The sequence below is a fragment of the Candidatus Leptovillus gracilis genome (assembly GCA_016716065.1).
Taxonomy (GTDB): domain Bacteria; phylum Chloroflexota; class Anaerolineae; order Promineifilales; family Promineifilaceae; genus Leptovillus; species Leptovillus gracilis.
This window is the reverse complement of record JADJXA010000006.1, coordinates 1-344685: the sequence shown is the minus strand read 5'-3', so window position 1 is coordinate 344685 and position 344685 is coordinate 1. Positions and strand designations below refer to the sequence as shown.

Sequence of the window (344685 nt, the reverse complement as noted above, 5' to 3'; positions counted from 1 at the left end):
TTCGTCAATTTCCAACCGAAACCCAGCCTGCTGCAGGCGATCATACTCGGCTGGGCTGACATCTAGCACCACGTAGCCCTGGTCGTAGTTTACTTCCCAGGGTTCGCGCCAGGCGGCCAGGTCGGCAACCATTTGCCGGTCGCTGAAATAAGCGCGTACCACTACCCAATCGGTGGGTACGGCCGTTTCATCGGCGGCCGGCGTGGGTTGGGCGGCCGCGGCAAACCACAAACTGAGGCTGCCAAGCAGCAGCAAGAGGATGAGTGCAATACGTTTCATAGGGGACTTCCTTTTTCTGTGGAATGATTGTCAATGACGACGACAGGTAGTTTACCTCAGGACGGCCGTTAGCAACAGAAGGATCTCTCGGCGGAACTTGGGCGTCACAGCCCGCGAAGGCATTCACTCCTGCAAAAACATGGTTCCCGTCTTCGCGGGAATGACGAGTCCCGCATTTAAATGAATTTTCGTTTCTTAGCAAGACGATAACAAACGGTTAAACGCCTGTTAACTTAAGCCGGGTAAACTAATCTGTAGTTGGAACGAACCCTCCTATCTGAAATTTCTTTCTCTTCTCTTCTTCTCTCCCCTCGAGCAACATCCTTTCCCTTGACGAAAACCGGACACCCCAGTCCGGTTTTTCGTTTTAAGCGGTTTGTTGCTGCCCGGCGCAAATGGGTGTCCGGCGGGTTGATTTTCCGTACAATTGGCCCAATCTTATACCCGACAAGATGACAAGGTAATATCTGACGAGGTGACAAAAATGTCAGATTATGAGCTTTGCGCGTATAGATTACACCAGACAGGTTTTAGAAAGATGGTTGGCAAATGAGGAATCAGGCGATGAACGATTTACCGGTACGCTTGCAGGAAATAGTGGCTGATTTTATGGAGTGTGAGGGGCAGGAAAAGCTGGAACTGCTGCTGGAATTTGCGGAGAAACTGCGTCCACTGCCGTCGTGGTTAAAGGAGCAGGGCGGCAGTCTGGACCAGGTCCATGAGTGTCTGACGCCGGTCTTTGTCTATGCGGAACAGGTGAACGGCCGTTTCCATTTTCACTTCGACATCCCGCCCGAATCGCCAACTGTGCGTGGGTTTGCCGCCCTGTTACAAGACGGGTTGGATGCCACAACGACCGCCGAAGTAACGGCCGTGCCCCATGAGTTTTATCTACGCACCGGCCTGCAAACGGTCCTCAGCGGACAACGGCTCAATGGCATCGCTGCCATCCTGGCCCACATGAAAACCCTGGCGCAGGTTCAGTAAGAAAGTAACCAGTAACCAGTAACCAGTGTTCAGTAACCAGTGTTCAGTGGGGACTACTCCTGGCAGACTTTTACTGAACACCGAACACTGAACACTGAACACTGAACACTGAACTACTGTTCACGCACAGTAACGCTGCCGGCGCCTACGTCAATACTCAGGTCCAGGGCGTTGGCTGCACGGCCGTAATCGGCTGTCTGCCATACGCCATTGCCATCGGGACGGCCGTCCAACTGGTTGAAACGGCTGCTGTTAATCGTGAAGCTTCCTGCGCCGTCGTTTACCGTGATCTGCGCTTCGCGGTTAGCCGGCAAGAAAATGGTCAGGCTGCCGGCGCCGCCATCAATTGTGATCTGTTGACGGCCGTTTTCCGCCAACGTCATACGGGTTGCTCCCGCGCCAACGTCCACCACACCGTCGTAATCCCCGTCCGGCAAAAATAGTTCCATACTGCCCGCGCCGCCATCCACGTCCACCTGCCGCAAAGACAATTCACGCAGGTCCAGCGTGGCCGACCCTGCCCCAACGTCCAGGCGCAAATCCAATACCACGCCCGGATTCAGGCCGATTTGCCATTTCTCCAGACCACCACTGGCCCAGGAGCTGGGATTCAGCCACCAAAGTCCGCTGTTCTTTTCGCTCAGGTAGATGTTGGCGCGGGAACCGCTTTGGCTGGCGTCGAACGTCAGGTCGCCAACGTAACTGACCTGCCCCTCAATGAGATTAGCGCTGTCTTCCAGCGCCGAGACGGCTGCCCCGGCCATGCCCAGATCCAATTCGACATCGGCCGATTGAATATCGTCGGCGGTGAAGGAGATTTGTCGTGTTTGTATCTCCGCCGGGTTTGTCTGCAAGCCGAGTCCGGCCAGCCGGGGATTGTCCTGGCTAAACAGCAGCACGTAGCCGAAGATGGCAACGGCCGTTACCCCCACCAGTGCGCTAAGAAACCCGCCCAACGGCCGTGGCGCTTGCTGCACAACAATGTTCACGCCGATTAAAACCAGCAGCAGCGGCCAAAGCTGCAGCGCCGCCATCCAGTTCAACGATACGCTGGGCAGCAGACCCAGATTGTTTAGCAAGAACAACTTTCTGACATGAGCTATAGCCTCCTGGATACAGCCTGCATGGATTTTAGGGCAGTCCCACCTCATACGCGCGCATAGGTTACTGCCCCCTTGCGCCGCCCGATTTCCCCCGTTTTGACAACTATCTTAAAGAAAAGTATAATTCGTCGGCTAACCGCTGCGGAATGATCCCCTTGTCATGTTATGTTAAGAAATGATCAGGTTGCACTGTCCGTCGGGCGGTAATTTGCCTGGGGAAGAGAGGCAATCAGCACCCAAATAACGACTTGTTTAAATTTCTAATCCCAAGAGGTTTCCTTACCAATGAAAGAATTTCAAACCAGCCAAATCCGAAACGTTGCCCTGATCGGCCACAATGGCTCGGGCAAGACCACATGTGTGGAACGAATCCTGTTCCACTCTGGGGCCACTAACGCGCATGGGGAAGCGTCAGGCCGGCAAGGCCGCTATGGACTTTGAAGAAGAAGAAATTGCCCGCAATAGTTCGTCTCTTCCGCCCTTAGCGCCCATCAGAGTGAGGGCCAAAAACTCAACCTTGTGGACACCCCCGGTTACATGGACTTTGTCGGCGAAGTGAACAGTGCGCTGGGCGTGTTGATGGCGCGCTGGTGCTGGTAGAGGCTGTCGCGGCATGGAAGTGGGCACCGAAATGGTCAGCCAGGCTGCGCGGGAACAGAACCTGCCTCAGATCATCCTGTTGATCAGCAGATGGACCGGGAAAAGTGCGCCTGGCCCGTGTGATGGAAAGCATCAACGCCAACCTGGAAGGTAATTTTGTGAATCTGCAACTGCCCATCGGCGAAGGGCCGGATTTCAAAGGCATCATCGACCTGGTGAAGATGGAAGCGCGCCTGGGCGAAAAGAGCACTGTCGCGCCTATCCCGGCCGACATGGCCGACGAGGCCGAAGAAGCGCGCATGGCCCTCATCGAAGCCGCCGCCGAAGGCGACGATGCGCTGATGGAAAAATATTTTGAAGAAGAAAACTTGAGCAGCGACGAGATTATCCGTGGCCTGAAAGGGGCGATGATGCAGGGATTGGCCACGCCCATCATCTACAGCGCGCCGGAACCGGGCATTGCTGTTGATCCTGTTGTGAAACTACTGGGCCTGTGCCTTCGCCCGATCAAAGAGCCTTTGCGGCTACCAATGCCGCCGGCGAAGAAGTGGAATTGGAAGTTAGCGATTTGTCGCCGCTGGCGGCGCTTGGTTTTCAAGACGCGGGAAGACCCTTACGGCAAATCCAGCTACATTCGCGTATTTGGCGGCATTCTGGCTTCCGATTCGCGGGTCTGGGCGGCTAATCTGGAATCGGAAGTGCGGGTGGGCACGCTGCAAGCGGTGACGGCAAAGACACTACGGCCGTTTCCCGTTTGCACAGCGGCGACATCGGCGTGGTGGTGAAGTTGGGCGACGCCGCCACCAATGAAACGCTTTGCGACCGCGGTCACGCCCTCAAACTGCCGGCCATCAAACAACCGTCGCCCATCGCCTCCGTGGCCATTCATCCCAAGTCGCAGTCGGACGTGGCCAAACTCAGCCAATCGCTCAATCGCCTGACCGGCGAAGACCTGACTTTGATCTGGCACACGGAACCGGCCACGCACGAGACTATTTTGTCCGGCATGGGCGTTACCCACCTGGACATCGCCGTCAAAAAGGCGCACTCTAAGTTTGGCGTAAACCTGACCACTTCTGTGCCCAAAGTGCCGTATCGGGAAACCATTACCAAGACGAATTCGGCCGAGTATACGCACAAAAAACAGACAGGCGGCGCCGGGCAGTACGGCCGTGTCTTTCTTCGTCTGGAATCGCTGGACGACGATGCCAGTTTTGAATTCGCTTCCGAAATCTTCGGTGGTTCCATCTCCGCCCCCTTTGTGGCGGCGACCGAAAAGGGCTGCCGTCAGGCGTTGGAATCTGGTCCAACCGCCGGCTACCCGGTGGTCGGCGTCAAGGCCATCGTTTACGACGGCAAGGAACACCCGGTAGACTCCAAAGAAATCGCCTTCCAGACGGCCGGGCGCGAATGCTTCAAGAAGGCGATGTTGGGCGCCGGCCCCGTGCTGCTGGAACCCATCTACAAAGTGACGGTCACGGTGCCGGCCGACAACATGGGCGATATCATGGGTGACATGAACACCCGCCGGGCGCGCGTGGTGGGCATTGACCAGGAAGGGACCAAGAGCATCGTGCGCGTGGACGTACCTCTGGCTGAGATGTTGACCTATGCCTCAGACTTGCGCTCGATGACACAGGGGCGTGGGGTGTTTGGCATGGAGTTCTCCAATTACGGCCGTATGCCTTCCCACCTGCAAGAGCAAATTGTGGCCAGGCGAAGAAAGCGCGGGCAGGAGGGGTAATAATTGGGAGTTGATAGTTGGTAGTGGAAAGTGCGCCTTTTGAGGCGCACTTTTTATTTTGCGGCGATGGAGGTTGCCGGTGGGGTTCATACGGTGATCGCGCCATCCTGGTGGTATCACTGCGGTGGTGTCGTATTGGAAGACAATGGCCGGACCGCGGAATTGGGACCGGAGCGTAGCTTGTCCTGATCATACAGGCTGTTGGCTGTGGTTGGCCACCGAACCAAACCATCTTTGCCCCAGTGAGCAGCCGTGGGGTCGGGGTCGCCCGGTGGGGTGGTGGGTAGTTGGGGTGGGCTGATGGCGGCAACGGCCGTTAACCGTATGGTCACAATCTCCACCGCTGCGCCCGCCTGCCGATAGCCATACCGCGCCTCGTGGACCGCATGAAACAATGCCGCCGGGTCGGCCGCTGCCTCCGGCCAGACCACTGTCAGCTCGTGGGACTGCCCCACATAGCGCATATCCAGGCTGCGCTGAAGGGTGACGGCCGTTGGGCCAACGGGGGTTGGCTTGTCGAATCCCTCCGCCATCATCTCTGCCAGCGCCCGTTCCGCCAGAGGCGCAAACTGCGCCGCCAACCATTCGCCAACCCCCACCCCCCAATCCCCAGGCCGGGCCATCACAGTTTGTGAATAATCACGTGTGGGCGCGGCCGCCAACATCCCCAGCGCCGACAGTACCCCCGGCGCGTTGGCAATGAGGACGCGCGGAATCTGGAGATTCTCGGCCAAATCACAGGCGTGAAGTGGTCCCGCGCCGCCAAAAGCCACCAGCGTAAAGCGGCGCGGATCATGCCCGCGCTCTACTGATATGCGGCGAATCGCCCGCTCCATGTTGGCGTTGGCTACCTGAATCACGCCCCAGGCCGCCTCCTCTGGTGAAGCGGCTCCCATCACCTGGGCCAATGCGCGCAGCGCCGCTCGCGCCACCGCTTCATCCAACCGCATCACCCCGCCCAGGAAATGGACCGCGTCCAAACGCCCCAATACCAGATTGGCGTCGGTGACGGTGACGCGCTCGTGCAAATGGTCCCGTACCCCGCTGGTGGCTCGCCCATAACACACCGGTCCTGGCTCGGCCCCGGCGCTTTGTGGCCCCACGTGCAGCGCGCCACCGGCGTCTATGGCCGCCAGGCTGCCCCCGCCAGCTCCCACGGTGTGGATGTCTATGATTGGCAGGCGCAGGGGCATGTCGGCGATTTCACCCTCGGACGTGGTAGGCAGCCGACCGGGGCACAGCGCCACGTCGGTGCTGGTCCCGCCCATGTCGAAGGTGATAATGTGGTTAAAACCGGCCTGATCGCCGACAAAACGCGCCCCAACCACACCGCCGGCCGGGCCGGACAGCGCTGTCCTGGCCGCCTGCTCCCCGGCCGCAGCCGCGCTGATGATGCCGCCGCTGCTTTGCATCACCGACAGATGGCGGGGGGCTAATTTTGCCGCCAGTCGGTTGAGATAGCGCCCCATCAGTGGGGCGACGTAGGCGTTGATGACGGTGGTGGCTGTGCGCTCATATTCACGGTATTCGGGCAATATCTCCGAGGAAAGGGAGACGTGGATGGCGTTGGGCAGGGCGCTGAGGCGTTGTTTGATTTGCTGTTCGTGGTCGGGGTGCAGAAAGGAGAAGAGCAGGCAGACGGCCACTGCCTCGATGTTGTTGGCGGCGATGGTTTCCAACACGGCCGTTACACTCTCTTCGTCCAGCGGCAGCAGCACATCGCCCTGGGCTGTCACCCGTTCGCGGACGCCGAAGCGCCACGCCGCCGGGACCAGCGGCGCTGGCTTTTGCGGGACCAGCGCGTACAGGTCGGGCCGATGCTGCCGCCCAATCGCCAACACATCGCTAAACCCGGCGGTGGTGATGAGCGCCGTTCGCGCGCCGCGCCGTTCCAGTAGGGCGTTGGTGGCGACGGTGCTGCCGTGGATGACGGCCGTTCCCTGGCCCACGCCCAGAGCCACCACCCCGGCCAAAACAGCCGCCGACGGATCGTCTGGTGTGCTGAGCTGCTTGTTGATGCGCCAACGGCCGTTGCCAGCCAGCCATACAAAATCGGTAAACGTCCCGCCTGTGTCAACGCCTAATCGCATAAAACCCCCAGGGAATGTCGGATTTCGGATTTCAAATTTCGGATTGAGTGCGCTGCTCGCTGCCCGCCCACTGCATGTAGGCCAGGGTCCAGGCGACGCTGACGTATACGAACAGCAATGCCTGGGGCGCTGCCAGCAGTACGGCCGCTGCCAGACTGAGCAGATTGGCTGCGGCCGTTGTCGCGCCGCCGGTTGTTTGGCTAAAGCTGAGCAGGGTAGGCACGGCCGCAGCCAGACCCAATGGCAGGCTGACCAGGCTCATGAGCAGGTTGAAGATGTATTGCAGCCCCCACAACATCGCCACCAAAATCAACACCTCGGCCAGATTTTGCCGGATGGTTTGCCAGGTGTGGCGGATGCTTTGCCGCACTGGGCCACCGACAGCGGCCGTATCCCGAAACGCCAGCGCGCGAAAACGTACCGACAGGAAGCTGACCGGGAGCAACAGGCAGGCCAGCAGCGCGGCGCAGCTAAGCCCTAACCCCATCGTGGCGATGAGCGATTGCACCGCCGTTTCTTGCAAGGCGAAAACGGCCGTCGCCGCCACCGTTACCAACCCAACCAGCATGGCTGCCAGAGCCAATACAAACCAGGGCAAAAACACCACGGCGTCTATGGCGATAAACCGGCCTAAAAAGCGGCGGCCAATTGCCAGAGAGCGCCCCACCGAGATGGGACGGCCGTTCACAATGCCCAACGTGACTGCAATGACCGACGCTTCGGCCAGGGTAAAGACAAGCCAATAGCCTATCCCTGCCAGAAACAGCCACAGGACGGCCGTTACCATAAACTGGGCGTTGAACAAAGCGCCGGAAAGCGCCGGCGAAAACAGCCACTGCTCCAGAGCCGGCAAACGCGCCGGATCCAGGCCGGCCAACAGCGGCCACCATTCCCGGCGCGCATAGCCGGTGAACCAGAGGCGCAGCAGCGCGGTAACAACATGCGTCAAACCGGGCAGCAGGCCCAGCCACCACAATGTTTTGTGCCGCCAGGTGATGCGGCCGGCGCGTAAGAGCAGTTCCCCGATGTCCATGTTGTTTGCCGGACGTGAAAAGGGCGCACCAATGTGCGCCCTTTTCACGTCAGAGTCCCGGCGTTTTAAGCGTCGGGACTCTGGAAGCGAACGTTAAAATGCTTTCGCCGCCGGAATATCGGCCGGGCTTTTGCCGGTCAACGCTTTGTAAGCCAGCGTCCACACCGCCGATACCCAGGTCTGGTAAACCGACATTAACGCCGCGCCAAAAATGGACAGGAAGATGGTCCCGCCAATCATCCAGGTGATGCTAAGCGGGCCTAAAGCGCCATCGTTGGCGATGCCACTCACCACAGCCGGGCCAAAACACCAGGGCCACCGGCAGCATAATCATGCTCAGCACCAGGCCCACCATGATGCCGATGACAAAAAGCAAGATAGACAACAAGATGACCGGTCCCAGGTTGGCGCGGAAGACTTGCCAACCATGACGAATGCTGTCGGTAACCCGCAGCTTATTGATAACGGTGGCGCGTACACCAAATTCGGCCACGAAGCTAAGCACAAACCCGACCGGGATCGGGGCGCAAACGAAGAGGCATAAACAGAGCGCCAAAAGACCCAGGCCGCCTGCCATGCCGCCGGTCAGCAGTTCGTCCGGATTCTGGGCAATGGTAGACATGGCAACAGCGCCGCCTGTCGCCACTATGGCCACAATGGTTACCACAAACCCCACCAATATCAACGGCAGATAGGTGATGATGTAAACGCCCAACAGCCGCCACATCGCTTGCCGGCCGGCCGCAAAGGCTTTGCCCAGGGTCAACGTCTCGCCGTCATCCAGGCGGTTCACTGCGTCTACCAGGCCGGCGCGAGCGGCGATGCTGACCAGCCACAGAATAATGCCAATAATGCCAAAGATACAAACCAGCCCTAAAGCCAGTGCGCCCATGCGCATGGCCTGGTCAGGGTTGGCGAAGTCGCCTTCGCCAAAAGAATATCTCGATGAGTTGCCACTGCTGCCAACGCTGGTTAATGCCGCCAAAAAACCAAGTACCCACAGGTATTTATTGTTCCAGGTGATGCGCCAGGCATCGGCAATCACTTGACCGTAATCCATTTTACCCTCCGGTAACTATTGGGGAGAACAGCGAAACTGATCCCCGCTGAGATAAGTTGGGATGGTTTGTTGGTTTGACAGTTTGCTGGTTGGTTAACCAACCAACCCATAAACCTTCCCGATCAACATGCTCCCCAATACGCATGAAGTTGTGCGCCGGTTGCAGGCCTATTCCCATTCGATGGTTCCCGGCGGTTTGGAAGTGATGTCTAGGACCACGCGGTTGACGCCGTTCACCTCGTTGACGATGCGGCGGCTGACGTGGGCCAGAAAATCATATGGCAGACGCGCCCAGTCGGCCGTCATGAAATCTTCGGTGGTGACGGCGCGTAGGGCGATGACCTCCTGGTAGGTACGGCCGTCACCCATCACCCCCACGCTCTTCACCGGCAGCAGCACGGCAAACGACTGCTGCGTATCCTGCCGCAGCATGTTGGCTTGCCGCAGCTCGGCCACAAAAATGTCGTCGGCCAGGCGCAGCCGCTCCAGCCGTTCCCAGGTAATTTCGCCCAGGCAGCGAATCGCCAATCCTGGCCCGGGGAATGGCTGCCGCCAGATGAGACTGTCTGGCAGGCCCAGCGCCGCACCGATTTGCCGCACTTCGTCTTTAAAGAGCAAGCGCAGCGGCTCCACCAACTCAAAGTCCATATCTTCTGGCAGCCCGCCGACATTGTGGTGGGTTTTGATGACGTGGGCGTCTTTTTTGTCTTTGCCGGCGCTTTCAATCACGTCCGGGTAAATGGTTCCCTGGGCCAGAAAATCAATTTGTCCCAGCTTGTTGGCCTCGCGCTCAAAAATGCGCACAAACTTTTCGCCGATGATGCGCCGTTTTTGTTCCGGGTCTGTGACCCCGGTCAGCGCTTCCAGGTATTCTTCGATGGCGTTGACGGCGACCAACATCATGCCCTGCTCGCGTTGGAAGGTTTCCACCACCTGCGCTGCTTCGCCCTGGCGCAGCAGCCCATGATCCACAAAAATGCAGACCAACTGCTCGCCGATGGCTTTGTGGATGAGGGCGGCAGCCACGGCCGAATCTACGCCGCCGCTGAGGCCAAGCACGACACGGCCGTTGCCCACCTGTTCCCGAATCACCGCCACCTGTTCTTCAATAAAATTGGCCGGGGTCCAATCCCCGGCGCAGCCGCAGACGTGGTGGACAAAATTGCTCAGGAGCAATCGTCCCTGGGGGGTGTGGACGACCTCTGGGTGGAACTGCACCGCGTACACATTGCGCGCTGCGTCGAATGCAGCGGCGTAAGGAGAATTGGCGGTGTGGGCGATGGCCTGAAAGCCCGGCGGCAGCGCTTCCACCTTGTCGCCATGGCTCATCCACACCTGCTGGAGGTGTTGGTCGGCGGTGTTTACGTCTGGCGACGCCAGCCAACCGTCAACGTCCAGGCGCCAATCGCGGAACAGCGGGTTGTCTGGCGCGTTGAGTTGCAGCGTGGCTGGGCCATATTCGCGTCTGGCGCTGGCGGCGACACGGCCGTTCAGCCGATGGGCCAACAACTGCATCCCGTAGCAAATGCCCAGTACCGGCCGGCCGCTTTGCAGCACATAATCCGGCAGGGTTGGCGCACCGGAATCATACACACTGTTTGGCCCGCCGCTGAGGATAAAGCCCTTTGGATTCAGCGCCAGAATGGTTTCGGCCGGCGTGGACCAGGAGAAAAGCGCACAGAACACATTGGCCTCGCGCACCCGCCGCGCGATTAGCTGCGAATACTGCGAACCATAATCCAAAACGACAATCGTATCATGTTGTCGGTAGGTCATAGAGTTTGCCCTTCCTATCAATGGTCAATGGTCAATCCCCAATACAATCCGCCCATCATCCATACTGACGATGGTGGCGGCGGCTTCGATGGGTACGTTCCAATGGGCCAGAGCTTTGCGCCCGCCTTCAAACGTCTTTTCGACGACAGCAGCAATGCCCACCAGCGTGGCCCCGCTGCTTTGCACAATGCGCCCCAGCGCATCTATGGTGCGCCCGGTAGCCAGGAAATCATCCACGATGAGAATGCGATCTTCAGCGCGCAAAAATTCTGGCGAGACCATCAGCAGCACTTCGCCCCCTTTGGTGTGGCTGGGAGCCGAATCCACAAAAACCGGCTCCTGCATGGTGATGGGTTTGTGCTTGCGGGCGTAGACAATGGGCAGGTTGCCCAGCGCTTTCCCGGTCATTACCGCCGGGATGATGCCGCTGACTTCGGCCGTCAGGATGCGGGTGGGATGGGTGTGGCGGAAACGGTCGGCGATCTCCTGGCCGATGGTTTCCATCAGTTCGGCGTCTAATTGGTGGTTGAGGAAACTGTCAATTTTCAGAATTCCCCGCCCCAGGTTTTGCCCTTCTTTAAGAATGCGTTCGTGTAAAGCGTTCATAGACAATGGCAGGCTTTTGTAAATCGTGTTCCGTGTTCCGTGTGCCGTGAGTCGGATTTGCTGCTCCCAGGACCTTCGCCGCAAGCGGCCAAGCTGGATAACGGATAGCGGATGACCGAATGCTGGAAGCCCGCTGCCCCCTTTTTTACACCTTATTATGCGCGTTGGCGGACGGGTTAGCAACCTTAGACAATTGGGATAAGTTTCACAAATTTCTTGACGCCCCTTCGGGCGTATTCTATAATCCATTAAAGCGTTCAAAAAAAATTGAAAGTTGTGAACAGGGTACATATTATGGTAAGTAAATTATTACAGCAAGGGCTGATAGCCGTAGAGGACAAGTTAGAAGCTGTTGTCGCCAGCGACATCCAACTGCTGGAAGACGCCAGTTTGCACATTGTCACGTCTGGTGGCAAGCGGGTACGGCCGCGTGTTGTGCTGCTGGCGTATCTGGCAGCCGGTGGGCAAGACATAGAGTCTGTGGTGGCGATGGCTGCGGCCGTGGAGATGGTTCATACGGCGACTCTGGTTCACGATGATATCAATGATCACAGCCTGACTCGTCGGGGCAAAGTGACGGTCCATGCGCGATGGGGGCGGACGTTTGCGCTGTTAACCGGCGATTACCTTTTTGCCAAAGTGTATGAGTTGATGGCTCCATATGGCGCGTGGCCTAACGTGGTGATTGCTCATGCTTGTACCCGGTTGGTAGAAGGAGAGACGCTGCAAGCGGCGGCAGCTAAATCTGGCTCCATGGACCGGGAGACGTATAAGCAGATCATCAGCCTGAAGACGGCCAGCCTGTTCGAAGCGTCAGCGCAGTTGGGCGCCTGGTTGGCTGGCGCTGAGGAAGAGGTCATCGAAGCGCTGGGAACATACGCCTATAATCTGGGGCTGACTTTCCAGATTGTGGATGATATTCTGGACATTGTTGGCGACCCGGAGGCGATGGGAAAACCGGTGGGTCTGGACCTGACGCAAGGGCGTGGCGTGCTGTCTGTGGCGCAAAATGGCGGGCAGCAGGAGAAGGATGGGCTGACGGCCGTTGCTGAACTAGAAGAACCAGACCCCATCCAGGAGATGATGGCCGGGCTGCGCGCCTCTGGGGCAGTGGAAGTTGCCCGGATGCAGGCCGAAGAAACGGCCGCTCGCGCCCACCGGGCGTTGGACAAAGTGCCACCCTCGCCCGCCCGCGATGAGATGGCTGCTTTGATTGACTCGGTGTTAAACCGCGATCATTAAACTGTGGCGCAATGGGAAAGAAACGCCCCGCAGGTATTTTATCGCCAAACCTGACGGGGCTTTTTTATTGTCAGGTTTTCCGATAGAATTGGGCGATCTTTACCTTTAGCTGTGGTAACTGCTTAGACTTTGTGATTAGTCCTGACAAGTTCCCGAAAACGGATGGATCTTGATGGAATTTAATCTTTTGCAGACCCAATATAGCAAAAGGGTGTGTTTCAATGAACTGTGAAAATAGGGCGGAGAACACTGATTACAGGATTTGCCGCTAAGGAACGAAGATTAAATAGCCTACGGAACTTCAGGGCGTCATACCTGCGAAGGCAGGCGCCCACTCCTGCAAAAACATGGATTCCCGCCTGCGCGGGAATGAAGAGTCCCGCACTTGATTGAATTTTCGTTCCTCAGCGTGGTCCAGAAGTAAATCCGTACATCCTGTTAATCCGCTGTCCCTCTGACTGAAATGAAATACACCCATAGCGAAATCATACGTTAGGAGATGAGGATGAATACAACAGAACCTGCGGACAGACTGGCTTTGACGCCAGAGATGCTCTGGGATGTGGAACATTATAAGGAAGAGGGCCTTTATTTTTATTTGGAAGCGACCCAGGAATTATTACCAAACGGCCGTGTCAACGTGATTAACCATGGTGAAATGATCATGCTCGGCGGGTATTCTTACCTGGGCCTGATTGGTCATCCTAAAATTAACGCGGCGGCCAAAGCGGCTGTTGACCACTACGGCACGGGAACCTACGGTGTGCGCCTGCTGTCCGGCTCACTTAAATTGCACAATGAGCTGGAAACCCGCATCGCCGAATTTAAGCAGGCCGACGCCGCCATCACCATGTCCAGCGGCTACGTCACCAACCTGGCCACCATTTCCAGCCTGCTGCGCAAAGGGGACACCGTTATCTGCGATAAGCTGAACCACGCCAGCATTGTGGATGGCTGTCTGCTCTCGATGGCCAAGTTCGTTCGTTTTCGCCACAACGACATGGAACACCTGGAACTGCGCTTACAACAGGCAGAAAAGAACGGCCGTCTCCTGGTGATTGCCGACGCCGTGTTCAGCATGGATGGCGACATCATCAACCTGCCGGAAGTCTCGCGCCTATGCAAAAAGTACGGCGCCTACCTGATGATTGACGAAGCCCATTCGGTGGGCGTGATTGGTGCAACCGGCCATGGCATTGAAGAGCATTTTGGGCTGCCGGCCGACACCATTGACATCAAGATGGGAACCCTCAGCAAAACCATCCCCAGCGCCGGTGGCTACGTGGCCGGCAACCATGATCTGATCAACTTCCTGAAGCACGAAGCGCGGGCCTTTATCTTCTCGGCAGCCGTGCCCCCGGCTTCGGCGGCGGCGGCCAAAACGGCCTTCGATGTCATTGAAGAAGAACCGTGGCGGGTGCAGAAAATTCAGAACAACTACCTGCGCTTTGCCGATAAGCTCAAAGAGGCGGGGTATAACTTGCTTTACACCGAAACGGCGATTGTGCCGGTTGTCTGTGGCGCGACCGAATCGGCGGCAAAACTGGCGCGATATTGCCGCGACAACGGCATTTTTGTGCAGGCGATTGTGGCCCCGGTTGTGCCGGAAGGTCTGGCGCGGCTGCGGGCGTGCATTTCCGCCGCCCACACACTGGAAGACATTGATTACTGCGCCGATGTGATTATCGAAGGTGGTAAGAAGTTGGGGATTATTTAAGGCAGAGCCGAAGGGTTGCAGAAAACCCTTCGGCTCTTTCGCATTTGTCAAGACCGGACAGGTTTGTGCAAACCTGTCCGGTCTGAAAAACCTCAGGCGCGGGTACGGCCGTTTGCCAGCAAAGGAATCTCCGCCACCAGACAACTCTCCCGCCCATCTTGGGTCAAACTGATCTCCACGTGTTCTGTGTCAATAGACAACCGTCTGGCGATGACCTCAATAATGTCATCCTTAATCTGCTCCAGCACGCCCGGCGAAACGTCGCTGCGGTCGTGGATCAGAACCATTTGTAGGCGCTGCTTGGCGACTGCGCCGCTTTTCTCTTTTTGGCCGAATAACCGGTCAATCCAGCTCATGGTTTGTTCTCCTTCATTCCACCGGGAATTTCACCTGGGCGGCGTTAATTGGCTCCTGCCAACCATTCACGCAGACGTTCCATAAAACCAGCTTTGTACGTCAGGTCCAGCAGCGGCACGCTGGCCCCATCCAGCCGCTGCGCCACGTTGCGGAATGCCTGCGCCGCGCTCAGCCCATTGGCGCTGCTCATTGCCAGCGGTGTGCCCTGGTTGCTGGACACCAAAATGGATTCATCTTCGGGGATAACGCCGATCAACTCAATCGCCAGAATGTCCAAAACATCTTCGATGGAGAGCATGTCGCCGCGGGCGATCATGGCCGGCTTCAGGCGGTTGATGATTAGTTTGGCCGGCCCTTTTTCTTCGGCGTCCACCAGGCCAATGATGCGGTCAGCGTCGCGCACGGCCGATACTTCCGGGTTGGTGACGATGAGTACCTGGTCGGCCGGGGCGATGGCGTTGCGAAAGCCGCGCTCGATTCCGGCCGGTGAATCCACGATGATGTAATCCATCTCTTTGCGCAGTTGGTCGCACACCAGAATCATGTCCGATGGGCTGACTGCCATTTTGTCGCGGGTTTGGGCGGCGGGAATGAGGTACAGCTCTGGCTGGCGTTTGTCTTTGATCATCGCCTGACGCAGGCGACAGCGCCCTTCCACCACGTCTACCAGGTCGTAGACGATGCGGTTCTCCAGCCCCATCACTACGTCGAGGTTACGCAGGCCGATGTCGGCGTCCAGGGCGACGACTTTTTTGCCCAACATGGCCAAGGGCGGCGGCGATATTGGCGGTGACGGTGGTTTTGCCCACCCCACCTTTGCCGGAAGTTACAGTGATTACTTTTGCGCTCATAATCTTTTCCTTGTTTTGACACTTGACTGTCAACTGTCAACTCTTATACGGCCAGGGTTCGGCGATGATTTGTCCGTCGCGGATAGAGGCTTTTTCCGGCAGCAGTTTGTCTGGGGCGGCGGCCGGCGGGATGGCGATCTGGTCGGCGATGCGCAGTTGGGTGGGGGTGAGGACGAGGGCACAGATAACGGCCGTGTCATCGCCCAACGCCCCGGCATGGACCAACCCCCGCGCCCGCCCCCACACCACCACATCCCCGGCGGCAATGATTTCCGCGCCCGGATTCACGTCGCCAATGACGACGACATGCCCTTCGTGGTAGATAGAACGGCCGGAGCGCAGGGTTTCTTTGAGGATGAGGCCGTTGGCAGCCGGAGGTTTGGTTTTGTCAGCCTGGGTGAGGGTAGGGTGGGTTAACGGCCGTCCATCTAAATCGGTCTGGCTGCCGGCCACCCGCGTCGCCAGGTTCAGGGCCTGCGCGGCTTCTTTGGTCAGGTCGCTTTCGGCCAATACCGTCCACAACTCCAGGTTGTGGGCGGCGAACAACGCCTGCAAATCGGCCAACTGTTCCCGGCGCAGTGGCAGCGCGCCCACATCCAGCGTCACCTGGCTGCCCTGGAAAAAGCTGTGTTTTTGCGCCAATTCATCGGCCAGCTGCGCGTGCAGATCGGCAAATGGGCCTGGATTCAGGGCGATGAGCAGGCCATCGCGGCCGCCGCGAATGCGGATGAATTGGTCTGTTTGGGTCATCATGTCATCGAACTTGTTGTCTGTTGTGCTGCGGATTAAACCAGTGCGGGATATTACAACAATACCTATTGTTGAAATAATACAACAAAACCGGGTCAATTGCAAGCAGTTCTTTGGGACCAATGGGTAAATGCGGGCAAGTCGGATGATTGTTAAACTTGGGGAACAATGAAGCCTGTCTGAGAAGTTTGTTTGTTGGTTTGATAGTTTGTTGACGAGCTGGCAAACCTCAATGATGGGCTGCCAACCGAAGCGCGATAGATAATAATGCGATGACCACCTCCAAAAATCGAACGCATTGGCAAGTAATCTTATTGATAATGCTCACAGGTCTGCTCGCGCTGGTTCTGGTATTTTTGTTGGCAGCGTGGCTGCCACCGGCTGTTGATTGGCATCTCTATTTCCGCCCGGCCGCCCAAGAGCTGCTGCACGGCCGTTCTCCTTACACGGTAGAAGGTTTTCCCAGCCCGCCATGGGCGCTGCTGCCGATGTTACCGTTGGCCTTACTGCCAGAGCATGTGGGGCGGGCGCTGTTCTTCGTATTGAGCCTGGGAGCATTTGTTTATGCCGCGTATCGCTTGGGTGCGTCGGCGACAACCATGCTCTTTTTTCTGTTGTCTCCGCCGGTACTGCATTCTTTGCTCAATGGCAACGAGGACTCTTTGGTGTTGTTGGGATTTGTTTTGCCGCCGCCTGTGGGGCTGCTGTTTCTCAGCATCAAGCCGCAAATGGGGGCTGGGGTGGCTCTTTTTTGGCTGGTTGAGGCGTGGCGCGAAGGCAAATTGCTTGCGGTTGCCAAGACATTTACACCGGTGGCAATGGCCTGGCTGGCTTCATTTCTTCTTTTTGGTTTGTGGCCTTTGCGTTGGCAGCAAGAGATTGACCAATGGTGGAACGCCAGCGCCTGGCCGCTTTCGATACCTGTTGGGTTAGCGCTGTTGGTTGCGGCCATGCGCTTGCGCCGTAAAGAGTTTGCTATGGCGGCCGCGCCTTGCCTTTCGCCTTATGTGCTGCTTCATGCCTGGGCAGGGGCGTTGGCCGCTTTGATGACCTTGCCGGCGGAAATGATTGCGGCCGTTTTAGGTCTTTGGATAATTGTTCTTAGTTTGCTTCTCGGGTTTTGACAATCGGCCAATTCTTAAATTGGGCGAATTGGAAGGCCAACAGGCTGTCGGAGATCTCAAGAGTAGGTACACCGATTGAATGGATAGGCCGGATTTTCACAGACAAATCACCAGAGAATCCGTGTAAATCCGTTAAATCCGTGTCATCCGGGTATCAATTTTTACTTTTCCGATAGGCTGTAAGAAAAGGTGTGAGCAGAGTGAAACAAGAAGAGCCTACAACCAGCAAGCAATTATTGGCCGGACTACTTGCCTTCCTATGGTTGGGCCTGCTGGCGGGCGGCTATTTTTGGGCGCACAAACCGTTTGAGATGGAGGTAATAACGGCCGTTGCCCAAACTACTCTCAACATCCTCACCTGGCTGGCCCTCACCTGGCTGGCTGGCTGCGCCGGTTTGCTGCTGTTGGGGCGCCTGCGTCTAACCGAAGAGGATGCCGCAGCGCGATTGGTCCTGGCCCTGGGGATTGGGTTAGGATTATTGGCGGTTGCCTTTTCCCTGTTTGGTTTTGTTGGTTTATTCCGCCCCCTGACAGCCTGGCTTTTCGTCCTGGCGTTGGGCGGCGTCACGTTTCGTCGTTGGCGGCAGCCTCTCCTGCTGCTGCGTCAGGTGGGGTGGCCCCGCCCACAAAACCGCCTGCATTGGCTGATCCTGGTTTATGGCGCAGCGAGTTTGCTTTTCACCTTCATCATGGCGTTGACGCCGGTGGTTGCCTGGGACTCGTTGACCTATCATCTGGTCGGGCCAAAGCTGTATATCGAGGCCGGACGCTTTGTGCATCCGCTGAACATCCCGCAGCTTGGTTTCCCGCTATTGGGCCAGATGCACTTTACGTTGGGCATGTTGCTGGTGGGTGATGGCGTTGCGCCGTTGTTCCATTTTGGCTATGGGCTGTTAGCGCTGCTGTTGCTGGTCAGTCTATCCAGGCAGCTTTTTGGCGCGGAAGCGGCCTGGCTCTCGGCAGCTGTCTTGCTATCGTCTCCTTTGCTGTTGACTTTGATGGGTTGGCCTTATGTAGACGTAACGCTGCTGTTTTACACAACGGCTGTTTTCTACGCCTTCATCGGCTGGTGGCAAACCCGGCGAACGGGCTGGCTGATCGTCATAGGCCTGATGCTGGGTTTTAGCGGCGGGCTGAAGTACACGGCAGTTGCCGCCCCGATCGCTGTGACTCTGGGTATATTTTGGGGGTCCAGGAAAGAAGGCTTCCAGGTTTTTGCTGGACGGTTACTACCCGTCGGCGGCATCGCCATTCTCCTGGTGCTGCCCTGGCTGGCCGAGAATTACCTCACAACCGGCAATCCCATCTATCCCTTTTTTCGCGCACAATCGCTTTTTTGGGATGAATGGCGCGCCTGGTGGTACAACCGGCCCGGCACAGGGCTGTGGGCGACTGCGCCGCTCAGCTTGCTGCTGGCCCCGCTGGAAGCTACCATTCTGGATGGCACCCTGGCGCAAGATTCCTACGATGGCACCATCGGCCCGTTTATCCTGGGCCTATTGTTTCTGCTGCCACTCACTTGGGGGAAGTTTTCCCAGCCAACGCGCCGGTGGGCGACCTGGCTGCTGCTTTGGGCGGGGGTCGCCTTTGCCTTCTGGCTGTGGGGCATTGCCCGCTCGGCGCTGCTGCTGCAAGTGCGTCTGCTGCTGCCCGCATTTGCGCTTTTTGCCTTACTGGGTGGTCTGGCCCTGGCTGGCACACAGCGTTGGAAGCTGCCCCAGTTGGCTGTGGATTGGCTGGTTCGAGTGCTTATCAGCCTGACGCTCCTGCTGCTTCTAGTGAGCCAGACGCTTGCATTCTGGGGGTTGAACCCCCTGCCGGTTGTGGTGGGATTGGAGAGCGAAGCGCGTTATTTGCGGCGCATGTTGGGCGTATATGATGAGGCGATAACGGCCGTCAACCAACTCCCCCCCGACGCTCACGTGCAATTCCTATGGGAGGCGCGCAGTTACCGCTGCCAGGTCTTTTGCCAGCCAGACCCCATCCTGGATACCTGGCTCCATCTGACGCAGTTCCATGAGTACAATGCCGCAGCGGTTGCCCGCGTCTGGCAAGAGGCGGGCGTGACCCACGTGCTGCTGTATGACGCGGGACTGAGATTCATCGTCGAAGCGGGTTTCGATCCGGTGACTGAGACGGATATGGCAACCTGGGCGGCTTTCAACGGCCGTTACCTGCGCCCCATTCAACAATGGTCAGACCAGTACACTCTCTATGAATTTGTGCCATGAATGAACCTCATCTAACGCTGCGGCAGCTTTCCGTATGGCTGATTCTGGCCCTCACGCTCATCACCCTGCCTTATGTGTGGGTAGCGGCCACGACGCCACCGGGCCAGGTTTTCACCGCCACGCTCATCAACCCAGACGATACCAGCGTCTATCTGTCGGCCATACGTCAGGGCCGGGAAGGGCAGTGGCTTTTCGCTTTCCAATTTTCGCCAGAAGCTATCGGGCCAAAATTTATGTATTCCTTTTATTTGCTGCTCGGTCATCTGTCGGCGCGATTGGGCGGCGAAGCGCTGCTCTGGTTCCATGGAGCGCGCCTGCTTTCATCGCTGTTCATGCTGCTGGCGCTGCTGGCCTGGGTGCGCGCTGCCTTGCCCGGCCAACCGCGCTGGCAGGCTACCGCCTGGTTTCTGGCCGTCTTTGGCGGCGGCCTGGGCTGGTTGGCGGCCATCACCGGCGCCCCGTTGAAGCAAATCCCGGAATTAGGCGTAAGCGAATGGGGGGTGATGATGCCGCTGATGGCTACGCCTCACTTTGCTCTGGGCCTGGGGTTGGTTATCCTGTACCAGGCGTGTCTGCTTTCTGCCGCCCGCAGCGGCCAGAAGCGGTTTTGGGGGGCAACGGCCGTTTGCGGCTGCCTCACCGGCCTCACTTACCCCTACATGGTCCCCGCCCTGGGCCTGATCACTGGTGTCTATCTGCTGGTTCTGGCCGGGCAGCGGCGGCTGCCCTTTTGGAAACTATTTCTCGGCGGGGCGACGGTTTTAGGCCCGATGATCCCGTTTGTCTTTTACTATGGTTTCTGGGCCTATCGTGATGCTTTGTGGGCGTTGACTCATGTGCAAGACAACGTTGTCCCCCCGCCATCCATCCTGGGATTGGCGCTCTCGCTGGCGCTTATTGGACCAATGGCTCTGATCGGCGCGTGGCGTTGGTGGCGTGATAAGCGCGAGATTCTTGTTCTGGTCTGGGCCGTGGTGCAGATCGCCATGCTCGCACTGCCTGTCTCCTATTCCGGCCGTTTTTTGCTGGCTTTGGTTGTACCGCTGGGCACGTTGGCGGCTTACGGATTGGAACAAGTCATTCTGCCCTGGTTGTGGCAAAGAGGTAGCCCATCCTTCTGGTCCCGTTTATCGTCCACGCCTTACGACACAATCCGCCGCCTGATCCTCATTCTCACCCTGCCCTCGACGTTGCTGGCTGCCCTCTTTTTGACCCAGGCAGCCGCCGTCCGGCCAGATTACCCGCTCTTTTTGCCGGAAGCCGATGCCCAGGCGGTTGGCTGGCTGGCGGCGCACACCTCCACTGACGATCTGGTGCTGGCCCATTACCCGGTGGGCAATTATTTGCCAGGGCAAGCGCCAGCGCGGGTTTTCTTGGGACAGAGCTATCTGACGTTGGACATGGCGGAGAAGTTGGCCCTGGTGGAGACGTTTTGGCAGCCGGAGACAACGGCCGTTTGGCGGGAGCAATTCCTGGCTGAGTGGGGGATCACGCTGGTTTATGCCGGTATCTATGAACAGGCGTTGGCGGAAACGGCCGTTATCCCTCCTGGCCGCCTGGTATATGACGAAGCTGGGGTAAGGATTTATGACGTTCAACAGTAATAAGCAAAACCGGGTCGTTCTCGGGATACTTTTGGGCATCATCTTCCTGGCTTTTGCCCTGCGCCTGGTGAACCTGAACGGCCGTCCCTTCTGGTATGACGAGGCCTTCAGCGTACTGTACGCCGAAAAGCCGTTCGCCACCATGCTGTATGGCACCATCGCCCAGACCGATGGCGCCGCCGCCGACGTTCATCCCCTGTTCTACTACACCATATTGCATGGCTGGATGGGTCTTGCCGGGCAATCGGCAGCCGCGGTGCGGCTGTTATCCGTGCTGTTGGGGGTGACCACAGTGATCGTGGTCTATTTGCTGGGGTGTTATCTGTTTGGTCGGCGCGCCGGGTTGTTGGCAGCCCTGATCACGGCCGTTGCCCCCTTCGCGCTCTATTATGCCCAGGAGACCAGGATGTACGCCCTGTTGGGATTGGCCGCTGTGACCACCACCTACTTTTTCGCCCGCGCCTGGGTGGAACAGAAGCGCTGGCAGTGGCTGGCTTTTGCCGCAGCCGGCGCGGTGACGCTGTACGCCCATAACCTGGGCGCCATGTTTATCGCTGGCCTGGGCATTTGGGTGCTGTGGACCTGGTGGCGCGAACGCCAACTGCGACATCTGCGCCCCTTTTTCCTGGCCTGTTGCCTGATGCTGCTTCTGTTTGCCCCCTGGCTGGCTATTTTGCCCAGCCAGTTCGGCAAAATCCAGCAGGCGTACTGGGTGGCGCGACCTGATCTGGTCTCTTTGCTGCAAACGAGCCTGATTTTTCATCTGGCCTATGACAACCAGGCGCTGCCTGCTTGGCTGCTGCCGCTGGCCATCGCTTTCAGCCTGTTTCTGCCGGTGATTTTGTTGTTGGAGTGGCGGCGCGGCGCAAAAGCGGGTTCCCTGAGTACCGGCGTTTTCCCGACGCCGGTGGGGCTGTTGTTTTGCCTGGCGTTTCTACCCCCCTTGCTCACGTTTCTAATCTCGCAGTGGCGGTCGGTATTTATTGTTCGCGCCCTGCTGCCATCCGCATTGGCCTACTATACCCTGGCGGCAGGCATTCTGGTAAACCGGTCCTTCCCCCGGCCGATTCGTTGGGGGACGCTGCTTGTCGCCGCGATCCTGGCTCTGTTTTCATTACAGAATCATTATCGTTACGCAGAATTCCCGCGCTCACCTTTTGCGGAAACGGCCGTTTTCCTGGCTCAGGAAGCTGCATCACCAGACGACATGATCATTCACAGCAATAAAATGACTTTTTTCCCCACCCATTATTACAATCGCCGCCTGCCGATGGCCTTTATCGCCGATGAGCCGGGCAGCCCAGCCGACAGCCTGGCCTACGCCACCCAGGAGGCTTTAGGGCTTTACGCCATACCTGATCTGGAAACGGCCGTCGCCAATCATCCGCGTATCTGGTTTGTGATATTTCAGGCTGCGTTAGCAGAATATGAAACTATAGGCCAGACCCACCCCCATCTGTCCTGGCTGAATGCCCATTATCGCCAGACCAATCTCGTCCAATTCAACGACTTATCTATATACATCTTCGAGCAGAAGTAGCCGCGCTAAATCTTCAATACCCCCGCCCTAAATCTACCCGATTGCCCATCGCCTCTCCCCGCGCCGCCTGGTTCAGCAGCTCCGCCAGATGCGCCAGGCGCAGCCGCTCCGTGTCCAGCGTCAGGCCGCCCCGGTGTGGACTCAGCACCACATTGTCCAATTCATGGAAAGGGAAGTTGGCCGGGGCGGTTTGCGCCCGGCTTGTTTCGTCCGGCGGGTAGTTGTACCACACGTCCAGGCCGGCGGCGTATAAACGGCCGTTCCGCAGCCCTTCATACAACGCCGCTTCATCCACAATCGGGCCGCGCCCGATATTCACCAAAATCGCCCCTGGCGGCAGCAAAGCTAGCTCCGCCGCGCCGATCAGCCCCTTCGTCTCCGTCGTCAGCGGCAGGCAGATAATCAGGGCGTCGGCCTGCGGCAGCAGGTGGGGCAGGTTGGCGGATGGGTAGATGGTCGCTTCGGGCGGCTGGATGGTCGGCGGCGTCCGTTTGGTAGCCAGCACACGCATCTCCATCGCCTGGCAGATGCGGGCCACGCGCGCGCCAATCGCCCCATAGCCCAGGATGAGCGCCGTCTTGCCGGCCAGCAGCGCCGCCCGCCGCTCGCCGTAGCGCAGTTCCCAGTTGTTCCGGCGCAGCGCCTGGTCGTAGGGGATGGTGAGCTTGGCGGCGGCCAGGAGCAGGGTAACGGCCGTTTCCGCCACCGGCGCGGCGTTGTGGTGCAGGTTATGCACGGCTACGTGGGGGAATTCGGCCAGCAGGTCAGCGGTCTGGGTCGGCAGCCCGGCCCAGGGGACGATCAGCACCCGCACGTTTGGGCCGCGCAACTGCTCGCGGCTGGGGCGGCCGCCGATGAGGATAACGGCCGTTTCCGGCGCCTCTTGCCCCCATGTCACCTGCACCGCCGGGTCGAGCAGCCCCTCCATCTGCGCCTTCTCTTCCCCGGTGAACACGTGAAAAAACTCCGCTGGTTCATACAAAAAATGAGCGTGAATGGTCATGATGATTTTTGACTCAGAGAGGCGAGCGGTTGACAATTACTCCCCTTTCCAAACCGCCTGGCGCTTTGCCACAAACGCCTCCATCCCTTCCTTCTGGTCGGCCGTGCTGAAGAGCATATAAAACAGGCGGCGCTCGTGAGCCAACCCGGCCTGGAGCGACGTTTCATAGACGGCGTTGATGGCTTCTTTGGCCAGGCGCACGGCCACCGGCGCGCGGTCGGCGATTTGCTGCGCCAGGGTGATGGCTTCGTCGAGATAGCTGTCGGCCGTGTAGACGCGGTTGACCAGGCCGAACTGCTGCGCTTCAACGGCCGTTAACCGCCTGTCGTTCAAAATCATCTCCATCGCCAGCGCTTTGCCCACTGCATACGTCAACCGCTGCGTGCCGCCCGCGCCGGGGATGATGCCCAGGTTGATTTCCGGCTGGCCGAAGACGGCCGTTTCACTGGCGACTATCATATCGCAGGCCAGCGCCAGTTCCAGCCCGCCGCCAAAGGCAAAGCCAGACACCGCGGCGATGATCGGCTTGTTGATCTGGCGCAGTTGGTCCCAATAGTTAATGAACGGGTTGTCCAACATGTCCACCACCGTGGCGTCGGCCATCTCTTTGATGTCGGCCCCGGCGGCAAAAGCGCGCTCGCTGCCGGTGATGACCAGCGCGCCAATGGCCGCGTCGCCGTCAAATGCCGTCAGGGCGTGAAGCAGTTCGGCCATCAGTTCGCGGTTGAGGGCGTTGAGCGCCTTGGGCCGGTTGAACTGGACCATGCCAACCCGCCCTTCTACACGGGTGAGGATGTATTCGTAACTCATGGGGTCTCCTGAATTGTGAATTGTGAATGATGCATTGTGAATTTTGGTTGGGTCGCGGGCCAGACATAGGCAAAATAAAAGGGACACGGCCTGGATGACAAACCTCTCTTTGGGATCAGGTTATGCCTGCCGCCCTACCACAAACGTTAAATCACGGCCGTTTTCCCCACCCAAATAGTCGCGCAAATCCTCCACAACCAGGGGGAGGGTGGGCAGCTTGTGCTGCTTTTTGCTGCGGACCAGGTAGGCCAGCGCTTCGCCGGCGTCTATGGCCTGCTCCAGGTAGAGGGTGGTGGCGGCGTGCAGCAGCAGCGCCTGCTGCGTCTCGTCCAGTTGGGCCAGGGTATCGGCCAGGATGTGTTGCAGCAGGCGGCGCATGGTCTGGGCGTGGACCCAGCCAGGGTCTTCGGCGTAAGGCCAGGGCGGGGATTCGCCGACGGCTTTGGGCGGCGGCAGCAGCAGATAAAAGGTATCCTGGCTGCTGGCCAGCACGGCCGTTAACGCCGGATAGACCAGATTCGGCACGATGGCCAGGGTATGGGTGAACGGCCGTCCGCTTATCTGCCCCACAAAATGGGGTAAAGGGCTGCTGCGGAAAACGGCCGTCAGGTCGTTGGCGGCTGTTTGCCAGGCAGCGGCGTGCTGCGCCCAAAAGGCGGCCCAATCCTTCGCCCGGCTGAACTGCCGCAGCCACATCGTCCATTGTTCGTCGTCGTACACCGCTGGCAGCGGCTCCTGGGCTTGTAGAGCAGGCCAATCACAACGCAGCACGGCCGTAAACAGCACATCCACCGGCCAGCCAATCTGCAAATGCTGATTCACGCGCACAACGGCCGGCTGGTTGGCGGCCACGTCGGCGACAAACTGCCGGGTCTGCTTGGCGTGGGGATGGACGGCATGGGGTTCCCGGCGCTGCTCTTGTTCCGGCCAACGGCTGGCGGCCAGCAGCGCCATGCCCAACCGCGCCCGATCATCAATGAGTACCTGCACGCTGCCTTCAGACACGATAATCTCCCGGCTGTTTGGGCCACAACCGCCAGATAAAAACTAAAAACGCCAGCGATGAAACGAGATATACCATCTGCATGGCGGCGACGGCTGGTGGGTTTTCCGCCGGAACCATGACGACCCAGGCGCTAAAACTTTGTAACGCCTGCACCACCAGGATGCCGATAAAGCTGCCGGTGCGCAGCCGGATGATGCCATAAAACAGGCCCCACAACAGAAAAAATAACAGGCTGCTCAGGCTGCCGTAAAAGGATTCCTCGAAAAAGAGGAAGCCCACCATGCCGAATAAGAGGCCGCTGCCGATGGCCGCCGTCAGCGGACCGCGCCAATCGGCCAGGGCGCGGAAGAACAGGCCAAAAGCCCAAATCTGGACGGCAAACGCTTCAAACAGCATCAGGTAAATGAAGGCGCGGGTGGCCCCGGCCGGGCCGTAACCCGCGTTGAGGACCCAAATGAAGCGCGCCGCCAGAAAGGCCAACCAACCCATGCTGGCAAAGGCAATACCGGCGTATAACGGCCGTTTCCCCCGCAGGCCCACCCCATCCAGACCATACCACGCCATCCCCAGCAGCAGGCTAATGACACCGGCGCAGGCCAGGAAGAGGGTGTTGGCGGCACGGCCGTTGGCCGGGTCCGGCGGGCGGATGAGACCGGCCAGGTTGCTCAACAGCACTGCGCCAATCAGCGGAACCAACAGGGCCGCCGCCACGCGCATTGGCGTTGGCAACCCTGTGGTTGGGTTCATTGTCGAATTGGATTTTACTTTGGACATAGTAATCGTCTAAGAATAACTTCCTGTTTTTTAGATTGGACCAATCTCCAAGATTGGTTCAATCTGGACCATGTAATTTCCAGATGATCACAAATTTGCCAGATTGTAGCACTTTTGCCGGGGCATGGCGATGGCGTCTGGCCTGGTCGGCCTGGTCGCTGTTCCCCAAGCCCGCCTATTCCCTTGTTATCTTGTCGGGTATAATCCTGCCGCTATGGATACAAATCAGAAACAAAAGGGCCAATTCTGGCTGGGTATGCTGGTTAGCCTTGTCTGTCTGGCGGCGATTTTCTTGTTTATCGAGCCGACAGAGATTGTGGCCGCGTTGGAGACGGCGCATTGGGGCTATTTGGGGTTAACGGCCGTTGGCATTCTCCTCTATCTCTTTTTCCGCGCTGTCCGCTGGCGCTTCATGCTGGAAAACGATGTTGCTCTCGGTCAGGCGTTCCACATCCAAAACATCGGCTACATGCTCAATATGCTCCTGCCTTTCCGGTTGGGTGACATAGCCCAGGCCATTCTCATTGGCAATGTGCCCCCGGTGACAGTGGCGCGAGGGTTGTCTACGGTGGTGATGCCGCGTATTCTGGACCTGATGTTTATGGTGCTGCTGCTGCCGCTGACATTGGCAGCCACGCCAGCCATCCCGCCCAACATTCAATCGGCCGCCCTGGTGACGGGGCTGGGGACCTTTGTGGCAATTGTGGTGATGGTGGTGGCGGCCAACCAACGGCCGTTCGTCCGCCGAATGGCCGCGGCCGTATTCCAACGCATTGGCCGCCTGGACGTAGACGCCTGGGTTACCCGCGTAGACGACCTGCTGGCCGGACTGAGCAGCCTGACCAACCTCAAAGATGGCCTTACCCTCACCGTCATGACGCTGTTTGTCTGGCTGCCCATCATTTTTGCCTATTGGATTGGGCTGCGCGCCGTGCAGTTGGACCTTACCTGGGCGATGTCGGCCTTTGTCGTCTGCGCCGCTGCCCTCAGCGTCGCCGCACCGTCATCGCCGGGGCAGGTCGGCGTGTTCCACGCCGGCGTCATTTTTGCCCTGACCAGCATTTTGGCCCAGCCAGCCGCCCCCGCCGCCAGTTTTGCCTTTTTGTATCACGCCGTCAACCTGGTCACCATGATTATCGTCGGCGTCATTGGCCTGTTCGCCACCGGGGCCACCTTCCGCAATGTGCTGGATGCCACCCGCCAGTTTGCCAATCGCAAATCGGCAAGCCATTCGTGACGTGGGGGTGTATAAAGCTGTTAGCAGAAAGCCGAAATATGAAATATGAAATATGAAAATCCTCGAAGTATTAACCTATTATCGGCCGTGGGTTAGCGGCCTGACGATTTATGTGGAGCGGTTGAGCCGCGCACTGGTGGAGTTGGGCCACGATGTGACGGTGTTGACCTCGCAGTATGAACCCGACCTGCCCCGTTACGAAGTGCTGGATGGCGTCAAAATTGTGCGCATCCCCGTTCTGCTGCGTGTAAGCAAGGGGGTGATTATGCCGGAGTTTGGGCCGATGGCCTGGAAACTGGCCCATCACACCGACGCCATCCATCTGCACCTGCCACAGTTCGACGCGCCCGGTGTGGCGATGCGCGGCCGCCTGCTGCGCAAACCGGTCATCCTCACCTATCACTGCGATTTGCAACTGCCGCAGGGCGGTTTCAATCGGCTGGTGGACAAGGTGGTGCAATCACAAAATCGTCTGGCCGGGGAATTGGCCGACGCCGTTGTTACCTATACCCGCGATTATGGCACGCATTCCCCTTTCCTGGCGCAGTACCTGGACCGCAAGCTGCACATTATCCCGCCGCCAGTGGAATTGGCCGCCTGCGCCGATGCCGACGCGGCGCGCTTTAAGCAGCAGCATGGGTTAGACGGCCGTCAGGTCATCGGCATCTCCGCCCGGCTGGCCGCCGAAAAGGGGGTGGAAGTTCTGCTCAACGCCCTGCCCCACATCTTCGAGAAATACCCGCAGGCCGTCGTCTTGCACGCCGGTCCTTATGAAAACATCCTGGGCGAAGAGGCTTACGCTGCCCGGCTGGCCCCACTCTTTGCAAGATACAAAGAGCAATATATTCGCCTGGGCACGCTGCATGGCGCGGAGCTAACCGCCTTCTACAAAAACCTGGACGTTTTGTGCGTCACCAGCCTGAACAGCACGGAAAGTTTTGGCCTGGTGCAGATTGAGGCCATGACCCACAATGTGCCGGTGGCTGCCTGCGCTTTGCCTGGCGTGCGCCAGCCGGTAACGATGACCGGCATGGGTGAGGTGACGGCCGTTGGCGACCACCACGCCCTGGCCCAGGCTGTCATCCGCATTCTGGACCACAAAGAAGCCTACCTGCGCCCGCCCGACCTGATCGCCAACAGTTTTAGCCCGACGCAAACGGCCGTTGAATACCTTCGTCTGTTCACCGCGCTGCAAACGGAAGGGGGTACGGCCGTTCACCAAACGGCCGAACCACCCGCCTACGAACGCCTCCGCGCCATGCGCGACCAGGTAAAGCAATAGGACGCGGATGAACGCCGACAGGCGCGGATTTTCGCCGATATTACAAAAAATACGCGCCCATCCGCCGTATCTGCGCCCATCCGCGTCCCATTTCTTACAGCCATAGATTGCGAGAACCAACAATCGTGACCATAAACCAACCAACAGACCAACTAACCGACCTCCCACCTTCCCCCTTCGCCAACGACGACTTACTCTGGCGGCAGCTTAAAACCATCCCCGCCTTTCGCGCCATCCTGCGGGCGGTGGAATCCCGTTTTTATTTTGCCATAGATCTGCCGGGTCCCACGCTGGACGTCGGCTGTGGCGACGGCCACTTCGCCCAAATGACTTTCAACCGGCGGATTGACGTGGGCATAGACCCCTGGTGGGGACCGCTGAACAAAGCCCATCGCTCCGGCCAGTATGATCAGGTGATGCAGGCCATGGGCGACCGCCTGCCTTTCCCCGACCACACCTTCGCCAGCGCCTTCTCTAATTCGGTGCTGGAACACATCCCCGACGTGCAGGCCGTGCTGAATGAGACGAGCCGGGTGTTGCAGCCAGACGGCCGTTTCCTCATCACCATGCCCAGCCAATACTTCAGCCAATGGCTCGGCGGCGCGCAGTTCTTGGAGAAGCTGAGTTTGCCGGGCGCGGCCGACCGCTATCGCCAGGGCTTCAACTTTATCTCGCGCCATGTTCACACCGATGGTCCTGAGGTGTGGGCGGCGCGATTGGCCGAAGCGGGGCTGGCGGTGGAACGCTGGCAGTATTATTTTTCACCCCAGGCGCTGCACGCGCTGGAAATCGGCCATGCGCAGGGCTTGCCGGCGGCGGCTATGCACTTCCTGACCGGCCACTGGATTTTGGCGCCCTGGCAGAACAGCCTGGGTCTAACCGAGCGCTGGTTACGGCCGTTTTACGACGAAGAAGCCCAGGAACGGGGCGCATACGTGCTGTTTGTCGCCCGCAAAGTGGCCGACGGCCCCATCGAACCGTACCTGCCGCCGGCCCGCCCGTTTACCATTGCCGAATTAGAAACGGCCGTACAGCGCCGCAGCGCCGCCCAACCTGGCGCCGAGGTAGTAGATTGGCAGCCACTCCCCCCTGAGAGAGCGGGCGTCCCGCCCGCGCTCCCAGAGGAAGAAGCGAACGGCCGTCGCTCCTTCGACGTGATCGCCGCCGGGCTGCTCTTTTTAGCCCTGGCCCTGACCTTCATCGGCCAGACCACCATCGCCAGCGCGGAAGCCAATCCACCTGGCGGCCTGCGCTGGTTTGTGTATGGCTTCGTCGCCCTGCTGATGTTCCTGTGGCGGGTGGGGGCCGTGGGCGCAATGGGGCTGGTCAGGCGGCCGCTGCCCAACCTGCGCGATTTTTCGTTTCCCCGACAGCGCTGGTGGTTTTTGCTCGGCCTGCTGTTGGTTTGGCTGGCCTACCGCCAGGCCAACGCCAACGGCCCCTGGCCGCCGTGGCTGACGTTGAGTTTGTGGCTGCTGGGCAGCGTGGTCGGGTTTATGGCCCTCCACCGGCCAGCCGCTCCCACCGCCGCTGCCAGCGCCGGGCATGGCCTGCCGCTGAACCGGCGCTTTGTGTGGATCGGCAGCGTCGTCCTCTTTTTTACCGCCCTCATCATCCGCACCGCCGGGCTGGCCGACCATCCATTTATCCTGAATGGGTTGGAAGCGGGCCTCGGCCTGGACGTGCGCGCCGTGGCTGATGGCCTGGCGCGCAGTCCCTTCTCCACCGGCTGGATGAGCAATCCCACGCTGCCTTATTTTCTGATGGCCGTGCCGGTGAAACTGCTCGGTCCCACCGTGTTGTCTATCCGCATGTTGTCGCCGCTGGTGGGGGCGCTGACTGTGGTGGCGGCGTTTTGGCTGGGGGCGCGGGTGTGGAGCCTGGAAGTGGGACTGGTAACGGCCGTGCTGCTGCTCGGCTCCCATTTTCATCTGCACTACAGCCGGCTGGGGCTGACCAATATCTGGGATGGCTTGCTCTTGCTGCTGGCTCTGGGTCTGTTGGCTGTGGCCTGGACGGAGGGGCAAAACGGCCGTCAACCGCGCCGCGCCTGGTTGTGGGCCGGGCTGCTCAGCGGGCTGAACGCCTATGTTTTCACCGCCTCCCGGCTGCTGCCCCTGGCGCTGCTGCTGTTGTTGTTCTGGGCGCTGTTGGCTGACCGGACGGCGCTGCGGCGGCAGGCGCGGCACATCCTGGCGGCGGCGCTGTTGGCCTGGCTGGTGGCCCTGCCGCAGATGTTGTTTTACGCCGGGCATCCCGGCGTGTTCATGGAACGTTTTCAGGGCTACGGCATTTTGGCCGGGCAGACTGGCTGGCTGGCGCAGGAAGCCAGCCTCACTGGCCGCAGCCAACTGGCGATTTTTGGCGATCAGGTGCAGCGCGCGCTGCTGGCCTTCAACGCCGCCAGCGACGTCAGCCCGGCGTACCGGCCCGGTGTGCCGCTGCTGAGTACCATTCCGGCGGTGCTGTTTGTCTTGGGCGTAATGCTTGCTCTGCTGCGGCTGCGACAGGCCCGTTATGCGCTGCTGCTGGCGCCATTGTTTGTCGCGCTGCTGTTTGGCGGTGCGCTGCTCATCGAAACGCCGGGCAGCCACCGGCTGGTATTGGTCGCGCCGCTGTTGAGTTTACTGGCGGCGCAGGCGCTGGTGGAGATTGGGCGTTGGCTGTTGGCGCTGCGCCCCGGCAGCGGCCGTGCCGATTATCTTTTGCCAGTGCTGCTGGTTGTTGCCATGTTGTTGTCGCTGAATGAAATGTTTTTCTATTACGGCCGTTACCGGCAATCTTACAGCTTTGGCGACCGCAATACGGAGATCGCCCAGGGCATGGCCGATTATTTAAACACCTTGGCTGGCGCGGACTGGACAGCTTATTTTTACGGCCCGCCGAGCATGTATATCAGCTTTCCCACCATCCCTTTCCTGGCGACTGAATTTCAGGCGAATGCCAATTTGTTTGATGTGCCCGATGCCGACGCCGAACTGCCGGCCCCGTCCGGCGATCAGTTGACTTTTATTTTTTTGCCGGAGCGGGCGGCTGAAATGGAAGAGGTGGGGGCGGTGTATCCAAACGGCCGTGCCTATTCCCAACCCGGTCATCACGCCGACCCCCTTTTTTACGTCTATGAGGTAGAATTGACGCGGTGACGTTAAACAGACATTTTGCTCACGATGAACCATACTATTATTTTCAACTGAGGCATGTATGACAGTAGATTCACCCACTTCTGCCGCAAACGAGCCAGAGTATCAATCACCCAGGTGGAGCCAGAATACCAAAATTATTGTGGCGGTCACCGGGCTGGTTTTGCTCATTACCCTGACGCTGCGCTTTACGTCCATCATTCGCCTGGTGACGATAGCGGCTATTCTGGCTTATCTGGTGAATCCACTGGTTGTTTTTATTAACACACGTACCCGCATTAGCCGCAGTCTGGTGATTGCGGTTATTTATCTGATGTTGTTGGTGCTGATTGTGGGGGGCAGTGTCGTTTTGGGTGTTACCATCTATGATCAGGTTGTGTCGTTTGTGAACCGGATTCCTTCGCTGATCACCGACTTATTGGTGCTGCTGGAAGAGCTGAGCGAACGCACGGAGCCGCTGCGGTTTGGCCCATTTTCAATTTCGCCCACGTCTATCAACTGGGATGCGGTGATCAACCAGGTGCTTGGTTATGTAGAGCCGACCGTAACGCGCAGCGGCCGTTTTTTGACCAGTTTCGCCACCGGGACGATTAACTTACTGGGGCAGATGTTCTTCATTTTTATCATGTCCATTTACCTGATCGCCGAAATTCCCAAATTAGGCGGTTATGTGATGCGCTTTGCCAAAACGCCCGGCTACGAACAAGACGCCCAACGGCTGATGCGTTACAGCAGCGTTATCTGGAGTTCTTATTTGCGCGGGCAGGTTATTTTGGGGCTGGTCATTGGGGTGGTGACGGGGATCAGCCTGGCCGTGTTGGGGGTGCAGTATTCATTGGCGTTGGGGGTGATGGCCGGGCTGCTGGAATTTGTGCCCAACCTGGGGCCGATTGTGACGGCCGTTGTCGCTATCACTGTGGCTGTTTTGCAGCCAAGCAACGCCTGGGGCCTCAGCAGCGTGCAGCTTGCCCTGGCGACGCTAGGCATTATGATCCTCATCCAACAGTTAGAGAATAACTTGCTTGTGCCCCGCGTGGTGGGCAATGCGCTGGATTTGCATCCGCTGTTGGTGCTGCTGGGGGTGTTGATGGGCGCGTCGCTGGGCGGCATTCTGGGGGCTGTTTTGGCCGCGCCGCTGCTGGCCTCTATCAAACTCATCAGCACCTACGCCTGGCGCAAATTGTTCGACCTGCCTCCCTTTGCCGAAGATATGCCGCTGCCCGCCGCTGAACTCCCACCACCGCCGGAACAAGAGCTGCCGGAGGCCGAGATGGTTGATCTTCCAGGGGCTTAGTAGTGTTCAGTGTTCAGTGTGGGGCAGCGCGGACTGAAAACTGGTCACTGAACACTGATTACTGATTACTGATGACGGCCTCAGGCAAGCAGCAAGACCACCTTGCCGATGTTGCGGTTTTGGGCAACGTATTCGTGGGCTTCTTGCGCCTGGGTGATGGGAAAGGTGGCGTCCAGGACAGGTTGCAGTTCGCCGGTGCGCAGCAGGGGCCAGAACCGTTCCGTGAATTGGCGGGTGATGGTGACTTTTTCGGCCAACGGCCGTCCCCGCAATGTAGACCCGATAATCTTCAGCCGTTTGCCCAGCAGCAGGCCGGTGTTCATCTCGCCTTTCACGCCGCCCAATGTGCCGATGTTCACCAACCGCCCAAAGCGGCGCAGACTGCGCACATTGCCCGCCAAATACGCGCCGCCCACCGGGTCTAGAATCAGGTCTACCCCTTCGTTGTGGGTGGCGGCGGCAACGGCCGTCGCAAACTCCTCTTCCTTATAGTTAATGGCTAACGTCGCGCCCAATTCCCGGCAGCGGGCCAGCTTTTCCGGCGATCCGGCCGTCACCAAGACCCGTGCCCCGGCGACCCGCGCCAGTTGGATGGCCGCCGTGCCCACGCCGCTGGCCCCGGCGTGAATGAGAACTGTTTCCCCGGCTTGCAGACCACCTTCCAGAAATAGGTTCACAAATGCCGTGAACCAGGCTTCAGGCACGGCCGTGCCCAGGGCAAAGGGCCACGTATCCGGCAGCCGCATGAGCATTCCGGCGGGCACGGCGGCCATTTCGGCGTAGCCGCCGCCCGGCAGCAGGGCGCATACCCGGTCGCCCGCCTGCCAGTCGGTGACGTTGTCGCCAACGGCGGTAATCACCCCAGCCATTTCCAGCCCTAAAATTTTGCTGGCTCCCGGTGGGGGTGGGTAATGGCCTCTGGCCTGGGCAAGATCGGCGCGGTTTACGGCCGTTGCCCGCACCGCCACCAACACCTCATCCGGTCCGTTGGTCACGTCGGCCACCTCTTGCCAGACCAAAAGCGGCTTGTCCGCTTCGTTTTGCACAGCGATTGCTTTCATAAGAACTCACCTCTGGCGCATCGCACTGACCCAGGCATCATAACATTGGTCAGTACGGCCGTCCGCGCCAGGCCGGCCCAATCATGGTGGACTCGCTGCCCGTCGCCTTGTCATTCGTCGCTATCCCTTTGAAATCTGAACAAAATGCCAATCTTTCTATCTTCTGCGTGCCCATTCAGGTAAACTATGCTTGTTTGCAACTGTCCGCATTTTACCTGATAAAAAGGAGACCATCACCCATGTCGCAACGCGAGACCTACATGGTTCAGATCGCCGGCATTATCCGTCATCTCCCGCTGTTTGAAGTTGCGCCGGGCGTGCGCATTGCCATCTTCAATATGCTGGGTGACACCAACATTGTCAAAGCGGCCGCCGCGGCCCTGGCCGAACGCCTGAAAGAAACCGAAGCGCAGGTTTTGGTTACGGCCGAAGCCAAAAGCATCCCGTTGATTTATGAAATGAGCGCCCTGATGGGGCTGCCTTATGTGGTCTTGCGTAAGTCATACAAAACCTACATGGGCGCGGCTCTTGAGGCGCAAACGGTGTCTATCACCACCGGCGCGCCGCAGCAGTTGTACCTGGACGAAAAAGACAAGAGCCTGATTACCGGCAAAAAAGTCATCCTGGTGGATGATGTGGTCAGCACGGGCAGCACGTTGGAAGGCATGGAAATGATCTGCACCCAGGCCAGGGCGAAAGTCAGCCGGGTTGCCGCCGTTTTCACCGAAGGCGACACGGATTGGTCGCACATTGTGGCTTTGGGCAATTTGCCGGTCTTCACCGAGTGATGGCGTCGTCTACGGAATTCTCCTGGCGCGGCAGTGCAGGGTCCTGGTTGAAGCTGGGCGCAGTGTTGGGGGGCACGGCCGTTTTGGGCGGCCTCATTCTTGGCTTTGGCGGACCACTGGCCGGGGCGGCCGTCTTGCTGGCGCTTTTGGCCGGCTTCATTGTCCTGCGCGACATTGAGATTGGCTTTTGGGGCGTGGTTCTGGTGGTCTGCCTGCTGCCTTTTGCCACTTTGCCTATAGACATTGGCCTGACGCCTACTTTTTTAGACATGGCTCTCGGCTCAGTGTTTGTGGTCTGGGCGTTGGGCTTGGTCACCGGCCGGCAGCGCACCATCGTCCTGTCGCCGCTGACTTTGCCGCTGGGACTGTTCATCATTGTCGCCGTCTTTTCCTTTATATTTGGCCTGAGCAACGGGCCGCTGACACCCACGCTGCTGCGCAAATTTGCCGAATTGATCCTGAGCCTGTCGTTTGTGTTGGTGGTGATTGATTATTGCACCACCTGGCAGCGGTTGGAACGGCTGGTGAAAGTGGTCTTGCTGGCCGGAACGGCGGCGGCCGTCCTGGCAATTGGCTTATGGCTTATTCCCGAAGAAACGGCCAATGCGTTGTTGAATATGTTGCAGCGGTTGGGCTATCCCGGCGGCTGGGTGATTCGCTACATCGAGGAGAATCCGGCGCTGTCGGAGCGGGCAATTGGCACGTCGGTGGACCCGAATGTATTGGGGGGCTTGCTGTTGATGATTGGGGCGTTGGCCGGACCGCAGTTGGTGGCGAAACGGCCGTTGTTCTCCCGTTGGTTCACCATGCTCTTGTTTGGTCTGATTGTCGTCGCCCTGGTTCTCACGTTTTCGCGCAGCGCCATGTTGGGCTTGGCGGCCGGTCTGGCTTACGTGGCTGTGCTGCGTTACCGGCGCTTGCTGCCGGCCATGGGCATCGCCGGGCTGCTGTTTTTGCTGCTGCCGGTTACTCAGGGGTATGTTGCTCGTTTTGTCGAGGGCATCCAGGGGCAGGACCTGGCGACGCAAATGCGTTTTGGCGAATACAAAGACGCTCTCATCCTCATCCAACGGTATCCGGTGTTTGGCGTAGGTTTTGCCGGTACGCCGGATATAGACATTTATTTGGGCGTCGCCAACGTCTATTTCACCATCGCCGAAGTGATGGGGTTGGTGGGGTTGTTGGCCTTTTTAATGGTGATTGGCGTTCTCTTCGCCTATGCGTTTTTCAATCGGCGCATATTCAAAGGACACGAGCGCTTGGATGCGATCTGGTTGGGGCTGCACGCGGCCGTTGTTGGCGGGTTGGTGGCCGGGGCATTTGACCATTATCTGTTCAATCTGGAATTTCATCACGCCGTGACGGCGTTTTGGCTGCTGGTGGGCATGGCCGCTGCCGCCACGCGCCTGGGGCAAGAGTTGGCAGAGTAAGGGAGGCCTGTCGTTACCGTCACGGTCGTCTCTAGCCCTGTTTACGGGGCATCGTTTTTTAGCCTGGGGCTTTAGCTCCAGGCGCAGCGGATAACCGGCAACGACCAGCGCTTGAGCGCTGGTCTATAAAACAACGCCGGGTTTACCCGGCGTTTACCTCTTTACCACCGATCGACCCCGAAATACTGAGAACATACCTATGTCTTTTGCCAGACAACGCTGGCAAAAGAAGGCGTCATTCTGACGAGTCTTCGAAGAAGATTCCCTTTGCGGCAGACAAAAGGGGATTCTTCGCTCCGCAGACTCCGCTCAGAATGACACGGCCCACGGCCTTCCTACTGCTGACTCTGCCCCACCAAAGAAAGCCATTCATCATTGAGGCCGCTGTCGGTGACGCCATAGTAGACGTGAACAGCGTCATCGTCACGCAGGGCCAGGTCGTAGAAGACTTTGTCGCCCTGTTTGCGGGCATCTACAATCGCCACATTGCCTTGCCAGCGCAGTTTGTCGGTTTGTGGCAGTCCGGCCTCGGTTTGGGCGATGGCGTAATGCCACAGCTTGCGCGCCGAGGATTTGGTGACGTTTTGGATCAGGTTGCCGTTGCGTAAATCGCGCACTGTATGGTAGATGACCCCGTTGCGTTTTTCGCTGTTGAGAATTTCCACGCCGGTGCGTGGTGGTTCCAACTGCGGCGCGGCGTTGCTGAGTCTGGCGGGGGAAGGGTGATGGTGATGTTTTTCTGGTTTGTTGACGGCCGTTGGTTGGGCATCTGGAACCAGTTCCGGGCGCTTGTCACCGCCAGCCAGTTCAATTTCCCCGCGCTGCAGCCCGTGGGCCACCAACCGCACGATCTCATCGCGCACGGCCAGGTTAGACTCCGACTCGTCGCGCACATAGAACTGGTTGTCATCTATGGCATACGGCCGTTCTGCCCCTGGCTGCACGGTGACGCGCACGATCTGTTTCTTTTGTGAGGGTAGGGTGTCTATGTGGATGTTGGGTTCGGGGGTGATGCGGCTGGATACGCCGGTATACAGCAGGTCTATTGTTTTATCCACTTCGCGCACGCCCAACGGTTCTTCCGCGGGATTGTCGGAAACGCCGATGTAAATGGTGCCGCCATTGGTGTTGGACATGGCGCAGACATCTTGCAGCAAACGGTCCAGGTAGCCACCCCGCTTGGCGACGGTGGGATAAAATGTCTGGACGATGGATTCACCTTCTTCACGGGCCAGCTGCACAAAATCTATCGGGTTGGCGGGGCCGCGATACGGCCGTGTCAATGACAAATCGTTCCCCTTGATCACCTGCTCAATCGCCGTAAAACTGACTTCATCCAACAAAATCTCGGTGGTGCGGTCGCCCACGCCCAGCACCTTGGCCTGTGGCGATTCACGTATCAGCCGGTGGGCGTCTGAGCCTTGAATGCAGCGCATCGGTCGGGGGTATTCCGGTTTAGAGCCATCAAAAAAGCGCCGGGTGGTGTAATGGCCGCGCTTTTCCAGGTCAGTTACCTCCAGGGCGTGCAAATTGGCGTCTTGCGTATAGGCAATCCGCGTCTGACCGCCAAAATCCAGGCCGCGCATCACCACGCCGTTGTTGGAATTGGCATGGGCGGCAATGACCAACCCCCCCGCCTGATTAATGACCTGATAGGCCCGCAGCACGTCGCTGGTTGATCCCACAGTAGAACTGCCTTCGTTTAATTTGTCTATCGGGACGTTTAGGGTTAACAACAGGTGTTCCAGGAAATTTACCGGCGTCTCTGAAGGGAAAATGCCCAAAATGTGGAAGCCAAATGTGGCCGTAAATTCAAAACCGGGCAGCACCAAAATTTTGCCCAATAAGCGGCGATATTCTTCCAGACGCCGTTTTTCGTCGCTGTGCATCCGGTCTAATTCTTCGAGCCACAAAAGCTGCTCGATTTCTTTTTTCATGGCGGCAAAGCCGGCCACTGTGTTGTGGTCGGTGAAGGCAATGATGTGCAGGCCGCGAATCTCTGCCTGACGCAGAATGTCCAGATAGGTGACGCCGGATTGTTGGAAATCGTTGGAAGCAGGGGTATGTAAATGAAGATCCATGCGACGCCACTGCCGTGACGCTTTACTGATCGGCGGTTTTTTGCGATTTGATCTAGCCACTATGTTCCTTTTTAAGCAGCAGAGCATGTAGGTTGTTGCTTAGGGTACTGGGGGAGTAGGGTTTCAGAAAGAAGTCGTCGGCCCCGGCAGCCAGGGCTTCGTTTTCCAGGCGATAATCACCGGAGACCATGAGGACAACGCAGTTTTTATTTGCGGCCGTTTGCCCCGAACGAACGTCTTTAAGCAGACTTAAGCCGCTGGCGCCTTGCGCCAGGTAACAATCAATGACAAACGCATCAACATCTTGGGCGGCGGCCGTTTGCGCTTCGTCTATATTCTTGCAAGCTAAGACGGCATAGCCGTCCAATTCGAGCAACATCTTCAACAGACTGACGTTTGTTGAATCGTCATCTACGATGACCACCGTATTCATGGGCGCACCCTTGCTAACTATCGCCTAACGCGGCAATGCCCCGAATAAGACCGATGGCGTTGATGCCGATGCGCAGCGCTTCGGTTGTGCTGATTTCTGGTGGTCCGCCATGTTTTTCTTCAGATGTGCGCGCCATCAGGTAAGCTGTGCCTAATCCAATGAGGGCGCCGCTAATTGCACCGATGAGCAGCATCTTTGTTTTCCAATTTCCATTTTCTTCTGTTGACATAATTTATTAGCTCCGTTTCAGGTACGTGCCTATTTTTTGCAGGAAGGCCGTCAGGTAAGACAACCTGGCGTTGAATTCGATGATGACGCCGCTGAGTTTAGGCGTTATTTCGGCTGTTCTGGTTTGTGCTTGTTGGACCAGACTGTCGAGTTTCCATAACAATTCCTGGATACGGCCGCCATCATCCAGCCGCGGGATTCCTTGCTGGCGTCGGTTACGGCCCCAGGCAATCAACCCCACCAGCATCGCCGGACCCAGGGCGCAAATCATCATCAAAGGAAGGCTAAACAAGATGATGATGATGTCGGCCAGGGCGGAGGCAAACTCGGCCGCGCCGGTTAAGCCAGGGGCCAAAACGCCAACCAGCAGCAAGATAATCAGGGATAGGGCGACAAGGATCACCACACCGAGGGGCAGGTAAACAAACAGGCGGTTAAAACGATGCAGCGCTGCTTTTCGCTCCAGTTGTTGCGGACTGGGCTGAAAGGGGAGTGGCTGCGGCGTAAAATAGGGTTCTGACTGTGACATAGGCATCTTCTTAACTGTTGGTGATTGTATCACAAGTCATGAAGTTGCTGCGAACATTTTTGGTGATTTTTTAGGGCAGGCGGCACGTTTGTGGGTCAGCGGAGCGCGTTTGGCCTGTTTGGGGATCAATACACTGGCAGTAGACGGTATTTTCACCTTCACCAACCCACATCAGGTAGGTGACGCTGGTTTTAAGGCAGTTGCTTTGCCGGGTGGACGGCCGTTTCCATTCCACCGCCACCCCTTCCTTTTTTGGTTCCTGAAGCAAAAAGATGCGAATATGGCTGCTTTCTTCCTGGCCCAGCGCTATCTGCTGCTCCATTGCCAATGTAAAGGCCATGCAGGGGAATATCATCACCATCAGCCACACGCTAAAAATCAGAAGGTAAACGAAACGACGCAGCCAGCGCATAGAAACGATGTTCCTGAATCAGGCGTCATGGGCCTTTGGCTAAAGACCCATGACGCCTATATTTCAATCAATCTTCAGAATTCATGGCCGGAATATACAATTCGGTGGTGTATTCCTTGACCATGCGCCGCGTGCCGAAGTTGGGGGCGCAGGAGCGAATGGATTCGCGCATAATTTCCACCCAGCCGCGGGGCACATTGTCCCCGTCACGTTTATAGAACGTGGGGATGATTTCTTCTTCCAGGAGTTGGTAAAGGGAACGGCCGTCTTCCGTGTCTTGTTGGTATGGATTATCGTAATGTTTGGCCTTGCCAATAGCCCAACCATTGGCCCCATTGTACCCTTCGACCCACCACCCATCTAAAATGCTGCAATTGATGACCCCATTCACGGCCGCTTTCATGCCACTGGTGCCGCTGGCCTCGCGCGGCCGCTGCGGCGTGTTCAGCCACACATCCACCCCTTGCGTCAAATAGCGGGCCACGTGCATATCATAATCCTCCACAAACGCCACCCGGCCGCCCAGGTTGCTGTTGCGCGACAGATTATAGATTTGCTGAATCAAACTTTTGCCGGGATCATCGGCCGGATGCGCTTTGCCGGCGAAAATAATCTGCATTGGCCGGTGGATATCATGCACCATTGCCTGTAAACGCCCCATGTCACGGAAAATCAGATCGGCCCGCTTATAGGTGGCAAAACGGCGCGCAAACCCAATGGTCAGCGCATCTGGGTCCAGCAGCATACCGCCGGTGAGGATTTGTGACGGATCGTTGGTGCCATCCACCCAGCGCCGCCGCGCCCGTTCGCGCAAGAAGCTGATTAACTTCCGCTTCAGGTCTAGATGGACTTCCCACAATTCGGCGTCCGGTATGTCGGCCAGCCGCTCCCAGATTTTGGGGTTGTCTTCCTCGGTCACCCAATCCAGGCCAACATATTTGTTGTACAGCGCATACAGCTCGCTGCTAATCCAGGTGGAGATATGCACCCCATTGGTGATGGAAGTGATCGGTATATCATCTTCTGCTTTTGTCGGCCAGACATGCTGCCACATTTTACGCGACACTTCGCCATGCAGCTTGCTCACCCCATTGGCCCGGCCGGCCAGAGCCAGGGCCATCACTGTCATGTTAAAAGCAACTCCCCAGGCTTCCTGGTTTTTGCCCAAACCGAGAAACTCTTCACGGCTGATGCCCAATTGGTCCCAAAAACCATTGAAATAATGTTCCACCACCTGGAAAGTGAACGCATCATGGCCGGCCGGAACCGGCGTGTGGGTGGTGAATACAGAATGTTGGCGCACCTGGGCGGAGGCTTCGGCAAAACTCATGCCGGCGGCCACTTTTTCCCGAATCAATTCCAGCAGTAAAAAGGCCGAATGCCCTTCGTTCATATGCCAGACGGTGGGGTGGATGTTTAAGGCGCGCAGCACGCGCACGCCGCCAATGCCCAACAAGATTTCCTGGCGAATGCGCGTTTCACTGTCGCCAGAATAGAGACGGGCTGATAATTCTCTGTCCCAGGGGTCGTTTTCATCTACATCGGTGTCCAGCAAGTACAGCGAAATCCGTCCCACCTGAATGTGCCAGATACGAACATAAACGTCCCGGTCGCCGACGCGCACGCTGACGAGCAGTTCCTGATCTTCCGAAAGGTAAACCGGCGCAATCGGCGCTTTGTCTACGTCTAATTGTTGGTACACGGCTTCTTGCCAGCCATGCCCTGGGATGCGCTGCCGGAAATAGCCCTGCGGGTACAAAAAGCCAACGCCGACAAACGGCAGGCCCAGGTCGCTGGCCTCTTTGGCGTGGTCACCTGAAAGAATGCCTAAACCGCCAGAGTAAATGGGCACAGAACTGTGCAGGCCAAACTCGAAGGAAAAATAGGCGATGGTTTTGTTGGTAACTTCGGGGAATTGGGTGCGGAACCAGGTATGGTTGCTGCGGATTTTCTGGTCATACAGCAGCATGGCTTTGTTGTATTGGTGGATAAAGGTCACATCTTCCGTTGCCGCCTGTAACTGCTGGGCGCTCATTTCTTGCAGCATTTGCACCGGGTTATGCTGCGTGCTGCGCCAGAGCGTATAATCCAATCGCTTGAATACGTTACGCGCTTCGGGTGTCCAACTCCACCACAGGTTATAAGCCAGTTCAGGCAGACGGCCGATTTTTTCGGGGATCTTATTTTCAAAGTTAATCATTGAGATATCCTTGCTTGTATGTTTGTTAACTCGTTTTTTGAATCAGGTGCATTGCCCAGATGTAAGGCGTTACCGCGCCAGGGGGCGGTATCCTTTTGCCAGATTGCCGTTGTATACAACGGCATGGTTGCTGTGTCAACCATGCGGCAGGTGATTATACCATGTTCATTTTGGGCGGCGACAATTTGCGCTGCGCGACAAAGCGGCGTTCTGTGACCCTGGAAACCGCGCCGTACCCAGTAGGCTCCTCTGGCGGTTTAAAAATCGCGCAATGTTTTTTGCGCGGGTGGCTGATGGGCGCGGTCAATGGCTAGTTTCGCCATTTGCTGAATGCACCAGTTGAACTGTTCATCACTCATGAGCGTGTGGTCTATGACGGGCACGGGATTGGTGCTGTTAATGACAACGGGGCGGTCGTCTTTAATGACAAATTCGACCATGTTGACGTCGTATTGATAGGCGCGGGTGAGGGTCAGGGCGTCTTTTTGCAGGTAATCTTTTAGTTTTTTGGGCAGATGGGTGGGTTGGGGGAGGTAACGGCCGTTCCCCACATCATATTGCAGCAGCAGTGCCGTTTCCTGGCCGATGACCAGGGCGTGAAAATGCACATCAGACTCGATCAGCTCCTGCAAAATCATACTGCGGGTGCCGCTTTCATCGTACTGTTGAATCAATTCATCTACATCGTGGACACGGTGGACCACATGACGGCCGCCGCTGTTCATGTCTTTGAAGATGGCCGGCACACCCACATAATCCACGATCCCCTCCCAATTCATGGGGTAAACCAGGTTGCGGAAGGCGTCTGGCCCAACGTCTTGCAGGCGAATATATTTGTTGGGCAGGGCCACCGTACGCGGGCTGTTCATGCCCAACTGCTTAACCAGGGCCAGACCGTAAAATTTACTGTCGGCTGACCAGATGAAGGGGTTGTTGATGATGTAACAGTTCTGCAGCGCGGCATATTTGGCATAGGCGCGGTAATAGGGCGTTTCGTTGGAGATGCGGTCTACGATGACGTGATACGGGCAGGCTTCGTCTACAAATGTGCCGCCAATCTGAACCAGTTCAGCGACAACGTCTTGTCCGGCGCTGTTGACGGCGTGTAAAAAGGCGTCAGGCCATTCAGCTTCTCCGCCGATTAGAATGCCAATACGTTTAGGCTCTTGTTGGGTCATATCGTTTCACCTTTCCAGGTTGGGCAATCGGTTAAAAGGTCAAAGACTATACCCCATTTCAGGCGGCCTGCCGAAGAAATCAACGGCTGAATTGGGCCAATATCTGGTCGTAACGGGGCGCCAGTTGTCGCCAGTCGTAGACAGTAATGGCCGCGGCCATCTCCCGCGCCACCATTTTCATTTCCTCTGGGTGGGTCAGGGCGTGCCCCAGCCGCGCCTGCAAACCGGCCTGATTTTCGTATAGACAATATTGGTGGTACAAGTCGGGAATTAACTCCGGGTAGCTGAGGCGGTTGGGCAGCAGTGGGAAGGTGTGGCAGGCAATGGCCTCCAAAATACTGATGCCAAAAAACTCATGGTGGGCCGTCGAAATAGTCAGGTCGGCGGCCCACAGCAGGGCGCGGTACTGTTCCCGCGGTGCATAGCCCACATGGACCACCCGCTCGCCCAAACAAGTGATGGCTTCCTGGAAGATGGACGGCCGTTTACCAAATACCTCACCGCATAGAGCCACCTCAAAGGCTATCCCCGCTTCAGCCAATGCCAACAGCGCCCGAAAAAAGTCATCTGGGTTCTTGTCATATTCCCAGCGTTGATTCCACAGGATGAGGGGTGGGCGCTGGGGCGGGTGGGACTGTACGGCCGTTGCCCCACTTTGCAGATCCGCTAGATGAATACCCACTGGCAAAACCTGGCTTTTGGCCCGCAGCGCGGCCACGCTGGACAGTTCCTGATACTCCGGGAAATGGCGCAGAAAGCCGGGCAGCGCCGCAAACCAGCTTTCCAAATGATAGCGCGAGTTGAACAGCACAAAGTCGGCGGCCAGCATGGAGGCGAAATTGATAAACACGTAATGCAAGTCACGCTCGCCATGTTGGCGGCGCATGGGTCCGGTACGGCCGTCTATCGGCAGTGGATACGTGAGCTGATTTTCGTGCATGTACAGGCCCACCGGTGTGCGGCTAGTTTGCGGGCGGGTCAGGGCCAAAAACGTCGTCAGGTCCAGCATGTCTGTCGCCAAAACCATGTCGGCGGCAAAGCGCGCGGCGCGAAACTGCTGCGCCAGCGTGACCGCGCCGCCATGCATCCGCCACTTCCAGAAGCGGTCCGGCAGGGCAAACAGCCGCATCTCCTGTTGGCTTTCAGCCATCAACCCCTCCGCCCAGGATTGGTGGCTGCCGCCATGATAAGGGGAAACCAGGGCTATGCGTAGTCGTTGGCTCAAATTATCTTCCTCAGTCACTGAACACCAGCTTAAAAACTTTGACAATCACCAGACCCAAAGATACACTCATCGGGAAAATTCTCATAAATAAGTTCTCGCCCCGTTTATGACAATAGTTTATACTTACCTGGCATATTTTCCAGGTCAGGAGACACATTTTGACGGGAGATAATCCTGAACTCTTTTGGGATGCCACATATGCCATTGCCATGGCGCTGATAGACAATTACCCAAACCTTACCCCTGAACAGGTGGGTCTCCAGGAAATGACAGAACTTATTCAGACCTTGCCTGGTTTTGCCGATGATCCTGATCTAGCTACCGAACGAATGTTAATGGACATACAAATTGTATGGTTTGAGGAGACAGCGAATTTATGACCAGTTCAAATGCAGGCGCAGTCGCCCCTGATTTAGTTGTTCCCGAAGAATTGTCGAACAACGTCATGATCACCAACATCGCCAAGCTGCTGGACCCAGCTTACAATTGGGCCAGACGTAATTCCATTTGGCCGATGGTTTTCGGTTTGGCCTGCTGCGCCATTGAGATGATTTGCACGGCCTCCAGCCGCTACGATCTGGCTCGTTTTGGCATGGAAGTATTCCGCGCCACGCCCCGGCAGTCGGATCTCATGATTATTTCGGGCACGGTGACGAAAAAAATGGTTCCCACCATTGTCCGCCTGTACAACCAGATGCCGGAACCACGCTACGTACTGAGCATGGGCGCTTGCGCCTCTGGTGGCGGCCCATTCAAAGAAGGGTATAACGTGGTGGATGGCATAGATAAGTTTTTGCCGGTAGATGTCTATGTCCCCGGCTGCCCGCCAACCCCTCAGGCGTTGATCAATGGTCTGATTGCCTTGCAAGAGAAAATTGATCAGCAGTCTATTGCCACCGCCCCCTGGTACCGCAAAGATGATCCAACGGCCGGCGTTGTGCCGATTCCGGTGTTGGGGCCTGATCTGGTAGACTTGCGCAAAATTGACACCATCAAACGGGAAGCAGCCAAAGCGTTGGCTGAGCAGGAAAAGCAAGAAGCGCAAGAGCGGGAAACGGCCGTTTCCCCTGAAGCCGCCTGATATAACTCGATTAACTTCATTCACAAGGACAAGCAATGAACGAAGCAATACTAGAAGCCCCCGGTTCTGTTCCCCCGGAAACGGCCGTTAATCCCGTCGAACAGGCCATCAACGCCCTCAAAGAGCGCTTCCCCGAAGCCGTCAGCGATGACCCCCGCGACGGCTACAGCGGCCTTCTCGTCGCCGCCGACAAATTGCCTGAAGTCGCCCTGGCCCTGCGTGACGACCTGGGATTTGATTACCTCTCCAGCGTTACCGGCGTGGACCTGATAGAAGATGGCAAACTCGAAGCCGTCTACCACACCTACAGCATAGACCAGGGCGGTGGCTCTGTCGTTTTACACGTCCAGGTAGACCGCGAAAACCCGGTTATCCCCACCCTGGTTCCCGTCTGGCCCGGCGCAGATTTTCAGGAACGTGAAGCCTGGGACCTTTACGGCATTCATTTTGAAGGCCACCCTGACTTACGCCGCATTCTCACCTGGGACGGCTTTCACGGCCACCCGATGCGCAAAGATTGGAAAGAACCTTTCTACGAAGAAGACACCAAACCATTTGGCAGCCGTTGGCCCGCTGGCGGCGTCCTTCGCGCCGAAGAGCTAAACCCCTACGGCCAAAATGTGCAGTACCCGCCCGGTTGGGTCCCCACCGGCGAAGAATACGACGTAGAAACCGAGATGTACGCCATCACCGGCGCTGACCTGGCTTATTCCATTGACGCCTCCCAGCAGATGAAAACCGACAAAATCACCGTCAATCTGGGTCCACAACACCCCTCCACGCATGGCGTGTTTCGTATGGTGGTGCAGCTAGACGGCGAAACTGTCGTAGACCTGAAGCCGGTAATGGGTTATCTGCACCGCAACCACGAAAAAATCGGCGAACGCAACACCTTCCTGGGCAACATTCCTTACACCGACCGGCTGGATTACCTCAGCCCCATCAGCAACAATCATGGCTATGTGTTGGCGGTGGAGAAGCTGTTGGGTTCCGTTGTGCCGGAGCGGGCGGAGTGGATTCGTATCCTCACGGTTGAACTGACGCGCATGGCCAACCACTTGTGGGCGATTGGCTTTTTGCTGAACGATTTGGGCGCGCTGCAAACGCCGATGCTCTATTTCTACATCGAACGCGAGCTGATTTTAGACTTCTTTGAAACGCTTACCGGGGCGCGCATGATGAACAACTACATGCGTTTCGGCGGCGTAGCTTACGATTTGCCCGATGATGTGCGCGGTCAGCCGACGATGTCGTTTCTGGACGAACTGGTCAACGAACGTCTGCCGAAAGCAATTGAACAGGGCAACAACCTGATGACCTTCAACGAAATCGTGCGGGCGCGGAGCATTGGCGTGGGGCGTCTGACGCGCCAGGAAGCCATCGCCTACAGTATGGCCGGCCCGATGCTGCGCGCCAGCGGCGTGAACTACGACGTGCGCAAAGCGGAGCCGTACTCCTATTACGCGAGCCTGGATTTTGACATCCCGGTTTATTACGATGGCGACGTGTATGATCGTTATCGGGTGCGGATGGATGAATTGCAGCAGAGTTTGCGTATTTTACGGCAGGTTTTACCCTATCTGAAGGAAACGGAAGGCAGCCCGGTAATTGATGGCAAGCCCTCTTACGCCATCCGTATCCCGCAGCCGGGGGAGGCTTACGGCCGTGTGGAAAACCCCAAAGGCGAACTTGGCTTCTACATCACGGCCAAGCGGCGCAGCGCCAGCCCGGAGCGGTATCATGTCCGCGCCCCATCGTTCATTAATCTGACCTCTTTGGGCAAAATGTGCCAGGGGCACAAAGTCGCCGACATTGTGGTGATCCTGGGTAGTATAGACATTGTACTCGGTGAAGTAGACCGCTAAAACACCAATCCCGACAGGTTGCAGAAAACCGGTCAGGTCTAAATAGGGAATACGTATGTACGGACTTGGAATTGTCAAAGGCATGGCGATCACGCTCAGAAACTTTGTCGAAAGTTATCTGGACGATATTTTTTGGTGGGGCAAAGGCGGCCGTTATTACAACGACAACGCTTTGCAAGTGCGGCAAAGTCTGAAGGGCGAGGGTGTTGTTACCGTCTTCTACCCGGAAGAAAAGTTGGGTGTGCCGGAGCGTTTTCGCTTTGTACCCTTTTTGGTCACGGATGATCCGGCCCCGGGGCAGAAATGGGGGCATGATTGGTGTACGTCGTGCGGCATTTGCGCCAAGGTGTGTCCGCCGCAATGTATTTGGATCAAACGTGGGACGCAGCCAAACGGCCGTCCCAAACCGGAGCCGGAAGAATTCTACATAGACATAGACATCTGCATGAACTGTGGCTACTGCGCCGAATTTTGCCCCTTCGACGCCATCAAAATGGACCACGACTACGAACTCGCCAGCTACGACCGCACCACAGCCCATATTCACGACAAAGAACGGTTGAGCAAGCCCATCAGCTATTGGCGCGAAATTGCGCCTAAAAAGGCCGAAGCCGAAGCAGCCGCCCGTGATTTTGCTGAAAACGCCAAGAAAAAGAAAAAGTCCAAAGATGGCGAAGATGGCGAAGCAGCCCGCCTGGAAGAAGACAAAGCGCGTCAGCTTTTGTATCGCGGCGAATACTATTAGCGGCCGTATTCGGTAATCCGTAATCCGTATTCCGTAAGGCGTGACCTCTGGCAAATGCCAATGGAATACGACACAGGGACTCTGGTTTACGGCTGTTGGTGGCCGCGATTTCCTAACCGCGTCGTTTAGTTGCATAGCTAATCAGGAGATTGGAGAAGGAGGGGGTGGCTTAAAGTCAATCTTCCGTCTCCAATTTCTGGTTTAAAGGACAAGATAATGTTTACCGCAAAAAGTAAGAACAGCGTCAGCGAAACGGCCGTCATGGCCGCTCTTTCCACCGTGATTGAGCCGGAACTACACCGTGATCTGGTATCGCTAAACATGATCCGCAACCTCAAAATTGAGGGCAGCGATCTGAGCTTCACCATTATGCTCACCACCCCCGCCTGCCCGTTGAAAGGGCGCATGGAGAGTGAATCCCGCGCCGCCCTGGCGCAGGTTCCTAACCTGGGTAAAGTCACCATCAATTGGGACGCCAACGTACCCACCGACCGGCGTATCAGCAGCCAAATCGGGCAAAATTTCCGCAATACCATCGCCGTTTCCAGTGGCAAAGGTGGCGTGGGCAAAACCACCATCGCCGTTAATCTGGCGATTTCGCTGGCCGCCGAGGGGGCGCGCGTCGGTTTGCTAGACGCAGACATTCTTGGCCCCAACGTGCCGATGATGATGGGTTTGGATCAGATGCCCCCGCCGCAAGACCGCAAAATGGTCCCGGCTGAACGTTACGGCGTTAAGGTCGTTTCTATGGCCTTCCTGGTAAAGGCCGACCAGCCGTTGATCTGGCGCGGTCCCATGTTACACAGCGCCATCAGCCAACTTTTGTCGGACGTGGCCTGGGGCGATCTCGATTACCTGGTGATTGATTTGCCGCCAGGAACCGGCGATGCCCAGTTAACCCTGGCGCAAGTGCTGCCGCTAACGGGGGCGATTATCATCACCCAGCCGATGCAGGTGGCGGCGGCCGATGCCCTGCGCGGCTTGAAGATGTTCGAGAAGCTGGAAGTGCCGATTATTGGCATTCTGGAGAACATGAGCGGTGAATTTTTTGGCTCCGGAGCCGGTCCGAAGCTGGCGGAAGATTATAACCAGCATTACCTGGGCAGCGTACCCCTGGAAGCCAATGTACGCATTGGTGGTGATTCCGGCCAGCCGATTGTTGTCTCGCATCCTGATTCGGCGGCGGCGCTGGCAATTCGGGACCTGGCGCGGGGCATTGCGGCGCGCGTGAGTGTGTTGAACCTGAGCAGCAAAGACGCCAATTTTATTCCTATCAACATGATTGGGTAGGCACGGCCGTTTGGCCCAGTGACCACTCACAACCCCTAGCAGGCCAGCCATCCGGCTGGCCTGTGGCTGTGCCAATCACATTTCTGGCTATTTTTCTTAAAATGGTTATAACTATCTGATTAACTATTCTCACACGCACTGGCGCCGCGGTCGGCCGCCAGACCGCGACCGTTATTAGTGGCTGAGGCACCGTTCTGCGGATTGAGCCATACTCAGGCAGTCTGTATCGTTGCTACATATAGTACGGAGATAAATCATGACAGCAGCTATTGCTGAAAAAACATCGGTGGTTGCCATTCGCTTCCAGAAGCTGGGCAAGCTGTATCATTTTAAAGTAGGTCGGAACCAAGATTTAACGCCAGGCGATCACGTTATTGTAGAGACAAAACGGGGGCAGCAGTTAGGGCAGATCATGGCGTTTGTGGAACCGGAAAAGTCCCACAAACAACGTGGCCTGCGCCCGGTGCAGCGCAAGGCTACCCCGCGTGACCTGGTGATGCAGCAGGTGTGGGAAACCAAAGAATTAGACGCCCTTATTTCCTGCCGGGAAAAGGCCAAAGAATTGGGCATCAGCGATGCCAAATTTGTCAAAGCGGAATACAGCTTTGACGGCAGTTGGATGACCATCCATTACACCACCGAAAACAAAAATCTGAATGTTCAGGGTGTGAAGGCTGCGTTGGGCCGTTCGCTGCGAACCCGCGTGGAGATGCGCCTGATCGGCCCGCGTGATGTCGCCAAGATTATGGGTGGTTATGGCGCGTGCGGCGCGCCGCGCTGCTGCTCCACCTTTCTGACTGAGTTCAGCCCAATCTCCATTCGGATGGCCAAGGACCAGGGCGTCTCCCTGAGTCCACAGGAGATTACGGGTATGTGCGGCCGTTTGCGCTGCTGCCTGGTCTATGAATATGAACAGTACGTGGAAGCCAAAAAGACGCTGCCCAAAATTGGCAAGATTGTAGATACGCCACATGGTCAGGGCAAAGTCCGCGATGTGCGCGTATTGCGCGATTCGGTGATTGTGGACATCGAGGGCGAATGGCACGAGGTCTTCCGCGAGCAGCTTGAGCCGACAGACGAACTAAAAGCGCTGCAAGACAAGGCAGAGAAAGGTTGCGACCGACAAGAAGGGGGCGGCTGCACCTGCGGCGCCCATCGCCCAGCCGATGCGCTGGAAGGTGTGGACGTAGATTTGGACGTGGATTTGGATGAAAGTTGACAGGTTTCGCCAAACCTGTCAATTCTTGATGGAACCGATAAGGAAAGAACCGTGACAAAAACGCGCACTGAGGCGTGGGACCTCGTTTGTGAATTTGTGCAGGATGGCGGTCTGCGGCGGCATATGCTGGCTGTGAGCGCGGCGATGGGCTGGTATGCGGCTCAGTTGGGCGAAGATGTCGCCCGCTGGGAGCAAATCGGCTTGCTGCACGATTTTGATTGGGAGATTCACCCAGATTTGGACCGGCATCCCGGCGCCGGGTCGGCTATTTTGCGCCAGCGTGGTTGGGATGAGACAGTCATCCGCACTATTTTGTCTCATTACACGGCCGGGACCGGGGTAGAGCGGGAGCAGCCAGTGGATTTTGCCCTGCTGGCCTGCGACGAAATTACGGGATTGTTGATTGCCACGGCTCTGGTACGGCCGTCGCGTGACATCCGTGAGGTAACTGTTTGGTCGGTACGCAAAAAGTGGAAAGACCTGCGTTTTGCCGCCGGGGTAGACCGCGCGCACGTCACCGAGGTGACGGCCGATTTCAGCCAGGTTTGTTTTGCTGGGCAGTTAGAGTTGTGGACCCACATTGGCAATGTGTTAACCGCCATGCAAGAGGAAGCCGCGCTGTTGGAATTGGACGGCCGTTTAGCCGTAACATGATGCGATTGACGATTGACGATTGAATATGTCTTTACAGGAAGATTTAAGCGTTGAACAGGCGTTGGCTGCTGTGTTGGCTGGTGTGTCTGTGCTGCCGTCGGAAAATGTGCCACTGCTGGAGTCATTGGGTCGCGTGTTGGCGGCCCCAGTGATCGCCCAGGATAGTCTGCCGCCGTTTGCTAACTCCTCAATGGATGGTTACGCTGTGCGCACCGCCGACGTGGCTGCCGCCACCGAACAACCTGTCACCCTGCGCGTGGTGGCCGACGTGGCCGCCGGGCAGATGAATCCCACAGTAATTGGCCCTGGCCTGGCAGCCCGTATTATGACCGGCGCGCCCATGCCGCCAGGCGCAGATGCGGTTGTGCCGGTAGAAGCCACCAACGAGGCATGGCGGGGCCGGGAACGACCGCTGCCCCCCACCATCCAAATCAGCCGTTCCGTCCAGCCCGGCGATTATGTGCGCGGCGTTGGCGAGGATATACAGGCCGGGCAGACGGTGATCCCGGTCGGGCGGATTGTGCGGCCGCAAGAGATTGGCGTCATGGCTTCGTTGGGCATTAGCCAGGTGGCGGTCGTGAGACGGCCGTTGGTCGGCGTGTTGGCCACCGGCGACGAGCTGCTGCCCATTGACCAGCCGTTGACCCCTGGCAAGATTCGCAACAGCAACGGGTATACGCAGGCGGCCCAGGTGGCCGCTTTAGGTGCGCAACCCCTGATGTTGGGCATTGCCGGCGACAGCGAGGCGGACGTGAGGCGCTGCCTGCAAGTGGGGCTGGAGGCGGGGGTAGACCTGTTTGTTAGCTCGGCCGGCGTGTCTGTGGGCGCCTACGACGTGGTAAAGGCGGTGCTGGAGCAGGAAGGCCAGGTAGGCTTTTGGCGGGTGCGGATGCGTCCGGGCAAACCGTTGGCTTACGGCCGTTATCAGGGAATTCCTTACTTAGGACTGCCCGGTAACCCGGTGTCTGCCCTGGTTTCATTCGAGCGGTTCGCCAGGGCGGCTATCCTGAAAATGGGCGGGCATACCAGATTAGACCGTCCACAACTCACGGTTGTGTTACAAGACGCAATTCATTCAGACGGCCGTGAAAGCTATATTCGCGCCGTTGTTGCTCGCAGCGAAGCTGGTGGTTATTCGGCCACCACCACTGGCAGCCAGGGTTCCCACGTGATGACTTCCCTGGTGAAAGCCAATGCTTTGTTGATCGTGCCTGAGGGCGTCACCTTTGTGCCTCCGGGCGAACACCTGCGCGCCTGGATGCTTGATTGGCCTGAGATGGTGTTTTAACGGCCGTACAGCATAGAGAAAGCAACAGTTCAGCTCTTCAAGAGTCGGCACGTCTGAGCTGTTACCTAAAAAAAAGCCCCGTGTTAGCGGGGCTTTTTGTTGGTTATGATTGTTCCACGTACAGCGTGCGGCTCAATAGTTCTTCCTGCCGGGCGCGTTCTCTATCACGATCACGCTGGCGGCGATTTTGGCGGCTTTGCCGCGACTTTCTGGAAGTAGGCAGGTCATCGCCCATCGCTCGACGGAGGGCAATTTCCATCGCCGTCGGCAGGGATTCATCTTCCTGTTCCATATCATCTTGGGGCATTTCATGCTTGTACTCAATCACCGAAGCCACCGACTGCTGCACGTCTGGTTTTTCCAACAGCGACTTGACGCTCAGATCGATGCGGCGCTTGCGCTTGCTGTAACCAAGCACCTGCACCTGCAACTCATCGCCAACTTTCACAACCTCAGATGGCTGCTTCACATAATCGTGGCTGAGTTCGCTGATGTGGACCAGCCCTTCACGTTCGGCGCCAATGTTGATAAACGCGCCGTAAGTTTCCAGACGACTAACTGTGCCGGTGTATATCTGGCCTTCTTCCAAATCGCGCCACTCAACCGACAGCGGTTCGATCATCGTCACCATCAACTGGGAACGTTTTTTATCCACTTTGTCAACCCAAACCGTGACTTCATCCCCTTCATGCAAGACATCGCCGACGCGGTTGACATGCTCTGTGCCGAGTTTGGAAATGTGAATGAGGGCGTCAACCCCAACACCAACATCCAAAAATGCGCCATACAGCTCCAGGCGTTTTACAACACCTTTGAGCTTCATTTTTGGTTGGAGGTCATCCACGGTTTGGGGGTTTATTTCTGATGGCGCTTCCATCAGGTTGGTTGTGTCATTTTCGCTCATGACTAGATTCTCCTACGCAGGGTTTAATGATTGTGCGCTCTGCGCAGACTAGATGGTCAGTTGTTCATCACTCGTTGGGGGCAGAACACAGTTAAATTTGTAATTAGACAATGCGCAATTATAACAATGGGCGTTAAGCTGTCAACTGGCAAAGCCCTGTTTTCCCCAATTCCGATGATGGGTCTGGTGTAGAGGCGGGGCAGGCGGCCCGATGCCTCGGCCATTTTCCCACACCTTTCCGCCCGCCCGCCTCGCTTCAGTTTGGAATTGCTGTTCACCTGACCTGGACAAACCAGAAGCAAAAAGGGTTGTCAAAGATTGCGCAGTTGGAAGATAAAAATCTGCGCAATCTTTGACAATACTCTTATTGCCGGTCCAAGAATTCGAGTCGTGAGCTATTAAAACGTCGCTTCGGCGATGGCTTTGTTGGCCGATGGTTCAAATTCATCGGTGGGCAGGTTGGTTGCCCGGCGGATGAGGTACTCCAATTCGTCCAGGATGGCCGGGTTTTCGGTGAGGTATACTTTGGCATTTTCACGTCCCTGGCCCAACAGCGTTTCGCCGTAGCGGAAATAAGCGCCGCGCTTGTTGACCAGTTCATATTGCACAGCCAGGTCCAAAATATCGCCGGCGGTGGAGATGCCTTCGTTATACATAATGTCGAATTCACATTCGACAAACGGGGGCGCCACTTTGTTTTTCTTAACCTTGACACGGGTGCGGTTGCCTACCACTTCGTTGCCTGCTTTAATGGCTTCAATGCGGCGAATGTCCAGGCGCACCGAGGCGTAGAACTTGAGGGCGTTACCACCGCTGGTGGTTTCCGGGTTGCCGAACATCACGCCGATTTTGGAGCGAAGCTGGTTGGTGAAGATGACGACGGTATTTGTCTGTTTGATGGCTCCAGACAGTTTGCGCAAGGCTTGCGACATCAGCCGGGCCTGCAAACCGACGTGGGCGTCGCCCATTTCACCTTCGATTTCGGCGCGTGGCACCAATGCCGCCACTGAGTCCACCACGACAATATCCATTGTTCCCGAACGGATGAGAGCGTCGGCGATTTCCAGCGCTTGCTCGCCGGTGTCTGGCTGGGAGACGTACAGATTGTTGGTGTCTACACCACAGCGCTCGGCATAGTTGGGGTCCAGGGCGTGTTCCATGTCTATGAAAGCGCAGACGCCGCCCCGTTTTTGCGCTTCGGCGATGATGTGTTGGCACAGGGTTGTTTTACCGGAGGATTCTGGGCCATAAATTTCGATGACCCGGCCGCGCGGCACGCCGCCGACTCCCAGGGCAATGTCTAAGGATAGTGAACCGGTTGGAATGGATTCGACTTGCAGGTGTTGGGCATCGCCCAGGCGCATGATGGCGCCTTCGCCGAAGCGTTTGTTGAGGGATTCTAATGTTTTTTCCAGCGTTGCGGTGCGGGCATCCCCGTTGGAACCAGCCATGAGTTTGATCTCCTTGTGAAGAGTTTAATAGGACAACAATGCGACCATGATAGCACGTATGTTCTGTTTTGTCAATATTGAGTTATTGAAAATGAACGTGCGTTCGGAAATTTAATTGACGACGGTTTAATCGAAGGTGACCGGGGTCTGGCGGCGGATTAAATGAAGAAGGGTGGGCAGTTCACGGCCGCCCAGGAGCAGGTTAAGCAGCAGGTAAGCGGCTGCCCCGGCGGCGCCGCCGACAACCAGAAAGGGGAGCGGCTGGTGGATGGTTTGGCCGATGCCCAAAATAACGGCCGTCATCCCCCCCGTCGCCAGCATGGTCCGGCCAAAACTGAGGCCGAGTTCGCGCCAGGGCAGGCCGTTCAGCCGTCGGTGGTTGAGCAGCAGCAGCACGGCCGTTTGCAGCGTAAAAGCGATGGAACTGGCTAGAGCCAATCCTCCCGCGCCTAACGGCCGTACCAACAGGTAAGCCAGCCCAATATTGGTCAGCAGCCAGCCCAACGCGACAAACATCGGCGTCCGGGTGTTGTGCTGGGCGAAGAATAGGCGGGCGGCAATTTCCAACGTGGCCTCGCTGACGACCCGTAAGCTAAAAAAGACGACGATGCTGTAAACCAGTTGGGTGGATTCCGCCGTAAAAGCGCCGCGCTGCAACAATACCACAATGGCCGGGCGGCCCAATAAGACCAACCCGGCTGCAGCCGGTATGGTGAGCATCCAAATAATGCGCAGTCCGGCGCTGGCGACGCGCTTCAGCGCCGCAATATCCCCTTTGTTGAACAACTCGGCCATGGTGGGGAAGAGGACCAGGGCAACGGCCGTGCCAAACAAGGTCTCCGGCAGCTGCTGCAAATAATAGCCATAAAAGTAGCCCGAAGTCGCCCCATCGCCCAGACCTGACGTGATGCGAATGATAAACAAGTCGGCGACCTGCACTGCGCCCAGGGTAACGATACGTGGTCCCATCAGCCAGATCACTTCGCGCACCCCGCTCAGGTTCAGACTTAGCGCCGGGCGCAGGCGAACCTGGTAGCGCCGGAGTCCGGGAAGCTGGATGGAAACGTGGAGTACAGCCCCGACCACCGTGCCCCAGGCCAACCCGGCAATGCCCAAAGAGGGCGTCAGGATAAACAGCCCCACCAGATACCCCACATTCAGGGTAATGGGGGCCAACGCCGGCAGGATGAAATGTTGGTGGGCATTTAAAATGCTGCTGAGGACGCCGCTGACGCCAAAAATGGTGGTTTGCACCAGGATGATGCGCATCAAATCGGCCGTCAGCTCTTGCAGGGCGGGGTCGAAGCCGGGCACGAGGATGTGGCGCGTAACCCAGGGCGCGAATAACGCACCCAGGGCAGAGACGCTGCTCAAAATGATCAGCACCAGTGTGAGAATGGTGTTGGCCAAACGGCCGCTTTCCCGTACTTTGTCGTTGTTGAGATAGGCTGAATAGACGGGGATGAAGGCGGCGGCCAGTGCGCCGCCGGAAATGAGGGTGACAAATACTTCCGGCAGTTGGTTGGCGGCGGTGAAGGCGTCGTAGTCAGGGCTGGTACCAAAGGCCGCGCCGACCAACTGCGTGCGCACCAGCCCAAACAGCTTGTCTATGCCCAGCAGCGCGATGACGATGATGGATGATTGCAGCAAATGGCGTGCGCGATTCATGGCGGCGATTGTACCTTGCTCTGCGGCTTGGGCAAACGGGCGGGGTGGGCGACGGCCGTCTTCATCTTCAAATTCTGCGACCGCAAAAGCGGTGTATAATAGGAGATGTTGTTCAATTCCCAATGTAGCGTCATTGAACCTCTAACAACCAACGTGATAAAAATGTCAGTTTGTAACTGCTTACCCCAGGGAGGTCGGGCAGTTTCACCAATTTAGCCAAGGAGAAAAACATGCGCAGTATAAAATTTATTACCCAACGTGCCGTACAAATCCTGCTTTTAACGCTGGTGGCGGCGCTCTGTTTTGGTGCGGCGACGTTGTCGGCGCAGGAACAGACACCGTCAGAACCGGAATCGCCCACGGTTGACGAATATGGCGTTCCTCTGGAGGCCAGCATCGTGAGCCAGGTTCAAACGCCAGAAGGCGTGCGCACCATCACCGAGATTCCGGTGCAGATGGATTCCTTTGTCACCTCCGGTATCCCGGAAGGGCAGCCACCGGTCGCCTTTACCAATTATGGCAATCGCACCGATTTACGTCTGGGCTACCGCACGGCCGATGGCTTTGGTGCGCAGCGTATCTATTTGTTGTTTAATGTGGCCGGCGCCGGCATTCCCAGCAACGCCACCATTAACTCGGCCATTTTCAGGATTTGGACCAGCGATGCCGCCGGCGACATGGGCTTTGAAGCGCGTCATCTCAGTTCCTCCTGGAATGAATTTTCCGTTACCTGGATGAACAACCGGCCCCAGTGGGGCGGCTCCTTAGGCACGGGCGTCATTACGGCAGGCGCCGGCGAAAAGACCGGCAGTGCCACCAATCTGGTGCGCGATTGGGTCACTGGCGCACATCCCAACAATGGGGTGATTATCATCGGCAACGAGGGCACGGCCGCGCCGTTTGAGCGTGTTTTCCATTCCCGTGAAGCGGCCAATGGCCTGTTTGCCCGGCTTCGGGTGGACTGGACGGTAACGGTGGATACCGTGCCGCCCGAATCCACCATCACCCAACTGCCGCAGTTCTCGCGCGCTGACTTTACTGTCGCCTGGTCTGGTATTGACCTCGGTTCGCCGGCCACAGGCATTGCTTTTTGGGATGTAGACTTTAGCATAGACGGCGTGAATTGGTCGCCCTGGCTGCGGGGCACAACGGCCCAAAGCGCCAATTGGCTGAATTCTACCGATGGCGTGCCCTACTTCTTCCGGGTACGGGCAGTGGATAACGCCGGTAACGCCGAAAGTTTTACGCGCAACCCGGCGCAGCAGCAAACCAGCACAACGGCCGATACCGTGCCGCCCATCACCAGCTTCCAAACGCTGCCGCAGTTTACCTATGACGCCGGCTTCCCCATTACCTGGACCGGCGCGGACAACCGCAGCGGCGTGCGCCAATATGCGGTGCAGTTCAACGTCAATGGCGGCCCCTGGCAGGCTGGGCAGGTGTTCCAGTTAGGCGATGGGCAGCATACCCGCTTTGTGACAGGCGCAGTCAACGGCGAAACGTATGGCTTCCGCGTCCAGGCCACCGACCAGGTGGGCAATGTTGGCCCGTGGAGCAATGAGACGTTTACGACGGTGTACACCACACCGCCTTATCCTAATGCCCAGGTGTTGCAGTTTGTGCCGCCCAATCACATCGCCGGCCCGCCGGGAATCTCCAACGACACGACGTTCCGTGTGACCTGGGCGATAGAAGTTGCGCCGGGCACGGCCGTTGTTGATGAAACCAATGTCTTTTATTCCTGCGATGGCGGCCCCTGGACCGCCTGGTTGACCAACGCTTCCGGCACGTTTGCCGATTTTAATTCGACGGCCAATACTGTCGGTTGTGGCGCGGGTGACATTCACATCTACCGCTTCGAGGCGGTGGGCAAAGCGCTCTATCCGGGCAACGTGACGCGCATTGAGCAGTTCCGGCAGCAGGCTGAGGCGTCTGTGGTGGTGGATCCCAACGAAACCATACAGATTGCCGCCTACTTCCCCGTCATCGCTGGCGGACAGCAGGCGGTGACGACCAACCAGGTTCCTCTGGTGGTGCAGCCGGACGAAGGCGATTAGTACCCGTATTCGGTAATCGGTAATCCGTTTTCCGTAGGGTGCTACTTTTGGCAAATGCCACCGGAAAACCATGTACGGAGTGCGGTTTACGAAAACCTGTCCGGTCTAAACGAGAATAGTTCAACAAATAGCAAAAGGGCGCACGGCCGTGCGCCCTTTTTGCGTCTCACGAAGGTGAATAATTCCCCCGCCTGGGATAGAATAGGGCGCTTGTGAGGCACGCACGGATGAGAAATCTATGATTCAAGACATTGGTCGAATTACCCTACAGGACAAACCAGAGGGCTTAAAAGTGGTAATGCCGGTGAAACGAAACTGGCTGTTGTTTTTGTTGTTTTCCGCCTCTCTGGTGGTGTGGGTGGGCATGACATTTTGGATGCTGATTTTCCTGATCCGCGACGTGATTATGCCGGGGGCCAGATTCGCTTTTGTATTGGCGGTGATCGTCCTGATCTGGCTGGTTATCTGGTATTTTTTAGGCCGCGTCTTGCTGCGTCGTTGGCAATATTTTGCCGCCGTGCAAGAGATTCTATTCATCAACAAGGAGCGGCTGACCGTTTGGCGGCCGGTACTTTTGTGGGGAGTGACCGAAGCCTTCGACATGCGTTACATCAGTCCGTTTTATTTGAGTGATCGGCATCGCTGCCTGACGTTTGATTACGCCAATCAGAAGGTTTATCTGGGCATCAGTTTGAGCGAAGATGAAACGCAGCGGCTGATCAAAACGTTGAACACGCTTTATTTCCGGGGGTATGAGGTAGATTTGGACGATTAACGGCCGTCTCCCACCTCTACCCTCTTAATGGATAGGTACACAACGTACCTGGACTCTCTTTAGAACCCATGCGCAGCACTGCCCAACGAATCGCCGCCTATATCCCGGCAACCCTGGCGCAAGAGATCATGCACGCCGGGCTGCCAACGCCGGGGCAGCCCCGCTTGCTTCAGGCTGCCACCCTCTTTTCCGACATCTCCGGCTTCACCGTCATGTCTGAAGAGCTGGCCTCTGATGGGCCGCGCGGCGCAGAGGAGCTAAACCGCGTCTTGCTAACCACCTTCACGGCGATGATAGACGTGATCCACGATTTGGGTGGCGCGGTCAGTCATTTTTATGGCGACGCCATGTCGGTGTATTTTCCGGCATTGGTGGGGGAAATGGCGGCGCGCGAGGCGGCCTTACGGGCGCTGGTCTGCGCCCAAATGATGCAGCAGTTGATGCGCGCCAGCTTTGGCCGCGCCGTGACCAATCGGCCGCCGGGCAAAAATCCGGTCTTCCCCCTGACCATTAAAATTGGTGTGGCCTACGGCCGTTGCCAGGAAATGATCGTCGGCGATCCGGCGGAGAGCCTGGAGTTTGTGCTGACCGGCACGGCCGTAGACGCGGCCGCCGCGGCTGAAAAAATGGCCCAATCCGGTCAGGTGGTTGCCAGCCGGGAAATCATCGCCCTGGCCGGCCTGCCCCAGCTGTGCGCTAACGAGCCGTTTTGTCTGCTAGACGGCCGTCTCCCCCTATCCATACCCTCTCCCAAACCCATTCTGGATTGGTCTACCTACGACGACGCCCAAATCGCCCGCCTCAGCGAAACCGCCAGGGCCTTCATCCCGCCGACCCTCACCGAGCGGCTGCTGCACGGGCACACCAGCGAATTGGCCGAACACCGGCCGGTAACCAGCCTGTTTGTGCAGTTTGAGTATATCAACGACAGCGACGCCAGTTCAGACATCGAGACAGACGAAATGGCCTGGCAAATGCAAGCCTATTATCAGTGGGCCAGAGGCGTAGTCAAACGCTTCGGCAGCCGCAATGCGCGCATCAACCGCATCCTCACCGGCGACAAGGGCAATCAACTGCATATTATCTTTGGCGCGCCGGTGGCCCCAGACGCGCCGGATCAGGCGATTCGCTGCGCGTTGGCGCTGCTGCGCGAGCAGCCCGATTTTATCGCCGCGCAGCGCATTGGCCTGGCGGCGGGCAAGGTGTTTTCTGGCCCGGTTGGCTCCACCACCCGCCGCGAATATACGGTGGTCGGCGATGTGGTGAATGTGTCGGCGCGGCTGACCCAGGTGTGTGGCCCGAATCAGGCGCTAACCCACCCTGGCACAGTCGCCCGTGTTCACGATGTATTTGAGTTTGAAGTTCAGCCCCTGCAGCAGTTGAAGGGCAAACAGCAAGAAATAGCGCCTTACCGACTGGTGGGTGAACGGCCGTCTACCAGCCAGTTACAAATCTATTTTGGTCATGGAGAACGGCCGCTTATCGGCCGCAACACCGAGCTGGATTTGCTGCTGGGCGGCATGGACGCAGCGCTGCGTCGTGGGGGCGGCGTGGCCGCCGTGGGCGGCGTGGGCGCCGTGGGCGGCGTGGCCGCCATTTTCGGCGCGGTGGGGGTGGGCAAAACCCGCCTGTTGGCCGAAGGCATCAAACATTGGCTGGCGGCCGGCGGCGTGGGCGTGGTGGGCGTTTGCCAACAGCACATTACCGATACGCCCTATGGCCCGTGGCTGACCATCTGGCGCGACTTTTTCAATTTGCGCCCCAGCCTGGACCCGCAAAGCCAGGCGGAAGAGGTGGTGCGCCGCACGCGCGCCCTGGTTCCCGACTGCGGGGATGATGTGACGCTGTGGGGCGAGGTGCTGCGGCTGCCAATAGACGCGCCACCGGCCATCGAAGCGCTCTCCGCCGAGGTGCGGCAGGCGCGCTTTTTTGCCCTGGTGCGCCGCTGCTTCCAGGCGGCTGCCCAGGAAAAGCCGCTGCTGCTGGTTCTGGAAGACGCCCACTGGGCCGACCAGACGAGTCTGGCGCTGTTGGATGACCTGACGCAGGCGTTGGAAGGCCATGCTATTTTTGTGGCGGTTACTTTCCGGCTGTTGGAAGAACTGCACCTGGCAACGCTGGAACGGCCGTCGTGCATCCCCATCATTCTGGGCGATCTGTCGGCGACCATGGCCCGCCGCCTGCTGCGTGAACTGGTGGGCGTGGCGGCGCTGCCAGACGCGGTGGAGCAGCATTTGGGCCTGCGTGACCGTGACGGCCGTGACAGCCCGGTCAGCCCGCTGTTTTTGGAAGAGTCCATCAATATGATGTTGAGCGCGGCGGTGCTGCAAGTGAACGGCCGTGTGGTTGTGGATGAGGAAAAGCTGGCGCAGTTGCAAATTCCCGACACCATTCACGGCCTGCTGCTGGCGCGGCTGGACCGCCTATCGCCGACCAGCCGCGATTTGTTGCAGGTGGCTTCGGTGATTGGGCGTGAATTCGCCCTGGAGCCGCTGGAAAGGATTGCCGGGGATGTGCCGCGCGCGGAATTGGATGATTTGCTGCACCAGCTTTCGAGCGAGGAAATGACGCAGTTGGTGACGGCCGACCCGGAGTGGATTTACCTGTTCCAGCACGCCCTGACGCACGAGGTGGCGTATGAAAGCCTGCCTTACGCCCGGCGGCAAATGCTGCATCAGGCGATGGCCGACTGGTTGGCGGCGCGGTTTGCGGCTAATTTACGGCCGTATTTCACCCTGCTGGCCTACCATTACCACCGCGCCGGGGCGCATGAAGAAGGGCTGCACTACGCCCTGGCAGCGGCCAACGATGCCCGCGACATCTTCTCCAACAAGGAGGCGGTGGAGTTGTACCGGCTGGCGGAGGAGCATTTGCTGGTGTTGGGGAGAGAGGCGAGATGGGAAACGGCCGTGACCCTCTACCTCTCCCGCGGCGAATGCCTGCGCTTCCTCGGCGACTTCAACGCCGCCATGCAAGACGTAGAGCAGGCCATCGCCCTCGCCGAAACCTATCAGGACTTGGCGCGTCTCGCTCAAGCCTATAATTTGATGACGGATCTGAAATATCGGCATGGTAACTATGATGAAATGCAGGTTTACGCAGCAAAAGTAGTGAGTGAACTTGCTGATTATATTCCGGTAGATGAATTAGCTTATGCTCATAGATGGTCTGGAGTCGTTGCTACAGCGCTTGGGAATTATGATCTCGCACTGACTCACTTGCAGCGTGCTGAAATTTTGTGTCGGCAAGTAGAAAACAGAGATCGTCTGGCGCGTGTGCTTGAGTCCATGGCTTTTGTTTACTACCTACAAAAAAAGTTAGACTTGGCTCTTTTCTATATGCAACAGAGCGTTGACTTGGCGCGTGACTTTAGTGTTCCAGCAAATACGGCGTCTTCACTCAGTAATATCGCACTGGTTCAATTTCAGTTGGGTCAACCAGAAAGTGCCTTGCATACTCTAACTGAGGCAATCAGTATCGGCCGTGAAGCGAGCCGAAATTTTTTGGCTCATTTCTTGATTAACAATGCTGAGGTCCTGTGTTACCTTGGGCGCTTTGCTGAAGCCCGAATGTTCTTCGACGAAGCAAATGATCTGTTTAATCGGATGGATGATGAACTTGGCCTATTAGAATTGTTGTTGGTTCAGGCTTACGAATATCACCTTCCTCTCCATGAATTGGAAAGTGCGTCAGCGTGTTTACAACGTGCCCAAGAGTTGATTACCCCTTCATCGGAATCCAAACCTGAAGCCAAAGTTCGTTTGTTTGTCGGTTTAGGGCAGATAGCTCTGGAACAACAGAACGAAAAAGCGGCAATGAATTACTTTGAGAAGGCGCTGAAATTAGCAGAAGATAGGGAGATTGCCTGGTGGCGACCAGCAGTTTATTACTTTAGTGGCAAAACCCTGCTGAAATTGGGGCAAAGAGATAAAGCAATAGAAACATTGCGAGTGGGTGTGAACGCTGTGGACACAGAGGGTTGTCCCGACTATTTACCGCTGCTTTATCTGGCTTTAGCTGAGGTTGAACCAGAAAAAAAAGTTCAGCATTTACAGAATTGTGAGGCAACAGCCAAAAAGCGAGCGCGGTTTAATGACAGAGTTTATTGCTTGGAAGTGGTTGGTTCAGAGTTGGGTAAATCTACTTCTGGCTGACGTACTCAATGAGGCGATTGGGCTTTAAGAAAATCACCAAAGTAACTGACTTGTCATTCTGAGCGGAGTCTTCGGCCCTGAGCGAAGCCGAATGGGGAAGAATCCCCGTAAAGAATCCCCATGCCGTGGTCATTCCAGACGAAGGGGATGCTTTGGGGATAGTCTTTATTTCGGCCACGCTTTGTCACAGTTGGTTCAAACGAAGACCATCCCCGATGCTTCGCTTTGTTCAGCATGACAGGGCTTTGGGTGTAGCCGTGGTATCCTTACCGCGTTTGCATCGGCGCGGTAAGGATACAGCGGCTACTAGCAGGTTGTCGGAAAAGTAGAAATGGATACACGGATGACACGGATTTAACCGATTTACACCGATTTTCTGGTGATTTATCCGTAAAAATCCGTCGAATCCGTTCAATCCGTGTACCTATCCTGAGTTCTCCGACAGGCTGCTAGAGGGGATCGAAAATAAAAGACCCCAGACCTATCTCTGGAGCCTTTTGTTTTAAATCACAAGGTGCTTATAAAACGATCACGTGCCGACAATCCAAACACCATCAGGCAAATAGATGATTACGGCCGTGACAAACAATGCAACATTCATCAGGACTACTTTTGTTTTGGCAGACATTTTCATATGTTTTTCCTCCGTTCAAACGTACAAAAATAAAAACAGGCTTGCATTTGTTAGGAAACGCAAAACCTGAAACAAACAGCTTTTTATGCGCCAACAACCCAACTACCTTTGGTTGTCCGGTCGCCTAAGCCGCCCGCGAATTCGTCGAAGTTTTCTTCAGTGAGGCTTTCTAGCAGTTTACGGTCTTCGTCGTTCAGGTCGTAGCCTTGCAGGGCTTCGGCGGGGTTGCTGAATAATAGCTTGCGGAACGCTTCGTCTTTTACGGCGCGATCAATGATTTCTTTTACGATGGCTTCAGACATATCATTTTCTCCTTAAGAATTTTTAACGCAAAGGCGCGAAGGCGCAAAGATTAAAGTGGTTAATGCAGGGACAACGGTTTCAGTATGCCGGGAGAACGGCCGTTTGTCAATACTTCTGCCTTACGCAAACTGGCGCGGCACAAAACGGCCGTGTCCCATCTGCCCCACAAATGTCCCATTCGCCACCACCACCCGCCCCCGGCTGATCGTCACCGCCGGCCAGCCTTGCACCGTCAGGCCATCATACAACGTCCAGCCGGCCGCCTCGTGCAGCGTTTGCGGCGAGAGGGTCACTGTTTTCTCTGGGTCGAAGACCACCAGGTCGGCGTCACCGCCGACGGCAATATCCCCCTTGTTTGCCAGGCCAAACAGCCGCGCCGGGTTGGCGCAGCAGACCGCCACCCACTGGTTCAATGTCAGGCGGCCCTGGCGCACGCCGTAATGGTACATGGCCGGGAAGCGCATCTCAATGGAGGGCACGCCGCCGGGGATGCGGCTGTAATCGCCCAGGCGGCTCTCCTTTTCCGCCGCCGTGAAGGGGCAATGGTCGGTAGACACCACCGACAACACGCCTTGCGCCAACGCCTGCCACAGGTTGGCCTGCTCCGCCTGGTCACGAATGGGCGGCGAGCAGACGGGCAGCGCCCCGGCCACGCCCGGCCGATCGTACAACGACCAATCGGCCAACAAGTATTGCGGGCAGGTTTCGCCGCTGATCGGCAGCCCACGCGCCTGGGCGGCGGCGATGCGGGCCACCGTCTCCTGGCAGGAGACGTGGAAGATGTACAGCCGCGCGCCGACAAAGGTGGCAATATCAATCACCCGGCCGGCCGCTTCCCCTTCCAATGCGGCCGGGCGGCTGCGCGGATGCCAATGGGGTTCCACCCGGCCGGCGGCCAGATTGCCGGCGATAAGCGTGGTGATGACGTCCCAATTCTCGGCGTGGACCACCGGCAGGCCGTTTACGTCGCGCACCGCTTCCAGGGCTTGCAGCAGTTGGCCGTCGGTCAGGCGCAAGCCGTAGGCCATGTACAGCTTAAAGCTGCCACAGCCGGCCGCATAGACCTCTGCTATTTGTCCTAGTTTGGCGATGTCGTTGGGACCAATGGTCATGTGCAGGCCGTAATCAATCACCACTTTGGGGTCGGCTTTGGCGCGGCGGGCGGCCAGGGCTTGCAGCATCGTCTCCTGCGGCGCGGTCTCCACAAAATCTATGAGGGTTGTCGTGCCGCCAAAGGCCGCGGCGCGTGTGCCGGTGAAGAAGTCATCGGTGGAGGTGAAGTCGCCGATGGGCATTTGCAGGTGGACGTGCGGATCAATCGCGCCTGGCGTCACCAACTTACCGGCGGCGTTGATCTCGCGGCTGCCGCTGAGATTGTCGCCAATGGCCGTAATCTGTTCGCCGCTGATGCCAATGTCCGCTTGATAGGTAGCAACGGCCGTTACCACCGTCCCATTTTTGATGACCAAATCGTAGTTCATAGCCAGAATTGTAACAAAGGATTGGCGATTGACGATTGACGCCCATGACCATGTCTCCTCGTCTCCCTCTCTCCCCGTCTCCTTATCTCCCTTTCCCCTTGTCTTGATATATACTTACACTCCCATGAGACGCAAATCACCCTACAGCGGCGCAATACGCCATGTGTGGGCCAACTGGCCGCTATACCTGCTGGCTTACGCCGGGATTGTGTTGGCGTTGGTGACGATTGGCGTCAGCCTGCAAAAAGGGTGGTTGTCGTTTGTGCCGTTGTCGTTGGCGCTGCTGCTGCTGTTGAGCTATTTTTTGGCGGCCGCGCTGTGGGCGGCCCATCAGTTGTACGATGCCGCCGGGCTGCGGCCCCAGCACATATTGTTCGACATGGCCCAACTGCGGCCGACGGATACGTTGGTTTATGTAGACCTGGGGGTGCGTGATCTGGCTTTGCAGCTTGGCAGCCGCCTGACCAGCGGCAAAATCATTGTGGTGGATGTGTATCATCCGCAGGGGACGATGAGCCGGAGTTTGAAGCGGTATCGCGCCCGCCAGCCACACGCCCTTAATGACCCGCGCCTGGTCTGGCAAAACGGCCGTGTAGACCTCCTGCCGCTACCCGACAACAGCGTCTCCACCGTCATCTTGCACCGGGTGGTTTCTGAATTTTGGCAGCAGGGGGACCGGTTGGCGCTGCTGCGCGAGGTGTACCGTATTCTCAGGCCAGACGGCCGTCTTCTTCTGGCTGAACGAGTGCGCAGCGCCAACAATTGGCTGGTGATGGGACCCGGCGCGCTGCAGCTAAGCTTTGCCGATGATTGGCGCGACCTGCTGCAAGAAGCGGGATTTGTGGTGCGTCAGGAGCGAGATTTGCAAGGACTGGTCCATTGTTTTCGCGCCGATAAACCAACGACGCCCCAGGCGTATCAACTGGCGTTTGACCTGCCCTTATGATAACCCGACGTGTCATAATCCAGTTCGTATAGGCTGTGGAGTTAACGTCAGATAGGAATCCGCTTACCTGACTTGACATCGGCAATACCGCCTACTTACAATACGGTTAAGCAGGAAAAAGAGGCGCCGTACGGCCGTTTCTTGCATCATCAGTACCAGAAAATGACACAAACAAGCCACCCCCTTCCCACGAATTTAAACCTGACAGGTTTCAACCTATAGGCTGGCGTCACTGGCGACGTCCAGCCTATGTCTTGGCGACTTCGTAGACCAATTTCATAAGGATCAAACCATGACCCAAACACGCCGATTTTATCTCTTTTACTTTCTGGCCCTTCTTTTTCTGACGACTTTGGCCTGCCAGGTATCCAGCGTCAACCCGGAAACGGCCGTTGGCCTGAATACAGACGCCATCGTCCAGGAAGTCGTGGCCACGGTGCAGGCGCAGATGCCTACCCCGGCAGCCGTCAGCGCACCGACAGCAATAGACACGGTTGTTTCCCCGCCAGCTTCCCTCAGCTTCGATCTGCAAGACCAACTGGTTGCCGTCTACGAGCGCGTCAATCCGGCGGTTGTCCACATCTTTGTCTACAGCAGCTTCGACGGCCGTGAGTTTCCTTTGGGAACCGGCAGCGGTTTTGTCTACAACAGCGATGGACACATCGTCACCAACAACCACGTCGTGGCCGATGGCGACGCCTTCGAGGTGGTTTTTGCCGATGGCTATCGCAGCCGCGCCCAACTCGTGGGCACAGATGTAGACAGCGACCTGGCCGTCATTCGCGCCGAAAGCCTGTCCCCCAACGCCCAACCCGTTCCTCTTGGCGACATGAACGCGCTGCACGTGGGTCAATTTGTCATTGCCATCGGCAATCCCTTTGGCGAGGCGGGGTCCATGTCTATTGGCATTGTCAGCGGGTTGGGGCGCACGCTAGATTCGCAGCGGACCGTGGAAGGCGGCGGCCGCTATTCGCTGCCCCAGGTCATCCAGACAGACGCGGCGATTAATCCCGGCAATTCCGGTGGGCCGCTGCTCAATTTGCTGGGTGAAGTTGTTGGCGTCAACAGCGCCATTCGGACCGACACCGGCGCTAACTCTGGCGTCGGCTTTTCTATCCCGGTGAGTGCCGTTAAACGCATTGTTCCGAGCTTAATTAGCAACGGCGCTTACGTGTATCCCTATCTGGGCATTCGGATGCAAACGCTGGACATTGACACAGCCGAGCAGCTCAATATCCCTTCCACCAGCGGCGCGTATGTGATAGCCGTCTCAGAGAATGCGCCGGCGGCCGCAGCCGGGCTGATTGCCAGTGGGCTGAGCAATTTGGGAACGCCACGGCCTGGCGGTGACCTTATCATTGCCATCAACGGCGCGCCGATTATCAGCAGTGATGATTTGATCAGCTACCTGGTTTTTGAAACGGCGGCCGGACAGACGGTTGATTTGACTGTTGTACGCGGGGGCAAAGAGATTGTCGTTCCGCTGACGCTGGGCGAACGGCCGTAAACCTTCCTGTGTTATTCTCTCGGCGCGGTGAATTGGCGCTGAGTCTGGCGGCCGGTCTGTTTTTCAAGGGAGCGGATAGGTCGCCTTTTACCTCGTTTATTCTGTTTTAGGCTTAGAGGAGGTCACATGTTTAACCAAGAACAGTTGCAGGAATTGCTCACGTATGAATCCGATGGGCGACAGGTTTTGAGCATTTACCTGAATACCGACAGCACCGCCGAATCCGTTGAAGCCATCAAGCTCCGGGTGCGCGGGATGCTGAAGGAAGCGCAACTGAACCAGGTAGAGGAGGCAGACACAGTTGAGAAATATCTCGACCACAGCTACGATTGGGCTAAACCGGGGTTGGCGTTATTTGCCAACCACGACGGCACATTCTTCCGGGCTTATCCAACGGCCGTTTCCTTTCGCAACCGTATGCGGTTAGGCCCTAAACCGTATGTCAAACCGCTGGCCCATTTGCTAGACCATTACGCCCACTTTGGCGTGATTTTAGTAGACCGGGTAGGCGCGCGTTTCTTTGAATACCACCTGGGCGAACTACAAGCCTCCGGTGGCTTTATGGGCGAAGATGTCCAGAAGGTAAAAAAGGGGGGTGGCTCTTCGGCCGTAGGCATGCGTGGCGGCGGCGGCGGCGCGCGCCGTGAAGAGGAAGTGGTGCAGCGTAACCTGCGCGAGGTAGCCGACGCGGCCGGCGATTTCTTCGCCAATCGGCCCATTCGCCGATTGTTTCTGGGCGGCACAGCCGAGACGGTGGCCCCGTTCCGCGAGCTGCTGTCTAAAAAGCTGCAATCATGCCTGGCAGGCATGTTTAGCATTGACATGAATGCCGGTGAGCATGAAATCCGCCAACATGCGTTGAACTTGCTTGGCAAAGCCAACGCCGAACGGGAAGAGAAGCTGGTGGAAAAGCTCGTTGCTTTGCACGCCAGCGGCAGCAATGGCGTCGTGGGTCTCGATGATACGCTGCAAGCCATCAGCGATAAGCGGGTGCAAACGTTGATTATCAGCGACGGTTTCCGCGCACCGGGTTATGAACACCAGGGGTCTGGCTTTGTGGTGGCCAACCTGGCGCGCAGCCCGCTGGTGGAACAGGAATTGGTCGAAGTGGCGGATGTAGTGGACACGGCCGTTGCCCTCACTATGACTCAGGGCGGCCATGTGGAAATCATCACCGATAACCCGGCGCTGGAAGCGGCCGGCCGCATTGGGGCCATTTTGCGTTACTAAACACTGAACACCGAACACTGAACACCGAGGGGCAGACCACCAAATCTGCCCCTCGTTTTCTTTTGCTCAACTGCCATCGGCCGTTTCGGCCAGGTAATCGGTGTAGCCGCCCAGGAATTCGGTCAGACGGCCGTCGCGCAGTTCCACCACCCGGTCTACCACCTTGTCCAAAAAATAGCGGTCGTGGGAAATGACCAGCACCGTGCCCACAAATTCCTCTAATGTTTCCTCCAACACTTCAATGGCGCTGATGTCCAGGTTGTTGGTCGGCTCGTCGAGGATGAGCAGGTTGGGCCGGGCCAGCATCAGGCGGGCCAATTGCAGGCGGCTGCGTTCGCCGCCGCTCAGTTGGCTGATGGTTTGCTGCATCTGGTCGTAGGTGAAGAGGAAGCGATGCAGGATGGCAACGGCCGTTTCCCGGCTCACCGGCGCGGTCAGGCGAATGGCGTCAATCAAAGTCTGGCTGTAATCCAGGGTCTCATGCTCCTGGGCGTAATAGCCAATCTGGCTGCTGGGACCAATTTTAATTTGCCCGCCGCTGACCTCTTCCGGCTGCAACAACTGCTTCAGCAGCACCGATTTGCCGGCGCCGTTAGGCCCAACCAGCCCTACCCGCTCGCCATGCCACAATGTCAGGTCCAGGCCAGAGAAGATGGTACGGCCGTTCGTAAACGTCTTCACCACCTTGTTCAGCTCAATCACCTTGTTGCTGCCGCGCCAGCCGGCCATTTCCAACGTCATGCGCCGCGCTTCGGTTACTTTTTCCACCTTGTCCATGCGCTCCAACATCTTTTGCCGGGCGCGCGCCTGGCGAATATGCCGCTCGTCCACCACAATGGAAGCCCACAGTTCAAACCGTTTGATGGCCGCCTCGATGCGGCTGATTTCCTTTTGCTGCGCCGTGTACATCTGCTGTTGGCGCAGGCGGCGCAGGGCGCGTTCGTTGGCGTAGGCGGTGTAATTGCCAGGGTAGAGGGTGAGACGGCCGTTTTCCAATTCGGCAATGTGGCTGGCAACCTCGTCCAGCAAATAGCGGTCGTGGGAGATGATGACCACGCAGCCCGGATAGCTGCTGATCAGCCGCTCCAGATTACGCTTGGCCGGTAAATCCAGATGGTTATCCGGTTCGTCCAGCAGCAAAAGCTGCGGCCGCTGCACCACCAGCCGGGCCAGCATCACCAACTTTTTCTGCCCGCCGCTGAGAAACTGCGTCGGCGTCGCCCATTGGTCGGCGTCGAATCCCAGGCGGTTCAGCACGTCTTTGACGCGGCTGGCGTAGCGTGGACCATCCAGCCGTTCATATTCGGCCAGCGCTTTTTCGTGGGCGGCCAACACCCGCGCCAGCGCCGTGGGCTGGTTGTAGATGGCCGGGTCGCCCATCTGCGCTTCCAGGTGGCTCATGGTGTGTTCGATGGCCGCCAGGGCGGGCACGGCCGTCATCGCCGCCGACAGCACGGTTTCGCCCGGTTCCATCTCTGGCTCCTGCGGCAGCCGTCCCCATGTCAGCCCAGACCGGCGAAAAATGTTGCCATCATCGGCCGTCAACTCCTGGGTGATCAGCTTGAGCAGAGTGGATTTTCCGGCGCCATTTGGCCCCACCAACCCCACGCGCTGCCCGTCCTGAACTTCCCAATCCAGGTTCTCGAAGATCAGCCGTCCGGCAAAACTGACACTCACTTTGTCCAAATTGATTAAAATTTCAGCCATGCTCATACCTCTTGTAAACAAAAAAAGCCGAGGCGGGTGCGCCTCGGCTTCCTGAAATAGACCTTTTTACTTTACATAAAAATCAGGGAATAGGCGCGTTGAACCAGAGCCGCGCCGCGCTGCAACCACTAACCTGGGGGTGAACCAATCGTCCGGTAAAGCCAGTGACAAAAAACATGACGACAGGATAACCCAAATCGCCCGGAAAGGCAACGATACCACGAGACTTGTAGTCGTAATCAGTGTTTAGTGACCAGTTTTCAGTTGGCGTTTACTCGGTAAAACATGTACTGAATACTGAATACTGAATACTGAATACTGAATACTGAATACTGGCTTCTGGATACTCACTGTCCAACGGCCGTTTGACAAACGGCCGTTCCCCCGGCATACTGAACAGGCTGTAAGACCCGAAGGGCTTCGCCTGATAATAATGAGAGTACCTTATGCCCGATCAACCCCTTGTTTCCTCCCCGACTGCGCTGAACCGGGCCGGTTTTAAAGTCGGCCACGCGACCGATTTGGATTATCTCACCGGCTGTACAGTGATTTTGTGCCCGCCCAACACCGTTGGCTCGGTGGACGTGCGTGGACCGGCGCCTGGCAGCCGGGAAACAGCCCTGCTGGCCGCCGATAAGCCCCATCACGCTGTGAATGCTGTGCTGCTAACCGGCGGCAGTGCCTTTGGTCTGGCGGCGGCCGATGGGGTGATGGGTTATCTGGCGGAACGGGGCATCGGTCACCCCACGCCCATTAAACCGATACCGATTGTGCCTACGGCCGTCGTCTTTGACCTCGGTTTTAGCCGGGGAGATCGCCACCCGGATACCGACATGGGTTACGCCGCCTGCCTGGATGCCCACGATGGAACCATTCGGCAAGGTAACGTGGGCGTTGGCGCGGGCGTGACGGTGGGCAAATGGGCCGGATTCCCTTATAAAATGAAGGGCGGCTTCGGCATTGCCAGTATGATCATCGGCGAGGTGGTGGTGGGGGCGATGGTCGTCACCAATCCGGTGGGTGATGTTTTGGATGTGGATAACTCGGTATTGGCCGGGGCGCGGGATGAGGACGGCCGTTGGTTGGCCGCCAACCACCCCCTGCGCTTCATTTCCCAGGAGCGAATGCCCCTGTCCGGCACAAACACCACGCTGGCGGTTGTCTGGACCAACGCCAGACTTAGCCGCCCGGAGGTCCATCGCCTGGCGCAGCGCGCCCACGATGGTATGGCGATGGCGATCCGCCCCATCCACACCACCCACGATGGCGACATCGCTTTTGCCCTGGCTTCTGGTCGGGTAGACGCGCCATTTGACCTGGCGGCCAACGCCGGCGCAGAAATGGTCGCCGAGGCCATTCGCAGCGCGGTGCGGTTTGCCGCCTCGCTGCCCGGCGCGCCGGGTTTGTTTGGGGTGTGACGGGGCACAGTGTTCGGTGTTTGGCTAGAGTTGTCAAATCTTCAAGGAATGAAAACCCTGGGAGCGCAGGCGTCTCGCCTGCCGGGGCGGACGGGACGTCCGCGCTCCCATTTTCAAGGGAGAGGGTGTATGAAAGGTATTATTTCTGTTTTTGGTAGTTCACGGCCGTTGCCAGACAGCCCGGCTTATCGCGCTGGATATACGGTTGGCCGGCTGCTGGCCGTGGCGGGCTACACGGTGGCCTCAGGTGGCTACAGCGGCACGATGGCCGCCGTTTCCCAGGGGGCGGCCGAGGCGGGCGGCCATGTGATTGGGGTGACGGCGGCGCAAATCGAGACATTTCGTCCTATCCCGCCGAACCAATGGGTGAAAGAAGAGATTCGCAAAGAGCTGCTGCGCGAACGGGTGATGCACCTGGTGATGCACAACAATGGCATGATTGTGCTGCCTGGCGGCGTTGGCACGCTGTCGGAGATGGCCCTGGCCTGGAGTTTGATGCAGGTGGGAGATATTGAGCCACGGCCGTTGGTTCTGTTCGGTTCCACGTGGCGGGCAGCCCTGGCGGCCTTCTTCGACGCCGATTACATTCGGGTGCAGGATTACAACCTGCTGCATTTTGCCGATACGCCAGAAACGGCCGTTGCCCTGGCGACGGCCGGTCGGTAGTGGTTAGTAGCTGGAGGCGGCGTTGATTTTCTTAAAATTGGGCGGGTCGTTGATTACCGATAAAACCGGCGTGGAGGCCATCCGCCAGGACGTGCTGGCGCGGGTGGCGGCGGAAATTGCCGCGGCGCGGGCTACGCGCGCTGGGCGACTGGTCATTGGGCATGGCGGCGGCTCCTTTGGGCATGTGGCCGCCGCCCGATTTGGCACGCGCCAGGGGGTGCAAACGGCCGTACAGTGGCACGGTTTCGCCGAAGTTCACGCGGCTATGGTACGGTTGAATCGGTTGGTGGTAGAGGCGCTGCTGGCCGCCGGCGTGCCGGCGCTGGGGCTGGCTCCATCGGCGCTGGCGCTGTGTGAAAACGGCAGTATCACCCACATCGCCAGCCAGCCTGTTCGGGCGGCGCTGGATGCCGGTCTGGTCCCGGTTATCTTTGGCGACGTGGCCTTCGACGCGGCACAGGGCGGCACGATTGTCTCCACCGAAGAGGTGATGATGGCGTTGGCCGCAGCGCTGCGGCCATCCTGGCTGCTGCTGGCCGGCGAAGTGCCTGGCGTGTTAGACAGCCAGGGCCGCGTCGTGGCGGCCATCAGCCAGGACAATTACGACGAAGTGGCTGCCGCCCTGGGTGGTTCACGCGGCACGGATGTTACCGGCGGCATGGCGGCCAAAGTTCATAGTATGCTGCGCCTGGTGGCCGAACATCCCCATTTGGCGATTCGTATTTTCTCTGGGTTAGAAGAGGGGCTGGTAACGCGGTTGGTGGTGGATGGGGCAACGGCCGTCGGCACGCTAATCACCACGTAACCTACCACAGCCCTCCCTTGAAAGTAGCAAGAGCTAGAGCAAGAGCTAGAGTGTGGTCAAACCTCTTTCTCTAGCTCTCGCTCTAGCTCTCGCTCTCGCTCTCGCTCTAGCTCCTGTGATTGACCTAAGTTATGGCGATTTTAACCACAAAAGAACTGGGCCACGCCTTTGGGGCCACCGATTTATTTGAAAATGTCGAACTGCAACTGGCGCAGAAAGAGCGCGTGGGGTTGGTGGGTCCGAATGGCGCGGGCAAGACGACCTTGCTGCTGATTTTGGCCGGGCTGCTGGAGCCAACGGCCGGAACCGTGCAGCGCTCGCGTGACGTGTCGTTGGGTTATCTGCGGCAGGAGGCGGTGCTGACGTTTGCCGGGCAGGACAACACCATCTACGAGGAAATGCTGACGGTGTTTGCCGCCGTGCAAGCCCTTGAAGCCCAACTGCACGACATGGAAGCAAAAATGGCGGCGGGCGAGATGGGCGAGGAATTGATGGAAGCCTACGGCCGTCTCCAGGAAACCTACGAACATAGCGGCGGTTACGATTACCAGGTAGACATCAAGCGTGTGCTGCTGGGCCTGGGCTTTCCCCAGGCGGAATGGGACACGCCGCTGCCCCACCTGAGCGGCGGGCAAAAGACGCGCCTGCTGCTGGGCCGCCTGCTGCTGGAAAAACCCGACCTGCTGATTCTGGACGAACCGACGAATCATCTGGACATCACGGCCGTTGAATGGTTGGAGCAAACCCTGCGGCAGTGGCCCGGCGCGCTGATCATCGTCAGCCATGACCGCTACTTTCTGGACAAAATCGTCAACCACGTTTGGGAGATGAGCGACGGCCGTTTCCAGACCTATCGCGGCGGCTACAGCAGCTACGTGCGTCAACGCGCCGAGGAATTGGAACGAGAGCGCCAGCTTTTCCTGAGCGAAAAGGCGCGGCTGGATGAAGAAATTGCCTTCATTCGCAAGCACATCGCCGGGGGCAAAACCGACATCGCCAAAGGCAAACTCAAGCGGCTGACCCGCGACATTGTGCTGCTGGAACAGGCCGAAGCCGGCGCGTCGCTGGCCGATTTGCAGGCCAAAAGCTGGCTGGAAATCGGCGGTCGCGTGCGCACCGTCAGCATCAACGAGGCCGAGCGGCGCGTGCGGGCGTTGATTCCGCCTCAAGAACGGGCGCCGCAGTTGAAGATGAAGCTGGAAGCGGCCGAACGCAGCACGCGCACCGTCCTGCGCACCAAAGATTTGGCCGTCGGCTACCCCGGCACGCTGCTGTTTGAGGCCGAAGACATCAAGCTGGAGCGCAACGCCTGCGCGGCGCTGATTGGGCCAAACGGCAGCGGCAAAAGCACCTTCTTGCGCCTGCTGCTGGGCGAGATTGCCCCCCGGCGCGGCGAACTGCTGCCCGGCGACAATCTGCACATGGGCTACTTCGCCCAGGCTCATGACCAGTTGGTACAGGGCAACCGGGTGCTGGACGAAGTGCGCCGTCACCAAGACGTGACCGAACTGGAGGCGCGCAGCTACCTGGCGCGTTACCTCTTCCGCGGCGATGATGTGTTTAAGCGGGTGGCGGATCTCAGCGGCGGCGAGCGGGGGCGGCTGGCGTTGGCGATTCTGGCGCTGACCGGGGCCAATTTCTTGCTGCTGGACGAGCCGACCAATCACCTGGATATCCCGTCGCAGGAAGTGCTGCAAACAGTGCTGGAGCAGTTCGACGGCACGATTGTGCTGGTGTCGCATGACCGGTATCTGGTGAGCCGGTTGGCGACGCAGATTTGGGAGTTGGTAGACGGCCGTTTGCACATCTTCCACGGCACGTATGAGGAGTACGTGGCGGCGAAGGGGCAGGTTGGCGCGGATGGCGACGCGCCCGCCAAAGTGCCGCTGCCAACTGCGCCGGTGGAACCGACCCTGCCGCCGCCTGATTTGGACTGGATTGCCGAGGTAACGGCCGTGCCCGTTTCGCCACGCAAGGGCAAAAAGCAGCAGCGCAGCCGCGCCCAACGGCTGCGCGAACTGGTGGACGAGGTAGAAGACGCCGAAGTGTGGTTGGAGCAAATCGAACGCGAACTGGCCGCCGCCCAGGTTGCCGCCGACGAGGCGGAAATTGCGCGCTTACTGCTGGAACAAGAGACGGCCCAATCTACGCTGGACGTCCTGGTGGCGGAGTGGGAGGAGTTACAGGGAGGGTAGAGACTGGAGTGGAGACTGGAGATTGGTCCAATCTCAAAGATTGGACCAATCTTGTCGGCTTTTAGGAGAAGTGGCTGTTGTCTTCGTCGTCGGGGAGCAGGCGGAGGGGGATGTGGGCGGCAGGGTTCGCCGCTTGCGGCTGGTAGACGACCTGCGATTGGCCGATGAGCGCGTCCCAGACGTCGCCCAGGGTGTCGGCCAGGGCGATGGGTGTTTGCAGGCGGTTGGCGATGTCTTGCGGCGAAATATCGTCCAGGGCGATGCGATCGGGGTGGTCGAACATGACGCGGGGGAGGAGGATGAGGTTGGGTGGGGAAACGGCCGTTGCCTCTTCCAGCGCCGCCAACACATCTGATCCCATCAGCAGCCCGGCCACCGTAATCGTCGCGCCTAACCGTTGATTGACCACCGGCAGCACCGTTACGCCCACCCCGGTCAGCGCCGCAAACTCGGCCGCCTTCTCGCGCAGCACTGGCGCAAACAACGTCGCCGTCACCAACATCAACGATTGACCATTGACCATTGACCATTGACCATTGACAATTTCCTCTTGCACCTCTTCCCATTCATCTAGAAACTGTCGTACCAGACCCAGGCCGTTTTCATGTAACTGCTGGCCGTCGTAGGCGGTCAGGGGCGGCACTTCGCGGCCGGATACCAGGTACCACTCGTCGGTGGGGTAGACGAAGCGCGCGCCAAAACGCTGTTGGTAGATGGGCTGTAATGACTCGACGTAGGCCAGGGTCGCGGCCGCTTCTGCCGGCGTGTGAACGCGCATGGCGTATTTGTGATGGCGCGTCAGGCCGACGGGGACCACGCTGATCGACTGGACGGCCGGCCATAAATCGGCCAGTTCACGGATGGAGCGTTCCAGCCAACGGCCGTCGTTGAAGCCCGGCACGACGACCAACTGGGTGTGAATTTCGATGCGCCGCTCGGCCAGCCAGCGCAGCTGGGCCAGGATGTCTGGGGCGGCGGCGTTGCGCAGAAATTTACGCCTCATTGCCAAATCGGTGACGTGTACGGAGACGTAAAGCGGCGACAGGCGCATCGTTTCGATCCGCTGCCAGTCATGGTCGGACAGGTTGGTGAGGGTGACGAAGTGGCCGAAGAGGAAAGAGTAGCGGTAATCGTCGTCTTTGATGTAGAGGGTGCGGCGGAATTTGGGGGCCATTTGCAGCACGAAGCAAAATTCGCACAGGTTGTTGCAGCGGCGAATGTCCACGTCGAAAGTGGGATGCTCAAATTCCAGGCCGAGCGACTGGTTGTAGCGCCGATTGGCTTCGTACAGCACCAGGTCGTCGCCGCGCCGGATGAGCAGGTTCAGGTGTTCGTCGGCGCCGTGAAACTGCACGTCTATCACGTCTTCGACGCGCTGGTCGTTGATCGCCAGTAGTTCGTCGCCGATTTGCAGGCCAATTTTGGCGGCGACGCTGCGTGGTTCGATGCCGGTGATACGGCCGCCGGCGAAGGTGGTGGGGTCGAGTTCTTGGAATAAGGGCATGGGATTTACGAATTGGATTGAGATTGGGAATGGCTAGGCGTTGACGGTCAACGGAGCAGGATGTCTCGAGATCGACGATGTCGGCGACGGAGTGGCCGGTGGTGTCGATGATCAGGGCGTCGGCGGCGGGGCGGAGGGGGGAGTGTTCGCGGTGGCTGTCGATGTCGTCGCGGCGTTCGACGTCGGCCAGGATGTCGGCGTAGGCGGCGGGGTGGCCTTGTTGTTGGCGGTCGCGCCAGCGGCGGTGGGCGCGTTCAGCGGCGCTGGCGGTGATGAACAGCTTGAGCGGCGTGTCGGGCATGACCACTGTGCCGATGTCGCGGCCGACCATCACGACCTGCCCGCGCCGGCCAAAGGCGCGTTGGCGTTTGACCATTTCCTGGCGCACGCCGGCATAGCTGGACACCAGGCTGACATTGGCGTCTATTTCTGGCAAACGGAGCGCCCAGGTGACGTCTTCGCCGTTGAGAAGGGCGGTGTAGTGACGGCCGTCATCATATCCCGCGCCTGGTTGCACATCTAAATCGAGTTGGGCGGAGAGGGTGGTAACGGCCGTTTCGTCGGCCAAATCAATTCCGGCGCGTAATGCGGCCAGGGTGACGGCGCGGTACATAAAGCCGGTATCGAGGAACAGAAAGCCGAGCTGTTCGGCCAGCAGGCGGCCAATGGTGGATTTGCCGGAGGCGGCGGGGCCATCAATGGCGATGACGAGGTGGGGGATGATGGTGTTGGTCAAGATTTGCCTCGTGGTTTGTGGGTGGCGGATTTGGTGGTTTGTCGGCTGGTTGGTTTGGTTGTGGATTTGTTGATGGCCGATGGGCGGGTGGCGGGTTTGTTGGTTTGTTGGTCGGTTGGTTTGCTGGTTGGTTTGGCGGTGGTGGATTTGTCGGGCCTGGCGGAGGGCGGCGACTTCGCCGGGTTTGAGGTAGCGCCATTTGCCGGGGGCCAGGTTGCCCAGCTGCAGCGGACCGATACGCAGCCGTTTGAGCTGGCGCACGGGGTGGCCAAATTCGGCGGCGATGCGGCGGATTTGGCGCTTGCGCCCTTCGCGCATGACAATTTCCAGCCGGGTGAGGTCGGGGAATTGTTCCAGGACGGTGATGCGCACGGGGGCGGTGAGACGGCCGTCTAGCATCACGCCCTGCCGCCATTGGTCGAGTTGGGCGGGGTGGATGTCGCCTTCGATTTCCACGCGGTAGGTTTTTTCGTGGCCGTAGCGCGGATGGGTGAGCTTGTGGGCCAGGTCGCCGTCGTTGGTCATGAGCATCAGGCCCTCGCTTTGTTTGTCCAGGCGGCCAACTGGATAGAGATGGCCGGGCAGGTCAATCAGGTCGCGTACGGTCTGGCGGCCGGCTTCCATCTCGTCCTCGGTGGAGGAGAGGACGCCTTTGGGTTTGTTGAGGGCGATGTAGATGGTTTGGCTGTCGGGGCGGGCGAGTTTACGGCCGTCTACCTCGATGCGGTCTTTGGTAGGGTCGGCTTTGTCGCCGATTTGGGCGACACGGCCGTTGACTTGGACACGGCCGTTGCGGATCATCTTTTCGCTTTCGCGGCGCGAGGCCAGGCCAGTTTGGGCGATGATTTTTTGTAGTCGTTCTTCCATAGATGTCTATTTCTCTTATGGAAAGATAGCAGAAGAAGTGGGAAAAGCAACAGCAGGTTAACACAGACACCGGCTGTTTACATGCTGGCGGTGGCGATTAAGACTAACCAAATGCCAATTAACAAAATGAAAGAAACTTTCGCTGACAGTTTTGCAAAGAGGACGGCAGAAATTGGGACCAGGGATTGTAAATTGGCGTAAGGCGTGCAAAAGAAGGTAGCCAGCATCGCTGTTTCTACGCTGCGCCGCCGCCAGGCCAGGACGAATAAGGGGATACCCAGCAGCAAACCGTAAGGCCAAACGTCTATAGAGCGCCGGGTGGACAGAGTTGCCATCATCGCATATACGTCCGAAGGCCAGATTCCCCATAGAACCAGACTCAATAAAACGACCAGCAGCCCAGACAATAGCAGCCCTGTTTTGTGATCCGAACGCAGCCAGATGATGGGCAATGTCAGACCGGCTACTTGAGGCTTGATGAGTATGAGCAAGCAGCCGATGAGTTGAAGGCCCAGAGATGAATACAGGGCCAGAGCGACGCCCAACAAAATCAGGGCGTCAATTTGCCCATAAACCATCAACGCATAAAAGAACGGGGTGCAGAATGTGAAAGCCAGACTCTTGATATCACCGCCAAAGCGCCACACGGCAAAACTGACCATCATGACGGTAGCGGCGCGCCAGAGCGCAGCGGCGATGGCGCTGGGAAACAGGGCAAATGGGGCCAGGATGACGGCTAACCAGGGTGGGTAAACGTAATGAATTTCATGACCACGATAAACGTGCAGGGCGTTTTGCCCGGCCCGGTAAAAGGTCCATTCCCAGTCGCCATCTGGGGGTTTGTTTATGTAAAACAGCGCGGCGAAAAAGGCGGCGAAGAGCAATGTGGCCCATAGATAGGGGTTTGCGGCCGTATGTTTGAACTGGTTGGTGGTTGTGGATGCCATGAGAAGAATTGTTTTCCTTGATGATGGTGCAGCACGGTCGCAAGATCATGGTAAGCGCAAGTCATACAACCCAACACGAATACCGGCATAGGTCCATTGTGCGGCCAGATTGTAATGTTCGACAAGCCAGGCCGCAAACGGATCGCGTTGGTAAATTTGGGCTATGTAGGCGTTTCGCTCCGCCGGGAATCCGTGTGGATTTGTGTTGTCGCTGAACGAGAGTAACCATAAGCGTGGTGTTTCGGCGGCGATCTCGGTTACTTGACGAGAGAAATCAGTTTCATCAAACTCCCTGGGCCGGACCTGGTAAGGTATTCCTTCTCCATAATACCACCAGGGAAGGATGGTCCCAAAAGGCATGAACAGTTGGTCGCCCGGCTGATAGTCGTGGTTGATTTGTCGCAGCGCGCCGCGCCAATCTTCCCGATGGTAGTCTGGATTTTGGAACATCTGCTGGAGCGCCTGCCCATTCATAACCCCGATGACAATTAAGGCGGCCCATAGGAGCAACGGCCGTTTCTTTGTGAGATGGAATAATCCGCAAGCGACCAGCACCAGCATGGCCGGCAAAACCACAATTAGATTCCGGTCCATGTAGATCGAGATATTTAGCAGGGGGAAACCCCGCAAGGATACCAGCCAGGTGATCAGGATTGGGAAGAGCAGCCAGGACCATAAGACCTGCGCTCTGAAATGCGCCTGACCATGCAACGAGATTGCTTGCTTGTTTGCCAGCCGAGGAGAAATGGTGGTTATGAAGGCCACGATCAGGCAAGCAAAAAAAATGATGGCATTGATGTAGTTCTGCCACAGTTCCTGATCAATTGTGGAACCCGTGCTAAAGGCGACAAGAGTAAGCAAGGGTTCGTACCAGTGGGGGCGACCAATCCAGCCGACATTGCCGGTAGCCAGTTCGCCGGCGCCGCTGTTGAGCAAGACGAGGCTGGCCCAGGCTGCGAAGAGGATGCCGATCAGAATTGCCTGCCGGATAAATTTGTGCCAGAGGGCCGGCAGCGTTTTGGCGTTGGCCGCCAATGCCAGGGCATGGCTTGCCAGCACCAGGAGAGCGAAATAATGGGTGTACACGGCCGTTGCGATGCTCGCCGAGTACCCCAGCCAGTTTAGCCGCGACGGACCGTCAGCCAGACGCAGCAGAAACCAGCCCGAAGCCGTGATGGCAAATACGACCAGGGTGTGCATACGAACTTCCTGCGAAAACCATATATGAAATGGTGAAACAGCCAACAGAAACGCACCGATCAACCCAACCGTGTGCCCACCGACTCTTTTTGCCAGACGATACAGTACAGGAATGGTTAACACGCCCCATACAACGGAAAACAGTCGTAGGATAAACTCACTGTAGCCCAGTTTGACCCACAAGAATAGAAGCAAATAGTAAAGGGGTGGGTGAACGCGATCACGAATGAGATGTCCTAACGTCTCCTCGAACGGGGCAAGTGTGGCAAAAACGGAAAAAAGCTCGTCACGCCACAAGCTTTGCGCCTGAAGCCCGTGCAATCTCAGTCCAAAGCCTAGCAGCAGGATGGCTAAGAGTAGTAGTTTTGTAACTGTGAAAGTGTGCGATGATTTGCGCATAGAAATTGAAATCAGCCTCTATTCTTCCGGCCAACGGGCAAGGCGATAGACGCGAAAATCAGCGTTGGCATAAACCGGTTCCAGCAGCGCCTGGTGTTCAGCGATGAACTGCTGCCAATGGGCTTCGTCCCAGTTAGCCACAATCAGGTGTGTGGCCGCAATTTCTCGCCAGAAGGCCCATTGCTCCGCTTCGCCGCTCTGTTCGGGATGAAAAATGGCCGAGGACCGGCCGGTGTACAGGGCCAGCACACGCGGCTTGCGGAAGATGAGGACATCGGTTTCGGCCGTTTCGGCGCGCACGTATTCAAACAAGGCCACGCTTTCGGCGCGACCGATGCCAGTGGGGATGGCATCGAAGGGTAGGGTGGTGTATCTGGCAGCAGAGGAGAGGAAGATAACGGCCGTTACCCCCCAAAACAACCCCCCGCCCCATTTCCCGGGCAGCCGGGCCGCCAACTGCCCCACACCGGCAAAAACGTAAAACAGATACAAGGGCAAGACCGGGATGAGAAAGCGAATGCCCTGAGAGACCGGCCAGACGGCCAGAACCAGCACATAGGCCAGCAGGTACAGCTCCAAAATCGTGAGGCGGGCGCGGAGACGGGTCCAAACGGCCGTTACCGCTAGACTCAAAGTCACAATAGACACAATCAGCAGGAGGGCATTGCTGTACCCATTTTCCCACAACGTAGACAACGAAATAAGATACCCGGCAACGTTCAGGGCGTTGGTGGTTGGGTCAAAAACATATTGCTGCCAATACCCGTTTCCGGGAAAGAACAAAGATTGTCCGCCAACTCCCAGGCCAAAAACAATTCCCGCCAGCAGCGTAAACAAGGTGATTTTGCGCCATTGCAGCAGGTCTAACAAGAGCAGGCAGGCGGGCAAAACTATGCCCAATGTGCGCGTGCCATACGCCAGGTACATCACCAGGCCGGTGGTGACGGCCGGCAAAATTGCCTGACGGCCCTGCCGCTTCTCTGGCGCTAAATGGTAAATCTGAACCAACGCGATGTATGTAAATAGCAGGAACGGAATGTCAGAACGGACATCGTCCTTAAAATCCCAGAAAAAAGGATTCAGGCCGAGGACGAGGATGACGGCGCAGAGATGGGAAAAGGGCAGGTCGCGCCGCAGCAGCGCGGCGTAAACGGCCAGAAATAAAACGAAGCAAACGACCACGACCATCTTCAACGCTGTCAGGTTGAAGCCAAAGAGAGCCAGCGCCGGCAGCAGCAGCAGCGGAAAGACCGGCGGATAGGCTTGCGGCGAGACAACCGGATCGGCTGGGTTGAGGATGTAGCCGGATTCGCCGTAGGGGATACCCTGCAACAGGTTGAGGGCGTGGCGGATGTATAGGCTGAAATCGCCGCCCCACACGTGGCCCTGGCGCAGCGTCAGGCTCCAAAAAAGGCCAATTCCGGCCAACAAAGCCAATAGAATCCAAAACTGCCACCGTGGTGGGGTCGGATGATGGGCGTGGGTGAGGCTGGTTGTACGCATGGTGTGTGTCTGGCAGATGGGGGGAACGGCCGTTCTCCCTCTCATGCCGCATCACATGATACCAACAAGGCCACAAGGGTGGCAAAAAATGGTAAAAGTGTCAGAATTGGGCCGACGCTTTGATGATTGGTTGGAGGGATGATGGCGAAAATGAGACTGGAGTGGGTAACGATGGCGGCGTTGTTTTTGCTGGTGCTGCTGCTGCGGTGGCCCGCCTTTTACGTGCCGTTTGAGAATGACAGCGGCGACCATGCCTACCACGGCCGTTTGATTTTGCGCGGCGAACCCTTGTACGGCGAACATCACCCCGACCACCACATGCCGGGGGTGTTTTATACGAACGCCCTGGCGTTTGCCATGTTTGGTGAATCGGTGGCGGCGATTAAGGCTGTGCTGCTGGTATGGATTGTGGCTGCCGTTGGGCTGATCTACCAATTGGGCTGGAGAATAGCAAACCGGCGGGTGGGGTTGTTGGCGGCGCTGGGGGCGGCTTTGTTGTTTGCCACCTGGGAGCTTTCGGCGTTTAGCGCGCGCACGGAGTTGTTTGTGGTGCTGCCGCAGGTGGGCGTGGCGCTGCTGCTGGCCGGGCGCAAGGAAGAGGGAGGAGATTACGGCCGTTTCCTGGCGATTGGCGTGTTGGCTGGTGTGGCATTCCTGTTTAAGGCCAATTATATCATCGCTCCGGCAGGGCTGACAGCGGTGGCCTTGTTGTGGGATTTGTGGGCGGAGCGGCAGTGGAAAACGGCCGTAACTCGTGGGTTATGGGCTGTTTTGGGCGTGGCGATGGTCATTCTGCCCGTCTTCGCTTATTTCGCGGCCGTCGGTTTACTCGACCGGTTTTTACTGGTGTTCCAGATTGGCGAGAAGTACCTGACGGCGCGCCAGCACCCCACCTTTACCGGACCGGAGCATCATCTATTGGTTCCGTTGGCGGTTTTGGCGCGCAGCAATGCCTTGCTGCTGCTGGCGGCAATCGCCGGGCTGCTGTTTTTGCCGCTCACGCGCCGCCAGCGCAGCCGGGCGGAAAATGGGCAGTTGGCGCTGTTGGCCGCCTGGTTTGGCCTGGCCTTCGTGGAAACCAATGTTAGCCGCTCCTATTTGCAGCATTATTACGTGATGTTTATCCCGTCGGTGACGCTGCTGGCGGCCTGGTTTATAGATAAATTGGCGCGCGATGTGGGGCGGAAATCGGGCAAAAGAGGGGAAACGGCCGTTATCGCCGCTTTGTTTCTGCTCGTCACTCTCGTTAATTTTTTGCCAAACTTCACATTTTACCGGGAATACGGCCGTTATCTGTTGGGGCGGCAGAGTTATGAATCGTTTCTGGTCAGTGGCCTACCCGACGAAGCTGGCGTGGTCGCTCTGGAAATGAAAGATCTGGCGGCTTACATTCAGGCGCACACGGCGCCCGACGATACCATTTACTTCTGGTCCAATTTCATGGAACTCTACTTCCTGGCTGACCGCCACGCCGTCATAGACACCATCTGGCCGATTGCCGTGTCTGTAACCGGGGCGGATGTGCATAAGCGGGAGCAAATTTTCACGGCCGCATTGATCGTCATAGACAACTACACCATTGTGGGGGTAGAGACGATGCCAGATTGGCTGGCGGCCGGGTTGGCGGAGAAGTATGAACTGGCAGGGGAGATGGACGGCCGTTTGTTGTATCGTCGCCGGAACTGATTTGCCGATATATGCTTGCTGGTATTAAATGTTGCGGGTCAGATAGTAGCTGTATAGTGGTCCCAGAGTAAATGCGCAAAGGATAGTAACAGCTCGAATCAACAGCACCGCCAGCAAACCTTCGCCACCGCCCGCACCCAAAAGCTCTGCCGAGAGGCCCACCATTGCCTCTTGAATGCCCAGATTCCCTGGCGTCAGATTAATGAAAATGGAAAAAGCGGCCACCAGCCCCAACAGCAAAGCAGCCATAAAGGAAATGGCTTGCCCTAACGCCTGGTATGCCAGCCAAAAAGAGAGAGCGTTTAAACCAATGGTGAGAGCGGTTAGCAGCGTCAGGCGCAGCAGCAGTCCATAGTCCCGCTTAACCATAAACCAGCCGGTTAACAAAGTATTCAAAAAACGGCCGATACGGTTATCCCAAGGTACATGCTGCACTGGAAATAGAAAAATGATGGAAATACTGGCGACAACACTGCCAAAAAGCAGGACGATAGGCCAATAGCGCTGCCATCCCTGGCCCATTGCGCCCAGCGCCAGCAAACCAATGACGCCTATCAGCCAGAACATGATCAGATAGTTGGAAGTCAGCATGGTGGTGAATTGGGCGTAAGGCAGTCGGTGGCGTTTCTTAAGATAGGCGGCGCGAATGAGCAGACCACCGGAAAAAGGGGTAATGTAATTGCCCATTGTGGTGACGGATGCCAGACCGAACCATTCGTGAAAGGAAAGCTGCACGCCAAATTTGATGGCAAATTCGCGTAAAAACAGGCCGTTCATGGCAAAAATGCCTACCCGAACGACAATCAGGTAGAACAGGCTGGCAAAGGTGACGTTTTGTAAGGATTGTAGCAGTTCTGGTTGCGACCGTAAGTAGAGAATGATGACGGCCGTGAGGATGAAAAGCATAGCCGTGGCCACCCATTGGCGTGTTGGTTTTGTCATCATGCTCGCAAAGGGCATAATTGGTCACTTGCAAAGTTCACTTTGTCAGTTATACTTTTCTTGGAGGCTGTCAGGACGTATGCGCCAGACCAATCCAGCCGGTTGAACAGGGTGGAGAACAGGGCCAGCGGATAGATGGTGATGGGGTTTATCAGCCAGCCGAGACGAGATGGCATGACGGCCGTTTGCGCAATACCGCTGGCTTTGGTTTGTTCAACGGCCGTCAACTGTGCTTTTTCGGCAGCCTGCCGTTTTGCCAGCCAGATACGCGGGAAGCGCAGCAGGTTGACAAACGGAAATCCATAAGCATAAATCTGCACATTTTCAAATCCGGCGCTGGTCACTAAACTTGCCAGGTCATCCCATTCATACCGACGTAAATGCCCCACAATCTCGTCGTGGCGCGACCAAAACTTCATCCGCGCCGGCACAGAAAGAATAAGCTGGCCCTGGTCGTTGAGCGCGGCGTGCAGCCTCTGCAGAAAAGCGGCGTCTTCGGGAATATGTTCCAAGACTTCGCAGGCAATGACGCAGTCAAACCCAGGCGTTTGTGTCATGCGTCATAAAGTCCACCACCCACAGTTCCAGGCGGGCCTGAGCCGCTGGAGGCAGTGCTTGATAGACGGTCCACACGTCCTCGCTGTATTCGATGAGTGTCCCGCGCTGGAAATAGCGCAGCATTTCCTGGGCAAGCTGCATATTACCGGGGCCAACTTCCAGAAATGCTGCACCAGGTTTTACGATACGCATAACTGCCTGACGGCGAAAGAGATATCTAGGTGGGTAGTAAGGCATGATGCAAAATTATCTCCAATTGTTCACGCAGGCGCGCCACGGAAAATTCTTGCTGGTACAACGAATGTCCCTGGCGGCCGATTTCTGCCAATTCCTGGCGGTGGCCCGCTGCCCAGACGATCACTTCGGCCAATGCAGCCGGGTCGCCCTGCGGTATCAGCAGGCAGTTTTGTTGATGAATAAAATGTTCATTTTTCTCAGCCAGCCCGACCACTGTCGGTTGGCCCAGCGCCAGGAATTGAAAAGTTTTGCCGGTAATGACCCGACGGCCTTGCCCGGTGTTGCCAAATGGTCCGCCGAGGCATAAATCAGCCTGGCAGGCCCATTGGGGTAAGTCTACGTAATCTATCCAGGGAATATGCGTGACGTTGGTGAGGTTAAGCTGGGAGCATAGGGTGTGAAACGGCCGTAAATCCTGTTTATGCCCACCCACCAATGTAAGCTGGACAGGCTGCCCCAGCAGCCGAGACGCAGCTTGCAAAATCACCTCAATGCCATGCAGCGGTAAAAAGGAGCCATAAAAGAAAACGCTCAAAATTTCAGAAGATAACTCTTTGGGTTTTGTAGCGCAAGGCTTAAAGAGCGTTTCATCGGCAGCGACGTGGAGCGGGTAGATTTTTTGTGGGTTAATGCCAAATAGCCGGGCAAAATACGCTTGGTGCATTGGCGTGTCGGTCAAAAACTGATCGGCCCCATTTAAGACACCTTTTTCGTACCAACGTACAATTCGCGCGAGCCATGAATTGGCTGAAAAGCGGTGTTTTTCATTGACCAGGCTGTCATATGGCGACATCATGTGGTCAAAGAAAAGCGGTTTACCCCAGGTGATCAGGCGCACGGCCCAGAACAATTCATAACCGCGAAAGCCTAAAATGTAGAAATCGGGGCGATGGCGCAGCCTGAGCCACAACAGGCGGCTGAGGGTTTGGGCATAACGCAGCCAGCCGCGGGTGGTGTTGCGGGCTGTGTAAAGCGTCAGCCAATCGAATCTGCTGCAAAGCCTGGAGCAAGGTGGCCGTGCGCACGAATTCAGGGAAGTAGTAGCAGAGGATGTAGCAGCCGGTTTGCATGGCCGTTGGTTCATCTTCTAAATGCGTGGAAGTCATGTCACTGTTCGCTGCGATCAAAGCGGAGCTGCGCCACTTGCTCAGAAACCAATCCCACCATAAAAATGATGACCGACATAATCATTAACATAGCCGACGTAGGGCCGTAGCGGGTGTTGAGAAACACCACCTTAAACAGCCCATAACAAAATCCGACAAGGAACATTAGAATGCCGGCCGGGATGAAAATTTTGAGCGGTGAAAAGATGGTGGCGATCTTGAACATGATCAAGAAGAAACGGGAGCCGTCGCGCAGGAGTTTGATTTTACTTTTGCCAACTCGTTTGCGCACGGCAATTGGCACGTAATGTAAGCTGTACCCGGCGCGGACCACGGCCAGGGTGAGGGTGGTGGGATAAGAAAAGGTGTTGGGCAGAAGATACAGAAACTTTTTGGCGATGTCGGCCTTGATCATGCGAAAGCCAGAGGTAAGGTCTTCGATTTTACGGCCACAAATGTAGCTGGCGAAGGTGTTGTAGATGAAATTGGCCAGGTCCCGGTGCACGGCCGTATCCGATTCCCCCGTACGCGCCCCGACGACCATGTCGTACCGGTCCAGGTGCTCCAGCAGGCGGGGAATATCTTCCGGTTTATGCTGCCCATCGGCGTCCATGAGCAAAATATACTGCCCCTGCGCGTTTCTGATGCCCGTCTTTACCGCTGCCCCATTACCGATGTTGTAAGGGTGCTGGCACAAGCACACATTTGAAATACCACATTGATGAACCGCCTCCGCCGAGCCATCAGACGAGCCATCATCCACAACCAAAATTTCGCAGGTCATCTCTGGCAGCTGGGTCGCAAACAATTCAGATAGATGCGTCAAAAGCCCAACAATGGCATTCTCTTCATTATACATAGGTACAACAACAGAAAGAAAAACAGGAGCATTCATAGGTTATTCTCGCTCAAGTGCAATCAATTCGTATCGGTAAACATCTTTCTGCTGCACGCGAAAGCCTTCAATAGAGACAGGCAAAAACAGCACTTGAGTGTATTCAGAGGGCACATACGCAAATTCTCTTATCCCTTGCCGCCAGAACCTCGGCAATAAATCATAAAAATCCGCCTCCTCACTCACATACAGGAATATTTTGTCGGTTACAGACGACATTTCAGCTGGCAAAAACGGTCGGTTTGTCATGATGACCCGTGCCTCTATTCCCTCTATGAGAGTTCTCATCTTCGTTTGCTCCTCTATTTGTCTATCAAGCTGCCAGAGACCCACACTCTGAATCAGAATACTGATCACCAGCAAACTTAAGGCCATTCTTTTTACATCGTCAGGAAGGCCAAATGAAGGTCTCTGCACAAAGTCGCTGAAATTGGCGAAAGCTAAAAACATCAGCAATGGATAGACTGGCAATAAATACCTTGCTCCCCATTGCAGACCACCGTAAGCCGGCCATACTGCGAGCATCATAGCTAGAAATACCGCGCTTGTAGTCAGGACAAATCGAGTAATCCTCAAATTATCCTCGTCTTTCGCCTGCGGATCGGTTGAGATGGCGAACACCAGCAGCGGGAAAGTTGGCAGCAAGCCCGACATAAAATCTTGAAGCCCAAACCCAATACATAATCCATACCCTGCCAGACTAAACCCGAACCCGATTTTCAACACTGTTTGCCGCTCACGCCTCAGGCCGATGGTCATCAAAACAATGGACAGCATAAGCAATACGAACGTACCAAAGCCAGGTATATTACGCGCCTCCAGCAGCCCTAAAAACTTGCTGGCGACAGCGTATTGTGGAACAGGATTCCCACCTTGTAATGGCAAATGGTGGGTGATTGGTTTGCCATAACCCATCAGATTGTGCGCTGTTGGCATCCCCAAAGGATGACCATACCACCCATATTGCCACCACCAAATAAAGAGAATGCTCAGCAACAACCCCACCGCGAATGCAATAATCATCCGGAATCGGCTTCGGAAAACAACCAATAGGCTCAGGGCCAATGAAATAATGATGACATACATCTCCGGTCTTTGGCCAACGCCTATACCAGCGGTAGCGCCAGATAGAAGTGCCGGCCACCATTTGTTTTGCCGCCAGCCATAAGCCAACCATACCACGCTCCAAACGGCACACATCGCAATCAGGGTATGATCCCATAGTACGACGGTGTAAAAAATCAAGGGAGTGGCGATTATCGCTGCCCACATGGCTAGATGGGGATAAACAATTCGCTGCTGCTTGCCCAGAATGTAAACGCCAATGGCGGTTGCCAAACTACTCAGCACTGGCACGACAGGCAGGCCAGCCATACCTAATTTGTTGTAGAACAAGGAGGAAAGTAAAGGCAAAAACGGGGAAATACTCAAGTAGATTTTGTTGTTGATAAGGGCGTACGCATAATAAAAGGGCACATACTTGAAGTTTGGGTCTAGATATTGGCCGGGATACCGAACAGCTAATGATTGCCAGTTCTGGGCGATCAATTCACGAATTTGTAGAAATCGCAGCCCAGTGTCACTACCTAAGAACACGCCTGACTTCATAAAAAAGAATGCCAGTCCGTATAATACCACTGCCAGGATGCATATGTGGGCTATCGTTCTTGCTCTTGTCATTTAGGTGGATCGTCCGGGAAGTCTAGCTGCAATTTAATATCCCCCCGTCGCAAATCTGATTGTAGCTTTTGGTTCAGACCGCTTCTATAGGAAAGTATGCCTACGCGCATCTTGCCTGGTTTATCAACGAAGAACAAGATGCTTGATATTTGGCAAGGAATCTATCCCGCGACCAATCTCCCGTTCAAGCAGCATTCACCGTCGTCTGCCCGGCGCTGACCACAGAAATAGAGCCGCCCCAATTGCACATCAGCGTACACGTGTTGGTCAGCGCTGGTTTGCTTTTCACCAGCACCGTCGGCGATCCCGGCGTCCACGGGGCGGCGGTCACCGGGATGCAGGGCTGCGGCGTCAGCACGCCCAAAGCGGCCGACGTGGCCGCGGCTACCTGCGGATTGCTGAGGGTGATGCACATGGCAAAGGGCATGATATTCTTCATGGGCACATTGTCCATGATGGTGGCCGCCGGGACCTTGTTGGCATTGGTCATATTTTCCGGCGTCACCACCAGGGCACTGGGGGCTGTGCCAAAACTACACATAAGCTGCGCGCCGTTTACCACTTGTTGCGCCATGGCTGTTTCCTCCATTCCTTTTCTGAGCAATTTCCAAATCGCCTGACAGCCGTTAACTGTCATGTCTGGATGCTGCGCCAGTTTAACATAGCTTGCCTGAATTGCGACACTGCCCTTACACCAGCAGCAATTCCAATGATGGCAGGGGCGGAACGGCGCGGTCAGTGCAGACAGGCGTTTTCTCCGCGCCTTTAGCAGCCTGTCGGAGAACTCAGGATCAGAGCGCAGCAGCGCCTTCTTCAGCCGGTGGTGCAAGCCGTGTCTGGAAATTGCGCCGCGCCATACACCCATCTATAAACCCAACATAAACTGAAAAACACGGTCCGCGTGGCCGTAAAGGTGTTCGTGAGCAAATTCCGGGTACAAGTCCAGCGATTTAGGCGCACCGATTTTGTTGTACGCGGCAAACTGCGTGGAAGGCGGGCAAATCGTATCGCGCAGGCCCACCGCCAGCAGCACTTCCGCCCGGATGCGCGGCGCCAAATGCTGCACATCCACATAGCCCAACTGCGTAAAAATGGCCTCCTCCCGCTCGTGGCGCGGGTCAAAGTGGCGGAAATAGCTCTTTAGCTCGGCGTAGGCGTCCACATCCAGGTCCAACTGCCAGACACGTTGGTAATCGCACAAAAACGGGTAGATGGGCGCGGCGCGGCGAATGCGTGGCTCCAGCGCGGCGCAGGCCAGCGTCAGGCCGCCGCCCTGGCTGGCTCCGGTCGCGCCCACCCGGCCGGCGTCTACCTCTGGCATGTCCATGACGATAGCCGCCAATTGGGCCGTATCCAGAAATATCTGGCGAAAGCTGAGCTTTTCTGGCGCATCGTCCAGACCACGCACAATGTGGCCGTGCAGCGTCCAGCCAGACGCGCCACCAGGGTCTTGCGACCGGCCGCCCTGCCCACGACAATCCAACGCTGCAACGGTGAATCCGGCGGTGGCATAGGCCAATTTGTCGGTCCATTCGCCGGAATCCATCGAATAGCCGTGAAACATCAAGATGGCCGGACCAGGGTGCGCCTGTTCTTTGGGGCGAATCAGTTTGGCGTGCAGGCGCGCACCGCCAACGCCGGTGAAGTACAGGTGGAAGCAGTCGGCGAAGGGAGCCTGGAAGTCAGCCGGGAGTAGTTCGATGTGGGGCTGGATGGCGCGCATCTCCGTCAGGCCGCGTTCCCAGAAGGAATCGAAGTCGGCCGGTTTAGGATTGATGCCCTGGTAGGTGTGCAGTTCCGCCAGGGGCATGTCGAATGATAGAGGCATAGGGTTCTCCAGGGGATGGGTTGGTTGGCCGGTTGGCAGCAGCCACCAACTGGCTAACCTGAATCTCAATTAAGACTAGGCTAGTTTACCGCAAAAAGTAATGGCGCAAACGGCCGTTTCCGGCTAAATTTGCACCATGAAAAACAACCATCACCCAAACGCAATTACATTCTACTGTATTATTTGTTTGGTAGTCGTTACCTTTTCCCTAACCGCCTGCCGGGAAGCGGCGTCTTCCATCAGAAATCTGATTCCCACGACTACCCCCGCGCCAACCCTCACCCACCCGCCCCGGCCAGTGAACACGGTCGTTCCTACCCAACCCCCCACGCCCGCAGCCAGCGAGACGCCGCTGCCCACCGACCAGCCCACACGAACGCCAACGGCCGTGCCTTCGCCCACCGCCACGCCCACTCCGTTGCCGCGTGACGTTCGCGCCGCTTTGCAGTTGGTAGCCGATGGTTTTGTCTCGCCGGTGGCCCTGGCCGCGCCGGGCGACGGCCGTTTGTTTGTTGTAGACCAGGTGGGCATTGTCTACGTGCTGGACCAGGCCGGCAGTCGGCTGCCGCAGCCGTTGATTGACCTGCGCTCGCGCATGGTGAACCTGAACCCCGTTTATGACGAACGGGGCCTGTTAGGAATGGCCCTGCACCCGGATTTTGTGGCTAACGGCCGTCTCTTCCTCTACTACAGCGCCCCCTTGCGCCCCAACGCCCCCGGTGACTGGGACCATACCGGCGTCATCGCCGAATTTGCCATCGCCGCCGACGACCCCAACCGGTCCGATCCGGCCTCCGAACGCATCATCCTTCAGGTGGACCAGCCGCAGAACAACCACAACGGCGGCCAGCTTGCCTTTGGGCCGGATGGCTACCTGTACATCGGCATTGGTGATGGCGGCAACGCCAACGACGTTGGTCGCGGCCATCCGCCGGGTGGCAACGGCCAGACCCGCGACAATTTACTGGGGGTCATCGCCCGCCTGGACGTGGACAGTGCCGCCCCCTACTCCATCCCTGCCGACAACCCGTTCATCGGCCAGCCCGGGCTGCCAGAAATTTACGCCTATGGCTTCCGCAATCCGTACCGCTTCTCCTTCGACGCGGCCGGCGACCGCGCCCTATACGCCGGGGATGTGGGGCAGGATTATATCGAAGAGATTGACGTGGTGGTCAGCGGCGGCAATTATGGTTGGCCGGTGCGCGAAGGCACGACCTGTTTTAACAACCAGGGCGTCACCCAACCATTGGTCAGCTGCGCCAGCGAAAGCGTTTACGGCGATGCTTTTGTGGACCCGGTGCTGGAATACCGGCGCGATTTTGGCCGCTCGGTGATTGGCGGCTATGTGTATCGTGGGGCGGCGCTGCCGGAGTTATACGGCCGTTACCTCTTCGTAGATTGGGTCAGCAACAACGAAGTCGGCACCAATCAAATCTACTACGCCGATGTGCGGCCGGCCGAAGCCGGGTTATGGGAACTGCTCCCCGTACCCCTGTCGCAATCCGACGGCGGCAGCCTGCCATCCTTCTATACCCTGGCCTTTGGTCAAGACCATAACCTGGAACTGTACCTGCTCACGGCCAACTCTTACAGCGCCACCGGTTCCAGCGGCAAAGTCTACAAACTTGTACCCGCGCCGTAAAGCGCCCGACTGCCCAATCCGCAATCCGAAATCCGCAATCCCATGACCGAATTCCATTACTGCTGGCAATGGCAGATGCAAAGCGAACCGGCCCAATTGTGGCCGTTGGTGGCCGATACCAACCGCTTTGACCACGATACCGGCCTGCCTGCCTACCAGGAGGAACAAACAGCGGCGCGGGAGCTGGGCAACGGCCGTCACCGTTTGCGTTTCAAAATCTATGGCGTCACCCTGGAATGGGACGAGGAGCCGTTTGAGTGGGTCGCCCCTTACCGCTTTGGCGTCGTCCGCGCCTACAAACCAGGTTTGCTGCGCCCCATCGCCCAACTGCGCGTGCGCGCCCAATTGCAGCCCACACCCGGCGGCGGAACTCACTTCACCTATGAAGTGTGGGCCAAACCGGCCAACTGGCTTGGCTACATCGCCATCCCAGTGCAGATTGGCCTGCTTTCTCGTCGCCAGTTCAGCGCCATCTTCCGGCAGTATGACCGGTTGGCCGCTGGTGACAAAGCGTTCGTAGACGGGCCGGCGCGCCCGGTGCGCCTTGCCCCCGGCGGCCGCGAGCGCCTGGCGGTGGCGGCGGCGGCGCTGGTAGAGGCTGGCGTCGCGCCCGATCTGGCCGCTCGCTTACGCCAAAACCTGGAGCAGGCCGACGACCTGAGCCTGGACCGCATCCGCCCCTATGCCCTGGCCGACCATTGGGGCGCGCCGCGCCGCGACGTGCTGACGATGTTCCTCTACGCTACCCGCCTGGGCCTGCTGGATTTTCGCTGGGATTTGCTCTGCCCCTCCTGCCGCTCCGCCCGTGACCGGGTTAGCGAATTGGGCGAAGTCGGCCGCACCGTCCACTGCCACACCTGCCAGATTGACTATACCGCCAACTTCTCCCAATCGGTCGAATTGACCTTCCGGCCCAACCCGGCCGTGCGCGCCGTGCCCGACCAGCAGGAATACTGCCTGGCCGGGCCGCAGGCTGCGCCGCACATTGCCGTGCAGCAGCTCTTGCCGCCCGGTGACAGCCGGTTGGTGACGCCGCTGTTGGAAAACGGCCGTTACCGCCTGCGCACCCTATCCCTCCCCGGCAGCCAGCGCCTCAACGTGGCCCCCGATGGCTTGCCCGACCTGCGCCTGCCGGCCACTCCGGCCGGTTGGTCGCCCGACGAACTGCGCCTGGCCGTTCAGCCCCATCTGCTGCTGGAAAACCTGACCGACGCCGAACAGCTTTTCCTGCTGGAGCGGCAGGCCTGGGCCGATGACGCTGTCGTCGCCGCCGAGGTGACGGCCTTACAGCGCTTCCGTGACCTGTTCGCTGAAGAAGCGCTGCGGCCCGGCGACCAGATCGTCGTCGGCAGCCTGACGGTGTTGTTCACCGACCTGGTGGACTCCACCCGCCTCTACCGCGAGATTGGCGATGCGCCCGCCTTCGGTCTGGTGATGGAGCATTTTGACGTGCTGCGCGCCGCTATCGAAGCGGCCGATGGGGCCATTGTCAAGACCATTGGCGACGCGGTGATGGCCGTCTTTCGCCGTCCGGCGGCCGGGCTGCAAGCCATTTTGCAGGCGCAGCAAACATTACGAACCTCGCCGGAGGGCAAACGGCCTCTGCTCCTCAAAGCCGCGCTGCATCATGGCCCCTGCATTGGCGTCAATTTGAACGGCCGTTTCGACTACTTCGGCTCCACTATCAACGTGGCTTCCCGCCTGGAAAAATACGCTGGCGGTACAGACATCATCCTGTCTACGGCCGTCGCCGATGACCCTGAAGTCCACGCTTTTCTGCAAACCCAACCCACCCACATGGAACCCTTCCGCCAGCGCCTCAAAGGCTTCGACGACGAAGAGTTCGTCCTCTGGCGATTGACGATTGGCGATTGGTCCTGAGCCTGCCGAAGGATTGGCGGTTGACAGGGGCGAAGCCGTCGTGCAGCGACCTCGACAATTGACAATTGACAATTGACCATTTCCCTTGCCGCTCTCCTGTCCCTCATGTACCATTACCTCACCCATCCCACTAGTACCCGTAAGCGGTAATCCGTTGTCGTTAATCCGTAGGGGGCTAACTCTGGAAAATGTCATCGGATAACGGGATACGGGCTTCGGTCTACGGATACTATGAGGCTGCACGATTGACGGAGACGACATGACTCAATGTTCCCCTGAATGGCGTAGTACGCTGCTGGCGCGATTGACCGCCGAGCGCGCCCATTTGCTGTTTCAACTGCGCAGCCTGGATGAGGCGACGTTAACGGCCGTACCCGTCTCCGGCGAACAAACGGCCCGCGATGTGCTGCTGCACCTGGCCGCCTGGGATGCGGTAAACAGCCAGCGGCTGAGTTTGCTGCTAGACGGCCGTCTGGCCGACATCCCCCCGATAGACAACGTGGACGAGACGAACCGGGCAATGCACGGCCGTTTCCAATCTGTCCCCCTGGAGCAAGCCCTGGCCGCCTGCCTGAAGGAGCGCGCCGGTTTCCTGGCCGTACTTCAGCGCGCCCCCGATGACCTGCTGCACCGCCGCCTCACCCTCCCCTGGGGGCAGCGCATCCGGCCGCGCACCTGGGTCCGTTGGCGCTGGCAGCATGACGCCGCCCACGCCCACGACCTGCGCGCCTGGCGGCAGGCGCAGCCCCAGGAAACCTTGCGCCGCCTCGGCCCCAAAGCCATTTTGCGGGCGCAGCTCAAAGCCACCCGCCGCGAGATACTGTCGCTGGTAGACATGATAGCGCCAGCGGAACGCGCCAGCCGCCCGGTGTGCGGCGTTTGGACAATGCAGGATTTAATCGGCCACCTGACTGATTGGGAAAAGGTGGGTCTGAGCGGTTTGCGGCAGTTGGCCGCCGGGCAGACGCCGGAATTTGACCAACCCATCACCGATTTCGACGCCTTCAACGCTGCCAACGCCGCCGCCCGCGCCGGACAATCGTGGGTAGAGGTGTGGGCAGAATTTATGGCCGTGCGCCAGGAACTTCTGGACCTGTTCGACCAACTGCCGGGACCCGACCTGGCGCGTCCCTTTCTTGCGCCCTGGGGACGCACCGTTTCGGTTTATCTCTGGATGCAGGTGTGGGCGGGCCATGATCATGAACATGCCATAGATGTGCGCCACGCTTTGGCGCTGCCCGGTTGGCCGCGCTATTTAACGCGACCGCATGGATGAGAAGATATTAGTACCCGTTATCGGTAATCCGTAGGGCGCTGCCTCTAGAAAATGCCATCGGATAACGGGATACGGACTTCGGCCTACGGATACTGGGAGCGTCGGCCTCTTGCCGGCTGCGGCCGGGATGTCCGCGCTCCCGCTGAAAAAAGGATAGTATGGAATACAACACCCTGCCCGACGCAGCCTTGCTGCAAGCATTGGAAACGGCCGGGCGCACCCCGCCCATCGAACTGATTCAGGCGTGTCTACAACGGCAAGAGAGCCTGACGCCCGGCTTGCTGGCCTTGTTTCGTGCCAGCCTGGATGATGACTGGGAAGATGAAGCAGATGCCCGTTGGTATCGCCTGCTCCATGCCGCCAAACTGCTGTTGGCCTTCCGTGAACCGGCGGCGCTGCCGTTTTTTGAGCAGCTTTTCACCGGCCCCAATGATGACCTGGATAACCTGGAATGGTTCGAGACGGACCTGGCCCACTATGGCAGCACGGCCGTTGCCACCTTGCTGCGTATCGTCGCTTTAGAGACAGAGGAGACGTACCATTACGGCCGTGACCTGGCCGCGCAAACGCTGTCTGTGATCGGCGCTTTGTACCCGCAAGAACGGGCGCGCATTTTGCCCGGTCTGCGTGCGCTGCTGCCGCCGCTGCAAGCTGATGGAACCTTTGCCATACCGCCCGGTTTCGTTGATGAGACCTGGACCTCGGTGGCCACCGCTTTGGGCGAATTGCAGGACGAGGAAAGCCGGTCGCAAATCGAGGAGATGTTCGCGCAAGAGTTGATTGTTGAGGGGATAATCGGCTTCGATGACTATTGTGACTTTTTTGCCGCCCAATCGCCGGTCGCCAATATCCTCTATCAGCCTTTTGACATTATTGAAGAATACCAGACGCGACAACGCCAACAAGAGCGTGAAGCGGAGATAGGGCAGCGCCAGTCATTGCTGCGCCACCAGGGATTTTTGCCGCCGGTTGCACCGCCGAAACCGATACAGACCCGGCTGGGCGACCGGATGAACGACTTGCTGGTCAACGGGCCACCTTCGCCCAAAGTTGGGCGGAATGCTCCGTGCCCATGCGGCAGCGGTTTGAAGTATAAAAAATGCCACGGCCGGCCAGGGGCATAACCGCTGTCGTTTGTGCGCCAGACCTGAAGGATTGCCGAAAAGCGTTCGAGTCTGGCACGGTTGAGCCATGATAGATTTACCGATTCAGATTGGCATGAACGGCCGTTTCTTCCCGGCTAATTGGCGTTCGGCGCGGGACGAGATTGTTTTTGCCAGCCTGACTGGGTTTCGCTGCCTCCAGTTCCCCGGTCCGGGCGAGGGGTTGGGCGTGCAGCGGCTGGGCGATTCGTTGGAGACGGTGGCGTTGGCGCTGCGGCGGGCCAGGATGACGGCCGTTATGGAAATGGTTGTGCCGCTGTATGCCAACGGCCGTACCGAAAGCGGCCAAACGCCCCTGGATGTGCTGCACGCCAACCTTCAAGCCATCACGACCCTGGCCTGTACTTGCGTCCACTGGCACATTGTCCTCCGCGAACCGCTGGACCAGGCGCAGATCATTGCCCTGGAGGAATCGCTGCTGGCGCAGTTGGCCGCCGCCGCTGCTCTGGGCCGCCGGGTTGGTTTTCGCTTTGGCCTGGAACACAACTCGGCCGATGTGCCTGTTTTCCATCGCCCGGAACGCTGCCAGAAGGTGTTAACGGCCGTGCCCCACCTCGGCTTTGTCTGGGATTTTAACCACACCCACCCCGACGATTTTGCCGCCTATGCCGCTCTCGTGTCCCGCGCCAGCTTGCTGCACATCTCTGACACCGCCTGGCCGGAAGTGAACCATCATTTGCCGCTGGGTTTGGGCAGCCTGGATTTAACCGTCTTTATGCGCGCCGCGCTGGCCGGCGGCTATCGTGGCCCGGCCATTTTGGAGATTGGCGGGCTGCCCAAGTCGGGTGGTTACGGCCGCGACACCGATGAGGCGCTGGTGGCCTCGCGTCTGGCGTTGACAGCGGCCGTGCAAGCAGCCCTCGCCGATGAATAAGTGGGCGCAGCGGCGCGGCGTCTGGCGTTCGCTGCTGATGTATTACGGCGTGCCCGGCCGCCTGGGTCAGCTTAGCCGCTTTTATGCTCCGTTTATCCGGCCAGGCGATGTCTGTTTTGATGTGGGGGCGCATGTAGGCAACCGCATTTGGGCCTGGCGGCGGTTGGGGGCGCAAGTGGTGGCCATCGAGCCGCAGCCCCACCTGATGGCCTGGTTACGCCGCTTTTACGGCCGTTCGCCCCACGTTCATTTGCTGCCGCTGGCTTTGGCGGCGCAGCCCGGCCAGCAATCTCTCTACATCAGCCAGAAATACCCCACTGTTTCCACTTTGTCGGCCGATTGGATCACGGCCGTGCAGCGCGACGCTGCGTTTGGTGGGGTGGAATGGGACACGGCCGTGTCTGTGCCGGTGACAACGTTGGACGCGCTAATTGGGCAGTACGGCCGACCGGCCTTTTGCAAAATTGACGTGGAGGGGTACGAAGCCGAGGTGCTGCGCGGGCTGTCTGAACCGCTGACCGCGCTGTCATTCGAGTATTTGCCGGCGACCATCGGCGTGGCGCAAGAGTGCCTGCGGCTGCTGGCTGGTTTGGGCTGTTACGAGTTTAACTGGTCCGTCGGGGAAACGCATCGCTGGCAGTCAGAGCGCTGGCTCTCGGCCGGGGAAATGGCCGGTCGGTTGGTGGCGCAAAGCCAAAGCGGGGATGTGTACGGCCGTTTACGCCGCTAGAATTTGCACCACGGAGGCGGGGAGAACACAGAGTTTTAAACTATATTCAGTAGATCGAAACGGAGCGCGGGCATCTTGCCCGCATGGGCAGGCGGGACGCCTGCGCTCCCATATCATTTCGATCTACTGATATTGTAACTGTGGCGCAAAAAATCAAGTTCGCAGGTAAGAAGCGCCGTTCACGTCCACAATGGCCCCGGTGAGAAATTCTGCGCCAGGGGAGGCCAGGAAGACGGCCGTATAAGCCACTTCCTCCGGCGTCGCCACCCGATTGAGCGGGCTTTGGGCGCGGATGTCGTCGCCGGCCGGGCTGTCCAGGTGGGCCTGGGCCATGTCCGTGGCTACCCAGCCTGGGGCGACGGTCGCCACAAAGATGTTGTAGGGGGCCAGATATTTCGCCAGCGATTGGCCCATGGCGTTAAGGCCCGCTTTGCTGGCCCCGTAGGCCGGGGCGGTGGGTTCGCCGCGAAACGCGCCGCGGGAAGAGATGTTGATGATCCGGCCGTACCCCTGACGAATCATCTGCTGCCCGGCGCAATAGGCGGCGTTGGCCGGCCCCAACAAATTGGCCTCGATGATGCTGCGCCAACGCGCCTGCCACTCGTCGTAGCTCACCTCGGCCAGGGGGTGTTCTTCGTAGATGGCGGCGTTGTTGATGAGGATGTCCAGACGGCCGTATTGGGCGACGGCCGTCTGGATCATTTGCTGTACGGCCGTTGGCTCCTCAATGGCCGCCTGCACAATAAGATGCGGGCCGCCCGGCAGCGCGGCCAATGTCTCTTCAGCCGCCGTCCGGTTTTGGTGGTAATGGACGACGACCTGCGCCCCGCGTTCGGCAAATTGGCGGCATATCGCCCGACCAATGCCCCGCGAACCACCCGTTACCAGTACAACCTGGTTAGCAAATCGCATAGCTGCATCTCCTGGAAATTAGAGTTGTCAAATCTTTAAGATTTGACAACTCTATCTATTCTTGCTGTTCAGGGAGTACCGGGCTGCCAAAAGGGGGCGGGTATTTGACGATACGGTTGTTGTGGGCGTCGGCGATGTAGATGTTGTCCTGGGCGTCTGTGGCAATGCCGACCGGCAGGGCAAACTGGGTTGGACCGGTCCCAAAGGAGCCAAAGCGGCCCATGTAATCGCCAAAGGCATTGAAGATCAGCACCCGATACCCTTCGGGGTCGGTGACGTAGATGCGGCCGGCGCTGTCGGTGGCGATGTAGGGCTTGTTGTCTATGGACTGGCTGTACCAGGCGTTGACGCTCCATTGGAAGGCGGGGAAGAGGTCGGCGGTGAACTGTTGGATACGGCCGTTCCACGTATCCGCCACGTACACCGAATCTTCCGGTCCATTCGCCAGACCGACCGGTTCGTTAAACCAGCCAGGCTGGCTGCCAAACTGCCCCATCGAATCCACAAAATTGCCATCGCGGTCCATGATTTGCAGGCGGTGGTTGCCGGTGTCGGTGATGAGCAAACGGCCGTCATCCAGCAGCAAAATGTCGCGCGGGCCATAAAACAGCCCCAGGGCGCGGTCGTTGATGTCTGCGGGGGAACCGTTACGGCCGTAGGCGGCCACAAATTCGCCAGTGGTCGTAAACTTTTGAATGCGATAATTCCAGGTATCGGCGACATAGACAAACTCGTCGTCTACCGCCACGCTCCAGGGTTCGTTGAACTGGCCCGGTTCCGCGCCAAACTCGCCCCAGGCGGCCAGGAAATTGCCCTGCGCATCAAACACCTGAAGGCGATGATTGCCACTGTCAACGACGTAGATACGGCCGTCTGGCCCCACTGTCACGTTGCGCGGCGTCGTCAACTCGCCGTCGCCCACGCCCGGCAGTCCCACGTCGTTCAGAATGAGCGATGGCGCGAGCTGCAGCTCATTCTCGGCATAGGGGTCTTGCAGCGATGCCGCGTTCACCGCGCCGACGCCATAATCCCACAAATTCGCCAGCACATCTTTGCGGATGTAGACCCGCATTTCTTGGCGCAGCGGCCATTCGCGGCTGGTATACGCGCCGCCAAAAGTCTGCCCATATTTTTCATAATCCCGGTAAAAGAAGACGTCCCATAACGCCTGGCGCACATTGGCGTTGCCCAGGCCGCGCCGTTCCAGGTCGTTGGGATTGCCGAAGATGGCGTTCCAGGAAATTTTGCGATACTCCTCCATCGGCCACCAAAGGAAGGTGTAGGTGCGCTGTTCGTAATTGTTGCCCAGGTATGGCTCCACTTTGCCCCAATTCTGGCTGCCGGCAATGATGATCGGCGATTCGTTCAGGCTGTTGCTGGGGTTTTCGCCAAAATAAACGCGGTTGGGATAATTGCGCAGGTACCAGGTGAAGGGCCAGGATACGTCGTTATCGTAGGCAACTTTGATGCTCTGGTCGCCATGCAGGCGCATGGACAATTCTTCGATCTGGTCCATGACGATGCGTTTGGTGGCCGGCGCGCCGTGGGCGTAGACCATGTATTCGGTGGTGTAGTCGGCGTTGGGGAAGCTGGCGAGGTAGGTGAAGCGTATGGTCAATAAACTGAGCAGGATGAATACGCTCAGGGTGAGGATGAGGCGGCGGGTGGTGGGTTCAATGCCCTGGCGATAGCGCTGCCAGAAATAAAAAACGACACCGGCCAGCAGCAGCAGCCCCAGGAACAGCCCCAGGTCTTGCAAGGCGCTGATTTGTTGGTCGCCCAGGCGCGCGCTGCCCAACCACAGCTGGCTAAACAGGCCAAAACCGACGACGAGCAGCAGCAAACTTAGCCCGCCAAAGATGAGCGACGGCCGGGCGAATAAAGCCCTCACATCCACCGTGCGCAGCTTTTCGCCAAAGTACCAACCGCTCAGAATCGCCATGGGGATGACAAAATGGGTGCTCAGCCAGGGCATCTTCTCCCCGGCGACGCTGTAGGCCACCCAGGTAAGCATCAGCCACCAGGCGACGGAAGGCACAAATTCCATGATGAGGCGCGGGCTAAACAGTGAAGCCAGCCCGCCTTCCAGGTTGTTTTGCTGCGCCAGGCGGTGGCGGTAGACGAACAACCAGAACAGGCTGCCCGCCCCCAGGATAACCAGGGCGACGATCATGCCTAACAAAGTGTTACGGCCGTCGCCGTTCATCACCAGCAGCCCACCGGCCGTTAGCGAGCGCGTGTAAAGCCAGGTGGACAGGCTGTAGCCCAGGAAGGCCGCCAACAGCAGCGCCAGCCAGTAACCCAGAATGCGCTGGAGCCGATGCTGTTGATGCCATAACCAGATGCCCGCAAACGAAAAGATGACCAGCAAAAATTCGTAGAAGGGGGTGACGAACAAATAATAAAAGAGCGGCTGGCTGCCTCGCTGCACTGCCTGCTGGTCCAACCAATAACCGAGCGAGCCGATGATGCCGGTGGCGAAACCGCCGGGATTGGTGAAGACCGAGGTGAACAAAACGATGAAGATGCCATAGAAAATGAACGCGGCCGTCAGCCAGCGGCGGCGGTCCCACCACAGGCCAACCAGAACGCCGATGATGAGTGTGGGGATGAGGAAGTAGCCGGAACGCACCAAACCAGATTGGAAGAAGGAACTCCAGCAATCGCCATTGCCCAGGCGGGCGATGAGCAGTTGGACGGCCGTCATCGTTTCCTGGCTCTCCAGCACACATTTGTTGATGGCGTAATCGGTAGGGTTCCAGCCGGCGATTTTGGTGAGCAGCGGCGAAACCAGCGGCAAGACCAGGGTGGAAAAGAGCATGATGATGTCAAATTCCGGGTATTGGTCCAGCTCTGGGCGCAGGGCGCGGGCAGCCATGAAAGCGCCAACCCCCAGGATGACCAGCCCGATGATCTGGCTCCAACGCCAGATCATTTCGTTGCGCAGCGGGGTAACGGCCGTTGCCCCCACCACCGCGTCAGGATCAGCCGCAAATCCTTCCAGGGTGGCCGTTGCTTCGGCCAGGGGCAGCGGCGCTTCGGCGATGAGTTTTTGTCCTAGCAGCCCACCGCCGGCCAGCAAAACGGCCAGCATCACCAGCAAAATGGGCAGACGCAGCCGCCCTAAACTGGCGCGGAACCAATCGGCTACAACCATTTGCGGCAGCAGCCGCACCACGGCAAAGCTGCCAAAAATCGCCACGTAAATGAAGGCGGTTTCCATGGTGGTAAACATCAACCCCAGGCCAATGGCAAACCACCAGATGTATTTGTCGCGGCGCGCGCCAAAGTAATACCAGATGGAGAGGAAAACCACCAACGCCGCCATGATGACGTAGATGTCGTGGCGGATATAGCGCGAATAATACGTGATATAAGGCGAGATGAGCAGGAAAAAACTGGTGAAAAGCGCCCCAATTTTGCCCAGCCAGGGGCGCAGCAGATAAGGCATCAGCACCACCAGCAGCACGCCCAAAATGGCTACCGGAATCCGCGCCGATAGATCGCTATCGCCAAAGAGCCAGTAAGAAACGGCCGTCGCGTGGAACAACGATGGGCCGTGCATCAGGGGCGTGTGTTGGTAGCCATCACCGTTGTAGAACTGGTAAGAAAACTGCGTGTGCAGGCTTTCGTCGTGGCTCATCACCCGGTCGCCTAAAAACACAAAGCGGCTGACAATGGCGATGAGGAAAAAGGTGATGTAGATCGCTTTTTCCCAATCCAGGTTGATGGCGGCAAGCAACGGCCGTGCCAAAAAATCATTGATGGCCGTTGTTTGGGATTCGTTGGGCGTTGTAGTTAATTCACTCATGAGGCAGGCTCTTTTTGTTAGTTAGGAGTTGTTAGTTGGGAGTTGTTAGTTGGCGGACAGCGATGGGCGGGCGGCGGCGATGGGCGTGGCTTGGGGAAGAGGAGTGGCATGGGGTTGGATGGTGGGTTGGTCGGATGGGGCGGCAACGGCCGTTTCCTCCATGCTCCTGTTGGTTGTTGCCTGGGCCAATGTGGCCGTCGCTTCCTGGTATGTTGTCGCAGCAATCGTTGTCGTGGCGACAGTTGTCGCGGTGATGGCGATGTGGGTGGGCGGCGGTGGCTGCCAGCTTTGCCGGGCATTGCCATAGCGCCAACCGGACGCGCCCAGCAGCAAAACCAGCAGCAGCCCTGCCAGCGCCAACTGGCGCTGACGCTGTGGGCCACGAATTGGTTGGGTGGCGCGCTGGGGAACAGCGGGGCGCAGCTGGGTCAGACGGCCGTATGCCGGTTCCGTCGCCGTGTGCAGCGTCGCCCGCACCAGCCCACCGATCTGCCGCTCGCCATGCAGCGCCTGACGGCAGTCGGCGCAGTCGGCGGCGTGCTGCTCCACCTGCCGCCGCTCGTTGCCCGGCAGCAAGTCCAGTACATAATCAGCCAGCAGTGGTAAAACATGTTCCTGGTTCATCATTTTGCTATACACTGTTTGGTCCAAAAACCCTCATTCGCCGTTCTACGGCCTACGAGCCTACGGCCTACGGCTCCTCCGCCAGCAGTTCCCGCAGCGCCGCATGGGCCAGCCGCATCCGCGACTCGGCCGTTTTGGTGGGAATATCCAGGATGGCGGCGATTTCTGGATAAGTGAGATTCTCGTAATAGCGCAGCACGGCCGTTTCCCGCAGCTTTGGCGACAACTCTTGCAGCGCTTGCCAGACCATTTGCTGCCGCGCGTTTAACTGCGCCGCTTCCGGCGGCGTGGGCGTCTGCTCGTCGGCCACATCCTCCCGCGGCAGCAGTTGGCTCAGCGAAAAAGTGGGCAGCCATTTGCGCCGCCGTTTGTTGCGGCAGCGGCTGATGGCGATGCGATACAGCCAGGTCTTAAACGACGCCTTGTGGGGATCGTACTGGCGCAGTTGACGAAAAGCGTATTCAAAGCTGTCTTGCAGCACCTCTTCGGCGTCTTCCCGGTGCTGCAATAGGCTGAAGTTCAGCCGGTAAATCATCTCAGCGTATTCGTTGTACAGGGCGACGTAGGCCAGCTCCTCGGCGGCCAGGCAGCGCTGAATTAATGCCTGAATGTGCGGATCGGCATAGGTGGGCGCAGCCTCGTCGGTCGGCCAGGGCAGGGCGTGGGGGTCGCTGACGCTCATTGGGCTAAATCCGCTCGCAGCCATAAGATGAGGCGCTGCGGCTCTGGGACGGCCGTGCTCTCTTGAAACAACCACCAGCGCAGCGTGTCTAAAATCGGCGATTGGCTAAAGCCGCCGGCGATGACGCCCGTTTGCGCCAGATTGTAAGCCGTGCCCATGTAATCGCCGCCAAAAGCCGGTTCAGCGGCATCCGGTGTCAGAATCAGGCTGGTGGTGGCCGCCGCGGGCAGCGCGCCCATCTGAAAACCGGGGAAATCGCGCAGATACCAGGCTAGAACTGGCGATTGTACTGTGCTGAAAATATCTATGTCGGTTGGGCTGCGGGCAATTTGCCAGGACAACGTAGTGATTTGCCGGAGCAAGACGGGAACATCGTTGGCCGTTCCCGTCGTCACCCAGGTTTCGCGGGGGTCGTTGGCCGCTTTTTGCGTCAGCCACCAGCTTGTGCCCCAGGCGTAAAAAAGCAGCAGCGCCAATACGCTCAATAAAATGCCCTGGTAGGTGGAATGATGGTCCCAGGTGATCAGGAAATAGATGGTGGTCAGGGCCAACGTCAGGCCAAAAATGGCGATCCAGACATGGGTCAGGTTGGTGGGTTGAAAGACGCTGACGCGCAAAAAACGGCTGATGTTGACAAACATCAGCGCCCAAATCAGCAGCAGCCCGCCGGTTAATGCCCAACCGCGCCGGTGAATGTGGCCGCCAATGACGCTGCCGCTAAAACTGCCAATCAGCAAATAACCGGCCGGGGCAAGCAGAGCGGCATTGTGGATGACACCCTGTTGCAGCAGCATCAACCCCAGGACGCCCACCAGCCAATACAGCGCCAGTCGGCCGATGGGGTGTCCACTCCAGCTAACCCACAGGACGGCCGCCAGGCCAACAACCAGCAGACCTATCTCGTATCGGGCCACCGCCAGGAAGGGGGTGGTGACGGCGACCGCTTCAGAACGGCCGAACTGTTGCAGCCAGTCGGCCAACAGCGCCGCCGCCGCGCCGATGCCGGAAATGTTGAATAAAAAGGTGGTGGTCAGGGCCAGGAAGATGAATAATCCGACCAGCGCCGCGCGGGACCACACGGCCGTTTCTCTCCCTTCTTGTTCTGTGGGCTGCTGCCAGCGGGGGCCAATGGTCATTTGCCAGAACCAGGCCACGCCCAGGGCGGCCATCCCGGTGTAAAACAGCGGCGCGCTGGTCAGACCCAGGCCCACTGCCGCCGCCAGGGTAATGGCCCAACGGCCGTCACCCGAATCTTGCCAGCGCACCCAGGCGACCAGCAGCAGCAGCGCGGCAAACAGGGCGATGCTTTCGCCGCCGGCTGTGCGCGCCACAACGGTGGTGATGGGTGAGACGGCCAGGAAAACGGCCGTCACCAATGCCCCTACCACGCCCAACCGCGCCCGCAGCAGCCAGGGCAGCAGCGCCAGGGCCACGCCAAACAGGGCCGGGACCAGCCGCATGGTGGCATCGCTGAAGCCCAAAACCTGACTCAGAACGGCCGTCAGCGAAAAATAGGCCGGGCTGAGGGGGATGACGGCCGTTTGCCCTGGCTGCCAGAAGCGCCACACCGTTAACGCCTGTTCGGCTTCGGCTGGCGACAGCGGCAGGCTGTTCAATCCCACCAGCCGCAGCACGGCCGCCAGCAGACCGACCAGCCCAAACAGCGCGTCGCCCACCGTTAACCGCGCCGCCACATTTGGCTGGTTGGCAAACGCTGCTTCCACTTTGAAATCGCTCGTCTCGCTTGTCATAAGTTAACGCCAATCATCAATTCGCTACTGCCAACGAAAAATCGTTACGCTGCCATTCTGGTAAGCCACTTCCAGACGGCCGTTAAACTTTTCTTGCACTTGCCCGCCATAAGCGTCTCGTTCCAGGCTGCCGACGTAAATGTACTCCACCTTGTATTGGTCTAGCAGCGCGGCTGTGGTGGCCCAATCGGCCAGAGTGTAGATGGTTTCCACGGCCGGTTGGCGCAGCGCCGGTTCCGGCGTGTCTGGGCCGCGCCACTGGTATTCGTGGCCGCCCCAACCCAGGAGCGTGGGCAGGCCGGTGTTGGCCGAGATACGGCCGTAACCCGAATACTGCCCACCGACCGCTTCCACAATCACCGGCGTCCCGGCCACGTTTTGCCGCAGCCATTGGATGGCCGCGTATTCGTCCGGGTTGAAGCGTTCCACGTAAGCCAGGCCGTTCAACGTCGCTGCCGGTCGGTCGGGGAAATTTGCCGGGCCGCGATACTCCAGCGCCCGTGAACGCACGCCATAATAGGGGAAAAGCAGGGCAAAGGCCAGCATGACGGCATAACCGGCAGCGGCCGCGAGCGGCGCCACCCGCTGGATTCCTTGCCGCCAACCATGCAGCAGAGAATCCAGGCCAAACAGCGCGGCCACGCCAAACAACACCCACGCCTGATAATAAAACTTAAAAATGGTGTTCAATCGCTGCCCAAAATTGTCGCGCAGGTAGACAAACTCCGGCCCCAGTGTCAGCAGCGCCCCGGTGAGGACCAGCAGCAGCACAAAAGGAGACGGGGAGACTGGGGAGACTGGGAGACCGGGAGACCAGGAGACAGGGAGACCCGGAGACCCGGAGACCGGGAGACCAGGAGACCCGGAGACAGAGAGAGTCTCCCCCTCTCCATGTCTCCCCCTCTCCATGTCTCCCCCTCTCCCCATCTCCTCATACCAAACCATGACCACCAGGGCAATAAGGCCGGACAGGTAAAGGGTTAGTCCGGCGTAGGCCAGACGGTTGGCAAGGAAGGTGGGCAGGATGGCGAAAACGGCCGTCAACCCCCAACCCAACGCCACACCGTTTTCCGGCCGTGGGGCCAGAACGATGCCCAATTCATCGGCCAACGAAGTGACACGCCAGGCGCCATCGGCGCTGCTGGCGACAATCCAGCTAAAGAAGAAGGTCAGCAGGTAGAGGGCAATCAGCAGGGCAGCGGCCGTGCCCATCCCTTTGCGCCACTGCCGCCAGCGCTGCCGCGCCGCCAACGCCAGCAGCCAGATGGTAATGACCCACAGCGGCATGGCAAAAATAATCAGAAATTGCGGCAGCCGGGTGGTTCGCATGAGCATAGGCAGCAAAAAGGGCGCGCCCGCCTGCGACCGAAAGCCCAAATAGAAGGGCAAATACAGCAGCACGGCCGTCAGCAGCAGCAGCAGCCCCATCACCGCCCCCTGAGTGAACACCCGGCTGCTCCAACCCTCCAGCCGCCAGCGCCCCAAGGCATACGCCCCGGCCACCACAAACAGATGAATGAATACGTCCCAGGTGTTCAGAAAAGACAATCCACCCAAAACCAGCGCCGTGAACAGGAAGAAAGGCCAGTGAATTGTGAAGTGCGAAGTGAGAATTGTGAAGTGTGAAGTGAAAGAGGACGGCATGGCGCTCCCTGCCAACTCCCCACTCCCAACTCCCCACTCCCCACTCTTCAGCCACCACGCCAATGCCAGCGCCAGACTGAGAAAGGCGAAGGGCAGCGCCAGCACGTGGGGGTGCATGTCGCCCAAGACAAAGCTGAAGCCGGGGAATTCGGCGATGGGTTCCAGCCCTTCTTCGGCGCGGCCGGAGAGGTGGTATTCGTGGATGGGGCGCGATGAGCGCCACCACCACCAGCCGCCATTTTCGTAGCGCGGCGTCTGGTTGGGGCTGTAGGCGGCGTTGATGTCGCGCACGTCGAGCCACTGCCAGAACTCGGCCGGACCAACCTGGTTGGCGTACAACAGTTCCAGGGTGATTTGTTGGTTGCCGGCGATGGGCAGGGCGACGGCCGCCACCAAACCCAGCAGCACAGCGCTGGCCCGTGCCCCGCGCAGAGCGATTAAATTGTATACCAGGCCAAATGCGCCTACGGCCGTTCCCGCCACCAGCCAGGCAATACCCAGGTTAAAGGCGATGGCCTCCGGCACGGCCGCCAGCCGCGCCAGCACCGAAGTCATCACATACCCAAAATAGTAGTAGCTGATGGCGTAGCCAGACAGCCAGGGGTCCAATGGCGGCATGGGCCGGGCTGCGGCCGGCCGCGTTTAGGAAGGCAAATTCCATCGGCTTTTCGGTGGCCGTGATGGCCGGGTTTTGCGCCCGCACCCACACCCACAGGGCAAACATCGCCGCAAACACCAGTTCGGTGATGAGTATTTGCGACCAATTTTGGCGCAGCCAGAAGATAATAGCTGGTTTATCCGCTTGTTTCGCCTGAATTGTGACCCAGACCGACAGCCCAATCACGGCTGCCAGCGCCAGCAGCACACCGCCTAAATCATTTTGCAGGAAGCCCAAACTGCCCAGCAGCCAGAACAGAAAGGTGACGAGCAGCAGCCCTAGCATCTTGCTGAAAGCGTAACCCCGGTCGGGCAGGGATTTGAGGAAATAGGCGGCCAATGGGAAAACGGCCGTGCCCAAAACCATCAGCACAACCCACCAGCGAAAAGCGGCAAAAATGTCGGAAAGTGGCATGTGTTGTGTAATCCGTTATCCGTGTTCTGTAATCTGTTGTCCGTGTTCCGTAATCCGTTGTCCGTAAACGGTTCACGGCTTACGGAACACGGTAAATCACCGTCTCGTCGTTCCGGTAAACTTCTGTCAGCAGCCCGGCCTGGACCATTTGCGCGAATTTGGCGATGCCCGCCGGATTGTAGTAAACCTGTTCCAACTGCCCCACGTAGACGTATTGTACGTTGTATTTGTTCAATAACGCCTGGGCGGCGAACATGTCCGGCGTATTGTACAACTGGTTTACCTCGTTGATGCGGTCGCTGACCAGATTGCCGGGCAGGGTGGCCCGCTGCTGCCGCTGATGCCAATCCCAGCCGACGATGGCCGGCAGGCCGGTGTACATAGACACGCGGTTGGTGATGGAGCGGTACGGGCTGAAGTTGCCGTTGTTGTGGCTGTGCCCCTCGGCGATTACCGGCGAACCGGTGATGTTGCGCTGCATCCATTGGATGGCGTCGTAATCATCGGCCAGGGTGATGGTGGAATTGTTGGTGTCGCCATAAGAGACGTAACGCATGAAGGCCATGCCGTCCAGGCTGTTGGGCGCTTCCTTGCTCATGCGGATGTTCCACTTGGCCGGGGTCGCCAGCAGCGGATAAAGCAGGGCAGCAAAGAGCAGCAGACCCAGGGCGACTTGCCAGACCTGCCGCACCGCTTTTTTCTGCCGGATGGCCCGGAAGGTCCACACGGCCGTTACCCCGCCCACCACGCTCAAAATCAGCCACACCTGCATATAAATCTTAAACACGGTGTTCATCCGGCCGATGTCGCCGTCCAGCACAAAAATCTCCACAAACAACGTCAGCGCCAGGGCGGCCGAAATCAGCACCAGCACAATGCGCCGCGCCGGGGGCAGATTGGGCCGCAGCCCCAACAGCCCACTCACCATGACCAGCGTCAAGACAAACGGCGCGATCCAATAATTCTTGAAGAACAACACCAGGATGAGCAGCACATAGACGACCAGCGCCAGGACAAAGGCAAAACCCCAGGAGCGCCAGCCCTGCAGTTGAGCGTAAGTCCACCCTTTGCTCCAGGCGCGAAATTCCAGGAACAGATAGGGGAGGATGAAAAAAAGGAACAGGCCATAGATGGTCAGGTAGTTGGTCAGGTGGGTGTAGGAACCGGCCCACAAGGAGACAGAGTTGTAGCCGGAGCCGTAATGGGCGACAAAAGGCCAGAACAGCAGCGCCGAGAGGGCGACCAGCACGGCCGTTTGCACCACTGCCTGCCCGACCAGGGAAAACGAAAAACGACCGTACTGCTGATAAACATAAAACGTCACCGCCAGCGCGCCAATCACCAGATACGTCGGCCAATCCCAGGTGTTTGTCGGCCGCAGCACCCCAATGGCCAAAGCGCCGACAAACCAGAGCAGCGCTTTTTCCCATTGCCGATTGCCGATTGACGATTGACGATTGACGGTGGGTGAAAGCGCCAGCCCTACCGCCCAGCCCAGCGCCAGCAGTTGCAGCGGCAGGCTGATCATATGGGCGTGTAAATCGGCATACAGGAAGGTGAAGAACGGGAATTCGGTGATGGGACCCACTTCGCCGGGGTTGGCGTTGATCGCCCGCGAAGCTGTCCAGAACCAGTCCCCAGGATACATTGGGGCCGGTTGGCCGCTGACCAGGTTCACTGCGCCGTCGAAGGTGCGCAGCAGCGCATCCAGCCCGCCCACACCGGTGCTGATGGCCGTGCTGCCCGCCCGATACCAGACGTCCAGCACCACGCCCACCTGCGCCAGATTGCCCACCAACACCGCCAGCGCTGCCGCCACAAGACCGGCAAAGAGGGATTGACGATTGACAGGGGCGAAGCCGTCGCGCAGCGACATTGACGATGGACGATTGGCGATTGACGACCGATGCGCGGCCAGATTAAAGGCCACCGCAAACGCCCCCACGCCGGTGAAACTGAACAACATGGGTAAAATCAGGTTGTAGGCCATCGTTGGCACGATGCCCAATAGTTTGGCAAGCACGCCGGCGTAGACGAAGCCATAGTAATAATAATTGATGTAGCCGCCGGCATACCAGGGGTCGTAGGGCGGGAAGGTGGTGGATTTGAGTACGGCCGTAAAATAAGCCAGGTCCATCGGTTTCTCGCCGCCCCAAATAATGTCCCACACGTCCGGGTTGCCCAAACGAATCAGAATCGCCAGCAAAAACAGCCCGACGCCCAGCAGTTCCACCACGCCAATATATTTCAGGTTGGCCCGCGTAAAAGCCAGCATGTCTGCGCCGCGCCGCCACAGGATAAAGCCGCTCAGCAGCGCCAGCAGCAGCAGGCCCAGCAGCAGCGTGCCCCGCGTATTGACCAGCCAGCCCAAACTGGCGGTTATCCAGGTGAAATAAGAGAGCAGCAAAATGGATAAAATGCGCGCCAACGCAAAGCCTTTGTCGGGCAGGCCGCCCAGAGCCACGAAGGCCACCGGGAAGGCCAGCCAGCCCAGGGCCACCACCATCAGCCACCAGACGATGGCCGCCACAGCCGAATTCTGCGACAGCAGGCCGTCCGGGTTGAAAAGCTGGCTAAACGTGCCGTTGGCCGCCTGCAGCGCCTGCGCCGCTGGCGACAGCATCAGGCCGTTGGGCGCAAGGGTGGCCTGGTCGGGCGTCTGGAAGATGGTTTGTGTCAGGTCTACGCCGCCCAGGATTTGGATGGTGTTTTCGTGGCTGTAGGTCTCGGTCTTCTTAAAAATCCAGACCGGCGGATGGTCGTAGACGCTGAACGCCTCCTCGGCGGCCAGGTCGCCGGGTGGCGGCCAGCCTACTTCTGGCGGCGCGCCCCAGCGCATCTGCCCGGTGGTGTCGCTGAGATAGATGGGGCCGACGCGGAAATCGGCGTGGAATTGGCTGACCAGTTCAAACCCCAATTCGCCGCTGAACAACGCTTCGTAGTAGCGCATCATCAGCGGGTAGGTGAGGGGCAGGCGGGGCAAGTGCCAGATGGCCCGCTGGCTGCTGATGGCGATGTAGTCGGCTTCGTCCAGCCAGGCGACCACTTCTTCGCGCTTTTGGAAGCTGTCCGGGTGGGTGACGGGGCGCTGGCCGCCATTGACTTCGGTGTAATAGCTGCCATAGGCGGAACGGCCGTTGATATTCGCCGGCAGCAGATCATCCCAATGCTCGTTGACAATGATGCTGGTTCCCAAGGCCACCGGCCCGCCTTCGCCCAATTCGATGACGATTTCATACGGCGTGTTGGGCGGGATGGGCGTGTCCGGCAGGTCGGCCAGAGCGGATTGGCGCGTCTGGTCCAGGTTGAGGGAAAGTTGGGTTGGCTGGCTGGTTGGTTGGTTGGCCGGCCCAAGGGGACGCAGGCTGACGTACAGCGTTTCCGAGTCGGTCAGGTCGCCGGTCTGGTTGTAGTCCAGGTCGGTGAGGTAGTTGAGGCGCACGGCCGTTGCCGTGCCCCCGTCTGGCAGTTCAAACGACAGAAACAAGGGCGGCGCGCCCTGGAAGTAGGTGTAGCCTTTAAGCGGAAGCTGCAGCTGGCGCGTCTCGCCATTCAGCTCATACATCAGCGTCGCCCCGGTGGGCACATGTTCATACATCCATTCGGAGGCGGCCAGACGGGTGAACGGTTTCTGGTAGGTGCTGACGAAGGTGTTGGCCCAGAAGAAGCTGGGCAGGATGGTGAGGAGGATGAGGGTGATGACGGCCGTTTGCCGCCAGACCCGTCCTGTTTCGCTGCGCTGCGCCAGCCGCCACAGCTCCACCAGCGCCCAGGCTGCCAGCAGCAGCAGCGTGGGATAAATCGGCAAAAAGTAGCGGATAGACTTGACCCAGCGAGTCGCCATGAACAGGAAATAAACGCCGCTCCAGGCGACCGGGATGGCGTGAGCCAGCCAATCCGGCCGATTGCGCACAATGCGCCACAGCGCCCAGAAGAATCCCACCCAGGCCATGATTCCGGCCGTCAGCCCCATGCCATAGAGAACCATGTTGGTCAGCGGGAACAAAATTGGGGCGCGGTCGGTCCACTGCAAGGCGGGTGGGAAGGAGGCTTCTGGCGCTTGCAGCCGTTGAATTTCTTCCATGTTACTGCGCCATTGCGGATTAAAGCCGATGAGTGAACCGAGGACAGCCACCAGCGGATTGGCTTCCTGGCCGGTGGTCGTCAGCGCCTCCTGGCGGATGATGGCCGCGTCGGCGAAGGCATAGGGTTGGGCCAGGCGGAAGGTGAGCAGGGAGACGGCCGCGGCCAACAGTAGTCCCAGGAGGATGCGCTGGGCGTCGGCGGCGGCGGGGGTGGCGCGGACGAGAACGTTGAGACTCAGCCAGTCGCGCCACTGGTGGCCGCGTTGGTGCAGCCAGAGGATGCCGGCCAGCGGCGCAATGCCGGCCAACGGGGCGACGTTGATGCGCGAGGCCACCGTTAGACCCAACGCCAGGCCAAACATGGCCCACCAGCGCAGCCGCCAGCGTGGCGATTTGTCACCGAACCCGGCAGCGCGCACGGCCGTATACAGCGTCAGCGTCGTCAGGGCGGCGGCCCAATTGTCCATGGTGTAAAAATGGGACTGCTGGATGGGCATGACGGCCAGCGCCAACAGCAGCGCCGCCAGCAGCCCTACCCGCCAATCGTACAAACGACGCCCCATCAGAAATAAAAAGAAGATGGATACCAGGTCTACCAGCCCGGAGAGGAAGCGGCCCAACAGATGAACGCCGTCATAGGCGGTGTAGTTGTGGGCGCACAGCGCCAGTGGTGGAGCGCCGGGCGAGGTGAAGGCGGCGCACAAATCGTTGGCCCACTCGCCAATGTAGCGGGCGAGGGTCATGGGGAAGTTGCCGTAGACGTAGAAAGTTTTGCCGACGTTGTAGGGGTTCAGCGGCGATTCGGAGGTGCGCAGGTAAGTGAGGGGATTGTTGGTGGTGCGCAGCAAGGAGGTGACTTCGGTGAGAAAGCGCTCGTCGGGGTGGAGGTGCGTGCCCTGGTCCCAATTTAGCCCGGTGAAACGAAAATAGGCGGCCACCAGGAGAATGAGGAAGAGGAGGATGAAAGTGAGGGATTCCCAGGTAAACGGCCGTTTCACTGACGCAACTGTGTCGGGGGCAGGTGGTGTAATCGGTTGGGACTCTTCGGCTGCGTGCATCATGGTTTTAGTCTTGGTCGTCTCAGGCTGATAGATTCAGAGTGTTATACACACAAGCTGTAAAAAAGCCTTATCTTTTTGCTGAATTTTTCATGAGATCAGGTGGTGACGGAGACCTGTCTGGTCTTTTGCCAACAAAGGGAGGATTCTAGCCGAATTGGTGCATTTGGGGTAGTTGGACGGGCGAATCGTTGTGATAGGGTGGCGGGAGAATCTGGCGCAGGTAGCTTTCCAGGCCATATTCTTGGTCCCAATGGCTGGGATAGCCCAACGATACTTCGTCGAAGCGCACGCCGTCCAGGGTGCGGCTGCCGCGCATGTGCAGGTGGCCGTAGATAACGGCCGTTACCGGAAAACGCACGTGCCAATCTTCCGTCTGCCGCGTGCCGCACCAGATAGAAAAGCGGGGATGCGCGGCAGCTCGATCAGCTCTTGCCGTAGGGGGAAGTGGTTGACAAGGAGCAGTTGGCCGTGTACGGCCGTTGTTTCCAGGCGGCGTTCGGTGTAGCGGCAGCGGGCGGCGCACCAGGCGGCTCGCGTGGGGAAGGGGTCGGGGTAAAGCAGATTCTCGTCGGCGCATTCCAGACCAGAAGCGGCGGCCCAGGAGACGGCCGTTTCCGGCGTCACCCCATTGGCGCTAAAGGTGTAGTCGTACAGCGTAAAAATCGGCGCAATAAACAGCGGCGGGCTGCTGCCCGGCCAGACCACATAAGGGTCTTCCGGCGTTACCACCCCCAACTGGCGACAAACCGAAACCAATTCGTTATATTTAAAGATGCCCCGCGCATTGCTGCCGCTGGTCTCCACCGTCCACAGGTCATGGTTGCCAGGCGTCCAAAACACTTTGGCGAAACGATTGGCTAACAGCTTAAACGCGGCGCGAAAGCGGGACACATTTTTGGCCACATCTCCGGCCACGATCAACCAATCCTCAGGATGAGGCGGCAGCGCGTTCAGCGCTTGTCTGTTTTCTACCGCCGAAAGATGCAGGTCGCTGATGGCGTAGAGTTTCATAGCGTGGGGATCAGTGTTCGGTGGCGGCGCTGCACGCCGATCATTGGTTACTGAACACTGGTCACTGAACACTGCTCAAACCGTCCCCCCCGAAATCTGGATCAGATTCAGCATCGCATCTTGGTCCAAAATGGTGAAGCGGCGGCCCTTGATGGTAATCCACTTTTCGCGGCGGAAGCGGCCCAGGGCTTTGTTGATGCTGACGCGGGTGGCCCCGGTCATTTCCGCCAGGTCAGTTTGGGTCAGGGAAAGGTCAATGCGCAGGCCATCGGCCGAGTCCAGGCCATGTTGTTCGGCCAGATTCAGCAGCACCCGCGCCAGACGAGCCGGTAAATCTAAAAAGAAGATGTCGGTGATCTGGTTGTTGAGATTGCGCACGCGCTGGGTCAGGGTGCGCAAGACGTGCAGGGCAAAATCCGGGTTATTGCGCAGGAAGCGCATGAAATCTTCACGGTGCAGGGTCAGGGTTTCGGTGGGTTCAATGGCTTCGGCCGAAGCGGAGCGGGGGGACTCGTCTAGCAGGGCAAATTCGCCAAAAAAATCATCTTTGCCCAGAATCGCCAGCAGCGCTTCTTGCCCTTCCAGGGTGGCAGTGGTTATTTTTACTTTGCCTTTTTGAATGATATACAGCAGCCCACCAGGGTCGCCATAGTGAAAGATGATCTGTCCGGCGCTGAAACGCCGGGCTACCAGCCGGGACGACAATTCTGCCAGCTCGTCCTGGCTCAACTTGGCAAAAAACGGGACCTGTTTCAAGGCCTCGTCCATATGACGATTTGGTTGCATGATGTTCCCCTCTTCCAATGCTTCACCCAGACTTCCCGTTCCGGGCGAAAAAATGCGTTGATGTCTGCTTGTGAATCAGACGTAAAAGAACGATTTGGAAAATCGTTCGACACGCTGCTACGATTCTTCCAATTTTATCTCATCATAGGCGCGTTCCAAACTTTGTTTGATGTGCCGTTTTACCCAATCGGCCGGCAGGTCGTTCAGCGGGAACAGATTCATTAATTCTGGTACGCAGTGGTACAGCTCTTCGTGCGCTTGCTGGGCTTGCCAATGCTGCCGGGCGTATGACCGCATCTGGCTGAGAAAGTGGCGCGCCGGTTGAATGGCCTGTTGGTCGCAAATGGGGCCGCGACCGGGCACAATGGTCTGGATGGGTTGGGGCCACTGGGCCAGTTTGTCCAGCGATTCCAGCCATTGGCGGCAGCTGCCCTCGCTGAGCATGGGGTGGGTGTTGACGACCAGGGTATCGCCGGTGAACAACACGGCCGTATCGGGCACATAGACCCAAATATTGCCGGTGGTAGGGCCTGACGCGGCTATCAGGCAGATTTCGCGGCCGCCTTTATAAAGGCGCAGCGTTTCGGCAAAGCTGAACGACGGCCGTTCGACGCTGACCGCGCTTAACTCGCGGCTGCGATCCGGGTAGCGGGCGCCCAGGCTTTCGCTGAACATAAGCGGGTAGCGCTTGTCGTAGTTATTCAGCCGCACGGCCGTTTGCTCGTGGACAATGGCCGGGGCGTTGAGCCAGCGGGTATTCAGGACGCGGTCACCGTTGTAATCGGTGAGGATGATAAATTGCAGTGGGTACTGGTCCAGACGGTGCAGGCGCATGGCCCAATCGCGCGCGTCGCGTGGGAACGTTGGCGCGTCTATGGCAATTCCCCCTTTCGGCGTGAGAACTGCGCCGACGTTGACGCCGGTGTAACTGGTTTCCACAAAGACGTTGTTGGCAATTTCTTTCATCAAGTTTGTCTAGTCTGAAAACTGGTTACCGAACACTGACTACTGAACACCGCCGCGTAAGAGTTGGGTAACGGCCGTTTGCGCCGCCGCCAAGGCGCCACGTATGGCCTCTTCATCCGCCGACGGGCCGCCGCCCTGGGCAAAGGTTGGGCTGCCGCCACCACCTCCGTTTCCCAGCAAACCAAAAGCCATAGCTAAAAGCGCCCGCATATCCAACTGCTGCATCCCATCCCGCGCATCCGCTGCGCAGGCAAACAATAACTGCGCTTTGGCCCCGGCCATACCCAACAAAACAATCACCCCGGCGTGCTGCGTTAACTGCAAGGCCAATGCCTTCAGGTTGGTCCCCGTCTGCGGTTCGACCACATGCGTGATTACCGTGAAACGGCCTACCCTGCTGCCGGTGAGCAGCAGATGTTCGGCTGCCAGCCGTTGGCGCTCTAGCTGCTCTTTTTTCAGAAGCCGCTGCGTCTCTTTGGTCTCTTCGCGCAGATGACGAATGGCATCTAGCAATTGAGGTGCGCCGGTGGTGAACTCGGCCATCAGGGCGGCCACCAGATGATGCTTTTGTCCATAATCTTGCCAGGCGCGCCGGCCGCAGACAAATTCAATCCGCGCCTTTTCACCCCGTTTATCAGCTTTGAGCAGTTTGATCAGCCCTACGCTGCCGGTTTGCGCCACGTGGGTTCCGCCGCAGGCCGTCAGGTCAAAATTTTCAATTTCTATCAGGCGCAGCTCCTCGCCGTTGGCGTCTGGGATTTTGCGGATGGGCAGTGTTTGCGCTGCCTGCCGACTGACAAACCGTACCTGTATTGGCCGATTCTCCCAGATGATGTGGTTGGCTAACTGCTCGGCGGCTGCCAATTGGGCGCGGGTGAGGTCTGGCGTATCCAGGTCTATGGTCAGGCTGTTGTCGCTGAGGTGAAACCCAACCGTTTCAGCATCGGCCACGCGGATGAAAGCCTGGGAGAGAATGTGCTGGCCGGTGTGCTGCTGCATGTGGTCGAAGCGGCGGTCCCAATCAACGGTGGCGGTAACGGCCGTATCCTCCACCATCGCCCCTGCCCATTCGACCGCCAGCCAGTGCAGCACCGCCCCATCCGCTTCACGAACAGACACATCTAGAACAGGAACGCCATTCACAATGCCCCTGTCGGCCGGCTGTCCGCCTGAAGCGGGATAAAAATAGGTCTGCTCCAGGATAAGCGCAACCCGATCCCCCTCTATTTGTTTTTCGACGATGCTGCTGGTGAAAGTGGTGGTATATGCGTCCTGGTAATAACGTCTAGCGCTCATTACGTCGTTTGTCTTCTGTCCAGATTGGCAGTGTGAAGTTGAAGCGCGCACCACCGGCGGGGGCGTCATCCACCCAGATTATGCCACCATGCCCTTCTACCGCCAGACGACAAAAAGCCAGCCCTAAGCCCAACCCTTTGGAGTAAGTGTCGGTTTTGATACGCCGGAATTTCTCGAAGATGGTGTCGCGCAGACCTTCGGGAATGCCTTCTCCCTGGTCGCTGACCGTGATGAGCAGAAACTGTTCATCATAGACCGCAGCGCCAAAGGTGATTTGCTGGCTGTCCGGGCTGTATTTGATGGCATTGTCTAGCAAGTTGATCAGTACCCGCCGGATCATATCTTCTTGAACGTGCGCCGGAGGCAGTTGATCGGCAATTTGCAGACGCAGCCCTACTTCGCGCCGCTCATAGCTTGGCTTAACGGTGTCCCACACATCTTCGATGAGTTTAGACAGGTCTACCTGGCTTTGTTCGGTGATGGGATGCCCGGCTTCGAGTTGGTTGATGTCTAGCAGGGAGCGGATGAGGGTTTGCAGGCGGCTGCTGCTGCGCATGGCAATGTCTACCATCTCAATGAGGATGGGATTGCTGTCGTCTGGCAGCTCGTAAGTGAGCAGCTCCAGGCTGGAGATGACATTGCCCAGCGGGCTTTGCAGGTCGTGGAACAGCATGGCTTGAAGGTCTTTGCGCATTTCCTCCAGTTCGATCTGCTTGGAGATGTCGTGGTGGATCCACTGGATGAATTCGGTTTCACCATAGGAGGTGCGTTTGGCGTAGACTTCGACATGAATGCGACGGCCGTTCTTGGTGACAATCTGGCTGTTTAATACCCGCACCGAGTTGGGCTGCATTCGGCGCACATTGGGCAGTTTGGCCTCTGGCGCGTGCAAGTCGCTAATTTTGCTGCCCAACAATTCCTGGCGCGAATAGCCCGTAAAGGCAAAGGCGCGGCGGTTGGCTTCAACAATCTTCCCCGAAAGGTCGGCCAGAATAATCGGGTCTATGCTGTCCTGAAAAAGGCTGGTATAGCGGGACTCGGCGGCTTGTGTCAGGGCAAACTGTTGGGCGTTGGCGATGGCGCTGCTGGCGACATTCGCCAGATTCACCAACAGGTCCAGGTCCTGATTGGTAAAAACGCCGTCTAAGGGGTTGATGGCCTGGATTGTGCCCAAGACTTCCCCTTTGTACGCCATGGGGGCGCAAATCATGGCGCGGGTTTCGTAGCCGGTGCGTTCATCCCCCATGCGCTTGAAGCGCAAATCCTGGCTGGTATCCGGCACGTGGGCCGGTTCGCCATGTTCCATCACCCAACCGGAAAGCCCCTGGTTAGACGGCAGGCGCAGGCCAACAATGCTTTCGCTGCCAATGCCTTCAGCGACTTGATACACCAGTTCGTTGCTTTGTTTGTCTACCAGAGCGATGGAGATGGCTTCGGCGTGCAGCAGATCGTTCATTTGCGCCAACATCAACTGCATCACTTCGTTGATGTCCAGGGTGGAGTTAATGGCCCGGCTGGCTTCATTGAGCAGACTGGAGATGCGTAACTGGCGGCGCGATTCTTCTAACAGACGGGCATTTTCGATGGTGTTGGTGGCCTGGTTGGACACAGCCATCAATAAATCCAGGTCGCGCTGATCAAATTGCCCGATGCCCGGTTTGCGGATGGTGGCCGCGCCAATGGCCCGGTCGCCCATGGCAAACGGGGTGCATAGAACAGACCAGGGTTCACGCGCGGTGAAGTGGTCGTCATGGCGCGGCAGCCAGCGGGGATCGGTCTGGCTGTTGTTGATGATGACCGGCTGGCAAGAGCGGACGACCAGACCGGCGACGCCTTCCTCTAAAATGTTCTTGAAGAAGAGGTCGGTATTGTGTTCCTGGGGGTCTTCTCCGGCCGGCCAGATGTGTTCCACCTGGTAATGTTCGTTCACCAGGATGATGCTGCCATCTACGGCGTCTAGTTGTTTGACGACAATGAGGAAAACACGGGGTAAGAGGGCGCTGAGGTTACGGCCGTCTGCTTCAACCTGGGTAAGGATGTGGCTGACGTCGTACAGCGCCTGCAAGCGTCCACTTGTTACGTCGTCATCAAGGAGGTGTGCGTTGGAGATGTCCATAACTATATTTTCGCCGGAGGGAGTCAACCGAAGTTGCTTACAGATTAATTATACGCCATATCTGTGACCCGCCTACTATGAATTTTAGGCGCGCCCCTGCTGCCCACGGCGATAACGGCGCAGCAATGCCAAAATAGGAGCGATTTGTCTCTTTAAGCAAGCTGCCATCCAGGGATCACATCCAGGTCGAGGTTGCCCCGACGGCCGTTCATAAAATGCCAATGGGCGGCAGCCCCGATCATAGCGGCATTATCCGTACAGAGTATAGGAGCAGGGTACCATACGGGCACATTCAATTGTTGGCGCATTGCCTGGCGAAGGGCGCTGTTGGCCGAAACACCGCCGGCCATATGGACGGCCGTCACGCCATGCGCTGCCGCTGCCCGTCCTGTTTTGATGACCAATGCGTCTACCACCGCGGCCTGGAAGCTGGCGGCCAGGTCGTTGACGGGCAATGCGCCTTTGTATTTTTGTGTTTCACGCAGTACGGCCGTTTTCAGCCCGCTAAAACTAAAGTTAAAGCCATCTTCCATAATGGCGCGGGGGAACTGGAAGGCGTTGGGGTTGCCCGTCTTGGCTGCATGGTCTATGGCCGGTCCGCCGGGAAAGGGCAGCCCCAAGATGCGCCCTACTTTGTCGAACGCTTCCCCGGCGGCGTCGTCGAGCGTGCCACCTAGGTGTTGGTAACGGCCGTGATCGCTCATTAAATATAGTTCTGTGTGGCCGCCGCTTACCACCAGCGTCAGCACGGGAAAGGCAATTTCCGCTGCCGGGCGCGCCAGCCATAAGGAGTAAATGTGTCCTTCGATGTGGTTGATGCCTAACAAGGGTTTGCCGCGGGCCAGGGCAATGCCTTTGGCAAAATTCACGCCCACCAGCAGCGAACCAACCAATCCCGGCCCCTGGGTGACGGCGATGCAGTCCAGGTCGTCAAAGCCCAGGTGGGCTTCGTTCATGGCCTGCGTCACCACCGGGTAAATAACTTCGATGTGCCGCCGCGAGGCCACTTCCGGGAAAACGCCGCCGTATTGGGCGTGCAAATCCACCTGGCTGGCAATGACGTTGCTGAGAATGGTCGTCCCATTTTCGATGACGGCCGCCGCCGTTTCATCGCAGGAGGTTTCAATGGCAAGGATTCGAGTTGTTTGGGTCATGGGTTAGTTGGTAGTTGTTAGTTGTTAGTTGTTAGTTGGTTTGTTGTTTATTGCTCACTGTTCATTGTTTTTATTAGCAGGCGGATGAGGGCAGTGGCCTGGTCTGGCAGCACGGTGCGCGGGTCGAGCAGGAAACGGCCGTCTTGAATCCGTCCGATCAGGGGGGGTGTGGCGGTGCGCAGGGCAGCGGCCAAATCGTCCGGGTTGGCGGTGGCGAGGGCGACCAGCCGGGTGGGCAGCATGGCGCCGGGCAAACTGCCGCCGCCAACGGTGGAATGACCATCTATTACCTGGGCGGCGATGCCTTGCTCTTGCAATTGGGCCGCCCAGGTGTCGGCCGTGTCGCCAAGTTCATCCACTGTGCGGGCGATCATTTGCCAGATGGGCACGGCCGTTTCCGCTTCTTCCTTTAGGTAATGGGTCAGTGTGGCCGTCAGGGCGGCCAGCGCCAGTTTGTCGGCGCGCACAGCCCGCGCCAATGGGTGGCGCATGATGAGTGCCAGCAAATCGGCCCGGCCGCATAAAATGCCCGCCTGCGGCCCGCCCAACAGCTTATCGCCGCTAAACGCCACCACGTCGCAGCCGGCGGCCAGCGCCTGGCTGACTGTGGGTCCCGGTTCCAGGCCATAAACGGCCGTGTCCAACAGCGCCCCACTGCCCTGGTCGTACAGCAGGGGCAGGTGGTGGGCGTGGGCCAGTTCGGCCAGTTCGGCCAGCGATGGCTCGGCGGTGAAGCCGATGATTTTGAAGTTGGAATGATGAGCGACCATCACCGCAGCGGTATTTTCGCCGATGGCCGCCTGGTAGTCGCCCAGGTGGGTGCGATTGGTGGTGCCCACTTCCACCAGTTTGGCGCCCGATTGCACCATTACGTCCGGCACGCGGAAGCCGCCGCCGATTTCCACCAACTGCCCCCGGCTGATGATGACCTCGCGCCCCTGGCAGAGGGCGCTGAGCATGAGCAGCACGGCGGCGGCGGCATTGTTGACCACAGTGGCCGCCGCTGCGCCGGTGAGGCGGGTGAGAAGCTGCCCGGCGTGAACAGCGCGCGAGCCGCGCTGCCCTGTCTCCAGATCATATTCCAGCGTGGCGTAGCCCCGGCTAACGGCCGTGACCGCCGCCAAGGCCGCCTCGCTGAGGGGCGCGCGCCCCAAATTGGTGTGGACAATCACGCCGGTGGCGTTGATGACCGGGCGCAGGGTAGGGGTGAACCATGCCTCCAGCCATTCACGGGCTTCTTGTACCAGCAGGGCGGTCATGGGCATATAAGCGGCGCCGGCGAGAACGGCCGTGCGCTGTTTGTCTATGGTGGCGCGTAGGGCTTCCAGGGTGAGAGAACGGCCGTAGTCGGCCATCAGGTCAATCGTCACCGGCAGGCGCAGCAGGCGGTCTATGCCGGGCAGTTCGCGCAGCAGCATTTGCTGCCGTTCGGTTAGTTCCTCACTCACGCTTTCGGCCATGCCGTTACCAGTCCCCAATCCTTGCACAACAATGACGCTACACAGGTTGAATCTCCGTGTCTTCCGTGCCTGTGTGGTGAATCGTTACATTTATGCTTTGCCAATAGAAATTGTTGAGGCCCGCGCCCGAATTTGCAGCATCACCTCAAACAGAATCAGCACGACGGCGACCAGGGCAGCGACGGCCAGCCCCAGGGCACGATTCATTTGCAGCCAGGCGCAAAAAGTGACCCATATGCCCAGCCAGGCAGCCTGGCGCAAAGTCACATGAAACTGCGGCGGCAGAGAACGGCCGGAGCGATGATCGAGATAGCGGCTGAAGCGCTTGTTGATGAAGTAAGCCAGGGGCAGCGCCAGGCCAGTCACGGTGATAAAGACCGCGCCCAAAAAGGCGATGATGATTTCATTGTTGGCCGCTTCCAGGATGGAGGCTGCTTCAACATTGCCCTGAGCAGTTAAACGCACCAGGTCCAAACGCACCACGTCGAACGGCCACCAGTTGTTGATGATGTGCTGGAGGGCCAGTAAGCCAATGATGAACAAGGCCAGACCTAATAATAAGGAGGGGAGAACGCCAAGCCGCTTGAGCTGATTCATGCTGGCATTATATCCTGCTGTGAAAACGCGGCAAAAGGAGTATACTCAAATTTTGTAGCGGCCGTCATTTGCTGCCTTAAAAGGGGCGCGCATTGTTTTGTGGGGATGTGCCGATGGGCGAGTTTTGGAACAAAAAATTGGCGGTAGAAGATAATCCGACGCAGTGGAGTGTGTTGTTGGCGATTTTCTTTTTATTGGTGGCGCCTTGTTTGGCTGCGGCGGCGTTGATTTATTTTTATGTCAACGAGATGGATACCGGGGTTCTAACGGCCGTTGGCGGATTGTGCCTGTGGACGCTGCTGCTGCCGCTGCTGGCGCTGTTTTACAGCGTGCGGCGGTCGCGGCGGGCGCGGCGGCGTTGAGCGGTTAGCGGGTTGTGTGGCGCAAGATGTGCAGCAGCGCGCGGCCATAGACCTCAGCGGCGGTGGGCGCAGCAAAAGTGAGCGTTTGTTCTTGAAAGTTGGTGGTCAGGTGGTAACGGCCGTCTGTCTGCAATGTTAGCGTCAGGTGGGTGTTTGGTTCCACCCGGTCCAGCATAAACACCAATTCCTGGCGGATTTGTTCTTCCGTGGGTATCCAGACAACTTCGCTCAGCAAGATGTAGTCCATGGCCCATTCCGACGCGCCATGGAAGGTGATGGCCGGCCAGCCCCGCAGCGTCGTTTGCGCCGCCATCATATCCGACAGCACAAAAATGCGGTCGTCCAGGTCGCTGCCGGGAACGGCAAAAAAATCGTTTTCGGTCGGCTTCCAGATCAGGCCAGCGGTTTTTAGTTCTATAGCCAGGGCAAGTGATAGCATGATTATTGTCCCAAAAAAAGTATGGCGAATGATAAAGCAGAACTATCCCAGACGCACAAAAATTAATACAATGGCGATATGACGACAATTATATGGGTAATCCTCTCGTTTTTAGCCGGTTCGCTGCCGTTTTCGGTGTGGGTGGGGCGGCTGGCGCTGCAAAAGGACGTGCGCCAGTACGGCGATGGCAACCCCGGTGCGTCCAACGTGTTTCGGGCAGGGGGCAAGGGATGGGGCGTGTTGGCAGTTTTGTTGGATGGGTTTAAGGGGGCCATTCCGGTGGGGATAGCCTACTATGGGGTGGGGTTGGAAGGTTGGGGGTTAACGGCCGTTGCCATTGCCCCCATTCTTGGTCATGCCTTTTCCCCTTTCCTGCGTTTTCGCGGCGGCAAAGCCCTGGCGACCACGTTTGGCGTCTGGTTGGGGTTGACTTTGTGGTGGGGACCCACCACGCTGGGGCTGGCGTTTGCTTTCTGGCGCTGGCTGTTGGCCGTAGATGGCTGGGCGGTGATGGCTGGGATGCTGACGCTGCTGGTCGTTTTGCTGCTGGTGGGCGCGCCGCCGGCGCTGCTGGCCGCCTGGCTGGGCAATGCGCTGATTCTGGCCTGGAAGCACCGGGAAGATTTGCGCCAGCGGGTGGGGATACGGCCGTTGGCGAAAAAGTGAAAATGGGACGCAGATTTTGGCGGATGCAGCGGATTTTTAAGAAGAGTTAGCCGGGAAAATCGTAACATCTCGAAGATAGGCGTGGTTCATTTCAGTTGATTTGTGTTTTACAAATATAGCAAAAAAGCGTGTCATGCTGAGAGCCTGTGCTGAGCGAAGCCGAAGCATCCTCCGAAGCATCCCGTTCCTCTGGCGTTAGCGGGATGCTTCCCCGTTCGACGTTGCTCAGGGCCGAAGACTCCGCTCAGACCTTGTCCTGAGCAACGCCGAAGGAATGACAATGCCGCGTAAATTTGTAAAGAAGATGTTTCGCCTGATGAACCATGCCAGAAGATACGGAAAATCCGTCTAATTCGCGTCATTCGTGGGCTATTGCTGTTTCTTCGCGCCGATGGGCAAACGAGAAAACGATCAACAGCACGAACATAAGGGCGACGGCCAGAGTGAACGGTTCCGTGGCCGGGCCGCGTTGGATGAAGGAAGCCAGACCCAACAAAAAGGTGACGATTCCGGCGACGGCGAGTAGTTTGGTAAGACGGCCGTTCGTCCAAAAATAACCCGCCATCAGCAAAAAGTAAGCCGCCAGACTGCCCCACTTCAACCACGTAAACCAATGCAGCCGCGCCAGTTCGGCGGCAAAATCACCGGAAGCCAGCTTGTCCGTAATCGCCAACAACTGCACATTCTCCAGCGCGTCGCCGATAAAAGCGAACACGGCGAGCACGGCCGCCAGATAAAGCCACTTTTGGTCTGTTTCACGCACGGCCGTCATGGCAAACGTGAACAAAAAGCCGCTGTACAGCAGCATGTACAGATAATCGAGCCGGTTGCCCTGGTCCATGGCCGCCACCATCGCCGCCTGTTCCGGCGTGCCATTGGCCCCAAACAGCGTATAAATTTCCTCCGGCGTTTCGGCAAATTCAAAGGCGATAATCGGCGAGCCGATGCCGTCAATCTGCCCTGGGGACTCCTGGGGAAAGGTCACCAGGTTCACCAGACTCATCACAATCACCGCCAGACCCAGAAAACCACTGAATATGTACGGCCGTTTCGACATTCTCCCTCCGTTGACAATAGGAGCGCGGACGTCCCGTCCGCGCCGGCAGGCGAGACGCCTGCGCTCCCAGGGTTTTCATTCCTGGTGGTGGTGAGCCGCCCACGCATGAAGTCTCCGTTGAAAATGGGAGCGCGGACGTCCCGTCCGCTCCGGCAGGCGAGACGCCTGCGCTCCCAGGGATTTCATTCTTGGCGGTGCGCCGCCCACGCATGAAGTTTCCAATGGTAAGGCGTGTTTCATTTCAGTTGCCAACGAACAACAACGCCCCTACTTCACTGTCAGCCGGTAGTGCGCCGGGTTCAGGGTCATCGGGGCGGCGGCAGCGATGATGAGGGTGGAGGCGGGCGCGCCGGTTTCGGGGCTAAAGGTGTGGCTGAGAGTACGGCCGTCGCTCAACGTTAACTCCTCTACCACCAGGTTGCCCGCCACCGTCTGAATTAAAATCACGTGCCAGGTTTGCGGGATTTGTCCCGTCGCCCGCACAAAGCCGCTGGCCTGCCAGCCCTGGTCGCTCTCCGCGTCGTCGCTGAAGCCGATTTCCGGGATGCGGATGTCGTCTAGGGCCAGGCCGTGATAGGTCAGGATGGGGTCGGTGACGTATTCAAAGCGCAGCAGAATTTCTTGCCCGGCGAAGGAGGTCAGGTCAATGCGCTCTTTCAGCCAATCGCCGCTGCTGTCGGAGTAAAAATAGTCGGTGAAGGCCGTTTCGCTGGGGTCGTGGAAGGGGTCGGAACCTTGCATGTTGGGCGCTTGCAGCCCTTGCCAGCTTTGCCCGCCATCGGTGGAGGCGGCGACGTAGGCAAAATCGTAGCCGCGTTCGATGTCGTAGTAGACGGCGTAGTGCAGGGTGGCCTGGTCTACGCCGCGCAAGTCGAAGGCGCGGGTAAGCTGCGCCTGGCTGTAATTGGCCCGGTTCGCCAGCCACATCTGGCTGCCGGACACGGGCTGCACAGGGATGAGCGGTGTTTGGGCGCTGCCTGCAAAGGTTATGGTGATCGGGTCATCGCCAATCGGGAGTTGATAATAATCGGCGGCGTATTGGTTGACGGTGGTATCGGTGGTGAAGGGGACGGTGACGGCCGTCATTGCCGCCGTTTCTATCCCTTCGCGCAGGCTGTACACCTTGCCCGCGCCGGGCTGGTCGTGGATGGCCAGGGCGGCCAGCCAATCCAGCCAGAGCGATTCGCCATCAAAGCCGAGATTGTGGGCGGCGGCAACGGCCGTTACCGCATCCAGTCCATTCTCCGGGCTGGTGGCAAATTCGCGGTACAAATCCGGGCCAAGCCGGTTGTAGATGTAACGGTTGAGCAGATAGCCCTGGCCGTAATGGGGGCTGGGGTCGCCGTCTGTCCAGGCGTTGAGCTGCTGGTCGGGGCGGCGCAGGAACAGGTTGGCGCGGCTGATGGCATCCTGGCTGAAACCGAGCAAATCTTCGGCCAGCATCGCCGAGCCTTCGACGGCCCAATCACTGTCGTTGTTGTCGTAGTTGGCTTCGATCATGTGGCGGAATTCGTGGGCCAGGGTGTCTATAAAGCCGTATTCGCCGAAGTAACGGCCGTTCATCACAAACATCTCGCGCTCGTTGGACTGCGGGTCTACGCTGGCCGACACGGTGTCGCTGCTGCTGAAATAACCCAGGATGCCGCACGGTTCGGCGTCGCAAATGGTCAGCGGCGAGGCGCTGAGGATGTGGATGCGTGGGTCGCCGTCTATGCCGGGGTTGTCTTCCTGGCCGAAGATGGCCGTTACTTGGGTGTAGACATCATCAAAGGCTGCGGCCGTGCGTTGTAAGTCAGCGTCTTTGGGATTCAGGTCGGGCGACAGTTCAAACCAGAGGTAGGCATGTTGGCCGACGGCGAGCAGTTCGGCCTGGATGGTGGCGATGGTGATGCTGTCTATGTTGAGGACTTTGAAGCTGTGCTGCGTCCCGACGCCGAGTGACGTGTCGGTGGGGGCGTTGGGGGTGGGCACGGCCGTTAATCCCTTGTAAGCCTGCGCCAGCGCCGCCGGATTGCGCTCTGGCGGCACATTGGCGATCAGTTCGGCCAGGGTGCGGGCTTCGTTTGATGGATGGATGGATGGTTGGTCGGTTGGTTGGGTGGTTGGCGTGGCGGGTGGGAGGCTGGAAGCTGGCGCTGCCGGCTGTTCGTTGACGGGTAGCGGTTGATTTTGGGGAACGGCCGTGCCACCGCAGGCGGTTAGGAGGAAGAAGAGCAGAGCGAAGATGCCTGTTTTCATTGAAATCCTTACAGAGGGTTGTCAAATCTTTAAGATTTGACAACCCTATACCCTACCGCAGCAGGTTTACGGCCGTTTCTAGCAGCGTGTCTCTATCCCCCAGCACAGACTCCTGGGTAACAGGCACACGCACATCCGGCACAACGCCAATGCCCTCAATGTGAATATTGCCAGCGCCATCCACTGCGCGGCCGGCGGTGAAGGTGAAATACTCCCCTTCGGGCATGAGTACCTGGCTGATGCTGCCGCCCAGACCGGCCGTGGGATAATGCCCCACAATGGTCGCCCGGTCGTTCAGGGTCATGTCATAGCTAAAAAATTCGCAGGCGCTGGCGCAGTCTGGCCCGACGATAACCGCTATCTTGCCGCCATAACGCAGGTCTTCGGAAGGCAGGTAGAAAAAGTTTTCGCCGCGTGGATCAAAGTAAAACTCGCCGCGATCTTTGTCGAAACGGCCGGTGCTGCCCAGCGACAGCGCTTCGTCGAAGAAATAAGCGGCCATCTGGTCGGCCAGGAAGCCGCTGCCGCCGCCGTTCAGGCGCATGTCAATGATCAGGCCGGGCACTTCGTTTTCGTTTAGTTCGCTCATCAGCCGTTCCCAAAGCTGCACGGTCAACAGGGCGTTGTCGGAGAAGCTGAAAATTTGTACCCGCGCCAGACCGCTGTCTGGCAGTATTTCATATTGCAGCGGCAGTTCAAAGCCGGTGGGGATGGACTCTTGCAGCGCGGCGAACAGGCTGTCTTGCTCAAACTCAATGGCGACGACGGCCGTTTCCGCCGCGCCATCGGGGTTTTGGAAGGTCACTTCCACGCTTTCAGAGATGACCGGGAAGCGGGTGACAAAGGCGGTTTGCGCCAGTCGTTGGTTGTGGGGGGTGCTGACCGGGGCCAGCCAATTGGTGGTGCTGTCTACAGCAGCATTCATAGGCATGCCATCCAGGGCGATGATTTCCGCGCCCAGTTCGATGCCGGCCTGTTCGGCCGGACCCTCTGCCAGGAGCCAGGTTGCCAGGAAACGGCCGTCGTCCAACTCCTTCACCACCAGGCCAATGCCGTTGGCGTTCATGAAGCCAAATTCATCCTGAATGAATGGGCCGCTGACATGGCCGTCGGGAATTGCCCAGGCCAGATCGCGCAGGGCGGTGCGATAGGCTTCGACGTCGCCATCTTCATCGGCCGCTTCAAATGCGGGACGCAGTTCGGCGCGCAGCGCTTCCCAATCTATGCCTTTGTATTCGGTGAAGGCGTACTCGTTCTGCAGCTGGTCAATCAGGGCGTCGAAGGCGTCCGTAAAGCTCAGGTCGGAATAATCTACCAGCGCCGCGCCTTCCGGCTCGATCAGGTCAATCTGTTGGCGGCGCGCCCGGTCGAAGACAAACGGGTCGCTGTCCATGTGGACGATGGTGTATCCCTGCGGCAGAGCGACGATGGGATCATCTTCGGTGAAGAGCAGACCATCCTCGCCAAAGCCGGCCGGAAAACCCTGCTGGTCATCCAGCGCATACACCAGGAAGCTGCCGCCGATGATTTCGCGCTCGGTGGCCGCCTCTTCGCTGACGCGGGTAGAAGCGTAGGCGGTGGACCAGCCGCCACCGCTCAGGTCGCGCTCTTCCAGGAAGGGGTCGCCAAAGGTATTGGTCCAGTAGGCGATGGCGAAGACCTGCACGCCGGGGTCGGTTTCGCCGTCGTTGTCCACGTCGCGCAGCGTGCCTTGCGGCTCGATGGGCAGGGCCAGGCTGTAGCTAAAGGGGGACTCGAAGAAGTCGGAGGTTAGCTGGCCGAGCGCCTGGGACTCGACGGGCATGAGGAAATGCTCGTTGCGATCCACGAAGCCGGCCTGGTCTTCCAAAATAACCACTGGCGCGGCGACGCCCAGGGTGAAGAAGGGATTGGTATACGTCACCACCCCGGTAATGCTGACCGGCCCGCCTTCGTCGTTGACGATAGGGGCGGGTGGGAATTGGGATTGGGGGGTGGCGGTTGGGGGTTCGCTGGTGGGTACGAAGGTAGCGGTGGGTTGGATGGTGGTTTCTGTGGGTTCTGTGGTGGGTTGGGTGACGGCCGTTTCGTCCGCCGCTGCCGTTGGGAAGGGTGTTGGCGTGGCGGCGGGCTGCTGGCAGGCAGCCAGCAGCAGCAGCATAACGAGGACTGTCACAAGGAAATGATTTCGGTTCATGGTTCTTCCTATCCTTTGTCATTGATGGTGGGGCTGTTTCCAGGCTCCAGACTGGATTGTACCGGGAAAAGGGGTGATGGGGGAATAGGAAACGGCCGTTTCTCACCGCCACGTTACCTTCTGTTTACAACTTCTTAAGGTTGGCTGCGCCAGGGGCTAAAGCCCCCGTCTAAAAAACAACGCCCCGTAAACGGGGCTGAAGAACAGGAAAGCCAGGTTTACCCGGCGTCGTTTTGCTGCCGGGGCGTTTACGCCCCGGCAAGTGCCCCTACCCGAATGTAATCCCCTGCGCCAGCGGCAGGTCTTTGCCCCAATTAATCGTATTCGTCTGGCGGCGCATGTAAGCCTTCCAGGCATCCGAGCCAGACTCACGGCCGCCGCCCGTCTCCTTCTCGCCGCCGAACGCGCCGCCAATCTCCGCGCCCGACGTGCCGATGTTGACGTTGGCGATGCCGCAGTCTGACCCGCCCGCGCTGAGGAAGCTCTCGGCGGCGCACAGGCTGTCGGTGAAGATGGCGCTGGAAAGACCCTGGGGCACGTCGTTGTGTAGGGTGATGGCCTCGTCCAGCGTGTCGTATTCCAGCAGGTACAAAATCGGGGCGAAGGTTTCCGTGCGCACAATCTCCGTCTGGGCGGGCATTTTGATGATGGCTGGCTCCACAAAATTGGGGCCGAGGTCGGGGCGGGCGCAGCCGCCGGTGAGCAGTTGGCCGCCGTCGGCCTGGGCTTGCTGTACGGCGCGCAGCATGGCGGCGACCGCTTTTTCATTCACCAGCGGTCCCATTAACACCCCCGCTTGCAGCGGGTCGCCGATGGGCACTTGCCGGTAGGCCTGGGCCAGCCGGGCGGCCAGGTCGTCGGCGATGGTGTGGTGGGCGATGAGGCGGCGGGTAGAGGTGCAGCGCTGCCCAGCCGTGCCCACCGCGCCAAAGAGGAGGGCGCGGGTCGCCAGGTCCAGATCGGCCGTCTGGTCTACGATGATGGCGTTGTTGCCGCCCAATTCCAGCAGGCTGCGGCCCAATCGCCCGGCGACGGTTTGGGCGACGATGCGGCCAACGGGGATGGAGCCGGTGAAGGCGATGAGCGGGAAACGGCCGTCTGCCGTCATCCTCTGTCCCACGTCCGGCCCACCCACAGCCAGGTTAAACAACCCGCTCAGGCCATAATCGGCCATGACCCGGTTGGCGACGTGCTGCACAGCAACGGCCGTTAGCGGCGTCAGTTCTGAAGGTTTCCAGACCATTGTGTCGCCGGCGACAGCGGCGATGGCCGCATTCCAGGACCAGACGGCCGTAGGGAAGTTGAAGGTGGTGATGATGCCGATGGGGCCGAGCGGCTGCCACTGCTCATACATGCGGTGGGCGGGGCGCTCCGAATGCATCGTCAGGCCGTAAAGCTGGCGGCTGAGGCCGACGGCAAAGTCGCAGATGTCGATCATCTCCTGCACTTCGCCGATGCCTTCGGCGCGGATTTTGCCCATCTCCAGGCTGACCAGTTCGCCCAGCGGTTCGCGGACTTCGCGCAGGGCGTTGCCCAGGTCGCGGATGAGCAGACCGCGTTGGGGAGCGGGGGTGCTGCGCCAGGTATGGAAGGTGGAGACGGCCGTTTGCACCACCTGTTCATACGCCTCTGGCGTGGTTGTTGTCACCTGGGCGATGGCTTCGTTGGTCGCCGGGTTGAATGAGGTGATGGCCGGACCGTCGGCCAGCCAGCCATCTGGCCCGGTGCAGGTTCCAGGGTTGATAGCGCTCAGGTTGAGTTTATCGAGTAATGATTTCATGGGAATCTCCTGGTGAATAATTAACAGTTAGTAGGTAAGCGTTCACCCCCCTCCCTAACCTCCCCCTTTGGGAGAGGGAACTTGCTCCCTCTCCCTTTGGGGGAGGGTTGTGGAGAGGGCAAGGGGGTTGCACGAATACGTTAGTGGGCTATTTTACCAGGGTGGATCGCTTATGGGGAAAATCATCGTTTTTTCGTTACGTTTGTCATATGATCAGGTGATTGATTTGGATATGATTTCTATGTTTTGGCTTCTGATACAAGGCATAATTAGTTTGGGTCTGGTGCAAAGGATGCCAGACTTGCATGCTGTAACGCGATTTGCCGGGCTTGTGATGCGCGCAGCCGAATGATTGCGCCACATCAGTATCCGTAGGCCGAAGTCCGTATCCCGTTATCCATTGGCATTTTCCAGAGTTAGCAGCCTACGGATTACCGCTTACGGATACTAGCCGCGAACGAAAGCGCCGCTATCCAGTAATTAAAATGCAACAAGGGTGGTTGTCCGGTTTTGGACTACCACCATACCACCTGGTCCCCATGACGTCTTATTGACGAATCGCTGAATATTCCGATCATATAGGTAGGTAACAGCATAGGTTAAAGTCGCCGGATCAGGCATTATTTGTGGGTTGGAAAGGAGTGGTTGAGATGTCGGTTTCTTACACAGGAATTAAGCGGGCTTTGTTGGGGACGCCATTCCCCACGCGCAATGAAATCCATGAGCGCCTGGATAAGGTTCGTGGTCTGGCGATTTTTGCTTCTGATCCCATCAGCAGCAATGCGTATGCCACGGAAGCGATTATGAGCGTGCTGATTTTGCTGGGCAGCGGCGCGTTGGCGCTGACGCTGCCCATTGCTATGGGGATCATGACGCTGGTTTTGTTGGTGGTGTTTAGCTATATCCAGACGATTTTGCATTACCCAGACGGCGGCGGCGCCTATACGGTAGCTAAAGATAACCTGGGCATGTATCCATCGTTGTTTGCAGCGGCGGCGCTGCTGCTGGATTATATTCTCACGGTGTCGGTGTCGGTGTCGGCTGGGGTGCGGGCGGTCACGTCGGCTTTCCCAGAGACGTTGGATTACCGGGTGTTGATGGCGATTACGGCCGTGCTTCTTTTAACCTGGGTAAACCTGCGCGGCGTGCGGGAAAGCGGCACCATTTTTGCCCTGCCTACCTATGCTTTTGTAGGTGGTGTCATCCTGGTCATTGGGTTGGGCCTGGTGCGTTACTTTGGCATGTTTGGCCTGACGCCGCTGGCCCCGCAGATACATGACGTAGCGCCACAGCGGCCGGTGACTCAATTCCTGTTTATCTGGCTGGTGCTGCGCGCTTTTGCCGCCGGTTGTACGGCTCTGACCGGCATTGAGGCCATCAGCAATGGCGTGCAGGCGTTTAAACCGCCGGAATCTAGAAACGCCGCCAAGACCATGGTGGCCATGGGTATCATTGCCATGTCCTTGTTTGTTGGCATCACCTTTTTGGCGACTCACCTGAATATTTTACCCTCCGAAGAAGAGAGCGTCTTGTCGCAGATGACGCGTGGCGTGGCCGGGGGCGGTATTTTGTATTATTGGGTGCAGTTTTTCACGATGATGATTTTGTTCCTGGCGGCCAATACTGGTTATCAGGATTTCCCGCGTCTTAGCTCTTTCCTGGCGAAGGATGGCTTTTTGCCGCGCTGGATGACCCATCGCGGCGACCGGCTGGTGTACAGCTATGGCATTGTGATGCTGGCTTTGCTGTCCTCAGCGCTTATTATGGTGTTTGAGGCGGACGAAATTGCCATGCTGCCGTTATATGCCCTGGGCGTGATGTTAAGCTTTACTCTGTCGCAGTCCGGTATGGTGCGGTTGATGGGCAGAATTGGCCGGCTGAAGCCGGGCGAATCAGAATTTACCGGGGTGACGACGATTCATTATGAGAAGGGTTGGCCGTTGAAGCGCATATTAAATGCGGTAGGGGCGTTCACAACGGCCGTTGTCCTGGTGGTCCTCATCGTCACTAAATTCGCCGAAGGGGCCTGGGTGATTGTCGTGGCTGTGCCGCTGATGGTCGTTTTCTTCCGCAGCATCCACCGTCATTATGACAACGTGGCCGCGTCGCTCAGTACCCAGGACCTCAAGTTGGCCGATGTCAGCCGGCCGGTTGCCAACGTCCTCATCATGCCCGTCGCCGACATCCACCGGGGGACGTTGTACGCCTTGCAGTTTGCCAAAACTTTTTCTAGTGATGTACGCGCTGTATCCATTATCACCTCCGAAGCGGACAAGGAGCGCCTGGACCGGCGCTGGAGCCGTTTTCCAGAAATTACCAAAGGCGTCACCCTTGTCCCGATTGAATATGAATACCGCGATATTCTGACGCCGCTGGTAGAATACATTGAAAAGGTTAACCGTGAGGAGTTTCCTGGTCAGGTCATAACGGTGGCGATCCCTGAATTTATACCGGAATCGTTGGGCACCCAGTTCTTGCATAACCAGACGGCCTACTTCTTGCGCTTCCGACTGCGCGGTCACCGCGATGTAGCCGTGGTGGACGTGCCGTATCACATTTCGTAATTGTGCCCAGACCCGAAGGGTTTTGTGAAGCCCTTCGGGTCTATGTGTGGTACCCGGAAGGCGGTTTCATTTTGGTTAACAGGAGGATTTGGATGAGTCAGGCGACGATGCGATGGGGTCGGAAAACGGCCGTGTTTTTGCTCATAGTGCTGCTCTTGGGCGTTACCCAGGCAGCGCGCGCCGAAGGCATAATCCTGGGTGACCGGGTAGCCCTCGGCGAGGAAATTGAAGGTGATGTGATCCTCAGTGGCAACGATGTGCGCCTGTCTGGCGTGGTGGACGGCGATGTTTTTGCTGTCGGGCGTACGGTGATTGTAGATGGCCGCGTCAGCGGCAGCCTGTTTGTGGTTGGCGATAAGGTGATCATTAACGGCGAAGTGGGCGGCAGCGTGTACTTGGCCTCGGTGTCGGCGCAGGTGGGCGGAACGGCCGTACTCAACCGCAGCCTCTATTTTCTGGGCCTGAACCTGCTAACCGAGCGCGGCTCCAACGTGGCCCGCGACCTATATGCCCTGACTTTTAGCGCCCGCCTGGGCGGCAGTGTGCAGCGCGACACCCAGGCGGTGATCGGCCTGATCGAAGTGGTGCGCTTTGTGCTGAATATGCTCAACCGCGTCACCACCAGCCAGCCGGTCTCCTTTCTGGAGCCAGGGCTGACGATTGACACGCGAGGGCGCGGGACGATGTACCGGGTACAGGCGCAGGCGGAACCGGTGAACCCGCAGTTGGTCGCTTTGGGCGATTGGCTGGCGCGAAACGGCCGTTTGCTCATCAATTATCTTATCGTGGGCATCCTGATGTTGTGGCTGCGCCCCGCTTGGCTGCAAAAATGGTCGGGACAGGTGGGCAAACGGCCGTTGCCCACTGCTGGTTCTGGTCTGGCGGTTTATGTCATCGGCTTCACTGGCGCACTGGTTTTGCTGTTGGTGCTGTTTGCCGTCGGCGCAGGGATGGGTCTGGCGACGTTGTGGGGGCTGGCGTTTACCTGGTGGGGCATTTCTTTGTCGGCGCTCAGCCTGGGTTTCTGGATTTTTATCCTGTTTGTGTCGTACCTTAGCAAGGTGATTGTGGCTGCCTGGTTTGGCGGCTGGCTGCTAAACCGGGTGTTTCCCGATACCGATGGACCGCGTCGCTTTGGGCCGCTGCTGGTGGGGCTGGTCCTGTTTGTGCTGCTGGCCTCCATCCCCTACGCCGGCTGGGCCTTGAGCATGATTGTGACCTTCATCGGCCTGGGCGCGGCAGCCAGCGCCTATCTGGAGATTCGGATTAAGAGAACGGGAACGGCCGTTGAGGGGAAGTAAACCGGAAACCGGGCTTGGCTCATTCCAGGTGATATGTGCTTTACAAATTTAGCAAGAAAGCGTGTCATTCAGCGTAAATTTGTAAAGAAGTTGTTTCGCTCGATGAACCGTGCCGTATTCCGTACTCCGTTACACTGAATACTGAACACTGAATACTGAACACTGAAATGTACCAATTTGACCTGACGACGGTTGGTGGTTTCCTGGCCTCCTTGTGGGGGCTGATGCGCGGAGTGTTGTCGTTGGACCCGGCGGCTTACCAGGCGGCGTTGGCCCAAACAGGCGGCGCGCGTTTGTCGGTGGCGGCGTTGTTTGTATCCGGGCTGTCCATCACTTTGGGCCAGAGTGTGGTGTTGTTTGCCAATCGTATCCCGCGCCGCCGTTTTGTCTTCAGCCTGGCGTTGTCGTCGCTGCTGCTGTTGGTGGGGGTGCTGTTTTGGGCGGCGACGGTCTGGCTGCTGGCGGCTTACTTGTTTGGCGCACAGCAGCCCTTCCGCAGCGTGTTGATTGTTGTCAGCCTGAGTTATGCACCGCTGCTGTATGGCGTGTTGGTGCTGCTGCCCTATTTGGGCGGCATCATAGACATTCTTCTGCGGGTCTGGATTGTGGTCGGCGTGGTGGCGGCGGTGATGGTCATTTTCCCCCTGGCTTTCTGGCAGGCGGTGGTTTGCTGCCTGTTGGGTTGGCTGTTTCTGGAGTTGGCGACGCGCTTTCCGCTGGTAACGGCCGTTGAAAGCTATCTGTGGCGCATTACCGCCGGCGCGCCGGAACTACTGTCTACGGCCGATGCGGTGGACAGCTTTGTCCAAGATCTGCGGGCCGCGTCCCGCCCGCCGCTCGCCGACGGTTCAGATGAGGCGGCGCCATCATGAATATGGTGATTGAGCCGTTGGTCTGCCTGGTGGGCTTGGGTGTGCTGCTCTTTTTTTTCATGGCCCTGGCTGCCCCGCTGGAGGCGCTGGGCTGGTGGTCGGGTTGGTCTAAACGGCGGGCGGTTGTGGCCCGGCCATCTACCCAATCTCTGCCACCCGCCGCCGACGCCGATTATTTCCTGGTGTATCTCACGGCCATTGGCGGCATTTCCGCCGAGGACATTTCCCGACGCGAGCGCGGCTTTTTGGACAAACTGCAAGCGCAGGTCCCCAACGCGGTCATCATCCACGATGTATTCCCCTTTTCTGTCAGCAACAACCCACTCAACGGCGAACGGCAGTTTGCCTGGCTGTGGCAAAAAATCCACAACAGCCGCCTGAAAGGACGCGCCGGTTTTGTGGCGGCGCTGATTTTTATGCGCAATCTCATGCAAGTGGGGGTATCCGGCGACGCGCGTTATGGTCCCATTTACAACGTTGGCGTAGCCCGCGAGATTGCCCTGAGCCTGCTGCGACATGGCTACCAGCCGGGCAGCGGCAAGCCGATTACGGTGATGGGTTGGAGCGGCGGCGGGCAAATCGCCGTTGGCGTGGTCCCCTACCTGCATCAGGCGTTGGACGCGCCGGTCTACGTGGCCTCTATCGGCGGCGTTATTGCCGCCGAGCCGGGCGTGGCTTACGCCGAACAGGTGCTGCACCTCCAAAGCGCCATTGACTATTTCCCCACCATTGGCGTTGTGCTGTATCCGGGGCGCTGGCCGATGATGCGTTATTCTCCCTGGAATCAGGCGAAGCAAGACGGCCGTATCCTCACCATAGACCCCGGCCCCATGCGCCACACCGGGCGCGGCGACTACTTCGATTACAAGGCCACACTACCAGACGGCCGTACTCACGTGGAACAAACGGCCGCGTTGGTTGGCGAGTTTGTGCGGCGGCAGCCAGTGGGGCGTCTTGGGGAGCCAGAGGGATAGGCAGACAGGGTGGTTCTGTAGGCGTATGCGCTATTTGAGTTTGTTGGTGACCTTTGTCGCCGCTGCGGCGCTGGTGAATCCACGCAGCGGCATGCTGCACTTTTTCTTCTGGCCGATTAAGCTGCTGGCGACGGCGCTGTCGCCGCTGCTGACGGTGGTTAGCTGGCTGCTGGCCCTGCAGGGGCGGCGGCGGGGGGACAAACTGTTGATGGGATTGGGTGTGGCCGGCACGGCCGCTGCCCTGCACCATTTCGCCGACATCACCCGCCCCCGTGAAACCGCCCTGATTGACGCCTTTGGCCCGGAGTGGGACGCGCGCATCCCGGTTGTGATGCGCGCCCGCTTTACCCCCTGCCGCTGGCGGCCGTTGGTCTGGGACGAACCGGTGGGTCGGGTGCAGCGCCACGTGGTCTACGGCTTTAACCCCGATGTCACTGCGCCGCTGGTGGCCGATATTTTGCGACCGCCGTTAGGCGTGGCTCCGTCTGGCCTGGCGATGATTTTTGTGCATGGCGGGGCGTGGCGCTACGGCCGTCGCAACATCACCAAATTCCCCTATTTCCGTCAGTTAGCCAGCCAGGGACACCTGATCATGGACATTGATTACACCCTCAACCCCCACACCTCGCTGCCCGGCATGGTCATGGACGTGAAACGGGCTATCCTCTGGCTCAAAGAACATGCGGCCGAGTATGAGTTGAACCCGGAGCGCATTGTGCTGACCGGTCAGTCGGCCGGCGGCCATCTGGCGCTGCTGGCCGCTTACACGCCCAACTATCGCGCCCTGCAACCTAGAGATGAAGCGGGGCAAGTGTTGGCCGGGGATACGGCCGTGCGCGCCGTGATCTCTTACTACGGGCCACCAGACATGGTGGCCTTGCACGAAGATTTCCAAAAGCGCTTTGAGACCGTTTTATCGGAGCGGGTGAACGGACGGTTGAATCGGATTTTGCAGCGGATTGGCGAAGATGGCTGGGAGCAGGGGCTTTCGGCGCTGGTCGGGGGGCCGCTGGCGGACATCCCGGAGATGTACCGGCTGATTTCGCCCATCACCTACGTGGACGCCGACTGTCCACCGACGATGCTGCTGCACGGAACCCACGATGTGCTGGTAGACCACGAAGCGGCGGCGCGCCTGAGCCGGGCGCTGCATCTGGTGGGTGTGCCGGTGGTCTATTTGCCTTTGCCCGGCTGCGAACACAGCTTCGAGTCTGTTCTTCCGCGCATCTCACCGGCGGCGCAAACGGCCGTCTACTACATGGAACGTTTCCTGGCCCTGGTAGTGTAAAAGTGTAGAGATAGGGTGTAGAGACTCTACTCTATCTCTACACCCTATCTCTCGCTTTTTACCGCGGGCTGATCAGCGGCTCGTAGCGCAGGATGACCTGGCCGGTGGCGTCTTTGATCAGCAGTTCGTTGGGATTGAGCTGGTAGGTGGCGGCCTGCGGCAGCAGTTGGAAGAAGCGCGTCTCCTGCTGCATGATGCCCGGCGGGTCCGCACAAAGGATTTGGGTGCTGTTCAGGGGGGTGATCGTGATCTGCCCGTTTTGGCCGCTGAAGGTGGCCGTGTAGGTATTGCAGCCGCCGGTTCCGCTGACTTGTGTCCCCGGTCCAAACAAGGTCGTCACTTCCGTTCCGTTTAGCAGCGAGACCAATGCCCCCACGCCATCATAATAGTACAGCAGACGCCAGGATGTATCGCTGAGGGGTGGCACGCTGGGTGGGGCGCTGACCGTGATCACCCGCTGCTGCGCGTCCTGACGGCCGTCTAAGCCATTGGCCTCCAGGCGATACGTATACGTGCCCGCGTCGTTCAGGCAGTCTGGATTGGCCCCGCTGCCGGGCGCATTGTCCAGAATGACCGACCCGTTGCGCAGCAGGCGGATGGTTGTCACCGTGCCGCCGACGCTCCAACTAATGTTGACACAATTCCCGGCCTGAATTTGTTCCGGCGCAACGCTGAAGGAGAGGATTTGCGGCGGGGCAACGGTGGGCGTGGGCGGAATGGGCGGCGGCGTGGCCGTCGGCTGGGTGGGCGCGACAACGGTGATGGTTTCGGTGCGGTTGCTGGTTCCCCCGGGACCGGTGGCCTCAATGCGATAGGTAGCGACGCCCACCTGCGGCGGGCAGTCGGACGTGGAGCCGTTGACCGGGGCGCTTTGCCATAAGACGGTATTGTCGCGGAACAGGCGTACATTGCTGATCTGGCCTTCCACCCACCAGTTCAGGCTGACGCATTGTCCCAATGTTACCTGGTCCGTCGGCGTCACTGTAAAACGGTGGATGGTCGGCGCGTTGCTCACCGCCTGGACCAGGATGGTAATTTCGCGCACTTCGACGCTGCCATCCTGACGGATGACCCGCAGTTCGTAAACGGCCGTTTGCGGCGGACATTCGGCGCGCGCGCCAGAAGGGGCCACAGGGCTGTTTTGCCAATTCTGCCCCCGCTGGTAGAAAAAGACCGACCTGGCTCCGGTGACGGTCCATCTAAAATTAACGCATTCGCCGGCGATGATGTTGGTGCGGTCCACTGTAAACTGGATGTTGGCCGCGGGCGTCTGGGTGGCGACGGGCGTTGGTGTGGCCGGACTGGGCACGCGAATGCCCACCCAAATGCGGTTGCCGAAGATCTGTCCCTGCGGATTGCGCATAGACCAGAATGCCTGGTATGTGCCCGGCGTCAGCGGCGAAACCAAGTCGGCGTAGATGTCGTGGGTTTGGCCTGGGAGTACCTGGCCCTGAACAAAGGTCGGTTGGCCGCCCATTTGCGCCAGCGGCGAGTTGCCGCTGACAAAGACCAGGGCGTAGCGATTGTCCCAGGTGCAGGTTCCCGAATTGCGGATACGCCACCATTTGCGGAACGGCTGTCCCGGTGAAATTTCCGGTGGGGCGGTCATGTTTCTATCGTCCAGGTTCAGGTCTTGCACAAAGGTCATCTGGTCAATGCAGGCGACCGGCGTGGCGGTGGGGAAGGGTGTAGCCGTGACCGGCAGCGCGGTGGGCAGCGGCGCGATTTCCTCGGGCCGTAAGCCCAGGTATTGCTGCACCAGGGCATTCAACCGGCCGGAATTTTGCAGTTGGGTCAGGGCGTTGTTGATCTGGGTCTGGGTGGTGGTCGCGCCGTTGATCAGGCCGATGGCTAAACGCTGGGGGTTGAGTCCCTGGCCGACGATTTTTACACCGCCGGCAATCACGGCCGTTTGCGCCGGTGGCAAATCGAGAACAACCAGGTCTATACGGCCGTTGCGCACATCATCCAGCGCCTGTGTCGCCTGTTGGTAAATCAGCAGGTTTTCGGCCGGCATCAGGCCCGTGGCTACCAGCGAATCTTGCAGCCAGCGCTGGTAGACAGATGAGCGCTGCACCCCCACACGGTAAGCCGCCAGTTGGCCTACCGAAGTAATGCTGGCGATGTTGGCGTTTTGGCCGGCCAGAATGGCGTCGTCGCTGACAAAATAAACATTGGAAAAATCGAACGAGGCTTCCCGCTCCGGCGTGACGGAAATAGCGGCAATGGCCACGTCAATTTGTTGCAGCTGCAGCGCCCCAGCCAGCCCGTCAAACGACGTGTCTCTGAGTTCAACCTGCACGCCCAATATCTGGGCGATTTCTTGAATGAGGGCGATGTCGAACCCTTCCGGCTGGAAAGCGTCGTTGTAAAAAGCGAATGGCGGGTAATCCAGGGACGTGCCAACGACCATCTTGCCGGATGAGCGGATGCGTTCCCAGGGATCGCTGGCGGCCGGCACGGTGGGCGGAATGGGCGTTGCTGTGGCCGACGGCCGGGGATTGGAGAAGTAATTGAGCAGCGCCGACGTAAAGGCAATCGCCACAACCAGTCCGGCGGCAATTAGAATGACCAATAGAATGTTGGATTGTCTTCTGGGCATCTATTCCTCCATCTTCTGCTCGGCCTCTGGCAGCGACGCGGGAGGCCGAAATGAACATAATCGAATTCCCGACGCGAGTAGTTATATCATAATTGGCCGAAATTTGTCTACATAATGATGAGATACAAAAAACACCCGCACGGCCGTTAACGGCCGTGCGGGTGTTTCTTTACAACCAGGTTCGCCAGAGATTAGCGGGGGGTAATTCGCTGGTTAAAGTTCAACACGTTCTGACCATTGCTGTTGAAAATGATCAATCCGTTGGCCGAGATGTTGTACGTGGCCGCCGATTGGAACAGGGTGAGGAACTGCTGCTCAATTTGCATCGTGGTCTCGTCGCAGGCGATGTTGGTTCCGGTCAACGGGCCGATGGTCAGGTTATTGCCGCTGGCGCTGTAGCTGCCGTTAAAGGTATTGCAGCCGCTGCTGCCATTGACACGGCCGTTGTCATCGAAGACGGCCGTAATCAGCAGACCCACTGGCAATATCTGGTTCATGTTCATGTTCGCCAGCGTCCAATTAACGCCGACCAGCGGCGAGCGGGTGGGCGTAGGCGGCACGGCGGCCGAGACGGTCACTGTCTGGTCGCGGGTAATCGTCTGCCCGCTGCCGGTTGCTTCCAGGCGATAGATAAACGTGCCGGTCTGGTTCAGGCAGTCGGGGAACGCGCCGCTGAACGACGCCCCATCAATAATCGGCGAGCCGTTGCGCAGGATGTTCACGCGGTTGGTTCCGCCGCTGACATTCCAGGCTATGTTGACGCACTGCCCGGTGGTAATCTGGCCAGGGCTGACAACAAAGGAATTGATGATCGGCGGCTGCGGCGTGGCCGTGGGGACGATGGGCGGCGTGGCCGTTGGCGGAATCGGCTGTGGCGTGGGCTGGACGATGGTGATGTCCCGCTGTTCCCGGCTGGTCCCACCAGGACCAACAGCTTCGATGACGTAGGCGATACGGCCGTTACCCGGCGGGCAGTCACTTGTAGAGCCGCTAATTGGCGCGCCATCCCACACCAGGCTGCCACCGCGTAAGATGCGCACCGTGTTCACGCTGCCGGAAACCTGCCAGGTAATCGCCACACACTGCCCCACGTTGATCTGGTTTGGGTCCACCGTAAAGCGGTTGATCACTGGCGCGCCCGGCCGTTGTTCCACAAAAATGGTAATCTGACGGATGTCGAACGTATTGTCGCGGCGCAAAACACGCAGTTCATAGGTCGTGGTTTGGGCCGGGCACTGCACGCTGGTTCCCTGACCGGTCACGCCAAAGTTCTGCCAGTTGGCTCCTTGTGGATAGAAGAAGACGGCCTGGATGTTGCTGACATTCCAGGAGAAGGTGACACATTCCCCGGCGCGGATGGTGGTGCGGTCTACCGTAAAGTTGACGTCGGCCGTGGGGGTTTGTGTGGGCGCGGGCGTGGGCGTTGGCGCGCCAATCACCTGTATGCCCACCCAGACGCGGTTGCCAAACAACAGCCCGGTAGGATTGCGCATGGTCCAGAAGCCCTGGTAAGTGCCCGGAGCCAACGGCGACACGAGGTCCACAGACACGTCGTAGGTTTGTCCGGGGGCGACGGCCCGTTGGATGGTTTGCGGCTGGCCGCCCATGCGCGCCGCGGGCACGTTGCCGCCGGCAAATACAAAGGTGTAGGTGCTGTCCCAGATGCATGTGCCGCTGTTGAGAATGCGCCAGCTTTTCTGGAAGGGCTGGCCCGGCGCAAATTGCGGCGGAGCGGTCATGTTCTGGTCGTCGAAATTCAAATCTTGGACGAAGGTCATACCGTCGCGGCAGGCGGGCGCGGGCGGCGGCACGGGTGTTGGTTGGGGATTGGGATCGGGTGTGGGAACCGGCAGGACTTCGTCGGGATTCAGGTTTAGGTATTCGGCGGCCAGTTCGGCCAGACGGCCGCTGTTCTGTAACGTAATCAGCGCTTCGTTCAATTTGGTCTGCAAAGCGGCGGCTCCGGGCGGCAGGGCAATGGCGTATCGCTCCAGGTTTAGCCCCTGGCCCACCAGTTCGATGTCGTCGAACGCGCCGACGGCTACCTGCGCCGGCAGCAAATCGCCAATCACCAGGTCCAGTCGGTTTTGGCGCAGGTCGCGCACGGCGTCGCCTGCCTGCAAGTAGACGAAGAGGTTGGTTTCGCTCATCAATCCCGGCTCAATCAGTTCGTCCTGAATCCAGTCGGCGAAGGCGGAGCCGCGCTGTACGCCGACGCGCAGCGGGGCAATTTGTGCGGCGTTGGTGATGGAGCCAAGCGCCATCTGTTTTTGCGCCAAAATGCCGTCTTCGCTGACGTAATAGACGTTGGAAAAATCTAGCACCGCGTCACGGGCCTCGGTCACAGAGATAGCAGAGATGGCTGCATCAATCTGGCCGAGCAGCAGGGCGTCGCCCAGGCCATCGAAGGCCATGTCGCTGATTTCGACTTCGACGCCCAGCAGTTTGCCAATCTCGTTGATGAGGGCCACATCGTAGCCGGTTTGTTTAAAATCTTCGGTGTAATATTCAAAGGGTGGGTAATCGAACGACGCGCCGATGACCAGTTTACCGGCCGCTTGGACACTGCTCCAGGAATCGTCACCCGTCGCGTCGGCGGTTGGGGTGGTGATGACGGGCGGCGGCACTTCGGCGGTGGGGGCGATGGTTGGCTTGGGGTCTGCGCCGGAACAGGCGACCAGCAGGCTGACGGCCGTCAGCACCGCCACTACAAGCAACCAAAGGGAAATTTTGCGTTTAGCTAACATACTCCTCCAAGATAGATGCTGTTCCGGGTCTGGTACGTTCGGCGTTAGGTAAACAGAAACCTGGAATAAGACGATAAAATGGCGCACTGCACTTGACAATAATCATACCATTGCCCTTATCCAGGGCAACCTTTGATTTTCCTACCAATCGCTGGCGTCGAAGACGGCTTGCAGCAGGTCGCGCCGCTCGACGGCGGTCATCAGGCGCTGGCGGGCATAATCTTCGGTGAGGCCGGTCCATAAGTCTACGCTGAGCAAACGGCCGTTATAGACCACATAGGTATCAATAAACGTTTGCCGCGCTCCCAGCGTCCACATCTGGTCAGATAGCAGGTTGCCCAGGCCGTAATGGATGAAGCTGCCATTGGGCCGGAAGGCAAAGCCCTGGGGATGATGGGCGTGGCTGCCGGAAACGGCCGCTGCCCCGGCGTCGGCCAGCGCCCGGAAAGCGGCGTGCTGCTCCGGCAAGACGGCATACTGATAATCCTCCAGGTATTGCAGTGTGGCAATCACTGTATACCCTTCGTCGGCCAGTTGGCGAATCTGGCCGGTGATCAGGCCATAGTCGTCGCAAGGGGCCGCGCCGGGGTAATCTGCCCTGGCCCAACCCAGGTACGGCCCCACCGGGTTGCAGCCAACGAAGGCGATTTTGTTGCCGTTGTGTTGCAGCAGCAGCGGCTCTTGTGCCTCGGCCAGGTTGCGGCCGCCGCCAAAGATGTGGAAGCCCAATTCGTCGTACAGATCCAGGGTGTGCAGCATGGCCCAGGCGCCCCAATCGTTCAGGTGGTTGCCGGTTAGTTCCACCACGTCTATGCCCATCCAGGGCATCAGGTCCACATATTCGTCCCGATTGCAGACATTGTCGCTGTCGTAGGGGTCGGCCGGTGGGCAGTCCGGGGCGAAGGCGTTTTCATTGCTCATGTGGGCGATGTCTACCGCTTGCAGGACGGGGCCGGTTTCTTCGGCGGGGTAGGTATGGCCGTACTTTTCCATGCGGTCGGCCACGGCGCGGCGCATTCCCGCCGGCCCAGTCATGGCAATGGTGGTGATGAAGGCGGGGTCGCGGTTGCCGGTGGGGCCATCCCAAAGGTCGCGCACGGCCGTTACCGCCGCCTCATCGCCCGTGACGCTAACGGCAACCGTCAGCCCATAGGTAGCCGGGTCAAAGTCTGGGGTGATGGGGGCCGCGCCATCCAGCCGCAGCACCTTCAGGCGCGGCTCTAGTTGGTCGAAGGGCAGCACCGTCAGGTGCAGGTCGTCGTAGCCGGTTTGGGCGGCCCACAGGCTGTCTACCAATTCGGCGGCGGGCACAATAACGGCCGTTTGCTCCGGTTCACCCCATAAAGTGCGCAGGGTGGCGTTTACATCGGCCGTCAGGGTGAGCTGGCCTGTTTGCCAGGCCGCCTGTAAATCCTCCAGGCTCAGGCCGTCGGGGATGGTGGGGAATGGCGCGGCGACGGCGTAAACCCAGGCGGCCAGCGCGGCGTCGCCGGCTAGAGTGGTAATAACCACGTCGCTGGTCGCGGCGCTGTCACCGGCGCGGAAACGGCCGTCGTGGGCGGCCAGGTTGGCGGCGGCCGGGTGGAATTCCGGCGGGGCGTCGGCGGCCACGAAGATGGTCCAGGGAACTGCCGTGGCGGCCGTGGCGGCCGTAGCGGTCGTGGCGTTGGGGGTGGGTAGGGGGGTGGGTACGGCCGTTTGCGTGCCAATTGTGGCCGTCGGTGGTAAAGTGGCAGTGGGTAGGATGGGTGTTTCAACTGTGGCAGCGCCTCCCGGGATCGGCGTTGGCAGTCCAAAGGCTATGGGCGTGGTGGATGGCGTATTCCCCTGGCAGGCGGCTAACCACAGCAGGGCAAATCCTAAGAAGAAGCGGGATAGATGTTGGTTCATGGTGTTTTGTTCAGTAGTCACTGTTCACTGTTTGGTGTTCAGCAAACAGCTAATGAGATTGTATACTCACAAATGTCATTAGCTGACATTTTTGTCACCTTGTTAGATGTCACTTTGTCACCTTGTTAAGTATAGTTGAATCTGACTTGTAGCAAAGTATGAGAGAAAGTACGCGCCGTCAAAAAGCCTTGGTGTTGGTGGGGGTGTTGGCCCTGGTGGGGGTGATGGGTATTGTGGCCGTCAGCCGGTGGCCGGGGTTGGGGGCCAGGGTGGCGCGCCCGCTGCGGCAAATAATTGGCAATCGCGGCGTGGCGCTGTTGGAGACTGGCCTGTTTGCTGTGCAAGATGGGGTGCGGCAAACGCAGTACAGCCTGGGGCTGCAAGAGGCGGCCGCCCCCTGGGAAGTGGAAGCGGTTACGGCCGTTCTCCCCACCGCCACCATACCGCCAACAGCCACGGCCGTGCCCTGGCCCACGCCTTCACCCACGCCGCTGCCGCCAGACGCCACGCCTCAGCCCACGCAGCCGCCAACCCCGACCTCCCTGCCCAGCGCCACACCATCACCGACGCCTGCCCCCTGGACGCTGCCGCCGCTGGTTCCTTTTGGCGATCTGGCGGGTGAGGGGCAGTGGCAGCCTTATCTGAGCAGCGCCTCCGGTGATGTGGTGGGGCTGCGCACCTTTTTACAGCCGGATGGGGAACGGCCGTATGCCCTGGTGGCTGTCGTCGCCTTCGACCTGAGCCGCGTCAATCTGCATTACGTCCTGGGAACGTTAGAGCCATCCCTGGCTTCTGGCCCGCGCGGCAGCGGCCTCATCGCTGCCGAACACCTGCAAGCCGACCGGCTGGTGGCGACGTTTAACGGCGGTTTTATGGCATCGCATGGCGAATATGGCGCGATGTCCGGCGGGCTGGTGGCCCTGCCGGCCAAAGATGGCTACGCCACCGTCGCCATTTACGCCAACGGCGATGTGGACGTGGGCATATGGGGGCAAGATTTTTCGGCCGCCGATGAATTGGCTGCCTGGCGACAAAATGCCCGCCTGGTGGTGGAAGATGGCGAAATTAACCCGCGTGTTTATAATGGGTCCATTACCACCTGGGGCGGCAATATCAATGGCAACATCGTCACCTGGCGGTCTGGCCTCGGCATCGGCCCGGAGAAGGATGTGCTTTATTTTTTTGCCGGACCGAGCATGAGTATGCCCACCCTGGCGGCCGCCATGGCCGCCGCCGGTGTGGAAGACGGGCTGTTGTTGGACATTAACGAATCGTGGGTGCATTTTACGGCCGCTGCCGCCGGCCCAGACGAAACCCTGACTGCGATCCCCTTGTTCCCGGAAGGTATGGACACCTGGACAGATCGTTACCTGCGCCAATCGGAACGGGATTTTTTCTACGTAACCATTCGGGAACAACCCTAGACGTGGCAGGTCGGGGCGACGCTTTCATGAGCGGTGGATGAGCGACGCAACATTTGCCCCTGTTTCGCCGTTAGCAGGGGAGATTTACAAAAGCCAAAGGGCATGGCAGCTTACAATAGCCTGCCGAACAAAATTAAAAGGAGAATGAGATGAAAAAGAAGTCCAATTGGTTGTTGATTACCCTATTGCTGGCCGGCCTGGCGCTGTTGGCTGCCTGTGGCGGCGCAGACCAGACAGACCAGGACCAACCGGCCGCCACCAGTGAGGCTGACGGAACGGCCGTACAGCCCAGTGTGGAAGGCGAAGTAAAGACCTTGTACGTCGGCTCGGAACTGGTGGATTGTGTCGGCGTCGCGCCGCAAAAGTGTATGCAGGTCAGAGAAAATCCGGCCGATGCCTACACTCTGTTCTACCAGCAGATCACCGGATTCACCTTTGAACCCGGCTACGAGTATGAACTGCTGGTCACCGTGACCACCATCGAAAACCCGCCGGCCGATGGCTCTTCGTTGCAGTACACGCTGGTGAACATCGTCAGCCAGACGCCGGTAGGCACAACACAAACGGTCGTCACCGGGGATGCCACAGGCGATGCGCTGCCATTGGTCGGCGCGTTGTGGCAGCTGCAAAGCCTCCAGGGGGCAGCGGTTGTGGCCGATACGGCAGTAACGGCCGTCTTTGCCGCCGATGGTTCGTTGGGCGGCAGCGCCGGGTGCAACAATTACTTCACCTCTTACCAGGTAGATGGCCAGACCATCACCATTGATCCGCAGATTGGCAGCACCATGATGGCCTGCGCGGACCCGGTCATGCAGCAGGAGACGGCTTACCTGGCCGCCTTATCCACAGCGACCGCCTGGCAGATTAGCGGCAGCACCCTGACCCTGACTGACGCCGCCGGCGCGCCGCTGGCTGTGTTCACGGCCGTCATCCCCACTTCCCTCACCGGCACAACCTGGCAGTTGACCGGGTTCAACAACGGGCAGGATGCTGTGGTCTCCCCGGTGGCCGGTTCGACGATTACGGCCGTTTTTGGCGAAGATGGCGCCTTGAGCGGCAGCGCCGGTTGCAATAACTACAACACCTCCTTTACGACCGATGGCGGCAGCATCAGCATCGCCGGTAGCATCGCCACCACCACAATACTGTGCGCTGAAGATCTGATGCAGCAAGAAACCGCTTATCTGGCGGCCTTGCCTGTCGCCACCACCTATGCCATCCAAGGAGATTCGCTGGAACTGCGCAACGCCAACGGCGCGTTGATCGCCTCGTACAGCGCCGCCGCGCCGGAGTCGGACGCTTCCCTGGTGGGGGTCTGGCAGCTCACCGATTACAGCGATGCGCCGGGCAGTGTGGTGGCCGTGCCCGATGGGGCAAAAATTACGGCCGTCTTTGGCGAAGATGGTACCCTCAGCGGCAACGCCGGCTGCAACAACTACACCACGTCATTCACAGTCAGCGGCAGCAGCCTCACCTTCAACAGCGCCATCGCCAGCACCATGATGATGTGCGACGAAGCGGCGATGCAGCGCGAAATGGCTTACCTGGCGGCGCTGACCAACACCGTGACGTTTGCGCTGGAAGGCGATGCGCTGAAGCTGTTGGACGCCAATGGCGGGATAGTGGCGGCGTTTACATCCGTTGCGCCCACACCGCTCACCGGAACCAACTGGCAAATGACCGGTTATAACAACGGGCTGGGTGGCGTTGTCTCGCCGGTGGCGGGGACGCAGGTGACGGCCGTTTTTGCCGATGATGGCACGCTCGCCGGCAGCGCAGGCTGCAACAATTACACCACCTCCTTTACCGTAGACAGCGGCAGCATCAGCATCAATCCCAACATTGCCAGCACGATGATCGCCTGTGCCGAAGATGTGATGCAGCAAGAGACAGCTTTCCTGGCCGCGCTGCCCAACGCCGCCACCTACGCCATCCAGGGCGACGTGCTGGAGCTGCGCGACGCCAGCGGCGCGTTGATGGCTTCGTTCACCGTCGCCCAGGCCGCCGATCTGGTTGGTCCTGTCTGGACTGTGACCCTGTTCAACAATGGCCTCCAGGCCGCTGTTGGTCTGCTGGATGGCACGGAAATAACCATGAGCTTTGGCGAGGATGGTAATGTGCAGGGTTCGGCCGGCTGCAACCAATATTTTGGGCCGTACACCGTTAATGGCGACGCTTTGTCGGTCGGCCTATTGGCTACCACCCGCGCTTACTGCCCGGAACCGGAAGGCAAAATGCAGCAAGAGGCCCAATTCCTGGCCGCGCTGCAAATGGCCGCCTCTTTCACCATCCAGAACGGGCAGTTGGACATCCGCATGGTTGATGGGGCCATCGCCGCGTTGGCTGCCGCGCAATAATGTCTGGGGTCCCCGGCGTCTGCCCGGCGCCGGGGACTCAACAAGCACCGCGGTCGTAATTAGTCCATAAGAGGTATTGCCAGACGGCCGTTCAGACAGTAGACTATTGTCCGCAGCAGTGGGCTACGGTCTCCAGTATCCCCTGTGCGCGCGATAAATTGAACGAGAAGGTGAATCATGTCGGCAATAAAACCCGAACTCATTACCATTATTGAAGGCCCAACCCCCGATTTTCATCCGACGCCCCAGCGGTGGCTTCAATCTATTCACGAGGGTCCAGACGACCGGGCGATTGCTTTATGCCAACTGCGAACCGCCAAAGGCAATGACATCCTGGGGCGCTGCCAGGACGCCTGGCGTGAGGGTCGTCCGGTCAAACTAGATTATCCGGATGAAATGCGCCTGCGCCAGCAGGCAGATGTGGTAGCGATGCGGCTGGAAACGGTGGACGAAGGCCCCATGCTCTCTTTGTGGGTGTCTCTGGATTATGAGGTGGTAGAGATAGACGACGATGACTTTGATGATGAGGAGTTCGACGACGAAGATTTCGACGACCTCGAAGACGACGGCGGCCTGGAAGGCGATGACGGTCTGACTTATTTCTAAGCGACGCCCAGAAGTCCAACCTCTGAGAAGGGGTAGAACTTCTTTCGCTGGCGAGTTATAAACGAAAATGCGCCGTATGGCTGTCCAAAAAAGTCCATTCCTGCGGATGGGGGCGATTCTCCAAATCACCCAGAGAACGATTTGGAAAATCGTTCTACAAATTGCATGAGGATTTCTCTGGACACCCATGAAATGACGAAAGGGGCAGCTCTTTCGTCATTTTTATTACCTGAACAACTGATTGACTGACAAATCTCATTTTCCAAGGCCGCAGAACACGGCTTTCCAGGATTTGCAGACGAGAGTAGTCGAGGAAAAAAAGAATCCGTAAACCCTGCCAATCCGCTGTCAATTGGGTTGCGGCCGACCAGAGAAGAAGTTCTACTTCAAGCGGGCTGTCGGAAAAGTAGAAATGGATTCACGGATGACACGGATTTAACGGATTTACACCGATTTTCTGGTGATTTATCCGTAAAAACCCGTCGAACCTGTTCAATGCGTGTATCTATCCTGAGTTCTCCGACAGGCTGTCAGCTGTAAGCGTTCACCCCTCCCTAACCCTTCCCCAAAGGGGGAGGGAACTTGCTCCCTCTCCCAGAGGGAGAGGGTTGGGGAGGGGGCAAGAGGGCTGAATGGATACGTTAGCTCAGCCGTGATGATCCCAGAGAGGTGATGGATGACCAACGTGCTGGAACAAATACAACGATGGTTTGTGGCTCATGGCCTGACCATTTTGGCGATCCTTGTTTTGAGTTTGGTCGCCAATTTCCTGCTGGGTGCGGTGGTGCGCTATGCCACCCACCGCGTGAGTTTGATAGACGGCGAGGCAGGCAGCGCGTTGGACAAACGCGCCAAGACAATTTCTACTGTCCTCAGAAGTGCGGGATCGGTGTTGATTGTGGCAACGGCCGTTGTCATGGTGCTGCAAGAAGTCGGCGTGCCGGTCGCGCCGCTGTTAGCCAGCGTGGGCGTGGTGGGCCTGGCGTTCGGCTTAGGCGCGCAAACCCTGGTTAAAGACACCATCAGCGGCCTGTTTATCCTGATCGAAAATCAGTATATGGTCGAAGATGTGATCGAGGTCAATGGCGTGGTCGGTACGATTGAAGAGATGACACTGCGGACCACGATGATACGCGACGTGGCCGGCGTGTTATACGTTATCCCCAACGGCGAAATCCGCATTGTCGCCAATCGCAGCCGTGGGTGGTCGCGGGCCATTGTAGACGTCAGCATCACCTATGAAGCCGACGTTGACCGCGCCCTGAGCGTGCTGCAAGCCATCGGCGATGGGCTGGCGGCTGACGCCGAGATGGCTCTTTTGCTGCGAGAACGGCCGCAAGTAACCGGCGTGGAGGGGTTGGAGGATTGGGCCGTGCGGCTGCGCCTGATGGTTAAAACCGCGCCCAACCAACATTGGGCGGTACAGCGGGAACTGCGGCGGCGGATTCGGCTGGAGTTTGCCGCTCAGGGCATTGACCTGGCGTTCCCCCGGCATGAAGTCGCTCTGATACACCCACCTGTGGACGAAAAAGCGCAAAACTGACAGGTTAAGTCTAGTTCTGGGTGGCGACGTACAGTTTGCTGCCGTCGGTGATGAAGATGCGCAGGGGGGCTTCGGCGACGGCGAAACCCTGGACATGGCTGAACAGCTCCGTCCCGGCTTCGTTGGTGGCGCGGTATTGGGCGATAACCCGGCCTCCGCGTGCAATTTGCAGGATACGGCCGCTGCCCGGATCGGCCACAAAAATGGAGGCGTTTAATCCCCGGCCCACCAGTTGGGCGGCGGTGGGTGAGACCAGGGGGATGGTCAGGCCGCCGTTTTTTAGCAGTTCGGCTTCGTCCCACTGCACCCGGCCGGAGCGTGTGTCGTAGTAACGGAGACGGCCGTCGCCATACAACAGCAGCAGCGAGCCATCCTCGCTGTACAGGTCCAGGTCTACAGCCGCGTTCAAATCGGCGCTGGAGTCCAACACCAATACCTGCTCGTCGTCCTTAATGAGGAAGCCGTCGCTGTCGGGAAAATACTTCCAGATTTCCCGTGCCCCAGGGTCCAAAATGTATAGACGTTCGTTGAAAAAGGCCAGGGCGGTGGCAATTTGCCAGACGCTAGAAAGACCCAACGGCGCCACCCGCGTATCTTGCATATTGGGGAAGTAGGTCAGGAGTGCCCCTTTGCTGTCTAACATGGCCAGCCCGGCGCGAGAAACGGCCGTGCCCGCTGGCCGCCACGTCATATCTACCACCTTACCCACCACATGGCTGCCCAATGCTTTGCCGCTGAAAACAATCTGCGTGGGCGCGCCGGATAAGTTCAGGTACGACGCATCACTGGCGTGGAAATAAACGTTGCTGCTGCTGTCTAGCGTAAAAACGCCTCCGTCGAACCCGCCTTGCAGCACAACGTCGGTCAGCTGAATGTCGCTGGTAAATTCGTACAGCTGCCGGGCTTGTAAACGGGAAACCCCGTCTAGCTGGTCCAGCGCCGTCATCGCTTGTTGGCGCAGGCGGCTGATTTCACCATCACCCGCCCGTAAAGCGTCGGCTTCGTCGGCCAGGAGGATGACCCGATCGTAAGACTGCCGCGCCTGATCGCGGCTGTCGGCGCCGTCAGCCAGACCAATCTCTTGCCCCATTTCTGTTTTTAGCTCGGCAAAGCGGCGCACCCGGCCGCGTTCCAGATAGACACTGGTGACAATGATGGCGACCAACAGGGGGACAATAATGGCGATGGTGGCCGGGATGGCCCAATTGGTTGGTTCGTCGTCTTCCGGCCGCGGCGGGCGCAGTCGGAGCAGCATGTCGGTCAGCCAGTCGGTGAAGTTAGCCAGGCCGAAGGCGGCGGCGGCCCCAGTTTTGCGAGCGCTGGTCTGCACATCGGCGGCGATTTGATTGACGCTGGCGCTGGTGGGCGACGGCCGTTCGGCGGTTGCGCGCCGCGGTGTAGGGCTGGTGGTTTGGTCACTTTCGCGGATGGGTTGGGGAAAGGTGGCGGCTAGCGGATTGGCCGTTGGGACAACGGGCGTTGCGGCAACGGGCGTTGGAGTCACGGCTGCGGCCACCGGTTCGCTGGCGGCAATCACGGTGGCGTCGCCGATTTCATCGCCGATTTCATCGGTTGTAAACTCGATCAGCAGCAGGCGGGCGGTGGCTTGAGGGCCAACGGCCGTTGGCAAAGCCAGCAGGCCGCTCTCGACATCGGTGTCTACCAGCGCCGGGGCCAGCGCTTCGGCCGTTAAATTGCTGATGCGTGGGTCGGCCAGCAGCAGCAAATTGCCATTTTGCAAGCGATGGTGGAAGTAGCGCACATGCAGCCCGGCGCTGCGTCCCAGCGGTGTGGCCTGCGCCGATGGTTCGGCCGGCAGGCGTTCGACGCCAAAATTGTGGCCTAAAAAAGCCAGTCCTTCACCCGCTTGCAGCAGGAACAACTCGCCATCGTGCAAAGCCGCGCAGGAAATAGCGCCTACTCGCGTGGGGCCTTTGTCTTCCAGGTTCAGGCGCAGCAGACGCTGGTTGGCTTCGGTGATGGCCTGACGCAGGGCGGCGGTGATGCTGCCCGTGGCCTGGTAAAAGTGGCGGCTGATGAGGTCCAGCAGGTCTTGGGCGAGGACGGCCGTTTCATCTATCTGACCACTCAGCGTGAGGTGGACGAATAATATGTCCCGACGGCGGCTGCGGGTGGCTTTGGGCGGCGCGGATTGAACCAATAAACCGGGCGTCGTCGTTTTGCCGGTTGGCCGATGCCCGGTTGGGGCCTGTACCTGACCGTTGATGATAACCAGTTGTCCGGTGACTGCTTGAAGTTCCATAAACGGCGCACACTCTCCCATTCACTGATGTGTTGCCATCTAAGCATAGCACGACTGCCGACGTTTACAAAGTACAAGGCGCTGCCAGCCAACCAGCCCCAGGGTTCGCAAAAATAGACCCTCCCGGAGGCTGATGGGAGCGAATCTCCGCCTGTCTTGTCGGCCTCCGGGAGGATTTGCAAGGGGACTGAACCGGTACTTACCATTTGTGGCTGATAGCCGGCTGCTTATTTTTTAGATTGGACCAATCTCCAAGATTGGTCCAATCTGGGCCATGTAATTTCTAGATGATCACTTAACGGTGCGGTTTTTCTGGTGGCTGCTGTCGAAGAACGCAAAGGGAGAGGGCACAAACCGGTTCGTGACCGGCTGCAAAAAAAGCACAGCAGCCACTATCAATGAACCGCCCACGATGAGCCAGCTTCGCCCCGATTTTCCAGAATCCCGTTTTGGATCATATTTGTGGTGAAAATATGTATCGGTGATATAAAACGGTACGATTCCCAATGACATCATCAAGGACTGATAAATACCGGTGACCATGGTTTTCCTTATTTAGTGTCCAGTGTCCAGTGTCCAGTTTTCAGTTTTCGGTGTTCAGTTTTCGGTTTTTAGTGCGCGTTTTCTAGGGGTAGCGCTGACTGAAAACTGGTTACTGAACACTGAATACGGATTAGGCTGCCAGTCTGTATGTTTTAGGCAGCAAACTGATGGCGAAAATTATGGCACATCTGCCAATATGTGAAAAGCGCAAATTCACCAGATAGTCTCCTGTCATTATTTGTAGATGCCGGCAATTTGCTACCTTGTCAACTTATCATCCTGCAAATTTGTCGCCTTGGTTGGTGTTGCTTTTGACGAAGGATTTTAGTATTTTTATCAGGGGCCATGGAGAAACGATGGAACGTGTAGACTTATTGATTCATTCCGCCGGGCAGTTGTGTGTGGTTCCCGGCAGTGAGGGGCCGCAGCGCGGCGCGGCATTGGGTGAATTGGCTGTCATAGCCGATGGCGCGGTTGCCGCGCGGGATGGGTTGATTGTGGCTGTGGGGCCAACGGCCGTACTCCAATCTCAGTACGCCGCCGACCAGACCATCAACGCCAACGGCCGTTGTCTCATCCCCGGTTTTGTAGACCCCCATACCCACATCCCCTGGGCCGGTGATCGGGCCGGCGAATTCGAGCAGCGCCTGGCCGGGGCGACCTACATGGAGATTATGGCCGCTGGTGGTGGCATTATGTCCACCGTGCGTCAGGTCCGCGCGGCCACTGTGGACGAATTGGTGGCCGCCAATCTGCCCCGTCTGGATGCCATGCTGCGTTACGGAACCACCAGCATGGAAGCCAAAACCGGCTATGGCCTGTCTGTGGAAGCTGAATTGAAGCTGTTGGACGCCATTGTTGCGTTGGACGGCCGTCAACCTGTTGACATAACGCCCACATTCTTGCCTGCCCACGCCGTGCCCAGCGAATATCGCGGCCGTACCGATGACTATGTAGACCTGGTGATAGAGGAGATGCTGCCTGCCGGGGCGGAATGGATGGTGAGAAACGGCCGTTCGCTCTTTTGCGATGTCTTTTGTGAAGAAGGCGTCTTCGACCTGGCCCAGACCCGGCGCATCCTGGTGCGGGCCAAAGAACTGGGTTACGGTCTTAAGGTCCACGCTGATGAATTTGTCGGTCTGGGCGGGACCAAACTGGCCGTTGAATTGGGCGCTGTCTCGGCCGATCACCTGGTGGAAACCCCGGCGGCCGACATCGCCGCCCTGGGGCAGGGCGAAACCATCGCTGTCGGGCTGCCTGGCACGCCCTTTGGTCTGGGGCACAGCAAGTATACGCCCGCGCAGGCCATTCTGGCGGCTGGCGGCGCGCTGGCCCTGGCCACAGACTGCAACCCTGGCACAAGCTGGTGCGAATCTATGCAGATGGTCATCGCCCTGGCCTGCCGCTACATGCGGCTGACTCAGGCGCAGGCATTGGCCGCGGCCACGCTGAACAGCGCCCACGCAATCGGTCGCGGCCACGAAGTTGGCAGCCTGGAACCAGGCAAACAGGCCGATATGCTCATCCTGACGACGACCGATTATCGTCATCTGGGCTACCGTTATGGCGTTAATCTGGTGCAAACCGTTATCAAACAGGGTCGGATTGTGGCCGCTAACTGACGCATATTCACCCCGCTTAACCAGCAATTCCAATGATGAACCTGCTCGTAGGGGCGGGACAGGCGGGCCAACGTCTCAGCCATTCTCCAACACCTCTGCTGCCGCTTGTCCGCGCCGTCCCGCCTCTACCACAATTTGAATTGCCGCTTAACCTGGTTGACTGACAAATCTCAGATTATCACCGCGGAGATTTTCTCTGGTACAGCCTCCGCGCTCACTGCGTTCTCCGCGGTTAGATAAGTTTTGTCAGTCAATCAGGCCGCTTAACACAGCAGCGAGGCGCATTCCGCGCTGGGCTGTGGGTGGCATTTCTTTTAGGTTGCGCCTATAATGCCCAAAGTCCCCGGCGTTCTTGCAGCGCCGGGGACTTGAATTGTGGCATAAAGGAAACTGCTTATGCAATATCAACGAGACCTTATCTGGCTGGTAGTCATCTTGCTGGTGATTGGCGCGGCCATTTGGCTGGTCGTGAACCCGGCTTACCCCATCCAGCGCGGGTTGGATTTGCAAGGTGGGCTGCAAGTACTGTTAGAAGCCGATGTGCCGGCCGAACAAAACATTGCGCGGGAAGATATGGACACCGCGCGCCAGATCGTCGCCCAGCGCGTGAATGCCCTGGGCGTTTCCGAACCGCTGGTGCAAATAGAGGGCGACCGCCGTATTCTGGTGGAGCTGCCGGGGGTAGAGAATCCAGATCAGGCTATCTCACTCATTCAGGAAACCGCTTTGTTGGAATTTATTGATTCCGGCGCACAGCCGCTGCCGGAAGGATTCTGCGTACGCACCTCGTTGAGTACCGGGCCGTCGCGCTGCGAGCTGCCTGTTGGCGCGCCGCTGGACACCCCTATTCAGGACCCCGCGCCGACGTTTGAAACGGTGATGACCGGGGCCGATCTGCGGCAGGCGCAGTCAGAACTGGACCAGATAGGCCAATATTATGTTTCCTTCGGTTTGATTCCGGATAAAGTAGACTTTTTTGCCGACTATACGCGGCGCAACCAGGGGCGTTTTTTGACCATTGTGTTGGATAAACAGGTGATTTCTAGCCCACGCATCAGCTCGGTTATTTCCGGTGGCAGCGGCACAATCACCGGTAATTTTACGCTGGAAGAGGCGCAAAAGCTGGCTTTGCAACTGCGCTTTGGCAGCTTGCCCATCCCGTTGCGTATAGAGAGTACGCGGCTGGTCGGGGCTACACTGGGTGAACAGTCGGTGCGGGCCAGCATTGACGCCGGCATTATAGGCGTGATTCTGGTGCTTATATTTATGATTGGCTATTACCGGCTGCCAGGGGTGCTGGCGGCGGTGGCATTGCTGGTGTATGCGCTGCTGAATTTTGCCGTTTTTATGGGGCTGCCGGTGACGTTGACACTGCCGGCCATCACCGGCTTTTTATTGTCGCTGGGCATGGCGGTGGACGCCAATGTGTTGGTATTTGAGCGCATGAAAGAGGAATTGGCGCGGGGTCGCAAGGTGGACGAGGCGGTGCAGTCGGGCTTTCAGCGCGCCTGGACATCAATTCGGGACTCGAACATTGCCACGCTGGTGATTTGCCTGATTTTGGGCGGGTTTGGCCGAAGTTTTGGGGCCAGTGCGGTGCAGGGTTTTGCCGTGACGCTGGCGATTGGGGTGGCGATTAGTATGTTTACGGCCGTTCTCGTTACGCGCACGTTGGTCAACCTGGTCATTGGTGGCTCGGCCGATTGGATGGCGAAACGTCGCTGGTTGTTAGGAGCATAATCATGTTTGAAACGTTTGTACAAAAACGGCGTTATTTTTATCTGTTTTCGGGGGTCATCATTGGCCTGGGCCTTTTGGCGATGCTTTACTCTGTGGTTAGTACGGGCAAAATTTTCCCATTGGGCGTCGATTTTCTGGGTGGGTCGCGGTTCGAAATTCAGTTTGCCACGACTGTTACCGAAGAACAGGTGCGCGAGGTGTTTACCGGGGCGGGCATCAGCAACCCGTCCATCACCGCTTTGCGCGGACAGGATTTGAGCAATGCGTGGCAAATCCGCACCGAGTTTGTGGACGCTGAACAGGCCCACGACCTGGAAACGGTGCTGACCAGTCTGGCCCCGTTGGTGGCCGGTACTTTTTCGGTGACCACCGTCAGCCCGGCGGTGGGGCAGGAGGTGACGCGGGCGGCGTTGATAGCTGTTGTTGTTTCTGGCGTGGTGATTTTGTTTTATATCATGTTCGCTTTCCGGCAGGTTCCCAATTCCTTTCGGTTTGGGGTGTGTGCGGTGGCGGCCATGTTCCACGATTTGTTTGTCATCTTTGGCTTTGCGGCCATCATGGGCATGATTTCTGGCTGGGAAGTGGATGCTTTGTTTTTGACAGGGGTGCTGACGGTGGCCGGTTTTTCGCTGCAAGACACCATCGTCGTGTTCGACCGGATTCGGGAGAACAGTTTGCGGCGGCGCAGCAATTCGTTTGAGGCGCTGGTCAACCGGTCGGTGAAGGAAACGATCAAGCGCTCCATGATTACGCAGTTGAGCGCGATGTTTGTGTTGGTTTCAATTTTGTTGTTTGGTGGGGCTTCGATTAAGCCGTTTATCGCTGTCTTGTTTGTGGGACTGTTGAGTGGGACGTACAGTTCCATTTTTACGGCCGTGCCGCTGTTGGTCTCGTGGGAAATGGGCGAGATTCCATTGGTCTCGGGCGGCAGCGCCCAAGGATGAGTCGCTTTACGTAAATGGCAGGATGAGCGCGGAGGGATGAGTGGGGTCGTGGTAAATGGTCTGGTCGGCGGGGACCATGCGCGTGCTGGTTAGAACCGGTTCGCCGGTTCCCAGGTTGCGGCTGATGCGCGGGTGGGCGCCGCTGGAAACTTGCAGGCGCAGGCGGTGGCCGGCCAGGAAGCGGTGGGCGGTGGCGCTGAGGCTGATCTCCAGGCACAGGCTGCCATCTGACTGGCGCTCCCCTTTGCCTGGTTCCAGGCGCAGCAAACCGTCGCAAATGTTCAGGGAACGGCCGTCTTCATGCACGTCGCACAACCGGCCAAAAAAGTCGGTATACGGCGTGCTGGACCGGACGTACAGCCGCAAGCGCACCGGGCCGATCACGTCCAGAGCAGCGTTGAGCGGCGGCGACGTGAAGGTGAGTACGTCGGGACGCGCTTCCAGCGAGCGGTTATCCACCGGGCCGGCGTCGCCGGAAAGCAGCGGCCCACCAATGTTGGGCGTCGGATCGGCGGGGTCGTAGCGGTATTGGTCTGGGCGGTTGTTGGCCGGTGGGGGTTGGCGCGTGAGACGGCCGTCTTCTGTTCCCTGGCCTTGCAAATAATAGTAAACTGGGTGGTGCGGCGGCGGCCATTGGTCAAAACTGCGCCATTCATCGGCCCCCATCAGATAAAGCTGTACCGGCTTGGGGCGCAGCGCTTCTGGTTTGCCCTTCAGGTGGGCGTCGAACCAGGCGATGGTATCGCTGAGGGTTTGCAGCTGCTTGCCAAAGCTGAAATGATGATAGGGGCCGATGGTGAGATACGGCCGTTTCCCGGTCTTTTGCAGCAGCGCATAATCTTCCAACAGGCCAGGCAGGAAAATGTCATACCAGCCGCCCATCAAATGGACCGGCGCTTTGACATGGGGTACTTCGCGGCGCAGGTCCACACGAGCAAAATAGGGGTCGCTCTCTTTGCCAAAATGCTGCACCCAGGTACGAAAAAAAGGCACTTCTTTCCGCAGAATCACTTCGTCGGCGGTGCATATGGGCAGGTGATCAAAACCGGCTGCCAGAGAGCGGTTTTGGATGTCGGGTTGTAAAGCCTGGCGGGCGCGCACCAGCAGGGGGAGGGCGTCGTCGGTCATGACTTCGGTGATGAAGACCCACCGCAGGATGGTGTCCAACGCCGCGCCGTTGTCGGCCACGTCTACCATGTTGGATTGGGTGATGAGGGGAACCAGGGCTTTGACAACATCGCCATCGGCGGCGGCGGCCGCCCACTGGGTGTAACCCAGGTAACTGGGTCCCCACATGCCCACTGCGCCATCGGACCAGGGCTGCGCGGTGATCCAGCGCAGGGTAGCCAGGCCGTCATCTTTTTCGTAGACGAAGGGTTCAAATTCGCCCTCGGAGTCGAACCGGCCGCGCACGTCCTGGCAGACCACGTTGTAGCCCCGTTCGGCGAAGCGGCCGGAGATGAAGACCATGATGCCACCCATAGACCCGGAACGGCCGTAAGGGGTGCGCAGAAGGACGGTGGGTAACGGCCGTTGCGATTCAGGCACGTAAACGTCACTTGCCAGGTGAACGCCATCGGCGGCGGCAATGCGAACATTGCGGCTGACGCTGAATTTGTAATGGGCCGGTGGTAAATCCAGGGCGCGCTCGAAGATATTTTTGCGCAGGAAATAGGCCAACGCCGCGCCAGCCCCCACCACACCCAATCCAGCGATACTCATGCTAGATTTTTTACTCATGCTGCGGCCCCCCGAAGTATTCCGTTTCATCGTCCACGTCTTCGGCGCTAAACAGGTCACGCAATTTGCCCTCATTTTCCAGCGACAACGAGGTTTGCAGCACTTTGGCGTCGAATTCGGTGATTTGCTCCATCAACCTGTCGGCTGTAGCGTCGCGGACCAACAGAAACAGCGCTGAGTGTCCCGGCTCAATCGCCCCGCCGACTTCCTTGATAAAAGCGTCATCTACGCCAATATCGGAGAATTTACCGGCCAACGCGCCGGTGACAGCGCCAATAGCCAGCCCCAACCAGGGCATCCAAAACAACAGGCCAATCAACATGCCCCAAAAAGCGCCGCCCAACGCGCCAGCGCCTGCCAGACTGGTTACCTGTTTTACTTTGACTTTGCCATCTTCTTGGCGCACAACAACGGCCGCATCTTCCAATGTGATGATGTGCTGCTTTTGCAGCTTAATCAGCCTGTCACGCAGTTGAAAAGCGCCGGTGGGATTGTCGAAAGCCAAAACAATTAAATCGCTCATTTGCTCTCCGGTTGGTCAGTTATTGTAACGATTAAGCCACTGTCGGCAAGTTCATTTTCGTTTTATCCGTTTTTTGTTAAAGTAGTACCCTCTGAGTGAAATGCTTGTTCAGCACACAGGAAATTGGTCCACAGATTTCACAGGTTTTAAATCGGTGAAATCTGTAATGGTCACAATTTGGTCGAAGTCATTCCTTCGACAGACTCAGGACAAGTTCTGAGCGGAGTCTCCGGAGCGAAGAATCCCTATTTGTCGGCAGCAAGGGGATTCTTCCTCGAAGACTCGTCAGAATGACAGCGTTTCCAACCAAATCGTGACCATTACATAAATCGGTGAAATCTGTGTAATCTTTGAAATTTAGTGAAGAGGCAACCATGAGCAAAAATCTTTGGGAACTAAGAAAACAACGTAACCTGACGGTTAAGCAGTTGGCGGCCAAAAGCGGCGTATTGGCTAAGAATATTTACGCTTATGAGGCTGGTGAGCAAGTCAAAATAGCCGATCTGGATAAATTAGCCAGGGCGCTGTTTGTTGACAGGGCCGAGATTAAATTCCAGTCTGACCCGATACCCAAAAATAAACCGGAACCGCCCGCCCCCAAGCCACCCAAACCAGTGCAACAGCCAAAACCGCCACAGGCAGATCAAGCCAGGGCAGAAGAAAAACCGTCCACTCCCAAGAAGGCAAAAAAGGAGCAGAAGACGCTTCCGGCAACCGACGGGCAGATCGCCCATTTACTCGGCCTGGGGCAGAATCTGGGGCTGGATGAAACGGCCGTCACCGAACAAATTGGCAAACCGCTCAACGAGTTAACCTTTCACGAAGCCCGCAGTTGGCTTGGCGTTTACGACCGGGAAATGAAAACGAAAAAAGCCAGCCAGGGCGTTCGCCCGCCGGATACCCGGCGCTGGCGGGCGCTAACGCCGGAAGGGGTGGATGAATATGAGGCCCGTTACCTGCAAACGCGCCAGGAAGCCGGCGACGCAGTTGCCTTTACCCTGCTAGACGAGACCACATTTACCGGCCGCATCATTGGCTTTAGTCCGTTCAACATCACCATTCAGCAGGCCGACGGCGTGGAAACAACCATTAACAAGCTGGCTCTGGCTTATTATCAGGTGGCTCCGGCCGCCGCCGAGGAGGCCGCATGAGTCTTAGTGATCATCTGCGCTACCTGCGCGCCCGGCAAGGCGGCATCCATCCACTGGAAATTTCTCAGGCCATTGGCCTGGAGAAGCCCACAGCCATTAACCTGGCTGAAAAACAGTACCGCCCGGTACATGATGCGGAATTGGTGGCAAAACTGGCGGAATATTACGGCCGTCCTGTGGCAGAGTTTGAATGGCACAACGCCCGACCGCGCAAATACCTTACCTTTTACATCGCCCGCGCCCTTAAGAGCAAAGAGAGTGTCTGGCTGACTTTACGCTCTGGTCGCCAGCTCAGCGGTACGGCCGAATGGTGGGACCTGAGCAGCGTGGGGATACGGGACGAAGACGGCCGTCTCCTGGTTATCCAGCGCCACGCCATCATAGATTGGCCCGGCGCAGCCACCGATTGGCAAGATGTGTAGGGCGAGTTTCCTTCGGCAAGCTCAGGACCAATCGTCAATCGCCAATCGCCGCTTCTTCTTCCAGCGCTGGCAGTTCGCGCAGGCTGCCCAGGCCAAAATGCTGCAAAAACTGCGGTGTTGTGCCATATAAAATGGGGCGGCCGGGGGTATCGAGACGGCCGTTTTCTTCCACTAATCCCTTGCTCAACAGCGTCCGCAGCGCCCCGTCTGAGTTAACGCCGCGAATCTGGTCAATTTGCGGCCGGGTGATGGGCTGCATATAGGCCACCATCGCCAACACCTCCAAAGCGGCCGGGCTGATGCGCGTGGTCACTTCCAAACCCAAAAATCGTTCCACCACGTCGCTGGCCTCCGGCGCTGTGGTCAACTGCACGGCGCTGCCCGTCCATTGCAGCCGCAAACCCCGTCCGGCGTAGGTCGCCTCCAGATCGTGCAGCAAACTCTCCACCGCCCCGGCCGAAATCTCCAAGATTTTTGCCAACCGCGAAGCAGCCACCGGTCCACTGGCAACAAACAAGATGCTTTCCAACAGCGCGGCGTGGCCTAATTCTACTTTCTGTGTCTGTAATTCTGTCGTCATTCCCAACCCTGTACGTTATAATGCGTTTTGGCTGTTGAGTATACTTGACCTGAATCAACCAGAGTCAGGCATGTTCCCACAGATGATACGGATTTTCTACCAATCTGCGAAATCTGGGTAATTTGCGGATTTTTGTGGGGGTCGGTAAGGCAGCACATCGCACAAAACGAAGTGGAGAGTAGTTATGTTAAGCCCATTGGAATATGCGCAGCAGCATCGGGCTGACTATGCTGCGGAACTGATAGATTTTTTGCGCATTCCCAGCATAAGCACCCAACCCGATCAGGCTGCGAACACCGTTAGAGCAGCGGAATGGGTAGCCGCCGCCATGCGCACGGCCGTCCTGGAAAATGTCGCCGTCATCCCCACCGAAGGCTACCCCCTGGTCTACGCCGATTGGCTGCACGCCGGGTCAAATGCGCCCACCGTGCTGATTTACGGTCATTATGACGTACAGCCGGCCGACCCGCTGGAAGAATGGCACACACCCCCCTTTGAACCCACCACCATTGGCGATTATCTCTACGCCCGCGGCGCGTCGGACGACAAAGGGCAGATGTATGTTCATATTAAAGCCGTAGAGGCGCATCTAAAGGCCAACGGCCGTCTGCCGGTTAACGTCAAATTCATCATCGAAGGCGAAGAAGAGAGCGGCGGCGCCAGCCTGAAATCCTTCATCGTCCAAAACCGAGACCTGCTGCAAGCCAACGTGGCGCTGGTGTCGGACACCGGCATGATCAACGCCAATACGCCGAGCATTGTCTACGGCTTACGCGGCATGTGTTATATCTTGATGGACATCACCGGCCCTGCCCGCGACCTGCATTCTGGCAGTTTTGGCGGTGGCATAGACAACCCGCTCAACGTCCTGGGCCACCTCATCGCCCAACTGAAAGACCGAGACGGCCGTGTCCTCATCCCCGGTTTCTACGACAAAGTACGCCCCCTTAGCCCGGCGGAACGCGCCTTGTTGGCCCAACTACCCCTGGACGAGTCCCATTGGCTGGCGGAAACCGGCGCGCCGCAAGCCTGGGGTGAGCCGGAATACACCCTGGTCGAGCGCCTGGGGGCGCGGCCCACGCTGGACGTGCATGGCATCATCGGCGGCTACACCGGCCCTGGCGGCAAAACGGTCTTGCCGTCTTCGGTTCATTGCAAACTGTCCATGCGCCTGGTTCCTGACCAGGACCCGCAAGAAATCGCCCAATTGTTCAGAGATTATGTCGAGTCTATCCTTCCCCCGACGGTTCAAGTGACCATTCACGGCCGCAGCGGCGCGCCGGCCTCCATCACCGACCTGAACATACCGGCCATGAAAGCGGCCGTTACCGCTTTTGAAGCCAGCTTCGGCAAAACACCGGTCTTCATGCGCGAGGGAGGATCAATTCCGGTGGTGGGACAGTTTCAGGAGTTTTTGGGGTTAGAGACGGTGCTGATGGGTTTTGGCCTGCCAGATGACCGCATCCATGCTCCTGACGAACGCTTTTACTTGCCCAACTTCTATCGCGGCATCGAAACCAGCATTCGCTTTTTAACGGCATACGCCGGGCAGGAACGTTAACAAAAAGCGATGCGGCTGCCACCGGAACTGCTGCTGTCTGCTTACAGCCAGGGGTGGTTCCCCATGGCCCACGAGGATGGCGAACTATATTGGCACGAGCCGGACCCGCGGACGATATTGCCATTGGACAGTTTTCACGTCTCGCGGTCTTTGCAGCGTACTTTAAAGAAGGGGGCGTATGCGGTTCGGCGGAACACGGCGTTTACGGCCGTCATCCATGCCTGCGCCGCCCCAACGCCAGGGCGTGAAGACACCTGGATCAACAGCGACATCATCGCCGCATACACGCTGCTGCACCGCCTGGGGTATGCGCACAGTGTGGAAACGTGGCGGAACGGCCGTCTGGTAGGCGGTTTATACGGCGTAGCCGTACAAGGTCTGTTTGCCGGCGAAAGCATGTTTTCCTATGAAACCGACGCCAGCAAGGTGGCCCTGGTTCACCTGGTACAGCATTTGCGGGCGCAGGGCTATCGCTTGTTGGACGTGCAGTACACGACGCCTCACCTACAGCGTTTCGGCGCGATAGAAATCTCCGCCGCCGCTTACCGCCAACGCCTGGCCGAAGCCCTGAGGGTGACGGCCGTTTTTTAGCGGCGTACAGCACATGACCAGCCAAACGATAACGAATGACGCATCCCAACAACACAGATAAAGACCCTATCAGGAGAGGAGAGTTCGAGAAAATGGAAGAGCAGACCCCCTTGTTAGATGTACAAAACGTGCGCTTTTTTAGCGGCCGTTCCAACGTGCCCCTGGCCGAAAAAATCACCGGCTACCTGGGCGTGCCGTTGGAAGAAGCATTTTTTTCTAAGTTCAGCAACGATAACCTATACATTCAATTGGGCGCCAGCGTGCGTGGACGCATTGTCTACATTGTGCAGTCCCTCACACCGCCGGTCAGCGACCATTTGCTGGGGCTGCTGATGATGTGCGACATCGCCAAGAGCGCCGGTGCGTCTGAGGTGCACGCCGTCATCCCCTATTTTTCTTACGCCCGCTCGGATAAAAAGAACGCGCCGCGCATCTCCATCACCGCCCGGCTGATCGCCGATTTGCTGACGACGGCCGGCGCCACCCACATCATGACGATGACGCTGCATTCGGCCCAGGTACACGGCTTTTTCAGTGTCCCCGCCGACCCGTTAACTGCCCGCACGCTCTTTAACGATTATTTAAGCGGTTGCCAGTTTGACCCCGAAGAGACGGTGGTGGTTTCCCCAGATATGGGTCGGGCAGAATCGGCGGCGCGGTTTGCCGCCGGGCTGCATTTGCCGGTGGCCACGGCCAGCAAAACCCGCATTTCTGATACCAAAGTGGAGATTGGCGGGTTGATCCGGCGGCAGGTGCGCGGTTTCAAACACGCTCTGGTGTACGACGACGAAATCGCTACCGGCGGTTCAGTGGTGGGCCTGAGTAAGATGCTGGTGGAAAGCGGCATCGAGCGCATTCGCCTGATCTGTACGCATGGTTTGTTCCTGGGCAACGCCCTGGAGCGCATGGCGGCCATCCCGCAAATTGAAGAAATCATTACCACTGATACCGTGTACATGGCGCCGGAGAAACGGCCGTCCAACATGAAAGTGCTCAGCGTGGCTCCCATTTTTGGCGAGGCCATTTATCGCAATTACACCCACCAATCTATCAACGAGTTGTTTACGTTCGGCGAAGACCCGAACTATAAGGAGGAAATATGAGCGAACTAACCGATGATTTTGGCATGGCCTACATTGATAGCTGCGACCAGATTACCCTGTTGTGCATCCATGGCTACCCGCTCAGCAGCGCCATGTGGGAGCCGCAGGTGGAAGACCTGACGGGCATTGCGCGGGTCATTGCCCCAGATTTGCGCGGACACGGCCGTTCCGAAGCCGCGCCTGGCCCTTATTCCGTCGGAATGCTGGCTGAAGATTGCGCCGGTTTGTTGGATTATTTGGGGATCGAAAACCCGGTGGTGGTCTGCGGCCTTTCGATGGGCGGTTACGTGGCCTTTGAGTTTTTCCGCCGCTACCCGGAGCGGGTGGCCGGCCTGATTCTCGTTTCCACGAAAGCCACGGCGGACACGCCCGAAGGCAAGGCTGGTCGGGACGCGGCAGTAGAAAAGGCGACGAAAGAGGGAGTAACGGCCGTAGCCGCCGCTATGCTGCCCAAGCTCTTAGCCCCGCAAACCTACACTGAAGATGACGAAGTGGTGGAATTTGTCCAGGAAATGATGGAAGGTACTTCGCTAGAGGGCATGATCGGCGCGCTGCAAGCGATGAAAGAGCGTCCCGATTCCACGCCGACGCTGGCCCAAATAGACGTGCCCACTCTCATCATTCACGGCGCCGATGACCAGCTTATCCCGGTAGCCGAAGCCGAAGCGATGGCCGCCGCCATTGACGGGGCACAGCTTGTCGTCATACCCGACGCCGGCCACCTGCCCAACCTGGAGCAAATAGATGCCTTTAGCGATGCGGTGATTGATTTTATTGACTCACTGATGGATGACGACGCCGACGATGACGACCATGGTCACGACCACAGTTAGCAACTGCGAGCCGTATCCCATATGCGGTGTTCCGTAAGTGGATAGCGGCGTTTTTGTCCGCCCCCATACCACGCGATTTGTCAGGCCGCATGGCAACGCCAGGGTCAGGACCGGGCAGGTTTGCAGAAATCTGTCTGATCCTGACCGTACATCGGTTTTATTTGGCCTGACGACCGCCTTTTAATGTTTCTTGTAATGCGTCCAGCGCCGTCCCAATCGCCCACGGCAGCCAGTTTGGCCTGCTGCGGCCAGCTGCCGGATCAGCGAGCTGGTAGCGCGGCCCGGCTTTTTCCAGGATTTGGTTGAGGTCGGCCACAGCGGCCGCCGCCAGTTGGGCGTAGGTGAAGATGCCTGCCTGGTTTAGCAGGTCGGCGATTTTAGGGCCAATGCCTTCGATGCGTTTAAGATCGTCGGGGTCGGCGGGGGTGAAAACGGCCGTTTCCCCATGCGCATCGTGGGCGTCATGTCCATGCACGCCATGTCCATGCACGCCATGGTCGTGGTCATCAGGCGCGTCGCTGGCTGCCGCTGGCAGCGAAAAGCCGGGCGGCATTGCCAAACCCTGCGGATGCTGCTTCTCAAAAGCCACCAGCGTGGCCAAATCTTTTTCGCTAACCTGCTGCCACCAGTAAAAGAAAGCCACCAACAGAATAAGCCCCACAATGAACAGCCACCACCACTGCGAATTGCTCGTCGTTGTTTGTAAAGCCAATTGCGTAAACAGAGCCGATTGCAAAATCATTGCCGAAAATCCTCCTGACCTCAAATAAAAGAATAGTAGGTGAATGTGGGTTGAATCATACCATTGGCCGCCGGATTTTTCACGCAACCTTGTTTCGATTGTTTACTCGCAGGCCGCACCCAAAGCGGCGCGAATCCAACAGGCCATATCTTGGGCCAACCACGCCTGCCCATCCACCCAGGTAATGCCGACCAACATATCCCAATGCAGATGATTGCCGGTGGAGAGTCCCGTTGTGCCCACCGCGCCCACAACTTCCCCCGCCTGCACCATCTGGCCCGGCTCCACCATGATGTCGCTGAGGTGGTAGTAGCCAGAATAAATGCCCAGGCCATGATCCAGGATGACCGCCCCGCCGCGCACGGCCAATACTTCCGCCACCACCACCCGACCGGCGGCCGGCGCCAGCACGGGTGTGCCGCCGTAGGCGCTAAAGTCCACTCCTTCGTGGTAGCGGTTATACGGTCCGCCGTTTACCGAGCGCCGGTCGCCATAAGTGGACGTAACGCTGAGGTAGTTGGCGATGGGCAGCGTAAAGGGAGCGGTCCAATACGGCTGCGGCGTCACCTGGGACCAGATTTCGCGCAGCCGGGCGCGTTCGGCGTCTATGTCATCTTGGGTGATGGCGGCGGCCGTGCCGGTGTAGGTAAGTTCCTGGAAAACCCAATCGCCGCGGTCTTCAAAACGCCAGGGCTGGGACCACAGCGGCCCATCGTCTACCTGAATGTTGAGATTGGGTTCGCCACGGCCGTAAAATGCGCCTGTGCCGATGAGACCAACCCGGTAACGGCCGTTCCCCACCACCACAAATGGCGCACTGTTCAGCGTGGCTGAGACAACGGCCGTTTCGGACACCTCCGTCCGCCAGCCCAACGCTACCCCTGGCTCCCCTACCGGCTGCGACAGTTCCAGTCCGGCAAATCCCTCTGGCAAATCTCTGGGCGGCGCTTCCCCGCCGGGCAAGAAGATAGGCTGGTACATCAGTGGACGATAGGGAGAGGGCAAGTCGTTTTGCAAGGCGATGGCCCAGGGGTCAGTGTTGTGGCGCACGGCCGTCGCCAGCAAGCCGCCATCGTCGGAACGCAGCAAAACACCCATCTGCCCGGCGCTGTCTGGGGGCAGGGCAACGGCCGTGCCGATGGCCGGTTGGCGCTGCCGGTTCATGTGGCGATTGGTGGCCTGCACGTCACGGCCGTAACGGTAGCTCAGCGCCGTCCAGGTATCGCCGGGGAGAATGGTGTGGGTGGGGGCAGCGGCCGCCGCCTGTGCCCCAACTCCTTTCGGCAGCGCCCAAAACAGCAGTAAACCCAAGACCCAGATGGACCTTTTGTAATTCATGGCATCACCTCATCTGGGGAACATCTTACCCGACCTCTGGCGCGAAAGCCAACAGCAGGCCGAAGCTAACCCCAAAATTCTGAGAAAAACCGCTTTCAGCGAATTTTCGCTAACTATTGACACTCATGACGCGCTGTGTTATAAATACGTGATAATGATGCAGTGCGTCATTTTGTGCAAAATTACCAAGCGATGGTAGACCACTATCGGCTCTGATCCCACTTTCCAGGTGGGGGCGGCGCACGAAACAGTCGGAGCGGCATGAGTCAGATTTATTTAAGCTTAGGCACAAACCTGGGGGACCGCCAGGTAAATCTGCAAAAGACTCTGGCCTTTTTGCGCCGTGTTTTGGCGGTGACGGCCGTTTCTGCTGTGTATGAGACCGAACCCTGGGGCGTCACCGACCAGCCTGCCTTCCTCAACGTCTGCCTGTCCGCCCAAACCAATCTTTCCCCATACGAACTTCTGCAACTATGCCAAACGGTTGAAACCGAAGTGGGTCGCCGCCCAACTTTCAAGTGGGGACCCCGCCTGATTGACATTGATATTTTGTTTTATGACGATGCAATCGTCGGCGACGAAACCCTGACCATCCCCCACCCCTTTGTTGGTGAACGCGCCTTTGTCCTGGCGCCATTGGCCGACATTGCCCCTGATTTTGTCCATCCCCAAACCGGCGAGACAGTTGTGCAGATGTTGGCCCAGAGGTACAGCACGGCCGTTTACCGTCTGCCGCATCAACCGTCCCTGATGGGCATAGGAGACTAACGGTTGGAACGGAAGACACCTGCCGCCGGTTTCCAATGGGGTGAGCGCACCTACATCATGGGCATCCTCAACGCCACCCCAGACAGCTTTTCTGGGGATGGTTTGTGGCGTGAAGAGGCAAAAGAAACGGCCGTTGCCCGTGCCGTCGCTCAGGCGCAGCAATTTGCAGCCGCTGGCGCCGACATTCTGGACATTGGTGGTGAAAGCACCCGCCCCGGCAGCCAGCCTGTCGCCCCAGAGGAAGAACTGGCGCGCATTTTGCCCCTGATTCGCGCCTTGCGGCCGGCCGTAAATGTGACAATTTCGGTAGACACCTATCGCGCTGTGGTGGCCGAGGCGGCTCTGGCGGCCGGCGCTGATTGGATCAACGACGTGTGGGGATTGCGCATGGACCCGGACATGGCCCCCCTGCTGGCGCAGGCTGGCTGCCCAGTGGTGATCATGCACAATCGCAGCCAGCCCAAAGACGTGGCCCAGGCCGAACGCCTGGGCGGCCGCTACGTTGGCGTGCAGTACACCGATCTCATCCTCGACGTAATCAACGAGTTGGCAGAAAGCATCGCCATTGCCCATGCCGCCGGGGTGCAGGACAGGCAAATCATCATAGACCCCGGCATAGGCTTTGGCAAAACAGTTGAGCAAAATTTGCAGCTGTTGCGGCAGTTGGACCAGTTTAAGCAGATGGGCTTTCCTCTATTAATTGGGCCATCACGTAAATCATTTATCGGCTATACGCTGGACTTACCACCGGACCAGCGGTTAGAAGGCACGGCCGCGGCCGTTGCCATTGGCATAGACCGGGGAGCCGACATTGTGCGCGTTCACGACGTGCAGGCAATGGCCCGCGTTGCCCGAATGACAGATCGAATTGTAAGAAATTAGTTGATAGTTGTTGGTTGAGAGTGGTTAGTGGTTTGCGCTTCTATCAACTCCCAACTAGCAACTCTCAACTATCTGCAACTTATTGGCAAGGAGCTAGACATGATTATAAATTTTGAACTTGATCAGGAACAGAAGATGCTGACCGATGCTATCGGCCGCCTGGCGCAAGAACGCATGAGAAAAGTGTTCCGCGACGCCGACGAGGAAGGCATCATCCCCGCCGATGTGGTGAAGGCGGGGTGGGAAATTGGCGTGCTGCCGACCAGCATCCCGGAAGCCTACGGCGGCTTTGGTGACTATTCGGTGATGACTGGTGTGTTGGCCGCCGAAGCCTTTGCCTGGGGTGACCTGGCGGCAACTTTGCACGTCATGACGCCGAATCTGGTGGCTGTACCCTTGATGTTGGCCGGTACAGAAGCGCAGAAAGAAGCCCATTTGCCGCTGTTCTGCGAACCAGGTTTGCCCAACGTCACGGCCGCGCTGACCGAGCCAGTGATCCAGTTTGACCCACGCAAGTTGAAGACTACGGCCGTTCTCGAAAACGACACCTACGTCCTCAATGGGAGCAAAAGTTTTGTCCCCCTGGCGGAAAATGCCGAAACCTTCCTGATTTATGCCAACGAAGACGGCCGTACCCAGGCATTCTTTGTGCCGCGTGGTGTAGACGGCCTCACTGTTGGCGCGCGCGAAAAGCTGATGGGCGTTCGCGCTTTGCCTACCTTCCAGGTCAAGCTAGAGAACGTCAAGATTTCGGCCGTCAACAAATTGGGTGGCAGTGAAGGCATTGACTTTGGCCGCATTCTCAACCACAGCCGCGTGGCTTTGGGCGCGCTGGCTGTCGGCATGGCCAGGGGCGCGTTTGAATATTCCCGCGACTACGCCAAAGAGCGCGTCCAATTCGGCGAACCTATCGCCCATCGCCAGAGCATCGCCTTTATGCTGGCGGAAATGGCGATGGACATAGACGCCGCTCGCCTGCTGGTCTGGGAAGCCGCCTGGCAGTTGGACCAGGGCAAAGAGGCCACCCAGTCGGCGGCCGTGATGAAATACTATGTGGATGACATGGTCCTGAGCGTCTGCGACCGCGCTTTGCAAGTCCTGGGCGGCTACGGCTACATCCGCGAATATCCGGTAGAACTGTGGCTGCGCAACGCCCGCGCGTTTGCCTCGTTTGATGGCATGGCAATTGTCTGATTTGGGATTGACGAACTTGATTGCCAATTGTCAATCGCCAATCATCAATCCTTCATGGAGCTAAAAATGATCAGCTTTGAAATTCCCGAAAAAATAAGCAATGAACTGCAAATGGCAAAAATGGTGGCCGAATCCATCATGCGCCAATACTCGCGCTATTACGACGAACACGAGCATGAACGGCCGGTCGAGTACATCAACATGATGTGGCCGGTGATGCGCGAGCAGTACCGCCGCCGCGCCGAAAAATTGCAGCAAAACGGCAATGGCAGCGGCCCTGCCAAACGCGAAGGTCCCGACTTTTCCATCTTGCGCCTGATTTTGATGATCGAAATGCTCAGTTGGGGTGACGCCGGGCAATATCTCTGCACGCCGGACCCGGCGTTGGGCGGCGCGGCTCTGGAAGCTGTAGGCACGAAAGAGCAAAAAGTACGTATTTTGGGCAAGTTTGGGCAGGGCGACCCCAAATGGGGCGCCATGGCAATGACCGAACCGGGCGCCGGCTCGGACACAGGCAATATTCGCACAACGGCCGTCTTAGACTCGGAAACCAACGAATGGATCCTTAACGGCGAAAAAATCTTCTGCACCAATGGCGGACTGGCCCTGGATGAATCCGACGGTTTTGTCGTCGTCTGGGCCACCGTAGACCCCAGCGCCGGCCGCGGCGGCATGAAATCGTTCATCGTCGAACCAAACTCGCCCGGTGTTACCGTGACCAAAAAGGAACATAAACTGGGCATTCGCGTCAGCGACACCGTCGCCATTGTCTTCGACAACGCCCGCATCCCACACGACAATATTCTGGGCAGCCCGGAAGTCGTCAACCGCGATGGCTCCACCAAAGGGTTTAAGGGCGCGATGGCTACCTTTGATGCCAGCCGGCCGGCTGTGGCCGCCAGCGCCATGGGCATTTGCCGCGCCGCATTAGAATTCACCCGCGCCAAACTGGCCGAAGAGGGCATCGTCGTGGATTACACCAAGCCCAAGCACCAGATGACTTCTGTGGAGCGCGACCTATTGGAAATGGAAGCCCGCCACAAATCGGCCTGGCTGCTCACCCTGCGCTCGGTGGTGCTGATGGCCCACGGCCAGCCCAACCGCCTGGAAGCCAGCATGTGCAAAGCCCGCGCCGGCGAAACCGTCACCTGGGTCACGCAAAAAGCCGTGGAACTCCTCGGCCCGATGGGCTATACCCGTGAGTGGCTCACCGAAAAGTGGATGCGCGACGCTAAAATCAACGACATCTACGAAGGGACCAAGCAGATCAACACCCTCATCGTCGCCCGCAGTATCCTGGGCTACTCGCGCCGCGAACTGAAGTAGTTGCTAACTGTCAGTATTCAGTATTCAGTGTTTACTGAACACTGAATACTGAATACTGAATTCCAATCTCAAACCCCCACGAAGGAGAAACCTATGACCTACCGCATTGACAAAGTAGGCATTGTCGGGGCCGGTACGATGGGCGGCGGCATCGCTGCTCATCTGGCGAATATCGGCATTCCCGTCGTGCTGCTGGACATTCCCACGCCCAACCTGAGCGACGCGGAACAGGACGACCCCAAGGCGCGCAATCGCCTGGTGCAAAGCCTGTACGACCGTATGGCCAAGGCTAAACCGGCTAACCTGGCCCGCGCCGACCGCGCCGACCTGATCACCATTGGCAATACGGACGACAATTTTGATTTATTGGCCGACTGTGATTGGGTGGTGGAGGTGATTATTGAGCGGCTGGATTTGAAGCAGGCGTTGATGGCGAAGTTGGAGGCAGTGTGTAAGCCCAGCGCCATCGTCTCCAGCAACACCTCCGGCATCCCGATTCATCAGATTACCGACGGCCGTTCCCCATCCTTCCGCTCTCGTTTCTTAGGAACCCACTTCTTCAACCCCCCCCGCTATCTTAAGCTGCTAGAAATCATCCCCACGCCGCAAACTGATACGGCCGTCACCGATTTCATGGTGCAGTTTGGCCGTGACGTGTTGGGCAAAGGCGTGGTGGTCTGCAAAGACACCCCCAACTTCATCGGCAACCGCTTCTTTGCCGTCGCCGCCTCCTACGGCATCGAATACGCCTTCCAAAACGGTTACACCGTCGCCGAAATAGACGCCATCACCGGCCCCACCATTGGCCGCCCCAAAAGCGCCACCTTCCGCCTGATGGACCTGGTTGGGCTGGACGTGATGGGCCACGTCAACCACAATCTCTACGAAGCCGTGCCCCACGACCCGTACCGCGATGTGTTGAAGCCAGAGAAAACGGCCGTTGTCATGGGCCAAATGATCGAAAACAAATGGCTGGGCAACAAAACCGGTCAGGGCTTCTACAAACAAGCCTTCATAGACGGCAAGCGTGTCTTCCTTACCCTCAACCCCGACAGCCTGGAATACTTCGACGGCGGCAGTCCCCGCTTTGATTCGGTGGGCAAAGTCCGCAAAGTAGAAGACCTGGGCGAACGGGTGCGTAAGCTGTTGGAATTTGACGACCGCGCCGCCAACTACCTGCGCGACCTGCTTTATTACGGCTTCGCCTACGCCGCCCACGTCGCCCCGGAAATCGCCTACAAACTCAGCGATGTAGATGACGCCATGCGTTGGGGCTTCGCCCACGAAGCTGGCCCGTTCCAGATGTGGGACATGCTCGGCGTGGCCGAAACGGCCGAAAAAATGGCCGCCGCCGGGTTGGAAGTAGCCCCCTGGGTCCACGAGATGTTGGCCGCCGGCGGCGACAGCTTCTACAAAGATGGCAGCGTCTACAATTGGGACAGCAAAACTTACATCCCCCGCGCCATAGACAAAAAAGTGGTTCTCCTCAGCGATTTGCACCGCGCTGGCAAAGAGGTGGCGCGCAACGAAAGCGCCAGCCTGCTGGATATGGGCGATGGCGTTCTGCTGTTTGAATACCACGCCAAAATGAACGCCATAGACGACCAGATCATCGCCCTGGGCCACGAGGCGCTGGCGCGGCTGGACAGCGACTTCGACGCGATGGTTGTGGGCAATGACGCCGAAAACTTCTGCGTCGGCGCGAATCTGTTTGCCGTGGGCGTGGCGGCGGCCTCTGGGCGCTGGGACGAACTAAACCAGATGATTCATGGCCTGCAATCGTTAACCTTTAAGCTGCGCCACGCGCCGAAACCGGTGGTGACGGCCGTGCAAGGCATGGCCCTCGGCGGCGGCGCCGAAATGGCGATGGCCGGTTGGGAAACCGTCGCCAACCATGAAAGCTACATGGGTCTGGTGGAATTTGGCGTTGGCCTGATTCCGGCCGGCGGCGGCTGCAAGGAAGTGCTGCGGCGCAAAGTCAACCCGACCATGCAAATTGCCAACGCCGATGTGGTCCCTGCCCTGCAAGCCGCCTTCGAGCAGGTGGCCCTGGCCAAAGTGGGCACCAGCGCCTGGGAAAACAAAGAACTCGGCTACCTGGCCGCCGATGACATGATCGCCATGAACGGCGACCATCGTCTGGCCCTGGCCCGCCACCGCGCCCTGCAGCTGGCGCGCATCGGCGCGCGGCCGCCGGAAGTGGAGAAAATCTACGCCGCCGGGCGCGATGCGTACTCGGCGCTGGTGGTGGGCGTGAAGAGCTTGCATTGGGGCGGATTTGCTACCGACCACGACGTGGTGATCGCCAAAAAACTGGCCTACGTGCTGTGCGGCGGCGACATCAGCGGCCCGGCCTGGGTGGACCCCTGGTACATTCTGGACCTGGAACGGGAAGCGTTCCTGTCGCTGTTGGGCGAAGAAAAGACGCGCGAGCGCATGACGGCGATGTTGATGACGGGCAAGCCCTTACGCAATTGATGATTTCGGGTTTCGGATTTTCGATTTCGGAGTTCCGAAATCTGAAATCCGAAATCAAAAATGGAGACACACATGACACGAGAAGCTGTAATTGTTGCGGCCCGGCGAACGGCCGTTGGGAAATCAAAACGTGGCGTCACCCGGAACTGGCGCTCAGATGAAATGGCCGCGGCCGTGATTCAGGCGCTCATGGCCGAAGTCGGCGGAGCGTTGGACCCGATGGAAATAGATGACGTGATCATCGGCTGCGCTATGCCAGAAGGAGTGCAGGGTCTCAACTTTGCCCGCTCCATCGCCATCCGCGCCGGGCTGCCGGTGGAAGTGCCCGGCCTGACCGTGAATCGCTTCTGCTCCAGCGGCTTGCAAACCATCGCCCTGGCTGCTGAACGCATCATCGCCAATGGCGCCGACGTGATTATCGCCGGCGGCGCGGAAACCATGAGCCTGGTCCCCATGACCGGTTTTCGCATCAGCCCCAATCCCTGGCTGGCCGACAACGCCCCGGAAGTGTATATGGGCATGGGCCTGACGGCTGAACAGGTCGCTTTGGAATACGGCATCACCCGCCAGGAACAGGATGAATTTGCTTTGCGCAGCCACCAACGGGCGGCGGCGGCGATGGCTGACGGCCGTTTCAAAGATGAAATTGTGCCGTTGGAGATTGAGGAAGTAACCCCCGGTCCCAATGGGCCGGTGCGCAAGACCATCCTCTTCGACACCGACGAACATGTGCGCCCGGAAACGACGCTGGAAGCGCTGGGCAAATTGAAGCCAGTCTTTAAGCAGGGCGGCTCCGTGACGGCCGGCAACTCCTCGCCGCTCAGCGATGGCGCGGCGGCGGTGATTGTGATGGAACGCAGCAAAGCCGAAGCGTTGGGCTTGAAGCCGTTGGCCCGGTTTGTTGGCTTCAACGTCGGCGGTGTGCGCCCAGAAATCATGGGCGTGGGACCGATCGCCGCCGTGCCGAAGCTGTTTAAGCGCACCGGCATGAGTCTGGCCGACATAGGCGTAATCGAATTGAACGAAGCCTTTGCCGCGCAGTCGGTGGCGGTGATCCGCGAGTTAGGCTTTGACGAAGCGAAGACCAACGTGAACGGCGGAGCCATTGCGCTGGGGCATCCGCTGGGCTGTTCTGGGGCCAAGCTAACGGTGCAGGCGCTCAGCGAGATGAAGCGGCAGCAGGCACAATTTGCCCTGGTGACGATGTGCATTGGCGGCGGCATGGGCGCCGCCGGGATTTTTGAGAATTTGCTGTAGGTGTAGGTCTTCAGGAATTCAGTAGGGGCGTATGACCATACGCCCCTACTCGTAAGGTCATACAGACCCCCAACCGGCATACTACCTCAACCGGATTGCTGGTACTCCAGCGGCATTGTGCGCGTTTGCCCACATTGTGGACACCATATGCGCACGACTTTGCCCGTTGATCTGGCCTTGAAACGAACCCCGCCAACATCCCAAATGGAACGAACATCACCACAGGCAGGACAGCGAAGCAGCCATCGCTGCGATTCAGCCTGAATTGCCTGGCTCCAAGATTTTGGCAGAACTGTTGTCACGAATTTCTGAGTCAGGGTCATCATGAAATCTCCAGGAGTTCAACATAAGCCGCGGCATACCACGATGAATGAAAGTTAACAGATTACGCAGATTTATCTCTACGTTGGTGGCCGGCCTTGTTTGTACAGCACAAATCTTCATTTTACCTCCTGTTTGATCAGGTTGGGCTGCCAGACACAACGCCGAATGTTTCAATTCTAGTCACAATTCGTCACAGATGCACGGCGGGCCGGCGGGCACGAGCTTTGTGTCCATTCCAATGGTGTCTTTGTCTTTGCGGCGCCATAAGCGTTCTCCAACTGGGGGAAAAGAGTTTTCTGGATAGCTGTGCCGTCAGCAAACCTGAACATTTGCCTCATTATCGAATGGGTTTATAGCTTTATTCTCAGAAAGGGTGTATGCTTCACTTAATATTTTATTGCCCAGTCAGAATTTGGTACGATCTAAATTCTACACTGGAGCCTAGTTTTGGAGAAAGTTTAAGTTGACGAAAAAAGTGTACGTAGGGAATTTGTCGTTTAACGCCACCGAGCAACAGGTTCAAGACCTGTTTGCCGAGTTTGGCAAAGTCGAATCCGTTGCCATGATTAATGACCGCGATAGTGGTCGTTTTCGGGGTTTCTGTTTCGTGGAAATGGAAGACTCAGCCGCCGATGCAGCCATTAATGCCTTAAACGGCAAATCCATTGATGGGCGCGAATTGCAGGTCAATGAAGCTCGCCCGCGCGAAGAACGCTCTGGCGGTGGTTATCGTGATGGCGGCAATCGTGGTGGCGGCAGCAATCGCGGTGGCGGCAGCAATCGTGGTGGCGGCAGCAATCGTGGTGGCGGCAGCAATCGCGGTGGCAGCGATTATGGCAGCAGCAACCGCTGGTAGGATTTTTATGTTTTTGTGATTGAGGCTACCACCGGTAGTCGTTCAAGAATAAAATCATTAAACGGCCGTTTGCAGAACATCATGTTTTGTAAACGGCCGTTTTTTTGTGCCAGACAGCGCCTCTTCTTAAACATGACATTTATCACCCCAAATCAAGACAAACATCCTTTGTGAAATTGTTCACAAGCTGTATAAATGAAATAAGAGCTAATGTATCCCTTACATCCGGCATTGTCGGATGTGCCAAACATGAAGGATGGGGTTATGAACTTTAAGATCATGCCGAAAGCAGCCTTCCCAGGATGGGTGAATCGTTTACGCGACCATCACCGGGTAGTGGGACCCAAACAAAAGCATGGGCAATACGTGTTTGACGTGATTGATGACGTGGCCGATCTGGTGCTGCATTATTCAAACAGCGTCTTACCGCCCAAAAAATACCTGGTTCCGCAAAAAGAAGTTTTGCTCAACTATCGCCTGGATGGCAGCCATTTAGAGATAGCCACAGAGCCGGAGCCGACTGTTATTTTGGGTGTGCATACCTGCGACGTCCACGCGCTAAAGTTGTTTGACCGCATTTTCAGCCAGGGCTTCACCGATCAGCATTACCAGGCGCACCGCGAAAGTGTGACCCTGGTGAGTCTTGAATGTCTGGAGACTTGTTCCGCCAATTCCTTTTGCCGGGACATGGGAACCGCCAGCGCCACCGATGGCTTTGATCTGCACATGATTGACCTGGGCGCGGCCTACGCCTTTTCTGTGGGGACAGAGAAAGGGGCTGATCTTTTTAAAGGTTTCCATCAGGTGTTTGATGCCCTGGACAGCGATCTGGCGGTGATTAACGAGACGCTGCAAGAGAAATGGGGGCGCTTCCCGTATCGTCTGGATTTCGATGTGCAGGAAATGCCGGAACTGCTCAAGGCCAGTTTTAACAGCGCCTTGTGGGATGAATTGGGCCAGAAGTGCCTGGCGTGTGGCTCTTGCACGCAGGTTTGCCCCACCTGTTACTGCTTCGATGTGACCGACGAGGTGGACCTGCTGCTTGAGGAAGGGCAGCGGGTGCGCCGTTGGGATTCGTGCCAGATTCATGAGTTTGCCATGGTGGCCGGCGGCCATAATTTCCGCGAACGGCTGGCGGCGCGCCAGCGCCACCGCTTTATGCGCAAAGGCAAATACCAGATGGACGCTTATGGCATGGTGGGCTGTGTGGGCTGCGGCCGTTGTGCGCGGGCCTGTCTGGCCCATATCACCCCCATTGACGTGATGAATGAGTTGTACGTGCGCAGCCAGGCCGAAGAAGCACCTGCGTTGGCCGGTTTGATGGAGGCGCCGCTATGAACATGCTGCTGGATGAAGTCAAACAGTCCGATTCGATTTATATGCCGATCCCGGCGCGGATCACGGCCGTTACCACCCTCACCGCCCAAGAAAAATTGTTCACCATCGAACTGCCCCACGAACTGTGCCTCAACCACGAGCCGGGGCAATTTGTCCAGGTGTCTGTCTTTGGTGTGGGCGAAGCGCCCATTAGCATTACCTCGTCGCCCAGCCGCAGCAACGGCACATTTGAGCTGTGCATCCGCAAGGTGGGCGACTTGACCAACGTGATTCACCGCATGGAGCGTGGGGCGCTGTTGGGCATTCGCGGCCCGTTTGGGCGCGGTTTTCCCATTGAACGGTTTCGTGGTAAAGATTTGCTGTTTGTTTGCGGTGGCCTGGGCATGGCCCCGCTGCGTTCGCTGGTGAATGAAGTGCTGGACGACCGGGGCAATTACGGCCGTGTCATTCTCCTCTACGGCGCGCGCCAACCAGCCGACTTGCTCTTTCAGGATGAACTGGCCCAGTGGCAGGCGCGGGACGACGTGGAAGTTCACCTGACGGTAGACTGCCCGGACGAGGGTTGGAACCGCTGCGTTGGCGTCATCACCCGGCTGTTCCCCGAAGTGGAAGTGGATGCGCGCAACACAGTGGCAGTGGTTGTTGGCCCACCGGTGATGTACCGTTTTGTGCTAAAGGAATTAAAGAAACTGCGCATTCCCAAAGGCAACATCTGGTTTAGCTTCGAGCGGCGCATGAAGTGCGGCGTGGGCAAGTGCGGCCACTGCCAGCTTAACCACGTCTACACCTGCCAGTCGGGACCGTCGTTTAACTTCGCCGAGCTTGAATTTTTGGAGGAGGCTTTTTCATGAACGCCGATCAGACAAAACCGAAACCGAGAGTCGCCTTTTTTGATTTTACAAGCTGCGAAGGCTGCCAGCTGACGGTGGTGGATTCGCTGCAATACCACCCCGAACTCCTGGATGTTATAGACATCGTGGAGTTCCGCGAAGCCAGCAGCGACCGCAGCGACGATTACCAAATCGCTTTCATCGAAGGTTCCTGCTCGCGGGCCAGCGACGAACCCCGACTGCGCAAAATTCGGGAAACGGCCGATATTGTGGTGGCCCTGGGCGCGTGCGCCCACTTGGGCGGCATCAACGCCATCCGCAATCGGCAAAATTTGCAGGACGTGCGCGAATATGTCTACGACGGCCGTGCCCATTGGTACGAAACCTACGAACCCCGCGCCATCTCTGAAGTCATCAGCGTGGATGCGGTTGTGCCCGGCTGTCCCATCAGCGGCGCGGAATTTGTGCGCGTGGTGAAGGGGCTGCTGTTGGGGCGGCTGCTGGAACCACCCGATTATCCCCTCTGCATCGAGTGCAAACTGAAGGAAAACATCTGCGTCTTCGACCGCGGCGAGATTTGCCTGGGGCCAATCACCCGCGCTGGCTGCGACGCTATCTGCCCGGCGTATGGGGCGGGCTGCGAAGGCTGCCGCGGCATCATCCCCAATCCCAGCATGGATGCGTTTTACACGGTGCTGCGGGAGCATGGCCTATCCCCGGCCAACGTGGAGACCAGGTTGACGCTGTTCCTGACCAATCAAGTTCCTGCCAATCTGGCCGAGGAGGTGGCTCATGTCTAATTTGCGCATAGATATTCACCATATTACCCGCGTGGAAGGACACGGCAACGTGGTTGTGGATGTGCAAAACGGTGAATTGCAGCAGTGTGATTTGCAGATCATCGAGACGCCGCGCTTTTTTGAGGCGATGCTGCGTGGACGGCCGTATCAGGAAGCCTCCCACATCACCTCGCGCATTTGCGGCATCTGCGCCGTTGGTCACGCCACCGCCTCGCTGCGGGCTACCGAAAAGGCGCTGGGCATCGAACCGACCGCTCAGACCAAACTGCTGCGCCGCCTCAACTTCATTGGCGAAATGTTGGACAGCCATGTGCTGCACGCCTACATGCTTATCGCGCCCGACTTCCTGAACGTGGGCAGCGTCATTCCCCTGGCGAAAACCGCGCCAGACGTGGTGCTGCGCGCCTTGCGCCTGAAGAAACTGGCCGGGGATACGTGCAAAATTATCTGCGGCCGACACACCCATCCCATTGCCATGACGGTGGGCGGATTCAGCCACTACCCCACGGCCGCCGACCTGTATGCCTTGCGCGACCGCTACGTGGCCGCCGGCGCCGACGTGGCGGCTACTGTGGAGTTGTTCCAAACGCTGCCCATGCCCCAATTCTCGCGGGACACTGAATATATCGCCCTGTACAATCCGCCACACTATGGCTTTATTGATGGCGAAATCGCCAGTACCGATGGCGGCGCGTGGCTGGTGGAGCAATACCGCGACGTGACCAACGAGATCATGGTTCCTCATTCCACCGCCAAGCACACCGCCCATCAGCGCGAGAGTTACATGGTTGGGGCGCTGGCGCGATTCAACGTCAATTACAACCTGCTCCATCCTCTGGCGCTGCAAGCCGCCAATGCTTTGGGCATCCAACCGATTTGCACCAATCCTTTCATGAATACGGTGGCCCAGGTGGTGGAGATTGTCCACTGTGTGGAGGAAGGTATTTTGCTGATTGACGAGCTGCTGCGGCGGGAAATTGCCTGGGAAGAGCCGGTGGAACCGACCCGCTTATCCGGCGAAGGGGTGGGATCGTGTGAAGTGCCGCGTGGCATTTTGTTCCACAATTACGTCATTGAAAATGGCGTCATCGTCGGCGCGAACTGCATCATTCCTACCGGGCAAAATCTGGCGAATATCGAGGCCGATATGCGCGCCCTGGTTCCGACGATCATGCACAAACCGCAGGCGGAAGTGGCCCACGCCCTGGAAATGTTGGTGCGGGCGTATGATCCGTGTATTTCTTGCTCTACGCATTTGCTGAATGTGGCATTTGTGTGAGAGGCTGCGGAATAGGACGCGGCTGAGTGCGGCTGAGGCGGATTTTCGCGGATAGATCAAACATCTGCGGTTATCGGCGTTGTCTGCGAAAATCCGCGTCCTGTTTCTGTTTCAATCATGGCTAAGACTCTGGTGTTGGCGTTAGGGAATCTGCTGCGTGGGGATGATGGGGTGGGCACGGCCGTTTGCCAATCTCTCCTTGCCTACCACCCCTTGCCCGAAGGGGTGGAACTGCTGGATGGCGGCACGCCAGGGCTGGAAACGGCGCTGCTGCTGGAGGGCTGCCAGCGGGCCATCATTATAGACGCGGCCGATATGGGGCTGCCGCCGGGGGAGTGGCGGCGTTTTTTGCCAGGCGACGGCCGTCTGCCTTCCCGTGACGCCCATTTACGTGGAACCATGCACTACGCCGGTCTGGCCGAAGCGCTGGCCCTGGGCGACGCCCTGGGCATTTTGCCGCCGGAGGTGGTGATTTACGGCATTCAGCCAGAAGATGTGGGATGGCAAGAAGGGTTGAGTGCGGCGGTGGCAACGGCCGTGCCCCAGGTAGCCGCGGCCGTTTGGCGGGAACTATCCCGGACAGGGGGACAAGGTGACATCTGACAAGGTGACAAAAATGTCCGATTATGACCTTTGCGCGTATACAAGACGCATTATCCTTTGACATAGGACAACTTCTCGCAGATGAAACCATGTTTCACCTGAAATAGATCTGCGCCGCGAACATGTCCTTTCTCCCCGGCGGCATCTACCCAGTCGTAGCGCCAGCGGGTAACGCAGCGAACGCCAAAACCAAAAATCTCTTCTATTTCCATGTGGGCCTGGGGTGACGCGCGGAAGAACTCCTGCCAAAATTGGCTGATGGCTTCTTTGCCAGAGTATACAGCCCCATCAGGGGTCGGCTGGGTGTTTTCAAAGATGCAGTCATCGCTTAACAACAGCATCATCGCGGCGACATCATGCCGGTTGAGGGCTTCATTGAACGCCAGCACCACACGTATCGCTGATTCTATCCGTGCCATCTTCATAGAGATAAAACACTCCTGACTACAATGAAACAGGCTCAACCCGGCGACTGATGTGCGCGGATGATGCGCCACGCCAGCAGCGTTAGCCACCGCGAAGGTTTCTTCTTCTGCCCAAATTCCCACTCTTTCCACGCCGTCCAAACGGACTCCAACGTAAAGCATCCTTGCTGGTCCGCCTTAGATTGTACGATGCCCAACATAGCTAGCAATCGCGGATCATTCCGCAGCCAGGAAAATCGTGTCAGCACATCGAGGACGTGCAGGAGGTCGTACCAGACAAACGGTACTTTGAGCTTGCGAAAATCGGTTCCCATGAAAAACATATATGGGTGTTTCGTGGCGCTTTCGCTCCATAAGCTCAGCAGCGTTTCCGCGCCTACATGACAGGCAGGAGAGTCGCGCAGCGCATCAATTTCAGACAATGCTTTGAGCATAGCCAGATTGGCAAAGGGACAGGGATCGTCTTTGCGCCCTGGCCCACGATATTTCCCCAACTCTTGGGAGACGGCGCAAGGCCAGCCGTTGTCACGCAGCAAGTTGGTTAGATGGCTAACGGCCGTTCTCACCGCCGCGTCTTCTGCCAGACCAAACTTTACCAGAGCATAAACCATAAGCGGAGCATCACACAACGCCCAGGCCCACTGGTCTTCACCTGGTCCCCCATCGCTGGGGGAGATATTCATCATCAGTTGAAACGGTCCTTCTGCCGATTGATGCGCCAAAATGTGGGCAATAATTGTGTCCATACCGGCATCACTGGCCCTAAGGCCCAAATCAGCCAGAAACGTCAGTTTGTGAAATGGTTGATTGGCGCTCTTATGGCTGGCGATAACGTTCCCCGTCCACGCTGACAGTTCGGCCACCAGGCTTTGTACCCGAGCATCCGCCAGCATGGATATCCGGGCAGTTTCCACCAGGGGATCGGTTTCAGACTGCCCCAATAGATCACGCCGTGTCCGATATTCTATCCAGGGTTCACCTTCAAGCAGCCAACCGATAGGTATATTCATCTCTTTTGTCCTTGCAAATCATGTCGCCTGACAGCAGCCCTGGATGAGGCTGCGTTTACGCCAAAAGCGCCTTCACCGCTTCGGCGACTTCCAGGGGAATGCCCGGTGTGGAGGCGATCTCCTCCACGGTGGCTTTACGTAGATCGTCCAGTGAGCCAAATTGCGATAGGAGTAGTTTGCGCCGTTTGGGGCCAACGCCGGGAACGCTGTCTAACACCGAAGCCACGCCCACCTTAGACCGGCGGATACGGTGGCCTTCATTGGCAAAGCGGTGGGCTTCATCACGCACCCGCTGCACCAGATACAATCCCTCAGAGCGACGCGGCAGTAGAATAGATTGGGTGCGGCCGGGCACAAATAACTCTTCTTCTTGTTTGGCTAAACCGGTTAGGGGCACTTCGTTTTCCAGCCCATATTGTTTTAGCACTTGCACGGCCGTTGCCAACTGCCCCTTACCCCCATCCACAATCAGCAAATCGGGCAGCAGCGCCCAGGCGGTCTCCTTTTTAGCCTGCCCAATCTGGCTGGCATCGTGCAGCTCGCCGGCTAAGGTGTCCTTGTAACGTTGGAAGCGGCGCGTCAACACTTCGGTCATCGCGCCGTAATCGTCATTGCCCACCGTCTGGACGTTGAAGCGTCGGTAATCGCTCTTTTTCGGCGCGCCCTGCACAAACACCACCATCGAACCGACTGTCTGCGCCCCCTGGGTATGGCTGATGTCGTAACATTCGATGCGCGCCGGGGGGGTGGACAGGTTGAGCGCCTGCTGCAATTCGGCCATGGCCGTGACATGTTTGGAGCGGTCGCTGGCCCACTGCTGGCGCAGCGTCGCCAGGGTGTCGGCGGCATTGGTAGCGGCCATTTCTACCAGTTCCTTCTTTTTGCCGCGCTGAGGCACTTGCAGCGTCACTTTGGTGCTGCGTTTTTGTCGCAGCCATTCCTCAATCACCATCGCCTCAGATACTTCCTGGGGCAGCAAGACTTCTTTCGGCACGTGGGCGGCCTCGTCGTAGAACTGCGTCAGGAAATCTTGCAGCACTGTCTCGTCGGCCTCATCTTCGGTCCCTTCCAACAAAAAGTATTCGCGGCCAATCAGCTTACCATAGCGAATGAAAAAGACCTGCACGCAGGCGTCCCCCTTTTCGCGGGCAAAAGCGATTACGTCCTGGTCGTCATTGGCGGCGGAGATGACCTTTTGTTTGGCGACAACCTGGTTCACCGCCCGCAGTTGGTCGCGGTACTCAGCCGCTTTCTCGAATTGCAGGTTGACGGCCGCGCGTTCCATCCGCGCCTCAATTTGCTTCACCACCTCTTCCGTCTTGCCATTCAAAAAGTCCATCAACTGCTTGATCATCTCCCGGTACTGCTGTTTGTTGACAGCCCCAATACACGGCCCATTGCACAACTTGATGTCGAAGTAAAGGCAGGCGCGTTCATCCTGACCGGTGATGATACGGTCACAAGTCAGATAGGGAAAGATTTTACGCAGCATGTCCAGGGTTTGGTGGACCGCCCAAATGGAGGTGTAAGGGCCAAAGTAGCGCGAACCATCCCGCTCCATGCGCCGGGTGAGGGTGACTTTGGGAAAATCGTCTTGCCAGTGAATCTTGATGTAGGGGTAGCGTTTGTCGTCTTTTAGGCGCACATTGTAGCGCGGCTGGTGTTTTTTGATGAGGGTGTTTTCCAGCAGCAGCGCTTCCAATTCGGAATCGGTGGTAATAATCTCGATGTCGGCGACTTCGCGGCGCAAGCGTTGGGTTTTTACGGAGTCTACATTGGCGTGGAAATAAGAGCGCACCCGACTGCGCAAGTTAATGGCTTTACCAACGTAGATGATGGTCCCGTGTTTGTCTTTGTGGATATAAATGCCGGGTCTGGTCGGCAGATTTTTGAGGATTTCTTGTACGTGTTCGGGTGGTGAGTATGTCATGCCGGAATTATAGCTCATCCGGTCCATTTTTCATGTGGCAAAGGGGAACGGCCGTCGTTTCCTTGTTGGCTGGCTGGCTGGATGGTAGGTTAGCGCCAACCATCCAGCCAGCCAATCAGTGCGGGTATTACCCCTTTTCGTTGCTGTCTTTGAGGAAGATGCTGAGGAGGCCGCTGACAATGCTGATGATGATCGCGCCGAAGAAAGTGGCCCAGAAGCCATCGGAGGTGAAGCCGAGGCCAAGCGATGATGAGAGCCAGATAGTAAGCGACAACATGGCCCAGTTGACAATTAACACAAACAGTCCCAATGTGAGTACGACCAACGGGCAGCTTAAGAGGAGGACAAACGGCCGTATCACCGCATTCACCAACCCAAATATAGCCGCTACCATGAACCACGTCCCCAGGTTGCCGTCCTTCTCCAACCCAGGAACCAACTGAACGGCCACCCATAATGAAAACGCAACGATTATCCAACGGATTAATAAACGCATGGCATTATTCTCCTTTGTCTGAACCCTCAGACTCGTCTTGCTTTTCGGTGCTGTTAATATACACAACCTCGTTTTTATTGTAGATGCCGCTGATCAATTCCCAGCCCATGAACAAAGGTCCCAGGTGCAGAATTGCCAGCCAGATCATTAAGGCTGTGACCACATTTTTAAGGATTTGCAGATAAGATGTCAGATTGGCCTGTACCTGCTTCACGCTATTTTCAATCTGCACAACCGTGTCAACATACTGATCCAGAAGCGGGTTAATGTCGGCCACAACTTTGTTAATGGCGGCGATGTCTTCAGAAATAAGCTGCACGTTGTCGCTCATCATGCCCAGATTGCTGGCGTTGACGGCGAAGATTGGCTCCAGATTGCGCAGTTCGCCAGAAACGCCGTCCAGGCTGTCGGCAATGCCGACCAATGACTCGTCTAGTGCCGTTTGTGGATCGTAATTGATGCCCAGGTCGAAATTCAGGTCAATGCTCTGGCCGAGTGGTAAGGGGAAGGATTGTTCGATCTGGAAATCGCTGAGGGTACGCAGGGTGTTGTCCACTTGACGCGCCAATTCGGCCGACGAGTTGAGCGACACCTGTATGGCCTCGACGCTGTTGGGAATTTCGCTGCTGGTGACGACGGAAAGCTGGTTAACCAACGGCTGTGTGTCGCCAATGGTCTGGCTGAGGCCGGCCGTGGTTGTTTCGACGGTAGCGATGCTGGCGCCGGCCTGGTCTACGGCCGTTTTTGTCAATGCAAACGTATCTTTTACCGTTACCAGGGTGTCCAACGTGATTGTTAGCGTATTGTTCAAACCGACGCCGATCTGGTCTATGGCCTGCCGCCCCAAAATGGAACCGGCGATGGCCAGCCCCAGACCAATCAACCCGGTTATAAACATGATAAAACCGATAATTCTCTTTAGCATAGTTCCTCCTGAGATTAATTTTCAGCCAATGCCACCATGGCCGTGTATTCGGCCTGGAAAGCCAATATAAATTCATCCGGGCGGGCCAGGGCGTTGGGGTCGGCGTTGACGCCCACGTAAACCTGACCGGCAAAGCTGTAGATGGTAATGCCCAGGCCGACCGGGCCAGACTGGGGGGCCCAAAACATGATATGCTCAATTTTTTGCCCGGCCAGGTAGCGCGTTTCGGTTGGGCCGGGCACGTTGGAGATAACGGCCGTTGCCATCCCCCCAAACTGCTTCACCAGTGCGTTTTGCACCGCCGGCGGTGCAAATCCCAACGCGCTGATCAATTTGTAAGTCGTTATGGCGTCTGGCGACTGCTTCAGCCGGTCCATTTGCGCCTGCACTTCGGCCAACCGTTCCTGCGGGTCGGCCATCGCCAGCGACGCAGAGAGCAATACCAGACCAAATTGATTGCCCAGATTGTGGGCCTGCTTCTTGGGTCGCAAATTGACCGGGATGGCCGCCCGGAAACAGGCGCCGTTTACCGGCTGCCCTTCGGCCAACCGGTAACGCCGTAAACCACCGATAAGCGCCGTGATCATCACGTCGTTGAGTGTGCCGCCTAGAGCACGCCGCACGCGCTGCACCTGGTCCATAGGCAGTGGTCTCGACCAGGCCAACCGTTTGCTGACGCCCAATGATGCGCCAAAAACAGTCTCTGGCTCGGCCACTTTTAGGGCCAGTTGGATGGCCGATTGGGCGTAAGTTGTTCCTTTGTCCAGCAGTTCCCGCCCTTTGTTCGGCTCCGCCAACACGTCCAGCCCGGTAATTGCCAGCCGCCGCGCCCAACTTCGCCCTATGTTGGTGGCAATGGCGATTTGTCTGGCAATTTCGCTGACGCCTTCAGGGTTATGGCCGTTGGGGACAACGGCCGGTTGCCGAATCTGACGCCATCGAGGCCGCGGCCGAGGTGTCCGTTAGCGAAGAGAATAAATGCTCCAACGCGGCGCCATCGGCCACGACATGATGAAGACGGAACATCACTGCGCCGCCCGCGCCATAATTGTCAATGACATGAATTTGCCACAATGGTTTAGAAAAATCCAGCGGCATGCTTGCCAGGTCGCCGGCCATTTCTTGCAGTGTGGCTTGGTCGCCGGGGGCGGGTAGGGCAATGCGGTGCACGTGGGCATTCAGGTCAAAATAAGGATCATCCTCCCAATAGGCCCGCGCCAGCAGCAAACCGGGCCGAACCAGCCGCTGGCGCATACGCCGCTGTGTCAGCCAGCGCTGCCGCAGGACAGCTTTTAACTCTTCCACCATCACCGGCCGGGCGAACGTCAGGATGCCGGAGATGAGCATCAGGTTGGTTTTATCTTCGATGCCTAAAATGGCGGCGTCTAAATTGGAGAGTGGCTGGTATGATTCTGACACGGCCGTTTACCCTTTTGGCGTGATTGGTTGGCATCCGTATTCCGTATTCCGTATTCCGTATTCCGTATTTCGTAGGGCGCTGCTTCTGGCAAGTGCCAACGGAAAACGGATTACGGACTTCGGTTCACGGCTGCCAGCCATTTATTTCTCTTTCAATAATTTGTTCCGTTTGGCTTCCAATTTAGGCGCCAGACGCGCCAGACGGCCCAAAAATGCTTCGCTGTATTTCGCTTCATAGTCGTAAATCACCCGCGTACCGGCAAACTTATCATGCCAGCCTACTCGTTCATCGGTGATAAGGACCCACAAATAGCCCAAAAACAGGGGCAACGCCGAAATCAATATCCCACATAACGCCACAAACTGCGCGTAAACGTCATGCGTGCGCCTCGTGGCCCAATGACGCGAATGCCCATCACCGCCTTGCCCAACGTTTTACCGGCCAACATCCAGAAAAAGATGTTGTAAACCATTGCCATTGCAAACGTAAACCCAAATCCGGTTAGAAACACCACGATGAAGCGAAAAAAGTCATTCGTCCCGCCGACGGCCGTCAGCACATCTCGTAGATCAAGATTGAAAAAACTGAGCACCAGCGTCAGGACAACCCACATCACGCTGATAGAGAACGTGACAACTAAAATATCAATAATAAAGGCCACCAGCCGCGTGACAAACCCGGCGTAATGACCGATAAATGTTGGCTGTTCCGGCTTTTTCCTGAAAGAACGTGACATAGATTATTTGTCGTCTGATCGAATTTGTTCAAATTCAGACAAATCGGCCGGTGGGGGTTCCAGGCGTGGGCTGCGGCGGGTGATGGCGCGGGCGATGCGTTCGACCAATGTGTCGGCGGTGAAGGTGCGTTCGCGGACCTGGCCGACCATTTCGTTTGCCAGCCCAACACCTTGCTGCTGCACCAACTCTTTGACTTCCTGGTTCTCCGCCAGGTGTTCAATAAATTCGTCTACAATTTCACCGAAGGCCAGGCGGGCCAATTCGCGGCTGACCGGCTCTTCAAGCTGTCCGCGTTGAATCCAGCGCACCATTTCAGCCTGGCCGCGTTCGGCGGCGCTGTCTAGGCGGCGGTGCAGCGGGTTCAAGAGGCGGCTGCGGGTGATGGGGCGGGTGGTGCGCACGGCCGTTTGTGCCAGCCGTTTCTGTAACCCCCACACTTGCGATAGACCACGCCGCGCCTGTTCCTCGCCTTCAAAAAGCAGGCCAATGAGTGCGTGGCGCATCAGATTCTCCGGGCTTTGGTCCGTGGGCGCGGTATCTTGGCCCATTTCTTCGCGGAGAAACGCCTCCCACAGCGCCAGACGGCGGGCCATTTCCGCCGATCCTTCCAACGCGCCACCCACCAACAGGCGCGTCAGGGAATGAATGGCGTCGAATGCCGGTTCGTCAGGTTCGCTCAGGGCTGCGGCTTCTGTCGCCTCCTCGGTCTGGCTCCTAAAAATCACCTCTGACTCGCCGACAATCACAGGGTCGTCTAACTCTTCTTCCATAATGGAATCAGATCGTCATCGGCGCGTGGGGTTGGGATGACGGCCGTAAACCCTTCCTTGCCGTTCAATTCAGCCCCCTGCGGGGACGTCATCGCATTCATAGAGTTAATTGCCTTTGATCTGTAGGTGGGTGTTCGTTTTCAACCAGACACTAGCTTATTGTTTACCGCTCTGGTTGTCAAGAAAACCACCCCCGCAAAGCAGCATATAGTTTTTGACATGGCAAAACGGCCGTGTTATACTCTCCAACCTTGTAAGGACCTCTCCGAGGGATGGAGGGATGGCCGAGTGGACGATGGCGACGGTCTTGAAAACCGTAGTGGGCTTGCTCACCGGGGGTTCGAATCCCTCTCCCTCCGCTGTAAGTTGACAAATAAATCACAAAACCTCGCCAAAGGCGTAGCTGTACCAGATTGTGATCGGCAGTTACCCGGAGGTTATGAATTGGGGAGATGCCAGAGTGGTCGATTGGGGCCGCCTGCTAAGCGGTTAACGGTGTTAAAAAGCCGTTCCAGGGTTCGAATCCCTGTCTCCCCGCCTTTACCAGATTCTTGCCTGATGCAGGTATCTGGTTGTTTTTGGCCGTAAGTTGTGATAATGTAACGAAGGTCTGACATGCGCCCTTAGCTCAGTGGATTAGAGCGACTGGCTACGAACCAGTAGGTCGGGAGTTCGAGTCTCTCAGGGCGTACTAAACAAGCGACACCATTCGGGGTCGCTTTTTTTTTGGAAACCTGCTTATGAGAACACCGGCCGGCAAAGAATGTCGCTTCTATTACCAGGATTTTCATCGTGGCAATTCCACGCAGGAATGTCGCCTGGTGGATCAAAACCCGTTTTCCGATGCCTGGAAGCCGGACGATTGTTTGACCTGTCCGGTACCGGGCATATTACTCGCCAACAGCAGCCCTAACCTGATTTTGGAAGCGGCCGTCAAAAAGGGTTTTCTGGGCTTTAACCGCCGCATCCAGGTTAAGGCGTCGTGCAGCCTTCATCTCATAGACGTGCCCGAACCGCATATTGGCTGCCCCAAGTGCGCTCGTGAAAAGCCAGGGCTGCGCGAATTGTTTGGCGAAGGGTGATGGAAAAGTCATGCTGCAAGCTGTTTTGTTTGATTTAGACGATACTCTGCTGGGGAATAACATGGACACCTTTATCCCTGGCTATTTTGCATTGTTGGGCAAATACGCGGAGCGGTATTTGCCGCGCGACCGCTTTTTGCGGGAACTCATGGTTTGCACGCAGGCCATGATAAGCAGTACGGATACGGCCGTTTCCAACCGTGATGTTTTCTGGGGAACCTTCCAGCAGCGAACGGGTCTGGACCCGACCGAACTGGAACCCTTTTTCGAGACCTTTTACGCCGAACAATTCCCGCAGTTGGCCGCCGCCACCAGCAAACGGGCGGGTGCGCCTGAGTTGGTACAGCTTTGCCTGGATCGCGGCCTGAAGGTGGTGATTGCCACCAACCCTATGTTTCCCCGGCGCGCCGTGGAAGAGCGCCTGGCCTGGGCCGGACTGCCCCTCAGCGACTATGCTTATGACCTGGTGACCAGTTACGAAGTGATGCACGCCACCAAGCCCCATCCGGCCTATTACCGGGAAATTTTGGCCTACATCCAGGTCTCGCCCGCAGCGGCGCTGATGGTGGGTGATGATTGGGAGAACGACATTGCCCCGGCGGCGGCCGTTGGCTGTGCCACCTATTGGCTGCCGGCCGAAAACGCCGCGCCGCCGGACCCTTCCTTGTTAACCGGTTCTGGCTCGTTGGCCCAGTTGTACGCGCAGTTGGCCGACGGTTGGCCTGACGCCGCCGGGCAAAAGGCGCACTGATGCTGCAAGAACCGCCGCCTATTGCTGGGCTTCTGGACGAGTTGGCGTGGTTTGCAACGGCCGTTGCCCAAACCACATCCACCACTGATTTGGATTGGCAGTGGCGGCCGGCTCCTGAAGAATGGTCGTTGACCGAACTCTTTTGCCATTTGCGCGACGTGGAACGCGAAGTCCATCAGGCCCGTTTTCGCCGCATGATGGCCGCCGACAATGCTTTTATCCCTGGCGCTACGGCCGACGCCTGGGTGATTGAGCGAGCGTATGCCCGGCAAGACGGCCGTCTTGCTCTGGCCGATTTTCTTGCTGCACGCCGCGAAACCCTCGCCTTGCTGCCAGGGGCAGACGATCCATTTTGGCAGCGGCGCGGCCGCCACGCTTTTTTTGGCCCCACCAGCGCCCACGAACTCCTCAACCTGGCCGTCAAACATGATCAGGCCCATTGGGAACAGCTGCAGAAACTACTGTAAGGCGCGTTCCTGAATGCTTCCCCGCAGACGTTGAATCATCTGAAGGCTTTGCTCATCCTGAAAGCGGGCATAGTGGTGTTTTTTGTAGGCCAGTTCGCTCAGATGGTGGTGCAAGCTAACCGTGCGCCAATAAGCCGCTGGACCGGAGGCCAGCAAGACGTGTAATTGTCGCCGGATGCGGGCGCGGCCAGAGCAGACCGTCAGGTATTGGCTGCTGGTGAGGTATCCGAGGCTTACTTCCTCCGCCAGATAGTGGCGCAGCCATTGGCGTTCTTGCAGCAGCGCCCACACGATGATGAGCAGTGTCAGCAGCACGCCCGCCCAATCGCTAAACAAGGCCACCAGACACAGCAAATTGCCGAAAGAGAGGGTGAAATTGTGCAGGAAATGGAGGAATACGGCCGTTGCCCAACCACCAATCAACGCCCCCACTTTTGTCAGCGGATTGGTTGACAAACGCGCTACCGCCACGCCCAGGCCGGTCAGGCTGCTAAACAAGGCATGGTTTAGGCCAAACACAATTCCGCGCAGGAAAACATTCATGCCCCACGCTTCCACTCCTCCTTCCTGATAGACGGCGACAAAATAAAACACATTTTCCACCAGGGCAAAGCCCAATCCGACCATCGCGCCGTAAATAATGCCATCCAACGGGCTGTCTATTTCATGCCGCCACAGCACAAATATACCCAAAACGGCCAGCCCTTTGATAGACTCTTCTACAATGGGGGCGACAAAACTGGCGCCAAGCGTCTCGCCCAGCGTCTCGCCCGCTAGAAAAAAGAAGGGCAGGCTGAACAGCGTGTTAAACAGATAGGCAAACAGAATGCTGGGCACAGCGCCCCAGAAGAAGGCGGCCGCCAGCAGCCACCACGGCTCCTTTTCATATCGGTCTACCCAATAAACCAGGCCGATATAGAGCAAGACAGGCGCAGCCGCCGCCAGGATAGAGAGGAATAAGATGGTAGAAGTTGGTTCGTTCATCGGGTCGTGTCCGCGCCAGTATACCCGTTTCTAAGAGCCGGGTAAATCGTCCGACAGCCTCTGCAACTTTTGTTGGCCCGGCGCGTAAAAGCAAGCAGTGGTGGTGTTCCGTGAACAGTGTTCCGTGAACAGTGTTCCGTGAACAATGTTCCGTGAACAATGTTCCGTGAACAATGTTCCGTGAACAATGTTCCGTTTTCTGTGGACGCTGCCCACCGCTTGTTGGAGGGTCAACTTTCTGGATTTCTGGGGACCCCCGAATTACTTGAATCGAAAGGAGATAGACAGATGAGTGACGAACAAGAGTTGAAAGATCAGGTCGAATCAGAAGAGATTCTGGTCGTGGAAGAGTTTGACGTTCCTGAAGAGGAAGGCCAGAGCTGGACGGAAGAATTTGTCGTGGCCGGTGAAGAACTGGTGGGTATGGTGAAGAAACTGGTACGCGAAGCTGCTGTGCGCCGTCTGGTTATCCGCAATGAGAAGATGAATCTGAACCTGGAAGTGCCGCTGGTGTTGGGCGTGGCCGGCATTGCGCTGCTGCCGGTGTATTCGGCCGTCGCTTTAATCGCCGCTTTGGTGGTAGATTGCACTATTTTGGTGGAACGGCGCGAACCGGCCCCGGCGCCAGAGCCGGAACTGGCCGCCGAAGGGTAATACAGGCTTTTGGGATACGGCCGTCGCGACTGGCAAGACGGCCGTTCATGGGGGCCTGGGCCATGTGTTACACTGGCTCAGGTCCTTTTTTATTACTGGTTGGTCAACTCTTGCAGCCGGTTGAGAGCCGCCGGACGGGGGATGCCCAGGGCGCTTAATGCGCCGTAGCTTTCCACCACAAACGAAGCGGAGACCAACCCCATGTTGGCGGCAGTGATGGCATTGCGAGTTTGCGCCAACCCGGCCATAAACCCGCCGCAAAAGGCGTCGCCGGCGCCGGTTACGTCTACCACCTGTTGGCTGTCTGGCCGGTGGTAAGGGGGTAAATGGGTGATACGGCCGTTTTCCTCCCGCACTAACACACCCTGTGGCCCCAATTTAATCACCACGATCCGCGCGCCCCAACCGTGCAACATTTCGGCTGCTTCTTCGGCCATCACTTCGTCGCCGAACAGCGAGCGAATCTCCTGGTCGCTGGGCAAGAAGGCATCCAGTAGAGGTAAAAAAGATCGCAGGTGGGGAATGAGGTCTGGAACCATGTAACGCTCGCCGGGGTCCAGGGTAATCAATTGGACCTGGTGTTGACGCAGCGCCGCGGGAATGGCGAGGTGGCTGCGTAGGGGGTGGGGCGAGAGGTGGACGGCCGTCGCCCCATCATAGGCTGGCGGCCAGTCGGCCGGCCGTAAGGCCAACGGCTCGTAGAGGGTGGGGTCGTCCTGGTGGGGAGTGGAATGGACGTAATCATGCAAAGCGGCCGGCAGCGGCTGCTGAATGCGGCGAAAGTGAGCGGCGGGATTGGTATCGTCTCGACGGCCGTCTGGGGTGTTGTAGGCAAAAAACGTGCGGTGATCTTGCTCGTCGGGCAGCCGTACCAATCCGGCCGCAGCCAACCCGCGCCGGACCAGCTCTTCTATCCACTCCTGTGGATAGTTGGCCCCCAGGCGCGCCCACAAAGCCACCCGGTCGGTCCAGAGTGCGGCGCCGGCCGCCGCGTAAAGCGCGTTGCCGCCCGGCAGTCCAATCTGCGCCTGCCCATCGTGGGTGATGAGGTAATCAATCCGCAGTCCGCCACCTGTGATGATCTGCATAAGATATTCGCTCCCGGCATGTAGAGTCATTTTGCGAAACCCAGTATACTTTTGTCTGTTATCTTTGCCATTGAAGGGCCGTTAATTTTTGGGGTTCTCTGAGCTTTCCTGTGGTAACCCCCCTCCCTAACCCTCCCCCAGTGGGGGAGGGTTAGGGAGGGGCACGACCATCACAGAACTCATCAGAGAACCATATTTGGGTAGACCTGACCGATTTGCGAAAACCTTCAGGTCTTGTTGGAGAGTGTTGACACAGGATGAGGGGTTCATGACTGACCAGGATCGCTTGAAGTGGAACGGCCGTTACGCCGCTGAAGGAGATCATTGGCAGAGCAGCCCGCCGCGTAAGCTGCTGCAAACCTACCTGGCGCAGCTGCCCCACAGCGGGCTGGCGTTGGATGCGGCCGCTGGGGTAGGGGTGCATGGATTGGTCCTGGCGCGGCGCGGGCTGCATGTACTGGCTTTGGACATTTCTGAGGTGGGGCTGCGGCTGGCGCGGACGCAGGCGTTGGTGGAAGGGGTGTGGCTGGAAACGGCCGTTTACGACCTTTCTCGCCCCTGGTTTCCACCGCACAGTTTCGACGTAATTGTCAATTTCCGCTTTTTGCAGCGGGCCACTTTTGCCGCCTACCGCCACGCCCTCAAACCCGGTGGCTGGCTCATCTTCGAGACCTTCATCCGCGCGCCAGAAACGACCACCGACGTGGACTTTTACCTGCAACCAGGTGAACTACACGCCGCTTTTGCCGATTTTGCGCTGCTGCACAGCGAGGAAGTGGCGATAAACGGCCGTTCCGGGCAGTCTAAGCAGGTGGCCCAGTTGGTCGCCCGCAAGCCGGATGAGATATAGGCAGAGACGCAGCCGTCTTATGGCAGGGGGAAGGCGCGGCTGCGATCATAGATTTGTTGCCGAATGACCCCGGCTTCTTCTGGGTCCGCCAGACGGGGTTGGCCGCCAAATTGGATGATGGTGGGGATAAACTCCAATTGGCGCACCCCATTGGCGTCTAACCAGACATTCAGAATAATGCTGTTCGGCTCGCCATCTATGTTGAAGGCAAAGTTGCCCAACCCAAAAGCAATCACGCCATTCTTGTAAAATTGTACACCCTGCAAAATATGGGCGTGGTGGCCGATAACCAGGTCGGCGCCGGCGTCTATAGCGGCGTAGGCGGCCGCTTTCTGCTCTTCGCTGGGTGGGATGACGTATTCGTAGCCGCTGTGCAAAATTACCACGACAAGATCCGCCTGGGGGCGCACGGCCGTTACATCTTCGGCAATCTCCGCCGGTACAGCCCACGCCAGACCCGGCGTATCGGCCGTCGCCGTCCAGGAGGCGGTATCGAAGTGGCTGGTCACTTCCACCGGCACATGGACGTAGCCCAGGAAGGCCACCTTCAAACCGTTGGCTTCGGTGATGAAGGGGGCGCGGGCGGCGGCGGCGTTCACGCCCGCGCCGACGACGGCCACCCCTTGTTCGGCCAGCAAATCCAACCCTTGCAGCAGCGATTCCGGGCCATAATCCAGGGCATGGTTATTGGCTAAAGACAGCACGTCAAAACCGGCGTTCGCCAGGCTTTGGGCGCTGGCGGGCGGAGATTGGAAGGTGTAGTTTTTGGGCTGCGGCTCGCCGATGTCGCCGAGGGCTGTTTCCAGATTGCCCACCGTCAGGTCGGCGGCGTGGAAGAATGGGGCGACATTGGCGAAGGGAAAATCTATATAGCCCTGGCTGATGGCGTTGCCCAGGGAACGGTCCAGGTTCACGTCGCCGACGGCCGCCAGTTTAATAACCGGCAGCGGCGCGAGTACAGGTTGGAGGATGGCGGCCAATTGGGTGACAGCCGTCTCGTATCCCGCCTGCCCCACCAACGACCAACTGTCCCACAAGGGATAATCAGGGTCATCGGGCGGCAGCCCGTTGATCAGCAGCGGCCGTTGTGTTGGCCGCATCGCCGACCAGGGCATCGCTTTTGCCAGCGCGTGGCCGTTGGTGATGATGGCCTGTGCTTCGGTCAGGTTGGCATAGGTCCAACTATGGTTAAACGGAACCACCAGCACCAATGGTTCCCGGGCCACCAGTACCCCTTCGGCATTGTTCATCAGGGCGATGGGCGCTGCGTTGGCAGTCGGATCGTCGGCGCGGACAGGCTGCCAGACCCAGTCCGATTCGTCCTGCGCCAGGGCTGCCCCTACCGGCTCCAGCCAGACGCCGGGCACGCTGATCGAGACCACCGGCTTTGGCGTGGCCGTTGGTTCAGGGGTGGCGGTGGTCGTTGGCGGCACGGCCGTTGGCGGCACGGCCGTTGGCGGCACGGCCGTTGGCGGCACGGCCGTTGGTGTGTTGGATGGTTGAATGGTTGGTGTGTGGGACGGTTGGGGTGGTGGTGTATTGGTTGGTGAGTTGGTTGGTGGGGGGGTGGGAACGGCCGTGCTACCACACGCCGCCAGCAAAACGACGGCTCCAAACAGAATGCCCCACGCCAGCGCCAAATGCAGCCTTCTGCTCATTTATCCTCCGGGATACATGGTTCAGGTTGGGAGATAAGCTGGTACTCGGTCAGGGTCATGCCCATTTCTTTGAGCTGCGTTGCCATTTCCACGCCGATGTAGCGATAATGCCAGGGTTCGTAATAGAAGCCGGTCAGCTCAAACGCCTCGCGGCTGTAGCTGAGGGTAAAGCCATAGCGATGGGCGTTTTCCAGCAGCCAGATGCCTTCGCTGGTCTTGAAAAAGTAAGTGTGAAACTCAATATCCTCCTGTCCAACCACGTCTGGCAGTTCGGGCGAGCCAAAGTCTACGGCCGTGCCCAATTGATGTTCGCTGTGTCCCGGCGGCGCACTGACGATGGCTGCGCTTTCCGGATTGAGCCTGAACCATTTGTTGTAGGCGATGCTTTGCGAGTAATAACTGCGATAACCAGAGATGATCTGTGGCTTTAGCCCGGAGGACAGCATGTCTGTGACCATGGCCACCAGGGGTTCAATCGCTGCTTCGCGTAGCTGGTTGGGGTAGCCCAGGGTCACATCCACGCCAAAATAATCATTGATCGCCACCAAATCCTGCGGCTCGTAATCCCGGCTGAGGCCGTAGGTCAGTGTAACCAGCGTCAGCAGGTCGTCGTGGGGCACACGCTGGGTGCAGGCGGGGATGGGTGTGGCTGTTGGCGTGACGGTGGGCGTATGGGTGGCGACAGGGGTGGGCGAGTTGGTGGCGGTGGACACGGCCGTTGGCGTGGTCGGCGGCGCTGTGGTGGGTGTGGGCAGGGCAACGGCCGTGCTGGTGGAGGTGGATGATAAGTTGGTGGGAACGGCCGTTGCCGCCGCAACGGCGTCTGTCGCTGGCTGGCAGCCCATCAACAGCAGGGCCAACAGCCCCAATAGCAACAAATGAGACCTGACAGGTCTGCGCGGGTAATAGCTATGCAACAAACTCATCGTGGCCGAATTGTAGCCCAGAATAGAGGGATGCAAAAATCGGCCGCCACCGCGGTGCTTACAACCAGTATTCAGTATCCAGTATCCAGTATTCAGTGCGCCTGCTCCATAGGTAACGCTAACCGAACACTGAACACCGAACACGGCTGCTAACGGCGGCGCTGCTGTTGGCTGGCGCGGTTCCCAGAGGGCATAAACATGGAGGCAGGCAGGTTAAAGCCATACACTTTCAACCGGTGTTCGATCATCGGTCGGCCGCCGCCTGGCGTAAATTCGCCAATCACTTTGCCATCTTTCTCGCCGACTTCGTTAAACCGGAAGATGTCTTGCATTACCGGCGTCTCTCCTTCGAGACCGGTCAGCTCGGTGATGGCCGTTACCTTGCGGCTGCCGTCGCGCAGGCGCTCCTGCTGCACAATCAAGTTGATGGCTGACACAATTTGCTTGCGCACCACCGACAGTGGCAGGTCCATCCCGGCCATCAACACCAACGTCTCCAGGCGGGAAATGGTGTCGCGGGGGGTGTTGGCGTGGACGGTGGTCAGGCTGCCATCGTGGCCGGTATTCATCGCTTGCAGCATGTCCAGCGTCTCGCCGCCGCGGCACTCGCCCACGACAATGCGTTCCGGCCGCATACGCAGCGAGTTGATGACCAGATCGCGGATAGTCACTTCGCTGTCGCCACGATGGGTAGGTTTTTTGGTCTCCAGGCGCACCACGTGGCGCTGCGACAGATTTAGTTCGGCCGCGTCTTCGATGGTGACGATGCGATCCTCGTCGGGAATGAAGCTGGAAAGCACGTTGAGCAGGGTGGTTTTGCCGGAGCCTGTGCCGCCGGAGACGACGATATTCAGCTTGGAAACGACACAGGCGCGCAGAAATTCGGCCATGTCCTCGTTGAGGCTGCCAAAATTGATCAGGTCCTGGATGACGAAGGGCGTCTTGGAGAATTTGCGGATGGTGATATTGGGGCCATCTATGGCGCAGGGGGCGACGACGGCATTGACGCGCGAGCCATCGGGCAGGCGGGCGTCTACCAGGGGGTTTTCGCGGTTGGCGACGCGCCCCAGGGGTTTGATGATTTTGTTGATGACCCGCTCAATGTGGGCGTCATTGACAAAGCGCACGTTGGTTTCGATCATTTTGCCTTTGCGCTCGATGTAAACCAGGTCGGGCCGGTTGACCATGACTTCGGTGACGGTTTCATCTTTGAGCAGCGGCTCCAGCGGGCCAAAGCCGACAATTTCATCCACCAGGCTGGCAAAGAAAGCCTCCTCCTGGTCCGGCGGGATGTTGATACGGGCGTGCTGTCGGGCTAATTCGTAGCGGTCGCGGATGAGTTGGATGGTTTGGGGGTCGCGGGTGACGGCCGTTTTCTCAGCCAATGACGCTTCAATTTTTTCGGCCAGCCACAATTTGGCTTTAGCCAGTTCACGGTTATTGTCTTGGTTCAGCGACATGGATTTTTCCTTGGTTGCACCTTGTTCAACTGCTGGTTAAGACCAGGTTATACCCTCTGATTATAGGCGCTGTGAGCCAGTTCACGAATAGGGCATGTTACCTATTGTGTGTCGGTGGACGCGCCCCAGCCGCCGCCGCCGGGTGTCTCCAGCCGCAGCACGTCGCCGGCGGCCAGCGTGCGGCTGACTTTGCCGGGCAAAACGATTTCTTGCCCCTCGTGGATGAGGCTGTTGCGGCCGGGCGCGCCCGGCGCGCCACCGCGCAGGCCATAGGGTGGCCGTTCTCGCCGCTCGCTGATGATGCTGATGGTGACCGGGGTGAGGAACTCGATAGCCCGGATCAGGCCATCACCGCCGCGGCGACGGCCGTTACCCCCCGACCCATCACGCAGAGCATACGTCTGTACGCGCAGCGGAAAGGCGTATTCCAACGCCTCGATGGGCGTATTGCGCGTATTGCTCATGTGGACGTGAATGCCGCTGGCCCCATCCCCCTGCGGCCCGGACCCCGCGCCGCCGCCAATGGTTTCATAATAGGCGAAGGATGATGGGGTGAAGGGGTGAAGGGGTGAAGGGGCGTCGGTCACTTTGTCACCTTGCAATCCCGTCACCATTCCGCCAAATGTCAGGTTGTTCATGGTCCCCTGGCTGGCGGCGGGGATGAGGTCTGGCAATGCCTGGGCCAGCGCGCAAAAATCACATCCACAATGCGCTGCGAGGTTTCCACGTTGCCAGCGGCCACAGCGTGGGGTGGGTGGGGGTCCAGCAGGCAGCCGGATGGGATGTGCAGATTGAGCGGCGCAAAAGCCCCGGCGTTCATAGGCAGATCGGTTTGCAGCAGGGCCAGGGCCACGCAGCGCAGGCAGTAAGCGACGGCCGATTGTACAATCGCCGGCACGGCGTTGAGGTTGCCGGCGACGGCCGTTCCCGTCCCGCTAAAATCCACGTCCATCCGGTCGCCATGGATGGTGATGGCTGCGCAAATGGGTACGGCCGTGCCGTCTGGGCTATCTACATAGTCGGTGAAGGTGAAACGGCCGTCGGGCATTTGGGCGACGGCCGTATGGGTCATGCGGGCGGCATAGACAATGAGGGCGTCGGCGTGGGTTAATGTATCGGCCAGGCCGTACCGGGCGACAATCTCTTGCAACCGGCGTGCGCCAATGGCGTGGGCGGCCGTTTGCGCCGCCAGATCGCCATCCCGTTCGTCCGGCGTGCGCACGTTGCGCAAGATAAGCTGCCACACCGCCTCGTTGCGCCGCCCGCCGACGGCTAACTTGATAGGCGGGATGATGATGCCCTCCTGGAAAAGCTCTGTAGACAGGGGCATAGAGCCGGGCGACATGCCGCCTACGTCCGCATGGTGGGCGCGGCTGGCGACGAAGAAGTCTGGAGCAGGTGTATTCAGCCTGTCGTGGTCATTGTCCAGTTGGCCGTCTGCCGGGGTACTGCCGGCTGAACGCCCCTCACGAACAAACACCGGCGAGACCAGCGTAATGTCTGGCAAATGGTTGCCCCCCTGGTAAGGGTCGTTGAGGATGACGACATCGCCGGGTTGGAAAGGGGCGCAGTGGGCGATGGCCGCCTGGACGGAAGCGGGCATAGCCCCCAAATGAACGGGGATGTGGGCGGCCTGGGCCAGCAGACGGCCGTCAGCCAAAAACAGCGCGCAGCTAAAGTCCAGGCGTTCTTTGATGTTGGGGCTGTAGGCCGCCCGGCGCAGCGTCACGCCCATCTCCTCGGCTACCGAAGCCAGAAGGTGGCGGAAGATGGACAGCGTGGCTGGTGTAGGGGAACTGCCGGACATGTTAACAGATGCGGGGCAAAATTTCGCCCATCAGCATGTCTACAATGCGGCTGCTGCCGAAGTTGGTTTTTAACAGCACACGGCCGTGCGCTGCCGCTTGCACCTCGCCGATGATCACTGCGTCGGCGCCGTAGGGCGACTGGCGTATGGCCGCCAATACCGCGTCGGCGTCTTGGCGGGCTGCCACGGCTACCAGTTTGCCTTCGTTGGCGATGTACAGCGGGTCGAAGCCCAGCATCTCGCAGGCGGCGCGCACCGCCGGCCGAATGGGCAGTTTGTCCTCGTGGATGATAATGCCCACGTTGGACTGTCGGGCGATTTCGTTGAGGGTGGTCGCCAGACCGCCGCGGGTGGGGTCGCGCAAAACGTGAATGTGCTCGCTGGCGGACAACATGGCGGTAACCATGTGGTTGAGGGGGGCGACGTCGCTGGTGACGGCCGTTTCAATGCCCAAATCACCCCGCGCACCCAACACAGCAATGCCATGATCGCCCAACATCCCGGACACAATCACCACATCGCCAGGCTGGGCCTGCGCGCCGCCAATGTTGATACCCGGCTGCATGAGTCCCACCCCGGCGGTGTTGATATAAACGCCATCGGCCTTGCCCCGCTCCACCACTTTGGTATCGCCGGCCACGATTTGCACCCCGGCTTCGGCCGCTGCCGCCTGCATAGACTCGACAATGCGTTCCAACAAGCCGATCTCCAGCCCTTCCTCCAGAATGAAACCGGCTGTCAGATACAACGGCCGTGCCCCCATCATCGCCACATCATTCACCGTGCCACACACCGCCAGTTTGCCAATATCGCCGCCGGGAAAAAACAGCGGCCAAACCACATGCGAATCGGTGCTGAGGGCCAGATTAGTCTGGTTGATCTGTACCACCCCGGCGTCATTACCGGCGCGTAAGATCACGTTATCGAAGGATGGCAAAAAGCGAGCGGCAATCAGGTCGTGGGAGAGTTTACCGCCGCTGCCATGTCCCATAATCACCGTCCCCCGGTCGCGGATGGGTATAGGGCACATGGCGCTTTCTATGTAAACAGGTTCAGAAAAATGTAATTCTTTCATGGGGATATTTCGGGTTGGGGCGAGGGCGAGAATGCTTCCACAGGTTATCCGCGCTCGCGGATTTCAAACCGGCAAAAGTCGTCGCCGCGCGCCAGACAGTGGGTTTCAACCACATCAAAAGCGCGGGAATCTTTGCCGGTGGCGTAGGTCATGGCTTCTTGCAAAGAGCCGACGTACAGGTGGCACACCGGCTGCTCGCTGTGCCGCGTATGGCAGCTTACACAGGCATAATCGGTGAACACCAGGACGCCATTGTCATCTTGCACGTTAATTGAAGCATAGGGCACGGTGTCCATAATGCCTTTGCGCACGCCCAACAGCACGGCTCGTTTGCGCAGCTGCTGTGGCAGCACCTTCAGGGCGATGCCCGCCAGGCCCATCACGGCCGACTGCTCCTTGACACCCCAGCGAAACGAAGAACGGCCGATGCGCTGCAACATGCCTTTACCGGCGCGGCCGGTAAATTGCTCGATGGCTTGGTTCAGGGCGGCGTATTCTCGCGCCAGCACGCCAAATTCCAGGTTGTTGGGCGGTGGATTGTCTATGTACCGTTCCAGGCTGCTCAGTCGCAGCACGGCGTTCAGACCGTTGGTCCCCATGACTTCTTCAATGCCCTTGAAAAGTTGGAGCAGCATGGCGTTGACGTAAGGCGTATCTTCGGGCAAATCTACTTTGTGCAAGTCAGCCATGGTTTTCCTCTCTTGAAAATGGGAGCGCGGACGTCCCGTCCGCCCTGGCAGGCGAGACGCCTGCGTTCCCAGGGTTTTCATTCGTGGTGGTGGGTGCAGTCCACTGATGAACTCTTTTGTCAGATAGTTTTGCACCAGACGGGCAGCCGTTCACCGGTGGCATAGAAGCCAAATTTGTGGTATAGGCGCTGCGAAGTATTGTTATCAATCTGGGTGTTGAGCGAGACCCGCCGCAAGCCATGATGACGGTAGGTTTGCAGCGCCTGGGCCAGCAGGGCGCTGCCCACACCCTGGCCTTGCGCGTCGTGGGCGATGGTCAGGCGTACCAGGTGGGCGCTGCCCGGTCCCCCGACGCTGAGTTGGTAGCCAACAAGACGGCCGTGCCATTCAGCCACGTCAAAACAGAGCGCGTCTCGCTGGGCCAGGGCCAATGTTTCGCTGCTCAGACGCCATAACGGCTCAAACGCATCCACTTCGATTTGTGCCAATGCGCTGAGATCGGCCAGACGCGCCGGGCGGATGAGCAGGTCGGCGGTGGGGCGCAGCGGCGGCGCGTCTAGATTGTCTTTGAGGTAGGTCTCGATCTCGTTTACCAGACCAAAGCCCAGGGCGGGCAGCCAACGATTGGGCCACGCCTGAGCCACCAACCAGCCTAATTGGGTAACGGCCGTCTCTTGCAAAGAGGCCGTCACCATCGCCAACATCTCGTCCAACAGCGTCAGGCTGTCCGCTTCCTGGGCGACAGCCGCCACCCGCACCCACGCCGCCGGTGGGGGATCGGCCGTGGCGGCCAGGCAGGCCAACGCCCGTTCTGGCGGTGCAAACAACCGGGACAGAAAACGGCCTGTTTCTACCGCCGGGGTCGGGAGCAAGACGAAATGGGGCGACCCCAACCAATCGGCCGGCAGCCGCCAATCCACATGCACATGGCTCCCCTCGGCTGAACGCAGCAGCCGCGTAATGGCTTCCGCATCAGCCTGGACGGCCACCCGCGCGCCCGCCTGTTTTTGCTCTGCCACCGATTTTGCGGAAGGCCAATGGTTTGTTGCGAATTCCATGACGCTATTGTACACTACATGGTCAAAATTCGACATAACCAAGCAACTGATAAGCGCATGAATAAACAGGATCGTGACCGTACATTAGAAACGACTCTGGCAACCCTGAACAAACGCTTCGGCGAGGGAGTCATTATGCGGTTGGGCGACGCCTACCATTTACAGGTAGATGTTATTCCCACCGGCTCCCTGTCGCTGGACATTGCTCTGGGTGTTGGCGGGATGCCGCGCGGCCGGGTCATCGAAATTTATGGTCCTGAATCGTCCGGTAAAACGACTTTGTGCCAGCATATTATTGCCGAAGCGCAAAAACTGGGTGGCATTTGTGCCTTCATAGATATGGAGCACGCCCTGGATCCCGGTTACGCCGAAAAATGTGGCGTAGATGTGCAAAACCTGTACGTCTCGCAGCCGGATACTGGCGAGCAGGCGCTAGAAATCGCCGACGCGCTTATCCGCTCTGGCACGATGGATGTGGTGGTGGTGGACTCTGTGGCCGCCTTGGTTCCGCGCGCCGAAATTGAAGGCGAAATGGGCGATGCTCATGTTGGTTTGCAAGCCCGTCTGATGTCTCAGGCGCTGCGCAAGTTGTCTGGGGCCATCAAGCAGACCAATACCATCGTCATTTTCACTAACCAACTGCGCTCCAAAATTGGCGTGATGTTTGGCAACCCAGAAACGACCAGCGGTGGTAACGCGCTGAAATTTTACGCTTCGGTGCGTATAGACATTCGCCGCATTCAGGCCATCAAGGCTGGCAATGACGTGGTGGGGAACCGGACCAAGATAAAGGTTAAGAAAAATAAAGTAGCCGCGCCGTTTACCGAATGCGAATTTGATATCATGTATAATGAAGGCATTTCCAAAACGGGTGACGTGTTGGACCTGGCGGTTATTCACGAGATAGTAAATAAACGTGGCGCTTATTTCCGGTATGAAGAGACTTTGTTAGGCCAGGGGCGCGAAAACGCCAAAGTATTCCTGGCCGAAAATCCGGCCATGTTGCAGACGTTGGAAGATCTGGTCCGCGAAGCGGCTGGATTACCGGCGCTTAAGCGGGCGGTCGAGGCCGACACATTTATTCGTTAATCTTTATTTGCTGTCGGTTTGTTGAGAATTGACAAGGCCATTGGCAAAAACTGAACGTGGATCATTCTGTTAAAAATAAATCAATCACCTGAGAGAGACGGGTTTTCTTCTTGGGTTAGCGACAACACCAGACAATTGAGCAAGGTAGCGCCGTTTTTGGCGTAACATCATGTAAATAGTCGGCCGTTTTCCTGAGTCCGCGTTAGAACGGCGGCTGTTCAGGCGGTTTTTTTGGCTAACAAGCTCATATTTGTCGGTAACAGACTTTTCGAGTAGCTGTAGGGCTACACCGATTGCGTTTTCAGGAACGGCCGTGGTGACGAAGGACACGGCCGTTTTTTCATTTAAAATGGGTATTATCACCGCACTTAAGGTCCAGAAACGCAGCCAGGACCGGGTGAACGTCTATCTGGACGACGAATTCGCCTTTGGTCTGGCGTATGCCGCCGCCGCTAACCTGCATGTCGGCCAGACGCTTTCGGCTGCCGATGTGGCTGCTTTGCAGGACGTAGATGCAGTTGAACAGGCGCGTACGAGTGCGGCCCATTTTTTAAGCTACCGTCCGCGCAGCCAGGCCGAGGTCCAACGACACTTGCAGAAAAAAGGATATTCAGACACGGCCATTGCTGCGGCAGTTGAACGGTTAACGGCCGTGCAGCTCCTGGACGATGAACAGTTTGCCCGGTATTGGCTGGAACAAAGAGAGACGTTTCGGCCACGGGGCCAATTGGCGCTGCGGCAAGAGCTGCAGCAAAAAGGGCTGGACTCGGCGTTGATAGACCAGGTCTTACAGCCAATAGATGAAACGGCCGTCGCCCAACAAGCCGCTGCCAAAAAAGTCCATCAACTGGCCCATCTGCCGGAACAAGAATTTAAGCGCAAATTGGGCCAATATTTGCAGCGCCGCGGCTTCCCTTACGATGTAATTCGCGTCACAACAGATGCTTTATGGACGGAAGTAGGCGTTCCGGCAGCGCGTGACGATTTTGAATGAATGGTCTAACCACCCTGGGGTGCCCGGCTGCGGCCGTGTACGCCCAAGTAAAAACTGCAAACCTGAAGCACCTTAACAGGTCTGGCGCATCTAGCAAAATGGGCCGGCCTGCATCCACTTTTTAAGGAGAACAAACATGCCCGGAGGATTATGGCTAGGCATCTTGATTGGGGTCATCATTGGCGCGGCCGTGGCTGCGGCGGTGGTGTGGTACGTTTTAAAGCCCCGCACAGAAGAGGCCTTACAGCAATTTAACGAAGAGCTGGAACGTCGCCGAGAGGCGACTGAAAGAGAGTCTGAGCAAATTTTAAGTACCGCTGCCAACGAAGCCAAACAGCTTCGTTTGGAGGCGGAAAAGGTGATTGAAAAACGGTATGACGACCTGGCAAAAGCGGAAGAGCGGGTAGACAATCGCAGCGCCGCCCAAGACCGGCAGGCTGTCAAACTGGAACAACGAGAACAAAAGCTAAACAAGCGGCAAAGTCGCCTGGATAAAAGTTTTAACGATTTGCTGCAAGAGGAAGAACTTCAGCGCCAGAAGCTGCAAGAAGTGGCCGATATGACGGTGGAACAGGCCAGAGACGTGCTGCTCGCTGAGGTGGAAAAAGAAGCGCGTCAGGATATGGCCCGCGTGATGCGCGAGGTAGAAGACGAAGCGCGCGAAACGGCCGATGCCAAAGCGCGGAATCTGATTGCCATGGCGATGCAGCGCATTGCCAGTGACCAGGTGGCCGAGATGACGGTTTCCGTGGTTCCGCTGCCCAATGAGGAAATGAAGGGGCGGATTATTGGTCGGAACGGCCGTAATATCCGCGCCTTTGAGCAGGCAGCCGGAGTAGACATTGTGGTGGACGACACCCCCGAAGCGGTGACGGTCTCCAGTTTTGACCCCGTGCGCCGCGAGATTGCCCGCCGGGCGTTGGAGAAGCTGATTGTGGACGGCCGTATCCATCCCGCCCGCATCGAAAAACTGCTGAAAGACGCCAGCAAAGAAGTGGAACAAATCATCAAAGAAGCTGGCGAACAGGCCGCCTACGAGGCCAACGTCCACGGCCTCAATCCGCAAATCTTGCGCATGTTGGGCCGCCTGAAGTACCGCACTTCCTACGGTCAGAATCAACTGCACCATTCGGTGGAAGCGGCCAAAATCGCTTCAGTATTGGCCTCTGAGCTGGGCGCCAACGTGGAAATGGCGAAAATGGGCGCCCTGCTGCATGACCTGGGCAAAGCGATGGACCACGAACAAGAAGGGACCCACGCCATGCTGGGCGCGGAATTTGCCAAGCGTTTCCGCGTGCCGCCTATTGTCGTCAACGCCATTGCCTCCCACCATCACGAAGTGGAGCAAGAGTCGGTGGAAGCGATCATTGTGGAAACGGCCGACGCTATTTCTGGGGCGCGGCCGGGGGCGCGCGCGAGAGCCTGGAGAATTACATCAAGCGGGTGCGTACTCTGGAAGACATTGCTACCTCGTATGAGGGTGTGGAAAGCGCCTATGCCTTGCAGGCCGGACGCGAGATTCGTATTCTGGTGAAGCCGGGGGCGATTGACGACCTGGGGGCGATGCGCCTGTCTAAGGACATTGCCCGCACCATTGAAGACAGTATGCAGTATCCGGGCCAGATTCAGGTGACGGTGATCCGCGAAACGCGGGCCGTTGGTTTTGCCAAGTAGAGCGAGCAGTGGGTGGCGAGCAGCCAGGGTTCTTACCAGCTGCTCGCCACCCGCTGCTCTTTATTGTTCCGTTGACGGCGTGTCGGGTTGTGGCACGGCCGTTTCCCCATTTTCCTCGTGTCCGTTGTTCTCTTGCTGACCATTGGTTTCTTCGTGACCATTGGTTTCTTCGTGACCATTGGTTTCTTCGTGACCATTGGCGCGCGACAACATCCCTTCCCGCAGCACGGCAACCGAGGCCACGGAGTCGCCGACGCGCAAGTCCATCACCCGCACGCCTTGCGTTAAGCGGCTTTGCTGCGAAATGGTATTGGCCCCGGTGCGCAAGATGATGCCGTTGGCCGAGATACAGGTCACTTCGTCACCGGTGGTTACTACCCGCGCGTTGACAATTTTTCCGGTGCGTTCTGGCGTTAAAATCATCGCCCGCACCCCCTGCCCATAGCGGCCCTGCTGCCGGTATTCATCCAACGGCGTGCGTTTGCCATACCCCTTTTCGGTGATAACCAACAAGTCGTCGTCTGGCGTTACCACGTCGGCTCCGGCGATGTGGTCCCAGTCGTCCAGGCTCATTGCTTTCACCCCGGCCGCCGACCGGCCCATGGGGCGCACATCTTCCTCGTTGAAGCGAATGCCGCGCCCCTGCTCGCTGACCAGGATGATGTCCTGGTCGCCATGGGTCAGTTTAACCCAGTTCAACTGGTCGCCATCGTCCAGAGAAATGGCGATGAGACCACTGGGGCGCACGTTGTTGAACTGATTGATCTCGACGCGCTTGATACGGCCGTTCCACGTCACCATCACCAGGTATTCAGCGTCTTCAAAGTCTACCACCGGCAAAGCGGCCGTAATCTTTTCCTCCGGCAGCAGCGGCAAAATGTTCATCAGGTTTGTGCCTTTGGCCGTGCGGTCTAATTCCGGGATTTCATACGCCTTGATGGCATACACCTTGCCAAAATTGGAGAAAAACAAAATGCTGTTCAGCGTGCCGGCGGCAAACAGGTGTTCGAGTTGGTCCTGCTCCCGCGTTGTCATGCCGATCAACCCCTTCCCACCGCGTCCTTGCAGCCGATACGCCGTCACCGGCGTCCGTTTCACATAACCCCGCTGCGTAATGGAGATAAAGACGTCCTCATCCTTGATCAAATCCTCCATGTTGATGTCGGAATCCAACCCATAGGCAATTTCCGACCGCCGCGCATCACCATATTGCTCTTTAATGGCTAACAAGTCTTCTTTAATCAGGGCTAAAATTTTGGCGCTGTCTTCCAGCAAACCGCGCAAATAGGCGATGTGAGCCGTAATCTCCTTATACTCGTCGTCAATTTTTTGCCGTTCCAGAGCGGCCAGGCGGCGCAGCTGCATATCCAGAATCGCCGTCGCCTGCGCTTCGGTCAGGCCAAAGCGGGTCATCAACTGCGTGCGGGCGTCTTCGGCGTCCATCGAGCGGCGAATGGTTTCGATTACTTCGTCCAGATGGTCCAGGGCGATGAGCAGCCCTTCCAAAATATGCTGCCGTTTTAGCGCCTTGTCCAGGTCAAACTGGGTGCGGCGAGTGATCACGTCCATCCGGTGGTCAATGTGGATTTGCAGGGCGCGCTTCAGCGACAGCAAACGGGGCTGTTTGTCTACCAGAGCCAACATCTGGATGCCGAACGTGGTTTGCAGCGCCGTGTGCTTGTACAACTGATTCAGCACCTTCATCGGCTGTGTGCCCCGCTTCAACTCAACGATGACCGAGATGCCATTCCGGTCTGATGAGTCGCGCAAATCGGAAATATCGGGGATAACGCCGCTGGTGGCCAGTTCAGCGATGCGCTCGATGAGCATCGCTTTATTCACCTGGAAGGGCAGTTCGCTGATGTTGATACGCTGCCGGTCGCTTTTGCCGGGAATTTCTTCAATGATCGCCACACCGCGAATAATCACCCGGCCGCGGTGGCGTAGGCGCTGCGTACCCCTTCGGCGCCTAGCAATTTACCGCCGGTGGGGAAGTCTGGCCCTTTGACGTACTGCATCAAATCGTCTAGTGTGACCTCTTCCCAATCATGCTGATGGTCTATCAGGTGAATGATGGCGTCGCACACTTCGTTGAGGTTATGGGGTGGGATATTGGTCGCCATGCCTACGGCGATGCCGGAGGAGCCATTGAGCAGCAGATTGGGCAGGCGGGCGGGCAGTAAGTCTGGTTCGGTCAGGCTGTCGTCGAAGTTGGGCACAAATTCGACGGTGTTTTTGTCTATGTCATCTAGCAGTTCATTGGCAATACGGGCCAGGCGGGCTTCGGTATAGCGCATGGCGGCGGCGCTGTCGCCATCTATGCTGCCAAAGTTGCCCTGGCCGTCTACCAGCATGTAGCGCATGGAAAACTCTTGGGCCATGCGCACCATGGCATCGTAGACGGATGAATCGCCGTGGGGATGGTATTTGCCCAATACTTCGCCGACGATGCGGGCGCTTTTGCGATGGGGGGTGTTGGCGCGGATGCCCATGTCGTGCATGGCGTATAAAATTCGCCGATGCACGGGCTTTAGGCCGTCGCGGGCATCGGGTAAAGCGCGGGAGACGATGACGCTCATGGCGTAGTCGAGGTAAGAATTGCGCATCTCCCAGTTGATGTCTATGGTATTAACAGAGCCGATTTCCAAATGAAACCTCCGTGATTTGGGTCATGGGCGGGGAATTTTTCTCAGGGTCTTTACAGTAAAAAGGCCACCATTTTTTGGGGTGGCTGACGACCCGAAATCATGATTTTTTCCAGAGATAATTATATCTCAATCTGGTCGTTTTAACGAGTTTTGTAGGGGGAAAAAGGACAGATGCGAATCGTGGGGCTGTTATAAAATGCCGCTTAAATCAGGGGCAAGAAGCGGCTGTTCCATGCCCGGTTTTGGGCGCGCTTTGCTCCGGCGCAAAAGCTGCCGATTTATCAAACAATGCCCCTCCAACGGGGCCTTTGCAGAGTAAGAAAATAAGTAACCGTTCACCCTCCTGGAGGCTGAAGCGAGTGAATCTCTGACTGTCTTGTCAGCCTCCGGGAGGATTTGCAAGGGGGCGTGAACGGGTACGAAAATAATGTTGTCAGGCGCTGGTTGCCAGGGCAACGGCCGTTGCCAAATCTATCTCCTTCCTCATCGTCAATCCTGTAGGGGGAAGGTGGCTCAATAGTTCATTGGCCGCGTCGCGCACCTCCTGGGCGGTGGCTTTGTGGCCCAGGATAAAGATCAACAACTGCCCGGCCACGTCCGGCCGGCCGCGGCGAAAGGCCAGCGCCGCCAGAGCGCTCAGCGCCTCCAGCGTCAGTTTCATGTCGCCGCTGCGCTGCGCCAGGGCGAGCGCTTCCACCAGTTCGGCTTCTGCCTGGGTAATGTGTCCGTGGTCAGCGACACATTGCCCAAACCGACCAGGGCAACGGCCGTGCCCCGTTCATCTTGCTGCTGCCGCTTAAGGGTCAGGCTCTCCGCCAAAAGCTGCCGCGCCTGCTCATAATCGCCCTGCTTCAGCGCCAGCCGCCCCGCGTTGGACAACGTTGTCGCCGCCCCGTGTTGGTGGTCCAGCGCTTTGAACAGGCGGCTGCAAGCCAGATAATTCGCCTGCGCCCCGGCAAAATCGCCTCTGGCCTGCGCCAGATTACCTAAATTGTTCAAGGTCATAGCCAGGCCCAGGTCGTCTTCTAACCGGCGGTAGGCGGCTGCCGAATGCTGAAAATGGCTTTCGGCCAGATCATACTCGCCGGACGCTTTGTAACAAGTGCCGATGAGGTTATGGGCAAAGCCTATGCCGCCCAGATCATCGGCCAATTCGGCCAGGCGTAGGCTTTCGGCGGCCAGCTGGCTCGCCTGGGCAAAATCTCCGGCATAAAAGTAGGTAATAGCCAGATAACCCAGTATGGTAGAATGGCGTTCGCTGTCGGTTACTTGCGGCAGATAGGTCTGCGCCTCGTCCAGGGCGTAACGCGCTGCCGCCAACTGCCCCACATGAATGTGGAGCCGCGCTTTGCGGCTGAGCAAGTCGCACAGCACCAGGGCGCGCCCTTCGGGATGAGTGGACAGATGCATCAGGGCAAACTGGAACGCTTCCAGACCCTCCTGAAACCAGCTTTGGATGCTGTAGAAGCCGTGCAGCGGTTTGGCGGCGCGTAACAACAGCGCCTCTTCTTGCTGGCGGGCAGCCCAATCCCAGGCGGTACGGACATTGGGCAGCTCGGCCAGAATGGTCTGGCGTTGCTCGGCGCTTTCGCCATCGCCCTGCTGCGCCAGTAAATCCAGGTAGAATGTGGCGTGGCGCACGGCCGTTGCTTCCAATTCGCCTTCTTGCCCGGCCAGGTGTTGGGTGGCATATTGGCGCAGCAGTTCGTGGATGTCGTAACGGCCGTTTCCCCCCTGCCTTAACAACGATTTGGCCGCCAACCCGGCCAGGTCGCTCGGGTTGGCGGCGGCGATGGCTAACGCGGCCGGGGCGCTGAAATCGCTCTGAAAGATGGCGAGACGGGCAAAAATGGCCTGTTCAACCGGGCTGAGAAGCTGCCAGGAGTGGTCGAAAACGGCCGTTAAGCTGCGATGACGCGCCGGGACATTGCGCAGCGTGGTAGACAAAAAGGCCACGTCGGCCTGAATCTGCCGGGCGATTTGCGGGCAGTTAAAGTCACGCACCCAGGCCGCCGCCAGCTCGATGCCCAACGGCTGCCCTTCCAGCAGGCGGCAAACCTGAGCAATGGCCTGGTAATCGTCCGCGGTGGGGACGAAGTTGTGGTGCAGTCGGCTGGCGTGTTGTTGGAACAGGTGAATGGCGCTGTACTGCAACCAATCGGCTGCCCCCGCCTCAACCGGATAGTCCAAACCCGCCAGGTCGAAGACCCACTCTTCCTGAAGTTGCAGCCGCGCCCGGCTGGTGACAAATAGTTTCACCAGCGGTGCTTCTTGCAGGATGGTCAGCAGCATGTCCACGCCGTCCAATGGTCCAAACTGTGGGCCAAACAAATGCTCGAAGTTGTCCAGGACCAACAACATTTCCAGAGGTTTCAGGAAGGCTGTCAATTGGGCCAGGGGATCGGCCGCGCCCTGGAATTGCAGACCACACGCTTCGGCAACGGCCGTTGGCAGCAGCGCCGGTCCGGCCAGCCCGGCCAGGGACACATAGCGAATGCCGTTCAAAAACAGGCCCGGCTGTGTCGCCGTTAGTCCTTCGGCCACGGCCAGCGCCAGCCGTGTTTTGCCCATACCGCCGGGTCCCAGCAGCGTCAGCAGCCGGCAGCCTGGCGATGACAGCCGCGCCCGTAATTCTGCCAGTTCGCGGCCGCGACCGATAAACGGTGTTGCCTGTGGCGGCAAATTGTGCCGCAGACCGCCGCGCGCCGCCCGGATACGCGCCGCCAGCGCCTCGGTTTCTGGCGCGGGGGCGACAGCCAATTCGTCGGCCAGCAGTTGGCGGTAGGTTTTATAATGGTGTAGGGCGGCGTTGGTCTGGCCGCTCCGCGCCAACAGCAGGATTTTTTCGCGATGAGCGCGTTCGCTCAGGTTATCCAAAACCAGCAGCTGCTCCACGCAGCGCAGGCCGATGGCGTAATCGCTGTTGTTTAGGGCGTCATCCACCAGGCGCCTTAGGGCAGCAATAGCCTTGCGCTGCAACCGTTCCCGCTCCAGCAAGACCCATTCCTCAAACCCCCGGCTTTCGCGCACATAAAAACCAGCCAGGAAATCGCCCCGGTACAGCTCGACGGCTTGTTGGAGCGGGTGGCTGATGGCGGGTGGCTCGTTTTGACCGACGGCCTGCTCTGCGCTGGCCGTCACCAAGCGATTAAATTCGTCCACATCCAGCCAATAGTCGCTGTTGTGGTTGAAGGCGACGGTCTGGCGGGTGATGGTGAGAAACGGGGCAAGTTGATTGCGCATCCCGGAGAGCAGGGAACGCAAATTTGCCAGGGCTTGCTGCGGGTCGCGGTCTTCCCAGAGCAGTTCGGCCAGGGTTTCGCGGGGAAACGGCCGTGCCTGGCACACCAGATAGGCCAGCAGCGCCTCCGCTTTGCGCGTGCCCAGGTCGGTCAGGGGACGGCCGTTTTGCTCAATCCGTATGGTTCCTAGCAGGTAGATTCGCAGCATTTCGCTCATATTGGCGGCCGTAGGTAGCTTTACGTTGTTGATTGGATCGATTCCTGATCGTTTACTCGTTAGACTGTCCCATTATAGCGGAAAACAGACCAACAGGTTTGCCAAACCTGTCCGGTCGGCCTGCGAAAGATAGATATGACACAAGAACCTGCTCCACCGCCAACGGCCGATTATCTGGCCTATATGTTGCGCTTCTGGCGCGAAGAGCCGGACGCGCCCTGGCGGGCCACGGCTGAAAACCCCCACACTGGCGAAAAACGTAGTTTTGCCGCGCCGGAGCAGTTATGGATTTTTTTGCAGGAAAAACTCTTGAACTCTCCCAAAGTCAAAGGATGAATGATAATATGAGCCACAAAAGTAATGCTTATCGGTTGGTGTCCCTGTTCGTCTGCCTGGGATTGTTGCTGCAATCATTCCTGCCAATTGTCGGTTTCTGGCCGGCCGCACCTGCGCAAGCGCAAACGGCCGTTCCCCCCACACCCGCCGTTGACCACACGCCAGAAGCAGGCACGGCCGTCACCGCCGCCACTCCCGCCGTCCTCCATCCCCTCACCCTCGCCCACTCCCAATCCACCTACCAGGCAGGGGGCACGGCCGTTATCACCTACACCCTACGCAACACCCTGCCACCTACCACCCGCCCGGAAGCCGCGCCCGGCGCGACCATCACCGACACCCTGGCCGCCATCAGCGCCGCTGACTTTGCCGCCGACGCCAACACCGTGCGCGGCGCGCATCTCGCCATCCAGCTCACCAATGCCCAGACCAGCTTCATCGCCGCCTCCTACCCCGCCGACCAAAGCGGGGGGAACCTGGCCTTCAATTTAGGCGACATCCCCCCCCTCGGCGCGACCAACCTGGTCATCACCCTCACCCTCCCGTCATCAGCGGCTGATTTTGTGAATTTGGATTCTGGCGCGGCAGCGGTTGGCAGTTGGCGCGGCATAGGCGTGGAAACGGCCGTTTCCCCCATCCGCCTGGCTCCCGACGGCTTCGCCCAATGGCTCGTCTGCACCCCAGACGCCAACTGCGCCGATAACTACGTCAGCCGCAAAGCGGCCGAACTCGGCCACGATCCCCTCGCCATTTTTGACTTTGTGCGCGGCCTGGGTTACGAAAGCTACCAGGGCAGCCTGCGCGGCGCGCGCGGCGCACTATGGAGCGAGGCCGGCAACGGCATAGACCAGGCCAGCCTGCTCATCGCTCTGCTGCGGGCCAGCGGCGTGCCCGCCGCCTACCGTCTGGGCAGCCTCAGCCAGCCTCACGCCCAAACGCTCATCGCCAGCATGTTCCCTGCCGTGCCCGCTGCCAGCGGCCTCATTCTACCCGGCAGCGACGTGGCCGACCCGGCCAACGACCCGGCGCTGCTGGCCGAAGCGCAAAACCACGCCTGGGCCGAAGCGTATCTGCCCGGCAGCGGTTGGACGGCGCTCGACCCTTCCTTTCCCGCCGCCCAACCGGGCGATGTGTTTGGCGTCCCTGGCGGCGGTCAGATCGCCGAGCTGCCGGACAATCTGCGCCACAAAGTCACGGCCAGTCTGGTGGTGGAGAAATACAGCGCCTTCCCGGTGGGTGGCACGCATTTGTATACGTTGGAGCCGCTAACGGCCGTGTTCAACACCGTCGCTCTGGTTGGGGAACCCCTTGTCTTTGCCCACCTGGTCGCCAGCGATGTCCAGGTTGGGTTGGTCTCCGTCACCGCCCAGCATACCTATACCCCCTATTTTGTCGCTGGCGAAACAGAAACCCTGGTCGAAGGTACGCCGTTTACCGAACTGCTCAGCTCCTTCCCCTTCGGCCAAGATTTTGTTGTGGCTGAATGGTTGGACTTCACCCTTTCCGGGCCTGGTCAGGTGAATGAGACCTACCGCCGCGAACTATTCGACGACATTGGCTATGCCGCTCGCAGCGGCGTGGGCCTGGTAAGCGGCCTATCTCGCGGCGAAACAGCCCGCCTCAGCCTCACTTCTTCCTGGACCACCCTGGTTGCCGCCTACGATGTGCCCGCCGCGGCGATCAACGACGCCTATCAGGCGATGGTGGAGCTTTCACTGGAGGGCATCGCCGCCAAAGAAGCCATTGCCGACCTGGGAGACACGCCCAACCCCACCCCGGAACAAACGGCCGTTAGTCAGGCGGCCGTCGTCGTCTTCGGCCAGATCGCCCGCCTCAGCCAGCGCCTTCATCTGCTCAAATTCGCCGCCGCCTCCAACCAATCGCACAACTACCTGGGCAAAACCTTCCTCACCAAAGCATACCCCGATTCCCCTCGCCTCTTCACCGTCGGCTGGGAGCGCAACGACTTGGAGGAGACGGAAAGCATCAGCTTCGACCTGCTGCGCAACAAAATTCGCGCCCTGGCTTATCCTAACCAAACGGCCGTTGGCCCCGAAGCGTTTTTGTTCTGGCGCGGCCTGCTCGACATGGCTCTGGAACACGAAATTTTGCAGGAAATCGCCCCCGAACCGGCCGTCAGCGTAGGCGCGGTCTTCAACGCCGCCATCGCCGCCGGCATCCCGTTCGACCGCATCACCTTTGGCACGTTGGACAAATTGGACGCGCTGCCCATTTCTGACCAGGCCAAAGCGCGCATCACCACCGCCCTCAGCGACAACCCTAACCGTTACGTGCTGCTGCCCGCCGCGATGGTCGCCCTACCCGGCGCGGCCGAACCGACCATCGGTTGGCTACAAATTGACAACGAGACGCTGGAGGTGGTGGACACCATGGAAAACGGCCAGCACATGGTCGCTGTCAATTACGCCGCCCTGGCCGAATTCTCGCAAAAGGCGGGCAGTCTGGTGGGCGGGTTTGCCGCTGGATTTTTCAGCCACACCATGGGCTTTTGGATCGGCTTTTTTGGTCAAATGCCCCTGGGCAGTCAGGACATCGGCGTGGTCATAAGCGCCTCGAAGCAGATTGCTGCCGAGTGGGGCCAGAAAGCCGAGGATTACTGCCATGAAAAAACGGACGAGAAGTGGTGCAAGCGCGGTGTGGCTGCCGGCAACTCCCTCGGCGCGGCGCTGCTGAACCAGGCCGACCCGCCGCTGCAAGAGGCGCTCTTTGTGCTGCCCCTGGACGAACCGGTGACAAACGCGGAAACGGCCGTCACCCTCTCCCAATCCGCCACCGTCGGCGGCCAGACTGTCGTCGCCAACGTCGCCACCAACGCAGTCGGTGTGGTTGGCTCCGCCAGCCACAACTGGACCACAAGCGGGCAAAACAGTTTCACCTTCGCCAGCCTCAGCGCCAGTTCTGCCAGCCTTTACCAGAATGGCGCGTTGGTGGGCAGCGGGGCGGTGACGGCCGTTCCCGCCACCACCGACACGCCGGCCAGCGCCCAGACCAGCAGCGGCGTCAGCGTCAGCGGCACGGCCGATGGGCGGCTGGTCCTGCACGCGGCCGCGCAAAGCAGCCTGGGCGGCGGCAGCCAGTTCGATTCGTTCAACTTCACCGTAGACGCAGCGGCCAATTACACCCTGGCCCTGGACAACGCCACCGCCACCCTCAACGGAACCGACTACAGCGGCGACCTGGCAATCGTCACCAGCGCCCCGGCGCAGGTAAGCGGCGCGGGAGCCACGGCCGTCCCCAATTTCGCCACTTTGGCTACCTTCACCCCCTCCGGCGGCGGCTTTACCCTCGGCGCGGGCAGTGGGAGTTTGACGGTGGGCGGCACGGCCGTTTCCCCGGCCAATGGCTTTGCGCTTGGCAATGTGACCAATCAAGCCACCGTCACTCCTTCTGGCGCGAACGATACTTTCAGCTTCAACGGCGCGGCCCACTTCTTCCGTGTCGCCCTCAGCAGCGTCGCCTCCACCACCCCGGCGGATACGGCCACCAGCTTCACCGCCAGCGTGCAGGCCAATTTCAGCGACAGCTACACTCTCACCGTCCACGCCCCGCTGGGCTGGGACGTGACGGCCACTTCTGCGGGTTTCATCACGGCACAGCCGCCGGTTGGCGCAGCGGCGGGTGATTACACCCTCGTCGTCGCGGCGCAGTCGGCCGATTACCCCGATTTGTTTGCCACAGCGCAGCATGTCGTCACGGTCACGGCCGTTGACGGTGTGAGCGTCAGCGTGCAGCCCGATCCAACCATCACTGTGCCCTGGGGTCCGGCCTACGACGTGATAAACTTTGATACGGCCGTCGGCCGCCTGCAACTGCCCGACGCCGCCTTCGCCGCCACCATCCAGAACACTTCGTCGGTTGACCGCACCTTCAACGTCAACGTCTCCGGCTTGCCGGGCGGCTGGACGATTTTCGGCGGGCAGCCAGGCGGCAGCGCCCTGCAACTGCCGCTGGCGGCCGGCGAGACGGTGCGCCTGGGCCTCTACATCTCCCCGACGGTCAGTTTGCCGCCGGTGGGCAGCGCCTTCCCGTTCGACGTAACGGCCGTCGCCGCCGACAACGGCGCGGTGAGTGACGTGGGCAGCGCCCTCTTCACCATGCCCGCCATTCCCTACCCGGCCGTCACCCTGGACGCGACCGATTTGTATGTAGCCGCCAACAGCAGCACGGCCGTTAACCTGACCCTTACCAACATCGGCAACACCGCTGCCAGCTTCGCCCTGACCACCAATCTGCCTGCCGCTGGCTGGTCAATCGCCAATCTGCAATCTCCAATCTCCCTCCCCCCCAGCGCAACCAGCACGCAGCCCGTCACCATCACTGTCACCGATGGCGAGTCAGGCGTGGATTACCCGGTGGCCTTTGGCGCGATTGCGCCGACGCTGCCCTACACGCCGACAACGGCCGTCAACGTCTACATCGTCAGCGCCCTCACCTTGCCCATCTACCAGGCCGCGTCGTGCAGCCTGGACAGCGACGCCCTGGCGGCGGCCATCACCGGGCTGGCGCTGGCGGTGGATGAATTGGCCGATTCGTGCAGCAGCGGCGACTGCGACCTGACACTGCGCGACGCGGTGGTGGCGGCGGCGCAAAACGTGGCTATCTACGCCCAGGCCGCTTCGCCGCTGGTCAACACGGCGGCGCTGCAAACCATCGCCGCCGACCTGGCGACGCAGACCACCGACCCGGCTATCGAAGCGAGCCTGGAGGCGTTGGCCGAGGCGATGGGCGAACTGGGCGGCGTGTTGTGCAGCATCGCGCAGCACGGCGTCCGCGCCCGCTTTACGCCTTACGTGGCGGCGGCGCTGTTGGGGGAAACGGCCGTTTTCGACCTGACCCTCACCAACGAAGGCAGCCTCGCCACCACCTACGCCATCACTGTCACGGGCTTGCCCGGCGGCGACCTGACCTTTGAGGAGACGATCAACCCCGGCGCGACGGCCGTTGTGCCCGTCAGCGCCAACCCGGCGGCGTTGGGTGTGTATGATTTGGCGGCGACGATTGCGCCGACGGATCTGGCTGAGGCGGTGAATTGGGCGGCAGCGGCCGCCGCTCGCCTGAACGTGGTAGATAGATTTGTGCAGGTGACGCAGGTGGCCGCCGATCCGCCCTTCGTGGAAACGGGGACCAGTTCGACTGACTTGAGCGTGATGGTGGCGAATCTGGCCGGGGTGGGGCAGGACGTGGTGGCAAGAACGGCCGTACTCGCCCCAGACAACAGCCCCGCCTTCAGCGCCGACTTCCCCCTGACGCTGCTCATCGGCGACCCCCGCGCCTACGAATTGGACACGGTGGATACGTCCGGCTGGCCGGCCGGCGTCTACACCATCACCGTAGACCTGCTGGACGCGGCCGACAATCCCATCCCCGACGGGCAAGGCTATGGCTACCTGGGCGTCGGGCAGGCGTTGGGCGCGGCCCATGCCGTGCAGCCCATCATCGTCGCGCCCGGTACAGTGACGGTGACGACAGTTATCACCACCGAAGTATTAGCTGGGGCTATTTTCCCGGCGGAAGCAGATCCACTGTGGCCTGCTACCGGACTGCGGACAGTAGTTGATAGTGGGGAGTTGATAGTTGATAGTGGAGAAGGGACAGTTGATAGTGGGGAGTTGGGAGTTGATAGTGAAGAGGAAGGCGACCCGCAACCCGCCTTCACCGATCCGCTGCCCCTCACCGACGACCAGTCTCCAGTCTCCAATCTCCACGCCCCCGAAACCATCACCGGCACGGTTATCCTGCGCTACGAGCAAGACGAGGCGGTGCTGACGGGGACGTGGCAGAGTATTAGTTATGCGCAGGCGAGTAATGGCACGTACTTGCGCGCCGATGCGCCGGGGAAACGGCCGTGTTCACCGTCACCGGCACGTGGCTCCACCTGGGCTTCCTGGCCGACAGCGCCAGCGGCCAGGCCGAAATCTTCATTGATGGCCTCAGTCAGGGCGTGCTGGACCTCTACCGCCGCGACATTACCCCCATCAGCTTCATCTACGACGGCCTCAGCGCGGGCAGCCACACCATCACCGTGGCCGCTTTGGGCACGGCCAACCCGCTGTCCAGTAACGACCTTGTAAATCTCGACTACCTGGACGTGTATAACGGCGGCAGCTACGCCGACGGGACGTTTGAGCAAAACGACTCGCGCATCTTCCGCGGGACAGGCTGGACTAATGTCAACGACGCCAATGCCAGCGGCGGCAGCTACATGCGCAGCAACAACGCCGCCGCCTGGTTCCCCTTCACTGGCGATTCCGTCACCTTCCAGGCGATGGCTTACCCGGATGGCGGCAAAGCCCGGGTTTTCATTGACGGCGTTTACCAGACCACGCTCGACCTGTATAACCCACTGGTTCCTGTCACCCGCACCCTCTCCTTCGATGGCCTGGGCGCGGGGCCGCACGTGCTGCAAATCAGCAGCTACCGCGGCAACATCACCGTAGACGCCTTCACCACGCCCGGCGTCCCCCCCTTCTACACGCCGCCCATCCCCGGCAGCTTCGCCCGCTACGAAGAAGAGCATCCCGACTTTCTCTTTAACGGCCTACCCTATGCGGTCACCGCCCGCACCTGGACCCGCGACAGCTCTTTCGTGTACAGCGAAGCGGGCGACGGCCAGGTCATCTACTCGCGCACGGCCGGGGACACGGCCAGCCTCACCTTCGCTGGGGTCTGGGCCAGCGTCGGCTTCTTCACCAATCAGAACAGCGGGCAGGCGGAAATCTTCGTGGATGGCGTCAGCCAGGGCGTGGTTGACCTGTACAGCAACGAAGACGACGTGGTCAGCTTCAGCTACAACCTGACGCCCGGCAGCCACACCCTCAGCGTGACGGTGTTGGGTACGGCCAATCCGCTGGCGGGCAACCAAAACGTCTACCTGGATTACGTGGATGTGTGGGATGGCAGCCCCTTGCCGGACGGGACGTTTGAGGAGCTAGACGGCCGTATCCTGCGCAGTGGTGGTTGGGCCGCCACAGCCAACGCCAGCGCCAGCGGCGGGATGTTCATCGAAGCCGGCAGCGGCGAACCGACAGCCTGGTTCCCCTTCACCGGCGACAGCGTCACCTATCAGGCGTTCGATTACTTCCGCAGCGACGAGGTTGCCATCTACATTGACGAGGTGTTCCAGGGCTACTACGACATCTACACCGGCGTGGCTCCGACCATCACCTATTCCTTCGACAACCTGGGGCCGGGGCTGCACATGCTGAAAATCCGCGACTACCGCAAGGAGCCGACGCTGGACGCCTTCATCACCCCGGCCACTTCGCCGCAAGAACCGCCGCCACCGGCGCAGGTGTTCACGCGGGTGGAGGAGGAGGATACGGCCGTGCGCTACAACGGCCGTCCCTATCCCGTCGCCCCATCCACCTGGGACCGCGCCGAAGGGGTCGTCCGCGCCAGCGACGGCCAATACATCGTCACCGAAACGCCCGGCGATTGGGTGAGTCTGGACTTTGACGGAACCTGGGTGACGGCCGGTTTTGCCACCAACTTCCGCGGTGGGCAGGCGGAGGTCTTTATTGATGGCGTCAGCCAGGGGATCATTGAACTGTACAGCCGCGACGATGATGTCACGGCCGTTACCTACAACAATCTCCCCAACACCACCCACACCATCTCCGTCACCCTGCTCACCAGCCAGCACCCCAACTCCTTCGGCCGCTGGCTGATGGTGGACTACTTCGATGTGTGGAGCGGCAATCCCTTGCCCGGCGGAACCTACGAAGAGACCCACCCCCTGGTCTATCGCAGCGACGATTACGACGATTGGAGCGTCTACAACGACGCGGCGGCCAGCGGCGGCAGCTACATCCGCAGCGCCTTCCAGCACGAAAGCACTGTCTGGTTCCCGTTCACCGGCGACAGCGTCACCTTCCTGGGGCTGGCGAACATCAACAGCGACCGCGTAGCCATCAGCATTGATGGCGTGTCGCGGGGCACGTTCAACCTCTACAGCCGCACGCCCATCACCCGCCCCATCTCCTTCGATGGCCTGGGCGACGGGCCGCACCTGATGCAGGTGCGCTACAACCGCGCCTACCTGACGGCCGACGCCTTCATCACGCCCGGCATTGCCCCCTTCCAGCAGCCGCCCACCTACACCGGCATCGTGCGCTACGAGGAAGACCATCCCGCCGTGGTGTATGATGGCGCGTATGATTGGCGCAACCGCCCACAAACCTGGTACGCCAACAAAACGATGGGCACGGTCAGCGGCGGCTGGCACGTGGAATCGGCCGCGGCTGGCGATACGGTGAGTCTGACATTTGACGGCCGTTGGGCTTCTGTCGGCTTCCGCGTGCGCGACATCACCAGCCAGGCGGAAATCTTCATAGATGGTGTCAGCCAGGGGGTGCTGAACCTGAACAACCCCACCGAAGACGTGCGCTCCTACCAGTTCGGCGACCTGATCACCGGTACGCACACCATCTCTGTCAGCGTCGTCGCCGGCTCGGTCTACTTCGACTACTTCGACGTGTGGGACGGCCAGCCGATGCCGGATGATCTGGTGAATGCGAGCCGGGCCGAGGATAACGGCCGTCTCCACTACACCTCCAACCTCGACGACGCCGCCAACGCCAACGCCATCGAGGGCGACATGGTCGTGCCCGGCCTCTACTACGCCGCCTCCAACGTCTGGTTCACCTTCGTCGGCGACTCCTTCACCTTCCTGGGCGTCACCCGGCGCAACATCAGCTCGGTCAACGTCTACATAGACGGCGTGTTCGTGGAAACGGCCGATTTCTACTACCCCTACAGCGAGCAACCGCTGGCCTATCACTACACCGGCCTCGATGAAGGGCCGCACGTCGTGCGCATCAGCAACGGCACGACGATGCGCCTGGACGCCTTCCAGGCCAACCCGGTCTCGCCAACGCCCTATCAACCGGTGGCCGAATGGTGGGACAACGCTTCCAGAGGGTTGTCCGGCGCGTTTGGCACGCCCGCCGGGATGCTGCAAGGCATCGCCGCCGGCGACCTGGACGGTGATGGCGCAGTGGAAATCGTCGCCCCGTCGGATGGCGTGACCGCGGATGGCGCGGGCTTTGTCAACTCCGTCTTCATCTATCGCGGTGATGGCGCAGACGCCGGCAATGGCACGCCGCTCATCCAGCGCATTGACTTTACCGCCCTGGGCACGGCGTTGGGCCGCGAAATCATCGGCTCCGTGGCCCTGGCCGACCTGGACGGGCAGCCTGGCGCGGAAATCATCATCGGCTCGGAGCGGGGCATGTATGCCTTCCACGGCGACGGCGCGACTTACTGGTTTACCGATACGCTGCATGGCAACAACAATGCCACCACCGTTACCCCGGTCGTGGGCAACCTGAATTTGGACGCCGCGCCGGAAATTGCCGTGAACATGGACCTGACGCTGGCGGTGTATACGGCCGTTGGCGACATCGCCTGGTCTACCCTTTTCCCAACGGCCGTGGGCATGCCCACCCTGGCCGACTTCACCGGCGATGGCCTGCTAGACATCATCGCCTACGACAGCGCCGGCAACGTGCGCCTGTACGATTACAACCTGGGCAGCCCGCAGCTGGTCTGGCAAACGACCCTGTCCACCACCATAGACATCGTGCGCGGCGGCCCGGCCGTGGCCGATGTGGACGGCGACGGCGCACCCGAATTTGCCATCACCCACAATGGCTACCTGACCGTGCTAGACGCGGCCGGCGATGTGGTCTGGTCAACCGCGTTAGACCCCGGCGCGCCTGGCGGCGTCTCCGTGGCCGATATTGACGGCGACGGCGAGATCGAACTTGTCACCGGGATGCGCCACGACGACGGTATCGGCGTGGGCCGCCTCTACGCCCTCAACGCCGACGGCAGCATCCTCTGGGAGCGCCCGGCCTACGACGACACCTCGGCCAATTCGCAGGCGGTGTTAGACGTAAACGGCGACGGCGTGTACGAGATTGCCTGGAATGGGGCGCAGTACGGCTTCACCATCTTCAACGGCGCCGACGGCGAAATTCTGTTCAACGAGCCACTGGCCTTCTCGCTCACGGGCACCGATTACCCCATCTTCGCCGACGTGGACATGGACGGCTACGCCGAAATCGTCGTGCCGAGCAATGGCGGGATTGTGGTCTTTGGGCAGGATGGCGTGTGGGGCGAAGCACGGCCGTTGTGGAACCAGCACAGCTACCACATCACCAACGTCAACGACGACCTGACCATTCCGCAAAGCGAGGCCAACAGTTGGGCCACCCACAACACCTACCGCACCCAATGGCCGGCGGCGGTGGCCCTGCCCACCTACGACGTGACCGTTACCCACACGGTGGGCATAGACGGCGTGACCGTGCTGACCGACACCTTCTCCGCGCCGCCAACGGCCGTCGCCGACCCCGATTACCGCTGGGAGTACACCCAGACCTGGGCGCAAACGGTGGTCACGCGCACCTTCGCCAGCCAACTGGCCGCCATGCAGCCGGGCGAAACGCGGCTGGCGGCGCAGGGCACGGCCGTGGCCTACACCCTGCCGAGCGGCACCAACTTCATCACCCTGCCGCCGCTGTACGTGACGGCGGGCCACTTGGGGCAATTGTCACCAGCGGAGCAAAGCGTGGCGGCGGGCGGCACGGCCGTTTACACCGTCACCCTCACCAATCCCGGCAGCGCCGCCGATACCTTCACTCTGGCGGCCGGTGGTTTGCCCGCCGACTGGCTGGATTACCCGGCCAGCGTGCCGGTGGGCGCGGGCGAGACGGTGGTGGCGCTGGTGACGGTGACTGTGCCGGGGGATACGGCCGTTGGTGACTGGCCGCTGTGGGTAGATGTTGCCAGCAGCGGCGGCCTGGAAAACCTGGGCGCGGCGCTGACGGTGTTCGACGGCCTGGACGCGGCGTTAGACCCGGCCAGCCAGACGGCGCTGCCCGGCGCGCCCGTCGCTTATCTGCTGACGTTGAGCAACCTGGAAAGCGTGCAGCGCACCTACACCCTGACGCCGACCGGCGACATGACGATTGACGCGCCGGCGAGCCTGACGGTGGCGGCGAATGGGACGGGAACGGCCGTTATCACCCTGACCTCGACCACAGTTGGCCCGCAGCCGTTCACCATCCTGGCGGCGGCGGCCGAAGGGGCGGCGGCCAGCGCCGACGGCGTGCTGGACGTGTTGGCAACGCCGCAGGCCGACCTGAGTTTGTCGCCAGATCCGTTGGTGGTGGGGCCGGGCAGCACGGCCGTTTACACCCTGACGGTGACAAATCTGAGTGACATGTACGAAACGTTCGGGCTGGATGTAGCTGTTCCGGCGGGTTGGACGGCCGTCTTGCAGCAAAATGGCGCGCCGATCAGCAGCGTCAGCCTGTCGCCTGACATCTTCAATACGGCGGAAATGTGGTTGTTGGTGGCGCCGCCAGTAGGCACGGCCGTTGGCGATTACGACGTGACGGTGACGACGACGGCGCAAAGCGTCGGGGCGACGGCGGGCAGCGTGACGGCCGTTGCCCAGGTCATCAATCGCGGCGTGCAGGTCGAGTTTATCGCTGGACCAACGACGTTGGATCCGCGGGATACGGCCGTGTGGAGCATCCGCGTCACCAATACCGGCCTGGTAGCCGATACTTACGATGTGTTACCAGGCGGGGCGATCGCCCAGGCGGGCATATTGTCGGCCAACGCCGTGACGTTGCAGCCGGGCGCGTCGCAAACTGTGCAGTTGACGGTGGATGGGCTGGATTCGCTGCTGCCGCAAAGTTATCTGGTGAACGTGGCCGCTGTTTCGCAGGTTAACCCCGCCATCCATGCCGATGATACGACGGCCGTCACTCTGACCGGCTATGAAGGGGTGACGGTTGTCTGGGAACCGGCAACACAGATGGTGACGGATACGTTGACGGCGCAGTTTACGCTGGTCGTCTCTAACACGGGCAATGTGAGCGCGGTGTTTGATGTGGAACTGAATGTGCCGGGAGCGGAGGCGGAAACGGCCGTGACGCAAATCATCCTACCACCTGGCAGCGCCGCCCGCCTACCCGTCACGGTGAACGCGCCAGCAGCGGGAAGCTACACCCTGACAGGAACGGCCGATTCGCTCTTGGGTTCTGCGACCGGCAGTGTCAGCGCCGTTCTGGTAGTGGCGCAAACGCAGACGAGTTATCGCCTGCTGCTGCCGATGATCTTTAAGTAACAGCGCGACCAGGCCGCAGACCTGGCAGATTGATCAAAGTCTGCCAGGTCTGTTTCGCCGGCGCTGATCAGGTCAGACGAATCCGTTTGGCCATAATCTGACCAAGCAGGTTGAATTTGTCGGCCAGGTTGCCACCGGTTTCAAATTGGACCAGGAAGGTGGCAACCACCAGGTTTAGGTCTTCGCTGGGCGTTCGGTTTAGCCAGTTGTGCAATGCTGCGGGTACGGCCGTGCCGCCATCTAACTCCGCCATTACCTGCTGCACCTCGTCGGCGGCCGGTTCCGGCAGGTCGCGGGCAATCATCTCCAGGCATTGCCGCACCGAATGGCCGGAGCGCAGCCCATTCTCCAGATAGCGAAGCAACGTTGGAATCTGTTGATCGAATGCGGTGATTTTTGCTGTCATACTTCTCTCCTTATGCTGTTATCGGGCAGTAATTAGCGATTGTGCCATCCCGAAGTAAGCGTTTCTACGCTGTTTCCTTCCGCTTGCATCTGGTTTAACCGCGCCAGATACTCTTCATAGCCAATTTCAAACATATAAACTGTCGCCACGGCCCGTTCCAGTACCGGTGTGTTGTGCCGCTGTGCCGGCAGCCCCCACCTTTCCGCCAGAGCGGCCATTTGCCGGGATGTTTCATCTGTGATTTGTATGCTGATTTGCTTCATTTCATTTTCTCCTTTAGCCAAACTATAAACGATTATCGTGTATTAATCAATAATGAAAATGACTTTTCTTGTCATGATCGGAAGTTAGTAGAACCGAGTCATTCTGACGACTCTTCGAGGAAGAATCCCTTTCCCGCCAACAGGTAGGGATTCTTCGCTCCGAAGCCGGATGGCCGAAGACTCCGCTCAGGCTTGTCCTGAGCAATGCCGAAGGAATAACAATCCGAAATCATCCGAGATTTGCTTGACGATCTGGCGTAAGCGCTGCATTATCATAGCCACCTTATTGGTGATGGGAGTGATGGACGGCGAGCGCTGAAAAACGCTCATGCGCTTGCCCGGCTGTGGCCTGCACTCCTTATATATGCAGGGGAGCGTTGTTTTATGAAGTATCTGCAGATAGTGTTTGAACTGATTCGTGAGGCGGCGCAGAAATGGAGCGACGACAAAGCCTCCATTTTTGCGGCGGCATTGGCTTATTACACCATATTTTCCCTGGCGCCGATTTTGGTGTTGGCGGTTGCTATTGCCAGCCGCGTATTGCAGCAAACCAACGTCCAGGAGATGATTTTGAATCTGGCGGCGGAAAATCTGGGGCAAGGTGTGGCCGATTTTTTGGCTGAGCTGCTGCCGAGCATGGTGCTAAATTCATCCAGCGTTCCGGCAACCATCATCAGCCTGGGGATATTAATTTGGGGCGCGACGGGGGTATTTAACCATCTCAAACGGGCGTTAAACGCCATCTGGGGTGTGGAACCTCATCCGCAAACTGGTTTTGGTGGGATCATTTACTTTGCTAAGACCAGGTTGTCGGCTTTTATATTGGTGCTGGGGATTGGCTTTCTGTTGATTGTCATGGTGTTAGCCAACACCATTATTTCTATTTTGAATGGCTTACTGGATGATTATGTACCGCAGGTCGCGGCGATTACCCAAAGTGGCATGACGACTTTCTTGATTATGTTGTTGTTGTCTACCATGTTGTTTGCGATTATTTTTCGCACGCTGCCGGATGCGCGGGTGGCCTGGCGGGATGTGTGGCTGGGGGCGTTGGTAACGGCCGTTCTCTTTACCACCGGTAATTTTCTGATCAGCATCTATCTGCGGTACAGCAGCCCCGCTTCCGCCTATGGCGCGGCCGGGTCGCTGGTGGTAGCGCTGCTCTACATCTACTATTCGGCGCAGATATTCTTTTTTGGCGCGGAGTTTACCCAGGTATATGCCAATCGGTATGGCTCCAAGGTGCGGCCGGCCGGTAATGCTGTAGCTGTGCGCCGCCAGCGGATTGAAGATTTGCCGCCGCCGCCGGAACCGCCCATGCCGCTGATTGTCTGCCAAACGCCACCCGGCGATTCTCCTCTGCGCCAGCGGGCCAAGCAGGCAGGGTTCGGTTTGTTGGGGTTGGCCGCCGGGCTGTTTGTCGGCTTCATCGCCAGCCTGCGCCGCGAAAGATAACAGACCACGGACAACGGATTACGGAACACGGTCTTATTTTGTAGCAAGATAAACGATCCACTCCGCCGCGTCGTAGAGTGGTAGATTAGCCCAGGCGGGGTGGTGGGTAACGGCCGTAAATCCCGCCTCTTGCATCATCCTCATCATCCTTTCCGGGCTGTACGCCTGGTCGCACAACTGCACTTCGTCCAACGCGCCCGTCTCCAGGTGCAAAATTTGGAAGCGCTCCAGGGCGATCTGCGCTGCCTCGTACCAGATACGTTCGCCTAGATGCAAGAACGGTTGGTCGCCCCACAACCCGGAATCGTCGGTGAACCACCACGTGCTGTTTTGTTTGTCTAGTTGGTTTGGATCCAGCAGTTCTACCGCCAGTTTGCCACCCGGTTTTAACGCCCCGGCTAACTGCCGCAGCAGCGCCGCCGTCTCTTCCGCCTTAAACACCGAAAGCTGGCCGTACAAAAACAAAGCGGCGTCAAACAAGCCAACTGGCGCATCATAGCGGCGCACATCTTGTTCGATGAAAGCGCAGCGGTCGCCGACGCCTTCATTCAAGGCCAACTGCCGGGCATAGGCGATGGATGATGGGCTAAAATCAATGCCTGTCACCAGGCAGCCGCGCCGGGCCAGGTCTACGGCGTACAAGCCAGGGCCACAGGTGGCGTCTAGCACGCGCGCGCCGGGCTGCAAGTTCAGCGCCGCCCATAACCAATCCAACTGAATCTGGCGCTCTGGCGTGCGGCGCGAGGCCGCGCCATGGCTCTGATCCAGGTGTTCGCGCAGCATCCGCGCCGAAAAGTCCGGGTCGTTCCAGGGTAAATTGCCACCATAAGCCCAGGGAGTGGGCTGATCCGGCCGGTTATAAATGCGCCACAGCGCCTGACTGAGTTTTTCAGATGTATTCATAGGATTGTGCTCCGTCTTGCGTCATCGGTCATCGTTGCTGAATGACGCTAGCGTGTGACGCTCATGAATTGATTCGCCACCATATCTATCATCCGGTAAACTTCTGTGTGATGCAAATGGATGGAGGAGGATGGTATGTTTGATACGTTGTCTGCGTTACCGGCCGCGCAGCGTTGGCGGCAGCAGCCTTTTCCGGCTCCCATTGTTGTGGCGATTATCCGGCGGCAGCAGTTGGGCGCAGAGCCGTGTTACTTGCTGATTCAGCGCCAGGCAACGACGTACCGGGGGCAGTGGGCGCTGGTGGGTGGAAAATGGGACTTTGGCGAGACGCTGGCAACGGCCGTTACCCGTGAGGTGCGCGAGGAGACCGGGTTGTTGGCCGATTTTGTCGCCCTGCGCGGTGTGGTCAGCGAGCGTGTGGTTCCGCCGGCCGACGATTTACCAGGCGCCCATTTTTTGCTGTTGGTGTGCGAGCTGTCTGCGCCAGAAGGCACGGCCGTTGAACAGACCGAAGGCGCAGTTGGCTGGTTTACCCCAACGGACATCAGCGCACTCCATTCACAGCAAGCCATCATCCCCAGCGATTTTGCCATGCTGCACCGCTTCGCCGGGGCATCAGACCCATCCATTCACATCGAAGCGGAAATGGTTTCCGCCATTGGCGGCGCAACACCTTATCCCACCGAACTGCGCCGCTTTGAAGAAATATGACGATTGACGATTGGTCCTGAGCTTGCCGAAGGATTGGCAATTAATCTATGCCTTTACTCCCCGCTGAACTCCTGAACAAACGGTACCGCATTGTCAACTTGCTGGCGGCGGGGGCGCATGGCTGCACCTATCGCGCCTGGGACGTGGCCGATTCGCGCGACGTGGCCATCAAAGAGGTGTTGGACCCGGCCGTCGAAACGCAAAAGTTGTTCCGGGCGGAAGCGCGCCGTCTGAGCGAATTGCAGCATCCGCAGTTGACGGCCGTTCTCGACCATTTTGCTCTGGAAGAGGTGGGCCAATACCTGGTCAGCGCCTATGTGGACGGCGTGGATTTGCAAAGTTTGCTGGACCAATACGGCCCGCTGCCCTCCGATTTGGTTATTGTCTGGCTGCAAACGGCCTGCAAACCGCTGGATTATCTGCACAGCAAAGGGCAGCTTCATCTGAACGTCAAACCGGCCAACATTCGTCTGACGCCGGCCGGCGACGTGTTTTTGGTAGACAGCGGCCTGCCGGGGATGGGCACACGCCCCCACGATGCCGGTTATGGCGCGCCAGAGCAGCAGGCGCGGCAAGAAGTGACGCCGACCAGTGATGTGTATAGTCTGGGAGCCACCTTGTACACCCTGCTCACTGGCGCGCTGCCGCCCAATGCTCTCAGCCGCGAAAGCGGCCTGGCCGATTTGAAACCGGCGCGAGAAGTGAACCCGGACGTGGAGCCATACCTGTCCATCGTCGCCAACCGGGCCATGTCTGTGCGACCCGATGTGCGTTACGAGACGGCCGTTGCCTTTGCGCAGGCATTGGAACGGCCGTCCGGCCGTCCGGCCCCGGAAATAATCAGCGACCTGCGCCGCGCTCCGGATCCGCAGCGGTTGGCCCCGGCGCTGCGCCCTACGCCGCCGCGTAGGGGCAAGCAGATGACACGGCGCACCACCTGGGGCTTGTTGGCCGTGCTGCTTATCGTCATTGCCCTGGGGGTCATCGTCAGCCTGGTGAACATTAACGCCGCCGATGATACGGTGGGCGAAGCCGAGGCTACAGCCACCATTGAATCGGCGGTGGTGGCCGCGCTGACAGCCATCGCCCCTACGCCATCTCCCCTGCCGCGGCCGACCACGCTGCCCACGCCCACGCCCCAGCCCTTCATCACGGAGACCGGTTCGCGGATGTTGTATGTGCCGCCGGGCACGTTTCGCATGGGGGATGATGAGGGAGAGCGGGATGAACGGCCGTCGCGCCTGGTGCGCATGGACGCCTTTTTTATGGATGAAACCGAGGTGACAGTCGGCCAATACGCCCAATGTGTGGTGGCCGGGGCCTGCCGCGCACCGCGTGCTTCGGCCGAAAATTACTACGGCAGCGACGCCTTCAATGATTATCCGGTGATTTTTGTGAACTGGTACGACGCGCAAACGTTTTGTGAATGGCGCGGCGCGCGCCTGCCATCGGAGGCGGAGTGGGAGATGGCTGCCGGGTTTAACCCGGTGGAAGGGTTAAAGCTGCGCTTTCCCTGGGGCGATGTATTTGATGGCAGCAAGCTGAATTTTTGTGACGTGAACTGCACCCATAGCAACCGCGACACCAATTACAACGATGGCTACCGTTTTGCCGCGCCGGTGGGCACATACCCAGACGGCCGTTCGCCCATTGGCGCTTATGATATGGCCGGCAACGTGATGGAGTGGTTAGGTGATTGGTATGGGTTCAGCTTTTACCGGGAAGACAGCGACTATAACCCGCGTGGCCCGGCGGAAGGGGATTTTCGTGGGATTCGTGGTGGCTCCTGGTTGTCTACCGCCGGGCAGGTAGGCACGGCGGCCCGTAGTTCGTTTGATCCGCTGGTAGCCCAGGCCAACGTTGGCTTTCGCTGCGCCATGCCGGTGCAATGAGCTGCAAGCTGTTGCTTACAGCTTACAGCTCACAGCTTACTTGAGGATGACTTTGATAAACGGCCGTTTCCGCGTTTCATCATACACATAGCGGCTTAGCGCGCCCTCCAACTTACCGGTCAACCCATCCGGGTTGTCGGCGTGTTGGCGGACCACGCGGGTGATCGTTTCTTCGGCTCCGTCGCGTAGTTCCCCATCGTCCATGTTCGCCAACCCTTGCGAGATGAATTCCGGTTTGCCCAACACATCACCCCGCTCATTGGTGGCAATGACGGCAATAAAGAAGCCGTTTTCGGCCAGCTTTTCCCGGTCGCGCACAATAGACCAGCCGGTATCACCCACGGCCGTGCCATCAATAAAAACATAACCGCCCGGCAGACGTGGGCAAATGGTCAGGCTGTCCTCATCCAGTTCCAACGGTGTGCCATTTTCCACTACAGCGATGTTTTTGGCCGGAATGCCCAACTGCCGCGCCAATTCGCCATGCTGCTTCAGGTGGCGCAATTCACCATGGATGGGGATCAGGAATTTGGGACGGATCAGGTTGATGAGTAGCTTCATCTCTTCCTGGCTGGCGTGGCCGGAGACGTGGACGTTGGCGATGCGTTCATATAATACGTTGGCCCCCCGTTGGTAGAGGCGGTTGATGGTGCGGTAGACCAGCTCCTCATTGCCGGGAATGGGGTGGGCGGAAAAGACCACCGTGTCACCTTCGTGGATGCGGAAGCGGTTGTGCCGCCCGCTGGCTAACCGTCCCATCACAGCCGACGGCTCGCCCTGGGAGCCGGTGGCCATAATTACCACCTGTCGGTCGGGCAAATTGGCCGTCTGGCTGATGTCTATGATGAGTTCGTCGGGGATGTTCAGGTAGCCCAGGCGCATTGCCATTTTGGTGTTGTCGCGCATGGAACGGCCGGTGACGGCGAGTTTACGGCCGTGTTTCTGGGCCATGTCGGCCACCTGTTGAATGCGTGAGATGAGCGAGGCAAACGTCGCCACAATAATGCGTCCATCCGCTTTGCGGAACAACTCGTCGAACGCTTCGGCGACCACCATTTCCGAAGGGGTCCAACCGGGGCGGTCGGCGTTGGTGCTGTCGGCCAGCAGGCAGAGTACGCCGCGCTCGGAAAATTCGGCCAGTTTGGCAAAATCTGGCGGCCAGCCATCGGCCGGGGTATGGTCGAATTTGTAGTCGCCGGTGTGGACGATGAGTCCTACCGGTGTGGTAATGCCAAAGCCGACACAATCTGGAATGCTGTGGGCGACGTGGAACGGTTCCACTTTAAAAGAACCGATGTACAGCGTTTCGCCAGCTTGAATTTCAACCAAATCCACCCGGTCGCGCACGGCCTGGCGCAGTTTCACTTCGATGAGGCCGGCCGTGAGGGGTGTGGCGTAGACAGGTGCGCTGACGTGTTCCAACAGGTGGGGCAGCGCGCCCACGTGGTCTTCGTGGCCGTGGGTGACCAGGATGCCCAAAATGTTGTCTAGCTTGTCCATCAGGTATTTGAAGTCGGGGATGATGAGGTCAATGCCGAGCATATCGTTTTCGGGGAACATGACGCCGGCGTCTATGATCAGGATTTCGTCCCCGTATTCGATGACTGTCATGTTTTTGCCGATTTCGCCCAGCCCGCCCAGCGGACAATGCGTAGTTTAGAATCCATAAAACCTCCGTGTGATTTGCTTGGTCCAGCGGTTGTTGGTTGGCCGGACTGTCGGCTAAACCCCTGGGTATCTGTGTACAAATTTTTAACTGCGGTTGGCAATCGGCCAGGAGCCAGATATTGAACCGACAGATTCAGGTCGTATTAAGATTACTTTTGTTGGTGTTGGGCGTTCTTAGACGGCCGTTTCTCGGTCCGCCAATGCTGTTTGATCATTGGTTGTTGTCGGGCAAATGGTTGATGTTAACGCTGGCAGCAAACAGGTTTAGATGAACAGCCAGGCCCACAAGGTGACGATGAGTATGGTTTGGATGATGGTGAGTCCCAGGGTCAGTCGCCACAGACTTTTGGGTTTTGGCTGGCGGATAACGGCCGGCGCCGGCAGCACGTGCGCAGGGGCGGCGGCCAAACGGAACTGCTCTGTTCGGGCAGCCAGGAGTTCGGGTGGGCTGTCGTACAGCAAGATAGCTGCGGAGATGTTGTCCTGGCCGCCGCGTGTGTTAGCCAGCTCGATTAAATTTTGCGTCGCCTGCGCCGGTTCGGCGGCGATGATCATTTGCGCCAGTTCATCGTCGGACACATGGCGGATCAGGCCATCGGAGCATAACAGAATAATGTCGCCCGGCTGCATGACTTTCTCGAACAGATCAATTTTAGGGGTTCGTTCAGAGCCGAGACTGTAGAGGATAACATTACGCCGGGGATGGTATTCGGCTTCTTCGGCGGTGATGGCGCCTTCTTCCAGCAGTTTGGCCACCAGGCTTTGGTCTTTGGTAATTTGCTGGATACGGCCGTCGCGCCACAAATACCCCCGGCTGTCGCCCACATTAGCGATGTAGGCATTCTCCCCCTGAAAGACCACCGCCACCATCGTCGTCGCCATGCGGCTGGCGCTGTCGCGTTCGGCGACCATCTGGCGCAGATCGGTGTTGGCCGACTGCATGGCGTCCACCAGACGCTGCCCCCAGTTGGGGTTGTCGGCATTGTTTAGGTAATGAAACAATGTTCGTTCGCTGGCAAACTGGCTGGCAATTTCACCGGCGTCCGCGCCACCTACGCCATCGGCGACGATGTAAAGCCACCCGTTTAGCGTTTCGTCGGCTGTGTCGGCCGGTTCGCGGAATATGACAAAATCTTCGTTGTGGTGACGGACTTGCCCAACATCTGTCCGCAAGAAGGCCTGGATTAATTTGGGTGCGCTCATAGTTGGACTATATACAGAAATGGTTGCCTGAGCAAGATTGGGCCTGGCGTGTGACGATGGGCGGGACGCCGTTTTCACCTTGCCTAAGGTTTACATGGTGATGAGCAGGTAAATCAGAAATGCGCCGACTAAAATCGCCAGAATTACCAGCAGGGCCAGCAGGATAGTCAGCCCAGCTCCTTGTTGTTGTTTGACTGGTTGTGGCTTTTTGACCGGGGCAGCGGCCGGCGGACGCGGCGTGGGAGTCTGGCGCAAGTCTGGCGCGGCGTCTTCTTTTGCGTCGGCAAAGGCTTCAATCAAGGTAAGTTGGTCTTCGTCGGCGTCAACCGGGGTTTCGCTTTCTGCCTGCGCCCATTTGTCCCCCATGTCTTCTTGCAGCCAATCGGGGATCTCTTCAGCCGACGTTTCGCTGACGCCCCACTCTAACGAATCGGAGACTGCACTTTGTGGGGCAGCGGCCGTTTGCTGCCAAACGTCGGCCTCGTCGTCCATCCAGTCTGGCAGTTGGTCGCCGCTTTCCTGCTCTTCAAGGTCCGGGTCAGCGGATGAAGGAGGGAAGGGTGGGGAGACGGCCGTTGTCAGGGCGGCCAGCTTCTCTTGAGCTTTTTCGTGGCCCGGCTCCAGAGCCAGCACCTTGTTCAAATAGGCAATTTGCTTCTCTTCTGACGGAACCAACAAACTCAGCAGATACCACGCCTGGGTTTCTTCTGGGTTTTCCTGCAAAGTTTGGGTAAGTAGATACTGAGCCTTTTTATTTTCGCCAATTCGCGCGGCCTGTATGGCCTGTTGTAACTTGTAGTTCATGTTGACCCCTCACGCTGTATTACGTTAATTGTACCACCAACAGCTATGATTCGTCATGTGTATTGCCTAAAAGCTCTCAGGTGTACCATGAGACAAATAGTGGTAAATTGGACAAGGGTATTCCAGATTGGCGAGGTGATGGGCGGCGTGTACGGCCGTTAAATCCACCCGGCGCGGTACGTCCAGTTCGTCTAATACCCGTACCAACTCGCAGATAGAAAGACCCATCACGGCCAGATAACAACCGACCATATCGGCTACCGGCTGAAAAACGGGGTGTTGGATGGCGTAGCCCCCGGCTTTGTCCAGCGGGTCACCGCTGGCGACATAGGTGGCAATTTCCGCATCGGTATAATCGCGCATGGTGACAACGGCCGTGTTGACCCGCTGCACCATCTGCCCAGAGCGTACATCCAGCACTACCAGACCTGTATGGACTTCATGTTGGCGGTTACGCAGCGTCGCCAGCATATGCGTGGCCGCCGCAGCATCTACCGGTTTGCCCAACATGGCCCCGTCCAGAGCAACGATGGTATCGGCGGCGACGATGAAGGCCCGTTCCTGCTGATTGTGTAACCGGTGGGCGATGGTGGTGGCTTTGAGAACGGCCGTTTCCACCGCATTCACTGCCGGATCCGGCAGCATCACACTGCTTTCATCAACATCCGCTACCTGAACCACCACCGGATACCCCAACAACTCAATGATCTGCTGCCGTCTCGGCGACTGAGAAGCCAAAATTAACAGCATGGCTCACTTTCTCCCATACCCATATCTGCTACCTCCTTTACCGCAATCCCCCAGCTTCTACCCAAAACCAAAAAGGCCAACCCTACAGAGAGTTGGCCTTTTTGGTTTTCCGAAATAAAGCTTCGACTATTTCAATTCGATAACAGCGCCGGCTTCTTCCAATTTCGCTTTGGCGTCCGTCGCCGCTTCTTTGCTGACGGCTTCCATAACAGTGCCCAGACTTTCCACGACTTCTTTAGCCTCTTTCAAACCCAGGCCAGTCAGAGCGCGGACTTCCTTAATGACGTTAATCTTCTTCGGCCCAATGTCTTTGATGATCACGTTGAATTCAGTCTGTTCTTCTTCTTCAACGACTGGTTCGCCACTGCCCATCATCGGCATCATACCCATGGCCATCGGCGCGGCAGCGCTAACGCCCCATTTCTCTTCCAACAATTTCGCTAGTTCAGCCGCTTCCATCAGAGTAAGGCTGCTCAGTTCTTCTACGATTTTCGCTAAATCCGCCATTTTAAACTATCCTCCAAATTGAGTTCTATTTTGTGGTTAAAACATCCAAACAACAAACGCTGTACGCTTGCTTAAGCCGCTTCCGCCAATTCCGGGGCTTCCGCTGCTTCCGCCGAATCTTCGCTCTTGGCATACGCATCAATTACATTGATGATCTGACGCACGCCATTGGCAATGACCGAGGCAACATTGGTTGCCGGAGCATTGATAATGCCTATCAACTGCGCCCGCAATTGGTCCAGAGAAGGTAGTTTCGCCAGGGTTTCCACTTCCGCAGCCGTCAAAATACGCCCGCTCACAATGGCGCCGCGAATAGACAGGTTCTCATCCGTTTTGGCAAAATCTACCAGGGTTTTAGCCAGGGTCGGCACTTCATTCATCGCAAACCCGGTGGCTATCTGCCCCGTCAGAATTTCTTCAGGGACCGGATGGTCAGTCTGTTCCAGCGCAATCTTGAGCAAAGTATTTTTGGTGATGTGGAAATGGCCCTCGGCTTTCACTACCTCATCACGCAGAATCTCCATTTTCTTGACGTTCATACCCTTGTATTCCGTCATGAAAATGGCCTGACTCTCCTTGATTAGCTCCGTATATTGCGCTACCAATTCGTCTTTACGAGCTTTAGATATTGCCAAAGGATTTCACCTCCTTACCAGATAATAAAAAATCCTCACACTGTTTGTGTGAGGATTCTCAATAACGCATACAACCTGGACCGGCTGGCCCAGAGAATGAACACATACTTTGAATCCCCACCTCGGTTGGTTACATTAAGGCGAGACAGCGCATTATGCGTATCTTAGCCACCAACGGTCTTAAGCAGGAATTAATCAGTCAATTATTGCCTACGCCCAATTAAGGGCGAAAGGTATTTTACAACGTAGCTTCAATTGTATCAAGTCGAATGCCAGGCCCCATTGCATTGGCAACGGTCAGGCGACGAATATACGTGCCTTTGGCAGCCGACGGCCGATTTCGTTTCACCGCATCAATCACCGTTTGCAAGTTTTCCCGTAGTTGTTCTTCGCTAAAACTGGCTTTGCCGATGGGGGCATGGATGTTGGCCGTGCGGTCCACCCGAAATTCGACACGACCCGCTTTGGCTTCTTCAATCAGGCGCGGCAGGTCTGGTCCGGGAGCCACTGTACCAGCTTTGGGATTCGGCATTAGGCCACGCGGACCCAAAATACGCCCCAAACGACCGACTTTACCCATCATCTGGGGCACAGCAATCGCCACGTCGAAATCGGTCCAACCGGCTTGAATTCTCTTGATTACTTCGTCGTCGGCCACGTAATCGGCGCCAGCTTCTTCGGCTATGCGCGCATCTTCGCCCTCGGCAAAGACTAGCACCCGCACGGTTTTGCCCAACCCATGTGGCAGCAGTACCACGTCACGCACTTGTTGGTCGGCATGGCGGGGGTCAACCCCCAGACGGAAATGCACTTCCACTGTCGGGTCAAACTTCGTGTAGACGGTTTCCTTGATCAGTTTAATGGCTTCGTCTCGTGTATAAAACTTGTCGCGGTCAACTTTAGCGGCCGCTTCCAGATACTTACGTCCTCGTTTTGGCATGATTGCTCCTTGTGGTTTTATCGAACTGAGAAAAAGGTTCTCCCACTTTTACCTGTTCACAATTAATTCTCGATAGCAATGCCCATGCTTCGGGCGGTACCGGCGATGATTTTCATCGCGCTGTCTACGTCGCGCGCATTCAGGTCTTTTAACTTAATCTCGGCGATCTCGCGCAGCTGATCTTGCGATATTTTGCCCGCCGGGGTCCGGTTAGGTACGGCCGACCCGCTTTTGACGCCGGCTGCTTTGCGCAGCAAGTCAGCCGCTGGCGAGGTTTTCAGGATGAAGTTGAAGCTGCCATCTTGGAAGACAGTCACCTCAACCGGCACAATTTGCCCCACCATGTTTGCGGTCTTGGCATTGTATTCTTTGCAAAACTGCATCAGGTTAATGCCATGAGGTCCGAGCGCTGTACCAACTGGGGGCGCCGGGTTGGCCTTACCGCCATTTATCTGAATTCTAACAACTGCTTTAATTTTCTTTGCCATTTCATTCTCCTTGGAGTCCGGGCGCCTACACTAAGTAGGCTCCTCCTAACATGAAACAATGAATTGTGACTGTTGAGTTCAGTCGTCACAATTCATTGTTTGCTTAAAGATGAAGGGTATTGCGTGATGTTAAACTTTTTCGACGTGCAAGAAATCGAGTTCAACCGGGGTCTCACGGCCAAAGAAGGACACCATAACCCGAACTTTGGCTTTTTCCTGGTCAATTTCTGACACAGTCCCAATAAAGTCGGCAAATGGGCCGGTTCCGATGCGCACTTTTTCGTTCACCTGGAAGTCAAACTTAACCTTGGGCGCCTCGGCTTCCATGCGATTCATGATCTTGGCGACTTCTTCGGGCCGCAGTGGGGTGGGGTCGTTGCCCATGCCAACAAAGCCGGTAACGCCGGGCGTGTTGCGCACAACGTACCATGAATCCTCGTCGAGAAGCATTTGCACTAAGATGTAGCCAGGAAAAACGCGCCGTTCAACGGTACGCCGTTTGCCATCTTTGATCTCAATTTCTTCTTCGGTAGGGACGACAACGTCGAAAATTTTGTCTTGCATCCCCATTGTTTCGATGCGCTGCTCGATGCTGTGACGGACTTTGTTCTCGTACCCTGAATAACAGTGTACAACATACCAGAAACGGCCGTCTTCCTGGAGAGAAGCGTCATCACCAACTCTAAGAGCCTCTTCACCTAGCAGATTGAGGTCGTTCAGTTCATCATCCATCATATCACTCATCATATCACTGCTTATCAGATCGAATCTAGTTTAAGCGCCAATCAAGCTGCGGATAAGCATGTGAATTGATTGAGAAAAAACGAGATCCCAGACCCAGAGGAAAACAGCCATCAGCGTGGAAACAGCTAACACAATGGCTGTCAGACGCCAGGATTCCTCGCGTGTCGGCCAGGTTACTTTCCTCAGCTCGCCACGGGTTTCACGAAAATAACGAGCAATGGGGTTGACTTGCTGCACACCCTTCTTTTCGCTTTTCTTTGCCTTACTCTGTTTTGGCTTGTCGGTCTTTTCTTCTTCTGTGGTCACAATACACCATCTTTAACCATAATTAACCTCCGGGTGGAAGCCCAACCCGGAGGTTTTACAGGGGGTGCAGGAATCGAACCCGCAGCCTACGGTTTTGGAGACCGTCGCTCTGCCAATTGAGCTAACCCCCTACATGCTGTGATTATATCACTTTACCGTGTTTCGCGGTGTACACGATGCTGGCGACAACGAGAGCAGTACTTCTGCAATTCCATGCGCCCCGGATCATTTCGCCGGTTTTTTTCAGTGAGATAATTACGTTCTTTACACTCCGTACAGGCCAGAGTGACGTGTAGACGAACAGCTTTTTTTGCCATGATTGTAAACCTGATTAAGGGGTGCAACTAGTTGCACCCCTTCTAAAAACTTATTCCTATTTGATGATCTGGGTGATAACCCCAGCGCCAACCGTCAGACCGCCTTCGCGAATGGCAAACTTGCTGCCCTGCTCCAACGCCACCGGCGTAATCAGCTTGACATTCAAGTTCACATTGTCGCCGGGCATTACCATCTCCACACCCTCCGGCAAGGTGATCTCGCCGGTCACGTCCAGCGTGCGAATGTAGAACTGTGGCCGATAGCCAGGGAAGAACGCCTTGTGCCGGCCGCCTTCATCCTTGCGCAGCACGTACACCTCGCCCATGAACTCGGTGTGCGGCGTGATGCTCTTCGGCGCAGCCAATACCTGCCCCCGCTCAATGTCGTCGCGGGCCACACCACGCAGCAGCAGACCGGCATTGTCCCCCGCCTGAACCTTGTCCAGAATCTTGTGGAACATTTCCATCGAGGTCACCACCACTTTACGGGTGTCTTCGCGCAGCCCCACAATCTCCACCTCGCTCATCGGCGTCAACGTGCCCCGGTCTACACGGCCGGTCACCACGGTGCCACGCCCTTTGATGGAGAACACATCTTCTACCGACATCAGGAAGGGCAGGTCTACCATGCGTTCTGGCTGCGGAATGTACTCGTCTACCACACGCATGAGTTCCCAAATGGGGGCGTATTCCGGCGCGTTGGGGTCTTTGCTTTCGCTTTCCAAAGCAGCCAGCGCACTGCCGCGCACGATGGGCGTCTCGTCGCCGGGGAAGTCGTAGCTGTCCAGCAGTTCACGCAGTTCCAGCTCTACCAGTTCCAGCAGTTCTTCGTCGTCCATCATGTCGACTTTGTTCAAGAAGATGACCATCGCCGGCACTTCTACCTGACGAGCCAACAACACGTGTTCCCGTGTCTGAGGCATGGGGCCATCGGGCGCAGCCACAACCAGGATAGCGCCATCCATCTGCGCCGCCCCGGTGATCATGTTTTGATGTAGTCACGGTGCCCCGGACAGTCTACATGGGCGTAGTGCCGATGTGCGGTTTCGTATTCTACATGGGTGATAGCGATGGTGATACCGCGCTCTTTTTCTTCGGGCGCGTTGTCAATCTGGTCGTAGGCCGGAAGTCTGCCCAACCTTTTAAGGACAGCGTTTTGGTGATTGCCGCTGTCAGGGTGGTCTTGCCATGGTCGATGTGACCGATGGTGCCAATATTGCAGTGTGGCTTCTCGCGCACAAATTTTTCTTTGGCCATTGCTTAACCCCTCATATCCTTTGTCTGATCTGATGTTTAAATGACAGAACCAACGTTATCGCTTGTACTATACCTTTCATAAGAATACCCCGTTACCCGCCAAAAAAGTGGGCAAACGGGGCATGAAGCCCACGATGGGATTTGAACCCATGACCTCATTCTTACCAAGAATGCGCTCTGCCGACTGAGCTACGTGGGCAATTAGTTCAAAAAGTGAATTCAGTTGACCTTGTTTTTAACAAAACTGAATTGACTGTGGGCCAGGTAGGACTCGAACCTACGAAGGCGTTACACCAGCGGATTTACAGTCCGCCCCCTTTGCCACTCGGGACACTGACCCAGGTTTTGGTTTTTGCCAGGCTGACGCCTGATCCCTGCAAAGCCGACGTCTGTTTTGGCAAAGCCGACGATGGGACTTGAACCCATAACCTATGCTTTACAAGAGCATTGCTCTGCCAATTGAGCTACGTCGGCATGTCAACAATCAGGTATTAACTGTAAAGGTGATGCTCGATCTAGGACAAGGCGTATACCGAACGCCTAGTATAGCAAGTGTGCCATTTTCGTCAAATAGAAGGTGACGGAATGGAGCGCTCAACCGAAAATTTCTTGAAGTCGCGTTTTGTTAATGGGTTTACTTAAAGGTGAGTTAAATGTAGTTTAAATCAGGTCTGGGATTGAGGCAAATTTTGCCGATAGATCGTCCATGTGCTGCTGAGGATTGGCCGTTCTTCTTCAGGGCGTGTGGCAAATCTGAAGTATAATGGGAAAATGGTCTGGTGATGTTTAGGGTTGTGGATGCGGGCACTGGTGTTCGCTGGCGCCGCGTGGGATGGTTTGTGTTATGGATGTTACAGTCAGTCATCTGAATAATCGTCTGGCGTTGCAACTGCCGATGGAATTGCCATTGGGTTTGGTATTTGTGGTGGGAACTGTGCAGAATTTGGAGCAAACGCCTAACGGCCGTTTCCCCCACATCCAATTTGCGCTGGTTGAGCAGACGCACGGGGTGCATTGTGTGTTATCGCCGCGAGCAGCCGGCGAAGCGGCTTTGCAGACAGGTATGACTGTTCGCGCCGGAGGACACCTGACGTTTGATCCGGAATGGGCCAGGTATTATCTGTTGGTGCGCGATGTGGAAGTTGTGCAGCCGGCATCGGTGGGCACACCGGACGTTCTGCCGTTGACGGATTTGGGACCGATGGACCGCACGGCCGTTGCCGCTATTCTATCTGATATCAAGAAGCGTTCCGACGCAGCCCACCTGCCGCAGGCCGATTTGCCGTCCTGGGTGCAAAAAATCGCTCCACCGGAAGTGAAGGCCCAGATGGAACCGCTGTTAAGCAGAGACACGGCCGGTCTCACCCCGTTGTCACCTTTCAGGCCATCCGCTGCCACAGCGGGCCTGAGCAGCGATCTGCTTGCCCGCCTGTCGGCGGCGATGGACAGCGAAGAAGAGGTGGAATTGACGGCCGATATGCTGACGGATTTGGCCGAAGACCTGGCAATTGCGCCCGCCGTCCATGCTGTATCGCGCCCGTATGATGTGCCGCCACCGGCGGAATTAAGACAGGTGACGGCCGTTTCTCAACCACCAATCGGCTGGGAAGACCCCGATGCGTATGCCCCACGGTCACGTCGAGGCACAGATTATCTTGTTGGCCTATTTTTTGTCGTTTTTGCTCTTCTGGCGGTAGCCCTTATCGCCGCCATTGTCATGATGATTTGGCCTTTGTAAGGAAAGCGTATGTCTGATAGACCCGTTACCATTTTGTGCCTGGCCAGTTATTTCAAAGGGACGACGTTTCTGACGGCCGCCAAAGCCATGGGCTGCCGTGTTTTGCTGGTTACCCGCGAGAAATTGGCCGATGAGCCGTGGCCGCGAGAAGCCATTGACCAGATATTTTTCATGCCTGATCTGGCAAAGCAGCCAGACATGACGTATGCCATCGCTTATTTAATGCGCGGCAAGGCAGTGGACCAGATTGTGCCATTGGATGATTATGATGTGCTGCCGGCGGCCGAACTGCGCGAGCATTTTCGTTTGCCCGGATTGGGGCTGACAAACGGCCGTTATTTCCGCGACAAATTAGCCATGCGCACCCAGGCGCGCCGGGTAGGGCTGCCCGTGCCAGAATTTACGCCCATCTTCAACTATGATGACCTGCGCGCGTTCATGGCGCGTGTTGCCCCGCCCTGGGTGATCAAACCCAGGGCCGAAGCTGGGGCGATGGGCATCAAAAAGGTGTATTCTTCTGAAGAAGTGTGGCGTTGGCTGGATAGACTGGGCGACGCACAATCTTATTTTTTGCTTGAGCAGTTTGTGCCCGGCCGCGTCTACCATGTGGATTCGATTGTTTCTGGGGGGGAAGTTGTGCTGGCCGTGCCCCATGAATATGCCCAACCGCCGCTTAACGTTGCCCACGAAGGGGGTGTGTTTGTCACCCGCACCATACGCCGCGACTCGGCCGATGCCCAGGCGATTTTAGACCTGAACCGGCAGATGATCACCGGTTTTGGTATGGCCCAAGGTGTGGCCCATACAGAGTTTATTCGCGCAGAGGACGGCCGTTTCTATTTTCTGGAGACGGCGGCGCGGGTCGGTGGGGCCAATATCGAGGAACTGGTGGCTGCCGCCGCTGGCGTCAACTTGTGGGCCGAATGGGTCAGGTTGGAAATGGCTTATACCCTGGGTGAGCCTTATCCTATTCCGGCCGACAAAGGGGCGTATGCTGGCGTGTTGATCTGCCTGGCGCGGCAAGAATGGCCCGACTTATCCGGTTATCAGGACTCGGAAATCGTTTTCCGCCTTCGCAAAAAACATCACGCCGGGTTGATTGTGGCCTCAGCCGACAATGATCGTGTTGAAGCGCTGGTAGCCGCGTACGCGCAGCGCTTCGCCGATGACTTTTTGGCCACCGCGCCACCACTGGATAAACCCCCCGCCTGAAATCTGACGGCTGAATAGGCTGCTATCCGTAGGTCGAAGTCCGTATCCCGTTATCCAATCACATTTTCCAGAGGTAGCACCCTGCGGATTACTGATAACGGATTACCGCTTACGGGAACTCCAGCCTACACCGTATATCGCTTGTTCCAACTGTCAGGAAAGGTAAGCCCATTGCCGTAGACAAAGCGAATTAACTGCCCGTGGTGCTGCACCTCGTGTTCAAGAAGCCCAAACGCAAAGTCAATCTGTGCGTCGGTCAAGTCCGCGAAGTTGATTTCATTCAGGCGCTTGTGTGTCGCTTCCAGAGCGGCAAGGACTGTTTGCTGGACGCGCGGCGTGGTGAGGCTGCACGAGAATCCCTGCCAACTGCCCGTCTCGATGGCCCTGGTGTAGCTTTCGCGCGCACCGATGACGCACCAGAGCTGACCTGAAATTCGGTTGGATGGCAAGTCCGGTAAATCCAAACCCAAAGATTCCTCATCGAGATGGCCTATGAGGTCGTGTGTCAGCTTGAACGAATGATCAAGTCTCGCCTTCAGCTTCTGGTTCATCATTGTCTATTTGTTCCAATGCGCCGGAACCAGGGAGGTTGCGCCGATTTATTTGGACCGCGTACACTGTATACTAAACACGGGCATCAGATCTGATTCACTTGCCGATATTGGGCTATGAGTTCTTGGGCGCGGCGCTGCTGGGCAACGGCCGTTTCCCAGGGACCTGCCAGTTGTTCCTGAAATGTGGTTTGCACAAGGGTCGTCTCGGCAGCCATCTCCTGCGCCTGAACCAGTACCTGTTCCCGAAGTGGTTTGATGATCTGGCGGCTGAGCCGCGCCTCGCCACCCTCTTTCGCCAGCCAGACATCCAATGGTTGGGCGACGTTAGTGGTGAGGCCGCTGAGCGTGTGGGGCGTTTCACTCAATAAATTAGTCGCCGCGTTCATCACTTCGGCGGCGCGCTGCCCCAGGTTGAATGGCAGCCATTTGCGCAAATCCTGGAACCATTGGTTTACCATCTCCAAAAATGGGCCGACTTTTTCTACGGTGTTCGCCAGCAAATCCTCCATAGCGGCAAAATAAGCCTGGAGTCTGGCCTGATGGTTTTCTACCCAGCCACGGCCGTTTTCCAGCAATGGTATATGCCCTTCCAGTTCAGTCAGGGCTTGCTGGCCGATGGCGATGCCTTCTGCCAGCAGCGGCGAACGGTTAACCAGGCCGTTGAGCGAATCGGAAACGGCCGTGACTCCCTCGGCCAGCAGCGCAGCCACGTCTACCGCATCCATTTGTTCGTATAGCGCCACAAGTCCACTCATGACGCCAAGCTGCTGGGTGGTTTTGTCCAGCTCCAGGGCCAATGCTTCTGCCTGAGTCGTGCTGCCGCCTGTTTGCAGCGCTGTCAGACTGCGGCGGGCGGCGTCTAATTCTGCTTGCAGACGCATGTTGTCCGCCTGGGCGGCGGCCAGTTTGCCGAACATCTCGGCCAATTCATCGGGCGAGGTGAGTAGGATTTGACCGGTGGGTGAAACGGCCGTTGGCGCGGTGATGGGTGGTTGGGGAGTCACGGCCGCTGCCCGCCGTGTCAGCGCCGTCGCCCCTGTACCCGCCGCCACAGCCGCCAGCGTTGTCATGGCGGCCGTGCGCAAAAACTCGCGCCGGCTGTCATCGAATTCCTCTTCGTGTATAGACATAATTGTCTCCTCGTCAATCCCGCAATTATTCCGCGCTGCTGTAACCCAGCCGCCGCAGCGCCTTTTCGTCGCGCCGCCATTTGGGTTCGACTTTCACCCATAGATCCAGGTAAACCTTGCTCTCCATCAGCGCTTCGATTTCTTTACGGGCGGCCGAGCCAATTTGTTGTAGCTGCTGCCCTTTGGCGCCGATCAGGATGCGCTTGTGGGCGTCGCGTTCAATATAAACGTTGGCGCTGATGTACACCACACCGTTTTCCCGTTCCTTGAATTCTTGAATGACAACGGCCGTACCATACGGAACCTCGTCACGCAGCTGCAGCATAATCTGTTCGCGGATGAGTTCGGCGGCCATATCGCGCACAAACAGGTCAGTGATCTGGTCGGCGGGGTAATAGCGTGGGCCTTCGGGCAGCGCATTCAGAATCCATTTGCCACAGTTCGTCGCGGCCGGCGCCGGTCGCGGCGGAAAACAAAATCCAGGGCGCGTCTGGCAGCAGGGCGCGAAACGCCTCGGTGCGCGGCAGCACTTCCTCCGCCTTCAGCTTATCGGCCTTGTTCATCGCCAGAATGATGCGCGTTTGCGCCCCCTGCGCCGCCAATTGGCCGCTGATAATCTGGTCACCGACGCCTGGTGGTTCGGTGGCGTCCACCAGCCACACAATCACGTCAGCGTCGTTCAGCGCGTCATTGGCGACGCCCACCATAAATTCATCTAGCTTATGGCGCGGCTTGATCAGACCGGGGGTATCTATGAAGATGGCCTGGTACATTGGCTCGGTGATGATGCCGAGCTGGCGAATGCGTGTCGTCTGTGGGCTGGGGGTGACGATGGCCAGCTTTTGCTGCATAAAGGCGTTGAACAGGGTGCTTTTCCCGGCGTTCGGCCGGCCGACCAGGCTGACAAATCCAGCTTTATGGCCGGGGGGTGTCTCTTCCCAGGTTTCGATTGTTTCGGGTTCGTTCATTAAAATATTCTCGTGATGTTAAATAATTGGATAAGCAGATGGGCTGCCAGCGCAGATCCACCTTCATTCTACCATTCAACGCCGACTTCCATAGAATTTTAGCACAAACATTGATATTAGAACAAGCGTGCTATTCAGGGCGACATCAACACGAACAGGGCCAACATAGGAGGTTGGGTCGCCGCGCAGCAGGCCAATGACGGCGTAGCCGAGGCTGAGCGCGCCGAGGGTAAACCAGAAAAGCTGCCCACTGCGCCAGCGTTCGGCGGTTAACCAGGCGAGGCTAAAAACGAGCAGCGCCCAGGCCAGACCCATGAGTTGGGTGGCGTAACGCACAGCAAACAGGCCATATTCGTCGGGGGCGGCGGCGGCCAGCAAGCCGAGGCTTGTTTCCCGACCGTAGGCGCAGCCGTCCAGCCAGCAGGCCAACCAGCCAAAAGCGCTGCCTAAGGCCAGGCCGGGGGCGAACAAGTCGGCGTAGGCGCTAAAGGCGCGTTCTTGCCAGAAGCGCCACAACCACAGACCGAGCAGCGCGCCCAACAGCGCCCCGTGATAGGTGTAGCCTCCTTGCCAGATGCGCCAGATGGCCGACGGCCGTTCGCCAAAATAGCTCCACTGGGCCACCACAAACCCCAGCCGGCCGCCCATCAGCCCACCAATCAGACAGGCCAGGGCAGCGTCGGGCCAGCCGGGCAACGGCCGTTGGCGCGCCCGCCAGGCAGTGATTCCCCAGGCGGCGAAAACGCCCAATCCGATCAAGACGGTGTAACTGTAGAGTAAGATTGGCCCAATACGGCCCAGAATTGGTGTCATCAGGTGGCAATGGTAGACGAACCTGGCTAATAAGCCAACCGTGAGAGAGACCGCTAATCATTTACCACTACGGTTGGCTCGTCTATAATGGGTCCGATTTTGTCAACACCCGTAACGCGAATGGTAAAATGTTTAGATTGGACCAATCTTCAAGATTGGTCCAATCTGGGCCATGTGATCTCTCGCAGCCTGTCGGAGAACTCAGGATAGGTACACGGATTGAACGGATTCGACGGATTTTTACGGATAAATCACCAGAAAATCGGTGTAAATCCGTGTCATCTGTGTATCCATTTCTACTTTTCCGACAACCTGCTAGATGATAATCGTGGTACGGGCTTGCAGGAGATTATGATGACAATGGTAATGACAGAAATTAGCATGGAAGCCCGCAAGGCAATTGCCCTGGTGGCCCACGATAATCAGAAGGACGAACTGCTGCGTTGGGTGCGCTATAACCTGGCTCCATTGGCGCAGCACACATTATACGCCACCGGCACCACCGGCTGGCTGTTGGAGCAGATGCTCAATCTACCGATTCGCAAATTGCTCAGCGGCCCGCTGGGCGGCGACCAGCAAGTCGGCGCGAAAATTGCCGAGGGGGAAATTGACTGCCTGATTTTCTTTTGGGATCCGCTGGAGCCGCAGCCCCACGACCCGGATGTGAAGGCGCTGCTGCGGTTGGCGGCTGTGTGGAATATTCCCATAGCCACCAATCGGGCCACGGCCGATTTTTTGATCTCGTCGCCGCTGATGACAGGGGAGTACAGCCGGATCGTGCCCGATTACAGCAGCTACCGCCGCCGCCTGGAAACCACATTTAGCCCTGACGAACCGGACAAAGTATGATAAAAATCAGGTAACTGCATTGGCCAGACATTTAGGAACGAGATTTGAATAATTTACAGGTTTAGATTAGACAAATCTTTTGAGATTTGTCCAATCTACCAATCGTTTGTCAATCTACACAATCGGTAGATCAATTCCCCAGGAGATGTTATGGACTTGAAGATAATCCCACTGGATCCGGCGGCGCTGAAGCAGCCGCCTACGGCTGATTTTGGCTTTGGCGGTGTGTTTAGCAACCGCATGTTTACGCAGCAGTACACGGCCGGGCAGGGTTGGCACGATGCCCAGATTGGTCCGTATGCGCCGATTTCTTTGTGGCCGTCTACGGCCGTTTTCCATTACGCCCAGGAAATCTTTGAAGGAACCAAAGCATACCGGCGCGCCGACGGCCGTGTCAATCTCTTCCGCCCCTGGGAAAATGCTCGCCGCTTCAACGAATCGGCGCGGCGTATGGTTATGCCCGATGTGGACGAAGAAGACCACGTGGCGGCCATCATCAAATTGGTGGAATTGGAGCAGGAGTGGGTTCCCAGCGTCCCCGGCGCGACGTTGTACATTCGCCCAACAATGATCGCCACTGACGCCGCTTTGGGCGTCCATGCCAGCAAAACGTACCTGCACTTCATCATCGTGGGACCGGTGGGGGCCTATTTCAAAGAAGGCTTCAACCCAGTCCCGGTGTACATCTCCGATGAATATCGCCGGGCGGTGAAGGGCGGGACCGGCGCGGCCAAAACCGGTGGCAACTACGCCGCCAGCCTGCTGGTGAGTGAGGCGGTGAAGAGCAGGGGGTATTCGCAGGTGTTGTGGCTGGATGCGATTCACGGCCGTTATGTCGAAGAAGTTGGCGCGATGAATATCTGTTTTGTCTATGGCGGGCGGCATATTGTGACGCCCAAACTCAGCGGCAGCATTTTGCCGGGCATCACCCGCAAATCGCTGCTGACGCTGGCGCCTGACCTGGGTTACGAGGCCAGCGAAGAAACCCTGGATGTGGACGAGATTTTGGCCGACGTGAAAAGCGGCAAGATTACCGAAGTGTTTGGCTGTGGCACAGCGGCGGTCATTGCCCCGGTGGGCAAATTTGGCTACAGAGACGCCGAATATATCATCAATGATTACCAACCCGGCCCGGTGTCGCGCCACCTATATGACCAACTGACGGGGATTCAGGACGGCCGTTTGCCAGACCCCTACGGCTGGACCTACACCATCGGTGACTGAATGTCTGTAGCCGTGTTCAGTATCCAGTATCCAGTATCCAGTGTTCAGTGTTCAGTGTTCAGTTTCAGAGCGTGTATTCCAGAGGTAACGCCGACTGAAAACTGGTCACTGAAAACTGGTCACTGAATACTGGTCACGGATTTGGTAGCTTCCGGCGGCAACTTGATAGTTTCTGACATTCTGGCAGGCTACACTTGAGGCGATAGACATCTTTTAAGAACAAGAGGCACATATGCTAGAAATTGCAATTTTGGGCGTAGGGCAAACGGCCGTGCGCGAATACTGGGACCTATCTATCCGCCAATTGGCCGTTGAAGCTGGCCGCGCCGCCATGCAAGACGCCGGTGTTAACAAAGTAGACGCCATTTTTGTGGGCAACATGACCAGCGGCCGCTTAAACCAACAGCACCAGTTAGGCGCTTTGGTCGCCGATTACCTGGGGCAGTGGGGCGTGGAAGCCGTAAAACTAGAGGCTGCCTGCGGCTCGGCCGGATCGGCCATGCGCCAGGGCATTCTGGGTGTAGCTAGCGGCGAAATGGAAGCTGTGTTGGTCATCGGCGTGGAAAAGATGACCGAAACCAACCTGAAAGCGACGACGGCCGCCCTGACTGGCGCGGCCGACGCCGATTATGAGGTGGTTCAGGGTGTCACCTTTGTCGGGCTGAACGCGCTGATCATGCGCCGTTATATGCACGAATATGGCTATGTCCATGCCGACTTTGCCCCCTTTGCCCTGAACGCCCACGCCAATGGCGCCAAAAACCCCAACGCCCTCTTCCGCGAACCCATCACCCAGAAGATGTACGACAAAGGCCGCATTGTCGCCGACCCTATCACGCTGTACGACGCTTCGCCGATTGGTGATGGGGCGGCGGCCTTGCTGTTGGTTCCGGCGGCCAAAGCGCCAACGGCCGTGCGGGTTATCGGCTCGGCTTCTTCCACCGATACGTTGGCGATTCATGATCGGGAAGACATGCTCTGGCTGAAGGCGGCCGAGCAGTCGGCCAACCAGGCGTATGCCCAGGCGGGCATTGGCCCGGCCGACGTGGATTTGTTTGAGCTGCACGATGCCTTTAGCATCATGGCCGCGTTGTCTCTGGAGACGTGTGGTTTTGCCGAACGGGGCCAGGGGGTGCGGGTGGCGCAGGCGGGCGATATTTTGCCTGACGGCCGTATCCCCATCGCCACCATGGGCGGCCTGAAAGGGCGCGGTCATCCGGTAGGGGCCACCGGCCTATACCAGATTGCCGAGGCTACCCTGCAACTGCGCGGCCAGGCGGGCGAAGCCCAAATTGACGGCGCGCGCATCGCCATGACGCAAAACATCGGCGGCAGCGGCGCGACCATTGCCACCCACATTTTACAGCGACCGCCGGCATAGACCTCTCGTGTAAACTGTGGACCAATTTAGCTGCTTTGCTGGTACTTGAATCCTATTTGGATTACGATAGACCGCTATCCAAAGCCGTGTTATTTACGTTACAATACCTTCGGTTTTGTGTGGGATAACGTGTGACCATCTTGAATTGGACAATCGGGTAAGAATTTGGCGCAAACAAGCCAGCATCCAGCCATTCCTCCTATATCACCAAAGTTGCAGGCAGTCCTGGAACATATTGTCAGCGACGTAGTCAACCACATGGATTGTGTGGGGGCGATGGTTGCCACGTTGGAGCAAGGGCTTGCTTTGGTTGTACGCTCCTTTGCTAATTCGGCTGCTGTGCCTGATCAGGCAAGATCGTTGGCGCTTGCCAGCCTGGGTCCAATCGGCCCAGGCACAGTGCTTCCGCTGCAAGACCCGGCGTTTGCCAATAATCTGGCCGTGCGGGCGGTGTTGGGCGAAGACGGCCGTACCCCTGATTACCACATCACCGATGACCTGGCGCAGGTGTTTGTCCCGCTCATCACTCCGGCCGACGCCAACGTGCTGCAGCGGCAGGCGGGAATTAAACAACTGGTCGTGCTGCCTTTCTCGCTGAACGGCGAAGTGGTTGGCGCTCTGTTCGCCGCGGTGTCGCAGCTGCTCACAGACAGGCAAATCAACAACCTCAGCGCCTTTGGCCGGCAGGCGGCCGTAGCGATCCAAAATCAGCGCCGGTTGGAAGCGATGCAGGCTCTGGAGCGCATTGTGCTGCGTTTGCAAGCGCGTATGGTCAATGAAAATGAATTTTTGCAAGCCATTGTTCAAGGGGTAGTGGCAGATTTGGGCTATGCCGGGGCGATGGTGGCGACGCTGGAGAACGGCCGTTCCCTGCCGGTACGCGCTTATGCTGTAGATGTAGACCTGGCGGCCGTCGCCGCCATTGAAGAGACCGCCGGCATTCACCTGTTGGGTGGTCAGGCGGTGGTTTATCTGGAAGACCCGCAGTATCAGGATAATTTGAGTGTGCGGGCGGTAATGGGGCGAAACGGCCGTCCGGAAAAATACCTGGTTTCCAACCACTTGTATGATCTGTTCCGGCCTTTGGTCAGCCAGCCGCTGGCCGACGAGGCGCAGCAGTTGTTGGGCATCAAACAGGTCATTGCCGTCCCCTTTTTGCAGGCTGACGAAGTGATAGGCAATTTGTTTGTCACCAGCCGCAAGGCGCAGTTCTCCGATTGGGAGATCAGTTTGCTGACGGCGTTGGGGCAGCATGCTGCCGCCGGGTTAAAAAACGCCCGTCTCTACCAGGAAATGGCCGAACAACGGCGCATTGCCCAAACCTTTGGGCGGATGGCCTTTAGCACTGTCGCTTCGGCCCACTCCTTACGCAATCACGTGGGCAATATCAGCGGCTATATGCAGCTTCTGCAAATGGTGCCGCAGCTTTCGGCTGAACGGCGCGATTTTATCTTTCGTGAACTGCCCATTGTCAGCGAAGAGATCACCAAGATTGTCAATATCCTGGACAATTTGAACGAACCCTGGCGGCAGGCCACCACCGATTTGGTCAATGTCAATGACAGCCTGAGCCGGGCGTTGGTGGAGCTTTTCCCACGTACCCCGTTGTTCCGCGACCAACCGAAAATTGTCACAGAAACGAAGGTGACGGTACATTTGAATTTGGCGAAGGATTTGCCGTTGATCAAAACGGCCAAAGATATGCTGGCGGAAGCGCTGCGCATCATCATCAAAAATGCTGTTGAAGCGTTGGCGGTGGTGGACCACCCCCCGCATATCTGGTTGAAAACCGATCAGACGGCCGATCATGGCGTGGAAGTGACCATCCGTGACAATGGCCCTGGTATTCCACCGGAGAATCTGCCCCGTATTTTTGAGATGGGTTGGACGACCAAAAAGGGCAGCGGTATGGGCTTTGGCCTGTTCTGGACGAAGGATTTTGTGGATGGTTTGGGCGGTAAGTTAACGGTTGCCAGTACGATTGGCGTTGGAACGACGTTTGTAGTGACGCTGCCGGAAACGGCCGTTGTTCTGCCACAGCCTGCCGCTGAATAACTGGTTCCTGGCTTTCTGGTGGCAAAGAGTCCCCGGCGCTTGCAAATAGTGTCGGGGACTTTTTTGTTGGCGGTGTTCCGTGTTCCGTATTCGGTGTTCGGTGGGAATTTGCCATATGGCGCGCTGGCGGTTGCTGAAACTCGTTCCTGAATAAAAGTCTAAAAACTTGCATACAATTACCTGTTTTTGGTATATTTCTGCAACTTTTTTGATAGCGCAGGAGAGTTTGTGGAACAAGAGTGGCTTAACTTGGGTGAAGCGGCCGAACTGTTGGGTGTACATCCGGCGACGATACGCGCCTGGGCCGACCGCGGCGAACTGCCGATGCAGCGCACGGCCGGCGGCCACCGCCGTTTTCGCCGCGCCGACGTGGCCGCCCGCGCCGCCACCCAGGACCGCAGCCAGGTAACGGCCGTCCACATCATCATCCAATCTATGTTGGGGCGGGCGCGGTTGGAACTGGCCGAGGGCGCGCTGCAAGACCTGACATGGTATCAACTGCTCAGCGACGACGCCCGGCAGCAGCACCGCGACCTGGGCCACCGCCTGCTGCACCTGGTGGTGGATTATATTTCGGCCGATTTGCCAGATACGGCCGTCATGACCGCCGCTCAAGGAATCGGCCGGGATTACGCCCAACTGGGGCGCGCCAGCGGCCTGTCTCTGGTGGAGACCACCCGCGCCTATCTCTTTTTCCGCGAATTTCTGGCGCAAACCATCTACGACATGATTGAAACCGCTGGCGCGCAAAGCCCCACGGATTGGAGGCGCATCCGGCGGCAAATTGTCTGGCTGACCAATGAAGTGCTGCTGGCGCTGATTGAACAAGCAATGAGGAACGAAGCACCATGAACGATCAATGGGGAATAGATATGAACCAACCAACCAACCAGCCAACGAATCAACCGAGTCGCCCGTTCACCACAGGGCGGCTGCTGCGGTTGAGCAGCTTCCATATTGGCTCGGCGATGGGCGATATTTTGATGACGAGCATCTGGAACCGGGTGATGATCACCAATTTCGGCATTCCGGCGACGCCGGTGGGGCTGCTGATCGCCCTGCGCTACCTGCTGTCGCCTTTGAGCTTGTTGGCCGGCCATTTGTCCGATACACACCCGCTGCTGGGATACCGGCGCTCTGTGTATATCTGGTTTGGGCGGGCGATGATGGTGATTTCGCTGCCGCTGTTGGGTCTGAGCCTGGTGCGCTTTGGCGCGGCGACGACCGATGTGTGGGGTTGGCTGCTGGCGCTAACCTCATCGCTGATGTATGGCGTGGGTACGCTGATTTCGGGCAGTCCTTTTCTGGCCCTGGTGCGCGATTCCGCGCCGCCGGAGAAACAAGGGCTGGCGATCAGCATGGTCGAGACTATTTTGATTGTCTTTTTTGCCATTGCTGGCATTGGCTTCAGCCTGTGGATGAAGGTGTACAGCGAAGCGATCTTTTGGGAAATGATCTTTGTTACGATGCTGGTGGGTGGCTTTTTCTGGTTTTTTGCCATTTGGGGAGCGGAAAAGCGGTTGGGGCTGGGGGAAACGGCCGTGCCTTCATCACCCCTTCCTCCTCGCTTCGCCCATGTGTTGGGCAAAATCTGGCAAGATCAGCGCACGCGCCGCTTCTTCTTCTTCCTGGCTCTGGCTACGTTGTCTGCCTGGGCGCAAGACGCCATTCTGGAACCCTTTGGCGCGGAGGTGTTCGACCTGCCGCTGAGCCGCACGACGCGCTTCAACAGCTATTGGCAGACGGCCACCGTGATAACGTTGTTAGGCGGCACATATCTCTGGCGCAAACGGTCGCCGGAACGACAATCCAGCATCGCCCGCTGGGGGTTGGGCGTGATGTCTGGCGGGCTGCTGGTTTTGGGACTGGCTTCGTTTAGCCATCAGGTGCGCCTGGTGGAACTGGCGTTGGTCATTTTTGGGGCCGGGTTTGGCGTTTATACCTTTGGCGGCTTGAGTTTGATGGCTGTGATGGCCTCAGACAAAGAAGCCGGGGCCTATTTGGGTCTGTGGTCTATCGCTATTTTACTCTCCAAAGGCTTGGGCACGTTTTTGGGCGGGTTGACCCGCGACATCTTGCTGTTGGGGTTAAATTTGCCGGTTGGATTGAGTTATGGTCTTATTTTTGCTCTGGAAGCCTTCGGTTTGTTGGGCGCGATTTTGATTCTCTCGCGCATTGATGTGGTCGGTTTTGCCCGCGATGTGGGCCGGGTTATCAGCCGGGTCGAAGCGCAAATCGCCATGGCCGATTAGCAGCCGTAATCAGTATTCATTGCTCAGTCGGCGTTACGTCTGGAAAAGGCGCACTGAACACTGAACACTGAATTGGGAGTGCCAAAGGAGTTGAGGCGCGTGAGTAAAACACCAGATACGGCCGTAACCCCACAATACGATCTCTTCAGCCCGCAGTTTAAGGCGGACCCATTCCCCACCTTGGCCGCGATGCGCCGCGATGCGCCCATCTATGCCCATGTTGCCCGCGACGGCTCGACCATCTGGTACGTTACCCGTTATGACGATGTGCTGGACGTGCTGAAAGACAACGACCTTTTTGTGAAGGATGTGCGGCGGACGCTGCTGCCGCAGGAATTGGCGGCGAAACGGCCGTCTAATCTCAGCCAGCGGCTCATCAACGAAAACATGCTCTTTGCCGATCCACCCGACCATACCCGGCTGCGGGCGCTGGTTAACCAGGCGTTTACACCGCGCCGCGTGGAGCAAAACGCGCCGCGCATCCAGGCCATCGCCGATGGTCTGGTTGACCGGGTGATTGCTGCCGGGCGAATGGACCTCATCGCCGATTTTGCTCTGCCGCTGCCGACCATCGTCATCACCGATTTGTTGGGCATCCCGGAGCCGGACCGCGAGATGGTGGCCGATTGGTCGCAGGCGATTATTGCCCCAGGGCGGCATGGCCTGACTTTTAGCGCGCGCAAGCGCAAGGTACGCGCCTTCGTGGCTTATTTGCAGGCGCTGTTTGCCGAACGGCAGCGCCGACCGCAGGACGACTTGATTTCGGCGTTGGTCGTGGCCGAAGAGGCGGGCGAGCGGCTGAGCGAGGCGGAGCTATCCAGTATGGTGGCTCTGTTGTTGGTGACGGGGCACGAGACGACGGTGAATCAGATTGGCAATGGGGTGCTGGCGCTGCTGCGGCAGCACGATCAGTTGGCGCTGCTAAAGGCGGGCGATGAGCGGGGGGTGGAAACGGCCGTTGAAGAACTCCTTCGCTTTGATGGTCCGGTGGAAACGGCTACCACCCGCTGGGTGCGCCGCGATGTGGTTTATCAAGGCCACCAGATGCACCGTGGCGATGTGATGCGCGTGGTGCTGGCTTCTGCCAATCGGGACGAAAACCATTTTGCCGCCGCCGACAACCTGGACGTGTGCCGTGGTAACAACCGGCATCTGGCTTTTGGTCACGGCGTCCATTACTGCCTGGGCGCGCCGTTGGCCCGCCTGGAAGGCAAAATCGCCCTGCGGACCTTGTTCATCCGTCTGCCTGATCTGCGATTAGCCCCGGACGCGGAACTGGCGTGGCGTTCAGGCGTGCTTTTTCGCGGTTTGGAACGGCTGCCCCTGGTTTGGGAAAAGTGACGGCTGTCCAGTTGTGGCCGATTGCGCCTGTCCCGCCCCTACTTGCTCAACTCATTTGAAACCTACGCCTTGTCGAGTAGACCTCTGGTTCGCATCAATCCCCCCATCCTTAAGGCTAAATTGATAGCGGGTGCGTTTCATTTTAGTTGAACGCTGACCAACATCGCCCGGCCATCAATGGCCGGGCTGCCGAACAACGCCCGGTAAACCGGGCTGAACTGGTACACGGCGCTTTAAGCCGGATTTATCCGGCGTTGTTTTATAGCCCGATGATTTATCATCGGGCGAGACGTGCAAATACCCCATTGATGTGAAACACACCCACCCATTGTTAGATTGCGCAGGCGGGCATCTGAGGCGGCCTGCCTCCGCAAGCCGCGTTCAGTGACCAGTTTTCAGTCGGCGTCACCTCTGTGAAACACCCACTAACCACTAACCACTAACCACTGACCACTAACCACTGACCACTGGATACCGCCACTCCTTTCATCGTCTTCTTTATCAAAACTTGACCCCCTTGCTGGCAACGTTGACATTTTCTTTACACCATTCGCGGTAAGCTAATGGCTGGCGTTGGTTGGGCAGTTTTAACGGCCGTTATGACTGGCCGAATGAGGCGATAAGGAGCTGGTAATGATTGAATCTCGATTGATGATCGTGATGGGGGAGCGAGCCTGGACATTAGCAGCACTGCACCTGGCGTGTGTTATGGCGCGGCGTGACCAGACGGCCGTCGCGCTGCTGCGAATGGTAGCGGTGGGTCATCCGGCGCTGCTGGGCACGGATCCCGGTTTGCGCAACTTCACCTCTAAAGATGCGCATGAACTGGACGACATGGCCGCTACGGCTGAAGACTACGGCGTTTTTTTGGATGTGCAATTGTTTCAGTACGCCAATTATTGGTCGGGGGTACTGGATGCGGCGGAACAGTTGGCGGCAACGGCCGTTATCGTCCACGTTCCGCCCTCGCCCATCCCTTACTGGCAGCAGGCCCGCCGCGGGTGGCTGCGCCGCCGGTTGGCCCGGCAGCAGCAGCTGCTTATCACGCTGGACGATATGACCCCTTCGTTAACCTGGACGCCCTCCGCCACGCTGCTGGAGGAAACGGCCGTTAAACTCAGACACCACCACATCTAATCCCCATCACCCAGGAGCAAACCACAACTGATGGAAAATATACCTACCCAAAGCAAACCGTCCCGCGTGTCTCTTTCGCGTCTGCTGTTTGGCAAACCCATCGCCACCCGCGATCTGGAACATCAAAGCGTCAACCGCGTCGTTGGTCTGGCTGTTTTTGCCTCGGATGCCCTGTCGTCCACCGCCTACGCTACCGAAGAAATCCTTTTTATCCTGGCTTTAGCTGGAACTGGCAGCGCTATTTTAGGCATCTCCATTCCCCTGTCCATCGCTATCGCCGTTCTATTGGTCATCGTCACCATCTCTTACCGCCAGACCATTTACGCCTATCCGAACGGCGGCGGCGCTTACATTGTTGCCCGTGACAATCTGGGCGAAGTCGCCGCGCAAGTCGCCGGCGCCGCCCTGCTGACCGACTACATTCTCACTGTCGCTGTCAGCATCTCCTCCGGCGTGGCGCAAATTGCCTCTGCCTTTCCCGCGCTGCTGCCCTTTCGTGTGGAGATGGCCCTGCTGGTGATTCTGATCATGACCCTGGTTAATCTGCGCGGAGTGAAAGAAAGCGGCACCATCTTTGCCATCCCCACCTACTTTTTTCTCGGTGCGATGCTGTTAACCCTGTCTGTGGGCATGTATCGTTACTTTACCGGCACATTGGGCATTGTTAGCGGTGTGGATATCATGGAAACGGGCGCGGTGCAGGCATTGAGCCTATTCCTCATTCTGCGCGCTTTTTCCAGTGGTTCGGCTGCGCTCACCGGCATCGAGGCCATCTCCAATGGCATCACCGCCTTCAAGGAGCCGCGCAGCCACAACGCGGCCGTCACCCTGCAATGGATGAGCGCCATTCTGATCACCATCTTTCTGAGCATCACCTTCCTGGCTCATCAGATTCAGGCCCTGCCGAGCGAATCGGAAACAGTCATCTCGCAGCTTGGCCGGGTTATCTTCGGCAATGGCAGCATCCTCTATCTGGCCATTGTGGCCGGTACGGCGCTGATTTTGCTGATGGCCGCCAACACCAGTTACGCCGACTTTCCCCGGCTGGCGGCTTTGCACGCCGGAGATGGTTTTTTGCCCCGCCAGCTTACCTTCCGCGGCGGCCGTTTGGTCTTTAACTGGGGCGTCATCACTCTGGCGACGATGGCCTCGCTCTTGGTAATTGTGATGCAAGCGCGGACGACGGCGCTGATTCCGCTGTATGCGATTGGCGTGTTTCTTAGCTTTACCATTTCCCAGACGGGCATGGTGGTACGGCTGCGCAAAATCGGCCGGTTAAAGCCAGGGGAAAAGGTTCAGGGTTTGGAAACGGTCATGGAACATGACCCCCGCTGGCGGTTCAAAGCGTTCATTAGTGGCTTTGGCGCGGTCTGTACGGGCATTGTCATGCTCATTTTCGCCATCACCAAATTCACTTCCGGCGCGTGGTTTGTTATCTTGCTTATCCCCATCCTGGTCTTTGCCTTTTTCCGCGTTCATCACCACTACCAGGCTGTGGCCCACAACTTAAGCCTAAATGGGACTCATCATCCCGACATCACCGCCTACCCGGTACAAACTGTGGTGCTGGTTGATGGCGTGCATACCGGCACGATTGAGCTGGTGAACTTTGCCAAATCGCTCAAGCATCCGTGGCACGCGGTGCATATCGGCATCAATCCCGAAAAAGCGGCCAAAGTGCATCAATTATGGGACGATGTGATTGGCGAAGGCGAATTGGTGGTCGTGCCTTCGCCGTATCGCCAGCTTAACCGCCCCATTCGCGCCTACGTGGAAACCTTGCTGCATGACTACCCGGAGACGATTATCCATGTGGTAGTGGGGCATCTGGCAATGGAGACGGCCTGGGAACAAGCCCTGCACCAGAACAGTGTCCTTATCTTTAATCTGGCGTTGAATGGGTTGGAGCGTGTTGTGCTGACGATTGTGCCGCACCAGATACGGCGACACCAGACACCGGGTGATCCGGTGGATCGTAACGTTTTCACGGCCGCCGATTTACGCGGCGAGTAATAGGAGCTTATCATGTTGCTGGATATCGGTTTATTATGCCTGACGGCCGTTTTCTTTTTGCTTAGTGGCGCATTGATTGCCGCTTTCAGCCGTCTGGCGGGAGGAACCTCATGAATTGGTTGTACGTGATAACGGCCGTTCTGGCTCTGGGTCTATTGGTCTACCTGTTTCTCGCGCTCATCAAGCCGGAGTGGTTTTAACGATGAACGGACTGCTGCAAACTTCAATTTATCTGATCAGCCTGCTGCTGTTAGCCTGGCCCCTGGGCATTTATATGGCCGGTGTTTATCGCGGCGAACAAACCTGGTGGACACGGCCGTTTCACCCTCTGGAACGTCTCTTTTACCGTCTGGCCGGGGTGGACGAGCGCCAGGAAATGACCTGGCAGCAGATAGCCGTGTCGGTGCTGCTGTTCAATGCCGTCGGTTTTCTGGCCGTTTATCTGCTGCTGCGCCTGCAAGCGTGGCTGCCCCTCAACCCAGATGGCTTAACGGCCGTCCCCCCCGCGCTGGCTTTTAACACAGCCGTCTCCTTCGCCTCCAACACCAACTGGCAGTTCTACAGCGGCGAAACATCCATGAGCTACCTGACACAAATGCTGGCGCTGACCGTGCAAAACTTCCTTTCAGCGGCCAGCGGCATGGCCGTGCTGATAGCGCTCATCCGCGGACTCAGCCGCCAACGCACAGACCGGCTGGGCAACTTCTGGGTGGATATGACCCGCAGCGTGCTTTACATTTTGCTGCCATTGTCGCTGCTGGTTGCCTTACTGCTGGTATCGCAAGGGGTGGTGCAGACCTTCAGCGGGGCGGAAACGGCCGTCTTGCTCGACTCTGACACGACGACAGAGGGCACGGCCGTTTCCCTACAAACCATCGCCCGTGGCCCAGTCGCCTCCCAGGTCGCCATCAAACAACTGGGGACCAACGGCGGTGGCTTCTTTGGCGTCAACTCCGCCCACCCACTGGAAAACCCCACCCCCCTGAGCAACCTGGTGGAGATGCTGTCTATTCTGCTGATTCCCGCCGCCCTCTGTTTCACCTTTGGCGAGATGGTCGGCAGCCGGAGGCAAGGCGCTGTCCTGCTGGCGGTGATGGTGATTGTGTTTGCCGCTTTTCTGGGAACGGCCGTTTACGCCGAACAGCAGGGCAATCCCCGCCTGGCAGCGTTGGGCATAGACCAGGCCGACGGCAGCATGGAGGGCAAAGAAGTGCGCTTTGGCGTCGTCAACTCCGCCCTGTGGGCCACGGCCACCACCGCCGCCTCTAACGGCTCCGTCAATTCCATGCACGACGCCTACACCCCATTGGGCGGGCTGGTCCCCTTGCTGCTGATGCAGTTGGGCGAGGTCATCTTTGGCGGCGTCGGCTCCGGATTGTATGGGTTGTTGGCCTTTGCCGTCGTCGCTGTCTTTGTCGCCGGGCTGATGGTCGGCCGCACGCCAGAATACCTGGGCAAGAAGATTGAAGTGTTCGAGATGAAGATGGCGATCCTGGTCATCCTGATCCCGCCGTTGGTGGTGTTGTTGGGCACGGCCGTAGCCGTCGCCACCGCCGCCGGGCAAAGTGGGGCCACCAACCCCGGACCCCACGGCTTCAGCCAGATTTTGTACGCCTTCTCCTCGATGGGCAACAACAACGGCAGCGCCTTTGCCGGGCTTGACGGCAGCCATCCCTTCTATCCCATCAGCGGTGGTCTGGTGATGCTCATCGCCCGCTATTGGCTGATGGTCCCCATTCTGGCGATTGCCGGGTCGTTGGCGGGCAAGCAAACCGTGCCCGCTTCTGCCGGTACGCTGCCGACCGATTCACTGCTCTTCGTCGGCTGGCTGATTGCCATCATTTTGCTTGTAGGCGCGTTGGCCTTCTTGCCCGCGTTGGCTCTGGGGCCAATCGTGGAACAGTTGCTCTTGTAAGTGAAGACCCAATGTCTCCGCAAAAGAAAAAGTCGGATGTTGTTGGCTATCGCCCCTTTCGTCTGGGGCCATACTCGTTAATTGTTGTTCTAACAAAGAATGAAACCCCTATGAATGCGAAACAGGCTCTCTACCGTCGCGCTTTAGGCGACGCTTTTATCAAACTCAATCCCCGCCACCTGGTGCGTAATCCGGTGATGTTTGTTGTGGAAATCGGCAGTTTGCTGCTGACGGCGCTGTTTATTCTTTCCTTGTTCGATGTACCCGTGACCGGTGACACCCCGGCTTTCACCGGCGCCATTGCCGCCTGGCTCTGGTTCACCATCCTCTTTGCCAATTTTGCCGAGGCGCTGGCCGAAGGGCGCGGCAAAGCCCAGGCCGACGCCCTGCGCCGCACCCGCAGCGAAACCCCGGCCAAAAAGCTGGCAGCGGCCGATCCCCAGGCGCAAGTCGAGATTGTCAATTCCACCCAACTGCGCAAGGGCGATTTTGTTCTGGTGGAGGTCAACGATTTCATCCCGGCCGATGGCGAGGTGGTCGTCGGCATCGCCGCTGTAGACGAAAGCGCTGTCACCGGCGAAAGCGCCCCGGTAGTCCGCGAAGCCGGCGGCGACCGCAGCGCCGTCACCGGCGGCACGCGGGTCATCTCCGATTGGCTGGTGGTCGCCATCAGCAGCAACCCCGGCGAAGGCTTCCTGGACCGGATGATCAGTCTGGTGGAAGGGGCTAAACGGCAGAAAACGCCCAATGAAATCGCTCTGACGATTTTGCTGGCCGGGTTTACCATCGTTTTTTTGGTGGTGGTGGCGACGCTGCTGCCCTTTTCTGTTTACAGTGTGCAGGCGGCGGGGCAGGGAACGGCCGTTACCATCACCGTCCTCGTCGCCCTGCTGGTCTGCCTGATCCCCACCACCATCGGCGGGCTGCTCAATGCCATCGGCATCGCCGGCATGGACCGGCTGATCCAGCGCAACGTATTGGCGATGTCTGGCCGGGCGGTGGAAGCGGCCGGCGATGTGGATGTGCTGCTGCTGGACAAAACGGGAACCATCACCCTGGGCAACCGGCAGGCGGTGGCCTTTGTGCCGGTAGATGGCATACGCCCCCACGACTTAGCCCGGCTGACGCAAATTGCCTCGCTGGCCGACGAGACGCCCGAAGGCCGCAGCATCGTTGCCCTGGCGGAACGGGATTTTAACCTGAAACCGGACAGCCACCCCACGCAGGCGGCCGAGTTTATCCCTTTCACGGCGCAGACACGCATGAGCGGCATTAATTTGAATGGCGATGCCGTGCGCAAAGGCGCGCCGGACACCATCATCCGCTATGTGCGCGAACAGGGGGGTGAAATACCGGGCGGGCTGCAAACGGCCGTAGATACCATCGCCCGTACTGGCGGCACGCCATTGGTCGTTGCCCACAACGGCCGGGCCATTGGCGTGGTCCACCTGAAAGACGTGGTGAAGCCGGGCATGAAACAGCGCTTCGCCCAAATGCGGGCCATGGGCATCAAAACAGTCATGATCACCGGCGACAATCCACTTACAGCCACCGCCATCGCCGCCGAAGCAGGTGTGGACGATTTTCTGGCCGAGGCGACGCCGGAAGCCAAGCTAAAGCTCATCCGCCAGTACCAGGCCGAAGGGCGGCTGGTGGCTATGACCGGCGACGGCACGAACGACGCGCCGGCGCTGGCGCAGGCCGATGTAGCGGTGGCGATGAACAGCGGCACGCAGCCCGCCCGCGAAGCGGCCAATATGATAGACCTGGACAGAGACCCGACCAAGCTGATTGAAATTGTGGAAATTGGCAAGCAGCTTCTGATGACGCGCGGTTCGCTGACGACGTTCAGCATTGCCAATGACGTGGCGAAGTATTTTGCCATCATTCCGGCGGCCTTCGCGGCCACTTATCCGGCGCTGGCGGCGCTGAATTTTATGCGCCTGACGACGCCACAGAGCGCCATTTTGTCGGCGGTCATTTTTAACGCGCTGGTGATTATTGCCCTGGTGCCGCTGGCGCTGCGCGGTGTGCCCTACCGCCCTCTGCCAGCCGCGCGGCTGCTGCGCGATAATTTGCTCATTTATGGTCTGGGTGGCCTGGTTACGCCCTTCATCGGCATCAAGGCGATTGACCTGATTCTGACAGCCTTAGGGCTGGTTTAATTGGCAGGTGGAGTTTTTGCAATGAAACGATTTTTATCTGATTTGCGGCCGGCGTTACTGTTTTTAGGTTTGTTTACGCTGCTGACCGGGGTTGTTTATCCACTGGTGGTAACGGCCGTTGCCCAAACCATCTTTCATCATCAGGCCAATGGCAGCTTGCTGGAGCAAGAAGGGGTCATTGTCGGGTCGGAACTCATCGGCCAGCCCTTTGACGACCCGGCTTATTTTTGGGGACGGCCGTCGCTGACCACGCCTCAGCCCTACAACGCGGCAGCTTCAGCCGGTTCAAACCTGGCCCCCAGCAATCCCGCGCTGGCGGAACGGGTGGCTGCGCGAATCGCCGCGCTGCAAGCGGCTGATCCGACCAACTTACAGCCTGTTCCGGTGGATTTGGTGACGGCGTCCGGCAGTGGACTAGACCCGCACATCAGCCTGGCGGCGGCTACCTTCCAGGTGGAACGGGTGGCAAGGGCGAGAGGAATGGAAACGGCCGTTATCCAACAACTGCTCACCGACCACACCGAGGGCCGCACCTTTGGTTTGTTAGGCGAACCGCGGATCAACGTTCTGCGTTTAAACCTGGCGCTGGATGCTCTACAATCTAGTTCATGAACGACAGACGACCTGATCCAGACCAGCTTCTCAACAACATCCAGCGCGATGCCGCGCAAGAGACGCGAGGCAAACTAAAAATCTTTCTGGGCTATGCTGCCGGTGTGGGCAAGACCTTTGCCATGCTGGAAGCGGCCCAACAGCGCCGCGCTGAAGGCGTGGATGTTGTGGTGGGCTACGTGGAGACGCACGGCCGTGCCGAAACCGACGCGCTGCTGGCCGACTTGGAGATACTTCCACGGCAAGAACTGGTGTATCGCGGCGTTAGCCTGTCTGAGATGGCCACCGACGCCATTTTGGCGCGCCGGCCGCAGATCGTCCTGGTAGATGAACTGGCGCACACCAACGCCCCTGGCTCGCGCCATGCGCGCCGCTACCAGGACGTGCTAGAACTGCTGCACAGCGGCATCCATGTTTACACCACCGTCAACATCCAACATTTGCAAAGCCTGAATGACGTGGTGGCGCAAGTGACCGGCGTCACCGTGCGCGAGACCATCCCCGACCACATTCTGGACGAGGCCCATGAAATCGAGCTAATAGATTTGCCCATTGACGAGCTGCTGGCGCGGCTGGAAACGGGCAAAGTCTATATATCGGCGCAGGCGGAACAGGCGCTGCGTAAATTCTTTCGCCCTGGCAACCTGACGGCGCTGCGGGAAATGGCGCTGCGCCGCACGGCCGAACGGGTGGATGAGCAGATGCGGGCCTACATGCAGACCCATGCTATTGCCGGTCCCTGGCCGGCCGGCGAGCGGCTGTTGGTCTGCGTTAGTCCCAGCCCGCTCAGCGAGCGGCTGGTGCGTACCACCCGGCGGCTGGCGCGAAGTCTGAACGCCGAATGGATTGCCGCTTACGTGGAAACGCCAGGCTATACCTATTTGCCGGAGGCGGATAAAGACCGTGTGACGCAGACGCTGCAACTGGCGGAAGAGTTGGGCGGGCAAACTGCGCGGCTCAGTGGCACTTCCGTGGCGGAGACGCTGGTCAATTATGCCTTCAGCCATAACGTGACCAAGATTGTGGCCGGAAAACCGCTGCACCCGCGGTGGCGGGAATGGCTGCGCGGCTCGTTGATTGACCAAATTGTGCAGCGCAGCCAGGATATGGACGTGTATGTCATCAGCGGCAAAACGACGACGGGCAAAACGGCCGTTCCTGTCCTTCAAGTCGCCCCGCCGCTCTTTAACTGGCGCGCTTATCTGCTCAGTGCCGCCCTGGTTTTGTTGGTGACGTTGGCCGGGCTGCCCTTACGGCCGTTTATCAACCCCACCAACCTGGTGATGTTGTATCTGGTGGTGGTGATGGTAACGGCCGTCTGGCAGGGGCGACGGCCGTCCATCTTCGCCTCGCTGCTCAGCGTCATCGCCTTCGATGTGGTTTTCGTACCGCCATATTACACCCTCGTCGTCGCCGACGCCGAATATCTGCTCACCTTTATCGGCTTTCTGGCCGTCGGCCTGGTGATTGGCTCCTTGGCGGCGCGTGCTCGTGAACAGGCGCTGGCCGCCCGCCAGCGCGAGGCGCAAACGACAGCCCTGCTGGAACTGAGCCAGAAATTAGCGGTGGCTGCTGACGTGGAAGCTATTGCGCAAACGGCCGTTCAGCACATCCAGCGCACCTACAACAACGACGCCACCTTGTACTTGCCCGACGAAGCCGAAGGACGGCTCGTCGTCCACACTGCCACATCTAGCAATCCCGCCGAACCCGACGATTACGCCGTGGCCGATTGGGTTTTTCGCCAGGGGCAGCCGGCCGGCCGTCATACCAACACCCTGGCCGGCGCGAACAGCTATTATCTGCCATTGCGCACCTCAGGGCAGATTGTCGGCGTCATGGCTGTGGATCTTTCCAGCATTCAGTCGGTGGCCCTTGTGGGCGAGCAGCAGCGGCTGTTGGCCTCGTTTGCCAGCCAGATAGCCCTGGCGCTGGCTAAAGCCTACCTGTCCGAGCAGGCCCGGCAGGCGCAGCTTCTGGCAGAAACGGAAAAATTGCAGACCACCCTGCTCAACTCCATTTCGCACGATTTGCGCACGCCGTTGGCTTCCATTACCGGTGCGCTCAGCAGCCTGTTGGACGATGCCGATTTGCTCACCCCAGCTGCGCAGCGCGATCTGGTGCACACTGCCTGGGAACAGGCGCTGCGTCTGAATAGATTGGTGGGCAATCTGTTGGATATGACACGCCTGGAATCTGGGGCGATGCGGGTCGTCTGCCAGCCTTATGATGTGCAAGAATTGGTGGGGGCGACATTGGCGCAGTTGTCTCACCGGCTGCATGGGCGCACCGTCAAACGAAATATCCCCGACGATTTACCGCCAGTTTCGATTGATTTGACGTTGATGATGCAGGCGCTGATGAATCTGGTGGACAATGCGGTGAAATATTCAGCCCCGGATGAAGCAATTGAAATCGAGGCGTACCGGGCACAGCAGACGGTGATCGTGACGGTTAGAGATCATGGCCCGGGTATTCCCGAAGGGGAACTGGAACGGATTTTCACCAAGTTTTTCCGGCTGGAACCTGGTGGGGTAGGTGGTACGGGTCTGGGATTATCTATTGTGAAGGGGGTTGTGGAGGCGCATAACGGCCGTGTCTGGGCACACAACCATCCTGACGGCGGCGCAGTTTTTTCAATGGCCCTGCCCCTGGCCCAGGCAGAAATGGCGGTGGACGGTTAGCCCTGCTCTATACATCCACCTTCAAGCGATAGCCCACGCCTGGTTCTGTCAAAATATAGCGGGGATTTGAGGAGTCCTCTTCAATCTTGCGCCGGAGATTGCTCATGTGGACGCGCAGCAGGTGGGTTTCTGTTTGGTACCCCGCGCCGCGAATCTCGTTGAGCAGTTGTTGGTGTGTCAGTACACGGCCGGCATAACGAATCAACACGACCAGCAAATCATATTCGGTGGGCGTTAGCTGTATCTCTTTCTCATCACAAGTTACCAAACGTACCGTTAAGTCTACGCACAGTTTGCCGCTGGTAAACACCGGCTCCTGTTCCTCTTGATGCGCGTGTCTCATCGCCACGCGCAGACGCGCCGTTAATTCGCCGACGCTAAACGGCTTGGTCAGGTAATCATCTGCGCCTGCGTCCAGGGCCGCTATCTTGTCGGTGTCCTGATTCTGAACCGACAGAATGATGATCGGCGTTTGCGACCACTCTCTAATGCGCCGGGTGACTTCAATGCCGCCAATACCTGGCAGCCCTAAATCGAGGATAATGAGGTCTGGTCGAACATTAATCGTCTGCAAAACCGCATCTTCACCACTGGTTGCTTCATGCACTTCATACCCATGGGCGTCAAGCGCTGTGCGCAGGAAGCGCCGGATGGCGTGTTCATCATCTACAACGAGTATTTTGGTTTTTTGCATGGCTGCACCTTCATCCACCTTCACTGTTGATTGACCACACCGCATGATTGTACCTTGTCTTCTGCCTGTCTCGCCTCTGTTTGGGTCCTGTTTGGCGAGACGACGCGGGAAAATGCCGTCTGCTGCGGCCGTCGCGCACCAATCAACAGCTAACAGTGAACGGGGAACAGGGAACGGCCGTTCCTTACCTCATCTCCTGGAAATACTTTGTGAACTGTGGGCAGAACGGCCGTTCCCGCCCCACCACCTGGATAAATTGCGTAAACTGTGAGGGGAACGGCCGTTACCACCCCACCACCTGGATAAATTGCGTAAACTGTGAGGGGAACGGCCGTTATCACTCAATACTTGTCAGTATGCGGCCTATAATGGTTCTCCCGCAATTTATGTGATCAGATTTGATCCAATATGGTTTGATCCGTTGACAACAAGTTGATCAGTCGAGCACATTTTACGATTCAGGTAGACTAAAGAAGCTACTGTCCACCTTTTCACACAAATTGATGTTGTTGGCGAACTCTAAATTAGCCAGCTAATAGAGCAAAACGGGACTTTGGTGTCGCTGCACGTGGTACATCATTGAGCCAGGCAATAATCCGCAAGAGATTCCCCGCTGCTGCGGTTGCCAAATTTTGCAGGTGCGTTTTTGCGACGCCTCGATAGCGTGATTGCCGAGCTCCCAGAGTATAAGCTACTTGCGAGACAGTACCCTCAACACCTGCGCGCAGTTGACAGGCTTTCTTGAATTCCATTGTTTGCTGCCGTTGGCGAGCTTCTTGTTGGGCTTCAAAATGTGCTTGCGGCGCCAAAACAGTGAGTGTCCTCCTTTTTTCCTTGTTGTTGGTGCACAAATCGACCTGGGGACAAGCATTACAGTCTTTGCAGCGGAACTTGATTTTCACAACAGGACGCTGCGAACGAGTTTTGGCCAATGACCAACTGCAACTGGTTTGGTTTTGAGGACAAACAGCGCACTCATTATCCCAATCAATCGTGAAATGACGACTGTCATACCCTTGTTGACGCACTTGCCAACTGTTGTCATTTGGTACTGCACCCATGAGGTTAAGGCCATAATCCTTATCCGCCTGAACCAGATGCTCAACCGACATATAACCCTGATCAACGTAATGTTCAGCTGGTAGAATTTCTTTCCGTGCCAGGTGGTCATGAATAATACCCGTTACCGCATGGTCAGGTTCAGTGCTTGTTCGTGTTTCGACGTTGATGATTAAGTTGGGAGAATCTGCACCGCAGGTTTCTGTCAGATGAACTTTATACCCTGTCCAGGTGATATCTCGTTTGCTACTACATCGTGCCTCAAGTTCATAGGGTGATGTAATTCGCAGCGCTGAAGGCGGCTGATCTTTTTGCTGACGCAAGCGTATCTGCCTATCATCTTGATAAAAATTCTGTAGCCATACTTGTCTGAGAACCTCGACTGCCGATAGTTCCCTTAGTTCAGCATGATTAACGCCCCAATAGATCTGTTCCAAAAGAAAAATACCGTCCTGACCGACACGCTTGGCCCAGGCTTGACGTTCTTCCTCTTTCTTGGGCAGCAGATAGTTGCTGGTCCGCTGGCTATAATGGTCAAACCACTCGGCGTTGACTTGTCGTTTGAGCCAGGCTGGTGCTTGAACTGCAAGCTCGTTTAGCGCACAGCGCAATGTCTCGTGCACCAACTCCAGTTGATTTAAGTGTCGCATAGCCGCCAGAACATAGGTTGAATCGGTGCGTTGTTTTCCTCGTTGCTTCAGGAATTTCTTCTCCTTGAAGCAATCCAGCATCTTTTGGAGTAATAGTTCTGCCTGGCCCCCAGCGATGAGCCGCCCCCGGAATTCACTTAAGACTGAATAATGAAAGCCAGTATCTTGCATCTCCAAGCTGAGTGCGTACTTCCAATCGATTCGGGCTCGGACAGCATCCGCTGCCTGACGGTCTGTTAGATTCTCGGCAAACTGCATTACGGTGATCAACGCTAATCGCCATGGTGCTATGGCTGGCTGACCCGTATGTGAAAACAGGTCGGTAAATTGTTTATCATCGTAGAAAACGCCCAATTCATCTCTCATCTGCATATAGATATTCCCATTGGGGAATGCAGACCAAGCAATTTCGACTGTGAGTTCAGGAATATCAAGAATGGGTTCGCCGGGTAACGACATCAGAGACCTCCATTTGTTCGAAATTTGGCCCTGAGTATACAATTTTCGCTCAGAAACGCTCTCCTGAGAGTTCGCCAACAACATCAAATGCGGGAGAACCATTTACGGGCGCATATTGACAGCCGTTGGCGTCGTAACTGTAGGTAACGCCGTTAGCTGTGGCGACGGCATGTTTATGGGCAGTGCTGTATGTATAGGCTGCGCCATCAAAACTGGTGATATTGCCAATCTGGTTGTAGACGTAGGCGGCACTGTAGGTGGGGGTAACGCCGTTGCCGGTGGCGCTGACAAGCCGGTTGAGATGGTCATAACTGAAATCTTGAATGTCCGTGCCGGTGTTACTCGCAGTAGTCATTTTGGTGATATTGCCCACCCGGTCATATTCGTAGGTGAAATCGGGCCAGGCATCGCCATCGCCAGCCCCAGCGCTACCATGCTGGATTGTCATCAGACGGAAGTTGCTATCACCCGTACCACCCACATTGGGGCCGTCATTTTGCGGGTGATAGGCATAGGTCGTATCGGCAATGTTGCCGTCGCGTTCCAGGAAGGTCATCTGGCCCATGGCATTATAGCGGATATTGGTGACCAGTTCGTTGTCGCCGGCTGTAAGACTGTTTTCGCCTTCCCGGTCGTAGTCTACTGTCACTACTTCGCCGGTGGGGTAGGTGATGGCTTGCGGCCGTTGTAGGGCATCAAAGTTACCGTAACTCATCGTGTAGCTGCGGTTGTCCAAATTACTCTACCGGCGCAGGTATATCAGCCTGTGACCAATAAATCGGGGAGCTTCTAGAAATCTCCGTAACATCACAACCCAAATCTCCCGGCACTGCTGAATTGGTTTCCAATTCTAGCAGGTGTGGCGGGGAAAAAAAAATTGGGGGGGGGGGCGGGGGAGGCGGGGTGTGGTTTCCCCGGGGGGGGGGGGGTGGGGTTGGGGGGGGGGGGGGGGGGGGGGGGGGGGGGGGGGGGCGGGGGGGGGGGGGGGGGGGGGCGGGGGGGGGGGGGGGGGGGGGCGGGGGGGGGGGGGGGGGGGGGGGGGGGGGGGGGGGGGGGGGGGGGGGGGGGGGGGGGGGGGGGGGGGGGGGGGGGGGGGGGGGGGGGGGGGGGGGGGTGGGGGGGGGGGGGGGGGGGGGGGGGTGGGGGGGGGGGGGGGGGGGGGGGGGGTGGGGGGGGGGGGGGGGGGGGGGGGGGGGGGGGGGGGGGGGGGGGGGGGGGGGGGGGGGGGGCGGGGGGGGGGGGGGGGGGGGGGCGGGGGGGGGGGGGGGGGGGGGGGGGGGGGGGGGGGGGGGGGGGGGGGGGGGGGGGGGGGGGGGGGGGGGGGGGTGGGGGGGGGGGGGGGGGGGGGGGGGGGGGGGGGGGGGGGGGGGGGGGGGGGGGGGGGGGGGGGGGGGGGGGGGGGGGGGGGGGGGGGGGCGGGGGGGGGCGTGGGGGGGGGGGGGGGGGGGGGGGGGGGGGCGGGGGGGGGGGGGGGGGGGGGGGGGCGGGGGGGGGGGGGGGGGGGGGGGGGGGGGGGGGGGGGGGGGTGGGGGGGGGGGGGGGGGGGGGGGGGGGGGGGTGGGGGGGGGGGGGGGGGGGGGGGGGGGGCGAACGGTGAAATATTTGTCAGGGGGCATACCTCGGTCATGGTTTCCAGATTTTTGATGCAAAGCAGACCTTCATTCCAAAGCGCGATTTGCTTGCCATCAGGAGACCAGGAAACCGATTCCGAGGTGAGAAACTCATCAGTGAGTAGTTGCCAATTACCGCTTTCTGTTTCGACAAGATATAGATTCTCGATGCCCCATGGCACATTTCAAAAGGAGACTCGCTATTCGGCTTGACGCCAACTAACAATTGTAACGAAGAAGGAGACCAAAGAACCATCGTCTCAATGTCAGGATCATCGGTTAACTGTTGTTGTTCAAGCGTTTCACTGTTTATCGTAAAAAGATCGTATTGCCCTCCGACATCAGCTACATAAGCGACGGTTTGCCCGTCTACCGCCCATCCCGATGTAAAGAGAATCTTTTCCATTTCAACCAGAACCCTGTTTTCACCGGAAACCACATCATATACAACCAACTGATCAGGAGACGCTTCATCATGCCGGGCAAGGTACAGAATGGAAGAACCATCATCAGACCAGAACACTTTGAAAGGTGGCACTCCTAAAAAGTTGAAGGGCGATATTTCCCCCGTTTCCACGTCAAAAATAAACACATTTTCTGGTAAGGAGGGCTGCTGTGATAAAGGATTTGCATCTACAACGATCTTTGTCCCATCAGGAGAAATAGCCTGTCCGTACAGCATTATTCCCTTTGTGATAAAACGGCTGCTGCCACCTGGCTGAAGCGCATAAATGTGGTCTTCGTCATTAATCGTCGCCCCATAAAGAAACATACCATCTTCTTCGAAGGATACGGGGGACGGTGTGGCTAATTCCAACGTCACTGATTCTGGTTCCCCTTCTTTATCCGGATCCGGTGTGGGCCTTGTCATCTGCTGAGTGGGGGTAACAGAAGCTATGGGAATAGTGGCAGCAGCGATTGTTTGCGGCGTTTCAACAGGAGCTACTGTCTGAATAGCAGTGGGCAGCATCGTGGCAGGCTGAACTTCACTTTGTGTTGCGCTTTGGCAGCCAGCCAACAAAATGTAAAGGAATACAAATAAATACAAAGGTGTCGTTTCATTTAAACCTGACAGATATTTAATATGATGTTTTATTGTTGCTTGCAGACTGTTCATAATTTTCACCTACCTGGCAAAATCGCTTTTTTGAGCGTACTTGTCATATTATTCAGCGAGGCTGGATCAAATCCTTACGCAAAATGAAGGGAAACCCTCTAATCAGATGATTATGGGATATTCCAAATTAGTCTTGGATCAACAAGAGACAGTTCGTGCCATGCCGTAACGTGGGTATTATAAGAGTCTTCATTCGTCACGTTTGATCCTCTTCCTAAAGCTCCGGCGGTTCCCATATGTACTTCAAGGTGAAGATGAGCGCCATCTGATCTACCTGTGTCGCCATATTGTCCAACCACATCCCCCAATTGAACCACTTGGCCAATAGTGATAGATTCATCTATGGAAGCAAGGTGCTGATATTGAACATACACCGACTCCCCTCTCTCTAATCCCAAGGCATCACGTATATTTGCAGGGATAACATCATAAACATATTCTATGATGACGACATTTCCCGTGCCGAAGTTTGCATTTGTAGAGTCACTGTATCCACAAACTAGACATTATCCAAAATAAAAAGTAGCACCAAAGGGCTGTAAAATCAGCCGGAAATCAAAGAAAAAGAGGTGCTACCTGATGTTATCATACAGTAATCTACAAAAAGAGCCGAAACTGCTGCAAGCCTTCACAGGATTAGATGAAGCAGAGTTTCTGGAGTTACTCGTTGCTTTTGACAATACCTGGCAAGCCGACGAAAGAAAAAGAGCCAGTAGACGCCTAAATCGAAAACGCAAAGCAGGCGGTGGTCGGAAACTGGGTCTTGAATTGATGTCCGACCGGTTGCTATTCATCCTGATGTATATGAAACTCTATCCCATCCAGGAATTGCAAGCATTTATGTTTGGGCTTAGTCAAAGTCAGGCCAACCGCCTCATTCAACGCACCGCCGATGTTCTCAAAGAGGCTTTGCAACAAATGGGACACCTACCCGAACGAGATGGACAACAACTGGCGCAGGTATTGGCGCAATGTGAGACCCTGACGTTCACGCAAGATGGGACTGAGAGACGACGACAGCGGCCCAAAAAGAACCAGGAAGTGTACTATAGTGGCAAAAAGAAGTGTCATTCGGTCAAAAATCATCTGGTTGTTCATCCTGATAATCGGCGTGTCTGGTTTCTCAGCAAAACCGTCCCGGGCAGTAAACATGACAAAAAGATAGCTGATGAGGCGGCATTATCTTTCCCTGACCATGCCGTCGTTGAACAAGATACCGGCTTTCAGGGGTATGAACAAGATAACATCATCATTGTGCAACCCAAGAAAAAGGCCCGTGGCAAAGACCTGTCAACCGCCGACCGCTTTTTGAATAAGGCTATCGCTTCTGGACGTATCATTGTGGAAAACGTGATAGCTGGCGTCAAGCGGTGCCGGATTGTTAAGGATGTTTTACGTAATTGGAAAACAAGTTTTGACGACCTGGTCATGGCCATAGCCTGCGGTTTACACAATTTACGTGTTTCATTCCGTCATGCAGTTGAGACCATTAACCTGCTCGATCTTATTTAGGATAATGTCTACTGTACAAGCATCTGCAACGCGGACTCGCCCAACAGCAATCGCAAGAAGATCATCGGGAGTATCTTTGTCATTGCCAAGATCGACACCATTATGATAACTAGGTGGTTTGCCTTCTTCTGGTGCTGGCCGTGTTGGATCAGGATCATAGTCGAATCCTATATCATAAAAGCCCTCCAAAGGATCTCCTAGAGAAGGAGGTGATGCTGGTGGAGGCTTGTAAGGACCACCAGCTTCACAAGCTGGCGGATCATCGCATTCACGGTGGCCTGTCGGATCGATCATATTAAGGGGTGAATTTCTTACATAGCTGTACCTGTTCAGGGATTGGGGGTTGGCGGGGTTGGGTACAATGGTGTCCGCGCTGATGAATCTGCCTAATGTGGGCGAATACCAACGCGCCGCCATGTATACCAGCCCAATGTCTTCCGCCCCCGTCCCCAGGTTGTTGTGCATGTGGCCGGTGAAGCCCCGGTCGGTCAGGTTGGCGGTGGGTTCGGTGCGCCAGTCGCCGAAGGGATAGTAGCGGGCCGTGCTGCCGCCTACCACCGCGCCACTTGTGGTTGTGGCCAGGCTGGTGGAGCCAAGATGGTCGCTGTGCAGGTAGTAAAGGGTGTTGCTGCCGCCCACCACCTGCACCCGTAGGGCTACCGACTGGCCGGCAACGGCGTAGGTGATGCGCCGCGTCGTTATGCTGCCGTTGACTTCCTCCTCGTAGCCGGGGAAGGGGAAGTAGCTGGCCTTGCCGCTGGGTCTGACTGTCTTCACCCGTATCCCGGCGGCATCATAGGTAAAGGTAGTGGTGCTGCCGTTGTTGACCACACTGGCCAGTTCGTTCTCCACGTTGAAGTTCTGGGCATGGTCGTTGGCCGACCCGGCGGCATTGCGGAAAGTCAGGTTGCCGTTGGCGTCGTAGCTGAAGGTGACGCCGTGGGCGGCCGTGACCGCATGTTTGTGCAGGCTGCTGCCATAGGTGTAGCCAGCGCCATTGTAGCTGGTCAGGTTACCCAGGGTGTTGTAAGCGTAGGTGTGGGTGTACTGGCCGCCGCCTGCGGCGTTGGTCGCTGCTGACGTCAGCCGGTTGAGATGGTCGTAGCCAAAGGTTTGCACCTGGTCGCTGTTCATCTTGTCCAGGATGGTGGTGAGGTTGCCCACGTCATCGTAGACGTAGCGTAAATCCAGCCGTTGTTCCAGTGGGGCAGTGTTGCGGTTGGTGTAGGTGCAGCGGTTGGAGGCGTGGGGCGCGGTGCAGATGCGCCAGAGCTTGGGTTTACCCAATGGAACGTATTTTATCGAGGATCTTTGAGCGGTTTTCATAACAAGATGTTACGGTCTGAAATGGAAAATAACTTCTCAGACCGTAACATCCTGTTGACTCGCTCCCGCTGGTCCTACCCTACAAAATACCCGTTTACTGCTTGAAATGCTGTAACTGATCAAATACAAAGCGTAGTTCCTGACTTAGCCTCCCTTCATCATCTAGAGAGTCTCCTCCGCCGGGACGGTAAAGAGAAAGAGAAAGGATAAGATCGTCATAGAACTCTGCATCGGAGAATTCTTGAATTAACAGTGCTTCGATTTTATTAGCTAGAGCAACTGAACGATCTTTCCCACTCAGAAATATCCGAATTAGGTCAGTTAATTCCTCAACTGTACTATTCTTGAGTTCTCTCATAGTTTGTAACCATTCTTTACCTGGGTACCATGACCGTAACGATATGGTTTGGATCATTTCCAGATACTACAACATATGGACGACTAGGCAATTGGGTTGCTCTTACTTGGATTGTATTTCTTACCGGATCGAATCGAACTTGATTTCCAGAATCCAGTATATTGTCGACAACTGCCAAGTTTGTAGCTGGTCGACCTAGTCCACCAAGAGCAATCCGTTCAGCGGCGTGTGCTGAGATTGTACGACCTCCAGGTGTGACCCCATATCCAGTAGCCCCTGGATAATTCTGTCCCAACAAAGAGCGAGAGGCGAACTCAGGATCATATTGAGTTAGAGCAGTTCTAGGGGAAGATGAAGCACCCGGCGTTGATAGTCTGTGGGAAACTCCTGCCGTCAACGCACCAATAGCATAGTCGGCTGAGCCACAACCGCCGCCGGTCATGGCACACTCCACGGCCGTTTCCACCAAACCACCTACTGCTGCTGCGGCCGTGGGATGGGCGGCAGCAGCAGCTACAGCCGTGGTCTGCACCTGGGCTACAGCTACCGTACCATAAGTTGTTAACGCTGGTGCTGCTGCGCCTAATGTGCCCCCGACAACAGCGCCAACCACGGCTCCGGCAACAATTTTACCGGCATCAATGTCGGTTGTCAGGGCAGCCGTGAAACTCTGCCCATTTTGCATGTTCTGATAAACCTGTGCTCCGTAGCCTACAGCCGCGCCACCGATTGCACCACCGATTGCGCCAATGCACCAGGGGCAATGGCCGCTTGGGTCGTTCAGGACAAGAGGCCGGTTGAAAACGTAGGTGTAGCGATTGAAAGTTTGAGGTTGCGCGGGGTCTGGAATGATGGTGTCGGCGCTGGCGAAGCGGCCCAAACCGGACCACTTATATTAACCACAAATTCGTAAACTCCTGGGCGGCATGAGACCTCCTAAGAGTAGAATGGTTCATCTCACCTAACCATCTCTACTCAATAGGAGGCACATCATGTTCGATGAAATTGAACGCTTTGTCAACTGGGTACGCCGCCGCAGTCCCCATGCCCACACCTGGCAGGATTATCGCAGCGACTTGCAGCAATTTGCCCGCATCGTCGGCGACCGGCCGCCAACCGCAATCACGCTCGCCGATATTGACCACTTTGTGCTGGCGCAGGCCGATGGCGGGATGAACCCCGCCACCATCAATCGCCGTTTGGCCGCCATCACCTCGTTTTACACCTTCCTGGCCGACGAAGACCCCGACCTGCTTTGCCCGGTGCTGCCCCATCGCCACAACTTGCGCCAACGGCGGCGACTGCCCCGCCCTGTACCCGAAGCTGAACTGAATCGCTTTCTGGCAATCATCGAGGATAAGCGCGACCGAGCCATGTTTTTGCTCATGCTCCGCTGCGGGCTGCGCATTGGCGAGGTGGCCGGGCTGAAAGTGCGTGACCTCTATCTGGCCGAAAAGCCGCCGCGTCTGCTGGTGACAGGCAAGGGCAGCAAGGAACGCAGCGTCTACTTGTCACCGCAAGCAGCATGGGCTGTACAGGCGTATCTGGCAGAACGGCCGTCCGCTCCCATCGACACCCTCTTTCTCAGTTACCAACTAAACGGGCTGTCTACCACCGCCATTCATAAGCGGCTGATGGTTTACCGGGAACAGGCTGGCATACAACTGACCGCTCACCAACTGCGCCACACCTTTGCCAACGATTTGCTCACGGCTGATGTCCCTGTCACCAGCATTCAAAAGCTGTTGGGACACGCCTGGATTACCACCACCCAGACCTACGTGGCCGCCAATGACCGCCAAGTGCAGGCCGACTTTTACCAGGCAGTCACGACAATGGAGGGTTGGCAATGAAGTCGTTAAAGTCGCACGATGACACGCTCTCTGCGGCCGACCGCTACACCTGTGCCCTGCGTAACGGCCGTAAATCGCGTTTGCCGCCCGGCGTTTCTGACCCGCAACCTCCGGTTGTCTGGCCGCCCGAAAACGTAGCGCTGCTGGAACGCTACCGCGCCTGGCTGGTGGGAGACGGCGCTGGACACACCTGCATTGACCTCTACTACCTGCCGGTGGCCGGGCACATCCTCGGTTTCAACCTCAAACCCCACCCGCAGTTAGATTTGGACAACGACCTGGAAAAAGTGATGGCCTATGCCCAGGCTAAACAACTCAGTGCGCGGGTCATTGCCATGTATCGCAGCGGCCTCAACCGTTTTCGCCGCTTCCTGCTGCTAGAGCGGGGCGTGGTGGAGACCACTGTCAACTTCAAGCCGCCCAATATCGCCCGTTACCAGGAAGGTCTGCCAACTTGGTTAGTCGAGCAGTTGACTCATTATCAACAGATACGCCAGGCCGGTTGGCGGCCGGCGCGGCTCAACCAGGCGCTGCTCAAGTTTTGGAGTACGCATACCCGCCTCTTTCGCTGGCTCTTTGCCCACTACCCCATCACCGTCCTGCACGACATCCGCCGCGACCATATTTTTGCCTACCTGGACGAACGGCTGGCGGCGGGCGCAGCCGTCAAAAGCGTCAACCAGGAACTGCGTGCCTTTCACGCCGCTCTCCGCTTTCTGCAAGAACGGGATTTCGCCGTGCCGCAGGCGCTGCTGCGTCTGCAAGGTCTCAAAGAGCCAGACGCCCTGCCCCGCTTCCTGACCGATGAACATGTCAACGCCCTGCGTACTGACCTGGAGCAGCGCGTAAACCAGGCCCCAACCCCGGTGGCAAAGCGCAACGCCCTGCTGGATAGAGCCGCCTTCTACCTGCTCTGGCAGGGTGGCCTGCGCCTGGGCGAAGTGGAAGAACTGACGCTGGCTGACCTGAATCTGACCCAACGCCATCTGGTCGTGCGCCGGGGCAAGGGGTTGCAAGACCGGGCCGTGTATCTGACCGATGGCGCGGTTGCCGCTTTAACCGCATATCTGGTGGTGCGCGGCAGCAGCCAAACTGACCACGTTTTCCTCTTTCGTCACAAGCCGGTCTGTAAAGACTTTATTCGCGGCCGCATCAAAGCCGCTGGAGAGCGAACGGGCGTCAAAGTCACCCCCCACCAACTGCGCCACACCTTCGCCACCCAACTACTCAACGCCGGGTGCAAGATTACCACCATTCAAGCCTTGCTCGGCCACCGCCATCCCAACAGCACCCTCGTCTATGCCCGCCTGCACGACCACACCGTCGCCGCCGACTATCTGGCGGCCATAACCATCATTGAAGGCAGGTTGGCACAGCCTGGGCAGCAGTCATCTGCCCACCATTCAGGCATCAACGGTCAGAACCCACCTGCAAACGAGGATGCAGCCCGCTTGCTGACGCTGGCCGCCGCCCTAGAAACGGAATCCCTGACAGCAAACCAGCAGGCTATCCTCAACGAATTACAGCAGGGCCTGGCCGAGCTGCTAAACGAAATACCAAAACAAGTTGTTAACGAGCCAGCCAAGCTCCTATCAGAGCCAATGCCCTGGCCCTAAAGTAAGTCCGGGGTGTGGGAGCCTAGCCTTTTCTTTGGTTCTTTCTTTTGGGCGATGCCAAAAGAAAGAACAGGGATGTTGGTAAAAAGAGAAACAGGAACTCCATTAAGGACTCCTGCTTCTCTTTAATACCCAATTGAAAATTGTAAGTGTAGTGTAGGACGGCAGTGACACCGGCCACAGCGACTAATGGAAGACCATGCCCCAGCAGCGGAATGTTTTAAAACAAATCTGGTCTTTTATCATGTAAGAATTTTATTAGACGTTTCTGATTTGATAAGCCAGACATTAAGGGGACACCGCCACGACCTACCCATAATAATAAGCCAATAGGGTAATAGATGACACCCACATTGCGAATGCCTAACACGTAAAAACTGGGTAACAGGGGCAATTTCCTCACGCGTATGACAGCCGACCATGCTAACCACTTGCTCGAAAGTAGCCCGAATAGTGTCGAAACTTTAATACCTTCATCTCTTACTTCTATGGTTGGGAATAGAGAGAAGGCAAAACTTGCGGCAACCAAAGCGAGTATAGGAAGAATGATCATCCCATCTCGGAGTAAGTAATGTGTGTAGCGCTCAACAAAAATTTGATCTTGAAAGTCAATTACTGAAATACGTAGAGATAGTAATCGTCTATTTTCGTTAAATAGTGGTTCCATTAAGTGTATAATTGCTGCCAATGATATGAATAACCATAGACAACCAAGCAGGTAGGATACCAGACGGTGTGGAATGGGATTTTCAAATTTCATAATGGTTGCTGAATTGTTAGTTGTAGTCATTTTGTTATTGTCCATAATTGTATCCATCATCATAAAAACTCTTAGGCCACCATATTCCATAACCCCCGCCGCTAGGGTCAGACATATAACGGTAAATCTCCCAAGTATAGTTTAGGCCAATACTAACATCTAATTCTTCACCGCCCAGTCCACTTACAGAGAAGAACCATGCATCATTACCAATCGACTCACTATATTGTAAGCTTACTCCCCCAGTTATAGCAGCTTCACCATTGATCCCCCAGGACCAATCCCACATGACACTATTGTCTGGAGCGTTAAAGCCAAAAATCACGCCACCACCAATAGAGCCACCAAGTGTCATACCAGCGCTACCGCCAAGACTACCCATAACGCTAACTTCCCATGAATCCCAATTGAAGACGAAATCGAACCCGATTTCACCTCCAAGGATTGCACCACCGCCACCACCTATATGAATACCCAAAATGTCCCAATTGCTATTGTCAGCTAGCCAACGCATGGTACCCCACTCCTGACTATCATATCCATTGATGGCATTGGTTATTTGACCAAGCAAGCCACTGTCCACCTCGTTGGCGGTATTTAAACCTTGAATAAAAAGTCTCATTTGAGCCATATCCATGATGCCGACAAACTCTAGAGGAATACCAAATTCATTTGCTGTTTGTTCAGCAAAGGCCCAACACTCCTCATCACCTTCTTCAGCGCAATGGCCGGATGAATCTGTATATCGCAGCGGATTATTTCGAACATAGGCGTAGCGGTTGAGGCTTTGCGGGTCTTTGGCATCTGGTACAATGGTATCTGCCGAGATGAACCGGTTAATATAAGGCAAATACCAACGGGCCTGCATATATACAAGGCCGATGTCATCGGGGGCGTTGCCAAGGTTGTTGTGCAGGTGGCCGGTGAAGCCCCGGTCTGTCAGGTTGGTTGTCGGTTCGGTGCGCCAATCGCCGAAGGGGTAGTAGCGGGCGGTGCTGCCAGCCACTACCGCGCCACCCGTGGTGGTGGACAGGCTGGTGGAGCCAAGGTGGTCGCTGTGCAGGTAGTAGAGGGTGTTGCTGCCGCCCACCACCTGCACCCGCAGGGCTACCGCCTGGCCGGCAATAGCGTAGGTGATGCGCCGGGTGGTGGTGCTGCCGTTAACCTCCTCTTCGTAGCCGGGGAAGGGGAAGTAGCTGGTCTTGCCGCCTGGCTTGACGCTCTTCACCCGGATTCCGGCCGCATCGTATGTGAAGCTGGTGGTGCTGCCGTTGTTGACCACGCTGGACAGTTCGTTTTCCACATTGAAGTTCTGGGCATAGTCGTTGGCCGCCCCGGCGGCATCGCGGAAAGTCATGTTGCCGTTGGCGTCGTAGCTGTAAGTAACGCCGTGGGCGACCGTGACCGCATGTTTGTGCAGACTGCTGCCATAGGTGTAGCCAGCGCCATTGTAGCTGGTCAGGTTACCCAGGGTGTTGTAAGCGTAGGTGTGGGTGTACTGGCCGCCGCCTGCGGCGTTGGTCGCTGGACGTCAGCCGGTTGAGATGGTCGTAGCCAAAGGTTTGCACCTGGTCGCTGTTCATCTTGTCCAGGATGGTGGTGAGGTTGCCCACGTCATCGTAGACGTAGCGTAAATCCAGCCGTTGTTCCAGTGGGGCAGTGTTGCGGTTGGTGTAGGTGCAGCGGTTGGAGGCGTGGGGGGCGGTGCAGATGCGCCAGAGCTTGCCGAATTGGCCCCAGGTAGCGTCATACGCATCATTATTGCCGGAGGCCGAATAGCCCAGGTAACCATGCCAGGTGGTCAGCCCATTGTTGAGGGCGAGGCGTTTGAGTTGACCCATGTCGTTGGTGCCAACGGCCGTACCCCCACATTCACCCCCTACGCCAAGCCCAAACCGGCAGAAATCGGCAAACGGCCGTGCCCGCACCACAAAAAACACGGCCGTCAGACGGTACGGCCGTTCCCATCCCACCACCTGGATAAACTTCGTAAGCTGTGGGCAGAACGACCGTTCCCACCCCACTATCTGGCTAAACTTTGTGAATTGTGGGCAGAACGGCCGTTCCCCCTCCTCATAATAAACGTTCAAACCAAACCCTTACGCCGTCTAACACAAAATCCAGCCGCCCCACCTGCAAATCACCTGCAAATTAACTGCAAACTTTTGGGCCAGAGGTTGTAGGTGGTCTCATATGCAAAAAAGCTGCAAATTGCCCGCAAATGAAAGGAAGGGCTACGGCCGTTCCCTCCATATGCCCATTCACCATTCACAACCACCCCATTACCCGCTCCGCCCGCTCATGGGTATAATCCCTAAAAGTCTCCTTTCCCAATGGGGGTTTGTATGCAGATTTTTGTCACCGGCGCGACAGGCTTTGCCGGTTCCCATTTAGTTGATCATTTATTGGCGCAGGGGCATTCTGTGGCTGCGCTGCTGCACCCAGCTACCAGCCACCAACAACTGCCCCAGCACCCGGCTCTTTCCGGCATTGCGGGAGATTTGTTGGACCCGCAATCGCTGCAAACGGCCGTTGCTGCCGCCCGACCAGACGTGATATTCCACCTGGCCGGGCAGGCATACCCCGCCCGCTCTTGGGACAATCCGGCCCTGACCCTGGCCATCAACGCCGGTGGCACAGCCAATTTGCTAGACGCAGCCGTGGCCGTGGGTCGCCCCAAAGTAGTCATCGTCACCAGCGCCGAAATTTACGGCTACGTCGGCCCGGCCGATCTGCCCCTCACCGAAGCCTCTGTGCCCCAGCCGCGCCATCCTTATGGCGTCAGCAAGTGGGCGGCCGGTTTGTTGACGGCCGTCTACTGGCAGCGTTATCAGTTACCGGTGGTCGAGGCACGGCCGTTTAACCACATCGGTCCGCGCCAGGCGTTGGGCTTCGTCGTCTCCGATTTTGCCAGCCAGTTGGCGGCCATCAAACTCGGCCAACAACCGCCCCGGCTGTCTGTCGGCAACCTGGATGCCCAGCGCGATTTCACCGATGTGCGCGACGTGGCCCGCGCCTACGTCGCCCTGGCTGAACGCGGCCAGCCTGGCGAAAGCTATCTCATCTGCTCCGGTCAGCCGGTTTCCATCCATTACCTGCTTAACACTCTCATTGCCGCCGCCGACGTCAGTGTGGAAGTGGTCTATGATCCACAGCGGATGCGGCCGTCGGACACCCCTTGCCTGTATGGCAGCTATGCCAAAATTCAACGGGCTGTCGGTTGGCAGCCGCAGATTCATTTGCGCCAGACGCTCGCTGACGCCCTGGAAGATTGGTTGAATCGGCGGCAGAATGATGTATAACGCCGCGTTTTATGGTAAACTACAACACGTAAACATAACGTAAGCCTGTTTTGTATTGTTGTGAGGAGTGATAGGCCATGTATAAGATGCCATCGCTTGAACCGACGAAGTGGGCGGCCAGTTGGCTGCCTTATTGCGGATTGATCTTGTTGTTGATTGTGTTGACAGCGTGTAATGGCACAGCCGTTACCGTGCCCACCCCTGCTTCTGTAGCTGTTGTGCCCAGCCTGACTGCCAGTTACACCCCTTTACCGGCGGCTAATGTCACGGCCACCTGGACGCCCCGCGCCTCCAATACGCCTTACATCACCCCCACTTTTGTCAATACGGCCGTGCCCCCGGAAATTGCCACCCGTCTGGCTGCCAGCGGCGGGTTAGTTCCCGGCGGCGGCAGCGGCAGTTCTGGCGGCTCATTCCCCACCATCACCCCGGCCATTCCCCGCTCCACACAAACGGCCGTTGCCGTCTCCGCCACAGCCGCATTTTCTGCTACCCAAGAAGCGGCCACAGCCACCCAGGTGGCGGCCACAGCCACCTCCTTTGCCGCGTCGGCCACCCCTTTCCCCAACAATTGGCGCGGCTCCTATTTCAACAACGCCACCCTCTCCGGCGCGCCTGTCTTGGTGCGCAACGACCCCAACCTGAACTTCAATTGGGGCGCTGGCTCGCCGGACCCCAGCCTGCCCAACGACCGTTTTTCGGTGCGTTGGGAACGGACGGTGGACCTGGCAAACGCCAACTACCTCTTTTATGCGTTTAGTGATGACGGGGTGCGCGTCTATTTGAACGATGTGCTGATCATTGACGAATGGCGCAGCGCGGCGAATCGTGTGTTTTATGCGGTGCGCGGTGTGGGCGCCGGCCAGCATCGCCTGCGGGTTGAATACTTCGAGGATGTAGGCAACGCCCATGTTGGTTTCTCCTGGCAGTTGGCCACGGAGGGGGCGTGGATCGGCGAATATTACGCCAACCGCGATTTGACCGGGCCGCCCGCATTTATTCGCCAGGATGGCAGCATCGCTTTTGATTGGGGCGCAAACTCGCCCAATGGCCTGCCGGCCGACAATTTCTCCATTCGTTGGGTGCGCGAAGTAGAGTTCGCCAACCAGGCTTATGAATTCCAGGCCCGCGCCGACGATGGTGTGCGCGTCTTCGAGAACAACAACGCGCTGATTGACCGATGGGGACCTAACGATGGAACCGAAACGTTCCGCCGCGAGGTGGTGCTTTCCGGGCGGCGTACCATCCGCGTGGAGTATTTTGAAGGCGCGGGCAATGCGTTGGTTTTTGTGCGCATCGTTGGTCTGATCGGGACGAGCACGCCGACAGCCACGCCATCGCCCATCATGACGTCAACCGGCACGCCCACCACAACCCCGACCTTTACGCCAACCTTTACGCCAACCTGGACACCAACCTGGACGCCGACACCGACGCTGACCGCCACGGTGACAACCACGGCGTCGGTGATGACAACTGTGTCGTTGTTGTCACTGCCTTAGTCTTATCCAGACCTGACGAATTTGGCAGAACCCGTCAGGTCTGGTCAGGAACGCCGGCATAGAATGGCACAAGAAAAGGATCGTCTGGATAAACTGCTGGTCAGCCGCGGGCTGGCGGAGACGCGGGCGAAAGGGCAGGCGCTTATTCTGGCCGGAGAAGTGTTGGTGGATGGGCAGCGGGTGGATAAGGCGGGCACGGCCGTTTCCCTGCTGGCGACGATTGAATTAAAGGCCCCCATGCCCTATGTTGGGCGTGGGGGTTTTAAGTTGGCCGGGGCGCTGGCGCAGTTTGGTTTGCTGGTAAACGGCCGTGTTTGCGCCGACGTGGGGGCCTGTACCGGTGGATTCACCGATGTGCTGCTGCAAAATGGCGCGGCACGGGTGTATGCCATTGATGTGGGCTACGGCCAACTGGATTGGAAACTGCGCCATGACGAGCGGGTGGTGGTGATGGAACGGACCAATGCCCGCTATCTGGAAAGCCTGCCACAGTCGGTGGGTTTTGTGTGTATAGACGTGTCGTTCATCTCCTTGCGTCTGATTTTGCCGGCCGTGCAAAAATGGTTGGCGGCCGATGGCGAGGTAGTTGCCCTGGTGAAGCCGCAGTTTGAAGCGGGGCCAGACCTGGTGGGCAAGGGGGGAATCGTGAAGGATACGGCCGTTCATGTACAGGTCTTGCAGGAAGTGTTAACCTGGAGCCGGCAGCATGGTTTTGTGCCTGCTGGTCTGATGCGCTCGCCGGTGACCGGGGCCGATGGCAACGTGGAGTTTTTGCTCTGGCTGCGATTAGCGGGAGAAGATAGCGTCGGGGAAACGGCCGTGCAGCAGATCGCTGCCATGATAGATTAGGCCAGAGTGTTCAGTGTCCAGTGTCCAGTGTCCAGTGTTTGTTGTTTAGTGTTTAGCGGGCATCACGCCTCTACCCTCTACCCTCTTGATAGCCCAATTCCCGATGCACACAATCTAACAATAATTGCGCGTTGTATGGTTTCCGCAAAATCGTTGCCTGCTGTTTCCTCAACTGCTCCAAAATCTCCCGTTCGCTGTAGCCTGAAGAAATGATTATCCTGGCATCGGGGTCAATGCGACGCAGCGCAGACAGCACCTCAATACCACTCATATCCGGCAAATGCAGGTCCAGAATCACCAGGTCAATTTCTCGTTGGTGTTTTTGAAAGATTCGCACAGCTTCATGCCCCGATTTGGTACTAAGCGGCACAAACCCTACAGCACTCAGGATGTCTTCCAGAGCCTCCAGGACAAACGTCTCGTTTTCCACAATCATGATACATGACATAAGTTGGCAGTTTCAATGTAGTGGTTGCTTTGCGGAATACAAGTCACAAAGTGGTCGTGAAACGACATTACGGACTCGGACTACGGACTACGGATTACCTCCACTAGTGAATGGGCGTATGCAGGGTATTGGCGGGACGCGCCGGCAGGTAAATGGTAAACATTGTACCCTGACCAACTTGCGACGCGACCTCTATGCCCCCATTATGCTGTTTGACAATGTCCTGAATGGCTGGAAGGCCAAGCCCTCGCCCCTGGGCTTTGGTGGAATAAAATGGCTCAAAAATCTGGGCCAGCGTCGCCTCGCTCATCCCTTTCCCGGTATCGGCGATCTGGAGATAGACGTACTCACCTGGCGCGAGACCGGCGCCATTGGCGCTGGTTGAAGAGCGCGCTTTGTGGATCGCTGCCTGTCCTGTCTCGATCCAGATGATGCCTTCGGGTTCATAAATGGCTTCGGTAGCGTTGATGGCCAGGTTCATGATGACTTGTTGAATCTGCGCCGGGTTGGCTTCGATAGAGGGTAAGTGGGGAGCAAGCCTGAGGCTAATGTTGATATTGTGGAACAAGACTGAACCCAGCAGGCTGATGGTTTCGTTGACCAATTTATTCAAGTCAACGAGTTCTTTTTCGGGGTATTCGTAATGCGAGTAGGAGAGCAGTTGGGTGGTTAGAATGGCGGCGTATTCGGCCGTTTTAACGGCCTGTTCGATATGTTTGCGCGCTTCGTCTTCTGGCGCAAGTTTAATGAGAGCCAACGAAGCGTGCCCCATAATGCTGGTAAGCAGGTTGTTGAAGTCATGGGCGATGCTGCTGGCCTGGTAGCCTAGCTGTTCCATCTTTTGGCTCTGGGGAGTCGGTGATGGTGTATATGATTTATTGATCGGTTTTGTTGCTTCAGAAAAAACAGAACCGTTGCCAGGGTCTGTGGTTCTCATAGGAAGGCATACCCTTTCATCGGGAACTTGAGTTGTTTTGGGGTGGCAACCGTTCCGCTGCGCTGCCGGGAAGGAACAGTTGTCCGCACATTATATCCTTGAGGATAACATAGAAGTGCCAGATGTGACTGCAATTCAGCTACAAAACAGCTACAAAACAACTGCAAATCACCTTTAAAAAACTGCAATTGAAGGAGTGTCAAAAGGGTCGAAAACCAGTAACAAAGAGAATCACGGAGGCTGCACGGAGGATCACGGAGGAACTGCTAGAAAAACTCGGCGTTACTTTGTGACTTCTCGGTACAGCTCCGTGTCACTAAATCGTGACCAGTATCTAAAGAGCCGAAATTGGCGGAGCAAAGATCAAGCTGGGTTGTCTGGCGAATGCAGACGAGAAGTCATAACGTCCAGCAGTTCCTGGTGGTGGGGGCTTTGGGGGGAGATGGCCCGCAAATTAGCAATGGCGGCGGTTAAAATCTGGCGGGACACGGCCGTTTCCCCTTTTAATTCATACAGTTCCGCCAGGTTGTCCTGGGCATTGGCCCACAAAAAGTGGTCGCCCAACTCCTGATAGAGTCTGGCCGACTCTAGAAGCATGGCAACGGCCGTATCCCATTCCCTCAATTTGGTATATACCATCCCCAAATTATTATACAAACTGGCCATCTCCGTCGGGTTTTGCACCTGCGAATTGAGCTGCAGCGCTTCTTGCCAAAGCTGTTCCGCCTTCGGATGGTTTCCCTGATTAAAAGCCATCATGCCAAAATTATTCTTCACTTGAATGATCACCTGAATATCCGCCGAATCATCCAACAGCGCCAGCAGATCACTGGCAGCCACCTCTGCCTCTACCCAGCGCCCCAACTGAACCTGAAAATTCACCAGATTCAGCATCGCCAAAATCACAGAACGCTTGTTACCTAACGCCAAAAATATGGCATAGGCTTGCTGCGTCGCTGCCAATCCCTCCTGCCAATTTTGCGCTTTGAGATAGATTTGCCCCAAATCCAGGTGCGCCAACCCAATCGCCATGTCATCTTGCGCGGCGCAAGCAATTTTCAACGCTTCCTGGCACAGGCTTTCGCCCATCACCAGATTGTCTTGCAAAACGTAGACGTTTGATAACTTACCTAACACCATGCCATAATTTTGCTTATTGCCAACCTGCTTAAACGTATCTGCCGCTTCACGAAAGTAACGGCCAGCTTTGTCCAAATCCCCCTGGTTCATAAAAATAGCGGCGATCATCGTCAGAAGATTCGCCTGTTCTTCTGGTCGCTGCAATACACCGCTGGTCATCCGCGCCAGTTCAAGATAGTGCAGCCATCTGTCCCAATCGGCATATCCCAGGGCAAAGGAATCCAATGCCCGAATCAGTTGATAAGCCAGGTCAAAGGAATCTGGCTGTTCCAACGACGTTTCTATCGCGCGTAATAAGTTATCATAATCGTTCTGGACAAAGGTGCTCAGGTCGGTTTTTCCGCTGATCACTTTTAGCCAGCGTTCGGCATTGGCCAGCTTTTGCTGGCGCAGCACCTTTGCCCATTTTTGTTGTTCCGTAATTGTGCCTGTCATACTTGATCAAACATTTTTAGCAAAAAAACTTCTGTCAGGCGGTGCAGACGGTAACGTCGCTCAACAAGGTTGCCGGCGATGTCTACCAGTGACAACAAAATGAGCTTTTCTAGACAGCTATCCACCACGTTCTCCACCAGACCGGAAACCTCCACCAGATGCTCAAATGGAAAACCGGTGCTGCCCGCCTGGGTTAGTGTCAGCAGTGTCATCTTGCTGTCATCCTGCAAGGTTTCCCAGATTTCGCGGTAAATGTATTCAAACAATTCATCGCGGCTGTACTCGCCACTACCCTGCGTAAATCGGTCCAGGACACGAGGTAAAGAGCGGAATTTTAGCTGCCCCACGATCAGCTTCAGGGCCAATGGATTGCCACCAACCGCCTCGTAAATTGGCTTCAGATCTTCTTCGTCGGCTTGCGCCAGATGGGCAAACCCGGTGCGCCGGGCCTCTAACCGGATCAATTCATATGCGGCCGCCGCTGATAATTCTTTCAGTGAAAGCGAGAAGACGCCTGTTTCGTCTAAAAGACGAAAGCGGGAGGTCAGTAAAAACTTGCTCGGATTTTGCCACTTGTGCAAGGATGGCAGCAGGTTGCGATAATCGGCGACGGTCTCCAGGTTGTCCACCACCACCAGGCACATGCGTTCGCGCAGGTATTGTTTGGTTATTTTTTGGCGCTGGAGTTGGGAATTAAAGGAGTTCATGGGGATGTCAAACTGGTCGGCCAGTTTATCAATCAACAAGGGGAAGGTCAGCGACGGCCGTCCCGTTTCCACCTTCAACCGCCCCAACGTCGAAAGATGCGTCTGTTTAGCCGTGACCCAGGCAATTTCGTCAAACTGCATAGATTCAATCGCGTCACGGGCCAACTGGTCGGCCAGGGCGGTTTTGCCCATGCCGCCTAACCCATCAATTGAAATGATAAAATCACCGCTTTGCGGCGAAATCGCTTCCCAAAGAGTCTGGCGCGCTTCCTCAATACCCACCAACCGGAAATACGATGGCAGTTCCAACCGGTTAACCATGCGTTCGCGCCAGTTATTGCTGCTGCTTTCTTCCAGGCTGTTCAAAATATCCGTCAGCTGGTTAATCGCCTGCCGCTGACGGTAATAAATACTGGATTCCGACACGTTCAAACGATTGGAAACGGCCAGTACGTCCCGGCGATGTTCAAATCGTTCGCGCAGCAAATCTTCCGCTTCTGGCGAAACAGAGCGCAGCACAGCCAGACCCCAGCTCAAAATCGCCCGATTCTGCGCTGAGGGGCCTCCTTCAGCCAGGCTGCTATAAGCCTCTTCGTTGTAAGCAGCTTCCAATCCTATGCGTAGATGCGCCAGCGGCCAATTAGATGTTTCGTTGCCATGCCATACCCGCAGCGCTTCGATCACGTCATCCGGGGTTATTAATTTGCGTGTCATCGGTATCTTCCCAATTCAGGTGACGAGAAGACCCGAAGGGTATCTCTCAACAACGTACAACCCTTTGAGTCTCTCGACGGGTTTAATCGTAACAAATCCAGCAGCCTGTCGGAAAAGTAAAAATTGGTACACGGATGACACGGATTTACACGGATTTTCTGGTGATTTGTCTGTGAAAATCCGTCCTATCCGTCCAATTCGTGTACCTATCTTGAGTTCTCCGCCAACCTGTTAGTGAAAACTACAGTGATCATAGGTTAGTAGAACCTGGTCATTCTGACGAGTCTTCGAGGAAGAATCCCATCCCAGCTAACAATAGAACCGTATTTCACCATGCTTTTCACAGCGGAATCATTTGTTCCCGACTTAAATTCTACAAGCGATCATAGATCAGATACGCCAGTTAACGCAAGAAACGGACATTTTTCGGCAAATTTGTAGTTGATTTGTAGCTAGTTTGCAGCTAGTTTGCAGATCAAAATGGGAAAAATTGTGTAAGGTATCCATACCTTTGTTGAAGGCAAAGGAAAAATAAATATCTTGGAGAATCGGGAAAAGGAGAATTACGATGTCTAAAAATGTGAAAGTGTTCGTTGTGGTTATAGTTTTGTTCGTTTTGTTAGCGGCCGTCTTGTTTGCTTCAACGACAACAGGCTTTGTTCAATTAGCTGCCACCGGCGGTGCAAATTTAGATGGTTTCTGCGTTGGCAGCAGCGCTGGCTCCTGCCAACTCGGCGGGTTCTAGCTGCGGTTCATCGGCAAGCAAAACGTTAACATGAATGGTTTCGAGGGGCAGCTAACAACGCGAGGATAATCATGTCGTTACCATATCGCAACAAGAAGAAGAAGCGAGCACCGGCGTACATCTTGATAGGCGACGGGTTTGATGAGCTAGAGGTTATTCACTTCTTGCATCAGTTTCGCCAGGCGGGCCTGCCGATCAAAAGCGTCAGCCTGTTTGACGGACTGGTGTTCAGCCGACAAGGGGTAGCCTTAAAGGCGGACTTTTCTCTGGCGGACAAACCGATTGACTTTGAACAAGATTGCTGGCTCATTTTGCCATCTGGTGGTCGAAATGGTGACGTTTTGCGGCACGATGCGCGTATCAAAACAATGCTAAAAACGTTGAATGCTGGCAACGGTATGGTGATTGTGACGGACAGCGGCAGTGATTTGGCTGACGATGTGACACAGGTGGTTACGCAGCGGCCGTCTCTCCTCCGTAATACCAACCAAAACCTGGAAGAGTTTATTCAAGGGCTCACCCATAGAATCGTTGTTGCCTGAACAGTTTTGCCGTCGAGTGGACATAGGGGCGGAGAATGCCAATCCGCCCCTGTCCGTTTTACCCTTTACTGCGCCAATTTGTTATACTTGGCCGCATGAATCAGAGCCATATCCGTAATTTTTGTATCATTGCCCATATTGATCACGGCAAATCCACGCTGGCGGATCGCATGTTGCAGGCGACCGGCACGTTGTCCGAGCGGGAAATGCAAGAACAGGTCCTGGACAATATGGACCTGGAACGTGAAAAGGGTGTTACCATCAAAGCCTCGGCTGTGCGCATGAGTTACACCGCCAAAGATGGTCAGACCTATGAAATGAACCTGATAGACACACCCGGCCATGTAGACTTCGGCTACGAAGTCAGCCGGGCGCTGCTTAGCTGTGAAGGGGCCATACTTGTTGTAGACGCTACTCAGGGTATTGAAGCCCAAACCCTGGCCAACCTCTACCTGGCGGTTGAGGCTGACCTGGAAATCATCCCCGTTGTCAACAAAATCGATTTACCGGCCGCCCTGCCTGACGACGTCGCCGAAGAGATCGAGAACATCACCGGCATTCCGGCCGAAGAAGTGATACCCATCAGCGCTAAAATGGGCACCAACATCGAAGCTGTGTTGGAAGCCATTGTGCGCCGCGTCCCGCCGCCATCTGGCGAAGCCGACGCCCCCCTCCAGGCCCTCGTCTTTGATTCCCATTACGATTCCTATAAAGGGGTTATTGCCTATGTGCGCTTGTTCGCCGGCAGACTCAAAGATCGCCAATGGATCAAAATGATGTCCAACGCCGTGGTGACTGAACCGATTGAAATCGGCATTTTCAGCCCGGCCATGAAACCGGTGCAAGAACTGACGGCCGGTGAAGTAGGTTACGTGGCTACCGGCCTCAAAACTGTGCGCGAATGTCGCGTCGGCGACACCATTACCCTGAAGGATAAATCGGCCGAAACCCCCCTGCCTGGCTACGAAGCCGTTAAGCCGATGGTGTTTGCCGGTTTTTATCCGACTGAAGGTGAAGATTATTCCTTACTCAAAGAAGCCCTGGAACGCCTGCAACTCAATGACGCATCGCTGGTGTTTGAACCGGAAACCTCCGACGCGCTTAATTTTGGTTTTCGCTGCGGCTTTTTGGGCATGTTCCACATGGAAATCATCCAGGAACGGTTAGAACGAGAATACGACCTGGACCTGGTGGCGACTGCTCCCAGCGTGCGTTATGAAGTTGTCATGGCGAATACCGGCGAGACGGTTATTATTGAAAGTCCGGCCGATCTGCCAGACCCAAGCATCATAGATGAAATCCGTGAGCCGTGGATGCACGTGCAAATTTTTACGCCCGACAGTTATTATGGCGTGATCGTGGATTTGGCGATTAAACGCCGCGGTGAATTTGTGGGCCAGGAATATCCGGCTCCTGGCCGGGTGGTGCTGAAGTTTGATCTGCCCTTGGCGGAAATGATCGTCAGCTTTTATGATCGCTTGAAGAGCGCGACGCGCGGTTATGCTTCGATGGATTATGAATTTTCCGGCTACCGGACGTCGCCATTGGTGAAATTGGATGTGTTGGTCAACAAGCAGCCGGTCGACGCCCTGGCGATGATCGTGCATGAGGATGACGCTTATCACCGCGGGCAGCGGTTGGTGACGCAGTTGAAAAAAGAGATACCCCGGCAAATGTTTGAAGTGCCGATTCAGGCGGCCGTTGGCAATCGAGTGGTGAGCCGGGCTAATGTGAAGGCGCTGCGCAAGGATGTGCTGGCAAAGTGTTATGGCGGCGACATTACGCGCAAGAAGAAATTGCTGGAAAAGCAAAAGAAAGGCAAGAAGCGCATGAAGATGATCGGCAATGTGGAAGTGCCGCAGGAGGCGTTCCTGTCACTGCTGCGCCTGGATGATGATTAGCTGGTTTGATACGGCCGTCATCCACCATCCGCTACCCCTTCCCTAGCAGGCTGTCGGAAAAATATCTTCTGAAGGCCCGATGATAGACAAATAACGATTTCAAAGCATCAAGACAAGCAGTTTGCAACTCATATTTGCCTCATTACCATGATTTTGCACGGTTTTAGCCCGTTTGGGCAAGGGGGGGCAATAACGCCCCATACCACAAGGATGCAAGTTTCAAGTTGTAAGCCGACAAACCAATGTCCATTCGCCACCGGCAGCAACCAGGCCTCGCAGAGAACGCGGAACCCGGTTTCGATACCGATAACCGGTTCAACCGTCGATTTGCGCAGGTGGGCTTTGCCGAGGGTGGTCTGCAGTTTGTAAGCCATTTGCTCTTTGACGGAAGCATCATTGGGGGCGGGTTGGGATTGTCCAGGAAAAGGCACGCCAACCCTGATGGTGTGGGCGACCGGTGGCGATGGGGGTCAATGCCGCGCTTCCAAGCTGGCGATGTTGTTTCGCTGAAATAGCCGGTGTCCAAATTGACCTTTTCGTGACCCACGACTGGTGGTACGGTGTCGAGAGTTGGCAGGGCGGCCTGTTTATCGTTGGTATGGTCACACAACCAATTGCCCACTACCAGACGACTGTCATGGTCAACCACTACCTGGACGTTATAATGTTGGTCAAGCCGCTGTTGGTGGCGTTTTCATGATGCGCGATTCGGGTCGGTGAAGTTGTACTGGTCTTTATCTCTGGGTCCTGGAGTGGGTGGCTGCGGTGGTTTGCCCGGCGGCTTTTTCCCTGTGGGTCGGTCTTTTCGGCCCGGGCTTGCATCTTGGCCTCGTATTCGGCTTGCCGGCTTCATACCGGGCCTGGGCGCGTTCCTCCAGCACCTTCTTGGCTTCGGCCAGCCGCGCCAATTGCTGCTGGCGTCGGGCAATCTCATCGGGAATGTTCATCTCTTCGGGCAGTTGTCCTCCATCGGCAACCTCAGCCAAAGTGAACAACTCCTCGACTTGGCTTGCAGATAGGCTTCGATAGCCAACAGCCGCTGGTAACGACCGCTTTGCTCTTGGACGCATCGGCATGGATTTTGCTGCCATCCAGACTGACGTTACCCAATTGCAAATAGCCCATCGCCTGGGCAATCAACAGTATCTGGACAAACAACTCTTTCAGTTCAGCCAGAAATTGTGGCGGAAAGCCGCAACGTGTCATGGTCGGGGTGCATGTCACCGGTAATGAAACGAAAGGGAATCACCTCATGGGTGGCGCGTTCAATCTTGCGCGAACTGAATACGCCGCTGGCATAGCTGTAGAACAGCAATCCCAACATCACTTCCGGGGCGTATGGTGGCGCACCTGCTCACTATACTTTCTACATGATCCCCAAATCAAGTTGGGCGACGACAGCGACAATGAAGCGAGCCAAATGGTCGGGTGGCAGGACATCGCGCAAGGTGATTTGCAGGTCCAGGGTCTTTTCGTAATCAGCAGTTCTGAATTTTCTTGCCATACCCAAAGTTTACACCGAAATCATTTTTGTTCGGAGAAACGTATCTTCTCCGACAAGCTGCTAGCGCTGTTTATGAGGAGTTCCGGTCCCTGGCATTAAAAACTGCCAGGGACTTTTTTGTGCCACATGGACGCTCTTCCGCGATTCCATTACAATTCTGCCCATGACACTCTACGATAAGCTGTTCTTCCCTGTGTTCAAGAAAATAGACGCCGAAACCGCCCACGATCGCACCCTCGTGGCTCTGGAAAAGGCGCAAAACAGCACCGGCGGCCAATCTGTGCTGCGGCGCATTGCCGGCAATATTCCCCTCAGCCCGGTGGATGCTTTTGGCCTGACGTTTCCCAACGTGTTGGGCATTGCCGCCGGCTTTGACAAAGATGCGCGGGTGGCCGCCGGATTAGGCATGTTGGGTTTTGGGCATGTGGAAGTGGGCACGCTGACGCCCTGGCCGCAGGCCGGCAACCCCAAGCCGCGTGTATTTCGCCTGCCAGAAGACCAGGCCATCATTAATCGCATGGGCTTTCCCAATGGCGGGGTGGTGCGGGCGCTGCCCCGGCTGCGGGCATTGGCGGCTGGGGAACAGCCGTTGGCGGCTGGGGAACGGCCGTTTATCCTGGGCGTCAGTCTGGGAAAACAGAAACAAACTCCCCTGGCCGAAGCCGACAAAGATTATCTCCTGGTGATGCACGCTGTGTATCCCTATGCCGACTACCTGGCGATCAATATCAGTTCGCCCAACACGCCAGGGCTGCGCGAGCTGCAAGGTGGCAGCTATCTGGCGCATTTATTGGGTGTGTTGGTGGCAGAGAACGGCCGTCTGGCGCAAAAGCACCAGATACGCCCACGGCCGTTACTCGTCAAAATCGCCCCGGACCTTACCTGGGCTGAGCTGGATGAAATCCTGGACGCTGTACAGACGGCCGGCGTGGATGGCCTGATTGCCACCAACACCACCCTCGGCCGGGTTGGGTTGCAGTCGGCTGTACAGGAAGATGGGGGATTGAGTGGACGGCCGTTAGCTGCCCGCAGCACTGAAATCATCGCCTATATCGCCCGGCAAACCGGCAGCCGCCTGCCGATTATCGGCGTGGGTGGCGTGTCTACCGCCGCTGATGTGCAGGCCAAACTGGATGCCGGTGCAAAGCTGGTCCAGCTTTATACCGGCCTGGTATATGGTGGGCCGGGCATTGCCGGGCGCATTTTGCGCCACCTGGCAGCCGGCCATCAGCAGACGACGAATGCGGCATGATTGTTCGTTGATCGCCCTACGCAGCCTGAGCCAGCCGCACCGGCCAGGTATAATAAATGGTGAGCGGTGACGATGGGTGTCGCCCGCGCGGGAGTGTTCGGGAATGGATGAACGATTAGAAGCTGTGGTATACGGCCGTGTGCAAGGGGTCAACTTCCGCTATTTCACGGAACGCGAGGCGCATCGTTTGCAGCTTACCGGTTGGGTCGCCAATCAGTCCGATGGCTCCGTGCGTGTTGTCGCCGAAGGGCCAGAACCGCAGCTCAATCAATTGGCCCAATTTTTGCGCTATGGCTCGCCTGCGGCCCATGTGGATCGGGTGGAATCGGAGCGAAGTCCGGCAACTGGCGAGTTTGCCGGCTTTAGGGTGCGTTGGTTATGACCCATTACAGTGAAGAAGCATATGTTGAACGGCAGCGGCTGTCCTGGATTGTACTGCTGGTCAGTTTTGCCGCCTGCATGATTATAACGGTGGCCGTTCCGGTGAGCGTGAATGCTGCCCTACAAAACATGAAAAAAGGGCTGGGGACCATCGTCCAGGCCAACCAGGGAACCGTGCGCGTCGAATACCTTTCCGGTGAATCCCGTGTTGTGCTGGTTGGTGAAACCGGCCTGCCGGCCGAAATCGGCTCGCGTATTCTGACAGATGAGACCTCCACCGCCTCGCTGCTTGTCTACCCACCCGATGAGCCACAAACCCTGTTAACCCGGCTGCAAATTTACAGCCGGTCATTGGTTGTTGTGGAAGAAGCCAATGCGCCCCGTTTTACCGCCAGCGACGAAGCGCAGCTTTTGCAGATGTACCTGGAACACGGCCGTATCCAAATTACCATGCCCCAGGACGGAATACGGCCGTTACTCATCGTCATCAACACGCCTCATGGCCAGGTTTCCATTGCCGAGGCAGGACAATATGCCTTGGTGGTAGACAGCGCCGCCGCCCAGGTCTCTGTGCAAGACGGCCGGGCCGACGTATTGGCCGCCGCCCAAAATCTGCGGCTGGAGTCTGGTCAGCGGGCAGAGATCGCTGCTGACCGTCAGCCAGTTGGCCCGCTAACCAGCAGTCGCAACCTGGTGCGTAATGGTGATTTTTATGACAGTTGGGCCGAGTGGTCCCTGTATGTTTGGAATGTCGAATTAGCGGATCAACCGGGCGGCCGGTCGGAAATTGTGGAAGTGGGCGGCGAACCGGCAGTGGCCTTCGCCCGTGAAGGCATTGGTCATGCCGACGTGCGGCTGCGGCAAGTCATCGGGCAAGATGTGACAGACTATGAAGCCCTGCGGCTGCTGCTTACTTTTCAGATTGTTGGTCACAGCCTGGGTGTCTGTGGCATTCAGGGCAGTGAATGTCCCCTGTTTGTGCGGGTCAATTACACCGATGACCGCGGCGTGAAGCGCACCTGGCAGCATGGTTTTTTTAGCAGCGGCGACCCTTCACCAACAACGCCAGACGCCTGCATCTCGTGTGCCGTTGTACAAGACACCCATCAACGAATTCCGCTGGGTCAGATTTTCTTCTACGAGGCAGATCTGTTGACAGAATTGGCCCGCCAGGGCGCGCCGCTGCCAGCATTTATTGAAGATGTCAGCCTGGTGGCTTCCGGTCACAGCTTTCAGGTGGAAATTTTGGACATCGCCTTGATTGTTGCGGAATGAGATATTCTGCCAGCCCTGACAGGTTTCCGGCCACCTGTCAGGGCTGGGTGAAAGATGCTCAATACCCCGGTGGCGGGTCAACCGGACCATCGAATTGCATGATGGTAAAAACGCCGCCCTGCGGGTCCTGAACGACGGCAAATTTGCCCATTTCTCCGGCAGGGGTGCTGGGAAGGAGCAGATTGCCGCCCAATTCTTGTACTTTGGCGGCGCTGGCTTCCACGTCTGTCACCATGAAGTAAACGGCCCAATTGGGTGGAACGTCGCCCCAACTTTCATCTATGGCCATCATACCGGCCTGGGTACGGCCGTCTACATTACACATCACATACCCATTCTCGTCCGTATCAAACGTCCAGCCAAATACAGCCCCGAAAAACGATTGGGCGGCGGCCGTGTCGCGGGTTTGCAGCTCGTTCCAGACAAGCGCTCCAGGCACATTTACCAGCTGCGCGCCGATGTGGTTGGCCGGCTGCCATACGCCAAACGTTGCGCCGTGTGGGTCCGTGGCCATTACCATGCGTCCTTCTTCCATTACGTCCATGGGCGGCATGATCAAGGCGCCTCCGGCGGCCGTAATTTTTGCGGCAATGTCGTCTACGTTGTCGTGTTTGATGTAAGAAGCCCAAAATGGTGGTATGCCTTGCGCCTCCATGTCTGGGGGCATGGCGCCGCCCCCGGCCACATTATAACCATTCATTCGGAACATGACGTAATCTGGGCCGCCGCCAGTCGGCAGGTTTTTTGCCTCCCAGCCAAACAGCTCGCAGTAAAATGCTTTGGCTCCTTCCGGGTCGGTAGTGGTCAGGTCCACCCAGTTAAAAATACCATTGGGGTAAGTCGTCATGATTTGCATGTGAATCTCCTTTTGCTTTTATTCTAAAATGGCCGACAACAAATCCATTATACCATAATTAGAACATATGGTCTACTATTTTGTCGAATTGAATCTATAAGAAGTCGTGGGTCTGCCACAAAACGGTGTTACGCGCTGAATCCAGGTTGCTGCTAATCGTGAGACGCGGAGAAACGCAAAATGAACAGAATGCCGGGCAGCTTTTGTCGTGTAGTCAATCAGGTTAGATGAGGGTGGATGGGAGAGGGGCAACGGCCGTAAACGGCGTTCGGGCATCAAGAAGTTGGTCGGCGCACTTCGGCGGCTACTTCCAGAATTTCAGCGATAAGCTGGTTGGAATTGATGTTTTTCAGCAGGTAGCGATACGCGCCAGATTTCAGCAGCAGTTCCCGCTCAATATCATCGGCGTAAGAAGTTAGAATGATGACGGCCGTGCGCCGGCATGTCAGCTCTTCCACCACAGCAATCGTCGTGTCCAGGTCTGCGTCGCTGCTGCTCTTCAGCCCATACAAAGCCACATCCGCTGCATCCATTTGGGCTGAATTTTCCTGGCTTAAGGCATGGGCTGTAGCCACAACAGCAATGGCGGGGGAGGAACTGAGACGAGTTGCCAGGGCATTGCGCACTGCTTCATGTTCATCAATTATCAGCAATCGCACTTTTTCCATGACAGGCGAAAATTCCTTCCAGTTAACGAGTCTGCCTGAGAGTGTATGTGAATCATAGGGGACCCTGTAGTACCGAATGTCATACTTTGCCGGGATCAATGTCACGCGAAAAAGGGTGGGCAAACGGCCGTATGAGGGATAAACGTCATCACACTTGCATGACATTCGCCACAAGCCCATCACCTCCCTAATCAGGTAAACTTAGCCTAGATTATGACGACATACTGCCGCTATTGGGCAATCAGGAAGGAGTAAACCATGCTCACGGTATACGATTTAATGACAGTAGTGCCCGATGTCATTGCGCCGGAAACAACCATGCGTGACATGATCGGCATGATGAAATCAGAGGGGTATCGCCATCTGCCCGTCGTGGCCGATGGCAAATTGGTCGGCATTATCACCGACCGCGACGTGCGCCTGGTCATGAATTCGCCCATGGTCCTCCATGAACGGCGTCAGGATGAAGATCTGCTGGATCAGGTAACGGCCGAAAGCTGCATGACGCCCAACCCGGTCACTGTCTCACCGGAAACTCCCGCTTATCGGGCGGCCGAGATTTTAAGTATGTATAAATTTGGTGCGCTGCCGGTAGTGGAGGGGGAGAATTTGGTGGGGATTATCACCGTAACCGATTTTCTCGATTACTTTGCCGCCAATCACAAAGAATGAAGGCTGTTAGCAGCCTATCGGAAAAATAAAATTGATACACGGATGACACGGATTTAACGAATTTTCTGGTGATCGGTGGATTCTTTATTGAATGGGGAAAGTCAGGCAGATGGTTGTGCCTTTACCCGGAGCTGTCTGAATCCTAAACGTCCCTTTTAGCTCTTCGGCGCGGGCGCGCATGTTGGCCAGACCATGCCCCACCGCCTGTTTCATGGCTGAGACGTCGAAGCCACGGCCGTTATCCGTTATCACCAATTCCACCCCTCTAGCCCCCCGCCGGGCGATGATAGAAACCTGGTTGGCCCGCGCATGGCGGGCAATGTTTGCCAACGCCTCTTGCGTTGTCAGAAAAATCGCCCGCACCACCGGCGTAGACAATATCGCCACCACATCCGGCGGCACAGACAGCGTCACCGGGATCATGGTATTGGCCTGAAACTCGCGCACCAACCGGGACAAACCCTGCTCCAGATTGCCACTGAAGCGATGTGGCCGCAGGTCCAGAATAAAGTTGCGAATGTCGCGGATGGTGTCGTTCAGCCCTATGATGGCGTTTTCCAACAGGATGTCGGCCTCGGCCATATGGCTCTTCTGAATCTCTAGCCGGGTGGACTCTAGAATAAGCCCCACCGCGTAGATGGATTGAATGATGCCATCATGCAAATCCATGCCAATGCGCGCCCGCTCATCCACAATAGCCAGCCGGCCGACTTGTTCGTATAGCCGGGCATTTTGAATGGCGATAGCCACATGGGCGGCCAACATCTCCACCAATTCCAGGTCATACGCGCTAAACTCATCTGCTTCTAGTTTGTTGGTGAGGTACAAATTGCCCAAAACGTCGTTGGCCGCCAGGACGGGCACGCCTAAGAAACTTTCCATGGGCGGGTGGTTGGGCGGAAAACCGACAGAACGCGGGTCATCGGCAATGCGAGGAATGCGAATGGGCTGCGGATCATGAATGAGCGCGCCTAACAAGCCGTGACCTTGTGGCAGGTGGGGGATGCGTTTTGCCAGTTCGGTGGGCATCCCGCTGTGGATAAATGTGTCCAAACGGCCGTCGGCATTCGGCACACCCAGCGCGGCATACTGCGCCCCAACCAACTCACGCGCCGAATCCACAATTTGCTTCAGCACATTTTCCAGCGTCAATTCAGCGGCAATTGCCAGAGCCGCCGAATTTAGCGCCGCAAGCTGTCGGATGCGGCTGGCTAACTGCGGGCGCGTATAGGCCTCTTCGTTCAGTAACCGATCTGGTTGGGTCATGGACTACAGGCTGCTAAAGATAATCTTTCAGATGATGCTGGATGGCGTAGGCGGCTGCTTCGGCCCGGTTGGAGACGCCCAGCTTGGAAAGAATGCTGCTGACATAATTGCGTACTGTGCCTTCGCTGAGAAACAGGGCGGTAGCAATTTCGCGGTTTGTCTTTCCTTCAGCAATCAGCGACAGCACCTGCATTTCCTGGGCTGTCAGGTCGCCGAAGGCGGCAGCTTCTTCTTTTTGGATGGAGTGGCGAATTTCGGAGAAAACGCGCTGTGTGAGGGAAGGGTCTAGTGTGGCTTCGCCGCGTGAGGCGGATTCGATAGCCCGGATCAGATCGTTGCTGCCGACTTGTTTAAGAACATAACCGGCCGCCCCCGCGCGAATGGCGGCGAAGAGCATGTCATCTTCCGCATACGATGTTAACATAACTACTTTTATGTGGGGCATGGCGGCCGTGATTTGTTGGCAGGCGTCCACGCCGCTGCCACCTGCCAGGCGAATATCCATCAGGACAATATCTGGTTCCAGTTCCAGCGCTTTCTGCACCGCTTCGGCTTCGGCGGCCGCTTCACCCACTACCTCAAAATTGGCGTGGTGATCCAACAAACTACGTAACCCTAACCGCACCACTTCATGATCGTCAACCAGGAGAATTCGTAGAAATGACATGGACTTAAGTATAGCTTTTATGGGCATTTCATCCAACAAGGAAAATCAGGCGGCCGCGTGTGGCGCATTGCCACGTATGAGTTTTATCAAGCGGGGTGATGACATTATTCACTTCTCTGGGCATGATGATTGCCTTAACCTGTAGGATGAGAGTGGTTATAGCTCTGAAAAGGAGGTGTACCATGTTTCATTGCCAACGTATCTTAGTTCCGCTGGATGGTTCCGAGCTGGCGGAGAGGGCGCTGCCATCGGCCTTGGCCATTGCCAGGGCCATGGCCGGCCAGGGGCGGTGTGTTGTTCACTTGCTGCGTGTTGTTCCCCCTTTGTTTTTAGCCCTAGACCCGCCGCTGTATGCGGAAACGCTAAGTTTAAGCGAAGCGGAGGCCGGCGATTATCTGGCCCTGACAGGCGCAAAGTGGTCTGAGGCCGGGGTGTTGGTGCGCACGGCCGTTACCAGTGGTCCGGCTGCGGAAGAAATTCTGGCATATGCCCAAAAGCAGGATATTGATCTGCTGGTCATGTCTAGCCACGGCCGTTCCGGGTTTGGCCGGTGGGTCTATGGCAGCGTGACCGAAAAAGTGCTGCGCCAGGCGTGCTGCGCCAGCCTGATTATTCGCCCCGGAGAAGTGCCGCCGCCGGTGACTTTCCGCAAAATGTTGGTTTGTCTGGATGGGTCGCCGCTGGCCGAGCAGGTCTTGCAGCCTGTGCTAACGTTGGCGCAGGCTATGTCCGCCGCGGTTTGCCTGCTGCGGGTGGTTCCGCCGGCGCTCCTGGCAGTTGAAACTTATGCCATGGCTCAACTGCTCAGCACGGTGGATGAGATGGAGCGTGACACTGCCGACGCCTATCTGCGCCAGTTGTTGGTCAGCCTGCCGGTGGCTGATCTACCTATTAGTATTAGTATGCAAACGGTCATGGGACCGGCCGCCGAGGCGATTCTGGACACGGCCGTCAGCCAGAACGCAGACCTTATTGCCATGTGCAGTCACGGTCGTTCCGGGATTGGCCGATGGGTGTATGGCAGCGTGACGGAGAAAGTGCTGCGGGGCGCCACCTGCGCCACCTTCATTATTCGCGGTTCGCCAAATGGGTAGTTGACAAACGGCCGGCAGGCCATAAAGCAGGGGAAAGAGCCATGTCCAATCTATCAGCGGGATTTGTCGTCTGGATAACCGGTTTGCCGGCGTCGGGAAAAACGTCATTGGCGAAGGCTGTCCATGATTTGTTGGCCGATGAGCGCATTTTTACACTTATCTTAGACGCTGGCGATATACGGCCGTTGTTAACCCCCAAACCAGAGTATACCGACGCTGAACGCCGCTGGTTCTACCAGGCGATCATCGGTCTGGCCGCTCAGTTTGCCCGCCAGGGAGCCAATGTCATCATCGCGGCCACCGGCAACCGCCGCCTATACCGCGAGCAGGCCCGGCGCTGCTGCCCAGTGTTTGCCGAGGTGTATCTGGACTGCGCTTTGGACGTTTGTCGCAGCCGCGATTCCACCGGCCAGTACAACGCCGACACCGATTACGTCCCTGGCATTGGCGTCGCCTATGAGCCGCCATTTGCGCCAGAAGTGATTGTTAGAACGGCGAGCAAAACACCGGCGCAGGCGGCACAAACGGTGATTGACATCTTAAAACTAGAAGGAATCATCCCAAGAGAGGCGTGTAATGGCAACTCTCAGCCCATTTCTCAGCACTTTTCTCAGCCCATTGGCTGCCAACAAGCTGCGCCAACTGTGTGACCCGCAGCAATTCCACTTTCAGACCACCGCCGATTTAGCTGATCTGGCCGACATCATCGGGCAGCAGCGGGCCGTAGAGGCGATTCATTTTGGCATTGGTATCCAACACGAAGGCTTTAATGTGTTTGCGTTGGGACCCAACGGCACGGGCAAGTTTACGGCCGTGCAGCAGTACCTCCTACACAAAGCCGCCCAACAACCCACTCCCGACGATTGGTGCTACATCTTCAATTTCGATCAGCCCCACAAACCCCGCGCGCTGCGGCTGCCCGCCGGCCACGCCGGGCGGTTCCGCGCCGATATGCAGCAGCTTGTCGAAGACCTGATGACCGTGCTGCCATCCGCTTTTGCCAGCGACGAATATCACAATCAAAAAAAGGTCATCGAAGAAGAATTTAAGCAGCGCGAAATCCAGGCTTTGGATGACTTAAAGGCAAAATCCAGCGAAAACAACATCGCCTTCATTCGCACGCCGGCCGGCTTTGCCTTTGCGCCGCTGAAAAACCGCGAAGTCATCAGCCCGGAAGAATTTATGAAGCTCTCCATTGAAGAGCAAAAGGCGATTGAAAGCCAGATTCAGACGCTGCAAGAACGGCTGCAACTCATTATGATCCAACTGCCCCAATGGCAGCGGGAACTGCAAAAGCGTCTCAAGAAACTCAATGACGATGTGGCGATGTACGCCATTACCCCTTTATTTCATGAACTGCGGCAAACGTATGACGGGTTGGAGGCGGTATTGGCTTATTTAACGGCCGTGCAAACCAACGTTGTCAAACATGCAGATGATTTTCTGGGCGAAGAAGAACCGCCCGCGGCCGCTGTCATGGGTGGGCGTGAACGCGACAGCGGCCCGCTGCGTTTTACCCGCTATCAGGTCAACGTCATCATAGACCACAGCCAGAGCAGCGGCGCGCCCGTCGTTTACGAAGACCAGCCCGCCTACAACAACCTCATCGGCCGCACGGAACATATCTCGCAGATGGGCACGCTGTTCACCGATTTCACCCTCATCAAGCCGGGCGTGCTGCACCGGGCCAACGGCGGCTACCTGATGTTGGATGCGCGCAAAGTGCTGCTGCAACCCTTTGCCTGGGAAGGTTTGAAGCACGCGCTGCGGGCGCAAGAAATCCGCCTGGAATCGTTGGCCCAGGCCGCCAGTTTGATCAGCACCGTTTCCCTGGAGCCGGAACCCATCCCGTTGGCCGTGAAGGTGGTGTTGATGGGCGACCGCGCATTGTATTATCTGCTGCACCACTATGACCCCGATTTTGCCGAACTATTCAAAGTGGCAGCCGATTTTGAAGATGATATGGCCCGCGACGAAGCCAATAATCTGGCTTATGCCCAACTGGTCGGCACGCTGGCGCGTAAGGAAAACTTGCGCCATTTTGACCGGGAAGCGGTGGCTTTGATCATCGAAACCAGCGCCCGGCTGGCCGGCGATGCCGGGAAACTGTCTACCCACATGCAGAGCATTTCCGATTTACTGCGCGAGGCGAGTTATTGGGCCGGCGAGGCGGGGCGCGATGTGGTGACGCGCATGGATGTGCAGAACAGCCTGGACGCGCAGTTATACCGGCACGGCCGTATCCGTGAACGTATTCAAGAAGCCATCCTCCAAGACACCATCCTGATAGACACCCAGGGCGCTGTGGTCGGCCAGATCAATGGTCTGGCGGTGTACACATTGGGCGCCTTCAGCTTTGGTCGCGCCAGCCGCATCACTGCCCGCGCGCGCCTGGGTAAGGGAGAGGTGATAGACATCGAACGGCAGGTGGAGATGGGCGGCCCCATTCATACAAAGGGGGTGCTGATTTTGTCCAGCTTCTTGGGGGCGCGGTATGCGGCGGAACGGCCGTTTTCCCTGTCTGCCAGTCTGGTGTTTGAGCAGTCCTACAGCGGCGTGGATGGCGACAGCGCCTCGTCGGCGGAGTTGTATGCTCTGTTGTCGGCCCTGTCTGGCGCGCCCATCAAACAATCGCTGGCCGTTACCGGCTCGGTGAACCAATATGGTCAGGTCCAGGCCATCGGCGGCGTCAACGAGAAAATCGAGGGCTTTTTTGATCTGTGCCAGGCGCGCGATGCGGCCGGTTTGCCTGGCGACCAGGGGGTGTTGATCCCGCAAGCCAATGTCCAACATCTGATGCTGCGGTCTGATGTGGTCGAAGCGGTGGCTAACGGCCGTTTCCACATCTACCCCATCGCCCACGTAGACGAAGGCATCGAACTGCTCACCGGCATTCCCGCCGGAGCAGCCGATGAGTCTGGTCGCTATCCGCCAGACAGCATCAACGGCCGTGTCGTGGCCTATTTAGAAAAGCTAACCGAGCAGCAGCGCGCTTTTGCCGCCCCGCCGCCGACGGAAGATAAAAAAGGTGAGGCGGCGCAGATTATCCGACCGGTAAAGGATTCTTGAGATGAAAATTCGCCGCATTCTCGTCGCTTTAGACACTTCGCCGCACAGCCTGGCGGCGCTGGAGGCGGCCATTTCCCTGGCCGAACGCCTGGATGTTGAACTGCAAGGGCTGTATGTGGAAGATATCAACCTGCTGCGGCTGGCGCAGCTGCCTTTTGCCTGTGAGCTGCGTTTTCCCAGCACGACCACGCTTAAAATGGATACGCTGCAAATGGCGGAGCAGCTTCGCGGGCAGGCGGCGCTGGCGCAGCGTCGCTTTCAGCAGTTGGCCGAAAGTCGTCAGATCAAGCACTCGTTCACGATTTTGCGCGGCGTCGTTGCGCCGGCTTTGTTAAAGGCTACTCTGGACAGCGATCTGTTGGTCTTGGGGCGCGTCAGCCATTCGTTGGTGCGCGCGCCGCGCCTGGGGTCTACGGCGCAAACGGCCGTTTCCCAGGCGGAATGCGCCGTTCTGTTGGTCCATCCCCACGCTGACCTTAACCGGCCGCCGCTGCTGTTGTATGATGGCTCTGCGGCGGCCGAACGCGCTTTGTCTGTGGCGACGAACCTGGTGGAACGAAACGGCCGTCTTTATATCCTCCTCTATCTGCCAGACAATGCTGCCGCGCAGCAAGCCATAGATGCGATACAGAACCGGCTGGACGGCCGTTCGATTCAGGCCATCTACCGCCGCCTGTATGGCGTCCAACTCCAGGACCTGATTGCGTTCATCAACGAGTCAGAAAACAGCCTGCTCATCCTCAGCGACCAATACGAACAATTTCCTCCTGTCACCATCCACCACCTGGCGGAAGAGCTTACCTGCCCGGTGCTGGTTGTGCGGTAATTATGCCGGACAAGGTGACAAGAGGACAAAAATGCCGGATTATGACCTTGCGCCGGTAGACATTGGCCGATGGTGTTGGCTGTTATTTGAGGCAATGTGGCCAGCATGGTAAGATTGGCGCATGGCATACAATCCCACCGAACAAGAACTACAACTGCTTCATAACAGCACCATTTTTCACGGGCTAACCGATGACCAGTTACAGATTGCATTACAGGTCGGCCGTATCTATTCGGTAGAACGGCGCGGTTTTTTCTTTCATCAGGGTGAACCGGCCACGACCTTCTATGTAATCCTGCAAGGCAATGTGCGTCTGGCCCAACTCACCCCCGAAGGGCGGCAGGTGATCATCCATTACTTTGGCCCCGGCAACGAGATGGCCGTCATCGCCGTCCTCAGCAAAGTCCAGTACCCAATTTCCGCCGAAGCGGCCACCGATGCCACGGCCCTCGGCTGGGACCATGAAACGGCGCTGTTGTTGATGGAACAATTCCCCCGCCTGGCTATCAATGGCATCGAGATGCTGGCCGGGCGCTTTTGGGAACTGCAAAATCGCTACCGCGAACTGGCTACAGAGCGCGTCGAACAGCGCGTTGCTCGCGCCGTGTTGCGCCTGATCCAGCAGCGCAATGGCCTCATTACGCAGGTCGCCGCGCCGCAGCTCAGCCTGACCCGCCAGGACCTGGCCGAAATGACCGGCACGACGTTGTTTACTGTCAGCCGGATTTGCAGCAATTGGGAGCAGCGCGGCCTGCTAGAGACCGGCCGTGAACAACTGCTTATCCGCAACCTGGATGACCTGGTGGCCATCGCTGATGACCTGGCCGAAAGCAAGGCCCCCTTGACCAGCTTATAATATACCTGATAAGATGACAAGGTGACATCTGACAAGGTGACAAAGATGTCAGATTGTGACCGTTACGCGTATAAAACCTCCTACCCTCATTGCGCTGGCGCAAAGACGCCTGCTCTTTACCCCGGTACAATACCCCATGTTATGGCTATGGGTAGGCGATCTTCCTAATCGTCACACCTGCTCCTATCCGTAGGCCGAAGTCCGTATCCCGTTTTCCGTTGGCATTTGCCAGAGGTAGCGCCCTGCGGATTACCGCTTACGGGTACTACAGCGGTACAAAAGGATATCATCTATGGGCGAATCAAACTCTTCTAACCATCCGCCTGCTTCATCGGCGCTGCGTCGGGCTTTTACGGCCGTTCCCCTCTGGTCCTGGCTGCTGCTTTTTGGCGTCATCGGCGGCATTGTTGGCCTGGGTGGGTATACCTTTGCCTATGCCGAAGGCGCGTCTTATTTCTCCAACGATCCATCCGCCTGTGTCAACTGCCATGTGATGCAGGAGGTGTATGATGGCTGGAATCATGGCAGCCACAAAGCCGTCGCTGCCTGCAACGACTGCCACACCCCCCATACGTTCCCGGCCAAATATGTCATCAAAGGCATCAACGGCTGGAACCACAGCGTGGCTTTTACCACCGGTAATTTCCCCAACCCCATCCGCATCACCGACCTGAATCGGCAGGTGGCTTACGACAACTGTCTGTATTGCCACGGCAGTCTGGTCACGGCCGTCAGCCACGAGGACAGCGCCGACCCCACCGACTGCCTGACCTGCCATGCAGGGGTAGGACACGGCCGTTAGTTGAGAAGTGTTCAGTAATCAGTGTTCAGTAGCCAGTTGACCACTGACCACTGACCACTGAACACTGATTACTGAAAATTCCCCACCATTCTTAAAGGAGAACCTATGAATACCAATACCCCACCTGAATCCCCCAACCGCCGGCCACTTTTCCTGGCTGTTGCCGCTTTTGTCGTTGGCCTGGTTGTCATGGCCGGGCTGGCTGCCCTGCTCACCAACATCCAACAACGCAAAGCGGAAACAGTCGAATTTCCGCTCCGCGTCGTCGCAATCAGCCCTGACGAACTGGACCCGGCCGTCTGGGGCCAAAACTTTCCCCGCCAATACGATTCTTTCATGCGCACCCAAGACGATACGGTAGGGACGCCGTTTGGCGGTTCTATCCCTTACAGCAAGCTGGAAAAATACCCGGCGATGGTGCGCATTTGGGCCGGCTATGCCTTTAGCAAAGACCACAACGAAGAGCGCGGCCACTATTACACCACCATAGATCAGAAAAACACCTTGCGCGTGCAGTTGGTGGACCAGCCCAGCGCGTGCGCCAACTGCCACGCCGCTGAAGCGCCAAAACTGATTGCCGAAATGGGTTGGGAGGAATTCAACCACACCCCGTATAACGATCTGAAAGAGCAGTTTCATGTTGGCTCCTCTTGCGCCGATTGCCACGACCCGGAAACGATGGGTCTACGCCTGACCCGGCCGGCGCTCATCAACGCCCTCGAAGCGCAGGGCGTGGATTGACCCAGGCCAGCCGCCAGGAGATGCGCACCTATGTTTGCGCCCAATGCCACGTCGAATACTACTTCCTCGGTGACAATAAAGTGCTAACCTTCCCCTGGAGCCAGGGTAAAAACGTCGACGATATTGAGGCCCATTATGACCTCTACGAGTTCAAAGATTGGACCCACGCCGAAACCAATGCGCCGATGATCAAAATTCAGCACCCGGAATATGAAATGTGGACTACCAGCGTCCACGCCCAATCCGGCGTCTCCTGCGCCGACTGCCACATGCCTTATATGCGCGAAGGCGCAGTGAAAATTTCCGACCATTGGCTGCGCAGCCCGCTGACCAATATCAACAACGCCTGCCAGACCTGCCACCAGCAAGATGAGCAGCTGCTGGAAGAACGCATCCTCACCATCCAAAACCGCACGGCCGAGCTGCTGCGCCTGTCTGAGGACGCGATTCTAGACGCCATAGACGCCATTGTCGCCGCCCAGGAAGCGGGAGCCACCGACGAGCAGTTGACGGAGGCGCGTTATCTGCATCGCCGTGCCTCGCTGCGCTGGGACTTCGTCTCTTCGGAGAACAGCACCGGCTTCCACAGCCCGCAAGAAGCGGCCCGCGTGTTAGCGATGGCAATTGATTACGCCCGCCAGGCCCAATTGGCCGCCGAACGGGTTACGCCCGCCCCGGCTGCCAACGCCACGCAATAATCAAATGGATAATTACAAGATTCTTGATTTACCGGCCGAAGTGGCGGCCAATGCGCCGCAAGATGGAATTTTGAGCCGCACGGTGTTAAAAACGGCCGATGTGAACGTCATTCTGTTCCATTTTGCTGCGGGTGAAGAATTATCGGAGCATACGGCCGCCGTGCCGGCCATCCTGCATTTTCTCCAGGGTGAGGCGAAGCTGACGGTGGGCAGCCACAGCCAGCCGGCCCAGGCCGGAACGTGGGTCCATATGGCGGCCAACACACCGCACAGCATTGTGGCGGAAACGGCCGTCGCCATGCTTCTTCTCATGGTAAAAAACAGTTGATAGTTGATAGTTGGTAGTGTCTCGTCAAGGCTAAATGGATGGATTGAGGAGTAGGGCATCCTCAGATGCCCGCCGTTCGCATGTGGGGGTGCAAACGTCTCATTTTACGCCTGACAGAACAACGTTCATCACATATGCCTGACTCTCCCTCTCTGCCCTGGCGCTGGGCCTGGCTCAGCGCCTTGGGGCTTTTTGTTTTGGCCGGCAGCACCGGGGCGCTGCTGCGGTTTGGTCTACTGTATGGCTTTCCCTGGGGGCTGCAATACAGCAACATCCGCCATGCCCACTCGCACCTGATGTATTTTGGCTGGGTAACGCCGGCCGTAATGGGCCTGATGGCTGCCTGGCTGCCAACGCTGACGGGACGGCCGTTCCCCCCGACGCTGCACGCCCGTTTCCGCAACATCATTCGGGTGACGCTGCTGCTGGCGTTGGCCGCTTACGTCGCTTTTTTGCTCTATGGCTACCGTCCGGCGCAGTTTGGCGGCGCGCGCCTGCCCATTTCCACCATCCTTGCCAGCTTCAACATGCTCGCCTGGTACGCCTTTCTCTTCGCCTATCGCCAGGCGACGAAGGGGGCGGTGCGTAACAGCCCGCTGCGTTTGTGGGATGGGGCGCTGGCTTTTTTGCTGTTGGCGTCGCTGGGGGCGTGGGGTGTGGCGGTAACGGCCGTTCTCAATCTCCGCAGCCCGCTCATCGCCGCCGCCCTCACCCATTTATTTCTCGATTTGTTTGCTGATGGCTGGTTTGTGCTGGCCGTGTTGGGGCTGGCCTACGCCGCCACTCCGGCCGCCGCCGGCCACCCCTGGGCCGCCAAAAGCGAATCCTTGCTGATTATGGGCCTGCCGGTTCTCTTTCTGTTGGGCATTCCGGTGAATTTACTGCCACCGGCAGCGCGGTTGATCGGCAGCGTGGGTGGGTTGTTGGTAGGGTCGGGCCTGGTGGTAAGCGTGGTCATTCTGTGGCGGTTGGCCGGCAGCGAGTGGCGGGTGGCGCTGGTCTTTTTGGGCATGAAAGCAACAGCGACGCTGGCCGTTACCGTCCCGGCCATCGCCCTCTGGAGCGAGCGGGCCAATCTGCGCATCTCTTATTTGCATTGGCTGCTGTTGGGCTTTGTGACGTTAGGATTGGTGGCGGCAGCGCGGGCCGTGTGGGGGCGGGATTATGTACGTGGGTGGCGGGGGTTAACGGCCGTCGTCATCCTGCTTATCCTCACTCTTATCCCCCTGACCAATTTGTGGCCGGCGGCGTGGCACGGCCGTTGGGTGCGCGAACTGGCCGCCTGGGCCGCCCTCGGTCCCGTCCTGGTCGCCAGTGGGATGGTAGGGTGGGGTGTTCAGTGTTCAGTATTCAGTATACGGAACACTGAACACTGAACACTGCCCCTACTCTCTCTCTCGCAAATGGGGGAACAGCAGCACTTCGCGGATGGTTGGCTCGTCGGTCAGCAGCATGGTGATGCGGTCTACGCCGGTGCCGAAACCGCCGTTGGGCGGCATTCCGTAGCGCATCGCCCGCAGGTAATCCTCGTCAATCGGGTTCAATTCCTCGTCCCCTTTGGCATACATTTCTTGCAGCGCCTCAAAGCGGCGCTGCTGCTCTTGCGGGTCGTTTAGCTCCGTAAAGGCGTTGCCCATCTCCATGCCGGCGATGAAATACTCAAAACGTTCCACATGCAGCGGGTCGCCAGGAATGCCTTTTGCCAGCGGCGAAATGTCGCGCGGATATTGGGTGATGAAGGTCGGCTGGATCAGGTTTGGCTCGACAAAATCGCCCAGCAGACCATCAATTAGTTTGCCCCAACTGGCCCCTGGCGGCGTTTGCGTGGCCGCGCCCCGCGCTTTGCCCATCTGCTGAATCGCTTGTGCCAACTGATCGGCTTCCAGATAATCCACGTAATCTATGCCGGTAAATTCGACGATGGCTTCGCGCATGGAGATGCGGTTCCAGGGCGGGGCCAGGCTGATGGTATGTCCCTGGTAGGTGATGGTGGTCGTGCCCAAAACGCTTTCGGCGACGTAAGCTAGCATCCGCTCGGTGAAGTCCATCACGTCGTTGTAGTCCCAATAAGCGGCATAAAACTCCAGTTGGGTGAATTCGGGATTGTGTTTAAAGCTGACACCCTCGTTGCGGAAATCGCGCCCGATTTCGTAGACACGCTCGTAGCCGCCGACGATGAGCCGTTTAAGGTACAGCTCGAAGGAAATACGCAGGTAGAGTTCTTGTTTGAGCTGGTTGTGGTGGGTGGTAAACGGCCGTGCCGCTGCCCCGCCATACAAAGGTTGCAAAATAGGCGTCTCTACTTCCAAAAAATCGTGGTCGTCCAAAAAACGGCGCAGGGCGCTGATGGTTTTGGCGCGAACGCGAAACACGTCGCGTACTTCGGGGTTGACGGCCAGGTCGGCGTAGCGTTGGCGGTAACGCTCTTCCACGTCGGCAAAGGCGCTGTACCGGACGATTTCGCCGTCTACTTCTTGCTCTTTCACCACCGGCAGGGGACTGACAGCTTTGCTAAGCAGCTTCCAGGCAGTGACGCGCACACTCACTTCCCCGGCGCGGGTGCGGAAAAGCACGCCGGCAGCCTGCACAAAGTCGCCCAAATCCAACAGCTTGCGGAACATGGCGTGGCTCTCTTCGCCGATTTCTTCACGGCGCAGGAAGAGTTGGAGACGGCCGTAGCCATCTACCACATGCGCAAACACCGTCTTACCCATATCGCGCATACTCACCAACCGACCACATATCGTTACGGCAAGTTCACCTTCCGGATCCGCTGCAAACGCCGCCAACGCTTCGGCCGAAGTATGGGTGCGTTCCGTTCGTAGAGGATATGTTTCAATTCCTGCCTCCTCCAGGCGGGCCACTTTTTCTAACCGCTGCTGTTCTAAATGGTTTGGCTGCCAGCTCATGTCATCCTCCTGACTCTCCAGACCCCCAGGGTTGTTGGGGGCTTCTATCCAAAAAAAAGCCCGTGTCAAGCACGGGCTGAAAAAGTTGATGTGGTTAAAAAACCGCTACTCAATATTGACGACCCGGAACTCCGTAATGCCGCGTGGCGCCTTGATGCGCACCACATCGCCAATTTTAGCGCCCAACAGCGCCACGCCCAGCGGACTTTCGTTGGAAATGCGTCCTTCTGTTGGGTCGGCTTCGGCCGCGCCCACCAGATGATAGCGCTCTTCTTCGTCGTAACCAACTTCGTTGACCGTTACCCAATCGCCGACGCGCACAAAATCATGAGGGCCATCGTCGTCTTTGATCACCTGGTAATTTTTGAGGATTTCCTCGATTTCCTGAATACGCCCTTCCAAAAACGACTGCGCATTACGCGCCGCTTCTAGTTCGGCATTATCAATAAAATCATCGTCGGGGCCATCATCAAAAGCGCGCTGCAAACGTTCGGCCACTTCTTCACGGCCAACCGTGACGAGCTGTTCCAACTCTTTCTGCAATTTCACAAGCCCTTCGCCTGTTACCAGATAAGGCTTTCTTATTGTCATTCATTACCCCCAATATAAGGGAAAACCGCTGCTGCCAGCGGCCCATCACCAGTGAAGTTATTTTAGACAAAAAATTATACCAGAATTGGCCGCTTTGTAAAGAAAAAATGGGTCTTTCAACACAACACGCCCAAAACAAAAAACACCACCCCACCCAACCCCCCCCCCCCCCCCCCCCCCACAACAAGCCGAAAAACAACCACGCAACCCCCCCCCCCCCCCCCCCCCCAACCCCCCCCCCCCACCCCCCCCCCCCCCCCCCCCCCCCCCCCCCCCCCCCCCCCCCCCCCCCCCCCCCCCCCCCCCCCCCCCCCCCCCCCCCCCCCCCCCCCCCCCCCCCCCCCCCCCCCCCCCCCCCCCCCCCCCCCCCCCCCCCCCCCCCCCCCCCAACCCCCCCCCCCCCCCCCCCCCCCCCCCCCCCCCCCCCCCCCCCCCCCCCCCCCCCCCCCCCCCCCCCCCACCCCCCCCCCCCCCCCCCCCCCCCCCCCGAAAACCCCCCCCCCCCCCCCCCCCCCCCCCCCCCCCCCCCCCCCCCCCCCAAAGGCCCCCCCGCCCCCAAAAACCCCCCCCCCACCCCCCCCCCCCCCCCAAACCCCCCCCCCCCCCCCCCCCCCCCCCCCCCCCCCCCCCCCCCCCAGAAAGGCCCCCCCCCCCCAAACCCCCCCCAACCCCCCCCAAAACCCCCCCCAACCCCCCCCCCCCCCCCCCCCCCCCCCCCCCCCCCCCCCCCCCCCCTCCCCCCCCCCCCCCCCCCCCCCCCCCCAAAACCCCCCCAAAAAACCCCCCAACCCCCCCAACCCCCCCCCCCCCCCCCCCCCCCCCCCCCCCCCCCCCACCCCCCAACCCCCCCCCCCCCCCCCCCCCCCCCCCCCCCCCCCCCCCCCCCCCCCCCCCCCCCCCCCCCCCCCAACCCCCCCCCCCCCCCCCCCCCCCCCCCCCCCCCCCCCCCCCCCCCCCCCCCCCCCCCCCCCCCCCCCCCCCCGCACCCCCCCCCCCCCCCCCCCCCCCCCCCCCCCCCCCCCCCCCCCCCCCCCCCCCCCCCCCCCCCCCCCCCCCTTTTTTTTTTTTTCTTTGGCCCCCCCCCACCCCCCCCCCCCCCCCCCCCCCCCCCCCCCCCCCCCCCCCCCCCCTTCTTCCTTTTTTTGTCCTTTCCCCCCCCCCCCCCCCCCCCCCCCCCCCCCCCCCCCCCTTTTTCCCCCCCGGCCCCCCCCCCCCCCCCCCCCCCCCCCCCCCCCCCCCCCCCCCCTCCCCCCCTCCCCCTTTTCCCCTTTTAGATTTGGGGGGGTTTGGATATCGTGGGGTATCGCTAAATGTAGGGGCAGGTCTTGTACCCGCCCAAACGAGGGCGACCACAAGGGTCGCCCCTACATCCGGTGTCAACCCCGTGAAATCATGAAGAACCTCAATTTGTTATGGTGTATGGCATTTTCGGAAAAATAAATAAGCCTTCAATCCGAAAATACCTCAAGCGAATTCCGAAATACATCGAATTTTCACTCGATTATTTCTCGGAATTCGCCTATGGTAGGGGCAGGACGGCGCGGACAGAGAACAGCCGCAGCGAACGGCATTTTCCCGCGCCGTCTCGCCCAATGGGACCCAAAGAGGGGTGAAACAGGCAGGAGGCCAGGCATTGGTGATTGGCAAAAATGTTGTCCCGCCCCTACGGCTGGATTCCATAGTGAGAATTGCTGACCGCCTGACTGCCGCACTGCTCGACGATCAGACTTGATGTATAATTCTCCCATCGCATAACCTTTGACCCTTTCGTCTCTTTGTCTAAACTCTTGTCGGAGGCGTTTATGACCGAAACCATTCCCAACGAAATCAGCGAAACCTACATCTTGCCCCCTGAATTGTGGCCGGACATTTCCCATATTGTAACGGAGGATGATGCGCCCGTGGGCAACCTGGCTTCCGAAAAACAGATGCGCCTGCTCACTGAACCGCTTTATACTGCCTGGAAAGGGACCCAGGAACGGCCGTTCCTGGCGGCCGCCAACGTTGGGGTCTTTGCTTCCGTCCATCAACCACCCCTCGTGCCCGACGTATTCCTCAGTCTGGACGTGATCGCCCCCGACGACTGGTGGGCCAAAGGGCATCGCGCCTACTTCATCTGGGAATTTGGCAAAACTCCCGATCTGGTTATCGAAATCGTTTCCAACCGCGAAGGTGGCGAAGACGACCGCAAGCTGCAAGCCTACGCGCGCATGGGCATTCCCTATTACGTCATCTATGATCCCCAGCAAGAGGTCCAGCCGGACATCCTCCGGGCTTACGCCCTGACACCGCGCCGCGAATATGAAGAAATCGCCCCCGACCTGTTTGTCGGCTTAGACCTGGGGCTTACCCTCTGGCAGGGCAGCTACGAAAACAAAGAGGAGACCTGGCTGCGTTGGCAAGACGCTGACGGCGCGCTGATTCCCACCGGGGCCGAACTTTCGGCCCGGGAGCGCCAACGCGCTCAGCAAGAGCGCCAACGGACTGAAATCGCCGAGCAGCGGGCTGAGGCCGCTGAACAGCGCGCCGAACGTTTGAGCGCCCGCCTGCGCCAATTGGGCCTGGATCCAAACGAGGGTGATGATGTCGGCTGAATTCTTTAACGTCCTACCACCCGACCAGGCGCGGGCGCTGCTGCTGCGCCACCTGACGGCCGTTTTGCCCGCCGAGACCATTCCCACAGCGACGGCCGTTGGTCGTATTACCGCCGCAGTCCAATACGCGCCAACACCCCTGCCCGCCTTTCGTCGCAGCACCATGGATGGCTACGCCGTGCGCGCCGCCGATACCTACGGCGCAGCCGACAGTCTGCCCGCCTTCCTGACCGTCATCGGCGAAGTAACGATGGGGCAGGCAGCCACCGTCGCCTTGCAAACCGGCCAGGCCATTCTGGTCCACACCGGCAGCATGGTCCCCGATACCGCCGATGCCGTCGTCCAGATCGAACACACTCAAATTATTCACAATTCACAATTCACAATCCACAATTCACAATTCTCCAGGCCATTTGAAATCGAAGTAATGAAGCCCGTCGCCGTCGGCCAAAACATCCTGCAAATCGGCGAAGATGTGGCCCCAGACGCCGAAATTTTGCCCGCCGGCCACCGGCTGCGGCCGCAAGATTTAGGTGGTCTGTTGGCTGTTGGCCTCACCGAACTGGCCGTCGTGCGGCGGCCTCGTGTCGGCATCCTGGCGACCGGCGACGAAGTGGTCCATCCCACCCTCATTACCCAACCTGGGCAGATACGCGACATCAACAGCTACGTTGTTTCCGGACAGGTTATTGAGGCTGGCGGCATCCCCGTTCGCGGCGGCATCATTCCCGACAATTACGCTATGTTGGAAACGGCCGCTGCCAAACTACTGGCCGAATGCGATATGTTGGTCATCTCGGCCGGCTCCTCCGTCAGTGCCCGCGATATGACGGCGCAGGTGATTGCCCACCTGGGTCAGCCGGGCGTGCTGCTGCATGGCGTCGCCACCCGCCCCGGCAAACCCACCATTGTTGGTATTGTGAATGGCAAGCCGGTGCTGGGTCTGCCCGGCAACCCTGTTTCCGCCATGGTCCAGTTCGACATGCTGGGCGTTCCGGCCATCTACCGGCTGCAAGGGTTGGCCGTTCCACCGCGCCGCAGCCAGGCCCGCGCCCGGCTGACACAAAACCTGCCCAGCGAAAGCGGCCGCGAGGATTACGTGCCCGCTCGCCTGGAAGACAGCGCCGACGGCCTGCTGGCGACCCCCATTTTTGGCAAAAGCAATTTGATTTACACCCTGGTCAACGCCGACGGCCTCATCAAAGTGCCGCTGAACAAAGCCGGCCTGGAAGCCGGTGAATGGGTAGAGGTGCGGTTGTTCTAACGAGGCGACTGACTGCGGCGAAATATGCAATATAGGTGTCCAGAGAAATCTTCGCCTAAAAGGTCGCAGAACACGGATTTCCAGGATTTGTGGATAAGAGTAGTCGAGGAAAAAGTATCCGTAAATCCTGCCAATCCGCTGTCAATTGGGTTGAATGTGAGTCTTGTCAGTCAACCAGCGTAAGTATGAGAATAGGGAAGGGCATCGTCAACCAGACCGGCCGTTGCGCACCACCGTCCACAAGTAAACCGGCGCGCCCAAAATGCCGGACAACCGCACCACCAGGAAGTTGAGCAAAGAGAGGGCCACGGCCGTTTCTATCCCCAATCCGGCCGCCGCAAACAAAACTGGCGCAGCCGCCTCATTGGTCCCCAGGCCGCTCACTGATGGGACCAGCAGCAGCACCGACAACACCGGGACCACCAGCGCCAGATAGCCATAGCCCACGCTTAACCCCAGGGCCAGGCTGTTTGTCTGCCACCACAAGACCAGCATCAGGTTAAACAGCAGCGAAACCAGCAGCGCTCTGCCCACCGCCCGCCAGCCGCAGCCTTCTACCGCTTGCAGCAGGCTGGCGATAGGACCATCGCCCACCGGCGAAAGGGGACCGGGCAGCCAGCCGCCCAACCGTCGCAGCCAACTGCCCTGCATCAGCATAGCCAGCAGCCCCACGCCGCCAGCCGCCCCGGCCACGATAAACCAGACCAACCAGACCGGAAAGTTGTCCGGCCGCCAGGGCAAAGCGCACAAAGCCATTACAAACAACATGATCAGCCCGGTAAACCGGTCCAGAATGACTGTGCCGGCGGCCACGCTGCCGGGCACGTCGCGGGCCGATTCCAGCACGCGCACGACGTCGCCGCCAAAGCCGGACAGCAGGAACATGTTGAAGAAGTTGCCGACAAAATATAGCTCCACCAACCGGCTAAACGGAACGGCCGTGCCGACGCCGCGCAGCAGCAGCAGCCAGCGATAGGCGCGTAAAACCAGGCTGGCGTTCACCAGCAAAAAGCTGACAAGCAGCCACCCCAGCTTGACCCCACGCAGCACATCCAGAATGCTTGCCAGGTCTACTTCGCGCAGAACCAGGTAAAGCCCCAGCACGGTGACGCCGATTTTTAGAAGGTTTACAGCCTGTTTACGCATCATAGCTCAATTGTCAATCGTCATTCGCCAATCGTCAATCGCCAATCCTTCGACAAGCTCAGGACCAATCGTCAATCTGAACGCGCCGCCTACGGGAAACGGCCGTTCTCCCCCCGCCGCCGCTTTGTCATTCGCCCGCTTTTTGCCACCTGGCATATAATCGGCCTGTTATGGCACGATGGCGCAACATCCCCGCGAGCTGGCTGCTTACGCCGCTGGTCTTGCTTTTTTTCTGGCTGGCGGTCGGCAGCCTGGTGGGCGACAGTCCAACGATGGACGAGCAGAACCACCTGGCGCGCGGCCTGGCCTTTTTGCGCACCGGCGACCCACGCCTGAGTCTGGAGCATCCGCCGCTGGTGAATGCCTTGTCGGCGCTGCCGGTGGCGCTGCTGCTGCCAGACGTGAAGCTGCCGCTGGACGACCCCAGTTGGACCGAGCTTAGTCCGCCAGACGTGTATTGGTATGTCTTTGCCGAGCAGATGATGTGGCATTTCGGCAATGACGTGACGCTGATGATCTTTCTGGCGCGGCTGCCCATCGTTTTCCTGACGTTGGGGTTGGCGCTGGTGGGCTTTCATTTTGCCCGGGAGGCCTGGGGACGGCTGTCGGCCCCCTTGGCCTTTTTCTTTTTACTGTTCGAGCCGAATTTGCTGGCGCACGGCCGTTACACCACCACCGATTTAGGCGGCACGGCGTTTCTGTTTCTGGCAGCCTACCTGCTCTGGCGGCTGTGGCATGGGAAGAAATTGTCAATGGTCAATTGGCTATTAGCTTCCTTCGGCCTGGGGTTGGCGTTTGGCAGCAAGCTGTCTACATTGGTGTTTGTGCCGATTTTGGCGGTGACGGCCGTTTTGCCACTCTATCCGGCCCAGGGGTGGCGGGCGGCGCTGCGCCGGTTGGGGCAATTTCTCAGCGCCGGATTGGCGTCGGTGCTGGTGGTGTGGGTGATTTTTGGCTTTGAATTTGGGCCGTTCCGGTTTAACTCCGCGCCGCTGCAATCATTCAATCAATGGGTCGGTCCGATGCCCACCTTTTGGGCGGGCATCGGACAGATTGCCGGATTGGGCAGCGGCGGACGGGCCGCCTTTTTGCTGGGACAGTTTTCCACCGAGGGTTTTCTGGCCTATTTCCCGGTGGCCTTTCTGGTGAAAACGCCCCTGCCGATTTTGCTGCTGCTGCCGCTGGCGGCCGTGATTCTGGTAAAAGAGAGGCAGACGAGGCGAACGGCCGTATTCTTCCTGGTCCCGCCGCTGCTCTACTTCCTCTTCAGCCTGCAAAGCGGCCTGAATATCGGCTACCGCCACCTGCTGCCCATGCTGCCCTTTCTGCTCAGCCTCATCAGCGGCCTGGCCCACATCCCACGCCAAAATCCGCGATCTGCAATCGGGAATCCGAAATATCTTCTTTGGCTCGGTTCTCTCTGGCTCCTCGCCATCACCCTCTGGCTGCATCCCCATTACCTGAGCTATTTCAACGCCCTGGCCGGCGGGCCGGCCAACGGCGCGCGTATTTTGGTAGACAGCAACATAGATTGGGGGCAAGATTTGCTGCGCTTGCAGCAGTGGATGGCCGACAACGACGTGGAACAGGTGGAATTAGGCTGGTTTGGCACGGCCAATCCGGCCTATTACGGCTTGTCTTATGAGCCGCTGCCCGGTTTTCCCCGGCCAGAATTTTATGGTTTATGGACCAATCCACCATTTGATCCGGCCGCACCGGGGCCGGGCGTTTACGCCATCAGCGCCAGCAGTTTGTGGGAATCGCATTGGGGCGAGAAAACGGTTTACCCCTGGTTCCGACAGCGGCAGCCGGACGGCCGTGTGGGCTATTCGATTTTGATTTATGACTTGCGGTAGGAGAACGGATTTGGGATTGCGCATTGCGGATGACGGATCACGGGTAACGGATTACGACAAACGGTTTACGGTTTGGGCGACGGCCGTTCTCTTGCTGGCGGCGCTTTTGCGGCTGGTGGCTTTACAGGGCGTGCCGCCCGGTCTGGCCCAGGACGAGGTGCTGGACGCCGATATTGCCGCCTTTATTCGTGGTGGCTATCACGCCGTTTTCTTCCGCGAGGGATACGGCCACGAGCCGCTTTATCATTACCTGGCGGCGCCGTTTGCGCCGCTGCTGGGCGACAACATGCTGGCGATCCGGCTGCCATCGGTGTTCCTGGGGCTGCTGTTGGTGGCGCTGACGATGCGTTGGGCGAAGCGGGAGTTTGGGGTGGTGACGGCCGTTGCCGCTGGCCTTGGTCTGGCTGTCAGTTGGTGGCCGATCATCTTTAGTCGTATTGGCATTCGCCCGATATTGCTGCCGCTGCTGCTGCTGCTGGCGGCCTGGTTTTGGCGCCGGCCGCTGCTGGCCGGTCTTTTTCTGGGCTTCAGCTTCTACAGCTACACGGCGGCGCGCATCATTTTCCTGCTGCCTGTGGGCTATGCGTTGGCGCAGCGGTTGGCCGGGCGGCGCATGGTCGGCGGCGCGGCCTGGTGGCGCTGGTTACTGATCACCCTGGCCATCTTTATGGTGATGGCCGCCCCGATGCAGGTGGCGCTTTGGCGCGACCCAACCTTGCAGCAGCGGGTGGAGCAGTTAGCCGGCCCATTGACGGCGCTGCGGCAGGGCGATGCGGGGCCGGTGTTGGGCAGCGCGCTGCGCACGTTGGGCGTATTTAGCTTTACGGGTGATCCCCGTTGGACCTATTCCTTACCGGGACGGCCGTTGTTTGCTGGGGTAACGGCCGTATTCTTCTATGTGGGGCTGTTGGCCGCGTTGTGGCGCTGGCGTGAAGGACGCATGGCCCTGCTGCTGGTCTGGCTGGCTGTTGGCCTGATTCCCAGCGCCCTGACGCCGCAAGCGCCCAGCACCGTGCGGCTGATTGCCGCCATGCCGGTGGTTTATACGCTGATGGGGATGGGGGTGGCGGCAGGCGTCGCCCAGAGCCAACGACTGGCAAACAACTATCCAGCAGCCGCCAGATTCATCCGTTTGTTGATGGCGGCGTTGTTTACGGCCGTGTTTGTCTACAACTTGGCGCGCACTGTAGCCGATGGTTTTGTCCACTGGCCGCAAGCGCAGGCGACGCGGCTGGAACATTACCAATCGGCGCTGTTGGCGATGAGCCGTTACATAAAGGCCCATCCGACGGACGTCCTGGTGGTGGCTGACGGCTTTTATGAGCCGATTGACCGCGACTCGCTGCGGCGCAGTTTGGGCTATGACCCGGCGGCGCGTTGGGTGCAAACCGGGGCGCCGGTGGCCGGGGCGGTGGTGTTGCCGGCAAGAGAGATGGGGGAAAACGGCCGTCTGGTTGTGCCCGAGTTCGCCCCCATCAATCCAGCGTTGCTGGCAGCGGCCGGTATTGCCGCCGAGCCGCTGTATCGCAGCTCGCAGTGGCCGTCGTTTGCCGTGTATGAGCTGCCGGTGATAACGGCCGTACCGCCGCTCGACACCCCCATCTCGTTTGAGGAGGTGATGACATTAGAAGGGTATGAGATACTGCCTGGTGAGCCAGGAGGGGTTTTACGGCTGATCACAGTCTGGCGGGTGACGGATACGCTGCCGGCCGATTTGACGGCGTTTGCCCATTTATTGGACATTGACGGTAATCTGCTGGCGCAGCACGATGGCTGGGATGCGGCGCCGGCGGAGTTACAGCCCGGCGATACCGTTGTGCAGCTGCATACCATCCCCATCCCGCAAGCCGACGGCCCGCTGACCTTGCAAATTGGTTTGTATACGCCGTCGCAGCAGCGACGGCTGCGCCATACCGGCGATCTTGGTGATGTGGTTGTTTTAGCCCGTGATCTGTTCGTTGACGGAAAGTGACAGCATAGGTAAGATAACCCCACTGTTTTTTGTTGATCCTTCCAACAATAATCCCAGCTACACCACCATTGATTAGCATATGTCTTGGTCAGGAAGAGAGCCACCAGCATAACTGCGCTGCGCAAAAAACATGAGATGATAAGACATAACAGACGTTTATTTTGTTGAGTTACCTAGATTTTTGGAGGTTTAAATGAAAGTTTTTAAGAAAGACCATTTCCGGGTCTTAGGGGTATTGGTTCTGGCGATTGTCGGCGTGCTGGTTTTGGTCCAGACCATGGCGGCATCGTCGGGCAGCGGCCCGGCCGCTGCTTATGCCCAAAGCCCAGTCATCACGTCTACGCTGACGTTTGACGAGGCGTTGGCGGCTTATATCAATTCCCACATTATCCACAGCGACGAGACGCCGGCGCAGATTCCGCCGCGCACCACGCCAGAGACGGCCGTTATCGAACCCCCACTGGCTGCCACGGGGCTGGTCTCTTACAGCGTCAGTTTATTAGACGACACCACGCGCATGGGCGGACCGGGTGAAGTGGTGACTTATACATTGGTTTTGTCCAATTCTGGCACACTCAGCGATGTATATGACATTACCTATGCGTCTACCTGGCCCATCGTGGTTCCCACGACCACGTTTAGCCTGACCAACGGCACGGCCGTGCTGCTGGCTGTGGTCATCACCATACCGCCTGGGGCCAATGAGGGCGATTCGGCGACGGCCGTAATCACCGCCACTTCGCAAAGCGCTACGGCCGTATCCGATTCCGCTACCTTAACGACCATCGCTGCCTTTTATAAATACTTCATGCCGGTCATTGCCAAGCCAGTGCCGCCGCCACCGGCGCCCTCGCTGGGCGCGACGCGCCCGGCCAACAACAACCATTGGCTGATGAATTGGAGCATTAGCAACAATACTTATGTCATTGGCTATGAACTGCAACAATCTCAGGACCCCACCTTTGCTACCGGCGTTACCACTTACAATACTGCCGCCAACGTGCTGAGCCAACCCATCACCGGCATTGGGCCATCAGCGCGTAATGTCTACTATCACCGGCTGCGCGCTCTGGGACCAGACGACAACAGCCCGTGGTCCAATGTTGTCCGGGTGATCGGGAACTATCGGGATGACTTCTCTGACGCGACGACAGGGTGGACGCCGCTGCGCCGCACGACCTATTTGGAACAAACGGCCGTGCGTTATGGCACAGGCAGCGAAGCTGGTAATCTGATCATCATCGTGGGCGATCGGTGGGACTGGATGATTGCCAGCCCACTGGTTGAAGCGCCGCCGGTACCTTACGTCATCGAATACCGGGTGCGCGTCCATGACGGCTCTAATCTGGTCTCTGGTGGTATGGTCTTTGGCGGCGATTGGAATGGCGACGCCTGCCCGGAATTCGGCAACATTTACCAGACAGACAACTGCTTTAACCATTTCTACAATTACAACTACATCTTCTTTGGTCCCATCAAGCTGCTGCACGAACGGGTAGACAGCCTGTTTTGGTGTCCAAATTGTGGTGGCAGCCCGATTAAGCGCGTAGGTCCCACTCAGGTGGTGGATGACATCGTGTCTAACGACAACTCTCTGGAATACCATACTTACCGGGTAGAAGTGCGCAACGATGGCACGCGGTTATACGTGGATGGTAATTTTAAGGCTTCTTTCTCTGATACGACCTATATCCATGAACCATATTTTGGCGTGTTTGCCTCCACCGATGAGTATAAACCGTCTATCTGGTTCTATGATTTCTTTGAAGTGAAGTATCTTGACTAAGTAATGGTCTAAGAATAACTTCCTGTTTTTTAGATTGGACCAATCTCCAAGATTGGTCCAATCTGGCCCATGTAATTTCTAGATGATCATTGAGGAATCGTAAACAAGACCTGACAGGTTCATAAACCAATGGTTGCAGGTGACTGGCCCACCACGGGCCAGTCACCTTTGTTTCGTATGATAGCCAAACGTTTGATCGCTACGGCCGTTCTGTTGCTGATGTTTGCCCTGGCAGTCAGCAGTTTGGCGCACACGTCGCCCACGTTTGACGAACAGGGGTTTATTACGCGCGGTTTGGGCTATGTGCGCGGCGAAAACCAATGGCTGCGCGTGGGCCATCCGCTGGGGCTGAACGCGCTGAATGCGGCGCTGCTGCGGGGCGATGCGTCTGTGCAGCTGCCTACGTCTGACCCTTCCTGGCAGCTGCCCAGCTTTCACCGGCCGTCTGAGTTGTTCTTGTGGGAAATTGGCAACGATGTGGCCCACGTGATGTTCCTGGCCCGTCTGCCGACCATCTGGTTGGGGCTGCTGTTGGCGGCGTTGGCCGGCCGTTGGGCCGGGCAACTGGCGAAAAATGAGTGGGCGGCGCTGCTGGCGCTGGTGTTGGTGGCCTTCGACCCTAACATTCTGGCGCACACCCGCCTGGCGACGACGGATTTGGGACTTACCTTTTTTGCTTTTTTATCTGGCTATACGTTGTGGCGGTTTGGGCAACGGCCGTCCTGGTCCCGCGCCCTCTTTGCCGGAATAGCCTTCGGCTTATTACAAAACACCAAATTTACCGCCGGGCTGTTTGTGCCGATCTTCGCCCTCGTCATCCTTATCAATTTGGGAGTGCGGAGTGCGGAGTGCGGAGCGCGGAATCTATTTCGCACTCCGTACTCCGCACTCCGCATTTTCCTTATGCTCCTTGTCGCCTACGTCCTCATCGCCCCATTCACTTTGTGGGCGACCTATGGGTTTCAGATTGGGGCGCTGCCGCAAAATTTGCCCACGCTGGCGCAGTTGGGCGGCCTTACTGTGCCGTTGTCCCATCACCTGGAGCAGTTGTTGGATATTGGCGGCCGGTTGCAGAAATCCACGCCCGCGTTTTTGCTCGGTAGTTATTCTGATAACGGCTGGTGGTATTATTTCCCGGTGGCTTTTCTGCTCAAAACGCCGCTGCCGACGCTGCTGCTGTTGGCCTGGGCCATTGTGCGCTATTTACGATTGACGATTGACGATTTACGATTAAAAGACTGGTCGTCAATCGTCAATCGTCAATCGTTTGTCTTCTTACTGGTTCCAGTCCTGGGTTACTTTGCCATTGCCCTCACCACCGACGTCAACCTGGGCTACCGCCACATCTTGCCCGTCTTGCCCTATCTCTATGTCTTCATCGCCGTCACCCTCCTCAATTCACATTTCCCAATTCCCAATTCATCATTTATCATTCTTCCCGCTCTTCTCTGGCTCTTCGCCGCCGCTCTCTGGCTCCATCCCCACTACCTGGCCTACTTCAACATTTTGGCGGGTGGCCCCAACGGTGGTTGGCGCGCTCTGGTAGACAGCAACCTGGATTGGGGCCAGGATTTGGGCAATCTGAAGCAGTGGATGGATGCCAATGAGGTTGACCACGTCTGGTTGAGTTATTTTGGCGAAGGGCGGCCTGAGTATTACGGCATTCACTACAGCGGTCTGGACAGTTGGCCGCCGCGCCTGATGGACCCGGGGGCACGGCCGTTTTACCCCCACGACCCCGCTCCCGGTTTATACGCCATCAGCGCCACTACTCTGCAAGGCGTCCACTTCGCCGACCACGATCTGTTTGCCTGGTTTCGGGACCGCGAGCCGGTGGCTAAAATTGGTTACAGCATTTTCATTTACGAGGTAAAGGAGCGTGGTGAGATGGTTGACGTTTCGTTAGGTGGCGTGCAACTGGATGAATTGGCCCCGGCTGATTTTGCCCGTTTCCAGAGCAATCGGGTGACGCTGGGCTGGTTTGATCCGGCTACGGCCGTTTTAATCCCTGAATCTGACAACCGCTGGGTGGTCTTACCGGCCGCGCCTGTTTTGGCCGATGAATGGGGCTATACGGCCGATTGGGAATTGGTGGCGCAAACGGCCGTTTACCGCCTGTACCGCCTGCCGCCGATGGACGATGGCTATAAACGGCCGCGCGTGGAATTTACCGCCCAGGGCGGGACGATTGGCCTGCTGAACTGGGTGATGGCGCAAACGGCCGTTCCCGGCCAACCGTTCACCCTCCACACCCATTGGCGCAAAACCTCGTCGCCGCAACCTCTCAGCATCTTCATCCACCTCACCAATGAGGCTGGTGACATTGTGGCGCAGTGGGATGGCCTGGGCGCAAAGTGGCAGGGCTGGCGGCCGCAAACCCTTCTGTGGCAGGCGCACACCATCCCCCTGCCCGCTGACCTGCCGCCGGGCAAATATGACGTGCGCGTTGGGCTGTACAACCCTGAAAACGGCCGTCGCCTGCTCACCCCCACCGACGCCGACTTCGCCCTCCTCGGCCAATTCACAATTCACAATTAACAATTCACAATTCACAATTCACATGTCTCTCCGTCTCTCCCGCTCTCCCGCTCTCCTTCTCCTCCTGGTTCTCCTGCTGGCTGCCTTTTTGCGCTTCTGGCAGCTAAGCGACCTGCCGCCCGGCCTGTACCATGACGAAGCCTACAACGGCCTGGATGCCCTCGCGCTGCTCCAGGGCAAAACCTTCCCGCAGTTCTACGAGGGCTGGGAACTGTACGCCCAGGATGCCCACGCCAGCAGCCCCGCCCAACCCACGCGCTTCCCCATTTTCTTTGAGGGCAATTACGGCCGTGAACCCCTGCACATCTACCTCATGGCCCTTTCCATCTGGCTCTTCGGCCCCACCCCCTTTGCCATTCGTTTCGTCCCCGCTCTCTTTGGCGTCCTGGCCGTCTTCACCACCTATCTGGCGGCAGACGCAATCGTCAATCGCCAATCGTCAATCGCCAATCGCCAATCGTCAATCCGAAATCCGAAATCCGAAATCCCTCTTTTGGCCGCCTTCTTCATGGCTGTTCTTTTTCCCGCCATTCATTTCAGCCGCTTCGGCCTGCGCATGATGCCCTTCGTGGTGGTCGAAACGTTGGCCGTTTACTTTTTTTGGCGCGGTGTGAATGGTGCAGAGGAGCGGGGGAGCGGGGGAGAACAGGAAAATCGTCAATCGTCAATCCTCAATCGTCAATGGTTTCCGTTTGTCCTGGCTGGCTTGTTTTTGGGGTTGGGGGTGTATGTGTATGCGGTTGGGCGGATGCTGCCGCTGTTGTTTGCGCTGTTTGTGCCGCTCTGGTTTTGGCGGGATAGAGCGGCGCGGCGGTTGTGGCCGCAGGTGGCGGTGATGGCGGCTGTTTCCCTGCTTACAGCGCTGCCGCTGCTGCTATACTTCGCTCGCTATCCCTATTTTTTCTCTTTTCGCATGTCTTATGTGGCGAATAAAGGCAAGGGGGTGGTGGAAGGACGGCCGTATCTCACCTGGCTCTACAATATCGGGCGTGTGTTCCGGGGGTTGTTCTGGCAGGGCGAAACCCATTTGCGCCACAATTTACCAGGACGGCCGTATCTGGACCCTATCCAGGCCATCCTCTTCCTCGTGGGGTTGGTCCACCTCCTGCGGCAAAAATTCAACCCCCGCGCCATCTTCCTGCTGATCTGGCTCATCGTCATGCTGCTGCCCACCATCCTTAGCGGCGACGCCCCCCACTTCGGCCGCATGTCCGGCGCCGCCCCCGTTATCGCCATCCTCATCGCCATCGGCCTGGAAAAACTAATCCAACTCTCTCCCCATTCACAATTCACAATTCACAATTCACAATTCATCCTTCTCTTCCTCCTCGCCTCCCTCTTCTTCACCGTGCGCGACTACTTCTTCCGTTACGCTAACCATCCCCAACTGGCGGCCGATTTTCACTTGCCCGATTGGGAGTTGGGGCAGTACGCCGCCGCCCAACCGGCCGACGCCGCACTTTACTTTACGCCCACCCAGGAAGAAATGGCGACCATCTACTTTGCCCTGGCCGACCCGGAGCGGCTGCGCAGCTATGCCGGTGGGCAGGGGCTTGTGCCAATGGGGGAAGAAGGGCAAACGGCCGTTTACCTCCTCCGCCCCACCGCTCAGCAGGCCCTTGCCGAGCTGCAAGCCATCTTTCCTACCGGCTACATCGCCGCCCAATATCCCAACTTCATCGCCTTCCACCTTCCTGCCGCCGCGCCGCGCCTGCCGGTGGCCGAAATCTCCTCTATTTCCTTTGCCGATACCATCACCCTGCGCGGCTGGCAGGCAGCGCCGGCTGATGAGGCGCTGAACGTCACCCTGGTCTGGCAGGCGCAAGCGCCCATTGGCCAAAATTACACCGCCTTCGTCCACCTGGTTAACGAAGCCGGCGAATTGGTGGCCCAATTGGACCGCCCGCCAGCCGGCTACCCCACCGCCGATTGGCGTGTAGGCGAGATGGTGCTGGACACTTATCGCCTGCCGCTGCCACTCGATTTGCCGCCGGGCCAGTACACCATTCAGACCGGGTTTTACAGCTGGCCGGAACTGGTGGGATTGGGGGAAACGGCCGTTGTCCTGGGCCAATTCAACCGCTAACCGGGCATACCTTATGAAAGCAAACGTACACCGCACAATCCACAACACCGACTGGACCTGGTTCATTGTCTTATTGTTCAGCGTGATCTGGCTCCTATTTGCCCACAGTCGGACCTATTCAACCAACGATGCCTCACGCATGGCCGCCATCGAGTCGCTGGTGCATCGAGGCGTCTGGGTCATAGACGAATCGCCCTTTGTTCATACGCTGGACAAAATTAAAGTGGGCGACCATTTCTACTCCGACAAGCCGCCGATGTTGGCTTTGCGGGGAGCGGTATTTATTACGGCCTGCATCATGGTCTGGGGCTAACGCTGCAAAGCGAAGGTTGTGAGCCAGGCCAAAGCGCCAGCGGCTGCCTGGCTGTCCGCGAACCGGCCGAGGCAGATTGGGTTTATGTTGCCCTGACCTTTGTGCTGGTCAGTTTGCCCGCCACAATCATTCTGGCCCTCGCCTACAAATTGGCCCGATTTTATGGCTGGACAAACCCGACAGCCTTCTTTTTTGTGCTGGCCTTAGGGTTAGGGACCGCACTTTTTCCGTACAGCACTGTTTTTACCAATCATGTTCCGGCGGCGATGGGCCTGTTTATTGCCCTGTATCTGTTGCTGCGTCATGCAGCCCCCCCGCGCAGCGCGCTTCTGTGGGCTGGTTTTTGGGCGATGTTTGCCATAACCATTGACCTGTCGGCGGCGCTTTTTTTTGTCGCTTTTGCTGCTTATCTTGCCTGGCGCTGTCGCCTGTCGGCTATCTGGTACCTGGCTGGCGCTCTTGCGCCGGCCCTTATTTTTATGATTCTCAATTTTCAGATTGTGGGCAACCCTTTTCCGCCGCAGTTTTACGCCGCCGGTTACGATTTTGTCGGCTCCAAACTGTATGGCAATCTCAGTGGTTTTCGCGCTGCGGATAACATCCCCCGCTACGCCCTGGACCTGTTGATCGGCGAGAACGGCGCTTTGGCCTTTTTCCCTATTCTTGGCTGGTACTTGTGGGGCGCATGGCGCAGCCTGCGCGCAGCCCAAAGTCACGAGCGTCAGTTGGCGCTGCTTGTTTTGGGTGGCGCGCTGCTGCACTTCTTGTTCTTCTTGTTTTCAACCGATAACTTTGGTGGATTTGCTTTCAGCCCGCGCTGGCTTTTGCTGCCTGTGCCGCTGCTGGCCGCTTTTGCCCTGCGGACAGGCTGGCCGTCTGGTTTTGCGGGGCAAACGGCCGTCATCGCCATCGCCCTGTTTTCCATAGTCAGCACCTATCGCGGGGCGCTGGACCCCTGGGGACCGGCGCGGCCAATTTTGTACACGGCCGTCCACCTGCCCGAACCACGTCGCTACATCCCTGTCTCCCTCTCTGGTTATGGCAGCTTCGAGCACATTAATCCCGATGTGCGCCAAAGCTTTGGCGTCAATACCACGCCGCGCCGCTGGTTTGATGCCCGCGGCGGTCTGGTTGTGCCGCCCACCGAGGGATGGTGGTTTATTCATGAATCCACGCCGCTTTCACCCTGGCTGGCAAATGCTTTGGAGCTGAGTTCCGCGCCGCTTACCTATGGTTTCAACGCCGATTTAGCGCCAGCGGCGAGAGAATGGATTGCAACAATGGCGAAAACCGCCTATCGCAGCCAACAGTTGATTCCCACGGAGGCCGTCGCGGCGGAGACAATTTCGCTGCCGGTCACTTTTACCCTGGATGACGACCAGATTGGCCTGCATGGCTATGAACTGCACCACGCCGAAGATGCGCTTTGGCTGATCACCGCCTGGCAGATTGAGCAGCGCGTTTTTCCCACTGGTTCCCGGCGCATTTTTGCCCATCTGCTGGATGAAGAGGGGCAGATTGTGGCGCAAGATGATTCGTTTGCCGCCGATTATGAATCGTTGTTATTCGGGGATTATTTCTTCCAGGTGCAGCGAATTGATTTGGCAAATGTGGCGAACGGCCGTTACTGGCTTCAGGTTGGCCTCTACAACCCAGATCGGCAAATCCGCCTCCTCACCCCTGCCGGAGATGATCGGCTGCTGCTGCCGCCGTGGACGAAATAGGCAAGATTGGACCAATCTTTTGAGATTTGTCCAATCTAAACGGGTACAAATCTGGCTGGCTATCGTTGCAGCGTGGTCAAAATCACCGGTTCGCCCAATCGTTCGCCCGTCGCCTGATCATACAACCCCAGCCGCAGGCTGTAGGTTCCGGCTGGTAAGCCGTCCAGAGTAAGGCTGTGGCCGTCACTGATAAATTCCGCTGGCTGCCAGCAGGTGGTGGGCAGACGGCCGTTATCCGGCATCACATCCCGCTGCGCCACAATCGCCCCAGTTTCATCCACAACGTGAATAAAAACGGTGTAGGGCACGGCCGTTCGCGCCTGTGTCTGCCAATAAAGCGTCAGATCCAGCGGCTCGCCGGCAGCCAGATCGTACCCGAGCAGTTGGATGTCTGGCCCAAAAGTGGCGGTTAGTGGATACGTGGGCGTGGGCACGGCCGTTGCCATTACGCGCGGTGTTGCCAGCGGCCACTCCAGCGTGGTCGTCTCCCAGCGGACGTTGATGGCCCAGGAAACGGCCGTCACCACCAGCAGCAGCCACAAACCCGCTCGCTCCGCCAGACGGCCGTTGCCCCATGCACGCGCCGCCAGCAGCAGCGGTGCGGCGGCCAACATCAGCCAGATGCGCCCCACCTCGCCGCGAATCATGCCGCTGACCGTCAGCGCCACAAACGTCAGCCAAAACGCGGGCAGCAGCGGAACGGCCGTCGGCCAGCGGCGCAGTTCGGCCAACCGGGGCAGCGCCAGCACAAACAACGGCAGTCCGGCAAACATGGCAAAATCATACACGTTCCACACCAGCCACACCCAATAACTGCGCGACAGGTCGTGGCGCGCCGGGGCGGCGGCGTGGTAAATATCCAACGGCGTTACCCCGCTGACCAGCCAATAGACCAGCCAGACGCTCACCGTCCCGGCCGAAATCGCCAGGCCATGCGCCGCCAATCGCCGCCAGAAATCTGGCCGCTCTTGCGCCAACTGCGCCAGCACAAACAGCCCCACCAGCGGCGCAATCAAGGCATTCACCAGGCTCAGATAAGTCGCCAGGCTGATGACCAGCCCGCTCAGCAGGCCCAAGCGCCAATCATTGCGCCGCGCGCCCCGGTCGGCCAGCGAGAGAGCCAACAGGGCCAGCAGCGGGTAGAGGGTGTCCATGTGCGGCGCAAACGCCAGACGACCGGGCAGCAGCGCGGCCAATCCCGCCGCCAGCCAACCGGCCGTTGGCCCGGCCTGGCGCGCCGCCAGACCATAGGCCGGCCAGATGATCAGCGCCGCCAGCAGCGGCGTCAACAAGGCCACCAGCAGATTGGCCGACAGGGCGGCGTTGCTGCGCGTCGCCAGCCACATATCCGCGCAGCGCACGCCCCGCGCCCACTGCCCCAGCGGGTCGCTGATGGCCGGTAGGCGGGCCAAAAGCTGTTCGCTGCCGTAATAGGCCAGCACAATACCCGGCGGTTTGCTGCGCGGATGGGGATCGGCGCTGAAATTGGGCATGAGTTGGGGATAGCGGCGCAGGGCGTCGGGCAAATGGTCAATTTCCTGGGCGGCGGTAAAATAGCCGCTGGCCTGGGCGGAGGCCAACCGCTCGAACAGCAGCGCCGCCGGGCTGTAATTGCCGCCGGTGGTCGGCGTGAGATTGAGCAGGCTGGCTTGCAGCAGCAGGCTGAGGGCGAACAGGGCCAACAAAGCGCGCTGCGTCTGGCGGGCGGCCCGGTGGCGCAGCAGCCACCAGCCGACGAGGAACAAAACGGCCGTTACCGCGCTCAACAACAGGTTGGGCCAGGGCGGCCAGGGCAGCAGCGGCCAGCGCCAGCCTTGTGGGCCACGCAGCCAGGGGGACACATCCCATAAAATGGCCGGAGCCAACAGCCCACCCAAAACCAGAACGATTCGCAGCCGAAGAGATTGCATGATGGGATTTTACCGAAAGCAGGGGCAGAGACAAACAGCGCATTGGACGGCCGTTGCGCTGCTCTGGCTGGCGTTTGCTCTGTTGGTTAGCAGCGCCGTACAGAAAAGCGCCACCGTAGACGAACAGAGCCATCTCTTTCGCGGCATTGCCTATCTGCGCCAGGGCGCGACCCATTTTTTGCTAGGTCATCCCCTGGGGGCCAGCGCTTGGTCGGCGCTGCCGCTGCTCACTGAAGCAGATCTAATTTTGCCGCTGAACACACCAGCCTGGGAAAGCGGCAATTGGTCGTTGGCCGGTGACGCCTTTTTGTGGCAGCTAAACGCCAATCCGCTGCGCCTGATTTTTCTGGGGCGGCTGCCGGTGATGTGGCTGACGCTGTTGTTGGGGGCGTTGGTTTTTCGCTGGGGGCGGCAGTTGGCCGGGCCGACGGCCGGGTTGGTGGCCCTGGCGCTGCTGTTGTTTGACCCAAATGTGCTGGCGCACGGCCGTCTCATCACCGGTGACCTGGCTTTGACGTTGTTTTTCACGACGGCCGTGTATGGCTATTGGCTGTGGGCGCGGCAGTCCCGCCGCGCCGCCGCATGGCATTGGCCGGCGCTGCTGCTGACCGGCGCGGCGTTGGGGTTGGCGGCGGTCAGCAAGTTTAACGCGGCGCTGCTGCTGCCGGTTTTGACTGTTTTAGGTCTGGGGTTAAGCTGGCGGCGGCGAACCTGGCGGCCGCTGCTGGCGTTGGTGGTGGCCGGTTTGGTAGGTGGCGTGGTCGTCTGGCTGGTGTATGGGTTGGCGTTGCGGCCGCTGCCCGGCGGCGCGTTTTGGGATGATCTGTTCTGGCAGCTGCAGTATACCGGGCGTGGGCACGGACAGTATCTTTTTGGCGAAGCGTCGGCGGCCGGCTGGTGGTATTACTTCCCGGTGGCCTTTTTGCTTAAAACGCCGCTGCCGACGTTGGCGCTGCTGCTGCTGGCGCTGGCGGTCGCTGTCTGGCAGAAAGCGTGGCGCCTGGCGACGACCTGGTTTTTGCTGCTGCCGGTGCTGTTTTATCTGGCGGCCAGCATGGCTTCGGCGTTGAATATTGGCGTGCGTTATTTGCTGCCGATGCTGCCGTTTTTGTACCTGGCGACGGCCGTGTCCCTTTGGCGGTTGGCCGATGGGGTGTGGGCGCGGCGAACGGCCGCTGCCGGGGCCGCCGCGGTTGTGCTGATTAGCCTCTGGCAGTGGCCGCATTACATCCCATATTTCAATACCCTGGCGGGCGGGCCGGCCAACAGCTGGCGGCTGCTTTCCGACAGCAACGTGGATTGGGGGCAAGATTTACCGGCGTTGGCCGCCTGGCAGCGCCAGACGGACCAGCCGCTGCAACTGAGCTACTTTGGCACGGCCCATCCCAGCGCCTATGGCCTGGATTTTACGCCGCTGCCCACCTGGGCGGCCGGCCCAGAGCAGGGCGACCCGGCGCGGCAGGCGTATAATCCGGCCAATCCCGCGCCCGGCTTCTACGCCATCAGCGTGACCAATTTGCATGGCGTGGTGCTGGGCGAGGCGCGTGAGGCTTATGCCTGGTTCCGGGAACGGGAGCCGCTGGCGCGCATTGGCGACAGTATCTTCGTGTATTCAGTAGAGGCTGACGGGCCGCCGGTTCACGTGGCTTTCAGTGGGACGCGCCCAGGGGCCTTGGCGGCGGAATTGGCGGCGCAGTGGGCGACCAATGACGTGCGGCCGCGCTGGTTTGCGGCGCAGTCGAGCCTGATCTGGCCGGGGGAAGGGGGCTGGCTGGTGGTGGAAGGGGAACGGCCGTCTTTGCCTGAATTGGCGGCGTTGTGGCCGGAAGAAATGGTGACGGCCGTTGGCGGGCAGGCGCTTTATCGGCTGCCTGCCCCACCGCAGTGGGACTGGGCGGATCAGGTAGTGGATTTTGGCCCGCTGGTCTATCTGGGCTGGCAGCGGAGCGAGAACGGGCTGCTGACGGCGTGGCGGGTGGCGGCGGAGACGGAACGGCCGTTAAAAATCTTCGTCCATGCCCTCGATGAGCGCGGTGAGATTGTGGCCCAGTGGGATGGGCTGGACGTGGACCCATCTACCTGGCAGCCGGGTGATGTGCTGGCGCAGGCGCATCCGCTGGCGGCTTGGGACATGGCCGGGATTAAAAATCTATCTATCGGCCTCTACGACGCCGTGACCGGCGAGCGCCTGGGTGAGCCAGTTTCGCTGGGCAGCGTAGGGCAGTAGGATGCTTGTCGCTGGCGCTGCTGTATTGTTGCTCCGGTTCGGTTCAAGTACAATCCTCTCGTTTTGCGGTTCTGGCGAAACGTCATCTTGCTCAAAGGCGGGTCGGGCTTGAAGCCTGTCTCGCTTGTTTGGGCCTTATCTTGTTGAGGCAAAAGGAGAATGAATCCAGTATGTACGGTATTGAGAAAACCCCCAAAACAACTATGGTATGGACAAACGGCCGTTTCCCGGCAGCGGCGCTGGCCCTTTCTTTGTTGATCTTGCTGGTGTTTAGCCAGATAGCGTCGGCTCAGTTTGTGGCCAATGCGGTGCGCGTCAGCGTGGGCAGCGGCGGGGCGCAAAGTGATCTAGATTCTTATTTTCTGGCGGTGTCGGGCGATGCCCAGGTGGTGGCGTTTGAATCCTTCAACACCAATTGGGCGCCGGATCAAACTGAGGTGAATTTTGTTGACATTTTTATCCATGACCGGACGACCAATCTAACAGTGAAGATGATTGGTGACGACAGCCAACCCGCCGACCAGCGCAGTTTTGACCCAATGGTTTCCGCGGACGGCCGTTACGTCTCATTTAACTCCTATGCCAGCAATTTCGTGCCCGGCGACACCAACCGACATCCCTGGGTAGATGATGGGTTGGACGTTTTTTTGTACGACCGCCACACCGGTCAGTTAAGCCGGGTTTCCTTAAACCGGCACGGCGGGCAGATAGACGGCAACAGCGTCGGGTTTATTTCGCCCGATGCGCGCTACGTGATTTTTTCTTCCAATGGAGATGGGATTGTAGATACAAATTCCGACAGATTGACAGCCATTTACGTGCGTGATTTACAGACGGGCGTCATCGAACGCATCACCAAAGGCCCCGGCGGGGTTTATCCCGATGGTGTTGTGGTGGGCGCGGAGTCCAGTTATGACGGCCGTTTCATCGTCTACGCCTCCGACGCGACCAACCTGGTTCCTGGCGACAGCAACGATGTGCGCGACATTATGCTGTATGACCGGGTGACAAAAGAAACGCGCCTGATCAGCCGACCGGTGGGCGGCGGGCAGTCCAGTGGATTGAGCAACCCGGCGCGTATTTCGGCCGACGGCCGTTACATTGTCTTCCGCTCATTTGCCAGTAACCTGGTCCCCAACGACAGCAACGGCACGGCCGACATTTTTGTCTACGACCGGATTAGCGAGAGCCTGGAGATGGTCAGCGTCTCTTCGACTGGGCAGCAAGCCAACGCTGAAGGCAAAGACCCGGCCATTTGTGGTGACGGCCGTTATATTGTCTTTACCTCAGAGGCCACCAACCTGGTCCCCATCCCCCACAACGGCCAGCGCCAGGTTTTCCTGCGTGACCGCCTGACCCAGACCACCCATCTGGTAACGGTTGGTTTGGGTGGCGAGATGGGCAATGGCCGGGCGCACCGCGCCGTACTTTCTGCCGACTGTCGTTCGGTGGGTTTTGCCACCGAAGCCTCTAATATCGTGCCCAACGACACCAATAATGCCCGCGACTTGTTTGTGGCCGAGTTAATTACTCCGGCCAATTTCTCAGTTTCGTCGCTGGTTGGCAGTGGGTTGATGGAGCCAGGGGCAGCCTTTGAGTTTGTATTCATCTTGCGTAACCAGGGGCGGGCGACGCCAACGGCCGTGTTGAACAATCCCCTTCCCGCCCATGTCGTCCTTGTGCCCGGCAGCCCTACAAACGGCGCGGTCTACAATGCCGCAACCAATACCATCCAATGGAACGGCGTTATCCCCGCTGAGGGGCAAACAACGTTCTCTTACCGGGTGACGATTGACCCCGCCCTGACCGATTTCACCCTCATCACCAACCAGGCCACCCTGGCCGGTGACGGAGGCAGCCGCTCCCTGACATTTCATTTACCGATCCATGGCCTGAAAGTATACCTGCCCATCGCCGCGCGCGATTAAACGGCTGCCAGGTCGGTTAACCGACCTGGCTAGCCGCTGCGTCCCCGTCCGTGCAGGACAAACTTATGAAAATTTTCGTCGTCTTACCTACCTACAACGAAGCTGAGAATGTGCGCGCCATGACCGATGCGCTCTATGCCCTGCCGTTTGCCGACCTGAGCCTGGTCATCGTGGATGATAATTCGCCGGATGGCACGGGACAGATTGCTGATAAATTGGCGCTGTCTCATCCAGAGAAGATGCTGGTGATGCACCGGTCCGGCAAGCAGGGGTTAGGCACGGCCTATGCGCAGGGGTTTCAGAGGGCGCTGCAAATGGGCGCGGATGTCATTGTGCAAATGGACGCCGACTTCTCCCATTCACCCGATTACATCCCGCAAATGGTCGCGCAGTTGGCGGATTACGACGTAGTGGTTGGCTCGCGCTACGTGCCCGGCGGCCAGGTAGACGAGCGCTGGTCGTGGTGGCGCTATTTTCTGTCCTGGTGGGCCAACCAGGTTTATTCGCGCACTATTTTGGGCATTAATGCCAAAGACGCCACGGCCGGATTTAAGGTCTTTCGCCGACAGGTTCTGGAAGCGGTGGATTGGCGACAGGTCATCAGCAATGGCTACGTATTTCAAGTGGAAATTGCCTATTTGTGTCAGAAAATGGGTTTTCGGGTCTTAGAATTACCGATTTATTTTGAAGATCGCCGCATTGGCAAGAGCAAGATGGACGTGCCGGTGAAGGTTGAAGCCGTGTGGCGCGTCTGGCAAATCCGCTGGCGTTACCGGCATGTGCAGAAACGGCCGTCTACCTCCCACTAATATGGCCTCCCGTCCCCGACACATCCCAACGCTCACCCCCAGCCTGTGGCAAAGCATGGCGCTCGTTGGGGCCGTCACCCTGGCCTTTGCCTTCGATTACCTGTTTAACCTGGTCGCCGGCCGGCTGCTGTCGCCGGTGGAGTTTAGCGTGGTAGTGGCGTTGGCGGCCGTGGGGCAGGTGTTGGTTGTTGCTTCGCGGGTTATCCAAACCGTTGTCACGCGCTACATCGCCCGCTTTCAGGCAGAACCGGAGGCAGCGGGGCGTATCGCTTCTTTTTTCCAATCTATGTTTCGTCTTTCCTGGCGTTGGGGCGCGGCGGCTATGGGGGTGATGCTGCTGTTGAGCTGGCCGTTGGCCCAATTTTTGCAAATTGATGAGATTGGCGCGGTGCTGGCGCTGGCGGTGGCGACGCTGCTGATGGTGGTGCGGCCGGTGGTGGGCGGCGCGCTGCAAGGATTGCAGCAGTTTGCCGAATTGGGTGCGGTGCAGGTGGCTCAGGCGCTGCTGCGCCTGGTTTTTGGGGCGCTGCTCATCTGGTTGGGATTAGGCGCGTTTGGGGCGATGATATCGCTGCCGTTAGCCAGCGGCTTGGCCCTGCTGGTAGGCTGGCTGGTGCTAGATGGGGCGGTGAAGCAGAAAACGGCCGTCCACCATCAAGTCAAGCTGCCAGAGCTGTTTCGCTACTCGGCGTTTACGGCCGTTGGCCTCATCGGCTATGCCCTGCTGCTGAACATGGACGCCATTTTGGTGCGCCGCTTTTTTGATCCGGTGCAGGCTGGCAATTACAGCGCGGCCGTCACCCTGGGTAAAGTGGTTCAATTTTTTCCGGTAGCCATCATTATGGTTCTGTTCCCTAAGGCGGCGCAGCGGCAGGCCGCCCACCGCGACACCTCGCGGGTGCTTATTCCGGCCATGCTGGTGGTGGCCCTGGTCTGTGGTGGGCTGGCTGTATTGTATGCCCTGTTCCCCGATTTCATTGTGCGCGCCACCCTGGGCGGTGGGTATCAGGTGGATGGAGCGGTCTTGGGATTGGTGGGGTTGGCAATGCTGCTGTTGTCGTTGGCGAATGTCTGGCTCAATTTTTATCTCTCCACCGAATGGCCGCGATTTGTCTACCTGATTGGCCTGGGTATTCTCGTGCAGGCCGGGTTGATGATTGCCTTTCACAGCCAGTTATGGCATTTACCGGCGGCGATGGCCGTCAATGGTTTGTGGCTGACGCTGGCGGGGGGTGTGGTTTATCTCTGGCGGCGGCGTCACCCGGACGGGGAGTGACCATGCACCCCAAACTTCTCTATTTCCGCCACAAATTATTTCGCTACCGTCAGGTTGAGCAGCGAGTGGCGCAGCGCCTGGCGCAACGGCTGTCTCCCGCCCGCCTGTTAGACCTGGGCTGCGGCGATGGTGAAAACTTGCTGCGCTTCGCCGACGCACGGCTGCGCCGGGTAGGGCTGGAAGTTTCCTGGCCCCGACTGGGCACGGCGCGCACGATGAGGTTGGATGTGCTGCAAGCCAGCGGCGCAGCACTGCCCTTTCCGTCGGCCTCGTTTGCTATGGTGTACGTGGCCCATGTTCTGCACCACGTGGCCGATTATGAGCAGGTGTTGGCCGAAGTGGGGCGCTGTTTGGTGGATGACGGCCGTTTTTTTCTGGTAGAAACTGTCACCGACAGCGCTTTGCTGCGCCTGGGGCGGCGGCTGCACCCCGTCTGGCAGGGGGACGAGGTGGAGGTTAACTGGCGTTACACCGACCTGGTGGCGATTTTGCAGCAGGCTGGTTATGTTATTGAAGAAAGCGGCCGGTACAACATCTTCTTTTTCCTGTGGGAGATGGCGCCGCTGGCCTTTTGGCCGCTGGAACTGTTCACACCAATTTT

General features: G+C 58.0%; 270 protein-coding genes, 7 tRNA genes, 12 pseudogenes and 1 other annotated feature. Of the genes and pseudogenes, 142 read left to right on the top strand and 147 right to left on the bottom strand.

What is annotated here, in order from left to right:
• Positions 1–279, bottom strand: a 279-nt coding sequence (locus IPM39_17820) for a hypothetical protein (protein ID MBK8987897.1), incomplete at its 3' end; no start/stop codon positions are given.
• A gap of 564 nt (positions 280–843) precedes the next feature.
• Between IPM39_17820 and IPM39_17815 the strand changes: the two genes are divergently transcribed.
• On the top strand, positions 844–1266 hold the full coding sequence (locus IPM39_17815) for a SufE family protein (protein MBK8987896.1): 423 nt from the start codon (positions 844–846) through the stop codon (positions 1264–1266).
• Between the two features lie 113 nt (positions 1267–1379).
• On the opposite strand, the gene IPM39_17810 is transcribed toward IPM39_17815, so the two are convergent.
• Positions 1380–2345: a hypothetical protein gene (locus tag IPM39_17810; GenBank protein ID MBK8987895.1), complete on the bottom strand. Its 966-nt coding sequence runs from the start codon at positions 2343–2345 to the stop codon at positions 1380–1382.
• Between the two features lie 309 nt (positions 2346–2654).
• On the opposite strand from IPM39_17810, the gene IPM39_17805 reads away from it, so the two are divergent.
• The 3 genes from IPM39_17805 to IPM39_17795 all read left to right on the top strand — a co-directional run bounded on the left by IPM39_17805 (position 2655) and on the right by IPM39_17795 (position 4713).
• On the top strand, positions 2655–2810 hold the full coding sequence (locus IPM39_17805; protein ID MBK8987894.1) for a hypothetical protein: 156 nt from the start codon (positions 2655–2657) through the stop codon (positions 2808–2810).
• A 263-nt stretch (positions 2811–3073) separates the two neighbouring features.
• Complete coding sequence (locus tag IPM39_17800) at positions 3074–3754, top strand: hypothetical protein (GenBank protein ID MBK8987893.1); 681 nt, start codon at positions 3074–3076, stop codon at positions 3752–3754.
• Positions 3724–4713 (top strand): hypothetical protein, encoded by a 990-nt coding sequence (locus IPM39_17795; GenBank protein ID MBK8987892.1) that lies wholly within the window; start codon positions 3724–3726, stop codon positions 4711–4713. The genes IPM39_17800 and IPM39_17795 overlap by 31 nt, the downstream gene beginning before the upstream one ends.
• Positions 4714–4829: 116 nt before the next feature.
• Here IPM39_17795 and IPM39_17790 read toward each other — a convergent pair whose 3' ends face one another.
• The 6 genes from IPM39_17790 to xpt form a co-directional block, all read right to left on the bottom strand.
• Positions 4830–6803 carry a hydantoinase/oxoprolinase family protein gene (locus tag IPM39_17790; protein ID MBK8987891.1) on the bottom strand — a complete coding sequence of 658 codons (1974 nt, stop codon included), beginning with the start codon at positions 6801–6803 and terminating at the stop codon, positions 4830–4832.
• A 31-nt stretch (positions 6804–6834) separates the two neighbouring features.
• Positions 6835–7836 carry a hypothetical protein gene (locus tag IPM39_17785; GenBank protein MBK8987890.1) on the bottom strand — a complete coding sequence of 334 codons (1002 nt, stop codon included), beginning with the start codon at positions 7834–7836 and terminating at the stop codon, positions 6835–6837.
• Between the two features lie 93 nt (positions 7837–7929).
• Positions 7930–8130 carry a hypothetical protein gene (locus tag IPM39_17780; GenBank protein ID MBK8987889.1) on the bottom strand — a complete coding sequence of 67 codons (201 nt, stop codon included), beginning with the start codon at positions 8128–8130 and terminating at the stop codon, positions 7930–7932.
• A complete protein-coding gene (locus IPM39_17775; GenBank protein ID MBK8987888.1) occupies positions 8087–8896 on the bottom strand; it encodes a hypothetical protein in 810 nt (269 codons plus the stop codon). The genes IPM39_17780 and IPM39_17775 overlap by 44 nt, the downstream gene beginning before the upstream one ends.
• Before the next feature lie 168 nt (positions 8897–9064).
• Entirely contained in the window at positions 9065–10672 is a 1608-nt protein-coding gene (guaA, locus tag IPM39_17770) for a glutamine-hydrolyzing GMP synthase (GenBank protein MBK8987887.1), read from the bottom strand.
• A 24-nt stretch (positions 10673–10696) separates the two neighbouring features.
• Entirely contained in the window at positions 10697–11278 is a 582-nt protein-coding gene (gene xpt, locus IPM39_17765; GenBank protein MBK8987886.1) for a xanthine phosphoribosyltransferase, read from the bottom strand.
• Positions 11279–11572: 294 nt separating this feature from the next.
• On the opposite strand from xpt, the gene IPM39_17760 reads away from it, so the two are divergent.
• Together IPM39_17760 and IPM39_17755 are read left to right on the top strand one after the other, a co-directional pair.
• Positions 11573–12520: a polyprenyl synthetase family protein gene (locus tag IPM39_17760; GenBank protein ID MBK8987885.1), complete on the top strand. Its 948-nt coding sequence runs from the start codon at positions 11573–11575 to the stop codon at positions 12518–12520.
• Between the two features lie 505 nt (positions 12521–13025).
• Positions 13026–14237, top strand: a complete 1212-nt coding sequence (locus IPM39_17755; GenBank protein MBK8987884.1) for an aminotransferase class I/II-fold pyridoxal phosphate-dependent enzyme — start codon at positions 13026–13028, stop codon at positions 14235–14237.
• 92 nt (positions 14238–14329) lie between these two features.
• Here IPM39_17755 and minE read toward each other — a convergent pair whose 3' ends face one another.
• The 3 genes and pseudogenes from minE to minC all read right to left on the bottom strand — a co-directional run bounded on the left by minE (position 14330) and on the right by minC (position 16198).
• On the bottom strand, positions 14330–14593 hold the full coding sequence (minE, locus tag IPM39_17750; protein MBK8987883.1) for a cell division topological specificity factor MinE: 264 nt from the start codon (positions 14591–14593) through the stop codon (positions 14330–14332).
• A 44-nt stretch (positions 14594–14637) separates the two neighbouring features.
• Positions 14638–15445: pseudogene (gene minD / locus IPM39_17745) on the bottom strand (septum site-determining protein MinD).
• 36 nt (positions 15446–15481) lie between these two features.
• The gene (gene minC / locus IPM39_17740) at positions 15482–16198 is read right to left on the bottom strand and encodes a septum site-determining protein MinC (protein ID MBK8987882.1); all 717 of its coding nucleotides are present in this window, start codon (positions 16196–16198) and stop codon (positions 15482–15484) included.
• A 311-nt stretch (positions 16199–16509) separates the two neighbouring features.
• Between minC and IPM39_17735 the strand changes: the two genes are divergently transcribed.
• The 4 genes from IPM39_17735 to IPM39_17720 all read left to right on the top strand — a co-directional run bounded on the left by IPM39_17735 (position 16510) and on the right by IPM39_17720 (position 22694).
• Positions 16510–17319, top strand: coding sequence for a hypothetical protein (locus IPM39_17735; GenBank protein MBK8987881.1), 810 nt, complete (start codon positions 16510–16512; stop codon positions 17317–17319).
• 200 nt (positions 17320–17519) lie between these two features.
• Positions 17520–19550 (top strand): glycosyltransferase family 39 protein, encoded by a 2031-nt coding sequence (locus IPM39_17730; GenBank protein ID MBK8987880.1) that lies wholly within the window; start codon positions 17520–17522, stop codon positions 19548–19550.
• Positions 19547–21154, top strand: coding sequence for a hypothetical protein (locus IPM39_17725; GenBank protein MBK8987879.1), 1608 nt, complete (start codon positions 19547–19549; stop codon positions 21152–21154). The genes IPM39_17730 and IPM39_17725 overlap by 4 nt, the downstream gene beginning before the upstream one ends.
• Positions 21138–22694 (top strand): glycosyltransferase family 39 protein, encoded by a 1557-nt coding sequence (locus IPM39_17720; protein MBK8987878.1) that lies wholly within the window; start codon positions 21138–21140, stop codon positions 22692–22694. The genes IPM39_17725 and IPM39_17720 overlap by 17 nt, the downstream gene beginning before the upstream one ends.
• 13 nt (positions 22695–22707) lie before the next feature.
• Here the strand turns inward: IPM39_17720 and IPM39_17715 are convergent, their stop codons facing one another.
• The 4 genes from IPM39_17715 to IPM39_17700 all read right to left on the bottom strand — a co-directional run bounded on the left by IPM39_17715 (position 22708) and on the right by IPM39_17700 (position 26260).
• Positions 22708–23697, bottom strand: coding sequence for a hydroxyacid dehydrogenase (locus IPM39_17715; protein ID MBK8987877.1), 990 nt, complete (start codon positions 23695–23697; stop codon positions 22708–22710).
• A 36-nt stretch (positions 23698–23733) separates the two neighbouring features.
• Entirely contained in the window at positions 23734–24507 is a 774-nt protein-coding gene (locus IPM39_17710) for an enoyl-CoA hydratase/isomerase family protein (protein ID MBK8987876.1), read from the bottom strand.
• Between the two features lie 120 nt (positions 24508–24627).
• The gene (locus IPM39_17705) at positions 24628–25512 is read right to left on the bottom strand and encodes a hypothetical protein (GenBank protein ID MBK8987875.1); all 885 of its coding nucleotides are present in this window, start codon (positions 25510–25512) and stop codon (positions 24628–24630) included.
• Positions 25505–26260: a hypothetical protein gene (locus IPM39_17700; GenBank protein MBK8987874.1), complete on the bottom strand. Its 756-nt coding sequence runs from the start codon at positions 26258–26260 to the stop codon at positions 25505–25507. Before IPM39_17700 ends, IPM39_17705 begins: the two co-directional genes overlap by 8 nt.
• A gap of 241 nt (positions 26261–26501) precedes the next feature.
• Here IPM39_17700 and IPM39_17695 point away from each other — a divergent pair, with 241 nt between their 5' ends.
• From IPM39_17695 to IPM39_17680, 4 genes are all read left to right on the top strand, one after another.
• Positions 26502–27524 (top strand): flippase-like domain-containing protein, encoded by a 1023-nt coding sequence (locus IPM39_17695; GenBank protein ID MBK8987873.1) that lies wholly within the window; start codon positions 26502–26504, stop codon positions 27522–27524.
• Between the two features lie 52 nt (positions 27525–27576).
• Positions 27577–28806 (top strand): glycosyltransferase family 4 protein, encoded by a 1230-nt coding sequence (locus IPM39_17690; GenBank protein MBK8987872.1) that lies wholly within the window; start codon positions 27577–27579, stop codon positions 28804–28806.
• A 125-nt stretch (positions 28807–28931) separates the two neighbouring features.
• Positions 28932–31949: a methyltransferase domain-containing protein gene (locus IPM39_17685; GenBank protein MBK8987871.1), complete on the top strand. Its 3018-nt coding sequence runs from the start codon at positions 28932–28934 to the stop codon at positions 31947–31949.
• Positions 31950–32007: 58 nt separating this feature from the next.
• Positions 32008–33240 (top strand): AI-2E family transporter, encoded by a 1233-nt coding sequence (locus IPM39_17680; GenBank protein MBK8987870.1) that lies wholly within the window; start codon positions 32008–32010, stop codon positions 33238–33240.
• 80 nt (positions 33241–33320) lie between these two features.
• On the opposite strand, the gene IPM39_17675 is transcribed toward IPM39_17680, so the two are convergent.
• Positions 33321–34301 carry an NAD(P)H-quinone oxidoreductase gene (locus tag IPM39_17675; GenBank protein MBK8987869.1) on the bottom strand — a complete coding sequence of 327 codons (981 nt, stop codon included), beginning with the start codon at positions 34299–34301 and terminating at the stop codon, positions 33321–33323.
• A gap of 239 nt (positions 34302–34540) precedes the next feature.
• Between IPM39_17675 and IPM39_17670 the strand changes: the two genes are divergently transcribed.
• Complete coding sequence (locus IPM39_17670; GenBank protein ID MBK8987868.1) at positions 34541–35089, top strand: adenine phosphoribosyltransferase; 549 nt, start codon at positions 34541–34543, stop codon at positions 35087–35089.
• A 47-nt stretch (positions 35090–35136) separates the two neighbouring features.
• Positions 35137–36519 (top strand): O-antigen ligase family protein, encoded by a 1383-nt coding sequence (locus IPM39_17665; GenBank protein ID MBK8987867.1) that lies wholly within the window; start codon positions 35137–35139, stop codon positions 36517–36519.
• Between the two features lie 335 nt (positions 36520–36854).
• Here the strand turns inward: IPM39_17665 and IPM39_17660 are convergent, their stop codons facing one another.
• The 8 genes from IPM39_17660 to IPM39_17625 all read right to left on the bottom strand — a co-directional run bounded on the left by IPM39_17660 (position 36855) and on the right by IPM39_17625 (position 44805).
• A complete protein-coding gene (locus IPM39_17660) occupies positions 36855–38600 on the bottom strand; it encodes a putative DNA binding domain-containing protein (GenBank protein ID MBK8987866.1) in 1746 nt (581 codons plus the stop codon).
• A 52-nt stretch (positions 38601–38652) separates the two neighbouring features.
• The gene (locus tag IPM39_17655) at positions 38653–39033 is read right to left on the bottom strand and encodes a response regulator transcription factor (protein MBK8987865.1); all 381 of its coding nucleotides are present in this window, start codon (positions 39031–39033) and stop codon (positions 38653–38655) included.
• A gap of 13 nt (positions 39034–39046) precedes the next feature.
• The gene (locus IPM39_17650; protein MBK8987864.1) at positions 39047–39262 is read right to left on the bottom strand and encodes a hypothetical protein; all 216 of its coding nucleotides are present in this window, start codon (positions 39260–39262) and stop codon (positions 39047–39049) included.
• Between the two features lie 6 nt (positions 39263–39268).
• Complete coding sequence (locus IPM39_17645) at positions 39269–39790, bottom strand: hypothetical protein (protein MBK8987863.1); 522 nt, start codon at positions 39788–39790, stop codon at positions 39269–39271.
• Positions 39791–39860: 70 nt separating this feature from the next.
• Complete coding sequence (locus IPM39_17640) at positions 39861–40202, bottom strand: hypothetical protein (protein MBK8987862.1); 342 nt, start codon at positions 40200–40202, stop codon at positions 39861–39863.
• Between the two features lie 67 nt (positions 40203–40269).
• On the bottom strand, positions 40270–42402 hold the full coding sequence (glgP, locus tag IPM39_17635) for an alpha-glucan family phosphorylase (protein MBK8987861.1): 2133 nt from the start codon (positions 42400–42402) through the stop codon (positions 40270–40272).
• Between the two features lie 257 nt (positions 42403–42659).
• Complete coding sequence (locus IPM39_17630; protein ID MBK8987860.1) at positions 42660–43580, bottom strand: hypothetical protein; 921 nt, start codon at positions 43578–43580, stop codon at positions 42660–42662.
• 79 nt (positions 43581–43659) lie between these two features.
• Entirely contained in the window at positions 43660–44805 is a 1146-nt protein-coding gene (locus IPM39_17625; GenBank protein MBK8987859.1) for a DUF3524 domain-containing protein, read from the bottom strand.
• Between the two features lie 158 nt (positions 44806–44963).
• Between IPM39_17625 and iscX the strand changes: the two genes are divergently transcribed.
• The 8 genes from iscX to IPM39_17585 all read left to right on the top strand — a co-directional run bounded on the left by iscX (position 44964) and on the right by IPM39_17585 (position 52947).
• Positions 44964–45185 carry a Fe-S cluster assembly protein IscX gene (gene iscX / locus IPM39_17620; protein ID MBK8987858.1) on the top strand — a complete coding sequence of 74 codons (222 nt, stop codon included), beginning with the start codon at positions 44964–44966 and terminating at the stop codon, positions 45183–45185.
• Positions 45182–45886, top strand: coding sequence for an NADH-quinone oxidoreductase subunit B (locus tag IPM39_17615; protein ID MBK8987857.1), 705 nt, complete (start codon positions 45182–45184; stop codon positions 45884–45886). Before iscX ends, IPM39_17615 begins: the two co-directional genes overlap by 4 nt.
• 35 nt (positions 45887–45921) lie before the next feature.
• Positions 45922–47751 carry an NADH-quinone oxidoreductase subunit D gene (locus IPM39_17610; protein MBK8987856.1) on the top strand — a complete coding sequence of 610 codons (1830 nt, stop codon included), beginning with the start codon at positions 45922–45924 and terminating at the stop codon, positions 47749–47751.
• 55 nt (positions 47752–47806) lie between these two features.
• Entirely contained in the window at positions 47807–48496 is a 690-nt protein-coding gene (locus IPM39_17605; GenBank protein MBK8987855.1) for a 4Fe-4S binding protein, read from the top strand.
• Between the two features lie 261 nt (positions 48497–48757).
• Complete coding sequence (locus tag IPM39_17600) at positions 48758–49786, top strand: Mrp/NBP35 family ATP-binding protein (protein ID MBK8987854.1); 1029 nt, start codon at positions 48758–48760, stop codon at positions 49784–49786.
• Positions 49787–50042: 256 nt separating this feature from the next.
• Positions 50043–51005: a stage 0 sporulation family protein gene (locus IPM39_17595; protein MBK8987853.1), complete on the top strand. Its 963-nt coding sequence runs from the start codon at positions 50043–50045 to the stop codon at positions 51003–51005.
• 123 nt (positions 51006–51128) lie between these two features.
• Positions 51129–51659: an HAD family hydrolase gene (locus IPM39_17590; GenBank protein ID MBK8987852.1), complete on the top strand. Its 531-nt coding sequence runs from the start codon at positions 51129–51131 to the stop codon at positions 51657–51659.
• A gap of 25 nt (positions 51660–51684) precedes the next feature.
• Positions 51685–52947: a molybdopterin molybdotransferase MoeA gene (locus IPM39_17585; GenBank protein MBK8987851.1), complete on the top strand. Its 1263-nt coding sequence runs from the start codon at positions 51685–51687 to the stop codon at positions 52945–52947.
• Between the two features lie 103 nt (positions 52948–53050).
• On the opposite strand, the gene IPM39_17580 is transcribed toward IPM39_17585, so the two are convergent.
• From IPM39_17580 to IPM39_17565, 4 genes are all read right to left on the bottom strand, one after another.
• A complete protein-coding gene (locus IPM39_17580) occupies positions 53051–53851 on the bottom strand; it encodes a S1 RNA-binding domain-containing protein (GenBank protein ID MBK8987850.1) in 801 nt (266 codons plus the stop codon).
• A gap of 398 nt (positions 53852–54249) precedes the next feature.
• A complete protein-coding gene (gene recA / locus IPM39_17575) occupies positions 54250–55302 on the bottom strand; it encodes a recombinase RecA (GenBank protein ID MBK8987849.1) in 1053 nt (350 codons plus the stop codon).
• A gap of 126 nt (positions 55303–55428) precedes the next feature.
• A complete protein-coding gene (murJ, locus tag IPM39_17570; protein MBK8987848.1) occupies positions 55429–56970 on the bottom strand; it encodes a murein biosynthesis integral membrane protein MurJ in 1542 nt (513 codons plus the stop codon).
• Entirely contained in the window at positions 56967–57104 is a 138-nt protein-coding gene (locus IPM39_17565) for a hypothetical protein (GenBank protein MBK8987847.1), read from the bottom strand. The genes murJ and IPM39_17565 overlap by 4 nt, the downstream gene beginning before the upstream one ends.
• 96 nt (positions 57105–57200) lie before the next feature.
• Between IPM39_17565 and IPM39_17560 the strand changes: the two genes are divergently transcribed.
• The 3 genes from IPM39_17560 (at position 57201) to IPM39_17550 (ending at position 63956) form a co-directional block, all read left to right on the top strand.
• The gene (locus IPM39_17560) at positions 57201–59027 is read left to right on the top strand and encodes a DNRLRE domain-containing protein (protein MBK8987846.1); all 1827 of its coding nucleotides are present in this window, start codon (positions 57201–57203) and stop codon (positions 59025–59027) included.
• A gap of 238 nt (positions 59028–59265) precedes the next feature.
• A complete protein-coding gene (locus IPM39_17555; GenBank protein MBK8987845.1) occupies positions 59266–59802 on the top strand; it encodes a hypothetical protein in 537 nt (178 codons plus the stop codon).
• 68 nt (positions 59803–59870) lie between these two features.
• Entirely contained in the window at positions 59871–63956 is a 4086-nt protein-coding gene (locus tag IPM39_17550; protein MBK8987844.1) for a tetratricopeptide repeat protein, read from the top strand.
• A gap of 717 nt (positions 63957–64673) precedes the next feature.
• Here the strand turns inward: IPM39_17550 and IPM39_17545 are convergent.
• Together IPM39_17545 and hydA are read right to left on the bottom strand one after the other, a co-directional pair.
• Complete coding sequence (locus tag IPM39_17545; GenBank protein MBK8987843.1) at positions 64674–64892, bottom strand: hypothetical protein; 219 nt, start codon at positions 64890–64892, stop codon at positions 64674–64676.
• A 120-nt stretch (positions 64893–65012) separates the two neighbouring features.
• Positions 65013–66374 carry a dihydropyrimidinase gene (hydA, locus tag IPM39_17540; GenBank protein MBK8987842.1) on the bottom strand — a complete coding sequence of 454 codons (1362 nt, stop codon included), beginning with the start codon at positions 66372–66374 and terminating at the stop codon, positions 65013–65015.
• Positions 66375–66498: 124 nt separating this feature from the next.
• Between hydA and IPM39_17535 the strand changes: the two genes are divergently transcribed.
• The 3 genes from IPM39_17535 to IPM39_17525 all read left to right on the top strand — a co-directional run bounded on the left by IPM39_17535 (position 66499) and on the right by IPM39_17525 (position 70057).
• On the top strand, positions 66499–67320 hold the full coding sequence (locus IPM39_17535; protein MBK8987841.1) for a methyltransferase domain-containing protein: 822 nt from the start codon (positions 66499–66501) through the stop codon (positions 67318–67320).
• 292 nt (positions 67321–67612) lie between these two features.
• Positions 67613–68827: a trypsin-like peptidase domain-containing protein gene (locus IPM39_17530; GenBank protein MBK8987840.1), complete on the top strand. Its 1215-nt coding sequence runs from the start codon at positions 67613–67615 to the stop codon at positions 68825–68827.
• Between the two features lie 126 nt (positions 68828–68953).
• Complete coding sequence (locus IPM39_17525) at positions 68954–70057, top strand: hypothetical protein (protein ID MBK8987839.1); 1104 nt, start codon at positions 68954–68956, stop codon at positions 70055–70057.
• Positions 70058–70123: 66 nt separating this feature from the next.
• Here IPM39_17525 and IPM39_17520 read toward each other — a convergent pair whose 3' ends face one another.
• Positions 70124–71764 carry an ABC-F family ATP-binding cassette domain-containing protein gene (locus IPM39_17520; protein ID MBK8987838.1) on the bottom strand — a complete coding sequence of 547 codons (1641 nt, stop codon included), beginning with the start codon at positions 71762–71764 and terminating at the stop codon, positions 70124–70126.
• 446 nt (positions 71765–72210) lie between these two features.
• Between IPM39_17520 and IPM39_17515 the strand changes: the two genes are divergently transcribed.
• The 4 genes from IPM39_17515 (at position 72211) to IPM39_17500 (ending at position 76848) form a co-directional block, all read left to right on the top strand.
• A complete protein-coding gene (locus tag IPM39_17515) occupies positions 72211–73182 on the top strand; it encodes a P1 family peptidase (protein MBK8987837.1) in 972 nt (323 codons plus the stop codon).
• Positions 73183–73311: 129 nt separating this feature from the next.
• The gene (locus IPM39_17510) at positions 73312–73848 is read left to right on the top strand and encodes an LOG family protein (GenBank protein MBK8987836.1); all 537 of its coding nucleotides are present in this window, start codon (positions 73312–73314) and stop codon (positions 73846–73848) included.
• A 22-nt stretch (positions 73849–73870) separates the two neighbouring features.
• Complete coding sequence (locus IPM39_17505) at positions 73871–74653, top strand: isopentenyl phosphate kinase family protein (protein MBK8987835.1); 783 nt, start codon at positions 73871–73873, stop codon at positions 74651–74653.
• 131 nt (positions 74654–74784) lie between these two features.
• Positions 74785–76848 (top strand): ABC-F family ATP-binding cassette domain-containing protein, encoded by a 2064-nt coding sequence (locus IPM39_17500; GenBank protein MBK8987834.1) that lies wholly within the window; start codon positions 74785–74787, stop codon positions 76846–76848.
• A gap of 61 nt (positions 76849–76909) precedes the next feature.
• Here IPM39_17500 and IPM39_17495 read toward each other — a convergent pair whose 3' ends face one another.
• From IPM39_17495 to IPM39_17475, 5 genes and pseudogenes are all read right to left on the bottom strand, one after another.
• Entirely contained in the window at positions 76910–78352 is a 1443-nt protein-coding gene (locus IPM39_17495) for a DUF512 domain-containing protein (protein MBK8987833.1), read from the bottom strand.
• 73 nt (positions 78353–78425) lie between these two features.
• A pseudogene (locus IPM39_17490) lies at positions 78426–79406 on the bottom strand ((d)CMP kinase).
• A gap of 626 nt (positions 79407–80032) precedes the next feature.
• Positions 80033–80902 carry a hypothetical protein gene (locus tag IPM39_17485; GenBank protein MBK8987832.1) on the bottom strand — a complete coding sequence of 290 codons (870 nt, stop codon included), beginning with the start codon at positions 80900–80902 and terminating at the stop codon, positions 80033–80035.
• A gap of 45 nt (positions 80903–80947) precedes the next feature.
• On the bottom strand, positions 80948–82399 hold the full coding sequence (locus IPM39_17480) for a glycosyltransferase family 39 protein (GenBank protein ID MBK8987831.1): 1452 nt from the start codon (positions 82397–82399) through the stop codon (positions 80948–80950).
• A gap of 120 nt (positions 82400–82519) precedes the next feature.
• On the bottom strand, positions 82520–84049 hold the full coding sequence (locus IPM39_17475) for a hypothetical protein (GenBank protein MBK8987830.1): 1530 nt from the start codon (positions 84047–84049) through the stop codon (positions 82520–82522).
• 93 nt (positions 84050–84142) lie between these two features.
• Here IPM39_17475 and IPM39_17470 point away from each other — a divergent pair, with 93 nt between their 5' ends.
• The gene (locus IPM39_17470) at positions 84143–85690 is read left to right on the top strand and encodes a glycosyltransferase family 39 protein (protein ID MBK8987829.1); all 1548 of its coding nucleotides are present in this window, start codon (positions 84143–84145) and stop codon (positions 85688–85690) included.
• A gap of 24 nt (positions 85691–85714) precedes the next feature.
• On the opposite strand, the gene IPM39_17465 is transcribed toward IPM39_17470, so the two are convergent.
• The 8 genes from IPM39_17465 to IPM39_17430 form a co-directional block, all read right to left on the bottom strand.
• Positions 85715–86635, bottom strand: coding sequence for a flippase-like domain-containing protein (locus tag IPM39_17465; protein MBK8987828.1), 921 nt, complete (start codon positions 86633–86635; stop codon positions 85715–85717).
• Entirely contained in the window at positions 86632–87189 is a 558-nt protein-coding gene (locus IPM39_17460; GenBank protein ID MBK8987827.1) for a methyltransferase domain-containing protein, read from the bottom strand. The genes IPM39_17465 and IPM39_17460 overlap by 4 nt, the downstream gene beginning before the upstream one ends.
• Complete coding sequence (locus IPM39_17455) at positions 87167–87382, bottom strand: hypothetical protein (protein ID MBK8987826.1); 216 nt, start codon at positions 87380–87382, stop codon at positions 87167–87169. Before IPM39_17455 ends, IPM39_17460 begins: the two co-directional genes overlap by 23 nt.
• Before the next feature lie 25 nt (positions 87383–87407).
• The gene (locus IPM39_17450) at positions 87408–88511 is read right to left on the bottom strand and encodes a glycosyltransferase (protein ID MBK8987825.1); all 1104 of its coding nucleotides are present in this window, start codon (positions 88509–88511) and stop codon (positions 87408–87410) included.
• Positions 88512–88534: 23 nt separating this feature from the next.
• Positions 88535–89428: a glycosyltransferase family 2 protein gene (locus IPM39_17445; GenBank protein MBK8987824.1), complete on the bottom strand. Its 894-nt coding sequence runs from the start codon at positions 89426–89428 to the stop codon at positions 88535–88537.
• Positions 89429–89431: 3 nt separating this feature from the next.
• A complete protein-coding gene (locus IPM39_17440; protein ID MBK8987823.1) occupies positions 89432–91036 on the bottom strand; it encodes a hypothetical protein in 1605 nt (534 codons plus the stop codon).
• A 256-nt stretch (positions 91037–91292) separates the two neighbouring features.
• Positions 91293–91682, bottom strand: coding sequence for a DUF4280 domain-containing protein (locus IPM39_17435; protein MBK8987822.1), 390 nt, complete (start codon positions 91680–91682; stop codon positions 91293–91295).
• Positions 91683–91973: 291 nt separating this feature from the next.
• Positions 91974–92936, bottom strand: a complete 963-nt coding sequence (locus IPM39_17430; GenBank protein MBK8987821.1) for an alpha/beta fold hydrolase — start codon at positions 92934–92936, stop codon at positions 91974–91976.
• A 448-nt stretch (positions 92937–93384) separates the two neighbouring features.
• Between IPM39_17430 and IPM39_17425 the strand changes: the two genes are divergently transcribed.
• The 7 genes and pseudogenes from IPM39_17425 (at position 93385) to IPM39_17395 (ending at position 100502) form a co-directional block, all read left to right on the top strand.
• The gene (locus IPM39_17425; GenBank protein MBK8987820.1) at positions 93385–94578 is read left to right on the top strand and encodes a PQQ-dependent sugar dehydrogenase; all 1194 of its coding nucleotides are present in this window, start codon (positions 93385–93387) and stop codon (positions 94576–94578) included.
• 42 nt (positions 94579–94620) lie between these two features.
• Positions 94621–96459, top strand: a complete 1839-nt coding sequence (locus IPM39_17420) for a hypothetical protein (protein MBK8987819.1) — start codon at positions 94621–94623, stop codon at positions 96457–96459.
• A 259-nt stretch (positions 96460–96718) separates the two neighbouring features.
• Positions 96719–97735, top strand: coding sequence for a DinB family protein (locus IPM39_17415; GenBank protein MBK8987818.1), 1017 nt, complete (start codon positions 96719–96721; stop codon positions 97733–97735).
• 1049 nt (positions 97736–98784) lie between these two features.
• Positions 98785–98859: pseudogene (locus tag IPM39_17410) on the top strand (SEC-C domain-containing protein).
• On the top strand, positions 98828–98923 hold the full coding sequence (locus tag IPM39_17405) for a hypothetical protein (GenBank protein ID MBK8987817.1): 96 nt from the start codon (positions 98828–98830) through the stop codon (positions 98921–98923). The pseudogene IPM39_17410 and the gene IPM39_17405 overlap by 32 nt, the downstream one beginning before the upstream one ends.
• Before the next feature lie 3 nt (positions 98924–98926).
• Positions 98927–99772, top strand: a complete 846-nt coding sequence (locus IPM39_17400; protein MBK8987816.1) for a sugar phosphate isomerase/epimerase — start codon at positions 98927–98929, stop codon at positions 99770–99772.
• Positions 99773–99809: 37 nt separating this feature from the next.
• Positions 99810–100502, top strand: coding sequence for an FkbM family methyltransferase (locus tag IPM39_17395; GenBank protein MBK8987815.1), 693 nt, complete (start codon positions 99810–99812; stop codon positions 100500–100502).
• Between the two features lie 153 nt (positions 100503–100655).
• Here the strand turns inward: IPM39_17395 and IPM39_17390 are convergent, their stop codons facing one another.
• From IPM39_17390 to IPM39_17315, 16 genes and pseudogenes are all read right to left on the bottom strand, one after another.
• Positions 100656–101414 (bottom strand): SDR family oxidoreductase, encoded by a 759-nt coding sequence (locus IPM39_17390; protein MBK8987814.1) that lies wholly within the window; start codon positions 101412–101414, stop codon positions 100656–100658.
• A gap of 55 nt (positions 101415–101469) precedes the next feature.
• Complete coding sequence (locus IPM39_17385) at positions 101470–105225, bottom strand: TIGR03663 family protein (GenBank protein MBK8987813.1); 3756 nt, start codon at positions 105223–105225, stop codon at positions 101470–101472.
• A gap of 45 nt (positions 105226–105270) precedes the next feature.
• On the bottom strand, positions 105271–105876 hold the full coding sequence (locus IPM39_17380) for a zf-HC2 domain-containing protein (GenBank protein ID MBK8987812.1): 606 nt from the start codon (positions 105874–105876) through the stop codon (positions 105271–105273).
• A gap of 40 nt (positions 105877–105916) precedes the next feature.
• The gene (locus tag IPM39_17375) at positions 105917–106531 is read right to left on the bottom strand and encodes an RNA polymerase sigma factor (GenBank protein ID MBK8987811.1); all 615 of its coding nucleotides are present in this window, start codon (positions 106529–106531) and stop codon (positions 105917–105919) included.
• Complete coding sequence (locus IPM39_17370; protein MBK8987810.1) at positions 106528–108282, bottom strand: glycosyltransferase family 39 protein; 1755 nt, start codon at positions 108280–108282, stop codon at positions 106528–106530. The genes IPM39_17375 and IPM39_17370 overlap by 4 nt, the downstream gene beginning before the upstream one ends.
• A 24-nt stretch (positions 108283–108306) precedes the next feature.
• On the bottom strand, positions 108307–110544 hold the full coding sequence (locus IPM39_17365; protein ID MBK8987809.1) for a hypothetical protein: 2238 nt from the start codon (positions 110542–110544) through the stop codon (positions 108307–108309).
• Positions 110429–110998 (bottom strand): hypothetical protein, encoded by a 570-nt coding sequence (locus IPM39_17360; protein MBK8987808.1) that lies wholly within the window; start codon positions 110996–110998, stop codon positions 110429–110431. Before IPM39_17360 ends, IPM39_17365 begins: the two co-directional genes overlap by 116 nt.
• Positions 110999–111077: 79 nt before the next feature.
• Positions 111078–116144: a glycosyltransferase family 39 protein gene (locus tag IPM39_17355; protein ID MBK8987807.1), complete on the bottom strand. Its 5067-nt coding sequence runs from the start codon at positions 116142–116144 to the stop codon at positions 111078–111080.
• A gap of 145 nt (positions 116145–116289) precedes the next feature.
• A pseudogene (locus IPM39_17350) lies at positions 116290–117155 on the bottom strand (metallophosphoesterase).
• 75 nt (positions 117156–117230) lie between these two features.
• Complete coding sequence (locus IPM39_17345) at positions 117231–117941, bottom strand: Crp/Fnr family transcriptional regulator (GenBank protein ID MBK8987806.1); 711 nt, start codon at positions 117939–117941, stop codon at positions 117231–117233.
• Between the two features lie 117 nt (positions 117942–118058).
• Positions 118059–118907: an MBL fold metallo-hydrolase gene (locus tag IPM39_17340; protein ID MBK8987805.1), complete on the bottom strand. Its 849-nt coding sequence runs from the start codon at positions 118905–118907 to the stop codon at positions 118059–118061.
• 39 nt (positions 118908–118946) lie between these two features.
• Positions 118947–120203, bottom strand: coding sequence for an alanyl-tRNA editing protein (locus tag IPM39_17335; protein MBK8987804.1), 1257 nt, complete (start codon positions 120201–120203; stop codon positions 118947–118949).
• On the bottom strand, positions 120193–122319 hold the full coding sequence (locus tag IPM39_17330) for a GAF domain-containing protein (GenBank protein MBK8987803.1): 2127 nt from the start codon (positions 122317–122319) through the stop codon (positions 120193–120195). Before IPM39_17330 ends, IPM39_17335 begins: the two co-directional genes overlap by 11 nt.
• A 152-nt stretch (positions 122320–122471) precedes the next feature.
• Positions 122472–123473, bottom strand: coding sequence for a tRNA (adenosine(37)-N6)-threonylcarbamoyltransferase complex transferase subunit TsaD (tsaD, locus tag IPM39_17325; protein MBK8987802.1), 1002 nt, complete (start codon positions 123471–123473; stop codon positions 122472–122474).
• 47 nt (positions 123474–123520) lie between these two features.
• Positions 123521–124891 (bottom strand): L-seryl-tRNA(Sec) selenium transferase, encoded by a 1371-nt coding sequence (locus IPM39_17320; protein MBK8987801.1) that lies wholly within the window; start codon positions 124889–124891, stop codon positions 123521–123523.
• A gap of 132 nt (positions 124892–125023) precedes the next feature.
• On the bottom strand, positions 125024–125530 hold the full coding sequence (locus IPM39_17315) for a hypothetical protein (protein MBK8987800.1): 507 nt from the start codon (positions 125528–125530) through the stop codon (positions 125024–125026).
• A gap of 113 nt (positions 125531–125643) precedes the next feature.
• On the opposite strand from IPM39_17315, the gene IPM39_17310 reads away from it, so the two are divergent.
• Positions 125644–125892: a hypothetical protein gene (locus IPM39_17310; GenBank protein MBK8987799.1), complete on the top strand. Its 249-nt coding sequence runs from the start codon at positions 125644–125646 to the stop codon at positions 125890–125892.
• A 4-nt stretch (positions 125893–125896) separates the two neighbouring features.
• On the opposite strand, the gene IPM39_17305 is transcribed toward IPM39_17310, so the two are convergent.
• Positions 125897–126331, bottom strand: coding sequence for a hypothetical protein (locus IPM39_17305; GenBank protein MBK8987798.1), 435 nt, complete (start codon positions 126329–126331; stop codon positions 125897–125899).
• A gap of 78 nt (positions 126332–126409) precedes the next feature.
• Between IPM39_17305 and IPM39_17300 the strand changes: the two genes are divergently transcribed.
• The gene (locus tag IPM39_17300; protein ID MBK8987797.1) at positions 126410–126997 is read left to right on the top strand and encodes a glycerol-3-phosphate acyltransferase; all 588 of its coding nucleotides are present in this window, start codon (positions 126410–126412) and stop codon (positions 126995–126997) included.
• A gap of 358 nt (positions 126998–127355) precedes the next feature.
• Here IPM39_17300 and IPM39_17295 read toward each other — a convergent pair whose 3' ends face one another.
• From IPM39_17295 to IPM39_17280, 4 genes are all read right to left on the bottom strand, one after another.
• The gene (locus tag IPM39_17295; protein ID MBK8987796.1) at positions 127356–128054 is read right to left on the bottom strand and encodes a hypothetical protein; all 699 of its coding nucleotides are present in this window, start codon (positions 128052–128054) and stop codon (positions 127356–127358) included.
• A 267-nt stretch (positions 128055–128321) separates the two neighbouring features.
• Positions 128322–130292 carry an immune inhibitor A gene (locus IPM39_17290; protein ID MBK8987795.1) on the bottom strand — a complete coding sequence of 657 codons (1971 nt, stop codon included), beginning with the start codon at positions 130290–130292 and terminating at the stop codon, positions 128322–128324.
• A gap of 52 nt (positions 130293–130344) precedes the next feature.
• On the bottom strand, positions 130345–132468 hold the full coding sequence (locus IPM39_17285) for a hypothetical protein (protein MBK8987794.1): 2124 nt from the start codon (positions 132466–132468) through the stop codon (positions 130345–130347).
• A 268-nt stretch (positions 132469–132736) separates the two neighbouring features.
• Positions 132737–134248: an aldehyde dehydrogenase family protein gene (locus IPM39_17280; GenBank protein MBK8987793.1), complete on the bottom strand. Its 1512-nt coding sequence runs from the start codon at positions 134246–134248 to the stop codon at positions 132737–132739.
• Positions 134249–134898: 650 nt separating this feature from the next.
• On the opposite strand from IPM39_17280, the gene IPM39_17275 reads away from it, so the two are divergent.
• From IPM39_17275 to IPM39_17255, 5 genes are all read left to right on the top strand, one after another.
• Positions 134899–136812 (top strand): APC family permease, encoded by a 1914-nt coding sequence (locus tag IPM39_17275; GenBank protein MBK8987792.1) that lies wholly within the window; start codon positions 134899–134901, stop codon positions 136810–136812.
• A gap of 92 nt (positions 136813–136904) precedes the next feature.
• Positions 136905–138113 (top strand): polymer-forming cytoskeletal protein, encoded by a 1209-nt coding sequence (locus tag IPM39_17270; GenBank protein ID MBK8987791.1) that lies wholly within the window; start codon positions 136905–136907, stop codon positions 138111–138113.
• A 167-nt stretch (positions 138114–138280) separates the two neighbouring features.
• Positions 138281–138985: a hypothetical protein gene (locus IPM39_17265; protein MBK8987790.1), complete on the top strand. Its 705-nt coding sequence runs from the start codon at positions 138281–138283 to the stop codon at positions 138983–138985.
• Positions 138982–139959 (top strand): hypothetical protein, encoded by a 978-nt coding sequence (locus IPM39_17260; protein MBK8987789.1) that lies wholly within the window; start codon positions 138982–138984, stop codon positions 139957–139959. Before IPM39_17265 ends, IPM39_17260 begins: the two co-directional genes overlap by 4 nt.
• Before the next feature lie 25 nt (positions 139960–139984).
• Positions 139985–141247: an alpha/beta hydrolase gene (locus tag IPM39_17255; protein MBK8987788.1), complete on the top strand. Its 1263-nt coding sequence runs from the start codon at positions 139985–139987 to the stop codon at positions 141245–141247.
• Positions 141248–141305: 58 nt separating this feature from the next.
• On the opposite strand, the gene IPM39_17250 is transcribed toward IPM39_17255, so the two are convergent.
• The 3 genes from IPM39_17250 to IPM39_17240 form a co-directional block, all read right to left on the bottom strand.
• Positions 141306–143849: a transporter substrate-binding domain-containing protein gene (locus IPM39_17250; GenBank protein MBK8987787.1), complete on the bottom strand. Its 2544-nt coding sequence runs from the start codon at positions 143847–143849 to the stop codon at positions 141306–141308.
• A 191-nt stretch (positions 143850–144040) separates the two neighbouring features.
• Positions 144041–146596 carry a transporter substrate-binding domain-containing protein gene (locus tag IPM39_17245; protein ID MBK8987786.1) on the bottom strand — a complete coding sequence of 852 codons (2556 nt, stop codon included), beginning with the start codon at positions 146594–146596 and terminating at the stop codon, positions 144041–144043.
• Between the two features lie 141 nt (positions 146597–146737).
• Positions 146738–148486 (bottom strand): CapA family protein, encoded by a 1749-nt coding sequence (locus IPM39_17240; GenBank protein MBK8987785.1) that lies wholly within the window; start codon positions 148484–148486, stop codon positions 146738–146740.
• A gap of 158 nt (positions 148487–148644) precedes the next feature.
• Here IPM39_17240 and IPM39_17235 point away from each other — a divergent pair, with 158 nt between their 5' ends.
• From IPM39_17235 to IPM39_17220, 4 genes are all read left to right on the top strand, one after another.
• Positions 148645–149910 carry a hypothetical protein gene (locus tag IPM39_17235; protein ID MBK8987784.1) on the top strand — a complete coding sequence of 422 codons (1266 nt, stop codon included), beginning with the start codon at positions 148645–148647 and terminating at the stop codon, positions 149908–149910.
• Positions 149911–150059: 149 nt separating this feature from the next.
• Positions 150060–152267 (top strand): META domain-containing protein, encoded by a 2208-nt coding sequence (locus IPM39_17230; GenBank protein MBK8987783.1) that lies wholly within the window; start codon positions 150060–150062, stop codon positions 152265–152267.
• Between the two features lie 177 nt (positions 152268–152444).
• Positions 152445–152873 (top strand): hypothetical protein, encoded by a 429-nt coding sequence (locus IPM39_17225; GenBank protein MBK8987782.1) that lies wholly within the window; start codon positions 152445–152447, stop codon positions 152871–152873.
• Between the two features lie 676 nt (positions 152874–153549).
• Entirely contained in the window at positions 153550–154416 is an 867-nt protein-coding gene (locus IPM39_17220; protein MBK8987781.1) for a mechanosensitive ion channel family protein, read from the top strand.
• Between the two features lie 10 nt (positions 154417–154426).
• Here the strand turns inward: IPM39_17220 and IPM39_17215 are convergent, their stop codons facing one another.
• Both IPM39_17215 and IPM39_17210 read right to left on the bottom strand, forming a co-directional pair.
• A complete protein-coding gene (locus IPM39_17215; protein MBK8987780.1) occupies positions 154427–156679 on the bottom strand; it encodes a hypothetical protein in 2253 nt (750 codons plus the stop codon).
• Positions 156680–156970: 291 nt separating this feature from the next.
• On the bottom strand, positions 156971–157222 hold the full coding sequence (locus IPM39_17210) for a hypothetical protein (GenBank protein MBK8987779.1): 252 nt from the start codon (positions 157220–157222) through the stop codon (positions 156971–156973).
• A gap of 356 nt (positions 157223–157578) precedes the next feature.
• Between IPM39_17210 and IPM39_17205 the strand changes: the two genes are divergently transcribed.
• The 3 genes from IPM39_17205 to secF all read left to right on the top strand — a co-directional run bounded on the left by IPM39_17205 (position 157579) and on the right by secF (position 161528).
• Positions 157579–158844, top strand: coding sequence for an imidazolonepropionase (locus IPM39_17205; GenBank protein ID MBK8987778.1), 1266 nt, complete (start codon positions 157579–157581; stop codon positions 158842–158844).
• A 396-nt stretch (positions 158845–159240) separates the two neighbouring features.
• Positions 159241–160584, top strand: coding sequence for a protein translocase subunit SecD (secD, locus tag IPM39_17200; protein MBK8987777.1), 1344 nt, complete (start codon positions 159241–159243; stop codon positions 160582–160584).
• Positions 160585–160586: 2 nt separating this feature from the next.
• The gene (gene secF, locus IPM39_17195) at positions 160587–161528 is read left to right on the top strand and encodes a protein translocase subunit SecF (protein MBK8987776.1); all 942 of its coding nucleotides are present in this window, start codon (positions 160587–160589) and stop codon (positions 161526–161528) included.
• 6 nt (positions 161529–161534) lie between these two features.
• Here secF and IPM39_17190 read toward each other — a convergent pair whose 3' ends face one another.
• Positions 161535–163250 (bottom strand): CocE/NonD family hydrolase, encoded by a 1716-nt coding sequence (locus IPM39_17190; GenBank protein ID MBK8987775.1) that lies wholly within the window; start codon positions 163248–163250, stop codon positions 161535–161537.
• A 10-nt stretch (positions 163251–163260) separates the two neighbouring features.
• Complete coding sequence (locus tag IPM39_17185; protein ID MBK8987774.1) at positions 163261–163791, bottom strand: DUF1269 domain-containing protein; 531 nt, start codon at positions 163789–163791, stop codon at positions 163261–163263.
• Positions 163792–164165: 374 nt separating this feature from the next.
• Between IPM39_17185 and IPM39_17180 the strand changes: the two genes are divergently transcribed.
• A complete protein-coding gene (locus IPM39_17180; protein ID MBK8987773.1) occupies positions 164166–164942 on the top strand; it encodes a helix-turn-helix transcriptional regulator in 777 nt (258 codons plus the stop codon).
• A complete protein-coding gene (locus tag IPM39_17175) occupies positions 164939–165364 on the top strand; it encodes a hypothetical protein (GenBank protein MBK8987772.1) in 426 nt (141 codons plus the stop codon). Before IPM39_17180 ends, IPM39_17175 begins: the two co-directional genes overlap by 4 nt.
• Before the next feature lie 34 nt (positions 165365–165398).
• On the opposite strand, the gene scpB is transcribed toward IPM39_17175, so the two are convergent.
• Positions 165399–165944: an SMC-Scp complex subunit ScpB gene (gene scpB / locus IPM39_17170; GenBank protein ID MBK8987771.1), complete on the bottom strand. Its 546-nt coding sequence runs from the start codon at positions 165942–165944 to the stop codon at positions 165399–165401.
• 184 nt (positions 165945–166128) lie between these two features.
• On the opposite strand from scpB, the gene IPM39_17165 reads away from it, so the two are divergent.
• From IPM39_17165 to IPM39_17150, 4 genes are all read left to right on the top strand, one after another.
• Positions 166129–167505, top strand: coding sequence for a dipeptidase (locus IPM39_17165; GenBank protein ID MBK8987770.1), 1377 nt, complete (start codon positions 166129–166131; stop codon positions 167503–167505).
• Between the two features lie 9 nt (positions 167506–167514).
• On the top strand, positions 167515–168096 hold the full coding sequence (locus IPM39_17160) for a leucyl/phenylalanyl-tRNA--protein transferase (protein MBK8987769.1): 582 nt from the start codon (positions 167515–167517) through the stop codon (positions 168094–168096).
• 92 nt (positions 168097–168188) lie between these two features.
• A complete protein-coding gene (locus IPM39_17155) occupies positions 168189–169199 on the top strand; it encodes a ribose-phosphate pyrophosphokinase (protein MBK8987768.1) in 1011 nt (336 codons plus the stop codon).
• A complete protein-coding gene (locus IPM39_17150) occupies positions 169196–170032 on the top strand; it encodes an alpha/beta fold hydrolase (protein ID MBK8987767.1) in 837 nt (278 codons plus the stop codon). Before IPM39_17155 ends, IPM39_17150 begins: the two co-directional genes overlap by 4 nt.
• 104 nt (positions 170033–170136) lie before the next feature.
• Here IPM39_17150 and IPM39_17145 read toward each other — a convergent pair.
• Together IPM39_17145 and IPM39_17140 are read right to left on the bottom strand one after the other, a co-directional pair.
• Positions 170137–170585 (bottom strand): annotated as a pseudogene (locus tag IPM39_17145) (DUF4332 domain-containing protein).
• Positions 170586–170876: 291 nt separating this feature from the next.
• On the bottom strand, positions 170877–172112 hold the full coding sequence (locus IPM39_17140; protein ID MBK8987766.1) for a M23 family metallopeptidase: 1236 nt from the start codon (positions 172110–172112) through the stop codon (positions 170877–170879).
• A 261-nt stretch (positions 172113–172373) separates the two neighbouring features.
• Between IPM39_17140 and folK the strand changes: the two genes are divergently transcribed.
• From folK to IPM39_17080, 12 genes are all read left to right on the top strand, one after another.
• The gene (folK, locus tag IPM39_17135; protein ID MBK8987765.1) at positions 172374–172880 is read left to right on the top strand and encodes a 2-amino-4-hydroxy-6-hydroxymethyldihydropteridine diphosphokinase; all 507 of its coding nucleotides are present in this window, start codon (positions 172374–172376) and stop codon (positions 172878–172880) included.
• Positions 172881–172937: 57 nt separating this feature from the next.
• Positions 172938–173762, top strand: coding sequence for a dihydropteroate synthase (folP, locus tag IPM39_17130; protein MBK8987764.1), 825 nt, complete (start codon positions 172938–172940; stop codon positions 173760–173762).
• A 102-nt stretch (positions 173763–173864) separates the two neighbouring features.
• Positions 173865–174956, top strand: a complete 1092-nt coding sequence (locus IPM39_17125; GenBank protein ID MBK8987763.1) for an acyl-CoA dehydrogenase family protein — start codon at positions 173865–173867, stop codon at positions 174954–174956.
• Positions 174957–175022: 66 nt separating this feature from the next.
• Positions 175023–176282 (top strand): acyl-CoA dehydrogenase family protein, encoded by a 1260-nt coding sequence (locus IPM39_17120; protein ID MBK8987762.1) that lies wholly within the window; start codon positions 175023–175025, stop codon positions 176280–176282.
• A 93-nt stretch (positions 176283–176375) separates the two neighbouring features.
• A complete protein-coding gene (locus IPM39_17115) occupies positions 176376–178760 on the top strand; it encodes an enoyl-CoA hydratase/isomerase family protein (protein ID MBK8987761.1) in 2385 nt (794 codons plus the stop codon).
• Positions 178761–178832: 72 nt separating this feature from the next.
• A complete protein-coding gene (locus tag IPM39_17110; protein MBK8987760.1) occupies positions 178833–180017 on the top strand; it encodes an acetyl-CoA C-acyltransferase in 1185 nt (394 codons plus the stop codon).
• A gap of 787 nt (positions 180018–180804) precedes the next feature.
• Positions 180805–181197 carry an RNA-binding protein gene (locus tag IPM39_17105; protein MBK8987759.1) on the top strand — a complete coding sequence of 131 codons (393 nt, stop codon included), beginning with the start codon at positions 180805–180807 and terminating at the stop codon, positions 181195–181197.
• A gap of 264 nt (positions 181198–181461) precedes the next feature.
• The gene (locus IPM39_17100; protein MBK8987758.1) at positions 181462–182535 is read left to right on the top strand and encodes a 4Fe-4S dicluster domain-containing protein; all 1074 of its coding nucleotides are present in this window, start codon (positions 181462–181464) and stop codon (positions 182533–182535) included.
• The gene (locus IPM39_17095; GenBank protein ID MBK8987757.1) at positions 182532–183386 is read left to right on the top strand and encodes an FAD/NAD(P)-binding protein; all 855 of its coding nucleotides are present in this window, start codon (positions 182532–182534) and stop codon (positions 183384–183386) included. Before IPM39_17100 ends, IPM39_17095 begins: the two co-directional genes overlap by 4 nt.
• Complete coding sequence (locus IPM39_17090) at positions 183383–184165, top strand: NADH:ubiquinone oxidoreductase (GenBank protein ID MBK8987756.1); 783 nt, start codon at positions 183383–183385, stop codon at positions 184163–184165. Before IPM39_17095 ends, IPM39_17090 begins: the two co-directional genes overlap by 4 nt.
• The gene (locus tag IPM39_17085) at positions 184158–185444 is read left to right on the top strand and encodes a Ni/Fe hydrogenase subunit alpha (GenBank protein MBK8987755.1); all 1287 of its coding nucleotides are present in this window, start codon (positions 184158–184160) and stop codon (positions 185442–185444) included. The genes IPM39_17090 and IPM39_17085 overlap by 8 nt, the downstream gene beginning before the upstream one ends.
• 117 nt (positions 185445–185561) lie before the next feature.
• A complete protein-coding gene (locus IPM39_17080) occupies positions 185562–186047 on the top strand; it encodes a hydrogenase maturation protease (protein ID MBK8987754.1) in 486 nt (161 codons plus the stop codon).
• Between the two features lie 50 nt (positions 186048–186097).
• Here the strand turns inward: IPM39_17080 and IPM39_17075 are convergent, their stop codons facing one another.
• The 9 genes and pseudogenes from IPM39_17075 to IPM39_17035 all read right to left on the bottom strand — a co-directional run bounded on the left by IPM39_17075 (position 186098) and on the right by IPM39_17035 (position 193760).
• Positions 186098–186472 carry a nuclear transport factor 2 family protein gene (locus IPM39_17075; GenBank protein MBK8987753.1) on the bottom strand — a complete coding sequence of 125 codons (375 nt, stop codon included), beginning with the start codon at positions 186470–186472 and terminating at the stop codon, positions 186098–186100.
• Positions 186473–186507: 35 nt separating this feature from the next.
• Positions 186508–187482 (bottom strand): hypothetical protein, encoded by a 975-nt coding sequence (locus tag IPM39_17070; protein ID MBK8987752.1) that lies wholly within the window; start codon positions 187480–187482, stop codon positions 186508–186510.
• A gap of 55 nt (positions 187483–187537) precedes the next feature.
• Positions 187538–189412, bottom strand: coding sequence for an excinuclease ABC subunit UvrC (gene uvrC, locus IPM39_17065; protein MBK8987751.1), 1875 nt, complete (start codon positions 189410–189412; stop codon positions 187538–187540).
• Between the two features lie 127 nt (positions 189413–189539).
• Positions 189540–189908 carry a phage holin family protein gene (locus tag IPM39_17060; protein ID MBK8987750.1) on the bottom strand — a complete coding sequence of 123 codons (369 nt, stop codon included), beginning with the start codon at positions 189906–189908 and terminating at the stop codon, positions 189540–189542.
• A 4-nt stretch (positions 189909–189912) separates the two neighbouring features.
• Positions 189913–190833: a hypothetical protein gene (locus IPM39_17055; protein ID MBK8987749.1), complete on the bottom strand. Its 921-nt coding sequence runs from the start codon at positions 190831–190833 to the stop codon at positions 189913–189915.
• A 14-nt stretch (positions 190834–190847) separates the two neighbouring features.
• Positions 190848–191630: a DUF1298 domain-containing protein gene (locus IPM39_17050; protein MBK8987748.1), complete on the bottom strand. Its 783-nt coding sequence runs from the start codon at positions 191628–191630 to the stop codon at positions 190848–190850.
• A gap of 97 nt (positions 191631–191727) precedes the next feature.
• Entirely contained in the window at positions 191728–192252 is a 525-nt protein-coding gene (locus tag IPM39_17045) for a hypothetical protein (GenBank protein MBK8987747.1), read from the bottom strand.
• 141 nt (positions 192253–192393) lie between these two features.
• A pseudogene (locus IPM39_17040) lies at positions 192394–192866 on the bottom strand (RDD family protein).
• 126 nt (positions 192867–192992) lie between these two features.
• A complete protein-coding gene (locus tag IPM39_17035) occupies positions 192993–193760 on the bottom strand; it encodes a hypothetical protein (protein ID MBK8987746.1) in 768 nt (255 codons plus the stop codon).
• A gap of 274 nt (positions 193761–194034) precedes the next feature.
• Between IPM39_17035 and IPM39_17030 the strand changes: the two genes are divergently transcribed.
• The 6 genes from IPM39_17030 (at position 194035) to IPM39_17005 (ending at position 196060) form a co-directional block, all read left to right on the top strand.
• Positions 194035–194119: transfer RNA gene (locus tag IPM39_17030), tRNA-Ser, on the top strand.
• A gap of 87 nt (positions 194120–194206) precedes the next feature.
• A tRNA-Ser gene (locus IPM39_17025) sits at positions 194207–194297 on the top strand.
• 80 nt (positions 194298–194377) lie between these two features.
• A tRNA-Arg gene (locus IPM39_17020) sits at positions 194378–194451 on the top strand.
• A gap of 49 nt (positions 194452–194500) precedes the next feature.
• Positions 194501–194842: a hypothetical protein gene (locus tag IPM39_17015; GenBank protein ID MBK8987745.1), complete on the top strand. Its 342-nt coding sequence runs from the start codon at positions 194501–194503 to the stop codon at positions 194840–194842.
• 10 nt (positions 194843–194852) lie between these two features.
• Positions 194853–195593, top strand: a complete 741-nt coding sequence (locus IPM39_17010; GenBank protein MBK8987744.1) for an HAD family hydrolase — start codon at positions 194853–194855, stop codon at positions 195591–195593.
• Positions 195593–196060, top strand: a complete 468-nt coding sequence (locus tag IPM39_17005) for a DinB family protein (GenBank protein ID MBK8987743.1) — start codon at positions 195593–195595, stop codon at positions 196058–196060. The genes IPM39_17010 and IPM39_17005 overlap by 1 nt, the downstream gene beginning before the upstream one ends.
• Here IPM39_17005 and IPM39_17000 read toward each other — a convergent pair.
• Positions 196052–197044: a PrsW family intramembrane metalloprotease gene (locus IPM39_17000; protein ID MBK8987742.1), complete on the bottom strand. Its 993-nt coding sequence runs from the start codon at positions 197042–197044 to the stop codon at positions 196052–196054. The genes IPM39_17005 and IPM39_17000 overlap by 9 nt on opposite strands.
• 288 nt (positions 197045–197332) lie before the next feature.
• Between IPM39_17000 and IPM39_16995 the strand changes: the two genes are divergently transcribed.
• Positions 197333–197698 carry a DUF4342 domain-containing protein gene (locus IPM39_16995; protein MBK8987741.1) on the top strand — a complete coding sequence of 122 codons (366 nt, stop codon included), beginning with the start codon at positions 197333–197335 and terminating at the stop codon, positions 197696–197698.
• A gap of 92 nt (positions 197699–197790) precedes the next feature.
• Here IPM39_16995 and IPM39_16990 read toward each other — a convergent pair whose 3' ends face one another.
• A complete protein-coding gene (locus tag IPM39_16990; GenBank protein ID MBK8987740.1) occupies positions 197791–198786 on the bottom strand; it encodes a carbohydrate kinase family protein in 996 nt (331 codons plus the stop codon).
• A gap of 268 nt (positions 198787–199054) precedes the next feature.
• Between IPM39_16990 and IPM39_16985 the strand changes: the two genes are divergently transcribed.
• Positions 199055–199636, top strand: a complete 582-nt coding sequence (locus tag IPM39_16985; protein MBK8987739.1) for a class I SAM-dependent methyltransferase — start codon at positions 199055–199057, stop codon at positions 199634–199636.
• Positions 199637–199653: 17 nt separating this feature from the next.
• Here the strand turns inward: IPM39_16985 and IPM39_16980 are convergent, their stop codons facing one another.
• From IPM39_16980 to IPM39_16950, 7 genes and pseudogenes are all read right to left on the bottom strand, one after another.
• Positions 199654–201294, bottom strand: a complete 1641-nt coding sequence (locus tag IPM39_16980; protein MBK8987738.1) for a CapA family protein — start codon at positions 201292–201294, stop codon at positions 199654–199656.
• The gene (locus IPM39_16975; protein MBK8987737.1) at positions 201291–202220 is read right to left on the bottom strand and encodes a M15 family metallopeptidase; all 930 of its coding nucleotides are present in this window, start codon (positions 202218–202220) and stop codon (positions 201291–201293) included. The genes IPM39_16980 and IPM39_16975 overlap by 4 nt, the downstream gene beginning before the upstream one ends.
• A 149-nt stretch (positions 202221–202369) precedes the next feature.
• Complete coding sequence (locus tag IPM39_16970) at positions 202370–203680, bottom strand: CpaF family protein (protein ID MBK8987736.1); 1311 nt, start codon at positions 203678–203680, stop codon at positions 202370–202372.
• A gap of 101 nt (positions 203681–203781) precedes the next feature.
• A pseudogene (locus IPM39_16965) lies at positions 203782–205487 on the bottom strand (hydantoinase B/oxoprolinase family protein).
• 1 nt (position 205488) lies between these two features.
• On the bottom strand, positions 205489–206517 hold the full coding sequence (gene hypE / locus IPM39_16960; protein ID MBK8987735.1) for a hydrogenase expression/formation protein HypE: 1029 nt from the start codon (positions 206515–206517) through the stop codon (positions 205489–205491).
• 89 nt (positions 206518–206606) lie between these two features.
• Positions 206607–207251 carry a hypothetical protein gene (locus tag IPM39_16955; GenBank protein MBK8987734.1) on the bottom strand — a complete coding sequence of 215 codons (645 nt, stop codon included), beginning with the start codon at positions 207249–207251 and terminating at the stop codon, positions 206607–206609.
• Between the two features lie 119 nt (positions 207252–207370).
• The gene (locus IPM39_16950; protein ID MBK8987733.1) at positions 207371–208309 is read right to left on the bottom strand and encodes a GNAT family N-acetyltransferase; all 939 of its coding nucleotides are present in this window, start codon (positions 208307–208309) and stop codon (positions 207371–207373) included.
• 18 nt (positions 208310–208327) lie between these two features.
• Between IPM39_16950 and recA (IPM39_16945) the strand changes: the two genes are divergently transcribed.
• The 3 genes and pseudogenes from recA (IPM39_16945) to rny all read left to right on the top strand — a co-directional run bounded on the left by recA (IPM39_16945) (position 208328) and on the right by rny (position 212066).
• The gene (gene recA, locus IPM39_16945; GenBank protein ID MBK8987732.1) at positions 208328–209398 is read left to right on the top strand and encodes a recombinase RecA; all 1071 of its coding nucleotides are present in this window, start codon (positions 208328–208330) and stop codon (positions 209396–209398) included.
• A 313-nt stretch (positions 209399–209711) separates the two neighbouring features.
• Positions 209712–210392 carry a RecX family transcriptional regulator gene (locus IPM39_16940; GenBank protein MBK8987731.1) on the top strand — a complete coding sequence of 227 codons (681 nt, stop codon included), beginning with the start codon at positions 209712–209714 and terminating at the stop codon, positions 210390–210392.
• Positions 210393–210528: 136 nt separating this feature from the next.
• A pseudogene (gene rny / locus IPM39_16935) lies at positions 210529–212066 on the top strand (ribonuclease Y).
• Between the two features lie 60 nt (positions 212067–212126).
• Here rny and gyrA read toward each other — a convergent pair.
• The 3 genes and pseudogenes from gyrA to IPM39_16920 all read right to left on the bottom strand — a co-directional run bounded on the left by gyrA (position 212127) and on the right by IPM39_16920 (position 218173).
• Positions 212127–214672, bottom strand: a pseudogene (gyrA, locus tag IPM39_16930) (DNA gyrase subunit A).
• Between the two features lie 475 nt (positions 214673–215147).
• A complete protein-coding gene (locus IPM39_16925) occupies positions 215148–215411 on the bottom strand; it encodes a hypothetical protein (GenBank protein ID MBK8987730.1) in 264 nt (87 codons plus the stop codon).
• On the bottom strand, positions 215372–218173 hold the full coding sequence (locus IPM39_16920; GenBank protein ID MBK8987729.1) for a tetratricopeptide repeat protein: 2802 nt from the start codon (positions 218171–218173) through the stop codon (positions 215372–215374). The genes IPM39_16925 and IPM39_16920 overlap by 40 nt, the downstream gene beginning before the upstream one ends.
• Positions 218174–218308: 135 nt before the next feature.
• Here IPM39_16920 and IPM39_16915 point away from each other — a divergent pair, with 135 nt between their 5' ends.
• A complete protein-coding gene (locus IPM39_16915) occupies positions 218309–218509 on the top strand; it encodes a hypothetical protein (GenBank protein ID MBK8987728.1) in 201 nt (66 codons plus the stop codon).
• Between the two features lie 5866 nt (positions 218510–224375).
• Complete coding sequence (locus IPM39_16910) at positions 224376–230672, top strand: VCBS repeat-containing protein (GenBank protein ID MBK8987727.1); 6297 nt, start codon at positions 224376–224378, stop codon at positions 230670–230672.
• A 67-nt stretch (positions 230673–230739) separates the two neighbouring features.
• On the opposite strand, the gene IPM39_16905 is transcribed toward IPM39_16910, so the two are convergent.
• Both IPM39_16905 and IPM39_16900 read right to left on the bottom strand, forming a co-directional pair.
• Complete coding sequence (locus IPM39_16905) at positions 230740–231078, bottom strand: type II secretion system F family protein (GenBank protein MBK8987726.1); 339 nt, start codon at positions 231076–231078, stop codon at positions 230740–230742.
• 32 nt (positions 231079–231110) lie between these two features.
• Positions 231111–231341 (bottom strand): hypothetical protein, encoded by a 231-nt coding sequence (locus tag IPM39_16900; GenBank protein MBK8987725.1) that lies wholly within the window; start codon positions 231339–231341, stop codon positions 231111–231113.
• A 384-nt stretch (positions 231342–231725) separates the two neighbouring features.
• On the opposite strand from IPM39_16900, the gene IPM39_16895 reads away from it, so the two are divergent.
• Entirely contained in the window at positions 231726–232796 is a 1071-nt protein-coding gene (locus IPM39_16895) for a YihY/virulence factor BrkB family protein (GenBank protein MBK8987724.1), read from the top strand.
• Positions 232797–232829: 33 nt separating this feature from the next.
• Here IPM39_16895 and IPM39_16890 read toward each other — a convergent pair whose 3' ends face one another.
• Entirely contained in the window at positions 232830–233699 is an 870-nt protein-coding gene (locus IPM39_16890) for a methyltransferase domain-containing protein (protein ID MBK8987723.1), read from the bottom strand.
• Positions 233700–233834: 135 nt separating this feature from the next.
• Here IPM39_16890 and IPM39_16885 point away from each other — a divergent pair, with 135 nt between their 5' ends.
• Both IPM39_16885 and IPM39_16880 read left to right on the top strand, forming a co-directional pair.
• Positions 233835–234410: an NUDIX domain-containing protein gene (locus IPM39_16885; protein ID MBK8987722.1), complete on the top strand. Its 576-nt coding sequence runs from the start codon at positions 233835–233837 to the stop codon at positions 234408–234410.
• A gap of 47 nt (positions 234411–234457) precedes the next feature.
• A complete protein-coding gene (locus IPM39_16880) occupies positions 234458–236302 on the top strand; it encodes an SUMF1/EgtB/PvdO family nonheme iron enzyme (GenBank protein ID MBK8987721.1) in 1845 nt (614 codons plus the stop codon).
• 36 nt (positions 236303–236338) lie between these two features.
• Here IPM39_16880 and IPM39_16875 read toward each other — a convergent pair whose 3' ends face one another.
• The 16 genes and pseudogenes from IPM39_16875 to IPM39_16800 form a co-directional block, all read right to left on the bottom strand.
• Positions 236339–237913, bottom strand: coding sequence for a ribonuclease J (locus IPM39_16875; protein ID MBK8987720.1), 1575 nt, complete (start codon positions 237911–237913; stop codon positions 236339–236341).
• A 321-nt stretch (positions 237914–238234) separates the two neighbouring features.
• The gene (locus tag IPM39_16870) at positions 238235–239173 is read right to left on the bottom strand and encodes a Stp1/IreP family PP2C-type Ser/Thr phosphatase (protein MBK8987719.1); all 939 of its coding nucleotides are present in this window, start codon (positions 239171–239173) and stop codon (positions 238235–238237) included.
• Between the two features lie 90 nt (positions 239174–239263).
• Positions 239264–239977: a hypothetical protein gene (locus tag IPM39_16865; protein ID MBK8987718.1), complete on the bottom strand. Its 714-nt coding sequence runs from the start codon at positions 239975–239977 to the stop codon at positions 239264–239266.
• Between the two features lie 66 nt (positions 239978–240043).
• Positions 240044–240727: a septum formation protein Maf gene (gene maf, locus IPM39_16860; GenBank protein ID MBK8987717.1), complete on the bottom strand. Its 684-nt coding sequence runs from the start codon at positions 240725–240727 to the stop codon at positions 240044–240046.
• Between the two features lie 126 nt (positions 240728–240853).
• A complete protein-coding gene (rplL, locus tag IPM39_16855) occupies positions 240854–241234 on the bottom strand; it encodes a 50S ribosomal protein L7/L12 (protein ID MBK8987716.1) in 381 nt (126 codons plus the stop codon).
• Positions 241235–241305: 71 nt separating this feature from the next.
• Entirely contained in the window at positions 241306–241869 is a 564-nt protein-coding gene (gene rplJ / locus IPM39_16850; protein MBK8987715.1) for a 50S ribosomal protein L10, read from the bottom strand.
• 17 nt (positions 241870–241886) lie between these two features.
• Positions 241887–242072 (bottom strand) — a sequence feature (ribosomal protein L10 leader region).
• A 35-nt stretch (positions 242073–242107) separates the two neighbouring features.
• Positions 242108–242809, bottom strand: coding sequence for a 50S ribosomal protein L1 (locus IPM39_16845; GenBank protein ID MBK8987714.1), 702 nt, complete (start codon positions 242807–242809; stop codon positions 242108–242110).
• A gap of 62 nt (positions 242810–242871) precedes the next feature.
• On the bottom strand, positions 242872–243297 hold the full coding sequence (gene rplK, locus IPM39_16840; GenBank protein MBK8987713.1) for a 50S ribosomal protein L11: 426 nt from the start codon (positions 243295–243297) through the stop codon (positions 242872–242874).
• Positions 243298–243426: 129 nt separating this feature from the next.
• Positions 243427–244029, bottom strand: a complete 603-nt coding sequence (gene nusG, locus IPM39_16835) for a transcription termination/antitermination protein NusG (GenBank protein ID MBK8987712.1) — start codon at positions 244027–244029, stop codon at positions 243427–243429.
• 42 nt (positions 244030–244071) lie between these two features.
• On the bottom strand, positions 244072–244347 hold the full coding sequence (gene secE, locus IPM39_16830) for a preprotein translocase subunit SecE (protein ID MBK8987711.1): 276 nt from the start codon (positions 244345–244347) through the stop codon (positions 244072–244074).
• 58 nt (positions 244348–244405) lie between these two features.
• Positions 244406–244478, bottom strand: a tRNA-Trp gene (locus IPM39_16825).
• Positions 244479–244499: 21 nt separating this feature from the next.
• A complete protein-coding gene (gene rpmG, locus IPM39_16820; protein ID MBK8987710.1) occupies positions 244500–244664 on the bottom strand; it encodes a 50S ribosomal protein L33 in 165 nt (54 codons plus the stop codon).
• Positions 244665–244720: 56 nt separating this feature from the next.
• Positions 244721–245921: pseudogene (gene tuf, locus IPM39_16815) on the bottom strand (elongation factor Tu).
• Positions 245922–246047: 126 nt separating this feature from the next.
• Positions 246048–246120, bottom strand: a tRNA-Thr gene (locus tag IPM39_16810).
• 57 nt (positions 246121–246177) lie between these two features.
• Positions 246178–246261, bottom strand: a tRNA-Tyr gene (locus IPM39_16805).
• Between the two features lie 61 nt (positions 246262–246322).
• Positions 246323–246395, bottom strand: a tRNA-Thr gene (locus IPM39_16800).
• Between the two features lie 370 nt (positions 246396–246765).
• Between IPM39_16800 and IPM39_16795 the strand changes: the two genes are divergently transcribed.
• Both IPM39_16795 and IPM39_16790 read left to right on the top strand, forming a co-directional pair.
• Positions 246766–247659: an exodeoxyribonuclease VII large subunit gene (locus IPM39_16795; protein ID MBK8987709.1), complete on the top strand. Its 894-nt coding sequence runs from the start codon at positions 246766–246768 to the stop codon at positions 247657–247659.
• Between the two features lie 9 nt (positions 247660–247668).
• A complete protein-coding gene (locus IPM39_16790; GenBank protein ID MBK8987708.1) occupies positions 247669–248871 on the top strand; it encodes an ATP-grasp domain-containing protein in 1203 nt (400 codons plus the stop codon).
• A 125-nt stretch (positions 248872–248996) separates the two neighbouring features.
• Here the strand turns inward: IPM39_16790 and IPM39_16785 are convergent, their stop codons facing one another.
• From IPM39_16785 to IPM39_16770, 4 genes and pseudogenes are all read right to left on the bottom strand, one after another.
• The gene (locus IPM39_16785) at positions 248997–249425 is read right to left on the bottom strand and encodes a hypothetical protein (GenBank protein ID MBK8987707.1); all 429 of its coding nucleotides are present in this window, start codon (positions 249423–249425) and stop codon (positions 248997–248999) included.
• An 83-nt stretch (positions 249426–249508) separates the two neighbouring features.
• Complete coding sequence (locus IPM39_16780; GenBank protein MBK8987706.1) at positions 249509–250555, bottom strand: hypothetical protein; 1047 nt, start codon at positions 250553–250555, stop codon at positions 249509–249511.
• Positions 250556–250580: 25 nt separating this feature from the next.
• Positions 250581–251523 (bottom strand): annotated as a pseudogene (era, locus tag IPM39_16775) (GTPase Era).
• Between the two features lie 75 nt (positions 251524–251598).
• Entirely contained in the window at positions 251599–252336 is a 738-nt protein-coding gene (locus IPM39_16770) for a prolipoprotein diacylglyceryl transferase (GenBank protein MBK8987705.1), read from the bottom strand.
• A gap of 360 nt (positions 252337–252696) precedes the next feature.
• Here IPM39_16770 and IPM39_16765 point away from each other — a divergent pair, with 360 nt between their 5' ends.
• The 14 genes from IPM39_16765 to IPM39_16700 all read left to right on the top strand — a co-directional run bounded on the left by IPM39_16765 (position 252697) and on the right by IPM39_16700 (position 271964).
• On the top strand, positions 252697–253185 hold the full coding sequence (locus IPM39_16765) for a methylglyoxal synthase (protein ID MBK8987704.1): 489 nt from the start codon (positions 252697–252699) through the stop codon (positions 253183–253185).
• 150 nt (positions 253186–253335) lie between these two features.
• Positions 253336–254409, top strand: a complete 1074-nt coding sequence (locus IPM39_16760) for a branched-chain amino acid aminotransferase (GenBank protein ID MBK8987703.1) — start codon at positions 253336–253338, stop codon at positions 254407–254409.
• Positions 254410–254641: 232 nt separating this feature from the next.
• Positions 254642–255790 (top strand): thiolase domain-containing protein, encoded by a 1149-nt coding sequence (locus tag IPM39_16755; GenBank protein ID MBK8987702.1) that lies wholly within the window; start codon positions 254642–254644, stop codon positions 255788–255790.
• Positions 255791–255955: 165 nt separating this feature from the next.
• Positions 255956–257845, top strand: a complete 1890-nt coding sequence (locus IPM39_16750; GenBank protein MBK8987701.1) for a GAF domain-containing protein — start codon at positions 255956–255958, stop codon at positions 257843–257845.
• Positions 257846–258073: 228 nt separating this feature from the next.
• Positions 258074–258697 carry a helix-turn-helix domain-containing protein gene (locus IPM39_16745; protein MBK8987700.1) on the top strand — a complete coding sequence of 208 codons (624 nt, stop codon included), beginning with the start codon at positions 258074–258076 and terminating at the stop codon, positions 258695–258697.
• Positions 258694–260097 (top strand): BCD family MFS transporter, encoded by a 1404-nt coding sequence (locus IPM39_16740; protein MBK8987699.1) that lies wholly within the window; start codon positions 258694–258696, stop codon positions 260095–260097. Before IPM39_16745 ends, IPM39_16740 begins: the two co-directional genes overlap by 4 nt.
• A 189-nt stretch (positions 260098–260286) precedes the next feature.
• A complete protein-coding gene (locus tag IPM39_16735; GenBank protein ID MBK8987698.1) occupies positions 260287–261438 on the top strand; it encodes a cytochrome P450 in 1152 nt (383 codons plus the stop codon).
• Positions 261439–262071: 633 nt separating this feature from the next.
• Positions 262072–262575 carry a hypothetical protein gene (locus IPM39_16730; GenBank protein MBK8987697.1) on the top strand — a complete coding sequence of 168 codons (504 nt, stop codon included), beginning with the start codon at positions 262072–262074 and terminating at the stop codon, positions 262573–262575.
• A gap of 30 nt (positions 262576–262605) precedes the next feature.
• A complete protein-coding gene (locus tag IPM39_16725; protein MBK8987696.1) occupies positions 262606–264588 on the top strand; it encodes an APC family permease in 1983 nt (660 codons plus the stop codon).
• Positions 264589–264698: 110 nt separating this feature from the next.
• On the top strand, positions 264699–264788 hold the full coding sequence (gene kdpF / locus IPM39_16720; GenBank protein ID MBK8987695.1) for a K(+)-transporting ATPase subunit F: 90 nt from the start codon (positions 264699–264701) through the stop codon (positions 264786–264788).
• A gap of 2 nt (positions 264789–264790) precedes the next feature.
• Entirely contained in the window at positions 264791–266503 is a 1713-nt protein-coding gene (gene kdpA / locus IPM39_16715; protein MBK8987694.1) for a potassium-transporting ATPase subunit KdpA, read from the top strand.
• Between the two features lie 110 nt (positions 266504–266613).
• Positions 266614–268668 (top strand): potassium-transporting ATPase subunit KdpB, encoded by a 2055-nt coding sequence (gene kdpB / locus IPM39_16710; GenBank protein MBK8987693.1) that lies wholly within the window; start codon positions 266614–266616, stop codon positions 268666–268668.
• Between the two features lie 21 nt (positions 268669–268689).
• Complete coding sequence (kdpC, locus tag IPM39_16705; protein MBK8987692.1) at positions 268690–269280, top strand: potassium-transporting ATPase subunit KdpC; 591 nt, start codon at positions 268690–268692, stop codon at positions 269278–269280.
• Positions 269277–271964, top strand: coding sequence for a sensor histidine kinase KdpD (locus tag IPM39_16700; GenBank protein ID MBK8987691.1), 2688 nt, complete (start codon positions 269277–269279; stop codon positions 271962–271964). Before kdpC ends, IPM39_16700 begins: the two co-directional genes overlap by 4 nt.
• A 7-nt stretch (positions 271965–271971) precedes the next feature.
• Here the strand turns inward: IPM39_16700 and IPM39_16695 are convergent, their stop codons facing one another.
• The 5 genes from IPM39_16695 to IPM39_16675 form a co-directional block, all read right to left on the bottom strand.
• On the bottom strand, positions 271972–272658 hold the full coding sequence (locus IPM39_16695; protein ID MBK8987690.1) for a response regulator: 687 nt from the start codon (positions 272656–272658) through the stop codon (positions 271972–271974).
• 524 nt (positions 272659–273182) lie between these two features.
• The gene (locus IPM39_16690) at positions 273183–274826 is read right to left on the bottom strand and encodes an IS1182 family transposase (protein MBK8987689.1); all 1644 of its coding nucleotides are present in this window, start codon (positions 274824–274826) and stop codon (positions 273183–273185) included.
• Positions 274827–274875: 49 nt separating this feature from the next.
• Positions 274876–275541: a hypothetical protein gene (locus IPM39_16685; protein ID MBK8987688.1), complete on the bottom strand. Its 666-nt coding sequence runs from the start codon at positions 275539–275541 to the stop codon at positions 274876–274878.
• Between the two features lie 908 nt (positions 275542–276449).
• On the bottom strand, positions 276450–277553 hold the full coding sequence (locus tag IPM39_16680) for a hypothetical protein (GenBank protein MBK8987687.1): 1104 nt from the start codon (positions 277551–277553) through the stop codon (positions 276450–276452).
• A 110-nt stretch (positions 277554–277663) separates the two neighbouring features.
• Positions 277664–277927 (bottom strand): peptidoglycan DD-metalloendopeptidase family protein, encoded by a 264-nt coding sequence (locus IPM39_16675; protein ID MBK8987686.1) that lies wholly within the window; start codon positions 277925–277927, stop codon positions 277664–277666.
• 205 nt (positions 277928–278132) lie between these two features.
• Here IPM39_16675 and IPM39_16670 point away from each other — a divergent pair, with 205 nt between their 5' ends.
• A complete protein-coding gene (locus tag IPM39_16670) occupies positions 278133–279065 on the top strand; it encodes a transposase (GenBank protein MBK8987685.1) in 933 nt (310 codons plus the stop codon).
• Here IPM39_16670 and IPM39_16665 read toward each other — a convergent pair.
• The 3 genes from IPM39_16665 to IPM39_16655 form a co-directional block, all read right to left on the bottom strand.
• Positions 279018–280352 carry an RHS repeat-associated core domain-containing protein gene (locus IPM39_16665; protein ID MBK8987684.1) on the bottom strand — a complete coding sequence of 445 codons (1335 nt, stop codon included), beginning with the start codon at positions 280350–280352 and terminating at the stop codon, positions 279018–279020. The genes IPM39_16670 and IPM39_16665 overlap by 48 nt on opposite strands.
• 133 nt (positions 280353–280485) lie before the next feature.
• Entirely contained in the window at positions 280486–280749 is a 264-nt protein-coding gene (locus IPM39_16660; protein MBK8987683.1) for a hypothetical protein, read from the bottom strand.
• A 16-nt stretch (positions 280750–280765) separates the two neighbouring features.
• Positions 280766–281629 carry a hypothetical protein gene (locus IPM39_16655; GenBank protein ID MBK8987682.1) on the bottom strand — a complete coding sequence of 288 codons (864 nt, stop codon included), beginning with the start codon at positions 281627–281629 and terminating at the stop codon, positions 280766–280768.
• Between the two features lie 112 nt (positions 281630–281741).
• On the opposite strand from IPM39_16655, the gene IPM39_16650 reads away from it, so the two are divergent.
• Entirely contained in the window at positions 281742–282602 is an 861-nt protein-coding gene (locus IPM39_16650) for a tyrosine-type recombinase/integrase (protein MBK8987681.1), read from the top strand.
• Positions 282599–284218 carry a tyrosine-type recombinase/integrase gene (locus tag IPM39_16645; GenBank protein MBK8987680.1) on the top strand — a complete coding sequence of 540 codons (1620 nt, stop codon included), beginning with the start codon at positions 282599–282601 and terminating at the stop codon, positions 284216–284218. Before IPM39_16650 ends, IPM39_16645 begins: the two co-directional genes overlap by 4 nt.
• 220 nt (positions 284219–284438) lie before the next feature.
• Here IPM39_16645 and IPM39_16640 read toward each other — a convergent pair whose 3' ends face one another.
• The 3 genes from IPM39_16640 to IPM39_16630 all read right to left on the bottom strand — a co-directional run bounded on the left by IPM39_16640 (position 284439) and on the right by IPM39_16630 (position 287068).
• Positions 284439–285041 (bottom strand): hypothetical protein, encoded by a 603-nt coding sequence (locus IPM39_16640; protein MBK8987679.1) that lies wholly within the window; start codon positions 285039–285041, stop codon positions 284439–284441.
• Positions 285013–286335, bottom strand: coding sequence for an RHS repeat-associated core domain-containing protein (locus IPM39_16635; GenBank protein ID MBK8987678.1), 1323 nt, complete (start codon positions 286333–286335; stop codon positions 285013–285015). Before IPM39_16635 ends, IPM39_16640 begins: the two co-directional genes overlap by 29 nt.
• A 106-nt stretch (positions 286336–286441) precedes the next feature.
• A complete protein-coding gene (locus tag IPM39_16630; GenBank protein MBK8987677.1) occupies positions 286442–287068 on the bottom strand; it encodes an RHS repeat protein in 627 nt (208 codons plus the stop codon).
• A 255-nt stretch (positions 287069–287323) separates the two neighbouring features.
• On the opposite strand from IPM39_16630, the gene IPM39_16625 reads away from it, so the two are divergent.
• The 3 genes from IPM39_16625 (at position 287324) to IPM39_16615 (ending at position 290631) form a co-directional block, all read left to right on the top strand.
• Positions 287324–288280, top strand: coding sequence for a GDP-mannose 4,6-dehydratase (locus tag IPM39_16625; protein ID MBK8987676.1), 957 nt, complete (start codon positions 287324–287326; stop codon positions 288278–288280).
• A gap of 77 nt (positions 288281–288357) precedes the next feature.
• On the top strand, positions 288358–289782 hold the full coding sequence (locus tag IPM39_16620) for a hypothetical protein (GenBank protein MBK8987675.1): 1425 nt from the start codon (positions 288358–288360) through the stop codon (positions 289780–289782).
• Between the two features lie 63 nt (positions 289783–289845).
• Positions 289846–290631: a TlyA family RNA methyltransferase gene (locus IPM39_16615; GenBank protein ID MBK8987674.1), complete on the top strand. Its 786-nt coding sequence runs from the start codon at positions 289846–289848 to the stop codon at positions 290629–290631.
• 70 nt (positions 290632–290701) lie between these two features.
• On the opposite strand, the gene IPM39_16610 is transcribed toward IPM39_16615, so the two are convergent.
• The 4 genes from IPM39_16610 to IPM39_16595 all read right to left on the bottom strand — a co-directional run bounded on the left by IPM39_16610 (position 290702) and on the right by IPM39_16595 (position 295012).
• Positions 290702–291067, bottom strand: a complete 366-nt coding sequence (locus tag IPM39_16610) for a response regulator (protein MBK8987673.1) — start codon at positions 291065–291067, stop codon at positions 290702–290704.
• A 115-nt stretch (positions 291068–291182) separates the two neighbouring features.
• Positions 291183–291917: a hypothetical protein gene (locus IPM39_16605; GenBank protein MBK8987672.1), complete on the bottom strand. Its 735-nt coding sequence runs from the start codon at positions 291915–291917 to the stop codon at positions 291183–291185.
• Between the two features lie 462 nt (positions 291918–292379).
• Positions 292380–293591, bottom strand: coding sequence for a tetratricopeptide repeat protein (locus IPM39_16600; GenBank protein MBK8987671.1), 1212 nt, complete (start codon positions 293589–293591; stop codon positions 292380–292382).
• Positions 293588–295012: a hypothetical protein gene (locus IPM39_16595; protein MBK8987670.1), complete on the bottom strand. Its 1425-nt coding sequence runs from the start codon at positions 295010–295012 to the stop codon at positions 293588–293590. The genes IPM39_16600 and IPM39_16595 overlap by 4 nt, the downstream gene beginning before the upstream one ends.
• A gap of 568 nt (positions 295013–295580) precedes the next feature.
• Here IPM39_16595 and IPM39_16590 point away from each other — a divergent pair.
• From IPM39_16590 to lepA, 3 genes are all read left to right on the top strand, one after another.
• A complete protein-coding gene (locus IPM39_16590) occupies positions 295581–295757 on the top strand; it encodes a hypothetical protein (GenBank protein ID MBK8987669.1) in 177 nt (58 codons plus the stop codon).
• 71 nt (positions 295758–295828) lie between these two features.
• On the top strand, positions 295829–296299 hold the full coding sequence (locus IPM39_16585) for a DJ-1/PfpI family protein (GenBank protein ID MBK8987668.1): 471 nt from the start codon (positions 295829–295831) through the stop codon (positions 296297–296299).
• Between the two features lie 95 nt (positions 296300–296394).
• A complete protein-coding gene (gene lepA, locus IPM39_16580) occupies positions 296395–298200 on the top strand; it encodes an elongation factor 4 (GenBank protein ID MBK8987667.1) in 1806 nt (601 codons plus the stop codon).
• A gap of 734 nt (positions 298201–298934) precedes the next feature.
• Here the strand turns inward: lepA and IPM39_16575 are convergent.
• The 4 genes from IPM39_16575 to IPM39_16560 are packed head-to-tail and all read right to left on the bottom strand — an operon-like array spanning position 298935 to position 299704.
• On the bottom strand, positions 298935–299186 hold the full coding sequence (locus IPM39_16575) for a hypothetical protein (GenBank protein ID MBK8987666.1): 252 nt from the start codon (positions 299184–299186) through the stop codon (positions 298935–298937).
• Complete coding sequence (locus IPM39_16570; protein MBK8987665.1) at positions 299179–299406, bottom strand: hypothetical protein; 228 nt, start codon at positions 299404–299406, stop codon at positions 299179–299181. Before IPM39_16570 ends, IPM39_16575 begins: the two co-directional genes overlap by 8 nt.
• Positions 299369–299524: a transposase gene (locus IPM39_16565; GenBank protein MBK8987664.1), complete on the bottom strand. Its 156-nt coding sequence runs from the start codon at positions 299522–299524 to the stop codon at positions 299369–299371. Before IPM39_16565 ends, IPM39_16570 begins: the two co-directional genes overlap by 38 nt.
• Before the next feature lie 42 nt (positions 299525–299566).
• Positions 299567–299704 (bottom strand): hypothetical protein, encoded by a 138-nt coding sequence (locus IPM39_16560; GenBank protein ID MBK8987663.1) that lies wholly within the window; start codon positions 299702–299704, stop codon positions 299567–299569.
• 163 nt (positions 299705–299867) lie between these two features.
• Here IPM39_16560 and IPM39_16555 point away from each other — a divergent pair, with 163 nt between their 5' ends.
• The 3 genes from IPM39_16555 (at position 299868) to IPM39_16545 (ending at position 302612) form a co-directional block, all read left to right on the top strand.
• The gene (locus tag IPM39_16555) at positions 299868–300956 is read left to right on the top strand and encodes a quinone-dependent dihydroorotate dehydrogenase (GenBank protein MBK8987662.1); all 1089 of its coding nucleotides are present in this window, start codon (positions 299868–299870) and stop codon (positions 300954–300956) included.
• Positions 300957–301059: 103 nt separating this feature from the next.
• The gene (gene yccX, locus IPM39_16550; GenBank protein ID MBK8987661.1) at positions 301060–301338 is read left to right on the top strand and encodes an acylphosphatase; all 279 of its coding nucleotides are present in this window, start codon (positions 301060–301062) and stop codon (positions 301336–301338) included.
• Positions 301335–302612: a hypothetical protein gene (locus IPM39_16545; GenBank protein ID MBK8987660.1), complete on the top strand. Its 1278-nt coding sequence runs from the start codon at positions 301335–301337 to the stop codon at positions 302610–302612. Before yccX ends, IPM39_16545 begins: the two co-directional genes overlap by 4 nt.
• Before the next feature lie 58 nt (positions 302613–302670).
• Here IPM39_16545 and IPM39_16540 read toward each other — a convergent pair whose 3' ends face one another.
• Positions 302671–303459, bottom strand: coding sequence for a VOC family protein (locus IPM39_16540; GenBank protein MBK8987659.1), 789 nt, complete (start codon positions 303457–303459; stop codon positions 302671–302673).
• A gap of 284 nt (positions 303460–303743) precedes the next feature.
• A complete protein-coding gene (locus IPM39_16535; GenBank protein MBK8987658.1) occupies positions 303744–304136 on the bottom strand; it encodes a response regulator transcription factor in 393 nt (130 codons plus the stop codon).
• 258 nt (positions 304137–304394) lie between these two features.
• Here IPM39_16535 and IPM39_16530 point away from each other — a divergent pair, with 258 nt between their 5' ends.
• On the top strand, positions 304395–304808 hold the full coding sequence (locus IPM39_16530) for a CBS domain-containing protein (GenBank protein MBK8987657.1): 414 nt from the start codon (positions 304395–304397) through the stop codon (positions 304806–304808).
• A gap of 84 nt (positions 304809–304892) precedes the next feature.
• On the opposite strand, the gene IPM39_16525 is transcribed toward IPM39_16530, so the two are convergent.
• Positions 304893–306074, bottom strand: coding sequence for a GAF domain-containing sensor histidine kinase (locus tag IPM39_16525; GenBank protein MBK8987656.1), 1182 nt, complete (start codon positions 306072–306074; stop codon positions 304893–304895).
• A 13-nt stretch (positions 306075–306087) separates the two neighbouring features.
• The gene (locus tag IPM39_16520) at positions 306088–306741 is read right to left on the bottom strand and encodes a response regulator transcription factor (GenBank protein ID MBK8987655.1); all 654 of its coding nucleotides are present in this window, start codon (positions 306739–306741) and stop codon (positions 306088–306090) included.
• A gap of 182 nt (positions 306742–306923) precedes the next feature.
• Here IPM39_16520 and IPM39_16515 point away from each other — a divergent pair, with 182 nt between their 5' ends.
• The 9 genes and pseudogenes from IPM39_16515 (at position 306924) to IPM39_16475 (ending at position 316531) form a co-directional block, all read left to right on the top strand.
• On the top strand, positions 306924–307835 hold the full coding sequence (locus tag IPM39_16515) for a universal stress protein (protein MBK8987654.1): 912 nt from the start codon (positions 306924–306926) through the stop codon (positions 307833–307835).
• Between the two features lie 41 nt (positions 307836–307876).
• Positions 307877–308485 (top strand): adenylyl-sulfate kinase, encoded by a 609-nt coding sequence (locus IPM39_16510; protein ID MBK8987653.1) that lies wholly within the window; start codon positions 307877–307879, stop codon positions 308483–308485.
• Positions 308412–310904, top strand: a complete 2493-nt coding sequence (locus tag IPM39_16505; protein MBK8987652.1) for an AAA family ATPase — start codon at positions 308412–308414, stop codon at positions 310902–310904. The genes IPM39_16510 and IPM39_16505 overlap by 74 nt, the downstream gene beginning before the upstream one ends.
• A gap of 1 nt (position 310905) precedes the next feature.
• Positions 310906–311730, top strand: coding sequence for a universal stress protein (locus IPM39_16500; GenBank protein ID MBK8987651.1), 825 nt, complete (start codon positions 310906–310908; stop codon positions 311728–311730).
• 121 nt (positions 311731–311851) lie between these two features.
• Positions 311852–312586: a Crp/Fnr family transcriptional regulator gene (locus tag IPM39_16495; protein MBK8987650.1), complete on the top strand. Its 735-nt coding sequence runs from the start codon at positions 311852–311854 to the stop codon at positions 312584–312586.
• A gap of 292 nt (positions 312587–312878) precedes the next feature.
• Complete coding sequence (gene nrfH / locus IPM39_16490) at positions 312879–313388, top strand: cytochrome c nitrite reductase small subunit (GenBank protein ID MBK8987649.1); 510 nt, start codon at positions 312879–312881, stop codon at positions 313386–313388.
• 105 nt (positions 313389–313493) lie between these two features.
• Positions 313494–314827: pseudogene (locus IPM39_16485) on the top strand (ammonia-forming cytochrome c nitrite reductase subunit c552).
• Between the two features lie 4 nt (positions 314828–314831).
• Complete coding sequence (locus IPM39_16480) at positions 314832–315155, top strand: cupin domain-containing protein (GenBank protein MBK8987648.1); 324 nt, start codon at positions 314832–314834, stop codon at positions 315153–315155.
• A gap of 134 nt (positions 315156–315289) precedes the next feature.
• Entirely contained in the window at positions 315290–316531 is a 1242-nt protein-coding gene (locus IPM39_16475) for a hypothetical protein (GenBank protein ID MBK8987647.1), read from the top strand.
• 9 nt (positions 316532–316540) lie between these two features.
• Here IPM39_16475 and lysS read toward each other — a convergent pair whose 3' ends face one another.
• Together lysS and greA are read right to left on the bottom strand one after the other, a co-directional pair.
• Positions 316541–318064, bottom strand: coding sequence for a lysine--tRNA ligase (gene lysS / locus IPM39_16470; GenBank protein MBK8987646.1), 1524 nt, complete (start codon positions 318062–318064; stop codon positions 316541–316543).
• 105 nt (positions 318065–318169) lie between these two features.
• Complete coding sequence (greA, locus tag IPM39_16465; GenBank protein ID MBK8987645.1) at positions 318170–318655, bottom strand: transcription elongation factor GreA; 486 nt, start codon at positions 318653–318655, stop codon at positions 318170–318172.
• Positions 318656–320457: 1802 nt separating this feature from the next.
• On the opposite strand from greA, the gene IPM39_16460 reads away from it, so the two are divergent.
• A complete protein-coding gene (locus IPM39_16460) occupies positions 320458–321249 on the top strand; it encodes a Uma2 family endonuclease (protein MBK8987644.1) in 792 nt (263 codons plus the stop codon).
• Positions 321239–322513, top strand: coding sequence for a molybdopterin molybdotransferase MoeA (locus IPM39_16455; protein ID MBK8987643.1), 1275 nt, complete (start codon positions 321239–321241; stop codon positions 322511–322513). Before IPM39_16460 ends, IPM39_16455 begins: the two co-directional genes overlap by 11 nt.
• 207 nt (positions 322514–322720) lie before the next feature.
• Here the strand turns inward: IPM39_16455 and IPM39_16450 are convergent, their stop codons facing one another.
• Both IPM39_16450 and IPM39_16445 read right to left on the bottom strand, forming a co-directional pair.
• On the bottom strand, positions 322721–323662 hold the full coding sequence (locus IPM39_16450) for a flippase-like domain-containing protein (GenBank protein MBK8987642.1): 942 nt from the start codon (positions 323660–323662) through the stop codon (positions 322721–322723).
• Between the two features lie 3 nt (positions 323663–323665).
• Positions 323666–323815 (bottom strand): hypothetical protein, encoded by a 150-nt coding sequence (locus IPM39_16445; protein MBK8987641.1) that lies wholly within the window; start codon positions 323813–323815, stop codon positions 323666–323668.
• A 14-nt stretch (positions 323816–323829) separates the two neighbouring features.
• Here IPM39_16445 and IPM39_16440 point away from each other — a divergent pair, with 14 nt between their 5' ends.
• The 7 genes from IPM39_16440 (at position 323830) to IPM39_16410 (ending at position 335934) form a co-directional block, all read left to right on the top strand.
• On the top strand, positions 323830–325515 hold the full coding sequence (locus IPM39_16440; protein MBK8987640.1) for a phospholipid carrier-dependent glycosyltransferase: 1686 nt from the start codon (positions 323830–323832) through the stop codon (positions 325513–325515).
• 10 nt (positions 325516–325525) lie between these two features.
• Positions 325526–327487 (top strand): hypothetical protein, encoded by a 1962-nt coding sequence (locus IPM39_16435; GenBank protein MBK8987639.1) that lies wholly within the window; start codon positions 325526–325528, stop codon positions 327485–327487.
• Positions 327488–327680: 193 nt separating this feature from the next.
• Positions 327681–329273: a hypothetical protein gene (locus IPM39_16430; protein MBK8987638.1), complete on the top strand. Its 1593-nt coding sequence runs from the start codon at positions 327681–327683 to the stop codon at positions 329271–329273.
• Between the two features lie 177 nt (positions 329274–329450).
• Positions 329451–331811, top strand: a complete 2361-nt coding sequence (locus IPM39_16425; protein ID MBK8987637.1) for a glycosyltransferase family 39 protein — start codon at positions 329451–329453, stop codon at positions 331809–331811.
• Between the two features lie 22 nt (positions 331812–331833).
• Positions 331834–333897, top strand: coding sequence for a phospholipid carrier-dependent glycosyltransferase (locus IPM39_16420; GenBank protein MBK8987636.1), 2064 nt, complete (start codon positions 331834–331836; stop codon positions 333895–333897).
• 13 nt (positions 333898–333910) lie between these two features.
• Entirely contained in the window at positions 333911–334210 is a 300-nt protein-coding gene (locus IPM39_16415) for a hypothetical protein (protein ID MBK8987635.1), read from the top strand.
• Between the two features lie 113 nt (positions 334211–334323).
• Complete coding sequence (locus IPM39_16410; GenBank protein ID MBK8987634.1) at positions 334324–335934, top strand: hypothetical protein; 1611 nt, start codon at positions 334324–334326, stop codon at positions 335932–335934.
• Positions 335935–335993: 59 nt separating this feature from the next.
• Here the strand turns inward: IPM39_16410 and IPM39_16405 are convergent, their stop codons facing one another.
• Positions 335994–337844 (bottom strand): hypothetical protein, encoded by a 1851-nt coding sequence (locus IPM39_16405; protein MBK8987633.1) that lies wholly within the window; start codon positions 337842–337844, stop codon positions 335994–335996.
• Here IPM39_16405 and IPM39_16400 point away from each other — a divergent pair.
• The 5 genes from IPM39_16400 to IPM39_16380 all read left to right on the top strand — a co-directional run.
• On the top strand, positions 337843–340071 hold the full coding sequence (locus tag IPM39_16400) for a phospholipid carrier-dependent glycosyltransferase (protein MBK8987632.1): 2229 nt from the start codon (positions 337843–337845) through the stop codon (positions 340069–340071). The genes IPM39_16405 and IPM39_16400 overlap by 2 nt on opposite strands.
• A 170-nt stretch (positions 340072–340241) precedes the next feature.
• Entirely contained in the window at positions 340242–341999 is a 1758-nt protein-coding gene (locus tag IPM39_16395; protein ID MBK8987631.1) for a PD40 domain-containing protein, read from the top strand.
• A gap of 65 nt (positions 342000–342064) precedes the next feature.
• The gene (locus IPM39_16390; protein MBK8987630.1) at positions 342065–342808 is read left to right on the top strand and encodes a polyprenol monophosphomannose synthase; all 744 of its coding nucleotides are present in this window, start codon (positions 342065–342067) and stop codon (positions 342806–342808) included.
• A gap of 55 nt (positions 342809–342863) precedes the next feature.
• Positions 342864–344084, top strand: a complete 1221-nt coding sequence (locus IPM39_16385) for an oligosaccharide flippase family protein (GenBank protein ID MBK8987629.1) — start codon at positions 342864–342866, stop codon at positions 344082–344084.
• 2 nt (positions 344085–344086) lie between these two features.
• Positions 344087–344685 (top strand): class I SAM-dependent methyltransferase (locus IPM39_16380; GenBank protein ID MBK8987628.1); only part of this gene is annotated, 599 nt, incomplete at its 3' end.

Coding starts and splice junctions, on each gene's coding strand:
- IPM39_16780 (MBK8987706.1), bottom strand. CDS start 250,555: ATGTCTATACACGAAGAGGAATTCGATGACAGCCGGCGCGAGTTTTTG.
- minE (MBK8987883.1), bottom strand. CDS start 14,593: ATGAGCTGGATTGACCGGTTATTCGGCCAAAAAGAGAAAAGCGGCGCA.
- IPM39_16405 (MBK8987633.1), bottom strand. CDS start 337,844: ATGCAATCTCTTCGGCTGCGAATCGTTCTGGTTTTGGGTGGGCTGTTG.
- IPM39_17250 (MBK8987787.1), bottom strand. CDS start 143,849: ATGCCCAGAAGACAATCCAACATTCTATTGGTCATTCTAATTGCCGCC.
- IPM39_17450 (MBK8987825.1), bottom strand. CDS start 88,511: ATGAACCAACGGCCATGCAAACCGGCTGCTACATCCTCTGCTACTACT.
- hypE (MBK8987735.1), bottom strand. CDS start 206,517: ATGTGCCCTATACCCATCCGCGACCGGGGGACGGTGATTATGGGACAT.
- IPM39_17140 (MBK8987766.1), bottom strand. CDS start 172,112: ATGAATTACAAAAGGTCCATCTGGGTCTTGGGTTTACTGCTGTTTTGG.
- IPM39_17400 (MBK8987816.1), top strand. CDS start 98,927: ATGATAGATTTACCGATTCAGATTGGCATGAACGGCCGTTTCTTCCCG.
- IPM39_17475 (MBK8987830.1), bottom strand. CDS start 84,049: ATGAGAGGGAGAACGGCCGTTCCCCCCATCTGCCAGACACACACCATG.
- IPM39_17470 (MBK8987829.1), top strand. CDS start 84,143: ATGATGGCGAAAATGAGACTGGAGTGGGTAACGATGGCGGCGTTGTTT.
- IPM39_16865 (MBK8987718.1), bottom strand. CDS start 239,977: ATGAACTACAAGTTACAACAGGCCATACAGGCCGCGCGAATTGGCGAA.
- IPM39_17220 (MBK8987781.1), top strand. CDS start 153,550: ATGACCAACGTGCTGGAACAAATACAACGATGGTTTGTGGCTCATGGC.
- IPM39_17610 (MBK8987856.1), top strand. CDS start 45,922: ATGAACGAAGCAATACTAGAAGCCCCCGGTTCTGTTCCCCCGGAAACG.
- IPM39_16530 (MBK8987657.1), top strand. CDS start 304,395: ATGCTCACGGTATACGATTTAATGACAGTAGTGCCCGATGTCATTGCG.
- IPM39_16755 (MBK8987702.1), top strand. CDS start 254,642: ATGCTAGAAATTGCAATTTTGGGCGTAGGGCAAACGGCCGTGCGCGAA.
- IPM39_17305 (MBK8987798.1), bottom strand. CDS start 126,331: ATGCTATCACTTGCCCTGGCTATAGAACTAAAAACCGCTGGCCTGATC.
- IPM39_16770 (MBK8987705.1), bottom strand. CDS start 252,336: ATGACACCAATTCTGGGCCGTATTGGGCCAATCTTACTCTACAGTTAC.
- IPM39_16475 (MBK8987647.1), top strand. CDS start 315,290: ATGCCTGACTCTCCCTCTCTGCCCTGGCGCTGGGCCTGGCTCAGCGCC.
- IPM39_17115 (MBK8987761.1), top strand. CDS start 176,376: ATGACCTACCGCATTGACAAAGTAGGCATTGTCGGGGCCGGTACGATG.
- IPM39_16565 (MBK8987664.1), bottom strand. CDS start 299,524: ATGTTGGGATTGCTGTTCTACAGCTATGCCAGCGGCGTATTCAGTTCG.
- IPM39_16760 (MBK8987703.1), top strand. CDS start 253,336: ATGGACTTGAAGATAATCCCACTGGATCCGGCGGCGCTGAAGCAGCCG.
- recA (MBK8987849.1), bottom strand. CDS start 55,302: ATGGCTGGTTCCAACGGGGATGCCCGCACCGCAACGCTGGAAAAAACA.
- IPM39_16730 (MBK8987697.1), top strand. CDS start 262,072: ATGATTGAATCTCGATTGATGATCGTGATGGGGGAGCGAGCCTGGACA.
- kdpB (MBK8987693.1), top strand. CDS start 266,614: ATGAATGCGAAACAGGCTCTCTACCGTCGCGCTTTAGGCGACGCTTTT.
- IPM39_17655 (MBK8987865.1), bottom strand. CDS start 39,033: ATGAATACGGTGGTCATCGTAGATGACGATTCAACAAACGTCAGTCTG.
- IPM39_16915 (MBK8987728.1), top strand. CDS start 218,309: ATGACACAAGAACCTGCTCCACCGCCAACGGCCGATTATCTGGCCTAT.
- IPM39_17520 (MBK8987838.1), bottom strand. CDS start 71,764: ATGGCTGAAATTTTAATCAATTTGGACAAAGTGAGTGTCAGTTTTGCC.
- IPM39_17345 (MBK8987806.1), bottom strand. CDS start 117,941: ATGCAACCAAATCGTCATATGGACGAGGCCTTGAAACAGGTCCCGTTT.
- IPM39_17435 (MBK8987822.1), bottom strand. CDS start 91,682: ATGGCGCAACAAGTGGTAAACGGCGCGCAGCTTATGTGTAGTTTTGGC.
- IPM39_16560 (MBK8987663.1), bottom strand. CDS start 299,704: ATGGCAAGAAAATTCAGAACTGCTGATTACGAAAAGACCCTGGACCTG.
- IPM39_17710 (MBK8987876.1), bottom strand. CDS start 24,507: ATGAGTTACGAATACATCCTCACCCGTGTAGAAGGGCGGGTTGGCATG.
- IPM39_17110 (MBK8987760.1), top strand. CDS start 178,833: ATGACACGAGAAGCTGTAATTGTTGCGGCCCGGCGAACGGCCGTTGGG.
- IPM39_17515 (MBK8987837.1), top strand. CDS start 72,211: ATGCCCGATCAACCCCTTGTTTCCTCCCCGACTGCGCTGAACCGGGCC.
- IPM39_17560 (MBK8987846.1), top strand. CDS start 57,201: ATGCGCAGTATAAAATTTATTACCCAACGTGCCGTACAAATCCTGCTT.
- IPM39_17485 (MBK8987832.1), bottom strand. CDS start 80,902: ATGGCATCCACAACCACCAACCAGTTCAAACATACGGCCGCAAACCCC.
- yccX (MBK8987661.1), top strand. CDS start 301,060: ATGGATGAACGATTAGAAGCTGTGGTATACGGCCGTGTGCAAGGGGTC.
- IPM39_17760 (MBK8987885.1), top strand. CDS start 11,573: ATGGTAAGTAAATTATTACAGCAAGGGCTGATAGCCGTAGAGGACAAG.
- IPM39_16650 (MBK8987681.1), top strand. CDS start 281,742: ATGTTCGATGAAATTGAACGCTTTGTCAACTGGGTACGCCGCCGCAGT.
- nrfH (MBK8987649.1), top strand. CDS start 312,879: ATGGGCGAATCAAACTCTTCTAACCATCCGCCTGCTTCATCGGCGCTG.
- lysS (MBK8987646.1), bottom strand. CDS start 318,064: ATGAGCTGGCAGCCAAACCATTTAGAACAGCAGCGGTTAGAAAAAGTG.
- lepA (MBK8987667.1), top strand. CDS start 296,395: ATGAATCAGAGCCATATCCGTAATTTTTGTATCATTGCCCATATTGAT.
- IPM39_17715 (MBK8987877.1), bottom strand. CDS start 23,697: ATGACCATTCACGCTCATTTTTTGTATGAACCAGCGGAGTTTTTTCAC.
- IPM39_17545 (MBK8987843.1), bottom strand. CDS start 64,892: ATGTCTGAAGCCATCGTAAAAGAAATCATTGATCGCGCCGTAAAAGAC.
- IPM39_16585 (MBK8987668.1), top strand. CDS start 295,829: ATGTCGTTACCATATCGCAACAAGAAGAAGAAGCGAGCACCGGCGTAC.
- IPM39_17550 (MBK8987844.1), top strand. CDS start 59,871: ATGCGCAGCACTGCCCAACGAATCGCCGCCTATATCCCGGCAACCCTG.
- IPM39_16420 (MBK8987636.1), top strand. CDS start 331,834: ATGTCTCTCCGTCTCTCCCGCTCTCCCGCTCTCCTTCTCCTCCTGGTT.
- IPM39_17660 (MBK8987866.1), bottom strand. CDS start 38,600: ATGGATCTTCATTTACATACCCCTGCTTCCAACGATTTCCAACAATCC.
- IPM39_17300 (MBK8987797.1), top strand. CDS start 126,410: ATGACGACAATTATATGGGTAATCCTCTCGTTTTTAGCCGGTTCGCTG.
- IPM39_16790 (MBK8987708.1), top strand. CDS start 247,669: ATGTCTGATAGACCCGTTACCATTTTGTGCCTGGCCAGTTATTTCAAA.
- IPM39_16740 (MBK8987699.1), top strand. CDS start 258,694: ATGAACGATCAATGGGGAATAGATATGAACCAACCAACCAACCAGCCA.
- IPM39_17245 (MBK8987786.1), bottom strand. CDS start 146,596: ATGTTAGCTAAACGCAAAATTTCCCTTTGGTTGCTTGTAGTGGCGGTG.
- IPM39_16400 (MBK8987632.1), top strand. CDS start 337,843: ATGATGGGATTTTACCGAAAGCAGGGGCAGAGACAAACAGCGCATTGG.
- IPM39_17260 (MBK8987789.1), top strand. CDS start 138,982: ATGAATATGGTGATTGAGCCGTTGGTCTGCCTGGTGGGCTTGGGTGTG.
- IPM39_16670 (MBK8987685.1), top strand. CDS start 278,133: ATGTTATCATACAGTAATCTACAAAAAGAGCCGAAACTGCTGCAAGCC.
- IPM39_16450 (MBK8987642.1), bottom strand. CDS start 323,662: ATGATGCGTAAACAGGCTGTAAACCTTCTAAAAATCGGCGTCACCGTG.
- secD (MBK8987777.1), top strand. CDS start 159,241: ATGCAATATCAACGAGACCTTATCTGGCTGGTAGTCATCTTGCTGGTG.
- IPM39_17650 (MBK8987864.1), bottom strand. CDS start 39,262: ATGTCAACAGAAGAAAATGGAAATTGGAAAACAAAGATGCTGCTCATC.
- IPM39_17775 (MBK8987888.1), bottom strand. CDS start 8,896: ATGGATTACGGTCAAGTGATTGCCGATGCCTGGCGCATCACCTGGAAC.
- IPM39_17295 (MBK8987796.1), bottom strand. CDS start 128,054: ATGTCGAAACGGCCGTACATATTCAGTGGTTTTCTGGGTCTGGCGGTG.
- kdpC (MBK8987692.1), top strand. CDS start 268,690: ATGAAACGATTTTTATCTGATTTGCGGCCGGCGTTACTGTTTTTAGGT.
- IPM39_17285 (MBK8987794.1), bottom strand. CDS start 132,468: ATGAACCGAAATCATTTCCTTGTGACAGTCCTCGTTATGCTGCTGCTG.
- IPM39_16445 (MBK8987641.1), bottom strand. CDS start 323,815: ATGCCAGGTGGCAAAAAGCGGGCGAATGACAAAGCGGCGGCGGGGGGA.
- IPM39_16985 (MBK8987739.1), top strand. CDS start 199,055: ATGACTGACCAGGATCGCTTGAAGTGGAACGGCCGTTACGCCGCTGAA.
- IPM39_16500 (MBK8987651.1), top strand. CDS start 310,906: ATGAAAATTCGCCGCATTCTCGTCGCTTTAGACACTTCGCCGCACAGC.
- IPM39_17675 (MBK8987869.1), bottom strand. CDS start 34,301: ATGAAAGCAATCGCTGTGCAAAACGAAGCGGACAAGCCGCTTTTGGTC.
- IPM39_17555 (MBK8987845.1), top strand. CDS start 59,266: ATGATTCAAGACATTGGTCGAATTACCCTACAGGACAAACCAGAGGGC.
- IPM39_17330 (MBK8987803.1), bottom strand. CDS start 122,319: ATGGACATCTCCAACGCACACCTCCTTGATGACGACGTAACAAGTGGA.
- folP (MBK8987764.1), top strand. CDS start 172,938: ATGGGCATCCTCAACGCCACCCCAGACAGCTTTTCTGGGGATGGTTTG.
- IPM39_17255 (MBK8987788.1), top strand. CDS start 139,985: ATGCGCTATTTGAGTTTGTTGGTGACCTTTGTCGCCGCTGCGGCGCTG.
- kdpA (MBK8987694.1), top strand. CDS start 264,791: ATGAACGGACTGCTGCAAACTTCAATTTATCTGATCAGCCTGCTGCTG.
- nusG (MBK8987712.1), bottom strand. CDS start 244,029: ATGGATGATGAACTGAACGACCTCAATCTGCTAGGTGAAGAGGCTCTT.
- IPM39_17805 (MBK8987894.1), top strand. CDS start 2,655: ATGAAAGAATTTCAAACCAGCCAAATCCGAAACGTTGCCCTGATCGGC.
- IPM39_17420 (MBK8987819.1), top strand. CDS start 94,621: ATGACCGAATTCCATTACTGCTGGCAATGGCAGATGCAAAGCGAACCG.
- IPM39_16695 (MBK8987690.1), bottom strand. CDS start 272,658: ATGCAAAAAACCAAAATACTCGTTGTAGATGATGAACACGCCATCCGG.
- IPM39_16505 (MBK8987652.1), top strand. CDS start 308,412: ATGGCAACTCTCAGCCCATTTCTCAGCACTTTTCTCAGCCCATTGGCT.
- IPM39_17280 (MBK8987793.1), bottom strand. CDS start 134,248: ATGAAATCATTACTCGATAAACTCAACCTGAGCGCTATCAACCCTGGA.
- IPM39_16905 (MBK8987726.1), bottom strand. CDS start 231,078: ATGACAGCAAAAATCACCGCATTCGATCAACAGATTCCAACGTTGCTT.
- IPM39_17695 (MBK8987873.1), top strand. CDS start 26,502: ATGGATACAAATCAGAAACAAAAGGGCCAATTCTGGCTGGGTATGCTG.
- IPM39_17630 (MBK8987860.1), bottom strand. CDS start 43,580: ATGACCCAACAAGAGCCTAAACGTATTGGCATTCTAATCGGCGGAGAA.
- IPM39_17390 (MBK8987814.1), bottom strand. CDS start 101,414: ATGCGATTTGCTAACCAGGTTGTACTGGTAACGGGTGGTTCGCGGGGC.
- IPM39_17075 (MBK8987753.1), bottom strand. CDS start 186,472: ATGAAGATGGCACGGATAGAATCAGCGATACGTGTGGTGCTGGCGTTC.
- IPM39_17670 (MBK8987868.1), top strand. CDS start 34,541: ATGTCGCAACGCGAGACCTACATGGTTCAGATCGCCGGCATTATCCGT.
- IPM39_16440 (MBK8987640.1), top strand. CDS start 323,830: ATGGCACGATGGCGCAACATCCCCGCGAGCTGGCTGCTTACGCCGCTG.
- IPM39_16620 (MBK8987675.1), top strand. CDS start 288,358: ATGTATAAGATGCCATCGCTTGAACCGACGAAGTGGGCGGCCAGTTGG.
- IPM39_17645 (MBK8987863.1), bottom strand. CDS start 39,790: ATGTCACAGTCAGAACCCTATTTTACGCCGCAGCCACTCCCCTTTCAG.
- IPM39_17275 (MBK8987792.1), top strand. CDS start 134,899: ATGTCGGTTTCTTACACAGGAATTAAGCGGGCTTTGTTGGGGACGCCA.
- IPM39_16615 (MBK8987674.1), top strand. CDS start 289,846: ATGGCACAAGAAAAGGATCGTCTGGATAAACTGCTGGTCAGCCGCGGG.
- IPM39_16875 (MBK8987720.1), bottom strand. CDS start 237,913: ATGACAGTCATCGAATACGGGGACGAAATCCTGATCATAGACGCCGGC.
- IPM39_16395 (MBK8987631.1), top strand. CDS start 340,242: ATGTACGGTATTGAGAAAACCCCCAAAACAACTATGGTATGGACAAAC.
- IPM39_16735 (MBK8987698.1), top strand. CDS start 260,287: ATGCGCCGCGATGCGCCCATCTATGCCCATGTTGCCCGCGACGGCTCG.
- maf (MBK8987717.1), bottom strand. CDS start 240,727: ATGCTGTTAATTTTGGCTTCTCAGTCGCCGAGACGGCAGCAGATCATT.
- rplL (MBK8987716.1), bottom strand. CDS start 241,234: ATGGCGGATTTAGCGAAAATCGTAGAAGAACTGAGCAGCCTTACTCTG.
- IPM39_17565 (MBK8987847.1), bottom strand. CDS start 57,104: ATGACGCTACATTGGGAATTGAACAACATCTCCTATTATACACCGCTT.
- IPM39_16460 (MBK8987644.1), top strand. CDS start 320,458: ATGACCGAAACCATTCCCAACGAAATCAGCGAAACCTACATCTTGCCC.
- IPM39_17185 (MBK8987774.1), bottom strand. CDS start 163,791: ATGAGCGATTTAATTGTTTTGGCTTTCGACAATCCCACCGGCGCTTTT.
- IPM39_16845 (MBK8987714.1), bottom strand. CDS start 242,809: ATGCCAAAACGAGGACGTAAGTATCTGGAAGCGGCCGCTAAAGTTGAC.
- IPM39_17240 (MBK8987785.1), bottom strand. CDS start 148,486: ATGAACCAACATCTATCCCGCTTCTTCTTAGGATTTGCCCTGCTGTGG.
- IPM39_16950 (MBK8987733.1), bottom strand. CDS start 208,309: ATGGAATTCGCAACAAACCATTGGCCTTCCGCAAAATCGGTGGCAGAG.
- IPM39_16900 (MBK8987725.1), bottom strand. CDS start 231,341: ATGAAGCAAATCAGCATACAAATCACAGATGAAACATCCCGGCAAATG.
- IPM39_17580 (MBK8987850.1), bottom strand. CDS start 53,851: ATGAGCGAAAATGACACAACCAACCTGATGGAAGCGCCATCAGAAATA.
- IPM39_16535 (MBK8987658.1), bottom strand. CDS start 304,136: ATGGAAAAAGTGCGATTGCTGATAATTGATGAACATGAAGCAGTGCGC.
- IPM39_17320 (MBK8987801.1), bottom strand. CDS start 124,891: ATGCTGCTGCGCGAACTGCCCGGCATAGACCGCCTGCTGCGCCTGCCG.
- IPM39_16990 (MBK8987740.1), bottom strand. CDS start 198,786: ATGCAGATCATCACAGGTGGCGGACTGCGGATTGATTACCTCATCACC.
- IPM39_16430 (MBK8987638.1), top strand. CDS start 327,681: ATGAAAGTTTTTAAGAAAGACCATTTCCGGGTCTTAGGGGTATTGGTT.
- IPM39_17790 (MBK8987891.1), bottom strand. CDS start 6,803: ATGCGATTAGGCGTTGACACAGGCGGGACGTTTACCGATTTTGTATGG.
- IPM39_17100 (MBK8987758.1), top strand. CDS start 181,462: ATGAACTTTAAGATCATGCCGAAAGCAGCCTTCCCAGGATGGGTGAAT.
- IPM39_17095 (MBK8987757.1), top strand. CDS start 182,532: ATGAACATGCTGCTGGATGAAGTCAAACAGTCCGATTCGATTTATATG.
- IPM39_17440 (MBK8987823.1), bottom strand. CDS start 91,036: ATGAAGTCAGGCGTGTTCTTAGGTAGTGACACTGGGCTGCGATTTCTA.
- IPM39_17510 (MBK8987836.1), top strand. CDS start 73,312: ATGAAAGGTATTATTTCTGTTTTTGGTAGTTCACGGCCGTTGCCAGAC.
- IPM39_16920 (MBK8987729.1), bottom strand. CDS start 218,173: ATGAGCGAAATGCTGCGAATCTACCTGCTAGGAACCATACGGATTGAG.
- glgP (MBK8987861.1), bottom strand. CDS start 42,402: ATGATTAACTTTGAAAATAAGATCCCCGAAAAAATCGGCCGTCTGCCT.
- IPM39_17640 (MBK8987862.1), bottom strand. CDS start 40,202: ATGCGCTGGCTGCGTCGTTTCGTTTACCTTCTGATTTTTAGCGTGTGG.
- IPM39_16495 (MBK8987650.1), top strand. CDS start 311,852: ATGGCATACAATCCCACCGAACAAGAACTACAACTGCTTCATAACAGC.
- kdpF (MBK8987695.1), top strand. CDS start 264,699: ATGAATTGGTTGTACGTGATAACGGCCGTTCTGGCTCTGGGTCTATTG.
- IPM39_17315 (MBK8987800.1), bottom strand. CDS start 125,530: ATGAATCAGCTCAAGCGGCTTGGCGTTCTCCCCTCCTTATTATTAGGT.
- IPM39_17725 (MBK8987879.1), top strand. CDS start 19,547: ATGAATGAACCTCATCTAACGCTGCGGCAGCTTTCCGTATGGCTGATT.
- tsaD (MBK8987802.1), bottom strand. CDS start 123,473: ATGACCCAAACAACTCGAATCCTTGCCATTGAAACCTCCTGCGATGAA.
- IPM39_17225 (MBK8987782.1), top strand. CDS start 152,445: ATGTCGGCAATAAAACCCGAACTCATTACCATTATTGAAGGCCCAACC.
- IPM39_17035 (MBK8987746.1), bottom strand. CDS start 193,760: ATGGAAGAAGAGTTAGACGACCCTGTGATTGTCGGCGAGTCAGAGGTG.
- IPM39_16765 (MBK8987704.1), top strand. CDS start 252,697: ATGGTAATGACAGAAATTAGCATGGAAGCCCGCAAGGCAATTGCCCTG.
- IPM39_17015 (MBK8987745.1), top strand. CDS start 194,501: ATGAGAACACCGGCCGGCAAAGAATGTCGCTTCTATTACCAGGATTTT.
- IPM39_17605 (MBK8987855.1), top strand. CDS start 47,807: ATGTACGGACTTGGAATTGTCAAAGGCATGGCGATCACGCTCAGAAAC.
- IPM39_17055 (MBK8987749.1), bottom strand. CDS start 190,833: ATGCTAAAGAGAATTATCGGTTTTATCATGTTTATAACCGGGTTGATT.
- IPM39_17150 (MBK8987767.1), top strand. CDS start 169,196: ATGAGCGAACTAACCGATGATTTTGGCATGGCCTACATTGATAGCTGC.
- IPM39_16785 (MBK8987707.1), bottom strand. CDS start 249,425: ATGATGAACCAGAAGCTGAAGGCGAGACTTGATCATTCGTTCAAGCTG.
- IPM39_17235 (MBK8987784.1), top strand. CDS start 148,645: ATGAGAGAAAGTACGCGCCGTCAAAAAGCCTTGGTGTTGGTGGGGGTG.
- IPM39_16605 (MBK8987672.1), bottom strand. CDS start 291,917: ATGGAACAGCTAGGCTACCAGGCCAGCAGCATCGCCCATGACTTCAAC.
- IPM39_16570 (MBK8987665.1), bottom strand. CDS start 299,406: ATGACACGTTGCGGCTTTCCGCCACAATTTCTGGCTGAACTGAAAGAG.
- IPM39_16895 (MBK8987724.1), top strand. CDS start 231,726: ATGAAGTATCTGCAGATAGTGTTTGAACTGATTCGTGAGGCGGCGCAG.
- IPM39_17270 (MBK8987791.1), top strand. CDS start 136,905: ATGAGTCAGGCGACGATGCGATGGGGTCGGAAAACGGCCGTGTTTTTG.
- IPM39_17585 (MBK8987851.1), top strand. CDS start 51,685: ATGTCTTTACAGGAAGATTTAAGCGTTGAACAGGCGTTGGCTGCTGTG.
- IPM39_17165 (MBK8987770.1), top strand. CDS start 166,129: ATGTTAAGCCCATTGGAATATGCGCAGCAGCATCGGGCTGACTATGCT.
- IPM39_17070 (MBK8987752.1), bottom strand. CDS start 187,482: ATGAATATACCTATCGGTTGGCTGCTTGAAGGTGAACCCTGGATAGAA.
- IPM39_16795 (MBK8987709.1), top strand. CDS start 246,766: ATGGATGTTACAGTCAGTCATCTGAATAATCGTCTGGCGTTGCAACTG.
- uvrC (MBK8987751.1), bottom strand. CDS start 189,412: ATGACATACTCACCACCCGAACACGTACAAGAAATCCTCAAAAATCTG.
- IPM39_16955 (MBK8987734.1), bottom strand. CDS start 207,251: ATGGCTGACTTGCACAAAGTAGATTTGCCCGAAGATACGCCTTACGTC.
- IPM39_16510 (MBK8987653.1), top strand. CDS start 307,877: ATGTCCAATCTATCAGCGGGATTTGTCGTCTGGATAACCGGTTTGCCG.
- IPM39_17080 (MBK8987754.1), top strand. CDS start 185,562: ATGGCTAAGACTCTGGTGTTGGCGTTAGGGAATCTGCTGCGTGGGGAT.
- IPM39_17395 (MBK8987815.1), top strand. CDS start 99,810: ATGTATTACGGCGTGCCCGGCCGCCTGGGTCAGCTTAGCCGCTTTTAT.
- IPM39_17785 (MBK8987890.1), bottom strand. CDS start 7,836: ATGGACATCGGGGAACTGCTCTTACGCGCCGGCCGCATCACCTGGCGG.
- IPM39_17290 (MBK8987795.1), bottom strand. CDS start 130,292: ATGAAAACAGGCATCTTCGCTCTGCTCTTCTTCCTCCTAACCGCCTGC.
- IPM39_17385 (MBK8987813.1), bottom strand. CDS start 105,225: ATGAGTGAATTAACTACAACGCCCAACGAATCCCAAACAACGGCCATC.
- IPM39_17160 (MBK8987769.1), top strand. CDS start 167,515: ATGCGGCTGCCACCGGAACTGCTGCTGTCTGCTTACAGCCAGGGGTGG.
- IPM39_16525 (MBK8987656.1), bottom strand. CDS start 306,074: ATGACCCAACCAGATCGGTTACTGAACGAAGAGGCCTATACGCGCCCG.
- IPM39_17230 (MBK8987783.1), top strand. CDS start 150,060: ATGAAAAAGAAGTCCAATTGGTTGTTGATTACCCTATTGCTGGCCGGC.
- IPM39_17355 (MBK8987807.1), bottom strand. CDS start 116,144: ATGATGCACGCAGCCGAAGAGTCCCAACCGATTACACCACCTGCCCCC.
- IPM39_16980 (MBK8987738.1), bottom strand. CDS start 201,294: ATGAGCAGAAGGCTGCATTTGGCGCTGGCGTGGGGCATTCTGTTTGGA.
- IPM39_17455 (MBK8987826.1), bottom strand. CDS start 87,382: ATGCGTATCGTAAAACCTGGTGCAGCATTTCTGGAAGTTGGCCCCGGT.
- IPM39_17310 (MBK8987799.1), top strand. CDS start 125,644: ATGGGCGAGTTTTGGAACAAAAAATTGGCGGTAGAAGATAATCCGACG.
- IPM39_16660 (MBK8987683.1), bottom strand. CDS start 280,749: ATGAGAGAACTCAAGAATAGTACAGTTGAGGAATTAACTGACCTAATT.
- IPM39_16600 (MBK8987671.1), bottom strand. CDS start 293,591: ATGACAGGCACAATTACGGAACAACAAAAATGGGCAAAGGTGCTGCGC.
- IPM39_17340 (MBK8987805.1), bottom strand. CDS start 118,907: ATGAAAGAAATTGCCAACAACGTCTTTGTGGAAACCAGTTACACCGGC.
- IPM39_17815 (MBK8987896.1), top strand. CDS start 844: ATGAACGATTTACCGGTACGCTTGCAGGAAATAGTGGCTGATTTTATG.
- IPM39_17495 (MBK8987833.1), bottom strand. CDS start 78,352: ATGCCCTTATTCCAAGAACTCGACCCCACCACCTTCGCCGGCGGCCGT.
- murJ (MBK8987848.1), bottom strand. CDS start 56,970: ATGAATCGCGCACGCCATTTGCTGCAATCATCCATCATCGTCATCGCG.
- IPM39_17535 (MBK8987841.1), top strand. CDS start 66,499: ATGAGACGCAAATCACCCTACAGCGGCGCAATACGCCATGTGTGGGCC.
- IPM39_17335 (MBK8987804.1), bottom strand. CDS start 120,203: ATGAGCGCTAGACGTTATTACCAGGACGCATATACCACCACTTTCACC.
- IPM39_17370 (MBK8987810.1), bottom strand. CDS start 108,282: ATGACAAGCGAGACGAGCGATTTCAAAGTGGAAGCAGCGTTTGCCAAC.
- IPM39_17175 (MBK8987772.1), top strand. CDS start 164,939: ATGAGTCTTAGTGATCATCTGCGCTACCTGCGCGCCCGGCAAGGCGGC.
- IPM39_16385 (MBK8987629.1), top strand. CDS start 342,864: ATGGCGCTCGTTGGGGCCGTCACCCTGGCCTTTGCCTTCGATTACCTG.
- rpmG (MBK8987710.1), bottom strand. CDS start 244,664: ATGGCAAAAAAAGCTGTTCGTCTACACGTCACTCTGGCCTGTACGGAG.
- IPM39_16415 (MBK8987635.1), top strand. CDS start 333,911: ATGAAAGCAAACGTACACCGCACAATCCACAACACCGACTGGACCTGG.
- IPM39_17375 (MBK8987811.1), bottom strand. CDS start 106,531: ATGAGCGTCAGCGACCCCCACGCCCTGCCCTGGCCGACCGACGAGGCT.
- IPM39_17215 (MBK8987780.1), bottom strand. CDS start 156,679: ATGGAACTTCAAGCAGTCACCGGACAACTGGTTATCATCAACGGTCAG.
- IPM39_16540 (MBK8987659.1), bottom strand. CDS start 303,459: ATGACGACTTACCCCAATGGTATTTTTAACTGGGTGGACCTGACCACT.
- IPM39_17210 (MBK8987779.1), bottom strand. CDS start 157,222: ATGGTCACCGGTATTTATCAGTCCTTGATGATGTCATTGGGAATCGTA.
- minC (MBK8987882.1), bottom strand. CDS start 16,198: ATGATGACCCAAACAGACCAATTCATCCGCATTCGCGGCGGCCGCGAT.
- IPM39_16870 (MBK8987719.1), bottom strand. CDS start 239,173: ATGAGCGCACCCAAATTAATCCAGGCCTTCTTGCGGACAGATGTTGGG.
- IPM39_17090 (MBK8987756.1), top strand. CDS start 183,383: ATGAACGCCGATCAGACAAAACCGAAACCGAGAGTCGCCTTTTTTGAT.
- IPM39_17500 (MBK8987834.1), top strand. CDS start 74,785: ATGGCGATTTTAACCACAAAAGAACTGGGCCACGCCTTTGGGGCCACC.
- IPM39_17085 (MBK8987755.1), top strand. CDS start 184,158: ATGTCTAATTTGCGCATAGATATTCACCATATTACCCGCGTGGAAGGA.
- IPM39_16545 (MBK8987660.1), top strand. CDS start 301,335: ATGACCCATTACAGTGAAGAAGCATATGTTGAACGGCAGCGGCTGTCC.
- IPM39_16515 (MBK8987654.1), top strand. CDS start 306,924: ATGTTTCATTGCCAACGTATCTTAGTTCCGCTGGATGGTTCCGAGCTG.
- IPM39_16635 (MBK8987678.1), bottom strand. CDS start 286,335: ATGACTTTCCGCGATGCCGCCGGGGCGGCCAACGACTATGCCCAGAAC.
- IPM39_16685 (MBK8987688.1), bottom strand. CDS start 275,541: ATGAGTTACGGTAACTTTGATGCCCTACAACGGCCGCAAGCCATCACC.
- IPM39_17530 (MBK8987840.1), top strand. CDS start 67,613: ATGACCCAAACACGCCGATTTTATCTCTTTTACTTTCTGGCCCTTCTT.
- IPM39_17060 (MBK8987750.1), bottom strand. CDS start 189,908: ATGCGTTTATTAATCCGTTGGATAATCGTTGCGTTTTCATTATGGGTG.
- IPM39_17180 (MBK8987773.1), top strand. CDS start 164,166: ATGAGCAAAAATCTTTGGGAACTAAGAAAACAACGTAACCTGACGGTT.
- IPM39_16610 (MBK8987673.1), bottom strand. CDS start 291,067: ATGATTGTGGAAAACGAGACGTTTGTCCTGGAGGCTCTGGAAGACATC.
- IPM39_16690 (MBK8987689.1), bottom strand. CDS start 274,826: ATGTCGTTACCCGGCGAACCCATTCTTGATATTCCTGAACTCACAGTC.
- IPM39_16645 (MBK8987680.1), top strand. CDS start 282,599: ATGAAGTCGTTAAAGTCGCACGATGACACGCTCTCTGCGGCCGACCGC.
- hydA (MBK8987842.1), bottom strand. CDS start 66,374: ATGAACTACGATTTGGTCATCAAAAATGGGACGGTGGTAACGGCCGTT.
- IPM39_16595 (MBK8987670.1), bottom strand. CDS start 295,012: ATGACACGCAAATTAATAACCCCGGATGACGTGATCGAAGCGCTGCGG.
- IPM39_16480 (MBK8987648.1), top strand. CDS start 314,832: ATGGATAATTACAAGATTCTTGATTTACCGGCCGAAGTGGCGGCCAAT.
- IPM39_17615 (MBK8987857.1), top strand. CDS start 45,182: ATGACCAGTTCAAATGCAGGCGCAGTCGCCCCTGATTTAGTTGTTCCC.
- IPM39_17690 (MBK8987872.1), top strand. CDS start 27,577: ATGAAAATCCTCGAAGTATTAACCTATTATCGGCCGTGGGTTAGCGGC.
- IPM39_17155 (MBK8987768.1), top strand. CDS start 168,189: ATGGAAGAGCAGACCCCCTTGTTAGATGTACAAAACGTGCGCTTTTTT.
- IPM39_16555 (MBK8987662.1), top strand. CDS start 299,868: ATGACACTCTACGATAAGCTGTTCTTCCCTGTGTTCAAGAAAATAGAC.
- IPM39_16975 (MBK8987737.1), bottom strand. CDS start 202,220: ATGAGTTTGTTGCATAGCTATTACCCGCGCAGACCTGTCAGGTCTCAT.
- IPM39_17460 (MBK8987827.1), bottom strand. CDS start 87,189: ATGACACAAACGCCTGGGTTTGACTGCGTCATTGCCTGCGAAGTCTTG.
- IPM39_17205 (MBK8987778.1), top strand. CDS start 157,579: ATGGAACGTGTAGACTTATTGATTCATTCCGCCGGGCAGTTGTGTGTG.
- IPM39_16520 (MBK8987655.1), bottom strand. CDS start 306,741: ATGTCATTTCTACGAATTCTCCTGGTTGACGATCATGAAGTGGTGCGG.
- IPM39_16640 (MBK8987679.1), bottom strand. CDS start 285,041: ATGATGATGGATACAATTATGGACAATAACAAAATGACTACAACTAAC.
- folK (MBK8987765.1), top strand. CDS start 172,374: ATGAGTCAGATTTATTTAAGCTTAGGCACAAACCTGGGGGACCGCCAG.
- IPM39_17700 (MBK8987874.1), bottom strand. CDS start 26,260: ATGAACCCAACCACAGGGTTGCCAACGCCAATGCGCGTGGCGGCGGCC.
- IPM39_16625 (MBK8987676.1), top strand. CDS start 287,324: ATGCAGATTTTTGTCACCGGCGCGACAGGCTTTGCCGGTTCCCATTTA.
- IPM39_17365 (MBK8987809.1), bottom strand. CDS start 110,544: ATGCCGCCATTGGACCCCTGGCTGTCTGGCTACGCCATCAGCTACTAC.
- IPM39_16890 (MBK8987723.1), bottom strand. CDS start 233,699: ATGAATACATCTGAAAAACTCAGTCAGGCGCTGTGGCGCATTTATAAC.
- IPM39_16700 (MBK8987691.1), top strand. CDS start 269,277: ATGAACGACAGACGACCTGATCCAGACCAGCTTCTCAACAACATCCAG.
- IPM39_17005 (MBK8987743.1), top strand. CDS start 195,593: ATGCTGCAAGAACCGCCGCCTATTGCTGGGCTTCTGGACGAGTTGGCG.
- IPM39_17190 (MBK8987775.1), bottom strand. CDS start 163,250: ATGAGTATCGCTGGATTGGGTGTGGTGGGGGCTGGCGCGGCGTTGGCC.
- IPM39_16425 (MBK8987637.1), top strand. CDS start 329,451: ATGATAGCCAAACGTTTGATCGCTACGGCCGTTCTGTTGCTGATGTTT.
- IPM39_17430 (MBK8987821.1), bottom strand. CDS start 92,936: ATGCCTCTATCATTCGACATGCCCCTGGCGGAACTGCACACCTACCAG.
- IPM39_17120 (MBK8987762.1), top strand. CDS start 175,023: ATGATCAGCTTTGAAATTCCCGAAAAAATAAGCAATGAACTGCAAATG.
- IPM39_17465 (MBK8987828.1), bottom strand. CDS start 86,635: ATGATGACAAAACCAACACGCCAATGGGTGGCCACGGCTATGCTTTTC.
- IPM39_16390 (MBK8987630.1), top strand. CDS start 342,065: ATGAAAATTTTCGTCGTCTTACCTACCTACAACGAAGCTGAGAATGTG.
- guaA (MBK8987887.1), bottom strand. CDS start 10,672: ATGACCTACCGACAACATGATACGATTGTCGTTTTGGATTATGGTTCG.
- IPM39_17525 (MBK8987839.1), top strand. CDS start 68,954: ATGTTTAACCAAGAACAGTTGCAGGAATTGCTCACGTATGAATCCGAT.
- IPM39_17590 (MBK8987852.1), top strand. CDS start 51,129: ATGCTGGCTGTGAGCGCGGCGATGGGCTGGTATGCGGCTCAGTTGGGC.
- IPM39_16885 (MBK8987722.1), top strand. CDS start 233,835: ATGTTTGATACGTTGTCTGCGTTACCGGCCGCGCAGCGTTGGCGGCAG.
- IPM39_17265 (MBK8987790.1), top strand. CDS start 138,281: ATGTACCAATTTGACCTGACGACGGTTGGTGGTTTCCTGGCCTCCTTG.
- IPM39_17680 (MBK8987870.1), top strand. CDS start 32,008: ATGACAGTAGATTCACCCACTTCTGCCGCAAACGAGCCAGAGTATCAA.
- recA (MBK8987732.1), top strand. CDS start 208,328: ATGGTCAAAATTCGACATAACCAAGCAACTGATAAGCGCATGAATAAA.
- secF (MBK8987776.1), top strand. CDS start 160,587: ATGTTTGAAACGTTTGTACAAAAACGGCGTTATTTTTATCTGTTTTCG.
- IPM39_17445 (MBK8987824.1), bottom strand. CDS start 89,428: ATGAATGCTCCTGTTTTTCTTTCTGTTGTTGTACCTATGTATAATGAA.
- IPM39_17595 (MBK8987853.1), top strand. CDS start 50,043: ATGACAGCAGCTATTGCTGAAAAAACATCGGTGGTTGCCATTCGCTTC.
- IPM39_17720 (MBK8987878.1), top strand. CDS start 21,138: ATGACGTTCAACAGTAATAAGCAAAACCGGGTCGTTCTCGGGATACTT.
- IPM39_17755 (MBK8987884.1), top strand. CDS start 13,026: ATGAATACAACAGAACCTGCGGACAGACTGGCTTTGACGCCAGAGATG.
- IPM39_16455 (MBK8987643.1), top strand. CDS start 321,239: ATGTCGGCTGAATTCTTTAACGTCCTACCACCCGACCAGGCGCGGGCG.
- IPM39_16680 (MBK8987687.1), bottom strand. CDS start 277,553: ATGAACAGTCTGCAAGCAACAATAAAACATCATATTAAATATCTGTCA.
- rplK (MBK8987713.1), bottom strand. CDS start 243,297: ATGGCAAAGAAAATTAAAGCAGTTGTTAGAATTCAGATAAATGGCGGT.
- IPM39_17600 (MBK8987854.1), top strand. CDS start 48,758: ATGGCCGCTCTTTCCACCGTGATTGAGCCGGAACTACACCGTGATCTG.
- IPM39_16590 (MBK8987669.1), top strand. CDS start 295,581: ATGTCTAAAAATGTGAAAGTGTTCGTTGTGGTTATAGTTTTGTTCGTT.
- IPM39_17360 (MBK8987808.1), bottom strand. CDS start 110,998: ATGCCACTTTCCGACATTTTTGCCGCTTTTCGCTGGTGGGTTGTGCTG.
- IPM39_17415 (MBK8987818.1), top strand. CDS start 96,719: ATGACTCAATGTTCCCCTGAATGGCGTAGTACGCTGCTGGCGCGATTG.
- scpB (MBK8987771.1), bottom strand. CDS start 165,944: ATGACGACAGAATTACAGACACAGAAAGTAGAATTAGGCCACGCCGCG.
- xpt (MBK8987886.1), bottom strand. CDS start 11,278: ATGAACGCTTTACACGAACGCATTCTTAAAGAAGGGCAAAACCTGGGG.
- IPM39_17000 (MBK8987742.1), bottom strand. CDS start 197,044: ATGAACGAACCAACTTCTACCATCTTATTCCTCTCTATCCTGGCGGCG.
- greA (MBK8987645.1), bottom strand. CDS start 318,655: ATGACAATAAGAAAGCCTTATCTGGTAACAGGCGAAGGGCTTGTGAAA.
- IPM39_16880 (MBK8987721.1), top strand. CDS start 234,458: ATGCCTTTACTCCCCGCTGAACTCCTGAACAAACGGTACCGCATTGTC.
- IPM39_17010 (MBK8987744.1), top strand. CDS start 194,853: ATGCTGCAAGCTGTTTTGTTTGATTTAGACGATACTCTGCTGGGGAAT.
- IPM39_16995 (MBK8987741.1), top strand. CDS start 197,333: ATGAGTGACGAACAAGAGTTGAAAGATCAGGTCGAATCAGAAGAGATT.
- IPM39_16970 (MBK8987736.1), bottom strand. CDS start 203,680: ATGTCGCTGAACCAAGACAATAACCGTGAACTGGCTAAAGCCAAATTG.
- IPM39_16725 (MBK8987696.1), top strand. CDS start 262,606: ATGGAAAATATACCTACCCAAAGCAAACCGTCCCGCGTGTCTCTTTCG.